The 461,373-nt window shown below is 34.6% G+C and carries 495 protein-coding genes, 6 tRNA genes, 1 other RNA gene and 4 pseudogenes (2 of these 506 only partly in view); 217 read left to right on the forward strand and 289 right to left on the reverse strand.

Translation table 11 applies throughout. The annotated features are described in order from the left end of the window. The 3 genes in view from lon to C3L23_RS04285 are tightly spaced (at most 9 nt apart) and all read right to left on the reverse strand, a layout consistent with a single transcriptional unit that may run on beyond the window. On the reverse strand, positions 1–1,691 hold the 5' portion of the coding sequence (gene lon, locus C3L23_RS04275) for an endopeptidase La (RefSeq protein WP_127680181.1). 634 nt of this gene lie to the left of the window's left edge; the window shows 1,691 of its 2,325 coding nt (coding positions 1–1,691); it begins with the start codon at positions 1,689–1,691; its stop codon lies beyond the left edge, outside the window. A 9-nt stretch (positions 1,692–1,700) separates the two neighbouring features. Further along, complete coding sequence (gene bamD / locus C3L23_RS04280; protein WP_127680183.1) at positions 1,701–2,324, reverse strand: outer membrane protein assembly factor BamD; 624 nt, start codon at positions 2,322–2,324, stop codon at positions 1,701–1,703. Next, a complete protein-coding gene (locus tag C3L23_RS04285; RefSeq protein ID WP_127680185.1) occupies positions 2,317–4,893 on the reverse strand; it encodes a valine--tRNA ligase in 2,577 nt (858 codons plus the stop codon). Before C3L23_RS04285 ends, bamD begins: the two co-directional genes overlap by 8 nt. A 140-nt stretch (positions 4,894–5,033) precedes the next feature. Here C3L23_RS04285 and fliW point away from each other — a divergent pair, with 140 nt between their 5' ends. The 13 genes from fliW to C3L23_RS04350 all read left to right on the forward strand — a co-directional run bounded on the left by fliW (position 5,034) and on the right by C3L23_RS04350 (position 13,401). Further along, the gene (gene fliW / locus C3L23_RS04290) at positions 5,034–5,411 is read left to right on the forward strand and encodes a flagellar assembly protein FliW (RefSeq protein ID WP_127680187.1); all 378 of its coding nucleotides are present in this window, start codon (positions 5,034–5,036) and stop codon (positions 5,409–5,411) included. Next, entirely contained in the window at positions 5,408–6,145 is a 738-nt protein-coding gene (locus tag C3L23_RS04295; RefSeq protein WP_127680189.1) for a pyrroline-5-carboxylate reductase, read from the forward strand. The genes fliW and C3L23_RS04295 overlap by 4 nt, the downstream gene beginning before the upstream one ends. After that, complete coding sequence (locus C3L23_RS04300) at positions 6,123–6,797, forward strand: prepilin-type N-terminal cleavage/methylation domain-containing protein (RefSeq protein WP_127680191.1); 675 nt, start codon at positions 6,123–6,125, stop codon at positions 6,795–6,797. The genes C3L23_RS04295 and C3L23_RS04300 overlap by 23 nt, the downstream gene beginning before the upstream one ends. Continuing rightward, positions 6,794–7,780, forward strand: a complete 987-nt coding sequence (locus tag C3L23_RS04305) for a prepilin-type N-terminal cleavage/methylation domain-containing protein (protein WP_127680193.1) — start codon at positions 6,794–6,796, stop codon at positions 7,778–7,780. Before C3L23_RS04300 ends, C3L23_RS04305 begins: the two co-directional genes overlap by 4 nt. Then, positions 7,777–8,205 carry a hypothetical protein gene (locus C3L23_RS04310; protein ID WP_127680195.1) on the forward strand — a complete coding sequence of 143 codons (429 nt, stop codon included), beginning with the start codon at positions 7,777–7,779 and terminating at the stop codon, positions 8,203–8,205. The genes C3L23_RS04305 and C3L23_RS04310 overlap by 4 nt, the downstream gene beginning before the upstream one ends. A gap of 61 nt (positions 8,206–8,266) precedes the next feature. After that, a complete protein-coding gene (gene hpf / locus C3L23_RS04315) occupies positions 8,267–8,767 on the forward strand; it encodes a ribosome hibernation-promoting factor, HPF/YfiA family (RefSeq protein WP_127680197.1) in 501 nt (166 codons plus the stop codon). A gap of 38 nt (positions 8,768–8,805) precedes the next feature. Beyond that, a complete protein-coding gene (rpmH, locus tag C3L23_RS04320; protein ID WP_015901741.1) occupies positions 8,806–8,940 on the forward strand; it encodes a 50S ribosomal protein L34 in 135 nt (44 codons plus the stop codon). 20 nt (positions 8,941–8,960) lie between these two features. Next, on the forward strand, positions 8,961–9,227 hold the full coding sequence (gene rnpA, locus C3L23_RS04325) for a ribonuclease P protein component (protein WP_246831104.1): 267 nt from the start codon (positions 8,961–8,963) through the stop codon (positions 9,225–9,227). After that, positions 9,190–9,522 carry a membrane protein insertion efficiency factor YidD gene (gene yidD / locus C3L23_RS04330; RefSeq protein ID WP_246831105.1) on the forward strand — a complete coding sequence of 111 codons (333 nt, stop codon included), beginning with the start codon at positions 9,190–9,192 and terminating at the stop codon, positions 9,520–9,522. The genes rnpA and yidD overlap by 38 nt, the downstream gene beginning before the upstream one ends. Then, positions 9,512–11,050, forward strand: a complete 1,539-nt coding sequence (gene yidC, locus C3L23_RS04335; RefSeq protein ID WP_127680201.1) for a membrane protein insertase YidC — start codon at positions 9,512–9,514, stop codon at positions 11,048–11,050. The genes yidD and yidC overlap by 11 nt, the downstream gene beginning before the upstream one ends. After that, positions 11,047–11,697, forward strand: a complete 651-nt coding sequence (locus C3L23_RS04340; protein ID WP_127680203.1) for a Jag N-terminal domain-containing protein — start codon at positions 11,047–11,049, stop codon at positions 11,695–11,697. Before yidC ends, C3L23_RS04340 begins: the two co-directional genes overlap by 4 nt. Beyond that, positions 11,657–12,994, forward strand: coding sequence for a tRNA uridine-5-carboxymethylaminomethyl(34) synthesis GTPase MnmE (mnmE, locus tag C3L23_RS04345; RefSeq protein WP_371264358.1), 1,338 nt, complete (start codon positions 11,657–11,659; stop codon positions 12,992–12,994). The genes C3L23_RS04340 and mnmE overlap by 41 nt, the downstream gene beginning before the upstream one ends. 14 nt (positions 12,995–13,008) lie before the next feature. Beyond that, positions 13,009–13,401 (forward strand): GatB/YqeY domain-containing protein, encoded by a 393-nt coding sequence (locus C3L23_RS04350; RefSeq protein ID WP_127680207.1) that lies wholly within the window; start codon positions 13,009–13,011, stop codon positions 13,399–13,401. Here the strand turns inward: C3L23_RS04350 and C3L23_RS04355 are convergent. From C3L23_RS04355 to C3L23_RS04370, 4 genes are all read right to left on the reverse strand, one after another. Continuing rightward, positions 13,393–16,410: an NAD-glutamate dehydrogenase domain-containing protein gene (locus C3L23_RS04355; protein WP_127680209.1), complete on the reverse strand. Its 3,018-nt coding sequence runs from the start codon at positions 16,408–16,410 to the stop codon at positions 13,393–13,395. The genes C3L23_RS04350 and C3L23_RS04355 overlap by 9 nt on opposite strands. 143 nt (positions 16,411–16,553) lie before the next feature. After that, complete coding sequence (amrB, locus tag C3L23_RS04360; RefSeq protein WP_127680211.1) at positions 16,554–17,348, reverse strand: AmmeMemoRadiSam system protein B; 795 nt, start codon at positions 17,346–17,348, stop codon at positions 16,554–16,556. Further along, on the reverse strand, positions 17,345–18,346 hold the full coding sequence (amrS, locus tag C3L23_RS04365) for an AmmeMemoRadiSam system radical SAM enzyme (protein ID WP_127680213.1): 1,002 nt from the start codon (positions 18,344–18,346) through the stop codon (positions 17,345–17,347). The genes amrB and amrS overlap by 4 nt, the downstream gene beginning before the upstream one ends. Before the next feature lie 82 nt (positions 18,347–18,428). Continuing rightward, positions 18,429–19,415: a dihydroorotase gene (locus C3L23_RS04370; RefSeq protein WP_127680215.1), complete on the reverse strand. Its 987-nt coding sequence runs from the start codon at positions 19,413–19,415 to the stop codon at positions 18,429–18,431. Between the two features lie 42 nt (positions 19,416–19,457). On the opposite strand from C3L23_RS04370, the gene C3L23_RS04375 reads away from it, so the two are divergent. From C3L23_RS04375 to C3L23_RS04435, 13 genes are all read left to right on the forward strand, one after another. Then, positions 19,458–19,640, forward strand: coding sequence for a hypothetical protein (locus tag C3L23_RS04375; protein WP_127680217.1), 183 nt, complete (start codon positions 19,458–19,460; stop codon positions 19,638–19,640). After that, positions 19,637–20,116 (forward strand): DUF2628 domain-containing protein, encoded by a 480-nt coding sequence (locus C3L23_RS04380; RefSeq protein ID WP_127680219.1) that lies wholly within the window; start codon positions 19,637–19,639, stop codon positions 20,114–20,116. Before C3L23_RS04375 ends, C3L23_RS04380 begins: the two co-directional genes overlap by 4 nt. A 33-nt stretch (positions 20,117–20,149) precedes the next feature. After that, entirely contained in the window at positions 20,150–21,406 is a 1,257-nt protein-coding gene (purD, locus tag C3L23_RS04385; protein WP_127680221.1) for a phosphoribosylamine--glycine ligase, read from the forward strand. Between the two features lie 63 nt (positions 21,407–21,469). Beyond that, positions 21,470–21,916, forward strand: coding sequence for an RDD family protein (locus C3L23_RS04390; RefSeq protein WP_127680223.1), 447 nt, complete (start codon positions 21,470–21,472; stop codon positions 21,914–21,916). Positions 21,917–21,956: 40 nt separating this feature from the next. Beyond that, on the forward strand, positions 21,957–23,894 hold the full coding sequence (locus C3L23_RS04395; protein ID WP_168175707.1) for an LPS-assembly protein LptD: 1,938 nt from the start codon (positions 21,957–21,959) through the stop codon (positions 23,892–23,894). Then, positions 23,891–25,294 (forward strand): MlaD family protein, encoded by a 1,404-nt coding sequence (locus C3L23_RS04400; protein ID WP_127680227.1) that lies wholly within the window; start codon positions 23,891–23,893, stop codon positions 25,292–25,294. Before C3L23_RS04395 ends, C3L23_RS04400 begins: the two co-directional genes overlap by 4 nt. A 32-nt stretch (positions 25,295–25,326) precedes the next feature. Then, the gene (locus C3L23_RS04405) at positions 25,327–25,545 is read left to right on the forward strand and encodes a DnaJ domain-containing protein (RefSeq protein WP_246831106.1); all 219 of its coding nucleotides are present in this window, start codon (positions 25,327–25,329) and stop codon (positions 25,543–25,545) included. Position 25,546: 1 nt separating this feature from the next. Further along, complete coding sequence (locus tag C3L23_RS04410) at positions 25,547–26,140, forward strand: phosphoribosyltransferase (RefSeq protein WP_127680231.1); 594 nt, start codon at positions 25,547–25,549, stop codon at positions 26,138–26,140. Further along, entirely contained in the window at positions 26,140–28,308 is a 2,169-nt protein-coding gene (locus C3L23_RS04415; RefSeq protein WP_127680233.1) for a polyribonucleotide nucleotidyltransferase, read from the forward strand. Before C3L23_RS04410 ends, C3L23_RS04415 begins: the two co-directional genes overlap by 1 nt. Before the next feature lies 1 nt (position 28,309). After that, a complete protein-coding gene (locus tag C3L23_RS04420; RefSeq protein WP_127680235.1) occupies positions 28,310–29,404 on the forward strand; it encodes a succinyldiaminopimelate transaminase in 1,095 nt (364 codons plus the stop codon). Next, positions 29,401–29,862 carry a hypothetical protein gene (locus C3L23_RS04425; RefSeq protein WP_127680237.1) on the forward strand — a complete coding sequence of 154 codons (462 nt, stop codon included), beginning with the start codon at positions 29,401–29,403 and terminating at the stop codon, positions 29,860–29,862. The genes C3L23_RS04420 and C3L23_RS04425 overlap by 4 nt, the downstream gene beginning before the upstream one ends. Then, positions 29,862–31,166: a UDP-N-acetylmuramate--L-alanine ligase gene (murC, locus tag C3L23_RS04430; RefSeq protein WP_127680239.1), complete on the forward strand. Its 1,305-nt coding sequence runs from the start codon at positions 29,862–29,864 to the stop codon at positions 31,164–31,166. Before C3L23_RS04425 ends, murC begins: the two co-directional genes overlap by 1 nt. 193 nt (positions 31,167–31,359) lie before the next feature. Next, positions 31,360–32,037: an aspartate/glutamate racemase family protein gene (locus C3L23_RS04435; protein ID WP_127680241.1), complete on the forward strand. Its 678-nt coding sequence runs from the start codon at positions 31,360–31,362 to the stop codon at positions 32,035–32,037. Here the strand turns inward: C3L23_RS04435 and recG are convergent. The 3 genes from recG to C3L23_RS04450 are packed head-to-tail and all read right to left on the reverse strand — an operon-like array spanning position 32,034 to position 35,549. Further along, the gene (gene recG / locus C3L23_RS04440) at positions 32,034–33,812 is read right to left on the reverse strand and encodes an ATP-dependent DNA helicase RecG (RefSeq protein WP_127680243.1); all 1,779 of its coding nucleotides are present in this window, start codon (positions 33,810–33,812) and stop codon (positions 32,034–32,036) included. The genes C3L23_RS04435 and recG overlap by 4 nt on opposite strands. 1 nt (position 33,813) lies before the next feature. Beyond that, positions 33,814–34,965 carry a pitrilysin family protein gene (locus C3L23_RS04445; protein ID WP_127680245.1) on the reverse strand — a complete coding sequence of 384 codons (1,152 nt, stop codon included), beginning with the start codon at positions 34,963–34,965 and terminating at the stop codon, positions 33,814–33,816. A gap of 23 nt (positions 34,966–34,988) precedes the next feature. Further along, on the reverse strand, positions 34,989–35,549 hold the full coding sequence (locus C3L23_RS04450) for a class II aldolase/adducin family protein (RefSeq protein WP_127680247.1): 561 nt from the start codon (positions 35,547–35,549) through the stop codon (positions 34,989–34,991). Positions 35,550–35,610: 61 nt separating this feature from the next. Here C3L23_RS04450 and rsmH point away from each other — a divergent pair, with 61 nt between their 5' ends. The 8 genes from rsmH to C3L23_RS04490 all read left to right on the forward strand — a co-directional run bounded on the left by rsmH (position 35,611) and on the right by C3L23_RS04490 (position 45,533). Next, positions 35,611–36,579, forward strand: coding sequence for a 16S rRNA (cytosine(1402)-N(4))-methyltransferase RsmH (gene rsmH / locus C3L23_RS04455; protein WP_371264361.1), 969 nt, complete (start codon positions 35,611–35,613; stop codon positions 36,577–36,579). Positions 36,580–36,581: 2 nt separating this feature from the next. Then, a complete protein-coding gene (locus tag C3L23_RS04460; protein WP_127680249.1) occupies positions 36,582–36,875 on the forward strand; it encodes a hypothetical protein in 294 nt (97 codons plus the stop codon). Between the two features lie 61 nt (positions 36,876–36,936). Further along, positions 36,937–40,056 carry an efflux RND transporter permease subunit gene (locus C3L23_RS04465; protein ID WP_127680251.1) on the forward strand — a complete coding sequence of 1,040 codons (3,120 nt, stop codon included), beginning with the start codon at positions 36,937–36,939 and terminating at the stop codon, positions 40,054–40,056. Then, the gene (gene mtaB, locus C3L23_RS04470; RefSeq protein WP_127680254.1) at positions 40,057–41,277 is read left to right on the forward strand and encodes a tRNA (N(6)-L-threonylcarbamoyladenosine(37)-C(2))-methylthiotransferase MtaB; all 1,221 of its coding nucleotides are present in this window, start codon (positions 40,057–40,059) and stop codon (positions 41,275–41,277) included. Further along, entirely contained in the window at positions 41,261–42,745 is a 1,485-nt protein-coding gene (locus C3L23_RS04475; protein ID WP_127680256.1) for an AAA family ATPase, read from the forward strand. Before mtaB ends, C3L23_RS04475 begins: the two co-directional genes overlap by 17 nt. Further along, on the forward strand, positions 42,732–43,220 hold the full coding sequence (gene bioV, locus C3L23_RS04480) for a pimelyl-ACP methyl ester esterase BioV (protein WP_127680258.1): 489 nt from the start codon (positions 42,732–42,734) through the stop codon (positions 43,218–43,220). Before C3L23_RS04475 ends, bioV begins: the two co-directional genes overlap by 14 nt. Before the next feature lies 1 nt (position 43,221). Beyond that, positions 43,222–44,340, forward strand: coding sequence for a calcium:proton antiporter (locus tag C3L23_RS04485; RefSeq protein ID WP_127680260.1), 1,119 nt, complete (start codon positions 43,222–43,224; stop codon positions 44,338–44,340). A gap of 104 nt (positions 44,341–44,444) precedes the next feature. After that, the gene (locus C3L23_RS04490; RefSeq protein WP_127680262.1) at positions 44,445–45,533 is read left to right on the forward strand and encodes a TRAP transporter substrate-binding protein; all 1,089 of its coding nucleotides are present in this window, start codon (positions 44,445–44,447) and stop codon (positions 45,531–45,533) included. Between the two features lie 205 nt (positions 45,534–45,738). On the opposite strand, the gene C3L23_RS04495 is transcribed toward C3L23_RS04490, so the two are convergent. Genes C3L23_RS04495 through surE form a run of 3 tightly spaced genes read right to left on the reverse strand, consistent with a single transcriptional unit; the run spans position 45,739 to position 48,359 of the window. Next, on the reverse strand, positions 45,739–46,365 hold the full coding sequence (locus C3L23_RS04495; protein WP_127680264.1) for a tRNA threonylcarbamoyladenosine dehydratase: 627 nt from the start codon (positions 46,363–46,365) through the stop codon (positions 45,739–45,741). Further along, entirely contained in the window at positions 46,355–47,599 is a 1,245-nt protein-coding gene (locus C3L23_RS04500; protein ID WP_127680266.1) for a YcaO-like family protein, read from the reverse strand. The genes C3L23_RS04495 and C3L23_RS04500 overlap by 11 nt, the downstream gene beginning before the upstream one ends. After that, positions 47,592–48,359, reverse strand: coding sequence for a 5'/3'-nucleotidase SurE (gene surE / locus C3L23_RS04505; RefSeq protein WP_127680268.1), 768 nt, complete (start codon positions 48,357–48,359; stop codon positions 47,592–47,594). Before surE ends, C3L23_RS04500 begins: the two co-directional genes overlap by 8 nt. A 23-nt stretch (positions 48,360–48,382) precedes the next feature. Here surE and C3L23_RS04510 point away from each other — a divergent pair, with 23 nt between their 5' ends. Both C3L23_RS04510 and gpmA read left to right on the forward strand, forming a co-directional pair. Continuing rightward, complete coding sequence (locus C3L23_RS04510) at positions 48,383–48,889, forward strand: stationary phase survival protein SurE (protein ID WP_127680270.1); 507 nt, start codon at positions 48,383–48,385, stop codon at positions 48,887–48,889. An 18-nt stretch (positions 48,890–48,907) separates the two neighbouring features. Further along, positions 48,908–49,597 carry a 2,3-diphosphoglycerate-dependent phosphoglycerate mutase gene (gene gpmA / locus C3L23_RS04515; protein WP_127680272.1) on the forward strand — a complete coding sequence of 230 codons (690 nt, stop codon included), beginning with the start codon at positions 48,908–48,910 and terminating at the stop codon, positions 49,595–49,597. Here gpmA and C3L23_RS04520 read toward each other — a convergent pair. The 4 genes from C3L23_RS04520 to fetB are packed head-to-tail and all read right to left on the reverse strand — an operon-like array spanning position 49,594 to position 51,143. After that, the gene (locus C3L23_RS04520; RefSeq protein WP_127680275.1) at positions 49,594–49,854 is read right to left on the reverse strand and encodes a hypothetical protein; all 261 of its coding nucleotides are present in this window, start codon (positions 49,852–49,854) and stop codon (positions 49,594–49,596) included. The two genes, gpmA and C3L23_RS04520, sit on opposite strands and share 4 nt — an antisense overlap. After that, on the reverse strand, positions 49,847–50,155 hold the full coding sequence (locus tag C3L23_RS04525) for a hypothetical protein (protein WP_127680277.1): 309 nt from the start codon (positions 50,153–50,155) through the stop codon (positions 49,847–49,849). The genes C3L23_RS04520 and C3L23_RS04525 overlap by 8 nt, the downstream gene beginning before the upstream one ends. Beyond that, complete coding sequence (locus C3L23_RS04530; protein WP_127680279.1) at positions 50,148–50,405, reverse strand: hypothetical protein; 258 nt, start codon at positions 50,403–50,405, stop codon at positions 50,148–50,150. The genes C3L23_RS04525 and C3L23_RS04530 overlap by 8 nt, the downstream gene beginning before the upstream one ends. Positions 50,406–50,426: 21 nt before the next feature. After that, positions 50,427–51,143, reverse strand: coding sequence for an iron export ABC transporter permease subunit FetB (fetB, locus tag C3L23_RS04535; protein WP_127680281.1), 717 nt, complete (start codon positions 51,141–51,143; stop codon positions 50,427–50,429). 71 nt (positions 51,144–51,214) lie between these two features. Here fetB and hisD point away from each other — a divergent pair, with 71 nt between their 5' ends. Further along, positions 51,215–52,504, forward strand: coding sequence for a histidinol dehydrogenase (gene hisD / locus C3L23_RS04540; protein WP_127680283.1), 1,290 nt, complete (start codon positions 51,215–51,217; stop codon positions 52,502–52,504). After that, on the forward strand, positions 52,505–52,951 hold the full coding sequence (locus C3L23_RS04545; RefSeq protein WP_127680285.1) for a hypothetical protein: 447 nt from the start codon (positions 52,505–52,507) through the stop codon (positions 52,949–52,951). It begins immediately after the preceding gene. A 90-nt stretch (positions 52,952–53,041) separates the two neighbouring features. Here the strand turns inward: C3L23_RS04545 and rpsO are convergent, their stop codons facing one another. Further along, a complete protein-coding gene (gene rpsO / locus C3L23_RS04550; RefSeq protein ID WP_127680287.1) occupies positions 53,042–53,317 on the reverse strand; it encodes a 30S ribosomal protein S15 in 276 nt (91 codons plus the stop codon). A gap of 138 nt (positions 53,318–53,455) precedes the next feature. On the opposite strand from rpsO, the gene C3L23_RS04555 reads away from it, so the two are divergent. The 3 genes from C3L23_RS04555 to flhA are packed head-to-tail and all read left to right on the forward strand — an operon-like array spanning position 53,456 to position 57,942. Further along, positions 53,456–55,306, forward strand: coding sequence for a sensor histidine kinase (locus C3L23_RS04555; RefSeq protein ID WP_127680289.1), 1,851 nt, complete (start codon positions 53,456–53,458; stop codon positions 55,304–55,306). Positions 55,307–55,346: 40 nt separating this feature from the next. After that, on the forward strand, positions 55,347–55,763 hold the full coding sequence (locus C3L23_RS04560) for an Rrf2 family transcriptional regulator (RefSeq protein WP_127680291.1): 417 nt from the start codon (positions 55,347–55,349) through the stop codon (positions 55,761–55,763). Further along, entirely contained in the window at positions 55,753–57,942 is a 2,190-nt protein-coding gene (gene flhA, locus C3L23_RS04565; RefSeq protein WP_127680293.1) for a flagellar biosynthesis protein FlhA, read from the forward strand. The genes C3L23_RS04560 and flhA overlap by 11 nt, the downstream gene beginning before the upstream one ends. Here the strand turns inward: flhA and cmoA are convergent, their stop codons facing one another. Next, positions 57,943–58,647, reverse strand: a complete 705-nt coding sequence (cmoA, locus tag C3L23_RS04570) for a carboxy-S-adenosyl-L-methionine synthase CmoA (protein ID WP_127680295.1) — start codon at positions 58,645–58,647, stop codon at positions 57,943–57,945. It lies immediately after the preceding gene. A gap of 49 nt (positions 58,648–58,696) precedes the next feature. Between cmoA and C3L23_RS04575 the strand changes: the two genes are divergently transcribed. The 6 genes from C3L23_RS04575 to C3L23_RS04595 are packed head-to-tail and all read left to right on the forward strand — an operon-like array spanning position 58,697 to position 64,299. Further along, the gene (locus C3L23_RS04575; RefSeq protein ID WP_127680297.1) at positions 58,697–59,959 is read left to right on the forward strand and encodes an O-acetylhomoserine aminocarboxypropyltransferase/cysteine synthase family protein; all 1,263 of its coding nucleotides are present in this window, start codon (positions 58,697–58,699) and stop codon (positions 59,957–59,959) included. Then, positions 59,943–60,104, forward strand: coding sequence for a hypothetical protein (locus C3L23_RS09480; protein WP_168175708.1), 162 nt, complete (start codon positions 59,943–59,945; stop codon positions 60,102–60,104). The genes C3L23_RS04575 and C3L23_RS09480 overlap by 17 nt, the downstream gene beginning before the upstream one ends. 8 nt (positions 60,105–60,112) lie before the next feature. Then, positions 60,113–62,164: an EAL domain-containing protein gene (locus C3L23_RS04580; protein ID WP_127680299.1), complete on the forward strand. Its 2,052-nt coding sequence runs from the start codon at positions 60,113–60,115 to the stop codon at positions 62,162–62,164. Positions 62,165–62,189: 25 nt separating this feature from the next. Continuing rightward, positions 62,190–63,302: a homoserine O-acetyltransferase gene (locus C3L23_RS04585; protein WP_127680301.1), complete on the forward strand. Its 1,113-nt coding sequence runs from the start codon at positions 62,190–62,192 to the stop codon at positions 63,300–63,302. A 35-nt stretch (positions 63,303–63,337) separates the two neighbouring features. Then, entirely contained in the window at positions 63,338–63,511 is a 174-nt protein-coding gene (gene xseB / locus C3L23_RS04590) for an exodeoxyribonuclease VII small subunit (RefSeq protein WP_127680303.1), read from the forward strand. Beyond that, positions 63,508–64,299 (forward strand): carbon-nitrogen hydrolase family protein, encoded by a 792-nt coding sequence (locus tag C3L23_RS04595; RefSeq protein ID WP_127680305.1) that lies wholly within the window; start codon positions 63,508–63,510, stop codon positions 64,297–64,299. Before xseB ends, C3L23_RS04595 begins: the two co-directional genes overlap by 4 nt. On the opposite strand, the gene C3L23_RS04600 is transcribed toward C3L23_RS04595, so the two are convergent. After that, entirely contained in the window at positions 64,296–65,342 is a 1,047-nt protein-coding gene (locus C3L23_RS04600) for a dehypoxanthine futalosine cyclase (RefSeq protein WP_127680307.1), read from the reverse strand. The genes C3L23_RS04595 and C3L23_RS04600 overlap by 4 nt on opposite strands. A gap of 79 nt (positions 65,343–65,421) precedes the next feature. Here C3L23_RS04600 and C3L23_RS04605 point away from each other — a divergent pair, with 79 nt between their 5' ends. From C3L23_RS04605 to C3L23_RS04645, 9 genes are read left to right on the forward strand one after another with little or no spacing between them, the layout of a single operon-like run. After that, entirely contained in the window at positions 65,422–66,303 is an 882-nt protein-coding gene (locus C3L23_RS04605) for a GGDEF domain-containing protein (RefSeq protein WP_127680309.1), read from the forward strand. 1 nt (position 66,304) lies between these two features. After that, the gene (locus tag C3L23_RS04610; RefSeq protein WP_127680311.1) at positions 66,305–66,856 is read left to right on the forward strand and encodes a CvpA family protein; all 552 of its coding nucleotides are present in this window, start codon (positions 66,305–66,307) and stop codon (positions 66,854–66,856) included. Beyond that, positions 66,849–68,357 (forward strand): lysine--tRNA ligase, encoded by a 1,509-nt coding sequence (gene lysS, locus C3L23_RS04615; RefSeq protein WP_127680314.1) that lies wholly within the window; start codon positions 66,849–66,851, stop codon positions 68,355–68,357. The genes C3L23_RS04610 and lysS overlap by 8 nt, the downstream gene beginning before the upstream one ends. Before the next feature lie 14 nt (positions 68,358–68,371). After that, positions 68,372–69,619 carry a serine hydroxymethyltransferase gene (locus C3L23_RS04620; protein WP_127680316.1) on the forward strand — a complete coding sequence of 416 codons (1,248 nt, stop codon included), beginning with the start codon at positions 68,372–68,374 and terminating at the stop codon, positions 69,617–69,619. Positions 69,620–69,657: 38 nt separating this feature from the next. Further along, positions 69,658–70,206, forward strand: coding sequence for a DUF1882 domain-containing protein (locus tag C3L23_RS04625; RefSeq protein ID WP_127680318.1), 549 nt, complete (start codon positions 69,658–69,660; stop codon positions 70,204–70,206). A 15-nt stretch (positions 70,207–70,221) separates the two neighbouring features. After that, a complete protein-coding gene (locus C3L23_RS04630) occupies positions 70,222–70,920 on the forward strand; it encodes an SPOR domain-containing protein (protein ID WP_127680320.1) in 699 nt (232 codons plus the stop codon). Beyond that, complete coding sequence (locus C3L23_RS04635; protein WP_127680322.1) at positions 70,920–72,317, forward strand: anthranilate synthase component I family protein; 1,398 nt, start codon at positions 70,920–70,922, stop codon at positions 72,315–72,317. The genes C3L23_RS04630 and C3L23_RS04635 overlap by 1 nt, the downstream gene beginning before the upstream one ends. Positions 72,318–72,331: 14 nt before the next feature. After that, positions 72,332–73,708 carry a chemotaxis protein CheX gene (locus C3L23_RS04640; RefSeq protein ID WP_127680324.1) on the forward strand — a complete coding sequence of 459 codons (1,377 nt, stop codon included), beginning with the start codon at positions 72,332–72,334 and terminating at the stop codon, positions 73,706–73,708. 9 nt (positions 73,709–73,717) lie between these two features. After that, positions 73,718–74,485, forward strand: a complete 768-nt coding sequence (locus C3L23_RS04645) for a shikimate dehydrogenase (RefSeq protein WP_127680326.1) — start codon at positions 73,718–73,720, stop codon at positions 74,483–74,485. Here C3L23_RS04645 and murA read toward each other — a convergent pair. The 3 genes and pseudogenes from murA to C3L23_RS04660 form a co-directional block, all read right to left on the reverse strand. Next, on the reverse strand, positions 74,477–75,745 hold the full coding sequence (murA, locus tag C3L23_RS04650; RefSeq protein ID WP_127680328.1) for a UDP-N-acetylglucosamine 1-carboxyvinyltransferase: 1,269 nt from the start codon (positions 75,743–75,745) through the stop codon (positions 74,477–74,479). The two genes, C3L23_RS04645 and murA, sit on opposite strands and share 9 nt — an antisense overlap. Then, a complete protein-coding gene (nfo, locus tag C3L23_RS04655) occupies positions 75,738–76,583 on the reverse strand; it encodes a deoxyribonuclease IV (RefSeq protein WP_127680330.1) in 846 nt (281 codons plus the stop codon). Before nfo ends, murA begins: the two co-directional genes overlap by 8 nt. A 44-nt stretch (positions 76,584–76,627) precedes the next feature. Beyond that, positions 76,628–76,969: pseudogene (locus tag C3L23_RS04660) on the reverse strand (histidine triad nucleotide-binding protein); the annotation flags it as partial. 48 nt (positions 76,970–77,017) lie between these two features. Here C3L23_RS04660 and pheS point away from each other — a divergent pair. The 27 genes from pheS to C3L23_RS04790 all read left to right on the forward strand — a co-directional run bounded on the left by pheS (position 77,018) and on the right by C3L23_RS04790 (position 102,930). Next, positions 77,018–78,004 carry a phenylalanine--tRNA ligase subunit alpha gene (gene pheS, locus C3L23_RS04665; RefSeq protein ID WP_127680334.1) on the forward strand — a complete coding sequence of 329 codons (987 nt, stop codon included), beginning with the start codon at positions 77,018–77,020 and terminating at the stop codon, positions 78,002–78,004. Further along, entirely contained in the window at positions 78,001–80,250 is a 2,250-nt protein-coding gene (gene pheT / locus C3L23_RS04670; protein ID WP_127680336.1) for a phenylalanine--tRNA ligase subunit beta, read from the forward strand. Before pheS ends, pheT begins: the two co-directional genes overlap by 4 nt. Then, entirely contained in the window at positions 80,247–81,542 is a 1,296-nt protein-coding gene (gene aroA, locus C3L23_RS04675; protein ID WP_127680338.1) for a 3-phosphoshikimate 1-carboxyvinyltransferase, read from the forward strand. Before pheT ends, aroA begins: the two co-directional genes overlap by 4 nt. Beyond that, positions 81,532–82,362: a 4-hydroxy-3-methylbut-2-enyl diphosphate reductase gene (locus tag C3L23_RS04680; RefSeq protein WP_127680340.1), complete on the forward strand. Its 831-nt coding sequence runs from the start codon at positions 81,532–81,534 to the stop codon at positions 82,360–82,362. Before aroA ends, C3L23_RS04680 begins: the two co-directional genes overlap by 11 nt. Further along, positions 82,359–83,519 carry a S1 RNA-binding domain-containing protein gene (locus C3L23_RS04685; RefSeq protein WP_127680342.1) on the forward strand — a complete coding sequence of 387 codons (1,161 nt, stop codon included), beginning with the start codon at positions 82,359–82,361 and terminating at the stop codon, positions 83,517–83,519. Before C3L23_RS04680 ends, C3L23_RS04685 begins: the two co-directional genes overlap by 4 nt. After that, entirely contained in the window at positions 83,516–83,956 is a 441-nt protein-coding gene (locus C3L23_RS04690; protein WP_127680344.1) for a hypothetical protein, read from the forward strand. The genes C3L23_RS04685 and C3L23_RS04690 overlap by 4 nt, the downstream gene beginning before the upstream one ends. Then, positions 83,957–85,525: a phosphoglycerate dehydrogenase gene (serA, locus tag C3L23_RS04695; protein WP_127680346.1), complete on the forward strand. Its 1,569-nt coding sequence runs from the start codon at positions 83,957–83,959 to the stop codon at positions 85,523–85,525. A 65-nt stretch (positions 85,526–85,590) separates the two neighbouring features. Further along, the gene (gene efp / locus C3L23_RS04700; protein ID WP_127680348.1) at positions 85,591–86,154 is read left to right on the forward strand and encodes an elongation factor P; all 564 of its coding nucleotides are present in this window, start codon (positions 85,591–85,593) and stop codon (positions 86,152–86,154) included. Between the two features lie 51 nt (positions 86,155–86,205). Then, positions 86,206–86,736 carry an adenine phosphoribosyltransferase gene (locus tag C3L23_RS04705; RefSeq protein ID WP_127680350.1) on the forward strand — a complete coding sequence of 177 codons (531 nt, stop codon included), beginning with the start codon at positions 86,206–86,208 and terminating at the stop codon, positions 86,734–86,736. Positions 86,737–86,766: 30 nt separating this feature from the next. After that, on the forward strand, positions 86,767–87,966 hold the full coding sequence (trpB, locus tag C3L23_RS04710) for a tryptophan synthase subunit beta (RefSeq protein WP_127680352.1): 1,200 nt from the start codon (positions 86,767–86,769) through the stop codon (positions 87,964–87,966). Positions 87,967–87,968: 2 nt separating this feature from the next. Then, on the forward strand, positions 87,969–88,640 hold the full coding sequence (locus C3L23_RS04715; protein WP_127680354.1) for a DedA family protein: 672 nt from the start codon (positions 87,969–87,971) through the stop codon (positions 88,638–88,640). Positions 88,641–88,685: 45 nt separating this feature from the next. After that, the gene (locus C3L23_RS04720; RefSeq protein WP_127680356.1) at positions 88,686–88,940 is read left to right on the forward strand and encodes a hypothetical protein; all 255 of its coding nucleotides are present in this window, start codon (positions 88,686–88,688) and stop codon (positions 88,938–88,940) included. A gap of 75 nt (positions 88,941–89,015) precedes the next feature. Beyond that, positions 89,016–90,386: a leucyl aminopeptidase gene (locus tag C3L23_RS04725; RefSeq protein ID WP_127680358.1), complete on the forward strand. Its 1,371-nt coding sequence runs from the start codon at positions 89,016–89,018 to the stop codon at positions 90,384–90,386. Positions 90,387–90,550: 164 nt separating this feature from the next. Continuing rightward, entirely contained in the window at positions 90,551–91,645 is a 1,095-nt protein-coding gene (ychF, locus tag C3L23_RS04730; RefSeq protein WP_015902419.1) for a redox-regulated ATPase YchF, read from the forward strand. Beyond that, positions 91,642–92,472, forward strand: a complete 831-nt coding sequence (locus tag C3L23_RS04735) for a S1 RNA-binding domain-containing protein (RefSeq protein WP_210402429.1) — start codon at positions 91,642–91,644, stop codon at positions 92,470–92,472. Before ychF ends, C3L23_RS04735 begins: the two co-directional genes overlap by 4 nt. A 30-nt stretch (positions 92,473–92,502) precedes the next feature. Continuing rightward, complete coding sequence (locus C3L23_RS04740) at positions 92,503–92,787, forward strand: nucleotidyltransferase family protein (RefSeq protein WP_127680360.1); 285 nt, start codon at positions 92,503–92,505, stop codon at positions 92,785–92,787. Further along, on the forward strand, positions 92,780–93,208 hold the full coding sequence (locus C3L23_RS04745) for a DUF86 domain-containing protein (RefSeq protein ID WP_127680362.1): 429 nt from the start codon (positions 92,780–92,782) through the stop codon (positions 93,206–93,208). Before C3L23_RS04740 ends, C3L23_RS04745 begins: the two co-directional genes overlap by 8 nt. A gap of 19 nt (positions 93,209–93,227) precedes the next feature. Beyond that, positions 93,228–94,889, forward strand: a complete 1,662-nt coding sequence (locus C3L23_RS04750) for a molybdopterin-dependent oxidoreductase (protein ID WP_246831109.1) — start codon at positions 93,228–93,230, stop codon at positions 94,887–94,889. 116 nt (positions 94,890–95,005) lie between these two features. Continuing rightward, positions 95,006–95,614: a hypothetical protein gene (locus C3L23_RS04755; RefSeq protein ID WP_127680366.1), complete on the forward strand. Its 609-nt coding sequence runs from the start codon at positions 95,006–95,008 to the stop codon at positions 95,612–95,614. Between the two features lie 2 nt (positions 95,615–95,616). Continuing rightward, positions 95,617–97,308 carry a pentapeptide repeat-containing protein gene (locus tag C3L23_RS04760; protein ID WP_127680368.1) on the forward strand — a complete coding sequence of 564 codons (1,692 nt, stop codon included), beginning with the start codon at positions 95,617–95,619 and terminating at the stop codon, positions 97,306–97,308. Positions 97,309–97,374: 66 nt separating this feature from the next. Next, a complete protein-coding gene (locus tag C3L23_RS09485; protein ID WP_168175709.1) occupies positions 97,375–97,518 on the forward strand; it encodes a hypothetical protein in 144 nt (47 codons plus the stop codon). 413 nt (positions 97,519–97,931) lie between these two features. Continuing rightward, positions 97,932–98,327 carry a YchJ family protein gene (locus C3L23_RS04765; RefSeq protein ID WP_127680370.1) on the forward strand — a complete coding sequence of 132 codons (396 nt, stop codon included), beginning with the start codon at positions 97,932–97,934 and terminating at the stop codon, positions 98,325–98,327. A gap of 20 nt (positions 98,328–98,347) precedes the next feature. Continuing rightward, positions 98,348–98,794, forward strand: coding sequence for a hypothetical protein (locus C3L23_RS04770; RefSeq protein WP_127680372.1), 447 nt, complete (start codon positions 98,348–98,350; stop codon positions 98,792–98,794). Further along, on the forward strand, positions 98,794–99,291 hold the full coding sequence (locus tag C3L23_RS04775; protein ID WP_127680374.1) for an LOG family protein: 498 nt from the start codon (positions 98,794–98,796) through the stop codon (positions 99,289–99,291). Before C3L23_RS04770 ends, C3L23_RS04775 begins: the two co-directional genes overlap by 1 nt. 97 nt (positions 99,292–99,388) lie before the next feature. Next, on the forward strand, positions 99,389–100,894 hold the full coding sequence (locus C3L23_RS04780; RefSeq protein WP_127680376.1) for a hybrid sensor histidine kinase/response regulator: 1,506 nt from the start codon (positions 99,389–99,391) through the stop codon (positions 100,892–100,894). Between the two features lie 36 nt (positions 100,895–100,930). Beyond that, complete coding sequence (locus C3L23_RS04785) at positions 100,931–101,563, forward strand: phosphoglycolate phosphatase (protein WP_127680378.1); 633 nt, start codon at positions 100,931–100,933, stop codon at positions 101,561–101,563. Then, positions 101,560–102,930, forward strand: a complete 1,371-nt coding sequence (locus tag C3L23_RS04790) for an FAD-dependent oxidoreductase (RefSeq protein WP_127680380.1) — start codon at positions 101,560–101,562, stop codon at positions 102,928–102,930. The genes C3L23_RS04785 and C3L23_RS04790 overlap by 4 nt, the downstream gene beginning before the upstream one ends. On the opposite strand, the gene recR is transcribed toward C3L23_RS04790, so the two are convergent. Continuing rightward, complete coding sequence (gene recR, locus C3L23_RS04795) at positions 102,920–103,483, reverse strand: recombination mediator RecR (protein WP_127680382.1); 564 nt, start codon at positions 103,481–103,483, stop codon at positions 102,920–102,922. The two genes, C3L23_RS04790 and recR, sit on opposite strands and share 11 nt — an antisense overlap. A gap of 49 nt (positions 103,484–103,532) precedes the next feature. Between recR and msrB the strand changes: the two genes are divergently transcribed. The 3 genes from msrB to C3L23_RS04810 are packed head-to-tail and all read left to right on the forward strand — an operon-like array spanning position 103,533 to position 105,134. Beyond that, positions 103,533–103,919, forward strand: coding sequence for a peptide-methionine (R)-S-oxide reductase MsrB (msrB, locus tag C3L23_RS04800; protein WP_127680384.1), 387 nt, complete (start codon positions 103,533–103,535; stop codon positions 103,917–103,919). Next, complete coding sequence (locus tag C3L23_RS04805; RefSeq protein WP_127680386.1) at positions 103,909–104,640, forward strand: alpha/beta fold hydrolase; 732 nt, start codon at positions 103,909–103,911, stop codon at positions 104,638–104,640. Before msrB ends, C3L23_RS04805 begins: the two co-directional genes overlap by 11 nt. Beyond that, positions 104,628–105,134, forward strand: coding sequence for a macro domain-containing protein (locus tag C3L23_RS04810; protein ID WP_127680388.1), 507 nt, complete (start codon positions 104,628–104,630; stop codon positions 105,132–105,134). Before C3L23_RS04805 ends, C3L23_RS04810 begins: the two co-directional genes overlap by 13 nt. Here C3L23_RS04810 and ade read toward each other — a convergent pair. Beyond that, on the reverse strand, positions 105,112–106,701 hold the full coding sequence (gene ade, locus C3L23_RS04815) for an adenine deaminase (protein WP_127680390.1): 1,590 nt from the start codon (positions 106,699–106,701) through the stop codon (positions 105,112–105,114). The genes C3L23_RS04810 and ade overlap by 23 nt on opposite strands. 96 nt (positions 106,702–106,797) lie before the next feature. On the opposite strand from ade, the gene C3L23_RS04820 reads away from it, so the two are divergent. The 4 genes from C3L23_RS04820 (at position 106,798) to C3L23_RS04835 (ending at position 108,656) form a co-directional block, all read left to right on the forward strand. Then, positions 106,798–107,223 (forward strand): hypothetical protein, encoded by a 426-nt coding sequence (locus C3L23_RS04820; RefSeq protein WP_127680392.1) that lies wholly within the window; start codon positions 106,798–106,800, stop codon positions 107,221–107,223. Positions 107,224–107,364: 141 nt separating this feature from the next. Beyond that, positions 107,365–107,676 carry an MTH1187 family thiamine-binding protein gene (locus tag C3L23_RS04825; RefSeq protein WP_127680394.1) on the forward strand — a complete coding sequence of 104 codons (312 nt, stop codon included), beginning with the start codon at positions 107,365–107,367 and terminating at the stop codon, positions 107,674–107,676. A gap of 100 nt (positions 107,677–107,776) precedes the next feature. Continuing rightward, complete coding sequence (locus tag C3L23_RS04830) at positions 107,777–108,136, forward strand: DUF2089 family protein (protein ID WP_127680396.1); 360 nt, start codon at positions 107,777–107,779, stop codon at positions 108,134–108,136. A gap of 34 nt (positions 108,137–108,170) precedes the next feature. Continuing rightward, positions 108,171–108,656: an HIT domain-containing protein gene (locus C3L23_RS04835; protein ID WP_127680398.1), complete on the forward strand. Its 486-nt coding sequence runs from the start codon at positions 108,171–108,173 to the stop codon at positions 108,654–108,656. Positions 108,657–108,668: 12 nt separating this feature from the next. Here the strand turns inward: C3L23_RS04835 and C3L23_RS04840 are convergent, their stop codons facing one another. After that, a complete protein-coding gene (locus tag C3L23_RS04840; RefSeq protein ID WP_127680400.1) occupies positions 108,669–109,199 on the reverse strand; it encodes an alkylphosphonate utilization protein in 531 nt (176 codons plus the stop codon). A gap of 106 nt (positions 109,200–109,305) precedes the next feature. Between C3L23_RS04840 and C3L23_RS09490 the strand changes: the two genes are divergently transcribed. Both C3L23_RS09490 and C3L23_RS04845 read left to right on the forward strand, forming a co-directional pair. Continuing rightward, positions 109,306–109,467, forward strand: coding sequence for a hypothetical protein (locus C3L23_RS09490; RefSeq protein ID WP_168175710.1), 162 nt, complete (start codon positions 109,306–109,308; stop codon positions 109,465–109,467). 63 nt (positions 109,468–109,530) lie between these two features. Next, positions 109,531–110,013 (forward strand): hypothetical protein, encoded by a 483-nt coding sequence (locus tag C3L23_RS04845; RefSeq protein WP_127680402.1) that lies wholly within the window; start codon positions 109,531–109,533, stop codon positions 110,011–110,013. Positions 110,014–110,139: 126 nt separating this feature from the next. Here the strand turns inward: C3L23_RS04845 and C3L23_RS04850 are convergent, their stop codons facing one another. From C3L23_RS04850 to C3L23_RS04885, 8 genes are read right to left on the reverse strand one after another with little or no spacing between them, the layout of a single operon-like run. Then, positions 110,140–110,841 (reverse strand): DUF72 domain-containing protein, encoded by a 702-nt coding sequence (locus C3L23_RS04850; RefSeq protein WP_127680404.1) that lies wholly within the window; start codon positions 110,839–110,841, stop codon positions 110,140–110,142. Then, on the reverse strand, positions 110,841–112,133 hold the full coding sequence (locus C3L23_RS04855; RefSeq protein ID WP_127680406.1) for a TRAP transporter large permease subunit: 1,293 nt from the start codon (positions 112,131–112,133) through the stop codon (positions 110,841–110,843). The genes C3L23_RS04850 and C3L23_RS04855 overlap by 1 nt, the downstream gene beginning before the upstream one ends. A gap of 2 nt (positions 112,134–112,135) precedes the next feature. Continuing rightward, positions 112,136–112,768 (reverse strand): TRAP transporter small permease subunit, encoded by a 633-nt coding sequence (locus C3L23_RS04860; RefSeq protein WP_210402398.1) that lies wholly within the window; start codon positions 112,766–112,768, stop codon positions 112,136–112,138. 10 nt (positions 112,769–112,778) lie between these two features. Next, positions 112,779–114,200, reverse strand: coding sequence for a UDP-N-acetylmuramoyl-tripeptide--D-alanyl-D-alanine ligase (locus tag C3L23_RS04865; RefSeq protein WP_127680408.1), 1,422 nt, complete (start codon positions 114,198–114,200; stop codon positions 112,779–112,781). 1 nt (position 114,201) lies between these two features. Continuing rightward, positions 114,202–114,471, reverse strand: coding sequence for an acylphosphatase (locus C3L23_RS04870; RefSeq protein ID WP_127680410.1), 270 nt, complete (start codon positions 114,469–114,471; stop codon positions 114,202–114,204). Between the two features lie 18 nt (positions 114,472–114,489). Continuing rightward, complete coding sequence (locus C3L23_RS04875) at positions 114,490–115,524, reverse strand: D-alanine--D-alanine ligase (protein WP_127680412.1); 1,035 nt, start codon at positions 115,522–115,524, stop codon at positions 114,490–114,492. A gap of 8 nt (positions 115,525–115,532) precedes the next feature. Further along, the gene (ruvA, locus tag C3L23_RS04880) at positions 115,533–116,069 is read right to left on the reverse strand and encodes a Holliday junction branch migration protein RuvA (protein ID WP_127680414.1); all 537 of its coding nucleotides are present in this window, start codon (positions 116,067–116,069) and stop codon (positions 115,533–115,535) included. Continuing rightward, a complete protein-coding gene (locus C3L23_RS04885; RefSeq protein ID WP_246831045.1) occupies positions 116,053–117,942 on the reverse strand; it encodes a flagellar assembly protein A in 1,890 nt (629 codons plus the stop codon). The genes ruvA and C3L23_RS04885 overlap by 17 nt, the downstream gene beginning before the upstream one ends. Before the next feature lie 21 nt (positions 117,943–117,963). Here C3L23_RS04885 and murJ point away from each other — a divergent pair, with 21 nt between their 5' ends. After that, entirely contained in the window at positions 117,964–119,361 is a 1,398-nt protein-coding gene (gene murJ, locus C3L23_RS04890; protein WP_127680418.1) for a murein biosynthesis integral membrane protein MurJ, read from the forward strand. Positions 119,362–119,370: 9 nt separating this feature from the next. After that, complete coding sequence (cysS, locus tag C3L23_RS04895; RefSeq protein WP_127680420.1) at positions 119,371–120,765, forward strand: cysteine--tRNA ligase; 1,395 nt, start codon at positions 119,371–119,373, stop codon at positions 120,763–120,765. On the opposite strand, the gene C3L23_RS04900 is transcribed toward cysS, so the two are convergent. Genes C3L23_RS04900 through C3L23_RS04910 form a run of 3 tightly spaced genes read right to left on the reverse strand, consistent with a single transcriptional unit; the run spans position 120,762 to position 121,911 of the window. Then, positions 120,762–121,313: a DUF996 domain-containing protein gene (locus C3L23_RS04900; protein WP_127680422.1), complete on the reverse strand. Its 552-nt coding sequence runs from the start codon at positions 121,311–121,313 to the stop codon at positions 120,762–120,764. The genes cysS and C3L23_RS04900 overlap by 4 nt on opposite strands. A gap of 23 nt (positions 121,314–121,336) precedes the next feature. Further along, positions 121,337–121,705 carry a hypothetical protein gene (locus C3L23_RS04905; protein WP_127680424.1) on the reverse strand — a complete coding sequence of 123 codons (369 nt, stop codon included), beginning with the start codon at positions 121,703–121,705 and terminating at the stop codon, positions 121,337–121,339. Next, positions 121,702–121,911: a hypothetical protein gene (locus C3L23_RS04910; protein WP_127680426.1), complete on the reverse strand. Its 210-nt coding sequence runs from the start codon at positions 121,909–121,911 to the stop codon at positions 121,702–121,704. Before C3L23_RS04910 ends, C3L23_RS04905 begins: the two co-directional genes overlap by 4 nt. Positions 121,912–122,093: 182 nt before the next feature. Here C3L23_RS04910 and C3L23_RS04915 point away from each other — a divergent pair, with 182 nt between their 5' ends. From C3L23_RS04915 to pyrD, 4 genes are all read left to right on the forward strand, one after another. Continuing rightward, positions 122,094–122,543 carry an OmpA family protein gene (locus C3L23_RS04915; RefSeq protein ID WP_127680428.1) on the forward strand — a complete coding sequence of 150 codons (450 nt, stop codon included), beginning with the start codon at positions 122,094–122,096 and terminating at the stop codon, positions 122,541–122,543. A gap of 177 nt (positions 122,544–122,720) precedes the next feature. Further along, the gene (locus C3L23_RS04920; RefSeq protein ID WP_127680430.1) at positions 122,721–123,671 is read left to right on the forward strand and encodes an OmpA family protein; all 951 of its coding nucleotides are present in this window, start codon (positions 122,721–122,723) and stop codon (positions 123,669–123,671) included. Positions 123,672–123,732: 61 nt separating this feature from the next. Beyond that, the gene (locus C3L23_RS04925; protein ID WP_127680432.1) at positions 123,733–125,007 is read left to right on the forward strand and encodes a chloride channel protein; all 1,275 of its coding nucleotides are present in this window, start codon (positions 123,733–123,735) and stop codon (positions 125,005–125,007) included. 64 nt (positions 125,008–125,071) lie between these two features. Continuing rightward, a complete protein-coding gene (pyrD, locus tag C3L23_RS04930) occupies positions 125,072–126,157 on the forward strand; it encodes a dihydroorotate dehydrogenase (quinone) (protein WP_127680434.1) in 1,086 nt (361 codons plus the stop codon). Here pyrD and C3L23_RS04935 read toward each other — a convergent pair. After that, positions 126,154–127,482, reverse strand: coding sequence for an FAD-dependent oxidoreductase (locus C3L23_RS04935; protein WP_127680436.1), 1,329 nt, complete (start codon positions 127,480–127,482; stop codon positions 126,154–126,156). The two genes, pyrD and C3L23_RS04935, sit on opposite strands and share 4 nt — an antisense overlap. A gap of 51 nt (positions 127,483–127,533) precedes the next feature. Here C3L23_RS04935 and C3L23_RS04940 point away from each other — a divergent pair, with 51 nt between their 5' ends. Next, entirely contained in the window at positions 127,534–128,760 is a 1,227-nt protein-coding gene (locus C3L23_RS04940) for a pitrilysin family protein (protein ID WP_127680438.1), read from the forward strand. Here C3L23_RS04940 and C3L23_RS04945 read toward each other — a convergent pair. The 8 genes from C3L23_RS04945 to secA are packed head-to-tail and all read right to left on the reverse strand — an operon-like array spanning position 128,746 to position 137,148. Next, positions 128,746–129,267: an isoprenylcysteine carboxylmethyltransferase family protein gene (locus tag C3L23_RS04945; RefSeq protein WP_127680440.1), complete on the reverse strand. Its 522-nt coding sequence runs from the start codon at positions 129,265–129,267 to the stop codon at positions 128,746–128,748. The two genes, C3L23_RS04940 and C3L23_RS04945, sit on opposite strands and share 15 nt — an antisense overlap. Next, complete coding sequence (locus tag C3L23_RS04950; RefSeq protein WP_127680442.1) at positions 129,264–129,923, reverse strand: YggS family pyridoxal phosphate-dependent enzyme; 660 nt, start codon at positions 129,921–129,923, stop codon at positions 129,264–129,266. The genes C3L23_RS04945 and C3L23_RS04950 overlap by 4 nt, the downstream gene beginning before the upstream one ends. Before the next feature lies 1 nt (position 129,924). After that, entirely contained in the window at positions 129,925–130,968 is a 1,044-nt protein-coding gene (rseP, locus tag C3L23_RS04955) for an RIP metalloprotease RseP (RefSeq protein WP_127680445.1), read from the reverse strand. Continuing rightward, on the reverse strand, positions 130,961–131,557 hold the full coding sequence (pgsA, locus tag C3L23_RS04960) for a CDP-diacylglycerol--glycerol-3-phosphate 3-phosphatidyltransferase (protein ID WP_127680447.1): 597 nt from the start codon (positions 131,555–131,557) through the stop codon (positions 130,961–130,963). The genes rseP and pgsA overlap by 8 nt, the downstream gene beginning before the upstream one ends. Continuing rightward, positions 131,557–132,336, reverse strand: a complete 780-nt coding sequence (locus C3L23_RS04965; protein WP_127680449.1) for an enoyl-ACP reductase — start codon at positions 132,334–132,336, stop codon at positions 131,557–131,559. The genes pgsA and C3L23_RS04965 overlap by 1 nt, the downstream gene beginning before the upstream one ends. 9 nt (positions 132,337–132,345) lie before the next feature. Next, complete coding sequence (gene dapA / locus C3L23_RS04970; protein ID WP_127680451.1) at positions 132,346–133,212, reverse strand: 4-hydroxy-tetrahydrodipicolinate synthase; 867 nt, start codon at positions 133,210–133,212, stop codon at positions 132,346–132,348. 53 nt (positions 133,213–133,265) lie between these two features. Then, positions 133,266–134,459, reverse strand: coding sequence for an ABC transporter permease (locus tag C3L23_RS04975; protein ID WP_127680453.1), 1,194 nt, complete (start codon positions 134,457–134,459; stop codon positions 133,266–133,268). 37 nt (positions 134,460–134,496) lie between these two features. Beyond that, entirely contained in the window at positions 134,497–137,148 is a 2,652-nt protein-coding gene (gene secA / locus C3L23_RS04980) for a preprotein translocase subunit SecA (protein ID WP_127680455.1), read from the reverse strand. Between the two features lie 66 nt (positions 137,149–137,214). On the opposite strand from secA, the gene lolA reads away from it, so the two are divergent. After that, complete coding sequence (gene lolA / locus C3L23_RS04985; RefSeq protein ID WP_127680457.1) at positions 137,215–137,712, forward strand: LolA-like outer membrane lipoprotein chaperone; 498 nt, start codon at positions 137,215–137,217, stop codon at positions 137,710–137,712. Here the strand turns inward: lolA and C3L23_RS04990 are convergent. From C3L23_RS04990 to C3L23_RS05005, 4 genes are all read right to left on the reverse strand, one after another. Continuing rightward, positions 137,709–138,476, reverse strand: a complete 768-nt coding sequence (locus tag C3L23_RS04990) for an inositol monophosphatase family protein (RefSeq protein WP_210402399.1) — start codon at positions 138,474–138,476, stop codon at positions 137,709–137,711. The genes lolA and C3L23_RS04990 overlap by 4 nt on opposite strands. 21 nt (positions 138,477–138,497) lie before the next feature. Continuing rightward, positions 138,498–139,376 (reverse strand): protease HtpX, encoded by an 879-nt coding sequence (gene htpX / locus C3L23_RS04995; RefSeq protein WP_127680461.1) that lies wholly within the window; start codon positions 139,374–139,376, stop codon positions 138,498–138,500. 99 nt (positions 139,377–139,475) lie between these two features. Continuing rightward, complete coding sequence (locus C3L23_RS05000) at positions 139,476–140,990, reverse strand: hypothetical protein (RefSeq protein WP_127680463.1); 1,515 nt, start codon at positions 140,988–140,990, stop codon at positions 139,476–139,478. Positions 140,991–141,103: 113 nt separating this feature from the next. Continuing rightward, complete coding sequence (locus C3L23_RS05005; RefSeq protein WP_127680465.1) at positions 141,104–142,429, reverse strand: adenosylmethionine--8-amino-7-oxononanoate transaminase; 1,326 nt, start codon at positions 142,427–142,429, stop codon at positions 141,104–141,106. Between the two features lie 77 nt (positions 142,430–142,506). Here C3L23_RS05005 and C3L23_RS05010 point away from each other — a divergent pair, with 77 nt between their 5' ends. The 3 genes from C3L23_RS05010 to ftsZ are packed head-to-tail and all read left to right on the forward strand — an operon-like array spanning position 142,507 to position 146,389. Beyond that, complete coding sequence (locus tag C3L23_RS05010) at positions 142,507–143,946, forward strand: peptidylprolyl isomerase (protein WP_127680467.1); 1,440 nt, start codon at positions 142,507–142,509, stop codon at positions 143,944–143,946. A gap of 10 nt (positions 143,947–143,956) precedes the next feature. Next, on the forward strand, positions 143,957–145,273 hold the full coding sequence (gene ftsA, locus C3L23_RS05015) for a cell division protein FtsA (protein WP_127680469.1): 1,317 nt from the start codon (positions 143,957–143,959) through the stop codon (positions 145,271–145,273). Between the two features lie 9 nt (positions 145,274–145,282). Beyond that, complete coding sequence (ftsZ, locus tag C3L23_RS05020; protein WP_127680471.1) at positions 145,283–146,389, forward strand: cell division protein FtsZ; 1,107 nt, start codon at positions 145,283–145,285, stop codon at positions 146,387–146,389. Between the two features lie 5 nt (positions 146,390–146,394). Here the strand turns inward: ftsZ and C3L23_RS05025 are convergent, their stop codons facing one another. Next, a complete protein-coding gene (locus tag C3L23_RS05025) occupies positions 146,395–147,174 on the reverse strand; it encodes an ABC transporter permease (RefSeq protein ID WP_127680473.1) in 780 nt (259 codons plus the stop codon). Positions 147,175–147,223: 49 nt separating this feature from the next. On the opposite strand from C3L23_RS05025, the gene fliL reads away from it, so the two are divergent. The 3 genes from fliL (at position 147,224) to C3L23_RS05040 (ending at position 148,206) form a co-directional block, all read left to right on the forward strand. Continuing rightward, positions 147,224–147,745: a flagellar basal body-associated protein FliL gene (gene fliL, locus C3L23_RS05030; protein WP_127680475.1), complete on the forward strand. Its 522-nt coding sequence runs from the start codon at positions 147,224–147,226 to the stop codon at positions 147,743–147,745. Continuing rightward, on the forward strand, positions 147,745–148,086 hold the full coding sequence (gene acpS / locus C3L23_RS05035) for a holo-ACP synthase (RefSeq protein WP_127680477.1): 342 nt from the start codon (positions 147,745–147,747) through the stop codon (positions 148,084–148,086). Before fliL ends, acpS begins: the two co-directional genes overlap by 1 nt. Positions 148,087–148,129: 43 nt before the next feature. Continuing rightward, a tRNA-Arg gene (locus C3L23_RS05040) sits at positions 148,130–148,206 on the forward strand. Here the strand turns inward: C3L23_RS05040 and C3L23_RS05045 are convergent. Genes C3L23_RS05045 through C3L23_RS05060 form a run of 4 tightly spaced genes read right to left on the reverse strand, consistent with a single transcriptional unit; the run spans position 148,207 to position 152,444 of the window. Continuing rightward, positions 148,207–149,457, reverse strand: a complete 1,251-nt coding sequence (locus C3L23_RS05045) for a TolC family protein (RefSeq protein WP_127680479.1) — start codon at positions 149,455–149,457, stop codon at positions 148,207–148,209. A 9-nt stretch (positions 149,458–149,466) separates the two neighbouring features. Beyond that, entirely contained in the window at positions 149,467–150,174 is a 708-nt protein-coding gene (locus tag C3L23_RS05050) for an ABC transporter ATP-binding protein (protein WP_127680481.1), read from the reverse strand. A gap of 1 nt (position 150,175) precedes the next feature. Then, complete coding sequence (locus C3L23_RS05055; RefSeq protein ID WP_127680483.1) at positions 150,176–151,321, reverse strand: ABC transporter permease; 1,146 nt, start codon at positions 151,319–151,321, stop codon at positions 150,176–150,178. Then, entirely contained in the window at positions 151,314–152,444 is a 1,131-nt protein-coding gene (locus C3L23_RS05060; protein WP_127680485.1) for an efflux RND transporter periplasmic adaptor subunit, read from the reverse strand. Before C3L23_RS05060 ends, C3L23_RS05055 begins: the two co-directional genes overlap by 8 nt. 108 nt (positions 152,445–152,552) lie before the next feature. On the opposite strand from C3L23_RS05060, the gene C3L23_RS05065 reads away from it, so the two are divergent. Then, positions 152,553–153,128, forward strand: coding sequence for an LPP20 family lipoprotein (locus tag C3L23_RS05065; RefSeq protein WP_127680487.1), 576 nt, complete (start codon positions 152,553–152,555; stop codon positions 153,126–153,128). A gap of 3 nt (positions 153,129–153,131) precedes the next feature. Here the strand turns inward: C3L23_RS05065 and C3L23_RS05070 are convergent, their stop codons facing one another. The 6 genes from C3L23_RS05070 to C3L23_RS05095 all read right to left on the reverse strand — a co-directional run bounded on the left by C3L23_RS05070 (position 153,132) and on the right by C3L23_RS05095 (position 161,280). After that, the gene (locus tag C3L23_RS05070; RefSeq protein WP_127680489.1) at positions 153,132–153,926 is read right to left on the reverse strand and encodes an ABC transporter substrate-binding protein; all 795 of its coding nucleotides are present in this window, start codon (positions 153,924–153,926) and stop codon (positions 153,132–153,134) included. Between the two features lie 3 nt (positions 153,927–153,929). Next, positions 153,930–155,966, reverse strand: a complete 2,037-nt coding sequence (locus C3L23_RS05075) for a SpoIIE family protein phosphatase (protein ID WP_127680491.1) — start codon at positions 155,964–155,966, stop codon at positions 153,930–153,932. A gap of 314 nt (positions 155,967–156,280) precedes the next feature. Next, positions 156,281–156,922, reverse strand: a complete 642-nt coding sequence (locus C3L23_RS05080) for a uroporphyrinogen-III synthase (protein WP_127680493.1) — start codon at positions 156,920–156,922, stop codon at positions 156,281–156,283. Positions 156,923–156,941: 19 nt separating this feature from the next. Next, positions 156,942–158,477, reverse strand: coding sequence for a glutamine-hydrolyzing GMP synthase (gene guaA / locus C3L23_RS05085; protein WP_127680495.1), 1,536 nt, complete (start codon positions 158,475–158,477; stop codon positions 156,942–156,944). Between the two features lie 72 nt (positions 158,478–158,549). Next, positions 158,550–159,860: a sodium:proton antiporter NhaD gene (nhaD, locus tag C3L23_RS05090; protein ID WP_127680497.1), complete on the reverse strand. Its 1,311-nt coding sequence runs from the start codon at positions 159,858–159,860 to the stop codon at positions 158,550–158,552. Then, on the reverse strand, positions 159,853–161,280 hold the full coding sequence (locus C3L23_RS05095; RefSeq protein WP_127680499.1) for an L-aspartate oxidase: 1,428 nt from the start codon (positions 161,278–161,280) through the stop codon (positions 159,853–159,855). The genes nhaD and C3L23_RS05095 overlap by 8 nt, the downstream gene beginning before the upstream one ends. 148 nt (positions 161,281–161,428) lie before the next feature. Here C3L23_RS05095 and C3L23_RS05100 point away from each other — a divergent pair, with 148 nt between their 5' ends. Beyond that, entirely contained in the window at positions 161,429–161,851 is a 423-nt protein-coding gene (locus tag C3L23_RS05100; RefSeq protein WP_127680501.1) for a DciA family protein, read from the forward strand. Here C3L23_RS05100 and C3L23_RS05105 read toward each other — a convergent pair. The 5 genes from C3L23_RS05105 to C3L23_RS05125 form a co-directional block, all read right to left on the reverse strand. Continuing rightward, positions 161,834–162,235 carry an amino acid-binding protein gene (locus C3L23_RS05105; RefSeq protein ID WP_127680503.1) on the reverse strand — a complete coding sequence of 134 codons (402 nt, stop codon included), beginning with the start codon at positions 162,233–162,235 and terminating at the stop codon, positions 161,834–161,836. The genes C3L23_RS05100 and C3L23_RS05105 overlap by 18 nt on opposite strands. 1 nt (position 162,236) lies before the next feature. Next, positions 162,237–163,532, reverse strand: coding sequence for a phenylacetate--CoA ligase family protein (locus tag C3L23_RS05110; protein ID WP_210402400.1), 1,296 nt, complete (start codon positions 163,530–163,532; stop codon positions 162,237–162,239). 120 nt (positions 163,533–163,652) lie between these two features. Then, positions 163,653–164,057, reverse strand: coding sequence for a PaaI family thioesterase (locus C3L23_RS05115; protein ID WP_127680505.1), 405 nt, complete (start codon positions 164,055–164,057; stop codon positions 163,653–163,655). Next, the gene (locus C3L23_RS05120) at positions 164,044–164,568 is read right to left on the reverse strand and encodes a 2-oxoacid:acceptor oxidoreductase family protein (RefSeq protein WP_127680507.1); all 525 of its coding nucleotides are present in this window, start codon (positions 164,566–164,568) and stop codon (positions 164,044–164,046) included. The genes C3L23_RS05115 and C3L23_RS05120 overlap by 14 nt, the downstream gene beginning before the upstream one ends. Continuing rightward, positions 164,565–166,373, reverse strand: a complete 1,809-nt coding sequence (locus tag C3L23_RS05125; protein ID WP_127680509.1) for a thiamine pyrophosphate-dependent enzyme — start codon at positions 166,371–166,373, stop codon at positions 164,565–164,567. The genes C3L23_RS05120 and C3L23_RS05125 overlap by 4 nt, the downstream gene beginning before the upstream one ends. A gap of 113 nt (positions 166,374–166,486) precedes the next feature. Between C3L23_RS05125 and C3L23_RS09495 the strand changes: the two genes are divergently transcribed. From C3L23_RS09495 to uvrC, 3 genes are read left to right on the forward strand one after another with little or no spacing between them, the layout of a single operon-like run. Beyond that, complete coding sequence (locus C3L23_RS09495) at positions 166,487–166,660, forward strand: symporter small accessory protein (protein WP_168175711.1); 174 nt, start codon at positions 166,487–166,489, stop codon at positions 166,658–166,660. After that, on the forward strand, positions 166,657–168,300 hold the full coding sequence (locus tag C3L23_RS05130) for a sodium:solute symporter (protein ID WP_127680511.1): 1,644 nt from the start codon (positions 166,657–166,659) through the stop codon (positions 168,298–168,300). Before C3L23_RS09495 ends, C3L23_RS05130 begins: the two co-directional genes overlap by 4 nt. Before the next feature lie 43 nt (positions 168,301–168,343). Then, entirely contained in the window at positions 168,344–170,179 is a 1,836-nt protein-coding gene (gene uvrC, locus C3L23_RS05135; protein ID WP_127680513.1) for an excinuclease ABC subunit UvrC, read from the forward strand. On the opposite strand, the gene C3L23_RS05140 is transcribed toward uvrC, so the two are convergent. Further along, on the reverse strand, positions 170,142–171,122 hold the full coding sequence (locus tag C3L23_RS05140; protein ID WP_127680515.1) for a TIGR00341 family protein: 981 nt from the start codon (positions 171,120–171,122) through the stop codon (positions 170,142–170,144). The genes uvrC and C3L23_RS05140 overlap by 38 nt on opposite strands. 49 nt (positions 171,123–171,171) lie before the next feature. Here C3L23_RS05140 and C3L23_RS05145 point away from each other — a divergent pair, with 49 nt between their 5' ends. The 3 genes from C3L23_RS05145 (at position 171,172) to C3L23_RS05155 (ending at position 172,906) form a co-directional block, all read left to right on the forward strand. Further along, positions 171,172–171,669, forward strand: coding sequence for a YbhB/YbcL family Raf kinase inhibitor-like protein (locus C3L23_RS05145; protein ID WP_127680517.1), 498 nt, complete (start codon positions 171,172–171,174; stop codon positions 171,667–171,669). Positions 171,670–171,821: 152 nt separating this feature from the next. After that, positions 171,822–172,133, forward strand: a complete 312-nt coding sequence (locus C3L23_RS05150) for a putative metalloprotease CJM1_0395 family protein (RefSeq protein WP_246831046.1) — start codon at positions 171,822–171,824, stop codon at positions 172,131–172,133. Continuing rightward, positions 172,130–172,906, forward strand: a complete 777-nt coding sequence (locus C3L23_RS05155) for a bifunctional riboflavin kinase/FAD synthetase (RefSeq protein WP_127680521.1) — start codon at positions 172,130–172,132, stop codon at positions 172,904–172,906. Before C3L23_RS05150 ends, C3L23_RS05155 begins: the two co-directional genes overlap by 4 nt. On the opposite strand, the gene C3L23_RS05160 is transcribed toward C3L23_RS05155, so the two are convergent. The 7 genes from C3L23_RS05160 to C3L23_RS05190 form a co-directional block, all read right to left on the reverse strand. Further along, positions 172,876–173,418 carry a SiaB family protein kinase gene (locus C3L23_RS05160; protein ID WP_210402401.1) on the reverse strand — a complete coding sequence of 181 codons (543 nt, stop codon included), beginning with the start codon at positions 173,416–173,418 and terminating at the stop codon, positions 172,876–172,878. The genes C3L23_RS05155 and C3L23_RS05160 overlap by 31 nt on opposite strands. 9 nt (positions 173,419–173,427) lie before the next feature. After that, positions 173,428–176,844 (reverse strand): transporter substrate-binding domain-containing protein, encoded by a 3,417-nt coding sequence (locus C3L23_RS05165; RefSeq protein ID WP_127680523.1) that lies wholly within the window; start codon positions 176,842–176,844, stop codon positions 173,428–173,430. Further along, positions 176,837–177,220: a response regulator gene (locus C3L23_RS05170; RefSeq protein ID WP_127680525.1), complete on the reverse strand. Its 384-nt coding sequence runs from the start codon at positions 177,218–177,220 to the stop codon at positions 176,837–176,839. The genes C3L23_RS05165 and C3L23_RS05170 overlap by 8 nt, the downstream gene beginning before the upstream one ends. A gap of 1 nt (position 177,221) precedes the next feature. Beyond that, on the reverse strand, positions 177,222–179,168 hold the full coding sequence (locus tag C3L23_RS05175; RefSeq protein ID WP_168175712.1) for an ATP-binding protein: 1,947 nt from the start codon (positions 179,166–179,168) through the stop codon (positions 177,222–177,224). After that, positions 179,161–180,519 (reverse strand): HD-GYP domain-containing protein, encoded by a 1,359-nt coding sequence (locus C3L23_RS05180; protein WP_127680528.1) that lies wholly within the window; start codon positions 180,517–180,519, stop codon positions 179,161–179,163. The genes C3L23_RS05175 and C3L23_RS05180 overlap by 8 nt, the downstream gene beginning before the upstream one ends. Before the next feature lie 10 nt (positions 180,520–180,529). Continuing rightward, positions 180,530–180,907: a DUF1987 domain-containing protein gene (locus tag C3L23_RS05185; RefSeq protein WP_127680530.1), complete on the reverse strand. Its 378-nt coding sequence runs from the start codon at positions 180,905–180,907 to the stop codon at positions 180,530–180,532. A 64-nt stretch (positions 180,908–180,971) separates the two neighbouring features. Continuing rightward, positions 180,972–182,327 carry an HD domain-containing phosphohydrolase gene (locus C3L23_RS05190; protein ID WP_127680532.1) on the reverse strand — a complete coding sequence of 452 codons (1,356 nt, stop codon included), beginning with the start codon at positions 182,325–182,327 and terminating at the stop codon, positions 180,972–180,974. Positions 182,328–182,601: 274 nt separating this feature from the next. Here C3L23_RS05190 and abc-f point away from each other — a divergent pair, with 274 nt between their 5' ends. The 4 genes and pseudogenes from abc-f (at position 182,602) to acs (ending at position 188,032) form a co-directional block, all read left to right on the forward strand. After that, positions 182,602–184,542, forward strand: coding sequence for a ribosomal protection-like ABC-F family protein (gene abc-f / locus C3L23_RS05195; protein ID WP_127680534.1), 1,941 nt, complete (start codon positions 182,602–182,604; stop codon positions 184,540–184,542). Positions 184,543–184,545: 3 nt separating this feature from the next. Further along, positions 184,546–185,322 (forward strand): annotated as a pseudogene (locus tag C3L23_RS05200) (YihY family inner membrane protein); the annotation flags it as partial. A 39-nt stretch (positions 185,323–185,361) separates the two neighbouring features. After that, the gene (gene ppa, locus C3L23_RS05205) at positions 185,362–185,880 is read left to right on the forward strand and encodes an inorganic diphosphatase (RefSeq protein ID WP_127682138.1); all 519 of its coding nucleotides are present in this window, start codon (positions 185,362–185,364) and stop codon (positions 185,878–185,880) included. A gap of 196 nt (positions 185,881–186,076) precedes the next feature. Beyond that, positions 186,077–188,032, forward strand: a complete 1,956-nt coding sequence (gene acs / locus C3L23_RS05210) for an acetate--CoA ligase (RefSeq protein ID WP_127680536.1) — start codon at positions 186,077–186,079, stop codon at positions 188,030–188,032. Between the two features lie 16 nt (positions 188,033–188,048). Here the strand turns inward: acs and C3L23_RS05215 are convergent, their stop codons facing one another. From C3L23_RS05215 to C3L23_RS05225, 3 genes are read right to left on the reverse strand one after another with little or no spacing between them, the layout of a single operon-like run. Beyond that, entirely contained in the window at positions 188,049–188,801 is a 753-nt protein-coding gene (locus C3L23_RS05215) for a hypothetical protein (protein WP_127680538.1), read from the reverse strand. Further along, on the reverse strand, positions 188,798–189,943 hold the full coding sequence (locus C3L23_RS05220) for an HD domain-containing protein (RefSeq protein ID WP_127680540.1): 1,146 nt from the start codon (positions 189,941–189,943) through the stop codon (positions 188,798–188,800). The genes C3L23_RS05215 and C3L23_RS05220 overlap by 4 nt, the downstream gene beginning before the upstream one ends. A gap of 25 nt (positions 189,944–189,968) precedes the next feature. After that, complete coding sequence (locus C3L23_RS05225; RefSeq protein ID WP_127680542.1) at positions 189,969–190,244, reverse strand: flagellar basal body rod C-terminal domain-containing protein; 276 nt, start codon at positions 190,242–190,244, stop codon at positions 189,969–189,971. A gap of 49 nt (positions 190,245–190,293) precedes the next feature. On the opposite strand from C3L23_RS05225, the gene argH reads away from it, so the two are divergent. From argH to C3L23_RS05255, 6 genes are read left to right on the forward strand one after another with little or no spacing between them, the layout of a single operon-like run. Beyond that, complete coding sequence (gene argH / locus C3L23_RS05230; protein ID WP_127680544.1) at positions 190,294–191,670, forward strand: argininosuccinate lyase; 1,377 nt, start codon at positions 190,294–190,296, stop codon at positions 191,668–191,670. Then, the gene (locus C3L23_RS05235) at positions 191,663–192,136 is read left to right on the forward strand and encodes an OsmC family protein (RefSeq protein WP_127680546.1); all 474 of its coding nucleotides are present in this window, start codon (positions 191,663–191,665) and stop codon (positions 192,134–192,136) included. Before argH ends, C3L23_RS05235 begins: the two co-directional genes overlap by 8 nt. 56 nt (positions 192,137–192,192) lie before the next feature. Next, positions 192,193–192,453, forward strand: coding sequence for a hypothetical protein (locus tag C3L23_RS05240; RefSeq protein WP_127680548.1), 261 nt, complete (start codon positions 192,193–192,195; stop codon positions 192,451–192,453). 27 nt (positions 192,454–192,480) lie between these two features. Then, positions 192,481–193,389 (forward strand): sensor domain-containing diguanylate cyclase, encoded by a 909-nt coding sequence (locus tag C3L23_RS05245; protein WP_127680550.1) that lies wholly within the window; start codon positions 192,481–192,483, stop codon positions 193,387–193,389. A 1-nt stretch (position 193,390) separates the two neighbouring features. Continuing rightward, on the forward strand, positions 193,391–193,795 hold the full coding sequence (locus tag C3L23_RS05250; protein ID WP_127680552.1) for a tetratricopeptide repeat protein: 405 nt from the start codon (positions 193,391–193,393) through the stop codon (positions 193,793–193,795). A 1-nt stretch (position 193,796) separates the two neighbouring features. Next, positions 193,797–194,486, forward strand: coding sequence for a metallophosphoesterase (locus tag C3L23_RS05255; protein ID WP_127680554.1), 690 nt, complete (start codon positions 193,797–193,799; stop codon positions 194,484–194,486). Here C3L23_RS05255 and C3L23_RS05260 read toward each other — a convergent pair. Together C3L23_RS05260 and C3L23_RS05265 are read right to left on the reverse strand one after the other, a co-directional pair. Next, positions 194,480–195,388 (reverse strand): YfdX family protein, encoded by a 909-nt coding sequence (locus C3L23_RS05260; RefSeq protein WP_127680556.1) that lies wholly within the window; start codon positions 195,386–195,388, stop codon positions 194,480–194,482. The genes C3L23_RS05255 and C3L23_RS05260 overlap by 7 nt on opposite strands. Before the next feature lie 169 nt (positions 195,389–195,557). Next, positions 195,558–196,151 carry a LysE family translocator gene (locus C3L23_RS05265; protein WP_127680558.1) on the reverse strand — a complete coding sequence of 198 codons (594 nt, stop codon included), beginning with the start codon at positions 196,149–196,151 and terminating at the stop codon, positions 195,558–195,560. Positions 196,152–196,191: 40 nt separating this feature from the next. Between C3L23_RS05265 and C3L23_RS05270 the strand changes: the two genes are divergently transcribed. From C3L23_RS05270 to C3L23_RS05280, 3 genes are all read left to right on the forward strand, one after another. After that, complete coding sequence (locus tag C3L23_RS05270; protein ID WP_127680560.1) at positions 196,192–197,271, forward strand: pyridoxal phosphate-dependent aminotransferase; 1,080 nt, start codon at positions 196,192–196,194, stop codon at positions 197,269–197,271. A 110-nt stretch (positions 197,272–197,381) separates the two neighbouring features. Continuing rightward, complete coding sequence (locus C3L23_RS05275) at positions 197,382–197,687, forward strand: F0F1 ATP synthase subunit C (protein ID WP_123351882.1); 306 nt, start codon at positions 197,382–197,384, stop codon at positions 197,685–197,687. A 203-nt stretch (positions 197,688–197,890) separates the two neighbouring features. Continuing rightward, positions 197,891–197,977: transfer RNA gene (locus tag C3L23_RS05280), tRNA-Leu, on the forward strand. A gap of 82 nt (positions 197,978–198,059) precedes the next feature. Here the strand turns inward: C3L23_RS05280 and C3L23_RS05285 are convergent. The 3 genes from C3L23_RS05285 to C3L23_RS05295 are packed head-to-tail and all read right to left on the reverse strand — an operon-like array spanning position 198,060 to position 201,367. Continuing rightward, positions 198,060–198,950 (reverse strand): hypothetical protein, encoded by an 891-nt coding sequence (locus C3L23_RS05285; RefSeq protein ID WP_127680562.1) that lies wholly within the window; start codon positions 198,948–198,950, stop codon positions 198,060–198,062. Continuing rightward, positions 198,943–200,493, reverse strand: coding sequence for an AAA family ATPase (locus C3L23_RS05290; protein WP_127680564.1), 1,551 nt, complete (start codon positions 200,491–200,493; stop codon positions 198,943–198,945). The genes C3L23_RS05285 and C3L23_RS05290 overlap by 8 nt, the downstream gene beginning before the upstream one ends. A 46-nt stretch (positions 200,494–200,539) precedes the next feature. Next, positions 200,540–201,367 carry an NAD(+)/NADH kinase gene (locus C3L23_RS05295; RefSeq protein WP_127680566.1) on the reverse strand — a complete coding sequence of 276 codons (828 nt, stop codon included), beginning with the start codon at positions 201,365–201,367 and terminating at the stop codon, positions 200,540–200,542. A gap of 118 nt (positions 201,368–201,485) precedes the next feature. On the opposite strand from C3L23_RS05295, the gene C3L23_RS05300 reads away from it, so the two are divergent. Next, positions 201,486–201,983 carry a bacterioferritin gene (locus C3L23_RS05300; RefSeq protein ID WP_127680568.1) on the forward strand — a complete coding sequence of 166 codons (498 nt, stop codon included), beginning with the start codon at positions 201,486–201,488 and terminating at the stop codon, positions 201,981–201,983. Here C3L23_RS05300 and C3L23_RS05305 read toward each other — a convergent pair. Together C3L23_RS05305 and C3L23_RS05310 are read right to left on the reverse strand one after the other, a co-directional pair. Continuing rightward, positions 201,967–202,560, reverse strand: coding sequence for a CHAD domain-containing protein (locus C3L23_RS05305; protein WP_127680570.1), 594 nt, complete (start codon positions 202,558–202,560; stop codon positions 201,967–201,969). The genes C3L23_RS05300 and C3L23_RS05305 overlap by 17 nt on opposite strands. Continuing rightward, positions 202,548–203,651, reverse strand: coding sequence for a mechanosensitive ion channel family protein (locus C3L23_RS05310; RefSeq protein ID WP_127680572.1), 1,104 nt, complete (start codon positions 203,649–203,651; stop codon positions 202,548–202,550). The genes C3L23_RS05305 and C3L23_RS05310 overlap by 13 nt, the downstream gene beginning before the upstream one ends. A 61-nt stretch (positions 203,652–203,712) precedes the next feature. On the opposite strand from C3L23_RS05310, the gene aspS reads away from it, so the two are divergent. The 6 genes from aspS (at position 203,713) to C3L23_RS05340 (ending at position 208,764) form a co-directional block, all read left to right on the forward strand. Continuing rightward, positions 203,713–205,479: an aspartate--tRNA ligase gene (gene aspS, locus C3L23_RS05315; protein ID WP_127680574.1), complete on the forward strand. Its 1,767-nt coding sequence runs from the start codon at positions 203,713–203,715 to the stop codon at positions 205,477–205,479. Beyond that, positions 205,472–205,741 (forward strand): ferrous iron transport protein A, encoded by a 270-nt coding sequence (locus C3L23_RS05320; protein ID WP_127680576.1) that lies wholly within the window; start codon positions 205,472–205,474, stop codon positions 205,739–205,741. The genes aspS and C3L23_RS05320 overlap by 8 nt, the downstream gene beginning before the upstream one ends. Before the next feature lie 99 nt (positions 205,742–205,840). Beyond that, positions 205,841–206,419 (forward strand): adenylate kinase, encoded by a 579-nt coding sequence (locus C3L23_RS05325; protein WP_127680578.1) that lies wholly within the window; start codon positions 205,841–205,843, stop codon positions 206,417–206,419. Continuing rightward, positions 206,419–207,156: a molybdopterin-binding protein gene (locus C3L23_RS05330; RefSeq protein WP_127680580.1), complete on the forward strand. Its 738-nt coding sequence runs from the start codon at positions 206,419–206,421 to the stop codon at positions 207,154–207,156. Before C3L23_RS05325 ends, C3L23_RS05330 begins: the two co-directional genes overlap by 1 nt. Further along, entirely contained in the window at positions 207,137–208,309 is a 1,173-nt protein-coding gene (locus C3L23_RS05335; protein WP_127680582.1) for a diguanylate cyclase, read from the forward strand. Before C3L23_RS05330 ends, C3L23_RS05335 begins: the two co-directional genes overlap by 20 nt. Next, positions 208,309–208,764: an adenylate kinase gene (locus tag C3L23_RS05340; RefSeq protein ID WP_127680584.1), complete on the forward strand. Its 456-nt coding sequence runs from the start codon at positions 208,309–208,311 to the stop codon at positions 208,762–208,764. The genes C3L23_RS05335 and C3L23_RS05340 overlap by 1 nt, the downstream gene beginning before the upstream one ends. A 190-nt stretch (positions 208,765–208,954) precedes the next feature. Here the strand turns inward: C3L23_RS05340 and C3L23_RS05345 are convergent, their stop codons facing one another. From C3L23_RS05345 to C3L23_RS05400, 12 genes are all read right to left on the reverse strand, one after another. Continuing rightward, positions 208,955–209,818 (reverse strand): CoB--CoM heterodisulfide reductase iron-sulfur subunit B family protein, encoded by an 864-nt coding sequence (locus C3L23_RS05345; protein WP_127680586.1) that lies wholly within the window; start codon positions 209,816–209,818, stop codon positions 208,955–208,957. Position 209,819: 1 nt separating this feature from the next. Then, complete coding sequence (locus C3L23_RS05350; protein WP_127680588.1) at positions 209,820–210,788, reverse strand: succinate dehydrogenase/fumarate reductase iron-sulfur subunit; 969 nt, start codon at positions 210,786–210,788, stop codon at positions 209,820–209,822. Between the two features lie 9 nt (positions 210,789–210,797). Further along, entirely contained in the window at positions 210,798–212,504 is a 1,707-nt protein-coding gene (locus C3L23_RS05355; RefSeq protein ID WP_127680590.1) for an FAD-dependent oxidoreductase, read from the reverse strand. A gap of 1 nt (position 212,505) precedes the next feature. Then, a complete protein-coding gene (locus C3L23_RS05360) occupies positions 212,506–213,927 on the reverse strand; it encodes a glutamate synthase subunit beta (RefSeq protein WP_127680592.1) in 1,422 nt (473 codons plus the stop codon). Positions 213,928–213,929: 2 nt separating this feature from the next. Beyond that, positions 213,930–214,265, reverse strand: a complete 336-nt coding sequence (locus C3L23_RS05365) for a hydrogenase maturation nickel metallochaperone HypA (protein ID WP_127680594.1) — start codon at positions 214,263–214,265, stop codon at positions 213,930–213,932. Beyond that, positions 214,258–214,776, reverse strand: coding sequence for a 4Fe-4S dicluster domain-containing protein (locus C3L23_RS05370; RefSeq protein ID WP_127680596.1), 519 nt, complete (start codon positions 214,774–214,776; stop codon positions 214,258–214,260). The genes C3L23_RS05365 and C3L23_RS05370 overlap by 8 nt, the downstream gene beginning before the upstream one ends. Before the next feature lie 63 nt (positions 214,777–214,839). Then, entirely contained in the window at positions 214,840–215,919 is a 1,080-nt protein-coding gene (locus C3L23_RS05375; protein ID WP_127680598.1) for a nickel-dependent hydrogenase large subunit, read from the reverse strand. Then, positions 215,909–216,427, reverse strand: coding sequence for an NADH-quinone oxidoreductase subunit C (locus C3L23_RS05380; protein ID WP_127680600.1), 519 nt, complete (start codon positions 216,425–216,427; stop codon positions 215,909–215,911). Before C3L23_RS05380 ends, C3L23_RS05375 begins: the two co-directional genes overlap by 11 nt. Next, entirely contained in the window at positions 216,424–216,927 is a 504-nt protein-coding gene (locus tag C3L23_RS05385; RefSeq protein ID WP_127680602.1) for a 4Fe-4S binding protein, read from the reverse strand. The genes C3L23_RS05380 and C3L23_RS05385 overlap by 4 nt, the downstream gene beginning before the upstream one ends. After that, the gene (locus tag C3L23_RS05390; RefSeq protein ID WP_127680604.1) at positions 216,924–217,352 is read right to left on the reverse strand and encodes an NADH-quinone oxidoreductase subunit B family protein; all 429 of its coding nucleotides are present in this window, start codon (positions 217,350–217,352) and stop codon (positions 216,924–216,926) included. The genes C3L23_RS05385 and C3L23_RS05390 overlap by 4 nt, the downstream gene beginning before the upstream one ends. Next, the gene (locus tag C3L23_RS05395) at positions 217,349–218,308 is read right to left on the reverse strand and encodes a respiratory chain complex I subunit 1 family protein (protein WP_127680606.1); all 960 of its coding nucleotides are present in this window, start codon (positions 218,306–218,308) and stop codon (positions 217,349–217,351) included. Before C3L23_RS05395 ends, C3L23_RS05390 begins: the two co-directional genes overlap by 4 nt. Then, positions 218,298–221,783, reverse strand: coding sequence for a complex I subunit 5 family protein (locus tag C3L23_RS05400; protein ID WP_168175713.1), 3,486 nt, complete (start codon positions 221,781–221,783; stop codon positions 218,298–218,300). Before C3L23_RS05400 ends, C3L23_RS05395 begins: the two co-directional genes overlap by 11 nt. Positions 221,784–222,196: 413 nt before the next feature. Here C3L23_RS05400 and C3L23_RS05405 point away from each other — a divergent pair. Then, positions 222,197–223,636, forward strand: a pseudogene (locus C3L23_RS05405) (methyl-accepting chemotaxis protein); the annotation flags it as partial. A gap of 302 nt (positions 223,637–223,938) precedes the next feature. Here C3L23_RS05405 and C3L23_RS05410 read toward each other — a convergent pair. Genes C3L23_RS05410 through C3L23_RS05440 form a run of 7 tightly spaced genes read right to left on the reverse strand, consistent with a single transcriptional unit; the run spans position 223,939 to position 233,474 of the window. Beyond that, a complete protein-coding gene (locus C3L23_RS05410) occupies positions 223,939–224,364 on the reverse strand; it encodes an FxsA family protein (protein ID WP_127680612.1) in 426 nt (141 codons plus the stop codon). 3 nt (positions 224,365–224,367) lie between these two features. Next, positions 224,368–224,754 (reverse strand): GNAT family N-acetyltransferase, encoded by a 387-nt coding sequence (locus C3L23_RS05415; protein ID WP_210402402.1) that lies wholly within the window; start codon positions 224,752–224,754, stop codon positions 224,368–224,370. A 17-nt stretch (positions 224,755–224,771) separates the two neighbouring features. Beyond that, positions 224,772–226,496 (reverse strand): proline--tRNA ligase, encoded by a 1,725-nt coding sequence (locus C3L23_RS05420; protein ID WP_127680614.1) that lies wholly within the window; start codon positions 226,494–226,496, stop codon positions 224,772–224,774. 51 nt (positions 226,497–226,547) lie between these two features. Next, positions 226,548–229,640 (reverse strand): type I restriction endonuclease subunit R, encoded by a 3,093-nt coding sequence (locus C3L23_RS05425; RefSeq protein WP_127680616.1) that lies wholly within the window; start codon positions 229,638–229,640, stop codon positions 226,548–226,550. 2 nt (positions 229,641–229,642) lie between these two features. Next, a complete protein-coding gene (locus tag C3L23_RS05430; protein ID WP_127680618.1) occupies positions 229,643–230,764 on the reverse strand; it encodes an AAA family ATPase in 1,122 nt (373 codons plus the stop codon). 12 nt (positions 230,765–230,776) lie between these two features. Then, positions 230,777–231,934 carry a restriction endonuclease subunit S gene (locus C3L23_RS05435; RefSeq protein ID WP_127680620.1) on the reverse strand — a complete coding sequence of 386 codons (1,158 nt, stop codon included), beginning with the start codon at positions 231,932–231,934 and terminating at the stop codon, positions 230,777–230,779. Continuing rightward, positions 231,927–233,474 carry a type I restriction-modification system subunit M gene (locus C3L23_RS05440; RefSeq protein WP_127680622.1) on the reverse strand — a complete coding sequence of 516 codons (1,548 nt, stop codon included), beginning with the start codon at positions 233,472–233,474 and terminating at the stop codon, positions 231,927–231,929. The genes C3L23_RS05435 and C3L23_RS05440 overlap by 8 nt, the downstream gene beginning before the upstream one ends. 80 nt (positions 233,475–233,554) lie before the next feature. Here C3L23_RS05440 and radC point away from each other — a divergent pair, with 80 nt between their 5' ends. Then, positions 233,555–234,217 (forward strand): DNA repair protein RadC, encoded by a 663-nt coding sequence (radC, locus tag C3L23_RS05445; protein WP_127680624.1) that lies wholly within the window; start codon positions 233,555–233,557, stop codon positions 234,215–234,217. Here radC and C3L23_RS05450 read toward each other — a convergent pair whose 3' ends face one another. Beyond that, entirely contained in the window at positions 234,218–234,463 is a 246-nt protein-coding gene (locus C3L23_RS05450) for an RNA-binding S4 domain-containing protein (protein ID WP_127680626.1), read from the reverse strand. Positions 234,464–234,571: 108 nt separating this feature from the next. On the opposite strand from C3L23_RS05450, the gene C3L23_RS05455 reads away from it, so the two are divergent. Then, positions 234,572–235,774: an argininosuccinate synthase gene (locus tag C3L23_RS05455; RefSeq protein WP_127680628.1), complete on the forward strand. Its 1,203-nt coding sequence runs from the start codon at positions 234,572–234,574 to the stop codon at positions 235,772–235,774. Between the two features lie 102 nt (positions 235,775–235,876). Here the strand turns inward: C3L23_RS05455 and C3L23_RS05460 are convergent, their stop codons facing one another. Together C3L23_RS05460 and C3L23_RS05465 are read right to left on the reverse strand one after the other, a co-directional pair. After that, complete coding sequence (locus tag C3L23_RS05460; protein WP_127680630.1) at positions 235,877–236,290, reverse strand: rhodanese-like domain-containing protein; 414 nt, start codon at positions 236,288–236,290, stop codon at positions 235,877–235,879. A 54-nt stretch (positions 236,291–236,344) separates the two neighbouring features. Continuing rightward, on the reverse strand, positions 236,345–236,986 hold the full coding sequence (locus tag C3L23_RS05465; RefSeq protein WP_127680632.1) for a phosphoribosyltransferase: 642 nt from the start codon (positions 236,984–236,986) through the stop codon (positions 236,345–236,347). Positions 236,987–237,083: 97 nt separating this feature from the next. On the opposite strand from C3L23_RS05465, the gene C3L23_RS05470 reads away from it, so the two are divergent. Further along, positions 237,084–237,692, forward strand: coding sequence for a sterol desaturase family protein (locus C3L23_RS05470; RefSeq protein ID WP_127680634.1), 609 nt, complete (start codon positions 237,084–237,086; stop codon positions 237,690–237,692). Here the strand turns inward: C3L23_RS05470 and rgy are convergent. After that, positions 237,664–240,897 (reverse strand): reverse gyrase, encoded by a 3,234-nt coding sequence (gene rgy, locus C3L23_RS05475; RefSeq protein ID WP_127680636.1) that lies wholly within the window; start codon positions 240,895–240,897, stop codon positions 237,664–237,666. The two genes, C3L23_RS05470 and rgy, sit on opposite strands and share 29 nt — an antisense overlap. Positions 240,898–240,968: 71 nt before the next feature. Between rgy and C3L23_RS05480 the strand changes: the two genes are divergently transcribed. The 3 genes from C3L23_RS05480 (at position 240,969) to C3L23_RS05490 (ending at position 244,240) form a co-directional block, all read left to right on the forward strand. Then, complete coding sequence (locus C3L23_RS05480; protein WP_127680638.1) at positions 240,969–242,291, forward strand: chloride channel protein; 1,323 nt, start codon at positions 240,969–240,971, stop codon at positions 242,289–242,291. 68 nt (positions 242,292–242,359) lie between these two features. After that, entirely contained in the window at positions 242,360–243,781 is a 1,422-nt protein-coding gene (gene hcp / locus C3L23_RS05485) for a hydroxylamine reductase (RefSeq protein ID WP_127680640.1), read from the forward strand. A gap of 69 nt (positions 243,782–243,850) precedes the next feature. Next, positions 243,851–244,240 (forward strand): bacteriohemerythrin, encoded by a 390-nt coding sequence (locus C3L23_RS05490; protein WP_127680642.1) that lies wholly within the window; start codon positions 243,851–243,853, stop codon positions 244,238–244,240. Here C3L23_RS05490 and C3L23_RS05495 read toward each other — a convergent pair. From C3L23_RS05495 to C3L23_RS05530, 8 genes are all read right to left on the reverse strand, one after another. After that, positions 244,230–244,895, reverse strand: a complete 666-nt coding sequence (locus tag C3L23_RS05495; protein ID WP_246831047.1) for a Crp/Fnr family transcriptional regulator — start codon at positions 244,893–244,895, stop codon at positions 244,230–244,232. The two genes, C3L23_RS05490 and C3L23_RS05495, sit on opposite strands and share 11 nt — an antisense overlap. A 68-nt stretch (positions 244,896–244,963) precedes the next feature. Next, complete coding sequence (locus C3L23_RS05500) at positions 244,964–246,760, reverse strand: menaquinone biosynthesis decarboxylase (protein ID WP_127680644.1); 1,797 nt, start codon at positions 246,758–246,760, stop codon at positions 244,964–244,966. Beyond that, positions 246,747–247,214 (reverse strand): hypothetical protein, encoded by a 468-nt coding sequence (locus C3L23_RS05505; RefSeq protein WP_127680646.1) that lies wholly within the window; start codon positions 247,212–247,214, stop codon positions 246,747–246,749. Before C3L23_RS05505 ends, C3L23_RS05500 begins: the two co-directional genes overlap by 14 nt. Continuing rightward, positions 247,207–247,671 carry a histidine phosphatase family protein gene (locus C3L23_RS05510; RefSeq protein ID WP_127680648.1) on the reverse strand — a complete coding sequence of 155 codons (465 nt, stop codon included), beginning with the start codon at positions 247,669–247,671 and terminating at the stop codon, positions 247,207–247,209. Before C3L23_RS05510 ends, C3L23_RS05505 begins: the two co-directional genes overlap by 8 nt. Beyond that, a complete protein-coding gene (locus tag C3L23_RS05515; protein WP_127680650.1) occupies positions 247,668–248,837 on the reverse strand; it encodes a class I SAM-dependent rRNA methyltransferase in 1,170 nt (389 codons plus the stop codon). Before C3L23_RS05515 ends, C3L23_RS05510 begins: the two co-directional genes overlap by 4 nt. Before the next feature lie 10 nt (positions 248,838–248,847). After that, complete coding sequence (locus C3L23_RS05520) at positions 248,848–250,800, reverse strand: IGHMBP2 family helicase (protein ID WP_127680652.1); 1,953 nt, start codon at positions 250,798–250,800, stop codon at positions 248,848–248,850. Then, positions 250,790–252,064 carry a ComEC/Rec2 family competence protein gene (locus tag C3L23_RS05525; RefSeq protein WP_168175715.1) on the reverse strand — a complete coding sequence of 425 codons (1,275 nt, stop codon included), beginning with the start codon at positions 252,062–252,064 and terminating at the stop codon, positions 250,790–250,792. Before C3L23_RS05525 ends, C3L23_RS05520 begins: the two co-directional genes overlap by 11 nt. Positions 252,065–252,090: 26 nt before the next feature. After that, complete coding sequence (locus C3L23_RS05530) at positions 252,091–253,491, reverse strand: replicative DNA helicase (protein ID WP_127680656.1); 1,401 nt, start codon at positions 253,489–253,491, stop codon at positions 252,091–252,093. 50 nt (positions 253,492–253,541) lie between these two features. On the opposite strand from C3L23_RS05530, the gene C3L23_RS05535 reads away from it, so the two are divergent. After that, on the forward strand, positions 253,542–253,796 hold the full coding sequence (locus C3L23_RS05535) for a hypothetical protein (RefSeq protein WP_127680658.1): 255 nt from the start codon (positions 253,542–253,544) through the stop codon (positions 253,794–253,796). Here the strand turns inward: C3L23_RS05535 and C3L23_RS05540 are convergent. The 9 genes from C3L23_RS05540 to C3L23_RS05580 form a co-directional block, all read right to left on the reverse strand. Continuing rightward, the gene (locus C3L23_RS05540) at positions 253,759–254,076 is read right to left on the reverse strand and encodes a 4-hydroxy-3-methylbut-2-en-1-yl diphosphate synthase (RefSeq protein WP_127680660.1); all 318 of its coding nucleotides are present in this window, start codon (positions 254,074–254,076) and stop codon (positions 253,759–253,761) included. The genes C3L23_RS05535 and C3L23_RS05540 overlap by 38 nt on opposite strands. Beyond that, a complete protein-coding gene (gene ispG, locus C3L23_RS05545; RefSeq protein ID WP_127680662.1) occupies positions 254,073–255,125 on the reverse strand; it encodes a flavodoxin-dependent (E)-4-hydroxy-3-methylbut-2-enyl-diphosphate synthase in 1,053 nt (350 codons plus the stop codon). The genes C3L23_RS05540 and ispG overlap by 4 nt, the downstream gene beginning before the upstream one ends. A gap of 26 nt (positions 255,126–255,151) precedes the next feature. Continuing rightward, positions 255,152–255,862: a TlyA family RNA methyltransferase gene (locus tag C3L23_RS05550; protein WP_127680664.1), complete on the reverse strand. Its 711-nt coding sequence runs from the start codon at positions 255,860–255,862 to the stop codon at positions 255,152–255,154. A 210-nt stretch (positions 255,863–256,072) separates the two neighbouring features. Further along, complete coding sequence (locus C3L23_RS05555) at positions 256,073–256,957, reverse strand: NAD(P)H-dependent glycerol-3-phosphate dehydrogenase (RefSeq protein WP_127680666.1); 885 nt, start codon at positions 256,955–256,957, stop codon at positions 256,073–256,075. Further along, positions 256,954–257,652: a TrkA family potassium uptake protein gene (locus tag C3L23_RS05560; protein WP_127680668.1), complete on the reverse strand. Its 699-nt coding sequence runs from the start codon at positions 257,650–257,652 to the stop codon at positions 256,954–256,956. Before C3L23_RS05560 ends, C3L23_RS05555 begins: the two co-directional genes overlap by 4 nt. Further along, a complete protein-coding gene (locus tag C3L23_RS05565; RefSeq protein WP_246831048.1) occupies positions 257,649–259,238 on the reverse strand; it encodes a potassium channel protein in 1,590 nt (529 codons plus the stop codon). The genes C3L23_RS05560 and C3L23_RS05565 overlap by 4 nt, the downstream gene beginning before the upstream one ends. Before the next feature lie 2 nt (positions 259,239–259,240). Beyond that, positions 259,241–260,668 (reverse strand): Asp-tRNA(Asn)/Glu-tRNA(Gln) amidotransferase subunit GatB, encoded by a 1,428-nt coding sequence (gatB, locus tag C3L23_RS05570; protein WP_127680672.1) that lies wholly within the window; start codon positions 260,666–260,668, stop codon positions 259,241–259,243. 60 nt (positions 260,669–260,728) lie between these two features. Continuing rightward, complete coding sequence (gene ilvA / locus C3L23_RS05575; RefSeq protein WP_127680674.1) at positions 260,729–261,937, reverse strand: threonine ammonia-lyase; 1,209 nt, start codon at positions 261,935–261,937, stop codon at positions 260,729–260,731. Continuing rightward, the gene (locus C3L23_RS05580; RefSeq protein WP_127680677.1) at positions 261,934–262,380 is read right to left on the reverse strand and encodes a CoA-binding protein; all 447 of its coding nucleotides are present in this window, start codon (positions 262,378–262,380) and stop codon (positions 261,934–261,936) included. Before C3L23_RS05580 ends, ilvA begins: the two co-directional genes overlap by 4 nt. A 105-nt stretch (positions 262,381–262,485) precedes the next feature. Here C3L23_RS05580 and C3L23_RS05585 point away from each other — a divergent pair, with 105 nt between their 5' ends. Then, entirely contained in the window at positions 262,486–262,761 is a 276-nt protein-coding gene (locus tag C3L23_RS05585) for an HU family DNA-binding protein (RefSeq protein ID WP_127680679.1), read from the forward strand. 109 nt (positions 262,762–262,870) lie between these two features. Then, a tRNA-Leu gene (locus C3L23_RS05590) sits at positions 262,871–262,956 on the forward strand. A gap of 14 nt (positions 262,957–262,970) precedes the next feature. Here C3L23_RS05590 and C3L23_RS05595 read toward each other — a convergent pair. From C3L23_RS05595 to serB, 16 genes are all read right to left on the reverse strand, one after another. Next, complete coding sequence (locus C3L23_RS05595) at positions 262,971–264,908, reverse strand: WD40 repeat domain-containing protein (protein WP_127680681.1); 1,938 nt, start codon at positions 264,906–264,908, stop codon at positions 262,971–262,973. Then, positions 264,889–265,410, reverse strand: coding sequence for a peptide-methionine (S)-S-oxide reductase MsrA (msrA, locus tag C3L23_RS05600; protein ID WP_127680683.1), 522 nt, complete (start codon positions 265,408–265,410; stop codon positions 264,889–264,891). Before msrA ends, C3L23_RS05595 begins: the two co-directional genes overlap by 20 nt. Further along, positions 265,403–267,217, reverse strand: a complete 1,815-nt coding sequence (gene dxs / locus C3L23_RS05605; protein ID WP_127680685.1) for a 1-deoxy-D-xylulose-5-phosphate synthase — start codon at positions 267,215–267,217, stop codon at positions 265,403–265,405. The genes msrA and dxs overlap by 8 nt, the downstream gene beginning before the upstream one ends. After that, the gene (gene fliH / locus C3L23_RS05610) at positions 267,214–267,987 is read right to left on the reverse strand and encodes a flagellar assembly protein FliH (protein ID WP_127680687.1); all 774 of its coding nucleotides are present in this window, start codon (positions 267,985–267,987) and stop codon (positions 267,214–267,216) included. Before fliH ends, dxs begins: the two co-directional genes overlap by 4 nt. Beyond that, on the reverse strand, positions 267,980–269,005 hold the full coding sequence (gene fliG, locus C3L23_RS05615) for a flagellar motor switch protein FliG (protein WP_210402403.1): 1,026 nt from the start codon (positions 269,003–269,005) through the stop codon (positions 267,980–267,982). Before fliG ends, fliH begins: the two co-directional genes overlap by 8 nt. Before the next feature lie 9 nt (positions 269,006–269,014). Further along, positions 269,015–270,700 (reverse strand): flagellar basal-body MS-ring/collar protein FliF, encoded by a 1,686-nt coding sequence (gene fliF / locus C3L23_RS05620; RefSeq protein ID WP_127680691.1) that lies wholly within the window; start codon positions 270,698–270,700, stop codon positions 269,015–269,017. Next, entirely contained in the window at positions 270,697–271,770 is a 1,074-nt protein-coding gene (hisC, locus tag C3L23_RS05625) for a histidinol-phosphate transaminase (protein WP_127680693.1), read from the reverse strand. Before hisC ends, fliF begins: the two co-directional genes overlap by 4 nt. Positions 271,771–271,808: 38 nt before the next feature. Further along, positions 271,809–272,876: a prephenate dehydratase gene (gene pheA, locus C3L23_RS05630; protein WP_127680695.1), complete on the reverse strand. Its 1,068-nt coding sequence runs from the start codon at positions 272,874–272,876 to the stop codon at positions 271,809–271,811. After that, a complete protein-coding gene (locus C3L23_RS05635) occupies positions 272,866–273,618 on the reverse strand; it encodes an HAD-IIA family hydrolase (RefSeq protein WP_127680697.1) in 753 nt (250 codons plus the stop codon). Before C3L23_RS05635 ends, pheA begins: the two co-directional genes overlap by 11 nt. Before the next feature lie 13 nt (positions 273,619–273,631). Next, entirely contained in the window at positions 273,632–274,834 is a 1,203-nt protein-coding gene (gene lysA / locus C3L23_RS05640; protein WP_127680699.1) for a diaminopimelate decarboxylase, read from the reverse strand. Then, entirely contained in the window at positions 274,834–275,850 is a 1,017-nt protein-coding gene (locus C3L23_RS05645; protein ID WP_127680701.1) for an LptF/LptG family permease, read from the reverse strand. Before C3L23_RS05645 ends, lysA begins: the two co-directional genes overlap by 1 nt. Next, on the reverse strand, positions 275,850–276,389 hold the full coding sequence (pth, locus tag C3L23_RS05650; protein ID WP_127680703.1) for an aminoacyl-tRNA hydrolase: 540 nt from the start codon (positions 276,387–276,389) through the stop codon (positions 275,850–275,852). Before pth ends, C3L23_RS05645 begins: the two co-directional genes overlap by 1 nt. 51 nt (positions 276,390–276,440) lie before the next feature. Next, entirely contained in the window at positions 276,441–276,977 is a 537-nt protein-coding gene (locus tag C3L23_RS05655) for a 50S ribosomal protein L25/general stress protein Ctc (protein WP_127680705.1), read from the reverse strand. 53 nt (positions 276,978–277,030) lie between these two features. Next, the gene (locus C3L23_RS05660; RefSeq protein WP_127680707.1) at positions 277,031–278,152 is read right to left on the reverse strand and encodes a type IV pilus twitching motility protein PilT; all 1,122 of its coding nucleotides are present in this window, start codon (positions 278,150–278,152) and stop codon (positions 277,031–277,033) included. Between the two features lie 2 nt (positions 278,153–278,154). Continuing rightward, positions 278,155–279,108 (reverse strand): transaldolase, encoded by a 954-nt coding sequence (locus C3L23_RS05665; RefSeq protein WP_127680709.1) that lies wholly within the window; start codon positions 279,106–279,108, stop codon positions 278,155–278,157. 76 nt (positions 279,109–279,184) lie between these two features. Beyond that, positions 279,185–279,805, reverse strand: a complete 621-nt coding sequence (serB, locus tag C3L23_RS05670; protein ID WP_127680711.1) for a phosphoserine phosphatase SerB — start codon at positions 279,803–279,805, stop codon at positions 279,185–279,187. A gap of 121 nt (positions 279,806–279,926) precedes the next feature. On the opposite strand from serB, the gene C3L23_RS05675 reads away from it, so the two are divergent. After that, positions 279,927–280,154, forward strand: a complete 228-nt coding sequence (locus C3L23_RS05675; RefSeq protein ID WP_127680712.1) for a twin-arginine translocase TatA/TatE family subunit — start codon at positions 279,927–279,929, stop codon at positions 280,152–280,154. Further along, positions 280,147–280,872 carry a twin-arginine translocase subunit TatC gene (gene tatC, locus C3L23_RS05680; protein WP_127680715.1) on the forward strand — a complete coding sequence of 242 codons (726 nt, stop codon included), beginning with the start codon at positions 280,147–280,149 and terminating at the stop codon, positions 280,870–280,872. Before C3L23_RS05675 ends, tatC begins: the two co-directional genes overlap by 8 nt. Here the strand turns inward: tatC and C3L23_RS05685 are convergent. Next, positions 280,838–281,587 carry a substrate-binding domain-containing protein gene (locus tag C3L23_RS05685; protein ID WP_127680717.1) on the reverse strand — a complete coding sequence of 250 codons (750 nt, stop codon included), beginning with the start codon at positions 281,585–281,587 and terminating at the stop codon, positions 280,838–280,840. The two genes, tatC and C3L23_RS05685, sit on opposite strands and share 35 nt — an antisense overlap. Positions 281,588–281,725: 138 nt before the next feature. On the opposite strand from C3L23_RS05685, the gene C3L23_RS05690 reads away from it, so the two are divergent. Next, a complete protein-coding gene (locus tag C3L23_RS05690) occupies positions 281,726–283,570 on the forward strand; it encodes a DUF505 domain-containing protein (RefSeq protein ID WP_127680719.1) in 1,845 nt (614 codons plus the stop codon). On the opposite strand, the gene C3L23_RS05695 is transcribed toward C3L23_RS05690, so the two are convergent. From C3L23_RS05695 to C3L23_RS05745, 11 genes are all read right to left on the reverse strand, one after another. After that, complete coding sequence (locus C3L23_RS05695) at positions 283,560–284,405, reverse strand: GGDEF domain-containing protein (RefSeq protein WP_127680721.1); 846 nt, start codon at positions 284,403–284,405, stop codon at positions 283,560–283,562. The genes C3L23_RS05690 and C3L23_RS05695 overlap by 11 nt on opposite strands. Further along, positions 284,402–285,298 (reverse strand): cation diffusion facilitator family transporter, encoded by an 897-nt coding sequence (locus tag C3L23_RS05700; RefSeq protein WP_127680723.1) that lies wholly within the window; start codon positions 285,296–285,298, stop codon positions 284,402–284,404. The genes C3L23_RS05695 and C3L23_RS05700 overlap by 4 nt, the downstream gene beginning before the upstream one ends. Continuing rightward, entirely contained in the window at positions 285,295–286,371 is a 1,077-nt protein-coding gene (truD, locus tag C3L23_RS05705; protein ID WP_127680725.1) for a tRNA pseudouridine(13) synthase TruD, read from the reverse strand. Before truD ends, C3L23_RS05700 begins: the two co-directional genes overlap by 4 nt. A 63-nt stretch (positions 286,372–286,434) precedes the next feature. Further along, positions 286,435–287,103, reverse strand: coding sequence for an EI24 domain-containing protein (locus C3L23_RS05710; protein WP_127680727.1), 669 nt, complete (start codon positions 287,101–287,103; stop codon positions 286,435–286,437). Positions 287,104–287,111: 8 nt separating this feature from the next. After that, a complete protein-coding gene (locus tag C3L23_RS05715; protein WP_127680729.1) occupies positions 287,112–287,924 on the reverse strand; it encodes a thiamine-phosphate kinase in 813 nt (270 codons plus the stop codon). Further along, the gene (locus C3L23_RS05720; RefSeq protein WP_127680732.1) at positions 287,921–288,463 is read right to left on the reverse strand and encodes a PAS domain-containing protein; all 543 of its coding nucleotides are present in this window, start codon (positions 288,461–288,463) and stop codon (positions 287,921–287,923) included. Before C3L23_RS05720 ends, C3L23_RS05715 begins: the two co-directional genes overlap by 4 nt. Positions 288,464–288,523: 60 nt before the next feature. Further along, positions 288,524–289,030 carry a PAS domain-containing protein gene (locus C3L23_RS05725; protein ID WP_127680734.1) on the reverse strand — a complete coding sequence of 169 codons (507 nt, stop codon included), beginning with the start codon at positions 289,028–289,030 and terminating at the stop codon, positions 288,524–288,526. Positions 289,031–289,091: 61 nt separating this feature from the next. Beyond that, positions 289,092–289,808, reverse strand: a complete 717-nt coding sequence (locus tag C3L23_RS05730; protein WP_127680736.1) for a succinate dehydrogenase/fumarate reductase iron-sulfur subunit — start codon at positions 289,806–289,808, stop codon at positions 289,092–289,094. Beyond that, the gene (locus C3L23_RS05735) at positions 289,798–290,373 is read right to left on the reverse strand and encodes an RIO1 family regulatory kinase/ATPase (RefSeq protein WP_127680738.1); all 576 of its coding nucleotides are present in this window, start codon (positions 290,371–290,373) and stop codon (positions 289,798–289,800) included. The genes C3L23_RS05730 and C3L23_RS05735 overlap by 11 nt, the downstream gene beginning before the upstream one ends. Before the next feature lie 137 nt (positions 290,374–290,510). After that, entirely contained in the window at positions 290,511–291,341 is an 831-nt protein-coding gene (locus C3L23_RS05740) for a CoB--CoM heterodisulfide reductase iron-sulfur subunit B family protein (protein ID WP_127680740.1), read from the reverse strand. Then, positions 291,341–292,300, reverse strand: a complete 960-nt coding sequence (locus C3L23_RS05745; protein WP_127680742.1) for a succinate dehydrogenase/fumarate reductase iron-sulfur subunit — start codon at positions 292,298–292,300, stop codon at positions 291,341–291,343. The genes C3L23_RS05740 and C3L23_RS05745 overlap by 1 nt, the downstream gene beginning before the upstream one ends. Before the next feature lie 39 nt (positions 292,301–292,339). Here C3L23_RS05745 and C3L23_RS05750 point away from each other — a divergent pair. Then, positions 292,340–292,416, forward strand: a tRNA-Arg gene (locus tag C3L23_RS05750). Positions 292,417–292,488: 72 nt separating this feature from the next. On the opposite strand, the gene C3L23_RS05755 is transcribed toward C3L23_RS05750, so the two are convergent. From C3L23_RS05755 to C3L23_RS05770, 4 genes are all read right to left on the reverse strand, one after another. Beyond that, on the reverse strand, positions 292,489–294,195 hold the full coding sequence (locus C3L23_RS05755; RefSeq protein ID WP_127680744.1) for an FAD-dependent oxidoreductase: 1,707 nt from the start codon (positions 294,193–294,195) through the stop codon (positions 292,489–292,491). A 128-nt stretch (positions 294,196–294,323) separates the two neighbouring features. Next, positions 294,324–295,523 (reverse strand): TolC family protein, encoded by a 1,200-nt coding sequence (locus C3L23_RS05760; protein WP_127680746.1) that lies wholly within the window; start codon positions 295,521–295,523, stop codon positions 294,324–294,326. A gap of 14 nt (positions 295,524–295,537) precedes the next feature. Then, positions 295,538–296,698: an aspartate aminotransferase family protein gene (locus C3L23_RS05765; protein WP_127680748.1), complete on the reverse strand. Its 1,161-nt coding sequence runs from the start codon at positions 296,696–296,698 to the stop codon at positions 295,538–295,540. A gap of 9 nt (positions 296,699–296,707) precedes the next feature. Beyond that, entirely contained in the window at positions 296,708–297,214 is a 507-nt protein-coding gene (locus tag C3L23_RS05770; RefSeq protein ID WP_127680750.1) for a hypothetical protein, read from the reverse strand. A 187-nt stretch (positions 297,215–297,401) separates the two neighbouring features. Here C3L23_RS05770 and C3L23_RS05775 point away from each other — a divergent pair, with 187 nt between their 5' ends. Then, a complete protein-coding gene (locus C3L23_RS05775) occupies positions 297,402–298,901 on the forward strand; it encodes a SulP family inorganic anion transporter (RefSeq protein WP_127680752.1) in 1,500 nt (499 codons plus the stop codon). On the opposite strand, the gene C3L23_RS05780 is transcribed toward C3L23_RS05775, so the two are convergent. The 6 genes from C3L23_RS05780 to C3L23_RS05805 all read right to left on the reverse strand — a co-directional run bounded on the left by C3L23_RS05780 (position 298,888) and on the right by C3L23_RS05805 (position 302,722). After that, a complete protein-coding gene (locus C3L23_RS05780) occupies positions 298,888–300,714 on the reverse strand; it encodes a primosomal protein N' (RefSeq protein WP_127680754.1) in 1,827 nt (608 codons plus the stop codon). The two genes, C3L23_RS05775 and C3L23_RS05780, sit on opposite strands and share 14 nt — an antisense overlap. Then, entirely contained in the window at positions 300,711–301,130 is a 420-nt protein-coding gene (locus C3L23_RS05785) for a type II secretion system protein (protein WP_127680756.1), read from the reverse strand. Before C3L23_RS05785 ends, C3L23_RS05780 begins: the two co-directional genes overlap by 4 nt. Positions 301,131–301,178: 48 nt before the next feature. Then, on the reverse strand, positions 301,179–301,718 hold the full coding sequence (locus C3L23_RS05790) for a type II secretion system protein (RefSeq protein WP_127680758.1): 540 nt from the start codon (positions 301,716–301,718) through the stop codon (positions 301,179–301,181). Between the two features lie 133 nt (positions 301,719–301,851). Next, complete coding sequence (locus C3L23_RS05795) at positions 301,852–302,301, reverse strand: prepilin-type N-terminal cleavage/methylation domain-containing protein (RefSeq protein ID WP_127680760.1); 450 nt, start codon at positions 302,299–302,301, stop codon at positions 301,852–301,854. Next, positions 302,298–302,504: a hypothetical protein gene (locus tag C3L23_RS05800; protein WP_127680762.1), complete on the reverse strand. Its 207-nt coding sequence runs from the start codon at positions 302,502–302,504 to the stop codon at positions 302,298–302,300. The genes C3L23_RS05795 and C3L23_RS05800 overlap by 4 nt, the downstream gene beginning before the upstream one ends. Beyond that, positions 302,501–302,722, reverse strand: a complete 222-nt coding sequence (locus tag C3L23_RS05805) for a hypothetical protein (protein WP_015902682.1) — start codon at positions 302,720–302,722, stop codon at positions 302,501–302,503. The genes C3L23_RS05800 and C3L23_RS05805 overlap by 4 nt, the downstream gene beginning before the upstream one ends. A 67-nt stretch (positions 302,723–302,789) precedes the next feature. Here C3L23_RS05805 and uvrB point away from each other — a divergent pair, with 67 nt between their 5' ends. From uvrB to C3L23_RS05825, 4 genes are read left to right on the forward strand one after another with little or no spacing between them, the layout of a single operon-like run. After that, positions 302,790–304,820 carry an excinuclease ABC subunit UvrB gene (gene uvrB / locus C3L23_RS05810; RefSeq protein ID WP_127680764.1) on the forward strand — a complete coding sequence of 677 codons (2,031 nt, stop codon included), beginning with the start codon at positions 302,790–302,792 and terminating at the stop codon, positions 304,818–304,820. Positions 304,821–304,829: 9 nt separating this feature from the next. Further along, the gene (locus tag C3L23_RS05815) at positions 304,830–305,270 is read left to right on the forward strand and encodes a hypothetical protein (RefSeq protein ID WP_012663995.1); all 441 of its coding nucleotides are present in this window, start codon (positions 304,830–304,832) and stop codon (positions 305,268–305,270) included. Between the two features lie 18 nt (positions 305,271–305,288). Then, entirely contained in the window at positions 305,289–305,828 is a 540-nt protein-coding gene (locus C3L23_RS05820) for a gamma carbonic anhydrase family protein (protein ID WP_127680766.1), read from the forward strand. 3 nt (positions 305,829–305,831) lie between these two features. Further along, on the forward strand, positions 305,832–307,997 hold the full coding sequence (locus tag C3L23_RS05825) for an endonuclease MutS2 (RefSeq protein ID WP_127680768.1): 2,166 nt from the start codon (positions 305,832–305,834) through the stop codon (positions 307,995–307,997). Between the two features lie 273 nt (positions 307,998–308,270). Here C3L23_RS05825 and C3L23_RS05830 read toward each other — a convergent pair whose 3' ends face one another. Next, positions 308,271–308,795 carry a peptidylprolyl isomerase gene (locus tag C3L23_RS05830; protein WP_127680770.1) on the reverse strand — a complete coding sequence of 175 codons (525 nt, stop codon included), beginning with the start codon at positions 308,793–308,795 and terminating at the stop codon, positions 308,271–308,273. 277 nt (positions 308,796–309,072) lie between these two features. Between C3L23_RS05830 and trxC the strand changes: the two genes are divergently transcribed. After that, positions 309,073–309,519, forward strand: a complete 447-nt coding sequence (gene trxC, locus C3L23_RS05835; RefSeq protein WP_210402404.1) for a thioredoxin TrxC — start codon at positions 309,073–309,075, stop codon at positions 309,517–309,519. Positions 309,520–309,581: 62 nt separating this feature from the next. Here trxC and queA read toward each other — a convergent pair whose 3' ends face one another. From queA to gatC, 3 genes are read right to left on the reverse strand one after another with little or no spacing between them, the layout of a single operon-like run. Then, positions 309,582–310,625 carry a tRNA preQ1(34) S-adenosylmethionine ribosyltransferase-isomerase QueA gene (queA, locus tag C3L23_RS05840; RefSeq protein ID WP_127680772.1) on the reverse strand — a complete coding sequence of 348 codons (1,044 nt, stop codon included), beginning with the start codon at positions 310,623–310,625 and terminating at the stop codon, positions 309,582–309,584. Positions 310,626–310,643: 18 nt separating this feature from the next. After that, positions 310,644–311,711: a type IV pilus twitching motility protein PilT gene (locus tag C3L23_RS05845; protein WP_127680774.1), complete on the reverse strand. Its 1,068-nt coding sequence runs from the start codon at positions 311,709–311,711 to the stop codon at positions 310,644–310,646. 10 nt (positions 311,712–311,721) lie between these two features. Next, complete coding sequence (gatC, locus tag C3L23_RS05850; protein ID WP_127680776.1) at positions 311,722–312,003, reverse strand: Asp-tRNA(Asn)/Glu-tRNA(Gln) amidotransferase subunit GatC; 282 nt, start codon at positions 312,001–312,003, stop codon at positions 311,722–311,724. Positions 312,004–312,055: 52 nt separating this feature from the next. On the opposite strand from gatC, the gene hemL reads away from it, so the two are divergent. Then, entirely contained in the window at positions 312,056–313,318 is a 1,263-nt protein-coding gene (gene hemL, locus C3L23_RS05855; RefSeq protein ID WP_127680778.1) for a glutamate-1-semialdehyde 2,1-aminomutase, read from the forward strand. Further along, complete coding sequence (locus C3L23_RS05860) at positions 313,318–313,635, forward strand: AtpZ/AtpI family protein (RefSeq protein WP_127680780.1); 318 nt, start codon at positions 313,318–313,320, stop codon at positions 313,633–313,635. The genes hemL and C3L23_RS05860 overlap by 1 nt, the downstream gene beginning before the upstream one ends. Position 313,636: 1 nt before the next feature. On the opposite strand, the gene C3L23_RS05865 is transcribed toward C3L23_RS05860, so the two are convergent. The 3 genes and pseudogenes from C3L23_RS05865 to C3L23_RS05875 form a co-directional block, all read right to left on the reverse strand. Then, positions 313,637–314,881, reverse strand: coding sequence for a type II secretion system F family protein (locus C3L23_RS05865; protein ID WP_127680782.1), 1,245 nt, complete (start codon positions 314,879–314,881; stop codon positions 313,637–313,639). Continuing rightward, a pseudogene (locus tag C3L23_RS09715) lies at positions 314,878–316,348 on the reverse strand (GspE/PulE family protein). Before C3L23_RS09715 ends, C3L23_RS05865 begins: the two are co-directional and overlap by 4 nt. Before the next feature lie 161 nt (positions 316,349–316,509). Further along, entirely contained in the window at positions 316,510–317,058 is a 549-nt protein-coding gene (locus C3L23_RS05875) for a hypothetical protein (protein ID WP_127680784.1), read from the reverse strand. Between the two features lie 74 nt (positions 317,059–317,132). On the opposite strand from C3L23_RS05875, the gene ilvC reads away from it, so the two are divergent. The 7 genes from ilvC (at position 317,133) to ruvX (ending at position 321,825) form a co-directional block, all read left to right on the forward strand. After that, positions 317,133–318,152, forward strand: coding sequence for a ketol-acid reductoisomerase (ilvC, locus tag C3L23_RS05880; protein ID WP_127680786.1), 1,020 nt, complete (start codon positions 317,133–317,135; stop codon positions 318,150–318,152). Between the two features lie 68 nt (positions 318,153–318,220). Further along, positions 318,221–319,030, forward strand: a complete 810-nt coding sequence (gene minD, locus C3L23_RS05885; protein WP_127680788.1) for a septum site-determining protein MinD — start codon at positions 318,221–318,223, stop codon at positions 319,028–319,030. After that, a complete protein-coding gene (minE, locus tag C3L23_RS05890) occupies positions 319,027–319,260 on the forward strand; it encodes a cell division topological specificity factor MinE (RefSeq protein ID WP_127680790.1) in 234 nt (77 codons plus the stop codon). The genes minD and minE overlap by 4 nt, the downstream gene beginning before the upstream one ends. Beyond that, positions 319,257–320,246 carry a divergent polysaccharide deacetylase family protein gene (locus C3L23_RS05895; protein ID WP_127680792.1) on the forward strand — a complete coding sequence of 330 codons (990 nt, stop codon included), beginning with the start codon at positions 319,257–319,259 and terminating at the stop codon, positions 320,244–320,246. The genes minE and C3L23_RS05895 overlap by 4 nt, the downstream gene beginning before the upstream one ends. After that, entirely contained in the window at positions 320,227–320,940 is a 714-nt protein-coding gene (locus C3L23_RS05900; RefSeq protein ID WP_246831050.1) for a DNA-processing protein DprA, read from the forward strand. Before C3L23_RS05895 ends, C3L23_RS05900 begins: the two co-directional genes overlap by 20 nt. 16 nt (positions 320,941–320,956) lie before the next feature. Next, on the forward strand, positions 320,957–321,469 hold the full coding sequence (locus tag C3L23_RS05905; protein ID WP_127680794.1) for a DNA-deoxyinosine glycosylase: 513 nt from the start codon (positions 320,957–320,959) through the stop codon (positions 321,467–321,469). Continuing rightward, entirely contained in the window at positions 321,442–321,825 is a 384-nt protein-coding gene (gene ruvX, locus C3L23_RS05910; RefSeq protein WP_127680796.1) for a Holliday junction resolvase RuvX, read from the forward strand. Before C3L23_RS05905 ends, ruvX begins: the two co-directional genes overlap by 28 nt. Here ruvX and C3L23_RS05915 read toward each other — a convergent pair. The 5 genes from C3L23_RS05915 to C3L23_RS05935 are packed head-to-tail and all read right to left on the reverse strand — an operon-like array spanning position 321,804 to position 326,175. Then, complete coding sequence (locus tag C3L23_RS05915) at positions 321,804–322,748, reverse strand: ketopantoate reductase family protein (RefSeq protein WP_246831051.1); 945 nt, start codon at positions 322,746–322,748, stop codon at positions 321,804–321,806. The genes ruvX and C3L23_RS05915 overlap by 22 nt on opposite strands. A gap of 2 nt (positions 322,749–322,750) precedes the next feature. Further along, complete coding sequence (trmA, locus tag C3L23_RS05920; RefSeq protein ID WP_127680799.1) at positions 322,751–323,848, reverse strand: tRNA (uridine(54)-C5)-methyltransferase TrmA; 1,098 nt, start codon at positions 323,846–323,848, stop codon at positions 322,751–322,753. Positions 323,849–323,886: 38 nt separating this feature from the next. Further along, entirely contained in the window at positions 323,887–324,615 is a 729-nt protein-coding gene (gene fliP, locus C3L23_RS05925; protein WP_127680801.1) for a flagellar type III secretion system pore protein FliP, read from the reverse strand. Positions 324,616–324,622: 7 nt separating this feature from the next. Further along, positions 324,623–325,399: an OmpA family protein gene (locus C3L23_RS05930; RefSeq protein WP_127680803.1), complete on the reverse strand. Its 777-nt coding sequence runs from the start codon at positions 325,397–325,399 to the stop codon at positions 324,623–324,625. A gap of 8 nt (positions 325,400–325,407) precedes the next feature. Then, the gene (locus C3L23_RS05935) at positions 325,408–326,175 is read right to left on the reverse strand and encodes a motility protein A (RefSeq protein ID WP_127680805.1); all 768 of its coding nucleotides are present in this window, start codon (positions 326,173–326,175) and stop codon (positions 325,408–325,410) included. A gap of 47 nt (positions 326,176–326,222) precedes the next feature. Here C3L23_RS05935 and glmU point away from each other — a divergent pair, with 47 nt between their 5' ends. The 7 genes from glmU to truA are packed head-to-tail and all read left to right on the forward strand — an operon-like array spanning position 326,223 to position 332,429. Then, positions 326,223–327,506, forward strand: coding sequence for a bifunctional UDP-N-acetylglucosamine diphosphorylase/glucosamine-1-phosphate N-acetyltransferase GlmU (glmU, locus tag C3L23_RS05940; RefSeq protein WP_127680807.1), 1,284 nt, complete (start codon positions 326,223–326,225; stop codon positions 327,504–327,506). Then, entirely contained in the window at positions 327,503–328,645 is a 1,143-nt protein-coding gene (gene coaBC / locus C3L23_RS05945) for a bifunctional phosphopantothenoylcysteine decarboxylase/phosphopantothenate--cysteine ligase CoaBC (protein WP_127680809.1), read from the forward strand. Before glmU ends, coaBC begins: the two co-directional genes overlap by 4 nt. Continuing rightward, positions 328,626–329,321: a hypothetical protein gene (locus C3L23_RS05950; RefSeq protein ID WP_127680811.1), complete on the forward strand. Its 696-nt coding sequence runs from the start codon at positions 328,626–328,628 to the stop codon at positions 329,319–329,321. The genes coaBC and C3L23_RS05950 overlap by 20 nt, the downstream gene beginning before the upstream one ends. A gap of 3 nt (positions 329,322–329,324) precedes the next feature. After that, positions 329,325–329,987: a di-trans,poly-cis-decaprenylcistransferase gene (locus C3L23_RS05955; protein ID WP_127680813.1), complete on the forward strand. Its 663-nt coding sequence runs from the start codon at positions 329,325–329,327 to the stop codon at positions 329,985–329,987. A 15-nt stretch (positions 329,988–330,002) separates the two neighbouring features. Continuing rightward, positions 330,003–330,749, forward strand: a complete 747-nt coding sequence (locus tag C3L23_RS05960) for an A24 family peptidase (RefSeq protein WP_127680815.1) — start codon at positions 330,003–330,005, stop codon at positions 330,747–330,749. Next, a complete protein-coding gene (locus C3L23_RS05965) occupies positions 330,742–331,713 on the forward strand; it encodes an LptF/LptG family permease (RefSeq protein ID WP_127680817.1) in 972 nt (323 codons plus the stop codon). The genes C3L23_RS05960 and C3L23_RS05965 overlap by 8 nt, the downstream gene beginning before the upstream one ends. 14 nt (positions 331,714–331,727) lie before the next feature. Next, positions 331,728–332,429: a tRNA pseudouridine(38-40) synthase TruA gene (gene truA, locus C3L23_RS05970; protein WP_371264362.1), complete on the forward strand. Its 702-nt coding sequence runs from the start codon at positions 331,728–331,730 to the stop codon at positions 332,427–332,429. Here truA and C3L23_RS05975 read toward each other — a convergent pair. From C3L23_RS05975 to C3L23_RS06000, 6 genes are all read right to left on the reverse strand, one after another. Then, complete coding sequence (locus C3L23_RS05975) at positions 332,395–333,102, reverse strand: polysaccharide lyase family 7 protein (protein WP_127680821.1); 708 nt, start codon at positions 333,100–333,102, stop codon at positions 332,395–332,397. The genes truA and C3L23_RS05975 overlap by 35 nt on opposite strands. After that, positions 333,092–333,802 (reverse strand): restriction endonuclease, encoded by a 711-nt coding sequence (locus C3L23_RS05980; protein WP_127680823.1) that lies wholly within the window; start codon positions 333,800–333,802, stop codon positions 333,092–333,094. Before C3L23_RS05980 ends, C3L23_RS05975 begins: the two co-directional genes overlap by 11 nt. A gap of 364 nt (positions 333,803–334,166) precedes the next feature. After that, positions 334,167–335,096, reverse strand: a complete 930-nt coding sequence (locus C3L23_RS05985; protein ID WP_168175716.1) for a phage late control D family protein — start codon at positions 335,094–335,096, stop codon at positions 334,167–334,169. Continuing rightward, positions 335,093–335,296 (reverse strand): tail protein X, encoded by a 204-nt coding sequence (locus C3L23_RS05990; RefSeq protein WP_127680827.1) that lies wholly within the window; start codon positions 335,294–335,296, stop codon positions 335,093–335,095. Before C3L23_RS05990 ends, C3L23_RS05985 begins: the two co-directional genes overlap by 4 nt. After that, a complete protein-coding gene (locus C3L23_RS05995; protein ID WP_127680829.1) occupies positions 335,289–335,654 on the reverse strand; it encodes a phage tail protein in 366 nt (121 codons plus the stop codon). The genes C3L23_RS05990 and C3L23_RS05995 overlap by 8 nt, the downstream gene beginning before the upstream one ends. Continuing rightward, entirely contained in the window at positions 335,644–338,154 is a 2,511-nt protein-coding gene (locus tag C3L23_RS06000; RefSeq protein ID WP_127680831.1) for a phage tail tape measure protein, read from the reverse strand. The genes C3L23_RS05995 and C3L23_RS06000 overlap by 11 nt, the downstream gene beginning before the upstream one ends. Before the next feature lie 28 nt (positions 338,155–338,182). Here C3L23_RS06000 and C3L23_RS09500 point away from each other — a divergent pair, with 28 nt between their 5' ends. Continuing rightward, positions 338,183–338,365 (forward strand): hypothetical protein, encoded by a 183-nt coding sequence (locus tag C3L23_RS09500; protein ID WP_168175717.1) that lies wholly within the window; start codon positions 338,183–338,185, stop codon positions 338,363–338,365. 99 nt (positions 338,366–338,464) lie between these two features. On the opposite strand, the gene C3L23_RS06005 is transcribed toward C3L23_RS09500, so the two are convergent. The 14 genes from C3L23_RS06005 to C3L23_RS06070 are packed head-to-tail and all read right to left on the reverse strand — an operon-like array spanning position 338,465 to position 346,482. After that, complete coding sequence (locus C3L23_RS06005) at positions 338,465–338,677, reverse strand: phage tail assembly protein (RefSeq protein ID WP_127680833.1); 213 nt, start codon at positions 338,675–338,677, stop codon at positions 338,465–338,467. Positions 338,678–338,690: 13 nt separating this feature from the next. Further along, positions 338,691–339,176, reverse strand: a complete 486-nt coding sequence (locus C3L23_RS06010) for a phage major tail tube protein (RefSeq protein WP_127680835.1) — start codon at positions 339,174–339,176, stop codon at positions 338,691–338,693. Between the two features lie 9 nt (positions 339,177–339,185). Further along, the gene (locus tag C3L23_RS06015) at positions 339,186–340,328 is read right to left on the reverse strand and encodes a phage tail sheath family protein (RefSeq protein WP_127680837.1); all 1,143 of its coding nucleotides are present in this window, start codon (positions 340,326–340,328) and stop codon (positions 339,186–339,188) included. Positions 340,329–340,337: 9 nt separating this feature from the next. Next, positions 340,338–340,760 carry a hypothetical protein gene (locus C3L23_RS06020; RefSeq protein ID WP_127680839.1) on the reverse strand — a complete coding sequence of 141 codons (423 nt, stop codon included), beginning with the start codon at positions 340,758–340,760 and terminating at the stop codon, positions 340,338–340,340. Then, the gene (locus tag C3L23_RS06025; RefSeq protein WP_127680841.1) at positions 340,760–341,266 is read right to left on the reverse strand and encodes a DUF4376 domain-containing protein; all 507 of its coding nucleotides are present in this window, start codon (positions 341,264–341,266) and stop codon (positions 340,760–340,762) included. Before C3L23_RS06025 ends, C3L23_RS06020 begins: the two co-directional genes overlap by 1 nt. Beyond that, positions 341,266–342,246 carry a phage tail protein gene (locus tag C3L23_RS06030; RefSeq protein ID WP_127680843.1) on the reverse strand — a complete coding sequence of 327 codons (981 nt, stop codon included), beginning with the start codon at positions 342,244–342,246 and terminating at the stop codon, positions 341,266–341,268. The genes C3L23_RS06025 and C3L23_RS06030 overlap by 1 nt, the downstream gene beginning before the upstream one ends. Then, positions 342,239–342,937, reverse strand: a complete 699-nt coding sequence (locus C3L23_RS06035; protein ID WP_127680845.1) for a phage tail protein — start codon at positions 342,935–342,937, stop codon at positions 342,239–342,241. The genes C3L23_RS06030 and C3L23_RS06035 overlap by 8 nt, the downstream gene beginning before the upstream one ends. Further along, positions 342,927–344,009 (reverse strand): baseplate J/gp47 family protein, encoded by a 1,083-nt coding sequence (locus tag C3L23_RS06040; RefSeq protein ID WP_127680847.1) that lies wholly within the window; start codon positions 344,007–344,009, stop codon positions 342,927–342,929. Before C3L23_RS06040 ends, C3L23_RS06035 begins: the two co-directional genes overlap by 11 nt. Then, positions 343,996–344,292 (reverse strand): GPW/gp25 family protein, encoded by a 297-nt coding sequence (locus C3L23_RS06045; RefSeq protein ID WP_127680849.1) that lies wholly within the window; start codon positions 344,290–344,292, stop codon positions 343,996–343,998. Before C3L23_RS06045 ends, C3L23_RS06040 begins: the two co-directional genes overlap by 14 nt. After that, positions 344,292–344,912, reverse strand: a complete 621-nt coding sequence (locus C3L23_RS06050) for a phage baseplate assembly protein V (protein ID WP_127680851.1) — start codon at positions 344,910–344,912, stop codon at positions 344,292–344,294. Before C3L23_RS06050 ends, C3L23_RS06045 begins: the two co-directional genes overlap by 1 nt. After that, the gene (locus tag C3L23_RS06055; RefSeq protein ID WP_127680853.1) at positions 344,905–345,306 is read right to left on the reverse strand and encodes a hypothetical protein; all 402 of its coding nucleotides are present in this window, start codon (positions 345,304–345,306) and stop codon (positions 344,905–344,907) included. The genes C3L23_RS06050 and C3L23_RS06055 overlap by 8 nt, the downstream gene beginning before the upstream one ends. Next, positions 345,303–345,695: a hypothetical protein gene (locus tag C3L23_RS06060; RefSeq protein ID WP_127680855.1), complete on the reverse strand. Its 393-nt coding sequence runs from the start codon at positions 345,693–345,695 to the stop codon at positions 345,303–345,305. Before C3L23_RS06060 ends, C3L23_RS06055 begins: the two co-directional genes overlap by 4 nt. After that, the gene (locus tag C3L23_RS06065) at positions 345,695–346,084 is read right to left on the reverse strand and encodes a glycoside hydrolase family protein (protein WP_168175718.1); all 390 of its coding nucleotides are present in this window, start codon (positions 346,082–346,084) and stop codon (positions 345,695–345,697) included. The genes C3L23_RS06060 and C3L23_RS06065 overlap by 1 nt, the downstream gene beginning before the upstream one ends. Then, on the reverse strand, positions 346,084–346,482 hold the full coding sequence (locus C3L23_RS06070) for a hypothetical protein (protein WP_127680859.1): 399 nt from the start codon (positions 346,480–346,482) through the stop codon (positions 346,084–346,086). The genes C3L23_RS06065 and C3L23_RS06070 overlap by 1 nt, the downstream gene beginning before the upstream one ends. Positions 346,483–346,589: 107 nt before the next feature. Here C3L23_RS06070 and C3L23_RS06075 point away from each other — a divergent pair, with 107 nt between their 5' ends. Continuing rightward, positions 346,590–346,805 (forward strand): hypothetical protein, encoded by a 216-nt coding sequence (locus C3L23_RS06075; protein ID WP_127680861.1) that lies wholly within the window; start codon positions 346,590–346,592, stop codon positions 346,803–346,805. On the opposite strand, the gene C3L23_RS06080 is transcribed toward C3L23_RS06075, so the two are convergent. From C3L23_RS06080 to C3L23_RS09510, 24 genes are all read right to left on the reverse strand, one after another. Then, positions 346,802–347,128 (reverse strand): hypothetical protein, encoded by a 327-nt coding sequence (locus C3L23_RS06080; protein ID WP_127680863.1) that lies wholly within the window; start codon positions 347,126–347,128, stop codon positions 346,802–346,804. The genes C3L23_RS06075 and C3L23_RS06080 overlap by 4 nt on opposite strands. Beyond that, complete coding sequence (locus C3L23_RS06085; protein WP_127680865.1) at positions 347,121–347,510, reverse strand: hypothetical protein; 390 nt, start codon at positions 347,508–347,510, stop codon at positions 347,121–347,123. The genes C3L23_RS06080 and C3L23_RS06085 overlap by 8 nt, the downstream gene beginning before the upstream one ends. A gap of 12 nt (positions 347,511–347,522) precedes the next feature. Further along, on the reverse strand, positions 347,523–348,542 hold the full coding sequence (locus tag C3L23_RS06090) for a major capsid protein (protein WP_127680867.1): 1,020 nt from the start codon (positions 348,540–348,542) through the stop codon (positions 347,523–347,525). A gap of 17 nt (positions 348,543–348,559) precedes the next feature. Further along, a complete protein-coding gene (locus C3L23_RS06095; protein WP_127680869.1) occupies positions 348,560–348,892 on the reverse strand; it encodes a head decoration protein in 333 nt (110 codons plus the stop codon). Next, positions 348,892–350,166 carry a S49 family peptidase gene (locus C3L23_RS06100; RefSeq protein ID WP_127680871.1) on the reverse strand — a complete coding sequence of 425 codons (1,275 nt, stop codon included), beginning with the start codon at positions 350,164–350,166 and terminating at the stop codon, positions 348,892–348,894. Before C3L23_RS06100 ends, C3L23_RS06095 begins: the two co-directional genes overlap by 1 nt. Continuing rightward, the gene (locus C3L23_RS06105; protein ID WP_127680873.1) at positions 350,163–351,665 is read right to left on the reverse strand and encodes a phage portal protein; all 1,503 of its coding nucleotides are present in this window, start codon (positions 351,663–351,665) and stop codon (positions 350,163–350,165) included. The genes C3L23_RS06100 and C3L23_RS06105 overlap by 4 nt, the downstream gene beginning before the upstream one ends. After that, positions 351,658–351,891, reverse strand: a complete 234-nt coding sequence (locus C3L23_RS06110) for a DUF6148 family protein (protein WP_127680875.1) — start codon at positions 351,889–351,891, stop codon at positions 351,658–351,660. The genes C3L23_RS06105 and C3L23_RS06110 overlap by 8 nt, the downstream gene beginning before the upstream one ends. Positions 351,892–351,957: 66 nt before the next feature. Continuing rightward, complete coding sequence (locus tag C3L23_RS06115; protein WP_127680877.1) at positions 351,958–352,140, reverse strand: hypothetical protein; 183 nt, start codon at positions 352,138–352,140, stop codon at positions 351,958–351,960. Next, on the reverse strand, positions 352,137–353,969 hold the full coding sequence (locus C3L23_RS06120; protein ID WP_127680886.1) for a phage terminase large subunit family protein: 1,833 nt from the start codon (positions 353,967–353,969) through the stop codon (positions 352,137–352,139). Before C3L23_RS06120 ends, C3L23_RS06115 begins: the two co-directional genes overlap by 4 nt. Next, positions 353,956–354,609, reverse strand: a complete 654-nt coding sequence (locus tag C3L23_RS06125; RefSeq protein WP_127680888.1) for a hypothetical protein — start codon at positions 354,607–354,609, stop codon at positions 353,956–353,958. Before C3L23_RS06125 ends, C3L23_RS06120 begins: the two co-directional genes overlap by 14 nt. Then, positions 354,600–354,812, reverse strand: coding sequence for a hypothetical protein (locus tag C3L23_RS06130; RefSeq protein ID WP_127680890.1), 213 nt, complete (start codon positions 354,810–354,812; stop codon positions 354,600–354,602). The genes C3L23_RS06125 and C3L23_RS06130 overlap by 10 nt, the downstream gene beginning before the upstream one ends. An 8-nt stretch (positions 354,813–354,820) precedes the next feature. After that, complete coding sequence (locus C3L23_RS06135) at positions 354,821–355,306, reverse strand: hypothetical protein (protein WP_127680892.1); 486 nt, start codon at positions 355,304–355,306, stop codon at positions 354,821–354,823. Continuing rightward, positions 355,303–355,515: a hypothetical protein gene (locus tag C3L23_RS06140; RefSeq protein ID WP_127680894.1), complete on the reverse strand. Its 213-nt coding sequence runs from the start codon at positions 355,513–355,515 to the stop codon at positions 355,303–355,305. Before C3L23_RS06140 ends, C3L23_RS06135 begins: the two co-directional genes overlap by 4 nt. Further along, positions 355,499–355,783 carry a hypothetical protein gene (locus C3L23_RS06145; protein WP_127680896.1) on the reverse strand — a complete coding sequence of 95 codons (285 nt, stop codon included), beginning with the start codon at positions 355,781–355,783 and terminating at the stop codon, positions 355,499–355,501. The genes C3L23_RS06140 and C3L23_RS06145 overlap by 17 nt, the downstream gene beginning before the upstream one ends. 125 nt (positions 355,784–355,908) lie before the next feature. Continuing rightward, on the reverse strand, positions 355,909–356,436 hold the full coding sequence (locus tag C3L23_RS06150; protein ID WP_127680898.1) for a hypothetical protein: 528 nt from the start codon (positions 356,434–356,436) through the stop codon (positions 355,909–355,911). A 2-nt stretch (positions 356,437–356,438) separates the two neighbouring features. Next, complete coding sequence (locus tag C3L23_RS06155; RefSeq protein ID WP_127680900.1) at positions 356,439–357,248, reverse strand: hypothetical protein; 810 nt, start codon at positions 357,246–357,248, stop codon at positions 356,439–356,441. A 9-nt stretch (positions 357,249–357,257) separates the two neighbouring features. Further along, positions 357,258–358,580, reverse strand: coding sequence for a DnaB-like helicase C-terminal domain-containing protein (locus C3L23_RS06160; RefSeq protein ID WP_127680902.1), 1,323 nt, complete (start codon positions 358,578–358,580; stop codon positions 357,258–357,260). After that, positions 358,570–358,857 carry a helix-turn-helix domain-containing protein gene (locus tag C3L23_RS06165; protein ID WP_127680904.1) on the reverse strand — a complete coding sequence of 96 codons (288 nt, stop codon included), beginning with the start codon at positions 358,855–358,857 and terminating at the stop codon, positions 358,570–358,572. The genes C3L23_RS06160 and C3L23_RS06165 overlap by 11 nt, the downstream gene beginning before the upstream one ends. Beyond that, complete coding sequence (locus C3L23_RS06170) at positions 358,845–359,054, reverse strand: hypothetical protein (protein ID WP_127680906.1); 210 nt, start codon at positions 359,052–359,054, stop codon at positions 358,845–358,847. The genes C3L23_RS06165 and C3L23_RS06170 overlap by 13 nt, the downstream gene beginning before the upstream one ends. Next, entirely contained in the window at positions 359,035–359,202 is a 168-nt protein-coding gene (locus tag C3L23_RS09505) for a hypothetical protein (protein WP_168175719.1), read from the reverse strand. The genes C3L23_RS06170 and C3L23_RS09505 overlap by 20 nt, the downstream gene beginning before the upstream one ends. Next, complete coding sequence (locus C3L23_RS09645; RefSeq protein ID WP_256385434.1) at positions 359,183–359,317, reverse strand: hypothetical protein; 135 nt, start codon at positions 359,315–359,317, stop codon at positions 359,183–359,185. The genes C3L23_RS09505 and C3L23_RS09645 overlap by 20 nt, the downstream gene beginning before the upstream one ends. A 38-nt stretch (positions 359,318–359,355) precedes the next feature. Further along, on the reverse strand, positions 359,356–359,478 hold the full coding sequence (locus C3L23_RS09650) for a hypothetical protein (RefSeq protein WP_256385435.1): 123 nt from the start codon (positions 359,476–359,478) through the stop codon (positions 359,356–359,358). Continuing rightward, entirely contained in the window at positions 359,468–359,830 is a 363-nt protein-coding gene (locus tag C3L23_RS06175) for a hypothetical protein (RefSeq protein WP_127680908.1), read from the reverse strand. The genes C3L23_RS09650 and C3L23_RS06175 overlap by 11 nt, the downstream gene beginning before the upstream one ends. Beyond that, positions 359,799–359,948 carry a hypothetical protein gene (locus C3L23_RS09510; RefSeq protein ID WP_168175720.1) on the reverse strand — a complete coding sequence of 50 codons (150 nt, stop codon included), beginning with the start codon at positions 359,946–359,948 and terminating at the stop codon, positions 359,799–359,801. Before C3L23_RS09510 ends, C3L23_RS06175 begins: the two co-directional genes overlap by 32 nt. A gap of 281 nt (positions 359,949–360,229) precedes the next feature. Here C3L23_RS09510 and C3L23_RS06180 point away from each other — a divergent pair, with 281 nt between their 5' ends. Genes C3L23_RS06180 through C3L23_RS06225 form a run of 10 tightly spaced genes read left to right on the forward strand, consistent with a single transcriptional unit; the run spans position 360,230 to position 367,212 of the window. After that, positions 360,230–361,096, forward strand: coding sequence for a LexA family transcriptional regulator (locus C3L23_RS06180; RefSeq protein ID WP_127680910.1), 867 nt, complete (start codon positions 360,230–360,232; stop codon positions 361,094–361,096). An 18-nt stretch (positions 361,097–361,114) separates the two neighbouring features. Beyond that, positions 361,115–361,882, forward strand: coding sequence for a BRCT domain-containing protein (locus tag C3L23_RS06185; protein ID WP_127680912.1), 768 nt, complete (start codon positions 361,115–361,117; stop codon positions 361,880–361,882). Continuing rightward, positions 361,879–362,250, forward strand: coding sequence for a hypothetical protein (locus tag C3L23_RS06190; RefSeq protein ID WP_127680914.1), 372 nt, complete (start codon positions 361,879–361,881; stop codon positions 362,248–362,250). The genes C3L23_RS06185 and C3L23_RS06190 overlap by 4 nt, the downstream gene beginning before the upstream one ends. A gap of 29 nt (positions 362,251–362,279) precedes the next feature. Continuing rightward, positions 362,280–362,954, forward strand: coding sequence for a hypothetical protein (locus C3L23_RS06195; protein WP_127680916.1), 675 nt, complete (start codon positions 362,280–362,282; stop codon positions 362,952–362,954). After that, a complete protein-coding gene (locus C3L23_RS06200) occupies positions 362,929–363,606 on the forward strand; it encodes a hypothetical protein (protein ID WP_127680918.1) in 678 nt (225 codons plus the stop codon). Before C3L23_RS06195 ends, C3L23_RS06200 begins: the two co-directional genes overlap by 26 nt. Next, complete coding sequence (locus C3L23_RS06205) at positions 363,607–363,888, forward strand: hypothetical protein (RefSeq protein WP_127680920.1); 282 nt, start codon at positions 363,607–363,609, stop codon at positions 363,886–363,888. A gap of 23 nt (positions 363,889–363,911) precedes the next feature. Continuing rightward, entirely contained in the window at positions 363,912–365,000 is a 1,089-nt protein-coding gene (locus C3L23_RS06210) for a PIN domain-containing protein (RefSeq protein WP_127680922.1), read from the forward strand. A 10-nt stretch (positions 365,001–365,010) separates the two neighbouring features. Continuing rightward, the gene (locus tag C3L23_RS06215; RefSeq protein WP_127680924.1) at positions 365,011–365,871 is read left to right on the forward strand and encodes a hypothetical protein; all 861 of its coding nucleotides are present in this window, start codon (positions 365,011–365,013) and stop codon (positions 365,869–365,871) included. Continuing rightward, on the forward strand, positions 365,828–366,547 hold the full coding sequence (locus tag C3L23_RS06220; protein ID WP_127680926.1) for a hypothetical protein: 720 nt from the start codon (positions 365,828–365,830) through the stop codon (positions 366,545–366,547). Before C3L23_RS06215 ends, C3L23_RS06220 begins: the two co-directional genes overlap by 44 nt. Beyond that, on the forward strand, positions 366,547–367,212 hold the full coding sequence (locus tag C3L23_RS06225) for a DNA/RNA non-specific endonuclease (RefSeq protein ID WP_127680928.1): 666 nt from the start codon (positions 366,547–366,549) through the stop codon (positions 367,210–367,212). Before C3L23_RS06220 ends, C3L23_RS06225 begins: the two co-directional genes overlap by 1 nt. A gap of 7 nt (positions 367,213–367,219) precedes the next feature. Here C3L23_RS06225 and C3L23_RS06230 read toward each other — a convergent pair whose 3' ends face one another. The 3 genes from C3L23_RS06230 to C3L23_RS06240 all read right to left on the reverse strand — a co-directional run bounded on the left by C3L23_RS06230 (position 367,220) and on the right by C3L23_RS06240 (position 368,778). Then, entirely contained in the window at positions 367,220–368,431 is a 1,212-nt protein-coding gene (locus C3L23_RS06230) for an integrase arm-type DNA-binding domain-containing protein (RefSeq protein WP_127680930.1), read from the reverse strand. Positions 368,432–368,616: 185 nt separating this feature from the next. Next, positions 368,617–368,693, reverse strand: a tRNA-Met gene (locus tag C3L23_RS06235). A gap of 10 nt (positions 368,694–368,703) precedes the next feature. Continuing rightward, positions 368,704–368,778, reverse strand: a tRNA-Gln gene (locus C3L23_RS06240). A 95-nt stretch (positions 368,779–368,873) separates the two neighbouring features. Here C3L23_RS06240 and C3L23_RS06245 point away from each other — a divergent pair. Beyond that, positions 368,874–369,140, forward strand: coding sequence for a cupin domain-containing protein (locus C3L23_RS06245; RefSeq protein ID WP_127680932.1), 267 nt, complete (start codon positions 368,874–368,876; stop codon positions 369,138–369,140). A 12-nt stretch (positions 369,141–369,152) separates the two neighbouring features. Next, positions 369,153–369,482, forward strand: an RNA gene (rnpB, locus tag C3L23_RS06250) — RNase P RNA component class A. Here the strand turns inward: rnpB and C3L23_RS06255 are convergent. Further along, positions 369,476–370,444 carry a lipopolysaccharide assembly protein LapB gene (locus tag C3L23_RS06255; protein WP_127680934.1) on the reverse strand — a complete coding sequence of 323 codons (969 nt, stop codon included), beginning with the start codon at positions 370,442–370,444 and terminating at the stop codon, positions 369,476–369,478. The two genes, rnpB and C3L23_RS06255, sit on opposite strands and share 7 nt — an antisense overlap. 47 nt (positions 370,445–370,491) lie before the next feature. Here C3L23_RS06255 and dnaG point away from each other — a divergent pair, with 47 nt between their 5' ends. Continuing rightward, entirely contained in the window at positions 370,492–372,114 is a 1,623-nt protein-coding gene (gene dnaG / locus C3L23_RS06260; protein ID WP_127680936.1) for a DNA primase, read from the forward strand. Continuing rightward, positions 372,092–373,051: an argininosuccinate synthase domain-containing protein gene (locus tag C3L23_RS06265; protein ID WP_127680938.1), complete on the forward strand. Its 960-nt coding sequence runs from the start codon at positions 372,092–372,094 to the stop codon at positions 373,049–373,051. The genes dnaG and C3L23_RS06265 overlap by 23 nt, the downstream gene beginning before the upstream one ends. On the opposite strand, the gene mrdA is transcribed toward C3L23_RS06265, so the two are convergent. The 11 genes from mrdA to C3L23_RS06320 are packed head-to-tail and all read right to left on the reverse strand — an operon-like array spanning position 373,052 to position 380,998. After that, entirely contained in the window at positions 373,052–374,833 is a 1,782-nt protein-coding gene (mrdA, locus tag C3L23_RS06270) for a penicillin-binding protein 2 (protein WP_127680940.1), read from the reverse strand. Beyond that, entirely contained in the window at positions 374,812–375,138 is a 327-nt protein-coding gene (locus tag C3L23_RS06275) for a hypothetical protein (RefSeq protein ID WP_168175721.1), read from the reverse strand. Before C3L23_RS06275 ends, mrdA begins: the two co-directional genes overlap by 22 nt. Positions 375,139–375,197: 59 nt before the next feature. Beyond that, the gene (locus C3L23_RS06280; RefSeq protein WP_127680942.1) at positions 375,198–375,662 is read right to left on the reverse strand and encodes an N-acetyltransferase; all 465 of its coding nucleotides are present in this window, start codon (positions 375,660–375,662) and stop codon (positions 375,198–375,200) included. Further along, positions 375,655–376,236: a ribosome biogenesis GTP-binding protein YihA/YsxC gene (yihA, locus tag C3L23_RS06285; RefSeq protein WP_127680944.1), complete on the reverse strand. Its 582-nt coding sequence runs from the start codon at positions 376,234–376,236 to the stop codon at positions 375,655–375,657. Before yihA ends, C3L23_RS06280 begins: the two co-directional genes overlap by 8 nt. Then, positions 376,233–376,688 (reverse strand): lipopolysaccharide transport periplasmic protein LptA, encoded by a 456-nt coding sequence (gene lptA / locus C3L23_RS06290; RefSeq protein WP_127680946.1) that lies wholly within the window; start codon positions 376,686–376,688, stop codon positions 376,233–376,235. The genes yihA and lptA overlap by 4 nt, the downstream gene beginning before the upstream one ends. Further along, positions 376,685–377,182, reverse strand: coding sequence for a hypothetical protein (locus tag C3L23_RS06295; RefSeq protein ID WP_127680948.1), 498 nt, complete (start codon positions 377,180–377,182; stop codon positions 376,685–376,687). Before C3L23_RS06295 ends, lptA begins: the two co-directional genes overlap by 4 nt. After that, positions 377,176–377,667: an HAD family hydrolase gene (locus tag C3L23_RS06300; RefSeq protein ID WP_127680950.1), complete on the reverse strand. Its 492-nt coding sequence runs from the start codon at positions 377,665–377,667 to the stop codon at positions 377,176–377,178. The genes C3L23_RS06295 and C3L23_RS06300 overlap by 7 nt, the downstream gene beginning before the upstream one ends. Next, positions 377,664–378,233: an imidazoleglycerol-phosphate dehydratase HisB gene (hisB, locus tag C3L23_RS06305; protein ID WP_127680952.1), complete on the reverse strand. Its 570-nt coding sequence runs from the start codon at positions 378,231–378,233 to the stop codon at positions 377,664–377,666. The genes C3L23_RS06300 and hisB overlap by 4 nt, the downstream gene beginning before the upstream one ends. A gap of 1 nt (position 378,234) precedes the next feature. Next, positions 378,235–378,918, reverse strand: a complete 684-nt coding sequence (locus tag C3L23_RS06310) for a septal ring lytic transglycosylase RlpA family protein (protein ID WP_127680954.1) — start codon at positions 378,916–378,918, stop codon at positions 378,235–378,237. Continuing rightward, positions 378,915–380,252: a lytic transglycosylase domain-containing protein gene (locus C3L23_RS06315; protein ID WP_127680956.1), complete on the reverse strand. Its 1,338-nt coding sequence runs from the start codon at positions 380,250–380,252 to the stop codon at positions 378,915–378,917. The genes C3L23_RS06310 and C3L23_RS06315 overlap by 4 nt, the downstream gene beginning before the upstream one ends. Then, positions 380,249–380,998: a TatD family hydrolase gene (locus tag C3L23_RS06320; protein ID WP_127680958.1), complete on the reverse strand. Its 750-nt coding sequence runs from the start codon at positions 380,996–380,998 to the stop codon at positions 380,249–380,251. Before C3L23_RS06320 ends, C3L23_RS06315 begins: the two co-directional genes overlap by 4 nt. A 109-nt stretch (positions 380,999–381,107) precedes the next feature. Between C3L23_RS06320 and C3L23_RS06325 the strand changes: the two genes are divergently transcribed. The 4 genes from C3L23_RS06325 to C3L23_RS06340 all read left to right on the forward strand — a co-directional run bounded on the left by C3L23_RS06325 (position 381,108) and on the right by C3L23_RS06340 (position 384,182). After that, positions 381,108–382,421 carry a malic enzyme-like NAD(P)-binding protein gene (locus C3L23_RS06325; protein WP_127680960.1) on the forward strand — a complete coding sequence of 438 codons (1,314 nt, stop codon included), beginning with the start codon at positions 381,108–381,110 and terminating at the stop codon, positions 382,419–382,421. 84 nt (positions 382,422–382,505) lie between these two features. Continuing rightward, positions 382,506–382,802 (forward strand): DUF4282 domain-containing protein, encoded by a 297-nt coding sequence (locus tag C3L23_RS06330; protein ID WP_210402405.1) that lies wholly within the window; start codon positions 382,506–382,508, stop codon positions 382,800–382,802. 79 nt (positions 382,803–382,881) lie between these two features. Then, on the forward strand, positions 382,882–383,394 hold the full coding sequence (gene mog, locus C3L23_RS06335) for a molybdopterin adenylyltransferase (protein ID WP_127680962.1): 513 nt from the start codon (positions 382,882–382,884) through the stop codon (positions 383,392–383,394). Then, positions 383,391–384,182 carry a hypothetical protein gene (locus C3L23_RS06340; protein ID WP_127680964.1) on the forward strand — a complete coding sequence of 264 codons (792 nt, stop codon included), beginning with the start codon at positions 383,391–383,393 and terminating at the stop codon, positions 384,180–384,182. The genes mog and C3L23_RS06340 overlap by 4 nt, the downstream gene beginning before the upstream one ends. On the opposite strand, the gene C3L23_RS06345 is transcribed toward C3L23_RS06340, so the two are convergent. Continuing rightward, positions 384,174–384,506: a hypothetical protein gene (locus tag C3L23_RS06345; protein WP_127680966.1), complete on the reverse strand. Its 333-nt coding sequence runs from the start codon at positions 384,504–384,506 to the stop codon at positions 384,174–384,176. The two genes, C3L23_RS06340 and C3L23_RS06345, sit on opposite strands and share 9 nt — an antisense overlap. Beyond that, positions 384,496–384,924 (reverse strand): ribose 5-phosphate isomerase B, encoded by a 429-nt coding sequence (gene rpiB / locus C3L23_RS06350; protein ID WP_127680968.1) that lies wholly within the window; start codon positions 384,922–384,924, stop codon positions 384,496–384,498. Before rpiB ends, C3L23_RS06345 begins: the two co-directional genes overlap by 11 nt. A gap of 48 nt (positions 384,925–384,972) precedes the next feature. Between rpiB and C3L23_RS06355 the strand changes: the two genes are divergently transcribed. Further along, positions 384,973–385,752 carry a pyridoxine 5'-phosphate synthase gene (locus C3L23_RS06355; RefSeq protein WP_127680970.1) on the forward strand — a complete coding sequence of 260 codons (780 nt, stop codon included), beginning with the start codon at positions 384,973–384,975 and terminating at the stop codon, positions 385,750–385,752. 272 nt (positions 385,753–386,024) lie between these two features. Here the strand turns inward: C3L23_RS06355 and C3L23_RS06360 are convergent, their stop codons facing one another. From C3L23_RS06360 to C3L23_RS06390, 7 genes are read right to left on the reverse strand one after another with little or no spacing between them, the layout of a single operon-like run. Continuing rightward, positions 386,025–387,320, reverse strand: coding sequence for a hypothetical protein (locus C3L23_RS06360; RefSeq protein WP_127680972.1), 1,296 nt, complete (start codon positions 387,318–387,320; stop codon positions 386,025–386,027). Positions 387,321–387,353: 33 nt separating this feature from the next. Continuing rightward, the gene (locus tag C3L23_RS06365) at positions 387,354–387,980 is read right to left on the reverse strand and encodes a ThiF family adenylyltransferase (RefSeq protein WP_127680974.1); all 627 of its coding nucleotides are present in this window, start codon (positions 387,978–387,980) and stop codon (positions 387,354–387,356) included. Beyond that, positions 387,973–389,133 (reverse strand): dihydropteroate synthase, encoded by a 1,161-nt coding sequence (gene folP / locus C3L23_RS06370; RefSeq protein WP_127680976.1) that lies wholly within the window; start codon positions 389,131–389,133, stop codon positions 387,973–387,975. The genes C3L23_RS06365 and folP overlap by 8 nt, the downstream gene beginning before the upstream one ends. Then, positions 389,130–389,681, reverse strand: a complete 552-nt coding sequence (locus C3L23_RS06375) for a DNA polymerase III subunit delta' (protein WP_127680978.1) — start codon at positions 389,679–389,681, stop codon at positions 389,130–389,132. The genes folP and C3L23_RS06375 overlap by 4 nt, the downstream gene beginning before the upstream one ends. Beyond that, positions 389,678–390,211 (reverse strand): HobA family DNA replication regulator, encoded by a 534-nt coding sequence (locus C3L23_RS06380; protein WP_127680980.1) that lies wholly within the window; start codon positions 390,209–390,211, stop codon positions 389,678–389,680. Before C3L23_RS06380 ends, C3L23_RS06375 begins: the two co-directional genes overlap by 4 nt. Then, entirely contained in the window at positions 390,211–391,419 is a 1,209-nt protein-coding gene (locus C3L23_RS06385; protein ID WP_127680982.1) for an aspartate kinase, read from the reverse strand. Before C3L23_RS06385 ends, C3L23_RS06380 begins: the two co-directional genes overlap by 1 nt. A gap of 13 nt (positions 391,420–391,432) precedes the next feature. Next, complete coding sequence (locus C3L23_RS06390) at positions 391,433–391,891, reverse strand: RNA pyrophosphohydrolase (RefSeq protein WP_127680984.1); 459 nt, start codon at positions 391,889–391,891, stop codon at positions 391,433–391,435. Between the two features lie 57 nt (positions 391,892–391,948). Here C3L23_RS06390 and hemW point away from each other — a divergent pair, with 57 nt between their 5' ends. After that, on the forward strand, positions 391,949–393,076 hold the full coding sequence (gene hemW / locus C3L23_RS06395; protein ID WP_127680986.1) for a radical SAM family heme chaperone HemW: 1,128 nt from the start codon (positions 391,949–391,951) through the stop codon (positions 393,074–393,076). Positions 393,077–393,078: 2 nt separating this feature from the next. Here hemW and C3L23_RS06400 read toward each other — a convergent pair whose 3' ends face one another. From C3L23_RS06400 to C3L23_RS06425, 6 genes are read right to left on the reverse strand one after another with little or no spacing between them, the layout of a single operon-like run. Continuing rightward, positions 393,079–393,792 (reverse strand): flagellar basal body L-ring protein FlgH, encoded by a 714-nt coding sequence (locus C3L23_RS06400; protein ID WP_127680988.1) that lies wholly within the window; start codon positions 393,790–393,792, stop codon positions 393,079–393,081. Between the two features lie 46 nt (positions 393,793–393,838). Next, complete coding sequence (trpC, locus tag C3L23_RS06405; protein WP_127680990.1) at positions 393,839–394,612, reverse strand: indole-3-glycerol phosphate synthase TrpC; 774 nt, start codon at positions 394,610–394,612, stop codon at positions 393,839–393,841. Beyond that, positions 394,554–395,840: a lipopolysaccharide assembly protein LapB gene (locus C3L23_RS06410; RefSeq protein WP_210402406.1), complete on the reverse strand. Its 1,287-nt coding sequence runs from the start codon at positions 395,838–395,840 to the stop codon at positions 394,554–394,556. The genes trpC and C3L23_RS06410 overlap by 59 nt, the downstream gene beginning before the upstream one ends. Beyond that, the gene (locus tag C3L23_RS06415) at positions 395,837–396,226 is read right to left on the reverse strand and encodes a YkgJ family cysteine cluster protein (RefSeq protein WP_127680992.1); all 390 of its coding nucleotides are present in this window, start codon (positions 396,224–396,226) and stop codon (positions 395,837–395,839) included. Before C3L23_RS06415 ends, C3L23_RS06410 begins: the two co-directional genes overlap by 4 nt. Before the next feature lie 14 nt (positions 396,227–396,240). Next, the gene (locus C3L23_RS06420; RefSeq protein WP_127680994.1) at positions 396,241–396,924 is read right to left on the reverse strand and encodes a tRNA1(Val) (adenine(37)-N6)-methyltransferase; all 684 of its coding nucleotides are present in this window, start codon (positions 396,922–396,924) and stop codon (positions 396,241–396,243) included. Beyond that, entirely contained in the window at positions 396,924–397,115 is a 192-nt protein-coding gene (locus C3L23_RS06425) for a hypothetical protein (RefSeq protein WP_127680996.1), read from the reverse strand. The genes C3L23_RS06420 and C3L23_RS06425 overlap by 1 nt, the downstream gene beginning before the upstream one ends. 43 nt (positions 397,116–397,158) lie before the next feature. Here C3L23_RS06425 and kdsB point away from each other — a divergent pair, with 43 nt between their 5' ends. From kdsB to C3L23_RS06440, 3 genes are read left to right on the forward strand one after another with little or no spacing between them, the layout of a single operon-like run. Continuing rightward, positions 397,159–397,878, forward strand: a complete 720-nt coding sequence (gene kdsB, locus C3L23_RS06430; RefSeq protein WP_127680998.1) for a 3-deoxy-manno-octulosonate cytidylyltransferase — start codon at positions 397,159–397,161, stop codon at positions 397,876–397,878. Continuing rightward, positions 397,859–398,767: a 4-hydroxythreonine-4-phosphate dehydrogenase gene (gene pdxA, locus C3L23_RS06435; protein ID WP_127681000.1), complete on the forward strand. Its 909-nt coding sequence runs from the start codon at positions 397,859–397,861 to the stop codon at positions 398,765–398,767. The genes kdsB and pdxA overlap by 20 nt, the downstream gene beginning before the upstream one ends. Before the next feature lie 52 nt (positions 398,768–398,819). Further along, positions 398,820–399,650 carry a 4-hydroxythreonine-4-phosphate dehydrogenase gene (locus C3L23_RS06440; protein WP_127681002.1) on the forward strand — a complete coding sequence of 277 codons (831 nt, stop codon included), beginning with the start codon at positions 398,820–398,822 and terminating at the stop codon, positions 399,648–399,650. 189 nt (positions 399,651–399,839) lie between these two features. Here the strand turns inward: C3L23_RS06440 and C3L23_RS06445 are convergent, their stop codons facing one another. From C3L23_RS06445 to mltG, 11 genes are all read right to left on the reverse strand, one after another. Next, positions 399,840–400,397, reverse strand: coding sequence for a 2-oxoacid:acceptor oxidoreductase family protein (locus tag C3L23_RS06445; RefSeq protein WP_127681004.1), 558 nt, complete (start codon positions 400,395–400,397; stop codon positions 399,840–399,842). Beyond that, on the reverse strand, positions 400,397–401,227 hold the full coding sequence (locus C3L23_RS06450; RefSeq protein ID WP_127681006.1) for a 2-oxoglutarate ferredoxin oxidoreductase subunit beta: 831 nt from the start codon (positions 401,225–401,227) through the stop codon (positions 400,397–400,399). The genes C3L23_RS06445 and C3L23_RS06450 overlap by 1 nt, the downstream gene beginning before the upstream one ends. 10 nt (positions 401,228–401,237) lie before the next feature. Continuing rightward, on the reverse strand, positions 401,238–402,371 hold the full coding sequence (locus C3L23_RS06455; RefSeq protein WP_127681009.1) for a 2-oxoglutarate synthase subunit alpha: 1,134 nt from the start codon (positions 402,369–402,371) through the stop codon (positions 401,238–401,240). Further along, on the reverse strand, positions 402,371–402,670 hold the full coding sequence (locus C3L23_RS06460) for a 4Fe-4S binding protein (protein ID WP_127681011.1): 300 nt from the start codon (positions 402,668–402,670) through the stop codon (positions 402,371–402,373). Before C3L23_RS06460 ends, C3L23_RS06455 begins: the two co-directional genes overlap by 1 nt. A 275-nt stretch (positions 402,671–402,945) precedes the next feature. Beyond that, entirely contained in the window at positions 402,946–403,824 is an 879-nt protein-coding gene (gene sucD / locus C3L23_RS06465; protein ID WP_127681013.1) for a succinate--CoA ligase subunit alpha, read from the reverse strand. Beyond that, on the reverse strand, positions 403,824–404,996 hold the full coding sequence (gene sucC / locus C3L23_RS06470; protein WP_127681015.1) for an ADP-forming succinate--CoA ligase subunit beta: 1,173 nt from the start codon (positions 404,994–404,996) through the stop codon (positions 403,824–403,826). Before sucC ends, sucD begins: the two co-directional genes overlap by 1 nt. 37 nt (positions 404,997–405,033) lie before the next feature. Then, positions 405,034–405,588: a Fe-S-containing hydro-lyase gene (locus tag C3L23_RS06475; protein WP_127681017.1), complete on the reverse strand. Its 555-nt coding sequence runs from the start codon at positions 405,586–405,588 to the stop codon at positions 405,034–405,036. A 9-nt stretch (positions 405,589–405,597) separates the two neighbouring features. Continuing rightward, positions 405,598–406,458, reverse strand: coding sequence for a fumarate hydratase (locus C3L23_RS06480; RefSeq protein WP_127681020.1), 861 nt, complete (start codon positions 406,456–406,458; stop codon positions 405,598–405,600). After that, entirely contained in the window at positions 406,455–407,405 is a 951-nt protein-coding gene (gene mdh / locus C3L23_RS06485) for a malate dehydrogenase (RefSeq protein ID WP_127681022.1), read from the reverse strand. Before mdh ends, C3L23_RS06480 begins: the two co-directional genes overlap by 4 nt. 36 nt (positions 407,406–407,441) lie before the next feature. Then, positions 407,442–409,661, reverse strand: a complete 2,220-nt coding sequence (locus tag C3L23_RS06490) for an NADP-dependent isocitrate dehydrogenase (protein ID WP_127681024.1) — start codon at positions 409,659–409,661, stop codon at positions 407,442–407,444. 120 nt (positions 409,662–409,781) lie between these two features. Further along, the gene (mltG, locus tag C3L23_RS06495; protein ID WP_210402407.1) at positions 409,782–410,702 is read right to left on the reverse strand and encodes an endolytic transglycosylase MltG; all 921 of its coding nucleotides are present in this window, start codon (positions 410,700–410,702) and stop codon (positions 409,782–409,784) included. Between mltG and C3L23_RS06500 the strand changes: the two genes are divergently transcribed. Then, entirely contained in the window at positions 410,686–413,523 is a 2,838-nt protein-coding gene (locus C3L23_RS06500; protein WP_168175722.1) for an AsmA-like C-terminal domain-containing protein, read from the forward strand. The genes mltG and C3L23_RS06500 overlap by 17 nt on opposite strands. Here C3L23_RS06500 and C3L23_RS06505 read toward each other — a convergent pair. From C3L23_RS06505 to mobB, 8 genes are all read right to left on the reverse strand, one after another. Continuing rightward, positions 413,520–413,885 (reverse strand): heat shock protein transcriptional repressor HspR, encoded by a 366-nt coding sequence (locus tag C3L23_RS06505; RefSeq protein WP_127681030.1) that lies wholly within the window; start codon positions 413,883–413,885, stop codon positions 413,520–413,522. The genes C3L23_RS06500 and C3L23_RS06505 overlap by 4 nt on opposite strands. Before the next feature lie 19 nt (positions 413,886–413,904). Then, positions 413,905–414,765, reverse strand: coding sequence for a DnaJ C-terminal domain-containing protein (locus C3L23_RS06510; protein ID WP_127681032.1), 861 nt, complete (start codon positions 414,763–414,765; stop codon positions 413,905–413,907). A 210-nt stretch (positions 414,766–414,975) separates the two neighbouring features. Next, positions 414,976–416,337, reverse strand: coding sequence for a phosphomannomutase/phosphoglucomutase (locus C3L23_RS06515; protein WP_127681034.1), 1,362 nt, complete (start codon positions 416,335–416,337; stop codon positions 414,976–414,978). 87 nt (positions 416,338–416,424) lie between these two features. After that, positions 416,425–417,000, reverse strand: a complete 576-nt coding sequence (locus C3L23_RS06520; protein ID WP_127681036.1) for an NUDIX hydrolase — start codon at positions 416,998–417,000, stop codon at positions 416,425–416,427. Further along, positions 416,997–417,875 carry a hypothetical protein gene (locus tag C3L23_RS06525; protein ID WP_127681038.1) on the reverse strand — a complete coding sequence of 293 codons (879 nt, stop codon included), beginning with the start codon at positions 417,873–417,875 and terminating at the stop codon, positions 416,997–416,999. Before C3L23_RS06525 ends, C3L23_RS06520 begins: the two co-directional genes overlap by 4 nt. Before the next feature lie 69 nt (positions 417,876–417,944). Next, on the reverse strand, positions 417,945–419,852 hold the full coding sequence (gene metG, locus C3L23_RS06530) for a methionine--tRNA ligase (RefSeq protein WP_127681040.1): 1,908 nt from the start codon (positions 419,850–419,852) through the stop codon (positions 417,945–417,947). Beyond that, the gene (locus C3L23_RS06535; RefSeq protein ID WP_127681042.1) at positions 419,849–420,700 is read right to left on the reverse strand and encodes a class 1 fructose-bisphosphatase; all 852 of its coding nucleotides are present in this window, start codon (positions 420,698–420,700) and stop codon (positions 419,849–419,851) included. The genes metG and C3L23_RS06535 overlap by 4 nt, the downstream gene beginning before the upstream one ends. A 9-nt stretch (positions 420,701–420,709) precedes the next feature. Beyond that, positions 420,710–421,201 carry a molybdopterin-guanine dinucleotide biosynthesis protein B gene (mobB, locus tag C3L23_RS06540; RefSeq protein ID WP_127681044.1) on the reverse strand — a complete coding sequence of 164 codons (492 nt, stop codon included), beginning with the start codon at positions 421,199–421,201 and terminating at the stop codon, positions 420,710–420,712. 54 nt (positions 421,202–421,255) lie between these two features. Between mobB and C3L23_RS06545 the strand changes: the two genes are divergently transcribed. Genes C3L23_RS06545 through C3L23_RS06595 form a run of 11 tightly spaced genes read left to right on the forward strand, consistent with a single transcriptional unit; the run spans position 421,256 to position 427,963 of the window. Next, the gene (locus C3L23_RS06545; RefSeq protein WP_127681046.1) at positions 421,256–422,506 is read left to right on the forward strand and encodes an MgtC/SapB family protein; all 1,251 of its coding nucleotides are present in this window, start codon (positions 421,256–421,258) and stop codon (positions 422,504–422,506) included. A 51-nt stretch (positions 422,507–422,557) separates the two neighbouring features. Next, entirely contained in the window at positions 422,558–423,058 is a 501-nt protein-coding gene (gene leuD, locus C3L23_RS06550) for a 3-isopropylmalate dehydratase small subunit (RefSeq protein WP_127681048.1), read from the forward strand. Beyond that, positions 423,055–424,119: a 3-isopropylmalate dehydrogenase gene (leuB, locus tag C3L23_RS06555; protein WP_127681050.1), complete on the forward strand. Its 1,065-nt coding sequence runs from the start codon at positions 423,055–423,057 to the stop codon at positions 424,117–424,119. Before leuD ends, leuB begins: the two co-directional genes overlap by 4 nt. After that, entirely contained in the window at positions 424,106–424,348 is a 243-nt protein-coding gene (locus tag C3L23_RS06560; protein WP_127681052.1) for a tetratricopeptide repeat-containing protein, read from the forward strand. Before leuB ends, C3L23_RS06560 begins: the two co-directional genes overlap by 14 nt. Before the next feature lie 8 nt (positions 424,349–424,356). After that, positions 424,357–424,602 (forward strand): hypothetical protein, encoded by a 246-nt coding sequence (locus C3L23_RS06565; protein WP_127681054.1) that lies wholly within the window; start codon positions 424,357–424,359, stop codon positions 424,600–424,602. A gap of 13 nt (positions 424,603–424,615) precedes the next feature. Continuing rightward, the gene (locus C3L23_RS06570; protein ID WP_246831055.1) at positions 424,616–425,668 is read left to right on the forward strand and encodes a CCA tRNA nucleotidyltransferase; all 1,053 of its coding nucleotides are present in this window, start codon (positions 424,616–424,618) and stop codon (positions 425,666–425,668) included. A 1-nt stretch (position 425,669) separates the two neighbouring features. Continuing rightward, positions 425,670–426,497: a formyltetrahydrofolate deformylase gene (purU, locus tag C3L23_RS06575; protein WP_127681058.1), complete on the forward strand. Its 828-nt coding sequence runs from the start codon at positions 425,670–425,672 to the stop codon at positions 426,495–426,497. 41 nt (positions 426,498–426,538) lie between these two features. Next, positions 426,539–426,676 (forward strand): flagellar M-ring protein FliF, encoded by a 138-nt coding sequence (locus C3L23_RS06580; protein WP_127681060.1) that lies wholly within the window; start codon positions 426,539–426,541, stop codon positions 426,674–426,676. Further along, positions 426,669–427,127, forward strand: coding sequence for a tRNA (cytidine(34)-2'-O)-methyltransferase (locus C3L23_RS06585; RefSeq protein WP_127681062.1), 459 nt, complete (start codon positions 426,669–426,671; stop codon positions 427,125–427,127). Before C3L23_RS06580 ends, C3L23_RS06585 begins: the two co-directional genes overlap by 8 nt. Continuing rightward, positions 427,124–427,609 (forward strand): hypothetical protein, encoded by a 486-nt coding sequence (locus C3L23_RS06590; protein ID WP_127681064.1) that lies wholly within the window; start codon positions 427,124–427,126, stop codon positions 427,607–427,609. Before C3L23_RS06585 ends, C3L23_RS06590 begins: the two co-directional genes overlap by 4 nt. Continuing rightward, a complete protein-coding gene (locus C3L23_RS06595) occupies positions 427,610–427,963 on the forward strand; it encodes a nitrous oxide-stimulated promoter family protein (protein WP_127681066.1) in 354 nt (117 codons plus the stop codon). It begins immediately after the preceding gene. On the opposite strand, the gene holA is transcribed toward C3L23_RS06595, so the two are convergent. Continuing rightward, on the reverse strand, positions 427,950–428,867 hold the full coding sequence (holA, locus tag C3L23_RS06600; RefSeq protein ID WP_127681068.1) for a DNA polymerase III subunit delta: 918 nt from the start codon (positions 428,865–428,867) through the stop codon (positions 427,950–427,952). The genes C3L23_RS06595 and holA overlap by 14 nt on opposite strands. A gap of 46 nt (positions 428,868–428,913) precedes the next feature. Here holA and C3L23_RS06605 point away from each other — a divergent pair, with 46 nt between their 5' ends. Beyond that, positions 428,914–430,110, forward strand: coding sequence for an OmpP1/FadL family transporter (locus C3L23_RS06605; protein ID WP_127681070.1), 1,197 nt, complete (start codon positions 428,914–428,916; stop codon positions 430,108–430,110). Between the two features lie 100 nt (positions 430,111–430,210). Here the strand turns inward: C3L23_RS06605 and C3L23_RS06610 are convergent, their stop codons facing one another. The 12 genes from C3L23_RS06610 to rplI are packed head-to-tail and all read right to left on the reverse strand — an operon-like array spanning position 430,211 to position 441,656. After that, entirely contained in the window at positions 430,211–432,169 is a 1,959-nt protein-coding gene (locus C3L23_RS06610; protein WP_127681072.1) for a ribonuclease R family protein, read from the reverse strand. Between the two features lie 2 nt (positions 432,170–432,171). Then, a complete protein-coding gene (locus tag C3L23_RS06615) occupies positions 432,172–432,963 on the reverse strand; it encodes an HDOD domain-containing protein (protein ID WP_127681074.1) in 792 nt (263 codons plus the stop codon). Beyond that, positions 432,956–433,768, reverse strand: coding sequence for a M48 family metallopeptidase (locus C3L23_RS06620; protein WP_127681076.1), 813 nt, complete (start codon positions 433,766–433,768; stop codon positions 432,956–432,958). The genes C3L23_RS06615 and C3L23_RS06620 overlap by 8 nt, the downstream gene beginning before the upstream one ends. Continuing rightward, the gene (locus C3L23_RS06625; RefSeq protein ID WP_127681078.1) at positions 433,761–434,498 is read right to left on the reverse strand and encodes an ATP-binding protein; all 738 of its coding nucleotides are present in this window, start codon (positions 434,496–434,498) and stop codon (positions 433,761–433,763) included. Before C3L23_RS06625 ends, C3L23_RS06620 begins: the two co-directional genes overlap by 8 nt. Beyond that, positions 434,482–435,855 carry a type II secretion system protein GspD gene (locus C3L23_RS06630; RefSeq protein WP_127681080.1) on the reverse strand — a complete coding sequence of 458 codons (1,374 nt, stop codon included), beginning with the start codon at positions 435,853–435,855 and terminating at the stop codon, positions 434,482–434,484. Before C3L23_RS06630 ends, C3L23_RS06625 begins: the two co-directional genes overlap by 17 nt. After that, a complete protein-coding gene (locus C3L23_RS06635; RefSeq protein ID WP_127681082.1) occupies positions 435,852–436,295 on the reverse strand; it encodes a hypothetical protein in 444 nt (147 codons plus the stop codon). Before C3L23_RS06635 ends, C3L23_RS06630 begins: the two co-directional genes overlap by 4 nt. Then, a complete protein-coding gene (locus C3L23_RS06640) occupies positions 436,292–436,903 on the reverse strand; it encodes a hypothetical protein (RefSeq protein ID WP_127681084.1) in 612 nt (203 codons plus the stop codon). The genes C3L23_RS06635 and C3L23_RS06640 overlap by 4 nt, the downstream gene beginning before the upstream one ends. After that, positions 436,900–438,462 (reverse strand): hypothetical protein, encoded by a 1,563-nt coding sequence (locus C3L23_RS06645; protein ID WP_127681086.1) that lies wholly within the window; start codon positions 438,460–438,462, stop codon positions 436,900–436,902. Before C3L23_RS06645 ends, C3L23_RS06640 begins: the two co-directional genes overlap by 4 nt. After that, a complete protein-coding gene (gene era, locus C3L23_RS06650) occupies positions 438,459–439,340 on the reverse strand; it encodes a GTPase Era (RefSeq protein WP_127681088.1) in 882 nt (293 codons plus the stop codon). Before era ends, C3L23_RS06645 begins: the two co-directional genes overlap by 4 nt. Positions 439,341–439,352: 12 nt before the next feature. Beyond that, a complete protein-coding gene (gene hslU / locus C3L23_RS06655; protein WP_127681090.1) occupies positions 439,353–440,666 on the reverse strand; it encodes an HslU--HslV peptidase ATPase subunit in 1,314 nt (437 codons plus the stop codon). Between the two features lies 1 nt (position 440,667). Further along, the gene (hslV, locus tag C3L23_RS06660; protein WP_210402409.1) at positions 440,668–441,216 is read right to left on the reverse strand and encodes an ATP-dependent protease subunit HslV; all 549 of its coding nucleotides are present in this window, start codon (positions 441,214–441,216) and stop codon (positions 440,668–440,670) included. Then, positions 441,216–441,656, reverse strand: a complete 441-nt coding sequence (gene rplI, locus C3L23_RS06665) for a 50S ribosomal protein L9 (RefSeq protein WP_127681092.1) — start codon at positions 441,654–441,656, stop codon at positions 441,216–441,218. Before rplI ends, hslV begins: the two co-directional genes overlap by 1 nt. A gap of 87 nt (positions 441,657–441,743) precedes the next feature. Between rplI and C3L23_RS06670 the strand changes: the two genes are divergently transcribed. From C3L23_RS06670 to C3L23_RS06690, 5 genes are read left to right on the forward strand one after another with little or no spacing between them, the layout of a single operon-like run. Then, positions 441,744–442,169, forward strand: a complete 426-nt coding sequence (locus C3L23_RS06670; protein ID WP_127681094.1) for a PAS domain-containing protein — start codon at positions 441,744–441,746, stop codon at positions 442,167–442,169. Next, positions 442,169–443,422 carry a hypothetical protein gene (locus C3L23_RS06675; protein WP_127681096.1) on the forward strand — a complete coding sequence of 418 codons (1,254 nt, stop codon included), beginning with the start codon at positions 442,169–442,171 and terminating at the stop codon, positions 443,420–443,422. The genes C3L23_RS06670 and C3L23_RS06675 overlap by 1 nt, the downstream gene beginning before the upstream one ends. After that, complete coding sequence (locus C3L23_RS06680; protein ID WP_127681098.1) at positions 443,422–443,808, forward strand: sel1 repeat family protein; 387 nt, start codon at positions 443,422–443,424, stop codon at positions 443,806–443,808. Before C3L23_RS06675 ends, C3L23_RS06680 begins: the two co-directional genes overlap by 1 nt. Continuing rightward, on the forward strand, positions 443,805–446,903 hold the full coding sequence (locus C3L23_RS06685; protein ID WP_127681100.1) for an ATP-binding protein: 3,099 nt from the start codon (positions 443,805–443,807) through the stop codon (positions 446,901–446,903). The genes C3L23_RS06680 and C3L23_RS06685 overlap by 4 nt, the downstream gene beginning before the upstream one ends. A 5-nt stretch (positions 446,904–446,908) precedes the next feature. Next, a complete protein-coding gene (locus C3L23_RS06690) occupies positions 446,909–447,268 on the forward strand; it encodes a response regulator (RefSeq protein ID WP_127681102.1) in 360 nt (119 codons plus the stop codon). On the opposite strand, the gene mqnE is transcribed toward C3L23_RS06690, so the two are convergent. Continuing rightward, entirely contained in the window at positions 447,265–448,329 is a 1,065-nt protein-coding gene (mqnE, locus tag C3L23_RS06695; RefSeq protein ID WP_127681104.1) for an aminofutalosine synthase MqnE, read from the reverse strand. The genes C3L23_RS06690 and mqnE overlap by 4 nt on opposite strands. 51 nt (positions 448,330–448,380) lie before the next feature. Here mqnE and C3L23_RS06700 point away from each other — a divergent pair, with 51 nt between their 5' ends. After that, complete coding sequence (locus tag C3L23_RS06700) at positions 448,381–450,828, forward strand: HD domain-containing protein (protein ID WP_127681106.1); 2,448 nt, start codon at positions 448,381–448,383, stop codon at positions 450,826–450,828. Next, on the forward strand, positions 450,825–452,450 hold the full coding sequence (locus tag C3L23_RS06705; protein ID WP_127681108.1) for a GGDEF domain-containing protein: 1,626 nt from the start codon (positions 450,825–450,827) through the stop codon (positions 452,448–452,450). The genes C3L23_RS06700 and C3L23_RS06705 overlap by 4 nt, the downstream gene beginning before the upstream one ends. On the opposite strand, the gene C3L23_RS06710 is transcribed toward C3L23_RS06705, so the two are convergent. Further along, on the reverse strand, positions 452,440–453,210 hold the full coding sequence (locus C3L23_RS06710; RefSeq protein WP_127681110.1) for a 3'-5' exonuclease: 771 nt from the start codon (positions 453,208–453,210) through the stop codon (positions 452,440–452,442). The two genes, C3L23_RS06705 and C3L23_RS06710, sit on opposite strands and share 11 nt — an antisense overlap. A 250-nt stretch (positions 453,211–453,460) precedes the next feature. Here C3L23_RS06710 and C3L23_RS06715 point away from each other — a divergent pair, with 250 nt between their 5' ends. Beyond that, a complete protein-coding gene (locus tag C3L23_RS06715) occupies positions 453,461–454,996 on the forward strand; it encodes a multiheme c-type cytochrome (protein ID WP_127681112.1) in 1,536 nt (511 codons plus the stop codon). Between the two features lie 341 nt (positions 454,997–455,337). Here the strand turns inward: C3L23_RS06715 and C3L23_RS06720 are convergent, their stop codons facing one another. The 6 genes from C3L23_RS06720 to lgt all read right to left on the reverse strand — a co-directional run bounded on the left by C3L23_RS06720 (position 455,338) and on the right by lgt (position 459,257). Beyond that, the gene (locus tag C3L23_RS06720) at positions 455,338–455,574 is read right to left on the reverse strand and encodes a c-type cytochrome (protein ID WP_127681114.1); all 237 of its coding nucleotides are present in this window, start codon (positions 455,572–455,574) and stop codon (positions 455,338–455,340) included. Positions 455,575–455,649: 75 nt separating this feature from the next. Further along, positions 455,650–456,123 carry a DUF255 domain-containing protein gene (locus C3L23_RS06725; RefSeq protein ID WP_127681116.1) on the reverse strand — a complete coding sequence of 158 codons (474 nt, stop codon included), beginning with the start codon at positions 456,121–456,123 and terminating at the stop codon, positions 455,650–455,652. A 3-nt stretch (positions 456,124–456,126) separates the two neighbouring features. Beyond that, positions 456,127–456,816: a cytochrome c biogenesis CcdA family protein gene (locus C3L23_RS06730; protein WP_127681118.1), complete on the reverse strand. Its 690-nt coding sequence runs from the start codon at positions 456,814–456,816 to the stop codon at positions 456,127–456,129. Beyond that, complete coding sequence (locus C3L23_RS06735) at positions 456,816–457,214, reverse strand: thioredoxin family protein (RefSeq protein WP_127681120.1); 399 nt, start codon at positions 457,212–457,214, stop codon at positions 456,816–456,818. The genes C3L23_RS06730 and C3L23_RS06735 overlap by 1 nt, the downstream gene beginning before the upstream one ends. Beyond that, complete coding sequence (gene hemG, locus C3L23_RS06740; protein WP_127681122.1) at positions 457,214–458,443, reverse strand: protoporphyrinogen oxidase; 1,230 nt, start codon at positions 458,441–458,443, stop codon at positions 457,214–457,216. The genes C3L23_RS06735 and hemG overlap by 1 nt, the downstream gene beginning before the upstream one ends. A 1-nt stretch (position 458,444) precedes the next feature. Next, entirely contained in the window at positions 458,445–459,257 is an 813-nt protein-coding gene (gene lgt, locus C3L23_RS06745) for a prolipoprotein diacylglyceryl transferase (RefSeq protein WP_127681124.1), read from the reverse strand. 194 nt (positions 459,258–459,451) lie between these two features. On the opposite strand from lgt, the gene C3L23_RS06750 reads away from it, so the two are divergent. Then, positions 459,452–460,726 carry a (Fe-S)-binding protein gene (locus C3L23_RS06750; protein WP_127681125.1) on the forward strand — a complete coding sequence of 425 codons (1,275 nt, stop codon included), beginning with the start codon at positions 459,452–459,454 and terminating at the stop codon, positions 460,724–460,726. A 177-nt stretch (positions 460,727–460,903) separates the two neighbouring features. On the opposite strand, the gene selD is transcribed toward C3L23_RS06750, so the two are convergent. Continuing rightward, on the reverse strand, positions 460,904–461,373 hold the 3' portion of the coding sequence (gene selD / locus C3L23_RS06755; RefSeq protein WP_127681126.1) for a selenide, water dikinase SelD. The gene runs 574 nt beyond the window's last position; only the last 470 of its 1,044 coding nucleotides appear in the window; its start codon lies off the right edge, out of view; its stop codon occupies positions 460,904–460,906.

Raw genomic sequence — 461,373 nt, forward strand, 5'->3', positions numbered from 1 at the left:
CTGACTTTTTTCTCACCCTGAATGATTTTTAAGGCGGCTTTTCTCATTATTTTTGCAATTACGCGTCTTAAGTTTCTGACTCCTGCTTCTTTGGTGTATTTGTCAATTATTTCCACAAGCGCTTTGTCTGTTATTGTTACTTCGCTTTTTTTAAGAGAATGTTTTTTAAGCTCCTGAGGAATCAGATATCTTTTTGCAATTTCGAATTTTTCCTGAGGAGTGTAGCTTCCTACGAAAATCATTTCCATTCTGTCTTTAAGAGGCCCGGGAATTGTACTTGGATCGTTTGCGGTGGCGATAAACAGCACTTTGCTTAAATCCAGATCAAAATTCAGATAAAGGTCTCTAAACGCGCTGTTTTGTTCTGGGTCTAAAATTTCAAGCAGCACGGCGGTAGGGTCTCCTCTGTATCTTGCGACTTTGTCTATTTCATCTAAAACCATTACGGGATTCATCTGTTTAGCGTTAATCAGTCCCTGAGCGATTCTTCCCGGCATTGCGCCTATATATGTTCTTCTGTGGCCTCTGAGTTCGTTGACGTCTTCAAGTCCTCCTAAAGCAATTCTTACAAGCTCTCTGTCGAGGGATTTTGCTATTGAATTTGCCAGTGAGGTTTTACCGACTCCCGGAGGACCAACAAAACATAAAATCGCACCGTTAAAGTCGTTGTCTCTTAATTTAGCAAGTTCTTTTGCCGCAAAATATTCGACTATTCTTTCTTTAGGTTTTTTAAGGCCGTAATGGTCGGTGTCCAGTCTGTTTTTGAGCTCTTCTATACTGAATTCTTCTTTTGCGTATTTTCCGAAAGGAATTTCAAGAGTCCACTCTATATAGTTTTGAGTGGTGGTAGCCTCAGCGCTTTCCGGGTGCATTCTGCTTAGACGGTCAATCTGTTTTTTGATTTCTTTGTATGCGTTTTGAGGCATATAAGGCTTAAGCTCTTCAAGCTTTTCATAATATTCTTTTATTTCTTCTTCAAGCTCGTTTGTAATTCCGAGCTCCTGCTGAATTAGTTTAAGCTGCTGTTTTAGCAGATGCTCTCTGTTGGCTTCCTGGACCTGTTCCATTACTTTTTTGGATAGTTCGTTTTTAAGCTTTATAGATTCAATTTCTTCAAGAATAAAATGAATTAATTTTACAAGTCTTTCGTGTGTATCCGTTTCTTTAAAGAGCTCATACCCTTTTTCTACCGGCAGTTTTAAAGAGCTGGCGATTATATCGATAATTCTGTCCGCATCGCTGTTGTTGTCTATTATTTTGATAAAGTCTTTAGGGAAAAAAGGACTTAAGTCGCTTAATGTTATTATATGTTCTTTAAGCGTTTCGAGCAGGGCGCCTATCTCTTTTTTACTTGCGTCGGTATGCGCTTCGACTTTGTCTATCAAAGCCATTGTAGGGTTTTTGTCAGTAATTTCAAGTATTTTTCCTCTGACAAGACCCTGGAAAAGGATTTTGACTCTGCCTTCAGGCAGTGTAACCTTTCTTATAATAGTACCTATCGTTCCGTATGTTCCGATATCGTCATTTATCGAAACGAAAAGTAAAGAATGATCGTTTATAGCTTTTTGAGCGGCAATAATATCGTTTTTGTCTTCTAAAAATATAGGAATAATCATAAAAGGATATATTAATTCTTTTTCTTTTAAAACGGGTATTATACTAGGCAGCTTTGCGTAATTTTCTAATGTCAATTTTTCTCCTTACCAATAAAATAGTTTTTTGTACCATGGAATAACCGGCGGTTTTGAATCTTTAGGAATTTTTACTTTATAAAGTTCTGAAGCTTTAGGTTTGTCAAGTTTTTTATATAGTTTACTTATTTTATCATCTAAATATTTATTTGTCAATTCGGCTTTTGCCAAAACAGTAGATACTTCCGGCGCAAAACTTGAATCGGGATAGTTTAAAAGGTAATTATTGCACATAGTGATAATATTCAGTAATTTTTCCTGGTTTGTGTATGCGTTCGTATAGCTTAAATAATTTAGTTTTATTTTCTGATATTCTATCCAAGGAATTTCTTTAGGAGAAGCATAACGTTTTTCATATTCGTTTATGTAAAACTTTGCAAGGTCGTATTCTTTGTTTGCAAGGTGTGCTAAATACAGGTTAAGCAGATCCGTTTTTATATAAATGGAAGCCGGGTGTTCGGCTTCTAATGAAATAAAGTCTTCATCGGCCTGGTCTAAGTTTGAATTTTGTATATCTTTATAAATTTTGTAATGCCAGCTAAGCGCTGTAAGATTTTGAGAATGGGTTACGTTTTTTGTAGAACATCCTAAAAATAAAAAAGGGAGTATCAAAAGGGCTGTTTTTTTAGTCATTTAATTTCCTTAATTCTTCTTCGATTTTTTGAAGTTTTTCTTTAAATTCGTTTAATTCGTTTCTGTTTTTTTCTACAACCTCTTGAGGAGCGCGTTCTACAAAGTTTTTATTTGCAAGTTTTTTCTCAAGTTTTTCTATTTCTTTATTCAGTTTTTCTTTTTGTTTGGTGAGTCTTTCAATCAGAGGCGTAATGTCCACTTCCTCTTTGCTGACCATAGTTTCGAGATTGTCGCTTATATCTCTTATGGCGTTTGGAATTTGAGAATTTACAAATTCAACTTCGTTTACACGTGCAAGCTTTTTAATGTATTCTTTTGCAAGTTCCGGAAGGTCGGCTAATACATATGCTTTTTTGATCTCTTTCGCACCCGTAAGGGCTTTGATTCTTCTGAGGCTTACGATTGCTTCGATAATCATATCGAAATCAGCCGGTTTTTCAATTTCTTTAACCTGAGGGAAATCTTTTAACATAATAGAATTGTTTTCAATATCTGTTAGTGAAAGCTCCTGATATAAAAACTCTGTAATAAACGGCATAAACGGATGAAGAAGTTTCATTGCCTCTTTATAGATGCTTCCAAGCTCTGTAATTGACTCTTTGCTTACTTTGCTAAGCTCGATTCCCCAGTCGCAGAAATCCTGCCATAAGAATCTGTAAAGCGTCATGGCCGCGTCGTTAAATCTGTATTCGTCAAGCTCGCGTCTAACCTGTTTTGTGGCTTCATTTAGTTTGTAAAGCATCCATTTTCCAAGGTCTGTTTTAATCTCGGTATTATCCAGATCTTCAAATTTATCCCTGTGCATTTTTAAAAATCTTGCAGCGTTGTATAATTTGTTTGTAAAGTTTCTGCTCTCAATCAGTTTTGCTTCGCTGAGTTTAATATCTCTTCCCTGGACCGCAAGAATAGCCAGAGTAAATCTAAGCGCGTCTGCTGAGTATTTTTCAATCATTTCAAGAGGGTCTATTACGTTTCCTTTAGATTTAGACATTTTCTGTCCGTGTTCGTCCCTGACGAGAGCATGCAGGTATACGTCTCTAAACGGCACGTCTTTTAGGAAATGCGTACCCATCATCATCATTCTGGCAACCCAGAAGAAAAGAATGTCAAACCCGGTAATTAAAAGGTTGTTTGGATAAAATCTCTCAAGGTCTTCAGGCATCCATTTTTCGCCTTTACCCCATTCGCCGTTTTCCCATCCGAGTGTTGAGAATGGCCAGAGTGCCGAGCTGAACCAAGTATCGAGTACGTCAGGGTCCTGATGAAAATTTTTGCTTTTACATTTCGGACATTCTGTCGGTTCTTCAACGCTTGCCCACTCATGTCCGCATTCGTCGCAGTAATATACAGGAATCTGGTGCCCCCACCAAAGCTGTCTGCTTATACACCAGTCTCTGAGCTCCCTCATCCATGCGTCGTAGTTGTTTTTCCACTGTTTCGGATGAAACTTCACATCGCCTCTGTTTGCCGCTTCAATCGCAGGGATCGCTACTTCTTTTTTCAAAAACCACTGAGTTGAAACATACGGTTCAATTACACTTTTACATCTGTAGCAGTGTCCGACCTGGTGTGTGTGCTCTTCGATTTTTTCAATAAATCCTTCACTTTCAAGTTTTTTAATTATATCTTCTCTGGCTTCTATTCTGTCGCGTCCTTTGAATTCAAGGGCATGTTCGTTTAAGATACCTTTTTCATCAAATACTTTGATTATTTCAAGGTTGTGTCTGAGTCCTACTTCGTAGTCGTTCGGGTCATGTGCGGGAGTAACTTTTACACATCCTGTCCCGAATTCCATATCTACGTATTCATCCGCAATAATAGGAATTTCCCTGTTTACAAGCGGTAGGATTACTTTTTTGCCTATTAAATGTTTGTATCTTTCGTCTTCCGGATTTACCATAACAGCCGTGTCACCGAAATACGTCTCCGGTCTTGTAGTGGCAACCACTACAAATTCGTCACTGTCTTTAATAGGGTATTTTATATGTACAAGCTGGCCTTTGTGTGTTTCGTATTCCACTTCTATGTCACTGAGCGCCCCGTCTTTAGGACACCAGTTAACCATATAGTTGCCTTTTACGATAAGGCCTTCTTCATACAGTTTTTTAAACGCTACCCTTACGGCTCTTTGAAGACCTTCATCCATTGTAAAACGTTCTCTGCTCCATGCAGGAGAAGCTCCGAGGTGTCTTAATTGCTTGGTGATTGTTCCGCCGCTATACTCTTTCCATTTCCAGACTCTTTTTAAAAACTCCTCACGTCCGATTTCTTCTTTTGTAATCCCTTCTGCAAGAAGCTGTTTTTCTACAACATTTTGTGTAGCAATTCCCGCATGGTCGGTACCGGGCTGCCATAAAGTGGCATATCCGTCCATTCTTTTGTATCTGACCATAATATCCTGCAGTGTAAATGTCAGGGCATGTCCGATATGCAGGCTTCCTGTTACGTTAGGAGGGGGCATTACGATGCAGAAATTTTTCTTTTTAGAATAATCTACCTTAAAAAAACCTTTATTTTCCCATAAATTATAAAAATTCTGTTCAATATCGTGAGGATTATATTCTCTCATTAATAAATCCTTTTTTCGTGCAATTATACTATAAATAGTTTAGATGTTAAGATTTAAGGCGTTTAAAGTAAATAATAAAAATTTTTTTTGTGATATAATTAGGAATATCAATTGCTTGATTCATTTAAAAAAGGAAAAAAATGAAGTTTGAAGTTGTTTTACCGGTACTCGGATTCGAAAATATAAAAGAATTCGAATTAGAAAAAATAGATGATAATTTTTATACACTTAAAAACGATAATATCGCATTTACGTTAATAAATCCGTTTTTAGTCAGAAAAGACTATGATTTTGAAATAAGCGAAAAAGAACAGAAAATATTAGAACTTGACGAAAACAGCAAATTTCTTGTTTTGAATATAATGATAGTGAATAAACCGTTTTTAGAATCAACCGTTAATTTTGCCGCTCCTTTGATTTTTAACCTTGATAAAAATAAAATGGGACAGATTATTCTTGAAAAATACGGATACGGACTGACCGAACCTTTAAAAAACTTTATAAAGAGCGAAGAATGATATATATACTCGGATACGGTTCAATGGCCAGGGCTATTGCTTCCGGCTTAAAAGGGGAAATGGAATTTGCCGTTGTCGGAAGAGATACGAAAAAGCTTAAGAAATTTGCTGAAGAATTCGGATGCGCTTTTTATGAACTTGACGGTTTTGATATCACAGGCAAAACGGTTTTGCTTACCGTTAAACCTTACGCGCTTCAGGAAGTATCTATGAGGCTAAAAGGAGAGGCGGATGTACTTATATCTATACTTGCAGGCAAAAGTCTTCTGGATCTGCAAAGGATTAAAGCAAAAGCCTATATAAGAGCTATGCCTAATGTCGCTGCAAAATATAAAGCTTCAACTACCGCTTTGACAGGAGATTCCGAAGCAAAAGAACTTGCTATAGAAATATTTTCCAAAATAGGCACTGTTGTATGGATGGAAAATGACGATGAGATAGATATGGCTACTGCAATTATCGGAAGCGGACCGGCTTATCTTGCAATAATTGCGGAAGCGTTTAGTGACGGAGGTGTTTATATAGGGCTTAAAAGAGATAAAGCTGCGGAGCTGACAAAAGGACTGTTTAAAAGTTTTGCTTCAATTGAGGATAATTTTGCCGAAATTAAAGACTCCGTAATGTCTCCTAAAGGAACAACGGCTGAAGGTATATATACTCTTGAAAACGAAGGCGTAAGAGGGAAAATAATAAAGGCAGTAAAAAACACTTATGAAAAATCTAAAAATATCTAAAGGGTTTACTCTTTTTGAGGTATTAGTATCGATTATTATTTTGGGAATAGTAATGACTACATTCCCTTTTATTTTTCAGACAATGACCGGAGCAAATAAACAGGTAATGAAAGAAGAGGTGTTTTTTCAGGAATTTACCGTACTTTCATTAATAAACGCAAGATATTTTGACGAAAACAATACCGTCGGCGATAATTTTTATAAAGATTTGAACGCCACAGGCGGAGACAGCGAGCTTTTAAATAATCATTCCTCATTATACGCAGGAAAAACAAGCAGAGTAGCAAAGGCTGAATTCAATAACAATATTTTAAGAAGCGGCACAAATTATACTACTTCCGCTATAGGTCTTGATCCCGGAGAAAACGCTAGCGATCTTTCCACTTATGACGATGTTGACGATTTTAACGGATATCATGAAAATTTTTTGAATTACGTTATAAACGTTAATGTCAAATATATAAGCGATAATGCGGATTATTCGGCCCAGGATATGAATTTCAGTTTTAATTATTCTGCGCCTGCAAGCAATACGAACATAAAACTTATTACGGTATGGTGTAAAGTAGGGGATACAAATATTACGTTAAGATATCCGACTTCAAACATCGGTGCGAGCAAATTTTTATCTTTAGAGGAAATAAGCAGATGAGAAAATCATTTACCTTAATGGAATTAATTATTGTTATAGTTATATTAGGTATTTTAGGGACTATATCTATAGAAATACTGCAAAACACCTTTCAAAGCTATATAAAAACCAAAGAGCTGAACAAGCTGGCTTTAAAAACGGATATGACTCTTAACATCATAGCTTCAAAACTTGAAAACAGAATCAAAAACAGTGTAATAGCCGTAGAATGTAATGCGACGACCAATCAGTGTATTACGAACGGTAATAAAAATTTTATAGCCATTAGCAGTCTTACACCTGCTAATAGTTATAAATATCCGGTAATAGAATGGCTTTATACTTCCCTGTATTCAAAAAGAGGAATGTGGAATCCGGCTAAAAAATACGTGCAGCCGGGATGGAGCGGTTTTGTCGATTTAAAAGATACGAAAACCGGAAACGGAGATGAATACAACATAACCACTCCGGACAGCAATTTTACGGTAGTTCAGCAGATTGACCAGGCATGGATTAACGACTGGGGTGTTCCTAATTCCGGCAATGTATTTAATGACAGGTTTGACGTGCTGGTATTCAGCGGCAGCGACGGAAGAGGGGATTTTGATGATATAAACAATTCATACGGTTATTACGGACATAGTGCCACGAGGGTGTTTGATATTAACGCGACATCCGATACTAAACTTGCTTTAAGGGCGATTACTGAATCTAACTCGACAACGGTATATGAAGGTTATTATATCGTTAGGGGAGCAATGGCCATAGTTCCTGTTTATAATGCGGCTACACATGATTATAATCTGACTCTAAGATTTAATTATTTCCCTTGGAATTCGGAAATGTATATGGATGGAAACAGCACTCTTTTGGCTACACACGTAACGCAGTTTAAATTTAAAGAAGAGGGAGGGGTTCTCAGACTGTATTTATGTATAACCTCTCCTAGTGCCAAACTGACTGATTACAATCTTACATTATGTAAAGAAAAGGTGGTATTTTGAGAAAATCGTTCAGTATGATTATTACGATAGTTTTTATTGTTGTTATGTCTATAATAGGAGTAATGATTCTTAAATTCAGTTCAGCTTCAAATGTACATGTATCAAGAAGTTTTATGGATACAAGAGCAAATTTAATGCTCAAAAGCGCCACGGAATACGCAATACTTGCTTTGCAGGGGCATGAAATAAATTCAACAAACAAGTGCCTGAATAAAATACATATGAGTGATAATCTATTTGATATAAACGTCACATATCATTATTTTATAGACGGTAACTGTTCTTCGGTAATATGGAGCGGGTGTAAATGCAGTGAAATCAAAACGGCGGATACAAACGGCAGCGTACTGGTTTATGTAACCGTTGCTTCTAAAAATCCAAATTTTCACATAAGAAAAGTTCGTTTTACTCTTCAAAATCCTTAATATATAGGTTATAATTTAAATAACAAACGGTTAGTTTGTTATTTAATTAGAAAGGAGTACCATGAACGTAACAATAGTTGGTAGGAATGTAGAGCTTACTGAAGCTATGAAAGACCATATTTCAAAAGTAGTAAGCGAAGTAGAAAAATATAATTTAGGAATTTTACATTCAATTGTAACAATTGAAAAAGATAAAAGAGATTTCTTTACAGTGGAAATAATTATGAATATTCCTGATAAAGGTACGGCAGTAGTACATTATAAAGATAAAGATATGTATGCCGCACTTGACAAAGCGAAAGACAAACTTGAAAAACTTCTAAGAAGATATCACGATAAAATCACCGATTATCGTAAAAAAGACAGAATCGAAGAGCTGATTGTCGAAGACGAGCAGGATGAAATCGTAGAAATGCCTTTAGATATTGAAAAACCTCTTACAATTGACGAAGCAAAAGAAGAATTTAAAAACTCAGGTTTATATTTTATGGTATTTAAAGATACTGAAGGAGAAAAAAGAGTTATTTATAGAAGAAAAGACGGAAAATTAGGATTATATTGATTTTTTTGTTAAAATTCCGTCAAAAAAAAGGAGAATAAATGAAAAGAACTTATCAACCAAGTAAAATCAGAAGAAAAAGAACTCACGGGTTCAGAGCCAGACTTAAGACTAAAAACGGAAGAAAAGTATTAGCTAGAAGAAGAGCTAAAGGTAGAAAAAGATTAGCGGTTTAAATAAAAAAGAAATAAAAGATGTGTTGAAAAAAGGGAAGAGATTTTATAGCGATAATTTTTTATTGTATTATCTTCCCTCCGACACTTTAAAAGTGTCGCCTATAGTTTCTAAAAAAATTTCCAAAAAAGCGGTAATCAGAAATAAAATAAAAAGAAGAATCAGATACATTGCCTATAATTTGTTAAGCAATGGCGGATTTGCAATAGTTGCCAAAAAAGACATATCGGAATATGATTTTGAAAAACTTTATGAAGAGTTTAAAAAACTTGCCACTAAAATTAATTAGTTTTTATCAATTGTTTATCAGTCCCTTGCTGGGCAATAATTGCAGATATTATCCTAGCTGTTCAGAATATGCAAAAATTGAATTAGAAAACGATACTTTTTTAAGGGCTGTTTTTAAATCAACTGTACGCTTTTTAACGTGTAACCAGTTATTTAAAGGCGGTATAGATTTCCCTGTTGTTAAAAGAAAAATAAAAACAACCTTTTTTATTAAAAAGCCTAAATTAAAATACTGGCTTGTACCTACTAATAAAAAAGATCAATATATAGTAATAAAGGTCGAATATGGAGAATAACGGACAATTAAAAAGAATATTAATTGCTACAGTCATATCTTTTGCGTTTTTTGTTGCATATGATTATTTCGTGTTAACACCGAATCAGAAAGCTGCAGCGCAGATAGAACAGAATAAAACTCAAAAAACTGTCACAAACACTAAAACAAACTCAAACGAAACAATTAAAACACAAATTAAAAAACAGCAAAACATAAAAACGGTTGCTACAATAACTTCTAAAAATTTTGAAATCAAAATAGACGCTTTAGGTAGAATAAGCAGTTTTAAACTTAAACAAAATAAATTTAACACAAAAAACGGTAAACATTTACAGCTTGTTAACTCTAAACTGCCTAAACCTCTTGAAATCAGATTTGAAAATCAGCAGCTTAACAAACTGGCTTTCACAGTACCTGTAAAAGCCGATAAAAGCAGTATTGTTTTAAATAACAAACCTCAGGCATTGACAATTACGCAAAACTTAAAAACATTACAGCTCACAAAAATAATTACATTTTATCCAGACGGGCATTATGATGTAAAAATTAAACTTTCCAAACCGGCTATATATTATGTTACTCCGGGATACAGACCGAATGTTGCGGTAGACAAACTTACTATTCACGGTCTGGTTGTTAAGAAAAGCGACGGCACCCTTACAATTGTAAAGGACGGAGACGCAGAAACTGAAACTATAGATAACGCCGTTGTAACTGCAGAGTTCGACAGATACTATACAACACTTCTGTTTTCAAAAAAACCTTACAGCGTTGTAATTCAGCCTGATAATGAACAAAATCCTGTTGCCTTTATCAAAGCTGACGACAACAGAGATTTTATAGGTTATATCGGACCTAAATTCGTAGATACTTTAAAAGCTATAAATCCTCAGCTTGTAGATGTAGTTCAGTACGGAGTAGGTACATTCTTTGCAAAAAATCTGTTTTTCGTATTGGATTTCTTTTATAAAATAGTCGGAAACTGGGGTATTGCAATTATATTACTCGTTATTTTGGTAAGACTTGTTCTGTTCCCTCTAACATATAAGGGAATGGTAAGCATGTATAAACTTAAAGAGCTTGCTCCTAAAATGAAAGAAATACAGCAGAAATACAAAAAAGACCCTCAAAAACTTCAGCAGCATATGATGAAGCTTTATAAAGAACACGGTGCAAATCCTCTTGGAGGATGTTTGCCGCTAGTTCTTCAAATACCTGTATTTTACGGTATTTACAAGCTTTTATTATATGCAATTGAATTAAAAGGCGCTTCATTTTTATGGATTCACGATTTAAGCGCTATGGATCCGTATTTTATTTTACCTGTGTTAATGGGTGTGAGTATGTATATTCATCAAAGACTTACTCCTACAAATTTCCAAGATCCAATGCAGGAAAAAATATTTAAGTTCTTACCGCTTATTTTTACATTTATGATGGCTACATTCCCTGCAGGGCTGGTATTATACTGGACAACAAATAACATATTGTCAATAGCTCAGCAGTGGTTAATTAACAGAATTATGGCTTCAAAGGCTAAAAAATGAAAGTAGAGGCAAAAACTCTTGAAGACGCCTATTACGAAGCTGCTAAAAAACTAAACTGTTCAGTTACAGATTTAGAGGTAAAAATAATCCAGTATCCTAGCCGCGGCCTTTTCGGCCTTTTTTCAAAGACCGCCATTATAGAAGTTGAAGAAAACATCCAAAGAGATATTGATAATGTTATTCCTGAAATACAGGAACATTTAAAATACCTTTTTTCTAAGTCCTGTTTTAATCTTGACACGTTTGAAGTAAGTAAATACGATGAAGAAACCGTATATATTAAAATCGACGGGGAAGACGCAGCGTTACTTATAGGAAAAGAAGGATACAGATACAATGCGCTGAATTTTATGCTTTACAGCTGGATAAATCAAAAATACGGATTTAAAGTTAGACTTGAAATTGCCGAATTTTTAAAAACCCAGGAAGAAATGTTAAGAAGCTTTTTGGTGCCTTTTATTGAAAGGGTTAAAGAAAGAGGCTATGGCAAAACAAAACCATTTGACGGAATACTTGCTTTTATCGCACTTGAAATATTAAGAGAAGAATTTCCTGACAGATATGTTGCTATAAAAGAAAGAAACGGTGAAAAATTTGTTGTTATAGGTGAAAAACATGGAAACGATAGCGGCAATAGCCACGCCTAACGGCGTCGGCGCCATTTCAATAGTCAGACTTTCCGGAGACAATGCTCTAGATATTGCAAAAAAACTTACAAAAAAAAATCTTCAGCCAAGAATCGCAACACTTTCAAAATTGTATGACAATAATAATGACCTTATCGATATAGGGCTTGTTATATATTTTAAAGCCCCTAATTCTTTTACCGGAGAGGATATAGTAGAGTTTCAATGTCATGGAGGAGTTGTTGTCAGCAGGCTGGTGCTTGAAACGCTGTTTAATTACGGTGCCAGACCGGCAATGCCGGGCGAATTTACTAAAAGGGCTTTTTTAAACGGTAAAATAGACGCTTCACAGGCTGAGGCGATTGCTAAACTTATAGAAACAAGGTCGCGAGAGGGAGCAAAACTTTTATCAAGGCAGCTTGACGGTGACCTTGCTAAATTTGTTAATGAAGTCAGAGAAAAACTTGTAGAAATAATGGCTTATACAGAAGTCTTTATCGATTATGCCGAAGAAGATCTGCCTGAAACTTTAGGATATGAAATAGAACAGAGACTTGATACCATAAAAAAACTGCTTAACCATACGTTAGAAGCCAGCAAACGAAGAGAAGGAATGCTTAGCGGCTACAAGGTTGCTATCATAGGTAAGCCCAATGTTGGTAAAAGCTCTATTTTAAATGCTCTTTTAAATAAGCAAAGGGCAATTGTAAGCGACATTGCAGGCACGACAAGAGACACGATAGAAGAAGATATCCAAATAGGGTCACATTTAATCAGAATTATTGATACGGCCGGAATAAGAGCCGCTAAAGACGAAATAGAAAAGATAGGCGTGCAAAGGAGCAAAGAAGCAATAAAAGAAGCTGATATAGTTCTGGCTGTATTTGACGCCGGAGAATTTGATTCAGAAGATGAAGAAATTCTAAATTTAATAAAAAACAGCAATAAAGACGTAATTGTAATAATTAATAAAATTGATAAAGGCATCAGTTTCGATACTGATATATTCGGCTCTCTTCCGAGTGTTAAAATATCTGCAAAAGAAGATATATCTCCTTTAATTGCGAAACTAAAAGAGCTTCTTGACAATTACAGCGGAGAGGATGAACATATTCTTATTTCGGCAAGACAGATATCAGCTGTAGAAAAGGCCGTTAAATCCATAGAAGAATCTAATGAATTTTTAAAAACCGGAGAGCTCGAACTTTTCAGTTATCATATACAGGATGCTATTAAAGCTATAAGCGAAATTACAAAACCTTTCGAATATGACGAGATGCTTGATAAAATGTTCGGAAGCTTTTGCGTAGGAAAATAAACAAAGGAGCGATAATGACAATAATTGAACTTAAAAAAATGATGATGAAAGCAAAAAGAGAAGACAAAACAAAAGCAAATGCTTTAATGATGCTTGTTGACAGCGCACAGAAGATAGCTAAAGAAAAAGGCGAAGAAGTTAGCGAAAAACATATTCAGGAAGCTGCAAAAAAATTGGCGAAAATGGCTAAAGAATCTATAGAAGCCGGAATGGAAGAAGCAAAAAAAGAACTTGAAATTTACGAAAGTTTCCTTCCTAAAATGCTTGGTGAAGAAGAAACAACTAAAATTATTAAAGAGATAGTAGAAGAAATCGGTGGTAAAAATATGGGTGAAATTATGAAAAGGCTAAAAGCCAGAGGCGATATCGATATGGCAATGGCAAGCAGGATAATTAAATCACTTTAACAATTGCAGTATTAAAGAATTTGCTATATGGGATAGAAGTACTAGAGATTTTTTCTCTTTTTTAATCCCGTTTATTTCTTCTATGATATCTTCATATTCGTCTTTTTTTCTGGAAATGTATGTTTGAAATGATTTTTTCAAAGAAGAAGAGTCGAATTTATTTGAGTTTATAACTTCTTTTGCGAATGTAATAACGAAATATTCGATTAATCTTTCTATCTCTTCTTTAAGGTTTTTGTCTATTCTGTTTTTAGGTTTTGTTGTTTTAATCTCTTTTAAAATTTTATTTATTTTGAATTTTGTGATTATTAATTTAAATAATTCCAGTATGGTTTTGAGTTCGAGGTTGTATTCGTGTTTTATCATAAACATGGCTGGCAAGAATTTATAAAAATCTTTCCATTTTTCATATAATTCAAGTTCGTTTCCGTTTCCTATTATTGATTTAACTTCGTCTTTGTAAGTAATGAACAATAATGGTTTTACAGAACTGTTTTCGAGTGTTTTGACCATCCATTTAACCGCAAATTTTATTGTTTTTTCTATATCTATCAGAGTTTCATACTGTTTTTCTATATTTTTGATTTTCAATGCTTCTGTTCTGATTTTGTCTGCATCAATAAGTTCGTTCATTATCAGATAGCTTTCTATTTTATATTTAAAAGATTTTTCATGAAAATTGCTGATAAAATCAATACCGTGCGCGTTAATAATATTGTTGGCAATCTGTGTGGCGATAATTTCTTTTTTTAAAGGATGATGCATTATATCGTTTTCAAATTTTTCTAAAAATTCTTCAGGAAAATATTGTTTTAAAAATTTGTCGTAATAATTTGACTCGAGAAGGTTGGAATTTATGATATATTTTTTTACAAATATTTTACTGTAAAGCATAATAATTGCTAATACTGGCCTTATTGCTTTGCCGTTATAATAAACGGTTTCTATTTCGCTGTTTTTAGGAATGGAATAATTTTTTCTTTTAAAATAGTCTGTGTTTTTTTCCAAAACTTCTAAAACTTTTATAAGTTTTTCTTTATAAACCCTTCTTTCTTCAAGAGAAAGTACAAGAGCGTGATGAAAGTTATTGAGCAGCACTTTTTCTATTACGTTATTTTCGATATCTTTTAATACTTTTATTTTATCTTTTTCGCTTATTTTGCCTTTGTCTACAAGCATATTAAGTATCATTTTTAAGTTAACTTCATAATCGCTAGTATTGACTCCTGCAGAGTTGTCTATAGCGTCAAGGTTTATTTTTCCTCCGTTAAGGGCATATTCGTATCTTGCAGGCATGGTAAGTGCAAGATTTGCTCCTTCGCATACCGCATAGGCTTTGATTTCGTTGGCGTTGATTCTTATGTTTGCGTTTTGTTTGTCGCTGATATGTATATTCTGTTCATCCGAAGATTTGACGTATGTACCGATTCCTCCGAAATAGAGTAGGTCCACTTTTAGTTTAAGCAGGGATTTGGCCAGCTCTTCCGCACTCATTTCGTCTTTTTTAGTATTGAGAAGGTTTTTTATTTCAGGAGAAAGTTTAATAGATTTCTGGTCTCTTTTAAATACTCCTCCGCCTTTGCTTATTTTGCTTTTGTCGTAATCGCTCCAGCTTAAAGAATTTTCAAAAAGTCTTTTTCGTTCTTTATATGCGGTTTTCGGATCGGGATTAGGATCTATAAATATTTCTTTATGGCTGATTGCCCCTATAAGCAGAAAATTTTTGTTAAGAAGCATACCGTTGCCGAATACATCTCCTCTCATGGAACCCACACCGACTACGCTTAATCTGTCTTTATATATATCTTGATTTTTTTCTATAAAAAATCTGCCGGTTGTATGTATTGCGCCTTTTGCCGTTATTCCTAGTTTTTTATGGGAATATCCGGTGCTTCCGCCGCTTGCAAAAGCGTCTTTTAAAAAATAGCCTCTTTTTATTGCTATTTCATTTGCGGTATCGCTCATGGAAGCTGTGCCTTTGTCTGCCGCTACGACAAAGTAAAAGTCATTATCGTCGTATTTAACCAGATCGACATCTCCCACATCAATAAGATCGAGCAGGGCATCGATAAAAAGAGAATAATATTTTTTAAATTCGTTTTTGCTTACACCGTCTTTATATATAACAAAGCCGCCTTTTGCACCTTCGGGAATTATAAGGGCGTTTTTGGCTTCCTGGGTTATCATAAGGTCTTTTATCTCTTCTCTGAAATCGTGAGGCCTGTCTGACCATCTCAAGCCGCCCCGGCTTATTTTGCTCATTCTTAAATGTATTCCGTTGAAATCGTTATGATAAACGTAGCTTTCTATATTAGGCTGCATTCCGAATAAAATATTTTTGAAATTTTGAGTGTTGACTTTAAACGATATCGTTTCTTTGTTTAAAAAATAATTCGTTCTTAATGTGTTTTTTACGATGGTAAATAAAACTCTGAATATTTTGTCTTCGTTTAAATTTTTTATTTTTTTAATCTCTTTGGATATGGTTTTTTCTAAAGAAAGGTCTTTTGTTGAAAATCTGTCTTTGAAATAATTTATAATATATTTCGTTAATTTTGAATTATTTAATAATGCAGAAATAATTAGATTTTCATTAAATTCGTAAAAAAGCTGGTTTTGATATTTGATAAGAGCTCTTAAAAGAGATATTTCTCTAAGGGTAAAACCCTCCCACGCCATATAATACAGTTTGCAAAGGGTGTATATTTCGTTTAAAAGCGCTTTTTGTAATATTTCAAGAAAAATATGCTTATATTTAAAAAAAGTATCCGTATGCTGTATGTTTGTTTTTATTTTATATACATATATGCCGTCGTTTATAAATGATACGGAATCCAATATGTCAATATTGAAGTTTTGGAATATATTGCTGATTTTTGTTATCGGGAGTTTTTCTTTGGAATATATGTGAAAAGTTTGAGTCTCTTTTTCAAAGGAGATGTGTATTTTTTCAAATTCCGGTATTTTATAATCTTCATTTGAGATTAACTGTTTGCATAAATCTTTCATAATAACTCATTTTTAAAAAAGAAAAAGAAGTTATTTAGTATATAAAACTCTTCTTCTTTTTCTTTTCATTTTAAATTTTCCTCTTGCCATATAACCTCCTTTTGTGTGGAAGTTAACATTTATAATTATAACAAAAAATTATATTAAATAAAAATTGCGCTCATATATCCAACTACCTGTTTTTCATCTCCGCTGACATCTGCACTGGTTCTGTAATCCACCACGAAAGAGGCCAAATTTATTTCAACACTTGCTAAAATCATGGCTTCAATTCCGATTTTACCGCATGCTTCACAGTTTTTCAATTTATTGACATCCTGTTCCGCCACGGCTTCTAAGCAGTTGTAATCAAGGGCGTTAGCCGTTTTTATATCATAATAATGGCTTAAGTCGGAACTGATAACGACTAAAACGTTGTTTGCAATTAAAAACTTTATTATTTCTTTTAATTTTTCCGGAGAATAGTTTGAATAAACCATTTCTATTACAGGCACGCTGTTTCCGAAATAATGATAAATAAACGGCATCTGCACTTCTGTAGAATGTTCTGTATGAACGTGTTCTAAATTCTGTACTCCGAAATTCTCTATAAGCTCTTTTGAAAGCTGAACATTTACAGGCAGAATGCCGCAGGGCGTTTCATACGAATCTTCAAGCGTTACGCTTATACCGTCAAATGCAAATTTATGTGATGGGCCTATAACCGCTATTGACGAAGGTTTTGTGTTTTGCGCTATTCTGTATGCAAAATTGGCGGTAAATCCGCTGTAAACCCATCCGGCATGCGGAACTATTAACGCTTTTGGTTTTAAAGAAAAAATTTCTTTTGCTTTTTCTGCATCGACATTTTCATCTAAAATCATATTAAATCTTCTGATATAATCGGTAACGGCTTCGCATGTACCGCCGTACCATTCTTTTACTACCGCTTTTCTCATTTCCATACTCCTTTAATTTTTTCTCCGCATTTAGGACAGGAGGCTTTACCGTATTCATTAATATTCAAAATGTTTTTTTCGACCCTGTAAATGCTTCTTACTATCAGTTCTTCTCCGCATTTCGGACAGTATGTAATAACAGGAAGAGCTACATTTCCTAAATATACGTATTTAAGCCCGGCTTTTTTGCCTATTTCATACGCTTTAGCCATTGTTGTCATAGGTGTAGGCTCTTTATCTGTAACCTTATAGTCGGGATGAAATCTGCTTATATGCCACGGGATATCCGTACTTACGCCTGCAATAAATTCGGCTATCTGAGTCAGTTCTTCATCACTGTCATTGTCTCCCGGTACTATCAAAGTAGTTATTTCCTGCCATATTCCGGCGTCATACAGTCTTTTTATAGTATCCAGTACGTCTTCTAAATTCCCCTTTAAGACTTTTTTATAATATTCGGGTTTGAAACTTTTTAGATCCACATTGCATGCGTCAACCCAGTTTTTCATATCTTCAATTTCATACACGCTTTCAAAACCGTTTGTTACGAAAACGTTTTTAAGACCTTTTTCCTTTGCTAATATTCCTACGTCTCTTGCATAAGGATAAAATACGCTCGGTTCGTTATATGTGTATGCGATTGACTTTGTATTGTATTGAAGCGCAAGGCCTACCATCTGTTCAGGCGATACGTAAACGGATGTGTTTACGTTGTCGGTATGTGCAATCTGCCAGTTCTGACAAAAAGGGCATTTAAAATTACATCCCACAGTTCCAAATGATAAAATATCGCTTCCCGGTAAAAAATGAAAAAGAGGTTTTTTTTCAACAGGATCAATATTTATACTTGAAGGATGCCCGTATACGAGGTTTTTAAGTGACCCGTTTTCATTCATATTAATACCACATATACCTACCTGTCCTTCTTTTAAAATACAGTGGTACCTGCATAAAAGACATTTTATTTTACCATTTTCAAGAGGTTCGTAATATTGCATGGGCACTCCTTTGTTTTATATATTATACCATAAAGGAGTAAAAAAGTAAATGAAATTTGGAAGGAAAGTTTAGTTTTGTTGACTAAACCATCTGCCAGCTTATTTTTTTATAAGGACAGTTTTTCCCTTTGCTGGCAAAAGCTGAAGTGTCTACCTCGAATTCACCTTTTTGAAGCTTTACGGTCTGTTTGATTTCTATATTAAAAAGTTTGGCGGGATTGTGTGAAACAAGTCTGGTAACCGTATCGGCAGGAAGAGGCAGGGAGTATGCAAGCTGGCTGAAAATATCGAGTTTGCTTATACCGAATTCCGCTTCTTCCAACGGCACGTCTTTGTAATTCGCCGCAATGTGATTTGAAGATATAAAATCAACAATTTCTTTTTCACAGGCTTCAAGCAGGGCGTCTTTATCTTTACTGCTTCTTAAAGGAGGAAATGTTTTGTAAAGAGAATTGAAATCTTTCAGGTTTTCATCACAGAAATAAAGATTGTCGATGCATACGTCAACGTAGATGTTTTCTGGCTTGTTTTTTAAAATTTCTATAGATTCTTGTGTTGTAATGCCCTGAAATATGACTTTTGCTTTAAAATGGCGTGAGAGTTCGTAGATTTTTGCCACTTCCGCACTTTCCGAATATGAAGGTATTCCGCTTACACCGAGCGAATACGCTATTTCGCTGTCATGCATTACCCCGCTGCTCAGGGCTTTATTGTTACAGTTTACGAATATAGGAATATTCAGAAATTCCGCATATTCGAAAACTCTTTTGAGCAGGTTCATGTCTTCATCGGAATTAATATAAATGGCGCTTGCGCCTTTATCTTTTAAAATAGATATGTCTGTCAGTCTGTTTTCATGAATTCCTTCGATTGCAACAAGAAGCTGAAAATCCGATTCGTTTGCTCTTTTCAAATTATAAGCTAAATGAAGTTTATCAAAAATCGGTTTAATGGTAGGTATCATTAATATGCTGCATACTCCTCCGTTTTCGGAAGAATGGGCAAGTCTTTGTACGCTTTCCGAGTTTTTAACATTTAAATCGATACTTTTTGGCACTTCTATAGTCATTTCGAGCCTTTTTTATTATAATTTTACTAAAAAAAGGCAGTTATGTTGATATTTTATATTATAAATCTGATTGTTTTATCCAGTGTTGTAGGATATTTTGCTTTTAGGCTGGGCCATAATTTTTGGATTTTTTTTATACTTTCACTTTTGCTTTCTCCTATAGTGGGAGGTCTTTTTTTGGCTGTTTACGATTATTATAAAACATTTATGAAAGGCAGATTATGAAACAGAGGTACATGGAGATTTTAAAAAAGGTTTATCCTAATTTAACTCCTAGGGATGAGGCTATATTTGAAGAGATTATGAATGACGAAGGACTTGGAAAGTGCAAACCTAAATTTAATCTTTGGGGATTTTTATTCGGCTGGTTTTATCTTCTTTACAGACACGCTTATGTGGAAGCTGTTGCGGTTTTGATTGTTTCGTTAATGATAGGGTATTTTTATCTTCCGGGTATGGTTGTAATAAACTCTCTTATAGGAGGTTTTTGTTATTACTTTTTATATCTGAATAAATTTTCTATGGACGTTGACAGGTGCGGAGGCGTTTCTTTTCCGGATATGGAGTGCCTGAAAAACAAAGCTAAAACAAATAAATGGGCGGTGGTGTTTGCTGTTGTGCTTATATTGATTTTAATTTGGCCGGTTGTTTACGCCATTGTAACGGGCCATCAGTTAAGAACGCCTCAAAATCCGTATTAATCTTTGATATAATTTCGTAAAAAAGGCTTATAAATGAAAAAAGTTTTGATAATAGGAAGCGGAGGTAGAGAATACAGTATCGGTTATTTTATGAAAGACGAAGCTGAACTGTTTTATGCTCCGGGAAACGGTGCGACTGACGAATTTGCAACTAATATCGATATTAAAGATTTTGAAGAGCTTGCAAACTGGGCTAAAGAAAACAAAATAGATCTGACTATCGTAGGACCTGAAGATCCTCTGGTAAACGGAATAGTTGACGTATTTAAAAAGCAAGGTCTTACTATTTTCGGACCGAGTGCAGATGCGGCCAGACTGGAGGGAAGCAAAGTTTATATGAAAAACTTTCTGAAAAAATACAATATACCTACTGCAAAATACATCGAAACATCTGATAAAAACGAAGCGTATGAGTTTATCGACAGATGTGAAAAGCTGCCTATCGTTGTAAAAGCTGACGGACTTTGTGCGGGTAAAGGGGTAATTATTGCCGAAAGTAAAGACGAGGCTAAAAAAACAGTTGAAGAGATGCTAAGCGGTAAAGCCTTCGGTGAAGCGGGCAAAAAAGTAATCGTTGAAGAATTTCTTGACGGATATGAGTTAAGTATGTTTGCTATCTGCGACGGAAAAGATTTTGTGCTTCTTCCTGCGGCTCAGGATCACAAAAGACTGCTTGACGGAGACAAAGGACCTAATACGGGAGGGATGGGCGCATATGCTCCGACTCCGCTTGTTGATGACGTGCTTTATGAAAAAGTTAAAGAAAGGGTTATAAGACCGACTCTTAAAGGTATGCAAGAAGAGGGCGCTCCGTTTGAAGGTGTGCTTTTTATAGGTCTTATGATAGTCGATAACGAACCTTATGTATTGGAATATAACGTAAGATTCGGGGATCCTGAGTGTGAGGAACTGATGGCTTTAATTGACAGCAGCGTTTATGATATGTTTTATAACGGGGCTACGAAACAGCTTGATAAAATAAATGTAAAAATAAAAGATATGGTGGCGGTAGGCGTTGTATGTGCATCTAAAAACTACCCTTATTCAAGCAGCGAGCCGGCTGAAATAACCGTTGATGATTTAAGCGGCTGCAACGGCTATATATCTTATGCTGGAGTCAAAAAAATAGACGGTAAACTTATGGCTACCGGCGGAAGAGTGCTTGTTTGCGTCGGATTTGGAAAAGATGTGAAAGAAGCAAGGGACGAAGCATATAAAATCGTAGATAAAGTACATTTTGACGGTAAAAAATACAGAACCGACATTGCGTATCAGGCGATAGGCAAATAGATAAGTGGATAAGTCGTAAAGTGGATAAGTTGTGAAGGATAAAGAATTTAAACAAGGAAACGGATGGAAGAAATAATTAACAGACTTGAAAGAGAAGGCCTTAAAAAAGCTTCTCTTACTAAAAGAGCGATTGCAATGACTATTGACGATCTGCTGATATCTCTTATAATCGTTTTTGCTTTCTCTTCACAGTTTGCACATGCAAAATCTTATGAACAGGTACTTATGCTTACGAACGAGCTGTTCGGGTATATTTTTGTTGCTTATACGTTATATCACTGGATATTTATTGCACTTTACGGTAAAACTATAGGTAAAATGATTGTTAAAATCAGGGTGGTGGATGTGCAGACCCTTGACAATCCTTCCTGGATGAGGTCTTTTGTCAGAAGCGTAGTAAGAAATTTTGATGAAATGTTTTTTTATTTAGGTATGGCTTATGCGATAGTTGATCCTTTAAACAGGGCCATTCACGACATAGTAGGACGATGCGTTGCTGTTGAGGATTAGTTTTTTATTTATTTCTGTTTTTTCTTTTTTATTTGCGGATGTGAAAATATTTGCTACGAAAGCAGTAGATTCAAACAACACCATTAAACTTAAAAATCCTATTATTATTTACAATAACTCTATAATTCAGGCCCAAAACGGTCTTATTACCGATAAACGGAAGATTATACTTACCGGTAAGGTGTATGTTTCGTATCAAAACAGATCTTCTATTTTAGCTAATTCTTTAATTGCTTACAGTTCCAGAAATATTACAATGAATGATATTTTTTTTTACGACAAATCTATGGACGGATGGATTGTAGCTAAACATTCCGTTTCAAAAAATGAAAATATTTTTTTTAAAAAAATATATTTTTCAACCTGCTGTGTAGAAAAACCCGACTGGTTTATGAAAGCTACAAGAGCTAAATATAACAGAAAAAACAAATCCTTAAAACTTTATAATCTCGTACTTGTTATAAATAAAGTTCCGGTACTGTATCTGCCTTATTTTTATGTTAATTTTGATAAAACCAGAAGAAGCGGTCTTTTAAGACCTTATATCGGATATTCTCAGAATGAGGGTATTTTGTATTCACAGCCTATATATTTCGTTACTTCTGTAAACACGGATTTAGAAGTGACGCCTACAATAAGAACTCTCAGAGGCAAGGGAGTTTATGCGATTTTCAGATTTGTCGACTCATCACATTCAAAAGGAAGTATAAAAGCAGGAATTTTCAGAGACGATACAGATTATTACATAGCAAACAATCTGGCTTATCAAAAACATTACGGTTATAACATTAAATATGAAAGAAACGGTGTTTTTGGAAACAGGGACGCTTTATATATGGATTTAAAATATGCTAATGACGTAGACTATTTTTATCTTGACGCATACAATTATAAATTTAACGATACTTATCTTTCCGATAAACTTATAACATCGGAACTGAATTATATTGTAACAAACGAAGATTATCTTCTAGGGTCTTATTTTAAGTACTTTATAGATACCACAAAGCTAAGCAATGACACTACATGGCAGATACTTCCGCAGCTTAATTTTCATAAATTTTTAAGTAAAGATTTAGGCTTATTGAATCTTTTAGATGTAAATGTCTATAACTATTACAGAAAAGTCGGTTCTAATTTTGTTTTGGCGGACTTGCTTTTCCCTGTATCATATAATATTTCGTTATTTGACGATTATCTTAAGTTTAAAATTACGGAAACTCTAAGTTCGGGTTACGGTTTTTATTATCAGACAAGCTCGTTGAAATCAAAATATACGAATCTTTCAACCCAGTTTAAACTGTATACTTCATTAACGAAAGTAAGCGGAGACTACATACATATCTTATCTCCGTCACTGCTTGTTAATATAAAAAATTATTCTAAATCTACTATATATACCGACTTGATGAATGTTCCGGATTTGCAAAATTATGTCTCTTTTAATCTGTTTCAGATTATAGAAAACAATTTTTTCAGTCTGACTCATACGCTTAACGATACATATTATCTTGATTTGAAAAAATATTCCGATCTTGAAAATATATTTAATCTTAAAATCGGAAATTATACATTTGATGAAAATAACCGCTACTCAATTGAAAACAGGGATGTAACTTATAATAATTTTAAAATTAGTTATAATAATAATCCGTTTTATGGGTTTATTTCACATGTATATCAGAAAAACATATCTAAATCCATAACTTTGGGGGCGAGTTACAATACCAGCAAATATAAAAAAGTTTACACAGAGTACAGTTACGATTTAAACAATAAATACAGAAAATACTGGCTTTTAGGTGTAAAACTGAATAAAAAGTGCTGGGATTACGATTTGAGTTTTAAACAGTCACGTATTCCGATTCTTGAAGAAAACGGAATTTCGTACAGACAGGATAACATTATTACCATAAACGTTGAATTGAAACCTATAGGCGGTCTCAATCAAACTTTTGTATTTAAAGGAAACAAATGAGGAATGAAGTAAAGGTGGGGATTTTTATATTTTTAGGTTTGTTGTCTTTAATATTTTTAACCCTTCAGGTTAACAGTCTGCAGGATTTTAATAAAAAAGGGTATCCTTTATATGCATTGATAGGTGATGCAAGCGGATTGGCAAAAAAAGCCAAAGTTAAAATGAGAGGTGTTGAAATAGGAACTGTTGAAGATTTACAGCTTGATAATAATATAGTAAAACTGAAACTTTTAATAAATAAAAATGTAAAAATACCTAAAGGATCCGTAGTTACACTTGCTCAGGATAATTTTTTAGGCGGAAAATATGTGAAAATCATTCCATCTCAGAGTTATACTTATTATAAGCCCGGAGCTGTAATAACAAAATATGTCAATACGGTTTCCATGGATGATGTAATGGCAAACATAAACGGAGCGGTAAATGATGTTAAGGTGTTAATACGAAAACTTAACAGGACTTTGGATGAAAAAACAATAAAAAATTTAAAAGAAACAATATCAAATATCAAAGATTCGTCTGTTACGCTTAAGTCGATACTAAATACGACAGATAAAAAACTGCCTGTGCTTTTAGACAATGCAAACGATTTGGTACTGGAATATAAAAAAGCTGGAGTTACTTTAAATAAAAAACTTCCCGACATAATGAATAAAACCGATAAGCTTGTTACTAAGTTTAATAAAACAGGCGATATTATTAATGCCAAACTCGGTAAACTGATGGATGAATATATAAAATTAGGCAAAAATGCCAACGGTATTTTAAACGACAACAAAAAAGGTATAAAAGAAGCCGTTGCCAGCGCAAAAGATTTCTTTGTTAGCGGAGGAGAGAGCTTCAAAAAAATTGACAATTATTTAAGTTCGCTTTCAAAAAGCCAGATTATGGTTGATATCCAGAGTAACTATATGGCAAGAGACGATTATTTTAAAACGTCTGCTTATATAACATATCTTCCTGTTCCGACAAAATATTACATCTTAGGCGTAACAAGTTCAAAAGACTTTTCTGATCTTTCAAAAATCAATTTAAACCATCAGGAAGATAAAGTATATATAAGCGCCGAATACGGAAAAAGATTTGATGATCTGCTTCTTAGAGGAGGTATTATAGAAAATACCGGAGGTATCGGTCTGGATTATTTCTTGGATCATGATAAAATCAAATTAAGCAGTAATATTTATGATTTCAATGCCGTTAACGATGTAAGAGGAACAAATCCTCATCTTACATTTAAAGGTACATATTTATATTTGAAACATATTCAGTTTATCGGCGGTGTTGATAATATACTTAATACAAATGCCAGAACGTTTTTCTTGGGAGTCGGAGTTAAATTTAAAGACAACGACTTAAAAACAATATTAAGCGGAGGTGCTTCATCATTTCTAAAGTAGACGAGATTAAGTGGGCCTGTAAAGTATTAAATGTGGCGCCTTTAAGCAGTCTGGAAGACGTAAACAGAAAATATAAAAAACTGGTAAAACAGTCCCATCCGGATATTAGCGGAAAAAATGATAAAATTGCGGATATAAACAGGGCATATGAAATACTTAAAGACTACATAAGAAACTATAAATTTTCGTTTACGGAAGATGAGATATTAAAACAGTATCCCGGAGAGTTTTTAAAAAAGTTTAAGGTTTGATATGAAGAAGTTCAAGAACAGACAGGAAGCTTTGGATAAACTGCTTTCAATATTAGATATTAATGCGGTAGATGATATGCTGATTATCAGTATCAGTGAAAGAGGAAACTTTTATGCAAGAGAAATAGCAATGAGAGGGGGGCTTCTTGAAGGTGATTTTTTGTTTATAGAAGAAATAAAATCACCTGAAAACAAAGAGACGTCTCTTGCAGCAATAAGTGAGACTAAAGATTATGTTTTAATAGATGAGCTTATAAAATCGTTTGAAATTACGGACGATTACATTTTTAGTGAAGCCGAAAGGGTGTATGAAGAAAAAATTTTGCAAAATATATATAAATTTCGCGGCGGAGAGAGTATAATTTCATTACACAATAGGAATGTTCTATTAGTAGACGAAGGAGCTAACACAGGTCTTACGCTTTTATGTGCGATTAAAAGTTGTATAGCGAAAAAAGCGGCAAGTATAAACGTGGCTTTGCCTTTAATAGCTAAAGATACTGCTAGAGTTATAGAAAAACTTGTTGATAATACATATTTTGTTTATGAAATAGAAGATTACATTGATACAGATTTTTATTTTAAGGAGATATAATGAGTTGTGAAGTAGAATTAAATATTAATAACAGAAAACAGAAGTTTGTTTTAAATAAAGTTGCAAAACAGGCAAACGCCTCTGTCTGGTTTGAAGACGGAAATACAGTAATGCTTGCTACGCTTACGTATAATCCTGATGAAATGGTGGAAGAAGATTTTGTTCCGCTTGTGGTTCAGTATGTTGAAAAAGCGTATGCTGTGGGAAAAATACCTGCGGGATTTGTAAAAAGAGAACAAAAACCGGGAGATTTTGAAACTTTAACGGCGAGAATCGTAGACAGAAGTTTAAGACCGCTTTTCCCTAAAGAGTACGGATATAATACCGTCCTTACGGTAATGGCTTTAAGTGCGGATGAAGACAGTGATTTACAAACAGCAGCGATGAATGCTGCGGCTGCATGTATGTATTTAAGCGATCTGCCTTTTGCAAAAATGGTATACGGTGTTAGAGCCACTAGAATAAAAGGCGAAGTTATTATAAACCCAACATTAAGCCAGCTTGAAGAAGGAGATTTCAATCTGTTTGTTACCGGAACAAAAGACGAGCTTTTAATGATAGAGTTTGCCGCTCAGGGACAGGAAGAAGTTGAAATAATTCCTGTTGACGATATCATGCTTGACGGTGTTCCTGTAGAAAACACAATTGTAAAATACAGAATAAACGAAATTAAAGAAGACGAACTTGTAGAAATACTTGCAAAAGTTCAGGAAGCCATTAAAGAAGGCGCGGAAGCATATGAAGAAGCGTTAAAACCGTTTAAAAAAGAAGCTGTTAAATTTGAAGAAAGAAAAGAAGAAGATATTAGCGAGTACATCGAACTCATAAGAAGCAAATATTCTAATGAATTGAGAGAAATCATTAAACATTTAAGTAAAAGCGAAAGAGATTATCTTCTAAAACAGTTTGCAAGAAAAATAGCTTCGGCTTTAAATAAAGAAGAAGAATTTGAAAATATATTAAAAGCTGTAAAACAGGTTAAAAGAGAAATTGTCAGAAGTATGATTTTAAATGAAGGTATCAGGGCTGACGGAAGAAAACTTGACGAAATAAGACCTATATCTATTGAAACGAATGTGCTTCCTAGAGCACACGGAAGCTGTCTGTTTACAAGAGGACAGACTCAGGCGCTTGCCGTAGCTACTAGGGGCGGTGATATGGATGCTCAGGTTTACGGCAATCTGACAGATAAAGAGGAAAAACTTGAGAAATTCATGCTTCATTATAATTTTCCTGCGTTTAGCGTAGGAGAAGCTGAAAGATTAGGACCGCCAAGCAGAAGGGAACTTGGCCACGGAAATCTCGCAAAAAGAGCGATTGAACCGTTAATTGATCCTGAATATGAAGAAACTGTAAGGGTTGTAAGCGAAATACTTGAAAGTAACGGTTCTTCTTCGATGGCTACTGTATGCGCCAGTTCTCTTGCGATGAAGGCAGCTAAAGTTCCTCTTCTTAAAATGGCCGCCGGTATTGCGATGGGTCTTATCACTGAAGACAACAAATATGCAATATTGACCGATATTATGGGGCTTGAGGATCATGACGGAGATATGGACTTTAAAGTTGCGGGAACTTTCGACGGTATTACCGCAATGCAGATGGATATAAAACTCGGAGGTATTTCTCTTGATGTGCTTAAACAGGCTCTGTTCCAGGCAAGAGACGCTAGAGCGTTTATATTAGAGCTTATGGAAAATGCTGCAAAAGAAATAAAATATAACGAAGACGTACTGCCTAAAGCTTTAAGCTTTAAGGTGGATCCTGACAAAATTATCGATATAATCGGTACTGCAGGAAAAACCGTAAAAGAAATTATTGCTAAATTCGGTGTGACAATAGACCTTGACAGAGATACAGGCAAAGTTAAAATATACGGTGATGATCATGACTCTTTAAACGGAGCTAAAGACTATATTTTAAATGTTATATGCAAAGACGACAGACCGAAAACTCCTGAGTTTGAGATAGGTAAGATTATTGAAGGAGAAATTAAAAGAGTAGTTGATTTCGGAATGTTTATAGAAATAGCTCCCGGTGTGGAAGGACTTCTACATAAATCAAAATTAAACGGTAAAAATCCTAGCGACTTTAAAGAAGGGGATAAAATAAAAGTAAAAGTGCTTTCTCAAAGCGGATTTAAAATTGAGTTGGCGTTAGTGGAAGAGTAAAATGTTTGAAAAATATCCTTTTGAAAAGCTGAATGAACTTTTAGAGGGAATTGTTCCTGAAACTGACAGACATTATATTCTTACAATAGGGGAACCACAGTTTCAGACTCCCCGTTTTATTCAAAAAGCGCTTTGCGACAACAGTGCTTTATTGAATAAATACCCTAAAACGGCAGGTGAAGAAAGTCTGAAAGAAGCGCTTATAGGTTTTGTAAAAAGAAGATATGATATTGTACTTCAAAAAAATCAGATACTCCCTACATTCGGAACAAGAGAAGTTCTTTTTAATTTTCCTCTGTTTTTAAAACCCAAAAAAACGGCTTTTCCGAATCCGTTTTATCAGATATATGAAGGTGCGGCAGTGGCTGCCGGCAGTAAAATTAAATATCTTCCTCTGACAAAAGAGAACGGCTTTAAAAATACACTTTCTCAACTGGACGGAGATGAAGATTTTATAATTATAAACACTCCGAATAATCCTACAGCCAGTGTTATGAATATGGATGAACTTATAAAATGGGTTGAATATGCTTTAGAAAGAGATATTATTATGTTAAGTGACGAATGTTACAGCGAACTTTATATAGATGAAAAACCGCCGTCAATACTTGAAGCGTGTATAAAAGCCGGAAATGAAGATTTTAAAAATATTCTCGCCATTAATTCCATATCAAAAAGAAGTTCGGCACCGGGACTCAGAAGCGGGTATATTGCCGGAGATGCCAAGCTGCTGAAAAACTATCTTCAGTTTAGAACATATGTCGGGTGTGCTTCTCCTCTTCCTTTGCAAATGGCTGCAAAAGAAGCATGGAGTGAAGATTCGCATGTAGAGAAATTCAGAGAAGAATACAGAAAGAATTTTCAGATTGCAAAAGAAATTTTGGGTGTTGAAATTCCAAAAGCCACTTTTTATATATGGCTTGAAGTCGACGACGATATTGAGTTTACAAAAAAAGCTTGGAAAAAAGGTGTAAAAGTTATGCCGGGAAGGTTTATGGGAAGAGAAGGTGCCGGTAAAGGCTATGTGAGAATCGCGCTCGTTTATGACGAAAAAGCGACAGAAGAAGCGTTAAAAATATTAAAGGAACTGCTATGAGTATATTAAAACAGTATGAATTATTGGACAAACTGATTCATCAAAACAAAGAAGATGAAATCAATGAAGTATTCAGAAAAATATTAGAGGATACTTTTAAACTGGTAAATGAAAAAATTGAAAAAGAACAAACCCTGGATGTAAACAATCCGGAAGAGCGTGCCGCTATAAGAGCTATGTTTGAATATATGCTTGAATTATGGGACGAACAGGCAATAGATGAAGCAAAAGCCGTAGGATATGATATGGTTTATCTTGTAGATGATCAAAAGATTAAAGAGATGTTCAGTATGTTTGTAATCGGAATGTTAGCGGGACTCGGTTTAGACGAATTTTTTGAAAAATACGTCAAATCGAATAAAGTATATAAAGATATGTTTTTTACAGAATTCGATGATAAAATTGACGACCTTGTAGTAAAATACAGAGATAAATTCAAAGAGGAGTTCAGCAGCTGATGAAAATACATTTTGTCGGAATAGGGGGGATAGGACTTAGCGGACTGGCAAGGTATATGCAAAAAAAATCTCATGAAATTACCGGAAGCGATATTGCCGAAACGAAACTGATCGACTCTTTAAGAAAAGAAGGTATAAAAATAGATATACCTCACAGTGCTGAAAATATTAAAAATCAGGATCTTGTAGTGCACACGGCAGTGGCAAAAAAGGATAATCCTGAACTAGTAGCAGCAAAAAAAAGAGGGATAAAAACCCTCAGCCGCAGGGAATTTCTGCCTTATGTAGTAAAAGATAAAAAGGTTATATCTGTTTGCGGCGCACACGGAAAAAGCACTACGTCTGCGATTTTAGCTTCCATACTGCCTGAAACGAATGCGATAATAGGCGCCGAGAGTAAAGATTTTCATTCGAATATGCGATACAAAAACAGTGATTATCTTGTATTTGAAGCAGACGAGAGTGACGGAAGTTTCATAGATTCCAATCCGTATATAGCCGTTGTGACCAATACAGAGCCTGAACATATGGAATATTATGAGCATAATCTTGAAAAATTTTATTCACATTACGAAGAATTTTTAAAAAAAGCTGAAATAAGAGTTGCAAACGGCGATGACGATTTTATAAAGACACTTGATATTCCTATTAAAAAAGTTTCTATCAATGATGCTAAAAATATCCGTTATGAAATAATTCAAAACAAACCAAAAACCGTTTTTGAATACAAAGGTTTTGATTTTGAAGTTTACGGATTTGGAGAGCATCTTGTATTGGATGCTATGCTTGCGATTGAAGCAGCAAATGAACTTATATCTATGGAAGAAATCCAAAATAACATTAAAAATTTTCAGGGAATTAAAAAACGTTTTGATATTTTGCAAAACAGTGAAGGCTTTATTTTAATTGATGATTACGGACATCATCCTACTGAAATAAAAGCCACTCTTCACAGTGCCAAAATATTTGCCAAACTTAACGGAATAGATAAAGTAACAGCAATATGGCAGCCGCATAAATACAGTAGAACAATTGATAATTTAGACGCTTTTATTGAATGTTTTAACGAAGCGGACGAACTGGTTATTCTGCCTGTATGGGAAGCCGGGGAAAAACCCGTAAAAATTGATTTTGAAACACTTTTTGCTAAACACAACCCGATATTCGCTAAACGGCTAATTGCTAATAGTAATAATATTATGTTAATTAATAAAGCCGGAGAGAATATAAAAGATATCAACGAAGGGCTTATAATAGGTTTCGGAGCAGGGGATATTACTTATCAGTTAAGAGGTATAATATAACATCCTAAACCTCTTTTTTTAAACTTCTTCTAAAACAGTTAAATTACTATTATCATATGTATGTTGCCGTATAAACACTTATTTTATTCAAAAGTAAAACATTCATTAATAACCCGAACTCACAAAAATTATAAATGCGGATATTTTTTTAATACATTGTATAATTATTAAAATTTTTATTAGGAGAGCTATTATGAAAATATGCGGACTTATCGGAGGAATGAGCTGGGAGAGCAGTGCTGAATATTATAAAATTATTAATGAGGGAATTAACCGAAAATTAGGGGGACTGCACAGCGGTAAAATTATACTTTACAGTGTGGATTTTGAGGAAATCGCCATACAGCAAAGAGAAGGCAACTGGAAAGGAAGTGCCGAAATCCTTTCAAACGCCGCGCAGGCTTTAGAAAAAGCGGGAGCTGATTTTATTATGATAACCACAAATACGATGCACAAAGTAGCCGAAGATGTTAAAGAATCAGTCAATATACCTTTAATTGACATAAGACAGGTGGTTTCGGAACAGATAATAAAAGAAAACTTAAAAACAGTTTTACTGTTAGGTACAAAATTTACAATGGAAGATGATTTTTATGTAGGATATCTTAGAAACAAAGGGATTAATATAGTTGTTCCTTCTGAAGGACATAGAAATCTGATACATAAAGTGATTTTTGACGAACTGTGTCTTGGTATTACGAAAGAAGAATCAAAAAAAGAGTTTTTGAAAATCATTAATTCATACAATGCCGACGGCGTGATTTTAGGTTGTACAGAAATAGGAATGCTTGTAAAACAGGAGGATTTGAATATAAGAGTTTTAGACACCACTATAATTCATGCGAAAAAAGCGGTGGAAATTATGATTTAGCCGAGATAACGTTTAACGTCTTCAAGTATGTGCAGGTCTTTTACCTCATCGAAATATCTGAAACTTTCTCCGCTTTGTGCTTTGCCGTCAAGAAGATCTCCCGATTTTCTGAACTCAAGATCCAGTTCCGCTATTTTAAATCCGTCAAGAGTTTTGGCAAACGCTTCGAGTCTTTTATTGTTTTTATCATTGGTATATAAAAAACAGTATCCTTTTTGACCGTATCTTCCGACTCTTCCCCTTAGCTGGTGAAGCGTTGCGAGACCTAATCTTTCGGCTCCGACAATTACGATAGTTGTAAGTTTCGGAAGAGATATTCCCACTTCTATAACCGTGGTTGTAATGAGTATTTTCCCTTTTTGCCTGAATTCGACAAGTATGTCTTCTTTGTTTTTGTCTTTGCCGTGCGTAATATATACTCCGTCAAAATATTTAAGCCAGAATTCTTTTCCTTCTTCTATACTCTGATAACTGAAATTTTCAGATTCTTCGACCAAAGGATATACAACCACAACCTGGTTTCCTTTTGCCGTTTCGTTTTGAATATGGGCTATTAAATTTTTAAAGTCTTCTTTTGATATTATTCGGGTGTCAATGTCTTTTTTAAAAGGCAGCTCTTTTATAAGACTCACATTTACGAAACTGCTCATTATAAGAGCCTGCGTTCTTGGAATAGGTGTGGCGCTGAACTGAAAATAATGAGGAACCGTGTCTGCTGCGGAAGTCAGTTTTTCCAGGCTGGCTCTTTGATTGGTTCCGAATCTGTGCTGTTCATCCACCATTACTACATTTACCTTAGGCAGGTTTTGATAAAGTAAAGCGTGTGTTCCGATTAATAAATTTGCATTTTTTAAATCATTTGGAGTGAATTTACTCTTTTGTGTTACAAGTACGGTTTTAAATGATTTTCCGTTTTTTATTTTCCATTTTCCGTTTAAATATTTGTCAGCTTCTTCGTATATCTGATTTGCCAATATGGAAGTAGGGCACATTATTATTGATTTTTCAGCCATATACGCCGTTGCAAGCATAACAACCGTTTTACCGCTTCCGACGTCTCCTATTACCACGCGTCTTGCCTGTGTGGGCTTAGATATGTCGTTTTTTATGTCGTTTATTACTTTTAACTGGTCGCCGGTAAGTTTAAAGGGAAGTGATTTTATAAAAGGCTCTGGATCTGCTCTCAGACCGATAGAGGGAAGAACTGTTTTTTTATTTTTCAGTTTGTTTAAATAATTAAAAATTTCTGCCCATTTTAGAGCATACATCAGTTTTTGTTCCTGAATATGCTCCTGAGTCTGGGGAAAGTGCATAAAAAACAGTGTTTTGGCGATGTTTTCTGGAAGAATGGAAAGGTTTTCCATTGTGACGTATCTTTTTATAAGAGCTCTCAGGCTTCTTATATTGAGATTTGTTTTATATACGGGCGTTATTTCGTTTATTCTCGTTATCGGTTTTGGCTGGACGATTTGGTGGTTTTTGATTTCCCCTCTTATATATACGGTGCTGCCTGCTTTAAAAACGGACTCATGCCATTTTTTAAACTGAAAAAAGACACCCCATATAATCTGATTGACATTTTTGAGATAAAATTTTATTCTTGTTACTTTCGGAGATTTCTTAACTTCTAAAATTTCAGCTTCAAAAGCCTGGGGAGAAGACATAATATATGGATACAGGTGGTTGTCTTCATATTCTTTCGGTTTTATAAGAGCCAGTTCAAGAGGAGATTTGACTCCTATTTTTTTAAGTTTTTCCAGATCTTCTCTGGTCATTTTATTCTTTCGTTACTATTGAGAAGGTGATATCTTTAATCTCAGGATGTCTGCTGATAAAAGAATTAACTTCTTCTAATGATGTGTTTTTTATAAGATCAAGTTCTTTGTCATAGTAATTTTCAGGAAGATTAAGATAAATTTCATTAAATTTTTTAAGCAGTCTTTGATTTAGCGTTTCGCTTCTTAAAGGTTCGCTTCCTATAAGGAACTGTTTTGCCTGTGTAAGTTCTTCGGATGTGATTCCGTTTTCATAAAAGTCGTTTATCATTTCTTTGACTATTTTGATTGAATCTTCCGTATTTTCAATTTTAGTCTGAAGATAACCGTTTAAAAGCTTATATGATTTTTTAAATACGTTATTTGTATACGCGCTGTAGGCATAACCTCTTTTAACTCTTATTTCTTCCATCATTCTGCTGCCGAAACCTCCGGCTCCCAGAATAAAGGTTGCTATTTTCGCCAGATAAAGCTCTTTATTGTAATCCGCGTCAAAATTGGAAGCAAAATGAATGTAGCTCTGTTCCACATTTTTATATACCTGAATATCATCCGATTTTTTAGCCTTAAAAAAAAGATGGCTGTTTTTTTGCGGTTTAAAAAGGGCGGTGAGTCCGTCAAGGTTCAGATCTTTGCCTCCGTTGATTATAATATATTCTTTTTTAAACAGCGATTTGTAAAAATCTTTTACTTTGTCTAAAGTTATGTTTTCGGTGTTTTCTCCCATCACCGGATATGAAGCGGGAGTGTTTTTAAAAATTTCTTTATGAAGATTAACGGCCGCAATATAATCGTTGTCGTTTTTTTTATTCTGAATTTTTGCATTAATCTCTTTTTTTGACTTTTCAAATGCCTCTTCGTTTAAATTAGGATATTGCAGCAGTTCAAGGAGAAAACCAAGCGCTTTTTTTTCTTTTTCGTTTAAAAATTTTAACGATACGGTGAGAAATTCTTTATTAACGCTTACATTCAGCGTTATTGCGTCCTGTTCCAAGTCGTTGTAAAATTTTTCTTTTTTTGCAGTAGTGCCTTTTGTATTAAGCATATGTGATAAAAAATATGCCACACCTTCATCCGCATAAATGCTTCCGGAATGCTGAAACACTATTTCCAGTACCGTTCTTCCTAGGTTGTCTTTTTCAAAAATTATCATATTTCTCCTTTATGATTCTTGTGTTAATGAGGGCTGTTTAATAAAATAGTTGCGGAATTTTCAAGAATAATGGCTTTTTTAATGGCTTCTTTGATGTCTCTTGCTATGATATATACGCCGAAACCTCTGATTATTACTATATTTTTATCCCTGAGATTTTTGGAAATAATAAAATCTTTGTTTTCTTCCCATTTCTGGACATCGTCTATTTCTATGATTTTAACTTTGTCCAATATCTGTCTACCTAAATAATCAATAGGTTTGAAATATGTGTGTTCTAGCGAGTATGTTATTATGTTCAGAGGAAATACGTTTAAAATTGTTTTAGCGTAAGAGATGTCTTTATAAATTCTTGCATGGATGTTAATATCCGCAGACGTTTCTTTCCATGACAGATCTTTTTTGTTTATATGTACGATTTTACAGAAATCTTCTTCGTAAATGGATTTATGATGATTGTTTATAATCATTTTATCGTTCTCAAGCTTTAAGGAAATACTTCCTATGCCTAAATTCATCATGTTTTTTTCATACAATATTTTAGCTGTTAATTTATATTCGTCTAATATGGTCGAAACTACCAAGTTTAGCCTTTTTTGCTATAATTATACTATAATTAAACTTAAAATGGAGAAATGAAAATTGATTATTAAAAACAGCGAAAAACTAAAATCCGACGCTTCTTTAGATGCCGGTAACGAATTAAACATACCTCACATACCTGTACTTTTAAATGAAACACTCGAACTATTTGACGATATGCCTAAAAACGGATATTTTATAGACTGTACTTTAGGTTTTGGGGGACACAGCGAAGCGATACTTGAAAAGTTCCCAGAAATAAAGCTTATCGGAATAGATCAGGATGCGGAAGCTATGAATTTTGCAAAAAAAAGACTCTCAAAATTTTCAGACAGGGTTGAATTTATCAATAAAAGAGCTTCAGAAGCATTAAAAGAGCTTCCTAAAGATCTGCCTGTAGCGGGGATTTTGGCCGATATAGGAGTCAGCAGCTATCAGCTTGACAATCCGGAGAGGGGATTTACTTTTGAAAGCGATGAGCTTGATATGAGAATGAACAAAAATCAGGAGCTCAGCGCCAGGGAAGTTCTTAATTATTATTCCAGAGAGGATCTTGAGAGAATTTTCAGGGATTACGGAGAGTGCAGAAGATATAAAAAAGTGGCAAACGCAATAATTTCCAAAAGACCTATTAAATCAAACAGGGAATTTGCCGATATATTAGGACATATAGGCCTGAAAGACAAAAAAGCTTTGGCAAAAGTTTTTCAAGCGGTCAGAATAGAAGTAAATAACGAATTGAATGAATTGGAAAAAATTCTTGAAAATTCCGAATTTTTAGCCAAAAACGGCACTATTTTAGGTATAATAACCTTCCATTCGCTTGAAGACAGAATTGTTAAAAACAGATTCAAGCAGTGGTCGAAAAAATGTATATGCCCGCCGGAGGCTATAAAATGCGAATGCGGCGGAAATCATCAGCTTGGAAAAATATTAACAAAAAAACCTCTTACTGCTTCAAAAGAGGAACTGAAAACCAATCCGAGAAGCAGAAGCGCAAAACTCAGGGGGTTTAAATTTATCAGGGGATAGGGATGAATGCAGAAATAAACGCAAAAGAAAAAACGGAACTTTTAGACAATATAGAAGATTATATAGTTCAGGAGAGTCTTTCTTCTACAATTATCAGAAATCTTATTCTTACAATTGTATTTTCTCTTACGATTTTGTTTCCTAAAATTTATATATCTTCGGAAATATATTTAAAATCAGTCAAAATCAATAAACTTCTAAACGAATATTATTCACTTAAAGCGGAAAATTCTCTTTTGGCATCTAAAATAGAAAAAATTAAATTCAAAAACAGAATGGAAAAACTTACTTTTTAATATTTTTTATTAACTCCATCTTAATTAATTTTTGCTACAATTTCCGCAAAAAAGAGGATATATGAAGAGATTTATAGAATTTTTTATTAAAAATGCGGTATTTACGCATGTTCTTTTTTTAATTGTGATTATATCTTCTATTTTGGCTTACAGAAACGTAGCAAAAGAGCTTTTTCCTCCCGCAACGCTTGATAAGATCCTTATACAGGGCGGATATCCCGGCGCCAGTCCTGAAACTCTTGATAAAATGGCGGTTACGCAGATAGAAGACGATCTGAAAAGCTATCAGGAAGTTTCATCCGTTGAAAGCGTTATCAGAAACGGAAGTTTTACAATAACCGTAAATTTAAAACCGGGAGCAAATAAACTGGAGCTCCTGAGCGAATTTAAAACAATAACATCAAACTTAAAAAAAGACCTTCCAAGCGATATGAGCGAACCGAGTGTCACTATTGCAAAAAAAGCTTTTCCTCTGATGTTTATATCCGTAGCGAGCAACGTTTTAAACAAAGACCAGCTGCTTAAAGACGCCGACAACGTTAAAAAAATTCTTTCTCAGATTAAAGACCTTACGCAGATTGATATTCGTGGTGACAGTGACAAAAATATATATTTTAAACTTGATAATCAGAAAATAGAAAGTCTGGGTATAAATAAATCCCAGCTTATAAATGTTCTTTCTCAGGTTTCCACTATATTTCCGGTCGGAAAAATAGAAGGCAAAAAACACTATTTTATTTCAATGTATCCGAAAAACCTTGAACAGTTTAAGAATATGATAATTACTGTAGGAAACGTAAAAGTCAGATTAAAAGATATAGCTGATATAAAAAAAGAGTATGCCACTCCTACACAGATTGGCAAATACGACGGAATTCCAAATATTACTATTGATGTCAGAAAAGGCGAAAGCGGAGACGCGATTGCTATCAGTCAAAAAATCAGACAGATTCTTAAAAAATATCATGAAAAACATCCGGAAGTAACTTTCGGTATTTCAACCGATACCAGCAAATGGGTTAGAAACAGGTTCAATACGGTTGTCAGCAATATCATATTCGGGCTGATACTGGTGTTTTTTGTTATGTGGATTTTTCTTAACTGGAGAATATCCCTGGTCGTTACGATGGGAATTCCCACTTCTTTCGCGATAGCAATGATTTATCTGGATTATGCGAATCTGTCTTTAAACCTCCTTTCAATGCTCGGTGCTCTTATAGCTCTTGGTATGATAGTCGACGAGGCTATAGTAGTGGGCGAGAATATCTACCGCCATATGCAGATGGGAAAAGACAAAGTAACCGCTGCCATTGAAGGGACTTCGGAAGTTTTCTGGCCGGTTATGGCTTCATCAACTACTACTATTTTGGCTTTTATGCCTATGCTTTTGATAAAAGGCGAAATAGGCGTTTTTATGAAAATACTGCCGATAATGATTACCGTTTTGATTCTTTCTTCATTATTTGAAGCATTTGTGTTTCTGCCGCTGCATTCAAAAGAGATATTAAAAGTTGAAAAAAGTTCAAAAGACCGTTTTTGGAATAAGTTTTCCGCACTCTATAAAAAAATGCTTACTTTCTTTTTCAAAATAAGATATGTCGCGTTAATGTTTTTTTTAATATTCGTTCCTGTATTAATCGGTATAGGTATGAAACATTCAAAATTTCAGCTGTTTCCGACTTTTGACGCAAGTCAGATTTATGTAAACGGAAAATTTGAAAGCAATTACACAATAACCCAGACCGCAGCGGCGATTAAAAAAATCGAAAACGACCTTAAAAAATATCTGGGTAAAGACGTGGAAGGTTTTACTACCGTTGTGGGTATGCAGATGAACAATAAAGGAGAAGCAAATATAGGTGCAAACTACTTTCATATTTTTGTCGATTTAAACGATAAAAAACCTACCGATTTTTATAATAAATATATTGCTCCGATATTTAAACCCATCAAAGTGAAAAACCAGATCAGGACACATACCGCTCAACAGCTGGCACAGATGTTTAAAAAAGATTTTTCTCATATAAAAATACCTGGAATGGTCGAGCTTAACGTAATAGTGCCTCAGGCGGGTATTGTCAAAAGCGATATAGTAATAAGTATCGGTGGCAAGTCTCAAGAAGAAATAATAAAAGCTATCAAAAAACTTGAAAACGTTATGAAAAAGATAAAAGGCGTTTATAACATATATGACGATGCTGAACTGGGGGCTGATGAGTTAAAACTGAAAATCAATCCTTACGGACAGAAACTCGGCTTTACGCAGGTGAGCCTGTTTAACGAGCTTAGAGGCTTTTTCGGCGAAGCGGAATATGATAAAACGTTTGATAAAGACGGCATCGTAAAAATTATTTTAAAAGACAAAAACAAAGACTCTTATAATGAACTTAAAAATTTCAGAGTTACGGTTCCCGGAACAAATCAGTATATCGAACTTGATAAAGTCTGCGATTTTGTAATAACCAGAGCTTTTAAAAAAATACACAAATACAACGGTATTGCCGCAAAAACCGTATACGGTTCGTTAAACAAAAAAATCATTACAACTGCAGATTTTTATAAAAAAGTAGACCCGCTGCTCAAAGAGTTTAAAAAAGAAGGGCTTACCGTATTGATAGGGGGAGCCGCCAAAACCAGCAAGGCGTTTATGAAAGATCTGGAAGAATCCTTAATAGTAGCTGTACTGTTAATATTCTTAGTTTTGGTGCTTATGTTTAATTCTGCGGTGCTGCCGTTTGTTATCATTTCCGTAATACCGTTGTCGTTTTTAGGTGTTATTGTCGGAAACATGATTATGGATATGAATATGACTATGCTTGGAATGATAGGAATTGTCGGTCTTGCAGGTGTTGTGGTTAATGACGGAATCGTTATGATAGATTTTATAAAAAGGGCAAGAAGCGTAAATGAGATACTGGAATTTGCTTCACATAGGCTTAGACCCGTTTTACTGACGTCTATTACTACGTTTTTCGGTCTTTTGACACTTATGTTTTTCCCAAGCGGCCAGTCTGCAATTTTGCAACCTCTTGCAATTGCATTAGGCTTCGGTCTGGCGTGGGGTACTGTGCTGAATCTGTTTTATCTGCCGATTTTTTATTATATTTTGAGACGGCGCAGACTTAAATGCAGTATGACGAGTTTGTGCTATGATATATTCAGCAAATTTAAAAGGAAATAATTGAAAGTTTATATTAAAACATTCGGCTGCAGGAGCAATACATACGACAGTGAAATAATGAAAAACACAATTCAGTCTGATATTGCGGCAAATGAGGATGAGGCTGATATTATTATAGTGAATTCATGCACGGTGACTAATTTTGCCGACAGGGATTTAAGACAGTATATTAATAAATGGCAGGATAAAAAAATAATTTTAACCGGATGTGCCGCTTATACTCAGGGTGAAGAGCTTTTTAACAGCGGTAGAGTCCAAAGCGTACTCGGACATAAATATAAAGAGGAAATTGACAGGTATCTTGATTTTAACGGAGTGAAACTAGGAAATTTCGATTTTGTAAACAAAAAAATCATTACTTCATTTTCAAAAACAAAAGCTTTTATAAAAATTCAGGAAGGATGCGATTTTGAGTGCGCATACTGTATAATTCCTAGTGTGCGGGGACATTCAAGAAGTCTTGACGAAAAAACAATTCTCAAACAGATAGAAACTCTTTCTCAAAACGGTATAAGCGAGTTTGTGTTAACGGGTATCAATATGGGCAGTTACGGCAAAGACACAGGCACCACGCTTGCCGATCTGGTAGAAAAAATTTCTAAAATCAGAGGCGTTAAAAGAATAAGACTCGGTAGTCTGGAGCCTAGCCAGTTAAATGACAAACTGATAGATTTGACCAAAAACGGCATACTGGAAAGACATCTTCATATTGCACTACAGCATACAAGCGACAGAATGCTGAGGATTATGAAAAGAAGAAACAGGGTAAAACAGACACTTGAGCTTTTTGAAAAACTTGCAGCAGAGAAAATCGCTCTGGGAACGGATTTTATTGTCGGACATCCGGGAGAAAGCGAAGAAATTTGGAATGAAGCCCTGGAGAATTTTAAAAAATACCCTCTGACACATATACATGTATTCAGATTCACTCCAAGAGACGGAACACATTCGGCTGAGCTTAAACAGGATGTAAGAGGGGACGTAGCTAAAAAACGTGCTAAAATTATAGAAGAAATAGTCAGAAAAAATAATTATAATTTCAGAATAGAAAATAAAGTTCCTTTGGTCGTCCACGTAGAAAATTATAAAAAAGGCTATTATGAAGGATATGACCAGTTTTATAATAAAATGCTGATTAAAAGCGGTCAGAATATTAAAGGCGGCTGGATAACTTTTGAAGAATATGACATAAAGGATGTAAATTATGCAAAAATCCAATAAAAACACGCTGATAGTGTCCGTAATAACGGGTATTATTATTGCGCTTCTTTTATTTGCTTCGTTAAAAGGCGACGGGCTTGATATAAAAACACTTATTAATCAGATAGTAGCCGTAATTATTGTATTCGGTTTTTTTATTCTGCTTGTTGTACTGCTCAGAAAAGCGGTTCCGGCTCAGCAACAGCCTCCTCAGCAGGTGCAGGTGCAGATGGATACCGGAATTGAAAAGGATTTCGTTATAAAACCCACTACTTCCGATGTTACTTTTGAAGACGTCGCGGGAATCAGCGAAGTAAAAGAAGAACTGGTAGAAATTGTTGATTTTTTAAAAAATCCGGACAAATACAAAGCATTCGGAATTGAACTGCCTAAAGGAGTGCTGCTTGTAGGGCCTCCTGGTGTAGGTAAGACGTTAATAGCTAAAGCTCTTGCCGGGGAGGCGGGTGTGCCGTTTTTTTATCAAAGCGGAAGCAGCTTTGTGCAGATGTACGTCGGTGTAGGCGCTAAAAGGGTGAGAGACCTGTTTACAAAAGCAAAAGCGACTGCTCCAAGTATAATTTTTATAGACGAAATAGACGCAATAGGAAAAAGCAGGGGAAATTTAAGAAACGATGAGAGGGAAGCCACTTTAAACCAGCTTTTAACAGAAATGGACGGTTTTGAAGGAAGCAGCGGTGTAATTGTAATCGGCGCCACTAACAAGGTTGAACTTTTGGATGAGGCTTTATTAAGACCCGGAAGATTTGACAGAAGGGTTTATGTAGAACTGCCGGGTCTTAACGACAGGGTTGAAATACTCAAAGTTCATCTTAAAAACAAACCGTTTAAAGGAAATTTGGAAAACATCGCAAAAATGACAGTCGGTTTCAGCGGGGCGGCGCTGGCCAGTCTTGTAAATGAAGCTAGCATATATGCTCTTAAACAGGGGAAACATTTTGTTGAAGAGGAGGATTTTTACGCCGTTAAAGACAAAGTTTTGGTAGGTAAAAAACGACTTCAGACATATAACCCTAAAGAAAAAGAGATACTAAGCTATTATCAGGCGTGTAAAGCTGTAATCGCTGAATGGTTGAGTGTTGATTTTGAAAGAATATCCCTTGTAAAAGACGATTTTAAAGAAGAAGACAAAGAAATAGTTTCAAAAACTGAAATGATGAATAAAATTCAGGTTTATCTTGCCGGCAGAGTGGGTGTTGAAGACCGTTTTAACGAAAAGTATTCAAACGCACATCTGGATTTAAAAAAAGCAAGGGAACTTGCTGTAAAAATGGTAAAAGATTATGCAATGGGAGAAAGTATCGTTTCTGACGAAAGCGAAATAGCCAACATCTTAAATGATGCTTTAAGCGAAGTAAAAGTGCTTTATGCTTCAAATATAAGAATGATTGAAGCGGTTTATCACGTACTTTTGGAAAAAGAAGTAATACATAAAGAAGATTTTGAAAAACTGAAAAATGAAATATTTTAACGGGTTTTGCCTAAAAGACGAATTTAAACTTTTTTCTGAATATATTGAAGACAATGCTTTTACCGTAGCGGGGTTTAGTTACGGAGCTCAAAAAGCGCTTACATATGCATTAAAAAAAAATGCCAGAATAGACAAACTGCAGCTTTTTTCTCCGGCATACTTTGAATACAGTGAAAAGATAATTGAATTAAACTTAAGAGCATTTAAAAACGACAAACGAAAATATATAGAAAATTTCTTGAAAAAAGCAGGATTTTTTAATGAAAAATATCTGGATTATGAGTGCGGCGAATCTGACTTATTAAATCTGTTTACTTTTGACTGGGAAATAATAAAAGAGTTAAACAATGTAAAAATAGAGATTTTTTTGGGAGAATTTGATAAAATCATCGCTTTAAAAAAGGCTGAAAAATTTTTTAAAAATTACGGTGACGTTTATATAATAAAAAAAGCAAATCATTTTTTAAGGAGTTAACTTGGAAGAACCCACGAGGCATATTTTTAAAGAATACTGGGATATTTTTGTAGGATTTAGTGCACTGCCGCTGGCAGTTGTTTTTCATTTACAGGGATTAAGCGTTATCGCTACTTTTTTTGCTGCAATCGGAATAGGCGCTTTGGCCGTTACAATATCCGAAATAGCGGAAATTCTTGCTGAGAGATTCGGTGAGCCTTTCGGAAGTCTGATACTTACGTTTAGTGCTGTCTTGGTTGAGATATTGATTTTATTTATGGTTGTGCTTGAGGCTAAAACCCATCCGGAAGTTGTTGAAACCGTAAAAAACGGTATTATAGCCACAGTAATAGTGGATTTAAACGCTCTGCTGGGAATAGCCGTTTTTGTTGGAGGGCTTAACTTTAAAGAACAGGTACACAATGAAGACACATCGGCTAGTTATACCACTATACTGTTTGTTGCCGCTGCTATGCTTTTGGTGCCTACAACTATTTCAATGCATTCCGATCAAAAAGCTTTATACAGCGCAAGTTTGATAATTGCCGCTCTTCTTGCTGTATATTATTTCTTTATTTTTAAATTTCAGACGGATACGCATGTGCATTTCTTTAAATTCAAAAAAAGAAGCAGGGTAAAAAAATATAAAAGAGACGATGAAGAAGATGAAGATTATTATTTTGATAAAAAATCAAACTTTTTTAATATCGGTTTTTTGATATTTTTATTAGTCTTAATCGGAGTACTTTCGGAAATTTTTGCAAAAGACGGCGTAGGAGTTTTTCAGAATTTCGGCTTAACCGCTGGATTTGTCGGTATTTTGATTGCGTTTGTAACAGTGGCGCCTGAACTTTTTACGGCAATCAGGGCTGCAAAAAACGACGAAATGCAGCGTGTCGTAAACATAGCAATGGGAGCGAGCACTGTCAGTATACTTTTAACTGTTCCTTCTTTGATATTCTTATCATTGATAGTGGGTGTAAATCTTACTCTTGATTTTACCCCGCTTCAGGTTGGAGCTTTAATACTTACGATTATTCTTGTGTGGAAAACTACGGAAGACGGTGAAACCAATTATCTTGAGGGACTTTCTCACTTAATGCTCTTTTTAAGTTACGCCGTAATAGCCATTTTTTATTAAACTATTTCTTTTTTTCCCTTTTTTATAAGTAAAAGTTATCTTTTTATTAAATTTCCTGTTAATTATGATAAAATGAAACGTTAAAAATTATAAAGGAGAAAAAAATGGATAGAAGAAAATTTCTTAAAACTGCAGGGGTAGGGGCTGTAGCGGCGTCTACTTTTACGACGAACCTTTATGCTAGAAGCACTAAAACTCTTAAAATCTGTCTTTCATGGCCGAAGACGCTTCCTATTATGGGAACAAATATGCTCTGGTTTGCTGATAAAGTTAAAGAGCTGAGCGGCGGAAGCTTAAAAGTTAAAATTTACGGAGCAAATGAATTAGTGCCGGCGCTTGGTGTATTTGACGCATGTTCAAAAGGGCTTATTGACGGATTCCATTCAGGACCTTATTACTGGAAAGGTAAAAATATCGCATTTGCACTGTTTAGTTCATTCCCTTTCGGCATGAACGCAAACGAACTTGATTCATGGTTTGATTTTGCCGGCGGAATGGATCATTGGAGAAAACTTTACGCTAAATATAATTTAATTCCGTTTAAAGGCGGTAATACCGGAAACCAAATGGGCGGATGGTTCAGAAAACCTATTAAATCGCTTGCTGATATGAAAGGCCTTAAAATGAGAATTCCGGGACTCGGCGGGGAAGTTATGGCGGAATTAGGCGTTAAACCTGTAAATATCCCGGGAGGAGAAATATACACCGCTCTTGAAAGAGGCGTTATTGACGCTACTGAGTGGGTAGGACCGAGTCTTGATATTAAAATGGGCTTCTATAAAGTTGCTAAATACTACTATTCAGGATGGCATGAGCCGGGAAGTATTCTTGAACTTACATTTAACAAAAGAACTTTTGAAAGACTTCCAAAAGAACATCAGGCTATTCTTACTGCTGCGGCTAACATGCTTCACAGTAAAATATTTACTGAATTCGAATATCAAAACGCAATTCAGCTTAAAAACATTCTTAACGGAAAATATGACGTTAAACTCGGCGTTTTCCCTGACGATGTTAATGAAGCTGCTAAAAAAGCCACAATCAAAATTCTTAACAAATATGCTAACCAGTCAAAAGATTTTGCTACTGTATATGAAAATATTAAAGCATATTTCCCTGTTGTCAGAAAATGGACTGACACGCTTCCTAAATGGTATCTTGATATCAGAGATCAGGGAACTATCGTTGATTAAGAGGATTTTTCCTCTTAATTTTTTATCTTATTATTTGAGTCTGACACCAAATGTTTTAATGCTTTTTTAGTTTGTTTTGTTATCTAATACTTTTAATCTTATAAATAATTCGAAAATTAAATTAATGTAAATAAAAACTTTCATTATTCGGCAACGAAAGGCTTTTATTTATTAAAACCTAATGTGTTTGATCTAATTTAAGGCATTATACAAAATCTTTAAGAACTTCACTGCATAAGGCAAATCCGAAAGCTCCGGTTACTCCTACGAAACTTCCCATTTCGCATTTTACAGGCTTTTCTATAGAATATACAGCTTTAAAATCACCGTTAAATTTTTCTTTTTTTAATCTGTCCCTTACTTTTTTGGCAAGTGGGTCGGTATTTGTTTTCCATATGCTTTCTATTCTTATTTTTGTAGGGTCTATTCTTTTTGCCGCTCCCATTGAGGAGATTATTTTGGGATGGGCTGATTTTATTAAGGCTATTTTTGCGTCAAGATCGTCTATTGCATCTATAACAATATCATAATGACCAATATTTAAAGATATTATATTTTCGTTTGTTATTTTCATATCGACAGGCGTTATACCGGGATAGAGTCTGGCTAAAACTTCCACTTTTTTTTCTCCGGTATATTCACTGCCTATCTGTCTGTTTTGATTGGTTATGTCAAATGTATCATAATCCACTATTGTAATATTTTTTACGCCGGAGCGGTACAGGCATTCAAGGGCGTATCCGCCGACTCCGCCGGCGCCGCATATTAAAATTTTTAAATCTTTCAAATGTTCGAATTTAGAAAAAAGTTTTCTGCATCTGTCATATCTCATGAAGTTTCCTTGAAAGATTGAGTATATTTATATATTGCTCGGAAAATTCCGGCTTTTTACGGTTTTTATAATAAAATTCGAAATCGTCGGCAAATACCGGGTCATTAAATTTTACACCGATTAATGCTCCTATTTCGGTTGCAAAAGAGTATTTAAGCTCGTCTATTATTTCATATATTTCATTTTCCGGGTATTTTTCGTAATTTAATATTTTGTCCCTGTAATAAAGTTTTCCCTGGTTTATATTGTTAAAAATCATATCTTCAACAGGGTAAACCTCGCTTATTCCCGGTATGATAACCTGCAGGGCAAAATACGGATTGGCTTCGTATACTTTAATATATTCCTCTTGTGAAAAAACATCCAAATCATCAAAATCCCATTTTGCGACTTTAAACAGAGGGTTTTTTAAAAAATTGACATGAACGTCTCCGCTTAAATTGACAAAATGTCTGTAAAGATTAAAAGAGTTCTTAACTTCTTCTATATTTTCGTTAAATCTGCCTCTTTCCCTCATTTCCGTCTGCCATAGTTCCAGGTAGGCTTTTTTTACAGCTTCTTCCCTGTTCAAATCACACCCGAAAGAGAGAATTATTTCTCCGTCTTCTATAAAACTGGCAGCCATTACAGGATATTTACCGTTTAGTGTTGCGTCGTAAATCTGTATATTTTCAGAATTTAAAGGGTGGTCTATTTTAGGCAGCGGCAGTCCGTATTTTATAACGTCAAATTTTACGTATCTTTCAATAATTTCCGTTTTTGCGTTGTAATATGCCGTGTTTAAATCAAAATGAAACGCCATACCGTTGCTCGCATACAGGTTTTGCAGAATGTTTATAGGAAAATAGACGGTTTTGGCAGTGGATTTTTCAATAAACGGTATTGATAAAATATCAAAACTGTCGCTGTTAAAATCGATTAAATCTTCTTTTTCCATTTCTTCCGTTTTATAGTGGCGTTTAAGCTTTTCATTTAAAAATTCACCTGTGTGCATATTCGGATAAAGGTTGTTGATATAGTATTCTTCAAAATAGTTTCTTGTTATTATTCTTTCACACATTTCACCGTATGCGCTTAGAAGGGCTTTTTGTTCGTTTTCTCCTTTGCCGTAGCTGGTAAAACCTGTTTTATAATCTGTCAGTTTTGAAAGAAAAACGTTTTTTTCAGGATTTGTTACCGAATGTCTGAGATTAAGCCCGAACCTTGTTAAAAAGGCATGTAATTTTTCATACATTTATATTCTTTAACTCTTCTATTGTTTCGTAAGCAGTAATGTCCAGTTTTAAAGGTGTTATAGAAACGTAGCCGTTTTTGACTGCAAAAAAATCGCTGTTTTCTTCTTCTTTGAATTTTAAAGGATGCAGTCCTATCCAGTAATATTCCTCGCCTCTTGGGTTATGGTGTTTGTGAGCGTCGAATCCGTAGAGCCTGTATCCGAGTTTTGTGACTTTATATCCTTTTATCTCTTTTGTGTTAGGAATGTTTACGTTAAGTATCTGCCTGTGCGGAATATTTATTTTTCCTTCGAGTACTTTTTTCGTAAGCTCTCTTGCAACGTCTGCAGCTTTTGACCAGTCGACTTCAGCAGGCGGAATGTCATAGCTTTTGAGCACCTGGGAGAATGCTATAGAAGGGATACCGTGAACGGCTCCTTCAAAAGCGCCGGCGGCAGTCCCCGAATAATTTACATCTTCTCCCATATTCGCGCCGTGGTTTATTCCGCTTAATACTATATCGGGTTTTTGTTCTTTAAAAATTTTATCCATTGCAAGATAAACGCAGTCAGCCGGAGTTCCGTCATCAAGCTTAAAGAAATTTTTATCTATTTCAATAAATCTTAAAGGTTTGGTAATCGTAAGAGAATGAGAACATGCGCTTTTATGTGTAGCCGGAGCCACGATATACACTTCACCCAAATCTTTTACGGCGTTAATTAAAACTTCAAGTCCTTTCGCTTCAAAAGAATCGTCGTTTGTTATTAAAATTTTTGGCATAATTCTCCTTAAAAAGGTAGTTAATGTATAAAAAATATCTGCGTCCCGATATATCTTTTAAAATTTTATCAAATTACCCGTTTTATTCAGCCGATATTGAAGAAGATTTTGAAAAGTTCAAACAAAGACTTTCCGAATATGACGTGGGAGTGTGGGTTAATGATAAATGGAGAATTGAGAATGGAGAACTTAGAATTACTGATTTAAAAATTTTCAACTCATTAGGTGATGAACTCGGCTGGGAAGATATCGTCTTAAATTATATGAAATCGCTTAATACGTTTATGAGAGAACAAATAGGTGTCTGCATAGATAAAAGTATTCCCAGAACTATAGACAATGAACTTACATATCTTATAATTCAGAGAAAAAATAAAAAAGAATTCAGCGACATGTTTTTTGTCGCAGTTGACGGGGAAGTGATTTTTCCTATGATAAACAAGGAGTTTGACATAAATTTAGCTATAATTAAATTAGCCGAATGGAAAAACAGGGCAAGTATAAAAAATTTGATAAAATTCCAAAATTAATTTTCATAAAGGATGAATATGGCAAAACTTGTATTAGTCAGACACGGAAAAAGCGAATGGAACAAACAAAACAGATTTACGGGGTGGGTTGACGTTGACCTGGCTCCCGAAGGTATAGAAGAAGCCAAAAAAGCCGGTAAAAGATTAAAAGAAGCCGGTTTGAGTTTTGATATATGTTTTTCTTCATATCTTAAAAGGGCGATTAAAACAGGGATTATTATTTTAGAAGAACTTGATCTGCTGTGGCTTGATCATATAAAAGACTGGAGATTTAACGAAAGGTTTTACGGTGCTCTTACCGGGCTTAACAAAGATGAAGTAAAAGCTGAAGTGGGTGAAGAAAAATTTCTTCTTTACAGAAGAAGCTATGACGTTCCGCCTCCGCCGCTAAGCGAGAACGATCCTAGACATCCTAGATTTGATCCTAAATATAAAAACTTTCCTCAGGAACTGCTTCCTAGTACCGAAAGTCTAAAAGACAATCAGATAAGAGCAATGCAGGCGTTTCATGAAAGAGTGGCTCCTCTTTTGGTAGAAGGAAAAGACGTATTAATTACAGCTCACGGAAATACGATAAGAGGGATGGTTAAAGAGCTTGACGGAATCAGTGATGAAGATATTCCTAAATTCGAAATCGCTACGGGTATTCCAAGAATTTATGAATTCGACAAGGCCCTTCATATACAGAAAGTCTATAATTTAGACTAACTTCTCTTTTCTATTATTTTTACGATAACGGGTGCAAAAAACTCAATCATGCCCGGTGTCGTAACAAGTTCTAAAAATAAAAATTTTAAAGCCAGATAATAATCACCTTTGTTTAATGATGACAAAACAGGCGCTATATCTATTTGGGGGTCGCATTTTATAAGATTTTCCCTTGCCTCTTGAAGCGTGAGCCGTTTTGTTCTTTTGCCTTCCATCAAGGCTTTTAAATTTTCTTTGGCTTTTTCTAAATCATTCATTTTTTATACTTTTCGCAAATATAAACGCTGCAATAAAAAAAATAAATGAAATAACAAAAAGAGCGATAAAATCGGGCATAAATTTTTCCAGCAGTTTATAAAGCCCGAAACAAAAAACACTGAAACCCAATACAAACAAAACGGCAAAAATAAAATAAAAAGCGAAATTTTTCGATAAATAATTCAGCTTTTTTCTCTCTTCTTTAAAAAATTCGCTCCACTCCTGTTTTAAGGCATTGCTCTGCGCTTCAATTAAATCAGATACGGCAAGTAAAAAGTCACTTATCGTAACTTTACTCATGTTTGTCCCCGCAGAATATTTTTCCTATTAAAAAACCTGCTATTCCGGCCACTATAGCCGCACTTAAAGGGTTTTCTTTAATTTTAGATTTTTCAATCAGTTCTTTTGTCTCATTTTTAATTTTTTCCAGTTTTTCAAGTTCTTCCTGCGGAATTAAATCGCTCAGAGTGTTTTTATTTACTTTTTCACTTAAAGTTTTTACCATTTCTTTTAATTCTTCGATCTCTTTTTTTAAATCCTGTTGTTGCATGACGGACTTCTTTTTTTTATATTATAGCACTTTTTGGTTAATAAAGAACATACTTCCGAAAAGCGCACTGAACAGATTGATACTAACTAACATATAAATAATGACTATCTGATAACTTACGGCTTCCAAAGGACTGGCACCTGCGAGCAGCATACCTGTTGTAATACCCGGAATTGCCACAACTCCAATCGTCTGAAGCATGTTGTTAACCGGTATAAGTGCGGCTTTTATAGCCTGGCGCTGCATTATTTTCAAAGCTTCTTTTATATTGGCTCCTATGGCGATAAATGCTTCAATAAGCTCTTTTTGAAGTTCTAGTTCGCGTCTTATTCTTTCTATTGTAAGCGTGTATGTGTTTAAAGAATTGCCTATAATCATTCCGGCAATGGGTATAAACTCGTTTGGTTTAAGAGAAATTATTTTAAAAACTATAAGTATCGTCAATATAATAACCGTGCTGAGAGTTAACGACCAAAAAGCCGCTTTAAAACTGAATTCGCTTCTTTTTTTGGCTATATAAGCGGAATATAAAAGCATTGCCAGCACTATAGGAATATAATAAACAGGATTTGTGATTTTAAAAATAAAACCTAAAACAAAACCTAAAGCGGTGAGTTGTAAAAACGCTCTTAGAGAATTTATTAAGAGTTCTTTTTCTATACCTATTCTGAATTTGTATGAAATTATTAACGGGATTAAAATAAGAATAAAACTAAAGCCGACAAGACTGATCTGCATACAGAGCCTTTTTTTGAAATTTTAACATTTATGAGATAAATTTGATACAATTTCTTAAAAAAAGGGAAGTTATGAAAATTATAAAAACAACTTCTTCAGAGTTTGAAAAAGAGTTTAACGAAATATTAACACGCGGTAAAATGGATATTGAAAATGTTGAGGGAATAGTTAAAAATATAATAAACGAAGTTAAAACAGAAGGCAACATTGCTCTCTTCAGACATATATCAAAATTTGACAAATGGTCTCCCGAAACGGATAGAGAACTTGAAATCTCTGAAGAAGAGATGAAAAACGCATACGAAAACTTAGATGATAAATTAAAAAGTGCTCTTCACCTGGCATTTGACAGGATAAAATCGTATCATGAAAAACAGATGCCCAAAACATGGCTGACTTTTGAAGACAACGGCACGGTATTGGGTCAGAAAGTCACACCGGTTGACAGAGCTGGAGTGTATGTTCCCGGAGGTAAGGCTTTTTATCCGAGTTCTCTTTTGATGAATGTTATACCGGCTATTGTAGCTGGTGTAAAAGAGATAGTGGTAACTACGCCCGTTATTGAAAACAAACCGAATAAACTGCTTTTAGGCGCGTTATATATATGCGGATGCCCTAAAACATTTAAAGTCGGAGGAGCCAGCGCCATAGCAGCAATGGCTTACGGAACCGAAACAGTTCCTAAAGTGGATGTAATTACTGGTCCCGGTAATATATTTGTAGCAACGGCCAAAAAACTTGTTTACGGGGAAGTTAATATAGATATGATTGCTGGACCTAGCGAAATAGGTATTATTGCCGATAAAACCGCTAAACCGAATTATATGGCTATAGATCTTCTTTCACAGGCCGAGCATGATGAAATGGCAAGTTCTATAATGATTACAGATTCTGAAGAGCTGGCTTTAAAAACAAAAGATGAGGTGTACAGGTTTTTAGCAGAACTTGAAAGAGAGGAAATAGCGAGAAAATCTATAGAAGAAAGGGGAGCAATAATAATAGCCGGATCAATAGAAGAAGCAATTGATCTTATGAATGAAATTGCCCCTGAACATTTGGAAATAGTTACTGCTAATCCTTTTGATCTTCTTCCGAAAATAAAACACGCCGGTGCCATATTTTTAGGAGAAAATACTCCGGAACCTATCGGGGATTACATAGCGGGGCCTAACCACACCCTTCCGACCGGCGGTACGGCTAAATTTTATTCTCCTTTGAATGTTGAAATATTTATGAAAAAATCATCTATTATTTCATTCAGCAGGGATGCGATAAAAGAAATGGGAGAAGAATGTGCGCTGCTTGCCCATACCGAAGGACTTACCGCACATGAAAAATCAGTTTTAGAAAGACTTAAATAATTGAGAGAAAAAATACTTTCTTTTTTCTCTTTTGTAAGCGACATAGTATGGAATGTTTTTCCGAGTACGCCTTTGGCATTTCTGGCTTATCTCGGGATTATCACGTTTTTATGCCTGCTGATAATTTTTTATCTCGCAAGAAAAAACAAAAACAAAAAGAAAACCGCTACAAATAAAAATAAAGAGCTGACACTTGAGGATTTGTTAAAAATAGCAAACAATCCAAAATCAACCACATCGGATCTTTTAACCGCATTGAAGCTTTTTAATGAAAATTTTGTAGTTGCGCAAAATAAAGAAAAAAGTTTTGAATTTTTTGAAAAGATTCTTTTTCATAAAAACAGACATAAAAAACTTTTTGATTATTACCACGGAAGTATATTGCCCAAAAATATTACTTTTAAAGACGAACTTGATAAACTCGAAAAAAAAGCTCTTAATAAATAAACTAAATGTTATTTAAAATAAAAATGTGGAAAACGGAAGGTGTAAATCAGTGACAGACACCTAAAGGTGATATAAAAAAAGAAATAGAGATTAAACTCTATCTCTAAGATTAAGAGCTGTAATCACTTCAAGATATTTGTCGTGATCTTTTCTTTTTAAGTATCTCATTAATCTTTTTCTTTGTCCAACTAATTTAAGTAAACCTAATCTGCTTGAGTGATCGTGTTTGTGTGTTTGTAAATGTTCGTTGATTTCATTGATTCTTTCAGTCAATAATGCGATTTGAACCGCAGGACTTCCAGTATCTTTTTCATCATTTCCGAATTTAGCGATAATTTCTCTTTTTTTCGCCGAATCCAAAGCCATGTCAGCCTCCTGATTGGTAAATTTTCAATTTTCATTGAATTGAAATGAAAGTATACATCTTTTTTGTAAAAAAAGCAAATTTACATTTATGTCTGTTTACGATAAAATTAGCATCAGTTTTATAACCGGAGTGTAAATATGAGAATATTAATTACCGTTTTATTTTTAGTAATGTCGCTTTTTGCAAAAAACGTACTGATTTTAAACTCATATTCCATACAGCTTGCCTGGACTAAAGGAGAGCTTGAAGGTATTCTTAAAACCCTTAGGGGTAAAAAAGACTTAAAAAAATATATAGAATTTATGGATACAAAAATCTTCAGACCTAATCCGATAAGAATGTATAATTATTACAATTATTTAAATAATAAATACAAAGGTATCAAATTCGATATTATCATAACGACCGACGACAATGCATTAAATTTCGTAAGAAAATACAAAAACGACGGTCTTTTTAAAAATGCCAAAGTTTTCTTTTGCGGAGTAAACAACCTTAGTCTTGCGGACATATTGGACAAATACATATATACCGGTGTATTTGAAAAAAAAGAGCCTCTTGAAAATCTAAAATTTGCAGAAAAAATAAAAAAAGATCTAAAATACGTATATATCGTATCTGACGCATCCATTTCAGGTACACTGGTTGTAAAACAGTATCTAAATGCTTTTAAACACATTAAAAATATCAAATTTATAGTTATAAACACAAAAGACCTGAACGAAGTTTTAAATAAACTGAAAAACTATCATAAAAATTCAGTAATGATGCTTTTAACTCCTTCAAGCTATCATTTAAACGGCAAACATGTAAATTATGTCATAGCATCCCAGATGATATCAAAGGTTTACAATGATCCGATAATTGTTCATACAGATATATTCGTAAATATTCCTAATACGAATATCGTAGGCGGTAAAGTTACTGATGCCTTTTCACAGGGTGAAGAAGTGGCTAAAAAAGTGCTTGAATATCTTCAGGGCGTTCCGATTGAACACATTCCTTATACATTCGAAAAAGCAAATAAAATGTATTTAAACGTAAAGAATCTGGAAAAATTCGGAATAGACGCTTATTCGCTCGGTTACAAAAACGCAATATATGTAAATAAGCCTACTACTTTCTGGGAGATATACAAAGAGTGGATTGTTACGTTTATCGCTGTTATTGGTGTGATTTTAATATTTTTGATTGTATTGGCGTTTAAAAACAGAAAATTAAGACAGTACAACGAAAAGATAAGAGAATTAAACCAGTCATTGGAATACAGAGTTCAAAAAGCTGTTGATGAAATATCAAAAAAAGATCAGATACTTGCACACCAGACGAGACTTGCCGCAATGGGTGAAATGATCGGCGCCATCGCCCACCAGTGGAGACAGCCGCTTAATACGCTGGCCATAAATCTTCAGCTGCTTCCCGAATATGTGGAAGAACACGGATGTGATGAAGACGCACTTGACGAATTCGTGGAAAAAAACATGAAAACAATATTTTTTATGAGTTCTACTATTGATGATTTCAGAAATTTCTTTAAAGATGACAATAAAAAAACTCTATTTAGCATAAAAGTTGCGCTTGAAGATACGTTAAAATTAATTAACGAACAGCTGAAATCAAAAAATATAGAAGTAAAAATAAACGGGGACGATTTTAAAGTATACGGAAGTAAAACGCAGTTTCAGCAGGTACTGCTGAATTTAATTTCCAACGCAAAAGACGCAATTGAAGAAAACGGTGTTCAAAAAGGTGAAATTGAAATTGTTATTGATTCAAAAAACAAAACAGTATCTATAAAAGACAACGGCGGAGGAATTGACGAAAAAATTATGTATAAAATTTTTGATCCTTATTTTACGACAAAAGAGGTAAAAGGAAGCGGGATAGGGCTATATATGTCAAAAACAATTATTGAAAAATATTTTAACGGCAAACTTGAAGCTTCAAATGCAAAAAACGGTGCAATTTTTACAATAAAGTTTAACTAAAAAAGATAATTTGTGTATAATTTTACAAAAAGGATGAAAGTTGCTGTTTACTAAATCTACCGCATATACATTACACGCACTGGTTGAACTGTCAAAATTCGACAAACCGGTTGATGTTACACACTTGGCTGAAATTACAGAATTACCAAAACCTTTTTTGGCAAAACTTTTACAGACACTTTCTAGAAAAGGTTTTGTTAAATCTTTTAAAGGTATACACGGAGGATTTATTTTAGCCAGAGATCCTAAAGAAATTAAAATTATAGATATCTTTAGAGTTATGGAAGATAAAAATTCTCTTGTGTTTTATTGCTCCAGTGATCCTAAAGACTGTATGAGGGGAAGGGCAAGCATATGTTCTATCAGACCTTTCTTTTCTTTTCTTGAAGACGAATTTTTAAAAATAATACAGCATTATACGCTAGACGACGTAATAAGGATGAAATCTGATAAATAAAGTTAAAAACTCATTAAAAGTATTTAGCGAAATTACCGATTTAGGTGTTGTTGCATTTGTTTTTGCAATACTCTTAATCATTATAGTACCGCTTCCTAGCGGTATACTCGATTTTTTCTTAACTATTTCATTATCTGTGGGCGTACTTATACTGTTATTAAGTTTATATATTCCAAAACCTACTGATTTCACAACGTTTCCGACTATTATATTAATTGTTACGTTATACAGGCTTTCGTTGAACGTGGCAACAACAAGAATGATTTTGTCTAAAGGTTACGAAGGACCCGACGCCGTGTCGAAAATTATTACGGCATTCGGTAATTTCGTTGTGGGAGGAAACTACGTAATCGGAATTATAGTTTTTATTATTCTGGTGATTATCAATTTTATGGTTATTACACAGGGTTCTACCAGGGTTGCCGAAGTTGCTGCAAGATTTACACTCGATGCAATGCCGGGTAAACAGATGGCGATAGACGCGGATTTAAACGCAGGACTAATAGACGAGGCGGAAGCTAAAAGAAGAAGAGCGGAGCTTATCCAGGAAGCCAACTTTTACGGGGCGATGGACGGTGCCAGCAAATTCGTAAAAGGTGACGCAATCGCAGGTATTATTATTACACTTGTAAATATTATCGCCGGATTTATGATCGGTGTATTCCAGCAGGGAATGGATTTGGCCCAGGCGGCGTCAACATATACGATATTAACCGTAGGTGACGGTCTTGTGGGACAGATACCCGCATTAATGGTGTCTACCGCTACCGGTATTATCATTACGCGTGCTACAAAAGATGAAACAAATTTTGCCGAAGGTGTTATCAAGCAGCTTATCAGAGATTATAAGGTAGTGATAATAGTAGGCACTATTCTCTTTTTTATGGCATTTATCCCAGGATTTCCTACTGGAAGCATGATTTTTGTGGGTTCTGTGTTTTTAATTACCGGTTATTTAATGATGGAAAGCGAAAAAGGTGTCGATCCGATTCAGTCCTTAATTGCCAAATTTAAGAAAAAATCACCTCCTAAACCTAAAACTCAAAAAGAAAAAGAAGCCGCCAAAGAAGAAGAGCAAAAACCTAAAAAGTCTCCTGAAGAGCTCGCAAAAGAAGAAGAAAAAGTGCTTGAAGATATACTAAAAGTGGAACTTTTGGAGCTTGATATCGGATATCAGCTTATAAAAATAGCCGATCCGAACCAGGGAGGAGACCTTCTTGACAGAATAAAAACAATGCGTAAAAAAATTGCCCAGGATTTCGGATTTTTAGTTCCTCAAATCAGAATTAAAGACAATCTGCATTTAAAACCTACGGAGTATCAGATACTTCTTAAAGGCGTAGAAGTCGCAAAAGGAGAGATTTTCCCTGACAAATATCTGGCAATGTCAACGCCTATGGTTATTGAAGAGATAGAGGGCGAAAAAGTAAAAGAGCCGGCATTCGGAATAGACGCTATCTGGATAGACGAAGAGAAAAAAGAAGAAGCTTTAATGAACGGTTACACCGTTGTTGACGCGTCAACCGTAATAGTTACCCATATAAGCGAAATAATTAAAAAATATGCCGAAGAGCTGCTAACCAGACAGGATGTACAGGCCCTGCTTGACAGAGTAAAAAAAGATTTCCCGGCTATTGTTGACGACGCAATGAAAGTAGCAAACATTGGTCTTATTCAAAGGGTTTTAAAAGCTCTTTTACATGAAAAAATCCCTATTAAAGATATGATTACGATACTTGAAACGATCGCGGACATTGCCGAATACACTAAAAACATAGACGTAATAGTAGAACATGTAAGAAGCTCACTGAGCCGTGTAATAACCAAGCTTTATGAAAGTGAAGACGGCACACTTAAACTGATAACGTTTGACACTCAGACAGAACAGTATCTGATGAACAAACTTCAGCAGCAGGGTGAGCAGAAACAGTTTATTCTGACCGTGGCGGAAATGAATAAGCTGGTTGAAGAAATAAGCAACGCCGCTGCAGAAATACTTAATAAAGGCATTGCTCCTGTCGTACTAATCGTGGATCCGTTAATAAGAAAACCTCTTGCAGAGATTCTTGAAAGATTCGGTGTTGACGTAGTGGTGCTCTCACACGCGGAAATAGATCCTAACGCCAAATTTGAAGTATTAGGCAGCGTTTCTATAAATTTTAACTCCAAAGAGGGTTAATTATTTAAACGCTATAAATGTGGCAAAGTTGTTCCATCTGAATATTACTTCCGTTTCTTTAAATCCTGCGTTTTTCAGCATTTCAATATTTTCCTGCATAGTATAAGGAATAAGTACGTTTTCAAGTGCTTCTCTTTTTTGGGCTATTTCAAATTCGCTGTAACCCATTTTCTTTTTATATTCATAATATATGTCAATCATTGTTTTATTTAATTTTTTATTTTCTGTAATCAGTTTTTCGCTCATTAAAAAAATTCCGCCGTTTTCAAGCGAATCATATATTCTTTTTATAAGTTTTTCCCGTTTTAGAGGTCTTACAAACTGAACGGTGTAGTTTGCTATTATGGCTTTGGCTCCTGAAAGATCGTACTTTAAAAAGTCGCTGTTTACAAATTCGACTTCAGATCCGAAGGCTTTTGCTTTGTTTTTTGCTCTTTTAATCATAGCAACCGAGTTGTCAATTCCTATCAGTTTTAAATTCTTTTTCTTTTTTGAAAGTTCAATTAAAAATGTACCGGTGGAACTGCCTAAATCTATTACTTTATCTCCGTTTTGGAGGAATTTTTCTAAGATATCAATCTGCAGATTCAGATTTTCTTTATAAAAAGGTACGCTTCTGTTTAACATATCGTCAAAAACACTGGCAACTTCCTCGTCGAATTCAAACTGTTTTTCGATAGGTTTGCTGAAAACTTTATCTTCCATTTTTATCCTTTGGTATAATTATGGTAATTTTATCAAAAAGGATTTTTTTATGAAAGACGCCACTTTAGCACTGCATTTCGGATATGAAAAAGATAAACAAAAAACAATGCAGGTGCCGATTTATATGACGACTGCGTATGAATATGAAGATACCGATCACGCCGCAAGACTTTTTGATCTGCAAGAAGAAGGCAATATTTATACAAGAATAGGAAATCCTACGACAAGAGTGTTTGAAAAAAGAATTTCTGCACTTGAAAGAGGAATAGACGCATTGGCAACCGCCAGCGGTATGGCTGCGATATTTTATTCTATAGCAAACCTTGTACAAAGCGGCGATAATGTAATTATTTCCGATAAACTCTACGGAGGAAGTATTACATTAAATACACAGACTTTAAAACAGTTTGGAATAAGCGCAAAATATTTCAATGTACACACTCCGGAAAAACTTGATGAACTGATTGATGAGAAAACAAAACTGATATTAATAGAAAGTGTTGCAAATCCTGCGTTGACTGTGCCTGATTTCGGTAAAATAACCGAAATTGCAAAAAAACACGGAGTTATTGTAATATGCGACAATACAATTGCCACTCCATACGGAATCAAACCTGTAGAACTCGGTGTAGACATTGTAGTACACAGTGCAAGTAAATATATTGTCGGAAACGGAAGCGCAATAGCCGGCTGTATCATAGAAGCTCCTTTTGCCAAAGATAAGCTTAAAACCGATAGATATTCGCAATTTAACGAACCGGATGAAAGTTATCACGGTCTTGTATATAATGAAAAATTTGATAATCCTTTTATTTCAAGAGCCAGACTGGCTCTTTTAAGAGATTACGGAGCGGTTATTTCACCGTTTAATTCATGGCTTCTTCTGCAGGGACTTGAACATCTGCACCTTAGAATAAAAGAACATTCAAAAAATGCTCTTAAAATTGCAGAATTTTTATCTTCTCATCCTAAAATTAACAAAGTAAACTATCCGCTGCTAAAGTCTGATCCTAATTATCCTTATGCCGAAAAATATTTAAAATATGCGGGTGGAATAGTAAGTTTTGAAGTATCTGATTACGAAACGGCAAAAAATATAGTTAAAAAACTTAAAATTTTTTCGCTTGTCACAAATATTGGAGACAGCAAATCTCTTGCAACACATCCGGCCAGTACAACTCATCAGCAGCTTTCGCATGAAGAGCTTGAAGCCGCAGGAGTTCCTGAAGGTTTAATCAGACTCAGTATCGGACTTGAAGACGTTGAAGATTTGATTAATGATTTAAAGGAAGCCATTGAGAAAACTAATTAATCAGATTTTTTTAATACCTATATTTTTAATTATATTCGGGCTGATAGTTTTTACTATTTTTTATACTTTTTTTGTTGAAGATTTAACTCAAAAAGAGTTTCAGAAAGTAAATAATATTGTTTTGAATAATGAAAAAAAATTTTAAAAAGCAGTATGAATTCTATCATCGATGCCGTCAATATGATAAGAGTGTCGACTTATCAGACTGCAAACAGAGACCTAAAAGAGATTTTAAACCTTGTTCAAAAAGACTTAATGAATTTTAAATCCAACCGCAAGCAGTTTTTTAAACTGCATGCGACAAGAAATATGTTTTTTTATATTATCTCTAAACAGATAACATACCCTGAGCTGTATCAAAGTTACATTAAAGTCGACGGACATAAATATCTGGTATCAAAATATAAAAACAGTGATTATCTTTCTGTAGAAAAAATACTTCCTGACGGCAGCAGGTTCGGTGTGGCTTACAGGCTTGGAATTATCAGAAATATGATTAAAAATGAAATTGTCGAATATATTAAAACAATAAACAAAAAAAACAAATTAAATTATGTAGCTATCGGACAGATTACAAACTGGTTTGCCAAAAAAGGAAAATTCGGAGTAATTATATACCATCCTATTACGTCTTTGATAGGCAAAGAGCTGGACCTGGACAAATCCGATATTAAAGGCAAGTATTATAAAAGAGAGTATTTTAACTGTCTTAAACGAAAAAACGGATGTTTTATCAGCTACTATTATAAAAATCCAAAAACCGGTCTCGAAGAAGAAAAATTTTCATATTTTACGATTTACAGACCTTATAATTACGTTTTTGTAAAAGGGTTTTATTATTCGCAGGTTATGAAAGACATTAAGTCTATACAGGAAGATATTATTAATGACGTTAAAGAACTGCTGACATTTACTATCGTTCTTCTTTTGCTTTTCGTACTGGTTAGTTTCTTTATTGCATATCTTATTTCCAAAAAAATCATGAAACAGACTATTTCACAGTATGAAAAACTTAAAAACAACTATGAACAGTCCCAAAAAGAACTTATGAAAAGGGTTTATTACGACAGGCTCACATGTCTGCCTAACAGAAATAAACTGATTGAAGATATTGAAAATTATAAATCGGTATGTTTAATTGATATAGATGATTTTTCCGATTTAAACGATATATTCGGATATGAAACAGGTGATGAGATATTGGTGCTTATTGCAAAAGAACTTACTAAAAAATACAAAAATGTATACAGAATAGGAAGCGACGAGTTTGCCATAGGCTTGACTTATATCGTTAAAGAAGAAGATTTAAAAGAAATTGTCAGAATGGATATTAAATATAACGATATAAAAATCAATTTTTCAGTCGGAGCCAGCTTTATGAAAGGAAAGCTTCTTGAAACTGCGGAAACAGCACTGAAGCTGGCTTACAAAGACAAAATACTTAAATATAAGATATATGACGAAGCCATTCAAGAAGCACAAAAAGAAAGACTTCAAAAACTGCAGCAGCTGCTTGTCGTATTGGAAAACGAAGACATAATTCCTTATTATCAGTGTATAGTGAATAAAAACGGAGAAGTTATAAAATATGAATCTTTAATGAGAATCAAATACGAAAACAGAATAATTTCTCCTGCGGAATTTATGGATTTGATAAAAGAATTTAAACTTTATAACGCTTTTTCAAGAATTATGATAAAAAAAGTTTTTGAAAATATGGATAAATTCAACGGAATTCCGGTGTCTATAAATCTTTCATATATGGATATTTCAAATGAAAAAACGAAAAAATTTATTTATTCTCTGTTGGAAAAACACCAGATATCAAATATAGTGTTTGAAATACTAGAAACGGAAAGTATTGAACAGTTTGACAAAGTTATTGAATTTATAACACACGTTAAAAGAGACGGCGTAAAAATTGCAATAGACGATTTCGGAAGCGGATATTCAAATCTTATCAATATACTTTATCTTAAACCGGATTATTTAAAACTTGACGCATTTTTAATAAAAAACATCAATAATGTAATGTATTATGAAATAGTAAAATTTATTGTCGAATTTGCCAATAAATTTAATATAAAAACCATAGCAGAATTTGTAAGCGATAAAGAAAAGTTTGAAATACTAAAAAAAATAGGAATTGATGAGTTTCAGGGATTTTATTTTTGCAAACCGAAACCTTTAGACGAGTTAATATGATAAAATTACATGAAAAAAGGCCAATATGAAAATTGAAACTAAAACAGCCAAATTTACTAAGCCTTTATATTTAGAAAGCGGACGTATACTTGAGCCGTGGCAGATAATTTATGAAACGTATGGCGAACTTAATGAAGAAAAAGACAATGTCGTTCTTATAACCCACGCTCTTTCCGGTTCTCACCATGCTGCCGGAATGTATGAGGGAGACAGAAAACCTGGCTGGTGGGACGGACTTATAGGCGACGGTAAAGCTATAGATACAACCAAATATTTTGTTATTTCCACCAATGTCATCGGCAGCTGTTTCGGCTCAACCTCTCCGATGTCACCGATACAGCCGGGAAGCAGTGAAAGATACAGACTCAAATTTCCTGTAATAACCATTAAAGATATGGTAAAAGCGCAGAAAATCCTGCTTGATTCTTTGGGTATCAGACATTTAAAGGCTATTGTCGGCGGCAGTATGGGCGGTATGCAGGCTTTACGTTTTGCCGTGGATTTCCCAGGCTTTTGTGAAAACATTATTCCTATAGCCACAACGTATCAGACAAAACCTTACGTAATTGCCATTAATAAATCCATGATGGAAGCAATCAGGGCAGACAGTGAATTCAAAAACGGCAATTATGATCCGAAAACAATTAAAGAAAAAGGATTAAAAGGTCTTGCCGCTGCTAGAATGATCGGTTATCTAAATTATATATCTCCAAAAACGTTCGAAAGAAAATTCGGAAGAGAATATGTCAAAACGGACGGTATGTTTGAACTTTTCGGAAGATTTCAGGTTGAGAGCTACCTTGAATACAACGGAGCGATGTTCCCTAAATGGTTTGATCCGTTAAGCTACATATATATTTTAAAAGCCATTTCGTTATTTGACATAAGCAGAGGTTTTAATTCACTGGAAGACGCTTTTTCACATATTTCTGATAAACTTCATCTAATATCTTTTAGCGGAGATACTCTGTTTTTTCCGGAAGAAATGAAAGAGATTAAAAACTATATGGACAAAGTCGGCGGCAGATGTAATTATTTTGAAATAAACAGCGATTACGGGCATGACAGTTTTTTGGTTGAACTGGATAAATTTGATTATATTATCAGTGACATACTTGAAGGTAAATATAAAAAATAGAATTTAATAAAATATTGAATTTTGAAGGAGTATTAATGCAGGATTTTGAAAAAAAGCTAAATGAAGCCAAAAAACTTCTTGAAAAGCTGAATGATCCGGAAATAACTCTGCATGAAGCTATGGAGTTTTATAAAAAAGGCGTCAAGCTTTTAGAAGAGGCGACAAAAATGATTGAAGAAGCCAAACTGCAGTTTCAAGAAGTAAAATGAAAATTGCGATTCTTCAAAGCGCCGAACTGCCTTTTGACAAAGCCAAACTGAATTATTATTTAAATATCGCCAAAACCGAAGGCGCTAAGCTGTTTGTTTTGCCCGAATATGTTTTAAACAGATTTTTTAAAGAGCTTGAAAAAATTCCGGTTAATTTCATTAAAGAGCAGTCCAATCATCAGCTTAAGCTGTTAAAAAAACTTTCTTTGGTATATAACATCACTATAATAGCACCTTTGATTATTGTAAAAAGCGGGAAAAAATATAAATCTCTTGTCAGATTTCAAAAAGGCAAGGCAAGGTTTTATTACCAGCAGATTTTAATGCCTTATCCCCACTGGAATGAAGATTCCTTTTTTGAGAAAAAAGAATCAAAACCTCTTATTTTTTCTATCGGTAATATAAGAGTAGGGGCAATGTTTGGTTTTGAAGCCCACTTCAGCAAATATTGGGATTATTTTTCAGAAAAAAAAGCCGATGTGGTTATTGTTCCGAGTGTAGGAACGTTTAATTCGTCAAAAAGATGGTTTGAACTTTTGAAAACGTTTGCATTCATAAAAAACGTATATGTAGCCCGCGTAAACAGAGTAGGCAACTGGAACGAATGGGAGTTTTACGGTGAAAGTTTTGTAGTGAGTCCTGACGGCGAGCTTATAAATTCACTTGGAAACAAAGAAGAGCTTTTAATAACAAATATAGACAAAAATCTTGTTAAAGAATCAAGAAGGGAATGGAAATTCGGACAGCTAAGCCGCAGGCTCACACTGTTTGAACCTGAGTGCCCTTAGTCAAATATTTCTAAAATTTCGTATGCCGTATTTCTTTTAGCCGGGATTTCCCCCACGTCTTTTATCAGTTCTATCATTTCCTGCTGATTCATGGCATTCTGTGCCCCGGCGCTTCTTACAACATTTTCTTCCATCATGGTGGATCCCAAATCGTTTGCCCCGTATTGCAGTGCAAGCTGACCGATATAGCTTCCCTGTGTAACCCAGCTGGATTGTATGTTTTTGAAATTATCCAAGAAAAGTCTGGCAACGGCCAGATATCTTAAATATCTGTTTGAGGATGTTTTTTTAGTTACGATTCCTTCATTGTAAAGTGCCGTATTGTAAGGCTGAAAACTCCACATAATAAATGCTCTGAATCCTCCGGTTTCATCCTGCAGTTCTCTGATAAGATTCCAGTGTTCGACGATTTCTTCAATAGTTTCCACTGTTCCGAACATCATTGTGGCTGTTGTTTTCATACCAATCTGGTGAGCCGTTTTATGAATTTCAAGCCATTTAGAGGTATCGATTTTTCTTGGAGCTATTATATCTCTTACCCTGTCGCTTAATATTTCGGCTCCTGCACCTGGAATTGAGCTTAATCCTTTTTCCTTTAATCTCTCAAGCACTTCTTTAATAGATATTTTTGATATTTTTGCAATATAGTCAATTTCAGGCGCAGAAAACCCGTGTATAGTAATTTGCGGATATTTTTTATGGATGTGCTCTACAAGATCTTCGTAAAAATCTATTTTGAGATTAGGATGAACACCGCCCTGAAAGAGTATCTGTGTCCCTCCTATTTCAATAAGTTCATCAATTTTTTTATCTATTTCTTCGAAACTAAGCACATAAGCGTCTTTGTCTTTTTTGTGTCTGTAAAAAGCGCAGAATTTACAATCTACCCAGCACATGTTTGTATAGTTTATATTTCTGTCTACAATAAATGTGGTTATTTTTTTGGGATGAAGTTCTCTTTTTTTAGCCAAAGCCATTTCACCAAGTGTAATCAGGTCTTCATTTTTAATCAATTCAACGGCTTTTTCTTTTGTTAATCTCAAAATTACTCCTTTTTTTCAAATAATTTTGTATAATTCATTAAATTTGGTTTTTTCCGATAATAACAAAAAAGGTTTAAGAATGGAAGAAATAATTATAAAAATTTCCGAAAAAGCAATGGAAGAGTTGAAAAAAGCTCATAAACCCCCGTATCCTCTATACTATAAGAATGTTTTCATATCTTTAGTCAAACAGGAAGGGATTTTTGAAGAACTCAATCCTAAACTCATGTGTGTAGAACCGGACCTTAATGAAGTAATACTCAGCAAAACTGTTAAAACGATAAAAGAAGTCAGCAACGTTTCAAAAGAGATCAAGCAGGACTCAGAAAGCCTTATAGAAGAAGTTGCTCCTTTGCAGATAGATGATATCAAAGAAGCTATCATGCAGTTCAGCTCAGGACTGCTGCAAAAAATCAACAGACTCGAATCAACTGTTCATGAACTTGAAGTAGAGCTGGATAAAGCATATAAAGAGCTTTTAATAGATCCTTTAACAAAGGTTTATAACAGAAAAGCGTTAAATAAAGACTTAAACGAAATACTCGAAAAAGGAAAAGATAAAAACCTTGATTTGGTAATTGCGATAGTCGATTTGGACCATTTTAAAGATATTAACGATAAATATGGCCATTTAGTCGGTGATTTTGTTTTGATTAAAATAGCCAATATTATCAAAAAAATGATAAGAAAAGAAAATAAAATTTACAGATACGGCGGAGACGAATTTGTTATTATCTTCAACAGAATGACAATGGCTCATGTAAAGCCAATCATTGAGAGAATCGTTCATAAAATTGAAAGTACGCTTTTAAAATATAAAGAAGATTTGATTAAAGTTACAGTATCTGTAGGTATTACACAACATAAAAAAGGCGATACGTTTGAAGAAATTATCAAAAGAGCCGATCATGCACTTTATCAAGCTAAAATCAGCAGAAACGGTTATGAAATAAAGGAATAATATGAGTATATTTGACGGAATTATTATAGCTATAACGCTTATACTGGCGATAAAGGGCTATTTTAACGGTATTATAAAAGAAGTCGCCGGCCTTATAGGTATTATCGGAGGTCTGTTTTTAGCTTCTAAATTTTTTCATCAGACGGGAATTTATATAAATGACCATCTTTTCAACATACCTAACAAATCGGCTGTTGATCTTGTCGGATTTATTGTTGTTTTTGTAGGTTTTTGGGTGTTGGCCGTTTTTGTAGGATTTTTACTTGGAAAAATACTCAAGTTAAGCGCTCTTGGAGTGCTGGACAGAATTTTGGGTTTTATTTTTTCGGGAGCAAAATTCTTTTTGCTTGTAAGTATTATAATTGCAATGCTCTGGCAGGTTGCATTTATCAGGGAAAAAATGAAGAATGTGACTAAAAACAGTTTTTTATTTCCTGTTTTAGTTAAAATTGGCAAAAAAATCATAAATATTACACCTCAGGATTTAGAAAAACTGGGGAAAAATGTTAAAATTTCATACCTAAAACATACAAAGGATACACTGAATGTTTAGTAACGAATATGTAAAACTCAGAATGCAAAAAGCTGATAAGTTAAAAGAAGCCGGTATTAATCCTTACGGACACAATGCCGTAAGAGATACAAAAATCGCAGAATTTTTAGAAAAAAACAAAGATGTTGAAAATTTAGAAAACAGACGCGACGAAAACAGAAAATTTACTGTTGCCGGAAGAGTTAAATTTTTAAGACTTATGGGTAAAGCCGCATTTTTTAAAATTGAAGATATGAGCGGTATATTACAGGTATATATGTCAAAAAACGAACTTGGAGATAAATTCAATCTTTTAAAGAAAAATCTGGAAGTAGGGGATATCGTTGAAGTTACAGGGTATCCGTTTGTAACAAAAACGGGAGAGCTCAGTATTCATGCTGACGATGTAAAAATCCTGACAAAAGCAATACATCCGCTTCCTGAAAAATTCCACGGGCTTACAGATGTTGAAACAAGATACAGACAGAGATATCTTGATATGATAATGAATAAAGAGGTAAGAGATACATTTTTATTAAGAAGCAAAATTGTTTCATTGGTTAGGGAATTCTTCTTAAAACACGGATTTTTGGAAGTTGAAACACCAATGCTTCACACTGTTGTGGGCGGTGCTAACGCAAGACCGTTTATGACACACCATAACGCTTTAGATATCGACATGAATCTTAGAATTGCACCGGAACTGTTTCTTAAAAGACTGATTGTAGGCGGATTTGAAGCTGTCTTTGAATTAAACAGAAACTTCAGAAACGAAGGTATCGACCAGACTCACAACCCGGAATTTACAATGATAGAATTTTACTGGGCTTATCACACAAAAGAAGATTTAATGAAATTGACTAAAGAACTGTTTGACTTTTTATTTGAAAAATTAAATCTTCCTAAACAGCTTCAGTACGGTGATATAACTATTAATTTCGACAACTGGACAACTATTACATATAAAGACGCACTGGTAAAAATCGGAAATGTTCCAGAAGAGATACTTGAAGATGTGGATGCAATGAAAAAATATTTAAAAGAAGCCGGGGTAGAGCTTGAAGAACATATTGATTCTAAGGGAAAACTATGGGCGGAACTTTTTGACGAGTTTGTAGAAAGCAAACTTATAGATCCGACTTTTGTAACTGATTTTCCTATTGAAATTTCTCCACTTGCAAGAAGAAGCGACGAAAATCCTGAAATAGCCGAAAGATTTGAGCTGTTCATTGCAGGACGCGAAATAGCTAATGGATTTAACGAGCTTAACGATCCTCTTGATCAGTATGAAAGATTCAAAGCTCAGCTTGAAGCTAAGGCTAAAGGTGATGAAGAAGGTATGGAAATGGATGAAGACTACATTAGAGCGCTTCAATACGGCATGCCTCCTACCGCAGGTGAAGGTATAGGTATAGACAGACTTGTGATGCTTTTAACAAATTCACACTCTATTAAAGATGTGATATTGTTCCCGACTATGAAACCTAAAAAAGAAATTCAAAACGAAGACGACGTAAAATAAAAAAGGAGATATAAATGAGTTTAAGAGATTACGATATTGACGTTTATTCAATAATTGAAAAAGAGCTTGAGAGACAGACAAACCACTTAGAAATGATCGCAAGTGAAAACTTCACACTTCCTGAAGTTATGGAAGCTATGGGAAGCGTATTTACGAATAAATACGCAGAAGGATATCCGTATAAAAGATATTACGGAGGATGCGAATACGCGGATTTAGTTGAGCAGTTGGCAATTGACAGGGCAAAAGAACTTTTCGGATGTGATTTTGCAAACGTTCAGCCGCATTCAGGAAGCCAGGCGAACGGTGCAGTATATGTTGCACTTCTAAAACCTCTTGATAAACTTCTTGGAATGGACTTAAGCAACGGAGGGCATTTAACTCACGGTGCAAAAGTTAACTTCTCAGGAAAACATTATCACAGTTTCTCTTACGGAATTGACGAAAAAACCGGAAGAATCGATTACGACAGAGTAAGAGATATTGCAAAAATCACTAAACCTAAAATGATAGTTTGCGGTGCAAGCGCATACCCGAGAGAAATTGATTTTGCAAAATTCAGAGAAATCGCTGATGAAGTTGGTGCTATTTTAATGGCTGACGTAGCACATATCGCCGGTCTTGTTGTTGCAGGTGAGCATCCTCATCCGTTCCCGCACTGTGATGTTGTAACAACTACTACACATAAAACATTAAGGGGACCAAGAGGAGGGCTTATTCTTACAAACAATGAAGAATACGCTAAAAAAATCAACAGCGCAATTTTCCCTGGAATCCAAGGCGGACCGCTTGTACATGTAATTGCTGCTAAAGCTGTCGGATTTAAAATGAACCTTGATTCTAGCTGGAAAGATTATGCGAAACAGGTAAAAGCTAACGCAAAAGTACTTGCCGAAGTACTGCTTGAAAGAGGATACGATATTGTAAGCGGCGGAACTGACAACCACTTGGTACTTGTGAGCTTCCTAAATAAAGAATTCAGCGGTAAAGAAGCCGAAGAGGCACTTGGAAGAGCCGGAATTACAGTAAACAAAAATACAGTTCCAGGTGAAAAAAGAAGCCCTTTCGTAACTTCAGGTATCAGAATCGGAAGCCCGGCACTTACTGCAAGAGGCATGAAAGAAGATGAGTTCAGACTTATAGCTACAAGAATTGCAGATGTTCTTGATGATATTTACAATCTTGAACTTCAGGAAAAAGTAGCGGCTGAACTTAAAGAACTTGCAAGTAAATTTGTTATTTACGACAGACCTACTTATTAATTTTCGGGGGTTCTTCCCCTATAATAAAAGGAGAGAAATTGGCTTATACTGTTGATATCTCATTAATTAAAATGAATAAATCCTATTATTATGAATATAAAGGTACAATTGTAAATAAAATAGTTTATAAAGGCAGAACATATTTTGACAAATATGAAAAAATCGACAGACCTTTAACATTTCAGATAATGAATGAGCATGCTGAAAGAAAAATTATAGTCGCACATGATTTAATAAACAGACAGAGAAATATTGTTGAAAACATAGTGTTTGATTATAACGGGAGAGATCCTGAAAGATTTTGGAACAGGGCAAGTCTGTTGCTGAGAGAAGAGGGCTTTTTGAATTTTACTGCTTATCATTCAAAAACACCGGGACATTTGCACCTTTATATTCATAAAGGACACACGACATTAAACGAAGGAATACAAATTGCTAAGTCATTATCGATGAAACTGGCTACAAAACTTCCTAAACAGTGGAGGGTGTTTCCGACTGACGAGCTGCCTAGCGAATTTAATATTTTAAATTTGCCTTATGAACTGTATAAAAAAGAAAGAGGAGCTGCGTGGGCTAGACACATGTAGCAAAAAGGAGACAATATGGCTAACAAAGACGATTTACTAAATTTGAACGACAATAAAAAAAATATTAAGAAACCTTTAATTTACGGTGCTATCGCATTTCTTGTATTTATAATTGCGATACTCGGGTTTGCTATTTATAATAATACGACTTCAAAACAGGATAATGTAGTGCTTCCTCCTCAGATTAAGCAGGAAAAACAGCAGGACACCATGTTTAAAGAAGTTCCTATAGAAGAAGAAAACAATACAGCGCAAAACAACAATGAAGGCAATCTTGCCGATAAACTAATTAAAAATGAAAAACAAAGCGAAGAAGCTAACAAAGCGGCTCCTGCACAGGAAACTCAAAAACCTGCAAAGTCCGTACAGACAAATAAAAATATGCAGGAACAGCCTGTTACAGAAAAAGCAAAAACTCCCGTTAAAGCTGAAAAACCTGTAAAACACGTAAAAAGAACTGTTGCAGACAAAAAATATTATGTTCAGGTGGCTGCTTTAATGAAATATAAAAAACCTAATAAAAAGTTTTTGGAAATTATTAAAAGAGAAGGATACAGTTACAGACTGTATAGAACTTATTACATCAAAAACGGCAAAAAAATAGAAGTTACTAAAATTTTAATAGGGCCGTTTGATAAAAATACAGCAAAAAAAGAGCTTAGCAAAATTAAAAACACTATTACACAAAACGCGTTTATTTATAAGGTCAGATAATGGTTTATGACAAGTTTTTAGTTGATGAGTTTTCGCCTATAGCCATATATAACCAGGCAAAGCAGCTCTTTCCTAATGAAAGAATGTTCCTTTTAGAAAGCGTTATAAACAATACGGACGGAAATTATACTTTTCTGTTTATCGGAGAAAAAGAAAGAATCAAATATAAAAACGAAACAACTTATTATTATGACGGAAAAGATGAAAAAGAGTTTAACACCGACCCTTTTTCTTTTATGAAAGACTATTACAAAAAAATTGACTTTGAATACTATAAAAACCTTTCCCGTAAACTTCAAATAGGTTTCGTAGACGGATTTGTCGGCTATATCGGTTACGATATGGTAAAAGTTTTCGAGCCTGTGCTTAAAAAATCAATGGAAAACCTGAAAGATGAAACAAATATTCCTGATTTTTATATGATAAGACCTAAAATCATTATCGGTTTTTCCCATAAATCTTCAGAAATGACTATTGTAATCAATGAAGAAAAATATGAAAACTATCTTTATATTATAAAAGATGTTATTAATTCCACATACAAACATATACCTCTTAAAAAAGCGGAAATAATAGAGGAGCCTAAATTCGTATTTTCAAAAGATCAGTTTTATAAAATGGTCGAAACGGCAAAAGAGCATATAAAAGCAGGTGATATTTTCCAAATCGTGCTTTCGAACAGATTAAAAGTTAAAGCGAAAATAGACAGACTTTCTTTTTACAGAAAACTGAGAAGCAAAAACCCTTCACCTTATCTGTATTATCTTGATATTGACGATTTTGCAATTGTCGGAAGCTCGCCAGAAGTAATGGTCAGACTTAATGAAGACATGATTCTTTTAAGACCTATTGCCGGAACAAGGAAAAGAGGCAACACTTTAAAAGAAGACCTGGAAATGGAACAGGATATGATAAACGATCCAAAAGAAGTTGCTGAACATATTATGCTTGTGGATCTAGGAAGAAACGATGTGGGGCGTGTAGCCAAAGCCGGAAGCGTTGAAGTGGAAGAGCTGATGAGAGTCGAAAGATATTCTCACGTAATGCATCTTGTCAGTGACGTTGTCGCCGAACTGGATAAACAATATGACATGTTTGATCTGTTTAAAGCCACATTTACAGCCGGAACCATGACGGGAGCTCCTAAAATTAAAGCAATGGAATTAATTGCAAAATATGAGGGTTTAAAAAGAGGATATTATGCCGGCAGTATCGGGTATTTCGGATTTGACGGGAATATGGATACGGCTATTACCATAAGAACGGCGCTTGTTAAAGACGATGAAGTTATATTCCAGGCAGGTGCAGGTGTTGTAGCCGACAGCAAACCGGAACTTGAATATAAAGAAGTAAATAATAAACTCGGTGCTCTTGTCGCTACATTAAAAGAGTTATAACAAAGGGATGAAAAATGGGGGTTGTTAAAAGTTATTTGGGTTCAAAGGTCTATTACAGGCCTCAGGGATTTTTGGATGCCAACAATGCTTCGCTTATTATCACACCAAACGATATAAAAAGCTTTGAAAGCAGAAAGATAAAATATGTCAGTATCGATTTTGAAAAAGTGGTAAGCGCCAATATAAACGCAATAAGATTTTTAAACGATATATTTGAAACACTGTATAAAAAAGACATAGAGTGCTGTTTTTTTAACGCGAATAAAAGTGTTTACAATCTGGCTTTAAAAATAGAAAACAGATTTTTTAATATTTACGAATCGGAAGAAGTTGAAAAACTGTTTACCAGTGATGATATTATTGATAAAGACATATACCTGTGCTGCATAAACAACGATGAAAATAAAAATCTGATAATTTATCATCTGGTTAAAAAAGGATATATGCCGATTTCTGTCAACAGCGAAGAAGACATTAAAAACAAAGACGATGCTATCGTTATAAAAGACAGTATTATTTCAAAATTTTCAAACAGAGTCAGCGCAATAGTAAAAAACAATATTGTGTATTTTTATTTTGACGGTTTTTTGGACACTTCAATCGCCCAAAAGTTTGATATAGATTATTTCAGAAGAAGTCTGAGTATAGGTTTCAGGGTTTTTGTGTTTAATATGAATAATGTCAAGGGGCTTAATATTCATGCGGTGAGTTTCTTGTCCAAACTAGGTGTAGAAAGTGCGGAATACGGTGCGTTGATGGCTATTGTGGGTTTAAATGCGAAAAACGTGCAGCCTAAAATGCTCACTGATCTGGAAGTTGTCGGCTTTTTGTTTTTTGCCGATGAAGAAGAACTTATGAAATCCGAAGCTTTGGAAGAAGCAAAGAAAAATATGGACGTTATTTATAAAAAACAGAAAAAAATAACTAAAGAGCTTGTAAATCTGCTGCCTTACTTTGTAAATTCAACCATTGATACCGTAGAACTTATGACCGGAATAGAGGCAAAAAAAGAAAAACCTGAACTTACAAAAATGGAACTTGATCTTTCCAGCAGCAGCTATGTAGCCAGCAGTTTAGGTTTTTACGGTGATATTGACGGAATGGTTGTACTTATTTTCAGTGAAAAACTAACCAAAAGAATTTCACAGATACTATTAGGCGAAGAAGCAAAAACAAAAGAAGAACTGCATGATATAGTGGCTGAATTTGCAAATATAATAGTGGGTAATACAAAAACGGAATTTGCAAAACATGATGTTGAAATAAATATGACTCTCCCGAAAGTGTTTGACGATCTTGAAGGTCTGAAATCTCTTGTGGCAGATAAAAAAGCCATTGAGGTTAAATTTTATTTTGACAATGAAGAGTTTTATTTCTATCTTACAAGATAAAGGTTTCAGATGTTTTTAATTTTCGGAAATCCCGTATCTCACTCCAAATCTCCTTTAATGCATAATTATTTTTTCAAAAAGTCAGGAATCAATGAGTGTTACGGCAGATACAAACTTGAAAACGGTGAAGAAATTATAAAAAAATTTAAAGAGCTTAAGATAAAAGGCGCAAACGTAACGGTTCCTCATAAAGAATGGGCATTTAAACTTTGTGACGAAACAAGAGGCATCGCAAAAGAGATAGGAGCCGTAAATACTCTTGTAGAAGAAAATGGAAAAATTATCGGATATAACACAGACGCACCCGGTTTTTTGGAAGCAATTAAAGAATTCGATTATAAAAAAGTTTTGTTAATAGGAGCAGGAGGAACGGCAAAGGCTCTCAGTCTTGTATTGCCTCATGCCGACATTTTAAACAGAAGCGAAAGCAGACTTGTTTATTTTAAAGAAAAAAATAAAACATGCTATACATGGAAAAATATTAGAAATTTTGAATATGATCTTATAATTAACACTACCAGCGCCGGGCTCAGTGATGAAAATTACCCGGCTCCTGCAGAAATTCTTGAAAATCTTTTTTTAAACGCCAAATATGCGGTAGATGTAATATACGGGAAAGAAACACCTTTTTTAAAACTTGCAAAAAAATATAATCTTAAAACCAAAACAGGGCTTGATATGCTTGTATATCAGGGAGTTTTGGCAATGGAGCTGTTCTTGGAAAAAGAACTTGATAAAAAAGAAGCGGCCGGGATATATTTTGAAATATTAAGGTAAAGGCTCGTCTTTTAGTTCTACCTGCGCTCCTAACGCTTTGAATTTTTCAGTCAGTTTTTCATATCCTCTGAAAAGATGATAAATTCTGTGAACGTTTGTTTCGCCTTTTGCAATAAGACCGGCAAGTACGAGAGCCGAAGATGCTCTTAAATCCGTAGCCATAACATCCGCACCGACTAAAGGGGTAGGACCCTGAATAGTAGCCGTTTTACTTTGAATTTTTATATTTGCTCCCAATCTGTTAAGTTCAGGAACATGCATAAACCTGTTTTCAAACAGTCTCTCTTCTATAATGCTGACTCCCTCAGCCTGTGTCGCAATGGCCATAAACTGAGCCTGCATATCGGTTGGAAATCCCGGGAATTCCGTTGTCGAAATGTTTGTCGGCAGAATTTTTCGTGCTGGAAAAATAGTAATTTCATTTTCGGTTGCTTCAAGTTTAAATCCCATTTGAGAAAATTTTACCAGGACGCTTTCTAAATGAGAAGGAATGACGTTTTTAAGGGTGATTTGAGAGTTTGTTATAGCACCTGCGGCAAGGTATGTCCCGGCTTCGATTCTGTCAGGAATGATTCTTTCTTCTTTAAAGTTTAAAAGTTCTCCCTCGGTTCCGTGTACGATTATTTCGTTTGTTCCGATTCCTTCGATTTCTACTCCGGCGTTTTGAAGTATTTCGCAAAGCTGTATAACTTCAGGCTCTTTTGCAGCGTTTATAACCCTTGTTTTGCCTTTTGCAAGCGCTGCCGCCATTACGATGTTTTCCGTACCTGTTACGGTTATTTTGTCGAATATAATGTCGGCGCCTTTTAATTTTCCTGTCGCATGGATGTATCCGCCTTCTATTTTTATTTCCGCACCCATGGCTTCAAGCGCTTTTAAATGCAGATCAACAGGTCTCGCACCTATTGCGCATCCTCCCGGAAGCGAAACTTTACACTCTCCGAATCTTGAAAGAAGGGGCCCGAGTACAAGAATTGAAGCCCTCATCGTTTTTACGATCTCATATACGGCGGTTGTGTTGTTTATACCGTCGGTATTGATTTTTAAACTGTTGTTTTCAAATTCATATTCTGCGCCTAAAAGATTAAAAAGTTTAAGCAGCGTTTTAACGTCCGCAACTTCAGGCACATTCGTTAAAAATACGTCGTTTTTGGCAAGTATGGTTGAAGCGATAATAGGAAGGGCGGCGTTTTTGGCACCGCTTATTTCGATGGAACCGCTTAGTTTCGGTGTCTGTTTAATATTCAGATACTTATACATCGGCAAAACTTTTGAGCAGTTTTATCTCTTCAGCCCAGATTTCAGGTTCAATCGTTTCAAGAACCAGTGGAATATTGTCAATTCTCTCATCCTGCATTATAAATTTAAACGCGTCTATTCCGATTTCGCCTTTGCCGAGTGAATGATGTCTGTCCACGCGGCTTGCGAATTTGGCTTTTGAATCGTTAATATGCATACCTTTAAGATATTTAAACCCTATAATTTCATCAAATTCTTTCATTGTTTTATCATATGCCTCTTTTGTTCTTATGTCATACCCTGCTGCAAAAATATGAGCCGTATCAATACATACGCCGATTCTGCTTTTATCTTCGACTTTGTCTATTATGTAAGCAAGATGTTCAAATTTATATCCCAGATTGCTTCCCTGACCCGCAGTCGTTTCCAATACAAGCACGGCATATTCTGTATCTTTAATGGCTCTGTTGATATTTTCGCTTATTAAATCCAGGCATTCTTCTTCGGTTATTTTTTTAAGATGGCTTCCGGGATGAAAGTTTAAATATTTTAAACCTAACTGTTCAACTCTTCTTATTTCATCTACAAACGCATTGTATGATTTTTCTCTTTTTTCCTCTTCCGGATGACCGAGATTTATTAGATAACTGTCGTGAGGCAGTATTCCCTCGGCGCTGAAACCGTGTTCGTCAATCAATTCTTTGAATTTGTTTATAGATTTTTCGCTTAAAGGTTTGGCAACCCACTGTCTCTGGTTTTTTGTAAATAAAGCAAATCCGTCAGCTCCGATTTCCACGGCGTTTTTTACGGCATTTTCAACTCCGCCGCCTGCACTTACATGTGCTCCAACATATTTCATTCAGACCCTTTTTATCGGAATTTTATCAAATAAAAAGAAAAAAGCTAGGCTAATTTAGGCCAAAGCAGTTTTCCGTTTGGATTGGCAACCATATGAATATGAAGATGAAATACTTCCTGTCCGGCGTTTTTACCGTTGTTGGTAATCAGTCTGTAATCAGTAATGTTAAGCTCTTTCGCAACGTCTTTTATAAATCCTGCAAGTTCAGGCATCAGTTCCGCAGGTGTTTCATCAAATTTGGCAAAATGTTCTTTCGGAATAATCAGCACATGCACCGGTGCGATAGGGTTAATATCATGAAAAGCGATAAATTTGTTGTTTTCTAAAACTTTATTTGCAGGTATTTCTCCGTTTACAATCTTACAAAATATACAATCCATTGAAAGCCTCCTGTTTTTTTGGTAGTATTATACCTAAAAAATAAAAGGACGATTTTGGTGGATTTATCAGAAATTAGCAAAGTTTTAAACCTTGAAGAACTTGAAAAAATAAGAATAAAACTTCTTGGTAAAAACGGTGTTATTACACAAAAGTTCAAAGAACTTAAAAATGTTGCGCCTGAGAAGAAAAAAGAAGTGGCAAAAGAGCTTAACGAATTAAAAGAAAAAGCTCTGAATATGATTGCCGAAAAGAAAAAAGAGCTTGAAGAAAAACTGCTTGAAGAAAAACTTAAAAAAGAAAAAATTGATGTTACGAGCTTCGTGCCTAAAACAACGGGAGCGGTTCATCCTATTACTGAAACAATGAATAAAATTATAGACTTTTTTACAAAACTTAATTTCAGCGTCGAAACAGGTCCTTTGGTTGAAGACGATTTTCATAACTTCGAAGCGTTAAACCTTCCTAAATATCATCCGGCAAGAGATATGCAGGATACGTTTTATTTTAAAGACGGAAGTCTTTTAAGAACACATACTTCGCCTGTTCAGATAAGAACAATGCTTAAACAAAAACCTCCTATCCGTATGATAAGTCCCGGAGCTGTATTCAGAAGAGATTATGACTTAACTCATACTCCTATGTTTCATCAGGTGGAAGGGCTTGTAGTCGATGAAGCCGGGAAAGTCAGCTTTGCTAATCTGAAATTTATACTGGAAAGTTTTCTTATACATATGTTCGGGGATGTTAAGGTTAGATTCAGACCGAGCTTTTTCCCGTTTACGGAGCCAAGCGCAGAAGTTGATATCAGCTGTATATTCTGCGAAGGAAAAGGATGCAGAGTGTGTTCACATACCGGATGGCTTGAAGTTCTCGGCTGCGGTGTTGTAGACCCTAACGTATTTAAAGCCGTGGGATATGAAAATGTAAGCGGTTACGCTTTCGGCCTTGGAGTCGAAAGATTTGCAATGCTTTTACACAGAATTAACGATCTTAGAAGCATGTATGAAGGAGATATTAGATTAATGGAGCAGTTTAAATGATAGTAACAAGAAGATGGTTAGAGGAATTTATCAATTTAGAAAATATTTCTACACAGGAAATAATCGACACACTTAACAGAATAGGTCAGGAAGTAGAGGGTTATACGAAATATGAAGTTCCTCAAAACGTGGTTATAGGCAAGGTAATTGAGTGTGAAAAACACCCGAATGCAGACAAACTGAATGTTTGTAAAGTTGACGTAGGCGATGAAGTCCTTCAAATAGTCTGCGGTGCGAGTAATGTTGTAAATGCTGAATATGTTGTTGTTTCAAAAGTCGGAGCAGTGCTTCCGGGTAATTTTAAAATTAAAAAAGCAAAATTAAGAGGCGTAGAAAGCAACGGTATGATCTGCGCAGCAAGGGAAATAGGGCTTCCTGATTTTCATGAAGGCATTATAATCATGGACGACTCTTTAGGAGAGCTAAAGATCGGAGAATACGCCGGCAAATATTTAAATGACGAAGTAATCGAGCTAGGCGTTACTGCCAACAGAGGAGACAGCTTCAGTATTTACGGTATTGCGAGGGAGCTGAGTGCTGGACTGAATATAGACCTGCTTCAGCAGGAGTATAAATTTGAAGAGCTTCAAGAAGGTATAGGCAGATTAGTCAACGTAACTAAGAGTGAAGTCAAACACTCATCCCATCTTTTAAAAGCGATAAACGGACAGCTTAAATCTAATCTTAAAATCGATTTAAGACTTGCTCTTTGCGAAGTGGAAGCCAAAAACCACAGTGACAAACTTGTAAAATACGCAATGCACGCCACGGGAGTGCTGCTTGTACTAAGCAACACAGGAGAAGTCTCTTTTGAAAGCGAAAAAGGCATAGACATATTCAATACTAAAAACGGAAAATACATTGTAGGCGTAAAAAACGAAATAGAACTTGATGAAAATAACGATTATGTAATAAACGCAAATTATATCGATCCTGATTATGTAAGCGAAATAGTGTTTTTAAACGGTCTTAAAACGGACGAATATTTCTTTAGAGCAAGCCGCGGAAGCGAGCCTGATTTGGAATTCGGGCTAAATTATTTCATAAAAGAAACAAATCTGCCGGTTTATTCAGGAAATATCGATTTAATCAACGAAATTCAGCCTAAATACATCAATCTTAACATAGAGGAAATAAGAAGTATTATCGGTGCCGATATAGATGAAAAGGCCGTTGTGGAAATTCTTAAAAAACTTAAATTTGACGTGGAAGTCTTAAACGAAGAAAATATGAAAATAAAAGTTCCTGTTTTCAGAAGCGATATTAAAAACATTCAGGATGTTGCTGAAGAAATATTAAGAATATACGGTATTGACGAAATAAAATCCAAACCTCTTAAATTTGAGGAAACTAACAGAATAAACGAAATTATCGAATTTCATGATTTTCTAAACAATATTAAACAAAAAGCCGTCTCTCAAGGCTTTTACGAAACACTGCATTTTGTATTTGACGATAAAGAAAGACTGCAAAAATACGGCTTTAACGTTGTTGACGAGCATTTAGATTTAATAAATCCGATAGTTAAAGAGCTTGATACGCTTAGAAGTACGCTTTTACTGCAGCTGTTTGAAGACATATCAAGAAACAGATCAAACGGATATAAAAGAATATATCTGTTTACTGCCGGAAGCGTATACAATAAAAAAAGAGAAGAAAAACAGAAAATCGCTTTTGTAATAAGCGGTCAAGAAGATTACGAAAATCCGCTAAACCACGGTAAGCCTAAAAACGTAGATTTTAAAACGATGGTAGACAAACTTGCGCAGGTTATCGGAGAATTCGAACTTGTAGAAAACGATCCGCACCCTGTTGCTCATCCGTACCAAAACGCAAAAATCATTCAAAACGGTATATCAATAGGAACTGTTGCAAAACTTCATCCGAAAGTTGCAAAAGATTTTGATATTGAAGATACTTATTTTGCCGAAATAGATCTTATGAAACTCAGCAGCGAAATGAAACTGGCAAAAGACATCAATAAATTTCCTAAAGTTACGAGGGATTTAAGTCTTGTTGTAGATAAAAACCTTACATATAAAGAAGTGTATAAAATAATAGATGCTTTAAACATTAAAGAACTGAAAGAATTTTATCCTATAGATATTTACGATCTGGGTGAAAACAACTCACTTACCATCAGATTTATTATTCAGGGTGAAAAAACATTAACAGATGATGAAATTAATGCTATAATTGAAAAAATCTTAACAGCACTGGAAAATAAAGGAATTAAGCTTAGATGATATTAGAAGTAGTTGGTGGAAGAAAGTTTGAAGAAGAGTTTACGGTTGACGCTGACAAATCTATTTCGCACAGATGTGCGATTTTCTCTCTTTTAACTGAAAAAGAAAATGTTATTCAAAACTATCTAAGGGCTGAAGACACCCTAAATTCTTTAGAAATAGCCAAATCATTGGGAGCCGAAGTTACTGATAACGGAGATGTTATAACTATTAAAGCTCCTGAGAGACTCCAAGAAGCCGAAGATGTATTATACTGCGGAAATTCAGGCACCACAATCAGAATATATATGGGGCTTTTAGCCGGAATAGACGGGTTTTTTGTTCTTACGGGGGATCAGTATTTAAGAAAACGCCCTATGAAAAGGGTTGCCGAACCTTTAAGAAGCATAGGAGCAAAAATAGACGGAAGAAAAAACGGGGACCTGGCTCCGTTAGCCGTCAGAGGCGGCAAGCTTAAATCATTTAACTATAAAAGCAAAATAGCTTCAGCACAGGTTAAATCCGCAATGATTTTAGCCGCTCTTAACGCAGATAAGCCGTCATATTACGAAGAGCCTATACTTAGCCGCGATCATACGGAAAGAATGCTCAAAGGCATGGGTGCTGAATTAAACTCTACAATTGAAAACGGAAAATGTAAAATTATAATAAATCCTTTACAAAAAAAATTAAACCCTTTAACCATTACTGTCCCAAACGATCCGAGCAGTGCGTTTTTCTTCGCAGTTGCTGCCGCTATTACCGATTCAACGGCTGTCATTAAAAACGTAACACTAAATCCTACAAGAATAGAAAGCTATAAAGCTCTGGAAAAAATGGGCGCAGATATCGAGTATGTTTTAAAAGAAGACAAATACGAGCCTATCGGCGATATAATCGTAAAAGGCGCTAAACTCAAAGCTATAGAAATCAGTGAAAACATTCCATGGCTCATAGACGAGCTTCCGGCTCTTGCTATGGCGATGGCCGTTGCCGAAGGAACAAGCACGGTAAAAAATGCAAAAGAGCTTAGAGTAAAAGAATCAGACAGAATTTCAACAGTTATAAACGGGCTTAAAGCTTGCGAAATCGAAGCTGAAGAGTTTGAAGACGGTTATAAAATCACCGGAGGGATTCCGAAAAAAGCACAAATAGACTCTCACGGGGACCATAGAATAGCAATGAGTTTTGCCGTATTAGGACTGCTTTGCGGTATGAAAATAGATAAAGCCGAAAGTATAAACACATCCTTTCCGAATTTTTTCAAACTTTTTGCCAAAATAGCTGATTATAAGGTTGATGATGATAATTGAAAAAGCCAAAAGCTACGGATTTTGTTTCGGGGTAAAAAGAGCCGTCGAAATCGCAGAAGAATCAAAAAACGCCGTAACTTTAGGACATCTTATCCACAATCCTCTTGAAATAAACAGACTTGCTAAAAATTACAACGTCAAATATATAGAAAGTCTTGAAGATATCGACGAAAATATTAAAAGAGTCATTGTCAGAACACACGGAATACCTAAACAGAATCTCCAGAAACTCAAAGAAAAAGATGTTGAAATAATAGATGCAACCTGTCCTTTTGTTAAAAAACCTCAGGAAATCGTAGAGGAAATGAGTAAACAGGGATATGATATTGTTGTTTTCGGAGACAAAAACCATCCCGAAATCAAAGGTGTCGTAAGTTATTGTACACATGACAGGGTTTTTGTGGTGCTCTCTCCCGAAGAGCTTAAAAACATAAAATTAAAAGAACATATAGCTACCGTAGCGCAGACTACAAGAAAAATAAACGATTATTTAAAAATAACTGAATACTTAATACAAAACTATAAAGAAGTGAGAGTTTATAATACAATATGCAATGCGACTTTTGAAAACCAGGATGCAGTAAAAGAACTGGCTAAAAAAGCGGATATAATGATAATAATCGGCGGAAAAAACTCGTCAAACACAAAACAGTTATATAATATTGCCAAAGAGTTTTGCGAAGCCTACTTGGTTGAAAGTGAAGAAGAGTTAAATAAAGAGTGGTTTAAAGGTAAAAAGCACTGCGGCATCAGCGCAGGTGCTTCTACACCTGAATGGTTGGTTGAAAAAATAATCTCAAAGATAAAGGAATTAGCATGAGTGAATTAAAAATCGGTGATGTGGTAGAGTTTAAAATTGAAAAATTAATCAAAGGCGGATTTGTCGGATACGTTGACGGACAGGAAATTTTTCTTCCTAAAAGTTTAAGCGGACTGAAAGAAGACGAAAGCGTAATCGGAAAAACGGTAAAAGCATATGTAAAAGAATTCAAACAAAACTCGGTTGTGGTGGACAGAAAAGCGTATTTAAACGATATTAAGGCAAAACTTGAGAGCAAAGGCGATGAAATCATCAACGCAGTAGTTACAAAAGTAAAACCTAAAGGCATCGTAATCGATGTTGACGGAATAAGCGGTTTTGTTCCTAAAGAAGAAATTTTTTATAAAAAAATCGACCATCGCCAGTATATCAGCGAAGGGGACGAGGTACAAGTTAAACTTATCGATCCGGTAAGAAGAATTTTTTCTATAAAAAGAACGCTTCCGAACCCTTGGGAAGAAGTAAAAGAACTTAATATCGGCGATGTTGTAAAAGTAAGCGTTTCTCATATTACCGATTACGGTGCGTTTGTTGATTTAGGCAACGGAGTTGAAGGATTTTTACATATCAGCGAAATAAACTGGGACGGTATAAACGATCTGACGCTAGGCGACGAAATAGAAGTTGAAATAGTGGAAATCAATCCTGAAGAAGAAAAATTAAGAGTTTCAAGAAAAAATCTTTTAACTAAACCTGCCGAAATTTTTTCAGAAAAATATAACGTAGGAGATGTGGTTGAAGGAATTATCACAAAATTCATCAATGTAGGCGCTTTTGTTGAAATAGACGGAATCAGCACGCTTCTTCCGAATAAATTCGCATCATTCAAAAAAGGCGAAAAAGCAAGCGAGATTTTTAATATCGGCGATACTATGGAGTTCAAAATCATTACAATAGCTCCTGAAGAAAACAAAGTTATCATTTCAAGAAAAGACGCTATGCCGAATCCTTACGATACGTTTGCCGAAAATCATCAAGTCGGGGACGAAGTCGAAGGAAAAGTAAAATATATCACCGATTTTGGAATGTTTATTGATTTAGGCGATATTGAAGCTTTAGTCAGAAAAGAAGACTACAATAACGAATACAGCATTGGAGATGATTTTAAAGGCAAAATCATTGAAATAAACGGAGAAAGAGTTAAGCTTGCTGAATGAAAATAGTAATTTTTATTTTAACGGCAATAATATCGATAATTTTATTTGTTACTTATGATAAAATTTCACAGCCGGAGATTAAAAGAATTCAACCAACCGAACAGAATATTACAAAAATCAAAACTCAGGGAGATGTTTTAAATCTCTCTTTTAAAAGCTATTCGTTTCCGGCAAGAGAATTATTCATGAAAATCGATTTTAAAGAGTATAAAAATATTGTACTCTATAAAGTCGTTATTAACACAAACGATGAATATGCCGTATTTAACATAAAAGCTATATTGGAAAACGAAAGCATTGTATACTCAATGCTGGAAAAGAAAAAAACCGAAATTTTTATTTTATTCAAATCGCTGTCACAGGCGGAAAGAATAATCAAACTGTTTAAAAGTTACAATTTTAAAATAAAAGTAGAAAAAATAATAAAAAGGATCTAAATGAAAGTAGTAGTATGTGACCCGATTCATCCTGCGGGATTTGAAATACTTAAAAAAGCCAAAGATATTGAACTTGTAGATGCAAGCAAAACTCCAAAAGACGAACTTCTTAAAGTAATCGAAGACGCTGACGGCGTTATTACAAGAAGCCCGACTCCTGTTGACGAAAAATTCCTATCCCACGCTAAAAAACTAAAAGCGGTTGTAAGAGCCGGTGTAGGTGTTGACAATGTAGATATGGAAGCGGCAAGCAAAAGAGGCGTAATTATTATGAACGTTCCTACCGCAAACACTTTAGCTGCTGTGGAACTTACAATGGCGCACCTTCTGACTGCTGCAAGAAGTTTTACAAATGCCGTTTGGAATTTGAAAAAAGAAAGAGAATGGAACAGAGAAAAATGGCTGGGAATCGAACTTGCCGGTAAAAAACTTGGAATCATCGGATTCGGTAATATCGGAAGCAGGGTAGGTATCAGAGCCAAGGCCCTTGAAATGGACGTAATTGCTTACGACCCGTATATCGACCCTAGCAAAGCGACGGATCTCGGCTGCAAATATACGACTGATTTCGACGAAATTCTTAAATGTGATTTTATTACTGTACATACACCTAAAACAAAAGAAACGATCAATATGATCACTAAAAAAGAAATTGAAAAAATGAAAGACGGCGTTGTGCTTATCAACTGTGCAAGAGGAGGGCTTTATAACGAAGAAGACGTTGCGGAAGCTCTTAAATCAGGTAAAATCGCATGGCTTGGAATCGACGTGTTTAATAAAGAGCCTCTAACCGAACATCCGTTTTTCGAACTTGAAAACACATCGGTAACCCCTCATATCGGAGCCAACACAAAAGAATCACAGGAAAGAATTGCAGTGCAGGCGGCTCAGGGAATTATTGAAGCATTAAGAGGCAGCAGTTATCCAAATGCACTCAACCTTCCTATCAATACCGCAAATACTCCTGAGTGGGTTATTAAATATTTGGAATTATCACAAAAAATGGGATATATCCTGTCTCAGGTTATTAACAAATCAATCAAAAAAGTTAAAATAAATCTAAGCGGAGACATATCTAAAGAAAACAAATCCGTGCTTACGTTTGCATTAGTAGGTCTTTTACAAAACATAACAGAAAATGTTAACTACGTTAATGCCGAATTTATTGCAACCGAAAAAGGCATTGTAAGCGAAACAAAAGAAATTAAAAACGACACTTACAAAAATTTTGTAAACATAAAAGTTATTACTGACGACGGAGAATATTCAATCAGCGGTACAATGCTGGAAGATCATCCTAGAATCGTAGAATTTAAAGATTTCGATCTTGAATTTGAGCCTAAAGGTAAAATGATCTTCTTCAAAAACACAGACGTGCCTGGTGTTATCGGAGAAGTGGGAATGACTCTGGCTAAATACAACATAAACATAGCGGACTTCAGACTCGGAAGAAACAAAGAAGGTCAGGCTATGGCTGTAATTATTGTAGACAATGACGTTAACGACGAGGTTTTAGAAGAACTCGGAAACTTAAAAGCAGCGCTTAGCGTCGGTTACGCAGAAATATAATAAAGTTGTGAAGCAGATAAGCAATTAAGTTGGTGAAAGTAAAATTATTATGTTAAGGAGAAACAATGGCATACAGCATGAGCGATCTTAAAAAATATCTAAATATCGAATTAGACGGCATTCCTTATAAAATCGTTGATTATCATCACGTGAAACCGGGAAAAGGTGCCGCGTTTGTAAGAACAAAGCTTAAAAACCTTATAGACGGAAGAGTTATAGAAAAAACTTTCCACGCAGGAGACAAAGCCGACGAGCCTAATCTGGAAAGAAGAAAATATCAATACTCTTACAATGAAGGTGAAATTTATTACTTTATGGACAATGAAACGTTTGAAATGATTCCTATTGACGTAAAAGTCTTTGAAGAAAGCAAAGGTTTCTTACTTGAAGGTATGAATGTTGACGTACTGTTCCATAACGGTAAAGTTATCGGAGTAGAGCTTCCTCAGACTGTTGAGCTTGAAGTGGTTGAAACACAGCCGGTCAGCAACAGAGACAGAAGCGGCGCTTGCAGAAAACCTGCAACTGTAGAAACTGGTGCGGTAGTGACTGTCCCTTGTCATATATTAGAAGGCGATAAAATTAAAGTAGACACAAGAACAGGCGATTATTTAGAAAAAGTTAAGTAATCCGTTAAAAAATCTTTTTTGATTTTTTAACGTTTAAAACAAGGAGAATTAATGAATCTGGCTGAAAAAGTTCAAAAAGCTATAAGAGACATACCTGATTATCCACAAAAAGGTATTTTATTTAAAGACATAACCACTCTTCTCAATGACGGAATGCTTTTTAGTGAAGTAATAGATTACTTTAGTGAAAAGTATAAAAATGTAGATTTTGTGTGTGGAATAGAAAGCAGAGGATTTATTTTCGGCGCTGCAGTTGCAGCTAAAATAAAAAAAGGTTTCGTTCCTCTCAGAAAAAAAGGGAAACTCCCGTATACTACTGTGGCTGAAAAATATGCTTTGGAATACGGATTCGACGAAATAGAAATACATATTGACGCTTTTAGAAACATCAAAAATCCAAAAATTTTGTTAATAGACGATTTGATTGCAACGGGAGGGACAGCCGAAGCAGCCGTCAAACTTATCGAAAAAGTCGGAGGGCGTATTGAAGCTGCCGCATTTATTATCGAGCTTACGTTTCTAGACGGAGTGCAAAAAATCAAAGACTTGGGCGTAAATGTAGACAGCCTGGTTAAATATTAATATATTCAAAATTTTAAGAAGGACAGTTATATGTATATACCAAAACCGATTTTTGACCCTGACGATAAAGGGCATTTCGATAAATTCGGAGGGCGATACGTTCCTGAAACTTTAATGCCGGTATTATTGGAACTTGAAGAATTTTATAAAAACATAAGATTCGACCAGGAGTTCTGGAAAGAAATGGATTATTATTTTAAGGAATACATCGGCCGTCCGTCTCCTCTTTATTTTGCGGAAAATTTAAGCAAAGAGCTTAACGCCAAAATATATTTAAAAAGAGAAGACTTAAACCATACCGGAGCCCACAAAGTAAACAATACAATCGCTCAGGTACTGCTTGCTAAAAAAATGGGCAAAAAAAGGGTGATAGCGGAAACCGGAGCCGGACAGCACGGTGTGGCCACGGCTACTGCCGCTGCGCTTTTCGGACTTGAATGCGAAGTGTTTATGGGAGAAAAAGACGTTCACAGACAGGAACTAAATGTATTCAGAATGAAACTTTTAGGAGCTAAAGTACACGCCGTTAAAAGCGGCAGCAGAACCCTTAAAGACGCGATGAACGAAGCAATAAGATACTGGGTGACAAACGCAAGAGACACATTCTACGTAATCGGAACAGTGGCAGGTCCTCATCCGTATCCTATGATGGTAAGGGATTTTCAGGCAATAATCGGATATGAGGCAAAAGCTCAGATACTAAATAAAGAAAACAGGCTTCCTGATTATGTAATAGCATGTATTGGGGGCGGAAGCAACGCAATGGGAATTTTTTCTCACTTTCTTGAAGAAGAGGGTGTTCAGTGTATAGGTATCGAAGCCGGAGGTATGGGCGTAGAAACAGACAAACACGGAGCCAGCCTTCTTAAAGGTGCACCGGGAGTACTTCACGGTCAAATGAGCTACCTTCTCCAAGATGAAGACGGACAGATAAAAGAAGCATATTCTATTTCAGCCGGTCTTGATTATCCGGGTATAGGTCCTGAACATGCGTTTCATTTTGAAAAAGGCAATGTAAAATACGATTATATTACGGATAAAGAAGCACTGGATGCATTTGTTTGGCTTTCGCAAAAAGAAGGAATTATTCCCGCATTCGAAAGCTCTCACGCAGTAGCGTATCTAAAAAAACTAAAAGATATAAAAAACAAACTTGTAATCGTAAACCTCTCCGGAAGAGGCGATAAAGATATGATACAGGCAAAAAATATCTTCCATTTTGAGGATTGATTATGAAAAAACACCTCTTTTTAATCCTCATTTTCGCCACGTTTCTTTACGGATTTGACTTTCATACTATAAAAGAATTTTTTACAGAAGAAAACCTTGTACATTTATTAAAAGAATACGGATATATTATTTTATTTTTCTGGTCTATTGCCGAAGGCGAAACGGGACTTGTAATGGCCGGTGTTTTAGCTCATACGGGAGACATGAACCTGTTTTATTCTATTGTCGTAGCGGCACTCGGAGGATTTGTGGGAGATCAGATTTATTTTTATCTAGGTAAACTTAATAAAAAATGGGTTTTAGAAGAACTTCACGCCCACAGGACTAAATTCGCAAGAGCCAGGCTTCTTCTTCGAAAATACGGAGGATGGGTAATCTTTATCCAAAGATTCATATACGGAATGAGAACAATTATTCCTATGGCTATAGGTATCAGCGGTTACGACCCTAAAAAATACGCAGTCATAAACCTTATAAGCGCATTTGTATGGGCAAGCGTTACTATTATTCCGAGTTATATTTTCGGAGAAGAAATACTAAATATTATCAAATGGCTAAAACACCACTGGTATTTCGGACTTGCATTTGCCGTATTTGCACTCGGAACACTCTGGTATTTAAACAGACTTGAAGACCAGAAAAGAGAAAGAAGAAGAGCAGCTAATCAGAAATAAATTTTCATTTTTCCTAATAGAATTTCCATTATGAAAAGGATTAAAGTGTCACATATAAAAATAAATATTGTAACTCAGCAAAGTTTTGTTTATACCCATTATTTTACATGTAATCAATTAAAAAGATTAGAAGATTTGCTAATTAACGGCGGTAAAAAACGTATTAATAATCAATATTTTACAATTCAAAACTCGGCTTTATTACTTTTTAAAGGTAAAAAATTTTCAGGACCAAATTATGCAATGGATATTGAAAAAGCTTTAAAAGAAGTACAATTAAAGTTAAAAGAACATTGTTAATTATAAGTTAACAATTAAAAAAGATTATAAAAATTTTTACTATAATTACGCAAACATAAAATATAAGGAGTTTATATGGAATTTATAAAAGGAAAAGGCGAGGTTAAAGCCGAGATTGTAATAAACGGAGCTAAAAAATTTGAAGAATATGGATTTGAAGGAAAAGACGGGGAAGTTTTGGTTTTACCTGAGAAAAAAAGAATTTATGTAGGTATAGAATCACTAAATCCTGAAAACATTAAAACTGCAACCGCTGTAATTATAAAATCACTTAAAAAATACAAATTTGAAAGCGTGGAAATCACACCTCCGAATACTAAAAACGAAGATATTTTAGTTGCGTTTTTTGAAGGGTTTATGCTTGGGGATTATGAGTTTGACAAATACAAAAGCAAAAAAGCAAAACACCCGATTAAAAAAATAGCAATCAATTCAAAAAGAGATTTTGACGAAATAATTAAAGAAGCAAAAGTAAGGGCTGAAGCTGTTAATTTCGTAAGGGATATAATTAATTCGGTACCTGATGAACTTACACCTGCAAAACTTGCGAGTATCGCTGAAGATATAGCTAAAACAAATAAACTTGAATGCAATATTTACGATGAAAACTACCTGTTTGAAAACGGATATCATGCATTCTACAGCGTTGCAAAAGCAAGCAGCAATCCTCCGAGACTCATTCATCTGGCCTACAAACCTAAAAACGCCAAAAGAAAAATCGTTTTAGTCGGAAAAGGTTTATGCTACGACAGCGGTGGACTAAGCCTTAAACCGAGTGACTTTATGGTAACAATGAAAAGTGACAAATCAGGTGCTGTAACGGTACTCGGAATAATTAAAGCCATCAGCGAGCTTGGTCTAAACGTAGAAGTTCACGCAATACTCGGTGCGGCTGAAAATATGATAGGCGGAAACGCATACAAACCTGACGATGTGCTAAAAGCCAAAAACGGAAAAACTATAGAAGTCAGAAACACAGATGCGGAAGGAAGACTTGTCTTGGCAGACTGTCTTTGCTTCGCTCAGGAAAACATCAAAGATTTTGATGAAATATATGACTTTGCAACGCTTACGGGTGCTTGCGTTGTGGGTGTAGGAGAATATACGTGCGGAGTTATGGGATTTGAAAAAGAAAAAATAGAAAACATCATAAATACCGGAGAAAAAACGGGTGAGCATTTCGCATACCTGCCGTTTAACAAATACCTCCCAAAACTTCTTAAAAGTGAAATCGCGGATATCTGCAACATTGCTTCAAGCAGATACGGAGGAGCACTTACAGCAGGACTTTTCCTAAGCAAATTTATAGAAAATGAAAACAAAGAAAAATGGACTCACCTTGATATCGCAGGACCTGCGTTTGTGGAAAAAGCATGGGGATTCAATCCTCACGGCGCGAGCGGATTTGGAGTGGATACGTTTGTAACACTTCTTAAATCTCTTTGATTTCTAAGTTTTTAAAGTTATTTAAGTTATTTAAGTTATTTAAGTTATTAGGGTTAGTTAAAAAACCTTAATAACCTTAACTATCCCAATAACCATAGCTTCCTTTAACTTTTCCATATATTTACTGCCTTATTTCGATATAATTTCACCAAAAAAGGATTTTAATGAAAGTTGGTATTGTCGGACTTCCGAATGTTGGAAAATCTACTACTTTTAACGCACTTACAAAAACACAAAACGCAGAAGCTCAAAACTATCCGTTTTGTACTATTGAGCCGAATAAGGCAATCGTACCAGTTCCGGATGAGAGAATTGAAGAGCTGGCTAAAATAGTAAACCCTGATAAAATTCAGTACTCTACAATTGAATTTGTTGATATTGCAGGGCTTGTAAAGGGTGCGAGCAAAGGTGAAGGGCTTGGTAACCAGTTTTTGGCCAATATCAGGGAAACGGATATTATTTTACACATGGTGAGATGTTTTGAAGACGATAATGTTATACATGTAGAAAACAGCGTAGATCCGATAAGAGACGTTGAGATTATAGAGCAGGAACTTTTATATGCAGATATGCAGACACTTGAAAAAAGAATAGCAAAACTTCAAAAACAGGCAAAAGGCAGCAAAGACGCCAAAGCTCAGCTTGAACTTGCAAATGAACTGATGGAGTGGATCAGTGAAGGAAACCCTGTAAAGACATTCCCTAAAAAAGACGAAGAAGCGTTTAAAGTAATAGAAAGAGAACTTAGCTTCCTTACAAACAAAGAGATTTTTTACGGTGCGAATGTAGATGAAGAAGGTTTGGCGGAAGATAACGAATACGTAAAAGCACTAAAAGAATACGCGGCTAAACACGGAAGGGAAGTTATCAAACTATGTGCAAAACTTGAAGAAGAAATGGTTGATATGAGTGACGAAGAAAGACATGAATTTTTAGAGAGTCTGGGAGCTAAAGAAAGCGGGCTTGATCAGATTATCAGAAAAGCATATGAAAAACTTGATCTTATCAGTTATTTTACTGCCGGAAAAATCGAAGTCAGAAGCTGGACTATTAAAAGAGGAACAAAAGCTCCTCAGGCCGCAGGTGTAATTCATACGGACTTTGAAAAAGGTTTCATTAGAGCGGAAGTTATAAGCTATGAAGACTTTATAAAATACGGCGGAGAGCAGGGTGCAAAAGAAGCGGGTGCCATGAGACTTGAAGGTAAGGATTACGTGGTTCAGGACGGGGATGTAATGCATTTCAGGTTTAACGTATGATTGAAGAATATTTGAAATTAGGCTCACTAAACAATCTCAAAATCTCCAAAAAAACTCCTCAGGGGCTTTACCTTGAAGCCCTTGACGGTGACACTGTTTTACTCCCTAACAGATACGTAACCGATGATATGAATATAGGCGATGAAATAGAAGTGTTTATCTATAACGATTCGGAAGACAGATACGTGGCAACCACCGACAAACCGAAATACGAATACGGGGAATTCGGAGTATTCAGGGTTGTGGACGTAGCAAAATTCGGTGTATTTGTTGACTGGGGGATGCCAAAAGATCTTTTCATGCCGCTTGGAAATATGAAAAAAGAGTTGCAAAAAGGCGACAGCGTAATAGGCAAAATCGTATATGATGAAAAAACTGACAGATTAATGCTTGATTCTAAACTTTCAAGGCACATTAAAAAAGCGAAAAACTATGATGTTAACGATGAAGTAAAAATAATAGTAATCGCAAAAACTCCTCTCGGATACAAATGCATAGTGGATGATATGTACGAGGGAATGCTTTTTGATAATGAAATATTCGAAGATGTAAGAGTAGGGCAAAAGAAAAAAGCGTTTGTTAAAAACGTAAGAGAGGACGGAAAACTTGATCTTTCACTTCAAAAAATCGGCTCAAGAGATGATGTTAAAGATAAAGTTTATAAAGTTCTAAAAGAATGGGGCGAAATGAAAATAACCACCAAATCAGATCCAGAAGAGATTAAAAAGTACTTCAAAGTCAGCAAAAAAGCCTTCAAATCGGCTGTTAACGAGCTGATTAAAGAAGATAAAATCATTCAGGAAAATGGTACAATAAGAATAAAATAAATATGCTATAATTTATAAAAAAGGCATTTTATGACAAAAAGAGAAATATTAAATTTTTTAACACAAAATAAAGAACTTTTAAAAAATCGTTTCGGTGTTAAAAAAATAGCTCTTTTTGGCTCATATGCAAGAGACGAAGCAAATGAAAAAAGTGATATTGATTTAATTGTTGAAATGCCGAGTTCTTTTCAAAAGTATTTTGAACTTAAATATTTTTTAGAAGAACATCTTGGAAAAAAAGTTGATTTAGGACTGTCTCATAAAGTAAGAGCATACATTAAAAACAAAATCCAAAAAGATTTAATATATGTTTAGAGATGCTGAATTTTATATTGTAGATATTTTTATTGCAATCGATAAAATAAAAAGATATACAAAAGATTTCAGCAATGCACAAGAATTATTACATGATGAAAAAACATGGGATGCAGTAATCAGAGAGCTTGAAATTATAGGTGAAGCTACAAATAAATTAATTAAACTTGACTTTCTAAAAAAAGATTTTAAAATAATTGTAGATTTTAGAAATATTATAGTTCATGAATATTTTGGAATAGATGAGAAGATTGTTTGGGAAGTGGTAAGTGGCTATCTTATTGATTTTTATAATGAATTGTTAGATATATCAAAAAATAATGATTTAAATCTTGCCATACAAAAAGCAATTGAAGAAAATAAACATAATAAAAAAGTAATAAGCTTTTTAAAAGAGTTGCAAAATGTTCTGTCCGCTTGACTGTTGGGACTCTTGTGAATTGAGAATTGAGAATGGAGAAAGGAGAATTAAAAAAGGTTCTCCTGAAAAATCGTCAGATTTTTTGGGGCGTATTGTAGGTGAAGGTATTACTCCGTATCTTTGCTGGAAACTGAATAATTACTTCAGATTCCCTTCCGTAAGCACTCCTAAATACAATAGTGAAAATATTATGTTAAATGAAGCTCTGGATAAATTAACTGAAATATTAAAAAACACCGACCCTAAAAAAGTGCTTTTTGTAAAAGGGTCCGGTAACATGGGGATTATGCAAAACATAACAAAGCTTTTTTTTGAGAATTACGGAGCAACGTTTGCCGTAGGTTCTACATGCGACGGACTCGGAGAAGAGGGGATTATTAAAGGCAGAGGCAAATCACTCATACTCCCGACATGGATAATTAAAAACGCCAAAAATATCATCATCTGGGGCAGAAATCCGTATGTTACAAACATTCACTTAATTCCTATGATAAAAGACAAGTATATCGTGAGCATTGATGCTATTGAAACAAAAACGGCTAAAAATTCTGATCTTTTCATACAGGTAAAACCGAATACCGATTTTTACTTGGCGATACTGCTGGCTCAAATGGTGATAGAAAGTGAGCAATATGATGTTAGTGATAATTTTGATGAGTATAAAAAAATAGTCTTTTCATATGACAGAAAAGTTCTAATGAAAAAATGTGGAATAAATAACGAAGAATTAATGAAACTTTTTGAAGTTATAAAGCAGGGTGCTGCAGTATTGACAGGACTTGGCATTGCTAAATGTAAAGAATGCTGGAAAACCACATGGGCTATTGACAGCCTCTTTTACATGCTTGGATATTTCGGAAAAAAAGACAGGGGAGTTGCGTTTCTTGGAAGCAGCGGATACGGAATAAACAACCCATTCGCTATAAATCATAAAAAACAAGTGCCGCTGTGGGATGTTAACCTTGATGATTATGATGTTGTTTTTGTACAGGCAGGCAATCCTCTTGTAAGTTTTCCAAACAGGCATGAATGGCAAAAACTTAAAAACAAAACAACGGTCGTTTTTGGTAAATATATGGATGAAACCGCTCAAATTGCCACGCTTTTTATCCCGACAAAAGATTTTTTTGAGAAAAAGGACGTTAGGGGGAGTTATTTTCACGAATTTGTTATCACTCAAAAATCAAATCGATTTTTGAGTGGCGGGAAGAAAATTTCAGAATATGAACTTACTGAATATTTAATGGATAAATTCGGGTTCAAGGGCTTGAAAAGTGAAGATGATTATATCGATGAAATATTAAATGCAGATTTGGAAAAAACAGGGGATGAAATATACCGCAAAAGGGTATTTGACAAACCTCCATACAGTGAAGGCTTTTTTACGAATAACGGTAAATTTAAATTTTTAAATGAAGATTTTGAATACAATGAAAAACCTTTTGAAATCGTAACCGCAAAGCACGATAAAGCGCTTAATTCCCAGTTTCAAAGAGACGACAATATTTATATAAATCTTAACAGTAATAATATTATGTTATGTTTTGTGAGGAAAAATTTTGATGAAAAAGTGGTAAAATATGATAAAAACTTGCCTCTAAACATTATCTACACAAAGGGCGGAACTACAATAAATAAAATTTTAAAAGCCAAAGGAGAGAATGCATTTTATGAAATTTAGAAAAATTCAAATATTTTTTTATATAATTTTAATAATTTTAATTAGTGTCTGAGAAAATAAAGTTACTTTAAATTCTTTTGATTGGAATTAATAAAAATTTTTATAAAAGGGTAAAAATGGCGGAAAATAAAAAAAGTAAAGAAAACTCAAATGTAAAAAATGATAATAGTAAGCATGATTCAATTGATGAAGAAAATTCACATAAGAATGAAAATTATAGAGATAGAATTCCTGAAAATATTGAGGAGTTATATATAAAATATACAAATATGTTATTAAATAAGTTATTAGATAATAAACCACAAGAAGATAATAATACTGAGACTATTTCAGTAAATAAAGACGAAAACTTTTTTTCTAAGATTTCTAAAAATTGTTGTTGTATAGCTATTATAATTATTTTAATTCTGATTTGTATTTTAATAAATACAAATCATTCTTCTTGTAATTTAAAAAAAGAGCAAAAATTAAGTAATTATAGTAATAATATTGAGCAAAAAATAAATTCTTCTATAACTAATATAAACAATGAAATAAAAAAAATAAGTATGGAAATTAAGGAGATAAAGAAACTTAGACAAATTGAAATTAAAAATTTAAGATATAATGTGAAAAATATAGAAAAGAAAATTAATAAATTGAATAGAGCTATTAGTGTAATTAATAAAGAGAGTAAACAAGGAAATACTTGTAATATAAACTTTCAATGTAATGCGGAAAAATAGGTATGAATTTTAGTAATTATAAACAACAAAAAAATATTATAAAGCAAGAAGAAAAACATATTCAAAATTTTGTTGAACATTGTAGCACTTACTTAGAAGATGTAGTTTTCGATAATGAAACTTTTGAAGATGAAATTAATTGGAAGTTAATTTTAAATGATAAGGACAAAATAGTCAAATTTGATAAATGTGTATTTGAAAAAAATGTTAGATTTGATGATATAAAATGTAAAAAGCTAATTTTTAAAGATTGTACATTTAAAGATGGTGGAGGAATAAAAAATAGAGAAGGAGAAAATTCTTTAGATATTGAATTACTTGATTTAGGTTTTTATGAATTGGATGGAGATTTTATTGTTGATATTGGAATGTATGCAAGAGATGATGGGACATTACAAACAACAATAGGAAGAATAAAGGAATTAAAATTTAACAATCCTCAAAAAGGTAATGGCAGAGTTTTTTTTGTTGGTCTTAATGAAAAACTTGAAAAAGGAGTCTTTGTAAATAGAGTGCTTGATAATGTTGTTTTTCAAAATTGTGATTTAAGAAATTGTTATTTTTTGAATGCTAAAGTTGATAAAACTGAGTTTAGGAATGTAACATTTAATAGTTTTGAAGACACATATTATATGTTTGTTAGAGAAGATGGTAAAGATGGAGTAATAACGGCGTTTTTTTTATTTATATTTATAATTCTAGGTAATATTTTATTTTATAAGTATAATTTCCCTGATAAAGAAAATTTATTAGATGTGTTTTTTGTTTTTTTGATGAGTTTTATATTTATTATGAGCTTTATAATTATTTTGATGCCTTTAGATAGCGTATATATATTTTTTTTATCATGTGGAAGAAAATTGACGTTTTTGCTTGATAAAGTATTTACTTTTTTTAATAGCAAAAGGACTATTAAAGAACTTTATTTAAATACTCATTTAGGTACAAAAGATGAGGAAAAAATTATTAAAATTTTAAAAAAACAAAATGGTAAACAAAATGTGATTAATTTAAGGTCTTTAAAAACTTTGTATGAAAATTTGGCAATAAACTTTATGAAGACTGATAAACAAATAGCAGGCGAATTTGTGTATTCATCAAAATTTTACAAATCTTTAGTAGATTATGGTCTATGGGATTTTTTAGAAGTATTTCCAAATAAATACCATCATTTTATCAATGGATTTGGACAGAGATGGTTTAGGGCATTTTTTCATATTTTATTTATTATATTTTTGTTCTCTTTTATATTCGTGTATTGTGTTAAACCAAATATTGATTATATATCTACGAAAAACACACCTTCTTTTTTGTTAGAAGGAGTGCAAACCACTGAAAACAATGCTAATATAATTTTTAATTTTGATAGCTTTAAAATTATTACATGGAAAAATAATATGACTAAAAATATAAAAGCATCTTCATTTAATAATTCAAACATTTTATATGGTTATGATGGTATAAATAATTTTAATGCATTAAAAGAACAAAAGGTTTTTGCTTTAAAAGAAAATTTTTTGGTTGGTTTTTATAAGTCTTTGAGTAATTTATTTTATCCTTTCAATTCTTTTTCAAAAAATTGGTTTCAAAATTTATCTGAAAAGGCATATATATTAAGTTTTTTTGAAACTATACTTCTTTGGATTTTTATGATTGGATTTTTAAAGGCTCTCTGGAATAGAATTAAGTTTTAATTTTGACTAAGGAGGGGCAATGGTGCCTATTAGTAAAAGATATATGCAGATGAGAATATTTTTAATATGGATTTTGATAAATTTCCAATGGCAAATCATTATAACGAATATCCGTTTTTAATGTTTGAAAATATCGTAAACAAAGAAAAATGTATAGAAATAATTGATTCATTAGAAAAAGAAACATACAAAGCTAAGTTGATAGGTTGAGGGGCTTAACGAAGAGATTAAAAAACAATAATATATAAAAATAATTTTTATGAAAATAAGAGATAAAGCAGAGAACGTTTTATGGAGTTAGTTTTTTAAAAGGGAGTGAAATACAAATACTTGAGTATAAAAACGGGGGATTTTATAAGTGCCATAGTAATAACAGCAGTGAGATTTATAAAGACGGAAAGCTTGTAGGATTTAAAAAAGTGGCAAATAGGGCTTTAATGACACTTCTTTTTTTAAATGATGATTTTGAGAGCGGTAAGGTTAAGTTTTGTTATTTAAAATTAATGACGCAAAAGATGTTATAATAAAGCCAAAAGCTGGTATGATGATTGTTTTTCCAAGTCATCCCCTTTTTTTCACATTAAAGGAAGAAGGATATCGGTTGTAAAGTGGCAGGAGGTTAAATGATTGGTAAAAATTCACCTTGTCCATGCAGAAGCGGTAAGAAATATAAAGAGTGCTGCTTTAAATGGCACAAAATCGGAAGCGCTCCGAATGCTTTACTTCTGATGAAAAGCAGATATACGGCATATGCTATCGGTAACGCTGATTATATAATTAAAACAACACATTCCGATTCACCTCACTTTGAAAAAGATCTTAATGAATGGAAAAGATCTGTTAAGGAATTCGGCAACAGTGAATTTAAAAAGCTTGAAATTATTGAATTTATTGACGGAGAAAAAGAAGCTTATGTGGAGTTTAAGGCATATATTGACGATTATGTAATGCATGAAAGAAGCAGGTTTGTTAAAGACGGGAAGTGGTTCTATATTGACGGCATTCAAAAAGATGTATAATATAAAAAAAAGGATATGCCATGAAAATAAACCGTTTTCCTAAAATGGCCGCACTTCAGAAATTCAGAGCCTTAAAGCTCGGATTTGACTTTCCGACAGCGGAAGCAATAGGGATTGCAGAAGCTACAAAATACGCAATTTTTAAAAACCTCTCTCATAAAAAGCGTATTGCCAAAGAAAAAGAAGAGGTCATTAAACAGTTTCAGGGCAAAAAAGAGCTTGACGAAGAAACTTTTACCGTATTTAAACTCCCGGCCGTTGACGGACTGCCTTATGTGGGAGGCAAAATTTATACTAGTGAAGACTATAACAGATATTTTATGAAATGGGGAGATGAAATTAAAACCCTGATAGAAAAATGGGCCGAAAACATTATCGAAAACTGTGATGAAAAAACTCTAAAAAGCGAAAACAGGTTTTTTAACGAATGCTGGAAACCTCATCGCGATGAACTACAGGAGGCATAATGAAAACAGCTACGACTTTCGGTGCAAGCAGGGTGGAAGACCCTGAGCTTTACAAAGAGGGAGTGGAACTCGGCAGATTTTTGGCAGAAAAAGGCTACAAGGTAAAATGCGGTGGTTACGGAGGGCTGATGGAGGCTGTCAGCAAAGGAGTCAATGAAGCCGGAGGGGAAGTAACCGGTGTTACGCTTGAATATTTTGATGAAATAAGACCTAAAAACCCGTATCTTACTAAACGGATTCCTGCAAAAGATCTCTTTGAAAGATTAAAAAAACTGATTGAAGGAAGTGAAATTTTTATTGCACAAAGGGGCAGTATAGGTACATTAAATGAAATTTTTATGGTCTGGGCGTTAAAATACGGTTTAAATCTTGATTTTAGAATATGTCTCATAGGCCGTGAATATGAAGAAATTAAAAATCTTTCTTTAATCCCGGAAGAAAGACTCGGAGACATAGAAATCTATAAAACTCTCAACGAATTCAAAAAACACTTTTAACGAATTACTGATTGATATAACTTTTTTTTAATATTTGTGTCATTTAAGTTAATTTGGGTAAAATTTTTATTGATTTGAAAAAGGGGAAAGGATACGAATGAAAATATTAATTATCGAAGACTCCAAAATGTTGAATAATCTTTTAAAAAAAGAACTTTCTTCTTTAGGATTTGACGTTACACAGTCATATACACTAAAAGAAAGCTGGAAATATCTTGAAAACAACAGTTACGATTTAATCATTTTAGACCTGCATCTGCCTGACGGTGAGGGGATAGAGCTATTAGACGAACTGCATTCAATGTCTGATGCAAAAGTGGTAGTGCTCTCCTCAATAGATGACAAATATTTAAGGGAAGAACTTTTCAGATACGGTATTCTCGATTATATTATCAAAGATAAAAATTTAAAATTCTCTCTTTTGGAACTGATAAAAATCATAAAATTCGCATCGGAAGAAAACAAAGGAAACATTTTAATAATTGACGATTCTAAATTTTTAAACAAACAGTTAAACAACATATTAACTCCAAGAAATTATCATGTGCAGAATGCTTATACGTTTAAAGAGGGCATGGAGCTTTTAAATAAAAACAGATATGATCTTTTGATTTTAGATTTAAACCTTCCGGACGGCCACGGAGTTGATATACTGGAAAAAGTAAGAGAGAACACAAACACCATTGATTTGCCCGTAATTGTTCTTTCCGGAGAAGCAAATCCGGATTTAATAAGAGAAGTGTTAAAAAAAGGGGCAAACGATTATCTCGCTAAACCTTTTGTATTTGAAGAGTTTTTATTAAGAGTGGATCTTTGGATAGAGTATTATAAAAACAAAAAAGAGCTTTCAAATAAAACAAGAGAACTGAAAAACATCAACAAAAACCTCCAAAAACTTGTACAAAAAGAAGTTGAAAAAAACAGACAAAAAGACAAACTGTTAATGCTGCAGTCCAGACACGCACAAATGGGAGAGCTGCTTTCGATTATTTCACATGAATGGATCCAGCCGATCAGCGCAATATCTTCATTGGCTGCAATAATCCAGCTGAAAATATTCAAAAACGATTTAAATGAGAAGTTTTGTGAAGATACGGCTGTAAAAATTAAAAAATACGTAGAAAGTTTAAATGAAATAATGAATAATTTTAAAAACTTTTTTAAACCTCACAGCGAAAAAACAGTTACCGATTTTGAAAAAATAACAAAATATTCCTTATCCCTGCTTGAAAGCTACATTCAAAAAACAAAAACCAAAATAAATATAGATATCAAAAACCTTGAAAGTTTTGAAACATTTGAAAACGAAATAGTACAGGTAGTGGTAAATATTCTTAAAAACGCAATAGAGGCGTATCCTGACGAATCCGAAAAAATAATAGAAGTCATTATAGACGGGAAAACTCTTGTCATTCAGGATTTTGCCGGCGGTATACCGGAAAAAATAATTAATAATATTTTTGAGCAGTATTTTTCAACAAAAGGTGAAAAAGGAACCGGAATAGGGCTTTATATCTCGAAAATAATTATTGAAGACCACTGCGGAGGGAAAATAAAAGTAGAAAATAAAAACGGCGGAGCCAGATTTACCATTCAGCTGTAAAAATTTTGATAATATTTCAGATAAAAAAGGTATTATTTGGAACTTTTAATATTTGATCTGGACGGAACACTTATAGATTCGGTACCCGATTTAACTGAAGCAATTAATAAAACATTCAATGAACTCGGTATTGATAACGTAACTGAAGATGAAGTAAGGAATTATCTGGGAAACGGTGCAAGAACACTGATAGAAAGGGCATTAAAAAATAAAAATGACCAAAATCTGCTTCAAGAAGCTTTAAAAATTTTTAAAAACCATTACAAAAACAGCGTATGCGTAAAAACTTCCCTTTATCCAGGAGTTAAAGAAACTCTTGAAAAACTGCCCAATAAAAAGGCAATAGTAACAAACAAACCGTATGAATTCGTGGGTGAAATATTAAAAACACTGGGAATTGACGGACATTTTGAAATGTGTATCGGAGGAGAAAGTCTGCCTGAGAAGAAACCTTCTCCTCTTCCTCTTTTGTATGTATGCGAAAAAATGGGATTTGAACCTGAAAACTCAGTTATGATAGGTGATTCCAAAAACGACATAATCGCTGCAAAAAAAGCGGGAATTAAATCCATAGCGGTAAATTACGGATACAATTACGGTGAAGATGTGAAAATTTTTGAACCTGACATAATAATTGATGAATTTACTAAACTTGCGGAGGTTGTATGAAAGCGGCAATTATCGGAGGCGGAATAACGGGCAGCAGTATTGCAATGTATCTTGACAGTTTAGGTATAAACGTTACTCTTTTCGAAAAAAATGATCTTATAAGCGGTCCGCCTATATGCCATCTTCATGCCGGCGGAAATTTATACAGGGAAATAACGCTAAAAGAAAAAATTGCTCTTTTAAAAGAATCTATTGATTTTATCAGACTGTATCCGCAGGCGATTGATTACAGGCCGACTGTAATAGCCGTGCCGAAAAATGATGAGGGAAATCCTAAAGATCTGATCGAAACACTGGAAATTTTAAAAAAAGAATATAAAAAACTTATTGAAAACGATCCTAAAAATAAAGTATTAGGAGAGCCTGATGAGTATTACAGACTATATTATAAACAAGACCTGCAAAAACTTAAAATGAAAGATCTCCCAAAAGTGCCTAAAACTCCAGACGAATGGCTGATACCTTTTGCAAAATACGTAAATCTCGATAATATTAAATATCCCGTAATTTTGGTTCAGGAATACGGAGTAAACGTATTTAGACTAGCAGCAATAGCCAAAATGATATTAGAACCTAAAGGCATTGTTAAATATGAAGAAGTAAAAGAGCTGAAAAAAGTTGACGGCAAATGGATACTCAACGGTGAAGAATTTGATTATTTAATTAATGCCGCCGGATTTAAAAGCGGGATAATTGACGATAAATTACACTTTAAAAGAGAAAAACTGACGGAATTTAAAGCCGCTTACGTTGTAAAAAATGAGAATTTCAATTTTACATGGCCGGAAATAATCTTTCACGGTAAACGGGGCACTCCCCAGGGAATGGGACAGTTTACCCCTTACGCAAACGGAATATTCCAGCTTCACGGAATGACGAAAGATATTACTTTATTTGAAGACGGTCTGGTAAGCAGCAGTGAAAACAGCTCTTATCCCAGACTTCCTAAACATTTTATAGAGAAAATAGAAAAAGGATGGGAAAAAGAAGAAGCCGAAAGCAGAGCAAAAAAAGCCATTGAACATTTAAGCAGATTCATACCTGAATTTAAAAACAGCAAACCGACTTTCGTTCCTTTATACGGCGCCCAGCAGATTCCCGGAACAGATGCCGAGCTCAGGGCCGTTGAAATAAGTTTTGAAAACAATTATGCAAGATGTGAAGTGGTAAAAGCTTCAACAGTTACGTCAATGGCGGATTCGATTGTAAAAGATTTAAATAAAAAGTTCAACACGCCGTATAAAAAACAGATTGAAATAGATGAAATAAAAAATTTAGACGATAAAACCGTTACCGAAAAAGCTAAAGAAACCGCCAAAAAAAGAGGCTACCCGGAAGATATGGGTAAAAGATGCTTTAAAGCTTAAACCTTTGTTTAATTGCTTTAGCGAGGGAATTAACATCCACATTTTCAAAATGCACGCCGGTAGGCACACCCTGGGCTATTTGTGTAAATTCAATATTTAAATCTTTTAATTTGTCTTCTATATAAAGACTTCTGGCTTCCGACTCTACGGAAGGAGGAAAAGCAAAAATCAGCTCTTCGATTTTCTTTTCCCTGATAATATTTTTAAGTTTTTCGATGATTTCATCGTCAATGTGGGTTAATACAAAATAATATCCCTTATAACTTCCGCTTTCTTCTATTGTAATAATATCTTTTGAATTTTCAACAACGGCAAGCGTTTTATCCCTGTGTTCATCGCTGCATATGTCGCATATCTCGTGTTCGCTGAAATTGCCGCATATTTCGCATTCTTTAATATTTGCAACCACGTCTTCAATGGCGTTTATCAGTTTTAAGGCTTTGAATTTGTCTTTTGCAATGCTTATTGCCAGTCTTGTGGCCGATTTTTTCCCGATACTCGGCAGTTCTTCGAACGCTTCAATTAATCTGTTTAAAGATTGTAAATCTTTCATTTAACTCCTATTTTGGATAAAATTTTCAAAATTATATCAAAGGTTTTATATGTGCAACTGCAAAAACACTCTAACGGAGTTTGAAAAACGGGTTATTTGTGAAAAAGGCACCGAGCCGCCATTTAATAATGAATACTGGGACAATAAAAGCCCGGGGATATACTACTGCAAATGCTGCGGCGCCGAACTTTTCAGCAGCGAACATAAATTTGACAGCGGAACCGGATGGCCCAGTTTTTACATTTCTACAGGAGAAGTATTGGAAAAAGCCGATTTTACTGGAGGAATGACAAGAATCGAAGCAATGTGCGGCAGATGCAGAGGACATCTGGGACATATATTCGGAGACGGACCGGCACCTACCGGTATCAGATACTGTATAAATTCCGCAAGTTTGATTTTCAAACCGAAATACGGAGAAAAAAGTGGCAATTAGGGATATTGAACATAACGGCAAAAAATTTAAAATAGCCTATGATGTCATAAATCCAGGAAAAGACAAAAACATTATATTTCTGCACGGCTGGGGAAGCAATAAAGAAATAATGAAATGTTTTAAAGAAAATTTCCAGCAATTCAGGCATGTATATATAGATATGCCGGGATTTGGCAAATCTACAAACGATTATATTTTAAATACCGGCGACTATGCTGAAATAATCGATAAATTTTTAAATTCTCTGGGTTTAACGAAAGATATTGTAATAGGGCACAGTTTCGGAGGCAAAGTCGCAACACTTCTAAACCCGGAAATTTTAGTACTTTTAGCGAGTGCGGGTATTGTAATGCCGAAACCTTTAAAAGTAAGAGTAAAAATAAAAACATTTAAACTTCTAAAAAAATTGGGTTTGAGCTCTTTTAGGAAATTTTTTGTAAGTGAAGATGCAAAAGAAATGAATGAAAACATGTATGAAACCTTCAAAAATGTTGTTGATGAAGATTTTACGGACAGATTTTCCAATTATTCAGGAAAAACGCTTGTTTTCGGAGGAAAAGAAGATACGGCCGTTCCTCCTGCCGCTGTTGTAAAACAGGCGGAACTGTTAAATACTGATTATATTATGTTAAACGGAGACCATTATTTCTTTTTTAACGGAACAGACGCTGCTAAAAACAGACGGTTAATTGAGCATAAAGTACTTGAATGTATAAAATAACAGTAAAACAGGGAAATATCTTTGATGAAAAAGAATCAGACTTTATTGTAAACCCTTCAAATACGGATCTTTTCCTCGGAAGCGGCGTTTCTGCGGCATTCCGGATAAACTGCTCGGAAGAGCTGCAAAGCGAGATGAAAAAACAGGCTCCTATAAAGCAGGGCGAAGTGACAGTAACTTCCTGCCCCGGAAATCCTAAATTTAAATACGCTATTCATGCAGCCGTAATGGATTACTCAAAGCCTGATCCTTCGCCTACATACGATACTGTTAAAAAAATTCTTTACAATATTGAAAATATCATACAAAAATACGCTCCGTGTAAAATTGTACTTCCTTTGATGGGCACAGGCATCGGCGGTCTGGATAAAGAAAAAGTAATACGGATTTATAAAGAGTTCTTTTCCAGAAATGTCGATTTTGAGTGTGAAGCGGTTATTTACGCTCATAATGAAAAAGATTTTCAGATCCTCAGGAAATACATAAATCAATAAACTTAAACTTCTCTACATCAAAAAGCCCTTTGTCTGATAATTTAATTTCCGGAATTACAAGCAGTGCCATAAAAGAAAGCGTCATAAACGGTGACGATAAACTGCATCCGAACTCTTTTGCAAAATTTTGTATTTCAGTATACTTTTTAGAAACGTCATAAGGGTTTTCACTGCTCATAAGCCCTGCAATATCAAGTTTTAAAGCTTTTACCTCGTCGCCTTCTACGGCACATATTCCGCCTTTCATTTCAATAACGGTATTGATTGCCTTGATCATTTCTTGTTTGCTGCTTCCGACTGCCACGATATTATGGGAGTCATGCGCAACACTGGAAGCTATGGCTCCTTTTTTCAAACCGAAACCTTTAATCAAAGCTACAGACGGAGGAGTGCTTTTATATCTGTTGGTAACTGAAAAAAGCAGTATATCTTTTTCAATATCGGGAACAAAACCTTTATGGTTCTGTTTTTTGGTAATAAGTTCACCGTCAACGGCTTCAATTACATTGTATGTTTTACATGATTTAATATCAATATCAGCAATTTTTTCAGCATTAAAATTATTTACAGGATAAACTTCTTTAAATTTAAGTTCTTTATCACAGTCATAAACCTTTTTGCCGTTAATGTATGTGGATAAAACATTAAATTCCTCTAAATCGTCAACAATAATAAAATCAGCCGGATCTCCTGTTTGGAGCTGTCCCACATCCAGACCGTAATGCAGTGCCGGGTTTATACACGCGGCTTTTAATACATTAAAAAGATCACATCCTTTTTGAAGGGAACGTTTTACTAGCAGGTTAACATCGCCTTTAATTAAATCGTCAGGATGCCTGTCATCAGAGCAAAACATTATTTTATCCAGATATTTGTCTATCAGAGGATATAACGCTTCAAAATTCTTAGCCGCACTGCCTTCTCTTATAATTATTTTCATGCCTTTTTTTATTTTTTCTTCGCCTTCTTCAAGTGTAAACGCTTCATGATCCGTTTGAATACCGGCATTTATATACTTCGTCAAATCTTCTCCTCTAAGCCCCGGCGCATGACCGTCAATACGTTTATTGTATTTTTTGGCAAGCGCGATTTTTGAGAGCATATCTTCATCTCCGTTTATTACACCGGGAAAATTCATTACTTCACTTAAGTATAAAATATCATCCCTTTTAAACAGTTCTTCTATTTCCTCAACACCAAGCTTTGCTCCTCTGGTTTCAAACGGAGTTGCTGGAACGCAGGGACTGGCACCGAAATATATCTTTAAAGCGGTCTCTTTTGCGTTCTCTATCATCCAGTATACGCCTTTTAAACCTAAAACATTGGCAATTTCATGCGGGTCGCTTACGCTTGCGACATGGCCGTGGGAAAGCATTATTTCACCAAAAGAAGAGGGCGGCAGCATTGAACTTTCTATATGGATGTGAGCATCAATAAATCCCGGAAGGATATAATTTTCAGCATTCTTAATCCGTTCAATAAACTCTATTTTTCCGTTTTTTATTGTTATTTTGGCCGGAAAAATTTTTTTGTTTACAATATCAACGTAATTTGCTGTTATAAACATAACAAACCTTTTTATTTATTATAACTAAATATAAAAAGTAACTTAATAAATTAGATTTTAGTTATAATATTAATAAAACATTAAAAGGGAGAAAGAATGAAAATAAAAAATATTATAATGGGGAGTATTGTAGGACTTTTTTTATTTACGGGTTGTACATACAAAAATGCAGAACTCAATTATAAGCAATATCATGCATATACTCTAAGTGAGGGTGGAAATTTAAAATATAAAGAAATAGGTCCAATATATGCATCTGCTTCAGGATTTGCATGGGACGACTGCTCTGATATTGCTTCAAAAGTATTAAAAAGACTTGAAAGCAAAGCAAAAGCATTGGGAGGTGACGATGTCATAAATATAAAATGGTATGGTGAGCATAGTTTATATACTATTCCTACTTGTAAATGTGGTTGCGGATGGTTTGCTTTATATATTATTGGAGGCTTAGGTCCATGGGTACAAACTGCAAAAGCAGAAGGAGTAGCAATTAAATTTTTAGACAGTAATAAAACAGAATAAGTTCTTCTTTTCTTTTTTTATATTTTCTACTCTTAATTTTTTGAATTAAATATGAATACAAATACACATCCATAATTATGATACTTAACTTGTAATAAATAAACACTTTTTTGGTAAAATCCAATCAAAAAAGGAGAAAAAATGAGTGTATTAGTGGAATTTGCGATATTCCCGACAGACAAGGGGGAGAGTGTAAGCGAATATGTAAGCAGGGTCATTAAAATGTTTCAAAAAAGCGATATAAACTATCAGCTGACTCCTATGGGAACGGTGTTTGAAGTAGAAACCATGGAGGAAGCCACGGAAGTTATCAATAACGCATACAAACAGTTAGAACCCGACTGCAACAGGGTATATACAACAATCAAAATGGATATAAGAAAAAATAAATCTAACAGAATGAAACAGAAAATCAATTCAATCAAAAGCAAAATAGGGGATGTTAACGCTTAACTAATAGCGCAGTTTTAAATTATTAAAAAAATTATTTAATAAATTTGAATTATTTTAAAAAATAGCCTATAATATTTTAACAATATTAAAAGGCTCGAAAATGACAAAATGTTTCGTATGTAAATCAAACCTTCAAATTGAACGGTTGAAGTGCACTCACTGCAATACAGTTTTTGAAGGCGGTTTTTCTTTCCCTCTTCTTGCAAAACTGTCCTTAAACTCCCAAAAACTCGCGGTTGAGCTCATACTGGCCGGAGGCAATTTAAAAGATCTTGCCGAAAAACTAGGTATTACTTATCCGACTTTAAAAAAAAGAATCCAGGAATTACAGAGTGAATTAATTATGTTAATTAAAGAAAGGGATGATGAAATTACTTACATCAAAAATAAAATAAAAAACAACGAAATATCAAAAGAAGAAGGGGAAAAAATAATAAACGAACTTCTCGGTAACATTTGATATAATCTATACATATAATATATAAAGGAAAATAATGGAAAGACTTTATGCTCCCTGGAGAAGAGAATATCACGTCAAAAAACAGACAGGATGTGTTTTTTGCGATATAGCAAACACGCCTGAAAAAGATGAAGAAAACCAGGTTTTTTACAGGGATGAAATATGTTTTTTCGTAATGAACAGATTTCCTTATAATCCCGGACATTTTATGATTATACCTTTAAGACACGTATCAAACTATGAGGATTTAAACGAAAAAGAAGTCTGCCATATAGCAAAAATGGCTCAGACAGGCTGTAAAATATTAAAAGATTTCGGCGCTCACGGTATTAATATGGGATGGAATTTAGGTTTTGACGCGGGTGCAGGGATACCGGATCATATACATTTGCAGATAGTTCCGAGATTTAAACGTGATACGAATCTGATGACTACGGTTTTTGATACCAGGGTTTACAGTGCGGATTTTGACAAGATATATGAAGAAATTAAAACGATAGCGAATAAATATCTGAAATAGGGGATTGCCCTATCAGATCTTTTTAAGAAATTCTGTTTTTAAATAAACCTGACCGATACCGTCTACTTTACATGAAACATGTCCATCAACATCACACATTCTGATATTTTTAACTACAGTACCTCTTTTGATTGTTTTACCGGCACCTTTTACTTCAAGATCTTTAATTACGCTTACACTGTCACCGGCTTTTAGAATGTTTCCGTTTGAATCTTTTACAACTTCTTCAGTTTTGTTCGCTATTGCCATTTCTTCATCGGTTAAATACATCATATCCGTCATATCGCTTCTTCCAAGCGCCTGCCAAATTTTATAACTTAAAATTTTAACAGCCGGAACTTCACTCCACATTGCGTTGTTTAAACAGTTAAAATGATTTTCATCGTAATTTTGCGATTCGATCTGACTCAAACATGTTTCGCAGAGCAGGGCGTACCCGTCGTTATCTTCGCTTTTATATACTTCATAAACCGAAAGGCTGTTGTCGCTTTCGCATAGTTCACATTTGCTTCCGGCTCTGTCAAATATTTCTTTTTCGTTCATTTTTACCCTTTTTTTGGTGAAAGTATAGCAAAAAAGCCTAAAATTAAATAAAATAACGTAACAATATATATTAATGAAATAATAATGAAAATTTAAAGGTAAAATAATGATAGAAATGAAAAACGCTAATTTTAAAGTAGAAAAATCGAAATGGGAAGCTTTTAAAAAAATAGCTAAACTAAAACATTCTGATTCAAGCAAAGAATTAAGAAAACTTATAGACAAATATCTTGAAGAAAACAAAGATCTTTTAAATAAATTATTTTAACATTAACTTTTCATTAACTCCTGTCATTTATAATTTTACATAACTTATAAAAAGGAGTTAAAAATGAAAAAAGTAACAAAACTATTAAGTATCGCATTATTAAGCTCATCAATGCTATTCGCATTCGGCGGCGGAGCTGCCGGAGGAATGGGCGGTGGCATGGGCGGCATGGGCGGCTCAGCTTCAGGCAGTGCAAGTGCGTCAGCCGGAATGGGCGGAGGCGGAGTTATGTCCGCAGATTCAATTACGGGTGGTTCATTTGGTTCAAATTCTATGAACAAATCACAAAAAGCTCAGCAAACTCAGACAAGAACCAGAACAAGAACCAGAGCCAGAGTTAATGCCGTTCAGCAAGATATGCAAAAAATGGCTAAAACAATGCAGCAGATGAAACAACAGATCAAACAGATGAAACAGGAAATGAAAAAAACCAACAAAAAAGCTTACTATGATACGCTTAAACTTGAACAGCAGATGAAACAGATACAAAACACTTACAGACAAATGAAAAGAACAATGAAAAGAATCCAGCAAGAAGCCCAGTAAAAAGGGCTTTCTCTCTTTTGTTTTGAAAAAACAATATGATTTAACAGCGTTTATTCAGTATATTAGCCTAAACTATAATAAAACATAAATATTATTTAGTTAACATAATGTATATTCTCTTAAATTTTATTCTAAAAGCTCTTGCAGTCTCAAAGCGTCTTTAAACGCACTGTTATCATCCGTATTGTTAAAATAGACATAGCTGAGTGTGTTGTTTATTTTTTCTTTTAATGTAATAAAAAACTCTTGCGGATAACTGCCTCTGTATTTTCCGTTTGAGCCGTGAAGTCTGACATAAATAAAATCAGCGGTTTTTTCGTAAACTATTTCCTGTCTGTAATCATGCCAGACCAAAGCTATGTTTTTATTTTTTAGCAATGTATATGTTTCAAGCCTGTACCAGCTGCCGTTTCTGAATTCTATGGCAAATTTAAAATTGTCGTCAAGACAACGCACAAATTCTTCCAAAAGCAATATATCGTATTTCAGACTCGGAGGCAGCTGAAGTAATATTACACCAAGTTTATCACCAAGCACAGAAACATTATTGATAAAGTCTTTCATTAAGTCAGTGTCTTTTAATCTGTTTTTATGGGTGATGTTTCTGCTGACTTTTACCGAGAGTTTAAATTCCGGATAATTTTTTAATTTATATTTCCAAGATCTCATTGTCTGAATTTTGGGAAAACGGTAAAAAGTGGAGTTTAACTCTAACGAATTGAAATGATTGGCGTAATAATCGAAATAGTGATATTTCATTATAGAAGGGGGATAAAATTCCCCTACCCAGTTTTGATAATAATAGCCGCTTGTGCCTATATAAACCATTATTTAACTAACATCTCCACTAAATGCGGAAAGAAGAAAATTATCAGCAGTGTAATAATCTGGAACAATATAAACGGAATAATCCCAATATACAGGTCTTTTGTCTGTATTTTATTGCCTGCCGCGCCTTTTAAAAAGAAAAGACTGAATCCAAAAGGCGGAGTTAAAAACGAAGTCTGCAAGTTAATCGCAATTAACAGAGCAAACCATAACGGATCTATATTAAACTCCTGTACAATCGGAAGAAGTATAGGAATAATAATAAATGTGATTTCAATAAAGTCTACAAAAAATCCTAATATAAAAATCAGAGACATAGCAAAGAAAATAAAAATATATTTGCTTGATATATCGTCCGTAAAGAAAGAGGTTACGATATCCCCTGCTCCTGATTCGTTAAATACGAGAGAAAATGCGGCCGCACCGATTAAAATCATAAAAATCATGCCCGTCATCGTAACTGTTTCTTTTGCGGCATATTTAAGCAAATCCCAGCTAAACGTGCCGTAAAAAACAGCCAGAATAATAGAGCCTAACGCACCGACTGCGGCTGATTCCGTTGGTGTTGCAAATCCTGTAAACACACTCCCCAATACTATAGCTATTAAAATAGCGGGAGCCACAAGGGATTTAACAGCTTCTATAAGAATCTGGGAATATGGTTTGTCGGTTTTAATTGCCGGAGCAATTTCAGGTTTAAAAAATGAAAGTATAAGTATATACATAATATATAAACATACAACAATCAGTCCCGGAATAACGGCGGCTTTAAACAAATCTCCTACACTGATATTCATAACCGCACCCAAAATAATCAAAACAATACTAGGAGGAATTAGCTGTCCTAGCGTACCGCTTGCTGCAATAACTCCACCTGCAAGTCTAGGAGAATATCCGTGTTTTAACATAACCGGAAGCGAAATAGTAGTCATCATAACAACACTGGCAGCAACAATACCCATAGTGGCAGCCAGAATGGCACCCACAATAACAATGGCTATCGCAAGCCCTCCTCTGACAGGTCCGAAAAGCTCCCCTATCGATTCAAGCATTTTTTCGGCTATTTTGCTTTTTTCCAGAATAAGCCCCATAAAAATAAACAAAGGAACAGCCATTAAAATTACGTTGTCCATCCTTCCGAATATTCTGTAAGGAAGAAGACCGAAAACCTGAAGACCGACGTTAGGATCAATCCAGGCGGCAAAAACCGCGCTTGCACCAAATGCAAAAGCAACCGGTATACCCAGCATTAACAAAATAAAAGCAACCGCAAATAATATTAACCCCGTCATTTTTATCCTTTTGAATGTCTAAGTTTATAATATGCTTTTTTTAATTCAGAAATACTTTGAAGCAGAACAAGTACAAACCCTATAATCATAGTACTTTTTATAATCCATCTGCACCCGAGACCGCCCGGATCGCCGGACTGTTCATGCATTGCATAACTCATCTGTACGAAAGGTATGGCTTCCGCAATAATAAGCGTTGCAAAAGGCACTACGAAAAACAAAACGGTTATAATCTGAATAATCGCTTTTGTTTTAACGGAAAATCTGTCATAAAAAATATCGACTCTGACATGTTTGTCCCTGCTCATTGTATAAGCTATCGCAAATAAAAAAGTCAAATCATACAGGTGCCATTCAAGCTCCTGCAGCGCAATACTTCCGCCATGAAAAAGTTTTCTTGCTATAACGTCGTAACTGACTATTAATGTCAGTATGATTAATGCGATTGAAGCAAGAATCATAAAAAACTTAGTAAGCTTTTCTATAAAAAGATCCGTTTTCGGAACAAAAGAAAGAACTAAAACAAAAACAAACGCCCCGAAAATAGCTAAATCTATGTGATTGCTAAGAGGCATTGTCAGATTAAAAAACAGATTCATAAATTTATCGGTAAATTTATAAACATTTTCACACATTCTTCATCCTTTAAAGATATTCAGGAGTATCATTGCTAAACAGTATTAAATCCCCCGCTTTTGTGTTTTCGGCTAAGATTTTTTCCAAATCTTTCTTAGTCTTCAATACAATTTTATCTGCTCTTGTAATATTGTTGCAAAGAGTTTTTTTATTTATATTCCCCGTTAAAATCACCAGATCAAAAACCTGGTCTATTTTTTTAGCCAGTTTAATATTCTGTTTTTCCGTTGCTTCAACTATTCCCGGCGTAACAAGAACTTTTTTACCTTCATACCGGCTAACCAAATCGTAAGACTCAAGCATTCCCTCCAGATTTCCGTTAAAACTGTCGTCAATAATAATTTTACCTCCGACTTCTATTTTTTGGAGTCGGTGAGGCACTGATTCTAATTTTAGCACTTTATTTTGTATTTCTTCAATACTAAGCCCTAATTCTAAAGCCTGAAATACTGCAAGTGTTACGTTTACGGCATTAAATCCGCCTAATATGCCACATTCAAAAGAATATAACCTGCCTCCGATTTCAACATCCCATTTTATACCGTCCAAAGTTGCTTTTATGTTTTTAATTTTATCTTTTATAACTTCTACCTTTTCGTTATAAGGGACTTCATATGAAAAACCTTTTTTGAGTTTAGGAGTCTGAAAAATCTCTAATTTTGTTTTTTTAATATTATCAAGCGTTTTAAAATATTCTATATGCTGCGGACCAATTTTGCCTAAAATTGAATATTCATTTTCCAAAAATTTAACGATTTCCAAAATATCGCCCTTTTCCCTTGCACCGGCCTCAGCTATATATATCTCAACATTTTCGGGCATATCTACGTTTATGTCTTTAACAATACCTTTTATGGTGTTAACGCTTCTCGGAGTTTTATACACCCTGAAACTGTCTTTTATAATCTGATAAAGATAATTTTTGATAGATGTTTTTCCATAGCTTGCAGTAATCGCAACAATTTTTGGATTTATTTTGGAGAGTTTTTCTTTTGCCTGGGATTTGAATTTTAAAAACAGAATATATTCGGTAATTTCGGAAGCCGCTACAGCACATATAAGTACGGCCAGCACCCCTATTCCGGGATTGTAATGAAGCTTGTTTAAAAATACCAGATTGAGTGTTTCAAAAAGACCTAAATATATAAAAAACCTTTTCACTCTTTGTGTAACGTTTAATCCTTTTACGCGTCTTTGCCATATCAGAAGCGAAGGGATCAAACCGAAAAACAGATATATCCAAAAAAACTTATATGCCGCAATATATGTAACTATCGGAATTACAAAATACAGCAGATGCCACAGCGGCTTATGAAAATGAAATATTATCCTGCTGATTTTATAGTTGTACCACTGCAATACGGTTATAATATAAAATCCTAAAATATAAGCGGTTATAAAATTGACTATTAATCCAAAAAGTTCATACATATTAATACCTTATTTCAAAATCATCAAAGTTCTGGTCCTGTAACGGTTCAACTTCTATATCTTTTACTTCGCTGTAAGGAGAGCCCTCTTTTAAAATATTTAAAAACTCTTTTAATTTCTCTTCGTTTTCGATGTCAGCAACGGCTTCAACCGTTCCGTCGGGCAGATTTTTCACATATCCCTTAAAGCCGGCTTTTTTGGCATTCTGCTGTATAAATTTTCTATACCAGACTCCCTGTACCCTTCCTGAAACTATAAATCTGTAAGTCATAAAACCCCTTTATTTAAATCACTTTCCTTTTGCCATTTGTATCTTGTTTATATATTGATAATCTATAGTTATTTTTTCTTCGGTTTTAATATTTTTTGCCAGTTCTATCAAAACGGAATCAAAATCATCAAAAAGATAGTTGGCAAGACTTCCCGGTATCGGATTAATTTCATTCAGATAAACAGTCCCGTCCTTTTCAAAAAAATCACATCTGATTAACGCATTTCGGAAAGTCGTATTGTATATTTTTTCAAAAGCGGCTTTAATGCTTGCTTCAATACTTTTATCTACCTCTTTAAATTCCGTCTCTTTTCTGCTGAAATCCATATATTTTTTTTCAAAGTCAAGATATTCTTTTTTCGTAACCTTTTCTATTTTTGAGAAAACAAATCCGTTTTCAGTTAAAAATCCGGCAATGTTGTATTCGTTTATGCCCTCAATAAAAGGCTCTGCAATAATCAGATCGTCAAATTCTTTAGCAACGTCAAAAGCATATGTAAGCTCTTCGCTGTTTCTTGCGATACTTACTCCGATACTGCTTCCGAGTCTTGCAGGCTTTATAATCACAGGAAAATCGAATTTGGTTGACGGACTGTCTATTATTTCATAATCTATAACCTCTACTCCCATTTCCTTTGCATAAGCTTTCGTCAAAACTTTATTATAACTGATGGCCGAAGCTTCCGTGTTTGGAGTAACGGCTTTAATTTCAAAAAACTCAAGTATCCCGGCCAGTTTGCCGTCTTCACCGTCCCTTCCGTGGATAAGGTTTATCACTGCATCATAATTAACATAATATTCTTTCTTTATAAAGCCTTTAAAATATCTGAATCCGCCTTTTGCAAACTCGACTTTTTGAGATTTTTTATATTCTCCGCTTGAAAAATATTTGCTTTTCATATCTTTTTTTTCAATTAAATATAAATCCCTGTCCTGATCGATAAATATAAAATCGAGTTCGTGCTGTTTTATTTTTTCTTTTAGCGTAATAGCGCTTACGATTGAAATCTCATGTTCAAAACTGTTTCCTCCGAATAACACCGCAAACTTCATACTTCTCCTTATTTACTTAATCTTTTCAGTGCTTCTTTTATTATTTCTTCAAGTGTGCCGTCAAGTCCGTTTAAGGCTTTTAAAACATCGTTTTTATTAAATCCGAGGCTTTCAAGGGCGTTAAGAGCCTGATTTAATACCGGATTTTGAATTTCAATATCAAAATCCCCCATTTCCATTAATATTCTTTTAGCACTTTTAGGCCCTATTCCCGGAACTTTTTTTAAAGCGTTTATATCCTGTTTTGAAATTATATCCATAAATGTTTCCGGAGTATAGGTAGAGCATATTGCAAGAGCCACTTTAGGCCCTACTCCGTTTAATTTTATAAGACTGTCAAATAATTTTTTTTCGTTTTTATCCGTGAAACCGTAAAGCGTATATTCATTTTCGGAAATTTTTTCCGTTATGTAAAAAAGCCCTTCTTCGTTTACGGAAGAAAAAGTAAGCATACTGACGTTAAGTTCATATATTACTCCGTTTACATCAAGCAGTATTTTACCTTCGTTTTTTTCAAATACTTTTCCCCTAAGAGCCGCAATCATTGTCATCAACCTTTATTTTTACTATTTTATACGTATCTCCGTAATCTTTTAATTTAAACCCGCAAACCCCTTCGCTGCCTTTGGTATCGTATCTAAGCTTAACGGGAGGCTCCACCATATCAAATTCTATTCTGTTAAATGCGCTCCAGGGAGAACATGAAATAATTTTGGCGTTAAATATCGCCGTCTGATAGTTCTGAAGTGTTTCGTGAAGCTCTTGAAGATCTTTTTGAAGCAGTAAAATTTCATTTTTAAGTTCAAGCGTTTTATCTTTAAATTCATTATATTCTTTTATTTTCTTTAAAATTACTGCGGAAGTCTTTACGCCTTTTGCTTTGTTTTCCTTGTAGGTTTTCATATATTTTTCTATTGTCGGCTTGTTTTTTAACAGAACTTCTTTTCTTTTATTGTATTCTTTTGTTTTAATTTCCAGGTTTCTTTTCACTTCCTCTATCATTTTTTCAAGTTTATCCGCATCGGCATTAAGGCCTAAAACTTCCAAAGGAGAAATTATCAGTCTGTTTTCACTGCCTTTGAGTTTGTTTATTTTTATCTGTTTCAGAGCATAAACCTCTACGTGGGAGCCCATTATTTCAAATTCTACTTCTTCGGCTACTATTTTACCTCCTATAGCCTGTTTTATTTTTACTTTTTTCCCTTTTACAATGCCGCTTTCAAGTCTGTTGATTTCAATTTCTTTACCTTCAACGTATCCTTTATGTATATTTATAAAAGCTTTATCGGCGTAAATTTTTGCTTTTTGGTGAGTCTGTCCTTCTATGGTCAGCTCTTTTGCGTTTATTTTAGCAGCTTTTCCTACGTTTCCTCGGACTATAAGAATAGTCGTTTCAACCGTCATATTGTCTGCAATCGCTTCTTTTAACGCATCGCTTTCTTTTACGTCGAGTTTAACGTTTGAATCTTTAGCACCGCTGACGTTACCCGTTTGAAGATTTATCTGGGCTATTTCCATTTCGTCTTTTATAGTGTAAGAATCTCCGTCTTTGTATATATATCCGTCTTTAAGGGCGATATATAAGATTTTTTTATCGTCTTCTTCTTTTTTTATCTCTTCGGGGTTAAACGTAATATTAGGAATTTCAAATTCCCTCACTTCCGGTATTTTAATTATTTTACCCCTGCAGTCCCTTCCGTTTCTTCCCTGCATCGGTTTAATGATTTCAATAAGCACATCTCCTGTTTTAACAGGGAAAATAAGTTCGTTTTTTATACTTTCTTTCTTTTTAAGATAATGATATATCACTTTGCCTTCAATATTTTCAACAGGATCAATCCCCTGACACAGTTCGATCTCTTCTTCCTGTTCCAACTGGCCCAAAACACGTATTTTAGCGACAACCTTTTCTATGTCCTGATTCATTTTGTCGTCAAACAGTTCAATAAGCATGGAGTTTTTGATTTTCTTTTTATTCAGTTCGGTTTTTAACCTTTCCTGAAGATCCGGCTTATAAATTAAAAGGGATTCAGGTTTTACAATATAAACGGCATGTGTCATAAATCTGTTGATTTTCACTTCTCCGATCAGTTCAAAGTCATCGCTGAATTCGGCTCTTTTTATTTCAATCTCATATACCTGTTTTATTTCATTTTCTTCATTAATTAAAAAATCTTCCATATGGACGAGTTCCCTGCTCTGATCGTCAAGCTCTACAAACTCACTGTTGCTTCCGATTTTTATATATGTTGTAAAATCAAGTATGTCAAAATCCAGAGAAGAAAGCGGAATGTTGTTGCTTGCAGATATTTTAAGCAAAGCTTCGTTAACGTTTTCCGTTCTTACAACATACGGCAGAACTTCCTTTTTTACCGCTTTTTCTTCCTTTTTCAAAAAATCAAATATACCCAATCTCATCCTTTTGGTAAAATACGTTTTATGTTTAAAAATATAATCGTTAATTTTATAGGAATCTTTAATTCAAGAATCCTAGGCTTTATCCGTGATTTGTTAAGTGCTTCCATTCTAGGCGCAAATATCTATTCGGATATTTTTTTCGTGGCTTTTAAATTTCCAAACCTATTCAGACGGATTTTTGCCGAAGGCGCCTTTACACAAAGCTTTCTGCCAAGCTATGCCGCTTCTAAAAACAAACCGAAATTCGCATGGCTCGTTTTTAAAAAATTATTTATAATTATACTGATTTTATCGCTCTTTGTCACATTCTTCTCAAATATCGTAACAGACGTGCTGGCATACGGCTTTTCGCCCGAAGCAAAAAAACTGGCCTCTCCTCTTGTAGCGTTAAACTTCTGGTATCTGGATTTAATATTTATTGTCACGTTTCTTGCAAGTCTTCTGCAGTATAAGAAACATTTTGCAACAACGGCCTTTTCGACGGCACTGCTGAATATATCTATAATCATATCGCTTCTGCTTTCGATGAATCTGCCAAAAGAACAGATTATCTGGTATATGAGTTTCGGCGTAATAGCGGGAGGTTTTGCACAGGTTATCGCACATGTGATCGCAGCAAAAAAATACAGAATACTAAAACTTCTGTACATAGGAGCCAAAAGCAGAAAAAAACAGGATATTAAGCAGTTCAAAAAACATTTTCTGCCCTCAGTGCTAGGCAATTCAACCGCTCAGTTAAGTTCGTTTATCGATACGTGGCTTGCAACGTTTTTAACCGCAGGAAGCATAAGTTATTTATACTACGCAAACAGACTTTTTCAGCTGCCGTTTGCACTTTTTGCAATTGCCGTTTCAACGGTTCTGTTTCCTAAAATAACAAAAGAGCTTAACGAGGGAAAAGAAAAAAGCGCTTTTTCTTCAATGAAAAAAACATTCTGGATTCTGTTTTATCTGCTTATTGCGGCTTCAATAGTCGCTATAACTGACTCGAAAGAAATAATAAAACTCCTGTTCGAACACGGGGCGTTTACAGAAAAAAACGCCGAAATAACCTCTGTAGTTCTTATCATGTATATGCTGGGACTGATTCCATACGGTCTGAACAAACTCTTTTCGAGCTATCTGTACGCAACGCACAGACACATAAAAGCCGCTAAAATCTCCGCATATTCGCTCATAGTAAACATCATACTTTCAATTATACTGCTTTACCCTCTTAAAGTATACGGACTGGCACTTGCAAGCAGTATAAGCGGTATGGTTTTATTCGTACTGACTCTAAAAGAGTTCGGATTTAATAAATTTTTGGAGTTTTTTGAAAAAAAATATCTTTTTTATATGGTTTTGGTTATATTAAGTAGTATAATTATCGCTATAGTTTTTAGAATAACAATATTATGGATATTAGCACATATTTAAAGGAGCAGTATGACAATATACGATTCACATCTTAAACAAAAAGTCGAATTTAAACCTATTAAAGAAGGGGAAGCAAGGATTTACGTATGCGGTCCTACGGTATATGACGACGCGCATTTGGGGCATGCGAGAAGCTCTATAAGTTTTGATCTGTTAAGAAGGACGCTTAAAGCACTGGGATATAAAGTTACGTTTGTTAAAAACTTTACCGACATAGACGACAAAATAATAAATAAAATGAATAAAACCAGACAGTCTCTTAAAGAAATTACCGAATTTTATATAAATTCCTATTTAAGAGACATGGAAGCCATGAATGTACAAAGGGCGGATATAGAACCCAAAGCCACGGAATCTCTTGAAGCTATGTTTGATCTGATAGGACATCTGCTGGACAAAGGCTATGCTTATCAGCTTCCAAACGGCGATATCTATTTTGACGTCAGCAAAGACCCAGAATACTGCAAACTATCAAATAAATGCCAGGAAGATGAGGTAATGCACAGAGTTGACACCGAAGGTAAAAGAAATGCGGCCGATTTTGCCCTCTGGAAAGCATGCAAAGGCGAAGGCGACGTATGTTTCGATTCACCTTTCGGAAGCGGAAGACCCGGATGGCATATAGAATGCAGCGCAATGATTAAAAAACATATCGCATACAGCGGAGAATATGAAATAGACATACACGGCGGAGGGGCTGATCTGTTTTTCCCTCACCATGAAAACGAAGAGGCTCAGACACGCTGCGCATACGGAGAACATCTGGCAAAATACTGGATGCATAACGGATTCGTCCAGATTAACGGCGAAAAAATGAGTAAATCTCTTGGCAACAGCTTTTTCGTAAAAGACGCCCTTAAACACTATCCCGGAGAAGTTTTAAGATTTTATCTTATGAGCACGCACTACAGAGCTCCTCTGAATTTCAGCGAAGAAGACCTGATTGCCAGCAAAAAAAGGCTCGATAAACTTTACAGACTGAAAAAAAGAATTTACGGACTTAATAAAAAGCAGCAAGACGCCGAGTTTGAATCCAAACTTCTTGAAGCCATGAGTGACGATTTAAACATCTCAAAAGCTCTTGCGGTTGTAGATGAATTCGTTAAAGAAGCAAACGAAAACCTTGACAAAAACCCTAAAGACAAGGCTTTAAAACAGAAAATTTTAAGCAATATAGAATTTATCGACGCTCTTTTGGGAGTCGGCGGCAGTGATGCTTACGAATATTTCCAGGCCGGAATAGATGAAGAGACTAAATCTAAAATCAACGAACTTATTTCTAAAAGAGCCGAAGCTAAAAAAGAAAAAAATTTCGAACTTGCCGATAAGATAAGAGACGAATTAAATTCAATGGGTATTCAGATACAGGACACGCCAAACGGCACTGTATGGGAGAAAGTTTAATCTTTCTCTATCAGTTTCACATCTTCAATAATTTCAGCGTCTATTATTTCCTCAATAGTAAAAAATCCAAGCATTATCAAAAGCCATCCGAGAGTCCAGACGATAAGTCCGATGAAAAAAATATTCAATACGGCTCCGGCCACCAAAAACAATCCCCCTGTTTTCAGCAGTTTATTGTTAAACAACTCTCCTAAGAGGTAAAAACTTTTTTTAAAATATACCGCACTGATTATCTGCAAAACGTAATAAACGCTAAAATAGATAATGATTGATAGAGTTATCGGAATAATCGGGTTTGACGACAGCAATGAAAGTATCATGCTAGTTATTACGGCGACAAGTTTAAAATAAAACAGCATGGAAGACACAAACGCGAGTATTGAAGCAATAAGAAAATAATTAAATATTTTTTCGTTTTCTTTTGAATACAGATTTAAAGAAATTCCCAGAAAAATCAATCCAAGTATGGTAAAAAGTATCGATACAGCCGGAATAAAGCTCATACATAAAAATGCGCTTCCGAGAATACCGTATATTTTGGCGTTCAAATTAATCCTTTTTTTAAATTGTTTTAAATTAATTTAATTTTTTTTATTTTTTTATAAATTTCATTATTTGTATAAAACGGCAAAGAATTAGTCTGTAAAATTGACGATTTTAATAAAATTATATCATCTATATCCGGATAATCAATTTTTAACTTCGCAAATGTTAAAGCTTCTTTTTTTTCAAAAGGTAAAATTTCCATATTTCGTTTAATAAATTCTTTAATAATATATAAATTGTGATTAACATTATGCGTTTTGTAAATTTCTGCAATTAATAAAGAATAATCAAAAATTGTTATATATAACTGTTCGGCAAGTGTAAACTTTGAAACAACCTTGTCTTTACCAATTAAAAAATCAAGCACAACCGCAGCATCAACTATCATTTTCATAATAAAGCCTTTATTTTTTTTACATCGTTTTTATCAATTTTGCCTAAAAATTTCAGAAAGTCTTTATTATGAAATTTTTTTAAATTTGTATAAGTTTTTACTGCATTTTCTACAATATGAACTTTTGTAGTTTCATATTCTTTTGCAAGCTCTTCAATCAATACAGCAACGTCTTCATTCATTCTGAAAGTTATTAGTTTTTTCATTTATCCTCCTTATGTAACTACGAAATATTAAACTATAATTTATTTTTTGTAAATATTTTAAATATTTTAAAATTGCCTAAAATAAAGGAAAAAATGTGTTTTTTTTTAAAAATTTTTTATTTTATATTAAGACAGCTTTCATAAAAATATAATTGCATTCCAAAATTTATTAAGGAGTGTTTATGAAAAAATTACTTACATCTCTATTTGCTGCTGGATTGTTGTTTGCAGCAAACACGACACATGAGAAACCACATTCAAAAATAAAAACACATCATACTGCTCATCACAAATATGAAACATATAATTTCAATATCTCTTTTAAAGCGGGAAGTGTTACTCTTCAGAAAAAATATTTACCTAAAATCAAATCTTTCGCAGCTTATTTAAAAAAACATCCAAAATATAAAGCTATTATTATCGGTTATACCGATAATAAAGGAAATAAAAAATATAACCTTAAATTATCTGAAAAAAGAGCAGAAGCAGTATATAAAGAACTGATTAAATTCGGAGTAAACAAAAAAAGATTAAGCTACAAAGGTGAAGGAGGAGCACATCCTGTTGCTTCAAACAAAACTGCAAAAGGAAGAATGAAAAACAGAAGAGTTATTGCAGTTATTATAAAATAACTCTTTCTATTATTACATATAATATACTAAATTATATATTTTGTAAATACAGGAAATTCTTAATTTTACCCTCAAAAACGTTACTTCATTTATTTTTTATAAAAAATTTTTCTTTTTCAGACTATTTTTTACAAAAGTTCCATAATTTCATTCCAAAAAAAATTAAAGGAGTTTATTATGAAAAAAACATTTATCGGACTATCGATTGCGGCATCACTTCTTGCTGCAGGAAATTATCAGATAGGAATGGCCGGCGGACGCACCCATGTAAACAAATCACAAGCCATAGACAATTATGATTTTCTAAATTTCAGATTCGGAGCACTGCTGCATAAATACGATGCGTTAAGACTTGAATTTGAAAAAAGCGGAAAAGTTTTAAACGGTGCGAGTTTGAAAAGGGCACTGCTTAATTATGAATATGATTTCAAACCCGAATCAAAACTGTCCCCTTACTATTTTATAGGTGCCGGTTACCAGTGGGTAAGAGGAGATTATAAAAACGCCCTCGTCGCGGATATGGGACTTGGCCTGAAATACAAAATAACAGACCAGTTTAATGTTTTTTCGGAATTTAGAGGACTGAGGGACTACAGAAACATAAACAACCATTACAGCGGAATATTTGGATTTGCCTATAATTTCGGCGGCAACACACAGACGCCGGTGCAGGAACCTCAGGAAACCGTAAAAACCAAACCGGCAGACAGCGACCATGACGGAGTTCCGGATTACCTTGACAAATGCCCGAACACTCCGGCAGGTGTAAAAGTAGATAAAAACGGATGCCCTGTAAGTTTCAATTTTAATATAGAATTTGATACCAACAGCGCGGTAATTAAACTTGAATATATGCCTGCAATTAAAAAATTTGCAGAATTTTTAAAACAAAATTCGGCTTATAAAGCAAAGATTCAGGGATATACCGACAATACGGGAAGCAGAGTTTATAATATAGTGCTTTCCCAAAAAAGAGCAAAAGCAGTATATGACGCATTAATAAAATTTGGAATAGACAAAAACAGACTTTCATGGGAAGGATTCGGTCCGGCTGATCCTATCGCATCAAACGACACTCCAAAAGGAAGGGCTGAAAATAGAAGAGTTGTAGCAAAACTCTCTTTTTAACCAAGGCTTTTCCAGCCTTTTTTTAAAATAGGTATAATTATAAAAACCAAACGGAGAAGCCATGATAAAAAATTTTCTGATAAGTTCCGTTCTGACGGGAATCGTTACTGGTATAATGATAGTAATATACTCTTTTTTGACGAAATATCTTTCATATATCCTTTTTTTCGGAGATCCGGTACAGAGTATAATGTATCTTCCCGTATGGCATATATACCTTGTACCTTTTGTTTCAATCCTGATAATCAATTATATGATAAGAAAAAACGAAAAAGTACGGGAATACGGCGTAGCGGAAATTGCAAAAGCGGTTGAAGAAAACAAAATAACATATACGCTCAAAGACCTTTTTTGTAAAATATTCGCTTCGTCCCTTTCAATAGCAAGCGGCTTTGCAGTCGGAAACGAAGGACCTTCCGCCGCCATAGGAGCGATGATAGCGCAAAAATTCCACACTATGCTCAATCTTCCTAAAAATCTTCTTAAAGTTTCATTAAGCATAGGGGCCAGCAGCGGTATAGCGGCAGTTTTTGTATCTCCCATCACAGGCATAATGTTTGCCATAGAAAATGTGGCCTACGAATTTGTTAAAAACTTCGCGGGTTATCTTATTCTTGCCGGGGTTATCGCTTTCAGCGTATCATGGTATTTTATGGAACCGCTGATTTTTAATTATTCCACAGGAAAATTCATCGAATACAGATATGTTTTTGCAACACTGCTTTTTATTCCCGTAATTACGTTTTTTATATATTTTTATCTTTCTTTGAAAGATATAGTTTTAAAATTTTTAAGAGAAAAACTTCCCAACTCCGGTAAAAATATCGTTATGGCCGTAATCGGAAGCCTGATAATAGGCACAATTCTTATAATCTCCCCGTATGCGGCTTTCAGCGGACATGAAGTTGTAAAAACCCTTATAAACGATACAGGGCATTTTCCGTTATATATGATATTTATTTTAATAGTTCTGCGGATAATTGCGACAAGCGTATCTTTATATGCAAACGCGGTGGGAGGGGTGTTTATAGCGCTTATGAGTATCGGGGCGCTTGTCGGATACGGATTCGGGGAATCTGTGACATATTTCGGATTTAAAGTCGAACCGTTTTATTTTGCGGCGATAGGCGCAGCCGTATTTATGGGTGTAAATATGAAACTTCCTTTAACAGCGGTCGTGCTCGCCCTGGAAACAACATACGATTACAATGTAATAATACCTACAGGCATAAGCGTTGTAATTGTGACATATCTTACCACACTGAAATTTGACCTTAAAAAACTTAATTTTATGACATATAATAAAAAACAGTCCAATTTTTCTTCCGAAACTTAAAAGAGACGGTTTTTTCATCTTTTTTCTTTCTTTTTAAGTATAATTTTAAGAAAAAAGGTCTCTTATGAGTTTTTTTGATATGATAAAACCCCTGATTTACAAAACGGATCCGGAACTTGCACATGATCTGGTGGATATGGCTTTCAGAACCGCAAGAAGATGTCCTCTTTTTTTTAATCCTCTTGTTAAAGCGAATTTTGTTGACGATCCAATGCTTAATCAGAAAATCTGGAACCTGGAATTTAAAAACCCCGTAGGTGTAGCCGCGGGATTTGACAAACACGCAACAATGGTATACGGCTGGCCTGCTTTAGGCTTCGGCTGGGGAGAAATAGGAGCCGTAACTCCCAAACCGCAACCGGGAAACGAAAAACCGAGAGCATGGAGACATATCGATTATGAAGCAGTTCAAAACGCTTACGGTTTTAACAATGAAGGTGTTCAGGTAATCAAAAAAAGACTTAAAAAAATATATCCGTATATCCTTCCCATAGGGGCCAATATAGGTAAAAACAAAACGACTCCGGAAGATAAAGCTGTAGAAGATTATAAAATACTCGTAAAAGAATTAAACGACGTAGTGGACTTTTTTGTAGTAAACATTTCCTCTCCGAACACTCCTGGTTTAAGAGACCTCCTGAATGCAGAATTTATATCAAATCTGTTCGGGGAGCTCAAAAGCCTCACTCAAAAACCTGTTTTGATTAAATTTTCTCCGGATATGGAAGACGAACTGATTATAAATCTTGCAAACTATTCCGTTTTAGCGGGAGCAGACGGGATAATAGTCACGAATACGACTGTAAATTACGATTTGGTCGGAAGTGAAATAAAAAGAGGCGGAATTTCCGGAAAACCTCTGGCTCAAAGAAGCTACGAAGTTCTTAGAATTGTGGCCGGCGAAGTATTCGGACAAGTGCCTATTATAAGTGTAGGAGGCATAGACAGCGCCGAAGAAGCATATAAAAGAATAAAAGCCGGAGCTTCTCTTCTACAGGTTTACACAGCCATAATTTACAAAGGTCCCGGAATCGTAGGAGAAATCAACAGAGGATTAATAGAACTTCTGAAAAAAGACGGTTTTTCTCATATAAGTGAAGCAATAGGAATAGAAATTCCTAAAAAACTTGAGAACAAATCCAAAGCCTAAAACTCCTTAAGAGCTTCCGCGGCCGTAGCCGAAACCGGATAAAAAGTCGGAGGAGGAGTCAGTATAGGGTGTGTGCCTATCTGCATAGTATATAAGTCCGTCGCCGTTGCGTTTTTTTGTATTGCAAGGCTTAATATATTTATTAATTCCGCACTGTTCAACCCTCCGCTTATCTGAGCACCTAAAAGATATAAATCTTTTTTTGAAAAAATAAGTTTTAATTTTACGTCAGTCGAATGTGAAAATTTAGGCGGATGTGTAGACGGTGTCGAGGTTTTTGCCGCAATTATTTCAAATCCCTGTTTTTTAGCCATTTTTTCAGTAATACCGACTGCTGCGAACATTCTTCCTTCGATAACGGTGGAATAGATGTTTAGCGCGTCTTTATTATGTCTGATGATTCTCAGATTATACAGATTCGCTGCGGCTATCCTTGCATCAAACGCAGCGGTGGACGCAAGCATTAAAGGAGTTGGATTAGAGGTAAAGAACTCTTTATGCTCTACACAGTCTCCAACGGCGTATACGTCCTTATCAACCCTGAAATAATCGTCCGCCTGTATAAAACCTTTTTCATTTAAAGGAAGAATGTTTTTAAACATTTCGGTATTGGGCTTAAATCCAGTAGCGACAATAGTAAGATCGCTTTTAATTTCAACGTTATCCAGATAAATGTGTTTATCCGTTATTTTTGTAACTTTTGAATTTAAAACTATATTTACTTTTTTGCTTAAAAGCTCTTTTACTTCCGAAGAGTAGTCATCGTCAAAAGAATTCGGAAGAAGCGAATCCATTGCTTCAATCAGCGTTACGTTTTTATTTTTACTCAGTTCATCCGCAATTTCAAGACCTATAAACCCTCCTCCTATAATTGTGATGTTTTCGGCGTCTTTTGTTTTTGAAACAAGCTTTTTTAAATAATCGTATTCTTTTTTTATAAAATAAGCGTTTTCAATCCCTTCAATAGGCGGAATAAGAGGTGTGGAGCCGGTGGCTATTATCAGCTTTTCGTATTTCAGGCGTTTTTTCTGCTCTGTTTTGTCAATATCCGCATCTTTACTTAACATAACAATCTTACTGTTAATATTTACGCCTTCGACACTGCCTTTTATTAGTTCGACTCCGAATTTTTTCAGTTTTTTTTCAAGATGCATTAAATCATCGTCTATTTCGTATGTGTTAAATATATAAGGTATCCCGCAAGGTATAAGTTTTTTTGGATTTCTTTCTATAAGGGCCACTTTTTTCGCCGGATAAAACCTTTTGGCGTTAACCGCCGCCACAAACCCGGAAACGCCGCCGCCTATTACCAAAATATCATACATTCTTTATCCTTAATAATTTTTATGATATGATAACACAAAAAAAGGCGTTCAATGCTTCATAAATTCTATACGCATAAACTGAAAAACGGCTTAGATGTAATAGCGATTCCTGTGAATAAAGGCTCCAACGTAATTACAAGCAATATTTTTTATAAAGTCGGAAGCAGAAACGAAATAATGGGCAAAAGCGGAATAGCCCATATGCTCGAACACATGAATTTTAAATCCACAAAAAACCTTGCTGAGGGCGATTTCGATAAAATAGTAAAAAGCCTGGGCGGAGTTGACAACGCATCAACCGGGTTTGACTATACACACTATTACATAAAAACTTCCAGCACTTATCTTGATAAAACGTTTGAGCTTTTCAGTGAAGTTATGGAAAATTTAAATCTTAACGACGACGAATTTCAGCGCGAGAGAAAAGTAGTTTATGAAGAAAGACTCTGGAGAACGGATAACAACCCAATCGGGTATCTCTATTTCAGACTGTTTAACAACACATATCTTTACCATCCTTATCACTGGACGCCTATAGGATTTAAAGACGATATTTTAAACTGGACAATAAACGATATCAGAGATTTCCACAAAACCTACTATCAGCCTAAAAACGCGTTTTTGCTCGTAGCCGGAGATATTGAACCTCAAAAGGTATTCAACGCAGCGGAAAAATATTTCTCACATATTAAAAACCGTAAAAAAATCCCGCATGTGCATATGAAAGAGCCGGAACTTGACGGAGACAGGCATATAACCGTTAAAAGAGACACCGAGGTCGACATAGTAGCAATCGCTTACAGAATTCCGGATTTCAGACATAAAGACCAGTTTGCCCTGAGCGCCTACAGTGAAATATTAAGCGGAGGCAAAAGCGGAACTTTAAGAGAAAAACTTATTAATAAAAAAGCGTTAGTCAGTGAAGTATACGCATACAATATGGAACTGATCGATCCGGGAGTGTTTTTGGCTCTTGCGATATGCAATCCGGGTGTCAGTCCGGACACAGTAGAAAAAGAACTTAAAAAAGAGATACTAAACACTAAAATAACCAAAAAAGCGCTGAACAAAGTAAAAAATCAGACAAAAATGGATTTTTTAACTCAGCTTGAAAGCTCCAGCGGGGTCAGCAATATTTACGGAGATTATTTCGCAAAAGGAGACATAACGCCTCTTTTGGAATATGAAGAGAAAATAAACTCCCTGACTCCTGAAAAAGTAGAAGAAATTAAAAAATATTTTGATAAAAGCGTAACCGTTAAACTAATCAAAAAATAGCTTTTTAAAACACTCCTTTGTTTTTGGAAACAGGGGTGTTTTTTCTTTATATTTAAGATAATCGTCTCCGAATTTTATATATGCTTCTTTTTCTTCAAGGGTAATAACCATTATAAATATAAAAAAAGCTTCAAGTGGAGCGATAAAAAATATAAAACTCGGAAGCCCTAAAAAAAGAGCCACTCCCAACGGCAGCAGCATAAGTCCGAATAGCATGGGATGACGTGTGCATTCGTATATACCCGAAGTCACAAGTCTGTTCGTTTCAAGTCTCGGTATATCACCGTCTCTCCCTTTTCTTTTAAGCTCCCTGCCTCCTACCGCTGCGGCGTGGAAAGCAAGTTTCAGTGCAAAAAAGCCTAATATTAAAGTTATAAAATGAAAATAAGGATTAAAAAGAAGAGATTTAAAATACTTTAAATCCAAATAAAGAGAAAGAGCAATACCTCCGAATATTAAAATAATCCAGATTATAATCCTGATTACTACGGATGCCGTTGTTTTCATAGATATGAGTTCAGTAAAGCGCTTCCGACCCTTATCATATTAGAGCCCTCTTCTATCGCTATTTCGAAATCCCCGCTCATACCCATAGAGCATATCTTCGCTCCGTAAGGTTTAAGCTGTTCAAATATTTTATATGTCAGTCTGAAACTCTTTCTTATTTCTTCTTCGTCATCGACATGTGCGCCTATCGTCATTACACCCTGAAGGTTAATATTAGGAAGATTTTCTTTTATTTTCAGATACGTCTCAACAGCAAGTTCCGGCTGTAAGCCGTGTTTTGTAGGCTCTTTTGCCGAGTTTATCTCAAGAAGGCATCTTACAGGTTTATCCGTTCTTTTATTAATTGCTTCGGCTAGTTCATAAGAGTTGATTGACTGGATCATAAAAGGATTTAATTTTAAAAGTTTATTGATTTTATTCTTTTGCAGATTGCCGATAAAATGCCACTCGATAGGCAGATCGCTAAGGGCGTTTACTTTATCTTCCATATCCTGTACCCTGTTTTCCCCAAAAGCCCTCTGCCCTTCGTTATAAAGTTTTCTTAGAGGCTCCGTATCTTTTGTATATTTCGTAACGGCTACAATCTGGACTATAAGATGTTCGCTTCTTCTAAGCCTTGCTTCTTCAACTCTTTGAATTAATTCGTCTAATGTCATTTTATCCTCCTATTAACCTGTGAAGGTCGTTGTAAACACCGATAAGCATTAAAGAGCCGAGTATTATCCAGCCACCTATTGTCAGCTTGACCATTATCTCTTCGCTCACTTCTCTTCTGAAAACAGCCTCATACAGATTGAACATTATATGCCCTCCGTCAAGAGCCGGTATCGGCAGAAGGTTTAGCACCCCTAAGTTTACACTGAGAAGCGCTGCAAGAAGCAATAACGGCTGCCACCCGTAACTTGCTACTTTTGCGGTAATATCCACTATTCCTATAGGACCGCTTAACGTATTAAGCCCTACCGCACCGGTAATAAGTTTTTGAACGCCTTTTACTATTAGCGTTGAATCGCTTACGAATTTATCCCACGCCACTTTAAACGCTTCCAAAACTCCGTAATGCACCTTTATAATATCTCCGCTCGGAACGATTCCCACTATTTTTCTTTTTACTTCTTCGTTAAAAACGTTTTTAGCCGTTTCTACTTTCGGTTTAAGTGTAATATTAAAAATCCTGCCGTTTCTTAGAATTTCCATATGCAATACGGAATATTTTTGCACCAAAGGCGATATATCATCCCATGAACGTATTTTTACTCCGTTTATTTCAATAATTTTATCGCCTTTTTTCAGCACTTTTGCGGCAGGCGTATTCGGAATTGTCTGACCGACTACCGGAGCGAGTTTCGTCCATCCCGTAAACGCAATAAACAGATAAATCAAAAAAGCCAGTAGAAAATTAAATCCTGGACCTCCCAGAAGTATCAGAATTCTCTGCCAGGGAGATTTTGCGTTATACGAATCCGGATCGTCGCTTTTTACATACGGATTTGAGTCGTCCTGTCCTTTCATCTGGACATACCCTCCTAAAGGCACGGCGCTTAGACACCACTCGGTTTCTCCGAATTTCTTACAGACAAGTTTTTTTCCAAAACCGATTGAAAAAACCTCTACTTTGACACCGACAAGTTTTGCCATTAAAAAATGTCCGAATTCATGGAAAAAAATTAAAAAAGAAAGTATTATTATCGCACTAATCATTTTGAGCTTTCACATAAACTTTAATATAATCGTATCCGCTGTAAAGAGTCAGAACAACCGCAATCCATAAAAGACAGTTTGCACAGGGCCAGTTCATAAGCAAAAACCCTATAGCCCCCATTTGAGAAACAGTTTTTACTTTCCCCGCCATAGACGCTTTTACGCTTAATCCTTCCTGAGCCATTGAAATTCTAAGAGCTGTAATAAAAAACTCTCTGACTAAGATAAGATATATCGCCCAGGCGTTTGCCCTGTGTAAAAACAAAAGACCTAAAAACGCCCCTAAGATAAGCATTTTATCGGCCAAAGGATCCAAAATTTCTCCGAGTTTGCTGCTTGCGTCAAAATTTCTTGCAATAAAACCGTCAAAAAAGTCGGTAATACTTGCTATTACAAATATTAAAGCCGCAAAATAGTCCATCCAGCTCGGATGAATACCTGCAAACATATCTCTGTCCACCAAAAACAGATACATCAAAAACGCCAGTAAAACTCTTATAAAAGCCAATATATTAGGAACGTTTTTTAATCTCTTTTTCCAAAGTTCGTATCTGTACAGTTTGATACCGTCATCAGTAATTATTGACATTAACCGATCTTTCCTCCGAATGTAGTTCCGCCGTCAACAACAACAGTCTGGCCAGTTATCCAGCTGGCTTCATCCGTACATAAAAAGTATGTTATTCCGGCCAAATCTTCCGGTACACCCATTCTGTTAAGAGGGCTTCTTTTTTCAACTTCGGCTTTTACTTCTTCATAATTAGGAAACGCTTTAAGGGCATCCGTATCAATAGGACCTCCGCTTACGGCATTGACCCTGATTCCCCATTCTCCAAGCTCAGCAGCCGCATATTTAACCATTGTCTCAACAGCTGCTTTAGAACTTCCGTGGCCTGCATAATTAGGAGTATAAACAAGATTCCCGGTAGAACTTAGAGAAATTATGCTTCCGCCTCCTACTTTTTGCATTCTTTTAGCCGCTTCCTGAGCCCCTACTACAAAAGCGTTGACAGTTGCGGTAAATATATTGCATATTCCCTTCGGTTTTAGTCTCATAAAAGGTCCGAACCCTCCTACAACCGCTCTTCCGCTGATAATCGCGTTCGAAACGAAAAAGTCGACTCTGTCAAAATTCTCGTCAATCTGTTTGAATAAATCTTTATATGTTTCAGGTTCCAAAATATTAAGTTTATACGCTTTGGCTTTAATTCCGTATTTTTCCTGCCACTCTTTTGCAAGATTTTCTGCTATTTCCTGGTTTGAATTATAAGTGAATGCTATATTAACGCCCTCTTTTGCAAATCTTTCGGCTATCGCTTTGCCTATACCTCTCGTTGCCCCGCTTATTACTAACGTTTTACCCTTCATTAAAATCCTTTAAATATATTTTTTTAAAACTTCTTTTATTTTCGCCTTGTTTTCATCACTCGGTTCACAAAGCGGCAGCCTGTATTCCAGACTAGGAATCAGTCCGGCTTCATACATTGCGTATTTAATCGGTATCGGATTGCTTTCCACAAAAAGAACTTTGTTAATATCATACAGTTCTTCGTTGATAGCCCTGCTTGTATCAAAATCACCTTTTAAAGAGCTGTGTATAAGTTCGGCAATTCTGTTAGGAAGAAGATTTGAAGTCACCGAAATACAGCCTTTTCCTCCGGTAGCCATTATCGGATAGTTTATTGCGTCATCTCCGCTTATTACGGCTATATCGCTGTTTGCACATAGAGCAACCACGTTTTCTATACTTCCCGTAGCTTCTTTAATGGCAATAATATTCTCAACATCGTTAAAAAGTTTTATTGCTGTTTCCACATTTATATTGCTGCAGGTTCTTCCCGGCACGTTATATAAAACAACAGGAATTTTAATTGCGTTTGCAAGAGCTTTATAGTGTTCGTAAAGTCCTCTTTGAGTAGGCTTGTTATAATACGGAGATACGCTGAGTACCGCATCCGCGCCTTTCGCTTCGGCAAATTTAGCCAAATCTATACTTTCATGGGTAGAATTGCTTCCGGCCCCGGCTAAAACTTTAGTATTCGTTCCTCTACAAATCTCTACGGCTATTTCAATACATCTTTTATGCTCGTCATGAGTCAGTGTAGCACTCTCTCCCGTAGTTCCAACCGGAACAACCCAGTCAATACCGTTGTCAATCTGCCTTTGTATAAGTGAGGCATATGTTTCTTCGTCAACTTTTCCGTTTTTAAACGGAGTAATAAGAGCGGTCATTGCGCCTTGCATAAAACGTCCTTTTTTACGAAATTATAGCATAATATATAAATTGGAATGGAAAATTATTCATATCTTAAAGTTTCAAGCACATCGGTTTTACCGGCTTTAACGGCAGGATATATGCTTGATAGTATTACAATCACAAACGCACCCAATATTATAAGTCCGAAATCAACCGGGCTCAAATCTATAGGCAGTCTGCTGACGCCGTAAACGTCAGCCGGAAGCTTGATAATATCAAACGTTTTAAGAATCCAGATACCTATACCGCCTATTATTGCGCCGAATGTAATTCCCATCAGACCTATAAGTGTTCCGAGTTTCAGAAAAATAGATTTAATTTCCCTGTTGCTGGCACCAAGGCTTAGCATAAGGGCAATCTCTTTTCTTTTACTCATTATCATCATAAGAAGGGAGCTTATTATATTTAAAGCCGCTACGATTATAATAAGCATAAGCACCAGAAAAAGAGCTCTTTTTTCCATTTTTAAAGCTGCAAAAAAGTTTCCGTTCTGCTGCCACCAGCCTATTACTCCGACTCCCGGAGGCACGGCCTTTTTTATTTTTTCTATATCCTTAAACGGATTAGGACTCCATATATGTATCCCGCTGTAATAATTTTGGTGAAGAATTCTTTTAAGCCCGTTTATATTCATATACGCTATGCCTTTATCGTATGCGATAAGTCCGCTTTTGAAGTAAGATACGACTTTGACCTTTTTAAGTATAGGTGAAATTCCAAAACCCAGAGGCGTCATTTTAGAAAAAATCATAATAACTTTTTCGCCTTTAACTATTCCAAGGTCGCCAAAAAGCCTGCTTCCGACTACTACGTCAAAAAGTCCCGGTTTTTTAATGTCTTTTATGGCGTTTTTAAAAATATAGTTGATTCCGGCTTCTTTTTTAAAATCTACACCGTAAAGCATAACACCGTATAAAGAGCTTTTCTGAATAACGGCGCTGCTTTCGATATATGGCGAGTATTTGAAATTAGGGAATTTTTTTTCAAGTCTGTGAAGAAGAGTGTCGTCAACGTTTACCAAAGAAGAATATACGGTAATGGGATAATTCATAACTTTAAGTTTTTTTTCAAACTCTTTATCCATACCGTTCATTATCCCCATCGCAATCATAAGCGTTGCTACACCGGTCATAATGCCTAAAAAGGCAAGAATAAAGCTGATATATATAAACGGATGTTTTCTGTCAAAACGGAGGTATCTTTTAATTATAAAATTAACGAATTTTTTATTCAACCTGTTCTGCCTTTACGTCCGTTTTAATTTTTCATCATTAAAATTTAGGACTTTTACCGCAGCAGTCTTTATATTTTTTACCGCTGCCGCAAGGACACGGATCGTTTCTTTTTACTCTTTTTTTCTGCTGTTTCGCTTCAAATTCAGCCTTTAAAGCTTCTGTCTGGCTTTCAAGCTGTTTCATAATCTCGTCCATATCGGCCTGTTCCATCTCTTCCGGAATTTCAGGGATGTTTTTAAGTATTTCGTCAATATTTTTACCCTTAATGGCATCCATAAACTCCGCAATGTCAGGATCTATTTCCGGCTGCTGATATTCAATCTGAAGATTATGGAGAACTTTCATACTTTCCACTTTAACTCTTTGAATAAGTTCCTGGAACAGATTAAAGCTTTCTTTTTTGTATTCAACAAGAGGGTCTTTTTGGTTGTAACCCCTTAGTCCTATACCGGTTTTCAGGATATCCATCATATACAGATGGTCTCTCCAGCTCTCATCAAGAACCTGAAGCATAACCTGTCTTTGAATTCTGTTCTTGTCCTCATCACTGGCTTCTGCAAATTTTTTCTCATATTCTTCTTTTAATCTGTTTACCAGATACTCTTTAAGAGTTTCATAGTCTTTGCCGCTCAGCTCTTCTTTTGTAAATTCTATTCCGGTGTATTCTTTCAGATGTGCAATTAAATTATCATAATCAAAATCTTCTTCAAGAGAATGAGGAAAAATCTCAGCTTCAGATAAAATATATTCAACAAACTCTTCTCTTATTTCCTCTATTTTTTTATCTATATCAAACTCTGGATCTAAAAGCTGATCACGGAAAGCATAAATAACTTTTCTCTGCTCATTCGCAACGTCGTCGTATTTAAGAATATGTTTTCTGGCTTCAAAATGCATTGTTTCAACTTTTTTCTGTGCGTTTTCAATAGCACGCGAAACAATCTTACTGTCAATATGCTCGCCTCTGTCTATTCCGAGCCTGTCCATAATATTCTTAATTCTTTCGCTTCCGAATATTCTTAGAAGATCGTCTTCCAAAGAAAGATAGAACTGGCTCTCACCCGGATCTCCCTGACGACCCGAACGTCCTCTTAACTGATTGTCAATCCTTCTACTCTCATGTCTTTCTGTACCGATAATGTAAAGACCGCCGAGTTCTCTTACTTCATCATCGATTTTAATATCGACACCCCTACCGGCCATATTCGTAGCAACGGTAACAGCGCCTTTTTTACCTGCTTCCGCAATAATCTGCGCCTCTTTTTCGTGATTTTTCGCATTAAGCACCGTATGAGGGATTTTTTCTTTTTTAAGAAGACGGCTTAAATATTCACTTTTTTCCACGCTTGTAGTACCGACAAGCACCGGCTGGCCTTTTTTGTGCAGTTCTTTTATTTTTTTAACGACCGCTTCGAATTTTTCTTCTTCTGTTTTATAAACAAGGTCGTTTTTATCGGCTCTGATTACAGGTTTGTTCGTAGGGATAGATATAACTTCAAGACCGTAAATTTCAATAAATTCGGTCGCTTCGGTCTGAGCCGTACCGGTCATACCAGCAAGTTTTTTATAAAGTCTGAAATAGTTCTGATAAGTGGTTTCCGCAAAAGTCTGTGATTCTTCCTGAATTTCCACGCCTTCTTTGGCTTCTAATGCCTGGTGGAGCCCTTCGCTGAATCTTCTTCCTTCCGCAATTCTTCCCGTAAACTCGTCAACTATTAAAACTTCGCCTTTTCTTACGATATAATCTTTTCCTTCCTGGAACAGATAGTTCGCTTTAAGAGCCTGATCCAAATGATGTGCAAGTATTGCGTTTTCAGGAGTATAAAGGTTGTCAACCTCAAAAAGCTCTTCAGCCCTTCTTATACCTTCTTCCGTTAAAAGAACGACTTTGTCTTTTTCATCCACTTTAAAATGTTTGTCTTTTTCAAGCTGTTTTGCAACTTTATCTGCTCTTACATAATCTTCAACCCTTTTATTAGCCGGACCTGAAATAATAAGAGGCGTTCTTGCTTCATCAATTAAAATAGAATCGACTTCATCGACGATTGCATAATAATGCCCTCTTTGAACTTTGTCGTTAATATCAAATGTCATATTGTCTCTAAGATAATCAAAACCGAATTCGGAATTCGTTCCGTATGTTACGTCACACTGATATGCCTGTTTTCTTTCATAATCTTCCATACCGCCCACTACGCATCCTGTAGTAAAGCCGAAAAATTCATAAAGTCTGCCCATATCGTTGGCGTCACGCTGTGCAAGGTAATCGTTTACAGTTACAACATGTACGCCTTTGCCAAGCACCGCATTTAATACAACAGGCAGCGTAGCAACGAGTGTTTTACCCTCACCCGTTTTCATTTCCGCTATTTTGCCTTCGTGTAAAACCATACCACCTACAAGCTGTACGTCGAAATGTCTCATTCCGAGAACTCGCTTTCCGGCTTCTCTGACCATTGCAAAAACGTCGTTTAAATATTTATTGAGCGTCTCCTGCTCATCGGCTCCGTTTTTTACTTCTTCCAAAATCTGATTTTTAATTTTTTCAAATTCGTTCTTAATTTCATCATCGCTCATTTTTTCATATTTTTCTTCTAAAGCGTTTATTTCTTTTACTCTTGCGAAATATTTTTTGAGCTCTCTGTCGTTTTTTGTTCCAAAAATTTTTCTAAATACGTGTTTAACCATAAAAAAAGCCTTTGCAAAGTTTTTTGTTATAATAACATAAATTAATTTAAGAATGGAGATTCATAATTGAGAATTATATTAATTAATATAGCGTTAATTTTAAACCTGTTTGCTTTAAAACTTCCTCATTATTTTTCTGCGGATTTTACGCAAAAAATACAGCAGGACAACCATACATTAATATACAAAGGAAAAATCTATACCGATTCAAAAAACGTATTCTGGCAGTATACCTACCCGAACGAAAAAAAAATCTGGATTAACGACAGGGTGTATATCTATGAACCGGATCTTATGCAGGTAACGATTTCCAAAAAACCGAAATTCAATCTATTCAATGCTCTTAAAAACGCCAAAAAAATCAAAAACAACGAATATGTTGCGGAAGTTCAAAACAAAAAAGTATATTTTAAATATGGAAAAACTTTAGAAAAAGCCTGGTACACCGATGATGTAGGAAATAAAGTGGAAATTTTATTTTCAAACCAGTCGGAAAAGAAAATCGCCCCTTCCGTATTTATACCCACATATCCGAAAGATATAGACGTTATATATCAGGATTAAAGAAGACTTAGAAGATCTTCATGTATCAGGTCGTTTGTAGCGACTATGCATTTATCGTTAAACATATCAAATTCCCCGCCTCTGTCGTTTGTAACTTTGCCTCCGGCTTCGTTCACTATTAATATCCCGGCGCTTACGTCCCACGGTTTGAGATTTATTTCATAAAACCCTTCATATTTACCTTCCGCCACATAGCATAGATCCAGCGCGGCGCTTCCGAGTCTTCTTATGTCCTGACATTTCGGAAGAACGTTATGAAGCCTATTTATTACAAGATCGAGATCTTCCGTATTGTCTGCGCTTGAATACGGAAATCCCGTTCCGATTAAAGCTCTTTGAAAATAATCGTTTTTACTGACATTTATTTTCTTACCGTTTTTATAAGCGCCCTCGCCCGCAACAGCCGTATAAAATTCATTAAGCACAGGATTGTATACAAAAGCGAATTTCGGTTTTTTGTTTTCATAAACCCCGACACTTATGGCACAGTGAGGTATCTGATGCGCGAAATTGGTAGTACCGTCAATCGGATCGATTATTATGGAATTTCCAAACTTGTCTTTAACGGATTCTTCCGCAATAATAGAATAATCAAATTTTTTAAACTCTTCTTTTAAAAACTCTTCGATTTTCACGTCGTATTCAGTTACTAAATCTTTTTTGCCTTTAAGGGTGATTTCCTTGGAGGAGTAAAACCCCTCTTTGAAAATCTCCCCGGCTTTAATTATTATTGATTTTATTTCTTCAAATTCTTTAATTCTCAATTCTGCATTCTCCATTCTCAATTATATGTTGTATCCCATCTCTCTTGCAACCTGTTTAATGTTTTCAAGTCTTTTTTCAATAGGCGGATGCGAACTGAAAAGATCCAAAAATCCAACTATTCCGAATGCTTTCATATCTTTAGGAAGTGCAACCTGCTCTTTTGGAATCTGTCCGAGTTTTGCAAGAGCGTAATATATCCCTTCCGGTCCGTCGAGTCTTACGGCTCCAGCATCCGCTTTATATTCCCTGTATCTGCTGAACCACATCGCAAGCATTGTCGCAAATATACTCAAAAGCATCTCAAGCGCAAAACTTATAGCCATATATGCAAAAGGATTTTCATTTCCTTCTTCGTCTTTAGGCGAAATAATACTCGCAATCAAACGCGATACGAAAAACACAAATGTATTTAAAACACCCTGTAAAAGCGTCATTGTTATCATATCGCCGTGTTTGATATGGCTGATTTCGTGTGCAAGCACACCTTCTATTTCTTTTGTATCCATTAAATCAAAAAGACTTGTAGAAACCGCTACAAGCGCATCGTTTCTGTTCCATCCTGTGGCAAACGCGTTAGGAGGCCCGTCAAATATACCTACTTCCGGCATCCCAATACCGGCTTCTTTAGCAAGCTTGGCCACCGTGTTTACAAGCCACGCTTCGGCATCATTGCTCGGAGTTTCTATTACCCTGACTCCCGCACTCATTTTTGCCATCCATTTAGATAAAAACAGCGAAATCAAAGCGCCGCTGAATCCCACTATAAAAGACAAAATCAAAAGTCCGCTGATAGTTCCCTGATCCAGTCTGACACCGAAAAACGCCTCAATTAAAAATATAGTTAAATAAATCGATGCCATTACCGCTACGTTCATTAAAATAAGCATAATTATTGCCATACTTTATTCTCCTTTACTCAAGTTTTTTTAGTATTATAACTAAAAGTTATATGTTCGTCAACATTTTAAGCTTAAATTTTATTTTTTTTATAAATATTATTATTTTTTCTTAACAACCATTAAATAATAAATAGTAACAATCGGTATCGTTACGTTTAAAACAGTGACAATTATCATCAAAATTCCAAGTTTGCTGTAATCCTGAGGCATTATAACGTGTCCGTTTTCAACGACTTTACGGCTGACTACGAATATTTCGTTTAAATATTTCGTAAAGAGTCCTCCGGCGGTGAGAGCCAGGTTCATAAGGCTTGCCATAAGGGCAAACCAGGTAGCTCTTTTGCCTTCCGGCGCATAAATGGCTATGAGTGTAAGAAGCGGAATCATACTAAGCTGTGCAAAAGGAGACTCCACCGCTGTGTCTATAACGGCTACTGTTTTTGGAGAGAGTCCCCAGCTCTGAGGTATACCGTAATATAGCCCGATAATCGGTAAAAAGAGTATAGTAGTAATGACAGTCAGCCATATAAGCGTATAATGGACAGGCTTTTTAGCTATAAAATCACTGAAAAGCCACATTCCGAGGATCGAAAGAACGGCACCGATTTGAGAAAGCGTTCCAAAAAAAGCTTTATCGAAATGCAGTATATCGATTTCCCACCACTGAAGCCCGGGACCTACACTCGGCATTGCACGGTATACGAAAATAATAATTGCCGTTTTGATAATAAAGCTTTTTGTTTTCGGGTCTATATCTTTTAAAAGAAGAGACAGCATATAAACAATTACACTGAAACTGACTAAAAACACAATTTCCTGAGAATACTTAAATACAAAAGCAACTATGTGATTTTGCCAGTGTTGATACTGCCCGTATCCCATAAGCACGACAAATACGGCAAAAGCCAAACCGCCGCAGAGAATTTTACAGTTGATGGGGCTCGGTTTGGCAACGTCAAGTTTTACTATCGTAACTCCGATAATGGAAATCAAAGGAATAATTAAAGAAATTTCGAAAATAGTTTTATAAGACAAAATCTGAGCAAGCCACCCTGAAAGACCGGCCACAAGAACTCCGGCAAATGAAATGGCAAGACGGCCCAAAATCTGCACATACGCAAGCTCTTCCTGGACAATTTCCTCGGGCTGGTTACGGTCGACTACTTCCGTACTCATAGTATCGGCCACAACATCCTGCAAAACAAATCCGATTACGCTTAAAAGTGCGGAAATAATATACACGTTTTCCTTGCTGGCAAATTTAGCCCACGGATAATCACCGGCAAGACCTATTAAAAGCACCGTCCCGGCAGCTATTAAACTGGCCCCGATATAAACATACGCCCTTCTTTGTGAACCCAGTATCGGCACACTGTCCACAAGCTGCCCGAACACCATTTTAATGGTCCACGGAATACTTAACCATACACCCAAACTCACCAGTGCTGTCGCGGAAAGATTTAATTGCTCTTTTACCCAGAATGTTTCCGCCACACCGCTTATTCCGCTTGCACCGTAAGCAAAATATATCATCAAAAGCGGCAGATATCTTAGTCTGAAATGCCTGATTGGATTTAAAAGTGATTTTTTAATAGCTTCTTTTATATTTATCATTTTATATCTCCGGTTAAAATTATTATTCAAACTATATACAATATTGATTAATTTATCATTGAAAATTTAAAATTCATATTTTATTTCATAATCTTTCACTGCAGCTTTATATATCAATTTTCTATACTCTTAATCCCCTCATACGCCACATCTGTCATTTTATCAATTTCATCATATTCAATTACATACGGCGGCATAAAATATATCACGTTTCCGAGTGGTCTTAGCAACACTCCGTTTTTCAGACCGTATTCGTAAACTTTAAGCCCTTTTCTCTCCTGCCACGGATAATCTATCATTTCTACAGCCGTAATCATTCCCGTTTGGCGTATATCTTTTACATTCGGAAGGTCTTTGAACTTTTGCACTTTGTCCCAGATATATTTTGATAATTTCTTATTTCTTTCCAGTACAGAATACCATTTCCCCTCTTCATATTTCCACTGTTTCATTTCAAAAATGTCAAGTACGGCGTTAGCCGCCGCAATCCCGAGAGGATTCGCCGTATACGAATGCGAGTGCAAAAACGCCTTTAGTTCAGTGTAATCGCAATAAAACGCCCTGTAAATATCATCCGTCGTAAGCACTACGCTAAGCGGCAGATATCCACCGGTAAGCCCTTTACTCAGACACATAAAATCAGGCTTGATTCCGGCCAGTTCGCATGCAAACATACTGCCCGTTCTGCCGAATCCCACGGCAATCTCATCTGCAATCATCAGGATATTGTATTTATCGCAAAGCTCCCTTAGCCCTTTAACAAACAGAGGCGAGTGCATTTTCATATATCCCGCACACTGCACAAGAGGTTCGATTATAAGCGACGAAATGTTTTTATGATGTTTTTCGAAAATATTCTCGGCTTCTTTCAAAGCTTTCTGCGCTTCTTCTTCGCTCTGATCTTCAGGTATAGGGATAGTAATGTTTTTAATCAGTATTTCTTTATAGGTATCTTTATAAAGCCCCACATCTCCGACGCTTAAAGCGCCTATGGTTTCACCGTGATATGAATTTTTAAGACTCAGAAAAAGCTCTCTCACCTGGCCTTTGTTTTTCCAGTAGTGAAAAGCCATTTTAATGGCGACTTCCACAGCGCTGCTTCCGTTATCTGCATAAAAAACCTTGTCAAACCCGCTGAGTCTGCAAAGTCTCTCACCGAGCCTTACCGCTCCTTCATGTGTAAACCCTGCAAAAATTACGTGTTCGAGCGTTTCAAGCTGCTGTGAGATTTTTTTATTTATATATTCGTTAGAATGTCCTAAAATATTAACCCACCAGCTGCTTATGGCGTCTATATATCTGTTTCCTTCAAAATCTTCGAGCCAGACGCCTTTTGCTTTTTTTATAGGAATAATTGGTAAAAATTCGTGATCTTTCATCTGAGTGCAAGGATGCCAGTTGAATTTTAAATCTTTTTGCATAATTTCTTGATTTTTCATCAAAAATCCCTTCTTTAGGACGTTTTTTTTTATTATAATATCAAAAAACGTGTTAGAATTTATAACAAAGGAAAAATATGATCGAATGGATGCAGACGCATAGAAAATGGCTTGTAATAACTATATGGATAGCTACAGTGGCATTTATAGGAGCCGGATTTGTAGGATGGGGACAGTTTCAGTTCGGAAGAAAAAGCTCAACCGTGGCTAAAATAAAAAATACCGAAGTGAGTATTCAGGATGTACAGCAGATATATAACAATCTTTTTCAGGAAATGAATAAAAAACTCGGCGGAACGCTTGACGACGCAACCGCAGAAAAAATGGGATTAAAAAAACAGGCTTTTCAAATGGCAATTCAGCAAGGCGTACTCAGACAGTATGCCAAAGACCTGGGAATGTACGTTACCGAAAAAGAAATAGCGGAACAGATTCTTAAATATTTCAAAGACAAAAAAACATATATGCTTTACCTAAGACAGACAGGCCAAAAAGCAAAAGAATTCGAATCAAACCTGAGAAAACAGCTTTTAGTTCAGAAACTTCTTACAGCTCTTCACATAACACCTTCTGAAACATTAAAACTTACATTCGGAAGCGCGTTATACAACAGCGACAGTTTAAAAATAAAAATAATCAACAAATCATCAGTAAAAGTAAATTTAAGTGAAGACGAAATAAAAGCTTTCTGGGAAAAAAACAAAAACAGATACCAGTCGCCTACCATGTATAAAATCGCAATAGTGACTACACCTATAAAAGGTGTTGCAACCGAAAAAGAACTAAAAGAATACTACAGCGAAAACAGAAACGATTATAAAAACGACAAAGGCGAAATTTTAACTTTCGACCAGGCTAAAAAACTGGTAAAAAGAGACTATCTTGCGAAACTTTCTAAAAAAGACGCGATTCTTGCGTATAAAAAACTTAAAGAAGGCGCTGAAAACTACAGACTGCTTACTTTAACATTAAACAACAGCATAATACCTGAAGACAAAATGAAACAGCTTATTCAAAACGGATATGTAAAACCTTTTATCGATCAAAACGAATACATAAGCGCAAAACTTGTTGAAGAAATCAAACCAAAACCTCTTCCTTTCGAAAAAGCTAAAGCCGACGTAATCAAAGACCTGTTAAACATTAAAACGCTTCAGGCTTTGGAAAACAACGCAAAAGAAGCTTTAAAAGGAGATTTCAAAGGATACAAAACAGGTTTTGTTACAAAATACGACGCCAATAAAATAAAAGGCCTTTCTCCTGCAGAAGCAACAGAATTTTTATTTACAGAATTCAGTCTTCAAAAAGCTAAAAATTATCTGTTGATTCCGGCTACAAACCCTCAAAAAGCCGTTGTTTATCAAGTTTTGGAACAAAAGTTGCTGGATAAAGCTAAATATGAAAAAAACAAACAGCAGGTTGCCGCTATGGCGGATGCCACTTTAAACGCTGCACTGCTTGACGATTTAATTAAAGATTTAATGACAAAATACAATATTGTAAGTTACGTAAAATAAAGGAACGACATTGAAATCAATTTTAGCTATTGATGTAGGCAGTTTCAAAACAATTGCGATTATTGCAAATGTTGACGAGGAACTATCTATCAGCGGGGTGGGAATAGCAAAAAGCAAAGGTATTAAAAAAGGCGCTATCACAAATATTGACGAAGCGGCAAAATCTATAAAACAGGCTCTTAGCGACGCAAAAAGAATTGCCGGAATAGAAATCAACAAAGCAATCGTTTCTATTTCGTCTACATATACTCAGAGTATCAAAAGCAACGGTATAGTAAACATACCGGGTAACGAAGTAACACTTAAAGAAATAAACAGAGCAATTCAAACGGCATTATACAATGCCACAATACCAAACGATTATGTTGTTCTTCAGGCGATTCCTTATGATTTTAAAGTAGACGAGCTCAGCGAAATAGAAGACCCTCAGGGAATGAGCGGAAGCAGACTTGAAGTTTCCCTGCATATAATAATAGCTCAGAAATCGGGAATGGAAAATCTTAAAAAAACATTCAAACAGGCAGGAATTGAAATCGTAAACATCGTAAACGCAGGATACGCCAGCGCTCTTGCGGTGCTAAACGAAGACGAAAAAGAACTTGGCGTTGCAGTAATAGACATAGGAGCGACTACTTCTGATTTAGCGATATATTTAAACAAAGCCTTAAGATATACAGATTTTCTTGCAGTCGGAAGCCATCATATAACAAGTGACCTTTCAATGGCGCTTCACACTACTCCTAGCGAAGCCGAATATATTAAAACACATTTTGAAGAACTTATAAAAACTGAAGAAGACCTTATTGAGATTTCAGTTATAGGAAACGAAAACGAAAAACAAAAAGCATCACTCAGCACAATTACACAGGTTATCAGCGCAAGGGTGGAAGAAACATTTTTACTTCTAAACAAAGAAATAGAAAGAAGCGGACTAAAAGCCAAACTAGGCGCCGGAATAGTTTTAACCGGAGGATTTACTAATTTTTATAATGTAAAAGAGATTGCGTCTCAGTTTTTTGACGGGCATCCTGTAAGAGTCGGAAAGCCTAAAGTTATAAACGGGCTTGTTGAAAATCTTCAGGCTCCGGAATACGCCACTGTGATAGGTTTATTATTATACGGTAACGGTGAAAACAACAAATATGAAAAAGATTCAAATCAGCAGTTCAAATCTGAACACGTATTTGATATTCAGTTTGACGATGAAATGCAAAAAGAACAAAAACAAGTTGATGAAAAGGAGGAATTGGCAAATATCGCATCTCAAAAACCACAAAAAATCAATCCATTCAGAAAATTCATAACTTGGTTAAATAATCTATTTTAAGGGGAGAAAATGAACGAACTATTCAAAATCAATGAAACAGTAGACGGACCTGTAATAAAAGTAATAGGTGTCGGAGGCGGCGGAAACAATATGATAAATTATATCGCCACTCAAGGTATAAAAGGAGTGGAACTAATAGCCGCGAACACTGATATACAAGCGTTAAAAACAAGCAAAGCTCATAAAAAAATACAGCTTGGCTCACGCCTCACAAACGGTCTTGGAGCCGGAATGAAACCGGAAATCGGAATGAAAGCGGCTGAAGAGACTTATGAAGAGCTAAAAGAAGCGCTTCAGGGAGCAGACTTGGTATTTATATCTGCAGGAATGGGCGGAGGAACCGGTACAGGTGCCGCTCCCGTAATAGCAAGAGCTGCAAAAGAAGTGGGAGCTCTTACTATAGGCGTCGTAACAAAACCTTTTCCTTTTGAAGGGCCTAAAAGAAAAAAACTTGCAGAATCGGGAACAACCGAACTAAAACAGGAAGCAAACTCTATCGTAGTTATTCCAAATGAGAAACTTCTTACTATTATCGACAGAAAAGTCGGAAGAAGAGAAGCGTTTGCACTTGTAGATGATGTTTTATATCAGGCTGTAGGCGGTATTTCTAATATGGTTATCAGCTATGGCGAAAATGATATCAATGTTGACTTCAACGACCTTAGAACTGTTATGTCTCATCAGGGTCTTGCTCTTATGGGTATGGGACAGGATCAGGGTGAAAATGCGGCATTTAACGCAATTAAAAAAGCAATAGAATCACCGCTTCTTGATAATTTATCAATTGACGGGGCAATGGGTGTACTTGTTCACTTTACATTACATGACGACTATCCTTTGGCTGAAATTGACGAAGGTATGAATATAGTTTACGAAAAAGCTGACGAAGACGCTGATATTATTTTCGGTACCACAACAGACAATTCTCTGGCACCTGATGAAATAAAAGTCACAATCGTAGCTACAGGATTTGAAAAAAGCAAAGTTGAGAAAAAACCTGTAAACGACATAAAAGACGAAATCATGCAGTCATTTACTAAAAAAGTCGTAGGCGGTATAGAGCTTGACAGCGACGCTTTAGATATTCCTGCTTATTTAAGAAGAATGAAGGATTAATTCCTTCAGAAGATTAAATAAAAAGCCGATACGACGTAATCGGCTACAAATATTAATATAGATGCGATTACAACGGCTTTAGTCGTACTAACACCGACTCCTTTGGCTCCCCCTGTAGTGTTATATCCGATATATGTACCAACGGCGCTAATTAAATATCCGAACACTAAACCTTTTACAATACCTTCACTGAAATCTTTTATATCACCGAACTGTTTTATGTTTTCTATATATGTGTAACCGTTTACGTCAAGTGTATAAACGGAAATAAGATAAGCACCTATATTCGCTACCGCGTCAAAAAACAGTATCAGCAGAGGCAATGAAATAATAGTTCCGAGTATTCTTGGAATAATAAGATACTGTTTTGAATCAACAGCCATAACGTCAAGAGCGTCAATCTGCTCGGTAACTCTCATACTTCCTAGTTCCGCGGCATAAGCGCTAACTCCCCTGCTCACCACCATAAGAGCTGCAAATACGGGACCCAGTTCCTTACAAATTGATATAAAAATAGTATATCCCATAAAATCCTCTACTCCGAATTTATGAAACCCATTATACAGCTGTACAGCCTCAACCAGTCCCGTAAAAAACGACGTAAGAAAAATAACCCCCAAACTTCCGAATCCCATAAAATTTATCTGTTCGAAAATCTGCTTGATTCTAAAAGGAGGTTTAAACAGAAGCGGCAGAAGTTTTATCTGAAATATGGTAAATTTCCCCAGCCCCGCTATAAAATCAATGGTACTTTTACCGATTATATAAAAGAAGTCGCTTATCAAATTAGACCTTTTTTGCTAAAATTATAACAAACTTACACAAAGGATGAAAATGGCTGAAGAAAAAGAAAATCAGGAAACTCAGGAAGAGAAAAAAGAAGGCGGGAGTAAATTACTTTTAATCGTTATTATTGTGTTACTGCTGATACTTCTTATTGTAGGAGGTTTAGTGGCCTATTTCCTATTAAGCGGAAACGATGAACCTCAAGCTGATCAACCGCAGGCACCTCAAAAAATAGAGAAAAAGAAAAAAGTAGAAAACATGGCTGAAATCGGCCCTATTTATCCGTTAGACCAGTTTATCGTCAACCTTGTATCCAACAACGCAAACAGATACTTAAAATGTAAAATAGACCTTGAAATGGACTCACCGGACTTACAAAAAGAACTTGATAAAAAACTTCCGGCAATCAGAGATTTGATTATAAGAATACTTTCAAGTAAAACAGTTGAAGAAATACAAACTTCAAGAGGAAAAGAAAAACTTAAAGAAGAAATAAAAAGAAAAATTAATGAAATTTTGACAACCGGAGAAATAAGACACGTATACTTTACGGAGTTTGTTATACAGTAATGATCGGTATTGATGTAATATCAGTTTCAAGAATTGAAAATATGATAAATAAATTCGGCGATAAAGCCTTAAAAAGATATCTTAACGACAATGAAATAAAACTTATTAAATCTCCTCATACTGCAGCCGGTTTCTGGGCTGCAAAAGAAGCTTTTTCAAAAGCATTAGGGACAGGCATAGGAGAGGAATGTTCTTTTTTGGATATAGAAATAATAAAAGACAAAAAAGGCAAGCCTTGTTTTTCTTCATCCACTCTTGAAAAGTTTAATTTAAAACAAGCCGACGTATCAATATCTCACGACGGAGGCTTTGCAATTGCCGCAGTAATTATTATGAAATGATTTTACATTTTCCGTTTTACATTGTATAATTTCATCTCTAAATGTCCCCGTAGCTCAGCTGGATAGAGCACCACCCTGCGGAGGTGGGGGTCGTGCGTTCGAATCGCGCCGGGGACGCCATTACTTCAATAAACTCAAAAGCTTTTTATAATCTATACCGCTTTTAAGGTAATATTCCATTTTTATAATCTGAAGTTCGTTTTGAGCCTGTTTGTAAAGTGCAATATAGTATATTTTTTTGCTTAGGGCATCAAGGTAAGTGATATTGTCCACAAGTCCGTTTTCGTATTTGATTTTAACTGTATTATATACGCTGTTTGCCATATCCACCGCACTTTGCAGGGATTTTATTTTTTCTTTTTGTGTGAGTAATTTCTGTCTGGCAAGTTCAAAATCGGTTTTGGCCTGTTTTTTTGCAAATTCAAGCCTGCTGGCAGTTGCAAGTTTTATATATTTTGAAGATTCGACTTTCGATTTAGTCGAAGTGTCGAAAATATTAAACGTCAGACTTATATTCAGCTGATTTTGTTTATCAGGCAGATCGCTTAAAAGTTTTTCATTATAATCGCTGTATCTGTAATAACTTAGCGTATCTTCGATTTTTAACTGCGGTTTTTTTGAAGATTTTGCAATATTTATACTTTCTTCCGACGCTTTTAAATTCTCTTCAAGAGCTTTAATATCGCTCGTAGTGGAATATTTTACGTTTGTATCGGGAATTACGCTTGTATCAAGTCTGGATACTTTTACACCGCTGTAAAGCTCTATATTTTTAATAAGCTGCATTTTCTGATATTTCAGTTCTTCAATAGTATAAAGGTTTGCCTCATATTCGCTTTTTAATTTCAAAACATCTTCTTGCGTTGCCATTTTTAAGTCGTATTTGCTTTTTATTCTTTCATACTGGGCTTTTAACGCCCTGCCTTTTTCTTTATAAACTTCAATATTTTCTTTAATGGTTTTCAGATTAAAATACAAAGTAACAACATTCAAAATAGTCTGATTTACATTGCTGATATTTTGATATTTCTGGGCCTTGTATTCATACAGTTTCTGGTTTTTTAAAGCTCTGTTTTTACCTCCGTCATACAAATCCATGCTAAATTTGACAAAAGCCGCAGCAGTATTGACAACCTGCGTGTTTCTTACATCCAGATCCAGCCTGTTATAATTTAAACCGCCGGTAAGTTTCGGATTATAAATATTCCTGACACTCTGAAAAGACTTTTGTTTTGCTTCCTGATAATATCTGTCCGCTTTTAAATTTTGGTTGTTTTTCAATGTGTCGGTAATCAGCACTTTTAAATCCACCGCGTTTGACGCAGTTATAAATACCGCTGCCGCCAGTGCCGTTTTCATTAAACTTTTCATAATTTCTCCTTAAATAATATGCTCTTTTAACTGGTCTTTTACCACTATTTTTTTATCTTCTATACTCAACACCTTATCGCAGTATGGTAAAAGGCTTTCGTCGTGCGTAACCATAATAATCGATACGTTATGCTCTCTCGTTATCTGTTTAAGAAGTTTTACGACGTTTTGAGCCATTACTTTATCAAGCGCCGCGGTAGGTTCGTCTGCAAGGATAATATCCGGGTTGTTTGCAAGCGCCCTGGCTATGGCAACCCTCTGGTTCTGTCCTCCGCTGAGTTCACTCGGCATTGATTTTATTTTTTCCAAAATATCCAGGTAATCCAGCAGTTTTTCGACTCTCGGCTTTACTACGTTTTTCGGCTCTCCGTTTTGATAAGGCAAAAGACTTACATTCTCTTCGACATTCAAAAACGGTATAAGATAATGCGCCTGAAAAATAAACCCGAGTTTGCTTCTTCTAAGTTTCCTGTCGTCTTTAATAAGCCATTTATTGTTATATACGATTTCATCGCCTATTTGAATCATTCCGCTTGTAGGCTCAAGCACACATCCGAGCATCATAAGAAGCGTCGTTTTCCCGGCACCGCTTGGAGCAACAAGAGCTGCGAATTCACCTTTATTAAGTGTAAATTCCGCTCCGTCTATTACAACTACCTCACTGCTTCCCTGTCCGAATTTTTTAACCAGTTTTTCTACTTTAATCGCAACTGACACATTATCCTCCTATCGCCTGCGTTGGGTCTGTTTTCATAACCTTGTAAATCCCGAAGAAAGACGCGAAAATCGAAAATATCAGAATAATTACAAACAGCATAAACGAATCGCTCGAAAGCAAAACAATTCTTTTCGGAAACCGTCCGCTTATCATATGCGCAAAAATATTTCCGGAAATAAAAGCCAAAACTCCCAAAATAACCGTTTCTTGAATAATCATCGAAGCTATGGTTGAATTTGGTATCCCTATTAATTTCATAATTGAAAGTTCTTTCATTTTTTCAAGCGTCATCGTATAAATAATAAGCGCTATAATAACCACGGATACTACTATCAGAATAACCGTAAAAGTCCCTATCTGTTTTGAGGACTTCTTTATTACCCTCTGAAGCAGCAAAACAAGCTCCTGCGGAGTGGTATATACGGATTTGTGGGTATTTTCCTCTATTCTTTTGGCTACTTCTTTTGGATCGTACCCCTGTTTTACTTTAGCTATTATCGCATTCACAAGATGAGGGTTTGTGCCTTTTATACCGCGTTTCTCATCGCTTCTTATTCTTTCGTTGGTATATGTAAACTGAAGTATCTGAGCGTCTTTGAGACTGACAAACACAAGATAGTCCCCTCCGTTTGAGACGGTGTCTTTCGTAATACCCACAACCGTATAATAATCCCTTCCGAGTTTTATTTTTTCGCCCAGTTTATAATGAGTTTTGTCACTGACAACTATTTCGTAATGCTCTTTATTAAGAGTTCTTCCGGCAATAAGTTTTTCAGGATTTACGGCGGATATTTTTCCAAACGGATCATATCCCACTATCATAGCCTTAAAACTTCCGTATCTGTTTGACATTTGAACGTTTTGAAATGTTATGGCTTCAGCGGACTTGATACCTTCCTGATAAGAAATTCTGTTCTTTAAATCTTCATGTATTTTTGAAGTTTCCGCAAAAGGGCCGAGCGTATCCTGCTGGACAACCCAGATATCCACATCTAAATCATTCGTCAAAGCCTTTGCGTCATATATCATCCCTCTGTAAAGGCCGATCATTACGATTACGATTCCAAGAAGAATCCCGACACTCATAGCCGTAATTATAAACTTGGAAAAAGAATGGCTTATGTCTTTAAAAGCAAGATTAATCATTATATATTTTCATCCCTTCTTTTAACGTTTTCTTTTTCGGATCCGGAATAATAACCGTTATGTCGCCTTTATCAATCGCAACTTTATTCCCTGAACGGGATAATATTTTAACGGGAATAAAATGAGCTTTTCCGTTTTTAAGAATCCATACGCCCTCTTTTTGAGAATAAAACGCAATGGCTTTTGCCGGAATTGTATTCATATTTTTAAGATCTGCCGTTTTAATATTTACGATTGCCTGCTCGTTAAGATAAAACGGAACGGGAGTCTTGTTGAATTTTACAAATATTTCCCTTTCGTTTGTAACGGCATTATTTACCGGATTTATTTTATAGACATATCCTTTAAGATTTTTTCCTGAACGGAGATGAATAAATGCTTTGTCGTTTATTTTAACTCCTCCGCTGATTCTGGTATCGATAAAAGTATCAACCCAAACATCTTTTGGAGAAACAACATCTATTATAGGTTGGGAATTGCCGATCACATCATGATTGGATATATATTTTTTAGTAACATATCCGCTAACCGTAGCTTTGATTGTATATCTTTTAAGTTTTTCTTCAAGAGCGGCTATATTTGCTTCCGACTGTTTGATCTGATTTTGAAGCGATACTATTTTTTGTCCGATTGAACTCACTTTAAGCTTGGCAACGTCTCTGTTTGTAAGATATTTTCTGTATTCAAGCTCGGAAATCGCTTTTTTTTGATAAAGCTTTCTGTTTTTTTTGAGCACGTCTTCCTGATACAGATAGTCTTTATAAGAAGATTCTTTATCGGCTTTTAAGCTTTGTATGTTTGCTTTAATTACTTTTATGTTTTCTTTAATGGACTGAATCTGTTTGTTCAAATCAACACTGTCGATTTTTGCTATCAGCTGGTTTTTATTGACATACTCACCTACCGAAATATTAAAATCGTTAACCCTGCCGCCGAAAACAGCGCTTACTTTATATATGTTTTCGCTTCCGACGTTTCCTACGCCTTCGATTTTAACTTTCATATCCGCTTTTTGAACGGTTGTCGTTTTAAATGTATGTTTCGGAATATAAACCTTTTTATAAAACAGCAGTCCGGCTCCTGCTGCAATTACTGCCAAAACGGCATATTTTAATACTTTCATAATAATCCTTCAAAGTTTTGAACATTATATGTATTTAATATCAACCGTTCTTAAACTCAAAGTTTATATTAGATAATTGTGTTATAATTTTCACAAAAAGGATTTAGGATGAAAAAAATAATTTTAGCTACTGGTATTGCTTTACTTTTTCTCGGCTGTTCCTCAAAAGAAGCTCCTAAACCCACAACCCCGCAGGTCAGCGGCGAATGTGTGATTCAAAACACGGAAGCTCCTAAATGGGTATGCACGGGCGGAGATATTAAAGATTACGTAACAGCAGTCGGAAGCGCTAAACCGACCCCGTTGGGATTCAGTTTTCAAAGAAGCGAAGCTATGGCTATAGCAAGAGACGAAATAGCAAAACAGCTTCAGATTAAAGTTAAAAACATGTTCAAAAATTACATGGCGACTACCGGGGCAAATACAGATTCTGTTGAGAAAGCGACACAGTATGTTTCAAAACAGTTGGCAAAACAGACTCTTATAGGCTCTAAACAGCTTAATATGTGGATTGCACCTGACAAAACATTATATGTGCTTGTAGGAGTTCCTTTAAACGCACAAAAGGCAAAAGAGGTAATCAAGTCATCATTACATAACCAGGAAGCTTTATGGCAGCAGATTCAAGCGGATAAAGCGCAAAAAGAACTTGATAAAGAAATAGAAAAAGAATTCGGTAATTAAACTTTATTCTTTTTCTTTAAGCCATTTTTGCAGTATTTTCTTTCTTAATCCGCTTTTATCCAGTTTTTCTATTTCACTGTTTAATTCTTTCAACAGCTCTTTAGCTTTAGGATACTGTTTAGAAATAAAAAGTCTGAATTTAGAAACTTTTAATTTAGGATAAGCCACATAAGATATGTCTTTTGGAATTTTACATTTACCAATCATTTCATAACCTAAAACAGCTTCTTTTGAAGCAACCATTATATCACACCTGTCTGCCGATATCTTTTTAAGAACGGCACATTGACTAGTGGCTTCCTGATTAATGGTTTTGTTTTTATCAAGATTAAAAACGGTATAGTAAAATGCGGTATTATATCCGTTAACATCACAAATTCTTAAAGAATTGATATCGTTTTTTACTTTATTTAATATCTCTTTTTTTGTAAATCTTTTTTTAGAATACCATATAACCTGATGCGTCGTATAAATAGGTTTTGTTATATACAAAACTTTTGCTCTTTTTTCAGAATACAGCCCCGGAAAAATAATATATTTTTTTGCCCTTGCATAATGACTTACCAGATAGGTACATCTTTTCCAGGGCACCAGATCAAGTTTATACGTCATATTCAAATCTTTAAACATAACGTTATACATATCAACCAAAGCACCTACTATCTTGCTTTTGTCCACTCTTCCGTCCACTCTTTTATAAAACACAAACGGCGGCCATTCAGCACCGTCGTCACATATATGTATCACATCTTTAGCATATAAACTTACAAACATAATCAGCGCAAGCAAAATTTTCATTTTTTACCCCCTCTTTATCTTAAATCCTATTACCGTAATATCATCGGTTCTCAATTCGTCTTTTTGATATTTTTTTAATTCTTCCCAAAACAGTTCTTTTTGAATTTCAAACTTACTGTTATGATATTTTTCAATAAGCTGTTTAAACCTTTTTTTACCAAACGGCAATTCGCGCTCACCGCCTATCTGATCTAAAAATCCGTCGGTAGTTACATAAAATTTCATTCCGTTAAATAATTTTATGTCATACTCTTTGTATTTATAATTAATATCGGTATATACATCTCCCACAGAACGTCTGTCGCCCTTTATTGTTTCAATTTCTCCTTTTTCGTTTAAATAAAACAACGGAACGTTTGCACTTGAAAAAGTCAAAATATTTTCATTTTTATTATAATAAATTATAGCACCGTCAAATCCGGCATTGGAGTTTGAATCTTTCGTATACTGTTTCAATATAGATTTTATGGATATATTAAACTGTGTCAAAATTTCTGAAGGGGATATTTTTTTGGACGAAAGATTTAACTCGTTTATTATATGCATTTGTATGGCTTTAACGAGCATTGTCATTAACGCTCCGTGTACACCGTGTCCCGTACAGTCTATAACCATTAATAAAAACTCATTTTTTCTAACTTCGTCTAAAAAGTATATATCTCCGCCTAGCACGTCTTTAGGTTCCCATATAATAAAATAATCTTCAAACGATTTATCAAACGCCTTTACAGACGGAAGAATCGATTTTTGTATTAAAGAAGCATATCTTATACTCTCTTCCGTCATATCAAGAAGTGCTTTTATTTTACTTGTTTTTTGCTCTACAAGATCTTCTAAATGATTCTTCAGCTCTTCAAGTTCTTTTTTGTCGGTAATATTGTATGAAATCATAATATATTTGCAGTCTTCGTTATCAAACATGCATTTTTTAGTCATATGTGAATACAGCCAGTATTCTTTACCGCTTTTGGTGACGCATTTCACTTCCCCGTTCCAAGAACCGTTTTTATTTACTTTTTCAATCAGTTCATTTAATCTTACGTTTTTAAACAGTTGGTGTTTGTTATTAAGCAGTTCTTCTTTTGAATATCCGCAAGTTTCACAAAAAGCTTTCGTAACGTCAATCACTTCGCCTTTTTCATTAAATTCGCTTATTATTACATACTGATTAATAACATTCATAAGTTCTGACAATTCTCTGTGCAGTTTTGAACTGACGGCAATGCCTTTATTTGTAAATTCCGCTATTTCGCCGAATTCGTCTTTGGTGTTTATTTTAATCGGCTTAATTGATTGTTTAGGATTGGCTAAAAAGTCAAAAAACCTTTTAAGACCTTTTCTTATCTCTTTTAAAGGTTTGTTTATAAATTCGTTCAAAGTAAACACTAACACCACAATAGTAAAAAGAGCCGCAATTATAAAATAAAACAGTAATATTTTCTCTTTTTGAAGAGTGCTTTTGTATATTTTATTAAATTTCTCATTTACAAGAGCCAGCTCTTTTTTTTCTATTTCATTTAAATGTTTAAGTACAGGACCCAAATCATAGTAAATTTTCACATAGCCTATCGGTTCGTTGTTGTAAATAAGCTCTTTTTTTATAAATTTATATTTTTTGAATTTAGGAGGCAAAGGTGCTGAAGAAAAAACTTTTTTACCGTTTTCTTTGTAAGCTGATAAAAAAACGCCTCTGGCTACAGTGTCATAAATAATTACTGCCTTTATAACATCATCTTCCAGCAACACGTCTTTTACAACTTTTTTAGCAGCTTCTTCCTGGTAGTTAAATAAAGAATAGCTTAATGTAGTTGCGGAAAAATTTATTAGTTTTTTTAAATTATAAAGCGTTTTTTCTTTTGTTTTTTGTTTCTGTTCTTCTATAAAACTGACAACAAACTGTTTTTGCTGAGTATTAAGAGTTTTTAGTATATTAGACTGGTGCGATTTGATTGACGAAGCAATCCATATCCATATTATACTTTGCATAACTATAATGAGGAGAAGAACTTTGAATACGATACTGTTTCTAAATTTTACCATAAAAAGCCTCAATGTTTTTCTTTATTATATCATATATTAAATATGGTAAAAAAGAAACTTTTTAAGACCCGGGAGGGCGTTCACGCAGTGACTTTGGGCTCCGCCAAGTCACACGTTTGAGGATAGGAGGGCCGGTTTAGGGGCGGCATAAGCCGCCGCACACCCCGACCCTACCGTCTCCTCCATAAAATTGGTTGTAGGGCCCCAAAATGTGCGGGTAGCGACACCTCCCAGGTTGAGCGGAATTGTATCAGAAAGTCTGAGTAAAATCAAGCAAATCCGAAGAATTTCAATGAACTTTTATATGTTTAATTTTACCTTATTTTTAGGGATTTTGCAAGTTTAATACATTCATTAATTGAAGGTTTATTCGCAACGTATACTTTATTTATATATTTATAAAGTTCTTTTTGGGTTTTTTTGCCTATCGCAACTGCAAATATGTTTTCAAAATTCTCTATTTTAGCAAAACAGCTTGCGGTTGAAGGAGAAGTAAATATCACTACGGAAGGTTTTATTAATATGGTATCGGGTCTGTTACACAATGTTTCATAAATTATCACTTCTTTTAAAGTATTGTTTATAAACTCTTTTTCGATATTTGAGACCAGTTTCTTTGCCCTGAAAAAAAGGAAGGTTTTATTTTGATATCTTTGATTAATTTCTTTAGCAAACTCGTCTCCGTACGCGTTTTTTGCAATATATTCCACCCTGCCGCCAAGTTTTTCTATTTCAGCAGCTGTTGCTTTTCCTATTGCCAAAGACGGATATTTTTTCCACTCATCCGTCAATTTATCAACTGCTCTTACACCGTTTTTAGAAGTAAAAATAAGATAATCAGTATTTTCAAAAGAAAAAGAGGGAGAGAGAAAATTTATTTTGATTACCGGATAATTCAATACACCGTCAATTTTCTGATCAGTTAAAAGATATACAGGTAAATTTTCACTCTTCACTTTTAACTTTTCACTTCAATTATTCCCACTCTATTGTTGCAGGAGGCTTACTTGAAATATCGTATACTACTCTGTTTATTCCGTCAACCTCGTTGATAATTCTAGTACTTACCCTCTCAAGAAAATCGTGCGGGAGATGACTAAACGTTGCCGTCATACCGTCTGTCGAACTTACGCACCTGATTGCAACCGTGTTGTCATAAGTTCTGTTATCGCCCATTACTCCGACGCTTCTTACGTTAAGAAGTACAGCAAACGCCTGCCATACATCATTGTATAGTCCCCATGCTTTAAGTTCCTGAATCAAAATTGCGTCCGCTTCTCTTAAGATATTCAAATCTTCCTCATTCACTTCACCCATAATTCTTATCGCAAGTCCAGGTCCAGGGAACGGATGTCTGTAAACCAGCTCGCTAGGCAGACCAAGCTCAAGACCTAATTTTCTGACTTCGTCTTTAAAAAGTTCTCTTAACGGTTCTATAAGCTCAAACTGCATCCAATCAGGAAGACCACCAACATTATGATGGGATTTTATTGTTTTAGAAGGACCTTTTACGCTTACACTTTCAATTACGTCAGGATACAGTGTTCCCTGTGCAAGGAATTTAGCGTCTTTGTGTTTTTTTGCTTCTTCGTCAAACACTTCGATAAACGTATGTCCGATTATTTTTCTTTTCTTTTCAGGGTCCACAACCCCTTTTAGTTTGCTTAAAAATCTTTCTCTTGCATCTATAGTAATTAAAGGCACGTGAAGCACGTTTTTAAACGCATATTCTACTTCTTCTCTTTCATTTTTTCTAAGAAGTCCGGTATCAACAAAAATAGGAACAAGTTTATCTCCGATAGCTTCATGTAATAGCGCTGCTGTTACTGAGCTGTCAACACCGCCGCTTAGAGCACATATAACTTTATTGTCGCCGACCTGCTCTCTGATTTTTTTAATCTGTTCTTTTGCGAAATGAGCCATATCCCATTTGCTTGTAACACCGCAGACGTTTCTTGCAAAGTTTCTTAAGATTTTCTGCCCTTCAACACTGTGAGTTACTTCAGGGTGAAACTGAATAGCGTATATTTCTTTTTCTTCATTTACTATTGCCGCATAAGGGGCATTTGAAGTATGCGCAATTCTTTTAAATCCGGGAGCGAGCTTCTCAACCCTGTCTCCGTGGCTCATCCAAACTACGGTAGGATTTTGCAAGTCTTCAAATATTTTATGCGGTTCATCTATAAATAATTCCGCTTTACCGTATTCATGATGATCCGCTCTTACAACTTCTCCGCCAAAATCTACGGTAATGAGCTGCATTCCGTAACATATACCTAAAATAGGAAGACCGAGCTCATATATTTCCTTATCTACCCTGTATGCGTCTTTTTCGTATACACTAGCAGGTCCGCCGCTGAAAATTATACCTTTCGGTTTTTTCTCTTTAGCGGCTTTCAACCCGTCAAAATAAGGAACTATTTCACTGTAAACACCCTCTTCTCTTAATCTTCTAGCTATTAATTGAGTATACTGGCTGCCAAAATCAAGTATTAATATTTCAACTTGCATATATTTCCTTTTTTAATGTAATTGTAACAAATTAATCAACTATTTATAATGGTAAAAAGAGAAAAAGAGGGATTAATAGAATTTAAGAATTTCAAACTGGAAGTACCATATAACAATACTTAATATATATCCTGCTAAAACAGTCCATGCATATTTCATATGGCTTCCGAATGTATAAATACCTCTCATTCTTCCCATTACACCGACACCTGCGGCACTACCAAAACTGATTAAGCTTCCACCTATACCGGCAGTCATAGTCACAAGCATCCACTGATCGTGTCCCATAGGAGGATTTGCTTTAAGAATCGCAGCCATTACCGGAACATTGTCAATTATGGCACTGATAAATCCTACCCCGATATTACCCCATGTAGGTCCTATTAAATCAAACAGTTTAGTAACGTAAATCAGCCAGCCTAGGAAATATAACGCTCCAACCGCTGATAAGATACCAAAGAAGAATAAAAGCGTATCGTTTTCTACTTTTGCCATATTTACAAAAATATTAATATGTTCTTTATGTTTTCTTTTATGATAAAAAGTATAAAGCTGTAACAGTGCCAAACCGAACATCATACCCCACATTGCAGGAAAATGTAAGAAGATATGTCCGAGAACAGCTATAGTAATCGTTAAAGCTCCAAGCCAAATTACAGCTTTTCCTCCAACTTTCATTTCAACTTTTGGTGTTGTTAACACATCAAAATGCGGTTCGCCTTTTGGTACAAACATACTCAAAAGCCATCCTGTAAGTAGCCATCCGAAAAATGCAGCAGGAAATAAAGCAATAAAATCTATAAAATCACCTTTTCCAGCTGTCCAAGCCATTAATGTTGTAATATCACCGAACGGTGACCATGCACCCCCGGCATTGGCTGCAACCACTATATTAATAGCTCCCGGAACCAGGAAATTTATGTTCTTTTTATCAATCGTATATAAAACGGTAGATAAAATCAAAGCCGTAGTAAGGTTATCTGCAACAGGAGAAATCCAAAAAGCCAAAGCTCCGGTAATCCAAAAAAGTTTTTTATAACTGTAGCCTCTGGAAATAAGCCTGTATTTCAAAGCATCGAAAACACCTCTTTCAATCAAACTCTCAATATAGGTCATTGCAACAAATAAGAAGAAGAAAATTTCAGCAATTTCCAGTATAAGTTTTTGCATCTCATGATGCAGAGGCGTAGGGTCAAGCCCGTTAATCGCAAAATAAATACCGATAAGCATAAAAGAAAAAGTACCGATAAACAACGCCGGCTTAGCTTTGTTTATTTCAAACTTTTCCTCAGTAGCAATAAAGTAATACCCCAACACAAAAATCATTAAAACTAAGTAACCAACCCATGTATGCGTAAAATCATGAATTAATGTTTCATGCATGTTCATCCTTTCTGTAATGTGCTCCTAAAGAATTTTTTCTTTCCAGCGCCGCTTTGACGATTTCTCGCGCCGTATAAAATCTCAGTTTTGCCAATCTTCCGAGTTCCGGAATTGTTTTTTCTATAAAATCGAGAGCTTCTTTTAAACCGCTTTCTTTACGTATTATACCAACATTTTTCCACATATGCTCTCTTAAAAGATTTTTATAATATTTATCTTTTTCCTTAAACAGTTCTTCATTATTTATGTCAAAATCAGTCTTTTTAGTTTTGAAGTTTTCTTTTATTATATTTTGAGCCGCTTTTCTGGCAAATACAAAACATTCAAGAAGCGAGTTGCTTGCAAGTCTGTTTGCACCGTGAACCCCTGTGTTTGCAACTTCTCCTACCGCATAAAGGTTCATAAATCCCGGAACTTTTGAATTACAGTCTACTTCAATACCTCCCATAAAATAATGAAATGCGGGTGATATAGGTATTTTTTCATGAGGAACGTTAATATCGTAATCTCTGAGTTTATTATATATAGTAGGAAAACGGTTTTTAAAAAATTCTTCGTCAAACATACTTACGTCAAGAAATACTTTATGCCCTTTTTGCTGATGCATAAAAATTGCGCGGCTTACTATATCGCGGCCTGCCAGTTCCCCTCTCTCGTCATATTCGAAAACAAATCTTTCACCGTTTTCATCTACAATATGGGCACCTTCACCTCTTAACGCTTCTGTCAGAAGCATTTTTTGGGATGTTTTCATTTCAATAAACACTGTAGGGTGGAACTGTGTCATTTCCATGTCTCTGAGTTTAATTCCTTTTTCAACGGCAATACCCTGCATATCTCCGGAAATAGTTCTTGCATTAGTATCAAATTTATATAACGCCCCTATCCCTCCGCTGGCTAAAATAACATTGTCGGCATATATATTAAACTTTTCCCCTTTTCTTAAAACAGACACGCCGTAAGCCGTGTCATCTTTTATCAAAAGATCAAAAACCACGGTTTCATCAATAAGAAAACTGTTGTCTTTTTTTAATAAAAACTTGTGAAGCTCTCTTCCGGTGGCGTCTCCCCCGGCGTGATAAACACGGCTTACGCTGTGCGCGGCTTCTTTTGTGATTTCCGGATCGAATTCAAAACCGTAATTCATTATTTCTTCTTTAAGCTTTAAAGAAAGTTTACTTAAAATCTCAACCATCTCTTTTTTATTATGAAAAACTCCGGCTTTAAGCGTATCTTCAATATGTAGAGGAACGTCTTCTTCGTCCAGGGCCATCGTTACGCCTCCCTGGGCATAAAAACTGTTAGCGTCCCATACCTGGTTTTTTGTTATTATCAGTGTTTTAAAATCTTTTTCATTTAAAAATTTAGCACACCATATTCCGGCAATACCGCTGCCTATAACCACTGCATCAAATTTCATATAGCCTCACTTATTTTATATTAATGGTATTGTTAATATCTATAATTTTCAAATCGCTCTGATTCACTTCTTTATTCTGTTTCGTACCCGGCCATACCGGATCTGCTTTATATCCGCATCCGGCCAAAAAAAACGCTATAATTACGACATGAAAAAAGCGAATGAAATAATAAACCATATACTTAGTCCTTATTCGGATAAAATTCAACAAAAACGTTGTTTAAAAAAAATTATATCATTACTGCCCCCAAAATACAACAAATATATAACATCCTTACAGTTAAAAGGTGAAATTTTATTCATCAATGTATCGCACCAGGCAATAAAACAGGAACTGTATTACAACAGAAACCTGATATTTTCAATTATAAAAACAATGCACAGCGCAAATATGTGTACGAATATAAAACCCTCAAAAATAATTACAAATTACAAATACTCACCTAAACCGAAACCGTCTAAAATATATAAATTCTATATAAAACCCGCCGGAAATTTTGAAATTAAAGCAAAGAAAAAAGAGATAAAAGAAAAATTTGAAGAAATAAAAAAGCTACTCAAAAGAAATTGAATTCTCTTCAAGCAGCTTTTTTGCTTTGTTTAAAAGAGCAGTGTTTATTTTAAAAATAAAACTTCCTTTCATTTCACTGTTAAGTGTATAGCAATACTCAATGTCTATTCCGTTGTCGCTGAAAAGACTTACCACCCTGCTGAGCGCCCCTATTTCATCATCAATTTCAACCTTTAACACATCCGTAAGTGTTAAAGAAAAACCGTTTTTTTCAATTGCTTCGCAGGCTTTTACGATATCATCCGTTATAACCCTTAAAAGTCCGAAATCACTGGATTCCACCAAATCCACCGCTTTAATAGACACGCTGGCTTCAGCCAAAACCGAAGTAATTTCTTTTAATTTGCCGTGTTTTTTTTCCAAAAAAATAGTAATCTGTTTCATTTTATTTCCTTTTATCAACGATTCTGACCGCTTTACCCATACTTCTTTCTATTGTTTTAGGCTCAACCAGAATAATATTGGCATTTATATAAAGATTGTTTAATAAAGCCTGCTGCAGGTCTTTTTTGATTTTCTCAAGAGCGGCAACATTATCCATCATAATATCGTCACTCACTTCCACTAAAATTTCAAGTTTGTCGAGGTGTCCCTTTTTATCCGCTACTATCTGATAATTCAGCGTAACACCTTCCGTATTTGCTATAACATGCTCAACCTGTGAAGGATATACGTTTACACCGTTGATAATCAGCATATCATCCGCACGCCCTAGCACGCTTTCCATTCTTACCGTTGTTCTACCGCACGCACAAGGTTCCCTGTAAAGTTTGGTAATGTCACCGGTTCTGTATCTTATAATAGGCAGCGCCTGTTTTGTCAAAGTCGTAATTACAAGCTCTCCCTCTTCTCCGTCAGGAAGCACTTCTCCCGTTTTAGGATCTATTATCTCCGGATAAAAATGATCTTCGTTTATATGAAGTCCTCTTCCTTTGTTACAGCTGCAACTGACACCAGGCCCTATAATTTCACTGAGCCCGTAAACTTCATAATAATCGATATCCCAGGCTTCAGCCACTTCTTTTCTTAATCCTTCACTTGTAGGCTCGGCACCGAAAAACCCGCATCTGAGTTTATAGTCTTTTCTGAAGTCAGGTCCTGCGGCTCTCGCTTTTTCCGCCAGGTGCAGTGCAAATGAAGGTGTTGCGAATAATACTGTCGCTCCAAAATCACGCATCAGCATAAGCTGTCTGTCGGTAAATCCTCCGCTTGCCGGTACTATCGCCGCTCCAATTTTCTGGGCAGCCTCGTGAAATCCAAGCCCGCCTGTAAACAGCCCATATCCGTAAGCATTATGGCATACGTCTTTTGAATTAACATCGCCCATTGAAAGACATCTCATCATTACTTCATCCCATACTTCCATATCATGTTCGGTATAACCCACAACTGTAGGTTTACCTGTTGTTCCGGAAGAGCTGTGAATTCTTACAACTTCGTTCATAGGAACAGTAAAAAGTCCAAACGGATAATTGTCTCTCAAATCCTGTTTTTTCGTAAACGGAAGTTTTTGAATATCTTCAAGAGATTTGATATCATCCGGCGCAATTCCGAGCTCGTCAAATTTCTGCTTGTAAAAGGGACTCAGCGCATACACCCTTGTAACAACTTCTTTTAATCTTTTCAGCTGTACTTTTTCTATATCTTCTCTTTTCGCACTTTCTATTTTATTCCAAATCATTTTATCTCCTTTTCATTAGTTGGTAGTGGGTAGTAAGTAGTAGGTAATCTTTATATTTAAATTGCTTCTTTTATTTAACCGACAAATTTATACTGACAACTACTCACTACTCACTACCCATTACTCACTTAAAACATCCCTGCTCGTCTTATAAACAGTCCCCGTAAAAAACGCTATTTTCTTTTCACCGTTTGTTATTATCACTTCGTAAGTTCCGAGTCTGTTGCTCTCATCCACAAGTTTTGCCTCCGCAATAAGCTCATCTCCGAGTTTTCCTGCATGTATAAAAGATATTGAGGTATTGATTGCAAGTGAAACTTTCCCGAATGAATTACTAGCAACTGCAAAGGCGAAATCGGCAAGGGTAAATATAGCCCCGCCGTGTGCCACACCCGCCTGATTAAGATGAAACTCCGTTATTTTCAGCTTGGCCTTTGCATATCCCCAGTGGACTTCTAATAGTTCTATTCCTATATTTTTAGAAAAATCCCTGCCTTCTGTAAAAAAGGTTTTAATTTTTTCCATATTCAAGAGCTTTTTCTAAAATATCAAAGTTTTGAGGCGCAAATTTAGGGTTTATCTCCTCAATTGCAGCTTTTACCTCATCTATGCTGAAAGGAAAATCTTTTACCCTTGCAAGAGTAAGCCCAAGCATAAACACATTCAGTCCTTTAGCGTCAAAAACACCCTCTTCCGCTAACTCATTCGCATCTACTGCAAACACATTTGCATCAATTTCCGGGAATTCATCGGCATTTACCACTACGTTCCCGCCTCTTTTAAGATAAGGAAGATTAAGTATTGCTTCATCCTTGTCAAGCCCTATAAGCAGATCAGCCTGGGCAAGGTCTATCAAAGGATTGTAAAAATCTCCTATTTTAATGTGAGAACTTACACTTCCTCCTCTCTGGCTCATTCCGTGATTTTCTGTTCCTAAAAATTTATATCCTTTTTTACCTGCGCATATACTTAATACCTTAACCAAAAAGACAACTCCCTGTCCTCCGAATCCCGCAACTACTATCTGATATCTCATTTTTCATCCTTTCTTGGAATAAATGCGTCTGTAGGACATATACCGCTTATACATACACCGCACCCGATACAAAGAAGCGGATCGATTTCTATTTTACCTCTTTCATTATAAGCCATTGGAGGACATACATATTGAGTCGTACACACATCACAAGCCACACATTTCTCTTCATCAACGGTAGCGAAAATACCCGGAAGAAACTGCGTAGCTCTTTCTTTATCAAGAACACAGTACTGTCTGCTTACAACCACAAGAGGTCTGTCGGTTTCCTCATATCTTTTTTTCACTTCTTTAAAGAAATTAATCGTTTCGTTTATATCAGGCTTGTAAAAGTATTCCATTACTTCCGCGCCGCACCCTTCGGCCACTTTTTTAATATCAACTTCTCCGCTTGTAGCCCTTTCAGGAGTAGTCTGACGCCCGGTCATTGCCGTAGTTGAGTTATCAAGTATTACAAGTATGAATTTGGCTTTTTGATATACGGCGTTGATTAGAGGTGCCGTGCCGGAATGGAAAAACGTAGAATCCCCGATAGTAGCGATTACCGTTTTATTTTTATCGGCTATTGCAAATCCGTGAGCCATTGAAACGCTTCCGCCCATACATAAAACCGTATCAATAGCGTCAAGGTTTATTCCGAGTGTATAACACCCTATATCGGAAGGATAAATGGATTTTTTCGGTCTAAAAACTTTTTTAATTGCAAAATATACATCCCTGTGAGGACATCCCGGGCACAGATTCGGTTTTCTTGTTTTAGCATTCTCTACGCTAAATACGGGTTTATAAATATTTTTACCTTCATAAAATCCTATTTTAGTAAGTGCCTCAAGCACCCTTTCTTTGTTCATTTCATCAATTTGATGCATATGCCCGCTCATTCTGCCGTAAACATTCTCGCTTCTTAACTCTTCTTCTATTACAGGATAAGTTTCTTCCACCACAAGGACTTTATTATACTTTTTAACCAGTTCTTTTAATTTATCTACCGGCAGAGGATATGGCATATCTATTTTTAAAAGATCAATATCAAGTCCTAACTCTTCAAGAACCTCTTTTACGTATCCGTAAGCCGTCCCGCTTGATATGATTAAATTTTCCGTATCTTTAAGCTCATCAATTTTAGGCTTTATCAGTTCGTTATAGTTATATTCTCTTATTTTATTTATTCTGTCTAACTGCTCATATGCCTGTTTCAGTCTTCCTGCTCTCGGAACGGCAGCCCATCTAGGAATATCACGCTCAAAATTTCCTTCAATGTCTTTATATTCAAAATTACCGTCAATCTCTACGATTTCCCTTGAATGAGAAACCCTCATAACGGTTCTTAACATTACAGGTATTTCAAAATGTTTTGAAATTTTGCTTGCAAGTTTTGTAAAATCATACGCTTCCTGAGGAGTAGCCGGATCAACAACCGGTATTCTCGCAAATCTTGCAAACTCTCTGCTGTCCTGTTCTGTCTGTGATGAGTTAAATCCGGGATCATCCGCCACTATTAGAACAAACGCGCCTTTATTTCCTATAAAACTTGCACTCATAAGTGCGTCGCTAGCCACGTTAAGTCCCACCTGTTTCATAGTGGCTGCAGCGTTTACACCGGCTATCGCTCCGGCATACGCGACTTCAAAACCCACTTTTTCATTTGTAGCCCACTCTGCGTATACAGGCAGATCTTTTTTTATTTTCTGTACGGTTGTAAGTATCTCGCTCGAGGGAGTACCCGGATAACCGCTAACCATTTTAGTATTTGAATGCAAAAGCCCGTAAGCAATCGCTTCATTTCCCATTAATGTCAACTTCATACTTCACCTTTGTGTAGAATTTAAACAATAATATCAAAAATTTTTTTAATTTTTACTTAACAATGAAAAATTTAGGTAAAATTTAATTGACATGACAATAAAAAGGAGTAAAAATGTCGCATTTTGACACAGGTGTCAGTCTTGCATTCTGGCTGACAATACTTAGCGCTTTACTGTGTGTAGTATACGGAATTATCAATTGGAACAAAGGTGATGAGGAAAGTAATGAAGTCCTACTTGCTAAATGGGCCGAAGAAGAAAAAGAGATTAATGAGGAGTTATTATGAGTTTTTTAGAAATTGCAATAATAATCCTTTATCTTGTAGCCGTAGGATGGCTTGGATGGATGGGTTATTCAAAAACTAAAACATCAACAGATTACCTGCTTGCAGGGCGTGACACGCACCCTTTCGTTATGGCTTTAAGCTACGGTGCGACGTTTATTTCGACTGCCGCAATAGTCGGATTCGGCGGTGTTGCGGCATGGCTTGGCAACTCACTGTTGTGGCTTACTTTTCTTAACATCTTCGTAGGTATATTTATTGCGTTCGTATTTATCGGAAACCCTACAAGAAAGATGGGATTAAGACTTGACGCACATACTTTTCCTGAATTTCTTGGAAAAAGATTTGATTCTAAATTTATTCAGATATTCGCGGCTGTAATTATTTTGGCGTTTATGCCGCTTTACGCAACTGCGGTATTAATCGGCGGTGTTCAGTTTTTAAGCGTTTATTTCGGTGTTAATTACCACATTGCTCTTCTTATATTTTCATTAATTATTACTGCATACGTTCTTGCCGGAGGGCTTAAAGGGGTAATGTATACAGATGCCCTTCAGGGAACTATTATGTTTATAGCTATGGTGTTTTTAATTGTAATGGTTGTAAGCTCGCTCGGCGGAATCGACGCTGCGTTTGCAAAGCTTGATCACGTTTGGCAAATAACAGTAATAGACAGATTAAGCGGCGTTTCATTAAAAGACCTTGTTCCGGGAAGCGGCGATTTTATGATGAAATTATCACAGCTTTGGGGATTTGAAGGCTGGAATAAAATGCCGGTATTCATGTCTCCTGGATGGCTGTTTGTTATTACTACAATTACACTCGGGGTAGGTATCGGTGTTCTTGCTCAGCCTCAGCTGATAGTCAGATTTATGACAGTAAAAAGCAAAAAAGAACTTAACCGCGCCGTACTTGTCGGAGGCGTGTTTATTTTAGCAATGACAGGGGTTATTTTTATAGTAGGTTCGCTAACAAATGCATGGTATTTTGAACATATGGGAGGCAAAAACGCTCTGGAAGCGGCAGGAAGTATTGGAAAAGTTATTCCTCATTTCATAAACAGCGCAATGCCTCACTGGTTTAGTTTCATATTCCTGTTTGCACTCATTTCAGCTGCAATGTCAACACTTTCAAGCCAGTTCCATACAATGGGTACGGCTGTCGGAAGAGATATATTCGAAAGCCTTGGAGCAGACAAGGAAAAAACAACTCTTTGGACTAAAATCGGTATTGTTATAGTGATTTTATTCTCAGTATTCTTAGCTTACAAATTCCAAAAAGCTCCTGCTATTATCGCAAGAAGTACCGCAATATTCTTCGCACTGTGTGCTTCAATATTTTTACCGAGTTTCATATTCGGACTTTTCAGTAAAAGAATCACAAAACCTGCGGCAATCGCAAGTATGCTTGTAGGATTTTTCGCATCATCATTCTGGCTTCTATTCTGCCACTTCAAAGAAGCTAAATCTTTGGGTATTGCAAAAGCGCTTTTCGGAGTTAATTCAATTCTCGGACACAGTAAATGGGCGTTTGTCGACGCGCTCGTAATTGCACTTCCGCTTTCTACCCTTACACTTCTAATCGTAACCGCTCTTACAAAACCTGATGAAAACATCATCAAAAGAGCATTCGGAAGAAACTGATTTTCTTCCTTTTTTATTATAATTTCACTAAAAAAGGCCTGCCTTGTCATTTAGTGAAAAAATCAAATCCTTACCCGATCAGCCAGGAATTTATCAGTATTTTGACGAAAACGGTAAACTTCTGTATATCGGAAAGGCGAAAAGCCTTAAAAAACGTGTAAAAAGCTACTTCAGATTTAATCCGTTCAGACCTGCGGACAATTTATCTCCAAGAATTTATAAAATGATAAGCGAGGCAAAAGATCTGAACTATATCGTAGTGGAGAGTGAAAACGACGCTTTAATTTTGGAAAACTCTCTAATCAAACAACTTAAACCTAAATATAATATATTACTCAGAGATGACAAAACATACCCGTATATTTATATAAACCTTGACGAGCCATTTCCGATGCCGCAGATTACCCGTAAGGTTGTAAAAGGCAAGAACATCAAATATTTCGGACCGTTCAGCAGCGGTGCGTCTGCAATTCTTAAAACAATATACGAAGAAATACCTCTCGTTCAGTCCAAAAGTTGCCTCAAAAGCGGCAAAGCATGCCTGTATCACCAGATAGGAAGATGTTTGGCTCCATGCATTGGCAAGGTTACAAGCCGCGAATATATGAAATATATCGATCAGGCTATAAAGCTTATACACGACAAAGAAAAAATACTTGAAATACTAAATCAAAAAATGCAAAAATACGCCGAAAACCTGCAGTTTGAAGAAGCGGCGGAAATAAGGGACAGGATTAAATCGATAGAGAGTGCAGAGATTTATTCCCATGTGGATCTTGCAAAACTGGAAGATCTTGATATATTTGCCGTTGAAATATTCAACAAAAAAGCGATTGTTATAAGAATATTCGTACGTCAGGGAAAAGTGGTAGCCAGCAGCAATTCGGTAATTAATTCACAAACAGTCCCGGAAATAGGAGAAATATACACAAGGGCGATACTTGAATTTTATTCAACCGAAACACCTTTTACCTCAAGTAAGATTTTAGTTGGTGACGACTTTGAAGAAAGGGAGTGGCTAAGCCAGGTGTTAAGCGAAAAATTCGGCAAAAAGATTAGCATCATAACCCCTACCACCAAAGAGAGAAAAAGCCTTATCAAACTCGCTAAATTAAATGCTCTTGAAGTTATCAAAAACCAAAAAGAAAACTCCGTTTTGGATGAGCTGAAAATTCTCTTCAATCTCCAAAACACACCTTATAAAATAGAAGTTTTCGACACATCGCACATGCAGGGTGAGGCAACGGTCGGGGCGATGGTCGTATGGGAAGACGGAAAATTCAAAAAGAGCGACTACAGACACTACCACCTTGAAGGAAAAGACGAATATTCTCAAATGAGAGAGCTTCTCACAAGAAGGGCGCAGAGTTTTGAAAAATCCCCTCCTCCCGACCTGTGGCTGATAGACGGCGGAAAGGTGCAGCTGAACCTTGCCAAAGAGATTATTGATTCAACCGGAGCAAATATCGACGTACTTGCGATATCCAAAGAAAAAATCGACGCAAAAGCGCACAGGGCCAAAGGTAAGGCGAAGGACACAATTTACGAATTGAGAATTGAGAATGGAGAATGGAGAATTGATAAATTAAAACTAAGTGAGAGTGATAAGAGATTGCAGTTTTTACAAATGCTGAGGGATGAGGTGCACAGGTTCGCCATAGAATTCCACAGAAAAACAAAACGCAAAAAAGACACCCAAATAGATCTTTTACAGGTTAAAGGTATCGGAAAGGCTAAAATGACAAAACTTTTGAATTATTTCGGAAGTTTTGAAAACATAAAAAAAGCCTCGTTTGAAGAACTTAAAGATATTTTAAATGAAAAAGACGCAAAAGAAATTATTAAATTTTTTCAAAATAAAACCTGTCCAGATAAATAATCAATACAAGCACCAACAGTAAAAGAGCCCATATAAACATAGCCTTTTTTCTGTGTTCTTTGGCTTTTTTTTCTTCCCACCAGTTTTTTGCTTTTATACCCTGATAAGTAAACATCAGTATACCGGCAAGATTAAGACTTACAAAATTTTCCAAAAAAAGCATAAAGCTTTTAAGGGAATAAAAATAATCCGCATTTGCAAACAGCAGTCCCGAAGCAACCACAGGAGGAAGCAAAGATATAGCAACCATAACACCTACCAGACTCTCAGAAGCTCCCGCGGTAAATGCAAGAACGCCGGCAAGACCTGACGCTACGGCAATAACTATTTCCGTAACGTTTAAAGAAACCCTTGAAATTATCTGGGGATTGCTGATATCCAAATGATAAAAAAGCCCTATTAAAAAAGAAAAAACGAATGCTATCAAAACGCCTGCAGACAATACCTTAAATGCGGATTTTTCAAGCTCCACGTCTCCAATTACACTTGCGAACGATATTGCAATATTCGGACCTAAAAGAGGTGCGATAACCATTGCGCCTATAATAACGGGTATGTTGTTGCTTATTATTCCAAATGCCGCTATTACCGTTGAGAGAATCATCATAATGACATAAATATAATTTATTTCCGAATAACTGATTATTTTAGAATATATCTCTTCCCTGCTTATTTTTATTTTTTTTAAACTCTTTTTTTCTTCAATGGGAACGGTGGCCTCGACATCCAGAACAACTATTCTGAACCTGTCGTCTTTTGAAAAATTTTTCTGCAGTCTGTCAATTAATATTTGGGAATATTCCGTTTTTGTGAGGATTTTATATATTATTTTATCCTGATAGCTCTCTTCACGCCAATAATCCAGAATATTTCTGTTGTTTAGAATATTTTCTATTTTTTCATTGTCTTTTTTGGCAATGACCACTTCTATTAATCTGTACATTTTCAGCCTTTATTATATAATAATAACAAAAAATCCTAAAAGGCCGCAAATGAAAAAAATGATAATTTTTATTTCGTCTTTACTTTTTGCGTTTAATATCTACTCTCCCGCTTTTAAACAGAATTCGTTTATACCTGCAAAATACACCTGTGACGGGGAAGATATATCTATACCCTTGATTATTTCGAATGTTCCCAAAAACACCGAGGAACTGGCCGTAATTATGCAAGACCCGGACGCGCCTTACGGAGTGTTTACACACTGGATTTTATACAACATAAAACCGAACACTAAAATAATCCCCAAAAACCTACCTAAAACATCCGTTACAAATATAGGATACCAGGGAATCAACAGTTTTGGAAAAATCGGATACGGAGGTCCGTGTCCACCCAAAGGCCAGACCCACAGATATATTATCACGGCAGTGGCTTTAAATAAAAAAATCTTGCTTAATCCTGACTTAACAATCAGAGAGTTTTTAGATAAAATTAGACCATATGTTTTTGCTACGGCACAGTATATCGGATTATATAAAAGGAGATAAAAATAGTTCTTAATGCAATCGGAGGAAACAGCTACACTGTAACATCTGCACCGCTTGATAACAAAAAAACCGAAAACATTATAACAGACCCAAAAATTCAGCAGGAAATTTCAAAACTGCAGGCAACCGACAGTAAAGTCAGAGCTCACGAAATGGCCCATCAGGCTGCCGGAGGTGGATTTGCAGGTGCTCCGAGCTATACTACCGTAAAAGGTCCCGACGGTAAAGAATACGCCGTTGGCGGAGAGGTTCCGATTAAAATAGTAAAAGGCAAAACACCGGATGAAACAATTAAAAACATGCGGCAGATAAAAGCTGCGGCTCTAGCTCCCGCAGACCCAAGCCCTCAGGATTTGAAAGTAGCGCAAACGGCTGATTTGATAGCTTCAAAAGCTGAACAGGAAAAAAACCAGCAAAACTCAAACGACACTCAGACAACTCATAAAATAGACTTTTACGCATGACAGTTACAATAGGAGGCTTTGACGGAATGCACGTAGGGCATCAGGCCCTGATATGCAAAGCGCAAAAGCTCATTGTTATCGAAAAAGGAAGCAACCTCACCCCGGGTGATGACAGATGCGAATATACCGACCTTCCCTGCCATTTTTTTAATTTAAACGAAATCAAAAATCTTGAAGCGGAAAAATTTATAAATATCTTAAAAAATTTAAACACCACAAAAGTAGTCATAGGAGAAGATTTTAAATTCGGAAAAGAAAGAAAAGGAGATGCCTCTCTTTTAAAAAAACATTTCGCTGTAGAAGTAATAAAAGAGGTTAAAATAGACGGAATAGGCGTACATTCTCAAATAATAAGAGAATTTTTAAAAAAAGGTCTCATAAAAAAAGCGACAAAATTTTTAGGACACCTATATAAAATAAAAGGCAGGCAAATCAAAGGACAGGGCCTAGGAGGCAAAGAACTGGTTCCGACAATAAATATAACTCCCGTCAAAAACTATTTAATTCCCAAAGAAGGCGTTTATATTACGCTTACAGGTTCAAAGCCGTCTTTGACATTTATAGGTATCAGATCCACAGATAACAAATTCAGCATTGAAACGCATATTCTTAATCAAAATTATAGTATTGTAAACGAACCCGTTAAAATTGAATTTTTGGAATTTTTAAGGGAAAATAAGAAATTCGAAAGTATCGAAGCATTAAAAAACCAGATTAAAAAAGATCTTTCAGAAGCAGAAAATTACGCTTTTCCGATAACCGCCTTAAACTGAAAGTAATACATTTCATCGCCTGCGTCGACAAATCCGTATTCTATTTTTTCACTTTTTTTGGCAATTTCATAAAACCCTATCCCGCCTCCTTTTGAATGAGCGTCTTTACCGCTTTTTCTGGCTTCTCTGTACAGCTTTTTGATTTCTTCTTTATTTAATGGAATAATCTTTTTTAGCTTTTTTTCTATTTTATCTTTATCGTCTTTATTTACGATATTTTGCGCATATACATAATAATACCCGTCTTTCGTTTTTCCTACTAAAATCAGTCCTTTCGGATCAAAGCCTTCTTTATTCATTCTTTTTGAATAGTTCATCATATTTTGGGCAAGCTCAATAAATATGGTAAAAATTTTACTTGCAAGCCCCATCGAAAGTTCGGCATTTTCAGTTTCTTTTTCCAAAGCTTCCGTCATAGCCACTATCAAAGACTGTGTCAGTGTCCCGCCGTATGTTAAAAAAATTATGCCGTCTTTTTCTAAAATTTTTTCTAATGCGTTCATATTAAGCATTCCCTCTCCTTATAATTTCATACCAACTAGAGTTATGTCGTCATTTTGTTCGTTATTTTGACATTTTTTCATAAATTCTTCCAATGTTTTTATAAACAGCTTTTTCTGTTCCGAAAACGGTAAATCTTTCACTTCCATAATCAGCTGTTTAAATCTTTTTTTTCCAAAAGGGAAACATTTTTCTCCGCCCAACTGATCTAAAAACCCGTCTGTCGTAAAGTACAATAACATATTTTTTTCAATATTAAAAGTAAATTCCTTATAGACAAAATCAGCATCATTTTTCTTATATCCTACGGAATATCTGTCCCCTTTGATAACTTCTATTTCATCTTTCACTATAAACAGCGGTGTTTTGGCAGATGAATATTTAATAATATTTTTCTTTTTGTTTATATATAAAACCCCTCCGTCAAATCCAGCATTTGAAGTACTAGTAATGTCTTCCTGTTTCAAAAGTTTTTTTATTGTTTTGTTAAAATAGCTTAATATATACGAAGGAGAAACATCCAAATCACTCTCTTTATATTTAGATATTATTTCACGCTCGATTGCTTTTACGATCATTGTTACAAATGCTCCCGGAACTCCGTGCCCTGTACAGTCGATAAGCATTAAAATGCATTCGCCATCTCTTATTTTTTCAAACAGCCATATATCACCGCCGACGATATCCTTAGGTTTCCAAATCACAAAACTGTCTTCAAAACATTTTTTTAACTCTTCTTCATGAGGTATCAGGGCATCCTGAAGCATTGAAGCAAATTCAATGGATTCCTGTGTATGTTTATGTATGATTTCTATCTCTTTTTTTGCTTCTTCTAAGGATTTGGTGCGCTCTTTAACCAGAGTTTCAAGTTTTACGTTAAAACTTTCAAGCTCGATATTTTTCTCTTCAAGCTCTTTTTTGCTTTTATTTGTAAACCATACAATAAAAACCATCAAAATAATCACAAATGAAACTACACTGAAAAGAGCATAATAAATTGTAGTTTTTGTATTTAAAAACGACTGCATTGCTTCTTTTTCGTCAATTTCGGTAACTATTGCTATATTATAATCATTATCCCATTCCCACGCCCCGAAAACTTTAATTCCCCTGTAATCTTTATACCCGCTGGTATTTATGCCGTTAATGTGTTTCAAAGCGCTTCTGGAGGCTAAAGTGTCCACTTTTATATTCAAAAACGAACTCTGTCCTTTTTTCAACAGCCCCAATTTTCTAAGCTCATTATCAAATCTGCTTTGCGACACCATCTGTTTATGTGTATTTACAAGATAAGTTTCTCCGCTTTGCCCCATTCTGCCTTTTTCCAAAACTGACTGAAGTATATTTTTATTTATTGCCACCGCAATATATCTTACGGGAACAAAATCTTTATATACGGTTTTAATAAAAAATATATTTTGCAGAGGTTTGATTGACTGTTTTACAGGGAAAATCAGACTGTATCCGTACTCTTTGGCTTTTTTTATACCTTGAATAAAATTTTTATTGTCAATTACACTTATATCGAAACTGCTGTTTAAAACATGATAACTGGGATCTATAACAATATATCCGTTAACAAAATCAAGATATTTTATTTTTTCAAGTGTTTGGATAGAATCGTTCTGCAAAATCATATTCAAATAATCTTCCTGTGAAAGCAGTATTTTCCTCAAAGCTTCATGAGTGGTGTTTAAAATAGTGTTTAAAGAATAAGAAAGCTCCGATTTTTTAATTTTTTCAAGATTCTTAACAGAAATTACGGTAATTAAAATTATAAAAAATAAAAACACGCCTACGAATGCAAAAACGCTTACACCTAAAGCAATGTTTTTTTTCTTTTTAAAATAATTCAGCATAATAAGCAGTACGAGTATTAAAAACACGCCTATTATCAGCATTTGCCTTAAAGGAAGCACATCCAGCAAAGAATACGTTTTATCAGAAATCTGCAAAGTCTTATCGTTATAATTAATCCATTTATCGTAAATTTTGTTTAATTCGTCTTTTGTGATGGTTCCTAACGCTTTGTCTATTATATTTAAAATAATTTTAGGCTCGTCTTTTCTAAGAGCTATTTTGAGTTTAAATTTATAATTCAGTTTTTTTGCAACTTTCAAATCATTATATCCGAGTTTGTTAATATAATATTTGGCAATAATGATATTATTAACGAAATAATCTATTTTTCCGTTTCTTAAAGCATTCAAACCGTCTTTAAGGGAGTTAAAATAAAAAATTTCAGCTTTAGGATAATGCTGTTTTATATAGTCGGTTAAAACATATCCTCTTTTTATACCTATTTTAGAAGTTTCAATCGGCTTTTTGCAGTTTTTTCTGCCAATCAGCACGGCATCATATGAAAAAATGGTATGCTTGGTAAAATTTAAATATTTTTTTCTTTTTTTATTTTCCGTTATTGCGCTGAACATATCGGCTTTTTTTTCTTTAACAAGTTTTTTCGCCTCAGACCAGCTGTCAGTTGCTACAGGAATTAAATTTAAGTTTGTTTTGGCTTTGATAATTTTTATAATGTCCGCAATTATTCCTCTGTGCTCACCGATTTCATCTTTAAACTCAAAAGGTTTCCAGTTAGGGTCAAATACATATCGTATCTGTTTATGCTGAATTATAAATTCTTTTTCTTTATCATTAAAAAGTGACTCTTTTCGGCTTTTTTTAATGATAATATATAAAAAATCCCTTTCCAGCTGCTGTATATTTTTAATCTTTAAAGTTATAAGTTTTTCGTAAGTGGCAATATCTATATTTTCTTTTTCGTTTTTTATTTTTTTCAATATCCTGGCTTCGAGCTCGGAGAGTTTATTAAAATAAGAACTGTTATTGTAACTGTGCCATTCTTTAAATAATTTACGCATAAGCGTTTTATCAATAACGTCATAAAAAATTTTTTCTTTTGTGGAAGAAGAAAGATAAAAATTACTGATTTTTTTTATATCTTTTAATTTTAAAAAAGCTTTAATTTCAAGCTTTTTCTCCCATATACTTTCTTCATACATCATTAAAATAGAATATTGATAAAGCAGGTTTTTATAATTGGAGTATTCGCTGATTCTGGAAAGAAGATCCAAAAACTGTGATACCGTCATCGTATAATAAGAAAAAACATCTTTGCATTTAGCATTTGAATTAAGCAGTTTTTTTCTTATAGACCTTAAGTTTGTAAGATCCGATTTTATATTTAAATCTTTTTTTTCAATATAACTTTTTAATATTTTAAGTGTTTTATCTGTATTTTTAATGGAAATTTTATATTTGTTTAAATTTTTTTCAGATTTCTCAAATACATAGTCACACGCATCTGCCCTTTCTATCTGCAGATCATGGATAGTATTTGTTAACAGTTTTGTAAGAGTTATATTTACATCGGCGTAAATGTTCACCGCAAATAAAAAAAAGACTAACAGTCTAATCATTTTCTTCAAGTCCTATTTTATTTAACACTTCTTGCAGTTTTTCAATAGTAAACGGTTTTAAAATATAGTTTTTGGCTCCCGCCCTGATCGCACTTATAACCATTTCTTCCTCACCGTGAGAAGTAACCATAATTATTTTGGCGTCTTTATCCAGTTTTAAAATTTCTTTTACGGCTTCAATTCCGTCTTTCATTCTGTTTCTCATAGGCATTGTTATATCCATAGTCACCAGATCGGGTTTATATTTTTTATACGCTTCCACAGCTGCGTGAGCACAGTCTGCCTCGGCCACTATGGTATGACCCAGTTCTTTTAACATTTTACTTAAATTGTATCTCATTATTTTTATATCGTCTACAATTAAAACCCTCGCCATTTCACACCTTTATTCCTATTGATATTGAAAAATTTGAAAAAACGATATCTTTTTTATATGCTTTAAACGTTTTTTCATAAAAAAAAGGAGTACTGATATCAGCATTGATATTATAATCCTGCAAAGTTTTGATAGCCTTTCCGGCTAATATGTTTACTACTTCTTTTAAAACATCTTCTTTATGTTCTTCTATAACACTGCTGTCAACATTTCCGTAAAGAACAGTTTTAGCTATTTCATATACGCCTTTGCTGTCACATTGAATAAAAATCATATTTTCCGCATCGCCTTTAAAATAAATACTGCTGCTGAATTTATTGCATTTATAATTGGCGTTATATTCGTATTTTTCAGTAATGTACCTGCATTCTCTAAACAGATTTTTCAATTCCTCGCTTAAAACATCCAAAATCAGCTCTTCGCGTTCATGTTCTATAAAAGGCAGTTTGATAATAAACTCTGCTCCGTCGTTTATTTTATTTTTAACAAATACAGAGCCGTTTAATTTTTTAACTTCTTCATAAACGCTGTAAAGTCCCACCCCTCTGCCTGAAACCAGATCCGCTTCTTCATTAGTACTGAACCCTTCTTGAAATATATATTCAGCTATCTGCTCGTCTGTAACTTTTCTCCCGGCTTTTTTAGAAATTTTATCTGTATCTATTCCTCTGCCGTCGTCTTTTATGCTGACGATAATCTCTTTTCCGTTTCTTACCGCTTTAAATTTTACCGTTCCTTCGGTTTTTTTACCTTTTTCCATTCTCTCGTATTCATCTTCGATCCCGTGATAAACGCTGTTTCGGAACACATGTACCAGAGACATAAAAAAAGATTTATATATATCGGGCAAAAACAGATCACATTCATAAATAAACTTTATTTTTTTATTGTATTTTTCGGCTAAATCGTTTATTAAACTGTTAAAAGGTTTTACGAATTCATATACGTTAAAATACATAAGCTCTTTTAATTCAGTAAGAATATTTACATCCGTACCCAGCAGCTGTGCTTTGGAATAAAGTTTTTTTAAACGTTTTTTTTCAATAAATTTATAATTAAACTTTTCAAAAAAGTCGTCTCCTAAAATACGTTTTATTTCTTCTATGTCTTTTTCGACCGGCTCCGTAAGTTCTCTGTAAGTTAAAGCGGATATATATTCTGTATTGTCAGCGTCTATCTGTGTTTCAATAAAATGAATTTTGTTAACCGCGTGTTTCATATGCTTTTGTGCAAAAAGCCCTTTAAACGTATGGAGTTTGGCTTTAAATGCAGACATGTCTTTAAGATAATAATCCAGGCTTTTTACAAATTCGTCGTATTCAAATTTTATTTCCAAAAACTGTTCTATCGAGGAAACCACCTCAACTATCATTTTTAATTTTTCTTTTTCCTCTTTGGCCTGCTGCTGAAGATATTTTTTTTCAGTTATATCTCTTAAAACAATCATAAATGAACCGTTTTCCAGTTTTTTATATTCAATACTGATAATTTTACCGTTTATCTCTTTTTCTTTAGGCAGCAAAGAAAGTAAAACCTCGGCTTTTAAATCGTCAGAACTTAATATTTCCGATAATACTTCTTTATAAAAATTTTTCTTATCAAACAAGATATCGTAAATGTATTTTCCTGAAATATCATACTCAAAAATATTCTTAACAACTTTGGAATATACCGGTTCAATTTTCAAATCTCCGTTTACATATAAAAAACCTTCGTTGGCATTATCCAAAAGCAGTTTTAACTGAAAATTGGTTTTTTCTAATTTTTCTTTTAATTTTAGAAGTTCAAACTGTTGCGAATCGGAAAGATTTAAAATTTTATTATAGCGTTGAAGCGTTTTTTTTGTTTTTTTTAAAAAATCAGGAAGCTTTTCATGCACGTTCTGATTATTATTGTTTAATAATTCTTTTTCGATTTCCTCTAATAATATTAAATTTTTATCATTCACCGAACATTTCCTCATAATACTTTACGTCAACTTCATCAATCTGCTCAGGTTTCAGATATTTTTTTGCATAATCTAAATATGCCCCGCTGGTTAAAAACAGCAAAAACAGATCTTTGTCAATTTTATTCTCTTTTGCCATTTCGGATAATATTCTTACCGCATCTGAAAGTTTTTTTGGAGTTTTATACGGCCTGTCGTCCGCAGTTAACGCTTCAAAAATATCCGCAATAGCCATTATTCTGGCAGGTATAGGAATTTCACCGTTTTTTAGTTTTCTCGGATATCCCGTTCCGTCTAAAGTTTCATGATGAGCACCGGCATACAGAGGAACGTTTTTCAAATCATCAGGGAAAGGAAGCCTTTCAAGCATTTTAATAGTTCTAACGGCATGTTCTTGTATTTTAAATATTTCCTCTTTTGTAAGCGTTCCTTTTTTAATACTCAAATTATATACTTCGCCGTAGTTATATAAATTTTCAGGAATTTCCATTTTAACCCCGTGCTTTTTAAAATCTTCTATATCCTCTTTTGACCTTTTTACTATATGTCTTTTTTTGTCGGACAGAAGTTTCTCTTTAACGGGCAGTTTTACTTTCAGTTCTTCTTCACTAATTCTGGATTTTTCGTCTTCGCTAAGACCGATGGTGTCGTCAAAATATCTTAACCATTCTCTGTTTGCAATTTTTTTAAGTTTTTCGATGTCTTTATCGTCAACAAAGTCATTGCCTATATTCATACGAGCAATAAACTCAAATTCTTCTTTTAATTTTTCCGTCTCTTCAGAAAACCATAAATCGACTTCTTCCGGATTTTCACCTTTTAATTTTCTTTTTAAAGCTTCAATTTCCAGGTCCCTGTATACAACTTCGAATCTCATGCGTATTTCATGAATTCTGTTGTATATAGTCTCAAGTTTTACCGCCTTATCCATTACATATTCGGGAATAACGATTTTCCCGCAGTCATGAAGCCATGCGGCTATCGATATTTCTCTTTTTTGCTCTTCATTTTCTATTTTAAATTCAAACTTGTCGCTTTTGCTGGCTTCTTCTGCAAGTCTGATTGCTATTTCCGGAACTCTTCTGCAGTGGCCTCCGGTATATCTGCTTTTAGCATCAATTGTTTCGGCAATAAGTTTTATAAAAGCGTCAATCAGCTCTTTTTGAGCCTGCTGTAATTTTAAAACTTCTTTTAATTTTTCCTGAAGTTCGTCATACTCTTTTCTTTGCCTTTTATCGGCATTTAGCATTATTTTATTATGCCGCTTTATATCTTTGGCTATTTTGTCCAGCAGTTTATTAAAATTTTCTTTAGCCTGTTCTATTTCGTCTAACAGCTTGTCTTCCATCATAGGAAAAACCTTATTTTTTAATTAAATTTATATTCAGATCCTTAAAATCCTCTATAAAATCCTCACCGGCTTCTTCCGCACTTTCATTTTCCTCGTCATATATCCAGTTGATCGTAATGTTATATTTATCTTTTACTTCGTCAAAAAGATCAAAAAGATCAAAAAACAGTTTTGATGTGCTGGAATTAAAATATATAATTTCCATATTTACCGTGATATCGCCTTTTACGCAGCATTTGAGATATTCGTCAATCCATTTGATTACAGGCTCGTAAAATTCAAACGTATTTTCAGGATATGATTTCCCTTTTATTTCTATTAGCCCTTTTTCCGGGTCAAGCGATATTTCCGGAGTATATTTTGTAGCAGGTATATATAACTTTTCCATCTCTTTCCTTTTTAGATTATAAATATTATTATATAAAAAATTTTTAAAACTTTAAATCGTTTAATTATTTCAGTTTTTTAATATACGAGTCAATATCGACTTCATCGAAATTTTCTTTTAAAAGATACATTTCTCCGTATTTTTTATACAGTCCCGATTCTAAAAACACCCTTAAAATATCTTTGTCAAGCTTTCCTGCCAATGCCATTGAAACAAGAATTTCAATAGTTTCAGAAAGTTTTTTCTGTCTTTTATACGGTCTGTCTTTCGCAGTCAACGCTTCGAAAATATCTGCGATGGCCATAATTCTTGCCGGTATAGGAATTTCATCGCCTTTTAGTCTTCTAGGATATCCCGTTCCGTCTAAAGCTTCATGGTGAGCTCCTGCATAAAGAGGCACGTTTTTTAATTTTTCAGGAAAAGGAAGACTTTCAAGCATTTTTATCGTCATAATAACGTGTTCTTGAATTTTGAAATATTCTTCTTTTGTCAGAGTTCCTTTTTTTATACTTAAATTATAAATTTCTCCCAGATTGTAAAGGTTTTCAGGTATTTCGATTTTAAATCCGTATTTCTTAAACTCTTCTATTTCTTTTTTGCTTCTTTTTATTATATGTCTTTGCTTATCCGCTAAAAGAGACTCTTTTACCGGAAGTTCCTGATTAAGTTCTTCTTTGGAAATTCTTTTTTTCTCGTCTTTGGATATACCGATTGTGTCGTCAAAATACCTGTACCATGTTCTTTGTGAAATTTCTTTAAGTCTTTCTATTTTTTCTTCATCCAGATCTTCGTCCCCGATATTAAGTTCGGCTATAAATTCAAAATCCTCATGAAGTTTCTGCAGTTCCTCATTAAGCCATTTATCAACTTTTTCTTTATCCTCACCGTTTATAATCCTGTCTTTTGCATCAATAATAAGATCTCTTCTTATAACCTCAAATCTTGTTCTTATTTCATGTATTCTGTTATAAACGGTTTCGAGTTTTACGGCTTTATCCATTACGAATTCGGGAGTGATTATTTTTCCGCAGTCGTGAAGCCACGCCGCCGCTGCTATTTCCCTCTCTTCATCCTCGTTTTTAATTTCAAAATCCACATCTTTTGATTTACTGACTTCCTTCGCCAGCATCATCGTAAGCTGAGGCACCCGTTCACAGTGACTGCCCATATATTCACTTTTGGCGTCAATTGATTCGGCTATAAGTTTAATAAAAGAATCAATTAACTCCTGCTGCGCCTTTTGCAGTTTCTGAACTTCTTTTAATTTTTCCTGAAGTTCGTCGTACTCTTTTCTCTGCCTTTTATCGGATAAAAGTAAAATTTTTTCTTCTCTTTTTAGATTCTTGATAAGTTTATCCATTAATTTGTCGAAATCTTCTTTTATCCTTTCCGCCTCTAAAATACGCTCGGTATTAAACATAAATAAATCCCCTTTTTGTTTCAATAAATTAATTATACAAAAAATTTTGAGGTAAATTTAAACGAGAGGCAAAAACTGCTCTTCAAAGTGAAAAAGAGTTACATTTCAGGTTTAAACGGCCTGAAACAAGCTTAAACTTGCAATAAGAAGTGTTGCCGCCGCAGCAGTCATAACGTCGATTTTCATTTTTCCTCCTTTTTTTATATTTCCGGAAGTATAATTTATTTAAATTACAATTTGGTATCATTTCACAACAAAACAAACAAGGAACAAAATGGCTTTAATAGACCTTTTGGATGTTAGTAAAAAATTTGAAGCTCAGAAAATTTTATGTAATGTCGAATTTCATTTAGACGAAGGTGAAAGAGTCGCCCTTATAGGTAAAAACGGAAGCGGAAAATCCACACTTATGAAAATAATAGACAAAACCATTGAACCCGACAGCGGAGAAATAATTACCAAAAACGGAATTAAAATTAAAAGACTTCTTCAGACTCCTAAATTCCAGGAAAATCTTACAGTAAGAGACGCCATTGAAAACGAACTGACCGAATTTAAAGAAGCTTATCAGAGATATTTAAAATTAACAGAAGAATTTGCCGCAGAGCCTGATAACAAAACTATTCAAAGCGAAATGGATAAAATCAGCAAATTCCTTGATTTTCACAATGCATGGAACCTTGACGACAGAATTGAAAGAATAATGCAGGAATTTGATCTTAAAAAATACGAAAATAAAGACATTTCTCTTCTCAGCGGAGGAGAACAGAGAAGAGTAGCCCTTGCATCCCTACTTCTTCAAAAACCCGACGTATTGCTTTTAGACGAGCCGACGAACCATCTTGACGTATATATGACGGAATTTCTGGAAGAAACACTGCTAAAGGAAAAATATACGTTTATCGTAGTCAGCCACGACAGATATTTTATAGACAGAATCGCTACAAGGGTCGTGGAACTGGAAAACTGTCGACTTAGAAGTTTCAAAGGCGGTTATGCAGATTATATCCGTCAAAAAGAAGAACTGCTTAAAGCCAAAGAAAAAGAATACGAAAACGAACTGAGACTTCTAAAAAGAGAAGAAGAATGGCTAAGCCGCGGCGTTAAGGCAAGACTTAAAAGAAACGAAGGCAGAAAAAAAAGAGTACTCGAACTGCGTGATAAAGTAAAACAGGACAGAAGTGAAATCAGACAGATTGAAATGCAGCTCAAACGTGAACTTCTTTCAAAAGAAGAAGAAAAAATAAACCGTAAAAAAGTAATGTTCGAAATAGAACATTTGACAAAAAGTATCGGAAACAAACTGCTCATAAAAGATTTTTCAACGCGTATACTGCAAAAAGACAAAATTGCGATAGTAGGTAAAAACGGAAGCGGAAAATCCACACTTTTAAAAATATTAATAGGTGAAGAAAAACCTGACGGCGGTATTATAAAAATCGGCGAAAACGTTAAAATTGGATATCTGGACCAGCGAAAATCAATGCTCAGCGACGATAAAGACCTGATAGAAACGTTCTGTCCGCAGGGCGGAGACCATGTTAACGTAAAAGGAAGAAACATACATGTATACGGATATTTAAGAGAGTTCCTGTTTCCTCCGGAATACCTGAGCAAAAAAATAGGAGTTTTAAGCGGCGGTGAAAAAACAAGAGTCGCATTGGCTTTGCTTTTTACCAAAGACTTTGACGTGCTTATATTAGACGAGCCTACGAACGATTTGGATATTCCGACCATTAATATTTTGGAAGAATATCTGATAGATTTCGAAGGAAGCGTGATTTTCGTCAGCCACGACAGATATTTCGTAGACAAACTGGCAAAAAAAATGTTTATCTTTAAAGGCGACGGTATAGTGGAAGAGAGCCATATCCCTTATACGGAATATCTGGAAATAGAAAAAGAGATTAAATTAATTGAAAATGTAAAACGCAAAATAGAAAATGAAGAAAAACAAAAACCGAAAAACAGAAAACAGAAAAAACTCTCTTATAAAGAACAAAGAGAGCTCGAAGAGCTTCCGAAACTGATAGAAGAGCTTGAAATAACAATAGCAGAAATTGAAGAATGTCTAGCAAATCCCGACTGTTATCAGGAAAAAGGGCTTGTGACTTTAAGCGAAGAACTTGAAGAAATTAAAAAAATATACGATAATAAAGTTGAAAGATATCTTGAGCTTGAGGAAAAAAAAGAAGCTCTTGAAATGGAGAATTGAGAATTGAGAATTGAGAATTATTTAAAATATCTTAAAACAATCGATTTTAAAAAATTAAAAGACACTGTTAACAATATAACTCTGTATTCGGCAGCTTTAAGTTTTTATACTATTTTTTCCCTTGTGCCGCTTATTCTGATCGTGCTTACTATATTTGCAAGCACACCGTTTTTTGCAGACTTTTATACTAAACTGGAACATTTTATCAGTTCAAACCTTCTTCCGACTAATCAGGAAATGATTTCCGTATATCTTAAAAACTTTCTATCCAATTCATCTAAAATGGGTATACTCGGAGGTTTTTACGTTTTAATTACCTCCATACTGTTTTTTGACAACTACGAAACGATAATTTCAAAAATATTCGGGCAGGAAAAAAGAAACCTGTGGGAAAAAATAAAACTTTACTGGACAATGCTTACCCTGTTCCCTATTATGTTTGCGGCGGCAATGTTTATTTCTATAAAACTGCAGTTTTTCCTAGACAAATCTAGCTATACCTCATGGATTAACTTCGCCAAAATGGCGCCTTTTATAATTATATGGCTTACTTTTTTCCTTTCTTATAAAATGACGCTTCAAAACGAAACCACCAAATCCGCTCTTCTTGCGTCTTTTATGGTTTCAATGACTTTTATAATATCCAAAAACGTTTTTATTTATTACGTACTTATAAATAAAACATATTCAACCATATACGGTTCGATTTCTCTTTTAATGTTTCTGTTTTTATGGATTTATATCAACTGGATAATTTATATTGCCGGAATTTATTTAATCAAATATCTTGATATAATGTCACAAAAAAAAGGAGAACAAATGGACATCAGTAAAATCAAACCCGGAAATCCTGAAGAATATGTAAATGCTGTAATTGAAATTCCTCAGGGAAGCAATATTAAATACGAACTTGACAAAGAAAGCGGAGCAATCTTTTTAGACAGAATTCTATACGGAGCCAATTACTATCCTGCAAACTACGGTTTTGTTCCTAACACTTTGGCAGATGACGGAGACCCTATTGACGTATTGGTTATTTCAAGTGAAAGCGTTGTTCCTGGGACAGTTATAAAATCAAGAGTTATTGGCGTCCTTATTATGGAAGACGAAAGCGGTAAAGATGAAAAAATCGTAGCTGTGCCGACTGTTAAACTTGACCCTAAAATGGCTAAAATAAACGATTTAAGCGATTTACCTGAAATCGAACTTAACCAAATTAAACACTTTTTCGAAACATACAAAGACCTTGAACCTGGAAAATGGGTAAAAGTTACAGGTTATGAAGGTAGAGACAAAGCAATAGAACTTATCCAAAAAGCTATCGACAACTATAAGTAAGCAGAAAAGTTGCTAAGTAGGTAAGTTGTGAAGGAAAAATATAAAAGCCTTCACCACTTCGCCACTTAACTACTTTATAACTTCAATGTTACCAATCTACACAACATCTTTAAGCGAAAATTAAATTCGCGATTACTGCTATATCAATATTCAACTTTTACATTATTATAAATAAAAAAGCGTAAAAGGAGCATGAATGTTAAATGAAGTATATTATCCAAAAAAAGAAATGTTTAAAGATCCCGTATTCAGAAATATGTGCGAATACAGGGAAATGGTAGAAGAATTCGAAAAAGACTACGAAGGAACCTGGGCAAAACTCGCCCGTGAAAAAATCACATGGTTTGAAGATTTCAAACAAACGTTAGACACATCTAACGCTCCGTTTTACAAATGGTTTGTCGGCGGACAGTTAAACGTAGCATATCAGTGTATAGACAGACATCTCGATTCTAAAAAAAATAAAGCCGCTATTATTTGGGAAGGCGACAACGGAGAAAAAAGAATTATTACTTATTTAGAACTCTACAGAGAAGTTAACAGATTTGCAAACCTTTTAAAATCGTTGGGCGTAAAAAAAGGAGACAGGGTAGTAATTTATATGCCTATGATTCCTGAAGCCGCTTTTGCAATGCTAGCATGTGCAAGAATCGGTGCAATACACAGCGTTGTATTCGGAGGATTCAGTGCGGAAGCGCTTAAAGACAGAATTCTTGACGCAGAAGCAAAAGTCGTAATAACGGCAGACGGGGCATTCAGAAAAGGAAGCCCGTATATGCTAAAGCCTACTGTAGATAAAGCTCTTGAAGGCGTGGACATAGTGGAAAAAGTAATAGTAGTGGAAAGAAACAATGAAGATATTGAATGGGTGGAAGGCAGAGATATTAGCTATAACGATTTAATTGGAAATCAAAGCGACGAATGTCCGGCAGAAATTATGGAAAGCGAAGACCCTCTGTTTTTACTTTATACTTCCGGAAGTACAGGAAAACCGAAAGGCGTCCAGCATTCAACCGCAGGATATATCCTTTGGGCGCAGCTTACTATGGAGTGGGTATTCGATATTAAAGACAACGACACATACTGGTGTACGGCCGATATCGGATGGATTACCGGGCACACGTATATCGTATACGGACCTCTGGCAGCAGGCGCAACGACTTTAATGTTCGAAGGAGTATTAACATATCCTGACAGCGGAAGAGCATGGAAAATGGTAGAAGAATACAAAGTAAACCAATTCTATACAGCTCCTACGGCTATAAGACTTCTTAATAAAATGGGACCTGACGAACCTAAAAAATACGATTTGAGTTCACTGAGAATATTAGGAACTGTCGGAGAGCCTATCGATCCTCCTGCATGGAAATGGTACTATGAAGTGGTAGGAGGCGGAAGATGCTCAATTGTAGATACATGGTGGCAGACAGAAACGGGAGGACACATGATTACCCCTCTTCCGGCTGCAACACCGGTAAAACCGGCAAGCGCAACATTCCCTCTGCCTGGAATCTTTGCTGAAATAATTGATGAAACAGGTGAAAAAATGCCTGCACATGAAAAGGGTCTTTTGTGTATTACAAAACCTTGGCCTAGTATGATAAGAACGATTTGGGGAGATCCTGAAAGATTCGTCAAAAGCTATTTTTCAACTGCGAAAAAATTCGGAGAGCCGGTATACTTCTCAGGTGACGGAGCAATGTACGACGAAGACGGCTATATCTGGATTACCGGAAGGGTTGACGACGTTATAAACGTTTCAGGACACAGACTCGGAACCGCAGAAATAGAAGCTGCTATCAAAAAACATCCTCTGATTGCGGAAGTTGCCGTTGTCGGAAGACCGGATGAAATAAAAGGTGAAAGCGTATTTGCATATGTTGTATTAAAAGGTGAAGACACCGTTGCGGAAGAAATGGAAATAATCAAAGAAATCAATGAAATAGTAAAAGAAGAAATCGGAGCCATCGCAAAAGTAGACACAGTCGCATTCGTACCGGGACTTCCTAAAACAAGAAGCGGTAAAATTATGAGAAGAATTTTAAGGGCAATCGCAAAAGGCGAACCTATCACACAAGATACTTCAACATTGGAAGATCCGAAAGTAGTAGAAGCAATTATAGAAGTAGTGAACAGCTGTATTTTAAAATAAGGAGTTTTTCTCCTTATTAAAATTTAAACAACACTCCTATACCTAGATACTGGTTTCTCGTATAACTCTCAGGCTCATAAATAGTAACCTGGCTTCCGTTTAACGTTATAACGGCAGGCTGACTAGGACTTATATGCCAAAACTGATATCTGTAAAAACATGTAATAAGCAGATTGTTATAAACGTAACCAAATTTCAATTCAGCCTTGTAACCTGTAGTTGTACCTAAATCAAGAGTTGCCCCGCTTCCGATTTTAGCGTCAAGTTTTGGATTAATTGCATACTGGTATTCAATTTCCGGCAAAACAAAAAGTTTATTGATTTTAAAAACATAACTGTATCCAAAACTCATATACGGCCAGTAATAATACTCGTCATAATCCCCGGGATAATCACTGTAACCTCTGTCCCATCCTCTGTAACCGACTCCAATATATAACGGACTTCTTCTTGGTGCAAGTGCCGCTTGTATATTTAATATCCAGGCATTGTTTTTTTTCAGGGTAAGAGGTGTTCCGGACCATGTCTGACCGTCATATGTCGTAGATCCGTACGCATACTCTCCTTTAATATAATATTTGATATTGGCATATGCATTATGGTATTTAACCCCTATTCCGTTCAGATCTCCAAAACTGTTTGATTCTCCGTCAAGATATGCGCCGTTTGAGTCATATTCCCTGTAATCGACATTTACAGAGTATAAATATGTTTCAATATTCTGGGCAAACAAAAAAGTCGCGATCAATAAAAAGAAAATTTTTTTCATTTTAAAAATCCTTCACTAAAATATTTCGAAAGCTCAATACCGTATATTTTTGAATTTTTATATTTATTGCTTAATGTATCTACCGCTTTTAACAGTTCGGCAGACTTAATTCCGTGATTGATACTCATATAAGCTTCAACAAAAGCGGCAAAATGATCGGCTACTTTTACTAAACTTCCGTCTATTCCTCTCATTCCCAGCAGATCTTCCGCAACATCGACTTTTTTTACCTGATTGTCAATAATAAGTTTATTGGCAAACTCATCGGTTATCAAAATTTTTAATTCGTTTCTTACGTTTTTAGGCACCAGCGGCAGTATTTTTTCCTCAATTAAAAAATTTTCATAATCTTTAAGTATTTCGTCAAGCCCCTGGACGTTATGTTTAACAGGAGCTATAATGTCTCTTGTAAGAGCTTCGGGCAGATCATGAAAAAGTCCCGTAAAAAAATTATAATAAATTTTATAATTATTTCCCCCGTATTCTTTTGTAAGCAAAAAAGCCACAATAGCGACAAAAAGCATATGTCCAAGAACAGAAGTTTCAGGAACCCTGGGAGTGTTTGCCCATCTTTTTTGAAATCTGAGGTTACCGCAAAGAGATATAAAATCATAACTTTTTCTTTTAAGAGAGAGGACTTTTACGCCTTCGAGGTCGTAATAATCTTCAAGTTCGTTTTCTATATTTTCTTTTATTTCCCTCATTCCGTAAATATCCGGCGCAAAATTGTAAATCATGTCAAATTCCCATTTGCTCGCCAAATAGCTCGATGCCGAAAGAATTCTTTTTTCTTTGGAGCTGTCGGAATTAAATATCTTAACATAATATTCCAACTCTTCATCAACCAGCCCTTTTAGATTCTTAAGTACGAACTCGTCCAGCTCTTTGCCTTTTTTCTTTCTCAAATAGTGATATACCGGAGATTTCAGATCCGTAAGCACGGCTCTGTACAGTATGCCAGCTATTCCTAAATGTATAAGTTTGTAAAAATCGACATCGTCTTCAAAATGAGCCAAAATGTAAGCTATAATCATTCTGTGCGCCTGTTTGTCAAGCTCTATAAACTTAACGGGACGCGGCAGATCGTTCCATCTTTCTATAGACGCGGTTGAAAAAAGCAGTTTAATAAGTTCTTTGTTCATTTTCCCCTCTTTTTTAAATATACGCTCAAGCCTTAATGTCAAGAAGCGTTTTTGTCATTTCATCCTGTGTTTTTATTGCAGGAATCTGAGCTTTAAATCCGTCTTCTATTACTATCTGGTCTGTTAATTCTTTAGTTAAATCGGTTCCGCTTTGCGAAGTGTCGGCACTGATTTCAAGTCTGTCCACAATATGAGCATTCGTTGCTTTGAAATCTTCGGTATTTACGTTCGCTACGTTGTTTGCGTTTATGTCCATCAGTGTCTGATGTGCCTGCAGGGAGTTTAGGTTAGTATTAATCATTGTAAGCCTTTATGCTTTTGATATAATTCTACCAAAAAAGGTAAAATATATGAAACTCTGGGGCGGCAGATTCAGCACGGGCACTGCAAAAATATTGGACGAGTTTAATGCTTCAATTCCTTTTGACAAAGAGCTTTATATTGAAGATATTGAAGGAAGTATAGCGCATTCTAAAATGCTTGCAAAACAAGGCATTTTAACCGAAAAAGAAGCTGAAAAAATAAAAGAAGGCCTTCTTAAAATCAAAAAAGAGATCGAAAACGGCGAATTTAAATGGGATATAGCCGATGAAGACATTCATATGGCCATCGAAAAAAGACTTATCGAAATAATAGGCGACACCGGCAAAAAACTGCATACGGCAAGAAGCAGAAACGACCAGGTGGCCGTGGATTTCAGAAGATGGACACTCAAAAGAAACATCGATATTGCACAAAAAATCAAAGATTTAATCGAAACGTTCGTAAATATCGCAAAAGAGCACAAAAACACCCTCCTTCCGGGTATGACTCACCTTCAGCACGCACAGCCTATAAGCTTTGCATATCATATGCTGGCATATGCGAGTATGTTTAAAAGAGATTATGAAAGATTTATTGAAAGTTATAAAAGAAACAACAAAAATCCTCTTGGATGCGCCGCACTGGCAGGAACACCGCATCCTATAGACAGATACGAAACGACCAAGGAATTAGGCTTTGACGAACCGACCGTAAACTGCCTTGATACAGTAAGCGACAGGGACTTCGCACTTGAAATCCTTTTTAACATCTCTACACTGATGATGCACGCAAGCAGAATAAGCGAAGAGCTTGTTATCTGGTCAACAAGCGAATTCGGATTTATTACGCTGAGCGACGAATATTCAACCGGAAGCTCAATTATGCCTCAAAAGAAAAATCCGGACGTTCCGGAGCTTATAAGAGGAAAAACAGGCAGGGTTTACGGAAATCTTGTATCACTTTTAACGGTTATGAAAGGACTTCCTCTGGCATACAACAAAGATACCCAGGAAGACAAAGAAGGAGTGTTTGACAGTGTTAAAACAGCTTTGATTTCTATTACGATTTTAAATGAAACGCTCAAAACTATGAAAGTAAATAAAGAAAAAATGTACGAAGCCTGCAAAAAAGGGCATCTGACTGCAACGGATCTTGCCGATTATCTTGTAAACAAGGGGATTCCGTTCAGAGAGGCGCATCATATAACCGGGCGCGCCGTTGCGCTTGCCGAAGAAAAAGGCGTTGATTTAAGCGATTTAAGTGCGGAAGAATTAAAAAGCATTGACAATAGAATCGGAAGCGATGTTGACTTAAGCCTTGAAAATTCTATGAACTCAAGACAGAGTTTAGGTGCCACGGCTCCAAACAGGGTGGAAGAGCAGATTAAATATTTCGAAAAGTTTTTAAAGGAAACAGATGATTAAAATAAGACATCTCAACGACCATTTATATGAAGCAAGCAACGGCAAAGACATAATTATAATAGACCCGAAAAAATACACTCCCATAGATCTGTTTATAACGGGTCTTGGAAACTGTTCGGCATATGACGTGGTGGAAATGGCAAAAAACAAAGGCTATGAGCTTTCAAATTTCGAACTTGACATAGAATACAAAAGAAAAGACACATTTCCAAAAATATTTACCGAATTTCATTTTATATATAAATTTAATTCAAACGCCGATACCATGACTGCAAGAAGATGGGTTTTAAGTTCTCTTGAAACATACTGCAGCACTATAAACACTATAAGAAACACCAGTAAAATTTATTATTCCATTATTCTAAACGACGATACTATAGCATATAAAGAAAGTATAATTTCCGGAGAAACTGCACATTCCCACGAATTTGAGGATGACGACGACGGTTTCGGCTGCGTAGCCTGAGGATAAACCAAGCTCCCGGGCCGGGAGATACAAATAAATAAACTCTAAGGACTAAAATGCGCTTTGATATAAGAAAACTTATATATATTTTAATAGCCGTATTTGTCTCTTCAATCGCAGTAATCAGTTTTTACAATATTACTCTTTTAAAAGAAAAAATTTACAATGAAAAAAAGAAATCAATAAAAAACATTGTCCAAACTACTTTTTCGGCTATTGAATACTATCAAAAACTGCCTATTCCTGACCAACAGAAAAAAAAGCTGATCAAACAGTTAATAAACAGTTTGAGATTTGAAAAAAACAACTATTTTTAGATAATTACAGATACCTTGCCGCCAAAAATGGTAATACACCCGTTAGACAAAAACCTGAACGGAAAAACATTAACCTCAAAACAGTTCGACTGTGCCACAATGATAGAATATAACAATACGGTAAAAAAACTAAATAATGAAAACTTATTTACCGCAATGGTCACTCTCGTTAAAAAAGCAGATAACGGCTATATAATCTACAAATGGAAAAAGCCTGATTCAAATAAGTCTGTTCAAAAATTATCATATATTATCAAAATCCCTCATTATAACTGGATACTGGGCAGCGGCATATATATTGACGATATCGAAAAAGAATATAAAAACACTTTATTTCAGTATCTAAAATTCATAATACCTCTGTTTTTCTTAATTATTATCCTTACTGCAGTTATTTTAAAAAAGATAAACACATTACAAAAAAAACTACATGCCAAGCAAAAAAGTATAGAAAACATAGCATATACAGACCAGCTGACAGAATTATTAAACAGAGCATCTTTTGATAAAAAATTTGAAGAAATTTTAAATGAAAGCTGCAAGAAAAATAAAAAATTCAGTATCCTGTTTTTAGACCTTGACAATTTTAAACCCATCAACGACACTTACGGACATGACATAGGTGACAAAGTGCTGAAAATAGTAGCGAAAAGAGTAAAAAATTCTCTGAGAAAAAATGATATAATTGCAAGAATAGGCGGTGACGAGTTTGTAGTGCTGCTGCCTGAGGTCAGTAAAGAAAATATTTCAGAAATAATAATGAAATTAAATAATGCGGTTAAAAAACCGATAAAAATAGATTCTTTATTAATACAGACATCCGTATCTATCGGATATTCCGTATATCCGGATGACGGCAAAAATAAATTCGATCTAATAAAAAAAGCCGATAAACTGATGTATTTGGACAAACAACAAAAAAAACAAAAGGATTAAAATGAAAAAAATATTCTTAATATCTCTATTATCTGTATTTGCTCTTGCGAGTAATCACGGTCAGACTAAAGACCCTGATTTAAAACTGGCTCTTCAGGGTAAATATGCCCAGGCTTTAAAAGGGTTTGAAAAAAGATGTGACAATAAAAATGACGCTTACGCATGCGGAATGGTTGCCTATTTTTACAACAAAGGTTTCGGAACTCAAAAAAACATAAAAAAAGCCCTTAAATATTATGAAAAGGGATGTTCTTTAAACGATACCGACAGCTGCACTATCCTCGGATATTACTATTACAAAGGCGAAATAGTAAAAAAAGATCCTGCAAAAGCAAAACAGCTCTTAAATAAAGCCTGTAAACTTGGAAATAAAGACGCCTGTAACTACGCACATGCAATAAAGTAACATGAAATACGTTATCTATGGCGATATTCATGGATGCCTTGAAGAATGGGAGGAGCTTAGACGGCTCATACCCAAAAATTCTTTTGAAATATGTCTTGGTGATATTTTAGACAAAGGCCCTTTTCCCGTAGAATCTCTCAGATATGCTCAAAAAAACAATATATTTTCCATCATGGGCAACCATGAATACAAACATCTTCGCAAACACTGGGGACGAAAAGTTGTTTTGGATGAAGATCAGCAAAAAGTGTATCCTCAATTAAAACAAAAAGATTTTGATTTTATAGAATCAATGCCGTTTTTCTTGAAATTAAACCATCTGACTCTTATTCATGCAGGAATAAGCAACAGGCTGTATCTAAACAATCCGAAACTTAATTTAATGACTCTGCTTTTGTTTATGAGAGATGTAAATGAAGAAGGTAAATTTCTACCGCTAAACCATAATAATCCCAATGCAAGATTTTGGGCCGACGTTTATAACGGCCATGAAGGCTTTGTAGTTTACGGACACTCTCCGTTTAAAGATCCTAATATAAAAAGAAATTCAGCAGGTATAGACACCGGATGTGTTTACGGTAATAAACTTACCGCCCTTATTATTTCAAACACGTTAAAACCTTGGGAAAACGAAATTGTACAGGTAGAGGCTAAGCAAAAATATGCCGAGCCTCACGTGCCGTTTTATTGATTTTTCTTCTCGTCTTTATTGTCTTCTTTATTATCTTCTTTTTTTGTAGGCATCTGTGTAGGATTTTTTACTTTATTAAATCCGCTCATAAATGAACTTAATTTTGTTTTAAGATTTTCAAAAATTCCTTTTGTACCTTCCTCGCCTTTAAGTTTGTTTTCAATATTCTCTATTTCTTCGAACAGATCTTTATAGTCAGTTTCAATTTTGCCGTATCCTAAAGCCTGTGCGAGTAACAGCTGTTCTTTTGCATATTCAAGAAGTTTGCTTAATTCTTCTTTATTTGCTTTATCGTTTTCTTTTGTCATTTCACTGGCTTTTATTATAGTTTTTTCAGCTCTTAATATCGGTAAAGGAATTACTACTTTTTCAATAATTAATGTTTCAAGCGCTTCAACAATCAACGCTTTAGCCTCTTTAAATTTACCTTCTTCCACTAAAGGAATAATTGCTTTTATAACTACCGGATATGTCCCTATCGGTAATGCTGTTATATAAATATCCAGTTCACTTGCAAGATTTAACATAATATCTCTCGCTAACGCAACTTCTCCCTTTTTAATTAACGCAACAACTTCTGTTTTTGCAAGTTCAACGTCTTCAACTGTTCCCGGAAAATCAACAACTTCCTGTCTTACTCCCACAGGTACAGCCTGTAGTGTCGGATCTTTAGCAACCAATACTTCAAGTTTGCCAAGAACTTTTTCTATTTGTTCCAAAACTTCTTCTTTATTTTCTTTATCAAGTAGTTCAACTACCTTTACAACTGCATTAATCGCCTCTGTAGCTTCTTTTGTTATTTTTTGCACTCTTTCATCAACGTAATTTTCTTTTGCCTCCTCTACATTTTTAGTAACTTCTTTGTTTTCTGTTACTTTATTTTCTTTTTTTACTTCTGCCATTTTTTCCTCCTTAAAAGTTTTCAAAATTATACAACATTGATATATACTTTGTCAAGTTTATTTAATCGTATTATTTATGATATTTTACAAAGATAACTAAACTTTAAAACACTGAAATATTGTTTTAAGCTAATATATTAAAATAACAACAGTTAAAAAAGGAAAAAAATTAAAAGACGGCTAAAGAAGCTTTGTATGCCGTATAGAATAAGCTTGCTGAAAAAAACAAAAACAGAGCGCTTGAAATCTTATTTACCGCATTCATAATTTTTTCTTCAATATTCAGTTTAGAGCTAAAATAGGCCGCTGTTAAAAAAGCTGCAGAAATACCTGCGTAAAGACTCACCAGACTTAACATAACATTCTTACTCATGAACGGTGTTATTACTACTGCGAAAAATATCATCGCCTTGGGATTTGAAAGATTTAAAAAAAGAGCCTGTTTGTAAATATCAAACTTTTTATAATTGTCGCAGCTTTTTTCAATATGGACTTTTTCGTTAAACACCGCTACAGCAATACGAAAAAGATATATTCCGCCTAAAATTCCTACTGTCATCTGAAAATACGGATTATGACCAATACTGCCAAGTCCTATTCCCACAAGTGTCAGATAGACTATATTACCGGTTAAAATACCTGCAACGGCCAAAAACGCGGAAACTCTCCCTTTGCACAGTCCCTGCCGTATGACATAAAAAATATCAGGTCCGGGAGTTAAAGCGGCAAAAAAACCCATACTTGCAAGTATTATATAATCCATTTATATCCTTTTTGATAAAATTATACAAAAAAGGCATATAATGAAACCGTTTATAGTTATGGATGTTTTGAAAAAAGCAAGGGAGCTCGAAAATGTTATCCACTTAGAAATAGGAGAACCCGACCTTCTGCCCTCTCCAAAAGTAAAATCAGCACTCGAAATGTCAGTTAAAAACAACAGTTTTTTTTACACCGAAGCAAAAGGACTTAAAAAATTAAGAGAAAAAATATCGGAACATTATAAAACTATGTATGACGTTAAAGTAAATCCTGAAAATATAATAGTAACCACCGGAACATCTACAGCGTTTTTAATAGCTTTTTATTTTTCAAAAATTATTGCCACCCCTACTCCTGGATATCCTTGCTATGAAAATTTTGCTGAGCTTGAAAATAAAAAATTCATTAAAATCCCTACCTGCTTTCCGGAATACAAATTAAACCCTAAAGATTTAAACAGGTACAATTTCGATACGCTTATGATATCTTCGCCAAACAATCCTACAGGTACGTTATATTCTAAAGAAGATTTAAAAAGCATATGTGATTACTGTCAAAACGAAAACAAGCTTCTTATTAGCGATGAACTTTATCACGGACTGGTATATTCGGATGATTACACAACCGCACTGAAATATAACGAAAACGCCATTGTTATTAACGGGTTTAGCAAATATTTCTGTATGCCGGGTCTGAGAATCGGATGGATGATAGTGCCGGAGAAATTTAAAAGGAATGCGGAAATAATTGCTCAGAATATCCTGATATCTGCCCCTACGCTTTCTCAGTATGCAGCGTTGGAAGCTTTTGACTATCAACATCTCAATACAGTAAAAGACGAATTTCAAAAAAGAAGAGACTTTTTATATAACGAACTAAAAGATCTTTTTCCTATAGCAAAACCTGAAGGAGCTTTTTATTTATGGTGTGATATAAGTAAATACTCAGACAATTCACTTAAATTTTGCAACACTCTGCTTGAAGATGCTAAAGTCGCTGCAACTCCGGGAATTGATTTCGGTGATTTTAATAACTTTATCAGAATTGCATACACCAAAAATATTAATGAACTTGAAACTGCGGCAGAAAGAATAAGGAATTTTTTAAAAAATATTAAATAACTATTAATATTTACAAAATTTTTGGTTATAATTTCAATGCGTTACGTGTTAAGTAGGGATACGCAAGCCGAACGGACGTGGCGTAATAAAATATCACAAAAGGAAGAAACATGAAAAAAATCGTAGCTCTTATGGCAATTTTCGCAGCATTTGCTTTCGCAGCAGATGGTGACACAATGATTAAAGCATACAGCGTAGTAGCAGCTGTTGTAGGTCTTGGTCTTGCAGCACTTGGTGGTGCAATCGGTATGGGGCACGCTTCTGCGGCAACAATCGCTGGTACAGCAAGAAACCCTGGTATGGGTGGTAAACTTATGGGTACAATGTTCATCGCATTAGCGATGATCGAAGCGCAGGTTATTTACGCACTTGTACTTGCACTTATCGCACTTTACGCTAACCCATTCTTAGGTTAATATCAAAACCCTTTTTCGGGTTTTTTTATTTTTTACAACATCTAGTGTCTGTCACTATTATCAATTTTTTTATTTTACTTTTTCTATTTTTAATTATAACAACACTGAAAATTCAAACATTAAAACACATCTTTAATAAAAACACGCAAAAAGCCTTAACACTATTGAACATAACAGATCATTTTGATATAATTTCAATCCGCGCGACGGTGGTGGAATTGGTAGACACGCAAGGTTGAGGGCCTTGTGGGCGTTAGCCCGTGAGGGTTCGAGTCCCTCCCGTCGCACCATTTAAACTATCAAGTAAGTGTCTGTCACTTGTTTATATTTTTTTTAAACTTTTTTTTATCTTCTATCAATTATAGAAATAAATCAAGAAGAAAGTCTTTGTCTTAAAAACTTAACTTCTTCTAAAATCCCCTCTTCCGGTAAATTCATTTCTATGAAGTTTAACATTCTGTTTACGATATTTTCAATACCTTTTGATTTTTTAATATCTTCCATTTCTTCATCTATTCTTTCAAGTACGGCTAGTATAAAAGGAATGTTTTTTATTTCTCTTTTTAAAATAACTTCCAAATTTGGATATTTTTCATCAAATACAAATGCAAATTTCTGTTTTTGTTTATTTAGCTCTTCTTTTTCAAAATCAATTACCTTATTTTTTATTAAAGAATATTCAATATAATGTTTGTTTTTATAACTCGGCCTGATACGCAGTTCATCAAATATTTTTTTTGCTTTTTCAATACTTAAGGCGTTAAATTCGTCCGTATCAAAAACAACCTTGTAAATTTCAATTTCTGTAAATTCGCCGGTTTGTGAATTGAAAAAAGGTATCTTATGCAAAGCCCTTATCTCTTTTAACTGTTTTTCATCTATTATTCCAATGATTTTATTATCAAGCAGAGTAAAAAACGGTGATATTTTATTTATCAAAAAGCCTAATATGAATTTTTTCTTTTCTTCGCTCACATCGGCATCTACAATTACTAAAAACCCGCTGTTTATGTTTTTTGCAATTTCTATAAAACTGGTATATTTTAACGCATTATTTTCATCATAAAATTTTTCGATATGTACATTTTCAAGATTTGAAATTATTTTAAGAAGCTTCTTTTTAAATTCGCTTTTTTTTGATTTTTCTATTTTACACTCTTTACACAAAGAAGTAATAAGCTCTTTTGTTTCCGAATTTTTCTGTTTGATATTAAGCAGTTCCGTTTCAAGCTCTTTTATTTTTTGTAAAAGTATATTAACCATTTTCATCCTTTAAAAGTTCTTTAGCATATTCTACGGCTTTTTGCGATTTTTCAATTCCCCCTATTATTCTGGCAACTTCCTGAACTCTCTCATCAAAAGTAAGTTCTTTTACGATACTTTTGCCTTCTTTTTTTTCAACAAGAAAATGCTTATTCGCTTTACTTGCAAGCTGTGGCTGATGCGATATGGCAAAGATCTGATATTTACTTGACAGATATTTAAGCACTTCGGCTACACTCATACTTTCTTCACCGCTTAAATTTGCATCTATTTCATCTAAAAAAAGAGTTTTTTCATTATCCTCATATTCAAGCATACTTGCCAGCAGTGCAACTCTGAGTCTGTTAAATTCTCCTGTTGAAATTGTATTTATATCTATATCGTTTACTATTATTTCTACTTTATCTTTTCCCAGCGAATTTAATTCAGTTTCATTAAAAACAATATCCGCTTTAGGCATATACAGTTTTTCAAGATAATAATTAAGCTTATTCTTAAGCTCTTCGGCGGATTTTTTTCTTTTTGCGGAAATTTTTCCGGCTAAAAGCAGCAGTTCTCTTTCATAATTCAAAATACTGTTTTCCAGCTCTTCCTTTTGAAAACTGAGATTTTCAAGTTCGTTTAGTTCTTTTTTCTTTTTCTCATAAGCCTGAAGACACTCATCAATACTGCCGTATCTTCTTATAAGCTCCTGCAGATTTGAAAGCCTTTCAAGAACTTCTTCTATATCAACATTTTCTAGATACTCGGCTTTTTCCTGAGCTTTATCTATTGCAATTCTCAGTTCATTCATTGCGTTTGAAAAAAATTCGCTCTCAACCCCGCTCATTTCAAGCAATTCGTAAACACCGTGTTCAAAATCAAATATTCTTTCAACTTCAAAAATTTTTTCTTTTATTTTTTCAACTTTGCTTAAATCTTTTTTGATTTGCATAAGTTCTTCAAATTCCCCGGGTTTAGGATCAATCTGTTCTATTTTTTCCAATTCGAATTTTAAAAACTCTTTTTTTTCTTCTGCCTCTTTTTCTAAAGATTTCAAAGTTTCAAGTTCTTTTTTGTTTTTCATGTATTTATAAAACAGTTCTCTGTATTCTTTAATCAGCGTTTTATAATTTTTATCTTTGATCATTTTATCTAATACACTTATAATATTTTCGTTTTCAAACTCTTTTATTTCTCTTAAAGAAAGATAATTTATAAAAATATCAGCAATCTCTTTGACCGTTTTTTTACTTACGGCCTGATTGTTTATAAAAAACCTGTTTTTATTTTTTTTAATCTGTTTAAAAATTAAAACGTCGTCATTTTCAAGCCCGTACTTTTCTAAATCAACATCATTATCAACGACTGCTTCCCCAAGTTTCGCATTTAAATCAAAATATCCGAATATAGAAAGAATACCTCTCATTAAAACAGATTTACCCGCTCCGCTTGGACCGGTGAAAACGATAAGACCTTTACTAAACTCAAGTTCAATTTCATTAAACTCAAGCTCAACCTCATCAAACGTTACGTATTCTTTAAGATACACCCTTTCAATCATATTTTATACCTTAATTCTACATTCTCAATTCTCAATTCTACATTCATTATTTCCCGTCTCCCCAGTTAAGTTTTTCCCTTAATACTTCAAAATAGTTCCTCTCGGTTCTGTGAATTAGTTTTGCAGGATTGGATGCTTTTTTAATTTTTATTTTACCCTTCATATCAAAAATTTCCTGTCCGTCTATTATTAGTTTGGCATTGTTGTTTTCGACTTCTAATTCTATTTCAAAATGGCTGGGAAGAATAAGAGGCCTTTGCGTCAATGAATGCGGACAGATAGGCGTCAATATAAAACCTTCGGTCAAAGGATAAACCACAGGTCCTCCGGCGCTAAGATTATATGCGGTGCTTCCCGTAGGAGTGGATATAATAAGACCGTCACCGTAATATCTGTTAAGATGGGACTCATTGGTATCTACGTTTATATGAATCATAGATGATATTATGTCTTTACTTATCACAACATCGTTAAATGCATACAGTTTTGTATCCAGATAGTTTACTTCTATAACCATTCTTTCATCAACCCTGTATTCTCCTTTTAAAAATTTATCCAAAAACGCTTCAATATTGTCAGGATTGATATCGGTCAAAAATCCGAGTTTGCCTGCATTTATTCCCAAAATCGGCTTATCGAACTTATAACTTCTCCTCGCAACCGAAATAAGAGTGCCGTCACCTCCTAAAGTTACAAGAAAATCAACACTCTGGCACATTTTTTCAAAATCCATTCCGAGTATGCCTATCAGTTTTGCGGAAACCATATCAATATAAACTTCTATACCTTTTTTTTCAAAAATTTCTTTTATTTTAAAATAGAGATGTTTTAAATTATCGTCAACCACCGGTTTTAATACAAATCCCGCTTTCAAAGCATGCCTTTTTTTTCTCTAATTATACCAATTTATAAGTATGATTATTTTTAATTATATATTGGAAAAAAATTATTATTTAATAAATTTATGCTATAATAAGAAAAAAGGAATTAACATGGACAAAAAAAAATCAATTGAACTATTAAATAAAGCCGTAGCTGAAGAACTGAGCGCAATACACCAGTATATGTATTTTCATTTTATTCTGGATGATCTGGGATATGACCTGCTTGCAGGAATATTTAAAAAAACCGCAATAGACGAAATGCTGCATACCGAAAGATTCGCTGAAAGAATTCTCTTTTTAGGCGGGGAAATCGAGATGAAACCGGCTCATGAAGTCGAACATATAAGAGAACCGCATAAAATGCTCGAATGGGCTATGAAAAGCGAAGAGGAGGCAATGGAAATGTATAATGATTTTGCCGTTGAATGCACTCAGGCAAGAGATGCCGGAACTAAACAGATTTTCGAATCCATCATTGCCGATGAAGAAAGACATTTCGAAGGATTTGAACAGGAATTTGACAATCTTGAAAAATTCGGCGACAGATATCTGGCACAACAGGCGATGGAAAGAAGCAAAAGAATGGGAATTAGCGCGGCAGAATAGAAAGAATTTCTTTTCTGGCCTTTTCCGCTTTTATTATAAATTTTCTCTTTTTAATATATGCATAAAGAAAGTTTTTATTCATTTTTTTGCATATTTTTTCGCATTTGTAATAATCATGGGCTTTGCCCAACATATCCTGTATCTTTTTAAATTCTTTTTCATATTTTTTGTTTGTATATCTGCACGCCTTAATTTTCAGTCTCAGTTTATGAAGCTGTTTGTCGTTTTTTATTAAAAAACTCTTTTTTAATATTTCTTTACATGTATCCAAGTCGGTTTTAACGGGTTTTTCTGCTTTTATTTCGTTGAATTTTACGGTTTTAAGAACTTTTAAAAATTTTTTATTTAGTTTTTTTCTTCTTTTTTTTAATATTTTAAAAATCTTTTTACTCTTGCAAATTTTGAGCATAACATCCGTATCTCTAAGCTTTGAAGATTTTTTTAATATTTTTTCGCAGCCTTCATCGCTCAGTCCATCTTTTAGTAAAAAAGAGAGCTTTTTCCTGCACTCGATTCTTAAATTATGCAGATTTTTTTCATTTTGTTTTTTAATATACTTTTTAATTATTCTTTCCATAGATTATCCCTGCTGTCGTGAAATATAACAGATGTAGGATAAGCAAGTTCAAGTTTTGAATTTTTAATAATCTCCAGTACTTTATACAGCACGTCCTGTTTTACTTTCAGCCATTTCTCCCAGTCCACCGTAATTGAAAAGGCATAAACAAGTATATTCATAGAATAATCGTCAAATTCGTCAAGATATACCAAAAGTGTTTTTCTTACACCGTATTTGTCTTCAATGGAAAAAAGTGTGTTTTTCATCATTTTTTTTCTAAGCTGAAAAGCTATCTTTTTATCGGTAACGATTTGAGGATGATGTTCAAGCATCGTTCTGATTTCCTGAATAACTCTGTTTAGCTCTTTGGTATCGGTAGTGTATTTGATTTTAATCCAAAATTTTATACGTCTTCCGATTATTCTTCTTGACCAGTTTTTAATCCACTGATTAGCCAAAACGGAATTAGGAATCGTTATAAGGGAATTGTCAAACGTTCTTATCTGGGTTGCAGTCAGCCCTATTTCGGTAACGAACCCTTCAAAATCTTTAGTCTCAATCCAGTCTCCCTGGTGAAATGCGTCTTCACTTACCAGCCGGATAGAGTCAAAAAAATTGCTCAGTGTATCTTTGGCGGCAAGACCTACGATTACACCGCCGATACCCAAGGAAGTGACTATTGCTGTAAGATTAACACCCAAATGAGACAGAATCATTACGAAAACCACAATAACAAGCAACACTTTCGTAAGGTTTATTACAAGCAAAAACAGCTCCCGCCTAACATTGGCTTTTTGGGCAAGCTTTATAGAAATAATCGTATATACGATGTATTTAAATACTTCGTAAAAAGCCCATGCAATCAGAAAAAGATTAATATAAAAAGCGGCATTTTCATAAGCAATGTTAAATTTTTTAAGCCAAAACGTCAAAACATTAAAATTTAAAAGCACTAACAGAGGAATACCGATCTTATTTACGCGGGAATAAAAAAGCCGGAAAGAAAGTTTTTTTCTGTTTTTAAAAAGAAAAATTTTCAGTTTTTTACTTAACACCGGATACATAAAATCCAATAATAATACAAAAACCGTAAGTATTATTTCCTTCATTTTTATCCTTTGCAAAAATTATAGCACATTTTGGTATAATTGCGCCTAAAAAAGGAATTTAATGAGAACTCATTATTGCGCCGAAGTTAATGAAAACCTTGTTGGTCAGAAAGTTGAGCTTGTAGGATGGGTAAACTCTCACAGGGACCACGGTGGAGTTATATTCATCGACCTTAGAGACAAAAGCGGGATTGTACAGGTGGTAGCAGATCCGGCAGACAGTACAAAAGCACACAAAGTTGCGGAAGAGATTAAAGACGAATATGTTTTAAAAGTAAAAGGACTGGTTAGATTAAGAGGCGAAGGCCTTGAAAACCCTAAACTGAAAACAGGAAAAATCGAAGTGGTAGCCGAAGAAATTATCATAGAAAACAAAAGCGAAGTTTTACCTTTCCAAATCGGTGACAAAAGCGTAAACGAAGAGCTTAGACTTAAATACAGATATTTAGACCTGAGAGACCCGAACAGTTTAAATACTTTCATTTTAAGAAGCAAAGTCACAAAAGCAATAAGAGACTATTTTGATTCAAACGGATTTATAGACGTCGAAACACCTATTCTTACTAAATCCACTCCTGAAGGTGCAAGGGATTATCTGGTACCGAGCAGAATCCATCCGGGCGAATTTTACGCACTTCCTCAGTCTCCTCAGCTTTTTAAACAGATTTTAATGGTTGCGGGATTTGACAGATATTACCAAATCGCGAAATGTTTCAGGGATGAAGACCTCAGAGCAGACAGACAGCCTGAATTTACACAGGTGGACGTTGAGATGAGCTTTGTTGAAGAAGATGACGTAATCGCAGCAATCGAAGGTATGATTAAAGAAGCTTTCAAAGTGGCAGGCGTTGAGGTGTCTCTTCCGATTCCGAGAATGACTTACGCCGAAGCTATGGAGAAATACGGAAGCGACAAACCTGATTTAAGATTCGACCTTCCTATGGTAGACGTAATAGACGAATTTATCGATTCAAACAACGAAATTTTCAGCACTATTGCTAAAGATAAGAAAAATAACAGATTTAAAGCGCTTAAAGTTCCGGGCGGAGATAATTTCTACAGCAGAAAAATGCTAAAAGAACTTGAAAACTATGTCAGAAAATTCGGCGCAAAAGGTCTTGCATACATTCAGGTAAAAGAAGAAGGGCTTAAAGGTCCTATCGTTAAATTTATGAGCGAAGAATCTCTAAACAAAATGATAGACAAACTAAAACCTGAAACAGGTGACATTATATTCTTCGGTGCAGGTGATAAGAAAACAGTTCTCGATTACATGGGAAGACTGAGAGTAAGAATAGCAAACGACATGGGATTAATCGATGAAAATGAATATAAATTTACATGGGTTGTAGATTTCCCTATGTTCGAAAAAGATGATAACGGCAACCCTACTCCGCTTCACCATCCGTTTACTATGCCGGATATGGATACATGGGATGAAGAAGATTTCGAAAATATCCAGTCTATTGCATACGACCTTGTTCTTAACGGTTATGAAATCGGAGGGGGAAGTATCAGGATCCATAAAGAGGAAATTCAGGAAAAAGTATTCAAAATGCTTGGAATTGATGAAATGGAAGCTCGTGAAAAATTCGGCTTCCTGCTTGATGCACTTAAATTCGGTGCACCTCCTCACGGAGGTTTTGCTTTAGGGCTTGACAGGGTTATTATGCTTATGACAAAAACTGACAACATCAGAGACGTAATAGCATTCCCTAAAACACAAAAAGCACAGTGTCTTTTAACAGGTGCTCCCGGTGAAGTCGACAAAACACAGCTTAAAGAACTTCATATCAGAGTAAAAAAACCAAAAGCGGAAAATGAATAAAAAAATAAGCGAAGTTACAAATTTAACTCTGGCAAATTTAAAAAAAGGTGACGTGTTTAAAATAGTAGGATTCGATAAATCATGCGGTAATTTTAAACACAGACTCAGCGACCTGGGAATCAGTAAAGGTCAAATAGGGCAGATAATAAACAAATCTCTTTTCGGCCCTATTGAAGTTGATATAGAAGGAAGAAAACTGGCTCTCGGACGCGGAATGACCAAAAAAATTTATGTTAAAAAATTTGAATGTCCGATATTGTGATTGTTGATGGTTGATAGTTAGTGGTTGAGAGTTGATATTTAGCGGTTAATGGCTGATGGCTGATGGTATAATATAATAAAAAAAACAAAAGGAGAGATAATGAAAAAACTGTTTTTAATAATCGGAGCACCTGGAAGCGGTAAAACTACTGATGCGGAACTTATAGCTGAAAGAAACGCTGATAAAATCGTTCACTATTCTACAGGTGATTTACTAAGAGCGGAAGTGGCAAGCGGCAGCGAACTAGGAAAAACAATAAAAAGCTATATTGACAACGGAAATCTCGTACCTCTTGAAATCGTAATCAACACAATTAAAAGCGCAATTGAAAAAGCGCCTAAAGATATCGTTTTAATAGACGGTTTCCCAAGAAGCGTTGAACAGATGAAAGCGCTTGACGAAATGCTTAAAAACTCTAAAGACATAGAACTTGTAAGCGTTATAGAAGTTGAAGTAAGCGAAGACGTTGCAAGAGAGAGAGTTTTAGGAAGAGCCAGAGGGGCTGACGACAATGTCGAAGTATTCAATAACAGAATGAAAGTGTTTTTAGAACCGTTAAAAGAAATCGAAGATTTCTATACGTCTCAAGGCAAACTTATTAAAATCAACGGTGAAAGAACCATTGAAGAAATAGTTGACGAAATGGAACAGGTAATAAAAGAAAAAGCCGGAATTTAATGAAAATTTTTCAGGTAATAATCGGTACCGAAATATTAAACGGCAGGAGAGAAGATAAACATTTCAAATTTTTAAGAGACGCCCTCTTACAAAGAGGCTATGAACTTTTTTCCTCTTTTACCGTAAAAGACGATCCCGACCTGCTTGAAAATATTTTTTCTTTAATAAAAAAAACCTCTGATTCTATGCTTTTCTGCTATGGAGGCATAGGCGCAACGCCTGATGATTTTACCAGAAAAACTGCGGCAAAAATTTTTACAGACAATGAAATGGAATATAATAAAGATTTCGTTAATATCATTGACCAAAAATTTCCTAATGAAGACAATAGCAAAAAATATCTTTTAGCATACTGGCCAAAAGATGCAAAACCTTTATGGAACAATCCTGTTAACGGATTTCCTGGTTTTAATATCAAAAACAGATATTTTTTTATGCCTGGATTTCCTCAAATGGCCCATCCTATGACAAAAGAAGCCATTGAAAAATTTTTACCAAAAAAAGAAATTAAGAAACGCTATACATTAATTGCTTATGCAAAAGAAAGCGAAATGCTTGATATTATGAAAAAAATCCCAAAAGAAGTAGAGTTTTCTACACTGCCGAAACTGGATTATACCAGTGAAATTTCATTTGCAGGAGAAAATGCAAAAGAAATTTATGAATGGTTTATGCTAAAATTAAAAGAAAACAACATCAAATACAAAGAGGCGACAAATGAAGATCAAACCAAATGATTATTTAAAAAAACTGACCTGTCTGTATGTTGAAGACGATGACAGTGTCAGAGAAAGTTTCTTGGTAATTTTAAATAAAATATTTAAAGAGGTTTATATAGCAAAAAACGGAAAAGAAGGGCTGGAATTATATAAAAAACACAATCCTGACATCATTCTGTCCGATATTAAAATGCCACAGATGGACGGACTTGAAATGGCTAAAGAAATAAAATCAATAAACCCTGACGCATATATAATATTACTGACGGCATTCACCGATATAGAGTTTTTAAAACAGGCTATCGATTTAGGCGTTGAAGGATATATCACAAAGCCTGTAGATAAAAAAAAGCTGTATCAAAAACTAAACTTTTTAGCTGAAATTATTAAACATAAAAAAGAAGCGGAAGAAAATCTGCAGCTTTTGAATAAAATCTTTGAAGAACAGACTGATGCCGTTATACTCGCAAAAGACAATGACATTAAATTAAAAAACTCTACTTTTATCAATGAATTCGGAGATTATAAAACCCTTGACGATCTGGAAGAAAATTTAAAAATTGATCTTATATTTGACGAAAAACCCTCAATTGTAAATATTGAACTCGATAATAAAGTCAAAACCTACGAAATTTCTTATAAAAACGCCGATAAAAACCATAAAATCATTACATTCAAAAACATTTCAGAAATAAACAAAAAAATATATACAGACGAACTTACAAAAGCATATAACAGAAAATATCTAAAAGAGCTTCTTCCGAAACTTATAAATAAAAAAGTCTGTTTTATTATACTTGATATTGACAATTTTAAACAGATAAACGATAAAAACGGCCATTTGGTTGGTGATATCGTTTTACAGATTTTAGCTGAAATCATAAAAGAAAATCTAAGAAAAGACGACATTTTCATCAGATGGGGAGGTGAAGAGTTTTTAATAATACCAAACAACGTTGAAGACATTAATACTGCAGAAAAAATTGCTGAAAACTTAAGAGAAAAAATAGAACACAGCAATTTTATGGAAGTTGATAAAGTTACCTGCAGTTTTGGAGTTTCATGCAAACAGATCTCTTCTCAGGATGACATAAAGTCACTGTTCAAAAAAGCGGACAGCGCTTTGTATCTTGCTAAACAGCACGGAAAAAATCAAGTAAAGGTTATTTAATGATATATTACACATTAATTGCAGTAAGCATAATAATTACGGCTTTTGCAATATATAATTTAGTTAAAATTTCTAAAATTGAAAAAAATATGAATAATTATCTATTCGCAATTACAAGCGAAAGAGGATACTATATTGGTGCGGTGCTGTTTTCACTGGCCTTAATGGTAATCACTGCTTTTCAAGCAGTCCCGTATGTTTTTGATATAAGAGTATTTAGTATCGTATTCTTTTTCTTTTCAATGTTTTTGCTCTCTTTATCACATCTGATATATCACAATGCAGTCATAAAAAAATGCAGTGATTACAAAGAGTTTTTCAAAGATTTTGAAATAAATTTCGATAATAAGTGTGAAAAACTTATGCTAAAACACATCTACTCTAAAGAAAAAGATATAGAAAAAATGAAAGATATCTTTAAAAGAAACAGGCATTTATGCAAGGAAAAAAAATAAACTTGATTTTTCTTTTTTGCATTCATTATAAAAATGAATGTTTTAATATAATATAAATATTAATTTAAACTAATTAAAAAAACATTATAAATCAACAATCATATACACATATATAGCATATAGTGAGAGACACTTAATAAATGTATTAAAACGAATTATAAACAAGGAGAAAAATTTTCTCCTCTTATTTTTAAACCTCAACAGGCGTTACGTGATGATGTAATCCCAGTTCTTTAGGCTCTATTCCAAAAGCAAGCCCTATAAGCTGCGGCAAATGCAGCACAGGCATATTAAATTCTTTATTGGCTTCTTTTGCAGCCGCTTTTTGTTTTACGTCAAGATTTAAGTGACATAAAGGACATGGAGTCACCATCATTTCGGCACCGCTTTCGCTAGCGTCTATTAAAGCGCTTGCAGTGAGTTTTTCGCTCACAGGAGTGTTTTGCAAATCAACGTGAAAACCGCAGCATTTTGTTTTCATCGCATAATCCACAGGTTCTCCCAGCAATACTTTTATCAGACTTTCAATTGCATTCGGTTTAAACGGATTTTCATTTAAATTTGCCCCGTCATGCGTTTTCGAAGGTCTTATAATATGACATCCGTAAAAAGGGGCAACTTTTAAATTAAGAGGTTTTTTCACATGTTTTGAAATTTCTTCAAGACCCACATCTTCCAGAATCGCATATAAAAAATGCTGAATTTTTGATTCACCGGTATATTTGTATCCTACTTCCGCAAGTTTTTCATTAACTTTGGCTTTAACTTCTTCATCACTGTCAAGTTTTTGTTTAGTGTTTTCAAGCATTAGCTGACATGTATTACAAAGCGTCACGAGTTTAAGCCCTCTTTTTTCCGCAAGGCAGATGTTTCTGGCATTAAGAACAAGTGATAAAAATTCGTCAAAATCCTGAAGATGGCTGGCTCCGCAGCAGCTGGCTTCATTTAATATTTCTATTTCTATACCAAGTACTTTTGCAACGGCAAGTGTGGATTTTAAAAGTTCCGGTGTCGATTCTTTTGCCGTACATCCCGTATATAGTGCATATTTCATATTAATCCTTTAACTCGTGAGTTTGAGATATTTCGATAAGTTTTTGTATCTCATCAAGACCTTCGCTTTTCGGCATCTGCCAAGGCAGTTTGATTTTGCCTTTCATGAACATTGAAATTGCTTCAGGCATATGACGCACAACATTTGCACCCTCGCTGTAAAGTACAAGCATTCCCTCATCGAGAATTCCGTGTTTTTTAATAGAATGTACAAATCCTTCGGCATGTTTGGTAGCAACGTTTCTTTTAGCCACTCCCTCTTCAAATACCTGGTTATGAAGATGTGTGATTTTCGTAAACGGATCGACTCCTTTAGGACACACTTCTATACATCCCTGGCATTTTACGCAGTCCCATATTCCGATTCCGAGTTTATCTACAAGTTCAAGTCTTTCTTTTTTAGCCTGATCTCTTACATCAGCCGTAAATCTGTATGTTTTTGCAAGAGCCTGAGGACCTAAGAAATCTTTATTAGCCCTGATACTTTCACATGTATAATAACAGCATCCGCATGCAATACAGTAATCCGCCTCTTCAATTAACTCTAAAAGAGCCGGTTTTATAAGATTTTCACTTTCAGGATGCTCGTCAATTTCTGCTATCAGATACGGTTTTACTTTTGCGTTTTTATCCCAGAAATCTTTTTTATCTATCACAAGGTCTTTTATTACTTTTTCTTTGTTTTTGGTTAACGGTTCTACAATTAAAGTGCTGCCGAACATTTCAACGGCTTCTTTTATACTTGTTTTACACGCAAGAACGTTTTTACCGTTGAGTTTAACGGCACAGCTTCCGCATATACCGTGTCTGCAGCTTCTTCTGTAGCTGAGGCTTCCGTCAATTTCCCATTTTATCTGATTAAGAGCGTCAAGTAAAACTCCGTCGTCTTTCAGTTCAAGTTCATACTTTTCATAATGAGGTTTGTCATCTGTTTCCGGATTATATCTATATACTTTAAACGTTACTTTCATCTTTAATCCTTAATATTTTCTTTCTTGAGGCTCGAATTTAGTAATTTTTACTGGAGCGTATTCAACTTCAACCTCATCATCTTTTAAATATGCAAAAGTATGTTTTAAAAACTGTTCGTCGTCTCTCTTAGGATAATCTTCCCTGTAATGCGCTCCGCGAGATTCTTTTCTGTTAATGGCGCCTTCAACTATAAACATCGCATAATCAAGCATATGGCCAAGTTCTATTGCTTCTTGAAGATCCGTATTGTAAAGTTTGCCTTTGTCGTCTAGCTTGATATTTTTATATCTTTTTCTTAATTCTTTAAGTTTTTCTTTTGCTTCAAGCATTGTGGCTTCTTCTCTGAAAACACCTACTTTTGTGCTCATGGTTTCCTGAAGCTCGTTTCTTATATGAGAAACTTTTTCTTCCCCGTTTGAATTTAAAAGCCCCTTAACTTCATTTAACATGGTTTCGGCTTCTTTTGCGTTTGCTTCTCTTAATTCAATTTTATCCAAATCGTTAAGAATAGACTGTCCCGTCCATCTTCCATAGAAAAGTGCTTCAAGAAGAGAGTTTGCTCCGAGTCTGTTTGCCCCGTGAACGCTTACACACGCACACTCACCCGCAGCATACAGACCTTCGGTAAGTTCTGTAGCAGATTTTTTAACGTGTCCGTTAATGTCGACTGGAATTCCTCCCATAGAATAATGCGCCGTAGCCGCAATTAAAATCGGCTCTTTAACCATATCCCGTCCTAAAAACGTTAATGCCAAATCTCTTAATTCAGGCAGTCTTTCGTTGATTTTTTTCTCCCCTAAATGTGTTAGATCAAGATATACCGCAAAAGGGTCCTCTTTTGCACCTCTTCCTTCGATTATCTCTTTCATAATCGCACGGCTTACCACGTCACGGGGAGCCAGTTCCATTTTTTCAGGAGCGTATTTTTCCATAAAACGCTCGCCTTTGGAGTTAAAAAGCCTTCCGCCTTCTCCTCTGGCCGCCTCACTCATCAAAATTCCGCTTCCGGCAAGCCCTGTCGGATGAAACTGTACGAATTCCATATCTTCAAGAGGAATACCGCGTCTGGCTAAAATTGACAGACCGTCTCCGGTATTCGCGTGAGCGTTTGAATTTACCTTAAACGCCCTTGCGTATCCTCCAGTTGCAAACATTACCGCTTTTGCGTTAAATACGGCGGGAGTCAGATCTCTTAAGTTATAAGCAACGACTCCGTACGCCTTTCCGTCTTCATATAACACATCGGCTACATACCATTCATCAAGCATTAAAACATCTTCTCTCACACACTGCTCATACATGGTCTGTAAAAGAGTAAGTCCCGTTCTGTCTTTTGCAAAGCAAGCTCTCGGTCTGCTCTGCCCGCCAAACGGCCTTTGGGCTATTCTTCCGTCTTCGCGTCTGCTGAACACCGCACCCATTCTTTCAATCCATCTGATTGTCTCAGGCGCTTTTTCACACATAAGCTCAACCGCGTCCTGATCGGCAAGATAATCGCTACCTTTAACCGTATCGAATTTATGAAGTTCCACATCGTCATCATCCGCAAGCGCCGCGTTAATGCCGCCCTGCGCCGCACCGGAATGTGAACGCAGTGGATGAAGCTTGGTAAGCACGGTAACACTTTTACCGGCTTTAACGAGTTCTCTTGCAGCGGCAAGACCCGCAAGTCCCGCACCTACAATTACTACATCGCTTTTATATACTGCTACCATATTAATCCTTTAATCCCAAATCCTCTAAAATCGCATATGCCGCGTCTCTTCCGTCTCTTGCAGCCGTTACAACGAGATCCGCACCTCTTACCGCATCTCCGCCGGCATATACTTTCGGATTTGTGGTTTGATATCTTTCATTTACTTTCGGACATCCCCATTTATCGGTTTCGATACCCGCATGCTCGTACCATGCAAATTTTACGTTATCAAAACCAAGGGCTAATATAATTATATCACAAGGAATTTCAAAATCGCTCCCTTCTACAACCTGAACTCTTCTTCTGCCGCTGCTGTCAGGCTCCCCTAGTTCGGTTTTTTGACAGATTATTCCCACAACATTGTTGTTTTCGTCAACTTTTACGGCTTTTGGAGCAGTATAAAACATAAAATTAACACCCTCTTCTTTTGCGTTAATCACTTCTTTTTTGCTTCCGGGCATATTTGCCTCGTCTCTTCTGTATACGCAAGTAACTTTTTTAGCACCGCTTCTTACAGACGTTCTTACGGCATCCATTGCACTGTCGCCGCCGCCAAGAACAACGACTTTTTTATCTTTTAATATACATTCGTCAAAATCTTTGAATACTCTTTTTTGTGCATGAGTAAGCACATCCATTACGTGATACACGCCGTTTGCGTCTTCGTTTTCCATCCTCGCACCCCTGCCGCTAGGAGCGCCGACACCTATAAATACGGCATCAAAATCGTCAACAACTTTTTCAAAATCCTCTTCCGTTAAAATAGGAGTGTTCAAATGAAGTTTAAGTCCGGCATCTTCCATCCATTTAAATCTTCTGAATATTACGTCTTTATGAAGTTTGAAATTCGGAATACCGTACGTTAAAAGCCCTCCGGGTCTGTCTGATTTTTCAAATATTTCCACATTGGCCCCTCCTCTTAGAAGATAAGTCGCACAGCTCATCCCTGCAGGCCCGCTTCCGATTACGGCCACTCTTTTTTTTCTTTTTTTATCTTCTCCGTAGTATGGTTTTAGTCCCTGTTTAAATCCTTCTTCGCTTATAAACACTTCAATTGCGCCTATTGCAACGCTGCCGTATTCCGTTTTAGCGACAGTACACGCACCCTGGCACAGACTGTCATGAGGACAGACTCTTCCCATTACCTCAGGAAAAGGAGACGTTTCATTACTTAATTCAAACGCTTTTTTAAGATTTCCTTTTTTTACTTCCCTTATCCACTGAGGAATATAGTTGTTTAAAGGACACCCGGTTCTGCAAAAACTAAATTCACTTTCAAGCCCTCTTAACACGTCAACCGGACAGGTAATACATCTTTTTGCCTGTTCTGTCGCTTCTTCGGTGTTGAATTCATGATAAATAGGATCAAAATCCTTTACTCTTTCTTTGGCGTCTCTTTTTCTTTGAATTTTTTTAGGAATTCTTGTGTAATCTTTTTTCATTTTCACTCCTTCACTTCTATATATTCTATATGCATCTCTTCTCCGGCGATAATTTTTGTTTTTTCGCTGCCGCATATGGGACAGTGAAAATCAAAACCTTTAATGTCACTTTCATTTCCGCAGCCGAAACATTTAATTCTTACATCTACTTCTATAATTTCCATTTCAGCTGTTTCGCAAACAGTTCCTTCTTTGAAAAAGTCGAAGCTTTCTTTTAAAAAATGAGGTTCAATACCGCTCATTTTTCCTATTTTCACTACAAGTTTGGTAACTTCTTTACCTTTACTGACTTCTTCGACTATTTTCATCATAGACTGTACGACGGATAACTCATGCATTTTGATTTAATCTCTCAAATGCCTCGTTTTGTTTTCTGGCCTTGTATTCCGTATAGTCTATAAGGCTCAAAGCATCCGTAGGACAAACGTTTACACACGCCTGTTCACCCTCTGTTCCTCCGCATAAATCACATTTAAGAGCTACCAGTCCCGTTACGTTGGTAGATTCGCTAGGAGCCATTACAATCGCTCCGAACGGACACACCATTGCACAGCTTCTGCATCCTATACAGTCGTCTTCATATATTTTTACGTAATTGTTTTCATATTTGATAATATCTATAGGACACGCATTCACACACGGCGCGTCTTCACACTGCATACACTGCATAGGTGCCGTAAGATTCGCATGTTTTATTACTGTGTTTCTATGAATAAGATCAATCCCTTTAAGCCCCATATCATATGCTTCTTCAAGACTCACTCCCATATGGCTTGCCGCACACGCAAGCTCGCAGTTGAGACATCCTATACACTTTGTAGCGTCTGCAAATATAAATTTATTAGCCATTTATTCTCCTTTTATATTATTTCTGCTTCACAACTTACCCACTTATCTACTTCAAAACTCACCTTATCTTTCAGTACATGAAATACACGGATCTATACTGTTAAATATTACAGCCACGTCAGTCAGTTTATTACCCGGAATCATAACCCTGAGAGCCTCCCAGTTCATATAAGTAGGAACTCTCCATCTCATTCTTTCCGGTTTTTGAGAGCCGTCGGTTTTTAGATAATAAATAAGTTCACCTCTAGGGGCTTCGCTTCTTGTAACCGCTTCGCCTGCAGGAATATGAGGTCTCTTTTGAGTAACGACAGGGCCTTCAGGCAAATTAGTTATAGCAACTCTCACCAGTCTTATTGATTCTTTTACTTCTCTCCATCTTACTTTTGTTCTTGCATGAACGTCACCGTCTTCTTCAAGCATTACGTTTACTTTCAGTTCGTCATATGCCGCATACGGCGCTTTATCTCTTACATCGTTATTTACTCCGCTGCCTCTTGCAGTAGGGCCTGTAACACCGAGTCTCAAAGCGTCTTCTTTAGGAAGAACACCTACACCGACCGTTCTGGCTCTTACGATTTTATTGTTGAAATAAATATCAATAAGCTCGTCAACCTGCGGTTCGAGTTCGTCAAGTCTTCTTAAGATATATTCAATCTGTCCTTCATCCAAATCGTATTTAACACCGCTTAAAGTATTGGCGCTCATATCCATTCTGTTGCCCCAGATAGACTCTTTAATATCCTGCATAATTTCCCTGGCTTCCATTGTCTGGGTCATAAGAGAATGATGTCCCACAAGATGTGCCAGCATTGAAAGGTTAAACATATGCGATGCTATTCTTTTTACTTCGTCCGCAACGACTCTTAAATAGTTTGCTCTTTTGCTTACTTCAATCCCTGCTATTTTTTCCACAGCCATAACATATGTAAAAGGATGGTTGTTCGAACAAAGAGAGCATACCCTTTCAGTTAAAATAAGATTTTGAAAAAAGTTTTTCTGCATTGCAAGGTATTCTATACCCCTGTGAACAAAACCGTTTATCATATCTACGTTTTCAACCGTTTCACCTTTCAGGTCGATTTTAAAATATATAGGCTCTTCAAGACCGATATGAAACGGACCAATAGGAATCTTAGTTTTCATCATTATGCCTTTCACTTTCAATTTTTTCCCACATACAGCAGGTTGCCGCTCCGTTCATCGCCTGAGAAAGCGGCATATATTCGCCTAAAATCCCCTCGGCTATACTTTCGTCAAGGAACAGTCTTTTTGGATTAGGATGTCCTATTAGCTCTATTCCGAACATTTCTTTAAACTCTCTTTCAGTCCAGTTTGCGGAATCCAAAATAGGCGTAATAGAATCAACTTTATTATCAAACAGCTCTACTTCAACGTTTAAAAGCATTCCGTCTATATCTAGATGATATACAAGCACGTGATGGTCGTCTTTTTTATATGCACTGATAATTACGCATCTTCCTCCGAAATCTTTTACAAGCTGCGCAACGTGCAGTATGTCTCTTCTGTTATGAAGTTTCAGCCAAAGCTGAATGTTTCCTTTTTCATCAACCTCTTCTCTTAATTCATAATTACCGGGTTCGAGTCTTTCTTTTATTTCCGCTTTTACTTTTCTTTTTAATGTTTCTTTCATTGATGCAACCTTTCAAAAGCTTCATTTTGTCTGCACTTAGGACATAGTGTTAAAAATCTCTTAATACTGTCGTTTACCTTAGGATATGCCCTTTCAAGCAGTTCATAGCTTGGCGCCATAAAATATTCTCCGCATTTTTCACATTTTACTTCAGGCACCGTTGCTACCGTAATAAATTTAAATTTCTCCTCTTCCGTGTTTGCAGTATGAAAATCATTGCTCAGTTTTATTGCCCCGGTAGGACAGAAAAATTCGCAGTTCCCGCAGTAACAGCATGTGTTGTACCATGTCGTATGTACGTATACGTTATCGTTTTTTGTTATATGTATCGCACCGGAAGGACACACTTCCTCACATGTCCCGCAGGCGGTACAGGCTTTCGCGTCTACGCTTAATTTACCTCTTAATTTATCCGGTATAAATGTAGGCCCAAACGGATAAGGGTCTGTTGTCGGACCTTTTAATAGATTTCTTATAGCAATTTTTAAAAATCCGCTCATTTTTGACCCCTTATTCTTTGTTTCCAGATTTCAAGCGCTTTGGCGACGCCGTCAATTATAGCCTGCGGTCTGGGCGGACATCCCGGAACGTTTACGTCTACTCTTACATATTTGTCAAGCGGTCCTTCAATAGCATATGAATCTCTGAATATACCGCAGCTTGTAGGACACGTTCCCACAGCCACTACAACAAAAGGATTAGGAAGTTCATCCAAAACTTCAAGCAGATAAGGCTTGCTTCTGGCTGTAATTGGACCGGTAACAAGTAAAATATCAGCATGTTTAGGGCTTCCTGTATATCTGCATCCAAGTCTTTCAACGTCATACCTAGGAATCATAGCCGTTGTGGCCAGTTCCACGTCACATCCGTTACAGCTCCCTGTATTTATTCTGAATAAAAAGGGACTTCTGGTTATAATACTCATATTAATCCTTTAACAGAAAGAATTACTAAAACAAGTGATGTAAATGCCAACACAACAGGCACTTTAATTAAAAATTTAAATTCCTGGTCCGCTCTGAAAGATGCCAAAGAGGCATGTGCCAACGCTATAAATCCGACAAGGAAAAGCGTTTTAACAACAAACCATAATAAATTAATAACGACATCTCCCCCTATTACGCTCGGGAAAAAGAATATCTGAAACACTATGCTTAAAACAACGATTTTTAACGCATCGGTAATTTCAAAAAGAGCAAGAGGAGCTCCGCTGTATTCGATTAAATAACCTTCCATAATATCAGCATGGTTATGGTGCGCAACTTCAAAAGGAGGCACTTCTAAAGTAGCCAGAACAAATATTAAAAACGCAATAAACGCAGGCCAAAGTTTCCAGTCAAAAAGGAAGTAGCCGTGCTGCATCTGGTAATCCATTATTTTTTTAAGAGAAAATTCACCGCTTCCGTGTCCGACATATATTGCCAATGTAAGACCTATAATAATAAATACAAACTCGTAAACAAGCATAAGTTTCAGCTCCCTACTTACACTGATAGCCGCATAAGGAGAGCTTGACGCACCACCTCCCAGAATATGGGAAATAGCCGGAAGCGCCATAAAGTAAATAAGTATGATTAAATCGTAATCACCCTTTACGCCTTCGTATACACCGGGAACCGGTAAAAAGTAAACAAGAACAAGCATTCCCGAAAATCCGAAAAGCGGCGCAAATTTAAATACAAAATCCTTTGCGTCTTTAGGTATAAGCGTTTCTTTATTTAACAGTTTTATAATATCGATTATATTCTGATAAAAAACCGGACCTACGCGTCCTTGGAACCTTGCAACCAAAATTCTTTCTATACTGATAAGTATAAGACCTAAAAACACCGCAAAAAGCCCTCCCGGAAAGACAAAAAAGTTTATTAAATTAGCGTTCAACGTAACCTCCTTTTAAACCGAATATTCTTTTGGTTACTCTAACAATAGAAGAGATAAGCACTATTAACGGCTCGTAATAGTTTTGTGAATGCAGATGAATTTCGCTTTCGCTCAAATCTCTGACTCCGGAGAGGAATATATGCGTATTTCTTTCTTTTCTGCCAAAATACATAATTAACGATCCGCCTATAATAATGGCTATTATCAGATAAACTGACAGGTCTGCCATATTTAGCGTATCGGCTCCGATACTTACAGAAGCCAAAGTATATGAAATTGGATTAAATCCGAATCCTTCAAGAACCATGTTTATAGGTTTAAGCATTATTGAAGGGAAAATACCTAAAAGAATATTTAAAACAGCGAGTATTCCCATAGGAACCGCCATATACAAATCGACCCTGCTGACGTTCATAAATCTTTTTTCAACTTTACCGAAATAAGCCGAATGCAGGAATTTAACAAACACAAGCAAAATCATAATACTTCCGAGAAGCGTCATGACGGCCAGGAATACATACCCTTTTTGTAAAAGAGCGTGATAAATCATCCATTTTGAAACGAAACCGCTGTATAAAGGCACACCGGCTGTTGAAAACACAGCTACAAGGAACGTCAAAAACGTAATAGGCATTTTTCTTGCAAGCCCGCCGATTTCGTCAAGGTTGTCAATTCCGGTTTTATAGAAAATCGCTCCCGCACTTAAGAAAAGCAGATCTTTAAAGAACATATGGTTTACAAGATGTAAAAGTCCTCCCGCCAAACCGTCGTTAGTCAGAAGAGACACACCGGCTATGATATATCCTATCTCGGCAACCGTTAAGAAAATAAGAAGTCTTTTCATAGAGTTAGTAAGCAGTCCGAAAGCCGCTCCCATCAAGATAGTAACAACACCCACAGTTGCGGCTATATGCCCGATAACACCAATACTTGCGAGTCTTATTGCAACAGCTCCAGCAATTATGAAATAAAACATCTTAACAAGCATAAAAGGACCTGTTTTTAACATTGTGGAAGAAATATATCCGCTTATCGGAGTCGGTGCCGGTTTAGGGTGCATTTGATAATCTATTCTTATCGGAAGCTGTGCCGCTTTGGCAAGGAATCCGATTGTAAGCAGACTGATGGCAAATATAACCTCATGTGTTAAAGGAATTGTTTTAAATACCAGACAGCTGTTTCCATATTTTAATATTACAGACAGTCCTATCATAAGTATTCCCGCACCGGCAAAATTATATACGAGATATTTGCTGGCTTCCCTTATCGAATAATCGTCTTCTTCATGCACAAGTGCGATATACAGAGCCCATCCGCCCATAATTTCCCAGAAAAAGAACATATTATAAATGTTTTTAGCCAGCGCCACTCCTAAAATCCCTACTATCATAACCATAAAATTAGCAAAGAATCTGTTTGGTTTATGAGAGTGGTCCATATACTGTATTGCATAAGTAAAATTAAGTACGGCCATAAACAGTACTAGCCCGGCAAAAAACACACCGAAACTGAATTTATGAGTGAAAATTTCAAGAAGCGCTATAAACGAAAAACTTGCCGCCAATATACCTGCGTTTTTACTTGTTTTACCGAAGAAAAACACCACAATAGCGCCCAATGTCATAATTATTACGCTTAAAGGCAGATTTAACACGAAATCAGGAGTGTTTACGTTTAACGCCAGAGTCTGATGAATAGCCGAATTGATGAAACTTAACACTTCTTTCGGAAACACACCTAAAAGAAAAGACACGAACGCCAGTAAATAGACAACCCAGAGTTTAAGTCCCCCTACTTTTTTAAATTCTCTGACAGGGTTTAATAAAAAGATAAATCTGAACACCCTGAGCATACCTATAAACCCGATAACCGCACCTATAATCAATCCAAACGCAACAAGATAATTGTCGCTTTGCATACTTGCGTTTATCATTAAAAATTTAGAGTTGAAATTCCCAAAAGGAGGAAAAGCGCTTATTGCAAAAACGCCTACACCGAGAGGAAACGCCAAAAGAGGCATTTTTTTACCGATACCTTTTAAATCGTCAAGGTTTCTGCTGCCTGCGCTCATAATTAAAAGACCGGCGCTTAAAAACAACAGGTCTTTTACCACCGCATGGTTGATTATATGATAAAGAGCGCCGCTGAGAGCAAGAGAGCTCATCAGTCCCAGCACAGTAACTATTTCACCGATTTGACCGATTGTGGAATACGCAAACAGTCTTTTAATGTCTTTTTCAAAAAGAGTTTTAATTTCACCGTAAAAAAGAGTCACAAGACCGATACCTATTAACAAATAAGAAAAAATCTGTGAATTGAAGTTAAATACGTATATTAATGTAATAATTCCAAAAATACCCGCTTTTGTTAAAATACCTGAAAGAGGCGCGGAAATACTGCTTGGAGCTTCCGGATGCGCTGCCGGCAGCCATTTATGAAGAGGCACAATACCGGCTTTTACACCGAAACCTAGAAGCATAAGTATTCCGATATTTAAAGAAACGGCGGAAACGTCAGTAAAATACTCCATACCGTTCGCATAAAAATCAGAAAATGCAAGCTGCAACAGATATGCACCGCCGATACACATTACAAAATATATTTTTGCAGCACTAATCGCCGCATCTTCCCTGCTGTGCATAATTAAAAGATATGAAGAAATCGTCATAAGCTCCCAGAAAAGATAAAAACTTTCAAAACTGTCGCTAAGAGCAACTTCTATTAAAGCAATTGAAAGTATGGCTAAAGCCGAATAATAGAATTTTTTATGTTTTTGTATATAATCGAAAGAATATAAAAATACAATAAATGCAATAAAAGCGAATATTAATGCAAAAATACCTCTAATTCCGCTGAAATCAAACCCGAAACTCAAAGTAAACGGTTTAATGTTTCCGAATAATTTAGGTATGATCAAATAAACCTGAGGCAGTACAAACACCGCAATACCCGCTAATGTAAAAATACCTACAGGCAGCAGATTTGTGATTTTTGCAGTTTTTTCACCTTTTTTAAATACAATAGTTTCAAAAAGGGACATTAAATAAACTGCCTGAACGATATTGATTACAACAATCATATACCCAAGCTCAAACATCCCCGCACTTGAAAAAGCATTTAGAATTAACTGTTTAGAAGTAATTAAAGACACTCCCAAACTGCCGAATATTGCAAAACCGAACACTACACCGCTCCAGCCGAATCCTACACCGGCAAGATCGCTTAATTTTTCGCTTTTTGCAAAAGCAAAAAATTCAAACAGCATCAAAAACGCCAAAATTCTGAACACCGTCTGATATTCAATATGCAGTACCGCAGCGCTTAATGCGCTGTTTGAAATAATTGCGACTCCCAGATAAAACAGCTCAGCAATACTTGCAACAACAAACGACTTTTTAACATTTTCTTTGTTTGTTAAAGCAAATATTTTGAGTGCGAGAATCACAAGGAGAAATAAAAACACAATACTTTCCACTCTCACTCCTTTAAAATGATTAATCATTCATATTTTAAAACGAATTTAAATGAAAATTAAGAGAATGTGCAGATATAATTAAATTTAATGAATGAGTGTTTATTTTTTACACATAAAAAGACAAAAAAAGTTTTTTTATCCATTGACTGCAGTCAATGAAGCAAAAAACGTGCTATAATAAAATTATAAGTAAAAACCAAAGGCTTAACATGTCTTTTAAAAACCTCTCTATATCCAAAAAAATCCACTACCCTCTAATAGCTGCTATTATAATCGGTATCGTCATTATGATAATAATCAGTTATAACTCCACGCAGAATATTAAAAAAGAAATTTTCCATAACACAAAAGAAGATTTAATAAGTCTTTTTAAGCTTAAAATGGAAGCAAAAAAAGATGTCGGAATCACAAACGCAATCTCAATAGCTCAGAATACCGCCGTAATAGAAGCTTTAAAAACAGGCGACAGGAAAATAGCTTTAAAAGCACTTAAAAAATTAACAGAAGAATATAAAAAATATACAAAATTCAAAAATATAAAAATACATATACACACATCCGATCTGCATTCTTTTTTGAGGGTATGGAAACCGAATAAATACGGAGACGACTTAAGCGGATTCAGAAAAACAATCGTCTGGGTAAAAGAACATAAAAAACCTCTGGTTGCCATTGAATTAGGAAGAGCCGGACTGGTGTTAAGAGGCCTTTCACCGGTTTTTGACGATAACAGATATATTGGAAGCGTTGAATTTATGCAGGGCTTAAATTCAATTGCCAAAGATTTAAAAAAACAGCATATATACACTTTAATTATATTTAATAAAAAATATCTAAACATAGCCAAATTTTTAAAAAGCGCTCCTGAAATTATGAACAATTATGTAATGGCTTTGAAAAAAAGCGCTTATGACGAGTCGTTTTACAACGACCTTAAAAACAAAACGCTTCAAAAAATCATAAAAACAGACAAATATTACTGCGTTTCCATTCCGATCAATGATTTCAGCGGAAACACAGTAGCATACGCAATTCTCGGTAAACCCTTAAATTTAATACAGGGCGCAATAAAAACCAGCGAAAAAAGTTTAATTTACCAGCTTGTGGCAATGCTTATAATCGACATATTGATTGTAGTTATTTTAATGATTATAATTTCAAAAAGCGTTGCGAAACCTATTAAAGAATTAAACGAAAGAGTTGAAGATCTCGCACAGGGCGAAGGTGATCTTACAAAAAGAATAAAAATAGATTCGAACGATGAAATAGGAACCGTGTCTTCAAATATAAATAAATTTTTAGAAAAACTTCAAAATATTATTAATTCGTTAAAAGATCTGATTTCACAGACAGTATCTATTACAAAACAGACAGACAGCGTTACGAAAAAAGTTAAAAATTCCATTGAACAGCAGACCAAGCTTCTAAACGACGCAAAATCTTTCACCGGCAATATCGAAGAAGATATAGAAACAACAAGACAGAGTGTTTTAAAAACATCGGAAGACATCAAAAACACCCAAAAAGTACTTGAAGACCTTGCTCAATCTCTGCAGGAAATAGTCTCAAGCATTCAAAACAATTCCAGCCAGGAGCTTGAAATTTCCAATAAAGTAACAATGCTTGCCGATCAGTCAAACCAGATAAAAGAAATCATTACAATAATTAAAGAAATAGCGGATCAGACAAATCTTCTCGCTCTAAACGCCGCAATAGAAGCTGCTAGAGCCGGAGAACACGGAAGAGGTTTTGCCGTAGTAGCGGATGAAGTAAGAAAATTGGCTGAGAGAACCCAAAAGAGTCTCAGCGAAATAGACAGTGCTATAGGCATTATTGTACAGGGGATTATGGAAACACAAAATGAAATACAGAACAACGCTCAAGACTCCGAAAAGCTTTCAAATATAGCCAGCAGCTTGATAGAAAAATCAAATAACGGTATGGAAAAACTTAACACGACAATCAGCATATCGGAAAAAGCAAAAGAAGAAACAGAAAAAATCTATGCGTCTATAAAAGAAATGGTCAAAATTATTGACAATCTGAATAAAGAGGCCTTAACAAGCGAAGAAGCAGTTGCAGAATTAAATCAGATCGTTAACAGACTTGATCTAATTACTAAAAATCTTTTAAAAGAAGTAAATAACTTTAAATCTTAATCCTTTTTCGGGATTTCTTCTATTATTTCCACATCTATAATGTCAGAATCGTCATTGTAATAATGAGTTCCGTGATAAACGGTGTTGCTTTTTAAGAATTTTTTTGCAAACCATTTAGCAAACGGTTCAAACATTAAAAGCAGCCCGACCATATCACTGAAAACACCAGGAATAAAAAGTAAAATCGCACCGATAAGCTTAAAAAGCCCTATTGAAATAAATTCTTCTTCGCTGATTTCCCTGCGCATAACACGCTGCATACTCTCATACATAGAAAAATTAAGGGTTCTGATGATAGTAATACCGGCAACCGCAGTTACAAGAACTTCCAAAAAAAGCCCGAAAGGCGTAAAAACTTTTGCAAATTCATAAGAAAAAAGTATCTCCAAAAAAAGATACACCAAAAAATATATTAGTCCCATAGATCACCTCTTCATTAATATCAAATCAAGCTTTTTAAAACCTAATTTTTCATAATAATCTTTCATCTCCTCTAAACAATAAAGCTCAAACCCTGCAACATTTCTTAATTTCGGATGATTAAAAACCTCATTTAATAAAATTTTACTTACACCCTCTCCTCTATAATTTTTATCGACAATGACGTCAAAAATCAATGCTTTATAAACTAAATCACTTAAAACCCGGCAAAATGCTATTAGCTTATCATCTTTAACTATACCGAAAACAAAAGTGGTGTTTTGAAGCATTTTTATAACGTCATCCTTGCTTCTTTTATCACTCCACCACTCGTTTTTGTAAAGAGCCATCAAATCATCAATATAATCATACACATCAAAGATGATTTTCAATTCTCAATTCTCCATTCTCAATTATTAATTATCTCCATCACTTTCTCAAGCGCCATCTCTTTTTCAACCTCGAACTTCTCGCCCGTGCGTCTATTTCTTACTTCCACTTTACCGTCTTTAAGTTTTTTTCCGACAATAACACATACAGGGAATCCCACAAGCTCAAAATCCGCAATTTTAGGCCCGAATCTCTCTGCTCTGTCGTCAAGTATCGTTTTAACTCCAGCACTTGTCAGTTTATCATACAAATCTTCAGCAAAAATTAACTGCTCGTCCTTTTTAACATCCCCTACTATTATATCAACCACAAAAGGAGCAATCTGTTTAGGCCAGATAATCCCTTTGTCGTCATGGTTTTGCTCTATTGCGGCGGAAATCAGTCTGCTGACGCCTATTCCGTAACATCCCATAATAAACGGCTTGGCTTTACCGTTTTCATCCAAAAACGTTGCGTTCATAGGCTCACTGTAAACGGTTCCGAGTTTAAAAATATGCCCTACTTCAATTCCTTTTGTTATTTTCAAAGGAGCTCCGCATTTTGGACATTTATCCCCTTCTTTTACAGCGGCTATATCCCTGTATACAGTGAGGTTTCCAAGCAGATTCGCATCTAAAAGACCCGCACCTTTGATGTGATAGTCTTTTTTATTCGCACCGCATACAAGCTCTTCGGCCATTCTTAAATCATCGTCGATTATATATTTTACACTGCTTGGAAGCCCGAACGGTCCGATAAACCCTGGTACAAGCCCTACAGCTTCAAGTTCTTCCTCGCTTGCGTCCACAAGTTCAAGCGCACCTACAGCATTTGTAGCTTTGGTTTCTTCAAGCGTATCGGTTCCTCTTACGAAAAACACAACTATTTCGCTTTTCCCGTCATCATATATAGCTTTTTTAACAACCGCTTTTATACTGAAATACGAATCAACACCTATAAAATTACACACATCTTCAATAGATTTCATATCAGGAGTATGTACCTCTTCAATTACTTCCGTTTTTACAGGGTTTTCTCTTTTTTCATGTTTTCTTGTAGCCACTTCTATGTTTGCCGCATAGTCACACTCGCTGCATACTACGATGTCATCTTCACCCGTTTCCGCAAGTACCATAAATTCTTTAGATCCGCTTCCGCCTATTGCTCCGCTGTCTGCCCATACGGCTCTAAAGTCAAGTCCCAGTTTAGTGAAAATATTTTTATACGTCTCTTCCATTAAATTAAATTCCCTGTCAAGGTCTTCCTCAGTAGCATGAAACGAATATGCGTCTTTCATTATAAATTCACGTCCCCTGAGAAGTCCGAATCTCGGTCTTGCCTCATCCCTGAATTTAAGATTTATCTGATAAAGGTTAACAGGCAGTTGTTTATAACTTTTAACAGTTCCTCTAACGAGATCAACCACACTCTCCTCGTTTGTAGGAGCTAATACAAAACTTTGGTCTTTTCTGTCTTTAATTCTTAGTAATTCTTTTCCGTATTTTTTAGCCCTTCCGGTCTCTTCCCAAAGTTCGTTAGGTGTCACGAATGTAAGCATTACTTCCTGTGCACCTGAAGCGTCCATCTCTCTTTTTATGATATCCCTGATATTATCAAGCACCATTTTTCCAAGAGGCGCAAAATCATATATTCCCGCGGCCACCTGCTTGATATACCCGCCTCTTACCAGGTACTTGTGGCTTGCAACCACGGCGTCTTTCGGTGCTTCTTTTTGTGTATAGGCAAAAAATCTACTCCATCTCATTAAATCTCCTTAAATCATTTGTAAAATTTTACCGAATTAAACAAACATATATTATACTTCAATCCCTATTCCCTTGTATTTTTCAACAAATGCGGAAATTTTTTCAAAAACTCTCTGTTTTTTTCCAAGATAATCAGGATTAAGAGGACTCATTTTAGGAAGAATTTCATTCAACTCAGTCCCCATATCACTGGCATATCCTCTTTTTAAAGAGATTTGAATGTATCTTTTTGCATTTTCCTCTTTTAGCTTTTCACTCTCAATAAGTTCTTTGGCTTCTTCTTTTAGTTTTTTTCTTGCAAACTCATAAAATTCTTTAATTATTGTTGTTTTATCTTTAAATTCGTCTATATTTCTGCTGTTTATAAATTCTACAATCAAAGATTCTTTCGCTCTGTTTTCAAGGCTTGAACGAATTATACTTCTTATTTCATTAATCAAAATCTCTTTTGAGTCGCTTGAGCGGTTTTTTTCAAGTATCAGTTCAAGTATATAATCAAGATTAATCTCCTGTGATTTAAGAAGTTCAACTTCAAATACGACATCTTCCCAGTTTATTTGTGATTTTTCTTCATTTTCACTTTGTCTTTCTCTTCTAACCCATTCCCTTATATCGTTATATACGGATTTGTAGTCCTGTACAAGTCTCACGGGTGGCATAATTTTCGCAATTTCTTTTAATTCTTCAAACGTTTCATCATCTAAGAAGTTGCTTTCTTTAATTTTTTCAAGTTCTTTTTCATCCGTAATATTTTTTATTTCTGATACAAGTGTAAATTCATCGAAGTTTTGTAAAATATTTTCAAGTTTTAAATATTCGCCGAAAAGTTTAACAAACTCTTTTTTTTCACTCTCTTTTTCAATTTCATCCGGGTTTGGAAATTTCTCTTTAAGCTCATTTACCACTTCTTTGTAACCTCTTTTTGCCTCACCGCTTAAAATATCTTTAAATCCTTCCATATATTCTTTAAAGTTTTTTTCAAGAATTATGTTTTTCGTATTGCTCTGCCCAAAAAGTTTTATAGCTTCTATTGTAGCTTTTTCAAGGTCTCTGAATGTTACGATGTTTCCAAAACTTTTTGTGGCGTCATATATTCTGTTCGTTCTTGAGTATGCCTGAATCAGTCCGTGGTATCTTAAGTTCTTATCCACAAAAAGCGTATTTAATCGCGGGGCGTCAAAGCCCGTAAGAAACATTCCCACCACTATCAGTAAATCGACTTCACCATTTTTAACTCTTTTTGAAACATCTCTGTAGTAATTTTGAAAACCTTTTGAATCGAGTGAAAAACTTGTCTTAAACATTTCATTATAATCTCTAATAGCCTTTTCCAAAAACTCTTTTGCTGTAGAGTTAAGAGCATTCGGTTCAAAATTTTCTTCTTCTATCTCCCCAAGCGCGTTTTGCTCTTCATTTTGGGCATAAGAAAAAATAGTGGCGATTTTTAATTTATGCGGGGCGTCCTTTTGAAGCCTCCCAAAAGTTTCATAATAAAGCTTTGCCGCATCAACACTGCTAACGGCAAACATCGCATTAAAGCCTTTTGAATTTATAGTAAGCCTGTGTGTTTTTCTTGCAAAATTTTCAAGAATATATTTTGTAATCTCTTCAATTCTTTTAGGATGCAAAAAAGCCTGTTTTGTTTCATAGGCGGAGAGTTTTTCAATATCAATCTCTTTTTCGAAATGTTTAAATTCAGGTCTTACATCGTTATAATCCACTTTGAATTTAAGCACTTTTTCATCTCTTATAGCGTCAGTAATTACATATGAGTGAAGCTCCGTTCCGAATACTGAAGCGGTCGTTTGAGAGCCTATAGCGTTTTCGGGAAAAATAGGAGTACCGGTAAATCCGAACTGATAATATTTTTTAAATCTTTTTTTGAGATTTTTCTGAGCTTCGCCGAACTGACTTCTATGTGCTTCGTCAAATATAAAAACCACATGTTCGTTGTAAATATCAAGGTCTTTTTCAGTTTTTAGGAGATTATTTAGTTTTTGAATCGTGGTAACGATTATTTTATTATCGTTTTTTTCTATGTTTCTTTTAAGTCCGGCAGTGCTGTCGCTGCCGTTTACGCTGTGAGGAGAAAATCTTTGATACTCTTTCATAGTCTGATAATCAAGATCTTTCCTGTCAACAACAAAAAAGACTTTTTTTACGAAATCAAGCTCGGTTGCAAGCCTTGCGGTTTTAAAACTTGTAAGTGTTTTACCGCTTCCCGTGGTATGCCATATATATCCGCCGCCTTCAAGGCTGCTCCATTTTTTAGAATTATATGCACTTTTTATTTTCCAGATAATCCTTTCAGTCGCCGCTATCTGATAAGGTCTCATAATAAGAAGGGTATTTGTCACATCAAAGACGCTATATTTTATAAGCACGCTTAAAAGTGTGTTTTTTTCAAAAAAAGTAGCGGTAAAATCTTTTAAATCTTTTATTGGCTTATTATCCGCCCTTGCCCAGTTCATCGTAAAATCAAAGCTGTTTTTATCTCTTTTGGTGGTATTCGCAAAATATCTCGTATCCGTTCCGTTTGAAATTACGAAAATCTGAATATATTTAAATAGCGAATGCTCTTTATTAAAGCTCTCTTTTGAGTACCTGTGAATCTGATTAAAGGCTTCTTTTAAAGCCACTCCTCTTTTTTTCAGCTCCACATGCACCATCGGAAGACCGTTAATCAAAATCGTTACGTCATATCTGTTTTTTGCTTCTTCAAACTGCCTTATAACTTCAAGGGAGTTTCTTAATATGTTTTTTTTATCAAGTAGGTAAATGTTTTGAATATGTCCGTCGTCAAATACAAAATCATAAACGTAATCTTCATGCACTTTTCTTGTCTTCTCTATTCTCCCCTCACCCGGCTTGTCAAGATACTCTTCCAAAAACCTCTGCCACTCTTCATCAGTGAATTTTACCGAATTTAATTTTTCTATCTTTTCCCTTGCGTTTTTTAGCAAATCATCGTGATTTTTTATATCTTTTCTAAACACATACCCCTGATTTGCTAAATCCTTAATAAAAGACATTTCAAGATCATATTCACTCTGATACATATCGTTTACCTGCGGTATTTTTTCGTATTTGTCCAAAACAATAAAGTTTTTCGTTTCGGCTATCGGGTTTGTTTCGTAACTCATTGTTATTCTCCCTCCACTTTAAACTTATAAATTTCTATTATATCTTCAAGCAAACGTTTAAGTACTCTTTTATCTCCATCTCTTAATTCAGCAACTTCATCCATAGAATGCTTTGAATGACTATAAAGATTAATAATTCTATTATAGTACGCATCGGTATCGCCTTCGATAGGTTCTAAAAGTCTTTTCCAACTTCCATATCCTAAAAAAGTTGATAGTTTTTCTAAAATTTGTCTAAGCAAATTAAAATGATATTTTTTTATTTTATCAGCTTCAATTGCTTTTTTTAATTCTTTTAAAATATAAAGATGATATGAAAAAGGAGAATCATTATTTTGTTTTTTTAATTCATATAACCCATCTTCATTTTTTTCTAACCTATATTTTTGGAACTCCTTTTTTTTACCTTTATAATTTCTACCTCTATTATTAAATTCATTTGCTAAAATATTATAAAATAACGCATTATGGGTAGTAATAATAAATTTCAAATCAGATTCGCTCGACTTTATTAACTCCGCTAAGTCCACAGCTAGCTCAATCAAATGATTTTCATCCAATGATGAAACAGGGTCATCAATAAAAATGTATTCTAAATCATCAAATTCATTTGTTTCCCTCTCTTCCTTTTCAGGAATATTTAAAACTGAAATTATTTCATCAAATAAGCTATAAAACACACACCAAATTAAGTTACTCTCTTCCCCTTTTGAAATCTTTATATTTTCTATAGATTCATCATTACCTTTTGTATATGAAAAAGTTATATTTGAATAATCTTCATTAAATTTAGGGCTTAATTTTTCACTCGTATATTTTTGGAATTTATTAATTATTTCTCTTTCTTTACCCTGATCTTTTAATATCCAGTCCGTAAAGCCGTTTGTCTGTATATTTAATTTAGGTTCTAAGTTATTTTCCAAATCATTATCCCAAGAAAATAAATCTTCAGTATATGCATTATAATAAATCATTTTACTTTTTGATTGTTCATCATCTGATAATAATTTCTTAAACTCCATTGAAAGTCTTGTCTTTCCTGTACCATTAAATGCAAAAATCAACTGAACCTTTTTGCTACTATTTTTTAATTCTTGTGCAATTTTATTTAATGTATTCCCCATTTTTCATCCCTTTTACAAAAAGTCTAAAAGAACATTCCTGTAATATTCATACTGCTTTTGCCTAAGCTCTATCTCTTTTGGAAGACCTTCGGTTATTGAATTGGTGAGAGTGTCGAATTTATCAAGTGTTTCTACTATTTCTTTTTGTTTTTCGATTGAAGGGATTGGAATTTTAAACTTTTCAAACATAGGCTTACGTAAAGACGTAACAGAAGCATGAACGGAAGTTTTTATAATATAATCATAAAAATTATTAACAAAAAAGTAAAATAAAAACTTTGATAATAAAATATTTTCATCTTTTACTACAATACGATAAGCTCTTTGATGTAAAGCATATTTACCATTAATAAAATGAAAAACTTTCCCAACTCCAACACCATCACCAGCCGTTATAATTGCAGTTTCATCAAACTCATAATGATCTATTTTTCTTGGTGTCTGAGAACGTACAAAAAATGGATATTTCCCATCTTCTGTAGCTTCGTTAGTATTACGACTACCTGTTCCAATAATGGCTATTTTCCCCAACTCCTTCCACTCAACTTCATCCCCGAATGTTAAAAGTTTTTCACGGTAATATTCATACTGTTTTTTTCTCAAAGACAGCTCTGCTGTAAGCTCTGCTGTAAGCTCTGTGAAATTGTCAAGCACGCTGACAATTTCACGCTGAACATCGATAGGGGGAATAGGAATATCCATATCAAGGATAGATGCCATATTAGGATGTTTTATACCTGAACCTCTGTAAAATGAACTTATTAAATTTATTTTGCTCCATAAATAATAATATAAGTATTTGTTATTTAAATAATTTGTATCATTTGATGTCGCAATACGATTATCGCCAGTAACAAATTTTCCTTTGTAATATTGAATAATTGGGTTTCCACCCCACGGAATAGCAACAATTTCACCTTCATGAATATAATCTCCTGCTAACTCTTCTGTAGTCCAATAATCTGTTTTACTCGTTGTAAGTAATTTAACATTTCCATTTTTTACTATTAATTTTTTTAGGTCATTAGCAAGAAGATATTTATATTTAATTGTCTTTGGTTGTTTAAATTTTTCAACATTATTGAACTTTTTATCCCAAATTGTCACTTCCCATATTTTTTTCCACTCAACTTTTCTACCGTTCAATAACTTTTCAATGTATTTATGCATTTTCGATTTCCTCTATAACTGCATCGATTTCTTTTCTTAATCTGTCTATTTTTGAAACGGTCCGTTTTATCTCTTCATTTACCTTTTTGATATCTATTTTTTTTCTTGTGTCTCTCGGCTCCACATACGCACTGACTGATAGGTTGTAATCATTTGATTCAATTTCATCGGTATCCGCCATTTTGCAGATATGCCTGATATCTTCTTTTTTGGCAAAAATTTCAATGATTTTATCTATATGATGAGGTTCTAAAACGTTGTTGTTTGTCTGCTGGGTATAAAAATCTTTTGAAGATGCGTCAATAAACTGTATTTTCGTGTCCGTTTTGTTTTTAGAAAGAATCAAAATATTTACGGCTATTGTTGTACCGTAAAATAGATTCGGAGGGAGTGCAATTATGGTTTCTATATAATTATTTTCCACAAGGTATTTTCTGATTTTTTTCTCTGCTCCGCCTCTGTAAAATATACCCGGAAACGTAACAATTGCAGCCCTTCCTCTTGGTGAGAGGTAGTTTAGAGAATGAAGTATAAAAGCAAAATCGGCTTTTGATTTTGGAGGTAGTACGCCTGCGGGCGCGAATCTTTCGTCGTTTATCAGTGTCGGATCATCGCTTCCTACCCATTTGATAGAGTACGGGGGATTCGAAACAATCGCATCAAAAGGCTTTTCGTCCAAAAAAGCCGGGTTTGTTAAAGTATCCCCGTGATATATCGAAAATTTATCGTAATTTATATTATGCAAAAACATATTCATTCTTGCAAGGTTATAAGTCGTGTGGTTAATCTCCTGTCCGAAAAAACCTTCCTGGATTATGTGCTCGTCAAACTGCTTTTTTGCCTGTAAAAGCAAAGATCCCGAACCGCAGGCCGGGTCGTAGATTTTATTGACTTCTTTTTGATTATATAGAGCCAGTCTTGATATTAGCTTTGAAACACTCTGAGGAGTAAAAAACTCCCCTCCGCTTTTTCCGGCATTTGCCGCATATTTTGAAATTAAAAATTCATAAGCATCGCCGAAAAGATCTATTTTGCTATCTTCAAAATCTCCGAAATCAAGTCCCGCCACTCCCTGAAGAACGGCTGTGAGTCGTCTGTTTTTCTCCGCCACCGTTTTACCGAGACGGTTGCTTGTGGTGTCAAAATCTGCAAAAAGCCCTTTTATATCATCTTCGCTCGGATATCCATTTGCAGAATTTTCAATATCTGCAAATATTTTTGCAAGATCGGTATTTAAATTCGGGTTATTCGGAGCATTTTTAACTACATTGCAAAAAAGCTGGCTCGGATAAATAAAATAACCTTTTGATTTAATCGCATCGTCTTTTATCTCGGGAGTTATAACATCATCAGGAAGTGAAGCATAATCTATATCCTCATCTCCCGCCATATATTTCGCAAAATTTTCACTTATAAACCTGTAAAAAAGAGTCCCCAAAACATACTGCTTAAAATCCCAGCCGTCAACCGAACCTCTGACATCATTTGCTATTTTCCATATTTGATTGTGAAGTTTTGCCCTTTGATCCTGTTCACTCATCTATTCTCCCAAATTTTTAATAAATTATATCAAACCTACCGTAAAATTAAGCTAAAATATTAAAAATGCAAAGGCTTAGTATGAAAAAACTGAATGAACTTTATCATAAAGATAAACCAAGGGAAAAGCTCACACAAAAAGGGGTCGGAGCACTACAAAACGACGAACTTATAGCAATATTAATAGGCTCCGGTATAAAAGGAAAAGACGTAAGAAAACTCTCAAAAGAGATAGAAGATATCATTAATAAAACTTTCCCGAATTTAACCTTTGAAAAACTCTCTTCAATAAAAGGACTCGGCAGCGCAAAAACAGCAATAATTTTAGCCGCTGTGGAACTTGGCAGAAGATATCATACAAAAAGCAATAAAAAAATAAACGACGCAAATGACGCTTATGAATTATTAAAAGAATATGCCGACAAAAAACAGGAGTATTTTCTGTCTATTACACTTGACGGGGCTATGAATGTAATAGATAAAAGAATAATCTTCATAGGAACACTAAATCAAAGCATCATTCATCCAAGAGAAGTTTTTGCAGACGCCATAGCTGACAGGGCAAATTCCATAATCATAGCCCACAATCACCCAAGCGGAGAGCTGACTCCCAGTAACGCAGACATTGAAATAACAAAAAGACTTCAAGAAGTCGGTAAACTTATAGGAATTGAACTTCTGGATCATTTAATAATAACAAAAGAAGGGTTTTACAGTTTTTCTCAAGAAGGTATGCTTATATAATCAAATCTCCTTTACGTATTCGCTCTTTTTACTTTTAGGAACCGTTTTGGTTTCGGGCAGTTTTAAAACTTCATATTTTTTTATTCCGCTTAAGTAGTGGATTTCTATCGTATCTCCCACTTTTACATCTTTTGCGCTCTTTGCTTTTTTACCGTTTATAAAAACAACTCCTTCTTTGCACATTTCATCGGCAATTGAGCGTCTTTTAACGATATTTACCGCATTTAAAAACTTGTCTATTCTCAAAACGTCCCTTTTTTTGTCAAATTATACAATATTTTATAAATTGAGAATTGAGAATTGATAATGGAGAATTAATTTTTAGTATAATTTGAAAAAAATTAAAGGAATTCAATGAAGGTAGTATTGGCATACAGTGGAGGACTTGATACAAGTATCATTCTTAAATGGCTTCAGGACACTTACGATGCGGAAGTTGTAACATTTACGGCTGACATCGGACAAGGTGAGGAAGTAGAAGAAGCTAGGGAAAAAGCAATAAAACTCGGTGTAAAACCTGAAAATATTTTTATCGAAGATTTAAGAGAAGAATTTGTTAGAGATTACGTATTTCCAATGTTTAGGGCAAATGCGATTTATGAAGGTGAATATCTGCTTGGAACTTCAATCGCAAGACCTCTTATTTCAAAAAGACAGATCGAAATCGCTAAACAGGTAGGAGCTGAAGCCGTAGCGCACGGTGCGACAGGAAAAGGAAACGACCAGGTAAGATTCGAGCTTGGATATTATGCATTAAAGCCTGATATCAAAGTAATCGCGCCTTGGAGAGAATGGGATCTAAATTCAAGGGAAAAACTTCTTGCATATGCGGAAAAACACGGTATTCCGATTAACAGACACGGTAAAAAATCTCCTTATTCAATGGATGCGAACCTTCTTCATATTTCATATGAAGGCGGAATTTTGGAAGATCCGTGGGCGGAACCTGAAGAAGATATGTGGAGATGGACGGTATCACCTGAAAAAGCTCCTAACAAGCCTGAATATATCGAAATCGATTTTGAAAAAGGCGACGCGGTTGCAATTAACGGTGCGAGAATGACTCCTGCACAGATACTTGAAACACTGAACGAATACGGTAAAAAACACGGTATCGGAAGACTTGATATAGTTGAAAACAGATTTGTAGGAATGAAAAGCAGAGGTTGTTATGAAACTCCGGGAGGAACTATCCTTCTAAAAGCACACAGAGCAATTGAAAGCATTACACTTGATAAAGGCGAAGCACACCTTAAAGACGAAATCATGCCTAAATACGCAGAACTTATTTACAACGGATTCTGGTTTTCACCTGAAAGGGAAGCTCTTCAAAAACTGATCGACCAGACTCAGGAAAACTGTGAAGGGACTGTAAGACTCAAACTTTACAAAGGAAACGTAACGGTTGTGGGAAGAAAATCACCAAAATCACTTTTCAGTCCTGAATTCGCCACATTTGAAGAAGATAGCGTATATAATCAAAAAGACGCTGAAGGGTTTATTAAACTAAACGCTTTAAGATTCATTATCGAAGGGTACGTAAGAGGTAAAAAATAAGTCTCTTTACTCCTTTTCCTTTATTTCAACCAAATAAGTGTCTGTCACTATATAAACAAAAAACATAAATTTATTAATTTCTTTTAATATCGGAAGGAAAGTTTATCCTTCCGTATGAGCTAAATGTGCTTCTATAAGATATTTAATGTCATCGGTCATTACATAAACGTTTTCATATCCCAGTATATCTAAAAGACCTTTTATTCTGCTGGCAAAAAAAGCTTTTCTGCAAGCTACAATAATCGGCTGTGTTTTATCATCAGGCAATATATCTATATAATCCGCAAATTCCGGGTAAGGAGTATAATACGCATTGACTATTCCGGCTTCTTCGGCATTTTGAGGATCCACTAAATGCGGAAGCGTAACATCAAGTAAAACGGCTCCTACTTCTTTTAATAATTCTCTTGTTTTATGCAAATCAATATTTGCAAGTGCTTCTTTTTCTTTATTAAAATTTAACGCCTCTTTAAATCTTCCGACCACTTCATTTTCAAACTGTGTAAGTTTTGCCATTTCAGCCTCCTTTTTTTATATTATAACTCTAAACGGCTGAAAAAAGCAAATATGCTATTTTACTTCTTTAAGCAATTCTTGAACTTCTTCATCGCTTAATTGATGAAAATCGTCATACCATTTGCCTACGCTCATAAACATATTAGGTGTTTCTAAAATCTCCAAATGATGAGACACACTCTGCAGCATATTCAAAACCTGCTCGTCATTTGGCGCAACCGGTGCTGCAATAATGATGTTATTAGGCATATCTCTTACTATACTCTGTGCGGCGAGATACATACTGGCTCCCGTAGCAATACCGTCATCTACCAAAATAACGTCTTTACCTTCCAGTAATACAGGCTCTTTTTTATATTTATCTCTTAACCTTGCCATTTCCTGAATTTTTTCTATACCTTTTTCCCTGAGATAATCTTCATCAACTCCAAATTTTGAAACCAAAGCTTCATTTACAAACATAATTCCGTTTTCACTTACGCTGCCTATAGCCAGTTCTTCGTTACCAGGTGCAGGGATTTTTTTTACGAAAAGCAGATCCAAAGGCGCATTAAGTTCTTTTGCTATTTCTACTCCTACAGGGACTCCTCCTCTTGGAAGAGCGACTACCACAGGATCTTTGATTTTACCCTCTTCCTGAAGTTTTTTAAGCCTCTTAGCAAGAATTTTTCCGGCACTTTTTCTATTTTCATACATTTATGTCCTTTTTTTATTTAATTATATCAAATTGGCACTTTTTTCTGATATAATTTTAGATTATATTAACTTATAAGTTAAGCTTAAGGAGAGGAAAATGAAAGATTTTATTTTAAAAATGACGGCCTCTAAATGGAACTATTATTTAAGTCTATGTGTGGATTTTTTAACGGCAGTCGTTTTTTTAGGATTGAGTATATATTACTCAACGGACATATGGGCGAGCATCGCGCTTTTTATAGTGGGAGTAATATTTTTCACATTCCTAGAATACGCCGTTCATGCATGGCTTTTTCATAAAAACCACCCTTTTAAAGTATTCATAGAAGGACATGCGCATCATCACCAAAACCCGTTTAGTTATGACGCTATGCCGTTTTTTATGAGTGCGGTAATTGCTTCGTTTTTTGCATGGCTTTTCCATTTCTTCATGCCTAGCAGCGATGCATTCGCAATAGTCGGAGGTATGGCTTTAGGCTATTTTAACTACGGAATCATGCATCATATTATGCACAGACGCGAATTTACAAGCCACTACTGGAGATATATGCAGGAGTTTCATTTCGTTCACCACAAAAAACCGCTTTTGAACCACGGTATTACAACAGATATCTGGGACAGAGTATTCGGTACATATTACCAATGGAATGAAGAAGATTTAAAAGGTATCGAAAAACTTAAAAGAGTAAAGAAAAAATCTTCTTAATTTCCTCTTCATAGCTTTTTTCCCCTTTTTCTATTTCATCCATCGATGCTTCAAGCGCAGCAGTAAATTTTTCATCTACAAATTCCTGATATTCGCTTTCAAAAATTTCTTTTATTACCCTAAAGCCAAGTCTGGTAGAAAAAATATAACCTTTTTTTTCTGTTATATATTTTCTTTCCAGAAGTTTTTCTATTATAACGGCATAAGTAGAAGGTCTTCCTATTCCTTTCGTTTTCATTTCTTCAATTATTTCTGCATAAGTATAAGGTTTTACTTTCGGTTTGTTTAAAAGCGTTTTGTCAATTTCCTTTTCACCTTCAGTAAATTTCACTGTTTTAATAGGATAAACAAGATTGAAACCGTCTTCGAGAATTTGAGTTATAAACTCTTTTTGCTGAGTGACAATTAAAAATGTTTCTTTTAAAACAGTTGTTTCTTTCATTTGTGAAGCGATAAATTTCCTGAATATAAGATCATACAGTTTTAAATGTCTGTCTGAAAGCTCAATTCCTTTTTGAAGAATAAAAACTCTCAGATCATTCATATCCATTGACGCTGTCGTTCTTATGGCTTCATGAGCTCCGATATTTTCAAAACTTCTGGGCTTAAAAAACTCTATTCCGAAATTATCCGATATATAGCTTTTTGCTATCGATATTCCAAGATCAGAAATTCTGTGAGAATCTGTTCTGTGATATGTTATAAATCCTTTTTCAAAAAGATCCTGTGCAAGTCTCATAGTGGTCTGAGGTGAAAACTTCAATTTTTGCGAAGCTTCTTTCAACAAAGAAGAAGTGTTAAACGGTCTTTCAAACAGTTTGTCTTTTTGCGACGATATTTTTTTAATTTCTATTTTTTCTCCTAAAGAAATCAGAAACTTTTCCGCTTCTTCTTTTTTGTCAAAATCAAAATCTATGTTTATATTATCAACAGTTATTCTTACGGTAAAAAATTTTTCTTTAAGCTCTTCCGTTCTGTCGCATATCCATTTTAACACCGGAGTCTGAACCCTTCCTGCGGATAAACGGCTGTTTTTAAGCAGTTTTTGTAAATAAAGCGAAATTTTAAAACCTATCCATCTGTCTGCTATTCTTCTTAAAAGCTGGGCTTTTACAAAATTTAAGTTTATATTTCTTGGATTATTTAAAGTTTTGTAAAAAGCCGTTTTGGTTATTTCGTGAAATTCCATTCTTTTTATGTTTTTATTATACGGTTTGTTACTAAGCGTCAAATCCAGAGCTATCTTTTCCCCTTCTCTGTCAGGATCGGTTGCGACATATATCTCTGCAGCTTCAAAAGAAGTTATTCTAAATGCTTTTAAAATCTCTTCTTTATTTTCTATAATTTCATATATAGGGACAAAATCTTTAACACCCCATACTCCTTCGTCTTTAACCAAATCAAAATCGTGCCCTATGCTTGCAGCTATAAGCAAAACCCTGTTTTCCAGCAAAACTTCGTATACTGCGGTATTATTTATTATCCTTTTTGAAGGATTGCCGAAAAACCCGCTTATTGTTTTGGCTTTTGTAGGCGATTCAACTATCACAAAAGCAGTGTTAAAAGCTGTTTTAAAGTTCTCTTTTCTGCTTTCGTCCACTTCATTTATTAACTGTTTTAGATTAACATTTTTAATATTTTTAAACTCTATATTTCCAAACCATTTTAGTTTTTTCTGAAGAGAATAAAACGCTTTTTGGCTGTCAATAAGTACCAGACTGAACCCTTTAGTCAAATGTCCTTTATAAAACCTGCTGCTTCTGCCGCTGGCCTGAATATACCCTGTAACATCGGCTATTATTATTTTTTCTCCGTCAAAATTAATTTCTTTAGAGTTTTTTATCAAACTGTCGTATTTTTGTATAAGTCCCCTTAACTGTTCAGTTATTTTGGCTATTTTTTCTTCTGCAGATCCTGAAGGTTTAATTATAAACACATACCTTTTCAGATATTCAAGCGCATATTTTATTTTTTCCAAATCTACATCTGATATTCCGCTCTCAGCCAATACAGAAAGCAATTCAATCATTATAAAATATAAAGCCCTGTAATTTGTCTCGCTTAAATCAAACACCATCTTAGGCACACCTGTAAATAAAGTATATCTTATGTGTTCCGGCAGATCCAGACCTCTGGCCAGAGGATTCCTGTAACTGGCAAATCCTGCAAAACAGCATCTGCCCTCTTTAAACTCTTCCAAATGTTCTTCAAATTCTTCATATGAATATACTTTTATATCATGCTCCTGCAGGTATTTTATATAATCATTAAGTTTTTCTTTTGTTTCGCTTCCCGGCAAAAACACCAAACCGCCTCTGCCAAGTTTTTTTATCCATTTTGCAGATTTTTCCCATGAACATTCTTCTTCGTACAAATCCTCGATATTTCTTAAATTAAAAGAAGGTCTGCTTATTTCAAATCCGAGAAGATATTTAAACAGAAGAACTCTTTTTGATTTTGGATTAGCCGTGGCCGATGATACGATAAGGTTTCCGTAAATGCTTTTTTTATTTAATTTTTTAATTTCATCGTATTTTTTTTCTTTTATTAATGCAAGTGTTTTTTCCAATGTTTTTTCATCAAAGCCTAACAAAAGCAGTATGTCGTTAATTTTTTTTCCGCTTTTTAAAATAGAATCCACATCGTCTACAAATATCAAATTAAATTTTTTATTTATAATAGCTCTGTTTTTATACATAAACTGCGTAGTAGTTACCAGTATATCGTATTCGCCTTTTTTAATTTTTTCTTTTTCTTCTTTTTTACCGGTATATGCTAGTGCGTTTATTCCCCATTCTTTATATTTATTTAAAGCCTGTTTAACCAGCAGTTTAGTTGGGAACATTATGTATGATTTATTAACAAACGCGCTTAAAAGCAGTCCGAATGTTGTTTTGCCTATTCCTGTAGGCGCCAGCAGAACAAAAGAACTGCCTAGAAAAAATCTTTTTGCCCACATCCGCTGAATAGGATTTAATATATTGCCTGTTTTATTTTTAAAAAACAGCTCAAATTCTTTAAATTCAAGCCTTGCTTTACAAAAAAGCTCATAATTTTTCATAATATCACAGTTTTCAATGTCAGCTATATTGTCGGTTTGTAAATCTTGCATACATTTGTCGCAAAAAACTCCCGCCTCAAGATTATATGACGAAATATCCCCTCCGCATCTCGGACAGCTTTTTTTATAAATCATATTTATCATTTTTATCCTTTTTTTGTTTCAACGTTATTTATTTTTGTTATAATTGACACTTACGTAAAAAGGAAAATATGATGAAAAAAATCATAAAACTTTTTAAAGCGCCTTTAAGTAAGTTCGCCCTTTTAAGAGATTTTTTATTAGCATCAATCTTAACCGGATTTTTAAGCGGTATTTTTGTCGTTATATATGATCTCCTTGCAAAAATAATATCAAGAATACTTTATAAAGGCGATCCAATATCCACTATTCCTAATCTGCCGGTATGGTATGTTTTTATAATTCCTATTATATCCATTTTAATCGTAAATTTTATAATCTCTTTTGACAAAAGCGTTAAAGAATACGGGGTAAGCGAAATAGCGGAAATCGTAAGCGAAGAAAAAGAAATGATCACCATTAAAAATCTTTTTTTAAAGATTATAGCTTCAGCCATTTCAATCGGAAGCGGGTTTTCAATGGGTAACGAAGGTCCTTCAGCCGCTATAGGAGCTATGATCGCTTATAAAATCCACCATTTGTTAAAATTTCCCGCAAACCTTATAAAACCTCTAATAAGCGTAGGAGCCAGCAGCGGTATTGCAGCAATTTTCGTATCTCCTATCACAGGCATAGCGTTTGCAATAGAAAGTATTGCATATAACTTTGTAAAAAGCTACATTTCTTTTATTATTGTCGGAAGCCTGAGCGCTTTTACCATTTCCGTAAAATATCTTGATTCTTTTACTTTTGTCTATTCGGCCGGAAGAATAATAGACGACAGGTATATATATCTGACCGCGGCGTTTATTCCTTTTATAACATTTTTTATTTATCTGTATTTGACTCTTCAGGATAAAATCCTATATGTTTTAAATTTAAAACTTTTTAACAGATTCGGCAAATTCAAAGATATCATATTCGCAATAATTGGAGGAAGCGTAATAGCTTTGATTCTGATAATAAGTCCTTACGCTGGCTTTACAGGCCATAATATTGTTACACTTCTTATAAACAGTGAAAAAACGATTCCTATTCTATTTATCGTTGAACTGCTTTTGTTAAGAATTTTCGCCACATCTTTTTCAATATATTCAAACGCGATAGGAGGTATGTTCGTTCCTTTGATGAGTATCGGGGCTTTGGTCGGATATCTGTTTGGAGAAATAGTTTTTAAAATGCATATAGAAATAGAACCTTTCTATTTTGCCGCGATTGGAGCAGCCGTTTTTATGGGAGTGCTTATGAAACTTCCTTTAACTTCCATTGTTTTAGCCCTTGAAATCACAAACGATTACAATGTCGTTGTCGCAACAGGTGTAAGCGTTGCCATAATTTCTTATCTAACAAGATTAAATTTCAATATCAAAAAATTCAACACAATTAATATAAATTTCTCTGATCTTAAGATTCATTGACCGCAGTCAATGCATTAAACTTTCCAAAAGACTAAAATACTCTCGTAACAAAATTTTAAGGAGTACTAATGTTCGGTTTATTCGGAAAAAAAGAAGAAACAAAAAATAACGCTTGTGATCTGCAGTTTTTATGCTGGCAGTGTGAAATGAGTGCACCAGGCGGATGTGGAAGCCATGGTGAAAGCAAAGGTGTTTGCGGTAAAACATCTACAAAATCAAGACTTCAGGATTTAATGATATACGGTCTTAAAGGTCTCAGTGCATACAGAGAGCATGCAAGAGAGCTTATTGATATGAACAACCCTGATGAAAGACAAATATTAACTGAAATTGACGATGTAAACTCTGAAACGTTATATTTCACACTTACAAACGTAAACTTCAACTTTGACGAGCATATCGCTCAGCTTATGAAAGTTGGACAAGCCGGTGTAAAAGTTATGGATTTATTAAGCGAAGCACATACAAAAGCACTTGGAATCCCGGCACCTGTAGAAGTTACTCAAAACAAAGCGGAAGGTAAAGGAATCCTTGTTTCAGGACATAACCTTGATATGCTTGAAAAACTTCTAAAAAGAATAGAAGAAAGAGGACTGAGCGATAAAATCAACGTATATACTCACTCAGAAATGCTACCTGCACACGGTTATCCTCATCTTAAAAAATTCAAAAACCTAAAAGGTAACATCGGTAAAGCTTGGTTCGACCAGACTGATATTTTCAGCAAATGGAACGGAACATGTGTAGTAAACACTAACTGTATCGTACCGCCTGAAAAATCTAAAAAAGTACAAAACTATATCGACAGACTTTATACATATAAAATCGTAGGTATCGAAGGTGCTAAAAAAATAGAAAACGACAACTTTGATCCGCTAATCGATCAGACTTTAGAACTGCCTGATATTACAGGATTCGACAGTGATGAAAAACTTGTAACAGGACATCACTACAAAACAGTTCTTGACGCATTCGGAGCAAAAATCCTTGATGCGATTAAAGAAGGTAAACTAAAAAGAGTATGGGTTATTGCAGGATGTGACGCACCTGGTAAAAAAAGAGACTATTTCAGAGAGTTAGCTCTTGCAGTACCTAAAGATCATATCATTATCACATCAAGCTGTGGTAAATTTAGATTCAACGACATCGATTTCGGAACAGTACCTGGTACTGACATTCCAAGATATATCGACCTTGGTCAGTGTAACGACAGTAACGGTGCAGTTCATATCGCACTTGCGGTTGCTAACGCTTTAGGTGTAGAAGACGTAAATGATCTTCCGGTATCAATCGCGCTTCTATGGATGGAGCAAAAAGCTATTATTATTCTTTTAGCATTATTAAGCCTTGGAATAAAAGATATTTTAATCGGGCCAAACGCTCCTCAATTTGCCGACGAAGCTATCGTTAACTTCTTAGTTGAAAACTTTAACTTCGGTGTAATCAGCGGTGATATTCACAAAGATTTCGGTAAAGAACTTGCTTCTTAATTTTTCTCCCTCCTTTGTGGGGCCTTTGTGCCTCTTTTTATACTATAATTACGACAAAAAGGTATTAGTATGCTCATAGAAAAAGTAAATCCGGTTGCATTTGAACCGATGAACGAAATACACAACAGGGAACTTCACTATGTAAACAGTTTATATGACGCTATCATAAACGGAAAAGACATAGAAAAAGCATATGAAGAATTTTTAAATGACGTAAAAGAACATTTTGCTTTTGAAGAAAAACTTATGGAAAAATACAATTTTTTTGCAATTGTTCCTCATAAAATGGAGCATGCCAGAATATTAAACGAACTTACAGAACTTAAAAGCAGACTAAATGACACTGAATATCTTAAAGATTATTTAACAAAGGCGTTTATACCTTGGCTGGAAAATCATATTAATACAATTGATACGGTTACGGCAGGGTTTTTCAAAATGATAAACGCTACCATGTAAAAAACTCTTTTATTTTTTCTTTATCTTTTACTATTAACTTGCTTCCGGTATTTTCAATTATTCCGAGTTCTTTAAATTTTTTAAGTTTTCTGCTTAATGTTTCAGGTTTTATATTCAAAAGACTGGCAATGCTGTGCTGTTTAAGTTCTCCGAACATTTCATCATTGTCATATATAAACTTTGCTATTTTTGTTTCGGTATCAAGGATAAGATTATCCTGAATAAGATCGTCTAAAAATTTCATTTTTTTAAGAAGAGAACTCATTATGGAAAAACAGACATCTCCGTTTTTCATAAATTTTTTAAAAGGTTCAAATTCTATTTTTAAAATAATTCCGTCTTCATCCATTGCACAGTTGGCGGGATAAGGCATATTTTCGAAATTTGCAAGTTCAGCAATTAAAGACACGGGCAGAAATTTGTGTATTACAAGCTCATTGCCTTTATTGTCTACTTTATACACTCTTACACTTCCGCTGATAAGAAGATGAAGATACGCAGGATTTTCTTTTTCATAAAATACTATTTCGTCTTTTTTTAAATTTTTTACGATTGTAAACTTTTCTATCTCTTTGATCTGCTCGTCGCTGAGACCTTTAAACAAAAAAAGGTTGCCTAAATCCATATATACCTCTTTTTGTTGTAATTTTATCACAAGACCCCAGCTTCTTTACAATTTATTTACGTTTTTTAGTCAATTTTATTACATAAAGTAATAAACAATTATTCAATAACCTGATATTTTTTTAAATCCTCTTCTGATATTCCGTCTATTAAGTTCATTTTTTTTAGTTTTTCAATTACTTCAGGTGTAGTATCGACATCTGGCGGCCACTCACGGTTAAAACCGTCTATTTTACTTTTGTTTGTACCGTCTATACCTATGATTTCCTCAATCCATACATCCCTAAGCGCATCAATATTGTTTGTCACCCTCCATACAAGCATATACGGATTAAACGTTTCGGGAGTGTTTATAAACACTACAACTCTTAAATGCTCTTTGAGTTCTTTTAACTTATCGAAAATTTCCCTTGCGGGCTTTGTTTTATTGAATTTGATCACACATACCGGATTTTTGGTATCCGTCATATACTGTTTAATTTCCTCCACACTCTCATCAAGCGCTTTTATTTTCTCCAACAGCTCCTCATCATCTAAAATTCTCAATTCTCCATTCTCAATTCTCCATTCATGCGTTGCATCCACTCCAAGCTTTCCGCCTACAAGTTCTTCTACGCTTGAATGGTCAAGCTCGTCTACAACACCTTTGCTTATAAGCACTTTTTCAGGATCCAGATTGTTAAGTATATATCTTGTTATGTTTTCATAATCTCTAAGTTCAGGCGCATCCTCACCTACAAAAACCGCGTGTTTTACAAAACTCATCTGCCCGACACCCCACAAAGAGTGCATTACCTGCATACTGTGTCCGGGATATCTCGGAGCTATTTTACAAAGAATTAAGTTATGAAAAACCCCGTTTTCAGGCATTGCGTAATCAATTAAATCAGGTGAAGTGGTTTTAAGCAGAGGCAGAAATATTCTCTCTGTCGCATAACCCATATATTTGTCTTCCAAAGGCGGTTTCCCGACAACAGTTGCATAAAACACAGGGTCTTTTTTAGTTGTAATGGTTTCTACATGCATAACCGGAAACGGCTTTTTAAGCGTATAATATCCGGTATGGTCCCCAAACATTCCCTCAATTTCCATCTCTTCAGGTTCGCACCACCCCTCAATTACAATATCCGCATCCGCTGGAATCTCAATATCATTGCTTATACATTTGACAAGTTTAGGGCTTTCGCGTCTTACGAATCCGTACAGCATTACTTCAAATATCCCGGGAGGCATCGGTGCGGTGGCACACCATGTCCACAGAGGGTCTCCCCCTATTGCAACGGATACAGGCATTTTTTTGCCTGCCTTTTTATACTCCCAAAACAAGTGTGCGCTGTCTTTATGTATCTGCCAGTGCAGTCCGAGTCTTTTATCGTCATATATCTGAAGTCTGTACATTCCCACGTTTCTGACACTTCCGTCAAGACTTTTGGTATAAACCTGTCCCATTGTGATAAATTTCCCGCCGTCAAGCTCCCATGTTTTAAGTATCGGAAGATTAGAAAGTTTTGCGGCGTCTCCCCGGTATACTCTGTACTGACACTCTGCGGATTTAACGGTTTTTGGAATTGTGTTTTTAATTGCAAACAGCTTTCCGAACGCTTTTAATTTTTCACTAAGTGTTTTAGGAGGTTTCATTTTAATAAGACTTTCAATCTCACCTGCTATTTCATCAAGCTCTCTTCCAAATATCTCTCTTACAACCTCATCGTTTGCAAAAATATTCATAACAACAGGCATATCAAACTTTTTGCCGTTTTCCACAGGGTTTGTAAACATCAGTATTTTAGGATTTTCTTTTTTTGCTTCTATATAAGCCAGATGCGGTATTTCAAGATTAATATCCAAAGGCTCGTCTATAATTTTTATATGTTTTTGCAGATCACTTAACTTCATCACCGTCCTTTAACAACATCATTATTTTAGAAAGCAGTATCATTATTTTAAAAACCTCTTTTAATAAATATTCTTTTTCTTCCAAATCTTCCGGATAAGAAAGCATACTTAAAATCTCCAATGCCTTTATTATAGCTTCGCTTATTTCATTCCCGTAAACAGAATTAAGCTCCTGTCTTAATTTTTCCAAATCTTTGCTTAAAACAAAATCTTCCGGTAAAAAAGGAGCAAAAAACAAGGCAAGCTCACGTGAAAGCTTTTCATAATTGCCGTCAAAATATTTCATTAGCTCTTCTTCAGAAATATCCGTGTTATGAAATTCGTCATAAAATTCAGCATATTTTTCCAGACCGTATTCTTTTAAAAAATCATTTAAACTTTTTTTATCATATGATTTAAAAAGAAAATAGAGTGCTATTTCACTGAATTTGCCGTTTTTTAATTTTTCAAGCATTTTCATCCTTAAAGTGTCTGTATTGAAAAAGAGCCTTTAAAACCCCGTCTTCTATTTCGGCAAGAGAAGGTTTTCTGAGTTTCAGTTTTAAATTAGGTGCATACATAAGTTCTCTTACGAAATTACCAAGATCCGGTTCATGTCCAACTATAGCCACCACACCGTCTTTATTTTGTAAAACCTGTTTAAGTTCAATCATACCCGCACCCGGATACAGCAAAGCAGTTTCTTCAAAAAAAGCATTAGGGTAATAAGATTTTAAAATTTCCGCAGTCTGTTTTGCTCGCAGGGCTTTAGAAGTTACGATATAGTCAATTTCCGGATATATTTTTTCTATATGTTTGAAAAATTTTTTAGCTCTTTTTATACCTTTTTCCACTAAAGGCCTTTCAAAATCGTGTCCGTTAAACTCTTCCCTTTCCATTGCCAGAGAATGCCTGATAAATAAAAGCTTCATTTTGTTTTCCTTAAAAGTACTCCCGTTAAATAAAGCGAATTCGGTATATTCAAAACATAAGGATGGTCATAATCCTGTTTTAAAAATTCCAAAACTGACAAATAAGAATTATCAATAATACTGCTGCTTAACGCCAAATCCAGCAGATCTTTTGAAGTTATTGAATGTGAGCAGCTAAAAAGTGCAAGACAGCCTCCGTCTTTAAGCAGTTTTAAAGCGTTTACTATTAAATATTTCCAGCCCTTAATAGCCCCGTTTCTCGCTTTTTTATTTTTAGCAAAGGCCGGCGGATCTATAATAATCAGATCATACGTTTCTTTTTCTTTTTCAAGAAACTTAAAAACGTCCGCTTTAATAATATCGTAATTCTCAACTCCGTTTAATTCACAGTTTTTTTCTATCTGTGAACAGGCAAGTGCCGAAATTTCTACGAATTTAGTATATTTGGCATTTGCATAAATACCAAATCCTCCCGCATTGGCAAACAGATCCAGTGTTTTTTTATTCCCGAATTTCCCTACTAAATATCTGTTCTTTCTTTGATCAAGGAAAAATCCGGTTTTTTGTCCTTCTTTTAGGCTTGTCAAAAATTTTTTATCATTTTCTTCTATTATAAATTCGTTATCTACATTGCCGTATACAGTATGGGATATAACTTCCAGCCCTTCTTTTTCTCTGATTTTATCTGCTTTTTCATATATGCCTTTAGGATTTAACAGTTCAATCAGTATTTCAAGTATTACACCCTTAAAATTATCCATACCCGCAGTGGTAAAACTCACAACAAGATTGTTACCGTATTTATCTGCTATAAGACCCGGCAGAAAATCCGCTTCCGAATGAATAAGTCTTAAAGCATTAGTAGTGCTTGCGTTTATTTTCCACAAACCGTTTTTAACAGGTCCGTTTTTTCTTTTTTCAATCGCTTTTTCTATTCTGTTTTTAAAAAACTCCCTGTCTATGTTTACTTTTTCAAAGCTCAAAACCCTTGCCGTAATTTTACTTTCCGGATTAACAAATACCGTTGCCGCATATTCGCCTTTATAAACAAGATCGGCTATACTGCCTTTATCGCATTCAGGTATTGAAACTATTTCGTTTTTATATATCCAGGGCACTCTTCTTTTCAGCTTGTTAAAAGCCTCTTTTGTTATTTCTACCTTCATTTTCCGTCTTTCATTTTAAAGTGATATATTTTCCGTTGCTTTTTATGTATTCTATCAAATTTTTATAAGTTTGGCTGACAATCAGCGTTTTAGCGTCTCCGATAATGACAAGTTTTCTTTTTGCTCTGGTAATCGCTACATTCAAGCGTCTTATATCTTTTAAAAAGCCTATTTCCTCTCTTTCGTTTGCCCTGACTAAACTTAATATTATTATTTCCTTTTCCCTTCCCTGAAATCCGTCAACACTCTTAACTTCCAGCAAATCACTTTTTACTTTACATTTTTCACTCTTCACTAAACTTTTTATGTATTCCTCATGGTCTTTATACGGAGTAATTATCCCTATATGCTCTTCCTTAGCACCGTTTTTCAAAAACTCTTCAACGAGTGAAACTACAAATTCAGCTTCTTTCGGATTGTATTTTGAAGGTGAATCTTTTTTACTTTTTTCCATAAATTTGCCGCATGTGTCTATAAATACAGCCGGTATATACTCCCCGTACATTTCACTCGGCTGGATATTAAGATCTCTTATCGTTATATCCTTAATTTTTTCATAAGTTTTTACTTTGCACTCATAAAACTCACAGCTTGGAAATTCATTTATTTTTTCATTCATACGGTATTGTATTTCAAGAGTATGTAAAACATTCGGATATAAAGCGCTGAATCTTTCAAACATACTTATTTTCAGTCTTTCGTCATTGCTTAAAATAGTAGGAGGAAGCTGTTTGTGGTCTCCGGCAAATATTACACTTTTACCTTTAATAAAAGGTATCAGGCTGCTAGGCTCCATCGCCTGAGCCGCTTCGTCTATAAATACCGTATCAAAATCCCTGTTTTCCAGAAATTCTCCTCCGCATGCCGAATTTGTAGCAAAAATTATTTCAGCGTTATTTAAAACATCATTCATAATCTGTTCGATTATTTCGTTTTTCTGATCGTACAGTTTATTTATATTCTTCTGAATTTTAAGCCATTCGGCCATTTCTCTCATCCATTCTTTCAGTACTCCTCTGGCCCCTTTGCCCTCTTTTGCATATTTTAATATTTCCTCATCGCTTAAACCTCTTCTCCTTCCGGGAGTCGGTTTTTTATATCTTTTATCCTGCAGATATTTCAAATCATCGATTTTTTTAATTATTTTTTCAACCTCTTTATATCTTTTATCGCGTCTTATTTTTACATCCAGCGAATATTTCATAAGTTTAGAATCCATTTTCGCAGGATGTCCAATTCTTACGACATTATATTCCTTGAGTTTCTCAAGCAGGTTGTCAACAGCTACGTTGCTGTCGGCGGAAACAAGCAGTTTTTTGCCTATATGTTTTTTGATCACCTCCGCAAGAGTTGTAGTCTTACCGGTTCCCGGAGGTCCGTGTATAAGAAAAACGTCTGAATTAATGGATTTGCTAAGCGCTATGTTTTGAGATTCGTTTAAAATATCGCTTTTTTCGTCAACCGTTTCAACTTTCGGCTCTTTTTTACCGAGCAGTATTTCCTTAGCATTTTCAATTTTCAATTCTCCATTCTCAATTTTTTCAAGCGCTTTTTTCATTCTTTTAAAAGTTATATCGTTTACAAACAGATCAAGTCTGTAAAGTTTTGAACGGAATATCGGTTCTTTTGAATATACTTCTATAAAATTTCTCCCAACACCGCTTACAGTCGCCTCCTGGTTAAACTTAAGGGGTTCTCCTTTGCTTATAAGCACAATATCTCCGGCTTTAATCTGATGTTCAGGCATATTGTTTCTGTTAAATCTGTATATTTTAAAATCCAGAAATTCTCCGACATATTTCATTCTAAGCCCTAACACCGCACGGCCTCTTTTTTGTCTTTCTCTGCCGCTTAACCTTTTTATTTCATTTAAATGAAACTCTTTTTCCGCCAGACGTTCTTTTTCTATCAATTTTTCAAAATATTCAACATATTCTTTTACTGTCTTAAATTTATACAACATATACTCCTATAGCATAAAATATTATTAATAATGATACCAGATTTATACCATAAAATAGCCTTTTTGAAAAAAATGAAAAAACACTTCCCAATATAAAAAACAGCCCGAACCATAAAGGGATTTTCACCGTTACAAAGTAATCTCCAAAATGAAGAAACTTTTCTAAAACAGAATCGAACACTCCCCCGAAACCTATCATATGAAGAAAAATTTCAAAAGGATAAAACAGGGTAAACAGTATGTTTATAACGGGAGAAAAAAGCTGGTATAAATTGAAGTTTCCGAAAAACACATGCGAAACAACAAACATATTCAAAAACATATAAAAACTCAAAATAAGAGAATTTATAAACGTAGGCTTGTAATATCTGAAAAACAGATAAATATAAAACACCCCCAATATACTCAAAAAATAGCCGAGGCTGAAAACTTTGCTTCCGAATATTATTAAAGAAAGAAAAAATACTGTAATCAATACTTTCAGGGAAAAAGGGTTTTGAAGATTGTAAGCATATAAAAACACAACAATTTCAAGTATATACGCCCTGATAAGAGAAGGCGGAAATCCTGTAATATAAAGATATAAAAATTCAATAACAAAAACAGCCGCGGCCAAATCCGCAAATCTGTTCCGGTATGGAAAACGTGTTTGAAACAGTTTATAAAACGGAGTCAAAAAAACATACAAAAACACGGACAAAAAACCTAAATGCAGACCGCTTAACGCTACTAAATGCGAAACACCCAGAGTGCTCAGCTCCTGCCTCGTTTTATGACTGATACTTTCTCCCAAAAACAGAGCCTTAAAAATATCTGCCGTTTCTTTTCTCAGATGCTGTTTTTCTATATATTCGTCAGCCTTTGAAACCGGCAGAAGTTTAATATTAAAACTCGGAGCATAAAAGGTAAACATGAAACCGCTAAAAGCTATATTAGACGTTATAATACTTAAAGAGAGTTTTTCATTTAACAGATTTTTTAAATCTTCTTTGGATGTTGTATAAAAACTGAGCGTCCTGTTTCTAAGCTTCAAAACATAATAATCGCCTCTTTTCCCTTGTTTTTTATATTGATTAACCACATTTGCGTTTATATTTTGAACCTTATGATATTTAAAATCAAGATAGTTGAAAAAAGAGATCTGGAATCTGACCGTTATAAGAATAACAGCAGCCAAAATTAAAAATTTATTTTCTGAAAAATATCGCGTAATTTTAAAATATACCGCAAAAAGCGGCGGTTTTAATCTATCTGATTTTGACAAAATCTCCATATATCATTCTCTATTCCCTAAATGGAAGGTATTTCTATCTGAGCCTCGCTCATTTGAATTTCCTGTACTTCACTGACTTTATCTGTAAACAGTACATAATTCTTATGAAACAGCATTTCGACTGTGCCCGTCGGCCCGTTTCTCTGTTTACCGATGATTATTTCGGCGTCTTCAACTTCTTTTTCTTTAAACTCTATCTGAACGGCTTTTCCCTGCTCCATTGCTTCTTTTTGTTTCTGCTTCGCCTCCATCGCTTTATAAACGTCGTCTCTGTATATAAACATGATTATATCGGCATCCTGTTCAATTGCGCCTGATTCTCTAAGGTCGCTCAGCATCGGCCTTTTGTTAGGTCTGCTTTCAAGTGAACGGTTAAGCTGTGAGAGCGCAATAATAGGTATCTGAAGCTCCCTTGCCAAAAGTTTCAGGCTTCTTGAAATTTCAGCAATTGCCAGATGCCTTTCTTTTAAATCCGAATTGATAAGCTGAAGATAATCCACTATTGCCAAAGAGAGTTCCGGATTTTGAATTTTAAGCTTTCTGAGTTTTGCTCTGATGGTATGAATATTTACATTACCTTCGTCATCTACAAACAGCGGTTTTTCGCTTAATTCGTCTGCAACAGCCGTAAGCTTGCTCCATTCATTGTCATCGAGATTCCCCCTTCTTAAATCCTGAAGCGGTATTTTCCCGGCTGAGCTCAGCATTCTAAGCATCAGCTGATCAGCCGGCATTTCAAGTGAAAATATTGCCACGCCCTTATTCTGTTTTAATACATTTAAAGCAAGATTTAAAGCTAAAGCCGTTTTACCCATAGAAGGTCTTGCGGCTAAAATAATCAGATCACCTTCTCCAAAACCGCTTGTCATTCTGTTAAGTTCAACGTAACCCGTATCAAGTCCCGTTACGATTTTATTCTGTTTGCTTACCTGGGCTTTGATATATTCAAGCGTTTCATCTATAATAACCTGTGAATTTTTAAAGTCTCCGGCAAGATTGGAAGTTGCGATGCTAAAGAGTTTGCCCTGTATTTCTTCTACTTCTTCAATAGCTTTTTTATCGTCTTCCAAAACTGTTTTTTTAATTTCATTGGAAAGATGTATCAGCTCCCTTTTAACCGCAAGATCCTTAATTTCCCTCGCATAAGCTTCGACAGCCTCAATAGGGGCCGTTCCGAGTATTTCCAAGAAAAGCTCTTCATCAAATTTATTCTGTTTAGTAAGATAGTCTCTTAAAAATATTTCATCAATCGGATAGTCTTTTTTAGAAAGATCCTCCATCGCCGCAAAAATATTCTGATGAAAAGGAAGATAAAAGTCGGAAGGTTTAAGAATAGCCGCCACGTCTTCATATATTTTCCCGTCAAACAATATGGCGCTCAGTATCCCTCTTTCTATATCCAGGTTGTAAAGTTCCACTATTTTTCCTTTTATAGCATTTATGTTAAAATTATAAAAAAAGGTTTTTAATGATTTTAAAAATCACTTATCCTTACAAAGATTCTTTGGCAACATTGCAATACAGAAGTATATATATCCAAACGGATGACAAAGAATTAATAGAAAATCTTAAAGCCACAAAAAACCCTATTGATATTGGTGTTATTTTATCTGAAAACGAAGAAAAATTCAAAATGCTCGAAAACGCAAAAGAAGATTACGAAATTGTAATCGACGAAGTTTTGGCTAATCCTGATTTACGTCTCCATTTTCCCGGTCAGTAGTTTTTAATATGTGTTTTTTAATATGCTTAACGGCATCATACAGGTCCTGAGATTCAAAAAGAGTTTTTAGTTTTGTTCTTTTTTTCTTAGGAAGTGCCCTTATCAGTTCTTTAAGCTCCTCGTCGTTTTTCGCTTTTTTAATCTCTTCGGCATGTTCGCCTAATATTTTAAGAATTCTCTCTTCCGTAATTTCTATTTTTCTAAGCAGCATAAAAATAAAAATAAATGCCATAGAGGCAATACTTAGCCCCACGATATATATCATAGTAGTTGCGCTCATTCACTCTCCTTTTTTACTTCTTCCAAAAACCTCTCAAGCAGTTCGCTTTCTTTATATTTGCCTATTATTTCGCCTTTTTTAATAATAAGCCCGTACCCTTTGCCGCAGGCAATCGCAACATCCGCTTCTTTTGCTTCGCCTATGGCGTTAACCACACAGCCCATGACCGCAAGATTAAGAGGTTTTTTTATATTTTTGGTAGCTTCCTCAACAGCTTCAACAATAGGAGGAAGGTCTACTTCTATCCTCCCGCAGGTAGGACATGAAATAATATTGACCCCTTCTTTTGAAAGTCCTAAATCTTTCAATATCGCTTTGCCTACTTTTATCTCCTCTTCAAGCTCTCCGGTTATTGACACCCTCATAGTATCGCCTATACCTTCCAGAAGCAAAGCGCCAAACGCGGCAGCGCTTTTAATAGTTGCATGAAATTTGGTTCCGGCTTCGGTTACACCCAAATGAAAAGGATATTCGACAAGAGGTCTTAACATTCTGTACGCTTCAACCGTTCTTTGAACGTCGCTGGCTTTTAGTGAAACTTTTATATCCCTGAAATCAAGATCTTCAAGAAATTTAATATGCCATAAAGCAGACTCAACCATGGCTTTAGGCGTCTGGCCGTATTTGTTTTCAAGATGATCTTCAAGGCTTCCGGCATTAACACCTATTCTGATAGGAATATTTCTCTGTCTGCATGCGTCGACAACTGCTTTTACTCTTTCTTTTCCGCCTATATTTCCCGGATTAATACGAAGAGCGTCTACCGCTTCAGCGGCTTTAAGTCCCAGCTTGTAATTAAAATGTATATCCGCTACAACCGGAAGGGGAGAGTTTTTTTTAATTTCTTTTAAAGCGTTTGCGTCTTCCTCATCCAAAACTGCCACCCTGACGATATCAGCACCCGCAAAATAAAGCCTGTTAATCTGCTCAAGAGTAGCTTTTATATCTTTTGTTTTTGAATAGGTCATAGACTGCACCGAAATAGGAGCATCTCCTCCTATTTCGACGTTTCCGACTTTTATTTTCCTTGTTGGATATCTGCTTATCAAAATTAGACCTTTTTTGTGCGATTATATCAAACTTTTTTGAAATGATATATAAATTCAGTGTTTCCTTCTTTTCCTTTAATACTAGACTCTTCTTTTCTTATCAGCTCCCAGCCCAGCTTTTTACATTCATTTTCAAAATTAATCATAGCAGATTCTACAGCCTTCATATCGGTTACAACGCCTTTTTTATCTCTTTTGGCCTCTCTTCCGACTTCAAACTGCGGTTTAAAAAGAAGTATAATGTCTTTTTTTGCCAGTGTATCTATTTTATCAGTAATTTTAAGCAGTGAAATAAAACTGACGTCACTCACAATAACGTCAAATTTTTCATTATATACAAACTCTCTTATATCGGTATTTTCATAAAGTTCTATTTTATGGTTGTCTCTAAGCGTTTTATGAAGCTGACCGCTTCCTACATCCACACTTACTACCTTTTTAGCACCCGCTTCCAAAGCAACCTGCGTAAATCCTCCGGTACTTGAACCTATATCCAACACATACTTGTTTTCAAAAGTAATATTGTATTTTTCAAGATAGTTTTTCAGTTTATATGCGGCTCTTGAAACGTATCCGTCATTTTGCACAACTTCAATTTTATCGTTTTCGTCAATTTTAAATGACGGTTTTTTAATGATTTTATCATTAACTTTTACATATCCGCTCTTTATAATTTCCTGCGCCTTGTTTCTGCTAAATGTATATTCATTTGTTACCAAATACTGATCAAGCCTCATTATTTTCACTTTTTTTAGCAAATTTTAACAAAAATTATTCACATATTCACATTATTTGCTATAATAATCGAAACTAAAAAAAGGAGAAAAAATGGGATTTAGCGGATTTATAGCAATTTCTATGTGTGTTATTGCGACAGGAATTATTCTTTCAATAGTTGCGGGTGCAGTTAAAAAAGCACAATAATAATTCTTCTCCCTTTTACGGGATCAGCCCAGTAAATCTTTTAACGATTTTAACGGTTCTTTATTTTCATAAATAATTTTATATACTTCGTTTGCTATCGGCGTATAAACTTCGTTCAGTTTTGCCAGTTTATAAATCGCTTTTGTTGTATACACCCCTTCAGCCACTTCTCCAAGTTCATCCAATATATCATTAAGAAGTTTTCCTTTGGCAAGATTAAGTCCTACCCTGTAATTACGGCTCATAGTGGAATTTGCTGTCAAAAACAGATCTCCCGAACCGGCCACACCTAAAAAAGTGTCTTTTCTTGCTCCGAACTTTTCTCCGAATCTGTCCATTTCCACAAGTCCTCTGGCTAAAAGCGCGGCTTTTGCATTAGACCCCAGATTCAGCCCTTCGCATATCCCGCCGGCTATGGCTATCACGTTTTTATATGCTCCGGCAACTTCTACGCCTGCCACATCGTCATCGATATATATTTTTAAAAATGTAGGGAAAAATGTTTTAAATTGTTCAGCCAAATCCGTATTTTTAGAAGCGATTACAAGAGCCGTAGGCTTGTTTTCCCTGACTTCTTTTGCGAAAGAAGGCCCTGAAATAAAAGCGAGATTGTCAGGAGACACATATTCTTCAAAAATTTCATTTAAAAATTTGAGTTTTTCGTTATCTATTCCTTTGCTGGCTACGAGTATTTTTTTCTCAGAAAGATCAACTTTTTTTAAAAAATCTTTAATCGACTGAGCAGCAATAGCTATTAAAATATATTCATTTTCCAGCGCTTTGTCCAAATCAGCGAATCCTTCAATGTTTCTTTTCGTCCTTGAGGTGATTACTGCATCAGGTACCATCTGTTTAATTGCATAATATAAAGCGCTCCCCCAGGCTCCCGCACCTATAACGGATATCATATCATACCTCCGTGTTGAAATAGTTCAAGATCATTTTTAAATCTTTCAATTTCTTCTACGTCTCCGACTACAACCAAAATATCGCCCTCGTCTATTTTATGGTTATAACCTTTTGTAACAAACTGTACGTTGTCTGAAAGCTCTTTGTCAACAATACCTATAATTAACAGATTGTATAACGAAGAAATATCTTTAAATATGTCTTTAATATATTTACCTTCTAAAAAAGAATTAGGAGGTATCACTATTTCAGCAAAAGAAAGCTTGTTGTCCTGAAAAATTATTTCTTCTATAACTTTCAGGGTTAAAGGCTTTTTCAGTATAGTCATAATTCTGTTTGCCGTAACTTCGTAAGGATTTATCAGTTTGCTAACTCCTGCAAGTCTGTATTTGTATTCATTGTCTTTGTCTGCAACTTTCGCGATTATCTTTTTATCAGGAAACAGATCTCTTAACGTAAGACATAAAAACAGGTTTTTATCTTCATCATGAAGAACAGCTATAGCTATATCAAACTCTTCTATTTTAGCAATTTCATCATCGTCAATATTGTGAAGCTTTACTACGTCGTAAAGCTTTTCCCTGGCTCTTGCTTCTTCTTTTTCATCCAAAACCACAATAACGATATCTTTTTTATTTAAAAATCTCGCTACTCTTTCCCCAAAATCGTCAAATCCGAATATAGCTATTCTCATATACTACTCTTTTCAATCTGATATTTAAAGTAATTCACACTCACACTGTAACCCATTACAACCAGAATATCGCCTTCTTCAAGTTTTAAATCAAAAGGAGGGTTAAAATAAAAATGGCCTTTTTCAATCTGCAAGGTCTCATTAAGAAGTGGAGACTCGTTCCTTTTTAATACCCCGAACAGAATAATTTTATACTTGTCAAAATCAATTTCTCCTACAAGTTTACCGTCAAGAATAGAATCTTTAATAACGATAATTTCATCAATAATAGCATTTCTTCTTTCAGTTAAAATCGCATCAATCACTTCAAAAGTAATAGGATTTCCTATATATTCCGCAGTCAGTAAAGCGGTAACGGTAGACGGAACCACTACGTGATTCGCTCCCGCTTTTTTTATTTTGCTTACGTTTCTTTCGTCATTTGCCAGTGCAATAATTTCAGCTCCTTTGCTGTAAGCTTTTACACTTAATACGATAAATGAATTACTGATGTCGTTATTTGTAAGTACGAATATTTTTGATATTTTGCTGAAATCAAGCACCTGCAAAAATGTCTTTTGTGTAATATCGCCTTTTAATGTGATATACCCTTTATGGTTAGATTTTTCAACTCTGTCTTCATCCATATCCACCACAACAAAATCTATATTGTCTTTTTTAAATCTTTCTGCAAGAATTTCCGCTTCGTTAGAATATCCGCATATTAGATATACATCTTCCATATGTTTTATTTTTCTCAAAACCCTGTCCGCTTTAAGTTCATTCAGTTTTTCCGTAAAAGCGGAAGCTATAATTGATGTGGAGAATGAGATAAATCCGATACCCACTACAATCAAAAACATGGTAAGAACTTTACCTTCCTGGGTAACCGGGGTAATATCTCCGTAACCGACGGTGGAAATGGTAATTAAAGACCAGTATATCGCATCGAATATTGTTTCGATTTTAGGATTTATGTGCGCTTCAAAAACATATATGACAGCACCGCCTATAAACGTTACGAAACCTACAGCCAGCAATAATATTGTAAGTTCGAATTTTTTACTCGCTAAAACCTCTATAAACGTATTAATACTTCTCGTATATCTTAATATTTTAAATAGTCTGAAAATAACAAAAATTCTTAGTATTCTTAAACTTCTGAATCCTGGAAGATTTGCAAGAAAGTCTATAATTGCAAAAGGGGATTTAATATATTCCCATTTTTTCAAAAATGCTTTTTTTATTACGTTTTTAAGAGAAAACTCCCGTTCTAAAAAAGTGGATTCTTCATACTCTTCTATAATGATTTTATGCGTGTCGTTATATACCCAAAGCCTTATAAGATATTCTATCGCAAATATAAAAGTTACAACGTAAAAGTCAAACTCTTCAACCCACGGATTAAGATCGTGCTTAATATCATATAAAAGTATGCCAACGCTTGTAATAACCAAAAAAAGCATAAAAAAATCAAAAAATTTCTTTGGCGTATAATCGTCATCGTTCATTAAACGCCTGAAAAAGCCTTTGATTTTTTTATATCTGGTATTACTGTCAATATAAAAAGCAAAAGCCACAAGGGCTTTTACAATGAATTCTTTCAATCTCAAGACAGCTTGCTTTTAAGTATTTTATTTACAACTTGAGGATTTGCTTTTCCGCGGCTCGCTTTCATAACCTGTCCGACAAAGAAACCGAACAGTTTGTCTTTACCTGCTTTATATTCAGCAACTTTATCTTCATTTGCCGCCAAAATTTCATCAACCATTTTTTCTATGGCGCTTTCGTCGCTTACCTGTTTCAATCCGAGTTTATCTATTGCGACATCAACTTCTATTTCTTCTTCCATTAATAAATCAAGCACTTTTTTACCTCCTGCGCCGCTTATGGTGTTATCTTTAATTCTTAATATAAGTTTTGCTAATTTTTCACTGCTTACAGGAGAATTTTCTATTGCATATCCGGCTTTATTCAGTCTTCCTAAAAGCTCGACTGCCAGCCAGTTGTTAGCCATAACAGGTTCACATCCTCTTTCAACAAGATCTTCAAAATATGCAGCAAGTTCAGGTTCTGACGTCAGAACTCCTGCATCATATTCTTTTAGACCGAATTCTTTCATGTATCTTTCTTTTTTCTCATCCGGAAGTTCCGGTATTTTCACATCAAAAAACTCATCCGGAACAACAAGAGGCAGTAAGTCAGGATCCGGAAAATATCTGTAATCTGCAGACTCTTCTTTTCCTCTCATACTTCTTGTTTCGCCCGTTTTAGAATCAAACAGTCTGGTTTCCTGTACTACTTCATCTTCGTATTCGTCATATTCATACGCCTCAATATGTCTTTCAATTTCATACTCTATTGCCTGTTTGATAAATCTGAATGAGTTGATGTTTTTAATTTCAACTCTTGTACCGAACTCTTTTTGGCCTTTAGGTCTTACAGATACGTTGGCATCACATCTGAATGAGCCTTCCTGCATATTCGCATCACTGATTCCAAGGTATTTGACAATAGCGTGAAGTTTTTTAAGATAAGCAATAGCTTCATCGCTGCTTCTCATATCCGGTTCGCTGACTATTTCAAGAAGCGGCGTCCCGGCTCTGTTTAAATCAACTTTACTTACATCGCCGTCATGTATGTTTTTACCGGCGTCTTCTTCAAGGTGCGCTCTTGTAATACCTATTTCTTTCGTTTCACCGTTAACTTCTATGGTTAAACTTCCTTTACCTACGATAGGAATCTCAAACTGGCTTATCTGGTATCCTTTTGGAAGGTCTGGATAAAAATAGTTTTTTCTTGCAAAAATAGATTTTTTATTAATTTCGGCATTTACCGCTTTTCCAAACATTACGGCTTTTCTGACAGCCTCTTTATTTAATACAGGAAGAGCTCCCGGCAGTCCCAAACACGTCGGACACGTATTGGTATTAGGCGTATCTCCGAAACTGGTGGCACAGTTACAGAAAATCTTTGTTTTAGTATTTAACTGAACGTGAACTTCAAGACCTATTACAACTTCATAATTTTTGCTCATTAATTCTCCTTATTTTTATATTTCATTAACCCTTCTCAACTTCACTACTAACCTACTTACCTACTCCACTACAAATTTATAACCGTTTTTATGAAGGGCTCTTTTAATAGCCTCCTGATGCTCAAGACCTCTTGTTTCAAGAGCTATTGTCACGTTTGCATCTCCGATAGCAAGATTAAGATCCGTTCTGTCATAACCTATTTGCACTATATTCGCTTTTTCAGCCGCAAGTATTTCAGTCAGTCTTTGAAGAGCTCCCGGTTTATCAACCAGTCTGATAATCAGTTTCATTTTCCTGTGTGATTTTAACAAACCTTTTTCTATAATCAGATTAATCATTGTCACATCGATATTACCGCCGCTCAGCACAACTCCTACTTTTTTAGGAGCTGTAAATTTAATCTTATGATGCAGTAAAGCCGCTACTCCCACAGCTCCTGCGCCTTCTACGACAACTTTTTGTCTTTCCATTAAAAACAGAATCGCATTTGCGATTTCTTCATCATCAACCTCAACAATGTCATCAACCACTTCTTTTACAAGTTTAAACATTTTAGGATTGGTATCCCTTACCGCTATACCGTCAGCAATCGTTTTCACAAAAGTGGTGTCCTGAACGCTTCCGCTTAAGAAGCTCAGTCTCATAGCCGGCGCACCCTCCGCGGTAACTCCGATAACTTTTATATGGGGATTGATCTGTTTTACCGCGCTTGCAATTCCGCTGATTAAACCGCCTCCTCCTATAGGAACGATAATATAATCAAGCTCAGGCACCTGTTCCAGCATTTCTATTCCGATTGTTCCCTGTCCTGCAATAACTTTATCGTCTGCAAAAGGATGAATAAACTCAAACCCTTTTTTTTCGGCCAGTTTTACCGCATACTCATAAGCTTCGTCATAATTATTACCTGCAAGTACGACTTCTCCTCCGAATTCTTTAACGCCCGTTACTTTTGTAAGCGGCGTAGCTTCAGGCATTACGATTATAGCCGGCACGTTAAAATAATTAGCACTGAAAGCAACACCCTGCGCATGATTTCCGGCACTTGCGGCAATAACGCCTTTTTTTCTTTTTTCTTCCGGAATAGAAGCTATTTTATTAAAAGCCCCTCTTAATTTAAAAGCCCCGGTAATCTGTAAGTTCTCTTTTTTAAGGTATATTTCGTTTCCGACTTTTTGCGAAAGTATAGGAGCATACGCAAAAGGTGTTTTATAAACTACTTTTTTTATTCTTTTGTGAGCCTGTTTTATTTCTTCAAAAGGTATCATAACAATCCTTCTTTCTTACATCTGATATGATCAACCATTATACATCTGTCCTCAACATAAAACACACCGGCTTCTTCGGCGATTTCTTTAGATTTCTCATTTACAACGCCTTCTTGAAGAAAAACACATTTTATTCCCGGCAGCTTTACCGCTTTTTCCACAATAGGAGGCGTATCTTCCCCTTTACGGAAAATATCTACAATATCTACTTCAAAATCAATTTCATCAAGACTTCTGTAAACCTTTTCACCTAAAATTTCTTCTTCTCTCGGATAAACAGGAATTATTTTATAACCGTTCTCCTGCATATATTTTGCAACCTGATTAGATGCTCTGTGTTCTTTTGGAGAGAGCCCTACCACAACTATCGTTTTCGCGTTTTTTAAGACTTCGCATAAATTTTTATCGCTTTTTTTGGCGCTTGGAAGCTCACAGGCATTCATTTTGTACCTTTTTTAACAAAATTATAGCAAAAAATGCCCAAAACACTTGATTTTTGGTAAAAAAAAAGAGTAAAATTTTTTGTACCCAACTAAAAAGGAGGAAAAATGAAAAAGTCAGAATTAATCGCAGCGGTAGCAGAAAAGTCAGGTCTTAGCAAAAAAGATGTAAACGCAGTTATAGATGCTACTATCGAAGCAATGGAAGAAGCTCTAAAAGCAGGTAAAAAAGTTAGTTTTATCGGATTCGGAAGTTTTGAAGTTGTAACAAGAGCTCCAAGAGTAGCTAGAGTTCCTGGTACTAACAGAGAAGTTAAAATCCCTGAAACTAAATCTGTAAAATTCAAAGTTGGTAAAAAATTAAAAGAACTTTTAAATAAATAAGTTCTTTTTTTCTTTTTTATTTAATCATTTAACTTTCTTAATATAAAATCAAAAATCTTTTTATCAGTTCTTGAATTTTAAATAAATTATCGATATAATTTCAATCCTTGCCGGCGTGGCGGAACTGGTAGACGCGTCGGACTCAAAATCCGATGGGCTCTGCCCATGTGGGTTCGAGTCCCACCGCCGGTACCATTACTTATTTAATTTTAACCCTGTTTTAAAAAATTGTTAATTTCTTCATCCCTACCGAATGTTTTTATGTATTTCTCAATTGCGTTTTTGTCTTTAGAGTGTTTAATATAATTCAAGTATGCGCTTTTAATCATACTTGTTATTCTGGGTTTTTTCGTTTTTATATATTCATACTCTTTTAATTCCTCTAAAGCTGATTTTATTTTGCCTTTAAACGCTTCTCTTTCAGCGTTAAGAAGTTTTTTTTGCCATTTTTCTTCATAAACTCTGTAAACCTTTAATTTTTTCAAAAAAGGATATTTTTCTGCCAGTTCAAATGCCCTGTTTTTATCTTCGTTAAACAGTCTTAAAAACTCGAGCGATACCTGTGCCTTGTTTAGAAGTTCCTTTGCTTTTAATTCATAACCTTCAATATCTTCCAATACGGTGCATATTTTTAAAACATATTTAAATTTTTCTTCCTCCAGGGCTTTAACAGCTATATTGTAAAGTTTTTCACCGTATTCGATTACCGATTTATATTCTTTGGTATCTTTAAGCTCCGGATGTTCTTTTATTATTGCAAAGAATCCTTTAAAATCTTTATTGGCTATTTTTTCTTTTAACAGTCTGAAAAGACCGGCTTCTTTAAGCAGCAGATTAATGAGTTTCAGTTTCTGAGGAACGGGAATAAAATCTATTAGTATTTCTTTCGCTTCCGACACTCTACCTTCTGATGCAAGCTGCTTTGCCTTTTCGAACCTTTCTTCCCACTCTTTTTCAGCAAGCATGTAATATTTCGTATTTTTTAACATTTCAAACTGATTTGCAAGCTGATAAAACAGTGCAAAATTTCTGTTTTCAAACGCTTTTACAAATTTTAGTATGTTTTCATAATGAGTAATTATTTTATTTATTTCTTCTCTTTTTTGAAGTACGGCACTAAAAGGCTTCAACAGCTCAAGGGCTTTTTGTTTCATACCTTCTTCATAATATTTCATAGCTTTTTTAATAGTTGCTATATACAGTTTTTCAAGTTTTTCATATGCTTTGGTTTTCTTCAAAAAAGGATTTAAAGCTATCATTTCATATGCTTTTTTATAATTTTCGGATAAAACGGTGTCTAAAAGCTCTTTTTCGTCGGTTAAACATACTTCTTCGAGAATATTTCTCGAAACCAGATACATTCTGTCTTTATATACAACAATTTTTTGAGAATCGGTTTCAAAAAAAGAATCATTGACAAGGACTTCGTTTTTCAAATCATATAAAACAACCTTTGAATCGGTAAGAACAAAAATATAATTATCATAAAGCGCAAAATCTCTGAACTTTTTATATAAATCAACTCTGTCGGTATCGTCACAGGTATCCCTGTCCCATTTTATAACGTCAGAAAACTCCGAAGCGCTTATCAGATAATTTTTATTTTCGATTTTCAGAGCTTTTTTAAGATGTAAAAATCTGACAGTTTTGCGTAAAGACGAACTGTCGACAAACAAAACGGCTTTATCATAGCCCGTTGCGTAAATTTTATCTTCTCCGAACGCAATATCGCTTATAAAATCTTTATGCTTTGCTATTTTAGACACCATTTTTAAAAGTTCAATAGAATAAAGATAAATTTTACCGTCTATTCCTCCGCTTGCAAAATAATTTTGTCCTATTTCAACAGATAAAACGTCTCCTTTATGCCATTCGAATTTACCGAGAAGTTTTTTTTCTTTTATGTTCCAAAAGGTAAGAGGATATCCGCTTACGGAAAGCAAAAGATAATTAAACTCCTCATCACACGAAACTGTATTCTCTTCGGGTCTGTTTTCGGGAAGCTTTATTTTAAATCCGTTAATAAGTTTAAATGAAGAGTCGTAAACGTAAACCCTGTTTTCCTTATCGACTATCAAAGCTCCGTTATTGTTAATTTTAATATAAGAAATTGTGCTTTTAAATTCTTTAACTTTTTTTCTTTCCATTTTCCATCTTTAAAAATTTTTCAACCTTAGGCGCCACTACATACACACAATAAGGCTGTTCCGGATTTTTCTGGAAATAATTCTGATGATATTCTTCCGCAGGATAAAATTTGTCAAGTTTTTTAATTTCCGTTATAGGATTTATTCCTTCGGATCTTAACTCTTTTGTTTTTTTCAAAGCTTTTTGTTTTTGTTCATCGTTTAAATACAGAATAACCGAACGGTACTGTGTACCGACATCGTTTCCCTGGCGGTTTAACTGGGTAGGATCGTGTATGTTAAAAAATATATCTAAAAGGTATTCGTAATCAACTTTATTTTCATCATAATCTATTTCAACAACTTCCGCATGCCCGGTAACACCGGTACAGACTTGTTCATAGTTTGGATCAGGACGTCTGCCGCCCGCATATCCGGCTGTTACATTTCTAATGCCTTCTACCTGTCTGAAAACTGCGTCAAGACACCAGAAACATCCTCCTCCTAGTACTGCTTTAGCCATTTTCAGCCCTGATTTTTTCCGCTATGCTTTGAGCATCTACTTTTAAAAGTTTTTCCACTTCTTCAACATTTCCGTGCGGAATAAATTCATCAGGGTATTCAAAACTTTCTATTTTAACATTTATATTTTCCGCATTTGCAAAATCGCTAAGCATTTCAGCAATTCCGCCCTCTTTTGAGTTATCGCTGATTACATACCATCTGTCTGCTTTTAAAGATTTTAGAAGATCTTTGTCAAACGGTTTTACAAATCTTAAATCCAGCACTCCGCTCTTTAATCCATGCTGTTTGAGAATTTCATGAACCCTGTATGCTTTTCCGACTCCGTTACCGTATGATATCAGCATAATTTTGTCGTTATCAATTAAAATTTCACCTTTTCCGAGTTCAAAATCAGAAGCTTTGAAAACATCATCTTTTAATAAAAAAGCGCCTCTTGGATATCTGAACGCGCAAGGCCCGGAATCAAAACCGTATGCAAATTCCACAGCTTTTTTAAGTGTTTCAAAATCCCTAGGCGCAAAAAGCGTAATATTAGGCAGGATTCTTAAAAATCCGATATCAAAAACACCCTGATGAGTCTCTCCGTCCGCACCGACTATTCCGGCTCTGTCAATTGCAAATCTTACAGGATAGTTATCAAGACACACATCATGTATTATCTGGTCATATCCCCTTTGTAAAAAAGTCGAATATATCGCTACAAAAGGTTTAAACCCTTCTTTTGCCAAAGGCGCCATTGACGTTACCGCATGCTGTTCTGCTATACCAACATCCCAAAAACGCTCAGGAAATTCTTTCATCAGATCTTTCATTCCGGTGCCGCTTGGCATAGCGGCTGTTACTCCGACGACTTTCTGATCTTTTCTAGCTATTTCAAGAAGTTTATTAGAATACACTTTTGTTGCGGAAAGAGAAGATTTTTTAAGAGGCTCTCCCGTTTCCAAATCAAAAGGCCCTACTCCGTGCCAGTGTTCATAATATCCTTCCGCCTGCTTATAACCTTTACCCTTAACGGTTTTTGCGTGTACTATTACCGGTTTTTTAAGACTTTTTGCGACTTGAAGTGTTTCAATAACCTCTTCTAAATTATGCCCGTCAATCGGCCCGATATATTCAAGTCCCATTTCTTCAAAAAAAACTCCGTGAACGCTAAACATCTCTTCTACTTTTTTAGCCATGTATTTAACGTCTTTCGGTGCAGAATCCAAAAATTTTTTAAATTTTTCTTTAAAGCCCTGATACAGTTTTCCGGCTTTCAGCCTTGTTAAATATTTACTTAAAGCCCCGATAGGTTTGCCTATGCTCATTTCATTGTCGTTAAGAATTATAACTACGGGATATTTTCTAAAACCAAGCTCGTTTAAAGCCTCATAAACCATACCGGCGCTCATTGCACCGTCCCCGATTAACACTACAGGAGTTCTGTTTTCTCCTTTTAATTTAATAGCTTTAGCGGCGCCGACCGCCACGGATATTGACGTAGAAGAATGGCCCGCACTGAAATAATCATATCTGCTTTCACTAGGTCTGGTATAACCGCTGATTCCTCCAAACTGTCTGAGCGTATCAAAACTTTCCCATCTGTCTGTTAAAAGTTTATGAGCATACGCCTGGTGAGACACATCAAATATAAAAGGATCTTTTTCTGCATCAAAAACATAATGCATCCCTATAATAAGTTCCACGGCCCCTAGCGTAGAGCTTAAATGCCCTCCTTTTTTAGAAACAACTTCAAGAATTCTTGCCCTGATTTTTTGTGCCGTCTCTTCTAATTCCGGAATACTTTTATGCTTTACATCTATCATTCATTACCTTCCAATACTGCTTCTTTTATTGCTTTAAATCTTTGTAAAATCTGAGCGTCAATATTTCCTATATCGCTTAAAATCACAACACCGCCTTCTTTTACGGCGTCGTCTTCGATTATTTCCACATTTTGTAAATCCTGTTCTTTTAAATATTTTGCATCTTTAGGATTTACTTTTATTTTTATTTTAGTAGCATCTTTAATGTCTTCCATTAAAGCTTTTGCAAGATTATATGCAATTTCTTTGGAATTTTCGCTAACTTCTTTTTGAATAACCTCTTTTGCTATATCAAGTGCTACCGAAATTAACTCTTTTTCAATTGAAAGAATTTTTTCTTCAAACACTTCATTTATTTTATCTACTTTTTTTACCGAATCCTGAAGAAGTTTTATTTTTTCTTCAATTTCTTTAGACACTTCGGAAGATGCGTCTTCTTTACCTTTTTTATATCCTTCTTCAAAAGCCTTTTTTTTCTCCGATTCTATCTGCTGTTTACACTCATTAAGCTGCTTTTCAAAATTAGTCTGAATGTTTACGATATTATTGCTGAGCTCTTCTATTTTTTGAAGAAGTTTTTCAATCACTTCGTTGTTGTTATTTTGTGTGTTTTGTTCATTATTATGTATATTTGTCTGCTGTGTCTGATTTTCATTTAGAGAATTATGCATGTTTTTTTCTTTATTCTCATCGTTATCATCAAAACTTTTAAACGTATACTGGTTTATTATGTGTCTTTCCACTGCTTCGCCGTTTACTATTCTACTCAATTACTTCTTCCTCCGCTCCAACTGATACTTTACCTTCTTCGGCAAGTTTTTGTACTATTTCTACGATACTTCTTTGAGCTGCTTCAACATCTTTGACCTTTACAGGACCTAAAAACTGCATCTCTTCCTCAAATGCCGCAGCGGCACGTTGAGACATATTTGCAAGAAATTTTTCTTTAAGCTCTTCAGGAGCGCCTTTTAAGGCAATCATTAACTGATTTTTATCAGCTTCTTTTAATATTTCACGAATTGCGTTATTGTCAAGTTTAAGAATATCTTCAAACGTAAACATTTTTTCTTTAATCTCTTCGGCAAGTTCGTTGTTAACCTGTTCGATAAATTTAAGCGTTGATTTTGCTGCTTTTTGTCCAAGTCTGTTAAATATTTCCGCAACGAATCTGACTCCTCCGATTTCAACTTTATAACCGGTCAAAGCTTCTAGTTTTGTTTCAAGAATTGCACTTACTTTTTTAATCACCTGAGGAGAAATATCTCCTAAATTACTCATTCTAATAAGAACTTCCGCCCTTATTTCATCAGGAAAATAGCTCAAAGTTTCCGCGGCACTGGTAGGATCCATATGCGCAAGTATAAGTGCAATAGTCTGAGGATGTTCGTTAACTATAAAGTCCGCAAGCTGCTGTGGTTTTACTTTTTGTAAAAAACCGAAAGTCTGTTCGCTTTGAAGCGATTTAGCAAGTTTATCTAGAACTTTTTTAGCTTCTTCAGGTCCGAGAGCCTTATAAAGAATTTCTTTAGCATACTCTATACCTCCGCTTGAAATATACTGATTAGACTGAAAAATAACATAAAACTCTTCTAAAACCGCTGCAGCTATGGCTTTGTCTATTGCTTTTGCCGTTGCAATATATTTGGATATTTCAGTAATAGCATTAACATCCATATAAGAAAACAGCTGAGCTGTTAAATCCTCCCCTAACTGAATAAGCAAAATCGCAATTTTTTCAGGCATTGACAATTCGTCAAGAATAGCCTGCTGCTGTGCCGAAAGTGCCATCATAAATCCTTATACTTCATGCGTTTCTTCTTTAATTAAATTTTCTAATACTTTTGCAACTTCTTCGGTTTTTTCTTCCGCCATTTTAACAATTCTGTCTAATAAAACCTCATATTTAAGCTCTTCTTCATTAACATCGCTAGAAATACCAAGCTGCTGTTCAACTTTTTCTTTTAACTCTTTTATTTTATCATAAGTTGATTCAACTTCTTCCTCATTAACTTCAATTTCATGTTGAACATATTCCGGTTCTTCTTCAACTTTAACTTCCAGCATTTTTTGTGTAAAAGGAGTAATAACCTTTTTATAAAACACAAAAAGAACCAAAATCAAAAACAGATATTTCAACACACCGCTAAACGGTCCTAAATACATTTCTACTGTCTGCATAATCTGCCCTACTTTCGATGTCGGAGCATTGCCGTTTGAAGCCCCGTGAAACTGGAAACTGCTTACACTTACGCTGTCTCCTCTTTTCGGATCGTAACCTATAGTATTTTTAACCAAATTTTCTATATTTGCAATTTCCAGCTTTGAGAGAGGAACAAATTCTTTTTTTCCGTCTTTTGTAACTTTGTAATGTCCGTCTACTACAACAGCAGCGGTTATTCTTTTGATTTTTGCAAGAGGCTCTTTCACATCTTTAATAGTAGTTGATATTTCATAATTGGTAGTTGTTTCGGATTTAGTGTATTTATCTTTCACGTTTTGATTTTTAGTCCCCTGCACCGGTCCGATATTACTTACCGCACCTGGTACACCTCCTACCTGTTTAGGTTTATATCCTATTCTGCTTTCTTCCAGTGTCTGCTCGCTTCTTACGACATTGTCGGGAGAATAAATCGTAGATTTTGATTTCACCTGGGAAAAATCAATATCCAGATTAACTTTTGCGACCACTTTATTTCTTCCTCCGACCACAGGTGCCAAAATCGATACGATATTGTCTTCTAAAGCTTTTTCCATTCTTTTTTTATACGCTATTTCAGCTTTTAACAGTTCATTATTCTGTGTCAGTTCGTCATTTTCTCCTAAAAGATTTCCGTACTGGTCTATTATTTTTACGTTTTCAGGTTTTAATTTAGGAACTGCCGCAGCAACAAGATATTTTATTCCCTGAATCTGTTTTGGAGTAAGTATCATATTAGGTTTAAGTTTAATAACTACCGAAGCGGTTGGAGGAGTCTGGTTTTCTACAAATACACTTTCTTTAGGAAGGGCAATATTAACAGTCGCTTCTTCTACCGCATCCAAAGATTCGATAGTTCTGCCAAGCTCACCTTCAAGAGCTCTTAGATATTTTATTTTCTGTTCAAAATCAGTAATTCCGAAACTGTTTTTGTCAAAAAGCTCAAATCCCACTTTAGAGCTTTTTGGAAGTCCCTGTGCGGCAACATCAATTCTTACTTTCTGTACTACATTTTTAGGAACTTCAATAACTCCGTCTTCGGGTATTTCATAAGGTATCTGTTTTTTTTCAAGGTATTGTACAATTAATGCAGCGTCTTTGGAAGAAAGATTATCAAAAAGTATCGCATAACCTGTTTTGATTTTAGAAGAGCTTGTATTAAACACTATCAAGAAGGAAATAATTGCTACTAACGCGACAATTGAGGCAATAATTACAATTTTCTGTCTTTTGTTTAATTTTTTTGTAAATGCTATTATTTGCCTAAAAAGTTCTTCAAAATTCAACTAATCATACCTTTTAATGTATTTAATAATTTATCGTTTTGTTCAGGCGTACCTATAGTAATTCTCAAGGCTTCAAATCCGTAACTGGCCATATTTCTTACAATTATACCTTTTTTTAATAAATTTTCAGCAATTTGTGTCGAATTTTTAATATATAAAACAATGAAATTTGTATAACTGTCTATATATTTTAAATTATTTTCTTTTGCAAAACTGACATATTTTTCCATCTCTTCAAAGTTTTTTATTATAGAGTTTTTAACAAATTCTTCATCTTTTAATGCTTCTATCGCAGCCGCCAGACTTAGGGTTGTTATATTAAAAGGAGGTCTCAATTTATGAAGATTTTCTATTATATACTCATTCGCAATGCCGTATCCTACTCTCATCCCGCCGAGTCCGTATGCTTTGGAAAACGTCCCTGTATATAAAACGTTTTTGTATTTAAGTATATCTTCAGGTTTGATTTCTTTATTTTTATCTTTATGAGCGGCAAATTCCTGATATGCCCCGTCCACAACAACTAAAGTGTTTTCATCAATTTTTTCTATAAAATCAAACACTTCTTTTGCATCAACACATTCTCCCAAAGGGTTGTTAGGCACGCAAAGAAAAATTATTTCCGGTTTTTGTTCTTTATATATTTCATAAAACTCTTCCAGATTATGAGTCACAGATTCTGTTTTTAAAATCTGCGCTCCAACCTGTTTAGAATATATTTCATACATTGCAAACGTGATACCCGCCATTAAAACCTTTTTAGGGGAGATAGCATGAACGGCGAATTCTAAAATCTGATCGCTTCCGGCACCTATAATAATATTAGACGCAGATATGTTAAATTTTGAACTCAGTCCTTCTTTTAACTCAAAAAAACTGTCATCAGGATATCTGTGCATTTCCGAAGCCAGATTTTTTACTTTTTCAATTGCTTTGGGAGGAGGACCGTAAGGATTTTCATTGCTTGCCAGTTTAATTATATCTTTAGGTTCTATTCCAAATTCCCTTACTACCAGCTCTATCGGCTTTCCGGCTTCGTATGTTTTTAAATCTTTCAGTTTTTCAAACATTAAATCTCCTTAAATTTCACTAAATTCATTATAAATTTCTAACAGTCCCTTAAATAACTGCCGAGCCATATCATTTCTTCGCTGTCAATCAGGTCTGTTACGCTTGTATCATCAATATGACCTTCAAAATCAATATAAAACCATGTATTAAAAGTATCGTCTTTATTCGGTCTGCTTTCTATTTTTAAAAGATTGATTTCCCTGTCTTTAAATTTTTTAAGAAGTTCGAAAAGAGCCCCTGATTTATGAGATGTTTTTGCAATTACACTTGTTTTGTCGTTTCCGCTTTTTTGGGTTTTAAAATCGCTGATAACAATAAAGCGCGTTCTGTTAGCCATATTGTCTTCAATTTTTTCAAAAAGCAACGGCACATTATAAAGTTTTGCTGCGATTTTCGAGCATATTGCACCGCTTTGTTTATCTTCTGCAGCCATTTGAGCAGCTTTTGCAGTAGATTCGGTAGGAATAAACTCTATATCCAAAAGTCCGTGGGTTTCGAGAAAATTCAGACACTGGTTATAACCCTGCGGATGGGAATAGATTCTTTTTATATTTTTTAAATCATCCTGACATGATGCAAATGAATGATGTATATCCATACATATTTCGGAAACTATTTTAACGTTATATTTTTTTAAAGAATCCAGAGTTATTCCTACAACGCCTTCAGTATTGTTTTCTATAGGAACTACTCCGTATTTGGCTTCTTTGTTAGACACCGCTTTAAATACAGCCTCGATATTCAAAAGAGGAAGATATTTTGCATTAGCTCCGAATCTGCTTTCAGCCGCCTGATGCGTATATGTTCCTACCGGTCCTAAAAAAGCTATTCTTTCTTTTCTTTCAAGAGTTCTGCTGATTGCAAAAATTTCAAGAAAAATGGCTTCTATTTCATCATATCCTAGTATTCCGCCCTCTTTTTTGCTAAGTTCTGTAAGTCTTTGAATTATTTCTTTTTCTCTTTCCGGTCTGTAAACAGGAGCGTTGCTTGTGTTTTTAAGTTCCCCTACTTTTTTTACGATTTCCATTCTTTTATTTAACAGTCTGATAATTTCATTATCTATAGAATCTATCTGATTTCTGAGTTGCAGTAGTTTATCTTCCATTCTTTCTCCAATTTTCCAGTAAGAGTTTTAAATTTTTATATATGAAATCCGGTTTTTGATTTATCTCTTTTTCACTTTTAATTTTTCCGCTTAGAACCAATACCGTTTTCATCCCCAGTTGTTTAGCAGGTATCAAATCCCCTTTTAAATCATCGCTAATAATGGTAATTTTATCATAATTTAGGCCTAAATACGATTTAGCCCTGTCAAAAAACTCCCTGCTGGGTTTACCTACGGTTACATAATCCGTGTCGGCAGCATATTTAAGCATTTCAAGTATAGCGCCAAGCCCTGGATATCGTTTGGAATTGTAAGAATACAAAGATGTACGGTGCATACCTATTAATTCCGAACCGTTTAACAGTTTTTCAATTATACCGCTGATTGTTTCGTTGTCATAAAGTTTAATCCCAAGTACAATGGCATCAGGATTTTTATAATCAATATTAAAGCTGTTTTTCATGATTTTTACAAATTTTTCCTGTCCGTAAGGAGCGATTGTTTTATTCTGAATATATTCCCCTGCAACCATTAAAGGGTCGATATAATATTCAAATTCAAATCCTAAATTCTTTAAATAACTGATAAACTCCTCAGAAGGCTTTTTTGTATTGTTTGTAATTAAAACGAAAGGTGTTTTTTTACTGTTTAAATATTTTAAAAATTCTCTGCTTCCGGGAAGAGGAAGAAAGTTTTTATCGTCTATCAGCGTCCCCTGAACATCAATAAAAAATCCTTCCATTCCCCCTCCTGTATCAGAGATAATCTATTTCACAGGCAATCAAATCCTCAAAAGTTTCCCTTCTTCTGATAATTCTGTCTTTTCCGTTTTCCACTGCAACTTCTGCGGCTCTCGGACGCGTATTGTAATTGCTGCTCATTGTAAAACCGTACGCACCGGCGCTGTAAATAACTACAAGGTCTCCAGGATTAGTGCTCGGAATCTCTATATCTTTAGCAAAGAAATCCCCGCTTTCACAAATCGGACCTACCAGATTTGCCCTGCTTAGCTCTCCGTCTTTTTCGCTTAACACTTCTATTTTATGATACGCATTATACAGCGAAGGCCTTATTAAATCATTCATAGCTCCGTCTACTATAACAAACCTTTTATCTCCGTTGACTTTTTCATATAAAACCTTTGTTAAAAACCAGCCGCCGTTTCCTACAAGAAATCTTCCCGGTTCACAGACAATCGTAAGATCAAGTCCGCTAAGTGTTGATAAAATAGCCTGGGCGTAATCGTAAGGCTTGATTGTCGTTTCGTCTTTATATTTAATGCCAAGCCCTCCGCCAACATCAAAAAATTTAATATCGATATTTACAGCTTTAAGACTTCTTACCAGATCGGCCACAATCTGGCTTGCTTCTTTAATCGGTTCAAGTTCTGTAAGCTGACTACCTATATGAAAATGTATTCCGACCGGATTTAAAGATCTTGAATTCTTAGCGAAAAGATACATTTTTTTTGCCGTATCCAAATCAACTCCGAATTTATTTTCATGCAGCCCTGTAGAAATATAAGGATGTGTTTTAGGATCTATATTCGGATTTACCCTTATTGAAATTCTTGCAACGACACCGAGTTTTCCCGCAATTTCTTCCACTCTTTGCAGTTCTGCTTCACTTTCTACGTTAATTATTAAAATATCAAGTTTTAAAGCTTCTTCAATCTCATCGTCTCTTTTTCCGACTCCGCTGAATATAATTTTATATTTATCCACACCTGCTAAAAGAGCTCTTTTTACTTCTCCGATACTCACACAGTCCGCACCGCTTCCGAGTGATGCAAACTTTTTAATAACGCTTAAATTCGAATTTGCTTTTACAGCATAAGATATGATGCTTTTTCTGCCTTTAAATGCATTTTTAAGCTCATTAAACTGATTTTCAAAATGATTAAAATCATACACATAAAGAGGCGTATCGTATTTATTAGCTAGTTCTTTAAAATTCATTATTTCTCCTTATATAATAAAAATATTCCGTAACTAAACAGTACCGCAAAAGGAATCACCAAAACATAAGGCGACAATACTCCCTGTTTTGCAAATTTATATATCATAAGCTGAATTCCCCATGTAAAAATAGTTAAAAAAACGGATTTTACCAAAAATAAAGAGACATTAGAAACTCTTTGATGAACGGGAGTCTTAAACATTAAAATTATCAAAAGCGAAATAAAGCTCAAAGCGGTAAAAACTTTATAAAAGACAATTGAAAGCAGTGTATTGACGTTTATGTCTTTAAAAAGTTTTATTGCAATAAACGCGTCATAAAACGAAATAGAATTAAGATTTTTTAAATTTGAAATTATTTTTGGTTTAAAATCTTTCAGAAAATAGACATTATCTACCAGATTAACAATTCTTTTATCGTTTAAATATGTGATTTTAGCCTTTTTGGCATACCAGATATCATTTTTAAACAGGGCTTTTTTAGCAGAAATTATTTTGGTGACTTTTCTTCCCTTTAAATAAAAAACCTTAATATCGTCCGCCTGTTTCAAAATCGGTTCTATTTTTTTTATATATACAACTTTATCGTTATATTTAATAAAAAGATTCGTACTGCTGTATTTATTATTGTTTAATATAAAATTCGCATATTCTCTTACATATGCAAATTTTCCGCTGTCTAACACCAAAAACAGAGCAAAAACAGCAATGGCGAAAAACATAAAAGGCTTTAAAAGTTTTTTTATTGTAAAACCTAACGAATAAAAACTTACAAGCTCGTTAAATTTAATCATATAATACAGCGTAAGTATAAAAGAAAAAACCAGAGCAAGGGCATAAAACATATCAAAACTGTAAAGCATAATATAATATACATATAAGACCTGAAGGTTTGAAGAATCAGGCAGTCTGGAATAGTTCGCTATAAGATCTACAATAACGAAAAAAAACGATAATGAAAAAAGTATAAGTAAAAAATTTTTTAAATATTTTTTTAAAATAAAAATAAAAAACATCAACACTCTTTTTGAGTATATTTACTCGCCGCTTTGTTTATTTCAGTAACGGCTTTAGCTATTTTTGGAAAAAGAGATTTCATACATTCAAGCTCTTCTTCTGTAAAATTACTTAAAACATATTTTACAACTTCTTCTTTTCTTTCCGGTCTTCCGATTCCTATTCTTATTCTCCAATAATCGTTTCCTATATGCTGGTCTAAAGATTTAAGTCCGTTATGTCCGCCGTGAGAACCGCCTCTTTTAAATTTAAGAGCTCCCGTTTTTAAATCTATATCGTCATGTATGACAATAACATCTTCATTATCAATTTTATAATAATTTTTTACTAGTACCGCGCTTTCACCGCTTAAATTCATATATGTCATAGGTTTGAGTAGTAAAAAATCTGCAGATTTATAAAGTTCGCCTTTAAATGAAGAGTTTATTTTTCTGGCATTAAAATGCTCAATCAGATAATCAATACTTAAAAAACCGATGTTGTGACGGGTAAGTTTATATTTCTCTCCTGGATTTCCCAGACCGATAATGAGTTTCATACAACCTCTTTATGTAGTAGTTAAAGAAAGAAACGGCAAAAGCCGTTTAAATTATTTAGCCTTAATTACACCTACAACCGGAATTGAAGGGTTTAAGTAACATTCAACACCTTCAGGCATTTCAATGTCTCTGATAAGAATATTGTCACCCACATCAAGATTGCTGATATCTAATTCGAAGAAATCAGGCAGATTCTCAGGTGCGGCTTTAACTTTAATTCTTCTTCTGTGATAAATTAATACACCTTTGTTTTTAAGACCGATTGGCGTACCTTTAACTTTAATCGGAACATGGTAATATGATTTTACACCGTCTTGAGCCATTAATAGGTCAACATGTAAAATTTCGCCTGTTACAGGGTTTTTTTGATATTCCTGAACAACAACTTTTACTTCTTTATCCCCTACTTTTACAGGGAACACCAAATGTTCTTTGTTTCTTAAGTATTTAATGAAGTCACCTGTTTTGAATGCAGCATTTATGTTTTCCTGACCTTTACCATAAATGTTAGCAATCAGATAACCATCCCTTCTAAGCTTTTTAGTTTCAGCTTTTGAGGTACTCTCTCTGATAATTCCTTCAAGCATATTTTCTCCTTAATTTTTTTAGAACTGAAATTATATCTAAATTTTTATATTTTTCAACCGTCTTTAAGTCCGATTTTTGATTCTTCAATAACTTCCATACCGCTTTCAAGTTTTGCTTTTTTAAGTTTAAGTATAAAGTCGTCCCTGCTTGTCGCATAATCAAGCGCAACTTCTTCGCTGACCCTTCCCTGTATAACAAGATCGACAAGATGCTGATCGAAACTTTGTGTTCCGTATGTTTTTTTACCTTCTTCTATTACGTCTTTTAATTCGTTATCTCTTTTTTGTAAAATCAAGTCTTTAATTCTAGGTGTTTTAATCAAAATTTCCATAGCAGCCGTTCTTTTTCCGTCTACAGTCGGTACAAGCCTTTGTGACACGACACCTTCTAATACGGATGCCAGCACCATTCTTATCCTGTCCTGCTCTTCTACCGGAAACACCCCGATAATTCTGTTTATAGTTTCTTTTGCATCAAGAGTATGTAGGGTTGAGAACACCAAATGTCCGGTTTCTGCGGCATGAAGCGCTATTTCAATTGTTTCTCTGTCCCTCATCTCACCAACGAGAATAATATCCGGGTCTTCCCTTAAAGCCGCTCTAAGAGCTTTGCTGAAACTTAGTGTGTCTTCTCCTAGACTTCTTTGGTTGATTAAACATTTTTTGTCTTTATGCACGAATTCTACCGGATCTTCAATCGTTATAATATGCTTAGATCTAGTTTCGTTTATTTCATTAATCATTGCAGCAAGAGTAGTAGATTTACCGCTTCCCGTAACCCCGGTAACAAGCACAAGCCCTCTTTCTGTTTGGGCAAATTTATGTAAAGCCGGAGGAAATTTCAGGCTCTCTATAGTTGGTATTTTACTAGGTATTACCCTGAATACAATAGAAGGACCGTCTATCTGGAAAAACGCATTTCCCCTGAATCTGTAATCTTCATTCAGTTTATAATTAAAATCTATTTCTTTGTTTTTTACAAGCTCGTCAAACCTGCTTCTTAATATTATTTTTAACAGTTCAATAACATCTTCCCTTTTTAAAAACGGAGACTCCATTGTAACCAGTTTACCCTGAACCCTGGCTTTAATACCGTTCCCTGCCTTGACATGCAAGTCGCTTCCGTCATATTTAATTAAAGCGTGCAGGTATTTATTTAAATCTTCTCTTGTCATATTTATCCCTTAATAGAATTAAGCATATCCTCAAATGCTTTTTCAAATGCCTCCACCCCTTCTTCAAAAAGTTCCTGATACACTTTTTGCATATTGATTCCGGCCGGTGTCAAAAAGCTGAAAAAACCGTCAATATGTTTAGTCTGAAAATGAAAACTTTCTTCCAACTCTTTATCTTTTATAGCTTCTATTACATCCAAAGGCAATGTCAAAACGCTGTGCGGAAGATACAGGTTTTCTACATAATAATCGGCAGGAAGATAATCTTGTTTAACTCCTGTAGATGCAAAAAGCGTTCTTATATTTGGCATTTTCATATTTTCTATCTGGTTATAGATTTTTATAGCGTTAAAAAATCCGACTCTGTCCTGTGCAAGATTTTTTTCTTTTAAAACCGGATTTAATTTTCTGTCAAATCTGCTTACAAATACGGAAATAACGCCGTCAATCGTTCTTGGGCCTTTGCTGATAGCTTCAGCCGCCTGCATCGCCTGATTTGGAGAAAACACTAAAGTCGCATTGATATTTATTCCCTTTTTGGCCAGCTCTTCCATGGCTTTAACTCCGGCTTCGTTGGCAGGAATTTTTATCATTACGTTATCTCTTTGTATTTTATCAATCAGTCTTAACGCCTCGTCTATTGTACCTTTTGTGTCGTTAATAAGCCTGGGATCTACTTCGATACTGGCATAACCGTCATTTCCTTCATCATATAACGGTTCTAATATATCACATGCTTTTTGAATGTCCTTTACGGCGATTTCTTCATATATCTCTTTGCTTGATTTTCCTTTGAGTCTTTCAAAATCTTCTTTATAAATATCTTTTTTCAGCGCATTTGCAAATATCGCCGGATTGCTGGTCAGTCCGTTTACCAGCCCGCTATTAACCCACTCTTTAAATGTGGTATCCAAAAACTCCCTGTCAAGATAATCAACCCAAATACTTGTACTCATTTCTGCTCCTTGTTTTTTAATTTCCCGCCCTTTTTCTTCCTATTAATATTTTTATAATTTTACTTAAATTATCCAATTAAATGAACTCTAATATTTTTGTAAGATCTTTTTCCTCAATAACAATATTAGCCTCTTTTTTCAACACTTCTTTTGCACAGAAGGCCACTCTGGTTTTAGCATGTTTAAACATACTAAGATCGTTTGCCCCGTCACCTGCCACCATAGTCTGATCTTCGTTAACTCCCAATATGTTCTGAATTCTCTGTAACATATCACCTTTTGAGTGGCTAAACATCATTTCTCCTCCGACCAGTCCGGTAAGTACACCGTCTTTTGCATGCAAAACATTGCTGAAGTCCGCATCAAGTCCTATCAAATCTTTAACATATGAAGTAGCATTTCTGAAACCTCCGCTAAAACACACAACCGTAACATTTCTTTTTTTAAGTTCTTTTACTATTTCTTTAGCTCCCGGCATCAAAGGTAAAGAGTGACAAATATCGTTTACCTTTTTTTCTTCAAGCCCTTCAAGGAGTTTTACTCTCATAATTAAACTTTCAAAAAAGTCCAATTCTCCCCTCATTGCCATTTCGGTAATTGAAGCCACTTTTTCTTTAAGTCCCAGTGGTTCGGCTAAAAAGTCTATCGTTTCTCCGTCCATTAACGTCGAATCAAAATCAAATACCGCCAGTTTCATATTAATTCCTTATTAAGTACTTATTAAGTATTCGTTAATTAAATTAAAATATAATAAAATTTTATCAAACTTTGACACCTATTCATAAATTTATGCTAAAATTCTCTAAAAAAGGACTAACATGGGTGTAAGTACTTGGCAAGTAATCGTAATTTTATTGGTAGTATTACTATTATTCGGAGGGAAAAAAATTCCGGAACTCGCAAGCGGTTTAGGTAAAGGTATCAAAAACTTCAAAGATGCTGTAAAAGAAGGTGAAGAAGAGGTAGACGTTAAAAAAACTGAAAAAATCGAAGAAAAAACTGCTAACACAACTGAATCTCAAAAAGAAAAAGAAGTAAATGCTTGAGGAAATCAAACCTCACATAGCCGAGCTGAGATCTCGGCTTGTTAAAATAACAATCAGTTTTTTTGTTATTTTTATAATTGCTTTCATTTATTGGAAGCAGATATTTTTGTGGATAGCTCATCCTGCTTTTGCCGTTATTAAAACAAAAGCGGATTCTGAAATGATCTTTACTAATATCGTGGAGCCTTTTACAACCGCGATTAAAGTTTCATTATATACAGCTTTTTTTATTACCCTGCCGGTAATACTGTATCATACATGGCGATTTGTCGCTCCGGGACTTTATGATAACGAAAAAAAACTAATAATTCCGTTTGTAGTATTTGGAACTATTATGTTTGTTGTAGGTGCAGCGTTTGCTTATTACGTTGTTTTCCCTATAGGATTTAAAGTGTTAATAAACTTCGGAGGAAAAGATTTTGTCGCTATGCTTAAAATCAGCGAATATGTCAGCGTAGCGCTTAAAATTATGATTGGTTTCGGTATAGCATTCGAACTGCCGGTTATTACTTACTTCCTGGCTAAGCTTGGTTTAGTAACCGATCAGACTTTAAAAGAGTTCTCAAGATATGCCGTTGTTATAATATTTATAGTTGCAGCAGTATTAACACCTCCTGATTTATTCAGTCAGCTGGCAATGGCAACACCGCTGTTATTTTTATACGGACTATCAATTTTAATTGCTAAAGCGGTAAATCCGGCGAAAGAAAACTCATAATTTTACTTCCGGATTTTCTTTTTCCTATCATTTTAAATCTTTCTTCTGCATAATCAATAAATTCTTTTGCTATAAGTTTATTTTTTGAATATTTAGTAATTACCGCATAAACATAGTCTTTATTATAAAAATCACTGTTAATTACGTTTGCTTTTATTTTTTTATTTTTGTTCCAAAAACCAGTACCTATCCAATCGATACATACATCCACTTTACCATGTAATAATGCTTTTTTACACTGAGTGGAATTTTGATAAAAATATTTTTTATTAAATAGTTTAACTTCCAGATAAAACCTTTTACCCTTAGATTTTTTTAATACATTCATAAAAATATTGTAAATTCTGTTAGAAACAAATCCTATTGAGAGCTGCCGTTTTTTTATATTTAAAGTAGTTATTTTACTCTCAAGGGAAAGTATTGCAAGTTTTTTAATACCTATTTTCTTATAATATATATCAAAAAGCTCCGGATGTTTATATACGTAATTAATATTGTCTGTAATAAACAAATCAGCTTTTTTTTGAGTTTCAAGTTTCTTTATTAATACATTTAATGGAGCTTTCAATATTTTAATCCTGTAAGAAGGATAATATTTCTGATACCCTACTTTTAACTCTTCTATAGGTCTGTCACAATTTAAATTCGTATAAATCCATAAAGTATTATATGCATAGACGCTTACAAAAAATAACAAAAGCACTGTTTTTTTCATTACACCCCACCCCGTATAAGTATTACAAACAGAATTATAACAAAACATAATAAAAAGTTTGTTTAAAATTATTTAGTCCACTTGACTAAATTTAAATTAGTTTGTATAATTTCAAAAATTAATAACAGGAGGCGCAATATGATTATAAAAAATCATTCAATAAATATAATACTGGACTTATTAAACAGTAAAAGCAAAACTTTAGATGTTAAAAATCTAAACAATGAAGCAATAGAAGAGTTAAATTTAAGCGGAATAGTGAGATTCCCTACACCTGCACAAATTGAACTAACTTATTCTGGTAACATTATAGCAAACGTTCTAAACAGCGTTAAGGACAATATACAAATAGACAATGATGCAAAATGGGTAAGCAGTGAAATAATCGCTATGATTGATGCTGCAGTAAAAAACAACAACAAAACTACATCAATTTCAAACAGCGAACTTGAAAAAAGAGGTTTTGCCCAAAACGGCGAACTAACTAAAGAAGCTCTTGATTTATATGAAGCATATAAAATCACAAATCCTGAACTTGTAATTGACGCTAAGTTAGCTGAATATATAAGAAAATCACCTATGGGTCCGACTGATGCCCATTATTTACCTGTAGAAGGTAATAAAAAAGATCTTCTTGAAGCTATGAGACTAATAGCTTATTCAATTCCGGTCGGAGAATATTTTACATTTACTGAACTTGGACAGGCAGTAAAAGAAACATTAACTTACGGAGGCTGGGCAGCCGAAGGAAGCGTACTTGATATTTCAATTTTAGAAGATATTGCAAAAGTAGCCGACGGAGAAGAAATCGACATCGATTCACTTGCAAACCTTGAAGCTTTAGGTTATGTTTCCGACGTAGATCAGCTTACAAAAGCCGGAGAAAAAGCTCTTGAAGTTTACAGAATCTATAAAGACCAAACTGAAAAACCTTTAAAAACATTTGCAATTTCAGAAGAAGAAATTGAAACACTTAAAACAATAAAATACATATGGGAAGAAAAAACAACTCAAAACCCTGAAGAAACACCTACATTCGATGAAATTAAAGCGGAACTTATCGACAGAAAAGTAAAAGAATACAAAAAACTTATCGAAAAATACGGAAAAAAACTTGACGAAATGCCTAAGAAAAAACAGGAAATCGCTAAAAAATTCCAAGATTTGAGTGATAAGAAAAAATGGTTTGACGATAACTTTGATTTAAGAGAATATTTATATTCACTTGAAGCGTTTAATCTTATTACAGAAGGTATTGACGAAAAAGGCAAAGCTGTTTATTTCGTAACTGAAAACGGTGAAAAAGTTTTACAAGACCAAAATTTTGATGAAAGAGCAATTCACAGCTGGTCAGTTAAAACACTTGCAATCTCTAATAAAATTTTCAGTGCTCCTAATAGAGAATGGGTTGAAGAAGCAAGACGAGAAAGAATTCTTGGAACATATGAACCGAGCAAATCCGGTCTTTTATATGAAGAACTTGCAACACATGAAAAAATGCCGTTCATGACAAGATATGAAATGGATATCTTTAAAATAATTCCGGATGCCGGAATAGCGTGTGAAAATATTCTTGAAGGTAAAAACGAAGACGAAAAAAGAAAAATATTAGAAGCAATCGATAAGCTTGAAGCAAAAGGCTTTATTGAAGTTATGCCTGACGGTCATATTATTGAAACTGAATACGGAAAATTAATGGACGATGCAATGAGCGGAGTGCCTGAAGGATTCGGAGCACCGATTAACCCGACTATATACAGAGTAGTAAAAGCAATTGCCGATACAGGCAGCATGTATGTAAAAGAACAAAAAATCAGAATATTGCCTGAAAATATTAAAAAAGCGGTAAAAGCTTCCGGTCTTAGCAAAGAAACTTTCGACAAAGCTTATATCGCGGCTAGAGAAGCTAAATATCTAGGAAGAAACAGCGTAAACGAAGCGGGAATAAAAATGCTAAAAGCGGTAGAGGTTCTTAACTCTTAACCGCTTTTTTATTTTCGTACATTCTTTTATCGGCAATTTTTAAAACTTTTTCTAAATCTTCACTGTCTGTTGGTCTGTGAGCAAATCCCAAACTACATTCTAGTTTTATATTATTTTTAATGCTTGCATTGTGTATTTTGTTAACAATTCTTTTAGCGACTTTGGATAAAACATTCGAATCTGCAAAAATCATTATTACAAATTCGTCACCTCCGAATCTAAACGCATAATCAATATCTCTTATAGACTGCTTGATTACATTTGCTACTTTTTTAATCACCTCGTCTCCAAATAAATGTCCGTAAGTATCGTTAATTCTTTTAAAATTATCTAAATCTAAAAAGATAATTCCTATTTCCATATCTTCCGATTTATACCTGTCTATAATAAATTCAAAAAACCTCTTATTATATAATCCCGTCATTTCGTCTTTTAAAGCCATTTCAGTAAGATATGACGCAAAATCATAAAAATTAATTATTTTCTTAAAATATACGTCTTCGTCAATAACAATCAAATGATGTATTTTATAACTTCTCATAAGTCTGTAAGCCTCAAACACAGTTTCCTCTTCAGACACCGTTATCAGACTTTTTGGACATCTTTCAATATAATCGCTTAGAGGAATATTGTCAAAATGGGCCACCAAAGCGTCAATAATATCACTTGACGTCAATATATAATACGGTTTTTTTTCTTTTGTAATAACTAATACGTCTGTTTTGTTTTTTGTAAAAATTTTAGAAACATCATTAATAGTGCTGTTTTTTATATCCTTAAACTCCATTATGTTTATATCACTGTTATGATGGCATTCAATATTTTTTATTTTCACTCACACTCCTCAAGAAGTTTATTAATATGCGAATCGTCATACGGATCTGCATGAATGTTAATAATCCATTTTTTATCCGGATCGATTTTTCTTATTTTTTCCTCAACATTTTCTATAATTGTATGGGCAAGTTTCAATTTCATATCCGGTGTCAGAACTAAATGCACGTCTACAAAATTTCTATGCCCTGCTTTTCTAGTTCTTAAACAGTGGTAATCAAGTACTAAAGGCTCTTTTTTGATAATTTCCTTTATTTTTTCTACAGTTTCAAAATCCAGTGACACATCAAGAAGTATTTCAAAACCTTCTTTTACAATTTCACTTGCTTCTTTTATAATATAAATTCCTATTAAAATGGACAAAATAAAGTCAATGTAATACCAGCCTGTAAGTTTAACAATCAAAAGTGACACTAAAACCGCACCGTTGGTAATTAAATCCGTTTTATAATGCAAAAGATCGGATTTTATAACTAAATGGTTAGTTTTTTTTACTACGTAAGCCAAAAAACTGACCAAAGCTAAAGTAACAATCATTGAAAACACCATTACATAAATAGAATAGTCAATTTTCACTATAGGCTCATGATCTATTATTTTTCTGATACCCTCATATATAATGTATAATCCGCTCGCACTGATAAACAGCCCTTCAAAAAGCGCCGCCAAACCTTCTATTTTACCTTTTCCGTAATTAAACCTGCTGTTTGGTTTGCTCTCACTTACTCTGACTGCAATATTATTAAATATACTGATAACCATATCAAGAAGAGAATCAATCGCACTGGCAATTACAGCAACGCTTCCTGTCATTACTCCAACTATAACCTTAGACACCGCTAAAATAAAAGCACTTGCTGTTGCAACGGTAGTAGCTAAACGGGGTAAACTCATTTTTCTCCTTTGTAAGTAATCAGATTATCGGTAATACCGTTTTTAAGAATTTCAACCAATACGGTAGCGTAGCTTCCTTTAGGAAGAATAAAAGAAAATTCATACCAGGCTTTTTCTTTTATATATGTTTTTTCCAATATTTCAGGGAAAATCCAGGCACTTCTTCTGTCTCCGTTTGCAGGAATCAGTTCATCGTATTTTTCTTCAATTTTTCTTGCGTAATCTTTGGCACGGAGTGCTTTTTTACCTGGCAGAAGACCTGTAGGGACAATGTCTTTTTTATAAAACCTTTCACTGTCTTCCAAAATTTCAAGATAGAAATTTTTTCCGAAAGGATAATGACACATTACATCGCCCGGAAGAAGTTTAAACGGATGTTTTTGTTTTTTTATAAACTTAATAAGTTCTTTTTCATATCCCACAAATTTTAGCTCGTCTTCTTTCATATCAAAGATATTGCTGAGCTTTATCCTTTCCATAAGCCAGTCGTTAAACAGCTTTGACTGATAGGCGCTTATAAGCAGTTTTTGAAGTCTTTTGTCTTTAATATATCTGTCACCGAAAATAAACTCTTTCGCCTGTTCAAAATTATCTCCGTATTTACCGAATCTCTGATAACCGAAAAAATTCGGAATTCCGTATTTTTTAATATCTATAAGCACTCTTTCTATTTTCTTAGCGTCTACCGGAAGTACTTTTTTTAGTCTTACAAAAAACCTGTTGCCTTTTAAATGTCCTATTTTAAGTTTATTTCTATGCAGATCCTGCTCTACTATTTTTATTTTTGGATGGGAAAATTCATTTATTTTGGCTCTTATTTTTCTTGGGACGCTAAACCACTGGACCGTTAATCCGTCTTTGTCTTTAAGACCGGCGTAACCTATATCCCTTTTATTTATGCCGAGTTTGGAAAACTGGCTCACAACTTCATTAGTAGTAGCGTCTTTTTTTCTGACTTTAAGCATTAACCATTCACCTGTATGATCGAATGAATAAAGAGGAATTTCTTCAACAAAAAAATTTTCTGAATTTTTATTAAAGTGGAAGTTTATGGGAGAATGTGAATATATCATTTTTGCCCTTCAAATATTAATTCGAAATTATAGCAAAAGAAAATTTTTTTTGATTATTTTCCCTTAAGAGTTTTTTTTACACTTGTTCAATACAAAATGCGTCATTATAATAAGCTGAAGCGTATAACCGAAAAAAGACAGTATCGGTACAAAATATATAAATGAAGTAAAAAAAATCAAAGACCAGATTTTAAGATTGTTTTTTCTCTCAAATTCCTTATAATCACAAAACATTGCACTGCTGTCAAAAACTAAAGGCTTTTTAATTGCCAGAGACCATAAAAAGGCCTGGTAAAAAATATTTACAACAGGAATAAACAGCAGATAAAAAGTCAGTATGAAAAATATAATAAAATTCAGCATACCTTTTAACGACACCAAAACACCTTCAATAATACTGGTCTCTTTTTGCGGCAGATTATAATATTTTTCATTTATTCTGGAAGTTATCTTATCAACAAAAAACGAACTGAATACACCTATACTCAAAATAACCAATTCGTAATACAAAAACATTAATACTATAGTTGAACCCACTCCGGCAAGTATGTTGTTAATACTCTCCCCAAAAGGCAGATAAGAAATATAGGTATGAACTATGCTTACAATATTTCCTGAAAAAAAGTAAAAAACCGCTCCCCAAAATATAACGCTTAAAAACAGAGGAGCGAATGAATATTTAATTATTTTTGAGTCAAACAGATCCGAAAAAGCGTATTTAAATATATTCATTGTTCACCTTAAAAATGATTTTCTCTGCATTTGCTTCTGTATGTGCCTCTTTTTGTAACGGCAAAAACTGTAATTTTAGTTCTTGTTAGTTTAGCAATATTTAAAATTTTTGGCAACTGTTTTTTATTAAAAGTAAAAAGTATTTCATATTCTTCTCCGCTGCAGCCTGTATTTTTATCTATATTATAAAAAAATTCAAATCCGAGTTTTGATATTTTTGAAATTCTTTCAAGCTCTTTAAAAAGTCCGTCACTTATATCAAGAGCGGAAGTAATATACGGAGCAGCCTTATAAAAAAATTTATCCCGTAATAACGGTTTTATAAATTTCGAGCTTCTCGGAATCCTTCCCCCTCTTAAAAGAATATTTAAATCTTTTCTAACACTGCCCAAAGTTCCAGTAAAAGCTACAAATTCATTAAGCTTTGCTTTTCTGTAGACAGGTTTTTTACTTTCTCCTATAAAAGTCATGGAAATTGCCAGTTTGTCACTTCTAATCGTATCCCCGCCAATTATTTCATACCCGTATTTTTCGGCGCACTCATTAAAACCCTCTGTTAACTGTTTAATATCGTGAAGTGAATACTTTTTTGGAAAACCTATGTTTAAAAGGGCATATTTAGGCTTAGCGTTCATTACTACAATATCGCTGATATTTACCAGACTGGCTTTAACAGCTATATCTTTAAGACTCATCCATTCTGTTTTAAAATGTATATCTTCAAAAAAAGAGTCGCTAGCTATTACCTGATTTCGTATTACTGCGGCATCGTCTCCGATGTATTTGGAATTTATGTTTTTTATAAAAAACTCTTCTTTCATAAAACCTTCAATATTTCCTTTTCCCATTCTTTTAAATACATTTTACTTATTAATTCTTCTTTTTTCAAATGCTTGTAATATTCTGTGGCTTCTTTAACCTCGCTTCTGGTCGGTTCTCTTCTTATAGCCACATATCCGTGTATCTGTTTGTTATTATATCCATTTTGTACGTTTTCTCCTACCGAAGCCATTGAACTGATAATATTACCGTTCGCGTCAATTGCGTCAATTCTTACTTCAACCCAGTAATATTTTCCGTCTTTTCTCATATTCATAACCAGCCCGCTGAAATGCTTCCCCTCTTTGATTGTATCCCACATATCTCTGAAAACGGCTTTGGGCATAAACGGATGTCTTACAATACTGTGGCTTCTTCCAACCAGTTCATTTTTGGAATAACCAGTCATTCCCCTGTACGCTTTTGAAGCAAACGTTATCACACCTCTAGTATCTGTTCTTGTTACCAGAGCTCTTGCGTCAAAACCTTCTTCTTCAAACCTTACTTCTCTCCAAATCGGAGTTGTTGGTGTTCTTGACATAATCCATCCTTATTGACTTTATATGTAAGTATATAAAGCCAATATGACAGATGTCTGATATTATAATTTTTTAAGAAGCTCTTTTTCCCAGTCTTTTAAATGAAGTTTTTCTAAAAGTTCAGCTTTTCTCATTGCTTTATATAATTTTAAAGCTTCATTTATCTCATCACGCGTAGGCTCTCTTCTGATAGCAACATAACCTGCTATTTTCCCAGGTTCGCTTACAACATTACCGTTACTGTCAATAGGGTCAACATGAACTTCCACCCAATAGTGTTTTCCGTCTTTCCTTAAATTCATAACGAGCCCGCTCCAGTGCTCGCCTCTTTCTATAGTGTCCCACATATCTTTAAAAGCTGCTTCAGGCATTAAAGGATGTCTTACAATACTGTGGGGAGCTCCGATTAGTTCGTCTTTTGAATATTTGGTCATATCTCTATATGCTTTTGAAGCAAAAGTAATTTTACCGTTTTTATCCGTTCTCGTTACAAGAGCCCTGGCATCCAGTCCTTCTTCTTCAAATGTTATTTCTTCCCATTTGGGAGTAACGTGCGGTCGAACAGCCATAATCATCCTTTTTTTTAATGAAATTATATATCAAATGTGACATAATTATGACAAAATTAAATTAAAAAAACATTGAATTTTCCGAACTGAATGAGGGTTCGCCGTAAGATTTGTCAGAATTTTGTAACATTTTTATATCAAAAGCGCTTGCAATCCCTTTCGGACATACCATTACACACTTTTGACAGTTTATGCAGCTGTAAAGACCGTTATCTTTTGCTAAATCAATTCTTTCTTGCATATCTTTTTTATCCCTGCTGTCAAATACGAACCTGAAATATTTAGTAAATATAAAAGGACCCGCAAAATCAGGTGTATAATCAAGAGCTTCACATTCAAAATGACACGCCATACACAATATACAGTCTGTCTGTTTTTCATATTTTTTCAATTCCTGAGGCATCTGCAGATTTTCCTGATCACCTCTTATTTCATCTTCAAACCAGAGTTTGTTTTGTTTTATAGCTTTTTCTATATAACTGTGATCGACTACGAGATCTTTTATAATTCTGCTTCTGTCAACCGGTTCTATAATGATTTCATCATGTTCTATAAAATCTTTTACTTTAGTTTTACAGGCAAGTACTGTTTTATCATTTACTTTCACGGCACATGTACCGCATATGCTGCTTCTGCAAAAACTCCTGTATGTAATGCTTCTGTCTATAGCTTTGAGCCTGTCAAGAAGTTCAAGTATTGTTTCGTCTTCTTTGTATTCAACTTCAAAATTTTCAAACCACACTCTACCGTTTAAAAATCTTTTTATATTAACTTTCATCCATCAGCCTTATTGTTTTATTTAACGCTTTTTTTCTGTTTTTTTTGTAAAGATCTACGATTAAATTCAGATAATTTTTATCATATTTTTTATCCCTAAACAAGTAATATCCGATAATTTGCAAAAAATTTCTAGGATTTTGTGTAAAGACGCTTCTTTCAAAATCAATAAACTTTACACCCGTTCGAGTATTTAAAATATGATAATATCTTCCGAGCTGTCCGTGAAAAACACCTTTTTCATCAAGCAGATAAGCATTGTATAATGCGTTTTTTAACACTTCATAATATTCTCCGCTTCCGACATATTCTTTTAAAGGCCTGCCGTCAATATACTCCATAATAAAATAACGTTTCCCCCTGTATATCGGTTTTGGAGCACATAATCCGTTTAGAAAATTAAGAATTTCCCACTCTTTGTCTATTTCATAATTTTTTGCCCATTTTATGGCAGCGATTCTTCCGTCTTCAAGTCTTGCTTTATAAACTTCTCCCCTGTTCCCTTCTCCGATCTTTTCAATTATGTCGTAACGAATCGTTAATCCTTTTTGATCGAATATTATCAAATTTAGTTATTAAAACTTATATATTTTATTTTAAATTAACAGAATAACTTAAAAAAATTATATAAAGATAAGATAAAAGAAATAAATCAATTAGCGCCAGACACTATATTTGACAAAAAGAAAAAGAGCAAAAGCTCTTATCCTATAGAAATTTTAACTTCCGTTTTGTTCAGATTCCAGAAAGCGTCTTCAGGAGATGACCCGCAAGCGACGTTTATAAGCTGAGTAACCTGTAAAATAGGCTCTTCATAACCATCCATCGCTTTATGACAAAGAGGACAAGGAGTAGTTACTATATCTGCACCCGCTTCTTTCGCACCGTCAAGAGGTTTTACTGCAAGTCTTTCTTTCTGATCAGGATTTGTAAATCTTGCATGGTATCCGCAGCATGTCTGTTCATGCTGATAACCTTCTACAATTTCAACACCTAAAGGCTCAAGTATTTCTTTAAGTACAGTAGGATTTTCAGGATCGTCTAGTGCAACTTCATCAGGTGCAAGAACATGACATCCGTAATATGGAGCCACTTTTACACCGCCGAGTTTTCTTTGAATTTTACTTTTATACACATCCATTCCTATAAAATCTCTAATTAAATTCAATGTATGATAAATTTTTGCCTCACCTTTATATTCCAGACCTTCGTCTGCCAAAATTTTATTTATTTTTTCTTTTAATTCCGGGTCTGAATCAAGCGCAAGTTTTGTTTTGGCAATAATCATATAGCATGTATTGCACGGCGTATATAAATCCACGCCTTTTTCTTCAGCTAAAGCGATATTTCTTGCGTTTAACCCGTAAACAATCATTTTGTTTGTCTCATCAATAACGCCGCCTCCGCAGCATGCGCTTCTCTCAAGTAAAACGCCCTCAACGCCCATTTTTTCTAAAAAATCTTCCGTTATATCATAATTATGTATATCTGCTCCTTGAAAGCAACATCCCGGATAAATACCTATTTTTTTCATTACAGTTCCTTTTCAAGTTTTTTAATAAATTTCTGGAATTCTTTAATACCGTCAAAAGGCTGAGGACCGAATTCTTCTTCTTTCATACCTCTGCTTCTAAATTCTTCTTCCAGTTTATTTGTTATAGCTTCACCTTTTTCATCACCGAAAGCAACTTCAGGTAAATGCCATTTGTCAATCTGACCAGTTTCGAATACGTTAGCAAACCATACTTTTGCTCTTCTTGTAGCAATATTGTCTTCACCTACGTCTTTAGCTATTCTTCTAAGTTCCAGTATATCTTCTCCAGGTTTAATTCCCTTAGGACATGCGGCTAAACACATCTGACACTGTACACAGTCCCAGATTCCTGCATCTTCTACAAGTTTAATTCTTTCTTCCACATCCACACCGTCTCTGCTGTCCATTATAAATCTGAATGCTTTTGTAAGCTGGAACGGCCCTAAATACGCCTCTTCACCCTCAAGCGCATTACACTGCCCGTAACATGCCATACACAAAATACAGTCGGTTTGTTTGTCGTATTTAGCAAATTCTTCAGGAGTAACTAGTGACTCACATTTTAAATTATCAGGTACTTTTTTAGGATCCGGTTCAAGATAAGGTTTAATTTTTTTAAGTTTATTAAATGCCGGGTCCTGATCAACCACCAGGTCTTTTACAATCGGTAAATGATTTAAAGGCTCTATTCTTATAACACCGTTTTTAATTTTGTCTTTTGCCTGAATTTTACATGCAAGCCCTGCACGCCCGTTAATAATCATTGCACAGCTACCGCAGATAGCACTTCTGCAAAATGCTCTGAATGTCAAACTTTCGTCTATTTTGTCTTTTATGTACATTAAAAGTTCAAGAACGGTTAAACTGTCTTCAACCTCAACCTCAAAATCTTGCCAGTAACTTTCGTTTGTTTCAGGATTATATCTTTTGACTTTTGTTACATATTTTATTTTTTCCATTTAAAATCCTTTATAAAATATTTGGTATAATTCTACTCCCTCCCGGTAGCTCAGCAGGATAGAGCGTCGGATTCCTAATCCGAAGGTCGTGGGTTCGAATCCCGCCCGGGAGACCACTTTATAAATTGAGAATGTAGAGTTGAAAATTGAGAATTAAAAATTCTCCATTCTCCATTCTCAATTTTCCATTAATATTTTCTTTCAGCCGGTTCGTAAATACTTAAATCGACTTCACCTTTTTCATATTTAAAGCTTCCGTCGCTGCTTTTAGTTATCATTGAGTGATATAAAAAGTTTTTATCGTCTCTTTTCGGATAATCGTCCCTGTAAAAAGTGCCTCTTGATTCTTTTCTTTCTAATGACGCATAAGCAAGTACATCTGCAATTTCAAGTAAATTATAAAATTCAAGCAAACTTTGTAAATCAGTATTGAATACTTTTGATTTATCCTCTACGGCAAGATTTTTATGGGCTCTTTCAATAAGATTTTTAAGTTTTTCATAACCTTCCTGCATCTCTTTTTCATTCTTAAACACACCGAAATGTCTAAACATAATTTCTCCGAGCTCATCTCTAAGATCACCTAACGTTTCTTTGCTTTTTCTGTCAAACAGTTCTTGTATAAATTTTACGTCTTCTTCTAATTTAGATACACCGCCTTTTGCAAAGTCCGTACCTTCTGCATATCTTACAGCTTCTTTTCCTGCCACATGACCGAATACAACAATATCAAGAAGCGAGTTTCCTCCTAGTCTGTTTGCACCGTGAACGCTTACGCACTGAGCTTCTCCTGCTGCGTAAATACCGGCAATAGGAGTTTCACATCTTACATTAGTATGAATTCCGCCCATTGCATAGTGAGCAGTCGGCTTAATAGGAATAGGCTCTTTTATAGGATCGATACCTTCAAAATCAATAGTCAGTTCTCTAATTTGCGGAAGTCTTGATTTGATTTTTTCTTCACCGAGATGAGTAAGGTCAAGATGTACGTATTCTCTTCCTTCTTCGTCTTTAAATCCTCTGCCTTCTCTGATTTCGGTCATAATACTTCTTGAAACCAAATCTCTAGGCCCAAGCTCCATTTTTTCAGGAGCGTATTTACTCATAAATCTTTCGCCTTTATTGTTTAAAAGATGTCCGCCTTCTCCTCTGGCCGCTTCAGATACCAGAATCGCCGATTTTCTGAGTCCTGTAGGGTGAAATTGTAAAAATTCCATATCTTTTAAAGGAAGCCCCGCTCTAAGCGCAGCAGCCGTACCGTCTCCGGTACATCCTAAAGCATTAGAAGTATACCCCCAATAAATTCTGCTGTGCCCTCCGGTAGCCAGGATAACGGCTTTGGCATGAATAAACTGAATATCTCCCGTTGCAATGTTTATTGCCGTAACACCCTGAAGTCTCTCTCCGTCATGCACAAGATTTAACATAAACCATTCATTTAAAAACTTAATATCGTGTTTTATACATTGTTCATAAAGAGTATGAAGCATAACATGTCCCATTTTATCGGCACTGTAACATGTTCTGTCTTTACTTGCCCCTCCGAACGGTCTTTGAGCAATTTTTCCGTTGTTTAATCTGCTGAAAGGAACTCCCATATGTTCCATTTCCCTAATAATTCTAGGAGCTTCAAAACACATGTATTTAACTGCTTTTTGATCAGCAAGATAATCGCTTCCTTTTACAGTATCGAATGTATGAAGCTCTTCACTGTCAGTCGGGTCTACATTAGCAAGTGCGGCATTAACACCACCCTGAGCAGCTCCCGTGTGGCTTCTTGTTGGATAAACTTTTGTAAGTACCGCAATTTCCATTCCTTTGGCTTCCTCTGCCGCGCTTAATGCGGCATAAAGTCCGGCACCGCCAGCACCGACAATTAAAACATCAACTTTCATATCACTCCTTTAATTTTGTAAATATTTAGTATTATAACGAAAACTTATATTAAATAGGATAAATTTTGTGTGAATACTCCTTCAGTGTTACAAGCCGTTACAATAACGGCCGTTTAACGGCAAAGAAATCAAAAAGTAAGTGAGAAATTATTAAGTTTATAATACAAGTTTAACAGCAGTTTTTGTTTTTGAAGTTTTAAGATTTGTATATTTAAATACATTGTTTTTTTAGAATTTTGCAAAATCTCAAGGTCAAGTCTGGTTGCATTTCCGGCTTCTATGGAATCCAGTGTGGAACTTATCAGACTTTCGTATATATTTATGTTGCTTTTATATATTTTTATTTTTTTATTTATAGCATTAACCTGTCTTATTATACTGTTATATTGATTAATCAAAACTCTTTTTTTATCAGTTATCAAAATTTGGGATTTAAGATAATCAAGTTTTGTTTTTTCTATCTTATTTAACGCATTAAAACTTATTGGCATATTTATACTGAGTCCGACTCTGTAATAGTCGCTTGAACTGTCCTGCAGTATAGGAGAACTGTCTTTATAATCAACTTTTTGCCAGTTTAGTGAAGCATTCAGATTTACACTTAAAAGCTGGTTGCCTATTTGCATTTTATATAGATCTTTTTTTACTTTTTTAAGTCTTTTTTGCTGTACTAAATCTAGATTGTGATTAATATACCTGTTTATCGGAATAATTCTGAATTGAGGCAGCTTCAACGTATCAATATTAAGTGAGGAAATGTTGGCAAACGAATATTTTAAGTTGTCTGAATTCATCTGCAGATCTTCTAAATTCAGTTTCAGAGAATTCAGAGTAAGTACAGCATTGTTTAAAAGCGTTGAATCTCCTACGCCGTTTAAAAACTCTTCCTTTTTCTTCTGTATATCTATTTTTGCGTTTTTAATGTTTAATTTGATTATTTCTTCATTAATAATATTGATTTTATAGTCATACGCCAAATCGAGAGCCTGTTTTATAAGCTCTCTTCTTTGAAGCTCGACATTGCCTAAATTATAACTTTTTGCGTTTTTGGCATATTTTATCGAATAATATATCGCTCCTGATTTAAAAATAGGCTGATTTACCGATATGCTGAACGTCTTTGTAGTGGTAATCGTGCCGATGCTGTTGTCTTTGGAATATGAATACTGCAGCATTAAAGGATTTACCCATGATTTTTCGGTATCTTTACTGTCCTGAATTGAATATTGTTTATCGTAATTAAGCTCCTGTTTTTTTAAATCGTTTAACAGAGTGTTTCCAAATAAAAACATTGGAAAAATTAACAGTGCGAATTTAGTAATTTTCAAACCTCTTCTCCGTTTTATATTTTATTTATTGCGTCTTTCAATCTGTCAAAACCTTCATCAATCTCCTCTTTGGAAATAGTCAGAGGAGGCAAAAATCTTACGGATTTATCGCCGGCTTTTAAAACAAGCAGTCTATTTTCAAATGCCAATTTCACTATATCGTCTCTGATTTGAGAGTTTTTCGCCCTGAGTGCTCTCATTAACCCGTATCCGCTGACCCCGTCAAATATATCGGGATACTCTTTTGCCATTTCAAGCATTTTATTTTCAAAATATTCAATCGTCGAATCCAGCTTTCCGTTTCTTTTTTCTTCATCAAGTATTTTTATAACCTCCAAAGCGGCGCTTGTAGCCAGATAATTACCTCCGAATGTACTACCGTGGTCTCCAGGCTTTAAAACGTCAGTATGAGATGTTAATACCGCACCGATCGGAACTCCGCCACCCAGACCTTTTGCCATGGTGACAATATCAGGTTTTATACCGTATAAGTTGCTTGCTAGAAATTCCCCCGTTCTGTAAATTCCCGTTTGAACTTCATCTACGATCAGCAGAATATCTTTTTCTTTTAAAAACTCTGAGAGTTTTTTAATTTCGTCTTTGTCAAAAGGATTAACTCCTCCTTCACCCTGTATCAGTTCTATCATTACGGCAACTGTTTTATCATCAATTTTGTTGGCAATATCAGCTATGTCTTTTGCATACGTAAAGCCGTCCGGAAAAGGTCCGAAATACTGATGAAACTTCGGCTGTCCCGTAGCCTTTAAGGTTGAAATTGTTCTTCCGTGAAACGAATTTTCAAGCGTAATTACTTTATATCTTTTAATTTCTCCGTTAACTTCGCCGTATTTTCTTGCAATTTTAAGTGCGGTTTCATTTGCTTCGGCTCCGCTGTTGCAGAAAAACACCCCTCCTTTTATACCGCTTTTGTTTACAATTTCTCTGGCAAGCTCCTCTTGCGGTTTTATTCTATATAAATTGGATATATGGATTATGTTTTTCGCCTGGTCGCAAATAACATGCGAAAGTCTCTCATTGCCGTGTCCGACGCTTACAACTCCGATACCGCTGGTAAAATCAATATAATTGTCGCCTTTGTCATCCCAGAGTGTCGCATTATGTCCTTTTTGAAAAGATATATCAAATCTGGAATATGTATTTAACAGATACTGCATTAATTCTCCTTATTCATAAAAATAAAATTCATCATAATAGGATATGTCTTTTTTTGAAAATATACCTATTTTATTGCTAAAAAATCCCATCATCACCAAAAAACTCATTAACGCTTCAAATTCTTCCTCTTCAATTTCTTCGATAATAATACTTATTTTTTCTGAATTGTCCATTAAATATAAAACACCGCTTATTTCTTCAAGAGTAGTCAGATGTTTTTTGATTTGAGTTTTAACTCTGACTCCTTTTAATACATCTACGAAATCTTCAAATTCTTCCGAATCTTCAAGCCTGTCGTCGTATATCTTAAATACATAAGCAAGTCTAGCAAGCAGCAAAGCCAGATCCTTATCGGCTCTTGGTACGTCAACTTTAGAATGCTCATCGCTGCCGCCTATTACCGCGTAATTTTTAATCAGTTTTTTAGGTTTTGCGTTCCAGTATATAACCAAATCAGACTCTTTTAAAAAATTTTCGTCTTTATTGGTGTAATATTCGCCTTTTTTTTCAAACATTTTGTTCCTTTAAGAGTTATTATGGTTGTTAAGGTTAGTTAATTTTATATGTAAAGCTAAATTACATCAATTTAATAAACTTCTGAAACCTAACTAACTTCAAAACTTCTCTAACTTCACTAACCTCAACAACTTAACCAACCTTATATGTTATAATTCCGCCTCGAAAAATTTAAAAGGATTATACTTGTTTTCTAAGATATTACAAAATTATAACGCAAAAAATACAAAAAACGAGTTACTGAGCGGAACAGTCGTGGCAATAGCACTTGTCCCGGAAGCAATTGCATTCAGTATCATAGCCGGAGTTTCTCCTCTTGTAGGTTTATATACCGCATTCATTTTAGGCCTGATTACAGCTCTTTTCGGAGGAAAACCCGGAATGATAAGCGGCGCTACGGGAAGTGTTGCGGTCGTAATGGTTTCTCTTGTTGCAACACATGGTGTTGAATATCTTTTCTGGGCGACGGTGCTTGCCGGAATTATTCAGATTCTTGTAGGTGTGTTTAAACTTGCAAAATTTATACGTCTTGTGCCTATGCCTGTAGTTTACGGATTTGTCAACGGGCTGGCAATCATTATAGCCATGGCACAGTTTCCTATGTTTAAAAATGAAGGTCCTATAATGTATATTCTGGTAGCACTGACCATGGCGATTATGTGGTTTTTACCTAAATTCACAAAAGCCATCCCTGCGGGGCTCGGCGCTATAATTGCAGTTACCGCGCTTGTGCTTATATTTAACCTTGATACGAAAAAAATAGGAGATTTAGCACACATCAGCGGAAGTTTCCCTCATTTTCACATCCCAGTTGCACCTCTTAATCTTGAGACATTAAAAATTATACTTCCGTATGCAATTATTATGGCACTTGTAGGACTTATCGAATCTCTTCTTACTTTAGAGGTTTTAGAAGAAATGAGCGGTGAGAGAGGAAACGGAAACAAAGAAGCCATAGCGCTTGGAGCCGGAAACGCAACATGCGGACTTTTCGGTGGAATGGCGGGATGTGCAATGATAGGACAGAGTGTAATTAACTACACTTCAGGCGGACGAGGAAGACTCAGTGCCGCATTTGCAGCCATACTTTTAATTCTGTTTGTCGTGGCACTAGCAAAATATATAGAACAGATTCCTCTTGCCGCGCTTGTCGGAATTATGTTTATGGTAAGTATTGCAACATTCGAATGGGCAAGTTTTGACAGACTCAAAAGAATGCCCAAAGAAGACGCGTTCGTTTTAATAGCCACAACTCTGATCACAATTTTTACAGACCTTGCGGTGGCTGTAATAAGCGGAGTAATTATATCCGCGCTTGTATTTGCATGGAAACACGCAAAAGTTTATTTCAAAACAAAAATGGAAGGCGACAGAAAAATATATGAATTCGAAGGCCCTCTATTTTTCGGAAGTGCAAAAAGTTTTATAGAAAGTTTTGATGTTAAAAACGATCCCGACGAAGTAGTTATGGATTTTAAAAACGTACGTGTTAAAGACTCAAGCGGCGTTGAAGCCATAGACAAAATCACCAAAAAATATCTGGAAAACGGCAAAAAACTTACAATCAGACACTTAAGTAATGAGTGTAAAAAACTCCTCAAAGTCGCAGGCCCTTACTGCACATACGAAGAAGACGACCCTAATTACAAAGTAGCGGTAAATCCGGAAGAGCTTAAACAAAGCTGACCGGATCCACATCCAATTTCATTTCATTAATATCCACACACGGATATATGATTTTATGAAGGTTTTTGCCTTTAAGCAGTACCTGATATCGGTATATATTTTTGATTTTGAATATGGGAGCTTCACCGAATCCAACAATTTCAGGCCTGTTGCCAAGACAGAGTAAAAACCTATCCATTTTTTCTTTGGCTTTTATTTTGTCTTTGTCCTGAAATTCTATTTTTATAAGTCTGTTAAACGGAGGGTATCCGAGATCTTTTCTGTTTTGTATCTCTTCTTCATAAAATTCCTCATAGCTTCTGTCAAAAAATTCGGGATTCAGCGTCTGAATAATGACCTCTCCGTCTTCTTTTCTTCCGGCTCTACCTTCGACCTGGCGTGCCAGGGCAAACGCCCTCTCCCCTGCTCTGTAATCTGCACTGTTAAGCACAAAATCTATATCAAGCACGATTGAGAGCGCAACATCCGGATAATCATGGCCTTTACTGAGCATCTGCGTACCTATTAAAATATCTATTTCTTTATTGGCAAATCTTTTAAGAAGTTTATCAACTCTGGATTTGGAAGTAATAACGTCCCTGTCAAATTTTTCTATAACGGCATCCGGAAAAATTCCTTTTAAAACTTCCAAAAATTCACTCGTACCCATTCTTTCGTTTATAAACTCATCACTTCCGCAATATTCACAGCTTGATGGAATATGCATACTGTAATTGCAGTAATGACAGACAAGCGCCCTTTTATTTTTATGTACACTCATAGCAACATCACAGTGTTTACATTTTACCGCCTTGCCGCACTCGGCACATATCATATATTTAAAATTCGCGCGTGTCGGAAGGAATATTATTACCTGTTTATGATTTTCAACAGTGTTTTTTATTTTCTGTATGGTAAAATCATCAAAACTGTTTCTGAAATATCTTGTTTTTTTAGTATTGTAAAACGTTCCCTTTAACCTGAAATGAGGAAATTTATAAAGATCACTGATTAGAGGTGTCGCACTTCCGAGTACCACTTTGGCATTGTAAACCTTACCGAAATATACTGCCAGATCTTTTGCGTTGTATTTTGGAGTCTGTTCACTTTTATAGCTGTCGTCATGTTCTTCGTCGACAATTATCAACCCAAGATTTTCAAGAGGTAAAAACAAAGCACTCCTGGCACCCGCCACAATTTTAATCTCACCTTTTGCTATTGAGGAGAGGATTTGCTGTTTTTTCTTTTTGGTTATTTTACTGTGCCATATGGCAAGGGCTTCTCCAAAATATTTTTTAAGTCTTTTTTCCATCTGTGAGGTTATGGCAATTTCAGGCAGTAAAAAAAGTGCCTGTTTGCCGCTATTTAATACTTCTTCAATTAATTTAATATATATTTCCGTCTTACCGCTTCCGGTATCTCCGAAAAGTACTGATACATCGTTTTTTCTTAAAAACTCCAATGCTTCTCGTTGTTTATTTGTCAACTCAATATCAGTATTTATTTCAACATTTTCATTAATTCTCCATTCTCCATTATGGTTGGTTGGGTAGGTTCTCCATTCATAAAACAGTCCCGCTGCTTCACCTACAGGAGCAAAATAATATTTGGAAATAAAATCTATGATTTTTTGTTTTTTAGTAGAAAAAGAAAACACTTTAGATATAACATCTTTACAATCAAAATCAGGCTTTTTGACTTCTTTTATCACATATCCCAAAGCTTCTCTATTTCTGACTTCAATTTCAACAACATCACCGATATTTAAATCTTTTTCCGACTGGTAAGTAAAAGTATTCGGAGTATTAATAATCGCTATATCGTAGTATTTCATTCACCTATAACACTACAACCTGATACACATGAAAATTTACAGTTATTAGACGTATTATTGTCATAATGAAAAGTAATTACAGTATTTCCTCCGTCAAGCGAAACATTATAATCCGTTCCGTTACCGTCCCATTTTACAGTTCCGCTGTTTTGCTTAATAGGATAAGTCAAAATCCCTTCAAAAAGCTGTCCGTCAGTTGTAGAAGTTTCCAATGTAGGACATACATCATTACCTTCCATTACGTTTTTACCGTATTTAGTCGATATTGCAGTACGTATAGTAGCTACGTCTGTTTTTACTTTTGCAATCTCGGCATCGCTTACACCGCTAAACAATCTCGGGATTGCAACTCCGGCAAGTATTCCAATTACAACTATAACAAAAATTAATTCAAGCATCGTAAAAGATTTTCTCATATTTAACCTTCCAATTATATGAAAATAAGAGCAAAAGCTCTTATTTTATTATCTTAAGATTGTTCCTGTTTCACCATTGCTAAATGTTGCTGTAGTAGAAGTAGCATTGATATCAGTTGTATTATTATCACCTAAAGTAACTGTACCAGTAGAAGTTTGTCTTATTAAGATAAATTTAGGTGCTTGATTTGCATTCCCATCTATACAAGCAATAAAATAATCTTTACCTGCAACATTTTTATCAGCAGTACCAACAATTTGATAATCAGTAGTACTATTACAATCTGATAAATCCATATTTTTAATTTCTTTTGGCATATCAATGTATTTTGTTAAATTACCATCTGGATTTGTATCTTTGTCATATTGTAAAGCTGTATATGCAATATCACCATCGTGTCCGCCACTAATAGACTCACTCCATAATGTTGGTGCTACAGTTCTGTTTAATGTACCGACAAATGATTTAAGATTACCTTCATGTGCCTGTTGAGCAACACCTAAAAATTTCGGCAATGCAACTGCTGCTAAAATACCTAAGATTACAATAACGAAAATCAGTTCAATCATCGTAAATGCTTTTTTCATTTAAACTCCTTTAATTTATTTATTACAATTATATCATATAAAATTAAAAATTTGTCAATTATTTGTTACTTATTTAACTTTTATTTAATAAATATCATTTTTATGTCACATAATATTCATTTTAATATTATTTTTAACGGTTTACAAGTATTTTACCGTCTTTGAGCCTTATTAATCTAAAGTAAGGGGCACTTTTAGCCGTACCGTCTTTGCATGTAATGTTATATTCTTCTCCGGCAACTTTTACATCCACTGTCATTACAGTGTTATATGTTTCATTGCCACACCTTGTCAAATCAATACTAGACGCATTAACTTCTGGAGGAATTTCAATATATCTGCTTAATAACTGATAACCTTCACTGTTTTCAAGATGTGTAATACTGCCGTTTTTATTTTCACTTATGCTTTTAGACCACAAATCTTCTCCGGTAGTTCTGTTTAACATTTTAACAAAAGACATCAATACTGCCTCGTGTGATTTTTGTCCTAATGCAAAATACCTCGGTACGGCAACTCCGGCTAATATTCCAATTATAACTATTACAAATATTATTTCTAATAATGTAAAAGCTTTTTTCATTTCTGCTCCAATTTAGAGATTAAATCCTTTATCTTTTTATTTACTTCAAAAATTTCTTTTTTGTTTTTTAAAACCAAAAAAAGAAGCTCTTTCGGTGTGGGATGCTGAATTTTTAACAGATCTTCTTTTACAAATTCAAAAAACTCATCCTCAAGTTCTATTTCAAATTTTTCACCTAAAACCGAGAGGGATATTTTTTTCATTTGCCGAGAATTGCTTCGATTTTGCTTACAACTTCTTCAAGTTCTATTTCTTTGAGTGCCATTTTTTCTTTACATTCCAAAAGTTCAGTATCTTTTTCGGCAAGCATTTCTTTTGTGTTTTCAAGTTCGAGTTTTAAGTTTTCGTTTTCCTGTTGCAGTTCTTCGTATTTTTTCAATAAATTATCTATTTTTTCATTTAATTTACCAAGTAGGTCCATTTTTATCCTTTATTTTTATATAATTTTATCAAACTTAAGTGACACAATTATAATAAAAAGGAGCGTTTTGTTCAAATTAAACTCAAACTTCAAACCCACAGGCGACCAGCCTCAGGCAATTGAAAAATTAAGCGGCTGTATAAAGCAAGGAAACAGATACAATACATTAATTGGTGTTACGGGAAGCGGTAAAACGTTTACAATGGCAAACATCATTCAAAAACTTCAAATCCCGACCCTTATCCTTACGCACAACAAAACCCTTGCCGCACAGCTTTACAGTGAATTTAAGGAATTTTTTCCTCAAAACCACGTGGAATACTTCATAAGCTATTATGATTATTATCAGCCCGAAGCCTATCTTCCGAGACAGGATCTTTTTATTGAAAAAGATTCTTCCATAAACGCGGAACTTGAGAGGTTGAGAGTCAGTGCAACAGCCTCGCTTTTAGAATATGACGACGTTATAGTGGTCGCGTCCGTTTCGGCATTGTACGGACTCGGTAACCCGATCGAATATAAAAAAATGGTAGCAAAAATAGCAGTGGGAGATGAAATAAACCAGCGTCAGTTTATGATGAGGCTTCTTAGTATGGGATACACCAGAAACGATAAATATTTTGAAAGAGGAAACTTCAGGGTAAATGGCGAAGTTATAGACATATTCCCTACATATTTTGAAGACGACGTTATAAGAGTCGAATTTTTCGGAGATGAAATAGACAGAATTTATACCATTGATTATATGACAAACGAAAAGCTCCAGGATCTTAAAGAAATCACCATCTACGCCGCAAACCAGTTTATCGTAGGTGCCGACAGACTTGCTGAAGCCATCCAGTCTATAGAAAAGGAGCTGGGAGAGAGACTGAAAGAATTTGAACAACAAGGAAAAATTATTGAGCACCAAAGGCTTAAACAAAGAACGGAGTTTGACCTTGAAATGCTTGAAACAACGGGAACATGCAAAGGAATAGAAAACTATTCAAGACACCTTACAGGAAAAAAACCCGGAGAAACGCCGTATTCATTACTTGATTACTTTGAAATAAAAGGAAAACCTTACCTTGTAATAGTGGATGAATCACACGTAAGCCTTCCTCAGTTTCGCGGGATGTACAACGGTGACAGGGCAAGAAAAGAAGTACTTGTGGAGTACGGATTCAGACTGCCAAGTGCGCTTGACAACAGACCTTATAAATTTGATGAATTTATAAATAAAGCCCCTCATTATCTTTTCGTATCAGCCACTCCCGGGGAGTATGAGCTTGAAATATCCACATGCGTGGCGGAGCAGATCATCCGCCCTACTGGACTGCTTGATCCGATAGTTGAACTGCTTCCGAGCCAAAACCAGGTGGCAACGCTTTTTGACAGAGCCAAAGAGGTAATTGAAAAAGGCGAAAAGGTACTTGTAACGACTCTTACCAAAAAAATGGCTGAGGAGCTGCAAAAATATTATCTTGAAATGGGACTGAAAGTCAAATATATGCACTCTGACATTGACGTGGTGGAAAGAAACGAAATAATAAGAGGGCTTAGAAGCGGTGAATTTGATATGCTAATCGGTATCAACCTTCTAAGAGAAGGGCTGGATCTGCCGGAAGTAAGCCTTGTGGCAATCCTTGATGCGGATAAGGAGGGGTTTTTAAGAAGCGAGACGAGTCTTATTCAGACAATGGGAAGAGCCGCAAGAAACGTAAACGGACGGGTCTTAATGTTTGTAGGAAAAATTGAAGAGCCTATAGTACTCGATGATGATCTCGAAGTACTCGAAAAAATAAAAGACAAAATCACAGGCTCAATATACAGAGCAATCAAAACCACAATTACAAGACGTATCAAACAAAAAGAATATAATAAAAAGCATGGAATCATTCCAAAAAGCACCATTCGTAAACTTGACAAATCACTAAAAGAAGAAGGATACGAAGCAATAGCCAAAGAGCTGAAAAACAAAAACAAAATTCCGGCAAAAGAGAAAAAAGCGATTATTGCAAAACTGCGTAAAGAAATGAATGAAGCCGCAAAAGCACTCGAATTTGAAAAAGCGGCAATGCTGAGAGACAAGATTGAAGAGCTTAAGAAAATGAAATAAGGAGAAATAATGGCAAATTTTGATATTAATTTACAATTATCTTTAACTTATCAAGATACGATTGATCGAATTGCCGATGCCAAAAAAAATTTATTTGAAATAACTAAGTGGATAATAACTTTAAACTCCGGTGTACTTGGATTATTTTTCTCTGTAAACAAAGATTTTTCAATTTATTTTACTTTATTACCTATTCTCATTGGAATAATTGGACTTTTATTGGAATATAGTATCTCTTATGAATTAAATGTTCATAGAAAAACTTTAGCAAACTTAAGAAAAAAAGTTGGAGGCTTAATATATGATATTAATAAAGAACAAGTAGATTTGATGTTAAAAAACAAAAAAACATCTCATAAATTTTATTACTTTTTTTATAAATTCAGTAATTTTAGTATTATTATCTTTTCAAGTATTATAACTGCATTAATAATATTTTTTAATATTTAAAAATAAAAGGAAAAAAAAATGACTCTGCGCTATAAAGACGACTTCCCTAAAATCCATACAACCGCATGGATAGCTCCGAGTGCCGATATTATCGGTGATGTGGAAATCGGAGAAGATTCTAGTGTGTGGTTCGGGTGTGTTATAAGAGGTGATGTGCATTATATTAAAATCGGAAAACGCACATCCATTCAGGATATGAGCATGATACACGTAACACATTATGAAAAAGAAAAGAAAATAGGAGACGGTTTTCCGACTATTATAGGTGACGACGTAACAATAGCTCACCGCGTAATGCTTCACGGCTGTAAGATAGGAAACGCATGCCTTATAGGTATGAGTGCCACAATCCTTGACGGTGCCGAAATCGGAGACGAATCGATCGTAGGAGCCGGAGCTTTGGTTACAGGCGGCAAAAAGTTTCCTCCAAGAAGCCTGATTTTAGGATCTCCAGCCAAAGTCATAAGGGAGCTTACCGACGAAGAAGTGGCGAATATATACAAAAACGCCGAAAATTACGTTAAATATAAAAATGATTATATAAATTTTGTAAGGTAACATATGATAAATAAATTAGACTTAGTCGAGTACATAAACAAACTCACATCCCTCTTTGCAAGAGAGAAGGATTATAAAATCCAGGGAAGTATCGAATCGCTTTACAAATACCTACAAAAGCTGCAAAACAGGGATTTTAACGCTCCTCCGAGCGTAAAAAACCTCGATACGGAAATAATGCATCTTAAAAAATTCGGTGTGCTTAAACACGACCAGATTTTTGAATTTCTGAAAATCATACGTTATTTTATTTACCTCAAAACAAGAAACTGGCAGGATCTGAGTGAGTGGTTTGATAAAATCGAAATCCCTCAGGACATTCTTGAAATAGACAAACACTACGATAAAAAAGGCGAGGTAATCGGCTTTGAAGAGCTCGATATGATAAATGAACGTATAAAAGATCTAAAAGCCCAAATCCGCCAGCAGTTATACAAATACATAAATTCAAAAAAACTTGAGCCGTTTTTGGTAGATAAACAGATACACGTCCAGGGAGGTGAAGAAACCCTGCTTGTAAGAGGCGGATACAATAAAGTAATAAACGCCGAAATTCTCGGAAGAAGCCAAAGCGGATTTTTTTACATCTTCCCGAAAACAATAGAAAAATTAAAAGAAAAAGAAGACAACCTCAAAAGCCAAAAAGAAGAGATACTATATGAAATTGCAAAAGAATTTTCAAACAGGCTTAGAAAATGGACTAAATTTTTAGAATTTATAAACCGCGAATTTGACAAATTCGACCACATACAGGCCCGTATTTTTATGGCAAAAAACGAAAATCTTGAATTTATACTGCCGAGTAAAACCAAAAAAATGGTGCTGAAAAACTTCTGCCACCCTGCCCTTAACGAATGTAAACCTATAAACCTTGAATGGGACAAGCAGGTGCTGATTATCACGGGTGTAAACGCCGGGGGTAAAACGATGCTTTTAAAATCAATCCTGAGCAGTGCTTATATGGCAAAACACCTGCTTCCTATGAAAATCAGGGAAAATTCCGTAATTCCTTCGTTTAAAGAGATAAAACCGATAATCGACGACCCGCAAAACGTAAAAAACGACATTTCAACATTTGCGGGAAGAATTAAAGAGTTTAAAGAAGTCTTTTTCAAAGAAAATTACTTAATAGGTGTGGATGAGATTGAACTCGGAACGGACGCAAACGAAGCGGCGAGTCTTTTTAAGGTGATAATTGAAGAGATTATGAAAAAAAACCGAATAGTCATCACAACCCACCACAAACGCCTTGCGACGCTTCTTGCACAAAACGAAGAAGTGGAGCTTCTCGCCGCAATTTACGATGAAAAAAACCAAAAACCGACCTATGAATTTATAAAAGGAACCATCGGTAAAAGTTACGCGTTTGAAACGGCAAAAAGATACGGAATTCCGTTTAACATCATAGAAAAAGCCAAAAAAGAATACAGCGACGATCTTGAAAAACTTGATGTACTTATAGAAAAATCGGCGGCTCTTGAATTCGAACAAAAACAGAAAATTAAAGAGCTTGAAAGCGAGCTTGAAGACGTTAAACTTCTAAAAGAATCTCTAATCCGTCAAAAAGAAGAATTTAACGAAACCATTGAAAAAGAAAAAAACCGCCTTTTAAAAGAATACAATGAAGCAATTAAAAAAGCAAAAGAAGCCATAAGGGCCAAATCCGTAAAAGATGCACACAGGGCCCTGAATGAGGCAAATAAAATTCGCTCAAACATTAAGGTCAAAAAAAGCGAAATTAATAAAGAGTTTAAAGTCGGCGACACGGTCAAATACTTTACAAGCATAGGGGAAATACTCGATATAAAAGGCAAAAACGCCCTTGTAGACATTGACGGCAAAAAACTCTGGATTCCAAAAAACAGCCTTGAGCCGTACAGACTGCCTAAAAAAACAAAAGCACAGATCATTAAACCGAAAGCCTCCAAAGTCGACATTAAACTCGACCTTCACGGTATGAGGCTTGAAGAAGCGCTTGAAAAAACCGAAGAGTATTTAAATAACGCTGCTCTTGCAGGACTCGAAGAAGTATGGATTTATCACGGAATGGGTAAAGGAATACTTGCCAAAGGAATTACTGAGCTTTTAAAAGGCCACCCTCTTGTAAAAGAGTTTCACGACGCACCTCCGCACATGGGGGGATACGGGGCTAAAATCGTCAAACTTTAACCCTTTTTCTTTTTTGCTATATAAAAATAATATTCAAAGAGAAGAAAACAATGAATGAATAATTAGTATCAGGCACCTTATATTTGTTGAAGGAATTTTTTATATGGTTCGGTAAGAGAAAGTTATTTTCCGGTTGTTTTTTTAGATTTCAATTTATCTAATTATATTATTGTTGATATATTGCAGTTATAAAAGATTTGATCCAAAGTTTATACAGTTACATTAAACACTAAATAAAGTGACAGCTTAAAAAACTGTCACTTTATACTTAAATTAATCTTTTTTTTCATAAATCTCTATAGTTTTAATCTCATCGTTTTTTTTGATTGAATCAAGTACTTTAAAGCTCTCTTCATCCCCCTCTTCTATACCGCCGAATACAGTATGAACCCCGTCAAGATGAGGACAGTCTGTAAAACAGATAAAAAACTGACTGCCTCCCGTATCTTTTCCGGCATGAGCCATTGAAAGGGAGCCTCTTTTGTGAATTTGTTTCGGAGCATCTGTTTCACACTCTATCGCCCATCCCGGACCTCCGGTACCTGGCATTCCTGATGCTCCTTCTTTTGAATTAGGACATCCTCCCTGAGCCATAAAGCCCGGGATGACTCTGTGAAATTTAAGTCCGTCGTAAAATCCCTCTTTTGCAAGATGTGCGAAGTTTGCAACCGTATTAGGCGTAGCTTCAGGGAAAAGTTTTACCCAGATATCGCCTTTATCAGTTACAATTTTTACATATTGGAATTTTTCAACATCGCTTAAATCGTATTTTTTTAGTTCTTTTTTAAATCCGAACATTTTATCTCCTTATATAAAAATTAACGTAAAAGTAAACAAATGACAGCGTTGCGAAATTTAGTGAAAAATTTTGCGTATAAAAAATTGCATCTACCCGAAGGGCAGCGATAGCTGTTTGCAATTTTTAGCAAAATTTAAACGTTGTTAAGCAAAATAAGCTCTCAGCTGTCATTGTTTAACTTTGAAGTTAAACTTAACATAATTATACCAAATTTATTTGACAATTGATACGAAAGTTTATATAATAGCGCTAAAGTTTTTTGATAAAGGAGTGAGAATGAGTAATAGTAATATAGTTATTGCATGTCCACATTGTAAAAGTTTAAATAAATTACCTAAAAAAGACGAATATAAAAAAGCGGTATGCGGAGTATGCAAAGGAAATCTGCTTGAGAATAAAGCCATTTCCGTAGACAGTTACGACGAGTTTCAAAAAATAGTAAACTCTGTAACAGTTCCTGTAATAATCGACTTCTGGGCTGAATGGTGCGGTCCGTGCCAGATGTTTGCACCTATATTTAATAAAGTGGCAGGAAGTTTTCCTCTTCAGGCCCAGTTTATCAAAGTCAACACAGACAAAAACCAGCAGGCTGCCATGCAGTTTGGAATCAGAAGTATTCCTACAATCGTAGCTTTAAAAGACGGAGTGGAAATAGACAGAGCTATGGGTGCATTGGATGAATTCAGCTTTAGTATGTGGGTAGATAAACTAATTGAGAATTGATAATTGAGAATGGAGAATTAAAAAAATAAATTAATTCTCAATTCTACATTCTCCATTCTACATTAAATTATAAGCATTGCGTCTCCGTAGCTGTAAAAACGGTATTCGTTTTTTATGGCTTCTTCATATAGCTCAAGAGTTTTTTTTCTTCCTATAAATGCAGCTACGAGCATAATTAGAGTAGATTTTGGCAAATGAAAGTTTGTAAGAAGATGATTTACTCTAATTGGCGGATTCAGAGGGTTTAAAAACAGATCGCACTCGCCTGAGAGTTTACCCGTTCTTGCATAATATTCCACCGTTCTTGTAACGGTCGTTCCGACTGCCACTATCTCTTCACTGCCATCAAGCACCCTTGCGGTATCTTCCGGTATTTCAAAAAATTCACTGTGCATTTTATGCTCTCTAATATCCTCCACATCCACCGGTTTAAACGTACCGGCTCCCACATGCAGGGTCAAATATGATTTTTTATCTATTTTATTTAAAAGCTCGTCTGTAAAATGAAGACTTGCCGTAGGAGCGGCAACCGCTCCAACTTTACGTGCAAATACCGTCTGATATTCTTTTTCGTCTATTTTTTCATCTTCTCTTTTAATATACGGAGGAAGCGGAACATGCCCTATTTCTTCAAGAATTTTTACTAACTGTAAAAAATCAATTTCTTTTTCAGTTTTACATTTTTCACTTTTCACTTTAAACTTCACCACCCTGCTTCCGTCATCAAGCAGTTCAACGACCTCTGCCATAAGTCCCTTATCAAAAAAAAGTTTTGTTCCGACTTTCACTTTCCCTCTTATATATACCAGATAACCGTCTTTATAAGGTCTGTTTAAAAGAAGCTCAACCTTTCCGCCGGTTTCTTTTGTTCCGAAAATTCTGGCTTTTATAACTTTAGTATTATTAAATATAAAATGAGATTCACCCACAAAATCAAGTATATTTCTAAACACGGTATGTGTAATTTTGTCAGTTTTTCTGTTATAAACGAGAAGTTTGGCACTATCCCGGGGAGTTACGGGATATCTGGCTATTAAATTTTCAGGCAGGTTATAATCGTATGAGGATACCAATACATCCTTATTAATCAGTTGATCACTTTTCATTTTTTACTTTTAATTTCATTATACGCCTATAAGTTTTCTAAGCTCTTCCGGTTTAGTAGTATAAGCCATAGCTGTTTCTTTATCTATAATGTGGCGTCTTACATATTCAGCAAGAACCTGGTTCATAGTCTGCATTCCGGTAGCACCCTGATTAAGCTGCATTTGCGAATAAATCTGAGGAATTTTATTTTCACGGATAAGGTTTGCAATTGCCGGGTTGTTAATCATGATTTCATGAGCGGCAATTCTTCCTCCTCCTATCTTCGGAAGCAAACTTTGTGAAATTACTGCAAGTATAGCCATTGAAAGCTGTGTTCTTATCTGATCTTGTTCGTTTGCAGGGAATACGTTTACAATTCTATTGATTGTCTGAACGGCAGAGTTTGTATGCAATGTAGCAAACACAAGGTGTCCTGTTTCAGCTGCAGTAATTGCTGCGCCGATAGTTTCTTTATCTCTCATCTCCCCGATTAAGATTACATCCGGGTCTTCCCTAAGTGAAGCTCTAAGAGCATTTAAAAACGCTTTCGTGTCTCTTCCGACTTCTCTTTGGGAAATAAGTGATTTTTTATGTTCATGCACAAACTCGATAGGATCTTCAATTGTAATAATGTGTTTTGCAAATGTTTCGTTAATTTCATTAATCATTGCCGCTAAGGTCGTTGATTTACCGCTTCCTGTTGGACCTGTTACAAGAATAAGTCCTTTTTCCCTTCTTACTATTCTTTTGAAAATTGCAGGAGCGTGTAATTCGTCTAAAGTAAAAGGCTTTTCAGGAATAATCCTGTATGCTGCCGCTAAATTTTCTCTTTCAAAATAGTAATTAGCCCTGAATCTTGCAACTTTAGGAATTTCAAAAGAAAAGTCAAGTTCTAACTGGTCTTCAAGTGCAGCTTTTTGTTTTTCTGTTAGAACAGAATAACAAAGTTCAATTACATCTTCTTTATCGAGTTTAGGAAGATTAAGAGGTGTTAGTTTTCCGTCAATCCTAAGCATCGGCTCCGCATTTACATTTAAATGCAGATCCGAAGCTTTATAATCTTTAATACTTTTTAAAAGCTGTTCTAGGGAGTATGTAAGTGCCATAATTTTTACCTTATTCAATTATTTTAGGAACAATAAAGAAACCATCCTTCGCTTTTGGCGCATGTTCTAATATTTCATCAATAACATCATTTTTTACAGGTTCGTCTTCTCTCAAATAGGTCGGGTTATTTAATGTTGAAAAAGTAGCGTCTATTTCGTCTGTATCAAGCTCGTTTAACATTTCTACAAACTCAACTATTTCAGCCAGATCTTTCGCCATTGCCGTTTTGTCTTCTATTTCCACCATTGAAAGTGTTTCAAGTCTCTTAACCAAACTTTCGTCTATTTTCATAAGCAACCTTTTTTTGTATAATTTTAGCAAATATTAAATAAAAAGGATAGAGATGAGTGTTTTTGAAGAAGCTAAGAAATATATCGTAGGAGGAGTCAATTCTCCCGTTAGAGCATTTAAAAGCGTAGGCGGCGAGCCTCCTTTTATTGAAAAAGGAGAAGGCGCATATATATTTGACATTAACGGTAACAGATATCTTGATTACATTCAAAGCTGGGGACCGCTAATTTTCGGTCACTGTGATAAAGATATAGAAGGTGCTATATGTAATGCCGTAAGTAAAGGCGTAAGTTTCGGAGCACCTACAACGGTTGAAGTGGAACTTGCAAAAGAAGTTCTTGAACTGTTCCCTCATTTGGATTTAATCAGATTCGTAAACAGCGGAACGGAAGCTACAATGAGCGCAATCAGGGTTGCCAGAGGGGTTAGCGGAAAAGACGATATTATCAAATTTGAAGGCTGTTATCACGGACACAGCGATTCGCTTTTAGTAAGTGCCGGAAGCGGCGCGGCAACATTCGGAACACCGTCAAGTCCCGGAGTTCCGTCTGATTTTACAAAACACACGCTTCTTGCAAAATATAACGACATTGAAAGCGTAAAAAAATGTTTCGAAAACGGTAACGTCGGATGTGTTATTATTGAACCTATAGCCGGAAACATGAGCCTTGTACCGGCTGAAAAAGAGTTTTTGGCAGAACTTAGAGAACTTTGTACTAAAAACGGCGCGGTACTTATTTTTGACGAAGTAATGAGCGGTTTTAGAGCGGGGCTCAGAGGAAGTTACGATGTATACGGTATAGAAGCGGATATTGTAACATTTGGTAAAGTTATAGGAGGAGGAATGCCTGTAGGAGCATTCGCAGGCAAAAGAGAAATAATGGAGCAGTTAAGCCCTGAAGGTCCGATATATCAAGCCGGAACACTCAGCGGAAATCCAGTAGCCATGAATGCGGGTCTTGCGATGCTTAAAAAACTCAAATCAAATCCTGATCTTTATAAAGACCTTGAAGCCAAAGCCAAAAAATTAATGAACGGCTTTGAAGAAATTTCAAAAGAAAACGGTATAGACATTCAGACAAACGTTGTAGGAAGCATGTTTGGGTTTTTCTTTAACTCAAAAAAACCTAAAAACTTTGACGACGTGAATGAGAGCGATACAAAAAGATATGCAAAATTTCATTTCGAAATGTTAAAAAGAGGTTTTTACTTTGCTCCTAGCGCATATGAAACCGGTTTTATATGCACAGTTATGAGAGATTCCGATATAGACGCAACGCTAAACGCATATAAAGAAATCGCACCGAGCCTGTAATGAATGACAAACAGCATAAAAAAGGAAAATTCGGTAAAACCGTAGAGGGGGCAGAAAAGCTTTCTCTTGGTATTTCCATTGTCGTAGCAATATTAATGGGTATAGGAATTGGCATATTATTAAAAAAATGGACAGGCTATACCTGGACTTTATGGCTTGGAGTTTTTTGGGGCGTTGCCGCAGCAATAATGAATATCAAAATAGAATACAATAAATTAAAAAAAGATTTAGATAAAGTCGCAAAAGATCCTAAATATAAAAATTATAAAATGAATACAAAAGATGAAGAAGAACTCTTAGAAGAGTTTGAAAAATAAACTAAATATTTTTGGCGGCGTTTGCCAAATCCCACATAGGCAGGAATATTCCAAGAGCAATCCAAAGTACCAATGCACCTATTACCGTTAACATAATCGGTTCAATTGCAGCCTGCATATTATCAATAATATCCTGGAATCTGTCTTCATAATATCCGGCCGCGCTCTCGAGCATTGTATCAAGCTCCCCTGATTCTTCACCTGCACTGATCATTCTTAAAGCAACAAAGTTAACCAAATCCTGCTCCGCAACCATTTCAGCAAAGCTTCTACCCTGATTAATTCCTTTAATAATTTCCTGAATTTTTCTTTTTATTACCTCGTTCGCAATAATACCTTCACTGATTTTTAAAGCGTCCACAAGAGGAATACCACTTTTCAAAAGTGATGCCATAGTCATTAAAAATCTGTGTAAAGACGAATAAAGAATTATTTTATTAATCAGATATGTCTTTAAAAGTATTTTATCCACTTTATATTTGAAATCAAGCGATATTTTATAAAAGAAATTAACAGCTACAATGATTATAATCAATACACTTAAAACCACAACTCCGTAATTAGATAAAATATCTTCGGTTTTTAAAAGCATAATAGTCGGAAGCGGCAGCTGAGCATGCAGCTGATCAAACATAGATTTAAATTTCGGCACAACAACCAAAATTAAAAACGTAAATGCTCCAGCAATAGCAAACAGCGTAATTACCGGATAACGCAATGCTTTTACCATTTTTCTTCTGTTTTCATACATGTTTTCATAAATCTGTGCAAGACTTTCAAGCGCCATAACCAAATCCCCGGTCTGTTCACCGAGTCTCACCATTGCAAGGGAAATACCGCCTAAGTACTCTTCATATTCAGCAAATACGTCTGATAAAGATTTACCACTGTCAATCGCTTCCGCAGCTTTTAAAAACACTTCTTTAATTAAAGCGTCTTTTGTATTGTTAGCAATATCTTCCAACGCGTCTTTAAGAGATATACCGGCTTTTATCAATACGGACAGCTGTCTTATGGAGGAGATATACGACGGATAATTAAGTTTTTTTCTTAAAATTTTGGATTTAAAAATATCTTTTGCAACTTTAATCTTTTCTTCCAAAGGCATAGGTATTTCTTCTATTTTTACAAGAAGACCTTTATTTGTCTTTTTACCGTCAATAATAGCTTCCGCTTTATTAAGCGATTTTAATATTACCTCCTGCTGATGCCCTTTATATAAAAACGTTATCTTATAATATCTCATAGCTTAGCCACCCTGTATACTTCTTCTAATGTAGTAATACCTTTCAAAGCTTTTAATAATCCGTCATAAAACATTGTTTTATAATCCTTTCCTCTGAGATAATGTAAAAGTTCGAGTTTTTCTTTTTTCTTTGATATCATCGATTCAAGATTTTCATCGTTTAAAAACACTTCTGTTATTAACGTTCTTCCCGCATATCCGGTCATATTACACTTTTCACAACCTTTTCCTCTGTAAAAAACGGAATCTTTAGGTAAAATATTTTTTATTGGTTCAAGATATACATCGGCAGGTTTATACGTTGTTTTACAGTATGGACATATAGTTTTTACAAGTCTTTGAGCTTCTATTCCGATTAACGCGGTTGCGACCAAAAACGAATCGGCTCCCATATCTATCATTCTGTTAATTGCACTTACAGCATCATTTGTATGTAATGTTGATAAAACCAAGTGACCGGTCATTGCCGCTTTAATAGCAATTTCAAGTGTTTCAAGATCCCTTATCTCCCCAATCATTATAATATCAGGGTCCTGTCTTAGTATACTTCTTAAAGCTCCGGCAAACGTTAGACCTACTTTGGGATTTACCTGCACCTGCTGAATACCTTTTAATTTATATTCCACAGGGTCTTCAACAGTAATTATTTTTTTATCGGTACTGTTTATTTCATTCAGCGCAGCATATAATGTAGTAGATTTACCGCTTCCTGTAGGACCGGTAACAAGAAAAATACCGTTAGGCTGTGACAATGCTTTTTTTAGCAGGCTTAAATTTTTTTCACTTATACCTATTTCATCTATTCTTTTTAAAATACTTCTTTTATCAAGAATCCTTATAACAATGCTTTCACCCCATATAGTTGGAAGCGTTGACACCCTGAAGTCAAATTTGTTTTTACCGAACTGCATTGAAAAAACCGTCCTGAGGTTTTCTTTTTTCACTGACGTCAAGCCCTGCGAGGAGCTTTATTCTTGAATTTATAGCATAAAATATTTCTTCGTCAAAATCCAAAAATTCATATAAAGTTCCGAATATTCTGATTCTAACCTCAGCCTCACCCTCTTCCGCCTCTATATGAATATCACTAGCGTTTCTTTCTATTGCGCTAACAATAATATATTTAATGAGCCTCATTATAGCGGACTCGTCGCCTTTTATTTCCTGTCCTTTAAGCTCTTTTTTTATATCATTTAAAATTTCTCTTACTTTTTCCCTGTCTTCTACTTTTTTAATAACTTTTCTGATATCATCCCTGAAAGCAAGAACAATTTCTAAATTTTTATCATGGAAAAATCTTTTTATAAGAGCCTGTGCATTCCAGTCAAGAGGGTCAGCCATTGCGACAACAACTTTATCGTATTTAACTTCAACGGGCACGGACATGGTCTGTTTTAATATGTTAACAGGTATTTTAATATCTCTGAGCCTTACATGCTCCAAATCGTCAATATATCTTATACCCATCTGTTTAGAAACATGCTCAAGATAGTCTTTTTTAGAAATAAATCCGAGTTCAAATAAAATATCTACAAATTTTTTAGCGGGATATTTTTGCTGATATTCCAGCGCCTTTTTATACTGATCTTCAGAAATTATTTTTTCTTTTAACCATTTTTCTTCAGCTTTCACCAATAATACTCCCTATTTTTAAGTTCGCCGTTAGAAATTGTATCGATTACAACATTATTATTATGACTGATCCATACTTTATATACTGTATTTTTACTGACGTTAATTTCCAGAGTGTTCTTTTCCCTTTTAAAAGAGCCGTTTTCTATCAGACCGAATGCTTTTCCTAAACTGTTATCCGTAATTTGAGGAAGTTTTATATTGCCTATTTTTAAATCATCGTCGATTATCTGCATAATAAGTTTTTTCATTAAAAAAAGCGTTACTATATATGTGGCGTTTTTACGCCCTTCTTTAGTAACTTTCAATACTTTAGCCAAATCAAGGGCCGGTGTAAGATATCTTTTTTTCAAGCAGGCATATGCTACCAGCGAAAGAAGATCTTCCCTTTTATTATTGTATTTATTGATAAAAATCCATCTTTTATCACATATATATGAATAATATTTGTTATTAAAGAGCTGCAGCAAAGACATATTTTTAAGATCATTTTGAGATGCAAATAATGACGCTAAAAAAAGTATAAGTATTATTATTTTTCTCATTAACCATCTCCTTTATTAAAACAATCAATTATATCAAATTATTTGCTATAATTCCAAAAAAAAGGAGATTTAGTATGTCACTAAATATGTATTATGACAAAGATTGTGATTTAAATATAATCAAAAGTAAAAAAGTTGCAATGATAGGATTCGGAAGCCAGGGTCACGCTCACGCACTTAACCTAAGAGACAGCGGCGTTGACGTAGTAGTAGGTCTTAGAAAAGGAAGCAAATCTTGGGAAAAAGCGGAAGCTCAGGGATTTAAAGTACTTCCTGTTGATGAAGCAGTAAAAGAAGCTGACGTTGTAATGATTCTTCTTCCTGATGAAATTCAAGCGGATATTTACTACTCTCAAATCGAACCGAATCTTAAAAAAGGCGCAACAATCGCATTCGGTCACGGATTCAATATCCATTTCGGTCAAATTAAACCAAGAGAAGACTTAAGCGTAATTATGGTAGCTCCAAAAGCTCCGGGTCACACTGTTAGAAGCGAATTCGTAAGAGGCGGCGGTATTCCTGATCTTATCGCTGTATATCAAGGCGGTGAAGAAGCTAAAAAACTGGCTCTATCTTACGCAAGCGCAATCGGAGGAGGAAGAACAGGAATTATTGAAACAACTTTCAAAGATGAAACTGAAACTGACCTTTTCGGTGAGCAGGCAGTTCTATGCGGCGGTGTAACTGCTCTTATCAATGCTGGTTTCGAAACACTTACAGAAGCTGGATACGCTCCTGAAATGGCATATTTCGAATGTCTTCACGAACTTAAACTAATCGTTGATTTATTATATGAAGGCGGTATGGCAAACATGAGATATTCAATCTCAAATACTGCTGAATACGGTGACTACGTAAGCGGGCCTAGAGTAATCGGTGAAGAAAGCAAAAAAGCAATGAAAGAAATTCTTAAAGAAATCCAAAACGGTAAATTCGCTAAAGACTTCATTCTTGAAAGAAAAGCGGGTTATGTAAGAATGAACGCTGAAAGACAGCTTACAGAAAACAGCCTTCTTGAACAGACAGGTAAAAAACTAAGAGAAATGATGCCTTGGATTACTAAAAACAAAATAGTAGACCCTACTAAAAACTAATTTCTCTCCCTTTTGGGACTTACAAAGTTTATAAAGTAGATTTTGTAAGTTACAAAAAAGGAGAAAATTTGGCACAGGTTATTACTATTACAAGCGGAAAAGGCGGAGTCGGAAAATCGACAACCACTGCGAATATCGCAACGGCGTTGGCAAAACTCGGCAAAAAAGTCGTAGCGGTCGATTTCGATATCGGACTTAGAAACCTGGATATGATTTTAGGACTTGAAAACAGAATTGTCTATGATGTGGTAGACGTAATGGAAGGAAACTGCAATCTTGCACAGGCTGTTATTAAAGACAAGAGAACACAAAATCTACACTTCCTTCCGGCAAGTCAGACAAAAGACAAAAATGTCCTAAATAAAGAAAAAGTCGAAAAACTGATTGAAGAGCTTAAAAAAGATTTTGATTACATTTTGGTAGATTCCCCTGCCGGGATTGAAAGCGGATTTGAACATTCTATTTATCTTGCCGACAGGGCACTTATAGTTACGACTCCTGAAATTTCTTCGGTAAGGGACGCAGACAGGGTTATAGGTATAATAGACGCAAAAAGCAAAAAAGCCCAGGAAGGCGAAGAAGTTCAAAAACATATAATCGTAAACAGAATAAAACCCGAACTTGTGGAAAAAGGAGAAATGCTTTCAATTGACGACGTGCTTCATATACTCGCACTTCCTCTTATAGGTGTCGTTCCTGATGACGAAGATATTGTAAAATCGACTAACCTGGGTGAACCTATCGCACTTAATGAAAAATCAATCGTCGGAGAAGCTTTCAGAAGAATTGCAAAAAGAATTGAGGGAGAAGAAGTCGAATTTTTAGATTTAAAAACTAAAAAAGGATTTTTAGGCAAATTAAAAGGACTTTTCAAATGAGTTTTTTTGACATATTCAAAAAGAAAAAATCAAAAGACGTAGCAAAAGACAGACTTATGATGATGCTTGCTTATGAAAGAGCAAATACCAAAATCGACAATCTTGATGAAATGAAAAAAGATTTAATCAATGTCGTTAAAAAATACCTTAACGTAAAAGATGTCCACATAAAATCAAACTCAAACCAGGACATAGAAACTCTGGAAGTGGAAATAATCCTTAACAAATGAAAAAAACTCATAGAAAAAAGAAAAAGACTTCAAAAAAGTCTTCTTTTAATCTTAAATACATAATTTATTTTCTGATACTAATTATTTTTTCACTAAGCGCTTTTATAGTCGGAATAGTATATACCCAGAAAAATTACGAAAAAGAGCTAAAAAAAACACAAAACAGCATAAAAATTCTTCAGGAAAAAATAAAACAGCTAAAATCACAGACAAAAATAAAAAAAGAAAACGCATCTGCTTCAGTTCCGTCAGAAATAATGGACTATAATAAAGCCCACAATACGACGGTAATACTTCCTCCTAAAGAAACAGTTCAGCCCGTTATTCCTGTTTCGAAAAAGCCCAAACTTGTAATAATAATTGACGATGTTTCCTTTAAAGGCCAGGTTAATAAAATCAAAGCGATACCTTTTCATGTTACGCCTTCGTTTTTTCCTCCCACAAACAGACATCCGAATACGGCAATTTACGCTAAAGAATTTTCCCATTATATGATTCATCTTCCTTTAGAAGCGATACACTTCAACAAACCGGAACCTAAAACTCTAAATATAAACGATTCTTACGCAACTATTTTAAACAGAATAAAAGAAGTCAAAAAAGACTTTCCAAAAGCAAAATTCATAAATAATCATACCGGCAGCACGTTTACCGCTAACAAAGAAGCGATGCTAAAACTCTTCAGGGCTTTAAAAACTGAGCATTTGGGATTTGTCGATTCGAAAACAACACCGTATTCAAAATCTCAAATTGCGGACAAAACCTATCGTATACCGTTATATTCGAGAAATATATTTTTGGACAATGAAGAAAATCCTGAATATATACGCAACCAGCTTAAAAAAGCTATAAGAATCGCAAAAAAAAGAGGTTACGCCATAGCAATAGGACATCCTCATTCCGTAACCCTGCAGACACTTAAAAATTCAACGGATTTACTTAAAAACATAGACGTGGTATATATTGATGAACTTGCCAAAAAATAAAATAGAATATTCGGGTTTTGAACTGTACTACAAAGGCAATATTGAACTTTTAAACAAACCTAAAGTCGCAATAGTCGGAAGCAGAAGAGCCGGCAGATATTCAAAAGAGACGGTAAAACTTTTAGCAAGAAAACTTTCAAAGAAATACACTGTTGTAAGCGGTGGCGCTTTGGGAATTGACAAAGCGGCACATGAAGGAGCGTATCCCAATACGATATTCGTTTCACCCTCTTCACTTGATATAATTTATCCCAAATCAAACAGGGAACTTATTAAAAACATTTATGAAAACGGCCTTGCAATAAGCGAATACGAAAAAAACTTTTCTCCTTTTAAACATACTTTTTTACAAAGAAACAGAATTATTGTAAAAATAAGCGATTTTGTCATAATTGCGGAAGCGGAACTCAAAAGCGGAAGTATGAGAAGTTTCGAATGGGCTCAGAAATATAATAAAAAAATATATGTTTTACCGCAGCGCTTAAACGAAAGCTCCGGCACAAGATATCTTGCAAAAAACGGTTTTGCCGAAGTACTATGGGATTTGGACGATTTTTGTAAAAGTCTGGGAATTGATGAAAAGTCAGACATTTTATCATTAAACGAAGCTCTGAACAGATTCGGAAACAAAATTTATGAAATGGAACTTAACGGTGAAATAGAAATAAAAAACGGAAAAGTTTATTTTAACTGAAAACGGAGAATAAAGAATGGAGAATGAAAAATTAATTCATCCTTTTAAACCGGTTGTTTTTGAAGACAGTGAAATATTGATACTAGGAACGTTTCCGTCTATCAAATCATTTGAAAACAATTTCTACTATTCTCATCCTAGAAACCAGTTTTGGAATATACTGTCTATTATATTTAATGATAAAAAACCTGAAAACATCCGAGAAAAAATCGAATTTTTAAAAAGACACAAAATCGCCCTTTGGGACGCAGTATGCGAATGTGTGAGAAAAGATGGAAACTCAAGAGATGATAATCTGGAAATAATCAAACCGTGTAATATTGAAAACTTACTAAAAACATATAAGAATATACAAAAAGTTGCGGTAACTTCAAGAACTGCGGAAAACGTAATAAAAAAACATTTTAAAAATTCTCAATTTTCAATTCTCAATTCTCCATTATACCTGCCAAGTCCCAGTCCGTTAAACGCAAGATTAAAACCAGATCAAAAGGCTGAAATATGGAAAAAATTATTGGAATTGACGTAGGATTAAAACGTATAGGAGTGGCGTTTTCAAACGGAAGCGTTGTTGTGCCACTGCCTGCAGTCATAAGAAAAAACAGAAATCAGGCGGCAAAAGAAGTTATGGATAAAATAAACGAATATAAAGCCGATGTGCTGGTAGTTGGACTGCCAATGACAAACGAAGAGATGCAAAGAAGAATAAAACATTTCATTTCGCTTTTGGATTTTAACGGCAGTACCGTTTTTATTGATGAAAGTTATACAAGTGCGGAAGTGGAAGAAGAAATAAAAGGAGTTATAAAACATAAAAAAGACGGCAGGATAGACTCTCTCGTGGCAAAAAAACTTATAGAAAACTATTTAGCCAGAAAATCGTAATATTTTTTAATAAAATCACTTTTTTCGGCAAGAAAACCGGTAAGATTGTCTACTTCCGTTTTGTTACCTTTTTCATAATCGATCTGCATGCTCATTTTGCTTTCATACGGTATATTTAATGCCTGATTGATAACTTTTTCTTTTTCAGAACTTAAATCTATACCGTAACTCTTTGCTATATTTATTACTTCATCCAAAAATTTTTCTACCTCTTCACGCTTATTTTCCATAATCCAGCCGGTAGGTTTGTCATAATAACTCTGAAGTGTCGCGAACGTTGAAATAAAGAGATATTTTTTCCATATCTCTTTATCGATACTGTCTGAAAATTTGATTTTCAAATCGCATTTTTCAAAAACTTTTTTCAATATCTCATCATTCTCAAGACACATATAAAAAAGCGGTGTTTTTTTATAAATAACGTTAACGTCTTTTTTATTCGAAAGAATATAAATACAGGCCTTTACAATCTTAGCCCCGATATTTTTAAATTTTTCAAAATGCCCTATTCCGTTTAATATAGGAACTATTCTTGTATTATTATGATAATGGCCTTCTATTTCATTTATAACCTCATCAAGACTGTATGATTTAGCCGTAATAAAAATAATATCGTAAATCCCGTCGATGCCGACATTCGGGTAAACGGTATCTTCTTTATCGACATCTATTATTTTAAGTCCTTCTTTTTTGACTTTTTCGTTTGTTTTTTCAGTAGCGTATACATCGATATTATATCCGCACTTTATGAGTTTATACGCCAAATATCCTCCAACTCCGCCTAATCCCACGACAAGTATTTTCATACGTTTCCTTTTATCCAGAATTTTCCCTGCAATAACGGCACCGAGTGCAAGTGAAAGAAAAAGACCTATTAAAAACAGTTCCCCTATTAAATCTTTAAAATCTATCAAATTTACCATAATTATCTTTTTTGCAAAATAACGCCGCATTCGGCATGGTTTGTATACGGAAACTGGTCAAAAAAGGCAAAAGCTTTTATTTCTCTGCCTTTTGAGAGTGTTTGCAAATCTCTTTTAAGGGTTTCGGGATTGCATGAAATATATATAATATTGTCAAATTCGTTTACAAATTCCCTGGATTTATCATCAAGCCCGGCACGGGGAGGATCTATTAAAACGTTTTTTAAATCATATTTGGTGATTAAAGGCGATTTGTCTTTATACAGTTTTGAAAATTCAGCCGCACTCATAGCAAGAAAAGTTATATTCCCTCTTTCGTTAATTTCCGCATTATAAGTTGCCGCTTCAATTGATTCTTTACTGATTTCAGTGGCTATTACCCTGTTAAACCTCTCACTAAGCGGAATGGTAAAATTTCCGTTACCGCAGTAAAGTTCAACCAAATCGCCTCTTAAGTCTTCCGAGTTTCTCATTGCCCACTCTATCATTTTCTGATTCATCTGCCGGTTAGGCTGTGAAAAAGTGTTTTCGATTATTTTATATTTGTAAATTTTTGAATTGATATTAAGCTCTTCAATTAAATAATTTTTATCAAAAACATACTTTCTTCCTTTTTTTCTGACTATGAAATCTATATTTTTAAATTTGTCTTTAAGCTTCTGTATATCCTCCGCTATGGTTTCATCAACTTTTCTGTGATAAATAAGCGTTACGATAAGCTCGCCTTTGGAATTGCTTAAAAAATCTATTTCATAAAGTTTAAATCTTAAATTGTCATTTTTTTCTATTTCATTTAAAAGAGGCGTCATCACCTCGTAAATGGCCTTGTCGACTATTTTACACTCTTCTATCGGAATTACACCTCTTCCGTCTTCTTTTCTTTTTCTCATAGCGTAATAGCTCTTATCACCCTCGTGCCACACCCTGAATTCGGCTCTGGCTCTAAAATGTTCGTCGCTTCCGTGCACTACTTCAAGCCCGGGCATATCAAATTCACTGAAAAGCTCTATTAACTGTCCGCTTTTCATTTTTAACTGTTCTTCATAAGGCATTTGCCAAAGTACACAGCTTCCGCATTTTCCAAAACTGCTGCAGTTCATTTTACTCCTTTATTAAACTTCAATTTTTTATGAACACTCTAATGGAAGCTCTTGACAAGCCCCAGCACTATAAGATTCCAGCCGTCCACCAATATAAATACCAGTATTTTAAAAGGCAGTGATATCATTACAGGCGGCAGCATCATCATACCCAAACTCATTAAAATGGAACTTACCACCATATCTATAATCAAAAACGGCAAAAATATCAAAAACCCTATTTCAAACGCCGTTTTCAATTCGCTTATCATAAAAGCCGGAACAAGAATAGTCAAAGGCACGTCATTTACCGTTTTAGGATTTGGAAGATGTCTTATTCTGAAAAAAAGAGCCAAATCTTTTTCACGGGTATTTTTAATCATAAACGTTTTAAAAGGCTTGATACTCCGTTCAAAAGCCTGTTCATATCCGATTTTCTTTTCAGTATAAGGTTTTATTCCGTTATTGTAAGCCTGTTTTGCGTAAGGTTCCATAATAAAAAACGTCAATACCAAAGCCAAAGAAACCAGTAAGGTTGTAGGCGGCGACTGAGGAGTCCCCAACGCCTGACGCAAAAAACCGAATACTACTAGAAGCCTCACAAAAGAGGTCATAACAAGTATAATACTCGGAGCCAACACCAGTAAAGTTAAAAGAATGGTAATATTCAAAACGCTTACCAGCTGTTTAGGAGTTTCCGGTGCTGTCAAAGACAAATTAACGGTTGGAATCTGCGGCGCAGCCGCAAATATCAATATAGGAATCAGTAAAAAGAATAGTTTTTTCATGCCGTTCCTATTTTTTAACTTTGTCTAATACGGATTTTTCAATTTTACTTTGATTTTGTTTTTTCTTCGAGAAGAACCATATTTCCACCCGTCTGTTTTTAGCCCTTCCCTGTGGTGTCGCATTAGCAGCTATAGGATGATATTCCCCGTATGCGGCGGCACTCAGCTGTTTCGGATTTACACCGTCTTTGATTAATATTTTAAGAACGCTTAAAGCTCTGGCCGCACTCAGCTCCCAGTTGTCCGCATAAGGAGACGTTGGGGGAGGAGGAACGTTGTCGGTAAAACCTTTTACCTGAATTTCAATGTTTTTAGGCAAATATTCTTTGATAATAAGCGCGATTCTTTTCAAAAACAGAAGACTGTCCTCATTTGTAATCTGCGCGCTTCCGGATTTAAACGTAATATCTGCAGGAAGTCTTATGAAAAAGCCTTCTTCTCCCTCTTCAAGAGTGATAGCCGGCCCTTTGCCTCCCGCTGTAAACTGTTTAAATTCAGCAATAGCCTGTGAAAGTTTATTTACGGTCTGCGCAGTTTCCTCGTTTCTTTCAATAGGAGTAGCCTGCTGAATTCTGTTTCTGCTGATTTCTGTCTGTGTTCCGCCTTCTAATACGCTCAATGCCCCGGCTAAAGAACCTATAGCTTCTTTAACTTTTTTGGCATCCATCGTAGACATTGAGAGAAGCAAAACGAAGAAACATAAAAGAAGACTCATCAAGTCCCCAAACGTAGCAAGCCATTCGGGCATACATTCAGGACATTCGCACTTACATTTTTTAGCCATAAATTTTCCTATTCAAATTGTGACTTTCTCTGTGCCGGCGGCAGGAAGCTTAACAGTTTTGCTTCCAGCGTTCTTGGATTGTCTCCGGCCTGAATCGACATAATTCCTTCAATTATCATTGTTTTAGCAAGTATTTCGTCATCATTTCTAAGTCCGAGTTTATTGGCTATAGGTCCTCCGAAAATATTCCCGATCATCGCACCGTATAACGTTGTCAATAACGCAACCGCCATCGCCGGACCAATCGCAGAAGGATCCGACATGTTAAGAAGCATCGCAACAAGACCGACCAAAGTACCGATCATCCCCATCGCACCGGCAAGACCTGCCCAGCTGTTAAAAATCGATGCCATCTTTTTATGTCTGGCATCCATCTGTTCAAGATCAATTTCCAAAAGTTCTCTGATCGTATCGGGTTCGTTTCCGTCTACGGCCATTGAAAGACCCTTTTTCAGAAACTCATCCTCTTCGTTAGCGGCGGCCTGCTCAAGTGAAAGTATACCGTCGCGTCTTGCCTGTGTGGCGTAATCAACAAGTTTTTTAATCAATTCTTCGTAATTTGGCTGATAGCTTGGTTTGATGGCAATCATAAAAACTTTTGCAAACTTGGTCATCATTTCCATTTTGTTTGCAATAAAAAGCGTCATAATTGACCCAAGCACAACGATTAACACCGACTGACCGTCGATATATGGACCTATACCCACCCCCATTGCCATTGCGGCAATAATTAAACCGAGCGCTCCTACTAGCCCGATAACACTTGCTAAATCCATTAAAATAGCCTTTTTTGCTATAATTATAACAAAAAAAGGAAATTTGTATGCTTCAAATTATTATTTTAGCCGCAGGTAAAGGAACGCGTATGAAATCCCCCACTGCAAAGGTGCTTCATAAGCTATGCGGCAAAAGTATGATTGAATACATTATAGAAGAAAGTTTAAAACTTACAGATAAAATAGACATTATATTAAACCACCAGTTTGACAAAGTAAGCGAAACCGTAAACGCATATCCGGTAAATATTATAAAACAGGACCTTGAAAATTTTCCCGGAACGGGCGGAGCGGTTAAAGAAGTGCCGCTCAGCGCAGATAAGGTTTTGGTATTAAACGGCGACATGCCTCTAATTAAAGCCGAAGAGCTAAAAAAATTCGAAGAAATTGACGCGGATATCGTCATGAGCGTAATGAAACTGGATAATCCCGACGGTTACGGAAGAGTCGTAATAAAAGAAGGAAAAGTTGAAAAAATCGTCGAACAAAAAGACGCAAACGAAGAAGAGCTCAAAATTCCTTATGTGAATGCGGGAGTATATCTGTTTAAAAAAGCGGTTTTAGAAAAATATCTGCCAAAACTTTCAAACAACAATAAACAAAAAGAATATTATCTAACCGATATAATCGAAATGGCTTCAAAAGACGCCCTTACAATAAAAGCAGTCGAAGTTGATGAAGAAAACTTCAAAGGCGTAAATTCGAAAAAAGACCTTGCCCACGCGGAAGAGATAATGTGCAGGAGAATAAAAAACTTCTGGATGCAAAACGGGGTAATAATGCATCTGCCGGATACAATTTATATAGACGCTTATTCAAGTTTTGAGGGAGAGTGTGAGATAGGAAACGGATGTGTAATTAAAAAAAGCGTAATAATCGAAAGCGAAATCAGACCTTTAAGCGTAATAGAAGAAGCGGTTATAAAAAAAAGCGGCGTAGGACCGATGGCGAGAATCAGGCCTAAAAGCGAACTCACAGACACACATATAGGAAATTTCGTAGAAGTTAAAGCTTCTAAATTAAAAGGTATAAAAGCCGGCCATTTAAGCTATCTCGGAGACAGTGAAATAGATGAAGGTACGAATATAGGAGCCGGAACAATCACGTGCAATTATGACGGTAAAGCCAAATACAAAACGAAAATCGGCAAAAACGTATTTGTCGGAAGCGATACACAGCTTATAGCTCCTGTAACAATTGAAGACGATGTAATGATTGCCGCGGGCAGCACGGTAAACAAAGACATAAAAAAAGGCTCTCTTGCAATCAGCAGAGCCCCTCTTAAAATAATTAAAAACTTCTACTACAAGTTTTTCGGGAGACAGAAGTGAATATTCTTATCGGAGTAACCGGCAGCATAGCTATTTATAAAACATGCGAGCTTATAAGACTCTTTGTGAAAAACGGCGACAGCGTCAGGTTGGTTATGTCACAGGCAGCCGCAAAATTCATATCACCCCTTACATTCGAAACCTTAACAAGACAAAAAGTTTTAATAGAACAAAACGAAGACTGGTCAAGCGAAATGAACCATATTGATTATGCAAAATGGACAGATATTTACATAATAGCGCCCGCAACTGCAAATACAGTAAACAAAGCGGCAAACGGTATAGCGGACAATCTGCTGTTACAGACTTATCTGGCATGTACGGCACCGGTGCTTTTCGCTCCTTCCGCCAATACAAATATGTATAATCATCCAACAACCCAGGAAAGTTTCAAAAAGCTAAATATAATTGAAGCAAATGCGGGACTTCTTGCGTGCGGCGACGAAGGAATAGGCAAAATGGCCGAGCCGGAAGAAATATTTTTAAGAGCACTCAGGGAATTAAACAAAGACGAATTTTGGCAAAATAAAAAAGTAACCGTAACAGCAGGCGGAAGTATAGAAAAAATTGACGATGTAAGGTTTGTAAGCAATTTTTCAAGCGGTAAAATGGGAGAAGCTTTGGCTAAAGCCTTTTATATAAAAGGAGCCGACGTAACGCTTATCTCAAGTAAAGAACATAATATCACCAAAGAAATAAAACAGATAAAAGTTCAAAGCGCAGAGGATTATTACAGGGAAATATTAAATTCCGATCCCGATTATTTAATTATGGCTGCCGCAATTTCAGATTTTAAACCTTCATACACCTCCGGCAAACTTAAAAAAGAGCAAATAGGTGAAAAAATGATTTTGGAAATGAACAAGAATATCGATATTCTTGAAAGTCTGAAAGATCAAAAATTCAAAAAAATAGGTTTTAAAGCGGAAAGAGACGAACAAAATGCAGTCAAATACGCAAAAAACTCTTTAAAAAAGAAAAATCTCAACGCCGTTTGCCTGAATCTTCTTACAAAAAACGATTTCGGAAGCGATGAAAACGAAATAATTTTCATCACCAATAATTCGGAAACTGTTTTTACGCAGGACACTAAAGAAAACATAGCTTTGAAGATAGCCGATGCCGTTAAACATATCTAAACTCGGCAAAATTCTCAAAGCTGTAAACAGACTTGAAGAAATTAAAGAGTTTAATGCGACTCTTCCTGTAAAAATAGAAGTAAAAAAACAGATCAATCCCATAAGATATCTTATTAAACTCGGAAACAGGGAAATCGAAACAAAAAGCTCCATTCCCCTGCTTATCGGAAAAAAATATTTCGCCGAAATAAAAGAAAACAAAAACAGACTGCAGATAAGCAATTTAAAAGAACTGCCCCGTCTGCTTGAAATGATGGAAAAACTGGAAATAAAAAACACAAACGAAGAAAACAGCTCACTGCATTCATTCGGAAAACAGGAAATTTTACAGCATTTGTCAAATTCCGTGTCAAAATTTGAATTTATATTTTATACCAACATGTTAATGGCTTACGAACAGAAAATCCACCATTTAATAATCAACGAGAAAAAAAAAGCCCTAATGCAGTATAAATACTCAAAAAACAAGGTAAAATTTTATGCAATATTCAATCATTTAGGGGAACTCGAAGGTGAGATAACAGAAAACTCGTTAACGGTTTATTCACCTTATAATGCTACACTGCAGTTAATAAATTTATATAAAGACGAGCTTTCTTTGGAACTGTTTTTATACAAAAAAGAAGTGTCGCCTTTATATAATTTTTCTGAAAACTTATTAAATTTAAAGGTTTAATATATGCATATAGCTATCATTATGGACGGAAACGGGAGATGGGCGAAAAAAAGAGGTTTAAAAAGAATAGAAGGACATAAAAAAGGTGCCGAAACGGTCAGAAAAATCACCGAATACTGTGCACAGAATGACGAAATATCCTATTTAACGCTATACGCTTTTTCTACTGAAAACTGGAAAAGACCCAAAATGGAAGTAGAATTTTTAATGAAACTTCTGGAAAATTATCTGGAAAAAGAGCTTGAAACATATATTAAAAACGATATCAGATTTGAAACAATAGGCGATATTTCAAAATTTTCCGACAAACTGAAAAAAAGAATCGAACTCACAAAAGAAAAAACGAAAAACAATAAAAAACTTACGCAAATTTTGGCGTTAAACTACGGAAGCAAAAACGAAATAACAAGAGCCGTTAAAAAATTAATAGACAAAAACGAAGAAATCACAGAAGAAAACATACAAAACAATCTGGACATAAGCAGAGACGTGGATCTTTTAATAAGAACAAGCGGAGAGATCAGACTTAGCAATTTTCTGTTATGGCAGTGCGCTTACGCCGAAATGTTTTTTACAAATACTCTTTGGCCGGATTTTACACCCGAAGAACTTGATAAAATTATAAAATCGTTTCACCTGAGAGAAAGAAGATTCGGCGGAATATAAAACTGGAGATGTAATATGGAGAATATCGAACTTTTATTCGTTTTTTTATTTGGACTTTGTATAGGAAGTTTTTTAAATGTAGTCATTTACAGACTGCCTAAACAAAAAAGCATAATATCGCCGCCTAGCAGCTGTCCGGCCTGCGGCACAAGAATAAAACCTTGGCATAACATTCCAATAATCGGATGGCTTATATTAAAAGGCCGATGTGCTTCATGCGGAGCAAAAATTTCTGTGCGTTATCCTATTATAGAACTGCTGACAGGCATAATAGCCGTAATTGTTTATTACAAAACCGGTTTAAATATATTTTTTATTATTAATTTTGCCGTATTTTCAACTCTTTTGGCACTGAGTATGATAGATTTTGACTATAAAGCGGTACCCGATTCACTTAATCTGCTTGCATTAACACTAGCGTTTTTTAATTCAACCGATATTTTAAACAATTTCACAAACGCATTGATATTAATGGGAGGCATGAGTTTAATCAGATATTATGTGTCATATATTATAAAAAGAGAAGCAATGGGCGAGGGAGATATTATCGTAGCGGGAACCATGGGAGCGCTTTTGGGAGTAAAACTTGCCTTAATCGCTATTTTTATAGGTTCGGCGCTAGCTATACTGCCTTCAATTTACAACAGAATTAAAAACAATGATTTTGAACTGCCTTTTATACCTTTTTTGGCGTTAGGCACATTTATCGTCTGGATATTCAACGGATATTTTGAATTATTATGGAGCAACATATATGGATAGACTTTCAAAATATCTTATATCAGGCTTCTGGCCGATATTTTTAATGATATTTCTGATTCTGTTTTTAATTACGTCAATAGTTATTATCATATCCATAGCAAATATCACTTCAAACATTCACATAACGTTTGCGGAACTTTTTAAAATGTATATGCTTTCCCTTCCGAAAGTGCTGTTTATAGCATTATCTATTTCATTCTTTATTTCAATAGTTTCACTTTTTTCAAAACACAGCGAAACACAGGAGCTTGTAGCGCTATTTTCACTGGGAGTGAAGCCATTTAAACTTTTAAAACCGTTTTTTTATTTTTCAATTTTATTAACAGTAATAAATCTAATTATTCTCTTTGTTTCCATTCCTTATGCAAAAATAGCTTTTAAAAATTTCAAAGCACAAAAACAGCAAGAAGCAAGATTTAACTTCCAGACATCTCAAATATCCCAAAAATTTGGAGAATGGAACATTTTCACAACATCAAAAAAAGCTAAAAAATACGAAAATCTTATTTTATACAATAATAAAAACAATCAGTTAATCCTTGCAAAATACGCCGATTTAAAAACTAACAAAGGCTATTTGACTTTCGAGCTTGAAAAAGGAAACGTTTATTCGTTTGATAAAAACGCAATAATAAATTTCGACACTATGTATATAAATAAAAAAATCCCTAAAAGCAACTATTCGATTTTCAGATTTTCCGAATATTTTCAAAAGTTTAAAAAACTTTTCGGATTTTATCTTCCTTTTGCGCTGCTGCCTGTCAGTCTGATATTTTTTATTCCCCCTATTTCGTTTTTTCACTCCAGAATACACAAAAACAGGTCTCTGGTATTTGCCATTGCCCTGCTTGTAATATATTTAGTTGTTACGAAAACGACATCATCGCTGTGGATAAATACACTCATCAGTATTCTGTTTTTTATTTCAGGTTATATCGCTTTTAAAAGGAAAACGCCATTTTAAAACTAAAAGCCGCTATCAGCTATGACGGAAGCAAATTTTACGGTATGCAAAAACAGCCTGACAAAATCACCGTTCAGGGAGAAATTGAAAATTCTCTACAAAAACTAAACATATCTTCAGCCGTAACACATGCAGGAAGGACTGACAGAGGAGTTCACGCCCTTAACCAGGTAATTGCCTTCGACATCCCAGACTTTTGGGAAATTAACAAACTTAAAAATTCTTTAAATAAAATCCTCCACCCATATATACATATTAAAAAACTTGAATTTGCAAATGCCGGCTTTAACCCAAGATTTGATGCCAAAAAAAGAAGCTACAGATACATTTTATCACATGTTTACTCACCTCATACTTCAGATTACATAACTTATTATCCTCAAAAAATAGACATACCGCTTATAAAAAAGGCCCTTAAACGTTTTGAAGGAAAACACGATTTTGAGTATTTTGCCAAGACCGGAAGTGAAGTTAACTCATATATAAGAGAAATTTACAAAACGGAAATTTACAAATATAAATCATTTACTGTAATTAAAATAGCCGGAAACGGCTTTTTAAGAGGACAGATAAGACTTATTGTGGATTTTATACTGAAAATAAACGAAAACATTTTAACATTGGACGATTTAGACAAACAGCTTTCGAAAAAAGAGCTTATATCCAAGCATTTAGCACCGCCTAACGGGCTTTATCTTGAGAGAATATGGTATTAGTGTCAATTTCATAAAATTCGCTTATGCTGCAACCTTTGCACTGATTATATACCCCAAGTTTAAAATAGCTGTAATACTTTTCCCAGTAAAAAACGTCTTTCAGTACTTTTAATTTTTTTTGATAGTAAATTTTTAAAATATTTTTTTTGATTTCAACTTTTATATTTAAAGGATTATGTAAAACACCTAAATATATTTTTGAATAGCTGTTTTTATTTTTTATTACTGCCCATATTCCGTTTTTTATATTTTTGTATTTTTTAATCCAGACTATTCTTAAAAGAGGTTTATTAGGAGCTTTTGACTTTTTTGGATCAGCATGAATCTGTAAAAAAGTAAATTCCCTGTTACAGTTTACAGGATATACATTACACAATACATGTAAAAAAACACCGTTTTTGTTATCCGTTTTCCATTCTTTTCTAAAACGAAACTCGCTTCTTTTATGATTACCGCACACTTTAAACACTATTCTGTTTTTATCCAAAACAAAATATTTGTTATTGATACTGGGCTTGAATTTTCCGTAACCTATTGAATATTCAGGATTATATCTGCTTGTAGGAGCCTGCAGCTTTACGGACTGTTTCAGGAGATTTTTAAACGGATTGTTGTTTTGATAAGCATATATATTTAAAGTTAATAAGCAATAAATAAAAACTTCAAATATCATTATTAATAATTTTATAATTTATAATATCAACATTTTCTTTAATCCTTGCATAAGCTGCTTTCGTTAAAATTCTATCAGGTATAGCTAAAATAAATTTTCTTTTTTTATACTTTATAACTTCTACTTTATGTTTTTTTAAATATAGAATATAATCCGATAAAAATTGTTTAATATGATTATGATTTATTTTACGTTTTTCCCAATTTTTGCATTGAATGCATAAATACTCACTTTTTGCTTCATCAATAGCTATTAAGTCGATACCCTCATCTTTTTTTCCTTTTAATGCAGAGTTATCAATAACTTTATATCCTTGTTTTTCAAAATATTTCTTTACTATTTGTTCAAATTTTTTTCCTTTTATTTCATAACTTTTTCTCATATTATAAGAATAAGTATTAATACTTTCAAGATCCACTTTTTCTTCTTTTAAAAATTCTGTATTTTTTTCATTTTCGTACGAATTTGGCTTATATTTATCCTCATTCTTTCTAACATAGGTTTCAATATCATTTAGAAATTCATTTTCTTCTTCAAATTCAATAGTGAAATTTTCATTATTTTCTTTTAATTTTTCTAAAAGAGCCCTTTCTCTTTGAAACTGTTCTATTTTTTCTTCAGTTTTTTTATCTATATAAATATAAAACCCAGCCAATATTAATAATGAAGGGCCTATAACCTTTAGAATATCAATTAACACAATTACTCCAATCTTTTTTATAAAATTTTAGCATAATTAAAAAAGGAGAAAAATAAATAAGATAAGTGACAGACACCATATTGATTAATTTTTTGGTTGCGGGGGCAACTTCTGACTTTATCAATAAAAGCCCTATATTTTAGCATTTTTATTAATTCTCATTTTCTTCATACCCCTACTTATACCCCTTAAATTTAAAGTGTTACAAAATTAAACGGCCTGCAAATTTGCGACACGGTTAGCACCTGCCCCTTAAGCAAGGACGTCACAAGATTTGCAGAGCCTAAATATAATTATAACAAAAAAAGGAGTATAACTTTTTTTCTTATACCCCCTAAATAACTTTTAATGTTGTTTTTTCTTATCAGCTCTCAAATTCCACCCTAACCGTATATCCACTCCCGCTTAAATTGTGCGTTACTCTTTTAATAGAATATTCTCCATCATCTTCACCAAAACCGTTTAGTTTCAATTTAGCTCCTGCAATAATATTCATTCCGTCTATTGTCAAATTGCCGCTTTTAATTCCTGAATTGAGAAGATCCATTATCCCTTCTGCTCTTTTTAGCGCCTCGCTCTTATCTTTGAATGTGTCTTGCAAAACATACTGCGGCTCTCCGTTTCCGAAAATAACTTCTTTTTGTTTATTCTCTTTAGTATCATGCCAGGTTGCTTTTACGCTTTTATATAAAGTTTTGTTTGCATATTTAATCGTCCAGCTGCTTACATTTTTTCTGTTTATTTCAAAAACAGGTAAATCATTATCTCCCTGCTTTTTGATAAAAATAAGCGTATCGTTTTTGATATTAAACGTAGCGTTATACATTTTAGCTATTCGATTAAGCAGGTTTAAATCGCTTTCGTCCGTTTGCGAAAGATGTTTAAAAAACACATCTTTGAAATCGCATTTGTATTTCAAGCTATTGCTATCCGCAATCTTTTTAACCAAATCGCAAAGGCTTATATTTTCATAACTTCGGTTTCTTTTCTTTTTAATTTCGGTTGTAAAGTTCGTGCTTGTTGCGCTTACCCTTAAAGAGTTTTGATTTTTTTCTGTTGTCTGGACCAAAAAAGCACCGCAGTAATAAAGTCCGGTCTCTTTATATCCAAGCCAAACTTTTATTTTGTCTTCATAGTTTGGTCGAACAAACAAATTATCAAAATTCAAAGTAAGATCATCCGTTGCATCTCCAGCTTCGTCTTTTAGGCTAAGATTTACCAAATGCTGCTTAACTGTTTTGGTTACATCTTTTCCATTTACTTCAATTTTGAAATCCGGTGTAAATTTATTCACCACAACGCCTTTTCTTCTACAATTTTTTCATTTGTCTGCACAGGCTCAGGAAGATAAACAATATCTCCTATATCTAAAATTTCCTTTTCTATTAGATGTTTGTTAAGTTCAAGTATCTCTTCAAAATTATCAAGAGTTCCTAAATTTTCATAAACGACCTGGTCAAGCCTTTTGTTTTCAATAAGTTTAATCTCAATCATAGTAAGCCTTTAATTGCACTTTAAAATCATTTTTAACGTAATGCCCGTCTTTTAAAAACATACTTCTTGCTTCGCCTATACTGTCGATTAGCACCATTAAACTCTCCCCGCTTCCAAGAGTAAGTCTTACCGGACCTTTTTTCTTAGCAATATCCTCCAACTTTTTAAGAGAACTGTTGCTTTTTGCAATTAATTTTCCATCTATTGTAAAACTTTCTTCATATCCTTTAATGCTTTGGTATGTAGGATTAGCCCCTACTCTGTCTCTTTTTGCAAAATTAAATTTCAAAGATCTGCTTAATTTTTCAAACTCAACTCCCCCTACTTCGAAAACGAATTCCCCTAAACTACACAACATCGCTTAAACTCCTTTGGTGTCTTTCAAAATTGATCTCTTCCAAAACCTTTTCAATTTCCGCTTTAAACTCTTGCGGATTAACTATTTTTCCGTCTTTAATATCGAGTTTTAAATCTCCGAAATTGAAGTTATATACAACCATTTGCCCTGAACCAGATGAAGCGTTTTGTTTAACTGCCGCAGTTTCAATGCTTGCTGTATTAATCTGACTGTTTGGAAATGTTAAAGGTTTAACGTTTAAGTTCGACTGTGCAGTTGTAATACTTGTTGCAGCAACGGTAGCGGTAGCAACTTTTTTAACGGTAGATTTTTTTTCTTTATCATCTCCGCCAAATCCAAAGAAATGAGCAATTCCTTTTACCGCTTTTCCTATCCAGCCTATTTTTTCTTTTATCCAATTTAAAAGATTTTCCCATATTTTCTTGATAAATTTAATCGGCGCTAAAAACACATTTGCGATATATGTAACCCCAATTTTAAAATATTTACCTATTTTTTGCCAAAATCCTCCAAACCAATTTGTCACTTCTCCCCAGTGACTCGTAATTAATCCAATAGGCGACCAGCTGAATATAAATTTTATAAATTTCCATCCGGCACTAAACACCGCCTTGATACCTTCCCATGCTCCGGTAAATACACTTTTTATCCCGCTCCACACGGCACTCACACCGCTTCTAAACCAGTCAAATTTTTTATACATCCAAACCACACCAGCTACTACCGCACCTATCGCTACAACAATAAGCCCAAGAGGATTAGCGGTCATAGCTGCGTTCCACGCCCACTGCACTGCTGTTGCTATTTTTGTTTTTGCACTTAATATAGTTTGCCAAACGGTTAGTGCTTTTGTTTTTATATTTGCCAATGTAAGATTTTCATTTAGCAGCGTCCATGCCGTCAATCCTCTTGTAACACCGGTAACTAAAAAGCTAAACGCATACCCGGCAACGGAAGCGGCAATAGAAAAGGCCATTATACCTCCTACCACACCACCTATTACAGTAGCCAAAATTCTGTGTTTTTCTATAAAATTATTAAGCCAGCTTGCAACTTTTGCCAAACCAAGCGTTAAAGTTTTAATTACAGGTAAAAACAACGAACTAAATGCGATACTAACCCCTTCTACTGCACTGCCTAATTGTTTAAAAGCACCGGCAACGGTATCCGTCTGTGTTTTGGCAATTCTCTTAGCAGTTCCGTCCGAATTTTTTAATTCGTTTGTTAATTTTTTAATATCTTTTATCGGTGTTTTAAGCAAGGCCATTGCGGCAGACATACTTTCTATTCCGAATAAATTTTTAAGAATCGCCGCCTTTTGAGTATCGCTCATACCTTTTGTTTTTTCTTGTAACTGTTTTAATATGTTAGTCATTCCTACAAATTTTCCGTTTGCGTCTTTTGTAACAAGCCCCAATTTTTGCATAGTCTTTAATGCTTCTGTCGGAGGCGCAGCCAATCTCGCATACATTGCCCTTAAAGCCGTTCCGGCTTGTGTTCCTTTAATACCTACATTTCCCAAAAGTCCGGTTAATGCCGTAACCTCTTCCATACTTGCACCTAAATTACTTGCAACTGGAGCGACATATTTCATAGTTTCTCCAAGTTCTCCTATTGTAACGTTAGTGCTTGTAGCTGCTTTTGCCAATACATCCGCTACATGTGTAGTCTGAGAAGCTTTTAAATTAAATCCGCTTAAAATATTAGAAGCAATATCCGCCGTTTGCGCCAAATCAAGCTGTCCGGCAGACGCCAGGTTTAAAATTCCTGGCATTGCTTTTACAATATCGTTTGTTTTATAACCGGCCATTGCCAAAAACTGCATACCTTGTGCCGCTTCGCTTGCACTAAATACTGTAGTCGCACCAAGTTTTTTAGCAGTAGCCCTTAACTGATCAAACTCTTTGCCGGTAGCACCGGTAAGCGCTTTTACTCTCGCCATGCTGCTTTGAAAATCGATTCCGGCTTTAAAAGGTATTGTTATTGCAGTCCCAATTGCAAGCGTATCAAATATTTTAGATCTGAATTCATTTCTTTTTATCTGCATAGCATTTATTTTTAGTTTATATTTATTCAATTTTTCAACAGTATGCTCTAATTTCTTAAATTCTTTATTGGTCTGCTTTGCTCTTTCTTTCGCTTTTGCAAGATCAGCACTGATTCTAAGTTTGTGGCCGTTTAATGCGGCAATATTTTTATTTGTTTTTTTAAGTTCCGCATCAAATTTTTTAGCCTCTTCATCGCTTTTTGCTAATGCTTTTTTTATCTGCAAATCTCTTTTTTTCTTATATAAGTGTTCTATTGTCTGTGATAATGTAGAAAGCCTGTCGTTTAACTTTTTAACCTCAGGCGTTTCTGATAACACGTTTAATTTTTTTGAATTTAATTTTGTAATTACATTGCCTAATTTATCGGCTTCTCCTATAACGCTTTGAAATCCGCTTACCGCTCCGCCTATTGCAGAACCTATTACAATATCCAACCCTAATGTTTTTGGCATATTTCACCTTTTTTGATATAATATAAATATGAGAAAGTTAATAGATAATGTTTATTTCGTAATTTTTGTGAGTTGTTTAGTGGTGTTTTTAATAACAATTTGGAACACTCCTTTTGCAGAAGCCGTTATAGGAAGTATATTTTTCGGCTTACTGGCCGCTCCTATAACTGCGTTTGTTTTATCTCTATTAAATTCTTTGCTTCCTGAATAAAATCTAAAAACAAATCAATCTCCATTTCCATTGTTTCGTTAAACCCGAAATGTAATACATTGCCGATAAGAGCAACGCCTTTTACAGCGTCACTCCAATTTACGACAAAAAACCCGCTAATGCGTCCTGTAATTTTTTATATTCTTTCAAATCCAAATCATCAAGTTCAGCAATGCTTAGTCCGGTAAGATTTGAAATTAAAGTAATTTCTTTTTCACTCTCACCTTCTATTTTGTCAATCGCTCTTATATCTCTTACCTTTGGACTTCTCATTTTTATAACTCTTCCATCGCTTAATTTAATTTCTTTCATTTCATCTCCTTAATTACATTATGTGTTTTCTAAGAGTTTCGTATGTATCAACCCCGTCTATTTTGCAGATATAGTTCGGAATATCTATTCCATATTTCTCTTTTCCGTCTATTTCCAATCTGTAAGTCTGCACGTTAATATTAAGCGTTACTTCTATTGCGTCACCTACGTTTTTAACAGGGTTTTCACTTTCACTTACCCAGCCGCTCATCTCCACGTAAATACTCGTTTCCACACCGTCGCTAACCGCACTTGCTTTAACAACAAAAGTCGGCATATCTTTTAATCTCTTAGAAACCGCCGTCCACAAAATATCGTTTAACTCATTAAGTGTCAATTTCGCTTCCATCGGTTCCAAAACACCCGTATCAATTTTCATATTGTTCACATCTGCTTGTTTAAAGGAAATTTTAGGGAGTTCAATATCCCCCACTTTTCCGATAAATCCGATACCTTCTACAAAAACGTCTTTTCCTCTTAATAATGCTGCATAGTTCATTTACTCTCCTTAAATAGAATTAATCCAGTTTACGAATGCGTTATTCCAATCATCGCTAAATACAAGCTCGAAATTAAGTTCTCTAATTGACGGCATATTTGCTGTTTTAAGCACAAACGTAAATTTGCCTGCCGTCACATCCGTTAAATTAGGATCTAAATAAATCTCATACCCAAGTGCAATATTCGCCCCGGTAAGTTTTCTGAAAAATTCCGCACACGTCTTCTTAACCCAAACTAATTGGTCCGCACTTCTGTCTCTCGCCCATTTGTTAGCTTCGATAATTGCTTCAAGCCATCTGTGGAAAGCTCTGACTCTTTCCAAACTTTGCCAAATTGGATCAATGTCTCTTGTCTCAAATCCGTAAGAACGCCAACCAATATCCTGAACGATTGAACCGATACCGTTTTGTCTTAGTCTTCTTGCTTCGCAATCAACTCCGTCAAAATATTCGATAATTCTTTCACTTCCGCTCACACCCTTAACAATTCTGTTAGAATGGCTTCTTGCATATCCGAACGGGTCGTATCCGTTGTCTCCTCCTGCATCCCAATATGCGATTAATCCCGCTATAAGTGCACTTGTCGGATATAACTTTCCTTCCGCTTTGCTTCTTCCGTTATATAAAAGCATATATCTGCTTCCAAAATTGTTTGCAAATGAGTTTGCAGTAGCTTCATCAGGCGCGTTTACGTCCACGATAGCCGTTGCTCTAAAAAGACTTGCCAAACTGTCCATTTTTGCCGCTACGTCTGTATCGTAAGAATATTCAGGACAGATAATCAAGTCAGGCGTTGTAAGAATGTTTTCGTCCTGCGGTGCAGTTTTTAACACGTCAAGCCCATCTAAAACGCTTTGTTTTGTTGTATCGTTTCCGTCTGCGTCTTTTGTGTATGTTACAAATTTAACGACGATTTTCCCTCTTGCGTTTTGTAGACTGATAGCATTAGCCGTTTTATAAGCCAGATCGTCCTCAGTCGCACCTTTTTCTTCAAGATATGTTTTCATCTCATCCGCACTATTAAACACTTTAAATTCCCCGTCCGTATCCCCAAACGGCACCACAATTCCAATCGGCGTGGATGTGTCTACTAAGACCGGTCTTGCAGCTTCTACACTTATACTTCCGTTAATACCAAAGTTTAAATCCATTTCCTCTCCTTAAAAGTTTTTAAGTAATTTATAAAGTCTGTTAGGACTTATTTTGCTCGGCTCCTGCTTCCACATTACCTTGTGTCCGCTTATCTTTAAAACATTAGAACACCACTCCGAACAAAACCACCTATTAGTTCTATCCTTTACCGGTATCACAAACCCTAAAATACCCGCTAAGTCATAATGCTCTCCTTTCGTTTCCTCAAAAAAGTTTTTCAATAGCCCCGGATTTATTTCCACCTCCACGTAATCCCACTTGTCAGGATTAAATCCGTGTGCTTTTTTTCTTACCCCGTTATCTCTCGTAGATGAACTATACATATATCCGTCTTCATCGATTATTTCCACGTGCGAATAAGGTCCCTTAGTCCAAAGACGGATAAGTTTGTCTATAAACTTACCTTTTGCTTTGTAAAATGCTAATTTCATTATTCATCCCATGTTACTGCATTAATTTCATCTATTGTAGTTGCATTGTTAACTTGCAGTTTTAACTCGTTTGCTTTCTCTAAAATAGCGCTTTTTATCGTCTTTCCGTCTTTTAAAACCTGAGTTATTTGTTCAGGCGTATGCTCTTTATATTCCCAAGTCTGTCCATTATCAGGTGAACATTTAAAAAACTGATTATCACCTGTTAAATTTGCGTCTTGCACAACCCCTAATAAATTTATTTGGTCGGTTGGTTCAGATTGATATAAATGCTCACTTCCAAGCGCAGATGAAATAAAACCTGATACAATTTTTTCTTGCGCAATATTGTTTATTTCTTTAATTTTTTCATCTTTTGTTTTATTAAACAATTCTTCATTGTAAAGTTCTAAAAACTCTGACGGCGGGTTATCTTTATCATATTCAATAAACCCTTCAGGAACTTTAAAACCTGTTCCTCTTATTAATTTTCCGTCTTCTATTTTATAGAAATATTTGAGTTCCATTATTTTCCTCCAAAAAAAATTACTGTTACACCTGACCAATCTTGAGCAGATGAACCGTCTCCTGATGCTGTAACTATATCACATGAGTCTGTTGCTTTTGACGTATATGCTATACTATAACCATCTGTATTTCCAGTGTTTAAACCATTTCCACTAAAAGTATAATTAGTATTACTCATCTCATTTTCAAAATTAATAGTATATCTACCAGTATCATTTTTTACAACACTATCTATATTATAACTATCTTTAACAGTTCCATCTGTTCCATCAAACACTACCCAAGCTGTAGCTTGATTCTTAATCCAACTATCATCTTGTTTAACAACTTCATCTGTTGCTAACTTAACAAGTATTCCGGTTACGTTTTGCACTTTTGTCGCAACAATACTATCTTCAGTAGTGCTTAAATCCGCTTTTGCGTAAGCTTGAGGTGCTTCGCCTCCTAAATTATTTGCATTGTTTGCCGTAGAAACCGTAATGTTTCCGCTTTCCAAATCAGTTTTTAATGTATCTACATCATCTTTCGTCGCAATAACAACCGTATCGCTTATAACCGCTTCCACGTTTTGTGCGTTGCTTACTACAGTATAAATATCCGTAACGTTTTCAATTTTCACAACCCCGTCAGAAGGAATGAAATCAGGATTTTGAGAATATGTTACCGCATAAAGAATTTCTCCATCGTCCGGGTCGTCTGCATAAATACCGATTTCTCTAGTAAAGAAACCTTCTTCAAGCCCAGTGTTTGTAAGCACAAACCTAAGCCTTGCCGTTCCGTCACCCGTAACGTCAAGAGCGTTTATCGCCAAATCCATTTTTTTAGAAACCAAATCCGTTAAGCTTTCGGGACTTACGCTATCATCCCAAACACCGTCGCCTAAACTCACTTTTGTAAATTTAAGCTCGGTTCCGGTAAGTGCTTTTGCTAAAAGGTTACGTCCTTTGTCCGTTAATATAGTTCCGTTAAAATCAGCCATTTGCTACTCCTATAATTTGTTTATTCGCCAATCTCACACCTCCTCCGAAATATTTTGTTGTATTTACTATATGCAGTTCAGGCGTATTTACTCCTACGCTTACTCTTAAAGCATATCTTCTTGCCAAACCGCTATTTAAGCTTGTATCCTTTATCTCAGGATTTATTTTTAAGTAGATATTCGCTTTTTGACCCGTTTTAAATGCGGTTGCCCTGTAAATAGTAGAGTTTATCTGCGTGTCTATTCCTATGCTGTCAAGCACGCTTCTTACGTTTTTCGTAAAAGCTATAAGGTTTTTAAGTTTTATCCAGGTCTGCTCGTCTGCTATGGAATTAGCTTTAACCTTAAAATGATAAGGCTCACCGCCGTAACTAAACCACTCTTCCAAATTAGCTTCTATTCCCACGGCTTCAAAAACTTTCTTAACCGCTTCAACCGTTCCGAGTTTAGGGTAGTTTTGCTGTGCAAATCTTACAAGCTCTCTTAAATTGCTTTCAAAGTCTCTAAAAGCCCCCGCTTCGTATTCATCTACCATTAAAGGTAAAAACTCTTCATCTATTTTTAAAGGGTTGTTAAAGTCTTCAATCTTCTTAATCTGCTCTTTTATATCCGTTAATCTCTCACATCCGAGCAGATCAAGTGCGTTTATTACTTCATCTAAATTTGTAGGCAAAATAGTTTTACAGCTCATCTGAAACCTTGTAAGTCAGATTTACATTGTTTAAAATTGCTATCGAATAGTCGTCTATTTCGATATTTGCCGTAGGGCTTGTAAGATTTACGTCTATTACGCCGTCTATTATTAAACTTTTTATAACTTTTGCAAGGCTCACGTCTTCGCCTATATTTCTGTTTGCCAATTCACCCTTTAAGTTTTCAATAGCTTCGGTATATACAGCGCTTGCATCAACACCGCTTTTTATTACTATTTCACCTTCTACATCAAAAGTAACTTCATTTGCTTTTTTTACATTTACTAAATCAGTCAAAGGTCTTACATCATCTGCGTTTAGAGTGTTTTCAATTCTTTCCTGCATCAGATCATCTGCAGCACTGCTGTAATAAACCACATCTACAACCCCAGCGCTTGGAGATAAGACTTTCACATCTTCTACTCTTTCATCCGCCTGAAACGTAAATGCTTTGTAAGTCATTGCGCTTCCGGCTGTGCTTTTATTCGCAAAAGACAACCTTATTCTTTCTTTAAAATCCTCATCGCTTTCAGGATTGCTTCCGTTTGCAAAATCACTCAACTGCTTAACTTGCAAATATGGTAAAGGGCTTACCTGAATTTCAGTTTTAATACTGCTGCTTGCGGTATATTCCTGCAGTTCTATCACTCCGGTTGCTTTTAACTCACCCGCTTTTATAGTTACGTCGTTTAAAAGTTTTGCAAAATGTATCCCCGTTTCATCTACAAGCTCAAATCCTGCAGGGATTAACATATCGTAAGACAAAGCGGCAGTTAAGCTAAATTCCATATCCGCATAAGGTTTCGCACCAGGAAGTCTGTATAATCCGTAAAGAGTTTCCGCTAAATTGTCTAAATCAGACCCCGCCGCAGTAGATAAGAAAAATGCTTTTGCGAGGGTGTTAAACAATGCTCTTAAATTAAGTTCTCTATAACTAAAAGCTCTTAAAACAAGCATTACGTTATCGCCCTCTGCCGGTTTATAATCAGGCAAAAGCTCTTTAACAATAGCAAGGTTTTCGTTTAAAATATCATCATAGCTTAGCTCTTGCACTACATTAGGCAGGGTCAATTTCTATCCTTAATTTATATTCTTTATCATTTAAAGGCAACACATCAACTCTCTTACATTTAACTCTATCTACCCATTTATCAATAGCGTCAAATGTAAAAGAGATTATTTTTAGTCTTGTTTCATCGTTCATTGTTCTGTCTCTTAGCTTATAAAGCTCACTTCCATATTCCGGATTCATAGGAATAGAGCCTTTTCTTGTTTTTAAAACTCTTCTTATTTCTTCGGCTACGTCTATTATGTATCCGTCAAACGTTGCAGTGCCGATAATTTCTATATCCATTATCTTGCCTCCGCGGTCGCACCGTCAGTCGTGCTGTGCGTATGATTTGTTAAGTCACCTTTGCTGTCGTAAATTACGCCGCTTACTTCCAAATTGCCGTTAATAGTCGCCAAACCTGCACCGCCACTTCCGTTCATAGCCAAGTTTCCGTTTAGTGTTAAATTGCCGTTTATAGTTACGTTGCCGTTATTTGTAGTTGTGCTTGTAATTACAGTATTTGTTGCCGTTACGGTTGCAGTCGCACAATTTACATTAACGTTTACCGGTGCCGTTACGTTTACAGTATTTCCGTCACAGTCGATTCGAACGCTTCCGATTTCGACAATTACGTCTGTATCATTTGCCCCACTCGGCTCTTTGCAGGTTTTGTTATACACACTCGGAAGTATTATCCCACTATTTGCGTTACCAAAAGGACTTAATACTACTACTTGCTGTCCTACACGGATAGGCAGCCACACCTTCACAAAATCATTCGCCCACATAAACACAGGTAAAAAGTCTGTGACACGGCCTAAAACGTTCACTCTTGCAAGCGCCAAGCCGTCAGCACTTTTTACCTCTGTTACCGTTCCAACCTGGACGATATTGTTTAGTTTTCTTTCGAGTTCTTTATTCATTTTGGCTCCCGAGTGTTTTTTTCAGGAACTTTAAAATTTCATATTGTCCGCTCTTTAATTCCTTAATATCTTTATCAAGGTTTTTAACTACCAGCTCAAACTCTTTTCTAGTTACGAACTTTTCTTCCGCGCTTATCAAATCGATATGGTGTGCGGTAGTCTGTTCAAGGATTGTTATTTTCTGTTTATATGCGGAAAGCTCTTTTACTTCCCTTTTCATTCCGTTTACTTCCTGCTCGGTTAAAACAACTTTTTCGTTTATAGAATCAAGCTTGCTAAACATCGCTTGTTGCGACTTCATTAATTCCTCAACCTTATATTTCACCAACACCCATGCTCCTGCAAGAGAAGCTATAAACGTCCCTATATATAAAGCGTCTCTGTCAATATTCACTTCTTAACCCTCCCGATACTCTCTACAAATCCTCCTCCAAAATAAAAAGCAACTATTGTCATTACAATCCAGCCTAAATTTACACTGTTTGCGAAATCAAGAGCTTCTTTAACTCTGTTCATATCAACCCAGCCATATAACGCGCCTAAAATTCCGTTAATTACGATAAAAAGAAACGTGAAAGTAAAAGAAACGGCTAAAATTCTTTGCGTAACTTTGAAAGGGTGATATGCTTCAAGAAGTTTAATTTTCTGCTCGGCTTTCATTTGTATAAGTTTTTCTTTGTCTTTTGCTTTTTCTTCATCTGTGTAAAATGCCTCATCAAGCAGATCTGCACCTTTTTTGATTATGTCACTTCCGCCAAAAATGTTTTTTAAAAATCCAAACATTATAAACTCCTCATAATTTCTGCTAATTCTTTCGCACGGTTAGGCGTTTGTTTAGCCCATCTGCTGTCAAGCATTTCGTCAGCCGCTTTTTTGTAATCCCCTTTTTTCAATGCCGTCCACATCTTTTTGAATTTCAAGACACCGCCGACACCAAGCTGGTAAGTCATATCCGCTATAACTTTTTGAGCGTCTTCCGGAAGTTTTTCAAAGAAAGACTCTTTTTGTATAAGCTCTCTTATCATTCTTTTTAGCCTGTATTCCAAAAGAATTTCTGCTTCTTCTTCAGTTATAGGAAGTTTAGTCCCGTATCCAATTGTAGGAAAGCCAAGTGAATCGTTATACGGCATTCCCTCAAATCCCTCATGCTTTTTAATAAGCTCTGTTACCATTAAATCCCCCATTTTTCAGTAAGATAAGTTGCTTTAAGTTCTATCATCCCACGTCCAATGATAAACTCTTTCTGTTCAAGGTCGATTTCAACGCTTTCAAGAGCCAGATAATCACTTATCTGTGCTTCATTTTCACCGATTTTTTGTAGTATTTCATTCAACTTTTCTCTCAAATCACTTACAGTAAGTTCTTTACCGGCTTCAATGTATTCGATTTCAATTTTTAATTCGTGTTCACTGCTGTAACTTCTTTTTTCACTATCAATGTTATCTTCGGTATCACGGACTATAATAAGAGGAAGCTCACTTATTTCAGGAGGCGTTACTCTCCATTCATATGTAGATGCAATATCTTTAACAGCACTAACAATATTCTGGATAACTTCCTCTCTTCTCAATTCCATTCCTTAAAAGTTTTAAAAAGTATAAGAAAATACGAAAGAAAAGTAAGGGAGTAAAAATGGTGATATAATTATTTGATGGAAGTGGGGAAAGGATGAAAAAAATGGCTGCACCTTGGGACAATCCAAAAGAAAAAGAAAAAGACAAAACTTTTGTGGCTTGCACTGAAAAATATGAAAAAGAATATGAGATCCATAAATTTGAACATAATGCTAAACAAAAAGTAAAAAAAGCAATAGAAAAATGCTGTAAAGAAATTCCGGCTCCTCATCCAAGAGAAAAATTTGAGGAGTGTATGAAAAAATACTTGAAAAACTAAATTTCAACTTTCTTAACATCATCTCTGCTTACGTAAACTTTAACAATCCCGCTTCCGTCATCTTCTTTGTATAATGTAGAAAACTCTCCATATTCGCATGATATTTTGGGTTTGTCGCAGATTAAGTCGTCTTTTTTAACATAGACAAAAAGTGCTTTTGTGGAAAATTCATTGTTAAATATCAACTCAGGGTCAAGGTTGAAAATAATTTTTGTAGATTTAGAAATGGAATCGCAAAGAAGAGTGGCCGAAACAGCAAACTCTTCTTCGTTTAAAAAAACATCGTCAATATCCTGCTGCAAGTCCTGCATAAAACTATTCATTGTTCAGATAAGCCTTAATTTCGTCAGCTTTCATTTCAAGAAGTTCTTCAAACGCTTCGTTTGATTTAATCTCTTCAATAATTTTTTCAATTAGGTCGTCTTTTTTCAAATCACCCGCATCAAAACCTATAACTTCCGAAAGTTCTTTAAGCTCGTCTTTATTCAATTTATGCAACTCTTTTTCAGGATTCACTGTTTTATTACCATTTCCCTCACCACTGTTTACAACTGTCGTTACATCTTTTTCAGCTGCAATTTCGGCATAACCAGCTTCAATCAGTCTTTTTGCGTATTTTTCTTCGATTTCAAACATTTCTCCGGGAGAAAAGCTCCCTTTTGAAGTTGAAATTCTGATTTTTGCTTTTAATTTTATATTTTTCATTTCAGCTCCTTATTACGCTAATACTTTTGCAAACATAAACGCATCAACTTCCACAGGAACAACAAGCGGAGCAGACTGCATCAAAACAAATCTCGCACTCGGATCTTCCACTTCCCAGCTTTTTGTAAATATTTTAGTCGCATACAGAGCCTTAATATCTCTTATTGCACCGTAAATTCTTTTTGAACTTGTCTTATTGCTTCCGTAAATCACACCTTTTGGATCTACGAAATATTGAGTATCCCCGTTTTCATCTACATAAGTTCCTTCATAAGAATAAATATCCGTTGCAAGTTCAGGAATATAGCCCCAGTATGTTACATCACCAGGAAGCGCTTCCGGATTAATCTGACCTCTGTCGATTCTTCTTAAATCAAGTTTATCCCCGATTCTATCAAGGAAAGCATTCATTGCATCAAATCCCATCACCGCTACATTAGGTGCAATACCGCTCGCCTGACCTCTTTCTCTTCTCCATTCTCTCATCATTTTAATAGGATCTACACCGTCAGTATCCCAGGTATTATCGCTTAAAGCAAGAATCTGATCGCCATCAAAATTAAAATCAATCACATCATTTACACCGTCACCGATTACGTTTATTTTTCCGGTTGTAAGAACCTGTGCGGCCATCCATTCAATTCTTCTTGCAATGTTTTCTTTATGTTCCGCAATTTCATCAGCAAGTTTTTCAGCCGCTCTGTCCACAGCGCTTTGTGCGTCAGCGTAAAAAACTGTATTTGAATTTGCGATAATATCTGTCGCTTCCGTAGCCCATTTCTCTTTAATGTATGCAGGCTTATAACTGCTTACTCTTTTTTCTGCACCTTTGACAATTTTACCTGCAATTTTAGGGCTAACAAAAGGTGCTAATTTCCTTTTACCTTTTTTTACAACAACATCTACAACTTCGCTCTCACTCGTTTCTTCTTTACCGAAAAACGTATCCTGTAAAAATGTAGTAGCCGCAGGTATCTGATTTGCTGCCGCTATTAATTCCCTTGTTTCAAATAGATTTACAATATCACTCATTTCCTCTCCTTAAAAGTTTAAATTGATTGTTTTACAAAAATTGACATTTTTCTAAGTTCGAATTTCAAAGACGCAACATCCCAGCTTGCATCATAATTCAATTCACCCTCGTCAACTTCACCCAATACCAAAACAGGTGCGTTTTTATCAGCATCTGTCGCATCCACATCAACAAGTAAAACCGCACTTGGAACCTGTGAACCGTCATCAATCGCATTGCCGTCCGCATCTTTAAGAGCGCTTAATTTATATTTCCCCGTTTCCGTAACTCTTCCAAGAACACTTCCAGCAGTTAAATTCTGTCCCGCTTCTAAAACCACACTGTCCGTAATTACTACGTCACCAACCATTACTTACCTCCTATTTTTAATTTTGCCGCCGCTTTAAGCAGTGGTGAATCTTTTTTAGGTTCTTTAACTTGTGTCTGGGCTTCAGCAACTCCGACTCCTGCTTCCGCTAAAAGTGCAGCCGCTTTTGCTCCGTCTTTGCTGTAATCTTCACCGATTTTCTGTTTTTTTTCCCTTTCTGCTCTGAACACTGCAAGCTCCACCATTTCGGCTGTGCTTTTCCCGTCAAACTTCATTTCTTTAACCAGTTCTTCATATCCGGTAAACTGTCCTAAATTCTCAATCTCTTCAATTCTTTTTCTTTCCGCTTCCGCTCCGGCTTTGAAAATCTGTTCGTAAGCCTCAGGATATTTTTCTTTCACGCTCTCTGCCGTAATAGTTACATCCTGATCAGCGTTTACATTTGCATTTGCTTGTGGCATTGTCACTCCTTTTTTAGTAAATTTTTTTATTAACCCCTCAAATGTGCTTATACCGTTTATCATCCCGACATCTTTTGCTTTTTCGGCAATCAGTAAATCACCCTGACCGAAATTGTTTAATACAAAATCCTCACTTACACCTCTGTATCTTGCAACAGCCTTGATGAATTTATCCGCCAGGTCGTTCGCCCAGACCTGAATCTGAGCCTGCCCCTCTTCACTCGTAACGTCCGGTCTTTTTTTAGGACTTTGAACGCTTACGATTTCAACTTTTTTAATACCCTCTTTTTTAAGTTTTTCCTTATCGTCAACAACCGTAAACACAACCCCTATACTTCCTACAAACGCCGTTGAAGTCGCATATATTTCGCTTGCGGCGCTTGCTATCCAATACCCTGCGCTTGCGGCAAGTTCATCTACAAAAGCCACAACCTTTTTAGGCGAATTTCTTATATATGTTGCAAACTCGGCAATTCCGCTCGCTTCTCCGCCCGGTGAATCTATGTTTAAAACAATAGTTTCTACACTCGGATCTTCTTCAAGAGCTTTAAATTCTTGGGCGTAAGTTTCAAGACTTCTTATATCAGCGCTTAATTCCATCATCCCGGCATATCTGACAATAGGCCCCCTGATGTTCAAAATACCGATATTTCCTCTTTTTTCCACAAACTTTAAATCTTTTGCCTTGCCATCGCCCAGACTTAAAGCCCTTTTCTCAATCTTTTGTGCAAACTCGCCGTTAAGCCCTGCATTTGGAGAATCCCTGCTTACAATGTTTAAAGCCACCCTGAACCAGTTAGGCTCCATAAGCCATGGTCTGCTTGCCATATTCGCCAATACATGAACCGGTATCATATTTCTACCCCTTTTCTTTTTGGATTAATTACAAAAAGGCCGCTGTCCTGCATAAGCATATTCTCCCTTTTTGCTTTTTTTACGTTCATTTCAAAATCACTTCCGTTGATTTCCGCCGCTTCTCTCGCTCTTGTAGAGAAACCTTCCTCGACTCTTCTTGTCGCCGCTTCCGTTTCAACTTTTTCGTTTATCTGTCCTGCGGCCGGTCCGACCCAGCTTGTTTTAAGATATGCGGCTCTTATAAACGGATCTTCTAAAAATCCAGGCGCGTTAAGTCTGCCTTTTATAACCGCCTCGGTAATTACCGCTTCGTAAATAGGCTGACAAAATCCTGCGACAAACCATGCACGTCTCGCCTTAAAAGCTCTCCATGCTTCCAAAAACGAAGCTCTTGCCGCAGTATAAGAAGATGTGAAATGCTTGATTAAAATCTCATAAGGAAGATTAAGCCCTACACCTATCTGCTCAATAATCCCCCTTACAAATGCGTCATAAGCGCTGTTTGGTCTTTTTGGATCTGCGATAGATATATCTTCATTCGGACCAAGCCCTACAATTGCTCCCGGTGCGAGTTTTAATTCTTCGTCTTCAAACGGCTCGGCATCAGGGTTTTCGTTTCTTAAAAATACCGTAAACATACCGCCTATAACAGCCGCAACAAGTTCCGCTTCCGTATAATCCCCAAGCAGTTTAAGATGCTTGATTACCGGTGCAAGATACGGAACGCCTCTTCTCTGCCCTGGTCTTACTTGTCTGAATAGATGTAAAACGTTTCTTCTCCCGCTTTCTCCCCATGCCGGAATTTTCACCCATTCCCTATCCATTCCGTAACCGCCAGGATGTGATTTCAAAATATGATATTCAACAGGCGCTCCCCACTTATCAACCCTGATTCCTCCTGCAAGTTCTTCCGAATCAAGCGCATCGTTTTCATTGCAAACCCTGTCGGCTTCTATTAAACTGATACAGGTTTCATACGGCCAAAAATCTCTTTTTATCCCAGGCAAAACTGCAAAAACATCACCGCTTAAAAGCGTTGAAGCGAGTGCGACTGTCTGTATTTCATAAAAATTCTTCTTTCTGCTTGCATCAGCATTTACACTTTCTGCCCAAAATGCGAATTCCCTTTCCGCTTTTACTTCCCATTCGACTGCCTCTTCTTCGCTAAGCCCAAGGTATTCAGCATCCACGTTGCTCTGAACTTTAAGACCGGCGCCGATAACACTGTTTAAATTTGTATCAATCGCCCCTATAACAAGCGGATCGTTTCTGTATAAATCCCTGCTTCTCGCACGAAGTCTTGGAAGTGAAGGCAAATCGTCCTTGTCTGCACTTTTAAGACTTCCTCCCCAAAATTTAAGTGATTTTTTAGTTGTAGAAGCTCCCTCGTAAGAAGTATTGCTGAAATATTCAAGTGTGGCTTTTGCTTTTAGCCTCTTAACAGCCTTCTCCGGTGAAAAAAAGGCAATAGCTTTGTCAAATAAAGAAGGTTTAACCAATTTTCACTCCGTATCCGATATTAAGTCCTTTTTTGCCGCTTGCAATTTTTTCAAGCCTTTCTACTTCTTTTCTCCAAAAAGCAATGTCGGCGTTAATCTGTTCTAACTCGGCTCTTTTTGTTTTTTTATCGCCAATACCGTATTCCTGCGCTCTTAATATTCTACTTCTCGCATCAAGCGCTTCTTTTAAATACTGTTTTGCTTCGTCAAGCGTCCAAGCGGCCAAATGTATCCTTTTTACTGCAAGTATAAAAAAAGAAATAAAAAAAGTAAGGGAGTAAAAATGGTGATATTAAACAGCTTCGTAGATCTTTTGTCTGGCGTTTTTAAAGGTAGGACTTTCGTTTAAAAGCTCTTCAAGCACCTGTCCTATGTATTTATTATTCTTTTTTGCAAGTATGTCGAGTATTGTCGCCACTTCAACACTCACAGAAGGTCTTATCTGTGTTGTGGGTTCTTTTTCTTTTCTTCTCATTTTAATCCTTTACTTAAAACTCTTGAACGTTTTTTTTGCGTATTGATTTTGTTGTTTGAAGTTTTGTAAAACATAAACCTGTCCTGTTTGGCCAGTTCGCTCGGGTCTATTCCCGCAATCTCCAAAGCTGCTCTTGCATAAACTCTGACATCCAGCGCTTCGTTTCTTTTACCGCTTTTGTTAACCCATCTGCCTTTAACTTTTTTCTCAGCCGTAAACTGCTTAAAATATTTTTCATCGTAAATATCCTTATTCGGCCAGTGCATATAAAAAGGTCCCGGCTCTTCTATCATCAAAGCCGAATAAATTTCATCTTTTGCAGTATTGACCCCTATGCTAAACAATGGAACTTTACCTTTGTTTTTAAGGGAAAATCTTCCGGTGGCTATCGGTGCGTTTACATCTCTCGCTCCTTTTATTGCAAATATTTTTCTTAAATATCTTTTTTTACAAAAGTCATATACCGCCTGCGTTCTGTGTCCTCCGGTATCAAGAGCGGCGGCGTATATTTTCATTTTGTTGCCGCTTTCGTGTTCGAAAACCTTTTGCAGATACAAATCAAGAGCTTTTCTTGTTTCAGGAAGTTTCGGATCACCGTTTATAATCACATAATCAATGCTCCAGCTCTCCATTCCGTCACCCCATCCGACAACTTCAACCTCAAATCTGTCGTCCTGGGTGTCTATACCTGCGGTCAATACTCTGACTTCTCCCGGAACTTCCGCTGGATACTCCTCTTTTCTTTCAATAAGTTTCTGAATATCCACATCCACGCTTTCAAATATTTCCTCATACGGAAGTGCTTCTCTTGTATTAATCCAGGTTTTCATCAGTTTGTCGTTTCTGTCTTTTTCAAGCGCCCTTTTGGCTTTTAAATATTCCCTGAATATTTTTTCCCAACTTAAAAACCCGAGCGGTGAGTAAAAACTCGGCAGTCTGTATCCTTTATACGGATGTCCTGGATTTTGAGGAATCCATTTACCTTTGTTAAGCATTTCGTTTTTGTAAAACTCGTCTATTAGACTCCCGCATTTAGGACATGCGTATTTCACATCGCTTGTAAGCTCATATTTTTCCTCGTCCCATTCATATACGAAATTTTCAGTTTCAAACTTTATATATTCCCCGCAGTGAGGACACGGCATAAAATATTCCCTCTGGTCGCTGTCTTCATATTCTTTTTCTATGTTACTCGCACCTTTTATTGTAGGTGTGGAATTTATATATATTTTTCTGTTCGGGAAACTGTCCGCCCTGTTTTTTGCAAGAGAAATCGGACTTCCCTCATCGTTTACATCTTCCGGAAACCCGTCCACATCATCAAGACAAACCACCCGGCAGCTTAAACTTCTGAAATTCGCCGTTGAATTCGAATAAGCATACACAAGACTGCCTCCCGGAAACTCCATCATCGAATTATCGCCCAGGTCGTTTTTCGTTTTTCCGGGTTTTATCTTTTTAGCGAGTCTTTTAACGGCTCTTATCGAAGGTATCAGTTTCATTTGTCTGTGTTTTTTCAAAAGCGCCTCAGTCGGCAGCATCAAAAGCATAGGCGACGGATACAAATCCATATAAGCCATCAAAAAGTTGTTTCCGACTTCTGTACCGCCTATCTGCGTTCCTTTTATCAGCTTGACTTCGTGAGTCGGGTCTTGCGGTGAGAGTGCGTCCATTATCTCTTTTAAAAACGGAAATCTATCTGTCCTCCATTTTCCTGGCTCGGCACTCGACTCTTTCGGTAAAAATCTATATCTGTCGGCCCATTCGCTTATGGTTAAAAGTGGATCAGGTTCAAGACCTTTCAAAAACGCTTCCTTATAAATCCCCATTTTCAGCCTTTAAGATTTCAAGTGCGTGTCTCAATTCATTGTTTAACAGCTCTTTGATCGCATTTGAATCGCTCATCGAAGCAACAATGGAAGCAACCCTGTCCGAAACGCTTAAAACCGCATCCCTGACTCTTCGTCCGAGTTCAAACGCTTCTTTCTCGACTTCTTTTTTTTCTATTAACTCGCCCGTTTCTTTTTTGTATTGAATCTCTTTAAGTTTTGCGGTTAATATTTCGCTGACTGTCTTCGCCTGGTTGAGATTCATCGTCCCAAGCAGTTCTTCAAAACTTCCGTCAATTTTTACACCGCTTCTTTTAACTTCTTCAAGCACCTCTTTTGCTTTTTGTTTTTCCTCTTCCAGTTTTCTGAAATACTGATTTTTTTCTTCTTCACTTAAATCTTCAATACTTGGATACTCTCCCTCATAAGCGAATATATCTTTTTCCTGCCTTCTCCTCTCGTTTGCTTCCCTCTGCGCGTCACGGGAAGGGTCTTTATACTCTTCAAGTATCTTTTTTGCTTCATCGACTTTTATTTTTCCGCCGTCATACGTAGGAATTACACCCCTTTTAACGAGTTTGTTTATATACGTATGTGATCTGTTTACAATTTGAGCGAATTTTCTCTGGCTTACAAGCATTTCCCCTCCTGTATTTCTTTCAAATCCATAAGCAAATTGATACATTCACTCCAATTGCCTTTAAAAACATACTCAACCGCACCTTTGTAATTTTTCAAAACAACATAATCCCCTTCCGCGTTGCTTAAAGCGTTAAACACCGGACGTGGTATTGTCTTGATTAACTCTTTCATTCTTTCTGGTGTTTTGTATAAAGTTATCATTTCTCCTCCTAAAACATTCCTCTTTCAATTTCTTTAACTTCTTCAAATTCCATAATTTTCCTCAAAACTTTTATATCAATGTTATGCAGATTTTCTTTTATTTCTTTTACAAGTTCTATTGCTTTAAAAGATTCTTCTTTTGTTTCTGCTTCAATGTAACGATAATATGTAAGCCTCACATTAAACTTTTTTGCAATAAATAGTAAATCTTTACCATCATCTATCATTTTGCATATTTTATCTTTTGCAAGAGGATGTATTTTTTCCGCTTCCTGTAACACTTTTTTAAAAGCATTTTTATCTTTTCGATACTTAATTGCAAGTTTTACAAACTGTGTATTGCTTCCGTTCCCTAAAAACTTAACTTCGTATCCTCTCTCGGTTTTTTTTATTTTGTATTTGTCCGGGATAATTTTAAATCTTACTTTTCTTGTTAAATATTTGCTTAGCTCATTAATTTTGTCCTGTCCGTAAATGTAATCAAGCAAGCTCATCTTCTTTTCCTCTTAACGCTTTTTGCGATTTTCAATTTCAAATCACCAATCTCATTTTTCAGACTTTCATTCTCTTCTTCAAGGCTTCTGCATTTGTGCATATATACCCTAAGCCTCGCATCAATCGCTTTCACATAAAGTTTCTCGGTTCTGATTTGCTTTGCAGTATAAAGTCCGATCTTGTTTAAAAATTTAATTATCATTTTCATCCCCTTTAATTTTAAACCCTTTTAACATTAACGTTCCAAATAATGCGAAACTCTCTTTTATTTCAAGTTCGTCTCTTTTTTCAAGCCTTTTACAAACATCTCTCACCACACCTGGATGCAGTCCGGTTATTTTCCCAAGCTCCGAATAACTTATAACTTTGTAGCCTTCAATATCTTTACCGTATTTCTTTATCGCGTCGGTAACAATCTTTTCATTTTTCAATGCTTCTTTTCTAATCTTCCTGATTCTGTTTTCTGAATAGTTCATAACTTATCCTTTTTGTAGTGTAAACGATTACACTTTATTATTTGTCAACCAAGCTGAAATACCCAAAACTACGCGTTTTTTGCGGTTGGCGACCACCGCATTAGATAAATTTCTGGAAGGACCCATTACTTTATTTTCCCCAAGTAATAACTGAGATTATGTTCGAACTCTTTTGGATAGAATTCCTCTATATCTTTTAAAGCCGCTTTGACTATCTGGTCGTTAAACATTTGCGGAACTGATATTGTTCTCTTGATTTCAAGCGGCAATCTTTCTTTTCCGACACGCTGAAATACTTGATTGTTTTTTGCTATAAACGTGCGAGATAAAACTTTTCTTCCTTCGTCTTTTCTAATCAAAACGCTTACGCCTTTTTTTGTCTGTTTAGGATTGAAGTGTGATAATGAAAGCCTCCTACTCTTAACATTCATCTTCCATGCATAAGAACCGTCTATCTTTATCAAATTACTTCTCATATATTTTTTAAGCTCTTTTGCTTTTATGTTGTAAGTTTTTCTCACATCTTTTACAACCGTCTTCCTGAATCTTGAACCCGCTCTTGTAGTGGTTCTTTTTTGTGTTTTATACCAGGTGTCTGTATTTAAAAAATCTTTGAATTTATCCAAACCTTTGACTTCTACTTTTAGATCCACACTCACTCCTTTATAAATTCAAGCTCTTTATTTGCAAACAGCTCTGCGAGTCTTTGCGGAACCAATACGCCTTTAAAGCCGTTATCCCCTACAAACATCTGTTCGTCGTCTTTATATTCTCCCTCAATCCATTCGCCGTTTATTTTTAACCTCATTCTTTTAGGTATGTAGGATAGATATATTTCGTTTTTCAGAAAATTTGTGAGGTTGTATTTTTTAGAGATATTTGGATCTCTTAAATATAAGACGGCCGCTCTTATTAATTTATCGTAAGACACTTCATCTTTTATTTTTAAATACTCTTTTAGAGCCTCTTCTTTTTTACCTGCATATTTAGTATTCATCCTGTAAATGAAATATAAGTTGTTAAATTTAGCTCTGTCTTTGTTTGAAATTTTTACGGCATCTCTATCATCATCGTATATATTAAATTCTTTGTCCGAAACAAGTCCGTCATCAGTCCGAGACATTTGCTCATAATCCCGATTTAATGGTATATCTGCTGGACGGATTTTGTCCGGTGAGTGTCCGATTTTTTTTCGGACAGATTTATAGTGAGTTTCGTTTTTTAAGGGCCAAAAAGCATAAAAGCGTTCTATCTCATCTCTAAACTCTTTTATCCAATCCATTGCGGTGCTTTTTGGTATTTCCCATAGCTCAGCATAAAACCTTATTGAATTTACTTCATCCATCTGCATATCATGAGAATAAGACATAAAAGCCATGGCTTTACGTCTTCCTTTTACCCCTTTTTGCTTTAATTCTTCCACATAATCTATTGGATATATTCTATAATTCATTCTATAATTCAATTCCTCTCCTTATATAACCGGTATATCAACGGGCATAGCTTTATCTTCTTTAATATGAATTTCCCCGTAATTTTGAAACCTTGCAAGAGGTCCGTTAAAAAAGCATTTAGCAACGCCTGTCTGGCCGTCTCTGTTTTTTAGAACTATAAGCTCTGCTTCGTTTACCGGAGGTTCAATTTGTGTTTCGTTTCTTTTGTAGTAGCTCTCACGGTGCAGGCCGATAACAATATCCGCATCCTCTTCCACCGCTCCGCTCTCTCTTATCCCTGCAAGTGTAGGTTTTTTGTTTGCAGACTTTTCGTTTTCCCTGTTTAACTGGGAAAGCAGCACTACTACAATCCCGTACTCTTTTGCAATCTTTTTGAATTCTTTTGTAATTTCGCTTATTTCGTTTGCGATATTCTGTCCAGGTTTTTTGATATATCTCAGATGATCTATTATCCAAAACTTAATATTTTTCTTTTCACGGATAACTTTAAACGCTTTTGCTTTTAATTTATGAATAGTCAAATAGCTTTCGTCATGCAAAACAAGCTCAGAGTTTCTATAAAACTCGACGGCCTCTTTGTAGGCACTGTAATTGCTTAAAGCCCCTCTTTTTATATCGTTAAGGGTATTACCGCTGTATGAGGCTATAAGCCTTTGCATAATCTTCTCTCCCGGCATTTCCAAACTGTCAAACAATACACCGTGTCCGAGTTTCAGATTATGCTCGATTAGCGTAGTAGCAAAGCTCGTTTTACCCATGCTCGGTCTTGCGGCTATAATTACCAAATCACCCGGTGCAAACGCACCTATCAATGTATCAAGCGTATGAATACCACTTTTATAACCTACAATCCCTCCGAACTCTTTTGCTTTTTGTATCTGCTCTTCCATTTTTTGTATATAAAAGTTAATGCTTTTTTCATTACTTTTTGCAGTCTTTGAAGTAATCTCTTCCAAATCTTTTGAGATTTTTGATATAATATCCTCCGAATCATCGTTTAGAATCGTTTTGATTTGATTCGAGAGGTGCAGAAGTTCTCTTTTTTGTGAGAGGGAAAGCAGAGCTTCTGCATACTCTTCTATCGTTTCTATCGGTGCAGTAGCCAACAATTCAAAAAACATCTCTTCATCAAATTTATTCATTTTCACAAGTTCATCTTTTAAAAACACTTCGTCAATAGGCATATCACGAGCATCAAGTTCAACCATCGCTTTAAACACATACTGGTGAAACGGCATATAAAACGCTTCCGGATACAATACGCCTTTTAAAAGATCTATTTTGCTTCCGTCATATATTACTGCGCTTAAAATTCCTCTTTCTATATCAACGTTATGATACATTTCTGCTCTCCATCAAGTTTTTTACACGTTTTATCTCTTCATCGTTCATCCAGTATTCGTTCCAGTGAATCAGTTTTCCGTTCGCAGCTTTTTTTACGTGTGTTTTTCTTTCTATTTTGATTCCGAATTTTTTCTCCAACACGCTTATGTGATTAGGAAGTCTTAGCATAGCCCATCTCTCAATCCCGTCCCATGCTGTTAAATGCTCTTTATTAAGAAGTGCGTCAAGAACCGTTCTTGCCTGAGAGTTTTTTCTTGGAAATCTTAACTGTCCCATTGCATATCCTTTTGAATTTGTTTCAACTGATCCTGAATTTTGTTTATTACAAGGTGATACACATCTTTTAATATTTCCCTATCCAAAACAACCACACCCTCAATCACAACGCTTACCGCCGGGTCTTGCGGACACTGCTGCATTCTTTCAAGTTTTTCTTTAAACATTTCGTATTTTTCAAGAGTTTCTTTTTTCATTTTTCCTCCTCTTCGGTGCAAGTGTAACTTTTACACGCCTCAACACATCTTCCCTTTTTTCCGGATAATCATAAATATAGGGATTAAGTTCACGTCTTATAATTTCCTCAATTTTGTCAAGATACACATCAAATAATTTCGAACTCATAATCATCCGCCTTCCAAATTTTTTTCTTATTTTTTTGAACCTGATATATTTCCATTGTTTTCAGAACAGCATAAGGCAGTATCAGTGCAATTCCTACCGTTATTGCGTAAATCATTTTCTCTCCTATACATATTGCTCGGATATTCCCATCCGTCAGCCCACTCTTTTAAGTTTTTCGATTTCTTCTCGCATTTGTCTGATTTTTTCATCTTGCAGCCTTATGTAATATTTTAAAGTTACCGGACTTTTCATTTTTAAGATTGTTTTATTTTGCATTTTTTCTCCCTTCAATCGTTGGTATTTCAGGATGTCTTGCAAAAAACTTTAAGAGCTCATCTCTGTCCCAAATTGCTGTATTCTTATCATCAGGATTTAGCTTCTTAGGAAAATCCGGATATTTTTTAGACAATTGATTGACCCAACTTGATTTTTTACTTGTGTAAGCCATTATCTCTTTTTTTGTCCATACAGGCTTTTTCATCAACTCGTCTTTACTCGTCGCAACCATCTCCGCTTTAAATTCTTTAAGCACAGGTTCTATAACCTCTTTTATCGCATCTCTGACTGCTTTTATTGCTATTTGTTTAATCGCCTCATCAAGCCCTGCTATCTCTAATCTTGCTTCCATTTCTTCTCCTTAAATATTCTTTCATCAGTCTCTCTACCTCTTCCCTGAGAGTCTTACCTCTTCTGACTGCATCCGCTTTAAATTCTCTCAATACTTCACTATCAATTTCCGTAAGCATTCTTTGTCTTCCTTGGACCATGCTTTTTCCCCTTTCATTTAGGTTTAAGTGAGGGCAAGGAGAAAGGATGAAAAAAAGGATAAACACAACCACATTTATTGCCCTCGCTTAAAACTAAATGTATTAACAACAGACTTTCAAAAATCTCAACCTTTACACTTTTTGTTATAATCCGATATATATTTGTAAAGGTCGTATGTCGTTATTATACATTCATTTGAACTTATTTGTCAAGTCATTTGTGAATGTTTTTTATTATTTTCTCAAAAAAAGGTTAAAAAATGAACGATACTAAAGCTATTATTAACAGAATGAAACAAGCATTTAAAGTAAAAACAAATAAAGAATTAGCCGAAAAACTCGGAACCTCAATCTCAAATATTGATAATTGGAAAAAAAGAAACAATATTCCTGATAAATACATTCTTTTAACTTCACAAATGAACGATATAAATAAAAATTGGCTCCTAACAGGCGAAGGAAATATGTATTCCGGAAGATGGGGACTGCAAACTTCCGGCAATGCAATACTCGATAATCTGCTTAGAGAACTTAACTTAAAAGACGAAAACGAACTGATAGAATATTTGGAAAAAAACTATGATTATAAAACCACAAAAGACGATATTGAAAAATGGAAGCAAAACGGCGAAGAACCATACGGACTTCTTACAAAAATTGCAATAAAAGAAAAAATCAACCTCGAAAACCTGTTATTTAAACCCAAAACTGTAAAAATAAACTTTTTCGAAGACGTATATGCCGCCGCAGGAGCAGGTGCGATCAATCATTCTATTAAACCGGTTATTTTGGAAACAGATTTGAGGATCGTAGAAAAGATCTTCAATATCAAAAACCCGGCATACGGTATAGATATTATTACGGTCGTAGGCGACAGCATGGAACCGTATATTTCCAACGGGGAAATAATAGTAATAGAAAGAAACAATAACCCTCATAATGGAGATATTGTAATTGCAAATATCAACGGAAACGTTTATGTTAAAAAACTTGAAAAAGATCCATTTGGAAAATGGGTTAAACTTATAAGCGAAAACCCTGCTTACGAAACAATTAAAATAGAAGGTGAAGAACTAAACGACTTGCAGTTTGTTGGAATTGTAAGAGCTAAGATAAGGCCGTTTTAAAATAAAAAAGGGGGAAGGATGAAATATTATCAAGATTTAAATGAAATCAATAAAGATGAGATAAAATTTACAAGAGATGATATTTTTGATGATATTAATGAAATAGAAGTAGGAGGGAATTTCTTTGTTTTAACTGGAACATTTACATCCGGTAAACGAAAAGATATAGAAAATTTAATTAAGCAATATGGTGGAAAAATCCAAAAAGATATTACAAAATCGACTGACTATTTAGTTGTAGGAGAAGTAACTACAAGAGATTGGAAATATGGAAATTACGGAACAAAAATAGAAAAAGCATTAGAGTGGAAAAAACAAATTCCTTTAAAAATCATTCCGGAACAAGTTTTAATGAAAAGTTTAAAAAATGGAAATGAAAAAAATATTGATGAATATAAAGATGAAATTTTTGGAATCTTTCTAAATTTAAAAGAAAGAGATAGATATGAAACTGTGGATTACCCCTCAGGAAAAATAATTATCCATAATTTAGAAGATGAAATAGAAAATTACACAGATTTTATATTTTCAAAATTAAAAGGACAAGCAATTGAGATAGAATTCCATCTATCTCTTATTAAATACGCATATAATAAATTAAATGAAAAAGAAAAAATTGAAGACACATTAAAAGAAAAACTGATTAATTATTTAAAAAACTCATTATCAAGAAACTTAAAATCACAAAAATCTATTCAACAGATAAAAGAAAATTTTGGCCCTTTTGCAAATACATTATTTTTTAAAAAACAAATAGAAAAATTTAGCCAAAAGGAATCAAAATGAAAAAGGTAATGTTATCTTCGATTATTATAGCTGTATTAAGTTTTGCAAGTCAAATCCAAGATATTTCTAATAGTGTAAAATCGTGGGGAGCAACAGTCAAAATACAAAAAAATCATTTAGTAATCATTACTTCACAAAATAGAGTAACCAACCAAATCTTTCAATCCATTATACAAAATGGAATCTGTATGTATAGTTTTTTTACGCCTGGAATGTTAAAAAATATTAAAGATGTTTATGTTTTAAATAAATTTTCCAAACAGGGCTATGTTCTAGATAATGCTGAAAACGTTTGCAAAACAATTGGAGAAATGAAAGATAACAATAAAATTAAATTATATATTTCATCCAATACACATTTGTATTAATTATTTCTAAGAAATAAAAAGGAGAGAATATGGATATTAATACACATGTTTTAGATTGTATAAAAGATTATATAAAAGAATATAAAGATATTGTTTCATACGTTATTGCTTTATTAGGTGCATTTATTGCAATTGCTTTAAATTACAAAAAATTAATAGAACTAATATACGACATAAAATTTATCAAAATTAAATTTTTACATCGATTAAAAGATGAAAATTTGAATGAAGATGAATTAGACGAAAATATAAAATATATAATAAATAAAAAAATCAATGAAAATATTTTTTATCAAGTTACAGGAATATATAATACATCTGCAAAAATGCAAGAAAAACTTAAAAAGCTTTTAGAAAAATATCCTTCATATAGTTCAAATTATTTATTATCAATTCTACCTTACATAAATATTGAAATCAATAATAATAAACTTAATATATCGTCTAATATAAAAAAACTTGAAAAATTTATGTATAAAGCTTTAAAGTGCATAGGTTTTGTTTTACTTGTAATAGGAATTTTTCTACTTTTTTATGCAGTTTTTTTAAACTTCAAACTATCGACATTTATTACCAGTCTTCCATTTTTAATTTTAGGTTTCTTTTATCTTTACTTAATTCAAGGAATTGAAAAAGCAACTTACTTTATAGAAACTGAAATAAATAATAAGGCGCAAAATGATAATCAAAGAAAAATTAAATGATATAGTCAAAACTCTGCTTGAAGCAGCAAAAAATTGCAAAACAATTCCTTATCCGGCAATATATGAAATATTCGAAGATACAAATGCATCTCGTGCAGATATTTGGAATACATTTGAAGCTGCGGGAAGAAAAATAGCTCCTTTGAATAAATGCATATTCGGAGCGTTACTAAAAGATAAAGAAGGATTACCAAAAAGTGGATTTTTTGATACATATAAAAATCATCGCTCAAATGAATATATCACAATAGTAGGAAACAAACGTATTTTAGAACTTTCCGAACAAGAAAAAGAAGAAATTGTAGAAAATGAAAGACAAAGAATATGGAATATATTTTGCATAAATATATTACCTGTAAAAATATTTAATGGTTCAGATAATTACGAAGATATTGAAAATGAAATATTACATAGAGGACTAGCTATCGTTATTGGTGGTAGAAATGAAGTCAGAAATAAAATAAATGAAATAGAAGAATCTGTAAACAAAAAATTTGGTTTAGAAAACTCTGAAGAACAATCTATAACATCATTTACCTATAATCACCCTGACACTGAACTTGGAATTCTTTTTGATGAAAGTATTTATAATTATCAAGAAGCTGAAAAAACTGCAATTGAGATATATGAAAAAACAAATCAAGGAAATTAAATGGAAGTTTACGCATTTGCAAAAAACAATGAAACAGAAACAGTGCATATCTTAAAACATCCAGGATTGCTAATATATAAACACAAAACTTTTGATGAAGGAAACTTATCTAAATTTATACCTTATCATCCTGATATACCAGGAGTATTAGAAAACAATAATTTTTGGGGCAATATCGAAGCTACTCGACTTATGGCTGCTTATTTAGCTAATATAGGAGAAAATGTTTGCGGAAACTGTGTGAGAGAGCTTTATAAAAATGAATATCCGGATATGGATTGATTTAAAGGGGGAGGTAAAAAATAATGTATAAACTTGATGGTTTTTTTCTTGATACAAATGTATTTGAAAGCGCTAATTTTGATTTGAAAAAACCAAATATAGCTAAGTTTTTTGAACTATGTGAAAATCATAAAATCAATATATATATCGATAAAACTGTAAAACAAGAAGTAAAAAATAGAATATTAAAAAAAGCTAATGAAGTAGCAAAAAGTATTAAAAATAATTTACTTCCATATATTTGCAATATCTTGGATATTGAATATTCAAAGGAAGAACTTGAAAATAAAATTACAAATTATTTAAAAACTCAAATTGATAAAATTTTTGAAAAAATAAAAGTAATTGATAATAATATAAATATCAACGAATTATTAGAATATTATTTTAAACAAAAAGCTCCATTTAATGTTAATAACAAAAAATATGAATTCCCAGATGCAATAATAATGTTATCTCTTAAACAATATATAAATAAAGAAGATAAAAATATAATAGTAATTTCAAACGACGAAGGAATAAGGCAATATTGCTTAGAAAATAATATAGAACACATCAAATTTATATCAGATGCATTAACTAAAATATATTCTCACATTGAATTATATATATTTGAGTTTCTCCAAAATGAAAAAGAGAAAATTAAAGTTAAAATAGAAGATTATATTAAGGAAAAAATAGATTTTATAATATATGGTTATGGACCATACTATGATGATATTGAAGTTGATGAATATGAAATAGACAATGTGATAATTAAAAATATAAATATGACAAATGTTGATAAAGAAAAAAACGCATTTACAATAACATGTCGTGCAAAAATTGAATTTATCATTAGCACATATCCTTATCCAGACTTTGAACACGCTTCACATGACTCTGAAGATGATACATGGTATGTATTTGGAAAATTAAAAACTAAATTTTATCTAACAAAAGAAGTTGAATTGCATTTTGAAGTTGAAATAATTGATAAAACATCTAAGGATTTTGAAATATATTTCAAAGGAAAAGACCCAGAAATAGAATTTGATATTTATAATATTCATCCTAAAGATATAATAGATCAAGAATATCTAGATGATGATACATGGAAAATATATAAATAAAGGAGATAACGTGACAACAGAAAATATACAAAAAGAAATTGAAACTAGACAATTAAAAAGATATGCTCAGAAAATTGCAAAAAATACTTATAGCAAAAATTATACAGATTTATCTTTAGACGAATTAAAAGAAGTTTTATCTATAGTTGATAGATATGGAAGTAAATATTTGCAATTTTACAAATTTGAAAATGAAGAAGACAAAAAAACTTTTATAAGTAATTTAGAAAACTATGATTATAATCCTATTTTTACATTCAAAGAACAAGAAAAGTTGGAAAAATCTTTTATTCATAAAACATCAGATAATGAAAATTTTGAAATTATGTTCAATTTTGAAGTAATAGAAGAAACCTGGAAAAGCAATGAAGAGAACACAATAAAAGAAAAAATATTCATACCGAGAAGGCGTGTTTTATATTTGCATAATATAGAGAATTATGTCATTTTATCTATTGATCCAATAGGAATTGGTAGAGCTGTAGCTGGAATAGAACATTTAGAAAAATATAAAAATCAAGTTGAAAAAATATTGACTAATTCTTTATTTGATAGAATAAATAAGCTCGATATAGAAGAAACTATAAAAAATCTACTCGAAAACCTAACTCTTACTGCAAAAGGTGTAAAATATGAAGACAAGCAAACAGCAAGAGAAACCACTACATTATGTAAAAATTCTCAGGATAATTTAAAGGACATTATAGTAAAATTACCTCAAAATATAAATATCCAAGATTTGAGACTAAAATACAATAAAACATCTCTTGAGCTTTTCAATAAAGACTTGTTAAAAATAAACTCAAGAGCAAACAAGGAAGTTCACGATGAAATTAAAACAAGCATTATATCTATATTGCAGGAACAATAAATTAGAAGATATTTCCTGTTTAATACATTTGTCCTTTTTAAATTATATTTCAAGTTATAAAACAACAATTGAGTGGATAAACATCAATCCTGAACTTATTGCAATTCCGTTAGGTTTAGATGAGAAAATTATTGAAAACTTACTTAAAGATTTAAGCAACAATTATTCAGAAGTCATTCAAAAAGATTACAGATTTTTTTGTCCTGCGAAAATAGAAGACGAAAATAGTTATGAATATTGTGATTCTATTTCAGAAAATGATTTTAAAGAAGAATATTTTTTTGAAGCTGATTGTAGTGCGTGTGGAGATATGCATGAATTTGAATATGAAAATATTAACAAGTATAAGTATGAAATTGGATACATTGGACATAAAGAAAAACTTTTAAAAGAGTTATCTTTATCTGAACAAGACATTTTAAAAGAATTATTGATTATAAATACAAATGAAAACAATCTTGATAAATTAGCTAATTTAATTGTAGAAAAAATTGCTCAGGAAAAACAAATAAATAAAGATGAAACTAAAAAAGGTATTCTTAAACTCTTATATTTAACAAAAGAAACAACAGGACTTATAAAAGGAATTAGTGGAGACGCTGCAGACACCATTACAAATGTAAGAAAAATCGCTGAAGAATTCAGTGGTATAGGGATTATTAAGGATTTATTTTAATGAAAAAACTCTTACTTTTAATCCCCCTCTTACTTTTAGCCTTTACAAGCAAATACACACCTGACCTAAACAATTTCCTACAACCTGTCAAATGCAGCAAGGTCTTACACAAAACTTCGTTCGACATTTGCTACTCTTGCAAATACAAATATCCCCTCGTAGTTTCATACACTCTGAAAGGTGATCTCGTTAAAAAGAAAATATCTCGCAAAGGTTTGAGATTCAGACCTGACTATAATTTACCAGCAAAATGCAGATCTTATTCAAAAGACTACTCTAAAACCGGATACGATAGAGGTCACCTTGCAAGCAATGCTTCATTCGATTATGATAGAAAAATACAAAAAGAAACTTTCTTAATGAGCAACATTGCACCTCAAAAGCCTAACCTTAATCGTAAATATTGGGCTAAGGTAGAAAAGTTTACTCGTTTTCTTGCAGTTAAATATAAACAAGTGGAAGTTGTTACCGGTGTATGCGGTAATAAAGGACACATAAAAAATAAAGTCGGTATTCCTGCTTACTGGTATAAAATAATCTACATCCCTGAGTTAAATAAGACTGTGGCTTTTCTTACACCTAATACAAACGTAGGAATGAGTAAGGCTAAACTGAAAGAGTATAAGACTACATTAGAAGAGATTAAAAGGGTATGCAATTTCTAACATACCCCTAACTTTCCAAAAACTCTTCCCACCACTCTAAAAGTTTTCTTCTCTCTTCCAAAAAATCCGAACGCATATAAGCCCTGGTAACCTTATTTCCTATTACATGTGCTAATTGTGTTTCTATTACCTCTGCCGGAAAGCCGTGATCTTTTTGCTTTTCATAACAAATCGTGCTAAAAGAAGCTCTAAATCCATGTGCAGTATGATTATAACCTTTTCTTTTTATATGTCTGATTAAAGTTGCGTCGCTCATTTCTTTATTAAAATCTCTGCCAAAAAACACTACGCCTTTTTTAGAACCTTTAATATATGCTTGCTCTTTTAATATTTTTACTAACGTATCAGTAAGAGGTAGTCTGAATTCTTCTTTGGCTTTCATTGCAGATGCAGGATATATAACAACTTTTTTGTCTAAATCCACCCATTCCCATCTCAAATTTCTAACATTTCCTGGACGTAGCGCAGTAAGGGCCAAAAATTTAAGCGCATTTAAAATATGATTATAACCTTTATAATCTGCAAAGAAGTCTTTATACATCTCTTTGAAGTCTTCTTCTTTTAAAATGGCATTAAAATGCTGCACTTCCCTTTTCGGCAATACTGCAGTTATATCTATTGCAGCAGTTATATCTGTCTCAGTATAATCATTATGCAAAGCAAATCTATATATCTGCCTTAATAGAGACAACACTCTTCTTGCCGTTTCTGTTTTATCTATAGTTCTAGTAGAAGGTGTATCTATTTCTTTAACTTTTTTCAATATATTTATTATGTCTTTCTTTGTGATTTCTTCTATATTTTTATCTTTAAAAAAAGGAAGAATATATATCTCTAATCTTCTCTTGCTTCTCTCAAAATGTTTTGAACTAACCTCTTGTTCTTTCTTTTCTAAAAATTGTTTTACAATATAAGAAAATTTTTTATTGTCTTTTTCCGATTCTTTTTGTCTTTCTTTTACCGGATCTACACCTTCCAAAATCTTTTCTTTAATTTCTCTTGTAATAGCTCTCGCTTTGCTTAAAGTTATCGTAGGATATTCGCCTATTGTATAGGTTTTCTCTTTTCCATTAAGTCTGTATTTAATTCTCCAGGTTTTTTTACCGGACGGTTTTATTTCTAAATACAATCCATCCCCGTCGAACATTTTATAAAGTTTTTCTTTTGGTTTGGCTTTTTTGATTTTAGTGTCGTTTAGAGGTGTCGCAATTCTTGGCATTTTTCATCCTTAGGGGTATGATATTGATTTTTTTAAAGGGTATAAATACCCTATACCCCCAATTATACCCTAAAAAAATATGAATTGCCGTGATAATTAACGATATGTTATGTTAGATGATTTATCTTAAAGTTTCGATTTTATGGGGATTTGTGTGAAGTTTTAATAAGTTTTGAAAGTGCTTTTGGTTGCGGGGGCAGGATTTGAACCTGCGACCTTCGGGTTATGAGCCCGACGAGCTACCAGGCTGCTCTACCCCGCGTCAAAAAAAATGGCTGGGCTGGGAGGATTCGAACCTCCGAATGACGGAGTCAAAGTCCGCTGCCTTACCACTTGGCGACAGCCCATCGCTTGAGGTGTTGAAATTGTATAAAAATTATTTTTCAATGTCAAGAGTTTTGTCGTATTTTAGGTAAAATTTTAAAAATTTCAAGGAGATTTTATGGATATTGACAAAACAGTCGCCAACCTTGAAAAAGACGGTTACAAAAACATATTTATATGGTCTGATTCCAAAGGCACATATTACGACTGGCACTCTCATCCTTATGAAGAAATAAGAGTTATGTTAAAAGGCGAAATGATTATCAATACAAAAGAAAATTCATACCGATTAAAAAAAGGAGATGTGTTAAAAGTGCCTGCAGGAGAAATTCATGAAGCAAAAATTTTAGAAGACTGTGAATATATATGCGGCAGTAAATTTTGATATAATTATATATAGGTACACCGAGAGAGTGCTGGGAGACCAGAGGAAAGTCCGGGCTGCAGCAAGGCAGGGGTCAGTCTAACGGACTGCCGTCGCAAGACGAGGGAAAGTGCCACAGAAAACAAACCGCCGATGGGCGTTTTAGCCACAGGCAAGGGTGAAAAGGTGAGGTAAGAGCTCACCGGGAATATGGCAACATATTCCGTCATGGTAAACCCGCCCCGCAGCAAGAAGGGATGGTAAAGCCTTGCATCATTACCCTTCGCATGAGCGGCACCGTAAGGTGTGCGCCTAGATAAATACTCTCATAAACAGAACCCGGCTTACAGGTGTACCTAAAACTCTATATTTTTTAAATCCTGTTTTTCCACGATATTGAACATTAGTTTATGTTTAAAAAGTTTATGGCAGTTTGGACATCTCGTAGAATAAAGAGGAAATACTTTTTTGCAGTTTAAGCACACATATTCAAATTCCAAATCCGCAAAATCTTTTTTTACCTGTTTTAAAATTTCTATTTCAAAAGGTCCCTGCTTATCACATTTTTTAAGATGCTTTGCTGCTAAAACATTTGAAAATTTAGGAATATCCGGTATATCGTTTCTGTGCCAGTACAGATCAAGATATTCATAAACCTTATCTTCCGGAATTTCATTATACGCTTTTTCAGGCTCTTTATTAAACAGCGTTTTGAGATATTCTCTTTGTATAAAAGGATAGGTTTTATATATATCATCCAGACTTTTTATTTCTTTACAAAATTCAATATTGCACTTATCATTTAAAGCAAGCTTTAAAAGAGCAAAAGCTTTTTCTTCGCTTAAAGAGACTTCAAGTTCCTCAAATATTTCAAGCACATTAATAATTTCATTAAGATTTCCAAGCTTTTCATCTATAAGCAGTAAAAGTTTGAGCGTTTCTATATCTCTCGGTTTTGTAGACAAAATCTGATATGCCGTTTTTTTTGCCTTTTCCAAAAAACCGGCTTTGTAATAAAGAGTGGCAATATGTCTTAATATTTCAGTACTGTTTATATTTTTACTTATCCAAAGATATATTTTTAGGGATTTTTCAAAATCGCCCTCTTTTTCATAAGCTTTTGCCAACAGATACAGCGCATCTATTGACGCTTCGTCCAGTTTTAAGTTTTCTATTTTTATATATTCAAAATCTTTTAAAAACTCATTAAGTTTTTTTTCCCTGTAATATTCCCTCAGTCTTCCCAGCGCCATTGTAATCAGTACACTTAATAATACGATTACAAAAAACATAATAACGCTAAAAAGAGGATCTCTAAAATCCATAATGCTCCTTCGCACTGCTTTTAGTAAAATTTTACTATAATTTCATTATGATTAAACCAGAGTCAATTGAAAACCTAAAAAGTATCGTCGATATTGTTGATGTAGTAGGCAATTATGTCCAATTAAAAAAACAGGGAAGTAACTATACAGCCCTGTGCCCTTTTCACAGTGAAAAAACACCGAGTTTTATAGTAAGCCCGGCAAAACAGATATATCACTGTTTCGGATGCGGAGCCAGCGGAGACGCAATTAAATTCGTCATGGACATTGAAAAGCTCTCATACCCGGAAGCACTGGAAAAACTGGCAAGTATGTACAACTTCAAACTCGAATATTCCAAAAGCTCTTCTTTTGTCAGAACGGATGTACTTGAAAAAGTAAACTCTTTTTATATCCAGGAGCTCTATAAAAATAAAACTGCCTACGAATATCTCAAAACCAGAGGAATAAAAGATTCGACTATAGAAAAATTCGCACTCGGATACGCACCGGACAGCAAAAAGCAGTTCCAGTTTTTTAAAAATGCGAATTTAAATATAAAAGAATTAAAAGATTTAGGAGTTCTGTCCGAAAACGGGGAATATCCAAGGCTGATAGAAAGAATCACCTTCCCTATTTTTTCCCCAAGCGGTAAAATTATCGCAATGGGAGGCAGGACAATATCAAACCATCCTGCAAAATACATTAACTTTACAAATACGAAAATATTCAATAAATCAAAAACATTTTACGGTCTTAATTTTTCAAGAGAACACATTTTAAGAAAAAAACAGGCTATTATCGTAGAAGGATATATGGATGTAATAATGCTTCATCAGGCCGGATACAATACCGCAATAGCGACACTGGGTACCGCTCTTACGCAGGAGCATCTGCCGCAGCTTCAAAAGCTTTCTTCCAAAATACTTCTTTCTTACGACAGTGACAATGCGGGAATTAACGCGGCTTTGAAAGCATCTAAACTCCTGTTTAAAAATTTTTTTGAAGGCGGAGTGATTCTTTTCCCTCAAGGACTGGATCCGGCGGATGTAGTTAAAAACGGAGACGATTTAAACATATATTTTGAAAAAGCCATACCGTTTTTGGACTTTATTATCAGTTATACAATACAGAAATACGATATAAAAAATCCGGTTCAAAAAAAGGCCGCCGTTGACGAGCTTAAAGAATACATTTTTACACTTCCTGAAATTATAAGGGAAAGTTTTATAATAAAAGCTTCCCAGTTTTTACAGATTAACCCAAAACTTTTAAGCGTAAGGTCTTCAGGCCAAAGCGTTTCTTCCCAGAACAAGAGGATAGAAGTAGCTGAAGCGTCTATTATCAAAACTCTTTACGAAAATCCTCATATAATGGATGAAATCGTTGAATATTTAAGCACAGACGTATTTAAAACACATCAAAAAGAATTAAAACTCGTCTACGAAGAAAAATTTGACGATCCGGAGCTTTTAGATATTGTGCTGCGTGAAGACATACTCTGCCTGGATATGGAAGCATTAAAAAAACAGATAATAAAACTGCTGATTCCGTACTATCAGAATAAAATTCTGAAATTAAAAACGTCAAACCTTCCAACAGATGAAAAAATGCATAAATTAAAAATACTAAACTATAAAGTTTTACAGTTAAAAAAAGGAGAATTAGTTGAAAGCGATAGCACTGTTTAGCGGGGGTTTGGACTCCGCACTGGCAATAAAACTCATACAAGACCAGAATATTGAAGTAGAAGGCGTATATATTGACGTAGGATTTGAAAGCAATAAAAACAAAATCAAAGACCTGCAGACACTTGCGGACGAACTCGGTATAAAACTGACAATACTGGACACTAAAGAAGATTATATTAAAAACATTCTTTTTAACCCTGTATACGGTTACGGTAAAAATATGAACCCGTGCATCGACTGCCATGCCAACATGATAAGAGTTGCTAAAGAATATATGCAAAAAACAGATGCCAAATTCATAATAAGCGGAGAAGTTGTGGGACAAAGGCCTATGAGCCAGAGACTCCCCGCAATGAACGCCGTAAACAAACTGGCCAACGCAGAAGGACTTGTCCTAAGACCTCTTAGCGCCAAGCTGCTTCCTCCAAGCGTTCCTGAAAAAGAAGGATGGGTTGATAGGGAGAAACTTTTGGCAATAAGCGGAAGAGACAGAAAAATTCAGCTCGAACTGGCAAAACAATATGGTCTGGAACATTTCGAAAGTCCTGCGGGAGGCTGCCTGCTTACTGACGTCAATTTTTCCAAAAGATTAAAGGATTTTTCAAAAACACTGAATTTAACACCTGATGAAATAGATGTTTTAAAAGTCGGAAGACACTTTAATATAGACGGATTTAAGGTTATTATCTCCAGAAAAGCGGAAGAAAATCCGGTACTTAAAGACTACAGCGGCTCTCTTTTCAAAAAAATGTACACAAAAGGATTTCCGGGTCCGGTAGGACTTATACAATATGATGCACCGGAAAAAATTAAAAAAACTGCGGCGGATATGATGGTAAGTTATACCAGAGAAGAAAACGGGGATATCATTATAGGAGATGAAATATTTAAAGGTGTTAAAAAAGACAAACAGGAATTTGCTAAATATCTGATTTAATTATTTTATTTTAATAAATCCTTTATTTACCAAAAAGTCGTAAATTTTACTTACAATACCTCCAGCTGCGCTGCCGCCGTGGCCTCCGTGCTCTATTAAAACAGTTACAACCACCTGAGGGTGTCTGTAAGGTCCGAATGTGGTAAGCCACGCATGTGAACGGTGAAAATAGGCAAGTTCGTCTTCTCTTTTTCTTTTTTTAACTTCCTGAGGTATAGAATACACCTGTGCCGTTCCCGTTTTACCCGCAATGGTTACCTTAGTTGTAATATGTCTAGTAGCAGTACCTCCGGGTGCGTTACAAACCGCCCACATTCCTCTTCTTACAAGTCCGAGATATCTTTTTTCTCTTTTCGTAAGCACATCTTTTAATACGGGTTTTGTTTTATTATTGTCTATATACTCTACAACAAAAGGTTTTGGAAGCTTTCCGCTTGCAATTAAAGCGGTATCAACCGCCACCTGTAAAGGCGTAGCCAGAAAATATCCCTGTCCGATAACCGCATTTAACGTTTCACCTATAAACCACGGCTGATGGTATTTTCTTATTTTCCACTCTTTATCCGGTACTATTCCGGCTTTTTCATTAGGCAGATCTATTCCAGTTTTATGACCGAATCCCATCTTTTTAAGATGGCTTGCCAGATAATTTATTCCAATTTTAAGACCAAGCTGATAATAGTATGTATCGACACTTCTTTTAATAGCCTTTACAAGATCCGTCATACCGTGTCCGCTCGGTTTCCAGTCCCTGAATTTTCTGTTTCCGATTTCTATATATCCGGGACAGTCTATTTTTTTCCAAGGATTCCATTTTCCGCTGGCAGCAGCAATCAGACCTTCGGCAGGCTTAACGGTAGAACCGGGAGGATAAAGACCGCTTACGGGCTTATTTAAAAGAGGATGGTATATATCATGCAGAAGTTTATGCCATGTTTTATAATCAATACCTTTTACAAACAGATTATTGTCATAACTTGGATAAGTAACAAGGGCAAGTATCTCCCCGTTTGTCCTCATCACTACCACCGCGCCTTTTTTATTCTGTTTTTTAAGCATATTATAAATCATGGACTGCAGCTGGGTGTCTATGCTTAATTTAAGAGAATGGGAAACAGGCTTTTTATAAGCAATTTCTTTTAATATTTCGTTTTTTGCATTTACTATCACCGTCTTTTCGCCAGGAGTTCCCTGCAGAATATTGTCATAATATTTTTCAATCCCTCTTTTACCCGAAATTTGTGTGAGCTCAATCGTTTTATTTCTTTGAAGGTCTTTAACAGTGGCTTTTGACACATATCCTAAAACATTGGAAAGCACGTCTTTATACGGATATTTTCTTAAATAGCTAGGTGTAATAATAATATTATCGTCCAGACTCAAAAACGGCTGCACTTTGTAAATTTTATCTTCACTGACATATTTTACCAATACTATAGGCTTATGATTATACGGAGAATTTTCTTTTTTGTAAATTTCAAGAAGCTTTGTTGCATTTATGTCATTTAGCGTTTTTTCAAGCTCGTTAATTGCATCATGAAGTTCTTTATCTTTCAAATGGGGCTTTAAAGCAATGTCAAACCTCAGCTCGTTATAAGCGATAGGTTTGCCGTTTTTATCGTATATAACACCTCTAACGGGAGGTATTAAAATCTCTTTTTCCCTGTTTTGCAAAGAAAGTTTATTGTATTTTTCATTTGATTTGATACTAAGGTCGTATACCCTGTATATCAAAAGCATATAAAATGCAAAAATTACACTTAATACGATTTTAGTTCGCATTTTAAAAGCCTTATTGCTATCAAATCAAACGCATAATTATAAATTAAATAGATAAACAGCATTGAAGTTTCGATGTTCGCAAAGTTTCTTAAATATATTCCCAAAGCCAAATACACAATAAAAAGCGCAACGGCATCCTGATAATGAAAATCAACAATATCTTTCAGTCTTTCAAGCAAAACAAATTTTATAAACAGCATAAGCATACTGAAAAACAGCAGATTAAAATTATGAAAAAGTGAAAACAGAACAATAAACAAAAGAGCCATAAAAAAATTTTCACAAAACAGGAAAACTCCAAGCATTATTGGAAAAAACGGCGTAAAACTGCTGAAAAAATTTACAAAGTAAATTAACAGCAGTCTTACAAGTATTTTATCAGAGCCGTTTCGTTGCAGTTGGGGAAAAATTTGCATTTTATACAGTCCGCCCATATTTTTTTATCCGGAATAGCTTCTTTTTCAATTTCGATAAAACCGATTTTTTCAAAAAATTCCTTTTTATACGTCAAAACCAACACTTCTTTCAGTCCGATATTTTTTGCTTCTTCTAAAAGCCTGCCTACCAGCAGCTTCCCTATCCCTTTTCCCTGATAATCCTTATCAACGCCTAAAGATCTGATTTCCCCTAAAAAAGGAGAAAAAATATGCAGCGCGGCAACAGCAACCGGCTTTTCTTTATCGTAAATCAACGTATAGGAACGTATATTGGTAGCGACTTCGTCATCGTCTCTTCTTAAAATAATTCCTTCTTTTACATACGGTTCAAGTACGCTTTGTATATCTATTATTTCTCTTAATGTGGGTTTTTTAATTACTAAATCATTCATTTGATATATTACCCCACAGAATTTCGTTAATTTTGTTTTTGACTTTGTCAAATCCTCTTTTTTTCATGTTCGAAACAAACAGCGCGTCAGGATATTTCTGTCTCAGTTTTGCAAGTTCGCTCTGTTTTAATTTGTCTATTTTTGTAAAGACTGTCAAAAGCTGCTGATCTTTCCTTTTAAATGAATTTATATATTCATCTACATTATTGTCAATATCCAGATCCGGATGTCTGGCGTCTCTTAAATGTATAAAAAGCTTTATATTAAATCTGTTTTTTAAAAACTCATCAAGATTTCTGCCCCAGTCTTTCAGCATGGATTTGCTGACTTTTGCATATCCGAATCCGGGAAGATCAACCAAAACGTATTTTTTACCTTCGTCTTCCACTTCAAAGAAATTAATCAGTCTGGTTTTTCCCGGTGTTTGGGATGTTTTTGCTATTTTTTGATTGGTAAAAGCATTTAAAAAGCTGCTTTTACCCACATTACTTCGTCCAAGAAGAGCAACTTCCGTAAAATTCGGATCAATTGCTTCATTAATCGACGGTGCCGATGTTATAAATTTTACTTTCACTCATTAACCTTTATTATGATTTCTACCGGTTTTTTACCTCCGGTTACTTCTGCGTTTTTAGTAAATCTGTTAAGTACTATTCTGTTCCCTTTTACGCTTTCGTTTGTTTCAAGTTTAACTATTTTGGCATTGCCTGTTAATATTATATTTCCGTTGTGAAGCTGATATACAAGTTTATCGCTTCTGCCTTTGTATGTTGAGTTTTTATCAAGTGCTATTACAAACCTGACATTTCCGATTGCGACAAATTTCTGAGGTTTTTTATTTTTATCAAAATAAACTATCATCTCCTCAGCCTGAATATTGTCTTTTCCTTTAGTGGCATTAACGTCGCCTTTAAACACACTCTCTTTTTTTGCCATATCATAGTGGAAATATTTGCTTGTTACTTTCAGCTCCTCAGCACTTACAAAACTTATAACAAGTATCAACAGTAAAAAAAGTTTTTTCATTTTTCAACCTTTAAATAATATATTATATTTTTGGCATACAGATTTTTTTTATCGTCCATCTTGAAACTTTTACCGTATCCTCTAAAATCTTTTGAATAAAGTTTAACTTTACCGCCGCTTAAAAGTTTCGTTATTTTATTATAATAAGCTAAATTTGTAATTAATTCTATATCTTTGTTTTTATACCAGACATTATATCCGGTAACCAAATCGTCTTCGAATACCGTTTTGTCCGCTTTATAGTCTTCTAATTTTACTAAATCTTTAACATTTAAATCATACGCAATGTAATTTTTTTTGTACATATCAAGTTTTTTAAAACTGCCTTCTTTTTGAAGTTCACCATTATATATATAAAACTTCCCTTTATTAAACTCGACATCCGGAAGCTTTGCAGAGGCTTTAACCGTATGAGTGGTTTTATACTCTCCCATTAATAACGGATACAGCATAATTCCAAATACCAATACGGCAAAAGAAACTGCTTTTACCATAACGCCAAAAACTTATCGTAAAGTTTTTCTTCTTTTAACAAAAACTCTATCATTTCGGCAACAGCTCCTTCTCCTCCGTTTTTTTTCAGAGGATAATTTACAAAATCGTAAATATACGGATTAGAATCATAAGGCGCAAATGATTTTTTAACGAGTCTGAGCATTGAGAGATCATTCATATCATCCCCAATAACGGCTACTTCCGAATATGAAATACCCATTTCTTCAACTATTGAATCCAGAACTTCTTTTTTATTTCTTACACCCTGTTTTACGTATGTAATATCAAGCTCTTTCGCTCTTCTGTCAACTATATTCGAAACCCTTCCGGTGATAATGGCGCTTTTTTTACCAAGCCGATTCCAGCTTTTAATCATAAGTCCGTCTTTTATATTAAAAGCTTTTACTTCGTCTCCGCTGTTTGAATAGTATATTTTACCGTCTGTAAGAGTTCCGTCAACGTCTATTACGATAAGCTCTATCATAATACGCCTTTTGTTGAAGGAATCCCGCTTTTTCTATAAGCAAGTGCTCTTCTAAGAGCCACGGCAAACGCTTTAAACGCGCTTTCAATAATATGATGTTTGTTTGTGCCTCTTTTATATATAATATGTGCAGCTATTTTAAAGTTAAATACAAGAGATTTAAAAAATTCTTCAACAAGTTCCAAATCAAAATCCTTAATAGCGCCTTCCCTTGGCATTTCATATACAAGATACGCCCTGCCTCCTATATCCATATCCACTTCAACGGCCGCTTCATCCAAAACTGCCACCGCATTAGAATATCTTTCTATATTTTCAATAGGATAGACTTCTTTAAACAGCGCTTCTCCTATTACGATACCCACATCCTCAACCGTATGATGGTAATCTACGTATATATCTCCGTCACAAAACACTTCCAAATCCATACCGCTGTGTTTTGCCAAAGCTTCAAGCATGTGGTCGAAAAACCCTACTCCTGTTGAAATATTTGATTTCCCGCTTCCGTTAATTTCAAGTTTTACTTCTATTTTAGTTTCTTTTGTTTCTCTTTTTATTTCCGTCATATTATTCTCCTACGATAAATCCGTTTAATTTATGGGACAGTTTAAATCTCTTAGCTTCCGAATATGTTTTAAATCCTACTATAAATACTTTATAAAAATCGCCTTTTTTTAAGACACTCGTATTATATCCTAACTCCCTGTATTTTTGAGCCGTATATTCCGCTCCGCCTTTATGTAAAAACGCTCCAACCTGAATCATATATCCGTTTACGTAATTTTTACCTTTAAATCCTATAACGGTTATCCTGACAGGTGCAGTACCGGTTCTGTCCACACCTATCTGTTTCGCCGCGACATAACTCAAATCTATAATTCTCCCTTTTACAAACGGCCCTCTGTCGTTTATTCTTACAATCACGCTTTTGCCGTTGTTAAGATTTGTAACCTTTACCATCGTATCCATCGGAAGCGTTTTATGTGCGGCCGTAAAAGCGTACATATTGTATATTTCGCCGTTACTGGTATATTTCCCGTGAAAATTAGGCCCGTACCAGCTGGCAATTCCGGTCTGAGTCCAGCCTATAGGCACCGTTTTTTTAGGATAGTATACGTTGCCGTTTACACTGTAAACTTTTTGTGTGCCTTTTTTTACTCCTGGCGTGCTGTATACTTCGGTTACGTATCTCTCCGTACATCCCGTAAATAACACTAAAGTTGCAGCTGTTAATAAAAGCGTTTTTTTCATCTCAGTCCTTGTGGTACTTTTAATATCTGTCCTACTCTGATTGTTGTGCTTTTAAGTTCGTTAACCCTTATTATTTTTTTATAATCGATTCCAAATTCCCTTGCTATTTTTCTAAGCGAATCACCTCTTTTTACTTTGTATTTTACATAAATACTGTTTAACGGAATAACAAGCCTCTGACCGATATGCAAAAATCGTCCGAGTCTGTTAAAATCTTTAATAAATCTTACTTTAGTATCAAATCTTCTTGCAATTTTAATTAAAGTATCTCCCTTTTTAACCCTGTAAACCATAAAATAGTGTTTAGGATGAAATTTAAGTTTAAACATAGCCAGCTTTTTATACGGAATATAAATATAGTATTTATACGGCGGAGTAAACGAATAATTCAGATGTTCGTTATATTTTCTTATTTCCCTATAAGGTACGTTTAATATTTTACTAACATAATAAAGTGACGTACCCGCCGGCACTTCAACCCTTTTCAAGTCTGAAACCACTCCGCTGTTTAGAAGATACGCATTCGTATACTGTATAAAGTCGTCACTGTTAAACAAAAACGACATTGCTATGATTTTTAAAATATACTTTCTCGTTTCCCTAGGAAGATACTGCCTTTTTAAACCTTTTTGATATCTTAAAAGATCATTCAGACTGATATGTATATAATTCAGCTTTTTATAAAGTTCATAAAGTTTTCCGAAAGCATATCTGCCTCTTCGTTGATAATCCCTGATGATCTGCCTGTATTTTCTAATAGTTTTATCATGTCTGCATTTTTTCCCGAGTTTTAAACAGAGTTTATCTACTTTTGCTCTTACAACCGCCTCGACAACCCTCGCCTCACCCGCATTGTAAGCCATTATCGCAAGATACCATTTTCCGAAAAAATGATGAAGATAACTCAGATATTCTACGGCTGCTTCAGTCGATTTGACCGGATCTTTTCTTTCGTCGACATATTCGTCTATTTTAAGATCATACCTTCTTGCAGTCTGGGGCATAAACTGCCACAAACCTATGGCTTTTTTATCCGATCTTGCAGATGTAGTTAAATAACTTTCCGCCATTGCTACCGATATAAGTTCTTTTGGGAGGTTGTTTTTAATAATAGACTGTTTAATTAAAGGCAGATAATCGTAACCGTTTTGAAGAACGTTTAAAAAATACTCTTTTTTCTTTTTTGCATACTCTTTGTAAAGCCTCTGCAGGCTTCTGTTCTCGACAAATTCATCATTTATGTTTAACGCATTAAGCACCTGTATGTTTTTATTCGTAACAACATCGGCCGTTAAATAAAGAGACAGCATTAAAAATAAAATAATCTTTTTCATATATTAAAAAGTTCCTTTGCGTTTTTTGTTGTTATTTCTTCAACCTCTTCAGGTTCAACATCCCAAAGTTCGGCAATTTTGTCTCGTACATAAACCGTATACGCAGGCTCATTTCTTTTCCCTCTGAAAGGATGCGGAGTAAGATAAGGCGCATCCGTTTCTATAACCACCCTGTCTTTAGGAATTTTAGGAAACACGTTTATGAGTTTTTTGGCGTTTTTGAATGTTATAACACCGCCTATTCCGTAATAAAACCTTTCTTTAAGCTTCAAAAGCTGCTCCGCAGCGTTGTAACAATGAAGCACTCCTTTGATTTGAGGATGTTCTTCCAATACTTTAAGACTGTCTTCAGTGGCTTCCCTTATATGAACTATTATAGGTTTATTATACTCTTTGGCAATTTCTATCTGTCTGTGAAACATCTCTATCTGTTTTTTTCTTTGTTCCTCTTCTTTTACCCAGTGATAATCAAGCCCTATTTCACCCACCGCTACACATTTGGGATGGTTTATAAAACAGGTGATAAGTTTCTCATCATATTTATCTATATCAACAGGATGAAATCCTACCGCAAAATATATTTCATCATATTTGTCTGCAAGCTCTATCGCTCTTGGCAGATCAGCCGGATCGGCGGCAGGAATTATAAACTTTTTTACGCCGTTTTCCTCCGCTCTTTTAATTACTTCATCGACATCATCGATAAATTTGGCATTATCAAGATGTGTATGCGTATCTATTATCATTTATCAATTCCTTTACTATTTGTAACACTTCATAGTTTAAAAAATATAAAAATTGTAAATATTTGTAACTTTTGAATATAATTGTAACAAAAATATAAAAGGAGACGAAATGTCAAAACCAGTATTCACTAAAGAAGAGGCATTAGAATACCACGCCAAACCTGTCCCTGGTAAAATTGCAATCGAAGTCACAAAACCTGTAAGGGATTCAAAAGACTTATCAATCGCTTATTCACCGGGAGTTGCAGTACCTTGTCTTGAAATCGACAAAGACGAAAACCTTGCATATGAATATACTAACAAAGCAAACCTTGTAGCTGTAGTTTCAGATTCAACTGCTGTACTAGGACTTGGTACTCTTAAGCCTGTAGCTGGTAAACCTGTTATGGAAGGTAAATCAGTATTATTCAAAAAATTCGCATTTATTGACGCATTCGATATTGAATTAAAAGTTCACGAAACTGAAGAGATCGTAAAAGTAGTGGAAGCCATTTCACCTACATTTGGAGGTATCAACCTAGAAGACATCAAAGCTCCAAAATGTTTCGACATTGAAAAAGAATCTCAGGCAAAATGTGATATTCCTGTATTCCATGACGATCAACACGGTACTGCAATTATTTCTGCAGCAGCGCTTCTAAACGGATGCGAACTTACAGGTAAAAAATTCGAAGATATAAGAATAGTAATTTTAGGTGCCGGTGCAGCCGGTCTGGCAGCAGCAGAAATGTACAAAGCAATGGGTGCTAAAAACATCGTTTTAGTTGATTCTAGAGGTGCTGTAACTACAAAAAGAGACGATCTAAATAAATATAAACAGCCTTGGGCAATAGATGAAAATATCGAAACTTTAGCTGACGCACTTAAAGGCGCTGACGCAGTTATCGGTAACTCAGTTGCTGACTGTATTACTCAGGATATGGTTAAAACACTTGCACCGAATGCAATGTTATTCGTAATGGCAAACCCTGATCCGGAAATAAAACCTGAACTTGCTTTAGAAGTAAGAGACGATTTAATTATTGGAACTGGAAGAAGCGATTATCCTAATCAAATTAACAATGTTTTAGGATTCCCATTCATATTCAGAGGAGCTCTTGATACTCATGCAAGCGCAGTAAATATGGAAATGAAAATTGCTGCATGTCATGCATTAGCAGACCTGGCTAAAAAACCTGTTCCTAAATACGTAAAAGAAGCTTACAATTTAGAAAATGTAAAATTCGGCAAAGATTATGTTTTACCAAAACCATTTGACAGAAGAGTTTTTGTTGACGAATCTGTTGCAGTTGCAAGAGCGGCTCTTGAAACAGGAGTCGCAAGAATCAAAGTTGACGACATTGACAAATGGGTAGAGGGTTACAAACAACATCTAATTAAAATGCTTAAAGAAAAAGAAGGCATCGATTACGACGCTGAATAATCTTCTTTTTCTTTTTCTTCTATTAAACTCATATATTTTATGTTACACTTTCATCCTTGTTAACAACAGGGGAAAGGATGAAAAATGAATATCAAAGACTTTTTTTTCTTTAACAGATTTATAACGCCTACGGCGATTACAGTTATTTACTGGCTTATGCTTTTAGGTGTTTTTATCGGCGGTATAGCTGAAATGTTTGGGGGTTACTACGGTTTTACATTCCAAAGTTTTGTAAGCGGACTGCTTATTATCGTTATAGGAGCAATTACTATAAGAATATATCTTGAAATTATCATGGTAATATTCAAAATCAACTCAAATCTTGAAACTATTGCAAAAAACTCTGTTAAAAAAACTACGGACAAAGAAGGTGAGGAATAATTCCTCACTTTTCAATAACAAGTGACAGACACAAAATTATTCAACAATATATTATATAATTACAAAAAAAAGGATTTGTATGTTAAAAATCGCAATCATTACAATGAGCGACAGGGCAAGTGCCGGAATATATGAAGATAAAAGCGGAAAAGAAATTGAAAACTTTTTAAAAGAAAACATAACAAACGAATTCGAAACAGTTTATAAACTTATACCCGACGATTATGAAACGATTGTAAAAACATTAAAAGAAGCGGTAGAAGAGAAATGTTCATTAATTCTTACAACCGGAGGCACCGGCCCCGCACCAAGAGACGTAACTCCGGAAGCGACCAAAGAAGTTTTAGAAAAAGAGCTTCCGGGTTTCGGAGAGCTTATGAGAATGCATTCTTTAAAATATGTTCCGACTTCCATACTCGCAAGAGGTACGGCGGGAGTTGTTAAAAACAGCTTTATTTTAAACCTTCCGGGTTCTCCCAAAGCAATAAGAGAAAACCTTGAAGCCGTATGGCCCGCAATTCCTTACGCAATAGACCTGATCGGCGGAGATTATATAGAAAGTCCGACAGCTTTTAGGCCTAAGAAAAAATGAAAAAGCTGCTGCAAAAAATAAACAAACAGGCTTTAATTCTTTCTCTTTTAGCCGTATTGACAGTTTTAAGTGTTCCTTTATACGACAAAATCACAAACAGTTATCTAAATTCATCTCTTAAACAGTCGGCTGTAACATATGCTGTTACAAGAAGCATAAACGCAGCCGTTTCCATTATTCAGGAAAGCTCGGTAACGGTCGGAGTCGGAATCGAAGGCAATCTGGCATTAGGACAGGCGCTTGATCCTATCAACGATGCCACTGAGAGATTTTCCGATTTGTTAACCCTTTCTCTTTGGGCGCTGGGAAGCGAAAAAATAATATACGAACTTTCAAAACTTCCGGTATTTACGTTAATAATTATTATTTTAGCGCTGCTTAACCTGTTTTATAAATCTAAACTTCTTAAAAATACGCTAATTGTTTTTATCTTAATTAGACTGTTTTTGCCGTTTAGTGCAGTTATATCTTCTTATTTTGACAAATATTATTTCGAACCTAATATCACAAAAAACATACAGACGCTTAAACCTTATACAAAAAAAATAGAACCTCAAAATATACAGCCCCAAAACAGTATATGGGATAAAATATCAAATACTATAAACGATACAAAGAATTCACTTAAAGAAATACAGGAGAGTGCGCATTTTTATATAGCTCATACGCCGGAGATTATAAATGCAATGCTTAATCTTGCCTCATTATATTTAGCCAAACTGCTCTTAAACGTAATATTGCTTCCGCTTTTATTGATATACCTGATAAAAAATATGAAATTAGAGTAAAGCTTCGATTTTATTTTCAAGCTCTCTGATTTTACGTTTAAGTTGCTCGTTTTCCGTTCTCATTTGAGCGTTTCTGCTTTTTACCGATTTTAAATCGTTTTTAAGTTTAGTAACCTCATCATCCAAAAGTTCTAAGTTTCCTAAAGATCTCTGAAGCTGAATCTGGTATTTTTTAATTAATATTTCCGCGTCAATTAAATTACTTTTTAATTGTTTACGTCTTTCTTCCGACTTTTCATATAAATGTTTGTAATAAAACATTCTAAAAGTCAAAAAAAGAATAACAACGATAACCGTTGTTAAAAAAATCCAGTTAAATATCAATTTTTTTGACCCTCCTCTCGTGTCTTCCGCCTTCAAACTCGTTTTCAAGCCATGCGTCAAGAATAGACTCTACTACTCCGAGTCCTACAATTCTTGCACCGAAACATAAAACGTTTGCATTATTATGTCTTCTGGCCATTGCAGCTGTATAATAATCATGGCAAAGAGCCGCTCTTATACCTTTATGTTTGTTTGCAGCAAGACTCATTCCAATTCCGCTTCCGCAGATTAAAATCCCCATTGTTCCGGGATTAGCCAAAACAGCTTCGGCTACTTTATGAGCAAAATCCGGATAATCCACGCTTTCGGTAGAATATGTTCCTAAATCTTCTACCTCTATACCTTTTTTTTCCAAATATTCTATTACAAAAGGCTTAATTTCAAATCCGGCATGGTCGGTTCCGATATAATACTTCATTTAATTCCTTTTTGATAAAATTATAACAAAATTTAAAAAAGGATATTTATGAAACTCGGAATCAATATCGACCATATCGCCACTCTCAGAAACGCCCGCAAAATTAACGAACCCGATCCTTTAATGGCTCTGCACATTTTAAAAGAAGCAGGAGCAGACCAGGTAACTATCCATTTAAGGGAAGACAGAAGACACATTACCGATTTTGACGCCAAAAGAATATGCGAAAACAGCTTCCTGCCGGTAAATATGGAATGTTCTATCAATCCCGAAATCATAGACATTATCTGCACTTTAAAACCGCACCGCGCCACACTCGTGCCTGAAAAAAGAGAAGAAGTTACAACCGAAGGCGGACTTGACGTAATTAAATTCGAAAAAGAAATTAAAAACGCAATCGATAAATTACATGCAAACGATATTGAAGTATCGCTGTTTATAGATCCGGATTTTGAACAGATAAAAAAATCAGCCGAAACCGGTGCTGAAATGATAGAACTTCATACGGGCAAATACGCAAACATGCATTTGGCGTTAAATACCAACATAAACCACACCCCTTTTAATGTTTTTGAAAATATGGATAGAAAAACACTGAAAAAAGAGCTTGAACTTGAATTAAAACTGCTTAAAGACGCAACAATACTCGGAAACGAACTTGAGCTTGAAGTAGCGGCGGGACACGGGCTTAATTACCAAAACGTAAAACCGATAACTGATATAAAAGGGATCGTTGAACTTAATATAGGTCACAGTATCATTGCAAATTCCGTATTCTTAGGACTTAAACAGGCAATTATTCAAATGAGGGAATTAATTAATGAATAATATTGAAATCAGCGCAATACAAATTGTACTGTTTCTCTTTTTTTCTGCATTGTTCGACCCGTTGATAGGACGAAAAATTGGAGAATGGTTTTAGTAAATATACAAATTATTCTAACTATTTCCTCAGCTTTTTAAATTTCAACTGTTCGTAAATCCCGAACAGTAAATTTTCAGAATTTTATCAAGATATTTTTTTGTAAGTATCTTGTACTCTTGTAATAATTCTGGCGATTTTTTTTGGAGTGAGGGGGTGGGGCGAGGAGCAATTTTATTTACTCTTTTATTATATTTAATAAGCTATTTAAATCAATTTTATAACCTTTTTTCAAATATTCATAATATACTAATTTTAATTTTTTTAAAATATTTTCATTAAGATTACTAATTAAACATTTTTTTAGAAGAATTTTATCTGAATTAGATATCATGTTATAACAAAAATCTCTAATAAAAACATGATTTTCTTGATTAAAAAACATCCTATTATTCAATAATATTTCTAAACTAATAACATCACATAAATATTCGCAAGATATAGAAAATTCCTCTTTATTTATATTAATAATAATTTGCTTATTTTGCACATCAATAATTTTAATATCATCTTTTAAAAGCTTTATCATTTCATAACAAGAATTTAATGCCTCATTTTCATTAATGAAAAACTTATTATTAACACTACCAATATCTGTTCGCATTAAATATAGTCTTATAAAATCAATAGAAATAAAATAAATTTGTTTATTACCTCCTCTAATAACTAATCCTGTAAAATAAATATTTTTATCTTTATATAAAAAAACTGGTGACCCACTAAAACCATTATAATCTGTAAAACCATTATCAAAAAAGACATTAACTTGTTTTATTAATGAAGTAGTACTTTCTACAATTTTTCCAAATAAATAGTTTATATTTAAACTCATTTCACTTTTTATAACATTTCCTTCATCATCAAATTTTACTGGTATAACTTCATTTTTACTTTTTTTGTCTAAACAATAACCCGCAATAAAGACTATATCATTATTATCTACACTCTTGCCCATATCCTCTTTTTTTCTTAAACCATTAGTATCTAAACTAATTAATTTCTTGTCTAACATAAATTTTTTAGCAAACTCTTCATTAAAAGTTACTATTGCAATATCATTCAAATCTTCACTACCTAACCCTTCTATCTTTTCATTTTTAGGTAAAATTGAATGAAAAAATATGTTATGAATTTCTTCTTTAATTATACTTTTAGTATTCTTTAAATCTATACCTTTTCTTAAATTATTTATTATGAAAAAACTATCAATATTTTTTTGTAAATCGGAAAAGTTTTCACTAATAAATAAATCTTTTCTAATTACATTATGTCTTGCAGTTAAAAAATATAAATCTTCTCCGTGTAAAATAAAAAAACCCGTACCAAAAATTCCATAATATCCATTACTATAAAAGATTATTGGTCTTATAGAATCCGCAATAACTTTATCAAATTCACTATTACAAATATTTTTTATAATTTCTGTAATAATAAATTTTTCATTTTTTTCACCCAAACCAAACTTCTTTCTCATCAGTTTCTTATTATTTTAATTTTCTATATTAAATTAAAACTTAAACTTCTTAATCTCCAAATTTTCCCTGAAATCAATATAATATAATATTTCATCCTGTTGATCTATAAGTGTTTTTAGTCCGAGCATTGAAGATAATGATCCGATTAGGTTAACCATCGGAGGAAGCTGTCCTTTTACATTATGCTCTTTTGTAGCGAAAATTTCAAAAGAAGTGGTTTTAAACACACCTACCTGTCCGTGCCACTCTTCCACACTTGCATATATCCAGGGAATATTTCTTTTTTTAGAAAAAAGATCTATTTTTTTCCTGACTTCGAAATTATCAGTTGCGTCAAATACAATATCAACGCTCAAATCCATATTTTCATCAAAATATCCGTGTATAACTTCCACTTCGGTGCCGCATCTGCCGATTCTTTCGGCAAGGACATCAGCTTTTTTCTTTCCTACATCGTCTTTTGTAAACTGAAACTGTCTGTGAATATTATGAATTTCGATTTCATCATAATCTACGAGATATATCTTTTCAAGTCCTATACATCCGAGCGTTGTAGCGATAATGTTTCCGAGTCCTCCGCATCCTACAATAAGTACTTTTTTTTGAGCAAGTAAAAGCTGATTGTTTTCTCCGAGTACTTCTATCTGTCTTCTATACATCAAAACCCCTAATTGCTTCAAATACTTTTAAAGCCTGAAAATGCTCTTTCACATCATGGCATCTGACTATGCTGGCACCGTTTCTGACAGCTTCTGTATGAATAATCAGCGTTCCCGGAAGTCTATCGGCCGGAACGGTAGAAACGCCCTCTTTTTGCATAATCATATCAATCATACTCTTTCTGCTGGCACCTATTAAAAGTTCGTACCCGAAATGAAGGAAATGTTCCATATGTTTAATCAAAGCCAGGTTGTCTTCAAGCCTTTTACCAAACCCTATTCCGACATCAAGTATAATATCTTTTATTCCAAAACTTTTTGCTTTTTCAATTCTTTCAGTGAAAAATTCGTCAACTTCCAAAATAACGTTTTCATAATAGGGATTGTCCTGCATATTGGCCGGAACACCTTTTTTATGCATAATTACCACTGCTGCATCATATTTAGCCGTTACTTTTGCATATTTGTCACTTTCAAGTCCGGTTATATCGTTTGCTATTTTAAATCCTCTTTCAAGCGCATATTCCAAAACATCCGCTTCAAAAGTATCAATGCTGAAAACCGCTTTTTCATACAGTTTTGATTTATATATTTCATCGATTATCGGTTTTACTCTTTTTAATTCTTCTTCTACACCCGGATATACGCTTCCGGGTCTGCTTGAGACACCTCCGATATCTATAATTTCAGCACCTTTTTGAATCATTCTCTCAATCTGTTTTACGGCCTGCGTACCCTGAAATCTGCTGCCTTCAAAAAAAGAATCGTCGTTTGCGTTTACCACACCCATAATTTTTACCGGAAAACTCGGAAGATTAATAAACTCTTTTAATTTTTTGGCAAGTTCTTTTAATTTAAAAGGCTGTGCAAGCTCTTTTTTAGCAAGGATTTCCAGCTGTTTTTTATTACACATCAAAACAGCGTCAAATTTATCGCTTTTACAATTAGGCACACCCATAGGAACCGCTAGCTCCGCCCCAATGCTTAAAGCATCCTGTTTTAAAATATTAGCGGCTCCGCAGCTTATGTCTTTGATAAAAAAAAGATTTTCGCATTTTTTCTTTTTCATAATTTCTATTCCGGGTTTATCTACGCCTATTTTTTTTAATAAATTTCCCAGATCGGTATCTCTGTTTAATTTATATATTTTCAAAACCTCTCCTTGATACTGAGCATTATCAATGATATAACCGCCTGTTTGTCAATATTCAATTCAAGCATTTTTATCGCATTGCCTAGTATTTCCATCTGCTCTTCGTTTAGATTTTTTTCTTTTATTATTTTATAAATTAAAGCTTTAATTTCAGACACATCCAAATCGCTTTTTAAAATTTCCAAAATTTTATCGTTAGTTATCGTTGAAATATCTATATCTGAATCTAATACGGTGTTATAAATTCTTTTTTCCATTACAAGACGGGATTTTATCGTATCTAAAAGGGCGTATTTCGACTTTGCCAGCAGTATAAATTCTATATTTTTAGGAGGTTCTTCAAGAAGTTTAAGAAGTGCGTTTTGAGATACGGAAGAATATTTTTCAGCCGCAATTAAAATAGTTTTTTTATTTCTGCTGGCAATATAAGCAAAATCCCTTATTTTAGCTATGTCTTCAACTTTCAGTTCATTTACTATTACAATTTCGTCAGGCTTTATCTCTTCTACTGCTTTTTCAAAATCATCCGTTATGATAATTTTGCTCAAACTTCAACCTCTCCGAAAATAGCGGCTTTTAGTGTTTCATTCAGTATATCGGCCAGATCAAGCAGCTTTTTATCAAGATTTTCGTCAAGAGATTTTAAAAAGAAATTTTTATGCAGATCCATATCCATAATCCAGAAAAACGAATCCGGTTTGTTTCTTGCAAATCTGAGTTTCGGCGTTTCAACACCTATATACCAGAAAATATAATTGTCGTTAAAACTGATAGAGAGCATATCTTCAATCATTTCGTAATGCTCGTCCGTCCTGGCGTGTTCGAGCTGAGGAACCAGCTTTTGAAGATCGTAAATAGGAATAAACGACGGTTTGAAATCCTGAAAATTATTAATTTTGTTAATGAGATAATCACTAAACCATTTGCGCTTATAATCCGTTATTAAAAGTACACTTTTACCCTCAATTACGTTTGAAATAAAATCGGAAACAAGAGGCACCCACTCAAGCCTCTTTTCTTCCATCCATTTGATGTTTTTATCTCTTATAAGCTTTAAGGTGTAATGATTTATATCCATTATTTATCCAGTTGATAGGCTGAATGCAGCGCTCTGACTGCCAATTCTCCGTATTTTTCATCTATAATCATTGAAATTTTAATTTCGCTTGTACTGATCATAAGTATATTTATATTTTCATCTGCCAATGTTTTAAATGCCGTAGCCGCAACGCCGCTGTGTGATTTCATACCTACTCCTACAACGCTGACTTTGGCAATAGAATCGTCATATTCGATTGATTCTGATTTATTTTCGTATTCTTTAAGAACTTCTTTTGTCAGTTCAAGTTCTGTCTGAGGTACTGTGAAAGTAAGGTTGGCTTTATTGTCTTTTCCTACGTTTTGGACTATCATATCGACGTTGATGTTTTTATTCGCAAGTTTTCCGAAAATTTCCGCACTTATTCCCGGTCTGTCTTCAACTCCGAAAATACTGACTCTCGCCTGGTTTTTATCAAGGGCTATACCGCTAACTAAAACTTTCTCCATATCAGGTGTCTCCTTTGTAATTAATGTTCCTTTTATTTCCGGTTTAAATGATGATTTAACTTCTATATCCACATTAAGTTTTTTAGCAAGCTCAACGGATCTGCTTTGCATTACTTTCGCTCCTAAAGAAGCAAGCTCAAGCATTTCATCATATGTAATCATGTCTATTTTTTTTGCTTTAGGCTCTATTCTAGGATCGGTAGTGTATATTCCGTCAACATCGGTATATATTTCACATTTATCCGCATTGAGCGCTCCGGCGATAGCAACAGCCGTCAAATCGCTTCCGCCTCTTCCGAGTGTGGTAACGTCGCCGTTTTCGTTAATACCCTGAAAACCGGCAATTATTACTATTTTACCTTCTTCAAGGTGTTTTTGCATTTTGCTCGGATCAATATCCATAATTCTGGCTTTTGTATGATCGCTTGTTGTTTTAATCCCCGCCTGTCTTCCGGTTAAAGCGATTGCGTCTCTTCCCATCGCTTGAAGGGCAATACTTAAAAGAGCGCTTGTAACTCTCTCACCGCTGCTGACCAGAAGGTCTACTTCTCTTTGGGGAGGAGTTTTGCTGAAATGATTGGCAAAATCCAATAATTTATTAGTTTCTCCCGCCATTGCGGAAACGACTACAACTACCTGGTTTCCTTCGTCAGCATATTTTTTTACTATATTTGCAACATTTTGTATTCTGTCTAAATCACCGACACTTGTACCGCCAAACTTCTGAACTACTAACATTTATCTCCTTTTCTTATAATAGCCCCTGCTTTTTAAAATAATCAAGTACGATCTTATATACAGGCCTTTTGAATGATTTCACATAATCAAACACTTCGTTTACGTTTACAAATTTATAATCTTCAAACTCCGGTATTTCCGTATCAAGGTTTATTTTTGCATTCGGTTTTAATTTAACAAGAAAATATTTCTGTTTCTGTCCGTCAAACGGATACATTTTTTTAGCTATTCTTTTAGGAAAATCATATTTTTGCCATTCAGGCATTTCAGCCAAAATTTCAACCTCGTCTGTACCTATTTCTTCTTTAAGTTCTCTTAACAACGCTTCTCTTTCGCTCTCTCCCTCGTCTATTCCCCCCTGAGGAAACTGCCACGCATCAACATCATTTCTTTTGGCTATTAAAATTTCCACTTTTTCGGGATATTTTGAAGAAAGAACAACAGCAGCGACATTTGGCCTATATTTTTTCAAAACATCACCTTTTTTTAGTAAAATTATAACGAATTAATTGAGAATGGAGAATGGAGAATGGAAAATTTAAGAAGTGAAAAAGAAAAAGAATTTAATAATTCTCAATTCTCAACTCTCTATTCTACATTATTATACATTCACATCCCCTTTTGCGACAGCAAATGCAACTACTGCGCCTTTAATTCATACACAAATATAAATCATTTAAAAAAAGAATATTTCAGTGCATTAAAAACCCAGTTTTTACATGAGATATCTTCGGACACACAGTTTAAAACAATGTTTATCGGAGGCGGAACACCTTCAACGATGGATGCAGGATTTTATGAGAGGCTTTTCGGGCTTATTTCCCCGTATTTGAAAAATGTCGAAGAGATTACAATAGAATGCAATCCCAACACATCATACGAATGGCTGAGAGATATCAAAAACCTGGGAGTAAACAGAATAAGTTTCGGAGTACAAAGCTTCGACGAAGAAAAATTAAAATTTTTAAACAGAAACCATTCTCCCTCTCAAGCCTTAAAAGCAATTCAAAACGCAAAAAAAGCAGGCTTTGAGAACATTAATCTCGATTTGATCTACTCAACGGCGCTGGATACAAAAGAATTGCTTACAAAAGATCTGAATACCGCCTTTAGCTTGCCTGTCACACATTTAAGCGCATACTCTTTGACTATTGAAGAAAACACCAAATGGGAAGGGGATTTTTCAAAACGCAAATACGATGAAGAGCTTGAAATATGGTTTATAAATAAAATAAAAGAAAAATTCCGCCAGTATGAAATATCAAACTTCGGAACCCCATGCAAACACAATCTAGGATACTGGGAAGGAAAAGAATATTTTGGAATCGGCGCGGGGGCCGTGGGATTTAAGAAATGGAGAATGGAAAATGGAGAATGGAGAATTTTTAGGTATTATACGCAAAACAATGTGCATGAATATCTGAAAGATCCGACAAAATACCAATATGAATATTTAACCGATAATGATATAAAAAAAGAAAAAGTATTTTTGGGACTGCGCTCAATAATCGGTTTTGATGAAGATATTTTAAATCCGCAAGAGAAAAAAAGAGCCGGGATTTTAGTAAAAGAAAACAAACTTTTAAAAAAAGAAAAAAGAATTTATTCTTACGATTTTTTACTGGCCGATGCTTTAACTAACTATATTCTGGACTAACCCTACCAAGGAGCTATAGCGCTCCAGAATTTAGCAAACCATCCCTGTTCGGTATATCTTTTAATATCGCCTTCGGTTTTATATTCTATTTTTGCATCGGCAATATATTTGGAATCTATAGTATTGTCCGCCGCTATATCTTCAGGTCTTATAACGCCGCTTATCGCTATTATCTGTTTTTGACCGTCAACGTATATTTCTCTGTGACCCACTATAAAATAATTACCGTTTTTTAACACCTTAACGATTCTTGCCGTAATAGTTGTTTCAAAACTTTCGTTTCTCTGCTGAGAACCGCTTCCCTGAAAAGATCTGTTTGAATTCATAGACGGCAAGTTAAGACTAAGCCCCGTCTTTCCGACTCTGTATTCTTTACCTCCTATATTAACGCTGCCGCTAAGTCCCGCATCAAAAAGTCCGCCGTTATCGGTGTTTGCTTCGCTGAGTTTTTTACTTGCCTGAGTAGACTGTTTGATCTCTTCAGTAATAACAATCGTAACTATATCGTTTACTTTCATAGCTTTTGTATCAGAAAAAAGATTGTCGCTGTTGGTAAAAAGAGAACCCGGATCGTTTCTTGGAATATCACTGTCCATACTCGGCATCTGTTCTACATACTTAGGAGGTTTCATATTAATCGTCGGGTCCATAGGATGTGAAGCGCACCCTGAAAAAACGAATGCGATCAATCCGGCTAAAAACAGATATTTTTTCATTCAAACGGCCTTTTTTAAGAATAAAAGCAAAAACCGTTCCGTAATTTTAAATCTTTCCTTTAAGTTTTAAAACAGCTTCTTTTATGTTGTCCTGTCTCATAAAATGCTCTCCGACAAGATATGCGTCCACACCGTTTTTTGAAAGTTTTTTTACCGTTTCAAAATCGTTTATTCCGCTTTCAGCCACTACGATAACACCTTCCGGAAGCAAAGGTATAAGCTTTTTGCTTAAATCCATATCCATTTCAAATGTTTTTAAGTTTCTGTGATTAAATCCTATAATGTCGGCCCCAACATCCAGAGCTTTTTGCAAATCCTCTTCGTCATGAATTTCAAATAAAACTTCAAGTCCCTTATTTTTTGCAAAATCAAACAGTTTTTTTAATTCTTCCGTTTTAAGCGCTTTTGCTATAAGCAAAATAAAATCGGCCCCCGCCGCGTATGCTTCGGCTATCTGAAATTCGTCTATTATAAAATCTTTTCTTAAAAGTGGAATTGTAGAAAATTCATTAATTGCTTTTAAATACTCCAAACTGCCCTGAAAAAAATGAGGTTCGGTAAGTATACTCATCGCATCTGCCACCTCAGCATATTCTTTTGCTATTTCCACAGGAGAAAAATCTTTTCTTATAACGCCTTTTGAAGGACTGGCCTTTTTAACCTCGGCAATAATTCTATAAGGATTGTCCGAAGTGGATTTTAAAGCTTTTTTAACATCTCTAAAATCTCTTTTTAATGAAAGATACTTATTAAAATCTTCTTTATTTTTTCTTTTTAAAAGATCTTTTTTTGTTTGATTTATAATTTTTTCTAATATCATTCTCAGCCTTTACACATTTTTTAATAAGAATTTTATGTTTTAATATTTCTTTATCTTTTAAGTGCACGTTTTGAATAATTTCAAGCGCTTCTTTGCATTTTCCCAGTTTATAATAACCCCATGCCAGAGAATCTATATATTCTTCGTTGTCAGGGTGAAGCTCAAGCGCTTTTTGAACATATTTCAGACCTTCTTTCACATTTATATTATTATCAATCATGATATATCCCAAGAAATTGTACAAATACGCGCTCGGATAAAATTTAAGCAAATATTTCAGTTTAGGAATAATTTTTTTAGCCGTCGCTTTTGTAGGATTTGCCTCATATGAATAAGTGCAGTATTTTAACAGATAAGGAAGCTTTGCCGTTTTTTCATACAGTTTCATTGCGTAAAAAGCGGCTTTTTTGTAATTTTTCGCTGTTTCATATACGATCAGTTTGTATTCGTCGCCTAAATTGTTTTTGTTTATAAGCTGCAGAGCTTTTTTGTAATTTCCGTTATCAAGATATATTCTAAGAGCAAACATAAGATATTTTCTGTCAAATTTGCCCATTTTTTCATATATTGTCGCAAGATTTGAATAATCGTAAGTCTGTTTGTAAATAATTGCAAGTCTTAAACATATGTCATATTCGCATCCGTACATATCAAGATGAGTTCTTAAATATGCCAAGGCCTCATTGTATTTTTTAAGTTTTATAAGAATATCGACTAGCTGTAAAAGCGTCTGTTTATCATGTGTCATGGCGTACAGGGATTTTAAATACTTGGCAGCTTGTGCGTATTTATGCTCTTTTAAATAAATAAACGCCATCATTTTATAAAAGAAATCGTCTTTTTTATTAAGTTTCGTCAACAGCTCTTTTTTGGCTTCATTTACTTTTTTCAATTCAAGCAGAGCAAAAATTTTATACATAAAAATTTTCTTATCAAAACTTTTTTTCAGATATTTGTCGCTTAAAGCGATAACCTTTTGATATTTTTTCAGATAAAAGAGATCTTCTATCATTTTTTCATAATATACCGGCTTGTCTGTCTTTTCATATAAAAATTTATATATTTTTACCGCCTGGTCCACTTTATTGTTATTTTCATAGAATAAAGCTTTTATAATATAGTTGTCTTCATCGGGAATAACTTTTTTACCTACCGGCGGCTGTTTTACGCTGCAGCCCGTAATCAGCAGCAGTAAAACTAATCCGAACGCTAATCTGACCTTTTTCATTTTGTCTCTTCCGATAAAATTATTCCAGGGCACTCTTTTTGGAGTTCTTCAATTCTGTTTTTATAATAATCCCAAAAAGGAAACGTCCTGCACTGCTGAGGTCTAACACTATATATTTTACAACCGTTTTCAAAAAAAACACAGGCATAACCGTTTTTATAAGGTTTTTCTTTTAGTGAATATCTGTAGCCGACTTTCACTAAAAACGTTTTTTTAAAAAGCTCTTCGTCAATATTTAAAAATTCGGAAATGTTTTTAATATCCTGAGGACTCACCCAAATATAACCGCTCTCCCCTATACAGCAGTTGCCTTCGCACTCTTTACAGGCTTCAGGGTCGAATTTATATGAAAATCCGTCTTTTGAAATTAATTTTTCATTTTTCATTTTTCACTTTTCATTTAAATTTTTATACTCTTCGTTGCCGCTTTTTTATATATTTCCGCTGCTTCTTTGGAATAATTCTCACCTTCAAAACCTATTAAAGGCGGATGTACGTTTACCATTGATTTGGCGTGTCTTTTGGCCCTTACCATAACCAGGGTGGCCTTTTTGTTCAATCTCGGATACATAAACCTTATATCCGTAATTTTTAAAGGTTTTGGAATATTTGAAATTATATCATCAATTCGTTTTGCATCATAGCAAAAAATAAATTCCCCTCTTTCTTTCAAGACTCCGTTTACCTTCTTAAAAAACTCTTTCATAGGCAAAGATTCTTCATACCTTGCGGTTTTTATAATTTCATTTTCACTTTTTAACGTTCCCTGATAAAAAGGAGGGTTTGAAATGACGAAATCATACTTTTCATCAAATTCGTATGTAAGAAAATCGCCGTTTATTACATTCGCTTTCAAAGAATTTTCATCTAAATTTTTATTGATAAAATCAAACATAATCTTTTGTTTTTCAACAATACTAAGATCAATTTCAGGAAAATCTCTTTTAATTAAAAGTCCCAGTACACCGCAGCCTCCTCCGACTTCCAGTACTTTTCCTTTTATATTAAAGCCGGAAATAAAGTCATATAAGAACATAGTGTCGCTGTTGTAACAGTATCCGTTTTTCGGCTGATACAGGATCATTAACTGCTAAGTCCTAATTCGTCTAAAATAGGCTTAATATCTTTTTCATAATATTTCATCAAAAGATTCGGAATAAGCGCCATAGCTTTATCTTCATTTCTCCATTCGTCTATTTTTTCAAGTATAACACCCTTTTTATGTTCGTCGATATTCTTTGAACTTTTTACTTTTTCTTTTATTTTATTAATCATTTATTGCCTTTTTTTTGTAAAATTATAACTAAAAAGGTTCATTATGATAATAATCCCCGCCCGTTTATCCTCAAGCAGACTTCCTAATAAAGTTCTTGCCGAGATAAATAACAAGCCGATGATAATATGGTGCGCCGAAGTTGCCAAACAGGCGGACGACGTATGCATAGCCACGGATTCGCAAGAAGTTATTCAAATATGCAAAAAATATGGATTTAACGCCGTTATGACAAGCGACAGTCATAAAAGCGGAAGCGACAGAATAAAAGAAGCGGCGGATATACTAGGACTCAAAGACAATGACATAGTAATCAACATGCAGGGAGACGAGCCCTTTTTAGAGCCTGAAATATTAACCGCGGTGAAAGAAAAACTATTAGAAATCAAAAACAGGGATTTTTCGATGGTGAGCTGTTATAAAGAAATAGACGAAATTAGCGCCAGTGATCCTAATTTAGTAAAAGTAATAATGGATAAAAACGAGGACGCTATATACTTCTCAAGAAGCAAAATACCGTATAACCGCGACGACGTTCCTCATCAGTACTATGGACATATCGGTATTTACGGATTTACAAAAAAAAGTCTTGACGAATTTGTAACAATGAACGGTGTTATTGAACATATTGAAAAACTGGAGCAGTTAAGAGTGCTTGAGAACAGTAAAAAAATAGCGATGATCAAGGTAGAAACCGAAAGTTTCGGAATAGATACAAAAGACGATCTCGAAAAGGCAAGAATTTATGCAAAAAATCGCAGTTAGTATAGGTGATTTAAACGGAGTAGGAATTGAAATAGCCCTGAAAGCACACAACACAATAAAACAATGGATAAAACCGGTATATTGCATTAACGAAAAAATGTTAAAAAAAGCTGCAAAACTGCTTAATATGCCAATTCCGGACGATTTTGAAATCTTTGAAGTCGAAGGAGATTTTAAAATAAAACCCGGAACCGTGAATGCGGATGCCGGAAAATATTCGTTTGATAGCTTCATGGCGGCTGTTAATCTGGCAAAAGATAAAAAAGCAGATGCGATTACAACACTTCCTATAAACAAAGAAAGCTGGATGAAAGCCGGAATTAAATACAAAGGCCATACTGAAGTCTTAAGAGACGTTTTTAAAAAAGACGCTATTATGATGCTCGGATGTGAAGAGATGTACGTAGCTCTTTTTACCGAACATATACCGTTAAAAGACGTTGCCTCAAAAGTCACGAAAAACAATCTAACAAAATTTCTTATTGATTTTTATAATTCAACAAATTTTCATAAAGTGGGAGTGCTGGGATTAAATCCTCATGCCGGTGACGGAGGAGTTTTGGGAGATGAAGAAATTAAAGATATCTTGCCAGCAATAAAAGAAGCCAATAAAATAATTAATAAAGACTTCTACTACGGCCCTCTTGTCCCCGATACCGCTTTTTCTTCGGGTAAAGGAAGGTATATTGCCATGTATCACGATCAGGGACTTGCACCGCTTAAAGCTTTATATTTTGACGAAAGTATAAATGTAAGCTTAAATCTTCCTATACTTAGAACGTCAGTCGACCACGGGACAGCCTTTGACATTGCGTATAAAGGCAGAGCAAACACCAAAAGTTATGAAAATGCGATAAAATATATCCTAAATCATCAAAAGTTGACTTAAATCAATTTTTTTTATTACTCCATTGGATATACTAAAACAAAAAAGGATGAGCATGCAAAGATTAATCAGATTTCAGCATGAGAGTTTTATCAAATTTATTTATGCTGCCGTAATGGTAAAAGAAAAGAGCGCAAAAAAGCTTCTTGAAGACATTGCGGTATTTAAATACAGACACATGGTATGGGCTATGGCGGATGCCGTAAAAGCCGGTGTTAAATTCGACATGGATTTCAAAGAAGAAGAAATTAAAAAAATAGAGGTGCAAAGCGAAGAGGATTTGCTTGAAGTGCTTATCAACGATTTAGAAGAAAATCTTAGAAGCTATGAAGAAATCAAAACAGTTTCAACAGACAGATTTAAAAACGACGACGAATATTTCTTAGCTCAGCTTAAAAAACTGGATCTTGAAGGCACTGTTACGGCATTTAATCAGTCAAAAGAACTGCCTGGAGTAGATCTTGAAGAAAATGCAAAAGCCGCGCTTGTATTTTTCCTAATGGAAGAAACGTTCAAAGAATACGAACTTATTACCATTTACAGTTATTTAAAAGTTCATTCTAATGAAGTAGACGCAAATTCGGCATTTACAGACTTGGCATACGATTCAATTTATCATCTAAGAAGATTTGCGGAACTTGCAAGCCAAATGGGAGTATTAACGCTTCCTAGACCTATTCCACATGAAAAATATGAAAATATCGGAATAGTAGAGTTTTTAAAAGAAAACATCGAAGAAGAAATGGATGCTGAAAAACAGTGCCTGATTTTAGCGGAAAAAATAGGAAACGATGAGCTTAGTAACTTCTTACTGTTTATATCAAGACAGGAAGTTTATCATGCAGAGCTTCTCCAAAGAGCACTTGACGCAGTAAAAGGAAAATAATCCTTTTGCTCTTTTTTAAATACTTTAATTACTTTAATATTAATAAATAATTTAACACAAATACGCGTATAATTCTTATAATTTTTAACAATATCGCTAAGATATGTGGTGTCTGTCACTTTAAAACCATCAACCATCAACAATAGCGCTAGACACTATAATATATCAAATAAATAGAAAGGAAGAAGATTAAGCTTTAGTTTTTAAAGCTTCTTCCGCCGCTTGATATCCAAATTCAAAAGCTTTTTTATTTACTTCTACAGCTTTGCTTGGAACTGTTTCGATCATTGCCTGAAATACAAGATCGTGATCAAGGTTGTTCATTCTTGTAGCAATTGCTAGCGCTACAACTGACTGAGTAATTACGTTTCCTACTTTTTCTTTTGCGATTGTAATTACTTCGATTGGATACATATTCCATCTTTTTTTATCTTCATCAGTAGGATAAACCAGATTTGGCTCATATACAATAATTCCTCCATCTTTTACACCGTCTTTGAATAACTGATATGATTTATCAGCAACGCTTAACATGAAATCAATTTCACCGTCAACCGCATACGGATAAAGAATAGGCTCATCATCAAGAATAATATCAACTTTAGTAGGACCTCCCCTAACCTGAGAAGTATACGTACCTACCTGAACTCCGTATTTTCCAGCTTTTACGTAAGCTCTTGCTAAAATCTCACCAGCAAGAAGGACACCCTGTCCTCCAACCCCTGTAAATCTTAATTGTTTTCTCATTAGTTGCCCCTTACTCTGTCGATTAGTTTGTAGTATTCTTCACAGTATTCCGGCTCTTCTACGTGATGTAAGATTCCTCTTGGTTTTACACCTTTTTGTTTAAGCTCGTATTGCTCTTCAGGGCTTAGTTTATCCCATTTGTTTTTAGGCATTAAGTTACCTTCAATCCAGTCCATATTTTGTTTAGCCTGAGCTAATTTATTTTTTCTACCGAAGTTTACGTGACAGTTTGAATGGACGTCAAAGAAACTGAATCCTTTATGCTGGAAACCTTTTACAAAAAGTCTTTCAAGTTTTTGAGCTTCGGCTACGCTTTCTCTACCGATAAATGTAGCACCAGCACCTTTGGCAAGTTCCGCCGGGTCAAAAGTCGGGTCGATGTTTCCGTACTGAGTAGTTACAGACCATGCACCTTTTGGAGTAGTCGGTGAAACCTGGCTGTTTGTAAGACCGTAGATAAAGTTATTGATTAATACGAAATTCAAATCAATATTTCTTCTACATCCGTGAATTGTATGGTTACCACCGATTGCAAGTCCGTCACCGTCACCCGCTACAACGATTACATGTTTATCAGGGTTTGCAAGTTTGATACCTGTTGCGTATGCCACAGTTCTTCCATGTGTCGTATGAACAGTGTTTGCGTCGATGTAGCTTGAAAATCTTCCCGAACATCCGATACCAGATACAACACAGATATCGTTTTTATCCCATCCTAGTTTTGCAAAAGCTCTGATCATTGCTTTCATAATAATACCATCACCACATCCCCAACACCATAGTGTCGGCATTTTGTCTGTTCTTAAATAATAATCGTAATTAAATGCCATTATCTGCTCCTTATACCATTTCTTTTAATTTTGCTTTTATTTCTGCCGGAGATATAGGTCTACCGTTTGCTTTGAATAGAGTTTCGAAATCTCTTCTTCCGCTTACTCTTTCGATTTCTTTAATATACTGACCTTTGTTCATTTCAGTTACAAGTACTTTGTCGAATTTTTTGCAAACTTCCGCAATTTTTTCTTCCGGAGACGGCCATAATGTAATAGGTCTGAAAAGTCCTACCTTAACACCTTCTTTTCTTAGTTCTTTAATTGCTTCTTTTACAGAAAGTGACACACTTCCGTATGCGATTACTGCAATATCAGCATCGTCAAGCATAAATTCTTCATAACTTTCAATCTCATCTTTATGAGCTAAGATTTTATTAAACAGTCTGTCAATTAAATCCTGACACATTTTAGCGTCTTCTGTAGGGAATCCTGTAGGTCCGTGATGAAGTCCTGTAATATGGTATCTGTATCCTTTAAAAAACGGATTTAGAATTGCAGGTTCATCCTGAGGCACGTCATAAGGTCTGTAATTTTCAGGATCACCCTCATATACTCTTCTGTTTACTATATTTTTTTGAACTTCTTCCAGATCAGGAAGTTCGGCTTTACCAACCATATGACCCAATGTTTCGTCAAGTAACACGAATACCGGAGTCATAAATCTTTCTGCAAGATTAAATGCTCTTACAGTTTCAGTATAACACTCTTCCAAGCTTCCGGCACATAATGTAATTGATTGATAATCACCGTGTGTAGGAGCCTGTGCCTGAAGAATATCACCCTGCTGCGGTCTTGTCGGAAGACCAGTAGACGGACCACCTCTCATTACGTTTGTAATTACAAGAGGAACTTCAGCAATAAATGCTAAACCGATCTGCTCTGATTTTAATGAAATACCAGGACCAGATGTATTTGTCATAGACTTAACACCGCTCATACTAGCACCAAGTGCTACAGAAATACCTGCGATTTCATCTTCCATTTGGATAAACTGTCCACCGACTTTTGGCAGTAATTTACTCATTTCATGAGCAATCTCACTTGACGGCGTAATTGGATAACCGCCGAAAAATCTACATCCGACATCAATTGCTGCTTTGGCTGCCAGCTGGTTTCCTGTGCTTACTACTTCTCTTGGCATTACGCTTCTCCTTTTAACTTTTTAACTTCATTTAATTTTTTAAATTTATACTCATCTCTTTCTGCTACAAAAATACAAAAATCCGGACATTCAAGTTCGCACTCTCTACATCCGATACAATATTCAGGATGTGTAACTTTTACCATTTGTCCTAAAATATTATGCGGATCAGGTACCATTTCTAAAACTCCCGTAGGACAGAAATCAACACATAATTCACAACTTTTACATTTACTTTCATCAACCCATACCGGTGTATTTTCCGGAGCAGGTAATTTAAAATCTACATTTAATGCCATATAAACTCCTTTAGCGTTTCTTTACGTTATATATAATACCAAAATTAACACTAAAAAACTCTTAATAAAAATAACAACCTATATTATTGTGTAAAAATGTTACATATAAACAGCTTGATAATAAAACTAAAAAATAATTAGTAAAAAATATGTTGCTTTAATCTAATAAAAACAGCAAATATTACCATTCTTAACGTTTTAAAATTTATTGTGTATTTTAGAAGTTAATGTAAGATAGGTAAAAAAGATAAAAACCCAAAAAAAGGGTTCGAAGATTATTTTTTCTCCTGAAGAGCTTTTGCAACAGTTGTCCCGATATCCGCAGGAGATTCAACTACATATACACCGGCTTCTGCCAGTGCTGCCATTTTTTCTGCAGCAGTACCTTTGCTTCCGCTAATAATCGCACCAGCATGCCCCATTCTTTTACCTTTAGGAGCAGTTTGTCCTGCAATAAACGCTACTACAGGTTTGCTAATCTGTTCTTTAATAAGTTTAGCTGCCTGAATTTCAAGATCCCCACCGATTTCACCTATCATTACAATTGCTTCTGTTTCAGGATCCGCTTCAAACATCGGAAGAAGTTGTTTATAACTAAGACCGATTATAGGGTCACCACCGATACCAACAGCAGTAGTGATACCGAACCCTTCTTTTACCACTTGGTTACTTGCTTCGTAAGTTAACGTACCAGATTTAGAAATAAGACCAACATTACCTTTTTTGAAGATGTTACCAGGCATAATTCCGATTTTACACTCTTCAGCAGTAATAATACCAGGACAGTTCGGTCCGATTGTATTCATTCCTTTCTTCTGTGCGTAATGTTTTGCATACATCATATCTTTAACCGGAGCGCCTTCTGTAATAATTACAGCAAGTTCAATTCCCGCATCTGCAGCTTCCATTACAGCGTCTGCAACGAATGCAGGCGGAACGAAAATCATACTAACAGTAGCACCGGTAGCTTTTACAGCATCTTCAACAGTATTGAATACAGGTTTTCCAAGGTGTGTCATTCCGCCTTTGTTTGGTGTAACACCGCCTACGATTTGAGTCCCATATGCCATACATTGTTCAGCATGGAAAGTACCTTCTTTACCGGTAAACCCTTGCACTATTACTTTCGTATCTTTATTAACCAAAATACTCATTATAACTCTCCTTTCGCAGCTGCAACAGCTTTTTTAGCACCGTCTTTTAGATTCTCAGCAGGAATAATATTTTTAATATTCGCATTTCTTAGAATTTCTGCAGCTTCCTCTGCATTTGTTCCGTCAAGTCTTACGATTACAGGAACGTTTACTTCTACTTTTTCAGTAGCCTGTAAAATACCGTTAGCAATTCTGTCACATCTAACGATACCACCGAAGATATTTACAAAAATTGATTTAACGTTAGGATCGCTAAGAATAATTTCAAATCCTTTTGCAACAGTTTCAGGATTAGCTCCACCACCAACGTCTAAAAAGTTTGCCGGCTCTCCGCCTTCGTGTTTGATAATATCCATAGTAGCCATTGCAAGACCGGCACCATTAACCATACATCCAACGTTACCGTCAAGTTTAATATAGCTTAGTCCGTATTTTTTAGCTTCCACTTCTGTAGGTTCTTCTTCGTCTAAGTCTCTCATTTCAGCAATTTCAGGATGTTTATAAAGTGCGTTGTCGTCAAATCCCATTTTAGCGTCAAGTGCTAAAAATTTACCGTCGCCAGTTTTGATTAGAGGATTGATTTCTATCATTTCAGCGTCATTATCCATATATACGTTATATAACGCGCTTGCAAATTTAATAAATTCTCTTTGCTCGTCTTTTGGAAGACCAAGACCGAATGCAAGTTTTCTAGCATGGAAAGGCTGGAATCCTATTGCAGGATCAATTGCTACTTTAATGATTTTTTCAGGTGTTTTTGCCGCCACTTCTTCAATCTCCATACCACCTTCAGTCGAAGCCATCATTACAGGCATTTCAAGGGCTCTGTCTAGTACCATACCAAGATATAGTTCATCTTTAATATCAGCACCCTCTTCAATATATACTTTTTTTACAACTTTTCCTTCAGGACCTGTCTGATGAGTAACAAGTGTCATTCCAAGCATTTCTTCAGCAATTTTTTCTACTTCTTCAAGGCTTTTAGCAAGCTTAACACCTCCAGCTTTACCTCTACCGCCGGCATGGATCTGAGCTTTTACAACCCAAAGGTTTCCGCCAAGTTCTTCAGCTACTCTTCTGGCTTCCGGACCGCTGAACGCAACTCCGCCTCTTGGTGTCGGAACGCCGTATTTTCTAAATATCTCTTTTGCTTGATATTCATGTATGTTCATTTAATCTCCTTTCAATAGTTTAAATATTATAAATGAATTATTTCTGTTCCCACTCTTTTCTGCCCTGTTCATATAAATCATTACCGTAACAGTCGTTAACAACAACAACAGGCAGATCTTCTACTTCAAGTCTTCTTATCGCTTCAGGACCTAATTCAGGATATGCGATAACTTCCGCTTTTTTTATTCTTTGTGCAAGAAGTGCTCCTGCACCTCCTGTAGCACCGAAATATACCGCTTTATATTTTTTGCATGCTTCTTTTACAGCTTCGTTTCTTTTACCCTTACCGATCATTCCCTTTTGTCCGTGTTCGATAAGAATAGGAGAATAACTGTCCATTCTGTAACTGGTTGTAGGTCCTGCACTTCCGATAGGATCACCAGGTTTCGGAGGTGTAGGTCCCACGAAATAGATTACGCTTCCTTTCAAATCAAACGGAAGTTCCTCTCCTTTTTCTATTAAATCTACAAGTCTTTTATGAGCCGCATCTCTAGCAGTATAAATTACGCCGGTAAGATATACAATATCTCCGGCTTTTAATTTTTCTACATCTTCGTCAGTAAGTGGAGTTTTTAATTTATATTCAGCCATTGTTTCTCCTTAAATAGTTATATGAGAATGTCTAGAACTGTGACATTGGATATTTACAGCAACCGGCAGTGATGCGATATGACACATTCTGTTTTCATATGTTTCAATATGCACGGCAAGTACAGTCTGAGTACCTCCCATACCCATTGCACCGATTCCGAGTTTATTAAGCTCTTCTTTAAGCTCAGCTTCAAACTCAGCCATTTCCGGATCAGGGTTTTCAGTACCGATGCTTCTGAAAAGCGCATGTTTACTCATAACAGCCGCCATATCAAAACTTCCGCCTATACCTACACCTACTACTAACGGCGGACAAGGGTTCGGACCTGCGTCGCTTACAACTTTTTTGACAAATTCTTTAATTCCCGGTTTACCCTGAGCAGGAGCTAAAACAGTAGCGCGTGATACGTTTTCGCTTCCTCCTCCTTTAGCGGCATATTCGATTTCGATTTTATCACCCGGAACTAAATCGAAGTAAATTACAGGAGGAAGGTTATATCCGGCTTTGTCTTTAAGGTTAGCTCTTGTAAAACAGTCACAAGTAGAAGCTCTTAAATACCCTTCTTCATAACCTTTTCTTGTTCCTTCGTAAATAGCATCTCTAAGAGTTCCGCCTTCAACTTTTACGTCTTCTCCGACTTTCACGAAATAAATTGCAAGACCGGTATCCTGACATAAAGGTTTCCAGTCTTTTTCCGCAATTTCAGCATTTTCTAAAAGCTGTTTAAGTACGGCACGAGACACTTCACTTTTTTCTTCTTCATATGCTTTTTTTAACGCTTCAAGCATATCCGGAGCCAAGTGAGTCGTTGAGTAGATTATCATATCTCTTATTGATTTTACGATATCGTCATATTTTACTACTCTCATTTTTCTTCCTTTAAAAAGTCTTTATTTAATATATCCACCATCTCTTTTACTGCACCGACGCTTTTTCTGAAAAGCTCTTTTTCACAAGGATCAAGAGTTACTTCTATAACTTTTTCGGCACCGTCTTTACCTATCATTACAGGCACGCCGTTTACGATGTCTTTATATCCATATTCACCGTCAAGATATGCTGCGCAAGGGAATATCTGTTTAGAATCTTTAAGAATCGCTTCCACCATTATAGCAGTTGATTTACCAGGCGCAAAATATGCACTTCCTGTTTTAAGATATCCTACAATCTCGGCACCTGCTTTTTTTGTTCTCTCAACAACTTCATCTATCTCTTTTTGGCTTAAAAGATCGCTTAACGGCACACCCGCTACAGTTGAATATTTCGGAAGAGGCACCATAAAATCACCGTGCCCTCCTATTACACTTGCTCTGATCTGTCCGGCACCGTAACCTAATTTTTCATAAATAAAATAAGCCATTCTCGCACTGTCAAGAATTCCAGCCATTCCGATTACTCTGTTTTTAGGAAAACCGGATACTTTTAGAGCTGTATATGTCATAGCGTCAAGAGGGTTTGATACCACAATCAAAATAGCATCGGGAGCCACTTCTTTTACCTGAGTTACAACATCTCTCATAATTTCCGCGTTTTTGAATAAAAGATCTTCTCTTGTCATTCCGGGTTTTCTTGGAAACCCTGCCGTAATTACAACAACTTTACTTCCTCTTACGTCTTCATAGCTTTCAGCAGCTCTTACAATGGAATGGCTTCTCACGGCACTTGCGGCATGGCTCATATCAAGCGCTTTACCTTTAGCTCTGTCCGTATCTCTGTCGACCAAAATAATTTCATGAGCAAGCCCTTGCATTGCAAGAGAATAAGCAACAATGCTTCCGACATTTCCTGCACCTACTATTGATACTTTATTTGACATTTTTAACCTTTAAAAGGAAAATAATCCCAAAAGGGATTATCTTAAAGCATCTATAATTTTATTAAATGTTTCACTTGGTCTCATATATTTTTCTACTTTTTCTTCGTTCGGATGATAGTATCCTTCTATATCAGCCGGTTTCCCTTCAGCTTCAGCTATTTCAGCTAGGATTTTTTCTTCGTTTGCGTTAAGCTCTTTCGCAATCGGTTTAAATTTAGCTTCAAGTTCGCTGTCACCACAGTTAGCAAGTTCTTCAGCCCAATATCTAGCTAAGTAATAATGACTTCCTCTATTATCAAGCTGACCAGCTTTTCTTTTTGGTGTTTTGTCATTTTCAAGATATTTACCTACTGCTCTATTTAAAGCATCTGCAATAATTTCAATTTTTTCATTAGCTCCCTGTTTTTTAGCAAGTTTCAGAGATTCTACTGTCGCTAAAAATTCACCTAGTGAATCCCATCTTAAATGCCCTTCTTTAATGAACTGCTCAACATGTTTAGGAGCAGATCCACCAGCACCTGTTTCATATAGTCCGCCGCCTGCAAGCAATGGAACGATTGATAGTGTTCTTGCACTTGTACCAACTTCGATAATAGGAAATAAATCAGTCAGGTAATCTCTTAATACATTTCCGGTTACAGAAATAGTTCCTAAACCTGCTCTAAATCTAGGTAAGGTAAATTTCATTGCCTGCTCAGGCGCCATAATATAATATTCAACTCCTTCAAGACCAAATTCTGGTGCATATTTAAGAATTTTTCTGATCATTTGAGCATCATGTGCTCTGTTGCTGTCAAGCCAGAACACAATTGGAAGACCGCTTTCTTTTGCTCTTTCAACGGCGAGTTTAATCCAGTCTTTTATTGCGATATCTTTTGCACTGTATGCTCTGAAAACGTCACCTTTTCCAACTTCGAAAGTGAAAAGTGTGTTTCCTTCACCGTCAAGTACAAGAAATTTACCGTCAGTCGGTGCAAAGAATGTTTTGTCATGACTTCCGTATTCTTCAGCTTTTTTAGCCATAAGACCCACATTTTGCACTGTCCCAACTTTAGTAGGATCAAACTGTCCATGTTTTACAATATCAGCTACAATTTCTTTATACATAGTAGCGTAAGTTCTATCAGGAATAGACATAACCAAATCTTCTACTTCCCCATCAGGGCCCCAGCCTTTAAGTCCGTTTTTGATTGTTGCAGGAATAGATGCATCAACAATTACGTCGTTCGGTCTGTGAAGATTTGTAATACCATTATCAGAGTCAACCATATATTGTCTTGGCTGTTCTTTATAGATTTCATCGATTGTATCAAGAATCTCTTTTTTCTTATCTTCCGGTAATTTATCAAGTTTGGAATACAAATCAGCTAAACCGTTTCTTGGGTTAAATCCTATTTCTTCAAGTTCTTTACCGAATTTATCGAAAAGTTTTTTGTAATATACTCTGATTGCATAATCAAAGAATGTAGGATCAGAAATTTTCATCATTGTTCCCTTAACATGTAAAGAGAACAGAATGTCTTTTTCTTTTGCTTCTTTAATCACTTTTTCAAAAAATTTGCTTAGCTCCTCAACATTTAGAGTAGCTGCAGAAAACACTTCACCTACTTCTACAGGTACTTCTTTAAGCTCTTTTTTATTACCAGCATTATCTTCGAACACGATTTTTACAGTCTGATCTTTATCACTTGTAAAACTTTGTTCTGTTTCATAGAAATCTTTTTTATCCATATGAGCAACATATGATTTACAATCAGGGCTAACGGACTTCATACTGTGCGGATGCATTTTTGCATAGTTTTTAACAGGTTCTGCAAGTCTCCTATCTGAATTACCCTGTCTTAAAACTGGATTAACATTTGAACCAACACATTTTAAATATTTAAGTTTAATTTTTTCTTCTTCAGCATTTTTAGGTTCTTCTGGGAAATCTGGCAGAGGATAACCTTGAGACTGAAGTTCTTTAATCGTTGCAACCAATTGAGGTACTGATGCTGAAATATTTGGAAGTTTAATAATATTTGCCTCAGGTTTTTCAACTAAATCTCCAAGATATGCCAGTTCATCGAATTTTCTTAAATTTTCAGGTAACATATCAGAAAATTCAGCAATTACTCTTCCTGCAAGCGATATATCTCTTAACTCCCAATTTATATTTGCATCTTTTGTAAATGCTTCCATAATCGGAAGTAAACTGAATGTTGCCAAGTATGGTGCTTCGTCAATCTTTGTCCATACAATTGTAGGATTTGCCATAAAATCTCCTTTTGTTTTTTTATTGTTTAAATTTTATCACCTTTTATACGAAAAGTAACAATTTTTTATTTTCATTGCTTAACAGTGTTACAAAAAGTAAACAATTAAGGATAAGGTTTACTATTTTTTACATCTTCTAATATTTCTCAGATGCTGCTTGTAAGTAGTGGCAAAAAGATGTCTTTTCCCGCACTTGTAAAAATAAAGATATTTAGTTTTGTCCGGAAAAATAGCGGCTATTATTGCTTCGGGACTCGGAATACATACAGGATCGGGAGGCAGACCGTAGAATTTATACGTATTGTATCTTGTATTGTCGTTTTTTATTCTTTGAGGCGTAATAGGCTGATGGGAATATTCTCCGTAATTTAAACTTCCATCCATTTGCAATTTCATATGTTTTTTCAGTCTGTTGTAAATAACGGAACTTACTTTTTTCATTTCATCCGTATTTGCAGCTTCTTTTTGAATAATGCTGGCAATAATTAGATATTTTTTATATTTATCGTATTCAAATTTTCCAAAAATTTTTTTACTTATTTCTTTGTGATAATTCAGCGATTTCCTTTTTAAATATTCACAAACCCTTCTTTTTTTCATACCTATAGGAAGAAAATAAGTGTCAGGTTTTAAAAAGCCTTCGTCAAAACCGCAGTCTATGTTTTTCAGTTTTAGTTTTTTTTCTAAAAGTTTATAAATATAATAGGTTGTTTCTCCGGGAATTATCGTCACTTTAACCAAAGCCGCCTTAGAAGTCGTAAGCCTGTATAAAAAATCCAATTTCGTAAGATTTTCGCTTTTTAAATCTATCCATCCGGCCTGAGGCGAACCTAATAAATATAAAACGATTTTGTCAATAAACCCTACATTGTATCCTCTTTTTTCTAATGATTTTATTGTATAATTCACACTGCCGCTCGGTATATGCAAGACCCTGTCGGTTTTAACCGTCCGTGTTAAGTAAAAAAGGATAAAAACAGTGAAAACAAGCAGCACTTCAATAAAAGCTATAATTTTTACAATAATGTTATTTTTATTCATAATTTTCATTTCCCTTTTTAAAGGTATTTATTTATACAATATCAATATTAAAAATATTCATATAAAATCAGCTTTTTTCAAAATAGATAATAAAATTGTACTTAAAATAAATGATATTAAAATAAAAAACTCCAAAAATTATACAAAACAGGTTATTAACATACATAAAACGGCTTTTACAATTATTAAATTTTTAAACATATTTCAAACAATTACTATAAATTACCTTGAATACGGAAAAACTCACATAAATAAAATCAATTTAATTAAAAACAATATCTTATTTGATTCTCCATTTTTATATTTTAAAGCAGTAATAAGTCCTAACATCAAGAATTCTTATGTAAATTTTTCATATCTTAAAATACCTCAGTATGATTTAGCTTTTAAAAACACGGTTATTAATATTTTTTTTCATAAAAACAGCATTAATTTTAAAGGTGAAGGAAAATGCAATAACAACAAATTCAAATTAAACGCCCTATTGACTCAAAACAACATATTAAATATGGATTTTTCATCACCAAATATAACATACGAAAACATACTGTTTAATACTGATATATCAGATCTATATTTAAAAATATATGCCGATTTAAATAATTATCTGTTTAATATAAAAGGAAATTTGAAAAAAGCAAAAATCAATTTCAAAAACATCGCACTTAATGCTAAAAACAGCGAATTCACAATAAACATCAAAACAGTAAAATTACACACAAAAGAGCTCATAATACCGAAATTATACGGATTAGATAATGTCAGACTGGAAAATTCGGTGCTTTTCTATAATATACACAGCGGTTTTTTAATAGCAGACGCCCCCGCTTTAAATGCAAAATATAAAAATTACAAATTTAAACTTCTAAATTCCGAGCTGATTTTTAAAAATCCTAAAAATTTAAACCTGCAGACTAAAACCGTTATTGCGGAATATGATAAAAACAGACTGATTTTGACAAACAATCTATTAAACATTTTTGACAAATACACTTATTATTCAATAGACAACGGTCGCTTTGAAAACAGATATGTTTATCTGAAATCTTCAAAAATATTCGGTAACCTGATGAATGTATTTACTAATGAAATAAAGGGCAAAGTTTTTTCTTATAAAACCGATCTTCATAATATAAAAGCTGATATTAAACATAAATCGCTTCATATAAAAAATGCTGAAATCAACAATGTAAAAATAAACAAGATCTCTTTTGTCAATAAAAAACTCTCATTTCATTCAAAAGCGCTGTTTAATAAAAACATTAAAGAAATACTGCACAGATTTTTAAAAATAACTATTCCTGTTACTCAAATAGCAGGAGAAAATAATATAACTTCTACAATAGATTTTTCAAAAGAAATTTCATCATTTACTCATGTAAAAACAAAACTTTCATTATTAAAACTGTTTGATTTTGATCTGTTTGTGCCTATGGGAGATATAAATATAACAAATACCCGCTTGAATTTTTACACTCAAAACGCTCAGCTGTTTTTACAAAAAGACATGCCTTTAAAATTTACAGGCAGCGGTTTAATTGATTTTCTTAAAGAAAAACTTTTAATAAACGGAAAAGTGGATTTTGAAATTAACAAAATAATAAAACTGAAAGATTATAACGAAACCGCAATAATAGATTTTAATACAAATACATTAAGAGCAAAAAACTCTTCGGTTTACATCGATTTTGATAAAAAAATGTTAATAATTAATCAGCTTAACAAAGTATTAAAATACACTCCGTTTGAGCAGTTTGTAAAAAACGGCCTGCTTTTAATGACTTTTTCCGATACTACAGATATTACGACATATCTGCTTTTAAAACTCCCAATTTTATACAAACATACAAATAAACCGATTACCGATTTGTCTAAAAATATTGTTAATAAAATATTTTTAAATATAAGCATAAGTAAAAAGCAGATTGATATATTTAACAATAACATAGATATTAATGTCAAAAACAACAATATAAACGTTAAACTGATAAACCTTGATATTAATCTGTATCCTTTAGAAACACTTCTTCTAGACAGTAACGATTCAAACGAATACAATTATACAATCAAACTGTATGCGAATAACGCAAATTTAATGTATAAACAGCATAAATTTTTATCTCAGACAGCAACCGTTATGTATAAACACGGAAACATTAACTTCCATTCTATATATAAACATTCTTCCGTAAAAGGTTACACAAAACAGGGTTATTTGTTATTAGAAGGTAAAAATTTTTCAAATGAAGAGTTTAGAGCGTTTTTGCCTAAATTTGACTTTTTCAGCAAAATCAATCTTGATTTTATTATGGTCAAATCTCCTGATAATTTTTATACCGGCAAAATTTACATAAACAGCGCAATCGTCAGAGAACTTAAATCTTTGAACAATATAATCGCATTTATAAATACAATACCTTCTTTGCTTTCTTTTTCGTCACCAGGATTCTCATCTAAAGGATATAAAATAAGAAAAGGATATATTAACTACCTTCTTTATAAGAAAATACTTTATATAAAAGATGCTAAGATTTACGGAGATAATTTAGACTTTTTCGCCAAAGGGTATATTGATTTTAATAAAAATTACATGTTTTTAAAAATCACGGCCAACATGAAAATGAAACTTAAAAAAATCCCTATTATAGGTAAAGGTTTAAGCTATTTGTTATTCGGTAAAGACGGAAGTATAAATATAAAAATGATAGTAAAAGGAGATATAAACAATCCAAAAGTTAAAGAAGACATAGGTAAAGATATATTAATATCCCCTTTTACCTTGTTTAAAAGAGCTATAACTTTACCGTTTAATCTTTTTTAATCCTCTTTTGTAGGAATTAATATCAGCTGATAATTTTCTTTTTTGATTACAACACTTCTGTTTCTAGGAATCTGTCCCTCTTGTTTTTTAAGATTTTCTATTTCTTTTTGCAACTCTTCAATTTCTTCTTTTAACTGAAGGATAATTTCCACTCCAGCCAAATTAACGCCTAAATCTCTAACTAAAGATAATATCAGTTTTAATCTGTCAATATCTCTTTGAGAATAAAGTCTCATTTTACCTTCTGTTCTGCTTGGTTTAATAAGCCCTTCTCTTTCATATTGTCTCAATGTCTGAGGATGTATGTTTAATATTTTACTCACCACGCTTATTAAATATACCGGTTCGTCATAACTATACATGCTCACCTCCTTTTAAAGATTATTCAGGCAACTTTTCTTTCATCATTTTTACCAACTCTTCATCAAGTTCTTCAACTTTAGGCAATACAGGTCTTAATTCTAAATATAAATTACCGTTTTTAACACCGTATCCTTTAACCCTCAGTTTTTGACAACATTTTGAGTTTTGAGGTACTTTTACGTTAATATGTCCCTTGAATGTATCAACTCCTATTTTACCTCCGAACATCATGGTTTTTAAAGGCACATCGACTTTTTTGTATAAATCGTCCCCTTTTCTTTCCCATTCAGGATGAGGAGTCACTTCAACTTCCAAAATCAAATCTCCTCTGTGCCCCTGCAGGGTTTTACCTTTACCTCTGACTCTTAATTTTTGACCTGTTTTTATACCTTCAGGTATTTTTACTTTTATACTCTCGCCGTTCAGATTAATGGTGTAAACACCGCCTTTCATGGCAAGATCAAAAGGTATTTGGATTCTGGCATGTATATCAAGATCAGGCGCAAAACCTCCACCAAAACCGCCGAATCCGTCAAAACCGCCGAATCCGCCGAATCCTCCGCTTGTACGTCTGCTAAAACCGCCTCCGAAGATTTGAGAAAGAATTTCTTCTAAATCAACGTCTTTATGCTGCCTGTAAAAATCCTGGAAGTTCTGGCCGTTAAACATAGCATCGCCCATTTGGTCATACTGTTTTCTTTTTTCCTCGTCTCCCAGAATTTCATATGCAGTATTTATTTCTTTAAATTTTTCTTCACATTCCGGTTTTTTACAGATATCCGGATGATATTTTCTTGCGAGTTTTCTATATGCTTTTTTTATTTCATCTTGAGATGCATTTTCACTAACACCTAATACTTCATATAAACTTTTACTCATCTCCCCTCCTTTGAATTATACTATATATGGAATTTTATTGCAATATTATACAATAAAATTGAGCGTAAGTCAATCAACTTTAATAACATTACTTTTTCTTATGAATTAATCTAAATCTATTGGCTCAAATATATAAAAAAGAAAGGCTAAATGTTTGCATATCAACAAAATCAGCGTCTGTCACTTATTTTGTTTAAACAGAAGAAAAGATTAAAGAAATCTTTCCAGCGATTTCATTAATCTGTTTTCAATCTCTTCTAACGAATTTTTATCCGTAGCTTCAAATCTTGTTACCAGTACCGGCGTAGTATTGCTCGCTCTCACAAGTCCCCATCCGTTTTCAAAAATTACTCTCACGCCGTCCACATCCACAATTTCTTTAATTTCTAACGAATCTTTGTTTTCATTCAGATAACCTTTTAATTCATCGATTATTTTAAACTTTTTGTCCTCTGTCGTTTTTACTTTTATTTCGTCCGTATTATAAACTTTCGGAAGCGATTCAAATTCTTTTACAAAATCAAATTTCTCTTTAATAAGTTCTATAATTCTAAATGCAACATAAACCGCATCGTCAATTCCGAAATATCTGTCGTTAAAGAAAATATGTCCGCTCACTTCAGCCGCAAGGTCGCAGTTTTCTTTTTTCAGGAGTGTTTTTAGATTGCTGTGTCCGGTTTTGTACATTATCGCACGGCCTATTTTATTTATTTCGTCATACATTACCTGAGTGGCTTTTACTTCGCTTATAACACACGGATTGTCCATGTTTTTTGCAAAGAAATATGCAAGAATATCGCCTTTATAATTGTATTTCTGATCCAAAAACGCAATCCTGTCCGCATCACCGTCAAAAGCAAAAGCGTATTTTCTTTTTTTAAGTGCACTATACACATCCTTAAGATTTTTTTCTTCGGTCGGGTCGGGATGATGGTTTGGAAACGTTCCGTCAGGCTCTTCAAAAAGGATTTCATAATTTTTAACACCGATATTTTCAAGTATATCTCTGAGAACCACACCGGCAACACCGTTACCGCAGTCAAACACAGCATTTAAGTTCATTCCTTTTAAATGTGAAAACTGGTTTGAAATATAATCAATATAATCCGATTTCAAATCGTATTTAATTACATTCGTATTATCTTCAATTTTTATATCGCTATTTAATATTTCATCACCCAAAGCATATATATCCCTGCCGTAAAAAGGCGCTTTGTCGATTGTTATTTTAAAGCCGTTGTATTCAGGCGGATTGTGTGAACCCGTAATCTGAATACTCCCGGAAATATTTATTTTGCCTTTATTTTCAATACATAAAGGTCTAAAGTTTGCAAAATAATTGGCTCCCGTAGGAAGCATACCCCCGCTTATTACTGATTTTCCTGCATAATTAAGACCGCTTACAAGCCAGTCATGTAAAACAGGTGAATGTGTCCTTGCATCGAAACTAACAAAAACATATTCCCCGTTAATCTTTTTACCTAAAAAATATCCTATTTTTTTTACGATTTCTTCCGTTAAGTCTTTTTCAAAAATACCTCTAATGTCATATTCCCTGAATATATGCTTCATTCCTCTCCTTTTATTCGTCTTAATATTTTCAATCACACATCCTCTTTTCCCCGTCTCTTTCTTTTCCTTTTTAATCCCCTTCACAACTTAACAACTTCCCAATTTATCCACTTTATTATATATCCACCAAAGCATCGCAAATTTCGCTCCCGGTGTCAGAACTGCCGTTTCATCAAATATTTTTTCATAAACTTCATCGGCGGGAATTAATACAGTTTCGATATCTTCATCGTCTATTCCCCCTCCGTCGCTTATTTTCATACTTTCATCCACCTCAACATAAAATATTTCCTGGTTTGCCGCACTGCTGCCTACACTGGCCCATGTGGAAGTAATTCTTTGAATATTTTTTACGTCAACATCATATCCGCACTCTTCTAAAACCTCTTCTTTTGCAATTTCTATATTAGGCTTATCTTTATCACAAAGCCCCGCACACAGTTCTAAAGTATATCCGTCACCGTTTTTCATATATACAGGAAGTCTGAACTGTTTTACCATAATTAAACTGTTCAAATCGGTATTATAAATCAGTATTGACACACTGTTATGCGAAGAGCAGACTTCCCATCTTCTTTTCTTTCCGAAATAATCGAAAAAAACCTCTTTAAGTTCTAAAAATCTCCCTTTTCCGAGTGTGTTTATTTTTGTGATTTTAATCAAAACAGACTCCCCTCATCTGTGTTTAAATGCGTATCCATATCATAATCAACAAGCATTGCAAAATTAAACCCTTCATTTAGAACGCTCTTATTTTCTTCGTTTACTATTACTGTTTTTGCGTGTTTTGTATTGTCAATTAAATAATTCAGTTCTTTAAAAAAAAACCTGTCGTTTTTAATACCTTTAATCAGTACTTTTTCACTTTCTCCGTATTCAACTTCCCTTAATTTATAATCTACAAAAACAGGCTTAAATCTCTCAAGTTCAAATTCAAGCGAATATTTTAAATTATGGTCTTCAAAAAATTTTAAAGCTCTTGCGAATTCATCCTTATATACATAAGGGAGGTTAATTTCTTCAGTAAGATATTTTGATTTAAAAAGGCTGAGCTGCTGTAATTCAATATTTTCAGCAAGCAGCACTTCAACATTTGAAAAAAGGTCTCTAAACGTTTTATCCGAAGTTACGAGATACTTATCTTTTATATTCATACCTCTTAAAAGATCTTCATAAGTATGCAAAACAATAACTTCTTTGTTTAAATTCATTTTATCGAGTATATGTTCCGTTATTTCGTCACAAAAGTAAATTTTTGTCTGCAGATTTTCATATTTAAATATATCAATTACCGCTTTTTGTATTGAACCGACTTTAATCCAGGCTATTTCGTGATCCGTAATTTCTTCATAATCTTCGGAAATAACGGCATACGCACCGCTTTGAACCGCTTTTTGAACATCATTTTTATCTGTTACAAAAAAACAGCCGCCTCTTACTACATTTTCAACACGGTTTGTAAAAGAAGTGACTTCGCTGATATAAGGAGAGTTAAGAAGTTCTCCTCCGGTTAAGTTTACCAATGTTTCAATTTTCAAAATAATCCTTCATCCGAATTAAACTTAAAAAACTCACCTTCATCCTTTAACCTGACTAAAACCTTCACCTTACTTAACAGGCGTTCCGGGTTTTTTTGGTTTTTCAGGTCTTATAAGGGCAAACCCTTCTTTATCTTTAGCTCCTAAAAGCATACCTTCACTTACCATTCCCATAAGTTTTGCAGGCTTAAGATTTGCCACAACACATACATACGTATCTATGAGTTCTTCAGGTTTATAATATTCTTTAATTCCCGCAATAATCTGTCTAGGTTTTCCTTCGCCAAGGTCAACTTCCAGTCTTAAAAGTTTTTTTGATTTTTTAACTTCTTCGGCTGTTACAACTTTTCCGATTTTAAGTTCTGTTTTAAAAAATTCGTCAATAGTGATTAAATTTTGAGGTTTTTCTTCTTTTACTTCTTCTTTTTTCATTAAAGGCTCTTCTATTTTAGGGAAAAGCGGAGGTATTTTTTCAATTACGAAATCATCCAGAAGCTTTCCTTCCATTATGTTTTTGAAACTTTCGCTGTTTATTTCAAAACCTAAAGATTTTGCGATTTTTTGAGTTGTTTTAGGCATAACCGCGTGAAGGTTTACCGCCGTCATTGCAAGAAGGTTTGCAATAAGCCCTATAAGCGCAGCCGCTTTTTCCTCTTCACCGTTTTTCATAAGTTCCCAAGGTTTATACGTATCAATCGCTTTGTTTCCGATTGCGAGAACTTTCCAAAGTTCTTCAAGAAACTTATGTATCTGCATTTTCCAAAGATATGTCTCTTCAAGGTTTTTTACGATTTCCCTTGCTTCGTTTAACTCGTTTGCATAATATTTTTCAACGTTTTTGCTTGTAATTTTTCCGTCAAAATATTTGTAAGCCATTCCTATGATTCTGTTTAAAAGGTTCCCGAGATCGTTTCCTAAATCGTTATTAATTCTGTCGATTAACGCTTTTTCGCTGAAATCGCCGTCCGCTCCGAAAGGAACTTCTCTTAGCATAAAATATCTGAAATTCTCAAGCCCGTATGCGTCGGCCACGTCTTTAGGATTGATTACGTTTCCTTTGGATTTACTCATTTTTTCACCGTCTCTTGTCCACCAGCCGTGAGCAGCAATAACTTTCGGAAGCTCATAGCCTATGCTCATTAAAAACGCAGGCCAGTAAACCGCATGGAATTTAAGAATATCTTTACCTACTATATGAAGTTTCGCAGGCCAGTATTTTTTTACAAGTTCGTCATTTTCACTGCCGTATCCGAGTGCCGTTAAATAATTAAACAGTGCGTCAAGCCATACATAAACAACGTGTTTAGGGTCGTTAATTTCAGGAGGAAGTTTAACTCCCCATTCGAAAGACGTTCTCGTAATCGAAAGATCTTTGAGTCCCTCTTCCACAAATCTTATTACTTCATTTGCTTTTGCTTCCGGTAAAATAGGCTTTTTGTTTTTTAGCCAGTCAAGCAATTGGTCCTGATATTTTGAAAGTCTGAAAAAATAACTTTCTTCTTTAATAATTCTCGTAGGTTTGCCGCAGTCCGGGCAAAGCTCGTCATTTACCAGCTGAGAAGGAGCCACAAAGCTTTCACAGCTTACGCAGTAGTGTCCTTCATAATAATCTTTATAAATATCGCCTTTTTTGTACATATCCAAAAACGCTTTTTGAACGCCTTTTTTATGCGCTTCATCCGTAGTTCTTATAAATTTGTCATAGCTTATTTCAAATTCATCCCATAAAGCTTTAAACTTACCGCTGATTTCATCCGCATATTCTTTAGGAGTTTTTCCTCTTTTTTTAGCTGCCTCTTCAATTTTCTGACCGTGTTCGTCAGTTCCCGTTAAAAAGAAAGTATCAATCCCTTTAAGTCTTGAATATCTGGCAATCATATCGGCTATTATAGTTGTATAAGCATGTCCGATATGCGGTATATCGTTTACGTAATATATTGGTGTCGTTAAATAATATGTTTTGCACTTGTCGCTCATTTGTCTGCCCCTTCGTATGTTTTTAAAACTTTCGTTATTTCATAATTGCTTCCGAAAAAGCAAGGTGTCGTGTCATGGTAACCTTCACTGTCCAGATCTAAAAGATCCCCTTTTCCGTCTACAGCCAGTCCGCCGGCTTTATTGTAAACGTATGCAAAAGGAAATACTTCGAAAAGTTTTCTGAGTTTTCCTTTAGGTTTGTCGGTTGTACCCGGATATGCGAAAAGTCCTCCGCCTTTAAGCAGAATCTGGTGTAAATCAGGAACCATTCCTCCGCTGTATCTTAATCTGTATCCTTCTTTGAAGAAGTTGTCGATCATTTCCTTATGATAAGGATACCAGCATTTCTGAGTTCCGCCCGGTCCTAAAATTTTTCCTTTTTCCTCAAGTCTCAGTTCTTTTACAAATTCAAACTCGTTTGTCTGTTCATTTAATCTGAAAAGTTCTACCGTATCTCTTGCAACAACCATTTCAACTCTAGGTCCGTAAACCACATATGCTGCCGCCACAATATTCTGACCGCTGTATCCGCCTTTATATATTCCGAATATGCTTCCCACGCTTAAATCGACATCAATAAGACTGCTTCCGTCAAGCGGATCGTATGCAACAAAATACTTGCCGTTAGGGTTTGCCGGCATTGCGTCTTCTTTTTCTTCGCTTATTATTTCGATAACGCTTGAAGTTTTTAAAAGATACTTTTCTACTATTTCATCGCTGATTACGTCAAGTTTAACCTGAACGTCGCCGCTTGCGTTTTGAGATTCTACTTTTCCCGTATCTTTCGTTTTGATAGCGTCTTTGATTTCTACGGCTATTTTTTGGATTGAATTTATAATTTCAGTCATTTTAACTCCTTAAATATCTTCGGCATTGTTTAAAACCCACTCGATTATCTGATCGGTATTGTTTAAATCCAGAATTTCTATGTTTGAAGGAATTTTACTTTTATCCACACTCTCATCAACGGCAACGGCTTTAATGTATCTGAAATAGCTCTCGTCCACATCGCCTCTGAATACGGCAAGTCTCGGAAGCGGAAGATATTTAAGGCCTTCCACCAGCAGAATATCGAAATCGTTTATCATTTCAACAATCTCGTCAAGGGATTTTTGTCTATGTGAAAAATAAGTTGTCCTGTTAGGAGATGTAACTACAACTTCTGCACCCGTCTGATAAAACTTATAACTGTCCTTGCCTTCAGTGTCAAACTTTGCCTTGTCGGAAGGATCGTTTTTAATAATGGCTATTTTATAAGAGCTTATAAGCTTCTTCGCCACTTTTTCTATTAATGTTGTTTTTCCGGAGTTGCTAGGACCGGTAAACGCTACGGCTTTTCTCAAACTCATCCTTTTTTTGCATAATTTTATCAAAATTTTTATATAATATATTAAAGGATTGTAATGCAAACGGAAATTTTAAAAGCTTTTTTGATTACGGCGGTGTTAGGTTTCATTATCGGACTGGAAAGAAGCGTTTCTTTTTCCCAGGAAAACGAAGAAGGCTTTGCAGGTACAAGAACGTTTGTGCTGATTTCGATTTTCGGATTTATTTCCGCATGGGTTAATACCAAAGTAGAATATTTTCTGCTTATTTCTTTTTTTATATTCGGGCTGATAGTTACGGCAGCGTATTTTTTAAAGGTTTATCATTATTCAAGACAGGGGACAACTACGCATATTGCGGCTCTTATAACTTTTCTTTTAGGTGTTATGGTATTTTACAACCAGACCTCGCGCGCAATATTTATTGCCGTAATTACGGTTGTTATTTTAAATCTTAAAACAAAACTGAAAAAAATAGAAACAACCCTAACCCAAAAAGAAATTAACGCCGGAATTCTTCTATTGATAATGACATTTATTCTGCTTCCAATTCTTCCGGATAAGCCGGTAGGCCCGTTAGAACTGTTTAATCCGTATAAAACGTGGCTGATGGCCGTCATAATAGCGGCGCTTTCATTTATCGGATATCTAGGAATTAAATTTTTCGGAGAAAAAAAAGGAATACTTTTCACTGCGGCCGCCGGAGGATTTATCAGCTCTACCGCGGTTACCGCTTCTCTTTCGGCAATGTTTAAAGACACTAAAAACTCTATAAACACCTATGCGTCCGCAATAGCTATAGCCAATACGCTGATGTTTGCCAGAGTGCTTATAGAAACATATATAACAAATCCAGCAATTATAAAACACATAATAATACCTTATACCGCCGCATTTGTTTACGGTATCTGGTTTTCTTACTATTTTTATAAAAAATCTCTTGAAAACATACAGACGACACTGAAAAAACTCGAAAAAAACCCGCTTGAACTAAGCGAAGCGATAAAATTTGCACTAATATTCGCCGTAATTTACGCACTTGTCGAATACTCCAACAGACATTTCGGAAATTTAGGACTTTACATAATTTCGTTTATTTCCGGATTTACCGATGTTGACGCTATTACACTTTCTCTTGGCGAACTTAGCAGACATTCGTTAAGTATTCAAAACGCCGCGGTTGGAATAGCAACGGCATCTATAAGCAACACGCTTACTAAATTTTTTATTGTTCTGTTTTTTTCAAAAGAACTTGCAAAAAAAATGTTAATTTTCTTTATACCTGAAATATTAATATTATCCGTGTGTTTTGTTTTTATATTTTTCTGATTTCGTTTTTATAATCATTTTTGATAAAATTCAGCAAAAAAAAGGAACTTTATGAATGTAATTACCGGAAGAGTATGGAAGTTCGGAGACAATATCGATACGGATTTGATTATTCCGGCAAGATATCTGAATACTTCCGATCCTCATGAACTTGCAAAACACGTAATGGAAGACGCAGATCCTGAATTTCCAAGCAAAGTAAGACCTGGTGACATTATAGTTGCGGGATACAATTTCGGAAGCGGCTCAAGCCGCGAACACGCGCCTATCGCACTTAAAGCAGCAGGTGTTGCAGCGGTTATAGCAAAAAGTTTCGCCAGAATTTTTTACAGAAACAGTTTTAATATGGGACTACCTATTTTTGAACTTCTTGAAAGTGATGAAATCAATGAAGGAGATTTGGTAAAAATAGATTTGGACAACGGTATTATCCATAACGTTGACACAGGAAAAGATTACAAATTCACTCCGATTCCGGAATTTATGCAAGAGCTTATCGCAGCCGGAGGGCTTATAAATTTTGCCAAAGAAATGCTAAAGGAAAACAAATGAAAACATACAAAATAGCCATTATAAAAGGTGACGGAATCGGCCCTGAAATCGTAGAAGAAGCGATAAAAGTACTTGACGCCGTAGCAAGTAAAGAAGGCTTTAATTTCGAATATAACGAATACCTTTTAGGCGGTGCGGCCGTAGACGTATTCGACAATCCGTGTCCGGACGAAACCATTAAAGGCTCTTTAAATTCCGACGCAATTCTTTTCGGTGCGATAGGAGGCCCTAAGTGGGAAAGCCTTCCAAAAGAAAAAAGACCTGAATCAGGACTTTTGAAACTCAGAAAATCACTCGGTCTTTTTGCGAATATAAGACCGGCTATAATTTTTGACGAACTGGTTAACGCTTCAAGCCTTAAACCGGAAGTTATCAAAGGTGTTGACCTTACTGTCGTAAGAGAGCTTACCGGTGGAATATATTTCGGAGAGCCTAGATACAAAGACGACAACAAAGCCTACAACACTATGGTTTACAGCAGGGACGAAATAGCAAGAATTGCAAAAGTCGCATTTGAAGAAGCAATGAAAAGAAACAAAAAAGTAACTTCTGTAGACAAAGCAAATGTCCTTGAAGTAAGCGAACTTTGGAGAGAAGTTGTAGAAGAAGTTGCCAAAAACTATCCGGAAGTGGAACTTGAGCACATGTATGTCGACAATGCGGCAATGCAGCTTGTAAGGGATCCCAAACAGTTTGACGTTATCCTTACCGGAAACATATTCGGCGATATTTTAAGCGACGAAGCAAGTATGATTGTAGGAAGTATCGGACTTCTTCCGAGTGCAAGCGTAGGAGGAAAAGTAGGACTGTTCGAACCGATCCACGGAAGCGCTCCGGATATCGCGGGACAGGGAATCGCAAATCCGATTGCCACAATTTTAAGTGCTGCCATGATGCTTGATTTCTTAAACGAAACGAGCGCTGCTGAAAAAATCAGAAATGCTATAAAAGCAGTGCTCAAAGAAGGCTACAGAACAAAAGATTTGGCTGCATTTGACGCTAAAGAAGTTGTTACAACAAGTGAAATGGGAAGTTTAATAGCAGACCATGCCGCTAACTAAAACAAAAACTTACGCAAGAATACTTGAAACTCAAGGGTTTAAACAAGAAGCCCTTGAAATTTACGAGGAACTTCTGAAAGAAAACAAAGACCCGGAAATTATTGATGCCATTGAAAGGCTTAAAAAAAGAAAATTTTTTGAAGGCGTTAATGTTTTAAAACTGAAAGAATTCAATGAAATCAATCAGCTTAACAGATATGATTTCGAACAATGGCTAAGTGAAATTTAAGGATTGCTATGGATTTAAAAGACACCATACTGGAAACTCTTCAGGAAATAGAAGAAAGCGCAATAAGCGAAGAAGAACTCTCTCCTGCAAGCAAGTGTGATAAAGAATTTTTAAAACACATTAAAGAGAGAATTCTTGTTTTATTTGAAGGCCTTCAATCGCCTAACACTGAAAATCTGGACGTAAAACTGGATGTAACACTGAACTTTTTAGAATACCTGCTTGTAAAAATAGATGAAAAACTCAAAAAATAATTGAGAATTGAGAATGGAGAATGAAGAATTAAACTTTCTTAAAAAATTTTTCGCTCCGTACACTTCCCGAGTTTACCTAGTAGGCGGCTGCGTACGTGACGAAATACTCGGAATAAAATCAAAAGAATTCGACATAGAAGTATATGACATCACTCCGGAGAAATTTGACGTTTTAATGCAAAAACTAGGTGCAAAAGGTGTTGGAAAAAGTTTTTTCGTTTATAAATGGAAAAATTTTGACATATCCCTGCCGAGAACGGAAACGAAAACATCTGCAGGGCACAGAGGTTTTGAAGTGAGCCTTACCCAGGATGAAAAAACAGCTTCAAAAAGAAGAGATTTCACCATGAATGCGTTAATGAAAAACATTTATACAGGAGAGATGCTGGATTTCTGGGGAGGCGTCAGAGATATAAAAAACAGAATTATCAGACATATTGACGACAAATCTTTTGCGGAAGATCCTCTGAGGGTTTTAAGAGCCATGCAGTTTGCTTCGAGACTTAAGTTTAAAATCGACAAAGGCACAGTAAATATATGCCGAAAACTTAACCTTTACGAACTCTCTCGCGAACGCATTTTTATGGAATTTGAAAAGATGTTTAACAGTAAATACCTGTATTACGGATTTTATTATTTTATTACTCTGAATATAGCCCGAAAACTTCTAAACATCACTTTTACAAAAAGAGAATTTTTTCATCTTTCCAAAATATACAAAACCAACCCCATTGAAAGTTATTTTCTGTATCATTTAAGATATTATAAAAATATAAAAGCAGATTTATTAATAACATCTCTGTCTCTTCCGAATAAATTAAAAAAAGAAATAAAAATAAAAAAACTGCCCAAAACGGTAACAAACAGATTCCTTTACGCCTTAAGTCTTAAATACCCTCTTAAAACGTTCAGCATACTGAACAACTGCTGCTGCAGAGAATGGATCAAAAAAGAAAATTTATGGGATAAAAAATACAGGCCAAAACAGATAAACCCTGAAAATCCAAGACTTTCAATACTGCAGGAAATAAAAAAATATGATAAAATCATACTCAAAAAGGGATAAAATGAAATATACTCTTTTAATCCAGTGCGATGATAAAAAAGGCCTCGTATACAAAATATCAAAAGTGCTTTTTGAAAATGATTTCAATATAGAAACACAGCAGGAATTTGTAGACAAAGAAAACAACAAATTCTTTTTCCGTGCGGTTATTGCCGGTGAGGTTGACAAAGAAAAACTTAAAAAAGAGATTCTAAAAGTTGTTCCATGCGCTGATATTGAAATTTTCAAAAAAAGAAAAAAAAGACTTTTCCTGCTTGCAACAAAAGAAGCCCACGCATTAGGCGATATTTTAATAAAACAGTATTCTGGTGATCTTGATGTCGAAATTATAGGAGTCATCGCAAACAGAGACAATTTAAAAGACCTTGTGGAAAAATTCAATATCCCTTTTTATTATATTCCGGCCGAAGGCAAAAGCAGGGTTGAACACGAAAACGAAATGCTTGAAATAATACAGCCGACAAATCCGGATTTTATTATTCTTGCAAAATTTATGAGAATACTGACACCTAATTTCGTAGAAAAATTCCCTAATAAAATCATAAACATCCACCACTCTTTCCTTCCGGCTTTCATCGGAGCGAATCCTTATAAACAAGCATATGACAGAGGCGTTAAAATTATCGGCGCAACCGCCCACTTTGTAAACAATAATCTTGACGACGGCCCTATTATCGAACAGGACGTAACAAGAGTCAACCATGAAATGAACTGGGAAGAGATGAGAGTTCAAGGAAGGGATATAGAAAAAATAGTTTTAAGCAGAGCTATTAAAAAAGCAATTGAAGACAGGATATTCGTATATGCCAATAAAACCATTATTCTCTAAATATAAATGACTGAGAGTAAACTGAAAATGGAAAACAAAAAATGAAAAATGAAAAAATCGATAAAGACGAAATAAAATATCAGATATTAAAAGACAGGCTAAGAAATATTTTTTTAAAAAAACCTAAATCGGTAGCAAAAATTTTCGAGCATCTGATAAAAAGGGCCAATCGTGTTTAATGTTGTACTTTTCAACCCTCAAATCCCTCCTAACACAGGAAATATTGGAAGACTCTGCGTAAATGCGGGAGCCAGGCTTCATATAGTAAAACCTATCGGATTTGATATTAGTGAAAAAGCGGTCAAAAGAGCCGGTCTGGATTACTGGGACAAACTGGATCTTACCATATGGGAAAGCACTGAAGAGTTTTTAAAAAACACCGATACGTCAAGATGTTTTTTCGCTACTACCAAAACAGACAAACCTTATTTCGAAGCAGAATTTAAACCGGGTGATTATATTATATTCGGAAGCGAGACCAAAGGTATTGACGAAAACATTTTAAGACAATTTTACGACAACTGTATAACTATTCCTATGACAAAAGAAGGAAGAAGTTTAAATTTGGCCGTCAGTTGTGGTATCATTCTTTATGAAGCCATCAGACAAAACTTTAAAGGCAGCTTATGAATAAAAGAAAAAATGAAAGCCTAAACCAATACCTTCTGGATGAAAAAGAGTTCAAAATATTTATCTCCCTGCAAAAGAAATTGAATGAATACTTAGAACTTCTAAATTATCTTTATGAAATTAAAAAAATAAAATATACGATAATGATTATTAAAGCGTCAGAAAAAAGTATAAAAGAAACCTTGAGCAATATAAGAAAAACCGATATTTTCTTAAAAATTCCTTACACAAAAAATCATTATATACTGCTTTTGCAAAACACGGAATGCAAATCTGCCGTTGAATTCGGAAGCAGACTTACCAGCCTTATTAACAGAACATTTATGCTTAACAAAAAAAACATTTCCCACAAAGTATCATTAATTTCTTTTGAAAAAACACCTCCAAAAACAATTGATATTTGCTATGAAATATTATATATAATGAAAAAATTCAAAGAAAAAACCGGTGACGACTACTGGGTAGAAATAAAAAGGTTTTAAATGACAACAGAAAAATTTAAAGGCGAAGTAGAAACATTAAAAAAATTTTTCCAGATATACTGCAGTGAAAAACATACAGGGCAGTATGAAAAAACTTACGATATAAAATATAAAGATCTTGATTTATCTATAAAGGCAAATTTATGCGACGAATGTCACAGTCTTCTGGATTATGCCATTCACAGACTGCAGGAATGCCCTCATGATCCGAAACCAAGATGCAGGAAATGCCCTAACCCGTGTTATGAAAAAGACAAATATAAACAAATGGCAAAAATGATGAGATTTGCCGGAATGAAACTGGGACTGACCAAAGCGGCTCAGAGGCTTAAAAAAATGTTTAAAAAGAGCTGAATATTTTCAAATAACTTATTACTTCCCAAAAAACAGCTTCTTTGTTTCGTTCACTGCTTCTCATTTCCAATTCTTTATTTAACAAAAAATTAAGCAGTTCATAATAGTCTTTTTCTTTAAATTTAATGGCTAAATTTACTCTTTGATTATTTATATGAATCGGAAGCCTGTATCCCAAAAGTCCTTCAAGTGTTGAAGCTCCTGTTTTTTTTATATACAAATTATACATATATAAATCTTTGATATATTTTATAAGTGCCGGAATAATACGCTTAAAATCATTTGTTTCCAAAAAGTAATTAAGGTTTTCATAAAATTCTTTTCCATTTAATATAAGCATAAAAAGTTCTTCAAAACTCTCTTCCCTATATTCAAAAACTAATTTTTTTACATCGTCCAAAGAAATTTTCGAAGAATAATTTGCAAGTTTCTCAAGCTCAGTTTTTAAAAACATGGCCTCAACACTGTTTGCCAGATACATTTTAGCCTCATGTGTAATTTCGATATTTAAATCTTTTGCATAACTATTTATCACTTCAATAATATCTCTCGTATTAGGTTCAAAAAATCTCACAAAATTCTTACCGAAAACTTCCGGTTTTTTATTTCCGTAGTAAAAGAAAAACAGATAGCTTTCTTTTACGGATTTTACAAGTTTGTCAATATTAGGAGGAATTTTATTGTGTTTTATTATCAGAACATTTTTACCTCCGAACAAAGAAGATTCTGATAAATGCGTTTTAGCTGTGTCAAAATTGTATTCGTCGAAATAAAGTTTTAATATATTTTCATTCTTAAATTTTTTTAATATTTTATTTTCATATTCCTGAAGATAAAAATTGTTTCCGAAAAATACACAATAATTTGGAATTTCAGGCAGTTTGTCAAAATCTTTTTTATACATTTGCGCCTTTTTTGTATAATTATACAATAATTAAAAAGGAGAGAAAATGAAGAAAATTTTAGCTTTATCATTAATTACTTCAAGTTTATTATTAGCAAACGGTTACAAAATTCCTGAACAGTCGCTAAACGGTATGGCGTTAAGCGCAGCAAACGTTGCAAATGCACACGGTGCTGACGCAGCTTATTACAACCCCGCCAATATGGTATTTAATCCGGACAAAAATAGTTATGAATTTTTAATGAGTTATATATATTTACCTAGTGTAAAATTCGAAAACAGCGACGGTTCTGTTTATAACTCAAGAAAAGAAACGTTTTTAGTACCTCAATTCCATTTCGTATCAAAAGACATGGGAGGATGGAGATGGGGTGTTTCACTTACAACTCCAGCCGGACTTTCAAAAAGATGGGATGATCCAATACCACAGGCTGGTGCGAAAGAATTTACTTTAAAAACTTATGAATTAAATCCATCTATTGCTATTCAATTAAATAACAATGCAGCTCTTGCTTTTGGTTTAAGAGCAGTTAAAAGCGAAGGTATTGCTAATGGAACAGTACCAGGAACATATTCTTTCTATTTAGACGGCACATCAACCGACTATGGATGGAATGTGGCATATTCATTACAAAATGACAAAAGAGACACAAAATTTGCAATTACATACCGTTCAAAAGTAGACCTCACGCTGAAAGGAAATGCCAACGGATATTTAGGTACATATTTATTTAATACTGAGGGAAGAGCAACACTTCCAATTCCAGCTGCATTAAACGTAGCATTTGCAAAAACATTTAATAAAACAACTGTGGAATTTGTATTCGAAAGAACATTCTGGTCAAGATATAAAGAGTTAAATTTCGATTTCAACGATCCAGTTGTAGAAAATAGCTTTTTAGGTCAACCAAAACCTAAATATTGGAAAAATGCAAATACTTATAGAATAGGTATCACACATCAATGTACGGAAAAACTTACAGCAATGCTTGGCTACAGTTATGACAACACGCCTATTCCTGATTCAACAGTTGATTTCAGTTTACCTGACAGTGATAAAAATATATTCTCAGGAGGATTAAAATATAAAGTAGACGACAGAATGAGTTTAGGTTTTTCTGCTTTATATGCAAAACAAAAAAGCAGACATGTAACTGCTAATGCTGCATTAGGCAGACCTGAAGGAACATTTTCAGACGGCGGTGCGTTATTAATGGCATTCGGAATGGATTACAGTTTCTAATCCTTCTTTTTTATATTTTTATACTTATTTTATTTAAACAACACATATCAAACAACAAAGTGACAGACATTTTATAAATTAAAAGAGTAAAGAACAACCTTTACTCTTCAATTTCCTTAAGCTTTACTTTACCTTTTATTTTAGCTGTAGCAATATTTGAACTCACTATTTCAATATCCACTTTTTCAAACAGATTATATTTTTTCTTGTCTTTTAAAAACACCCTTGCACCTAACAGTAAATCTTCCGTTATTTTTGCAATAGGAGGTATTTCAGTATCTTCAATTATTCCTTTGTAAACTTCATTTATATGTCCTTTTGCATATCTGGCATATTTTCTGTCATAAAAATCCCACTCGACTTTCATTGCTTCTCTTTCAAGTTCGCTTATTTTTACAACAAGAGCTTCAATATTTCTTAGAATATACTCCATCTGTTTTTTATCATTCCTCAATATTGCTTTTAACAGTCTGTGTAAAGTCAAATCCGAATATCTTCTTATAGGTGATGTAAAATGAGTATATTTTTCAAATCCTAAAGCATAGTGGCCTATATTTTTAGCATCATATCTAGCCTGCTGCTGAGAGCGTATTATAAGTTTATCTACTTCTTTTTCAATACCCATCATTTTAGCCTGCTTTTGTATATCTCTTACTACTTTTACAAAATCTTTTTCATCTACATCTACATTTATACCCAAAGCTCCTAAACTTTCGTAAAGTTCATCGATACTGTTGCTTGAAGGTTTTTCATGCACCCTGAATATTCCGAAATCCATCATTTTAGCAGCAGCTTTATTTGCTAAAAGCATACAGTCTTCAATCAGTTTATGTGAAGGCGTTTCCTTTTCAAGCTCAATACTTTCGATAAGGCCGTCTTTGTTTAGCGTCATTTTTATTTCGTCACTGCTGAAATCCAAACCTGTTTTTAATCTTTTCGTTCTAATCTGTTTAACCCTGGTCCATAAAGGCATAAGCCACTTGAGTATTTCCGTGTCTACTTCATCGGTATTTTCAAATTTACCGTCAAGAAATTCATCTATTCTGTCATAAGAATACTTTCTTTTCGAATTAATGACTGCTTCGAAAAGTTCTTCTTTTACAACTTCATTTTTATTATTAAGTTTTATTTTAAATACAAAGGCAAGCCTGTCTTCATTTTCTTTTAAAGAACACATATTTTCACTCAGTTCTCTCGGAAGCATAGGCACGGATTTATGAGGAAAATAAATACTAAACCCTCTTTCTTTTGCTTCTTTATCAATATTGCTGTTTACAAAAACATACTCACTGACATCCGCAATTGCGACATAAAGCTCATTGTTTTCCAAATCAAAATATATTGCGTCATCATGGTCTTTAGCTGTAGGAGGATCAATAGTACAAAAAGGTAAATGGGTCAAATCAACTCTATGAGGATATAAATCTTTATCGATATAGTCTCCAAAAGCTTTTGCCTCCGCAATGGCTTTTTTGCTGAACTCTTCTTTTTTATTGTATAAAGCAAGCGATATTTTTTCATCTACCCAAGGATCGTCAAGCACACCTAACACATCAATAATTTTATTCGTATAATTGTCAACCTTAAATACTGCACCTTCGGGCAGTTTTTTTAATGTTTTTTTCTTTTCCGCTACAAAAGTCTGAAGATCGGTTTTTATATTTTTTAATACAGGTATTTTTTTGTTATTTTTGTATTCAAATGTAAGATAAACGACGCTTATACTGAAAGCCTTTTCTAAAATATATACAACTTTGGCTTTAGGTCTGCCTTTTTTATTAAAAAGCTTTTCGGCTATAACAAGATCCCCTCTGCTTGCACCATTTAAATGCTCCGCTTCTATTAAATAGTCTTTTTCTTTAACGCCAATCGGAGTTAAAAATCCGAAACCTTTTTTTGTTACGTCTACTTTGCCTATTCTGTATTTGGATTTTAATTTAATTATTTTAGAATCGCTGACGATCCTAAGGGCAATTAAATCGTTAACTATGTCCCTTTTATCCCTGGGTACATCTTTTGAAGCGATACCCTGTACTAATTTATATGCAAATTCTTTCAATACTATCCTTTTACCAGATCAACAGCAAGCTGTAACGCCTCAGTGTCTAAACCGTAATTTTCCGCCAGTTCAAATGCTTTTTTCTTACTATCATCATCAAACGGTTTTATCATGTCAACTAAAGTTTTTAATACCAAAAGAGCTGCGCTTTCAGTTTTATAGTTTCCTTTTGGATCATTTATATTGCTCATTGATTCAATTAAATCGTCACTGAAGTTCCAGTGTTTAAATATCTCTGTCGTAACATCGGTGGTAGTTGCGCCGACATATTCTTTTTCTAAACTTTCTCTATCTTCTCCGCTTGCGAGTCTATTTTTAAAACTTTCACTTTTACCGTCATTATTCAATATCAATGATATAACCACGGCACCAAGATCGATTAAAAATGAGTTGGTTGCTAGAATATCAAGTCTGTTTCTGTCTCTTTTGAACCAGTTAATTGCAATAGCGTTTCTTTGTGATGCCACATCATGGAATTTTGTTTCATTAATTCCATAAGCGCTTAAATCAAATTTAAGGGAGTTTCTAATAGCAAAAGAAATTGCAAATCCTTTTACAGTTGACATTCCAAAAAGCGACACAGCCTGATCAACATTTTTAATCTGTCTAGTAAAACCGTATAAAGGCGAGTTCGCTGCTTTTAACAGGTTAGCAGTCAGCATTGGGTCTTCTTTTACAATTTTAATCAAATCGCTTATTGAAGAGTTAGGGTCGTTTGTAATTCTTTGAATTTCCAATACACTTTTTGGTAAAGGTGGCAAAGATTTAATCTGGTTTAAAATTTTCTCATTCATCTATACTCCTTAGTAGTTTATATATTTCGTCATTATTTCCATAATCGTTTAAATAAATTTTCAAAACTTCTTTAGCTTTTATTTTATCATTTTTTTTAAGTAAAATAAGTGCAAACATCTTCCAACTTTGATATTTTGAAGGATCAATATTATTTGCTTTTAACGCCCAAAGTTTTGCATTTACCAAATCATTCTTATTATAATAATAATTTGAAATTACAATTGCCGTATCATATGACGGTTCTTTATTAAAAGCTTTAATTAAATCTTTAATATTAATAGGCTCTTCTTTAATTTGAGGAATTACCTGTATATTGTTTGAAACAGTAGTAACTTTATCGTTTTTTTTTGGCGTCTCTTTTTTAACTATTTGTGTTTTTTGTAATTTTTGCACCGGTTCTTTTGCGACGTTTATATCGCTTGGTTTGATTTTTGGTACGACAAATGACAAATTTGGTGTCAATGATTCACTGTTTGCCTGTTTTTTAACAATCTTTTGGTGTTTATCTTCTGTATTGCTTTTTCTAACTGTTTTTTCAATAGGCTGTTTATTTTCAGTTCTAACAACAGCTTTCTTTTTATTTACTGTGATATTTTTATCTTTTAATTCATTGTCCGGTTTTGTATTTGTGATTTTTTTTAAGTCAACTTTTATTTCAGGAGTTTTGTTTTGTTTAGGCTTTGACAAATAATCAATTCCAAAATATGTCCCGGCTGCGAGAAATAAAATAGTAATCGTAATAAAAGTATATTTTTTTATTTTATTACGATTATACATTTTTTCAAGTTCATCATATCTATGCATGAAACTCCTTAAAATCCATATAAGCCATTTCAATATATTTATTTGATAAATTATCCAAATTAACTTTGTCTGGATTTTTGTTATAAAAATACTCTAAAATATCAAATAGTTTAAACATGAGCTGATTAGTCGCTCTTAAAGAGCCTTTTGTATATTTATATATAAGATTGTAATTTTTCTTTTTAAGCATTTCTGCTACATCTATTAAGTTAGCTTTTAAAAGTTTGGTTTTTATAAAATTTTCAAGTTCATCTCTGTTTGCTTTATTTACTTTTAAGATATAGTTTATTCTTGTCTGAAAATGCTTTTTCTGCATTAATTTTCTAATATCCGTATCGTGAGTGGCAAATACAATCGTTATATTACCTTTATCGGCATAAATACGAAGATTTTCAAAAGTATCTTCAGACAAAAGCTGGGCTTCATCAATAAGAAAAATCTGATAATCGTTTAAACTAAGCTGTTTTAAAATAGATAAAATTGAATTTATTTCTAAATAAGGATTTGAAATATAAAACACGTTATTTTGATCTTTCAGTTGATTATATACCGATTTTAATATCATACTTTTTCCGCTTCCGGCTTCACCGGTTACAAAAATCATTTTTTCTTTCTGCTTAAGTGCATTTAAGAGATCTTTTTTTGTTTTCTCTACAGCCGAAAGCGGAACATAAAATTTTAAGTCAACAACGTCTCTAAAAACCTCTTTGGCTTTATTTAAGTTTGCCAAAGCCTAAATCCCTTAATGTTTTTTTCTTATTTAAATTAATTATATGCGGTGTTATAACAAATACCAACTCTTTTCTTGATGTTACTTCTTCTCTTGAAGAGAATAAATATTTAATTAAAGGAATTTCTTTTAATACAGGAACTCCATTAACCTGCAGTGTTTTATCATTTGTAATAAGACCTCCAAGTACTAACGTCTGATTGTTTTTAAGTTTTACTACGCTTAACATTGTATTGTCTTTAGTATCAGGCGGCATATCCCTTAAATTATTGTTTAACTGTGTCTGATCTTTAAAAGCACTGATTCTAGGAGCAATACTTAAAATAATATCACCATTATCACTAATTTGAGGTGTTATATCCAATACTACACCTACAAATTTACTATCAATTGTATACTCTGTATTCGGATTTCCATTTTGATCGGTTGTTACTTTAGAAGCATATTTATAATAAATAGTATCACCTACACTGATAATCGCTTTTTGATTATTTAATGTAACAACTTTAGGATTTGATAAAGAGTTTACATTCCCGTTTTGCGCTAAAAAATTTAAAAATCCTGCAACATTAAATTGTGCAGAAGAAAATACAGCATTTTTTCCAAAAACTGTGGCAGCTCTTAACGGAACGCTTAACGGATTTTCTGAAAAAGTACCGTTATGATTATTATTATAACCTAAACTGACAGACAACTGTGACCAGTCTATACCTGTTTTATGAGATTTTGAAAGTTCTACACTATAAATTTTTACATCAATTAACACTTCTTTTGTAAGTCTGTTCATCATTGTGTTAACATATTTATCTACGGCATCAATCTGTTTTTTTGTTCCGGTTACAGTTATTAAACCTACAGCTTTATCAATAATAGGAGGTTTATATTCATCTGAAGTATTTTTTAAAATTGTTTCAATATTGTCCTGTACTTTATCCCAAAAATCAAACGTATATTCATTTTTAACTTTACTGTCAGTCGCATCTAAATTACTCTCACCTACCCTATTGCTTGAAATAAAATCAAGTTTATAAGTTTTTGTTTTATAAAAACTTACATCTAAAGTATTACCGTGTAAGTCATAAAAAAGACCTCTTTTTGACAAAATTAAATCAAGTATCTGATTTAGAGTATAATTTTTAACTCTGATAAAAGGCATTTTATTTTTAACTTCGGCTTTTGATTCTTTATCGTCATAAACGATGTTAATATTACACTTTTCTGTTACCAACAGATCCAAAAACTGCTGTATCGTTAATCTATCCTGTGTATTTATACTGTTTGAATATGTAAAAAGTTTATTTTCACAATTCGCAAACAGTGAAATCGCCATAAAGAAAATCAGTACTAATTTTTTCATTGTTTATCCCTTAACATAGGTATTTTTTGATTTATTGTTTTATAAAGAGTTTTGTCTTTACATTTAAATACTGCATCAGTTTCAGTAAGTTTTGAAAGTCTGCAGTCATATATTTTTTCATTTAATTTTATCCATTTTTTAGTTATTTTGATAAGTTGTTCACCTAAATATTCCTGAATTTTTATATATGCTTTATTTCCGAAAACAGAAAGAAGCGTAATTTTAACTCTTTTTTTAATTTGAGCATTTTTACTGCTTGCCTGTGCTCCTGGAAAATATTTTGGAGGTGCATAAAAAGGACTCTTTACTTTACTCAAATTTTTAATATTAAACTCATAATTGATAATTTTATTTGTATAATCCAAATAAATATCTTTTTGAGTTGCCCCTTTAGCATATATAAATGCTATAATCCCTGCTATTAATGTTAACTTTTTCATTTTTCATACCCATATAAAGTAAATTTTACTTTAAAATTTTTATTTTTATCGATAGTAATGCCTTCAATTCTTAATAAATCTCTCAAATCTTCATATTGATATATTAAATAAAGCAGGTTTTTATATGCACCGCTTACATTTAAATTGATTTCCATTTTTTTATTAATCAAACCTTTATCATTATTATAAACTTTATTTGTGAATCCTAAAACTTTTAATCCCTCTTTTTTGGCATTTTTAACTAAATCTTTTACAAATTCACCCCACTTATACTGATTAAACTGTACGAAATCTAAAAGATTTGCCAGTTCATCATAAAAATCTTTCTGTTTTTTAAGCGCAGTTTTTTCAAGAATCAAGTTTTTTATTTTTTTTCTTAGTGTAATTATTTGCGCATTTAAAACATTTCTTTTTGTTTTTAGTGACACGAGCTGAGATTTTGTTTTAATATATATATTCATCTGAGTATCTCTGTAATTTTTAGCCTGAGGTAAAAGAAAATAAAAAACAACAAAACCAATCACCACTAAAATCATTAAATAAACCATCATCGTATCTTTAGGAGACTTTTTATAAAAATAATCGTCTATTCTGTTTATCACTTTCATTCTACAATCCTAATAGTGGCTTTATATTTTTTATCGGAATAAGTTACTCCGTCAGTCTGGACATTAAAACCTTTTTTTACCAAATCATCAATTAAATTAGGAATTTGAGTGTCCTTAAAAGAAAAAACATTTATTTCAAATACACCGTTATCATAATTTAAATGGTTTAAATATACATTATCTTTATTCATCAGTAAAGTAATATCAACGAGTTCACTTGATTTAGGAATATAAGAATATTTAAACTGATAAATATCTTTAATAAATTTTTTAGTAAATGCAATATCTTTTGCGTATTTTTCACGTTCAGCCATAATATTTTTTTCTTGTTTTTTAAGATTTTTAATTTGTCCGCTAAGCTTTGCATTATCTACTATTAATTTTCTTAATTCAGACTGCAAAATATGATTTTTATTCTCATACGACATACCGTTAAAATATAAATAAGCCGGATAAATCCCCATACCTATGATAGATGCAAAAAGAATTAAAAACAGTCTTCCGCTCGGTCTATATAAAAACGTAGGTTTTCTTAAGAAAAGAGAAAAGTTATATTCCTGATCTTCATTTCTGTAAGCATTATGCGCTTCAAGCATTCCAAGAAATAAAAACGGATTTACAGAAAGTCTGTCCAGGTTATATTCTTCATAAAAATCAAATCCGAAAGTATCAATTCCTACGATTTTTTGTATATATTCTTTTAAACCTTCAATGTTCCCGTATTCTGAAGTCACAAATATTCTGTCTATATCGCTAATATTATATTTAAGACCTATTTTTTCTATCTGTGAATTTACTATATTCACTAATGATAAAAATTCATCTTGTATTATATCCAAAACCGCCTTTTCCGCATTTGTATATTTAAAACTGTTTACACCTTTTTTAGTAAGCAGTTTTTCAAAAACGCTTATATCAAAATTTTTAATTTTTAATTTCCCAAGCGCTTCATAGACTTTATCCAATCCACCTGAAATAGTTACAATGCTTAATAGTTTCCCTTCATTATAAAATGTTAAGAAAACTTTATCATATAAAAATACAACAAACAGATCGTTTGCTTTTTGAATAATTTGTTCATCATATAACGCTTTGTACGCAAACGCAGGAAAGGATATATAATCAATATACCCTGTTTCATCCAGAATATCTTTATAACCGTTTTCGATAAAGCCGGCAGGTACAATAATAACCTCTACGGTTACTATTTTTTCATCTTTCATGGAATCGATTATTTTATATTTAATAATATATTTTTCTGTTTCGTCTACACCCGCCTCTTCATATACTTTTGTTTCAATAAAATGTTCAAGATCGACTTTTTCAATTACGTTTTTTTCTATTTCAAAACTGTAAAATATAGCATGTTCTATAGGAATGTATGTAGATAAAAGAGCTTTGGATTTAAGTGAACCTCTGTAAATTCTTATTAATTTTTTCTTTGTATATAAAATAAATCTATCATGTCCCTTAACCCCGATTACATCATCGATATTATAATCATATTTTTTCAAAAATCCCGGTTTAAAATTAATTTTTTTTAATTCTGGTTTTTTCATAATTCTACCTCATATCCAAGTTCTTCAAGCATCTTTTTATTCTTGCTCCATCCAGGCACGACTTTTACATACAGTTCCAAATATATCTTTTTACCGCTGAAATTCTCTAATAATTTCCTCGCGTAAATACCGATATCTTTGATTTTTCTGCCTTTTTTACCTATGATCATGCCTTTTTGAGAGGCTCTTTCTACAATAATTGTAGCATATATTTTATCCAAATTGTCAAATTCCTCTATTTTTTCAATTAAAATATCCGTTTCATACGGCAATTCATCACCTAATTTCTCAAATAAAGCTTCTCTGATCAGTTCTTTATATATATCTCTGATATGTTCGGTGGAAATTATTTCAGGGTCATAATAATAAGGATGTTCTGGCAGATGTTTCACTATTGTACCTAAAAGTTCATCTTTTCCTTTTCCTTCAACAGCGCTTATAGGAATTACATCCAAAGCTTTGCCTATTTTCTTATATTCTTCTATTTTCTTTTCTACTTCTTCTTTTGAAACCAAATCCGTTTTAGTTAAAACCACAATATGTGGGATATTTTTTGTATTAAGTTCTAAAAACCATTCATAACCGCTTAAATCATCCCTCACATCAGCCAAAAACAATACTAAATCACTATCTCCCAATGCTTTAAGCGCTTCTTTGAGCATAAATTTATTAAGAAGTTTTTCTTTTTCGTGCAGTCCAGGAGTGTCTAATAAAATTATCTGATCATCTCCATGCATTACTATGGCATTTACTCTTTTCCTGCTGGCATTTGCTTTAGGAGAAACAAGAGCTATTTTTTCTCCTAACAGCCAATTTAAAAGAGTTGATTTTCCAGCATTCGGTTTTCCAAGTATACCGACAAATCCGCTTTTAGGCATATTAACCTTTCATTATAAAATATATTTGGTAATTTCTTCGCTTTCTACTATATCGTCAAGTTTGGATTTAACATAAGCTTCATCTATAATAAAATCTTTTCCTGCATATTCATCAGCTTCAAAATTTATATCTTCAAGCACTTTTTCAATTACAGTATGAAGACGTCTTGCACCGATATCTTCTGTTTTCTCGTTTGCAAGATAAGCATATCTTGCAATTTCTCTAAGTGCTGCTTCTTCAAATACCAAATTAACTTTTTCTACTTCTAATAATTTTTGATACTGCTTAATAAGAGAATGTTTAGGTCTTGTCAAAATCTGATACAGCGCTTCTTCATCAAGACTCTGAAGTTCAACCCTTAAAGGGAATCTACCCTGAAGCTCAGGTATAAGATCACTCGGTTTGCTTACATGAAAAGCTCCCGCAGCAATAAACAAAATATGATCAGTATTGACATATCCGTATTTTGTATTAACGGTAGAACCCTCGACTATAGGAAGCAAATCCCTTTGTACCCCTTCTTTTGAAGGATCCTGTCTTTGATTTCCGGTTGCAGCGATTTTATCTATCTCATCTATAAAAATAATCCCGTTTTCCGCTCTTTTTAAGGCTTCTTTTTTTAAATCTTCCTTACTGATAACTTTTTCGGCTGCTTCGCGTCTTAAAAGCTCTTTTGCTTCTTTTACGGTAACTTCTTTTTTTTCTTTGTTTTTATTAAAAATTCCTATAATTTTTACGATACTTTCCTGAGCTTTAATCATTTCCGGAGGAAGATTATCATCACCTTCAGGCATTTCTTCAATTTCGATTGTTATTTTAAGATGATCGACTTCTCCTTTTCTAACACGTTCTTTCATTTTTTCAAAAGAATGCTTATATTCAATTTGTTTTTGCTCCGGAGCATTTTTCGGAAGAGGAGGCAAAAGTTTTTTCGTAATCTCTTCTATTATATTTTCTTCAATCTGTTCTTTTGAATTTTCTTCCATTTCTGCTCTGACTAAATTCATAGAATTATTAACAAGATCTCTTATCATAGACTCAACATCCCGACCGACAAACCCCACTTCCGTATATTTGCTGGCCTCAACTTTTACAAAAGGCAGTTTCATCATTTTAGCCATTCTTCTTGCTATTTCGGTTTTACCAACCCCTGTAGGACCTATCATAAGAATGTTTTTTGGCATAATATCGTCCTGCCACTCTTTTGGCAGCTGCATTCTTCTGTATCTGTTTCTAAGAGCTATGGCTATTGTCTTTTTAGCGTCTTTCTGACCGACAATATATTCATCTAAATACGCAACTATCTGCTTTGGAGTCATACTCATTCTATTCCTTTTCAAGTTTTAATATTTTAATATTATGATTAGTATATATGCATAAATCAGCGGCTATATGAAGTGATTCTTTTACGACTTCTTCAGGAGACAAATCTGAATGTTTCACCAAAGCTCTTGCAGCTGAAATGGCGTAATTTCCGCCGCTTCCAATTGCAGCAAGTTCACCGTCTTCCGGCTCTACAACGTCACCGTTGCCGCTTAAAATAAATATATGTTTTTGATTTAGCACTATCATCATAGCTTCAAGACGTCTTAGATATTTGTCCTGCCTCCAAGCTTTTCCAAACTCTATAACCGATTTGACCAAATCGCCTTTTCTGTTTTCAAGGTTTTTTTCAAACATGTCAAACAGTATAAACGCATCGGCAGTGCTGCCGGCAAATCCTGCAAGCACTTTACCGTTATACAATGTTCTGATTTTTGTAGCGTTGCCTTTTAAAACAGTATGTCCGAAAGTCACCTGTCCGTCACCGCCGATAACGGCAACACCGTCTTTTTTATATCCAAGTATGGTTGTCGCTTCCATATTAATATTCATTATTCGCCCTCAACAACTATATTTAATTTAGCATGTATTCCGTGTCCGAGTTTTACATCAACGGTATATTCACCAACAGTTTTAATCTGTTTCATTTCAATGTGTTTTTTATCTATTTCAATACCTTTTTGCTGTAAATGCTCAGCTACTTCTTTATTAGTTATTGCACCGTAAAGCTGTCCGTTAGCTCCTAATTTATGTTTAATATGGAGTGTGACGTTTTCTATTTTCTTTTTAAGTTCATTTAAAGCAGCAAGCTCTTTTTTTAATTCTTCTTCTTTTCTTTTTTGTTCTTCCTGCCATTCTTTTATAACTTCATCCGTCGCAAGTTTTGCATAGCCCTTAGGAATCAAAAAATTTCTTGCATATCCGTCTTTTGCATTTTTAATTTCTCCAGCTTTTCCTAAACCTTTTACATCTTTAATTAATAAAACCTTCATAAAAATCCCTTTTTTTATTTGCATTTTACTAAATTTTAGTTAAAATAGCAAAAATGTCATTTTCATATCATTAATTAAAGGTTAATAATGAGACCAACTCCAGTAAATGAAGAAGTAACCTTCGAAGATGCGGGCGTCGTAAACCGACCGATTATCAGCAAAACAGACTTAAAAGGTATTATTACTTATGTAAACAATGCCTTTTGCAAACTCTCAGGATATTCAAAAAATGAACTCATAGGCAAACCTCACAATATAATCAGACATCCGGATATGCCGAAATCCATATTTAAACAGTTATGGAGCACTATAGAAAAAGGCGATAAATTCAGAGGATTTCTAAAAAATTTAAGAAAAGACGGAAAATATTACTGGGTTGAAGTTTTTATAGAACCTATTTTTGACGAAAACGGAACAAAAATAGGCTACATATCTACAAGAAAGCAAGTCTCGGAATCTGATAAAACAAAATACGAACAACTTTACCAAGAAATGAAAAAAAAGGAAGAATGATGTTAATTATTACGAAAAACGGTCAAATTACTGCTATTGACAAAGAACTGTTAAAACTCTTAAACACAGATTTATCGTCAGTATCTGAAATGGTAAACACATTAAATCTGGAGCTTTCATCAATTCAGTCAGAACCTTTAAATTTAAACGGGCATCTATTTAAAGTCAAAGAAATTGACCTGCTGACAGTTGATGATATAAAAACATTCGATCTTTCTGTTTCAGAAGAACTTTCAGAAACAGCCTTTACAGAAATCACCGAATCTTCACCTTCTTTATCAGAAACATATGAAGAACCGGAAGAAACTCATTTTGAACCTAAAATATTAGAAGAGCAGCATTTAGAACCTGCTTTTGAGCCTAAAATTGAACAAAAAGAAGAGCCTGAAGTATTTGAAGAAAAAAGTGAAGATTTCCTTGTAATTCCTGAAGAAAAACCTGAAAATAAAGAAGAAGAAAACGTTTTAGATATAGGATTAATAAATATTCCGGAAGAAAAAACACCTGAACCCGAAGAAGAAAAAGAAAATAAAGACAAATTAATTAATATTGAAGAAGAAAAAATAGAATTTGAAATACCTCATGAAGAAATTGCAAAAACATCGGAATCTGAACTCAGTGTTCCGGAAGACGGCATTATAGAAATTTCTTTTGAAGACGATCTTGAAGAAATAAGAAACATATTAAATATGAACAAAGAAGAATTCAATAAAGCCATAATTTCAGAATTAAAAAAAGCTTCTGAAGAATTGGGGCTTGATTATAATGAACTGCTTAACTGGCATGACCAGCTTATTGAACAAATAAAAGAAGAAAAAAAAGACATTTACAAATTTATGGAAAAAAAAGATTACACAAACCTACATGAAAGCTATCACAAATTAAAAGGTGCAGCTCTTAATCTCAGACTCTCACAAATTGCTCTTGTCCTTAAAAAACTTGACGAACTCTCAAAAGCACATGAAGACATAGAAAAAATCAAAGCAATTACAGATGATTTTTATAAATTAATTGAAAACGAATCGGTTAATTTAGCCGAACAGCAGGCTGAAGAAAAAGAAGAAAACAAACAAGACTCAACAGACGTTCAAGCTGACAAATTTGTTGAAAACATTATATTAAAAACAATACAGACATACCTGAATACACAAAACGAAGCACAATTCCAAAAAGATAAAAAATATATCGAAAAGCTATTAAATACAAAGATCGATTCTATTGAAGATTTAGAAAAAATAGTTAAAGGAATGTAATGAAAAAAATATTACTGATTTTTACTGTTTTTTTATCTGTTAATCTGTTTGCACAAAATTTATATTTTGAAGCTTTTAAAGATGTAAGAAAAGCCAAAAAAGTCATTAAAACAGATCCGGAAAAAGCGCAAAGACTCTTTATTGAAGCTTACAGTTATTTAAAACAGCTTGTAAACAATTCTATTAACAACAACAAACCTTCAGCCAATTCTTTCACATTACTCGGAAACATGTACTTAAACGGATGGGGTGTAGATAAAAACGAAGACGAAGCGATAAAACTTTTATGCGGAGCAAAAATACTCGGAAGCAGAAAAGCTGCAAAAGAATTGAGAAAAATCGGGGCAAAATGTAAAAAAATTAATTTTAAGGAGCTTAAACAATGAAAATGTCATTAACCAAACTGTTAGCATTAGCTATTTGGATACCTTCACTGGTATTAATCTCATTCAGTGGTTATTTTTTGTACAACAGTTATCAGAAATACGTTAAAACGGAAAAAAGTTTAAAATATTTGGAATTGGCAAAAAGAATTGAAAACATGCTTGTTGCCATTGGTCAGGAAAGGGGTACGAGCTCTATTTATTCAGTTTCAAAAGGACAGTTTCCAAATTCAAAAAAATTACTCAAAAGTAAAAGAATTTTAGTTGACAATTCTATTAGAGATTTTAAAAACTTCATCAAAAAAAATCCGGAATTTTATAACGAAACAAAACAGATAATCACTCTTATCAATAAAATGCCTGAAATAAGAAGAAATATTGATCATTTTAAAGACAATTATATTAAAAACGAATTTTTTAATTACTATACCCAGTTATCAACACAGCTTATGAATACCGAAGGTAGAATCTTAAAAAGATTCCCTGACGAATTAAAACCTTATTATTTATTAAAACTTCAATTCGAAAAAATGGTTGACTACACCGGTATTATTAGAGGTTTTGGTTCATACTATATTACTGCGGACGAACCTATCAGTGAAAAAGAATATAAACACATTTTATTAAAGTATTACCATGATACAAACATTCTGTTAACGTCTGTTTTAAAACACCAGTCTGCTAATGAACTTTATAACAGTAAACAGTTTAATAAAATTGAAAACGCTATTAAAGAGGTAATGTTCTACTTACAACAAGCCAACCAAGAATATTACCTAACAAGCGAATTTAACGGTTATCCGATTGACTCATTGGATTATTTTAACTTATTTACCAAAAGAATTTCTTTCTTTAACCAGACTATTCACCATTTAAATAATGATATTACAAAAAGACTTCAGGAAATTGTTTCAAATGCAGTAAAAACGAGAAACATCAACATCATCGTTTTCGTTATCGCAATATTGCTATTAATCATCGGTTACTATTTACATAGAGCAATTTTAAGACATATTAAATCACTTTCTAACTTATTAACATCATTAACTCCGATTACCGGTAAAGAAATTAAAGTTGACATCACTACTCCGGACGGAATGAACGAAGCATTAAGAATCGTGGATGAAGCTATTAAAGTCACCCAGGAATCTGTAAAAAAAGCGGAAGAGGCAACAAAGGCAAAATCTTTATTCCTTGCAAACATGTCGCATGAGATCAGAACTCCTCTTAACGGTATTTTAGGTTTCTTAGAGCTTTTAAACACTACAGAACTTACAGAAGAACAGTTAGACTATGTTAATACGATCTCTCAGAGTGCAAAAAACCTCTTACAGATCGTTAACAACATTCTTGACGTATCAAAAATTGAAAGTAACAAAGTTTCACTTGAATTAATAGATTTTAAAGCTGTTGATGAATTTGAAAACACTCTTGAACTGTTCGGTACACCGGCTGCACAGAAAAACATTGAACTCACAACCCAAATTTCTCCAAATATTCCTTCAGTAATTAAAGGAGATATTCTTAAAGTAAAAGAAATCCTTACAAACTTATTGAGTAACGCTATTAAATTCACACCAAACAACGGCCATATACACGTTAAAATTCAACTTGAAAAAATAATAGACAATAAAGCAAAAATATACTTTGAAGTTAGAGACAGCGGTATAGGTATGAGTGAAGAACAAAAAGAGAAAATATTCGATGCTTTCTCACAGGCCGATGAATCTGTTACCAGAAAATACGGAGGGACAGGCCTGGGTCTTACTATTGTAAAATCTTATGTAGAAATGATGGGTGGAAAAATTTACCTAGAAAGTGAACTTAACAAAGGTACAAAATTCTATTTTGACATTTTATTTGACATAATAGATCCTACACCTAAATTTGCAAAAAACATTTTTGCTCATAAAGAAATCGCTATTTTAAATACTGTTACCGAATCATTAAGAAAAGAAACAACATTAGAATATCTTTCTTATTTCGGAGCTGAAAAAGTAGGAGTTAATGATGCAAATGAGCTTATAACTCTTCAAAACAGAGAAAAATTTGACGGTGTAATGGTATTTTATGAAGAAAGCGACAGAAAAACGGTAGAAGAACTTGCAAAAGTAAATATTCCTATGATTTTCGTAGCTTCTTATGCAAAGAAAGAAGAAATTAACAAACTCGATTACCAAGCTGTAATATTCGATCCTAACGTTCCTTCTAAAGTATTTAAAGCATTAGAGGCAATCAGCGAAGCTCAGACAGAAACCGTTACTAAAACTCAAGCCGCAAAACCTCAGCATAAAGATATTTATTCACTTAAAGCATTAATAGCTGAAGACAATCCGATTAATCAAAAACTGCTTCAGACAACACTAAAATCTTTAGGTATTGAAAGCGATCTTGCCAACAACGGTCTTGAAGCATTTAATAAATATACGATTAACCCGGACAAATACGACGTAATCTTTATGGACGTACAGATGCCTGTTATGGACGGATTAGAAGCAACTCAGGAAATACTGGAATTTGAACAGGAAGAAGAAATAGATCATACTCCGATTATTGCAGTTACAGCCAACGTATTAAAAGGCGACAGGGAAAGATTCCTAGGTGCCGGGATGGATGAATATATTTCTAAACCAATTTCAAAAGACGCACTTCTTAAAATTTTGGAAAGAGTCGCGCACGGAGACTTTAGTAAACACTTCACCGAAGCACATACACAAGAAGTGCCGCAAAAAGAAGAAGCTAAAAACAAAACTGAGGAATCAGAGCTGCAGTCAACACAGCCTGAGGAAAAATCTTCAGTCATATTGGCAACTACAAGCCCATTCCTTTCTAGTTATATTAAACATATAATTAATGATATAATTACGGTTGAAAATATTGAAGAACTAACAAAAGCATTAAGCAAACACAGACATGCGATTATTATGATTGATGAAAATTTCGATAAAAGAGACGAAATTAGATTTTTAATAAAATCTCTTAAAAAACTAGAACCTAAAAAAATAATAGTTTTAGGCGATGAAGAGGTTGAAGAAGCGGATATTACTCTGACCGATCTTAAACCGGAAACAATACAAAACGTAATAACTAAAGGATAAAAACAATGCCGAATAAAAAAGTACTAGTTGTAGACGACGATCCTATTAACAGAAAGCTGATCGTAAAAATACTTTCTAAAAAAGGTTTCGAGGCTATTGAAGCAGGCAACGGTGTTGAGGCTTTCAGTGTTTTAGAAAACAACGATATCAATATAATTCTTCTTGATATCGTTATGCCGGTAATGGACGGTATAGAATTTTTAAAAGAAATAAAAACGAAACCTGAATACATTAATTTGCCGATTATTATTTTAACTACTGACGACAGTAAAAAAATTGAAGCTATGTCTCTTGGCGCAAACGACGTTATTATTAAACCTATTTCGCCTGTAACTTTGCTCGAAACAATTGAAAAATACGTTTAATAGATTTTTATCTCATTATACAGGCTGTCCCTTTCTACGGGGATAAAGCCGCTGTCCTTAATTAAATTCACCAAATCGTTTAACTTCAGTCCGTTTGAAGATTCCGCTCCCGCAGCTGAATTTATAGATTCTTTTTCAATAGTACCGTCAATATCATTTGCTCCGTATTCCTGAGCCACAAGCGACAGATTAAGCGTAGTAGTAACCCAGTATGCTTTAATATTAGGTATGTTTTGAAGCAAAATTCTGCTTATTGCAATCGTTTTTAAAATTTCTACACCCGTTAAAAATTTCTTTACATTCAGGTAGTTGTTTTTTCTTTGATAAACCAATGGTATAAAAGCGTTAAATCCGCCGGTTTCATCCTGCAGTTTTTTAATTCTAAGCATATGGTCTATTCTGTGAATTCTCTCTTCAATATGCCCAAAAAGCATCGTAACATTTGATTTTTTACCCATTTTATGCCAAATTTTATGGATTTTAAACCAGTCGTCACTGCTGACTTTACCTTTGCAGATTTTAGCTCTTATCTTTTCATCAAATATTTCCGCTCCTCCTCCAGGCATGGAATCAACACCTGCAGACGCCATATCTGTTAAAACTTCCTCATATTTTTTATCGCTTAGTTCGCTAAAAAAATTCACTTCAGCTGCCGTAAAAGCTTTTATATGAATATCGGGCAGTTCTTTTCTGATTTCTTTAACTATATTCATATAATATTCATATCCTACTTCAGGATTATGAGCAGAAACCACATGAACTTCTTTTGCACCTTTTTTATAAGCGTTTTTTGCTATCTCAACACATTCGTCTATACTTAAAGTATAAGGATTAGGATTTTTTCTATGTGCGGAAAAAGCACAGAATTTGCATACATCTTTACAAATGTTGCTGGGATTAATATGTCTGTTTATATTAAAATAAGTTTTTTTACCGAATTTTTCCAATCTTATTTTTTGAGCTGCTTTTCCCGTTTCAGAAAGTGGCAAATCATACAGTTTTACCGCTTCTTCAGCACTTACACTGTTTTTCTCTAAAATTTTTTCCAATATTACACTCATTGCAACTCCACTATAAAATATTTTCGATAAAATAACATAAAAGGAGAGAAAATGCAACTGCAACAAATCATTTATACCTCCGAAAACGACCTTGAAATAGCAAAAGCCATAAAAAAAGAGATAAAAGAGTATCTAAACAGCATAAAGGTTGAAGGTGGAAAAGATTTTTTTGTTAAACACACGAAAAAAATGGACGAATTTGTCAGTCTGATATATAAATATATTCTAAAAAAAACTTTCCATGAATTTCAGCCGCCTTTGAATAATATTCCGATTTCAATAATTGCTTTAGGTTCATACGGAAGAGAACAGCTTTCAATATATTCCGATATCGATATTATGATCGTTTATAAAGATATAAAAGGCTATAATTTAAAAGAAATAATAGAACACTATATAACTATGCTTTGGGACTTGGGTCTTAAAATTGGACACAGGGTCCACGAGCTTAAAGACCTGTTTCCCGCAAGCAATGAAGATATAACCATTAAAACCGCCATGCTTGAAAGCAGGTTTATATACGGAAGCAAGTTTTTATGGTACGAAATACAAAACGAACTAAATAAAATAAGAAACTACAATAAAAAAGAATATATTCTTGCCAAATATGAAGAAATGCAGCAAAGACACAAAAAATACCCTATTTCTATGGAACCGAATATAAAAGACGGATTTGGAGGTATAAGGGATTCAAATACGCTACTTTGGATTAATAAAGTAATTTTTAATTATCCGAACAATTCTTACCTAGTGCCCAAATATGCCAGCGAGGAAGATTTTAAAGAATACAGAACATCTCTTGAGTTTTTATTTAAAGTTCGTGTTTTTTTACATATGGCCGCTAAGAAAAAAATCGACACGGTGCTGCTGACATATCAAAGAGACATCGCTTTAAAAATGGGATATACGGATTCTCCGAGATTAAAAGCGGAAAGAAAGTTCATAAAAGACCTTTTAAAAGCTTTATGGAGTATAAACACTTTCACATCAATTGTTATAAAAAAGATAATCAAACCGTATCTTTATAGATATTCTTATTCGAAAATGAAAGAAAACAGAATAAAAGAAGATTTTTATATATGTAATGACACAATTTACAGCAGACTGTGCAGCAATAAAACTTTTAAAGAAAACATTAAAATACTAATAGACGCCGATTATAAAAAATGCGATATCTCCATAGTGGCAAACTTAAAAGAAAAAAAATATGCTTTTACAAAAAAACTGAAAAAAGAGCTTTTTTATAAATCAAACCTCTATCCTCTTCTTTTTTCTTTATATAAATCCAAAAAACTTGAAAAAATTATCCCAGCATTTGAAAAAATCAAATACCTTGCACAGTTTGACGGGTATCATCAATATCCAGTAGACATACATTCATTATACACTGTTAAAGAAATTGAAACTTTAGAAGAATTTCAAAAAATGAATGAAACAGACAAAGCCATTTTAAGATTCACAGCCCTGTTTCATGATTTAGGCAAAGGCAGAATAGGAGACCATTCCATAGTCGGAGCAAAAATTGCAAAAGAATACGCTGAAAAATTCAATATACCTGAAAGCGATACTATTTTTAAACTGGTCAAATATCATACTCTTATGTCAAATACAGCCCAAAGGGAAGATATTCATAACGATAAAGTAATACTGTCGTTTGCTCAGATAGTGCAAAACGAAAGATTTTTAAATCTTTTGTATTTGCTTACAATAGCTGACATAAAAGCAGTAGGAATCGGTATTTTTACACCTTTTAAAGCTTCTTTGCTTAAAACTTTATACTTTAACACATTAAATGCCCTGGAAAACAGAGAGCTTATAAACGAAATAGCTCAGAGGAAAAGAAAAGAAAAACTGCTTGAATCCAAAGAAGATTTTAAATCATTGCCTAAATCTTTCCAAAAAAAAGTACTATCTTCACCTTCAAACCAGCTATTTTTACAAAATTCAGTAAATGAAATAATAAAACTTTTAGACTGGATAAAAGATACAGAAACATTTAAATATAAGTTTGAAAACGACAAACACCTCGTCGTCCATATTGCCAAAGAGGATTCGTTAAACTTTTCATTAGGATGGTTTTTGGACAAACTTTCCAAACTGCAATTAAATCACCTCTCTATATATAAAATTGGAAATATCAAATATTTTAAAATAGAGTTTAATGAAAAAGTAGAAGAGTTTGATCTTCCTATCATTGCAGAATATATTGAAAAAGCCTTTGGTGAAAAACTCAAATCCAAACATAAAATCTCTTTCAAACCCGAAGAATTCGAAATAGACTGCAATCACTCCCAAAACTATGCGGCTGTCAAACTCAAAACGAAAGACAAAAAAGGAATAGTCTCTACTATTATGCAGACTTTGGACGATTTTAACATAAGGGTTGAAGATGTTAAAATATCCACCCAGAAAAACATAGCAAGAGATCTGTTTATTATTTCAAAAGAAAATGGGTTCTGTAATAAAATAAACGATATCTTAAAAAGGCTCTGCGAATGAAAAAAAAGATACTTTTTATAATTGCGGCGATAATGATAATATCCACTCTTATCAGAACATTAATAATTACATATACTTTTTTAAATTTCTCAAATACTACTATTACAAACGAGGCAATTTTAATTAAAGACATTCTAACCGAAGTAAAAGACAAAAACAGATTTTTAGAAATTATCAGAAATTCACAGCATATTTTAGATGTCAAGTTCATACCTGAAAAAACCAAAACCGAATCCATATCGTTTAAAGAAAACAATAAAGCTTTCGAAGTAAAAATGCCTTTTAACGATTACGAAACACTGATTATTCTGTTTAACACCAAAGATTATTACAAAAAACTTTCAAATGCGATATATCAGCTGATTGCCATTGCGGTAATATCATTAATAGTAATAATATTGACAGTCAATTACTTCCTTACTCCATATCTGGAAATTCTTGAAAACGTCAGAAGATCAACAGCCAGTATTCTAAAAGGCAACTTTAATGACACCTTAGATACTAAATTAAAAGGTGAGGCCAAAGATTTCGTTGATTCATATAATACTTTTTTGAAAAAACTTAAAGACAGTTTCGGCGTGATTGAAGAAAAATACACCTCTTTAATAGAAAAAGAAAAATCAGACGATCCTTTAAACGACGCTAAAGAAACAATAGAACAGTTGGCTAATATATTTAAGTTTAAAAGACTTATAGAAGACGACAGCAGTTGCAATGATGTCTTTCAAAGACTTATCGACATATTAAACGGTTTTAATTTAAAACATTATGCATTAATAGGTATAGACAATAACGAAAAGAAAAGCACACTGATATACAAAAACGGTGATATATGCTGTAATGTCGAAAATGAATTTTTAGAATGCAGGGCTTACAGACTCAGAAAAATGATTAATTCAATGCAGTATCCAAAAATCTGCAAACTTCATACATGCGATAATGATTATATATGCATTCCATACAGCGCGGGAGGAAATTTTACCGGTATTTTAAAAATAAACATGACTAAAAACGATGAAGAACACATAAATAAAAACCTGCCTTATATTAAAGCTTATCTTAATGAGCTTTCAGCCATAATCGAGGCAAAATATACATTAGAACTGCTCCATAATCAGACTATCAAGGATCCGTTAACAAATACGTACAACAGAAGATATCTAGAAAACATTCTGCCTATGCTGATAAATAACGCAAAAAGAAGAAACGGAAAAATCGCTTTTTTAATGCTGGATATCGACTACTTTAAAAAAGTAAACGATACATACGGTCACAAAGCCGGAGATACCGTGTTAAAAACCATTTCCGATATTATAAAAAAATCAATAAGAAAAAGTGATATTCTGATAAGATACGGAGGCGAAGAGTTTTTAATAATTCTTCAAAACGTTAATGATTATGATGATATATATAAAGTAGCCGAAAAAATAAGATCATCTGTAGAGAAAACAAATATACATATAGACGAAAACATTATTCACAAAACCATAAGTATAGGCGTAAGTATATTCCCTGACAACTGCAGTGAGGGGAATGAATGTATAAAAGAAAGTGACATAGCTTTATACAAAGCTAAAGAAGAAGGAAGAAACAAAATAATATTTTATAAATCTAATCTTTAGTTTTTTTCTTTTTTTTACATTTGTTTTTCGTAGGAGCTGCAAACTGTATCAGATCTTCCGCAGTTTTAATCTCTTTAGGAAGTTTTTCTAGACTCATTAAAAATATTCTCGCTGTAGTTTTTGCATCACCCAGGGCCCTGTGATGAGTTTCTTCCGGAAGCTTTAATTCCTGCATTAAATACTTAAGTCCGTATCTTTCCGCCTGAAGAGTTTTTTGAGAAAGTGTCAGTGTACATAAAAACCTGTTTAAAAGCTCTCCCAAATTTTCCTTTTCAAACTGATGGGCCAGAAAATTGTAATCAAAATCAGCAGCGTGCGCAACAAAGACACTATCTCCTAAAAAAAGCCTGAATTTTCTCAATATTTCTTTTTGGCTTGCCTGTCCTCTTAACATTCTTTGGTTAATTCCTGTAACTCTTTCAACGTATTTAGGCACGTCATCGGCATAAATTAAAAATTCGAAAGTATCAGTTATTTTTAAATCTTTTATTTTAACCGCTCCGATTTCTATTACCTGCCCTTCTTTGGGTTTTGAATTATTCACTTCAATATCTACCACACAGTATTCTATCTGATCATATGGCAAAACAGCGGTTTTTAATATAACAATATCATCTTCTACAATTAAAGGAAGACCTTGAAACTTTAAAAAGTCAATTGCGTTTTCAAAGCTGAAATCCGGATAATATTCTGAAATAAACTGTAAAAATTCTTTTTTTTCAATCCCGTTTTTAAGTTTTTCAATTATTTTTTGTTTCATTTCCGACTTTTTGCTGAAATTATATCATAAACACTGTTTACAGAATATATTTATATATAAGTTAAAAAAAGCAAAATTACGGATCATAAAAATTGCAATACATATTATTTATTTATAATCTAATAATAATAAACATAAAAAAATATATATAAAAATTCACTATTATAAAGTAATCTTTTTTCACTTGGCACTTTTGAGACACTTTTTTTAATTACAATACTAAAGAGAAAAAAATCCTCAAGGAGCAAAAATGAAAAAAGCACTTACAGCTGGGTTAAGCGTAGCGGCGATTGCAAGTTTTGCATTTGCAGCAAACAGCTTAGATTCAAACCCAAATTACCAAAAGCTTAAAAACTTTAAACCTAAAGGTGTAAGTAACGATCAATGTTTAATGTGTCATAAAGCTCAAGATCCTGGAATCGTAGCTGACTGGCAACACTCTAAACACGCAAAAGTTGGTGTAGGATGTGTACAATGTCACGTTGTACCAAAAGATTATCCTACTGCATTCAAAGCTCACCCAATGCAAGGAAGCAACTGGACTGTACAAATCGCAGTATCTTCAGTTACTTGTGCAAAATGTCACGCAAAAGAAGTTACTGAATACTTAAATTCAGGACATGCAAGAGGTGCGGCTCAATGGCTAGCTGGTAACGGCAGTAAACATGGTTACCTAATGAGTAAACTAGCTTATCACTTCGAAAGTTTAAAAGGTGCCAATCCAACTGCTGGTGTAAGCGGTAAAAAAATGGAAAAAGGAATTAGAACTGACGGTTCAGTATTCCAAGCTAATGGCAAAAATCCAAGAACAGCAAACCTAAATGTTGCAAATATTTGTATTCAATGTCATGGTACTGTAGTTAAACTTGATAAAGAAGGTAGACCTGATGCTGCAACTTGGCCAAGCGACGGTATTGCGGCACTTTATCCAGACGGTGGTGTTGGTAACTGTCTTGCATGTCACAGCAGACATAAATTCTCAGCTGCTGAAGCTAGAAACCCTGCAGCATGTACAAACTGTCACTTAGGACCTGACCATCCGGATAAAGAAGTATTCGAATCTTCAGTTCACGGTCACGTATATGATACAAATGAAGAAGATTACAACTTTGAATCTGATAAAATCATCCCAGGTAAAACTGTTAGAGGTGCAACTTGTTTCGTATGTCACATGGGTGCAATTGGTGGAAACAAAGCAACTCACAACGTTTCACTTAGACTTAAATGGAACTTATGGGCACCTGCTAGTTTCTTAAGAACTGGCGGAGCAGAAACAGCTGGTTGGGCATTCTGGAAAGGTGCTGGTAAAGTTGAATGGGGTAAAACAGTAATTAGAGGTAACGCTAAAGCTGGTAACCCTCAAGGACCTGAAGCTGCTAGAGCAGAAATGAAAAAAGTTTGTATGGTATGTCACGAAGCTACATTTACTAACAACTACTTCCAAAGAGTAGATGCAGCTGTAACTGTATACAATCAATATAAAGCATTCGCAACTAAAATGCTTAAAGACCTTAAAGCTAAAGGTTTAATGAAATCTGACGTATGGAGCGATCCATTCTTCAAACTATACTACTACCTATGGCATCATGAAGGTAGAAGATTTAGACAAGGTGCAGCAATGGGATCACCTGACTATGCTCACTGGCATGGTGTATTCCAGGTAATGCAGGATATCAGAGAAATGAAAGATATCTATGACTACAGAATGAAACTATACAAAAAATACGGTAGCGGAAAAGCAGCTCTTGAGCATGAAGTTCCTATGCCTGTAGTAACTCACGAATAATATTTCTTCTTCTCCCTTTTTGGGAGTTATATTTAAATACATAACAAAGTGTCTGTCACTTAAAATAGAAACGAATCTTTTAATCTAATAATAAATAATAATTGCTTTAGTAATTTTCAACAATTAAAGCAATTTTTTATATATGGACTCTTTCATATATTAAAAATAATCCTATATAACGTTTTATATGCACCCTAAATACGTATACCAGAAACATATATTATAATCTTATTTTTAACTCACAACACAAACGAAAGCACTTAAAATTTCTTTAACCTATATTGGTGACTGACACTATTTTAAAACAAAAACTCTCAAACAAAAAGTTTGAGAGAATATTATTATTTTTTACCGTATTTTTCAGCGTCAGCTTTGATCTCTTTTTCGCTCATTTGTTTAGCGATGTTAACCATCATTTGGTTACCTTTACCTGCTTTGAATTCTTTCATTTTTGCTTCAATTTGTGCAGGTGTTAAAGTGTCAAGTTTTTTAGCCATTCCGCCGTTGTGGCACATTGCACAGTTTTGTCCTGCAAATGCAAACCCAGCTACTGCTAATACTGCTAATAATTTTTTCATAAAAGCTCCTTTTTTGTGATTTAAAGTGATATTATAATATAAAAACATTAAATTTTACAAAAATAATACAAATACCTATCTGTTATTATATTTTTTTATAACCTGTTTTAATAATTTAAAAAACGTATTTTTATCTCTTGCACCTATTATTTTATAAAATATTTTTCCGTCAGGAGTTATAAACAGTATCGAAGGAGCCACTTCATTAAAATATTTTGCAAAAGCAAAAGGAACTTTTTCTTTATCAACCATATAAAAAGCCGGAATAAAGTTATCATTGATAAATGCGGCTATTTGTGAATCCTGATAAACAATATCATATAGATATTGGCACGGAGGACATCCCGTTTTGCTTATATCAACCATTATAAGCTTATTATTTTTTTTAGCCAGCCTAAAAATATGTTTTGCATTTTTCAGCCATTTTACTTTATGAGGAAGTTCTTTAGGATTTGTAGTTAGTATGGTATGCATATCTGCATGATTCATAAAACCTATATTAGCACCATATATTGATACAAAAAAAATAAAAAATAATAATTTCTTCATATCTTAAATCGCTTTAAATAAAATATATATACCAACACCCATTAACAGCAAACCTGAAATTTTTTCAATTATACCCATGTAATTTTTCATTTTTTCAATCAGTTTCATACTCCAAACCGTAAATAAAGCCATTAATATAAACGGAGTAGCCAGACCGAGCGTATAAAGAACCATCATTGAGATAGCTTTTCCCGGTTCAGTTGCCGCCATTCCGATTATAGTTCCAAAAATAGGCCCTATACACGGAGTCCATCCGAATGCAAAAGAAAATCCGAGTAAAAACGCGCCGGCATTTTGAAGATTTAGTCTTTTTTCATACTGCATAAATCTGAATTTTATAAATCCGGCAACATTTATACCGAATAATATAATAATTAATGCCATTAAAATATTTACCCATTTATAAGCAAAAATATTGCCTATTAAATTTGCGCTTGCCGCACCAATTAATATAAACACCGATGCAAACCCCGCAATAAACAAAGCGGAATTTATAAATATTTTTATTCTTTCTTTTGAAGTAAGTTCTTTTTCTTTAATTTCTTTGGCGCTGATACCCGTTATATAGAAAAAATAAATAGGCACAAGCGGCAATACGCAGGGAGATAGAAATGATAAAAGGCCGGCAATATAACTGACTATAAATGGCATTTTGTCAAAATAATCAAACAGTTGAAAAGTTAAATGCTCCATTATCTGTTTCCTTTAACGATTTGTTTTAGTACGCTTAAAAAATTTTCATAACTTGTGGCACCGTAAACGCCTCTTATAAATTTGCCGTCAGCCGTATAAAACTGAATTGCCGGAGTAAAATTAAAAAAGTGTTTTCTGAATTTTTCAGGTATGTTGTCAGTATCCGCATAATAATCGACTAATACGAAATTTTTCAGCAATATATCTTTAACCTCTTTACCGCTCATTACATTCTGCTTCATAAAATCACACGGCGGGCAGTCATGTTTGCTGATGTCAACCATTACAAGCTTGTGCTCTTTTTTTGCAACATTAAACGCTTTTTGATAATCCGAATACCAATTCAGGTTTTGGGCAAATAAAAACACGGAAATAAATAAAAAAATTAACTTTTTCATTATTTTTCCTTTATGATTTTTTGTGCTAACTCATAAGAATTTTTAATACAGTCATTAAAGCTTACACCATTATAAGCATTTCCTATTAAATAAACATTAACATTTTTAGCCTCATTCATAATTTCTTCAACCAGTTTTTGATGTCCTAAAGAATAATTAGGTATTGCATTTTTATGCATTTTTATCCATTTAATTTTCGGTTTTGCGTTTTTAATTATCTCATAAATATCTTTTTCTGCAATATTTATTATCTCTCCCTCACTCATATCTTTTATTTCAGGATATCTTGCTCCTCCAACCATCACACGGATACCGTTTCTGTTTGGAAAAATATATTTATCCATTAAAATACCCAGTGTTTTATTCTCAACCGTAAGAATTCCGAAGCACACAGGAGATATGCTTTCATAATCAAAACCTACAATTGCCACGGGATTATAAGGTATTTTATTCAGCAGAGCGCTTAATTTATTATATTTGCTTAATATTTCAGCCGCGCTGTATGCAGGTGTGGCTATAACTACTTTATCAAAATCTTTAAGTTCGTCTATGTCTTTGATCTCTTTTTTAACAAATTCGGCTTTTGTTTTTTCTTTTAGTTTCTCTATCATTTCGCTCATACCGTGTTCAAATGAATGAAGCTCCCCAGTAGGCTGACCTCCTCTTTTTAATTTAATCATTCCTTTAAAAAGCGAACCGTATTCGCATTCTATTTTTTTAAGTTTCGGAAACGCTGCATTCATGGAAGTAATTTCCGGAGTTGATGCGTATATGCCGGCCAGCATAGGAGTCATCATTCTTCTTGTAAACTCAGCGCCTAATCTTCTGGTGGCAAACTCGGCAACCGTTTCTTCCCTGTCACAAACCGGTTTTTTGAAAAACTCCATAGCAACTTCAAACTTCCCTTTCCATGAGAGAATATCGCTTGTAATAAAATCAAACGGTTTAAGAGGTATTTTTATAAGTTTGTTATCGTATATGTATCTTATTTTGGAGTTGTCGTTGGCTTTAATAGGTGTAATGCCGATTTCATCACAAAGCTCCATTGTTTTTGGAGAATTGTTCAAAAACCCGTTAACCCCTTCTTCCATTAAATAATCGCCGACTTTCGCCGTATAAGCTTTACCTCCCCATTTTTCTTTTTCAAAAACGGTTATTTCAAAATCGTTTTGTAAATAATATGCAAGACTAAGTCCGCTGATTCCTCCGCCTACTATTGCTACTTTCATTTTACTCTCCATTTAATTTTTTTCTTTTTATAAATATAACTATACCAAACAAAATCATAAAAAAGCTTAAAATCTCACCCATTGTAAAATGCCCTATTATAAACCCGAGCTGTGGATCGGGTTCTCTGAACATCTCACAAAAACTTCTGAAAACCCCATACAAAATCATATAAAGCCCTATAAGCTCGCCTTTGTTTTTGTACCATTTTTTATAATAAATATAAATAAGGACAAACGTTAAAAAACCTTCGAAAAACGCTTCATAAATACCGATAGGATGTCTTAAAGCTCCGTCAATATACACACCCCACGGCACATCGGTAACTCTTCCGACTATTCTGCCGTTTAAAAAATTGCCAATTCTTCCGAATATATATCCTATAGGAATAGCAAGTGCGGCTATATCAAGTATTTTCCACATATCCGCTTTTTTTATTTTCCAGAAAAGATATGTAGCTATCGCGAATCCTATAACCGCCCCGTGGTAACTCATACCGGATATCCCGACAAACCGCCCGTTTGAAAAAGGATTAAACATCTCCCACGGATGCAGAAGATAATATCCGTTATTAGGAACGTAAAATATAAAATACCCTATTCTCGCACCCAGTATAATTCCGACTTCCGCCCATACGAAATAATCGTCTATTATTTTTTTGTCTATTCCTTCTTTTTCAGCAAATTTTACCGCCGCATAGTATCCGGTAACCAGCGCCAAAACGTACATTATACCGTACCAGTGGACTTTAAAGACACCTAAATCAAATGCAACGGGATTAAAATGGGAATATATATGCTGCCAATAATCAAACATATCAAAAATACCTTTTATTCAATAAACTATATGATTTTAATTTAAAAAATTATAACACAAATATTTTCTTCATATTTTTTTTATTTTGATTAAAAAAATTTATTATTTTGATTTATTTAACTAATTTATCTGCAACCGTTCTTCTTGACATAATTCAAATAGTATGATAAATTGCACTTCAAAAAGGAACTGCTTTGTTTAAGTTTTCCGATACGTCCGATATGTGTATAAAATGCGGAAAATGTATTCCGGGCTGTACGATTCACAGAATAAATCCTGACGAAACAACTTCTCCCCGCGGATTTTTAGACCTGCTTAAAGGTGTGGAAGAAGGAGAAATAGAACTCGATAAAAACGCAAAAGACATATTTGAGAGCTGTTTTTTATGCAACCAGTGCGTAGAAGTCTGCCCTAATTCTCTTCCGACGGATTTTATGATTGAAAACGTCAGGAAAAAAATCGCCGACAAATACGGAATAGCGTTTTTTAAAAGAGCATTTTTCTTTCTGCTTAAACACAGATGGGCATATGATATCGTAAGCAAACTGGGCTTTATGTTCCAGACATGCGGATTTAAAATAGAAGCCGACAAAAACGCAATGAGAAGCCGTTTTAATATCCCTATGCTTAAAAAAGGAAGACTTCTGCCTTCTATGAAACAGACTTCATTTTTAAAAAAATACCCGGAACAAATACCTGCCAAAAACCCTAAAAAAAGAGTGGCTATATTTATCGGATGTATGGCAAACTACAATTATACAGAAGTAGGTGACGCACTTATCAGTATTTTAAAATTCCTTGACATTGACATATTCATACCTAAAAAACAGCTCTGCTGCGGTGCTCCGGCGTATTTTACGGGTGATTTTAAGACTGTTGACGAACTGGTAAGATACAATATAGAATATTTTGAAAGCTTCATCGACGAAGTGGACGCCATTATCGTTCCGGAAGCCACATGTACCGCAATGCTGAAAAAAGACTATGAAGAGTATATCCACGCACATATGGATGAAATCTGGACTGAAAGACACAGAAAAATAAAAGCCAAAATATTCGGAACAACCGAATGGCTTTATAAACACACAGACCTTAAAGCAAAACTTGCAAATAAGCAAAAACAGCCTGAAGTTATCACATATCACAACTCATGCCATTTCGGAAGGGTTTTCAATATAAAAAAAGAACCGAGAGATTTACTGACACAGGTATATCAGATTAATGAAATGAGCGATCCTGATATGTGCTGCGGATTCGGAGGCATTACTATCCAGACCGAAAAATTCGACCTGGCCGTAAAAGCCGGACAGAAAAAAGCCGAAATCATTAAAGCCGTGGATGCGGATATTGTAAGCGCAGAATGTAGCGCATGCAGAATGCAGATAACAGAACAGCTTGATAAAGCCGGAGACAGTAAAATATTCAAACACCCTCTTGAGCTTATCGCAAAAGCGATAAATGAAGAATAATTAAACTTTCTGGAAAAATATTGCTTTGAGAAAACATCTGCAGCGTAACGGTCGAAATTTCTGTGAAATTTCGGGAACCGTAGCGAATCCGTTTGAAAAAAGTATTTTTTTTCAGTAACAGAAATTATAAAATTATCATAATATTCACTGAAAAAAACGGTTTAATTTTCCATTAAATTACACCACTTTTATAAATTTATCCTCTTTTTCTTTCACGTTTCCTATAATTTTTGCAAAAACACCTTCGTTTTGCGCTCTTTTTAGATATTCTTCCGCTTTTTCCTGAGGTAGACTTATTAAAAGTCCTCCGCTTGTCTGGGCATCAAACAGAATCATCTGCTCTTCAAAACTCAGCTCTTTAACAAATTCCACATATTTTTCTACAAAAATCTGGTTGTTGTAGCTTCCGGCAGGTATAATACCCATGCTTGCCTGATTGATCGCTTCTTTAATAAACGGCACTTTTTCAAACTCCACTTCAATTGTGAATTTTTTACCGCTCATTTCATAAAGATGTCCCAAAAGTCCGAAACCGGTAACGTCGGTCATGGCGTTTACTCCTATTTCCCTGGCTATAATGCTCGCTTTGAAATTCAGGGTTCTTAATATTTCGGCTACTTCGCTCGCAATTTCGTCACTTACCAGAT

It is taken from the genome of Nautilia sp. PV-1 (genome assembly GCF_004006315.1).
Classification (GTDB): domain Bacteria; phylum Campylobacterota; class Campylobacteria; order Campylobacterales; family Nautiliaceae; genus Nautilia; species Nautilia profundicola_A.

What these genes read in the sequence shown, in the direction of transcription:
- bamD (WP_127680183.1), bottom strand. Translation starts at nt 2,324, where the DNA reads ATGACTAAAAAAACAGCCCTTTTGATACTCCCTTTTTTATTTTTAGGA.
- C3L23_RS04285 (WP_127680185.1), bottom strand. Translation starts at nt 4,893, where the DNA reads ATGAGAGAATATAATCCTCACGATATTGAACAGAATTTTTATAATTTA.
- fliW (WP_127680187.1), top strand. Translation starts at nt 5,034, where the DNA reads ATGAAGTTTGAAGTTGTTTTACCGGTACTCGGATTCGAAAATATAAAA.
- C3L23_RS04295 (WP_127680189.1), top strand. Translation starts at nt 5,408, where the DNA reads ATGATATATATACTCGGATACGGTTCAATGGCCAGGGCTATTGCTTCC.
- C3L23_RS04300 (WP_127680191.1), top strand. Translation starts at nt 6,123, where the DNA reads ATGAAAAATCTAAAAATATCTAAAGGGTTTACTCTTTTTGAGGTATTA.
- C3L23_RS04305 (WP_127680193.1), top strand. Translation starts at nt 6,794, where the DNA reads ATGAGAAAATCATTTACCTTAATGGAATTAATTATTGTTATAGTTATA.
- hpf (WP_127680197.1), top strand. Translation starts at nt 8,267, where the DNA reads ATGAACGTAACAATAGTTGGTAGGAATGTAGAGCTTACTGAAGCTATG.
- rpmH (WP_015901741.1), top strand. Translation starts at nt 8,806, where the DNA reads ATGAAAAGAACTTATCAACCAAGTAAAATCAGAAGAAAAAGAACTCAC.
- yidD (WP_246831105.1), top strand. Translation starts at nt 9,190, where the DNA reads ATGAAGAGTTTAAAAAACTTGCCACTAAAATTAATTAGTTTTTATCAA.
- yidC (WP_127680201.1), top strand. Translation starts at nt 9,512, where the DNA reads ATGGAGAATAACGGACAATTAAAAAGAATATTAATTGCTACAGTCATA.
- C3L23_RS04340 (WP_127680203.1), top strand. Translation starts at nt 11,047, where the DNA reads ATGAAAGTAGAGGCAAAAACTCTTGAAGACGCCTATTACGAAGCTGCT.
- C3L23_RS04350 (WP_127680207.1), top strand. Translation starts at nt 13,009, where the DNA reads ATGACAATAATTGAACTTAAAAAAATGATGATGAAAGCAAAAAGAGAA.
- C3L23_RS04355 (WP_127680209.1), bottom strand. Translation starts at nt 16,410, where the DNA reads ATGAAAGATTTATGCAAACAGTTAATCTCAAATGAAGATTATAAAATA.
- amrB (WP_127680211.1), bottom strand. Translation starts at nt 17,348, where the DNA reads ATGAGAAAAGCGGTAGTAAAAGAATGGTACGGCGGTACATGCGAAGCC.
- amrS (WP_127680213.1), bottom strand. Translation starts at nt 18,346, where the DNA reads ATGCAATATTACGAACCTCTTGAAAATGGTAAAATAAAATGTCTTTTA.
- C3L23_RS04370 (WP_127680215.1), bottom strand. Translation starts at nt 19,415, where the DNA reads ATGACTATAGAAGTGCCAAAAAGTATCGATTTAAATGTTAAAAACTCG.
- C3L23_RS04375 (WP_127680217.1), top strand. Translation starts at nt 19,458, where the DNA reads ATGTTGATATTTTATATTATAAATCTGATTGTTTTATCCAGTGTTGTA.
- C3L23_RS04380 (WP_127680219.1), top strand. Translation starts at nt 19,637, where the DNA reads ATGAAACAGAGGTACATGGAGATTTTAAAAAAGGTTTATCCTAATTTA.
- purD (WP_127680221.1), top strand. Translation starts at nt 20,150, where the DNA reads ATGAAAAAAGTTTTGATAATAGGAAGCGGAGGTAGAGAATACAGTATC.
- C3L23_RS04390 (WP_127680223.1), top strand. Translation starts at nt 21,470, where the DNA reads ATGGAAGAAATAATTAACAGACTTGAAAGAGAAGGCCTTAAAAAAGCT.
- C3L23_RS04400 (WP_127680227.1), top strand. Translation starts at nt 23,891, where the DNA reads ATGAGGAATGAAGTAAAGGTGGGGATTTTTATATTTTTAGGTTTGTTG.
- C3L23_RS04410 (WP_127680231.1), top strand. Translation starts at nt 25,547, where the DNA reads ATGAAGAAGTTCAAGAACAGACAGGAAGCTTTGGATAAACTGCTTTCA.
- C3L23_RS04415 (WP_127680233.1), top strand. Translation starts at nt 26,140, where the DNA reads ATGAGTTGTGAAGTAGAATTAAATATTAATAACAGAAAACAGAAGTTT.
- C3L23_RS04420 (WP_127680235.1), top strand. Translation starts at nt 28,310, where the DNA reads ATGTTTGAAAAATATCCTTTTGAAAAGCTGAATGAACTTTTAGAGGGA.
- C3L23_RS04425 (WP_127680237.1), top strand. Translation starts at nt 29,401, where the DNA reads ATGAGTATATTAAAACAGTATGAATTATTGGACAAACTGATTCATCAA.
- murC (WP_127680239.1), top strand. Translation starts at nt 29,862, where the DNA reads ATGAAAATACATTTTGTCGGAATAGGGGGGATAGGACTTAGCGGACTG.
- C3L23_RS04435 (WP_127680241.1), top strand. Translation starts at nt 31,360, where the DNA reads ATGAAAATATGCGGACTTATCGGAGGAATGAGCTGGGAGAGCAGTGCT.
- recG (WP_127680243.1), bottom strand. Translation starts at nt 33,812, where the DNA reads ATGACCAGAGAAGATCTGGAAAAACTTAAAAAAATAGGAGTCAAATCT.
- C3L23_RS04445 (WP_127680245.1), bottom strand. Translation starts at nt 34,965, where the DNA reads ATGATAATTTTTGAAAAAGACAACCTAGGAAGAACGGTACTGGAAATA.
- C3L23_RS04460 (WP_127680249.1), top strand. Translation starts at nt 36,582, where the DNA reads ATGAATGCAGAAATAAACGCAAAAGAAAAAACGGAACTTTTAGACAAT.
- C3L23_RS04465 (WP_127680251.1), top strand. Translation starts at nt 36,937, where the DNA reads ATGAAGAGATTTATAGAATTTTTTATTAAAAATGCGGTATTTACGCAT.
- C3L23_RS04475 (WP_127680256.1), top strand. Translation starts at nt 41,261, where the DNA reads ATGCAAAAATCCAATAAAAACACGCTGATAGTGTCCGTAATAACGGGT.
- bioV (WP_127680258.1), top strand. Translation starts at nt 42,732, where the DNA reads ATGAAATATTTTAACGGGTTTTGCCTAAAAGACGAATTTAAACTTTTT.
- C3L23_RS04490 (WP_127680262.1), top strand. Translation starts at nt 44,445, where the DNA reads ATGGATAGAAGAAAATTTCTTAAAACTGCAGGGGTAGGGGCTGTAGCG.
- C3L23_RS04495 (WP_127680264.1), bottom strand. Translation starts at nt 46,365, where the DNA reads ATGAGATATGACAGATGCAGAAAACTTTTTTCTAAATTCGAACATTTG.
- C3L23_RS04500 (WP_127680266.1), bottom strand. Translation starts at nt 47,599, where the DNA reads ATGTATGAAAAATTACATGCCTTTTTAACAAGGTTCGGGCTTAATCTC.
- surE (WP_127680268.1), bottom strand. Translation starts at nt 48,359, where the DNA reads ATGCCAAAAATTTTAATAACAAACGACGATTCTTTTGAAGCGAAAGGA.
- C3L23_RS04510 (WP_127680270.1), top strand. Translation starts at nt 48,383, where the DNA reads ATGTATAAAAAATATCTGCGTCCCGATATATCTTTTAAAATTTTATCA.
- gpmA (WP_127680272.1), top strand. Translation starts at nt 48,908, where the DNA reads ATGGCAAAACTTGTATTAGTCAGACACGGAAAAAGCGAATGGAACAAA.
- C3L23_RS04520 (WP_127680275.1), bottom strand. Translation starts at nt 49,854, where the DNA reads ATGAATGATTTAGAAAAAGCCAAAGAAAATTTAAAAGCCTTGATGGAA.
- C3L23_RS04525 (WP_127680277.1), bottom strand. Translation starts at nt 50,155, where the DNA reads ATGAGTAAAGTTACGATAAGTGACTTTTTACTTGCCGTATCTGATTTA.
- C3L23_RS04530 (WP_127680279.1), bottom strand. Translation starts at nt 50,405, where the DNA reads ATGCAACAACAGGATTTAAAAAAAGAGATCGAAGAATTAAAAGAAATG.
- fetB (WP_127680281.1), bottom strand. Translation starts at nt 51,143, where the DNA reads ATGCAGATCAGTCTTGTCGGCTTTAGTTTTATTCTTATTTTAATCCCG.
- hisD (WP_127680283.1), top strand. Translation starts at nt 51,215, where the DNA reads ATGAAAATTATAAAAACAACTTCTTCAGAGTTTGAAAAAGAGTTTAAC.
- rpsO (WP_127680287.1), bottom strand. Translation starts at nt 53,317, where the DNA reads ATGGCTTTGGATTCGGCGAAAAAAAGAGAAATTATCGCTAAATTCGGA.
- C3L23_RS04555 (WP_127680289.1), top strand. Translation starts at nt 53,456, where the DNA reads ATGAGAATATTAATTACCGTTTTATTTTTAGTAATGTCGCTTTTTGCA.
- cmoA (WP_127680295.1), bottom strand. Translation starts at nt 58,647, where the DNA reads ATGGAAGATAAAGTTTTCAGCAAACCTATCGAAAAACAGTTTGAATTC.
- C3L23_RS04575 (WP_127680297.1), top strand. Translation starts at nt 58,697, where the DNA reads ATGAAAGACGCCACTTTAGCACTGCATTTCGGATATGAAAAAGATAAA.
- C3L23_RS04580 (WP_127680299.1), top strand. Translation starts at nt 60,113, where the DNA reads ATGAATTCTATCATCGATGCCGTCAATATGATAAGAGTGTCGACTTAT.
- C3L23_RS04585 (WP_127680301.1), top strand. Translation starts at nt 62,190, where the DNA reads ATGAAAATTGAAACTAAAACAGCCAAATTTACTAAGCCTTTATATTTA.
- xseB (WP_127680303.1), top strand. Translation starts at nt 63,338, where the DNA reads ATGCAGGATTTTGAAAAAAAGCTAAATGAAGCCAAAAAACTTCTTGAA.
- C3L23_RS04595 (WP_127680305.1), top strand. Translation starts at nt 63,508, where the DNA reads ATGAAAATTGCGATTCTTCAAAGCGCCGAACTGCCTTTTGACAAAGCC.
- C3L23_RS04605 (WP_127680309.1), top strand. Translation starts at nt 65,422, where the DNA reads ATGGAAGAAATAATTATAAAAATTTCCGAAAAAGCAATGGAAGAGTTG.
- C3L23_RS04610 (WP_127680311.1), top strand. Translation starts at nt 66,305, where the DNA reads ATGAGTATATTTGACGGAATTATTATAGCTATAACGCTTATACTGGCG.
- lysS (WP_127680314.1), top strand. Translation starts at nt 66,849, where the DNA reads ATGTTTAGTAACGAATATGTAAAACTCAGAATGCAAAAAGCTGATAAG.
- C3L23_RS04620 (WP_127680316.1), top strand. Translation starts at nt 68,372, where the DNA reads ATGAGTTTAAGAGATTACGATATTGACGTTTATTCAATAATTGAAAAA.
- C3L23_RS04630 (WP_127680320.1), top strand. Translation starts at nt 70,222, where the DNA reads ATGGCTAACAAAGACGATTTACTAAATTTGAACGACAATAAAAAAAAT.
- C3L23_RS04635 (WP_127680322.1), top strand. Translation starts at nt 70,920, where the DNA reads ATGGTTTATGACAAGTTTTTAGTTGATGAGTTTTCGCCTATAGCCATA.
- C3L23_RS04640 (WP_127680324.1), top strand. Translation starts at nt 72,332, where the DNA reads ATGGGGGTTGTTAAAAGTTATTTGGGTTCAAAGGTCTATTACAGGCCT.
- C3L23_RS04645 (WP_127680326.1), top strand. Translation starts at nt 73,718, where the DNA reads ATGTTTTTAATTTTCGGAAATCCCGTATCTCACTCCAAATCTCCTTTA.
- murA (WP_127680328.1), bottom strand. Translation starts at nt 75,745, where the DNA reads ATGTATAAGTATCTGAATATTAAACAGACACCGAAACTAAGCGGTTCC.
- nfo (WP_127680330.1), bottom strand. Translation starts at nt 76,583, where the DNA reads ATGAAATATGTTGGAGCACATGTAAGTGCAGGCGGCGGAGTTGAAAAT.
- pheT (WP_127680336.1), top strand. Translation starts at nt 78,001, where the DNA reads ATGATAGTAACAAGAAGATGGTTAGAGGAATTTATCAATTTAGAAAAT.
- aroA (WP_127680338.1), top strand. Translation starts at nt 80,247, where the DNA reads ATGATATTAGAAGTAGTTGGTGGAAGAAAGTTTGAAGAAGAGTTTACG.
- C3L23_RS04680 (WP_127680340.1), top strand. Translation starts at nt 81,532, where the DNA reads ATGATAATTGAAAAAGCCAAAAGCTACGGATTTTGTTTCGGGGTAAAA.
- C3L23_RS04685 (WP_127680342.1), top strand. Translation starts at nt 82,359, where the DNA reads ATGAGTGAATTAAAAATCGGTGATGTGGTAGAGTTTAAAATTGAAAAA.
- C3L23_RS04690 (WP_127680344.1), top strand. Translation starts at nt 83,516, where the DNA reads ATGAAAATAGTAATTTTTATTTTAACGGCAATAATATCGATAATTTTA.
- serA (WP_127680346.1), top strand. Translation starts at nt 83,957, where the DNA reads ATGAAAGTAGTAGTATGTGACCCGATTCATCCTGCGGGATTTGAAATA.
- efp (WP_127680348.1), top strand. Translation starts at nt 85,591, where the DNA reads ATGGCATACAGCATGAGCGATCTTAAAAAATATCTAAATATCGAATTA.
- C3L23_RS04705 (WP_127680350.1), top strand. Translation starts at nt 86,206, where the DNA reads ATGAATCTGGCTGAAAAAGTTCAAAAAGCTATAAGAGACATACCTGAT.
- trpB (WP_127680352.1), top strand. Translation starts at nt 86,767, where the DNA reads ATGTATATACCAAAACCGATTTTTGACCCTGACGATAAAGGGCATTTC.
- C3L23_RS04715 (WP_127680354.1), top strand. Translation starts at nt 87,969, where the DNA reads ATGAAAAAACACCTCTTTTTAATCCTCATTTTCGCCACGTTTCTTTAC.
- C3L23_RS04725 (WP_127680358.1), top strand. Translation starts at nt 89,016, where the DNA reads ATGGAATTTATAAAAGGAAAAGGCGAGGTTAAAGCCGAGATTGTAATA.
- ychF (WP_015902419.1), top strand. Translation starts at nt 90,551, where the DNA reads ATGAAAGTTGGTATTGTCGGACTTCCGAATGTTGGAAAATCTACTACT.
- C3L23_RS04735 (WP_210402429.1), top strand. Translation starts at nt 91,642, where the DNA reads ATGATTGAAGAATATTTGAAATTAGGCTCACTAAACAATCTCAAAATC.
- C3L23_RS04740 (WP_127680360.1), top strand. Translation starts at nt 92,503, where the DNA reads ATGACAAAAAGAGAAATATTAAATTTTTTAACACAAAATAAAGAACTT.
- C3L23_RS04745 (WP_127680362.1), top strand. Translation starts at nt 92,780, where the DNA reads ATGTTTAGAGATGCTGAATTTTATATTGTAGATATTTTTATTGCAATC.
- C3L23_RS04755 (WP_127680366.1), top strand. Translation starts at nt 95,006, where the DNA reads ATGGCGGAAAATAAAAAAAGTAAAGAAAACTCAAATGTAAAAAATGAT.
- C3L23_RS04760 (WP_127680368.1), top strand. Translation starts at nt 95,617, where the DNA reads ATGAATTTTAGTAATTATAAACAACAAAAAAATATTATAAAGCAAGAA.
- C3L23_RS09485 (WP_168175709.1), top strand. Translation starts at nt 97,375, where the DNA reads ATGGATTTTGATAAATTTCCAATGGCAAATCATTATAACGAATATCCG.
- C3L23_RS04765 (WP_127680370.1), top strand. Translation starts at nt 97,932, where the DNA reads ATGATTGGTAAAAATTCACCTTGTCCATGCAGAAGCGGTAAGAAATAT.
- C3L23_RS04770 (WP_127680372.1), top strand. Translation starts at nt 98,348, where the DNA reads ATGAAAATAAACCGTTTTCCTAAAATGGCCGCACTTCAGAAATTCAGA.
- C3L23_RS04775 (WP_127680374.1), top strand. Translation starts at nt 98,794, where the DNA reads ATGAAAACAGCTACGACTTTCGGTGCAAGCAGGGTGGAAGACCCTGAG.
- C3L23_RS04780 (WP_127680376.1), top strand. Translation starts at nt 99,389, where the DNA reads ATGAAAATATTAATTATCGAAGACTCCAAAATGTTGAATAATCTTTTA.
- C3L23_RS04790 (WP_127680380.1), top strand. Translation starts at nt 101,560, where the DNA reads ATGAAAGCGGCAATTATCGGAGGCGGAATAACGGGCAGCAGTATTGCA.
- recR (WP_127680382.1), bottom strand. Translation starts at nt 103,483, where the DNA reads ATGAAAGATTTACAATCTTTAAACAGATTAATTGAAGCGTTCGAAGAA.
- msrB (WP_127680384.1), top strand. Translation starts at nt 103,533, where the DNA reads ATGTGCAACTGCAAAAACACTCTAACGGAGTTTGAAAAACGGGTTATT.
- C3L23_RS04810 (WP_127680388.1), top strand. Translation starts at nt 104,628, where the DNA reads ATGTATAAAATAACAGTAAAACAGGGAAATATCTTTGATGAAAAAGAA.
- ade (WP_127680390.1), bottom strand. Translation starts at nt 106,701, where the DNA reads ATGTTTATAACAGCAAATTACGTTGATATTGTAAACAAAAAAATTTTT.
- C3L23_RS04820 (WP_127680392.1), top strand. Translation starts at nt 106,798, where the DNA reads ATGAAAATAAAAAATATTATAATGGGGAGTATTGTAGGACTTTTTTTA.
- C3L23_RS04825 (WP_127680394.1), top strand. Translation starts at nt 107,365, where the DNA reads ATGAGTGTATTAGTGGAATTTGCGATATTCCCGACAGACAAGGGGGAG.
- C3L23_RS04830 (WP_127680396.1), top strand. Translation starts at nt 107,777, where the DNA reads ATGACAAAATGTTTCGTATGTAAATCAAACCTTCAAATTGAACGGTTG.
- C3L23_RS04835 (WP_127680398.1), top strand. Translation starts at nt 108,171, where the DNA reads ATGGAAAGACTTTATGCTCCCTGGAGAAGAGAATATCACGTCAAAAAA.
- C3L23_RS04840 (WP_127680400.1), bottom strand. Translation starts at nt 109,199, where the DNA reads ATGAACGAAAAAGAAATATTTGACAGAGCCGGAAGCAAATGTGAACTA.
- C3L23_RS09490 (WP_168175710.1), top strand. Translation starts at nt 109,306, where the DNA reads ATGATAGAAATGAAAAACGCTAATTTTAAAGTAGAAAAATCGAAATGG.
- C3L23_RS04845 (WP_127680402.1), top strand. Translation starts at nt 109,531, where the DNA reads ATGAAAAAAGTAACAAAACTATTAAGTATCGCATTATTAAGCTCATCA.
- C3L23_RS04850 (WP_127680404.1), bottom strand. Translation starts at nt 110,841, where the DNA reads ATGGTTTATATAGGCACAAGCGGCTATTATTATCAAAACTGGGTAGGG.
- C3L23_RS04855 (WP_127680406.1), bottom strand. Translation starts at nt 112,133, where the DNA reads ATGACGGGGTTAATATTATTTGCGGTTGCTTTTATTTTGTTAATGCTG.
- C3L23_RS04860 (WP_210402398.1), bottom strand. Translation starts at nt 112,768, where the DNA reads ATGTGTGAAAATGTTTATAAATTTACCGATAAATTTATGAATCTGTTT.
- C3L23_RS04865 (WP_127680408.1), bottom strand. Translation starts at nt 114,200, where the DNA reads ATGTATGAACTTTTTGGATTAATAGTCAATTTTATAACCGCTTATATT.
- C3L23_RS04870 (WP_127680410.1), bottom strand. Translation starts at nt 114,471, where the DNA reads ATGACTTACAGATTTATAGTTTCAGGAAGGGTACAGGGAGTCTGGTAT.
- C3L23_RS04875 (WP_127680412.1), bottom strand. Translation starts at nt 115,524, where the DNA reads ATGAAGTTTGCGGTGTTATTCGGAGGAAACAGTTTTGAACATGAGATT.
- ruvA (WP_127680414.1), bottom strand. Translation starts at nt 116,069, where the DNA reads ATGATTGCGGCTCTTAGGGGAAAAGTATTTGAAAAAAACGAAGGTAAA.
- C3L23_RS04885 (WP_246831045.1), bottom strand. Translation starts at nt 117,942, where the DNA reads ATGAGATTGGGTATATTTGATTTTTTGAAAAAGGAAGAAAAAGCGGTA.
- murJ (WP_127680418.1), top strand. Translation starts at nt 117,964, where the DNA reads ATGTTTAAAAATATAATCGTTAATTTTATAGGAATCTTTAATTCAAGA.
- cysS (WP_127680420.1), top strand. Translation starts at nt 119,371, where the DNA reads ATGACAATATACGATTCACATCTTAAACAAAAAGTCGAATTTAAACCT.
- C3L23_RS04905 (WP_127680424.1), bottom strand. Translation starts at nt 121,705, where the DNA reads ATGAAAATGATAGTTGATGCTGCGGTTGTGCTTGATTTTTTAATTGGT.
- C3L23_RS04910 (WP_127680426.1), bottom strand. Translation starts at nt 121,911, where the DNA reads ATGAAAAAACTAATAACTTTCAGAATGAATGAAGACGTTGCTGTATTG.
- C3L23_RS04915 (WP_127680428.1), top strand. Translation starts at nt 122,094, where the DNA reads ATGAAAAAATTACTTACATCTCTATTTGCTGCTGGATTGTTGTTTGCA.
- C3L23_RS04920 (WP_127680430.1), top strand. Translation starts at nt 122,721, where the DNA reads ATGAAAAAAACATTTATCGGACTATCGATTGCGGCATCACTTCTTGCT.
- C3L23_RS04925 (WP_127680432.1), top strand. Translation starts at nt 123,733, where the DNA reads ATGATAAAAAATTTTCTGATAAGTTCCGTTCTGACGGGAATCGTTACT.
- pyrD (WP_127680434.1), top strand. Translation starts at nt 125,072, where the DNA reads ATGAGTTTTTTTGATATGATAAAACCCCTGATTTACAAAACGGATCCG.
- C3L23_RS04935 (WP_127680436.1), bottom strand. Translation starts at nt 127,482, where the DNA reads ATGTATGATATTTTGGTAATAGGCGGCGGCGTTTCCGGGTTTGTGGCG.
- C3L23_RS04940 (WP_127680438.1), top strand. Translation starts at nt 127,534, where the DNA reads ATGCTTCATAAATTCTATACGCATAAACTGAAAAACGGCTTAGATGTA.
- C3L23_RS04945 (WP_127680440.1), bottom strand. Translation starts at nt 129,267, where the DNA reads ATGAAAACAACGGCATCCGTAGTAATCAGGATTATAATCTGGATTATT.
- C3L23_RS04950 (WP_127680442.1), bottom strand. Translation starts at nt 129,923, where the DNA reads ATGACATTAGACGAATTAATTCAAAGAGTTGAAGAAGCAAGGCTTAGA.
- rseP (WP_127680445.1), bottom strand. Translation starts at nt 130,968, where the DNA reads ATGATTAGTGCGATAATAATACTTTCTTTTTTAATTTTTTTCCATGAA.
- pgsA (WP_127680447.1), bottom strand. Translation starts at nt 131,557, where the DNA reads ATGTCAATAATTACTGATGACGGTATCAAACTGTACAGATACGAACTT.
- C3L23_RS04965 (WP_127680449.1), bottom strand. Translation starts at nt 132,336, where the DNA reads ATGAAGGGTAAAACGTTAGTAATAAGCGGGGCAACGAGAGGTATAGGC.
- dapA (WP_127680451.1), bottom strand. Translation starts at nt 133,212, where the DNA reads ATGCAAGGCGCAATGACCGCTCTTATTACTCCGTTTAAAAACGGAAAA.
- secA (WP_127680455.1), bottom strand. Translation starts at nt 137,148, where the DNA reads ATGGTTAAACACGTATTTAGAAAAATTTTTGGAACAAAAAACGACAGA.
- htpX (WP_127680461.1), bottom strand. Translation starts at nt 139,376, where the DNA reads ATGGCAATAATTATGCTTATTTTAATGAACGTAGCGGTAATGGCATCG.
- C3L23_RS05000 (WP_127680463.1), bottom strand. Translation starts at nt 140,990, where the DNA reads ATGATAAATATAAAAGAAGCTATTAAAAAATCACTTTTAAATCCAATC.
- C3L23_RS05005 (WP_127680465.1), bottom strand. Translation starts at nt 142,429, where the DNA reads ATGAAAAATCAAGAAATTATGCAAAAAGATTTAAAATTCAACTGGCAT.
- C3L23_RS05010 (WP_127680467.1), top strand. Translation starts at nt 142,507, where the DNA reads ATGATCGAATGGATGCAGACGCATAGAAAATGGCTTGTAATAACTATA.
- ftsZ (WP_127680471.1), top strand. Translation starts at nt 145,283, where the DNA reads ATGAACGAACTATTCAAAATCAATGAAACAGTAGACGGACCTGTAATA.
- fliL (WP_127680475.1), top strand. Translation starts at nt 147,224, where the DNA reads ATGGCTGAAGAAAAAGAAAATCAGGAAACTCAGGAAGAGAAAAAAGAA.
- acpS (WP_127680477.1), top strand. Translation starts at nt 147,745, where the DNA reads ATGATCGGTATTGATGTAATATCAGTTTCAAGAATTGAAAATATGATA.
- C3L23_RS05045 (WP_127680479.1), bottom strand. Translation starts at nt 149,457, where the DNA reads ATGAAAAGTTTAATGAAAACGGCACTGGCGGCAGCGGTATTTATAACT.
- C3L23_RS05055 (WP_127680483.1), bottom strand. Translation starts at nt 151,321, where the DNA reads ATGATTAATCTTGCTTTTAAAGACATAAGCCATTCTTTTTCCAAGTTT.
- C3L23_RS05060 (WP_127680485.1), bottom strand. Translation starts at nt 152,444, where the DNA reads ATGAAAGTATTAAAATATGCCGTTTTGGCAGTAATTGCAGCAGGAGCC.
- C3L23_RS05065 (WP_127680487.1), top strand. Translation starts at nt 152,553, where the DNA reads ATGAAAAAAATAATTTTAGCTACTGGTATTGCTTTACTTTTTCTCGGC.
- C3L23_RS05070 (WP_127680489.1), bottom strand. Translation starts at nt 153,926, where the DNA reads ATGAAAATTTTGCTTGCGCTGATTATGTTTGTAAGTTTATATGCTAAA.
- C3L23_RS05075 (WP_127680491.1), bottom strand. Translation starts at nt 155,966, where the DNA reads ATGGTAAAATTTAGAAACAGTATCGTATTCAAAGTTCTTCTCCTCATT.
- guaA (WP_127680495.1), bottom strand. Translation starts at nt 158,477, where the DNA reads ATGCAAGTTGAAATATTAATACTTGATTTTGGCAGCCAGTATACTCAA.
- nhaD (WP_127680497.1), bottom strand. Translation starts at nt 159,860, where the DNA reads ATGCATGAAACATTAATTCATGATTTTACGCATACATGGGTTGGTTAC.
- C3L23_RS05095 (WP_127680499.1), bottom strand. Translation starts at nt 161,280, where the DNA reads ATGAAATTTGATGCAGTGGTTATAGGCAGCGGTATTGCCGGAATATGG.
- C3L23_RS05100 (WP_127680501.1), top strand. Translation starts at nt 161,429, where the DNA reads ATGAAAAAAGCGAATGAAATAATAAACCATATACTTAGTCCTTATTCG.
- C3L23_RS05105 (WP_127680503.1), bottom strand. Translation starts at nt 162,235, where the DNA reads ATGAAACAGATTACTATTTTTTTGGAAAAAAAACACGGCAAATTAAAA.
- C3L23_RS05110 (WP_210402400.1), bottom strand. Translation starts at nt 163,532, where the DNA reads ATGATTTGGAATAAAATAGAAAGTGCGAAAAGAGAAGATATAGAAAAA.
- C3L23_RS05115 (WP_127680505.1), bottom strand. Translation starts at nt 164,057, where the DNA reads ATGGAAAAAATTAAAACCTTTTTTACAGAAGGCAGGGATTTTTCTAAA.
- C3L23_RS05120 (WP_127680507.1), bottom strand. Translation starts at nt 164,568, where the DNA reads ATGAGATATCAGATAGTAGTTGCGGGATTCGGAGGACAGGGAGTTGTC.
- C3L23_RS05125 (WP_127680509.1), bottom strand. Translation starts at nt 166,373, where the DNA reads ATGAAGTTGACATTAATGGGAAATGAAGCGATTGCTTACGGGCTTTTG.
- C3L23_RS09495 (WP_168175711.1), top strand. Translation starts at nt 166,487, where the DNA reads ATGTCGCATTTTGACACAGGTGTCAGTCTTGCATTCTGGCTGACAATA.
- C3L23_RS05130 (WP_127680511.1), top strand. Translation starts at nt 166,657, where the DNA reads ATGAGTTTTTTAGAAATTGCAATAATAATCCTTTATCTTGTAGCCGTA.
- C3L23_RS05140 (WP_127680515.1), bottom strand. Translation starts at nt 171,122, where the DNA reads ATGTACAGATTAATAGAAGTGGTCATTGCCAAAAAAGACAATGAAAAA.
- C3L23_RS05145 (WP_127680517.1), top strand. Translation starts at nt 171,172, where the DNA reads ATGAAAAAAATGATAATTTTTATTTCGTCTTTACTTTTTGCGTTTAAT.
- C3L23_RS05150 (WP_246831046.1), top strand. Translation starts at nt 171,822, where the DNA reads ATGGCCCATCAGGCTGCCGGAGGTGGATTTGCAGGTGCTCCGAGCTAT.
- C3L23_RS05155 (WP_127680521.1), top strand. Translation starts at nt 172,130, where the DNA reads ATGACAGTTACAATAGGAGGCTTTGACGGAATGCACGTAGGGCATCAG.
- C3L23_RS05160 (WP_210402401.1), bottom strand. Translation starts at nt 173,418, where the DNA reads ATGCTTAATATGAACGCATTAGAAAAAATTTTAGAAAAAGACGGCATA.
- C3L23_RS05165 (WP_127680523.1), bottom strand. Translation starts at nt 176,844, where the DNA reads ATGATTAGACTGTTAGTCTTTTTTTTATTTGCGGTGAACATTTACGCC.
- C3L23_RS05170 (WP_127680525.1), bottom strand. Translation starts at nt 177,220, where the DNA reads ATGGCGAGGGTTTTAATTGTAGACGATATAAAAATAATGAGATACAAT.
- C3L23_RS05180 (WP_127680528.1), bottom strand. Translation starts at nt 180,519, where the DNA reads ATGATGGAAGACAAGCTGTTAGACGAAATAGAACAGGCTAAAGAAAAT.
- C3L23_RS05185 (WP_127680530.1), bottom strand. Translation starts at nt 180,907, where the DNA reads ATGGAAAAGTTATATATACCTGCTACAAAATATACTCCGGAAATATCG.
- C3L23_RS05190 (WP_127680532.1), bottom strand. Translation starts at nt 182,327, where the DNA reads ATGTTTAATACCGAGCGTATTTTAGAGGCGGAAAGGATAAAAGAAGAT.
- abc-f (WP_127680534.1), top strand. Translation starts at nt 182,602, where the DNA reads ATGGCTTTAATAGACCTTTTGGATGTTAGTAAAAAATTTGAAGCTCAG.
- ppa (WP_127682138.1), top strand. Translation starts at nt 185,362, where the DNA reads ATGGACATCAGTAAAATCAAACCCGGAAATCCTGAAGAATATGTAAAT.
- acs (WP_127680536.1), top strand. Translation starts at nt 186,077, where the DNA reads ATGTTAAATGAAGTATATTATCCAAAAAAAGAAATGTTTAAAGATCCC.
- C3L23_RS05215 (WP_127680538.1), bottom strand. Translation starts at nt 188,801, where the DNA reads ATGAAAAAAATTTTCTTTTTATTGATCGCGACTTTTTTGTTTGCCCAG.
- C3L23_RS05220 (WP_127680540.1), bottom strand. Translation starts at nt 189,943, where the DNA reads ATGAACAAAGAACTTATTAAACTGCTTTTTTCAACCGCGTCTATAGAA.
- C3L23_RS05225 (WP_127680542.1), bottom strand. Translation starts at nt 190,244, where the DNA reads ATGATTAATACTAACCTAAACTCCCTGCAGGCACATCAGACACTGATG.
- argH (WP_127680544.1), top strand. Translation starts at nt 190,294, where the DNA reads ATGAAACTCTGGGGCGGCAGATTCAGCACGGGCACTGCAAAAATATTG.
- C3L23_RS05235 (WP_127680546.1), top strand. Translation starts at nt 191,663, where the DNA reads ATGATTAAAATAAGACATCTCAACGACCATTTATATGAAGCAAGCAAC.
- C3L23_RS05240 (WP_127680548.1), top strand. Translation starts at nt 192,193, where the DNA reads ATGCGCTTTGATATAAGAAAACTTATATATATTTTAATAGCCGTATTT.
- C3L23_RS05245 (WP_127680550.1), top strand. Translation starts at nt 192,481, where the DNA reads ATGGTAATACACCCGTTAGACAAAAACCTGAACGGAAAAACATTAACC.
- C3L23_RS05250 (WP_127680552.1), top strand. Translation starts at nt 193,391, where the DNA reads ATGAAAAAAATATTCTTAATATCTCTATTATCTGTATTTGCTCTTGCG.
- C3L23_RS05255 (WP_127680554.1), top strand. Translation starts at nt 193,797, where the DNA reads ATGAAATACGTTATCTATGGCGATATTCATGGATGCCTTGAAGAATGG.
- C3L23_RS05260 (WP_127680556.1), bottom strand. Translation starts at nt 195,388, where the DNA reads ATGGCAGAAGTAAAAAAAGAAAATAAAGTAACAGAAAACAAAGAAGTT.
- C3L23_RS05265 (WP_127680558.1), bottom strand. Translation starts at nt 196,151, where the DNA reads ATGGATTATATAATACTTGCAAGTATGGGTTTTTTTGCCGCTTTAACT.
- C3L23_RS05270 (WP_127680560.1), top strand. Translation starts at nt 196,192, where the DNA reads ATGAAACCGTTTATAGTTATGGATGTTTTGAAAAAAGCAAGGGAGCTC.
- C3L23_RS05275 (WP_123351882.1), top strand. Translation starts at nt 197,382, where the DNA reads ATGAAAAAAATCGTAGCTCTTATGGCAATTTTCGCAGCATTTGCTTTC.
- C3L23_RS05285 (WP_127680562.1), bottom strand. Translation starts at nt 198,950, where the DNA reads ATGGTTAATATACTTTTACAAAAAATAAAAGAGCTTGAAACGGAACTG.
- C3L23_RS05290 (WP_127680564.1), bottom strand. Translation starts at nt 200,493, where the DNA reads ATGATTGAAAGGGTGTATCTTAAAGAATACGTAACGTTTGATGAGGTT.
- C3L23_RS05300 (WP_127680568.1), top strand. Translation starts at nt 201,486, where the DNA reads ATGGACAAAAAAAAATCAATTGAACTATTAAATAAAGCCGTAGCTGAA.
- C3L23_RS05305 (WP_127680570.1), bottom strand. Translation starts at nt 202,560, where the DNA reads ATGGAAAGAATAATTAAAAAGTATATTAAAAAACAAAATGAAAAAAAT.
- C3L23_RS05310 (WP_127680572.1), bottom strand. Translation starts at nt 203,651, where the DNA reads ATGAAGGAAATAATACTTACGGTTTTTGTATTATTATTGGATTTTATG.
- aspS (WP_127680574.1), top strand. Translation starts at nt 203,713, where the DNA reads ATGAGAACTCATTATTGCGCCGAAGTTAATGAAAACCTTGTTGGTCAG.
- C3L23_RS05320 (WP_127680576.1), top strand. Translation starts at nt 205,472, where the DNA reads ATGAATAAAAAAATAAGCGAAGTTACAAATTTAACTCTGGCAAATTTA.
- C3L23_RS05325 (WP_127680578.1), top strand. Translation starts at nt 205,841, where the DNA reads ATGAAAAAACTGTTTTTAATAATCGGAGCACCTGGAAGCGGTAAAACT.
- C3L23_RS05330 (WP_127680580.1), top strand. Translation starts at nt 206,419, where the DNA reads ATGAAAATTTTTCAGGTAATAATCGGTACCGAAATATTAAACGGCAGG.
- C3L23_RS05335 (WP_127680582.1), top strand. Translation starts at nt 207,137, where the DNA reads ATGAAGATCAAACCAAATGATTATTTAAAAAAACTGACCTGTCTGTAT.
- C3L23_RS05340 (WP_127680584.1), top strand. Translation starts at nt 208,309, where the DNA reads ATGATATATTACACATTAATTGCAGTAAGCATAATAATTACGGCTTTT.
- C3L23_RS05345 (WP_127680586.1), bottom strand. Translation starts at nt 209,818, where the DNA reads ATGAAATATGCACTATATACGGGATGTACGGCAAAAGAATCGACACCG.
- C3L23_RS05350 (WP_127680588.1), bottom strand. Translation starts at nt 210,788, where the DNA reads ATGAAAGTAACGTTTAAAGTATATAGATATAATCCGGAAACAGATGAC.
- C3L23_RS05355 (WP_127680590.1), bottom strand. Translation starts at nt 212,504, where the DNA reads ATGGTAGCAGTATATAAAAGCGATGTAGTAATTGTAGGTGCGGGACTT.
- C3L23_RS05360 (WP_127680592.1), bottom strand. Translation starts at nt 213,927, where the DNA reads ATGAAAAAAGATTACACAAGAATTCCTAAAAAAATTCAAAGAAAAAGA.
- C3L23_RS05365 (WP_127680594.1), bottom strand. Translation starts at nt 214,265, where the DNA reads ATGCATGAGTTATCCGTCGTACAGTCTATGATGAAAATAGTCGAAGAA.
- C3L23_RS05370 (WP_127680596.1), bottom strand. Translation starts at nt 214,776, where the DNA reads ATGGCTAATAAATTTATATTTGCAGACGCTACAAAGTGTATAGGATGT.
- C3L23_RS05375 (WP_127680598.1), bottom strand. Translation starts at nt 215,919, where the DNA reads ATGAAAACTAAGATTCCTATTGGTCCGTTTCATATCGGTCTTGAAGAG.
- C3L23_RS05380 (WP_127680600.1), bottom strand. Translation starts at nt 216,427, where the DNA reads ATGAAAGAAACATTAAAAAGAAAAGTAAAAGCGGAAATAAAAGAAAGA.
- C3L23_RS05385 (WP_127680602.1), bottom strand. Translation starts at nt 216,927, where the DNA reads ATGAGCGGATTTTTAAAAATTGCTATAAGAAATCTATTAAAAGGTCCG.
- C3L23_RS05390 (WP_127680604.1), bottom strand. Translation starts at nt 217,352, where the DNA reads ATGAGTATTATAACCAGAAGTCCCTTTTTATTCAGAATAAATACAGGG.
- C3L23_RS05410 (WP_127680612.1), bottom strand. Translation starts at nt 224,364, where the DNA reads ATGGGACTAATATATTTTTTGGTGTATCTTTTTTTGGAGATACTTTTT.
- C3L23_RS05420 (WP_127680614.1), bottom strand. Translation starts at nt 226,496, where the DNA reads ATGAGATGGAGTAGATTTTTTGCCTATACACAAAAAGAAGCACCGAAA.
- C3L23_RS05425 (WP_127680616.1), bottom strand. Translation starts at nt 229,640, where the DNA reads ATGAGTTACGAAACAAACCCGATAGCCGAAACGAAAAACTTTATTGTT.
- C3L23_RS05430 (WP_127680618.1), bottom strand. Translation starts at nt 230,764, where the DNA reads ATGGGGAATACATTAAATAAAATTGCACAAGAATTAAAAAATAGTAGC.
- C3L23_RS05435 (WP_127680620.1), bottom strand. Translation starts at nt 231,934, where the DNA reads ATGCATAAATACATTGAAAAGTTATTGAACGGTAGAAAAGTTGAGTGG.
- C3L23_RS05440 (WP_127680622.1), bottom strand. Translation starts at nt 233,474, where the DNA reads ATGAGTGAACAGGATCAAAGGGCAAAACTTCACAATCAAATATGGAAA.
- radC (WP_127680624.1), top strand. Translation starts at nt 233,555, where the DNA reads ATGAAAAAACTGAATGAACTTTATCATAAAGATAAACCAAGGGAAAAG.
- C3L23_RS05455 (WP_127680628.1), top strand. Translation starts at nt 234,572, where the DNA reads ATGAAGGTAGTATTGGCATACAGTGGAGGACTTGATACAAGTATCATT.
- C3L23_RS05460 (WP_127680630.1), bottom strand. Translation starts at nt 236,290, where the DNA reads ATGGCAAAACTTACACAGTTTGAAAATGAAGTGGTCGGAAGATTTAAA.
- C3L23_RS05465 (WP_127680632.1), bottom strand. Translation starts at nt 236,986, where the DNA reads ATGTATGAAAATAGAAAAAGTGCCGGAAAAATTCTTGCTAAGAGGCTT.
- C3L23_RS05470 (WP_127680634.1), top strand. Translation starts at nt 237,084, where the DNA reads ATGAAAGATTTTATTTTAAAAATGACGGCCTCTAAATGGAACTATTAT.
- rgy (WP_127680636.1), bottom strand. Translation starts at nt 240,897, where the DNA reads ATGATAAATATGATTTATAAAAAAAGCTGTCCGAGATGCGGAGGGGAT.
- C3L23_RS05480 (WP_127680638.1), top strand. Translation starts at nt 240,969, where the DNA reads ATGAAAAAAATCATAAAACTTTTTAAAGCGCCTTTAAGTAAGTTCGCC.
- hcp (WP_127680640.1), top strand. Translation starts at nt 242,360, where the DNA reads ATGTTCGGTTTATTCGGAAAAAAAGAAGAAACAAAAAATAACGCTTGT.
- C3L23_RS05490 (WP_127680642.1), top strand. Translation starts at nt 243,851, where the DNA reads ATGCTCATAGAAAAAGTAAATCCGGTTGCATTTGAACCGATGAACGAA.
- C3L23_RS05500 (WP_127680644.1), bottom strand. Translation starts at nt 246,760, where the DNA reads ATGAAGTTAAGTGATCTGCAAAAACATATAAAAATTATAGACGAGCCT.
- C3L23_RS05505 (WP_127680646.1), bottom strand. Translation starts at nt 247,214, where the DNA reads ATGCTTGAAAAATTAAAAAACGGCAAATTCAGTGAAATAGCACTCTAT.
- C3L23_RS05510 (WP_127680648.1), bottom strand. Translation starts at nt 247,671, where the DNA reads ATGAAGCTTTTATTTATCAGGCATTCTCTGGCAATGGAAAGGGAAGAG.
- C3L23_RS05515 (WP_127680650.1), bottom strand. Translation starts at nt 248,837, where the DNA reads ATGAAGGTAGAAATAACAAAAGAGGCTTTTAACAAGCTGAAAAGAAGA.
- C3L23_RS05520 (WP_127680652.1), bottom strand. Translation starts at nt 250,800, where the DNA reads ATGTTGTATAAATTTAAGACAGTAAAAGAATATGTTGAATATTTTGAA.
- C3L23_RS05535 (WP_127680658.1), top strand. Translation starts at nt 253,542, where the DNA reads ATGATTTTAAAAATCACTTATCCTTACAAAGATTCTTTGGCAACATTG.
- C3L23_RS05540 (WP_127680660.1), bottom strand. Translation starts at nt 254,076, where the DNA reads ATGAGCGCAACTACTATGATATATATCGTGGGGCTAAGTATTGCCTCT.
- C3L23_RS05550 (WP_127680664.1), bottom strand. Translation starts at nt 255,862, where the DNA reads ATGAGGCTTGATCAGTATTTGGTAACAAATGAATATACATTTAGCAGA.
- C3L23_RS05555 (WP_127680666.1), bottom strand. Translation starts at nt 256,957, where the DNA reads ATGATATCCGTTATAGGTGCGGGAGCCTGGGGGAGCGCTTTATATTAT.
- C3L23_RS05560 (WP_127680668.1), bottom strand. Translation starts at nt 257,652, where the DNA reads ATGAGAATAGCTATATTCGGATTTGACGATTTTGGGGAAAGAGTAGCG.
- gatB (WP_127680672.1), bottom strand. Translation starts at nt 260,668, where the DNA reads ATGAGCAAAAATTATGAAGTTGTAATAGGTCTTGAAGTTCACGTTCAG.
- ilvA (WP_127680674.1), bottom strand. Translation starts at nt 261,937, where the DNA reads ATGATACCTTTTGAAGAAATAAAACAGGCTCACAAAAGAATAAAAAAA.
- C3L23_RS05580 (WP_127680677.1), bottom strand. Translation starts at nt 262,380, where the DNA reads ATGAATGCCTGTGAGCTTCCAAGCGCCAAAAAAAGCGATAAAAATTTA.
- C3L23_RS05585 (WP_127680679.1), top strand. Translation starts at nt 262,486, where the DNA reads ATGAAAAAGTCAGAATTAATCGCAGCGGTAGCAGAAAAGTCAGGTCTT.
- C3L23_RS05595 (WP_127680681.1), bottom strand. Translation starts at nt 264,908, where the DNA reads ATGGAAAGAAAAAAAGTTAAAGAATTTAAAAGCACAATTTCTTATATT.
- msrA (WP_127680683.1), bottom strand. Translation starts at nt 265,410, where the DNA reads ATGGCTAAAGCAGTACTAGGAGGAGGATGTTTCTGGTGTCTTGACGCA.
- dxs (WP_127680685.1), bottom strand. Translation starts at nt 267,217, where the DNA reads ATGATAGATGTAAAGCATAAAAGTATTCCGGAATTAGAAGAGACGGCA.
- fliG (WP_210402403.1), bottom strand. Translation starts at nt 269,005, where the DNA reads ATGGCACTTTCGGCACAGCAGCAGGCTATTCTTGACGAATTGTCAATG.
- hisC (WP_127680693.1), bottom strand. Translation starts at nt 271,770, where the DNA reads ATGTTTGAAAAACTGAAAGATTTAAAAACATACGAAGCCGGAAAGCCG.
- pheA (WP_127680695.1), bottom strand. Translation starts at nt 272,876, where the DNA reads ATGGAAGATAAACTACTGCAACTCAGAAATCAGATAGATTCTATAGAT.
- C3L23_RS05635 (WP_127680697.1), bottom strand. Translation starts at nt 273,618, where the DNA reads ATGGAAGGATTTTTTATTGATGTTCAGGGGACGCTGATAGACGATAAA.
- lysA (WP_127680699.1), bottom strand. Translation starts at nt 274,834, where the DNA reads ATGAATTTTAAAGAACTAGCTAATAAATACGATACGCCTCTTTATGTG.
- C3L23_RS05645 (WP_127680701.1), bottom strand. Translation starts at nt 275,850, where the DNA reads ATGTTTTTTATTTTTATTTTAAAAAAATATTTAAAAAATTTTTTACTT.
- pth (WP_127680703.1), bottom strand. Translation starts at nt 276,389, where the DNA reads ATGAAACTCATTATCGGTCTGGGAAATCCAGGAGAGAAATATAAACTT.
- C3L23_RS05655 (WP_127680705.1), bottom strand. Translation starts at nt 276,977, where the DNA reads ATGCTTGAAGGAATTATCAGAGAGAGTACCTCAAAAGCTGAAACTAAA.
- C3L23_RS05660 (WP_127680707.1), bottom strand. Translation starts at nt 278,152, where the DNA reads ATGACAAGAGAAGATTTAAATAAATACCTGCACGCTTTAATTAAATAT.
- C3L23_RS05665 (WP_127680709.1), bottom strand. Translation starts at nt 279,108, where the DNA reads ATGAGTACAAGTATTTGGGTTGATTATCTTGACAGGGAGTTTTTGGAT.
- serB (WP_127680711.1), bottom strand. Translation starts at nt 279,805, where the DNA reads ATGAAACTGGCGGTATTTGATTTTGATTCGACGTTAATGGACGGAGAA.
- C3L23_RS05675 (WP_127680712.1), top strand. Translation starts at nt 279,927, where the DNA reads ATGGGTGTAAGTACTTGGCAAGTAATCGTAATTTTATTGGTAGTATTA.
- tatC (WP_127680715.1), top strand. Translation starts at nt 280,147, where the DNA reads ATGCTTGAGGAAATCAAACCTCACATAGCCGAGCTGAGATCTCGGCTT.
- C3L23_RS05685 (WP_127680717.1), bottom strand. Translation starts at nt 281,587, where the DNA reads ATGAAAAAAACAGTGCTTTTGTTATTTTTTGTAAGCGTCTATGCATAT.
- C3L23_RS05690 (WP_127680719.1), top strand. Translation starts at nt 281,726, where the DNA reads ATGATTATAAAAAATCATTCAATAAATATAATACTGGACTTATTAAAC.
- C3L23_RS05700 (WP_127680723.1), bottom strand. Translation starts at nt 285,298, where the DNA reads ATGAGTTTACCCCGTTTAGCTACTACCGTTGCAACAGCAAGTGCTTTT.
- truD (WP_127680725.1), bottom strand. Translation starts at nt 286,371, where the DNA reads ATGATATATTCACATTCTCCCATAAACTTCCACTTTAATAAAAATTCA.
- C3L23_RS05710 (WP_127680727.1), bottom strand. Translation starts at nt 287,103, where the DNA reads ATGAATATATTTAAATACGCTTTTTCGGATCTGTTTGACTCAAAAATA.
- C3L23_RS05715 (WP_127680729.1), bottom strand. Translation starts at nt 287,924, where the DNA reads ATGAAAGAAGAGTTTTTTATAAAAAACATAAATTCCAAATACATCGGA.
- C3L23_RS05720 (WP_127680732.1), bottom strand. Translation starts at nt 288,463, where the DNA reads ATGTCAAGAACACCAACAACTCCGATTTGGAGAGAAGTAAGGTTTGAA.
- C3L23_RS05725 (WP_127680734.1), bottom strand. Translation starts at nt 289,030, where the DNA reads ATGGCTGTTCGACCGCACGTTACTCCCAAATGGGAAGAAATAACATTT.
- C3L23_RS05730 (WP_127680736.1), bottom strand. Translation starts at nt 289,808, where the DNA reads ATGAAAGTTAATATAAAAAGATTTTTAAACGGTAGAGTGTGGTTTGAA.
- C3L23_RS05740 (WP_127680740.1), bottom strand. Translation starts at nt 291,341, where the DNA reads ATGAAAAAAATAGGTATTTATCCGGGATGTTGCTTTCAAGGAGCAGAT.
- C3L23_RS05745 (WP_127680742.1), bottom strand. Translation starts at nt 292,300, where the DNA reads ATGGAAAAAATAAAATATGTAACAAAAGTCAAAAGATATAATCCTGAA.
- C3L23_RS05755 (WP_127680744.1), bottom strand. Translation starts at nt 294,195, where the DNA reads ATGAAAGTTGATGTTTTAATTGTCGGTGCTGGCGGTGCCGGACTTTAT.
- C3L23_RS05765 (WP_127680748.1), bottom strand. Translation starts at nt 296,698, where the DNA reads ATGCAGTATCTGTTAAATACATATTCCAGATTTGATATATCTTTTCAA.
- C3L23_RS05770 (WP_127680750.1), bottom strand. Translation starts at nt 297,214, where the DNA reads ATGTTTGAAAAAAAAGGCGAATATTACACCAATAAAGACGAAAATTTT.
- C3L23_RS05780 (WP_127680754.1), bottom strand. Translation starts at nt 300,714, where the DNA reads ATGAAATACTACGATATAGCGATTATTAATACTCCGAATACTTTTACT.
- C3L23_RS05785 (WP_127680756.1), bottom strand. Translation starts at nt 301,130, where the DNA reads ATGAGAAAATCTTTTACGATGCTTGAATTAATTTTTGTTATAGTTGTA.
- C3L23_RS05790 (WP_127680758.1), bottom strand. Translation starts at nt 301,718, where the DNA reads ATGAAAAAAGCATTTACGATGATTGAACTGATTTTCGTTATTGTAATC.
- C3L23_RS05795 (WP_127680760.1), bottom strand. Translation starts at nt 302,301, where the DNA reads ATGAAAAAAGCTTTTACATTATTAGAAATAATATTTGTAATAGTTATA.
- C3L23_RS05800 (WP_127680762.1), bottom strand. Translation starts at nt 302,504, where the DNA reads ATGAAAAAAATATCCCTCTCGGTTTTAGGTGAAAAATTTGAAATAGAA.
- C3L23_RS05805 (WP_015902682.1), bottom strand. Translation starts at nt 302,722, where the DNA reads ATGGACCTACTTGGTAAATTAAATGAAAAAATAGATAATTTATTGAAA.
- C3L23_RS05815 (WP_012663995.1), top strand. Translation starts at nt 304,830, where the DNA reads ATGGCAAATTTTGATATTAATTTACAATTATCTTTAACTTATCAAGAT.
- C3L23_RS05820 (WP_127680766.1), top strand. Translation starts at nt 305,289, where the DNA reads ATGACTCTGCGCTATAAAGACGACTTCCCTAAAATCCATACAACCGCA.
- C3L23_RS05825 (WP_127680768.1), top strand. Translation starts at nt 305,832, where the DNA reads ATGATAAATAAATTAGACTTAGTCGAGTACATAAACAAACTCACATCC.
- C3L23_RS05830 (WP_127680770.1), bottom strand. Translation starts at nt 308,795, where the DNA reads ATGTTCGGATTTAAAAAAGAACTAAAAAAATACGATTTAAGCGATGTT.
- trxC (WP_210402404.1), top strand. Translation starts at nt 309,073, where the DNA reads ATGAGTAATAGTAATATAGTTATTGCATGTCCACATTGTAAAAGTTTA.
- queA (WP_127680772.1), bottom strand. Translation starts at nt 310,625, where the DNA reads ATGAAAAGTGATCAACTGATTAATAAGGATGTATTGGTATCCTCATAC.
- C3L23_RS05845 (WP_127680774.1), bottom strand. Translation starts at nt 311,711, where the DNA reads ATGGCACTTACATACTCCCTAGAACAGCTTTTAAAAAGTATTAAAGAT.
- gatC (WP_127680776.1), bottom strand. Translation starts at nt 312,003, where the DNA reads ATGAAAATAGACGAAAGTTTGGTTAAGAGACTTGAAACACTTTCAATG.
- hemL (WP_127680778.1), top strand. Translation starts at nt 312,056, where the DNA reads ATGAGTGTTTTTGAAGAAGCTAAGAAATATATCGTAGGAGGAGTCAAT.
- C3L23_RS05860 (WP_127680780.1), top strand. Translation starts at nt 313,318, where the DNA reads ATGAATGACAAACAGCATAAAAAAGGAAAATTCGGTAAAACCGTAGAG.
- C3L23_RS05865 (WP_127680782.1), bottom strand. Translation starts at nt 314,881, where the DNA reads ATGAGATATTATAAGATAACGTTTTTATATAAAGGGCATCAGCAGGAG.
- C3L23_RS05875 (WP_127680784.1), bottom strand. Translation starts at nt 317,058, where the DNA reads ATGAGAAAAATAATAATACTTATACTTTTTTTAGCGTCATTATTTGCA.
- ilvC (WP_127680786.1), top strand. Translation starts at nt 317,133, where the DNA reads ATGTCACTAAATATGTATTATGACAAAGATTGTGATTTAAATATAATC.
- minE (WP_127680790.1), top strand. Translation starts at nt 319,027, where the DNA reads ATGAGTTTTTTTGACATATTCAAAAAGAAAAAATCAAAAGACGTAGCA.
- C3L23_RS05895 (WP_127680792.1), top strand. Translation starts at nt 319,257, where the DNA reads ATGAAAAAAACTCATAGAAAAAAGAAAAAGACTTCAAAAAAGTCTTCT.
- C3L23_RS05900 (WP_246831050.1), top strand. Translation starts at nt 320,227, where the DNA reads ATGAACTTGCCAAAAAATAAAATAGAATATTCGGGTTTTGAACTGTAC.
- C3L23_RS05905 (WP_127680794.1), top strand. Translation starts at nt 320,957, where the DNA reads ATGGAGAATGAAAAATTAATTCATCCTTTTAAACCGGTTGTTTTTGAA.
- ruvX (WP_127680796.1), top strand. Translation starts at nt 321,442, where the DNA reads ATGGAAAAAATTATTGGAATTGACGTAGGATTAAAACGTATAGGAGTG.
- C3L23_RS05915 (WP_246831051.1), bottom strand. Translation starts at nt 322,748, where the DNA reads ATGGTAAATTTGATAGATTTTAAAGATTTAATAGGGGAACTGTTTTTA.
- trmA (WP_127680799.1), bottom strand. Translation starts at nt 323,848, where the DNA reads ATGAACTGCAGCAGTTTTGGAAAATGCGGAAGCTGTGTACTTTGGCAA.
- fliP (WP_127680801.1), bottom strand. Translation starts at nt 324,615, where the DNA reads ATGAAAAAACTATTCTTTTTACTGATTCCTATATTGATATTTGCGGCT.
- C3L23_RS05930 (WP_127680803.1), bottom strand. Translation starts at nt 325,399, where the DNA reads ATGGCTAAAAAATGTAAGTGCGAATGTCCTGAATGTATGCCCGAATGG.
- C3L23_RS05935 (WP_127680805.1), bottom strand. Translation starts at nt 326,175, where the DNA reads ATGGATTTAGCAAGTGTTATCGGGCTAGTAGGAGCGCTCGGTTTAATT.
- glmU (WP_127680807.1), top strand. Translation starts at nt 326,223, where the DNA reads ATGCTTCAAATTATTATTTTAGCCGCAGGTAAAGGAACGCGTATGAAA.
- C3L23_RS05950 (WP_127680811.1), top strand. Translation starts at nt 328,626, where the DNA reads ATGCCGTTAAACATATCTAAACTCGGCAAAATTCTCAAAGCTGTAAAC.
- C3L23_RS05955 (WP_127680813.1), top strand. Translation starts at nt 329,325, where the DNA reads ATGCATATAGCTATCATTATGGACGGAAACGGGAGATGGGCGAAAAAA.
- C3L23_RS05960 (WP_127680815.1), top strand. Translation starts at nt 330,003, where the DNA reads ATGGAGAATATCGAACTTTTATTCGTTTTTTTATTTGGACTTTGTATA.
- C3L23_RS05965 (WP_127680817.1), top strand. Translation starts at nt 330,742, where the DNA reads ATGGATAGACTTTCAAAATATCTTATATCAGGCTTCTGGCCGATATTT.
- C3L23_RS05975 (WP_127680821.1), bottom strand. Translation starts at nt 333,102, where the DNA reads ATGATATTTGAAGTTTTTATTTATTGCTTATTAACTTTAAATATATAT.
- C3L23_RS05990 (WP_127680827.1), bottom strand. Translation starts at nt 335,296, where the DNA reads ATGATTGAGATTAAACTTATTGAAAACAAAAGGCTTGACCAGGTCGTT.
- C3L23_RS05995 (WP_127680829.1), bottom strand. Translation starts at nt 335,654, where the DNA reads ATGTTGTGTAGTTTAGGGGAATTCGTTTTCGAAGTAGGGGGAGTTGAG.
- C3L23_RS06000 (WP_127680831.1), bottom strand. Translation starts at nt 338,154, where the DNA reads ATGCCAAAAACATTAGGGTTGGATATTGTAATAGGTTCTGCAATAGGC.
- C3L23_RS09500 (WP_168175717.1), top strand. Translation starts at nt 338,183, where the DNA reads ATGAGAAAGTTAATAGATAATGTTTATTTCGTAATTTTTGTGAGTTGT.
- C3L23_RS06005 (WP_127680833.1), bottom strand. Translation starts at nt 338,677, where the DNA reads ATGAAAGAAATTAAATTAAGCGATGGAAGAGTTATAAAAATGAGAAGT.
- C3L23_RS06010 (WP_127680835.1), bottom strand. Translation starts at nt 339,176, where the DNA reads ATGAACTATGCAGCATTATTAAGAGGAAAAGACGTTTTTGTAGAAGGT.
- C3L23_RS06015 (WP_127680837.1), bottom strand. Translation starts at nt 340,328, where the DNA reads ATGGATTTAAACTTTGGTATTAACGGAAGTATAAGTGTAGAAGCTGCA.
- C3L23_RS06020 (WP_127680839.1), bottom strand. Translation starts at nt 340,760, where the DNA reads ATGAAATTAGCATTTTACAAAGCAAAAGGTAAGTTTATAGACAAACTT.
- C3L23_RS06025 (WP_127680841.1), bottom strand. Translation starts at nt 341,266, where the DNA reads ATGGAACTCAAATATTTCTATAAAATAGAAGACGGAAAATTAATAAGA.
- C3L23_RS06030 (WP_127680843.1), bottom strand. Translation starts at nt 342,246, where the DNA reads ATGGCTGATTTTAACGGAACTATATTAACGGACAAAGGACGTAACCTT.
- C3L23_RS06035 (WP_127680845.1), bottom strand. Translation starts at nt 342,937, where the DNA reads ATGAGCTGTAAAACTATTTTGCCTACAAATTTAGATGAAGTAATAAAC.
- C3L23_RS06045 (WP_127680849.1), bottom strand. Translation starts at nt 344,292, where the DNA reads ATGGATATAGAAATTATCGGCACTGCAACGTTTGACGGATACATAATA.
- C3L23_RS06050 (WP_127680851.1), bottom strand. Translation starts at nt 344,912, where the DNA reads ATGAATAAAGAACTCGAAAGAAAACTAAACAATATCGTCCAGGTTGGA.
- C3L23_RS06060 (WP_127680855.1), bottom strand. Translation starts at nt 345,695, where the DNA reads ATGTTTGGATTTTTAAAAAACATTTTTGGCGGAAGTGACATAATCAAA.
- C3L23_RS06065 (WP_168175718.1), bottom strand. Translation starts at nt 346,084, where the DNA reads ATGGTAACAGAGCTTATTAAAAAGCATGAGGGATTTGAGGGAATGCCG.
- C3L23_RS06075 (WP_127680861.1), top strand. Translation starts at nt 346,590, where the DNA reads ATGGCTGCACCTTGGGACAATCCAAAAGAAAAAGAAAAAGACAAAACT.
- C3L23_RS06080 (WP_127680863.1), bottom strand. Translation starts at nt 347,128, where the DNA reads ATGAATAGTTTTATGCAGGACTTGCAGCAGGATATTGACGATGTTTTT.
- C3L23_RS06085 (WP_127680865.1), bottom strand. Translation starts at nt 347,510, where the DNA reads ATGAAAAATATAAAATTAAAAGCAAAAATCAGAATTTCAACTTCAAAA.
- C3L23_RS06090 (WP_127680867.1), bottom strand. Translation starts at nt 348,542, where the DNA reads ATGAGTGATATTGTAAATCTATTTGAAACAAGGGAATTAATAGCGGCA.
- C3L23_RS06095 (WP_127680869.1), bottom strand. Translation starts at nt 348,892, where the DNA reads ATGGTTGGTGACGTAGTAATTACGGACAGTGTGGTTTTAGAAGCGGGA.
- C3L23_RS06100 (WP_127680871.1), bottom strand. Translation starts at nt 350,166, where the DNA reads ATGATACCGGTTCATGTATTGGCGAATATGGCAAGCAGACCATGGCTT.
- C3L23_RS06115 (WP_127680877.1), bottom strand. Translation starts at nt 352,140, where the DNA reads ATGAGAAGAAAAGAAAAAGAACCCACAACACAGATAAGACCTTCTGTG.
- C3L23_RS06120 (WP_127680886.1), bottom strand. Translation starts at nt 353,969, where the DNA reads ATGGGGATTTATAAGGAAGCGTTTTTGAAAGGTCTTGAACCTGATCCA.
- C3L23_RS06125 (WP_127680888.1), bottom strand. Translation starts at nt 354,609, where the DNA reads ATGCTTGTAAGCCAGAGAAAATTCGCTCAAATTGTAAACAGATCACAT.
- C3L23_RS06130 (WP_127680890.1), bottom strand. Translation starts at nt 354,812, where the DNA reads ATGATAACTTTATACAAAACACCAGAAAGAATGAAAGAGTTAATCAAG.
- C3L23_RS06135 (WP_127680892.1), bottom strand. Translation starts at nt 355,306, where the DNA reads ATGAGCTTGCTTGATTACATTTACGGACAGGACAAAATTAATGAGCTA.
- C3L23_RS06140 (WP_127680894.1), bottom strand. Translation starts at nt 355,515, where the DNA reads ATGAAAATGATAATTAAATTTTTAAACAAGATCGGACTTTATACTGCA.
- C3L23_RS06145 (WP_127680896.1), bottom strand. Translation starts at nt 355,783, where the DNA reads ATGAACTATTCAGAAAACAGAATCAGGAAGATTAGAAAAGAAGCATTG.
- C3L23_RS06160 (WP_127680902.1), bottom strand. Translation starts at nt 358,580, where the DNA reads ATGTATCATAACGTTGATATAGAAAGAGGAATTTTAAGCGCAGTAATA.
- C3L23_RS06165 (WP_127680904.1), bottom strand. Translation starts at nt 358,857, where the DNA reads ATGGGACAGTTAAGATTTCCAAGAAAAAACTCTCAGGCAAGAACGGTT.
- C3L23_RS06170 (WP_127680906.1), bottom strand. Translation starts at nt 359,054, where the DNA reads ATGAAAAAAGAAACTCTTGAAAAATACGAAATGTTTAAAGAAAAACTT.
- C3L23_RS09505 (WP_168175719.1), bottom strand. Translation starts at nt 359,202, where the DNA reads ATGAGTTCGAAATTATTTGATGTGTATCTTGACAAAATTGAGGAAATT.
- C3L23_RS09645 (WP_256385434.1), bottom strand. Translation starts at nt 359,317, where the DNA reads ATGATTTACGCAATAACGGTAGGAATTGCACTGATACTGCCTTATGCT.
- C3L23_RS09650 (WP_256385435.1), bottom strand. Translation starts at nt 359,478, where the DNA reads ATGCAAAATAAAACAATCTTAAAAATGAAAAGTCCGGTAACTTTAAAA.
- C3L23_RS06175 (WP_127680908.1), bottom strand. Translation starts at nt 359,830, where the DNA reads ATGGAAGCAAGATTAGAGATAGCAGGGCTTGATGAGGCGATTAAACAA.
- C3L23_RS09510 (WP_168175720.1), bottom strand. Translation starts at nt 359,948, where the DNA reads ATGCTTACGGAAATTGATAGTGAAGTATTGAGAGAATTTAAAGCGGAT.
- C3L23_RS06180 (WP_127680910.1), top strand. Translation starts at nt 360,230, where the DNA reads ATGAACGATACTAAAGCTATTATTAACAGAATGAAACAAGCATTTAAA.
- C3L23_RS06185 (WP_127680912.1), top strand. Translation starts at nt 361,115, where the DNA reads ATGAAATATTATCAAGATTTAAATGAAATCAATAAAGATGAGATAAAA.
- C3L23_RS06190 (WP_127680914.1), top strand. Translation starts at nt 361,879, where the DNA reads ATGAAAAAGGTAATGTTATCTTCGATTATTATAGCTGTATTAAGTTTT.
- C3L23_RS06195 (WP_127680916.1), top strand. Translation starts at nt 362,280, where the DNA reads ATGGATATTAATACACATGTTTTAGATTGTATAAAAGATTATATAAAA.
- C3L23_RS06200 (WP_127680918.1), top strand. Translation starts at nt 362,929, where the DNA reads ATGATAATCAAAGAAAAATTAAATGATATAGTCAAAACTCTGCTTGAA.
- C3L23_RS06205 (WP_127680920.1), top strand. Translation starts at nt 363,607, where the DNA reads ATGGAAGTTTACGCATTTGCAAAAAACAATGAAACAGAAACAGTGCAT.
- C3L23_RS06210 (WP_127680922.1), top strand. Translation starts at nt 363,912, where the DNA reads ATGTATAAACTTGATGGTTTTTTTCTTGATACAAATGTATTTGAAAGC.
- C3L23_RS06220 (WP_127680926.1), top strand. Translation starts at nt 365,828, where the DNA reads ATGAAATTAAAACAAGCATTATATCTATATTGCAGGAACAATAAATTA.
- C3L23_RS06225 (WP_127680928.1), top strand. Translation starts at nt 366,547, where the DNA reads ATGAAAAAACTCTTACTTTTAATCCCCCTCTTACTTTTAGCCTTTACA.
- C3L23_RS06230 (WP_127680930.1), bottom strand. Translation starts at nt 368,431, where the DNA reads ATGCCAAGAATTGCGACACCTCTAAACGACACTAAAATCAAAAAAGCC.
- C3L23_RS06245 (WP_127680932.1), top strand. Translation starts at nt 368,874, where the DNA reads ATGGATATTGACAAAACAGTCGCCAACCTTGAAAAAGACGGTTACAAA.
- C3L23_RS06255 (WP_127680934.1), bottom strand. Translation starts at nt 370,444, where the DNA reads ATGGATTTTAGAGATCCTCTTTTTAGCGTTATTATGTTTTTTGTAATC.
- dnaG (WP_127680936.1), top strand. Translation starts at nt 370,492, where the DNA reads ATGATTAAACCAGAGTCAATTGAAAACCTAAAAAGTATCGTCGATATT.
- mrdA (WP_127680940.1), bottom strand. Translation starts at nt 374,833, where the DNA reads ATGCGAACTAAAATCGTATTAAGTGTAATTTTTGCATTTTATATGCTT.
- C3L23_RS06275 (WP_168175721.1), bottom strand. Translation starts at nt 375,138, where the DNA reads ATGCTTGGAGTTTTCCTGTTTTGTGAAAATTTTTTTATGGCTCTTTTG.
- C3L23_RS06280 (WP_127680942.1), bottom strand. Translation starts at nt 375,662, where the DNA reads ATGAATGATTTAGTAATTAAAAAACCCACATTAAGAGAAATAATAGAT.
- lptA (WP_127680946.1), bottom strand. Translation starts at nt 376,688, where the DNA reads ATGAAAAAACTTTTTTTACTGTTGATACTTGTTATAAGTTTTGTAAGT.
- C3L23_RS06295 (WP_127680948.1), bottom strand. Translation starts at nt 377,182, where the DNA reads ATGGTAAAAGCAGTTTCTTTTGCCGTATTGGTATTTGGAATTATGCTG.
- C3L23_RS06300 (WP_127680950.1), bottom strand. Translation starts at nt 377,667, where the DNA reads ATGATAGAGCTTATCGTAATAGACGTTGACGGAACTCTTACAGACGGT.
- hisB (WP_127680952.1), bottom strand. Translation starts at nt 378,233, where the DNA reads ATGACGGAAATAAAAAGAGAAACAAAAGAAACTAAAATAGAAGTAAAA.
- C3L23_RS06310 (WP_127680954.1), bottom strand. Translation starts at nt 378,918, where the DNA reads ATGAAAAAAACGCTTTTATTAACAGCTGCAACTTTAGTGTTATTTACG.
- C3L23_RS06315 (WP_127680956.1), bottom strand. Translation starts at nt 380,252, where the DNA reads ATGAAAAAGATTATTTTATTTTTAATGCTGTCTCTTTATTTAACGGCC.
- C3L23_RS06320 (WP_127680958.1), bottom strand. Translation starts at nt 380,998, where the DNA reads ATGATAATAGATACGCATACACATCTTGATAATGCCAAATTTATCGAT.
- C3L23_RS06325 (WP_127680960.1), top strand. Translation starts at nt 381,108, where the DNA reads ATGTCAAAACCAGTATTCACTAAAGAAGAGGCATTAGAATACCACGCC.
- C3L23_RS06330 (WP_210402405.1), top strand. Translation starts at nt 382,506, where the DNA reads ATGAATATCAAAGACTTTTTTTTCTTTAACAGATTTATAACGCCTACG.
- mog (WP_127680962.1), top strand. Translation starts at nt 382,882, where the DNA reads ATGTTAAAAATCGCAATCATTACAATGAGCGACAGGGCAAGTGCCGGA.
- C3L23_RS06340 (WP_127680964.1), top strand. Translation starts at nt 383,391, where the DNA reads ATGAAAAAGCTGCTGCAAAAAATAAACAAACAGGCTTTAATTCTTTCT.
- rpiB (WP_127680968.1), bottom strand. Translation starts at nt 384,924, where the DNA reads ATGAAGTATTATATCGGAACCGACCATGCCGGATTTGAAATTAAGCCT.
- C3L23_RS06355 (WP_127680970.1), top strand. Translation starts at nt 384,973, where the DNA reads ATGAAACTCGGAATCAATATCGACCATATCGCCACTCTCAGAAACGCC.
- C3L23_RS06360 (WP_127680972.1), bottom strand. Translation starts at nt 387,320, where the DNA reads ATGAGAAAGAAGTTTGGTTTGGGTGAAAAAAATGAAAAATTTATTATT.
- C3L23_RS06365 (WP_127680974.1), bottom strand. Translation starts at nt 387,980, where the DNA reads ATGTATAGAAGACAGATAGAAGTACTCGGAGAAAACAATCAGCTTTTA.
- C3L23_RS06380 (WP_127680980.1), bottom strand. Translation starts at nt 390,211, where the DNA reads ATGGATATAAATCATTACACCTTAAAGCTTATAAGAGATAAAAACATC.
- C3L23_RS06385 (WP_127680982.1), bottom strand. Translation starts at nt 391,419, where the DNA reads ATGTTAGTAGTTCAGAAGTTTGGCGGTACAAGTGTCGGTGATTTAGAC.
- hemW (WP_127680986.1), top strand. Translation starts at nt 391,949, where the DNA reads ATGGAAAATTTAAGAAGTGAAAAAGAAAAAGAATTTAATAATTCTCAA.
- C3L23_RS06400 (WP_127680988.1), bottom strand. Translation starts at nt 393,792, where the DNA reads ATGAAAAAATATCTGTTTTTAGCCGGATTGATCGCATTCGTTTTTTCA.
- trpC (WP_127680990.1), bottom strand. Translation starts at nt 394,612, where the DNA reads ATGATATTAGAAAAAATTATAAATCAAACAAAAAAAGATCTTTTAAAA.
- C3L23_RS06410 (WP_210402406.1), bottom strand. Translation starts at nt 395,840, where the DNA reads ATGAAAAAGGTCAGATTAGCGTTCGGATTAGTTTTACTGCTGCTGATT.
- C3L23_RS06415 (WP_127680992.1), bottom strand. Translation starts at nt 396,226, where the DNA reads ATGAAAAATGAAAAATTAATTTCAAAAGACGGATTTTCATATAAATTC.
- C3L23_RS06420 (WP_127680994.1), bottom strand. Translation starts at nt 396,924, where the DNA reads ATGATCCTGTATCAGCCGAAAAACGGATACTGTTACAACAGCGACACT.
- C3L23_RS06425 (WP_127680996.1), bottom strand. Translation starts at nt 397,115, where the DNA reads ATGATTAATAAAATAAAAGAAAAAGTAAAAAGTTCAAAGAATATCGAC.
- kdsB (WP_127680998.1), top strand. Translation starts at nt 397,159, where the DNA reads ATGATAATAATCCCCGCCCGTTTATCCTCAAGCAGACTTCCTAATAAA.
- pdxA (WP_127681000.1), top strand. Translation starts at nt 397,859, where the DNA reads ATGCAAAAAATCGCAGTTAGTATAGGTGATTTAAACGGAGTAGGAATT.
- C3L23_RS06440 (WP_127681002.1), top strand. Translation starts at nt 398,820, where the DNA reads ATGCAAAGATTAATCAGATTTCAGCATGAGAGTTTTATCAAATTTATT.
- C3L23_RS06445 (WP_127681004.1), bottom strand. Translation starts at nt 400,397, where the DNA reads ATGAGAAAACAATTAAGATTTACAGGGGTTGGAGGACAGGGTGTCCTT.
- C3L23_RS06450 (WP_127681006.1), bottom strand. Translation starts at nt 401,227, where the DNA reads ATGGCATTTAATTACGATTATTATTTAAGAACAGACAAAATGCCGACA.
- C3L23_RS06455 (WP_127681009.1), bottom strand. Translation starts at nt 402,371, where the DNA reads ATGCCAAGAGAAGTAGTAAGCACAGGAAACCAGCTGGCAGCCAAAGCA.
- C3L23_RS06460 (WP_127681011.1), bottom strand. Translation starts at nt 402,670, where the DNA reads ATGGCATTAAATGTAGATTTTAAATTACCTGCTCCGGAAAATACACCG.
- sucD (WP_127681013.1), bottom strand. Translation starts at nt 403,824, where the DNA reads ATGAGTATTTTGGTTAATAAAGATACGAAAGTAATAGTGCAAGGGTTT.
- sucC (WP_127681015.1), bottom strand. Translation starts at nt 404,996, where the DNA reads ATGAACATACATGAATATCAAGCAAAAGAGATATTTAGAAAATACGGC.
- C3L23_RS06475 (WP_127681017.1), bottom strand. Translation starts at nt 405,588, where the DNA reads ATGGCTGAATATAAATTAAAAACTCCACTTACTGACGAAGATGTAGAA.
- C3L23_RS06480 (WP_127681020.1), bottom strand. Translation starts at nt 406,458, where the DNA reads ATGAGAGTAGTAAAATATGACGATATCGTAAAATCAATAAGAGATATG.
- mdh (WP_127681022.1), bottom strand. Translation starts at nt 407,405, where the DNA reads ATGTCAAATAAAGTATCAATAGTAGGTGCAGGAAATGTCGGAAGCATT.
- C3L23_RS06490 (WP_127681024.1), bottom strand. Translation starts at nt 409,661, where the DNA reads ATGGCAAATCCTACAATTGTATGGACAAAGATTGACGAAGCACCATAC.
- C3L23_RS06500 (WP_168175722.1), top strand. Translation starts at nt 410,686, where the DNA reads ATGTTATTTTTATTCATAATTTTCATTTCCCTTTTTAAAGGTATTTAT.
- mltG (WP_210402407.1), bottom strand. Translation starts at nt 410,702, where the DNA reads ATGAATAAAAATAACATTATTGTAAAAATTATAGCTTTTATTGAAGTG.
- C3L23_RS06505 (WP_127681030.1), bottom strand. Translation starts at nt 413,885, where the DNA reads ATGTATAGTTATGACGAACCGGTATATTTAATAAGCGTGGTGAGTAAA.
- C3L23_RS06510 (WP_127681032.1), bottom strand. Translation starts at nt 414,765, where the DNA reads ATGAGTAAAAGTTTATATGAAGTATTAGGTGTTAGTGAAAATGCATCT.
- C3L23_RS06515 (WP_127681034.1), bottom strand. Translation starts at nt 416,337, where the DNA reads ATGAAGCATATATTCAGGGAATATGACATTAGAGGTATTTTTGAAAAA.
- metG (WP_127681040.1), bottom strand. Translation starts at nt 419,852, where the DNA reads ATGAGCGACAAGTGCAAAACATATTATTTAACGACACCAATATATTAC.
- C3L23_RS06535 (WP_127681042.1), bottom strand. Translation starts at nt 420,700, where the DNA reads ATGACTGAAATTATAAATTCAATCCAAAAAATAGCCGTAGAAATCAAA.
- mobB (WP_127681044.1), bottom strand. Translation starts at nt 421,201, where the DNA reads ATGAGTTTGAGAAAAGCCGTAGCGTTTACCGGTCCTAGCAACTCCGGA.
- C3L23_RS06545 (WP_127681046.1), top strand. Translation starts at nt 421,256, where the DNA reads ATGCAAACGGAAATTTTAAAAGCTTTTTTGATTACGGCGGTGTTAGGT.
- leuD (WP_127681048.1), top strand. Translation starts at nt 422,558, where the DNA reads ATGAATGTAATTACCGGAAGAGTATGGAAGTTCGGAGACAATATCGAT.
- leuB (WP_127681050.1), top strand. Translation starts at nt 423,055, where the DNA reads ATGAAAACATACAAAATAGCCATTATAAAAGGTGACGGAATCGGCCCT.
- C3L23_RS06560 (WP_127681052.1), top strand. Translation starts at nt 424,106, where the DNA reads ATGCCGCTAACTAAAACAAAAACTTACGCAAGAATACTTGAAACTCAA.
- C3L23_RS06565 (WP_127681054.1), top strand. Translation starts at nt 424,357, where the DNA reads ATGGATTTAAAAGACACCATACTGGAAACTCTTCAGGAAATAGAAGAA.
- C3L23_RS06570 (WP_246831055.1), top strand. Translation starts at nt 424,616, where the DNA reads ATGGAGAATGAAGAATTAAACTTTCTTAAAAAATTTTTCGCTCCGTAC.
- purU (WP_127681058.1), top strand. Translation starts at nt 425,670, where the DNA reads ATGAAATATACTCTTTTAATCCAGTGCGATGATAAAAAAGGCCTCGTA.
- C3L23_RS06580 (WP_127681060.1), top strand. Translation starts at nt 426,539, where the DNA reads ATGAAAAATGAAAAAATCGATAAAGACGAAATAAAATATCAGATATTA.
- C3L23_RS06590 (WP_127681064.1), top strand. Translation starts at nt 427,124, where the DNA reads ATGAATAAAAGAAAAAATGAAAGCCTAAACCAATACCTTCTGGATGAA.
- C3L23_RS06595 (WP_127681066.1), top strand. Translation starts at nt 427,610, where the DNA reads ATGACAACAGAAAAATTTAAAGGCGAAGTAGAAACATTAAAAAAATTT.
- holA (WP_127681068.1), bottom strand. Translation starts at nt 428,867, where the DNA reads ATGTATAAAAAAGATTTTGACAAACTGCCTGAAATTCCAAATTATTGT.
- C3L23_RS06605 (WP_127681070.1), top strand. Translation starts at nt 428,914, where the DNA reads ATGAAGAAAATTTTAGCTTTATCATTAATTACTTCAAGTTTATTATTA.
- C3L23_RS06615 (WP_127681074.1), bottom strand. Translation starts at nt 432,963, where the DNA reads ATGAATGAGAAAATTTTAAACCAGATTAAATCTTTGCCACCTTTACCA.
- C3L23_RS06620 (WP_127681076.1), bottom strand. Translation starts at nt 433,768, where the DNA reads ATGCATAGATATGATGAACTTGAAAAAATGTATAATCGTAATAAAATA.
- C3L23_RS06630 (WP_127681080.1), bottom strand. Translation starts at nt 435,855, where the DNA reads ATGAAAAAATTAGTACTGATTTTCTTTATGGCGATTTCACTGTTTGCG.
- C3L23_RS06635 (WP_127681082.1), bottom strand. Translation starts at nt 436,295, where the DNA reads ATGAAAAAGTTAACATTAATAGCAGGGATTATAGCATTTATATATGCT.
- C3L23_RS06640 (WP_127681084.1), bottom strand. Translation starts at nt 436,903, where the DNA reads ATGAAAGTGATAAACAGAATAGACGATTATTTTTATAAAAAGTCTCCT.
- C3L23_RS06645 (WP_127681086.1), bottom strand. Translation starts at nt 438,462, where the DNA reads ATGAAAAAACCAGAATTAAAAAAAATTAATTTTAAACCGGGATTTTTG.
- era (WP_127681088.1), bottom strand. Translation starts at nt 439,340, where the DNA reads ATGCCTAAAAGCGGATTTGTCGGTATACTTGGAAAACCGAATGCTGGA.
- hslU (WP_127681090.1), bottom strand. Translation starts at nt 440,666, where the DNA reads ATGAGTATGACTCCAAAGCAGATAGTTGCGTATTTAGATGAATATATT.
- hslV (WP_210402409.1), bottom strand. Translation starts at nt 441,216, where the DNA reads ATGAATATTAATATGGAAGCGACAACCATACTTGGATATAAAAAAGAC.
- rplI (WP_127681092.1), bottom strand. Translation starts at nt 441,656, where the DNA reads ATGAAGGTTTTATTAATTAAAGATGTAAAAGGTTTAGGAAAAGCTGGA.
- C3L23_RS06670 (WP_127681094.1), top strand. Translation starts at nt 441,744, where the DNA reads ATGAGACCAACTCCAGTAAATGAAGAAGTAACCTTCGAAGATGCGGGC.
- C3L23_RS06675 (WP_127681096.1), top strand. Translation starts at nt 442,169, where the DNA reads ATGTTAATTATTACGAAAAACGGTCAAATTACTGCTATTGACAAAGAA.
- C3L23_RS06680 (WP_127681098.1), top strand. Translation starts at nt 443,422, where the DNA reads ATGAAAAAAATATTACTGATTTTTACTGTTTTTTTATCTGTTAATCTG.
- C3L23_RS06685 (WP_127681100.1), top strand. Translation starts at nt 443,805, where the DNA reads ATGAAAATGTCATTAACCAAACTGTTAGCATTAGCTATTTGGATACCT.
- C3L23_RS06690 (WP_127681102.1), top strand. Translation starts at nt 446,909, where the DNA reads ATGCCGAATAAAAAAGTACTAGTTGTAGACGACGATCCTATTAACAGA.
- mqnE (WP_127681104.1), bottom strand. Translation starts at nt 448,329, where the DNA reads ATGAGTGTAATATTGGAAAAAATTTTAGAGAAAAACAGTGTAAGTGCT.
- C3L23_RS06700 (WP_127681106.1), top strand. Translation starts at nt 448,381, where the DNA reads ATGCAACTGCAACAAATCATTTATACCTCCGAAAACGACCTTGAAATA.
- C3L23_RS06705 (WP_127681108.1), top strand. Translation starts at nt 450,825, where the DNA reads ATGAAAAAAAAGATACTTTTTATAATTGCGGCGATAATGATAATATCC.
- C3L23_RS06710 (WP_127681110.1), bottom strand. Translation starts at nt 453,210, where the DNA reads ATGAAACAAAAAATAATTGAAAAACTTAAAAACGGGATTGAAAAAAAA.
- C3L23_RS06715 (WP_127681112.1), top strand. Translation starts at nt 453,461, where the DNA reads ATGAAAAAAGCACTTACAGCTGGGTTAAGCGTAGCGGCGATTGCAAGT.
- C3L23_RS06720 (WP_127681114.1), bottom strand. Translation starts at nt 455,574, where the DNA reads ATGAAAAAATTATTAGCAGTATTAGCAGTAGCTGGGTTTGCATTTGCA.
- C3L23_RS06725 (WP_127681116.1), bottom strand. Translation starts at nt 456,123, where the DNA reads ATGAAGAAATTATTATTTTTTATTTTTTTTGTATCAATATATGGTGCT.
- C3L23_RS06730 (WP_127681118.1), bottom strand. Translation starts at nt 456,816, where the DNA reads ATGGAGCATTTAACTTTTCAACTGTTTGATTATTTTGACAAAATGCCA.
- C3L23_RS06735 (WP_127681120.1), bottom strand. Translation starts at nt 457,214, where the DNA reads ATGAAAAAGTTAATTTTTTTATTTATTTCCGTGTTTTTATTTGCCCAA.
- hemG (WP_127681122.1), bottom strand. Translation starts at nt 458,443, where the DNA reads ATGAAAGTAGCAATAGTAGGCGGAGGAATCAGCGGACTTAGTCTTGCA.
- lgt (WP_127681124.1), bottom strand. Translation starts at nt 459,257, where the DNA reads ATGTTTGATTATTGGCAGCATATATATTCCCATTTTAATCCCGTTGCA.